This window comes from Parabacteroides sp. AF17-3, from assembly GCF_003635445.1.
GTDB classification, from domain to species: Bacteria; Bacteroidota; Bacteroidia; order Bacteroidales; family Tannerellaceae; genus Parabacteroides; species Parabacteroides goldsteinii.
Genome location: NZ_QTMM01000004.1, coordinates 1 through 350115, shown reverse-complemented (window position 1 = coordinate 350115; position 350115 = coordinate 1). Strand labels below are relative to the sequence as shown.

Annotated in this window: 316 protein-coding genes, 2 tRNA genes, 1 other RNA gene and 3 pseudogenes; 192 read left to right on the top strand and 130 right to left on the bottom strand. The window is 43.4% G+C overall.

The features are described 5' to 3' along the window. Positions 1–187: 187 nt before the first annotated feature. Both DWW91_RS07555 and DWW91_RS07550 read right to left on the bottom strand, forming a co-directional pair. Positions 188–1591: an MFS transporter gene (locus DWW91_RS07555; RefSeq protein ID WP_122327369.1), complete on the bottom strand. Its 1404-nt coding sequence runs from the start codon at positions 1589–1591 to the stop codon at positions 188–190. Between the two features lie 11 nt (positions 1592–1602). Next, the gene (locus DWW91_RS07550) at positions 1603–3606 is read right to left on the bottom strand and encodes a hypothetical protein (protein WP_233584439.1); all 2004 of its coding nucleotides are present in this window, start codon (positions 3604–3606) and stop codon (positions 1603–1605) included. A gap of 114 nt (positions 3607–3720) precedes the next feature. Between DWW91_RS07550 and DWW91_RS07545 the strand changes: the two genes are divergently transcribed. After that, complete coding sequence (locus DWW91_RS07545) at positions 3721–4341, top strand: DUF4923 family protein (protein WP_010802385.1); 621 nt, start codon at positions 3721–3723, stop codon at positions 4339–4341. 50 nt (positions 4342–4391) lie between these two features. Here the strand turns inward: DWW91_RS07545 and DWW91_RS07540 are convergent, their stop codons facing one another. The 3 genes from DWW91_RS07540 to DWW91_RS07530 all read right to left on the bottom strand — a co-directional run bounded on the left by DWW91_RS07540 (position 4392) and on the right by DWW91_RS07530 (position 9572). Continuing rightward, positions 4392–5063: a YitT family protein gene (locus DWW91_RS07540; protein ID WP_007659087.1), complete on the bottom strand. Its 672-nt coding sequence runs from the start codon at positions 5061–5063 to the stop codon at positions 4392–4394. A gap of 675 nt (positions 5064–5738) precedes the next feature. Then, on the bottom strand, positions 5739–7856 hold the full coding sequence (locus DWW91_RS07535; RefSeq protein WP_048314945.1) for an HRDC domain-containing protein: 2118 nt from the start codon (positions 7854–7856) through the stop codon (positions 5739–5741). A gap of 117 nt (positions 7857–7973) precedes the next feature. Continuing rightward, positions 7974–9572 carry an aspartate:alanine exchanger family transporter gene (locus DWW91_RS07530; RefSeq protein WP_007659085.1) on the bottom strand — a complete coding sequence of 533 codons (1599 nt, stop codon included), beginning with the start codon at positions 9570–9572 and terminating at the stop codon, positions 7974–7976. A 122-nt stretch (positions 9573–9694) separates the two neighbouring features. Here DWW91_RS07530 and truA point away from each other — a divergent pair, with 122 nt between their 5' ends. From truA to DWW91_RS07485, 9 genes are all read left to right on the top strand, one after another. Continuing rightward, complete coding sequence (gene truA, locus DWW91_RS07525) at positions 9695–10447, top strand: tRNA pseudouridine(38-40) synthase TruA (RefSeq protein WP_044214853.1); 753 nt, start codon at positions 9695–9697, stop codon at positions 10445–10447. 5 nt (positions 10448–10452) lie between these two features. Next, positions 10453–11349, top strand: coding sequence for a DMT family transporter (locus tag DWW91_RS07520; RefSeq protein WP_046145102.1), 897 nt, complete (start codon positions 10453–10455; stop codon positions 11347–11349). Positions 11350–11359: 10 nt separating this feature from the next. After that, positions 11360–11992, top strand: a complete 633-nt coding sequence (locus DWW91_RS07515) for a DUF3256 family protein (protein ID WP_010802389.1) — start codon at positions 11360–11362, stop codon at positions 11990–11992. Between the two features lie 130 nt (positions 11993–12122). After that, on the top strand, positions 12123–12665 hold the full coding sequence (locus DWW91_RS07510; protein ID WP_010802390.1) for an RNA polymerase sigma-70 factor: 543 nt from the start codon (positions 12123–12125) through the stop codon (positions 12663–12665). A 141-nt stretch (positions 12666–12806) separates the two neighbouring features. Then, the gene (locus DWW91_RS07505; RefSeq protein ID WP_010802391.1) at positions 12807–13781 is read left to right on the top strand and encodes a FecR family protein; all 975 of its coding nucleotides are present in this window, start codon (positions 12807–12809) and stop codon (positions 13779–13781) included. Between the two features lie 239 nt (positions 13782–14020). Then, positions 14021–17446, top strand: coding sequence for a TonB-dependent receptor (locus DWW91_RS07500; RefSeq protein WP_157310090.1), 3426 nt, complete (start codon positions 14021–14023; stop codon positions 17444–17446). 14 nt (positions 17447–17460) lie between these two features. Next, positions 17461–19161: a RagB/SusD family nutrient uptake outer membrane protein gene (locus DWW91_RS07495; RefSeq protein WP_010802393.1), complete on the top strand. Its 1701-nt coding sequence runs from the start codon at positions 17461–17463 to the stop codon at positions 19159–19161. Positions 19162–19196: 35 nt separating this feature from the next. Next, entirely contained in the window at positions 19197–21299 is a 2103-nt protein-coding gene (locus DWW91_RS07490; protein WP_010802394.1) for a glycoside hydrolase family 172 protein, read from the top strand. An 11-nt stretch (positions 21300–21310) separates the two neighbouring features. Then, positions 21311–21859, top strand: a complete 549-nt coding sequence (locus DWW91_RS07485) for a hypothetical protein (protein WP_053078024.1) — start codon at positions 21311–21313, stop codon at positions 21857–21859. Positions 21860–21969: 110 nt separating this feature from the next. Here DWW91_RS07485 and DWW91_RS07480 read toward each other — a convergent pair whose 3' ends face one another. From DWW91_RS07480 to DWW91_RS07460, 5 genes are all read right to left on the bottom strand, one after another. Beyond that, complete coding sequence (locus DWW91_RS07480) at positions 21970–22419, bottom strand: PepSY-like domain-containing protein (protein ID WP_122327367.1); 450 nt, start codon at positions 22417–22419, stop codon at positions 21970–21972. Positions 22420–22542: 123 nt separating this feature from the next. Continuing rightward, entirely contained in the window at positions 22543–23388 is an 846-nt protein-coding gene (locus tag DWW91_RS07475) for a PepSY-like domain-containing protein (protein WP_122327366.1), read from the bottom strand. Positions 23389–23412: 24 nt separating this feature from the next. After that, entirely contained in the window at positions 23413–23853 is a 441-nt protein-coding gene (locus DWW91_RS07470; RefSeq protein ID WP_007659072.1) for a PepSY-like domain-containing protein, read from the bottom strand. A gap of 66 nt (positions 23854–23919) precedes the next feature. Then, positions 23920–25188 (bottom strand): sensor histidine kinase KdpD, encoded by a 1269-nt coding sequence (locus tag DWW91_RS07465; RefSeq protein WP_122327365.1) that lies wholly within the window; start codon positions 25186–25188, stop codon positions 23920–23922. A 4-nt stretch (positions 25189–25192) separates the two neighbouring features. Beyond that, positions 25193–25873, bottom strand: coding sequence for a response regulator transcription factor (locus DWW91_RS07460; RefSeq protein WP_007659068.1), 681 nt, complete (start codon positions 25871–25873; stop codon positions 25193–25195). Positions 25874–25970: 97 nt separating this feature from the next. Between DWW91_RS07460 and DWW91_RS07455 the strand changes: the two genes are divergently transcribed. From DWW91_RS07455 to DWW91_RS07435, 5 genes are all read left to right on the top strand, one after another. Next, the gene (locus DWW91_RS07455) at positions 25971–26480 is read left to right on the top strand and encodes an RNA polymerase sigma factor (RefSeq protein ID WP_048314942.1); all 510 of its coding nucleotides are present in this window, start codon (positions 25971–25973) and stop codon (positions 26478–26480) included. Beyond that, complete coding sequence (locus DWW91_RS07450) at positions 26477–27004, top strand: hypothetical protein (RefSeq protein ID WP_007659066.1); 528 nt, start codon at positions 26477–26479, stop codon at positions 27002–27004. The genes DWW91_RS07455 and DWW91_RS07450 overlap by 4 nt, the downstream gene beginning before the upstream one ends. Positions 27005–27017: 13 nt before the next feature. Then, the gene (locus DWW91_RS07445; protein WP_010802401.1) at positions 27018–27491 is read left to right on the top strand and encodes a hypothetical protein; all 474 of its coding nucleotides are present in this window, start codon (positions 27018–27020) and stop codon (positions 27489–27491) included. A gap of 20 nt (positions 27492–27511) precedes the next feature. Next, positions 27512–28399, top strand: a complete 888-nt coding sequence (locus DWW91_RS07440; RefSeq protein ID WP_007659064.1) for an outer membrane beta-barrel protein — start codon at positions 27512–27514, stop codon at positions 28397–28399. 308 nt (positions 28400–28707) lie between these two features. Beyond that, the gene (locus tag DWW91_RS07435; protein ID WP_007659063.1) at positions 28708–29103 is read left to right on the top strand and encodes a YkvA family protein; all 396 of its coding nucleotides are present in this window, start codon (positions 28708–28710) and stop codon (positions 29101–29103) included. A 121-nt stretch (positions 29104–29224) separates the two neighbouring features. Here DWW91_RS07435 and bioD read toward each other — a convergent pair whose 3' ends face one another. The 14 genes from bioD to DWW91_RS07365 all read right to left on the bottom strand — a co-directional run bounded on the left by bioD (position 29225) and on the right by DWW91_RS07365 (position 44860). After that, the gene (gene bioD / locus DWW91_RS07430) at positions 29225–29908 is read right to left on the bottom strand and encodes a dethiobiotin synthase (protein ID WP_122327364.1); all 684 of its coding nucleotides are present in this window, start codon (positions 29906–29908) and stop codon (positions 29225–29227) included. A gap of 3 nt (positions 29909–29911) precedes the next feature. Then, positions 29912–30673, bottom strand: coding sequence for a malonyl-ACP O-methyltransferase BioC (gene bioC, locus DWW91_RS07425; protein ID WP_007659061.1), 762 nt, complete (start codon positions 30671–30673; stop codon positions 29912–29914). Then, positions 30649–31308, bottom strand: coding sequence for a DUF452 family protein (locus DWW91_RS07420; RefSeq protein WP_122327363.1), 660 nt, complete (start codon positions 31306–31308; stop codon positions 30649–30651). The genes bioC and DWW91_RS07420 overlap by 25 nt, the downstream gene beginning before the upstream one ends. Beyond that, positions 31305–32444: an 8-amino-7-oxononanoate synthase gene (locus DWW91_RS07415; protein WP_122327362.1), complete on the bottom strand. Its 1140-nt coding sequence runs from the start codon at positions 32442–32444 to the stop codon at positions 31305–31307. Before DWW91_RS07415 ends, DWW91_RS07420 begins: the two co-directional genes overlap by 4 nt. 3 nt (positions 32445–32447) lie before the next feature. Next, entirely contained in the window at positions 32448–33725 is a 1278-nt protein-coding gene (bioA, locus tag DWW91_RS07410) for an adenosylmethionine--8-amino-7-oxononanoate transaminase (RefSeq protein ID WP_122327361.1), read from the bottom strand. A gap of 13 nt (positions 33726–33738) precedes the next feature. After that, positions 33739–34719, bottom strand: coding sequence for a biotin synthase BioB (bioB, locus tag DWW91_RS07405; protein WP_122327360.1), 981 nt, complete (start codon positions 34717–34719; stop codon positions 33739–33741). A gap of 12 nt (positions 34720–34731) precedes the next feature. Further along, positions 34732–35136, bottom strand: coding sequence for a hypothetical protein (locus DWW91_RS07400; RefSeq protein ID WP_010802404.1), 405 nt, complete (start codon positions 35134–35136; stop codon positions 34732–34734). Between the two features lie 13 nt (positions 35137–35149). Then, positions 35150–36811, bottom strand: a complete 1662-nt coding sequence (locus tag DWW91_RS07395) for a peptide MFS transporter (protein WP_010802405.1) — start codon at positions 36809–36811, stop codon at positions 35150–35152. Between the two features lie 19 nt (positions 36812–36830). Continuing rightward, positions 36831–37898 (bottom strand): DUF4831 family protein, encoded by a 1068-nt coding sequence (locus tag DWW91_RS07390; protein WP_007659053.1) that lies wholly within the window; start codon positions 37896–37898, stop codon positions 36831–36833. Between the two features lie 270 nt (positions 37899–38168). Next, positions 38169–38474, bottom strand: coding sequence for a DUF3244 domain-containing protein (locus DWW91_RS07385; protein ID WP_233584438.1), 306 nt, complete (start codon positions 38472–38474; stop codon positions 38169–38171). A 176-nt stretch (positions 38475–38650) separates the two neighbouring features. Next, a complete protein-coding gene (locus tag DWW91_RS07380) occupies positions 38651–40252 on the bottom strand; it encodes a tetratricopeptide repeat protein (protein WP_233584437.1) in 1602 nt (533 codons plus the stop codon). A 309-nt stretch (positions 40253–40561) separates the two neighbouring features. Continuing rightward, positions 40562–42073, bottom strand: coding sequence for an NAD(P)H-hydrate dehydratase (locus DWW91_RS07375; protein ID WP_122327359.1), 1512 nt, complete (start codon positions 42071–42073; stop codon positions 40562–40564). 100 nt (positions 42074–42173) lie between these two features. Further along, positions 42174–43496: a PAS domain-containing sensor histidine kinase gene (locus tag DWW91_RS07370; RefSeq protein WP_122327358.1), complete on the bottom strand. Its 1323-nt coding sequence runs from the start codon at positions 43494–43496 to the stop codon at positions 42174–42176. Then, positions 43493–44860 carry a sigma-54 dependent transcriptional regulator gene (locus DWW91_RS07365; protein ID WP_122327357.1) on the bottom strand — a complete coding sequence of 456 codons (1368 nt, stop codon included), beginning with the start codon at positions 44858–44860 and terminating at the stop codon, positions 43493–43495. The genes DWW91_RS07370 and DWW91_RS07365 overlap by 4 nt, the downstream gene beginning before the upstream one ends. Before the next feature lie 456 nt (positions 44861–45316). Between DWW91_RS07365 and DWW91_RS07360 the strand changes: the two genes are divergently transcribed. The 21 genes from DWW91_RS07360 to DWW91_RS28010 all read left to right on the top strand — a co-directional run bounded on the left by DWW91_RS07360 (position 45317) and on the right by DWW91_RS28010 (position 66315). After that, positions 45317–47704, top strand: a complete 2388-nt coding sequence (locus DWW91_RS07360) for an ABC transporter permease (protein ID WP_122327356.1) — start codon at positions 45317–45319, stop codon at positions 47702–47704. 267 nt (positions 47705–47971) lie between these two features. Beyond that, complete coding sequence (locus tag DWW91_RS07355; protein ID WP_054856192.1) at positions 47972–49204, top strand: site-specific integrase; 1233 nt, start codon at positions 47972–47974, stop codon at positions 49202–49204. 17 nt (positions 49205–49221) lie between these two features. Further along, positions 49222–49614, top strand: coding sequence for a hypothetical protein (locus tag DWW91_RS07350; RefSeq protein ID WP_039848164.1), 393 nt, complete (start codon positions 49222–49224; stop codon positions 49612–49614). Positions 49615–50199: 585 nt separating this feature from the next. After that, on the top strand, positions 50200–51567 hold the full coding sequence (mobV, locus tag DWW91_RS07340; RefSeq protein WP_054858168.1) for a MobV family relaxase: 1368 nt from the start codon (positions 50200–50202) through the stop codon (positions 51565–51567). Positions 51568–51902: 335 nt separating this feature from the next. Then, positions 51903–52640, top strand: a complete 738-nt coding sequence (locus DWW91_RS07335) for a DUF1266 domain-containing protein (RefSeq protein WP_008144975.1) — start codon at positions 51903–51905, stop codon at positions 52638–52640. A 45-nt stretch (positions 52641–52685) separates the two neighbouring features. Continuing rightward, positions 52686–52994, top strand: coding sequence for a hypothetical protein (locus DWW91_RS07330; protein ID WP_229532930.1), 309 nt, complete (start codon positions 52686–52688; stop codon positions 52992–52994). Positions 52995–53011: 17 nt separating this feature from the next. Then, positions 53012–53812: a 23S ribosomal RNA methyltransferase Erm gene (erm, locus tag DWW91_RS07325; protein WP_117749078.1), complete on the top strand. Its 801-nt coding sequence runs from the start codon at positions 53012–53014 to the stop codon at positions 53810–53812. A gap of 382 nt (positions 53813–54194) precedes the next feature. Further along, on the top strand, positions 54195–54935 hold the full coding sequence (locus DWW91_RS07320; protein WP_008144979.1) for a toxin-antitoxin system YwqK family antitoxin: 741 nt from the start codon (positions 54195–54197) through the stop codon (positions 54933–54935). Positions 54936–54941: 6 nt separating this feature from the next. After that, positions 54942–55523, top strand: a complete 582-nt coding sequence (locus DWW91_RS07315) for a DUF4948 family protein (RefSeq protein ID WP_008144980.1) — start codon at positions 54942–54944, stop codon at positions 55521–55523. A 236-nt stretch (positions 55524–55759) separates the two neighbouring features. Next, complete coding sequence (locus DWW91_RS07305; RefSeq protein ID WP_122327355.1) at positions 55760–58168, top strand: ABC transporter permease; 2409 nt, start codon at positions 55760–55762, stop codon at positions 58166–58168. 27 nt (positions 58169–58195) lie between these two features. After that, positions 58196–58870, top strand: coding sequence for an ABC transporter ATP-binding protein (locus tag DWW91_RS07300; protein WP_007659043.1), 675 nt, complete (start codon positions 58196–58198; stop codon positions 58868–58870). A 60-nt stretch (positions 58871–58930) separates the two neighbouring features. Beyond that, complete coding sequence (gene hpt, locus DWW91_RS07295) at positions 58931–59473, top strand: hypoxanthine phosphoribosyltransferase (RefSeq protein WP_122327354.1); 543 nt, start codon at positions 58931–58933, stop codon at positions 59471–59473. Between the two features lie 64 nt (positions 59474–59537). After that, on the top strand, positions 59538–60107 hold the full coding sequence (locus tag DWW91_RS07290; protein ID WP_007659038.1) for an adenylate kinase: 570 nt from the start codon (positions 59538–59540) through the stop codon (positions 60105–60107). 80 nt (positions 60108–60187) lie between these two features. Continuing rightward, the gene (gene obgE, locus DWW91_RS07285; protein ID WP_007659037.1) at positions 60188–61345 is read left to right on the top strand and encodes a GTPase ObgE; all 1158 of its coding nucleotides are present in this window, start codon (positions 60188–60190) and stop codon (positions 61343–61345) included. Then, positions 61290–62114 (top strand): peptidoglycan editing factor PgeF, encoded by an 825-nt coding sequence (gene pgeF / locus DWW91_RS07280; protein ID WP_122327353.1) that lies wholly within the window; start codon positions 61290–61292, stop codon positions 62112–62114. Before obgE ends, pgeF begins: the two co-directional genes overlap by 56 nt. Before the next feature lie 6 nt (positions 62115–62120). Then, positions 62121–62810: a B3/4 domain-containing protein gene (locus DWW91_RS07275; protein WP_046145087.1), complete on the top strand. Its 690-nt coding sequence runs from the start codon at positions 62121–62123 to the stop codon at positions 62808–62810. Between the two features lie 129 nt (positions 62811–62939). Continuing rightward, the gene (locus DWW91_RS07270) at positions 62940–63140 is read left to right on the top strand and encodes a winged helix-turn-helix domain-containing protein (RefSeq protein ID WP_007659033.1); all 201 of its coding nucleotides are present in this window, start codon (positions 62940–62942) and stop codon (positions 63138–63140) included. A 148-nt stretch (positions 63141–63288) separates the two neighbouring features. Next, positions 63289–63582: a hypothetical protein gene (locus tag DWW91_RS07265; protein WP_007659032.1), complete on the top strand. Its 294-nt coding sequence runs from the start codon at positions 63289–63291 to the stop codon at positions 63580–63582. A 5-nt stretch (positions 63583–63587) separates the two neighbouring features. Beyond that, positions 63588–63884, top strand: a complete 297-nt coding sequence (locus DWW91_RS07260; protein WP_007659031.1) for a cell division protein ZapA — start codon at positions 63588–63590, stop codon at positions 63882–63884. A gap of 105 nt (positions 63885–63989) precedes the next feature. Beyond that, positions 63990–65528 carry a ribonuclease Y gene (rny, locus tag DWW91_RS07255; protein ID WP_007659029.1) on the top strand — a complete coding sequence of 513 codons (1539 nt, stop codon included), beginning with the start codon at positions 63990–63992 and terminating at the stop codon, positions 65526–65528. Between the two features lie 487 nt (positions 65529–66015). Beyond that, the gene (locus tag DWW91_RS28010) at positions 66016–66315 is read left to right on the top strand and encodes a DUF1097 family protein (protein ID WP_233584436.1); all 300 of its coding nucleotides are present in this window, start codon (positions 66016–66018) and stop codon (positions 66313–66315) included. Positions 66316–66379: 64 nt separating this feature from the next. Here DWW91_RS28010 and DWW91_RS07245 read toward each other — a convergent pair whose 3' ends face one another. After that, the gene (locus tag DWW91_RS07245) at positions 66380–70330 is read right to left on the bottom strand and encodes a two-component regulator propeller domain-containing protein (RefSeq protein WP_122327352.1); all 3951 of its coding nucleotides are present in this window, start codon (positions 70328–70330) and stop codon (positions 66380–66382) included. A 232-nt stretch (positions 70331–70562) separates the two neighbouring features. Here DWW91_RS07245 and DWW91_RS07240 point away from each other — a divergent pair, with 232 nt between their 5' ends. Genes DWW91_RS07240 through DWW91_RS07220 form a run of 5 tightly spaced genes read left to right on the top strand, consistent with a single transcriptional unit; the run spans position 70563 to position 79973 of the window. Next, entirely contained in the window at positions 70563–71603 is a 1041-nt protein-coding gene (locus tag DWW91_RS07240; RefSeq protein WP_147426538.1) for a T9SS type A sorting domain-containing protein, read from the top strand. Positions 71604–71642: 39 nt separating this feature from the next. Continuing rightward, the gene (locus DWW91_RS07235; protein WP_122327350.1) at positions 71643–74189 is read left to right on the top strand and encodes a LamG-like jellyroll fold domain-containing protein; all 2547 of its coding nucleotides are present in this window, start codon (positions 71643–71645) and stop codon (positions 74187–74189) included. Between the two features lie 20 nt (positions 74190–74209). After that, on the top strand, positions 74210–74803 hold the full coding sequence (locus tag DWW91_RS07230) for a hypothetical protein (RefSeq protein WP_122327349.1): 594 nt from the start codon (positions 74210–74212) through the stop codon (positions 74801–74803). 33 nt (positions 74804–74836) lie between these two features. Then, positions 74837–78046, top strand: a complete 3210-nt coding sequence (locus DWW91_RS07225; protein WP_122327348.1) for a TonB-dependent receptor — start codon at positions 74837–74839, stop codon at positions 78044–78046. A gap of 43 nt (positions 78047–78089) precedes the next feature. Continuing rightward, positions 78090–79973 (top strand): RagB/SusD family nutrient uptake outer membrane protein, encoded by a 1884-nt coding sequence (locus DWW91_RS07220; protein WP_158599434.1) that lies wholly within the window; start codon positions 78090–78092, stop codon positions 79971–79973. Positions 79974–80062: 89 nt separating this feature from the next. Here the strand turns inward: DWW91_RS07220 and DWW91_RS07215 are convergent, their stop codons facing one another. Beyond that, positions 80063–81904, bottom strand: a complete 1842-nt coding sequence (locus DWW91_RS07215) for an LTA synthase family protein (RefSeq protein ID WP_199722560.1) — start codon at positions 81902–81904, stop codon at positions 80063–80065. Positions 81905–81961: 57 nt separating this feature from the next. Beyond that, a complete protein-coding gene (locus DWW91_RS07210) occupies positions 81962–83575 on the bottom strand; it encodes an ABC-F family ATP-binding cassette domain-containing protein (protein WP_122327374.1) in 1614 nt (537 codons plus the stop codon). A 124-nt stretch (positions 83576–83699) separates the two neighbouring features. On the opposite strand from DWW91_RS07210, the gene DWW91_RS07205 reads away from it, so the two are divergent. The 10 genes from DWW91_RS07205 (at position 83700) to rodA (ending at position 94299) form a co-directional block, all read left to right on the top strand. Then, a complete protein-coding gene (locus tag DWW91_RS07205; protein WP_122327346.1) occupies positions 83700–84614 on the top strand; it encodes a site-specific integrase in 915 nt (304 codons plus the stop codon). A 455-nt stretch (positions 84615–85069) separates the two neighbouring features. Then, positions 85070–85582: a DUF3575 domain-containing protein gene (locus DWW91_RS07200; protein WP_122327345.1), complete on the top strand. Its 513-nt coding sequence runs from the start codon at positions 85070–85072 to the stop codon at positions 85580–85582. A gap of 12 nt (positions 85583–85594) precedes the next feature. Next, positions 85595–86050 carry an OmpA family protein gene (locus DWW91_RS07195; protein WP_122327344.1) on the top strand — a complete coding sequence of 152 codons (456 nt, stop codon included), beginning with the start codon at positions 85595–85597 and terminating at the stop codon, positions 86048–86050. A 399-nt stretch (positions 86051–86449) separates the two neighbouring features. After that, on the top strand, positions 86450–86719 hold the full coding sequence (locus tag DWW91_RS07190; protein ID WP_007659020.1) for an HU family DNA-binding protein: 270 nt from the start codon (positions 86450–86452) through the stop codon (positions 86717–86719). Between the two features lie 168 nt (positions 86720–86887). Beyond that, positions 86888–88411 carry a bifunctional phosphoribosylaminoimidazolecarboxamide formyltransferase/IMP cyclohydrolase gene (gene purH, locus DWW91_RS07185; protein ID WP_007659019.1) on the top strand — a complete coding sequence of 508 codons (1524 nt, stop codon included), beginning with the start codon at positions 86888–86890 and terminating at the stop codon, positions 88409–88411. Between the two features lie 91 nt (positions 88412–88502). Beyond that, complete coding sequence (locus tag DWW91_RS07180) at positions 88503–89522, top strand: rod shape-determining protein (RefSeq protein ID WP_007659018.1); 1020 nt, start codon at positions 88503–88505, stop codon at positions 89520–89522. A 112-nt stretch (positions 89523–89634) separates the two neighbouring features. Next, positions 89635–90489: a rod shape-determining protein MreC gene (gene mreC / locus DWW91_RS07175; protein WP_122327343.1), complete on the top strand. Its 855-nt coding sequence runs from the start codon at positions 89635–89637 to the stop codon at positions 90487–90489. Continuing rightward, positions 90482–90997, top strand: a complete 516-nt coding sequence (gene mreD, locus DWW91_RS07170) for a rod shape-determining protein MreD (RefSeq protein ID WP_122327342.1) — start codon at positions 90482–90484, stop codon at positions 90995–90997. The genes mreC and mreD overlap by 8 nt, the downstream gene beginning before the upstream one ends. Continuing rightward, positions 90987–92864 carry a penicillin-binding protein 2 gene (gene mrdA / locus DWW91_RS07165; protein WP_122327341.1) on the top strand — a complete coding sequence of 626 codons (1878 nt, stop codon included), beginning with the start codon at positions 90987–90989 and terminating at the stop codon, positions 92862–92864. Before mreD ends, mrdA begins: the two co-directional genes overlap by 11 nt. Then, positions 92854–94299 (top strand): rod shape-determining protein RodA, encoded by a 1446-nt coding sequence (gene rodA / locus DWW91_RS07160; RefSeq protein ID WP_122327373.1) that lies wholly within the window; start codon positions 92854–92856, stop codon positions 94297–94299. Before mrdA ends, rodA begins: the two co-directional genes overlap by 11 nt. On the opposite strand, the gene gldH is transcribed toward rodA, so the two are convergent. The 3 genes from gldH to DWW91_RS07145 all read right to left on the bottom strand — a co-directional run bounded on the left by gldH (position 94300) and on the right by DWW91_RS07145 (position 97602). Beyond that, positions 94300–94812 (bottom strand): gliding motility lipoprotein GldH, encoded by a 513-nt coding sequence (gene gldH, locus DWW91_RS07155; protein WP_007659013.1) that lies wholly within the window; start codon positions 94810–94812, stop codon positions 94300–94302. It lies immediately after the preceding gene. Then, complete coding sequence (locus DWW91_RS07150) at positions 94751–96226, bottom strand: regulatory iron-sulfur-containing complex subunit RicT (protein ID WP_122327340.1); 1476 nt, start codon at positions 96224–96226, stop codon at positions 94751–94753. Before DWW91_RS07150 ends, gldH begins: the two co-directional genes overlap by 62 nt. 188 nt (positions 96227–96414) lie before the next feature. After that, positions 96415–97602: a pyridoxal phosphate-dependent aminotransferase family protein gene (locus DWW91_RS07145; protein ID WP_122327339.1), complete on the bottom strand. Its 1188-nt coding sequence runs from the start codon at positions 97600–97602 to the stop codon at positions 96415–96417. 198 nt (positions 97603–97800) lie between these two features. Here DWW91_RS07145 and DWW91_RS07140 point away from each other — a divergent pair, with 198 nt between their 5' ends. Beyond that, positions 97801–98772 (top strand): diacylglycerol kinase family protein, encoded by a 972-nt coding sequence (locus DWW91_RS07140; protein WP_007659010.1) that lies wholly within the window; start codon positions 97801–97803, stop codon positions 98770–98772. On the opposite strand, the gene DWW91_RS07135 is transcribed toward DWW91_RS07140, so the two are convergent. Further along, on the bottom strand, positions 98757–99473 hold the full coding sequence (locus DWW91_RS07135; RefSeq protein WP_122327338.1) for a tRNA1(Val) (adenine(37)-N6)-methyltransferase: 717 nt from the start codon (positions 99471–99473) through the stop codon (positions 98757–98759). The two genes, DWW91_RS07140 and DWW91_RS07135, sit on opposite strands and share 16 nt — an antisense overlap. Before the next feature lie 104 nt (positions 99474–99577). Here DWW91_RS07135 and lon point away from each other — a divergent pair, with 104 nt between their 5' ends. Then, complete coding sequence (gene lon / locus DWW91_RS07130; protein ID WP_044214754.1) at positions 99578–102040, top strand: endopeptidase La; 2463 nt, start codon at positions 99578–99580, stop codon at positions 102038–102040. 180 nt (positions 102041–102220) lie between these two features. Here the strand turns inward: lon and DWW91_RS07125 are convergent, their stop codons facing one another. From DWW91_RS07125 to nusB, 5 genes are all read right to left on the bottom strand, one after another. After that, positions 102221–102670 (bottom strand): DUF5606 domain-containing protein, encoded by a 450-nt coding sequence (locus DWW91_RS07125; protein WP_122327337.1) that lies wholly within the window; start codon positions 102668–102670, stop codon positions 102221–102223. Positions 102671–102769: 99 nt separating this feature from the next. Next, a complete protein-coding gene (coaE, locus tag DWW91_RS07120; RefSeq protein ID WP_122327336.1) occupies positions 102770–103342 on the bottom strand; it encodes a dephospho-CoA kinase in 573 nt (190 codons plus the stop codon). After that, positions 103335–104345, bottom strand: a complete 1011-nt coding sequence (locus DWW91_RS07115) for a YbbR-like domain-containing protein (protein ID WP_007659001.1) — start codon at positions 104343–104345, stop codon at positions 103335–103337. The genes coaE and DWW91_RS07115 overlap by 8 nt, the downstream gene beginning before the upstream one ends. Before the next feature lie 13 nt (positions 104346–104358). Continuing rightward, positions 104359–104670 (bottom strand): preprotein translocase subunit YajC, encoded by a 312-nt coding sequence (yajC, locus tag DWW91_RS07110; RefSeq protein WP_007658999.1) that lies wholly within the window; start codon positions 104668–104670, stop codon positions 104359–104361. Positions 104671–104732: 62 nt separating this feature from the next. Beyond that, complete coding sequence (gene nusB, locus DWW91_RS07105; RefSeq protein WP_007658997.1) at positions 104733–105659, bottom strand: transcription antitermination factor NusB; 927 nt, start codon at positions 105657–105659, stop codon at positions 104733–104735. 224 nt (positions 105660–105883) lie between these two features. Here nusB and DWW91_RS07100 point away from each other — a divergent pair, with 224 nt between their 5' ends. Next, complete coding sequence (locus DWW91_RS07100; protein WP_007658995.1) at positions 105884–106246, top strand: DUF3276 family protein; 363 nt, start codon at positions 105884–105886, stop codon at positions 106244–106246. A gap of 104 nt (positions 106247–106350) precedes the next feature. Here DWW91_RS07100 and DWW91_RS07095 read toward each other — a convergent pair whose 3' ends face one another. Next, positions 106351–106521: a DUF362 domain-containing protein gene (locus DWW91_RS07095; protein WP_007658993.1), complete on the bottom strand. Its 171-nt coding sequence runs from the start codon at positions 106519–106521 to the stop codon at positions 106351–106353. A 111-nt stretch (positions 106522–106632) separates the two neighbouring features. Between DWW91_RS07095 and DWW91_RS07090 the strand changes: the two genes are divergently transcribed. Next, positions 106633–107334: a porin family protein gene (locus DWW91_RS07090; RefSeq protein ID WP_010802419.1), complete on the top strand. Its 702-nt coding sequence runs from the start codon at positions 106633–106635 to the stop codon at positions 107332–107334. On the opposite strand, the gene DWW91_RS07085 is transcribed toward DWW91_RS07090, so the two are convergent. The 3 genes from DWW91_RS07085 to rsfS form a co-directional block, all read right to left on the bottom strand. Continuing rightward, positions 107321–108154, bottom strand: coding sequence for a phosphatidate cytidylyltransferase (locus tag DWW91_RS07085; RefSeq protein WP_010802420.1), 834 nt, complete (start codon positions 108152–108154; stop codon positions 107321–107323). The genes DWW91_RS07090 and DWW91_RS07085 overlap by 14 nt on opposite strands. Positions 108155–108290: 136 nt before the next feature. Beyond that, a complete protein-coding gene (ftsH, locus tag DWW91_RS07080) occupies positions 108291–110354 on the bottom strand; it encodes an ATP-dependent zinc metalloprotease FtsH (RefSeq protein WP_081615941.1) in 2064 nt (687 codons plus the stop codon). Between the two features lie 28 nt (positions 110355–110382). Beyond that, on the bottom strand, positions 110383–110742 hold the full coding sequence (gene rsfS / locus DWW91_RS07075) for a ribosome silencing factor (RefSeq protein WP_007658988.1): 360 nt from the start codon (positions 110740–110742) through the stop codon (positions 110383–110385). Between the two features lie 224 nt (positions 110743–110966). Between rsfS and DWW91_RS07070 the strand changes: the two genes are divergently transcribed. Continuing rightward, positions 110967–111037: transfer RNA gene (locus tag DWW91_RS07070), tRNA-Gln, on the top strand. A gap of 90 nt (positions 111038–111127) precedes the next feature. On the opposite strand, the gene DWW91_RS07065 is transcribed toward DWW91_RS07070, so the two are convergent. From DWW91_RS07065 to DWW91_RS07030, 8 genes are all read right to left on the bottom strand, one after another. Further along, positions 111128–112420, bottom strand: a complete 1293-nt coding sequence (locus tag DWW91_RS07065) for a site-specific integrase (protein ID WP_122327335.1) — start codon at positions 112418–112420, stop codon at positions 111128–111130. Further along, positions 112408–112674 carry a hypothetical protein gene (locus tag DWW91_RS27545; RefSeq protein ID WP_147426537.1) on the bottom strand — a complete coding sequence of 89 codons (267 nt, stop codon included), beginning with the start codon at positions 112672–112674 and terminating at the stop codon, positions 112408–112410. The genes DWW91_RS07065 and DWW91_RS27545 overlap by 13 nt, the downstream gene beginning before the upstream one ends. A gap of 184 nt (positions 112675–112858) precedes the next feature. Then, positions 112859–113122 carry a hypothetical protein gene (locus DWW91_RS07055; RefSeq protein ID WP_147426536.1) on the bottom strand — a complete coding sequence of 88 codons (264 nt, stop codon included), beginning with the start codon at positions 113120–113122 and terminating at the stop codon, positions 112859–112861. Between the two features lie 33 nt (positions 113123–113155). Then, a complete protein-coding gene (locus DWW91_RS07050; protein WP_028729683.1) occupies positions 113156–113563 on the bottom strand; it encodes a hypothetical protein in 408 nt (135 codons plus the stop codon). 67 nt (positions 113564–113630) lie between these two features. Beyond that, positions 113631–114338 (bottom strand): S24 family peptidase, encoded by a 708-nt coding sequence (locus DWW91_RS07045; protein WP_122327332.1) that lies wholly within the window; start codon positions 114336–114338, stop codon positions 113631–113633. Positions 114339–114520: 182 nt separating this feature from the next. Beyond that, positions 114521–114865, bottom strand: coding sequence for a hypothetical protein (locus tag DWW91_RS07040; protein ID WP_122327331.1), 345 nt, complete (start codon positions 114863–114865; stop codon positions 114521–114523). A 482-nt stretch (positions 114866–115347) separates the two neighbouring features. Further along, positions 115348–115926, bottom strand: a complete 579-nt coding sequence (locus tag DWW91_RS07035; RefSeq protein ID WP_046145072.1) for a hypothetical protein — start codon at positions 115924–115926, stop codon at positions 115348–115350. A gap of 5 nt (positions 115927–115931) precedes the next feature. Further along, positions 115932–116213 (bottom strand): helix-turn-helix transcriptional regulator, encoded by a 282-nt coding sequence (locus tag DWW91_RS07030; protein WP_048316132.1) that lies wholly within the window; start codon positions 116211–116213, stop codon positions 115932–115934. Positions 116214–116390: 177 nt separating this feature from the next. Between DWW91_RS07030 and DWW91_RS28300 the strand changes: the two genes are divergently transcribed. From DWW91_RS28300 to DWW91_RS28005, 18 genes are all read left to right on the top strand, one after another. Next, positions 116391–116525, top strand: a complete 135-nt coding sequence (locus DWW91_RS28300; RefSeq protein WP_255419288.1) for a hypothetical protein — start codon at positions 116391–116393, stop codon at positions 116523–116525. A gap of 13 nt (positions 116526–116538) precedes the next feature. Further along, positions 116539–116838 carry a hypothetical protein gene (locus DWW91_RS07025; protein WP_046145070.1) on the top strand — a complete coding sequence of 100 codons (300 nt, stop codon included), beginning with the start codon at positions 116539–116541 and terminating at the stop codon, positions 116836–116838. 371 nt (positions 116839–117209) lie between these two features. Beyond that, complete coding sequence (locus DWW91_RS07020; RefSeq protein WP_122327330.1) at positions 117210–117464, top strand: hypothetical protein; 255 nt, start codon at positions 117210–117212, stop codon at positions 117462–117464. Beyond that, positions 117461–117799, top strand: coding sequence for a hypothetical protein (locus DWW91_RS07015; protein ID WP_046145068.1), 339 nt, complete (start codon positions 117461–117463; stop codon positions 117797–117799). The genes DWW91_RS07020 and DWW91_RS07015 overlap by 4 nt, the downstream gene beginning before the upstream one ends. A 2-nt stretch (positions 117800–117801) precedes the next feature. Next, a complete protein-coding gene (locus DWW91_RS07010) occupies positions 117802–118086 on the top strand; it encodes a helix-turn-helix domain-containing protein (protein ID WP_046145067.1) in 285 nt (94 codons plus the stop codon). A gap of 194 nt (positions 118087–118280) precedes the next feature. Next, positions 118281–119231 carry an ATP-binding protein gene (locus tag DWW91_RS07005; protein ID WP_122327329.1) on the top strand — a complete coding sequence of 317 codons (951 nt, stop codon included), beginning with the start codon at positions 118281–118283 and terminating at the stop codon, positions 119229–119231. After that, a complete protein-coding gene (locus DWW91_RS07000; RefSeq protein ID WP_147426535.1) occupies positions 119200–120000 on the top strand; it encodes an HNH endonuclease in 801 nt (266 codons plus the stop codon). The genes DWW91_RS07005 and DWW91_RS07000 overlap by 32 nt, the downstream gene beginning before the upstream one ends. Next, a complete protein-coding gene (locus DWW91_RS06995) occupies positions 119997–120422 on the top strand; it encodes a hypothetical protein (RefSeq protein ID WP_122327327.1) in 426 nt (141 codons plus the stop codon). Before DWW91_RS07000 ends, DWW91_RS06995 begins: the two co-directional genes overlap by 4 nt. Position 120423: 1 nt before the next feature. Next, the gene (locus tag DWW91_RS06990; protein WP_028729675.1) at positions 120424–120615 is read left to right on the top strand and encodes a hypothetical protein; all 192 of its coding nucleotides are present in this window, start codon (positions 120424–120426) and stop codon (positions 120613–120615) included. A gap of 4 nt (positions 120616–120619) precedes the next feature. Continuing rightward, a complete protein-coding gene (locus tag DWW91_RS06985) occupies positions 120620–121282 on the top strand; it encodes a hypothetical protein (protein ID WP_122327326.1) in 663 nt (220 codons plus the stop codon). Further along, complete coding sequence (locus DWW91_RS06980; RefSeq protein ID WP_122327325.1) at positions 121276–124086, top strand: SNF2-related protein; 2811 nt, start codon at positions 121276–121278, stop codon at positions 124084–124086. The genes DWW91_RS06985 and DWW91_RS06980 overlap by 7 nt, the downstream gene beginning before the upstream one ends. Next, complete coding sequence (locus tag DWW91_RS06975) at positions 124083–124436, top strand: VRR-NUC domain-containing protein (protein WP_028729673.1); 354 nt, start codon at positions 124083–124085, stop codon at positions 124434–124436. The genes DWW91_RS06980 and DWW91_RS06975 overlap by 4 nt, the downstream gene beginning before the upstream one ends. Beyond that, positions 124433–125143, top strand: a complete 711-nt coding sequence (locus tag DWW91_RS27805) for a hypothetical protein (protein ID WP_199722558.1) — start codon at positions 124433–124435, stop codon at positions 125141–125143. Before DWW91_RS06975 ends, DWW91_RS27805 begins: the two co-directional genes overlap by 4 nt. Then, positions 125079–125726 carry a hypothetical protein gene (locus tag DWW91_RS06965; protein WP_053078055.1) on the top strand — a complete coding sequence of 216 codons (648 nt, stop codon included), beginning with the start codon at positions 125079–125081 and terminating at the stop codon, positions 125724–125726. Before DWW91_RS27805 ends, DWW91_RS06965 begins: the two co-directional genes overlap by 65 nt. Before the next feature lie 22 nt (positions 125727–125748). After that, a complete protein-coding gene (locus tag DWW91_RS06960; RefSeq protein ID WP_122327324.1) occupies positions 125749–126147 on the top strand; it encodes a Cas9 inhibitor AcrIIA9 family protein in 399 nt (132 codons plus the stop codon). Positions 126148–126150: 3 nt separating this feature from the next. Next, the gene (locus DWW91_RS06955) at positions 126151–127476 is read left to right on the top strand and encodes a PcfJ domain-containing protein (protein WP_122327323.1); all 1326 of its coding nucleotides are present in this window, start codon (positions 126151–126153) and stop codon (positions 127474–127476) included. Positions 127477–127489: 13 nt separating this feature from the next. Further along, positions 127490–127846 carry a putative quorum-sensing-regulated virulence factor gene (locus tag DWW91_RS06950; RefSeq protein ID WP_122327322.1) on the top strand — a complete coding sequence of 119 codons (357 nt, stop codon included), beginning with the start codon at positions 127490–127492 and terminating at the stop codon, positions 127844–127846. Next, a complete protein-coding gene (locus DWW91_RS28005) occupies positions 127812–127964 on the top strand; it encodes a hypothetical protein (RefSeq protein ID WP_233584435.1) in 153 nt (50 codons plus the stop codon). The genes DWW91_RS06950 and DWW91_RS28005 overlap by 35 nt, the downstream gene beginning before the upstream one ends. 315 nt (positions 127965–128279) lie before the next feature. Here DWW91_RS28005 and DWW91_RS06940 read toward each other — a convergent pair. Further along, positions 128280–128354, bottom strand: a tRNA-Val gene (locus tag DWW91_RS06940). A gap of 38 nt (positions 128355–128392) precedes the next feature. Between DWW91_RS06940 and DWW91_RS06935 the strand changes: the two genes are divergently transcribed. After that, a complete protein-coding gene (locus DWW91_RS06935; RefSeq protein WP_122327321.1) occupies positions 128393–128629 on the top strand; it encodes a hypothetical protein in 237 nt (78 codons plus the stop codon). A gap of 128 nt (positions 128630–128757) precedes the next feature. Here the strand turns inward: DWW91_RS06935 and DWW91_RS06930 are convergent, their stop codons facing one another. Both DWW91_RS06930 and DWW91_RS06925 read right to left on the bottom strand, forming a co-directional pair. After that, on the bottom strand, positions 128758–130140 hold the full coding sequence (locus tag DWW91_RS06930; protein ID WP_122327320.1) for an AAA family ATPase: 1383 nt from the start codon (positions 130138–130140) through the stop codon (positions 128758–128760). A gap of 137 nt (positions 130141–130277) precedes the next feature. Next, entirely contained in the window at positions 130278–131081 is an 804-nt protein-coding gene (locus DWW91_RS06925; protein ID WP_122327319.1) for an AbiH family protein, read from the bottom strand. Positions 131082–131238: 157 nt separating this feature from the next. Between DWW91_RS06925 and DWW91_RS06920 the strand changes: the two genes are divergently transcribed. The 22 genes from DWW91_RS06920 (at position 131239) to DWW91_RS06815 (ending at position 155299) form a co-directional block, all read left to right on the top strand. Then, a complete protein-coding gene (locus DWW91_RS06920) occupies positions 131239–131739 on the top strand; it encodes a DNA-packaging protein (protein ID WP_122327318.1) in 501 nt (166 codons plus the stop codon). After that, positions 131736–133034, top strand: coding sequence for a phage terminase large subunit (locus DWW91_RS06915; protein ID WP_122327317.1), 1299 nt, complete (start codon positions 131736–131738; stop codon positions 133032–133034). Before DWW91_RS06920 ends, DWW91_RS06915 begins: the two co-directional genes overlap by 4 nt. Continuing rightward, on the top strand, positions 133034–133549 hold the full coding sequence (locus tag DWW91_RS06910) for a hypothetical protein (protein ID WP_122327316.1): 516 nt from the start codon (positions 133034–133036) through the stop codon (positions 133547–133549). The genes DWW91_RS06915 and DWW91_RS06910 overlap by 1 nt, the downstream gene beginning before the upstream one ends. After that, a complete protein-coding gene (locus DWW91_RS06905) occupies positions 133546–133974 on the top strand; it encodes a hypothetical protein (RefSeq protein ID WP_122327315.1) in 429 nt (142 codons plus the stop codon). The genes DWW91_RS06910 and DWW91_RS06905 overlap by 4 nt, the downstream gene beginning before the upstream one ends. Continuing rightward, on the top strand, positions 133971–134423 hold the full coding sequence (locus DWW91_RS06900; RefSeq protein ID WP_122327314.1) for a hypothetical protein: 453 nt from the start codon (positions 133971–133973) through the stop codon (positions 134421–134423). The genes DWW91_RS06905 and DWW91_RS06900 overlap by 4 nt, the downstream gene beginning before the upstream one ends. 1 nt (position 134424) lies before the next feature. Next, positions 134425–135075, top strand: a complete 651-nt coding sequence (locus DWW91_RS06895; RefSeq protein WP_122327313.1) for a hypothetical protein — start codon at positions 134425–134427, stop codon at positions 135073–135075. Then, positions 135065–139780 (top strand): hypothetical protein, encoded by a 4716-nt coding sequence (locus tag DWW91_RS06890; protein WP_122327312.1) that lies wholly within the window; start codon positions 135065–135067, stop codon positions 139778–139780. The genes DWW91_RS06895 and DWW91_RS06890 overlap by 11 nt, the downstream gene beginning before the upstream one ends. Before the next feature lie 21 nt (positions 139781–139801). Continuing rightward, the gene (locus DWW91_RS06885) at positions 139802–142042 is read left to right on the top strand and encodes a hypothetical protein (RefSeq protein ID WP_122327311.1); all 2241 of its coding nucleotides are present in this window, start codon (positions 139802–139804) and stop codon (positions 142040–142042) included. A 1-nt stretch (position 142043) separates the two neighbouring features. After that, entirely contained in the window at positions 142044–143387 is a 1344-nt protein-coding gene (locus DWW91_RS06880) for a glycine-rich domain-containing protein (RefSeq protein WP_122327310.1), read from the top strand. A gap of 54 nt (positions 143388–143441) precedes the next feature. After that, the gene (locus tag DWW91_RS06875; protein ID WP_122327309.1) at positions 143442–146087 is read left to right on the top strand and encodes a hypothetical protein; all 2646 of its coding nucleotides are present in this window, start codon (positions 143442–143444) and stop codon (positions 146085–146087) included. Continuing rightward, positions 146084–146311: a hypothetical protein gene (locus DWW91_RS06870; RefSeq protein WP_028729657.1), complete on the top strand. Its 228-nt coding sequence runs from the start codon at positions 146084–146086 to the stop codon at positions 146309–146311. The genes DWW91_RS06875 and DWW91_RS06870 overlap by 4 nt, the downstream gene beginning before the upstream one ends. Positions 146312–146457: 146 nt before the next feature. Beyond that, entirely contained in the window at positions 146458–147609 is a 1152-nt protein-coding gene (locus tag DWW91_RS06865) for an ATP-dependent Clp protease proteolytic subunit (protein WP_122327308.1), read from the top strand. Between the two features lie 11 nt (positions 147610–147620). Further along, the gene (locus DWW91_RS06860) at positions 147621–148688 is read left to right on the top strand and encodes a hypothetical protein (protein ID WP_122327307.1); all 1068 of its coding nucleotides are present in this window, start codon (positions 147621–147623) and stop codon (positions 148686–148688) included. Positions 148689–148733: 45 nt separating this feature from the next. After that, entirely contained in the window at positions 148734–149324 is a 591-nt protein-coding gene (locus tag DWW91_RS06855; RefSeq protein WP_122327306.1) for a hypothetical protein, read from the top strand. Positions 149325–149336: 12 nt separating this feature from the next. Continuing rightward, the gene (locus DWW91_RS27540) at positions 149337–150026 is read left to right on the top strand and encodes a hypothetical protein (RefSeq protein ID WP_147426534.1); all 690 of its coding nucleotides are present in this window, start codon (positions 149337–149339) and stop codon (positions 150024–150026) included. 23 nt (positions 150027–150049) lie between these two features. Beyond that, complete coding sequence (locus DWW91_RS06845) at positions 150050–151219, top strand: hypothetical protein (protein ID WP_122327304.1); 1170 nt, start codon at positions 150050–150052, stop codon at positions 151217–151219. Continuing rightward, on the top strand, positions 151200–151754 hold the full coding sequence (locus DWW91_RS06840; RefSeq protein WP_122327303.1) for a hypothetical protein: 555 nt from the start codon (positions 151200–151202) through the stop codon (positions 151752–151754). The genes DWW91_RS06845 and DWW91_RS06840 overlap by 20 nt, the downstream gene beginning before the upstream one ends. Continuing rightward, a complete protein-coding gene (locus DWW91_RS06835) occupies positions 151754–152179 on the top strand; it encodes a hypothetical protein (RefSeq protein WP_046145024.1) in 426 nt (141 codons plus the stop codon). The genes DWW91_RS06840 and DWW91_RS06835 overlap by 1 nt, the downstream gene beginning before the upstream one ends. Then, positions 152163–152639, top strand: coding sequence for an N-acetylmuramoyl-L-alanine amidase (locus tag DWW91_RS06830; RefSeq protein WP_122327302.1), 477 nt, complete (start codon positions 152163–152165; stop codon positions 152637–152639). The genes DWW91_RS06835 and DWW91_RS06830 overlap by 17 nt, the downstream gene beginning before the upstream one ends. After that, entirely contained in the window at positions 152636–153103 is a 468-nt protein-coding gene (locus tag DWW91_RS06825) for a hypothetical protein (protein WP_122327301.1), read from the top strand. Before DWW91_RS06830 ends, DWW91_RS06825 begins: the two co-directional genes overlap by 4 nt. Positions 153104–153316: 213 nt before the next feature. Further along, positions 153317–154549, top strand: coding sequence for an AAA family ATPase (locus DWW91_RS06820; protein WP_158599433.1), 1233 nt, complete (start codon positions 153317–153319; stop codon positions 154547–154549). A gap of 3 nt (positions 154550–154552) precedes the next feature. After that, positions 154553–155299, top strand: coding sequence for an HNH endonuclease (locus tag DWW91_RS06815; RefSeq protein WP_122327299.1), 747 nt, complete (start codon positions 154553–154555; stop codon positions 155297–155299). Between the two features lie 520 nt (positions 155300–155819). On the opposite strand, the gene DWW91_RS06810 is transcribed toward DWW91_RS06815, so the two are convergent. Together DWW91_RS06810 and DWW91_RS06805 are read right to left on the bottom strand one after the other, a co-directional pair. Continuing rightward, positions 155820–156728 (bottom strand): helicase associated domain-containing protein, encoded by a 909-nt coding sequence (locus DWW91_RS06810; RefSeq protein WP_122327298.1) that lies wholly within the window; start codon positions 156726–156728, stop codon positions 155820–155822. A gap of 449 nt (positions 156729–157177) precedes the next feature. Next, on the bottom strand, positions 157178–158329 hold the full coding sequence (locus tag DWW91_RS06805) for an ISAs1 family transposase (protein WP_122327297.1): 1152 nt from the start codon (positions 158327–158329) through the stop codon (positions 157178–157180). Positions 158330–158427: 98 nt separating this feature from the next. Here DWW91_RS06805 and DWW91_RS06800 point away from each other — a divergent pair, with 98 nt between their 5' ends. Continuing rightward, positions 158428–158718 (top strand): D-Ala-D-Ala carboxypeptidase family metallohydrolase, encoded by a 291-nt coding sequence (locus tag DWW91_RS06800; protein ID WP_122327296.1) that lies wholly within the window; start codon positions 158428–158430, stop codon positions 158716–158718. A 73-nt stretch (positions 158719–158791) separates the two neighbouring features. Here the strand turns inward: DWW91_RS06800 and DWW91_RS06795 are convergent, their stop codons facing one another. Further along, positions 158792–160285 (bottom strand): IMP dehydrogenase, encoded by a 1494-nt coding sequence (locus DWW91_RS06795; RefSeq protein ID WP_007658983.1) that lies wholly within the window; start codon positions 160283–160285, stop codon positions 158792–158794. Between the two features lie 178 nt (positions 160286–160463). Here DWW91_RS06795 and DWW91_RS06790 point away from each other — a divergent pair, with 178 nt between their 5' ends. Further along, on the top strand, positions 160464–161171 hold the full coding sequence (locus DWW91_RS06790; protein ID WP_010802423.1) for a pirin family protein: 708 nt from the start codon (positions 160464–160466) through the stop codon (positions 161169–161171). Positions 161172–161254: 83 nt separating this feature from the next. Here DWW91_RS06790 and DWW91_RS06785 read toward each other — a convergent pair whose 3' ends face one another. Next, positions 161255–162541: a M64 family metallopeptidase gene (locus tag DWW91_RS06785; protein WP_122327295.1), complete on the bottom strand. Its 1287-nt coding sequence runs from the start codon at positions 162539–162541 to the stop codon at positions 161255–161257. An 80-nt stretch (positions 162542–162621) separates the two neighbouring features. Here DWW91_RS06785 and DWW91_RS06780 point away from each other — a divergent pair, with 80 nt between their 5' ends. Then, entirely contained in the window at positions 162622–163098 is a 477-nt protein-coding gene (locus DWW91_RS06780) for a pyridoxamine 5'-phosphate oxidase family protein (RefSeq protein WP_122327294.1), read from the top strand. A gap of 341 nt (positions 163099–163439) precedes the next feature. Beyond that, positions 163440–165293 (top strand): PAS domain-containing sensor histidine kinase, encoded by a 1854-nt coding sequence (locus DWW91_RS06775; protein WP_122327293.1) that lies wholly within the window; start codon positions 163440–163442, stop codon positions 165291–165293. Here the strand turns inward: DWW91_RS06775 and DWW91_RS06770 are convergent. Further along, complete coding sequence (locus tag DWW91_RS06770; RefSeq protein WP_122327292.1) at positions 165277–169221, bottom strand: hybrid sensor histidine kinase/response regulator transcription factor; 3945 nt, start codon at positions 169219–169221, stop codon at positions 165277–165279. The genes DWW91_RS06775 and DWW91_RS06770 overlap by 17 nt on opposite strands. Before the next feature lie 179 nt (positions 169222–169400). Here DWW91_RS06770 and DWW91_RS06765 point away from each other — a divergent pair, with 179 nt between their 5' ends. From DWW91_RS06765 to DWW91_RS06730, 8 genes are all read left to right on the top strand, one after another. Beyond that, positions 169401–171212, top strand: coding sequence for a glycoside hydrolase family 2 protein (locus DWW91_RS06765; protein WP_007658976.1), 1812 nt, complete (start codon positions 169401–169403; stop codon positions 171210–171212). Positions 171213–171342: 130 nt separating this feature from the next. Beyond that, complete coding sequence (locus DWW91_RS06760) at positions 171343–171942, top strand: DUF4290 domain-containing protein (RefSeq protein ID WP_007658975.1); 600 nt, start codon at positions 171343–171345, stop codon at positions 171940–171942. Then, positions 171939–173243: a UDP-N-acetylglucosamine 1-carboxyvinyltransferase gene (murA, locus tag DWW91_RS06755; protein WP_010802426.1), complete on the top strand. Its 1305-nt coding sequence runs from the start codon at positions 171939–171941 to the stop codon at positions 173241–173243. Before DWW91_RS06760 ends, murA begins: the two co-directional genes overlap by 4 nt. Before the next feature lie 11 nt (positions 173244–173254). Beyond that, entirely contained in the window at positions 173255–173776 is a 522-nt protein-coding gene (rimM, locus tag DWW91_RS06750; RefSeq protein WP_010802427.1) for a ribosome maturation factor RimM, read from the top strand. Positions 173777–173847: 71 nt separating this feature from the next. After that, positions 173848–174720, top strand: coding sequence for a M23 family metallopeptidase (locus DWW91_RS06745; RefSeq protein WP_007658971.1), 873 nt, complete (start codon positions 173848–173850; stop codon positions 174718–174720). A gap of 4 nt (positions 174721–174724) precedes the next feature. Continuing rightward, entirely contained in the window at positions 174725–175891 is a 1167-nt protein-coding gene (locus tag DWW91_RS06740) for a 1-deoxy-D-xylulose-5-phosphate reductoisomerase (RefSeq protein WP_122327291.1), read from the top strand. Positions 175892–175946: 55 nt separating this feature from the next. Continuing rightward, positions 175947–177278: an RIP metalloprotease RseP gene (gene rseP / locus DWW91_RS06735; RefSeq protein WP_048315033.1), complete on the top strand. Its 1332-nt coding sequence runs from the start codon at positions 175947–175949 to the stop codon at positions 177276–177278. A gap of 199 nt (positions 177279–177477) precedes the next feature. Further along, positions 177478–177870: an HU family DNA-binding protein gene (locus DWW91_RS06730; RefSeq protein ID WP_007658958.1), complete on the top strand. Its 393-nt coding sequence runs from the start codon at positions 177478–177480 to the stop codon at positions 177868–177870. Between the two features lie 91 nt (positions 177871–177961). On the opposite strand, the gene DWW91_RS06725 is transcribed toward DWW91_RS06730, so the two are convergent. The 11 genes from DWW91_RS06725 to DWW91_RS06675 all read right to left on the bottom strand — a co-directional run bounded on the left by DWW91_RS06725 (position 177962) and on the right by DWW91_RS06675 (position 190447). Next, positions 177962–178681 carry a hypothetical protein gene (locus tag DWW91_RS06725; protein WP_007658956.1) on the bottom strand — a complete coding sequence of 240 codons (720 nt, stop codon included), beginning with the start codon at positions 178679–178681 and terminating at the stop codon, positions 177962–177964. Positions 178682–178846: 165 nt separating this feature from the next. Next, positions 178847–179953 carry an alanine dehydrogenase gene (ald, locus tag DWW91_RS06720; RefSeq protein WP_046145010.1) on the bottom strand — a complete coding sequence of 369 codons (1107 nt, stop codon included), beginning with the start codon at positions 179951–179953 and terminating at the stop codon, positions 178847–178849. A gap of 200 nt (positions 179954–180153) precedes the next feature. Next, a complete protein-coding gene (locus tag DWW91_RS06715) occupies positions 180154–181305 on the bottom strand; it encodes a glycerate kinase (protein WP_122327290.1) in 1152 nt (383 codons plus the stop codon). Positions 181306–181315: 10 nt separating this feature from the next. Continuing rightward, the gene (locus tag DWW91_RS06710; RefSeq protein WP_007658951.1) at positions 181316–181537 is read right to left on the bottom strand and encodes a DUF3791 domain-containing protein; all 222 of its coding nucleotides are present in this window, start codon (positions 181535–181537) and stop codon (positions 181316–181318) included. Continuing rightward, the gene (locus tag DWW91_RS06705) at positions 181521–182039 is read right to left on the bottom strand and encodes a DUF3990 domain-containing protein (RefSeq protein WP_007658950.1); all 519 of its coding nucleotides are present in this window, start codon (positions 182037–182039) and stop codon (positions 181521–181523) included. The genes DWW91_RS06710 and DWW91_RS06705 overlap by 17 nt, the downstream gene beginning before the upstream one ends. Beyond that, entirely contained in the window at positions 182036–182266 is a 231-nt protein-coding gene (locus DWW91_RS06700) for a DUF3791 domain-containing protein (RefSeq protein WP_007658949.1), read from the bottom strand. The genes DWW91_RS06705 and DWW91_RS06700 overlap by 4 nt, the downstream gene beginning before the upstream one ends. Positions 182267–182358: 92 nt before the next feature. Beyond that, positions 182359–185736, bottom strand: a complete 3378-nt coding sequence (gene secA / locus DWW91_RS06695; protein WP_007658948.1) for a preprotein translocase subunit SecA — start codon at positions 185734–185736, stop codon at positions 182359–182361. Between the two features lie 173 nt (positions 185737–185909). Next, positions 185910–187499 carry an alkaline phosphatase family protein gene (locus tag DWW91_RS06690; protein ID WP_010802433.1) on the bottom strand — a complete coding sequence of 530 codons (1590 nt, stop codon included), beginning with the start codon at positions 187497–187499 and terminating at the stop codon, positions 185910–185912. Between the two features lie 33 nt (positions 187500–187532). Then, positions 187533–188747, bottom strand: coding sequence for a DUF4105 domain-containing protein (locus DWW91_RS06685; protein ID WP_122327289.1), 1215 nt, complete (start codon positions 188745–188747; stop codon positions 187533–187535). Between the two features lie 138 nt (positions 188748–188885). Beyond that, positions 188886–189128: a GlsB/YeaQ/YmgE family stress response membrane protein gene (locus DWW91_RS06680; RefSeq protein WP_046145007.1), complete on the bottom strand. Its 243-nt coding sequence runs from the start codon at positions 189126–189128 to the stop codon at positions 188886–188888. Positions 189129–189388: 260 nt separating this feature from the next. Beyond that, complete coding sequence (locus DWW91_RS06675; RefSeq protein WP_046145006.1) at positions 189389–190447, bottom strand: response regulator transcription factor; 1059 nt, start codon at positions 190445–190447, stop codon at positions 189389–189391. A 304-nt stretch (positions 190448–190751) separates the two neighbouring features. Between DWW91_RS06675 and DWW91_RS06670 the strand changes: the two genes are divergently transcribed. The 29 genes and pseudogenes from DWW91_RS06670 to DWW91_RS06530 all read left to right on the top strand — a co-directional run bounded on the left by DWW91_RS06670 (position 190752) and on the right by DWW91_RS06530 (position 216121). Beyond that, entirely contained in the window at positions 190752–190982 is a 231-nt protein-coding gene (locus DWW91_RS06670; RefSeq protein ID WP_229061381.1) for an NVEALA domain-containing protein, read from the top strand. Beyond that, positions 190983–192041: a BF3164 family lipoprotein gene (locus DWW91_RS06665; protein WP_007658938.1), complete on the top strand. Its 1059-nt coding sequence runs from the start codon at positions 190983–190985 to the stop codon at positions 192039–192041. Positions 192042–192049: 8 nt separating this feature from the next. After that, positions 192050–192931 carry a DUF1573 domain-containing protein gene (locus DWW91_RS06660; protein WP_046145005.1) on the top strand — a complete coding sequence of 294 codons (882 nt, stop codon included), beginning with the start codon at positions 192050–192052 and terminating at the stop codon, positions 192929–192931. Between the two features lie 207 nt (positions 192932–193138). Further along, positions 193139–193411 (top strand): NVEALA domain-containing protein, encoded by a 273-nt coding sequence (locus DWW91_RS06655; RefSeq protein WP_046145004.1) that lies wholly within the window; start codon positions 193139–193141, stop codon positions 193409–193411. 33 nt (positions 193412–193444) lie between these two features. Further along, positions 193445–194476, top strand: a complete 1032-nt coding sequence (locus DWW91_RS06650; protein WP_122327288.1) for a BF3164 family lipoprotein — start codon at positions 193445–193447, stop codon at positions 194474–194476. Then, positions 194473–195039, top strand: coding sequence for a hypothetical protein (locus DWW91_RS06645; RefSeq protein ID WP_007658932.1), 567 nt, complete (start codon positions 194473–194475; stop codon positions 195037–195039). Before DWW91_RS06650 ends, DWW91_RS06645 begins: the two co-directional genes overlap by 4 nt. Positions 195040–195061: 22 nt before the next feature. Continuing rightward, positions 195062–195391 (top strand): annotated as a pseudogene (locus DWW91_RS06640) (DUF1573 domain-containing protein); the annotation flags it as partial. Between the two features lie 194 nt (positions 195392–195585). Beyond that, positions 195586–195912 carry an NVEALA domain-containing protein gene (locus DWW91_RS28295; protein WP_007658930.1) on the top strand — a complete coding sequence of 109 codons (327 nt, stop codon included), beginning with the start codon at positions 195586–195588 and terminating at the stop codon, positions 195910–195912. 147 nt (positions 195913–196059) lie between these two features. After that, positions 196060–197103, top strand: coding sequence for a hypothetical protein (locus DWW91_RS06630; protein WP_122327287.1), 1044 nt, complete (start codon positions 196060–196062; stop codon positions 197101–197103). A gap of 187 nt (positions 197104–197290) precedes the next feature. Further along, a pseudogene (gene lepB / locus DWW91_RS06625) lies at positions 197291–197989 on the top strand (signal peptidase I). Between the two features lie 159 nt (positions 197990–198148). Then, positions 198149–198877: a type III pantothenate kinase gene (locus DWW91_RS06620; protein WP_187386414.1), complete on the top strand. Its 729-nt coding sequence runs from the start codon at positions 198149–198151 to the stop codon at positions 198875–198877. Then, the gene (locus DWW91_RS06615) at positions 198864–200147 is read left to right on the top strand and encodes a hypothetical protein (protein ID WP_007658923.1); all 1284 of its coding nucleotides are present in this window, start codon (positions 198864–198866) and stop codon (positions 200145–200147) included. The genes DWW91_RS06620 and DWW91_RS06615 overlap by 14 nt, the downstream gene beginning before the upstream one ends. A gap of 30 nt (positions 200148–200177) precedes the next feature. After that, a complete protein-coding gene (locus DWW91_RS06610; RefSeq protein ID WP_122327286.1) occupies positions 200178–201542 on the top strand; it encodes a lipopolysaccharide assembly protein LapB in 1365 nt (454 codons plus the stop codon). 2 nt (positions 201543–201544) lie between these two features. Then, the gene (gene lptC, locus DWW91_RS06605) at positions 201545–202210 is read left to right on the top strand and encodes an LPS export ABC transporter periplasmic protein LptC (protein ID WP_122327285.1); all 666 of its coding nucleotides are present in this window, start codon (positions 201545–201547) and stop codon (positions 202208–202210) included. Positions 202211–202217: 7 nt separating this feature from the next. Beyond that, positions 202218–203474, top strand: a complete 1257-nt coding sequence (locus DWW91_RS06600) for a hemolysin family protein (RefSeq protein WP_007658919.1) — start codon at positions 202218–202220, stop codon at positions 203472–203474. A gap of 97 nt (positions 203475–203571) precedes the next feature. Beyond that, positions 203572–205707 carry a SurA N-terminal domain-containing protein gene (locus tag DWW91_RS06595; RefSeq protein ID WP_122327284.1) on the top strand — a complete coding sequence of 712 codons (2136 nt, stop codon included), beginning with the start codon at positions 203572–203574 and terminating at the stop codon, positions 205705–205707. Positions 205708–205828: 121 nt separating this feature from the next. Beyond that, on the top strand, positions 205829–206860 hold the full coding sequence (gene rlmN / locus DWW91_RS06590; protein WP_010802441.1) for a 23S rRNA (adenine(2503)-C(2))-methyltransferase RlmN: 1032 nt from the start codon (positions 205829–205831) through the stop codon (positions 206858–206860). Between the two features lie 55 nt (positions 206861–206915). Beyond that, the gene (locus DWW91_RS06585) at positions 206916–207953 is read left to right on the top strand and encodes a DUF4837 family protein (RefSeq protein ID WP_007658916.1); all 1038 of its coding nucleotides are present in this window, start codon (positions 206916–206918) and stop codon (positions 207951–207953) included. A gap of 13 nt (positions 207954–207966) precedes the next feature. Further along, on the top strand, positions 207967–209082 hold the full coding sequence (pdxA, locus tag DWW91_RS06580) for a 4-hydroxythreonine-4-phosphate dehydrogenase PdxA (RefSeq protein ID WP_048315057.1): 1116 nt from the start codon (positions 207967–207969) through the stop codon (positions 209080–209082). A gap of 179 nt (positions 209083–209261) precedes the next feature. Then, positions 209262–209729, top strand: a complete 468-nt coding sequence (locus DWW91_RS06575) for an adenylyltransferase/cytidyltransferase family protein (protein ID WP_007658908.1) — start codon at positions 209262–209264, stop codon at positions 209727–209729. Between the two features lie 9 nt (positions 209730–209738). Next, positions 209739–210467 (top strand): SDR family NAD(P)-dependent oxidoreductase, encoded by a 729-nt coding sequence (locus DWW91_RS06570; RefSeq protein ID WP_122327283.1) that lies wholly within the window; start codon positions 209739–209741, stop codon positions 210465–210467. A 6-nt stretch (positions 210468–210473) separates the two neighbouring features. Continuing rightward, the gene (locus tag DWW91_RS06565; RefSeq protein ID WP_007658901.1) at positions 210474–211361 is read left to right on the top strand and encodes a CDP-alcohol phosphatidyltransferase family protein; all 888 of its coding nucleotides are present in this window, start codon (positions 210474–210476) and stop codon (positions 211359–211361) included. A gap of 9 nt (positions 211362–211370) precedes the next feature. Next, positions 211371–212198, top strand: coding sequence for a lysophospholipid acyltransferase family protein (locus DWW91_RS06560; RefSeq protein WP_007658898.1), 828 nt, complete (start codon positions 211371–211373; stop codon positions 212196–212198). A 103-nt stretch (positions 212199–212301) separates the two neighbouring features. Beyond that, positions 212302–213486: a sigma-54-dependent Fis family transcriptional regulator gene (locus tag DWW91_RS06555; protein ID WP_007658895.1), complete on the top strand. Its 1185-nt coding sequence runs from the start codon at positions 212302–212304 to the stop codon at positions 213484–213486. 1 nt (position 213487) lies between these two features. Further along, a complete protein-coding gene (locus DWW91_RS06550) occupies positions 213488–214003 on the top strand; it encodes an LptE family protein (RefSeq protein ID WP_122327282.1) in 516 nt (171 codons plus the stop codon). A 3-nt stretch (positions 214004–214006) separates the two neighbouring features. Then, positions 214007–214774, top strand: a complete 768-nt coding sequence (locus tag DWW91_RS06545; RefSeq protein ID WP_007658888.1) for a hypothetical protein — start codon at positions 214007–214009, stop codon at positions 214772–214774. 7 nt (positions 214775–214781) lie between these two features. Further along, positions 214782–215162 (top strand): preprotein translocase subunit SecG, encoded by a 381-nt coding sequence (gene secG / locus DWW91_RS06540; RefSeq protein WP_007658886.1) that lies wholly within the window; start codon positions 214782–214784, stop codon positions 215160–215162. A 420-nt stretch (positions 215163–215582) separates the two neighbouring features. Next, the gene (locus DWW91_RS06535) at positions 215583–215888 is read left to right on the top strand and encodes a DUF4491 family protein (protein ID WP_010802445.1); all 306 of its coding nucleotides are present in this window, start codon (positions 215583–215585) and stop codon (positions 215886–215888) included. A 32-nt stretch (positions 215889–215920) separates the two neighbouring features. After that, on the top strand, positions 215921–216121 hold the full coding sequence (locus DWW91_RS06530) for a hypothetical protein (RefSeq protein ID WP_010802446.1): 201 nt from the start codon (positions 215921–215923) through the stop codon (positions 216119–216121). 7 nt (positions 216122–216128) lie between these two features. Here the strand turns inward: DWW91_RS06530 and DWW91_RS06525 are convergent, their stop codons facing one another. Continuing rightward, positions 216129–217682, bottom strand: coding sequence for a M28 family metallopeptidase (locus tag DWW91_RS06525; protein ID WP_122327281.1), 1554 nt, complete (start codon positions 217680–217682; stop codon positions 216129–216131). A gap of 144 nt (positions 217683–217826) precedes the next feature. On the opposite strand from DWW91_RS06525, the gene DWW91_RS06520 reads away from it, so the two are divergent. Genes DWW91_RS06520 through DWW91_RS06505 form a run of 4 tightly spaced genes read left to right on the top strand, consistent with a single transcriptional unit; the run spans position 217827 to position 223723 of the window. After that, positions 217827–218180 carry a hypothetical protein gene (locus DWW91_RS06520; protein ID WP_233584434.1) on the top strand — a complete coding sequence of 118 codons (354 nt, stop codon included), beginning with the start codon at positions 217827–217829 and terminating at the stop codon, positions 218178–218180. 45 nt (positions 218181–218225) lie between these two features. Beyond that, positions 218226–219335, top strand: coding sequence for an efflux RND transporter periplasmic adaptor subunit (locus DWW91_RS06515; protein WP_122327279.1), 1110 nt, complete (start codon positions 218226–218228; stop codon positions 219333–219335). A 5-nt stretch (positions 219336–219340) separates the two neighbouring features. Continuing rightward, a complete protein-coding gene (locus tag DWW91_RS06510; RefSeq protein WP_122327278.1) occupies positions 219341–222451 on the top strand; it encodes an efflux RND transporter permease subunit in 3111 nt (1036 codons plus the stop codon). A gap of 15 nt (positions 222452–222466) precedes the next feature. Beyond that, positions 222467–223723, top strand: coding sequence for a TolC family protein (locus DWW91_RS06505; protein WP_122327277.1), 1257 nt, complete (start codon positions 222467–222469; stop codon positions 223721–223723). Between the two features lie 99 nt (positions 223724–223822). On the opposite strand, the gene DWW91_RS06500 is transcribed toward DWW91_RS06505, so the two are convergent. Continuing rightward, complete coding sequence (locus tag DWW91_RS06500) at positions 223823–224068, bottom strand: hypothetical protein (RefSeq protein ID WP_228100000.1); 246 nt, start codon at positions 224066–224068, stop codon at positions 223823–223825. Positions 224069–224167: 99 nt separating this feature from the next. Between DWW91_RS06500 and DWW91_RS06495 the strand changes: the two genes are divergently transcribed. The 4 genes from DWW91_RS06495 (at position 224168) to DWW91_RS06480 (ending at position 227510) form a co-directional block, all read left to right on the top strand. Then, positions 224168–224941, top strand: coding sequence for an EFR1 family ferrodoxin (locus DWW91_RS06495; protein ID WP_010802453.1), 774 nt, complete (start codon positions 224168–224170; stop codon positions 224939–224941). Positions 224942–224977: 36 nt separating this feature from the next. Further along, complete coding sequence (locus DWW91_RS06490) at positions 224978–225961, top strand: TlpA disulfide reductase family protein (protein ID WP_046144993.1); 984 nt, start codon at positions 224978–224980, stop codon at positions 225959–225961. A gap of 2 nt (positions 225962–225963) precedes the next feature. Next, the gene (locus DWW91_RS06485; protein WP_122327276.1) at positions 225964–226590 is read left to right on the top strand and encodes a hypothetical protein; all 627 of its coding nucleotides are present in this window, start codon (positions 225964–225966) and stop codon (positions 226588–226590) included. A gap of 62 nt (positions 226591–226652) precedes the next feature. Then, positions 226653–227510: a TIGR01777 family oxidoreductase gene (locus tag DWW91_RS06480; RefSeq protein WP_046144992.1), complete on the top strand. Its 858-nt coding sequence runs from the start codon at positions 226653–226655 to the stop codon at positions 227508–227510. A gap of 860 nt (positions 227511–228370) precedes the next feature. Here the strand turns inward: DWW91_RS06480 and DWW91_RS06475 are convergent. The 6 genes from DWW91_RS06475 to DWW91_RS06450 form a co-directional block, all read right to left on the bottom strand. Then, complete coding sequence (locus DWW91_RS06475; RefSeq protein ID WP_122327275.1) at positions 228371–231751, bottom strand: glycoside hydrolase family 2 TIM barrel-domain containing protein; 3381 nt, start codon at positions 231749–231751, stop codon at positions 228371–228373. A gap of 97 nt (positions 231752–231848) precedes the next feature. Further along, positions 231849–232403, bottom strand: coding sequence for a DUF3332 domain-containing protein (locus tag DWW91_RS06470; RefSeq protein ID WP_007658855.1), 555 nt, complete (start codon positions 232401–232403; stop codon positions 231849–231851). Between the two features lie 44 nt (positions 232404–232447). Next, positions 232448–233941 carry a PD40 domain-containing protein gene (locus tag DWW91_RS06465; protein ID WP_122327274.1) on the bottom strand — a complete coding sequence of 498 codons (1494 nt, stop codon included), beginning with the start codon at positions 233939–233941 and terminating at the stop codon, positions 232448–232450. 6 nt (positions 233942–233947) lie between these two features. Beyond that, complete coding sequence (locus DWW91_RS06460; protein ID WP_122327273.1) at positions 233948–235504, bottom strand: DUF6057 family protein; 1557 nt, start codon at positions 235502–235504, stop codon at positions 233948–233950. 78 nt (positions 235505–235582) lie between these two features. Next, positions 235583–237226: a RagB/SusD family nutrient uptake outer membrane protein gene (locus tag DWW91_RS06455; protein WP_010802459.1), complete on the bottom strand. Its 1644-nt coding sequence runs from the start codon at positions 237224–237226 to the stop codon at positions 235583–235585. Positions 237227–237246: 20 nt separating this feature from the next. After that, positions 237247–240306 (bottom strand): TonB-dependent receptor, encoded by a 3060-nt coding sequence (locus DWW91_RS06450; protein ID WP_010802460.1) that lies wholly within the window; start codon positions 240304–240306, stop codon positions 237247–237249. A gap of 446 nt (positions 240307–240752) precedes the next feature. Here DWW91_RS06450 and DWW91_RS06445 point away from each other — a divergent pair, with 446 nt between their 5' ends. The 4 genes from DWW91_RS06445 to DWW91_RS06430 all read left to right on the top strand — a co-directional run bounded on the left by DWW91_RS06445 (position 240753) and on the right by DWW91_RS06430 (position 247327). Beyond that, a complete protein-coding gene (locus tag DWW91_RS06445; RefSeq protein ID WP_122327272.1) occupies positions 240753–242699 on the top strand; it encodes an ABC-F family ATP-binding cassette domain-containing protein in 1947 nt (648 codons plus the stop codon). A 152-nt stretch (positions 242700–242851) separates the two neighbouring features. After that, positions 242852–244018: an N-acetylglucosamine-6-phosphate deacetylase gene (gene nagA / locus DWW91_RS06440; RefSeq protein WP_122327271.1), complete on the top strand. Its 1167-nt coding sequence runs from the start codon at positions 242852–242854 to the stop codon at positions 244016–244018. A 34-nt stretch (positions 244019–244052) separates the two neighbouring features. Next, positions 244053–245219 (top strand): N-acetylglucosamine-6-phosphate deacetylase, encoded by a 1167-nt coding sequence (gene nagA, locus DWW91_RS06435; RefSeq protein WP_122327270.1) that lies wholly within the window; start codon positions 244053–244055, stop codon positions 245217–245219. Positions 245220–245332: 113 nt separating this feature from the next. Continuing rightward, a complete protein-coding gene (locus tag DWW91_RS06430; RefSeq protein ID WP_007658847.1) occupies positions 245333–247327 on the top strand; it encodes a glucosamine-6-phosphate deaminase in 1995 nt (664 codons plus the stop codon). A 74-nt stretch (positions 247328–247401) separates the two neighbouring features. Here the strand turns inward: DWW91_RS06430 and DWW91_RS06425 are convergent, their stop codons facing one another. After that, positions 247402–247992 carry a DUF4251 domain-containing protein gene (locus DWW91_RS06425; RefSeq protein WP_007658846.1) on the bottom strand — a complete coding sequence of 197 codons (591 nt, stop codon included), beginning with the start codon at positions 247990–247992 and terminating at the stop codon, positions 247402–247404. Between the two features lie 236 nt (positions 247993–248228). Here DWW91_RS06425 and DWW91_RS06420 point away from each other — a divergent pair, with 236 nt between their 5' ends. Further along, positions 248229–248957, top strand: coding sequence for a 2-phosphosulfolactate phosphatase (locus tag DWW91_RS06420; protein ID WP_122327269.1), 729 nt, complete (start codon positions 248229–248231; stop codon positions 248955–248957). Positions 248958–248981: 24 nt separating this feature from the next. Beyond that, positions 248982–250007 carry a Gfo/Idh/MocA family protein gene (locus DWW91_RS06415; RefSeq protein ID WP_122327268.1) on the top strand — a complete coding sequence of 342 codons (1026 nt, stop codon included), beginning with the start codon at positions 248982–248984 and terminating at the stop codon, positions 250005–250007. Between the two features lie 147 nt (positions 250008–250154). Here DWW91_RS06415 and DWW91_RS06410 read toward each other — a convergent pair whose 3' ends face one another. Next, complete coding sequence (locus DWW91_RS06410; protein WP_048316084.1) at positions 250155–251420, bottom strand: DUF3843 family protein; 1266 nt, start codon at positions 251418–251420, stop codon at positions 250155–250157. Positions 251421–251613: 193 nt separating this feature from the next. On the opposite strand from DWW91_RS06410, the gene DWW91_RS06405 reads away from it, so the two are divergent. The 3 genes from DWW91_RS06405 to DWW91_RS06395 are packed head-to-tail and all read left to right on the top strand — an operon-like array spanning position 251614 to position 252541. After that, complete coding sequence (locus DWW91_RS06405) at positions 251614–251838, top strand: DUF3791 domain-containing protein (protein ID WP_007658838.1); 225 nt, start codon at positions 251614–251616, stop codon at positions 251836–251838. Beyond that, positions 251835–252314: a DUF3990 domain-containing protein gene (locus DWW91_RS06400; RefSeq protein WP_007658836.1), complete on the top strand. Its 480-nt coding sequence runs from the start codon at positions 251835–251837 to the stop codon at positions 252312–252314. Before DWW91_RS06405 ends, DWW91_RS06400 begins: the two co-directional genes overlap by 4 nt. Further along, a complete protein-coding gene (locus DWW91_RS06395; RefSeq protein ID WP_007658834.1) occupies positions 252311–252541 on the top strand; it encodes a hypothetical protein in 231 nt (76 codons plus the stop codon). Before DWW91_RS06400 ends, DWW91_RS06395 begins: the two co-directional genes overlap by 4 nt. A 156-nt stretch (positions 252542–252697) precedes the next feature. Here DWW91_RS06395 and DWW91_RS06390 read toward each other — a convergent pair whose 3' ends face one another. The 3 genes from DWW91_RS06390 to DWW91_RS06380 all read right to left on the bottom strand — a co-directional run bounded on the left by DWW91_RS06390 (position 252698) and on the right by DWW91_RS06380 (position 257914). Continuing rightward, positions 252698–255703: a leucine-rich repeat protein gene (locus tag DWW91_RS06390; RefSeq protein WP_122327267.1), complete on the bottom strand. Its 3006-nt coding sequence runs from the start codon at positions 255701–255703 to the stop codon at positions 252698–252700. A 157-nt stretch (positions 255704–255860) separates the two neighbouring features. Beyond that, on the bottom strand, positions 255861–256634 hold the full coding sequence (locus DWW91_RS06385) for a DUF4469 domain-containing protein (protein ID WP_010802468.1): 774 nt from the start codon (positions 256632–256634) through the stop codon (positions 255861–255863). Between the two features lie 95 nt (positions 256635–256729). Further along, entirely contained in the window at positions 256730–257914 is a 1185-nt protein-coding gene (locus tag DWW91_RS06380; RefSeq protein WP_122327266.1) for an AraC family transcriptional regulator, read from the bottom strand. Positions 257915–258177: 263 nt separating this feature from the next. Here DWW91_RS06380 and DWW91_RS06375 point away from each other — a divergent pair, with 263 nt between their 5' ends. The 3 genes from DWW91_RS06375 to DWW91_RS06365 are packed head-to-tail and all read left to right on the top strand — an operon-like array spanning position 258178 to position 263150. After that, complete coding sequence (locus DWW91_RS06375; RefSeq protein WP_010802470.1) at positions 258178–260976, top strand: TonB-dependent receptor; 2799 nt, start codon at positions 258178–258180, stop codon at positions 260974–260976. A gap of 45 nt (positions 260977–261021) precedes the next feature. Beyond that, complete coding sequence (locus tag DWW91_RS06370) at positions 261022–262656, top strand: Ig-like domain-containing protein (protein WP_046144980.1); 1635 nt, start codon at positions 261022–261024, stop codon at positions 262654–262656. A gap of 20 nt (positions 262657–262676) precedes the next feature. Continuing rightward, positions 262677–263150, top strand: coding sequence for a toxin-antitoxin system YwqK family antitoxin (locus DWW91_RS06365; protein ID WP_007658826.1), 474 nt, complete (start codon positions 262677–262679; stop codon positions 263148–263150). Positions 263151–263222: 72 nt separating this feature from the next. Here the strand turns inward: DWW91_RS06365 and DWW91_RS06360 are convergent, their stop codons facing one another. The 12 genes from DWW91_RS06360 to DWW91_RS06305 all read right to left on the bottom strand — a co-directional run bounded on the left by DWW91_RS06360 (position 263223) and on the right by DWW91_RS06305 (position 275226). Beyond that, positions 263223–263657: an RNA-binding S4 domain-containing protein gene (locus DWW91_RS06360; RefSeq protein WP_010802472.1), complete on the bottom strand. Its 435-nt coding sequence runs from the start codon at positions 263655–263657 to the stop codon at positions 263223–263225. A 2-nt stretch (positions 263658–263659) separates the two neighbouring features. Beyond that, positions 263660–264223, bottom strand: coding sequence for an aminoacyl-tRNA hydrolase (gene pth, locus DWW91_RS06355; protein WP_044214750.1), 564 nt, complete (start codon positions 264221–264223; stop codon positions 263660–263662). Between the two features lie 120 nt (positions 264224–264343). Then, positions 264344–264934, bottom strand: a complete 591-nt coding sequence (locus DWW91_RS06350; protein WP_007658823.1) for a 50S ribosomal protein L25/general stress protein Ctc — start codon at positions 264932–264934, stop codon at positions 264344–264346. A 97-nt stretch (positions 264935–265031) separates the two neighbouring features. Further along, positions 265032–265916: an SDR family oxidoreductase gene (locus tag DWW91_RS06345; protein ID WP_007658822.1), complete on the bottom strand. Its 885-nt coding sequence runs from the start codon at positions 265914–265916 to the stop codon at positions 265032–265034. Next, positions 265916–267142 (bottom strand): NADH:flavin oxidoreductase, encoded by a 1227-nt coding sequence (locus DWW91_RS06340; RefSeq protein WP_007658821.1) that lies wholly within the window; start codon positions 267140–267142, stop codon positions 265916–265918. Before DWW91_RS06340 ends, DWW91_RS06345 begins: the two co-directional genes overlap by 1 nt. 64 nt (positions 267143–267206) lie before the next feature. Continuing rightward, positions 267207–267932: a DUF1295 domain-containing protein gene (locus DWW91_RS06335; protein WP_122327372.1), complete on the bottom strand. Its 726-nt coding sequence runs from the start codon at positions 267930–267932 to the stop codon at positions 267207–267209. 50 nt (positions 267933–267982) lie between these two features. Next, positions 267983–268540, bottom strand: coding sequence for an STM3941 family protein (locus DWW91_RS06330; RefSeq protein WP_007658819.1), 558 nt, complete (start codon positions 268538–268540; stop codon positions 267983–267985). Positions 268541–268546: 6 nt separating this feature from the next. Further along, positions 268547–268840 (bottom strand): PG0541 family transporter-associated protein, encoded by a 294-nt coding sequence (locus DWW91_RS06325; protein ID WP_007658818.1) that lies wholly within the window; start codon positions 268838–268840, stop codon positions 268547–268549. 125 nt (positions 268841–268965) lie between these two features. After that, positions 268966–272091, bottom strand: a complete 3126-nt coding sequence (locus DWW91_RS06320) for an efflux RND transporter permease subunit (protein WP_010802477.1) — start codon at positions 272089–272091, stop codon at positions 268966–268968. A gap of 13 nt (positions 272092–272104) precedes the next feature. Next, the gene (locus DWW91_RS06315) at positions 272105–273127 is read right to left on the bottom strand and encodes an efflux RND transporter periplasmic adaptor subunit (RefSeq protein ID WP_010802478.1); all 1023 of its coding nucleotides are present in this window, start codon (positions 273125–273127) and stop codon (positions 272105–272107) included. 39 nt (positions 273128–273166) lie between these two features. Then, positions 273167–274576: a TolC family protein gene (locus DWW91_RS06310; protein WP_044214748.1), complete on the bottom strand. Its 1410-nt coding sequence runs from the start codon at positions 274574–274576 to the stop codon at positions 273167–273169. A 32-nt stretch (positions 274577–274608) separates the two neighbouring features. Continuing rightward, entirely contained in the window at positions 274609–275226 is a 618-nt protein-coding gene (locus tag DWW91_RS06305; protein ID WP_007658811.1) for a TetR/AcrR family transcriptional regulator, read from the bottom strand. A 236-nt stretch (positions 275227–275462) separates the two neighbouring features. Here DWW91_RS06305 and DWW91_RS06300 point away from each other — a divergent pair, with 236 nt between their 5' ends. Continuing rightward, a complete protein-coding gene (locus tag DWW91_RS06300) occupies positions 275463–276365 on the top strand; it encodes an AraC family transcriptional regulator (protein WP_010802479.1) in 903 nt (300 codons plus the stop codon). A gap of 6 nt (positions 276366–276371) precedes the next feature. Here the strand turns inward: DWW91_RS06300 and DWW91_RS06295 are convergent, their stop codons facing one another. Beyond that, positions 276372–276890, bottom strand: coding sequence for an HdeD family acid-resistance protein (locus tag DWW91_RS06295; protein WP_010802480.1), 519 nt, complete (start codon positions 276888–276890; stop codon positions 276372–276374). A gap of 188 nt (positions 276891–277078) precedes the next feature. Here DWW91_RS06295 and DWW91_RS06290 point away from each other — a divergent pair, with 188 nt between their 5' ends. Then, the gene (locus DWW91_RS06290) at positions 277079–278182 is read left to right on the top strand and encodes a sialidase family protein (protein ID WP_007658805.1); all 1104 of its coding nucleotides are present in this window, start codon (positions 277079–277081) and stop codon (positions 278180–278182) included. A gap of 142 nt (positions 278183–278324) precedes the next feature. Here DWW91_RS06290 and DWW91_RS06285 read toward each other — a convergent pair whose 3' ends face one another. The 4 genes from DWW91_RS06285 to DWW91_RS06275 all read right to left on the bottom strand — a co-directional run bounded on the left by DWW91_RS06285 (position 278325) and on the right by DWW91_RS06275 (position 280836). After that, positions 278325–278942 (bottom strand): hypothetical protein, encoded by a 618-nt coding sequence (locus DWW91_RS06285; RefSeq protein WP_122327265.1) that lies wholly within the window; start codon positions 278940–278942, stop codon positions 278325–278327. After that, complete coding sequence (locus DWW91_RS06280; RefSeq protein WP_122327264.1) at positions 278939–280069, bottom strand: 6-bladed beta-propeller; 1131 nt, start codon at positions 280067–280069, stop codon at positions 278939–278941. Before DWW91_RS06280 ends, DWW91_RS06285 begins: the two co-directional genes overlap by 4 nt. Before the next feature lie 176 nt (positions 280070–280245). Next, positions 280246–280539 carry a hypothetical protein gene (locus DWW91_RS27535; RefSeq protein WP_147426532.1) on the bottom strand — a complete coding sequence of 98 codons (294 nt, stop codon included), beginning with the start codon at positions 280537–280539 and terminating at the stop codon, positions 280246–280248. Between the two features lie 72 nt (positions 280540–280611). Continuing rightward, positions 280612–280836: an NVEALA domain-containing protein gene (locus DWW91_RS06275; RefSeq protein ID WP_122327263.1), complete on the bottom strand. Its 225-nt coding sequence runs from the start codon at positions 280834–280836 to the stop codon at positions 280612–280614. A 179-nt stretch (positions 280837–281015) separates the two neighbouring features. Here DWW91_RS06275 and DWW91_RS06270 point away from each other — a divergent pair, with 179 nt between their 5' ends. Then, positions 281016–282023: a hypothetical protein gene (locus tag DWW91_RS06270; protein WP_122327262.1), complete on the top strand. Its 1008-nt coding sequence runs from the start codon at positions 281016–281018 to the stop codon at positions 282021–282023. 705 nt (positions 282024–282728) lie between these two features. Further along, positions 282729–283733: an AI-2E family transporter gene (locus DWW91_RS06265; protein ID WP_007658800.1), complete on the top strand. Its 1005-nt coding sequence runs from the start codon at positions 282729–282731 to the stop codon at positions 283731–283733. A gap of 16 nt (positions 283734–283749) precedes the next feature. Here DWW91_RS06265 and DWW91_RS06260 read toward each other — a convergent pair whose 3' ends face one another. Next, complete coding sequence (locus DWW91_RS06260) at positions 283750–286089, bottom strand: beta-galactosidase (protein ID WP_122327371.1); 2340 nt, start codon at positions 286087–286089, stop codon at positions 283750–283752. 156 nt (positions 286090–286245) lie between these two features. Here DWW91_RS06260 and DWW91_RS06255 point away from each other — a divergent pair, with 156 nt between their 5' ends. Continuing rightward, positions 286246–288288 carry a M13 family metallopeptidase gene (locus DWW91_RS06255; RefSeq protein WP_122327261.1) on the top strand — a complete coding sequence of 681 codons (2043 nt, stop codon included), beginning with the start codon at positions 286246–286248 and terminating at the stop codon, positions 288286–288288. A gap of 85 nt (positions 288289–288373) precedes the next feature. Here DWW91_RS06255 and DWW91_RS06250 read toward each other — a convergent pair whose 3' ends face one another. The 6 genes from DWW91_RS06250 to DWW91_RS06225 all read right to left on the bottom strand — a co-directional run bounded on the left by DWW91_RS06250 (position 288374) and on the right by DWW91_RS06225 (position 292653). After that, positions 288374–289669 carry an NCS2 family permease gene (locus DWW91_RS06250; protein ID WP_007658794.1) on the bottom strand — a complete coding sequence of 432 codons (1296 nt, stop codon included), beginning with the start codon at positions 289667–289669 and terminating at the stop codon, positions 288374–288376. Positions 289670–289679: 10 nt separating this feature from the next. Continuing rightward, the gene (locus tag DWW91_RS06245) at positions 289680–290381 is read right to left on the bottom strand and encodes a DUF5020 family protein (protein ID WP_007658793.1); all 702 of its coding nucleotides are present in this window, start codon (positions 290379–290381) and stop codon (positions 289680–289682) included. An 80-nt stretch (positions 290382–290461) separates the two neighbouring features. After that, a complete protein-coding gene (locus DWW91_RS06240) occupies positions 290462–291409 on the bottom strand; it encodes a calcium/sodium antiporter (RefSeq protein WP_007658792.1) in 948 nt (315 codons plus the stop codon). Between the two features lie 200 nt (positions 291410–291609). Then, entirely contained in the window at positions 291610–291816 is a 207-nt protein-coding gene (locus DWW91_RS06235) for a hypothetical protein (RefSeq protein WP_010802493.1), read from the bottom strand. 40 nt (positions 291817–291856) lie between these two features. Beyond that, positions 291857–292069 (bottom strand): hypothetical protein, encoded by a 213-nt coding sequence (locus DWW91_RS06230; RefSeq protein ID WP_007658790.1) that lies wholly within the window; start codon positions 292067–292069, stop codon positions 291857–291859. Positions 292070–292254: 185 nt separating this feature from the next. Further along, positions 292255–292653: a hypothetical protein gene (locus tag DWW91_RS06225; protein WP_007658789.1), complete on the bottom strand. Its 399-nt coding sequence runs from the start codon at positions 292651–292653 to the stop codon at positions 292255–292257. 88 nt (positions 292654–292741) lie between these two features. On the opposite strand from DWW91_RS06225, the gene DWW91_RS06220 reads away from it, so the two are divergent. The 3 genes from DWW91_RS06220 (at position 292742) to DWW91_RS06210 (ending at position 294399) form a co-directional block, all read left to right on the top strand. Next, complete coding sequence (locus DWW91_RS06220) at positions 292742–293641, top strand: 1,4-dihydroxy-2-naphthoate polyprenyltransferase (RefSeq protein WP_007658783.1); 900 nt, start codon at positions 292742–292744, stop codon at positions 293639–293641. 157 nt (positions 293642–293798) lie between these two features. After that, on the top strand, positions 293799–294167 hold the full coding sequence (locus DWW91_RS06215) for a hypothetical protein (RefSeq protein ID WP_007658782.1): 369 nt from the start codon (positions 293799–293801) through the stop codon (positions 294165–294167). A gap of 1 nt (position 294168) precedes the next feature. Continuing rightward, positions 294169–294399, top strand: a complete 231-nt coding sequence (locus DWW91_RS06210) for a type II toxin-antitoxin system RelE/ParE family toxin (RefSeq protein ID WP_233584431.1) — start codon at positions 294169–294171, stop codon at positions 294397–294399. Between the two features lie 3 nt (positions 294400–294402). Here the strand turns inward: DWW91_RS06210 and DWW91_RS06205 are convergent, their stop codons facing one another. From DWW91_RS06205 to DWW91_RS06170, 8 genes are all read right to left on the bottom strand, one after another. Next, entirely contained in the window at positions 294403–295314 is a 912-nt protein-coding gene (locus DWW91_RS06205; RefSeq protein ID WP_122327260.1) for a DMT family transporter, read from the bottom strand. Positions 295315–295407: 93 nt separating this feature from the next. Then, entirely contained in the window at positions 295408–295953 is a 546-nt protein-coding gene (locus DWW91_RS06200) for a DJ-1 family glyoxalase III (protein WP_122327259.1), read from the bottom strand. A gap of 850 nt (positions 295954–296803) precedes the next feature. Continuing rightward, positions 296804–297601: an energy transducer TonB gene (locus tag DWW91_RS06195; protein ID WP_233584429.1), complete on the bottom strand. Its 798-nt coding sequence runs from the start codon at positions 297599–297601 to the stop codon at positions 296804–296806. 201 nt (positions 297602–297802) lie between these two features. Beyond that, complete coding sequence (locus DWW91_RS06190) at positions 297803–298348, bottom strand: hypothetical protein (RefSeq protein WP_122327258.1); 546 nt, start codon at positions 298346–298348, stop codon at positions 297803–297805. A 67-nt stretch (positions 298349–298415) separates the two neighbouring features. Beyond that, entirely contained in the window at positions 298416–299252 is an 837-nt protein-coding gene (locus tag DWW91_RS06185; RefSeq protein ID WP_007658775.1) for an energy transducer TonB, read from the bottom strand. A gap of 5 nt (positions 299253–299257) precedes the next feature. After that, positions 299258–299668: a biopolymer transporter ExbD gene (locus DWW91_RS06180; RefSeq protein ID WP_007658774.1), complete on the bottom strand. Its 411-nt coding sequence runs from the start codon at positions 299666–299668 to the stop codon at positions 299258–299260. Between the two features lie 8 nt (positions 299669–299676). Beyond that, complete coding sequence (locus DWW91_RS06175) at positions 299677–300387, bottom strand: MotA/TolQ/ExbB proton channel family protein (protein WP_007658773.1); 711 nt, start codon at positions 300385–300387, stop codon at positions 299677–299679. A gap of 33 nt (positions 300388–300420) precedes the next feature. Further along, positions 300421–301140 (bottom strand): pyridoxine 5'-phosphate synthase, encoded by a 720-nt coding sequence (locus tag DWW91_RS06170; RefSeq protein WP_046144970.1) that lies wholly within the window; start codon positions 301138–301140, stop codon positions 300421–300423. A gap of 85 nt (positions 301141–301225) precedes the next feature. Here DWW91_RS06170 and DWW91_RS06165 point away from each other — a divergent pair, with 85 nt between their 5' ends. The 8 genes from DWW91_RS06165 (at position 301226) to DWW91_RS06130 (ending at position 310736) form a co-directional block, all read left to right on the top strand. After that, the gene (locus DWW91_RS06165; RefSeq protein WP_122327257.1) at positions 301226–301885 is read left to right on the top strand and encodes a CBS domain-containing protein; all 660 of its coding nucleotides are present in this window, start codon (positions 301226–301228) and stop codon (positions 301883–301885) included. Positions 301886–301898: 13 nt separating this feature from the next. Then, positions 301899–302774, top strand: a complete 876-nt coding sequence (locus tag DWW91_RS06160; protein ID WP_122327256.1) for an NAD kinase — start codon at positions 301899–301901, stop codon at positions 302772–302774. A gap of 823 nt (positions 302775–303597) precedes the next feature. Beyond that, complete coding sequence (locus DWW91_RS06155) at positions 303598–304140, top strand: FHA domain-containing protein (protein WP_007658742.1); 543 nt, start codon at positions 303598–303600, stop codon at positions 304138–304140. Positions 304141–304607: 467 nt separating this feature from the next. Next, positions 304608–305825 (top strand): MFS transporter, encoded by a 1218-nt coding sequence (locus DWW91_RS06150; RefSeq protein ID WP_007658741.1) that lies wholly within the window; start codon positions 304608–304610, stop codon positions 305823–305825. Between the two features lie 74 nt (positions 305826–305899). Continuing rightward, entirely contained in the window at positions 305900–307333 is a 1434-nt protein-coding gene (locus DWW91_RS06145) for a TolC family protein (protein WP_122327255.1), read from the top strand. A gap of 45 nt (positions 307334–307378) precedes the next feature. Next, positions 307379–308371: an HlyD family secretion protein gene (locus DWW91_RS06140; RefSeq protein ID WP_007658739.1), complete on the top strand. Its 993-nt coding sequence runs from the start codon at positions 307379–307381 to the stop codon at positions 308369–308371. Between the two features lie 12 nt (positions 308372–308383). Beyond that, positions 308384–309568 (top strand): ABC transporter permease, encoded by a 1185-nt coding sequence (locus tag DWW91_RS06135; protein ID WP_007658738.1) that lies wholly within the window; start codon positions 308384–308386, stop codon positions 309566–309568. After that, a complete protein-coding gene (locus tag DWW91_RS06130; protein ID WP_007658737.1) occupies positions 309552–310736 on the top strand; it encodes an ABC transporter permease in 1185 nt (394 codons plus the stop codon). The genes DWW91_RS06135 and DWW91_RS06130 overlap by 17 nt, the downstream gene beginning before the upstream one ends. Positions 310737–310764: 28 nt before the next feature. Here DWW91_RS06130 and DWW91_RS06125 read toward each other — a convergent pair whose 3' ends face one another. Continuing rightward, a complete protein-coding gene (locus tag DWW91_RS06125) occupies positions 310765–312333 on the bottom strand; it encodes an ATP-binding protein (RefSeq protein WP_007658735.1) in 1569 nt (522 codons plus the stop codon). Between the two features lie 332 nt (positions 312334–312665). Here DWW91_RS06125 and DWW91_RS06120 point away from each other — a divergent pair, with 332 nt between their 5' ends. Next, positions 312666–314393 carry a serine protease gene (locus tag DWW91_RS06120; RefSeq protein ID WP_122327370.1) on the top strand — a complete coding sequence of 576 codons (1728 nt, stop codon included), beginning with the start codon at positions 312666–312668 and terminating at the stop codon, positions 314391–314393. A gap of 9 nt (positions 314394–314402) precedes the next feature. Further along, the gene (locus DWW91_RS06115; protein ID WP_122327254.1) at positions 314403–314861 is read left to right on the top strand and encodes a hypothetical protein; all 459 of its coding nucleotides are present in this window, start codon (positions 314403–314405) and stop codon (positions 314859–314861) included. A gap of 578 nt (positions 314862–315439) precedes the next feature. Here the strand turns inward: DWW91_RS06115 and DWW91_RS06110 are convergent. After that, positions 315440–316663 carry a DUF763 domain-containing protein gene (locus tag DWW91_RS06110; protein ID WP_122327253.1) on the bottom strand — a complete coding sequence of 408 codons (1224 nt, stop codon included), beginning with the start codon at positions 316661–316663 and terminating at the stop codon, positions 315440–315442. A gap of 111 nt (positions 316664–316774) precedes the next feature. On the opposite strand from DWW91_RS06110, the gene DWW91_RS06105 reads away from it, so the two are divergent. The 4 genes from DWW91_RS06105 (at position 316775) to DWW91_RS06090 (ending at position 319116) form a co-directional block, all read left to right on the top strand. Continuing rightward, positions 316775–317293, top strand: coding sequence for a DsbA family protein (locus tag DWW91_RS06105; RefSeq protein ID WP_229102585.1), 519 nt, complete (start codon positions 316775–316777; stop codon positions 317291–317293). A gap of 2 nt (positions 317294–317295) precedes the next feature. After that, positions 317296–317928 carry a hypothetical protein gene (locus tag DWW91_RS06100; RefSeq protein ID WP_007658724.1) on the top strand — a complete coding sequence of 211 codons (633 nt, stop codon included), beginning with the start codon at positions 317296–317298 and terminating at the stop codon, positions 317926–317928. Positions 317929–318050: 122 nt separating this feature from the next. Beyond that, the gene (locus DWW91_RS06095; RefSeq protein WP_122327251.1) at positions 318051–318629 is read left to right on the top strand and encodes a Crp/Fnr family transcriptional regulator; all 579 of its coding nucleotides are present in this window, start codon (positions 318051–318053) and stop codon (positions 318627–318629) included. Positions 318630–318693: 64 nt separating this feature from the next. After that, positions 318694–319116 (top strand): GNAT family N-acetyltransferase, encoded by a 423-nt coding sequence (locus DWW91_RS06090; protein WP_007658722.1) that lies wholly within the window; start codon positions 318694–318696, stop codon positions 319114–319116. A 73-nt stretch (positions 319117–319189) separates the two neighbouring features. Here DWW91_RS06090 and DWW91_RS06085 read toward each other — a convergent pair whose 3' ends face one another. From DWW91_RS06085 to DWW91_RS06065, 5 genes are all read right to left on the bottom strand, one after another. Continuing rightward, the gene (locus DWW91_RS06085; protein WP_122327250.1) at positions 319190–320191 is read right to left on the bottom strand and encodes a GGGtGRT protein; all 1002 of its coding nucleotides are present in this window, start codon (positions 320189–320191) and stop codon (positions 319190–319192) included. Between the two features lie 7 nt (positions 320192–320198). Next, entirely contained in the window at positions 320199–320390 is a 192-nt protein-coding gene (locus DWW91_RS06080; RefSeq protein ID WP_007658685.1) for a hypothetical protein, read from the bottom strand. After that, positions 320383–321075 carry an iron-sulfur cluster assembly scaffold protein gene (locus DWW91_RS06075; RefSeq protein WP_007658684.1) on the bottom strand — a complete coding sequence of 231 codons (693 nt, stop codon included), beginning with the start codon at positions 321073–321075 and terminating at the stop codon, positions 320383–320385. Before DWW91_RS06075 ends, DWW91_RS06080 begins: the two co-directional genes overlap by 8 nt. A 124-nt stretch (positions 321076–321199) precedes the next feature. After that, positions 321200–321643, bottom strand: a complete 444-nt coding sequence (locus DWW91_RS06070) for an OsmC family protein (RefSeq protein WP_122327249.1) — start codon at positions 321641–321643, stop codon at positions 321200–321202. 11 nt (positions 321644–321654) lie between these two features. Then, positions 321655–322767, bottom strand: a complete 1113-nt coding sequence (locus DWW91_RS06065) for a TlpA disulfide reductase family protein (protein WP_122327248.1) — start codon at positions 322765–322767, stop codon at positions 321655–321657. Positions 322768–322986: 219 nt separating this feature from the next. Between DWW91_RS06065 and DWW91_RS06060 the strand changes: the two genes are divergently transcribed. The 5 genes and pseudogenes from DWW91_RS06060 to DWW91_RS06040 all read left to right on the top strand — a co-directional run bounded on the left by DWW91_RS06060 (position 322987) and on the right by DWW91_RS06040 (position 335621). Beyond that, complete coding sequence (locus DWW91_RS06060; RefSeq protein WP_122327247.1) at positions 322987–327039, top strand: response regulator; 4053 nt, start codon at positions 322987–322989, stop codon at positions 327037–327039. A gap of 329 nt (positions 327040–327368) precedes the next feature. Then, complete coding sequence (locus DWW91_RS06055) at positions 327369–328493, top strand: basic secretory protein-like protein (protein WP_122327246.1); 1125 nt, start codon at positions 327369–327371, stop codon at positions 328491–328493. Between the two features lie 17 nt (positions 328494–328510). Next, complete coding sequence (locus DWW91_RS06050) at positions 328511–330847, top strand: GH92 family glycosyl hydrolase (protein WP_122327245.1); 2337 nt, start codon at positions 328511–328513, stop codon at positions 330845–330847. 17 nt (positions 330848–330864) lie between these two features. After that, a pseudogene (locus DWW91_RS06045) lies at positions 330865–333153 on the top strand (GH92 family glycosyl hydrolase). Between the two features lie 143 nt (positions 333154–333296). After that, positions 333297–335621 carry a GH92 family glycosyl hydrolase gene (locus tag DWW91_RS06040; RefSeq protein WP_122327244.1) on the top strand — a complete coding sequence of 775 codons (2325 nt, stop codon included), beginning with the start codon at positions 333297–333299 and terminating at the stop codon, positions 335619–335621. A gap of 147 nt (positions 335622–335768) precedes the next feature. Here the strand turns inward: DWW91_RS06040 and DWW91_RS06035 are convergent, their stop codons facing one another. The 4 genes from DWW91_RS06035 to DWW91_RS06020 all read right to left on the bottom strand — a co-directional run bounded on the left by DWW91_RS06035 (position 335769) and on the right by DWW91_RS06020 (position 337398). Continuing rightward, a complete protein-coding gene (locus tag DWW91_RS06035) occupies positions 335769–335987 on the bottom strand; it encodes a hypothetical protein (protein ID WP_007658669.1) in 219 nt (72 codons plus the stop codon). Next, positions 335984–336472, bottom strand: a complete 489-nt coding sequence (locus tag DWW91_RS06030; RefSeq protein WP_007658667.1) for a DUF3990 domain-containing protein — start codon at positions 336470–336472, stop codon at positions 335984–335986. Before DWW91_RS06030 ends, DWW91_RS06035 begins: the two co-directional genes overlap by 4 nt. Next, positions 336469–336702 carry a DUF3791 domain-containing protein gene (locus DWW91_RS06025; protein ID WP_007658665.1) on the bottom strand — a complete coding sequence of 78 codons (234 nt, stop codon included), beginning with the start codon at positions 336700–336702 and terminating at the stop codon, positions 336469–336471. Before DWW91_RS06025 ends, DWW91_RS06030 begins: the two co-directional genes overlap by 4 nt. 87 nt (positions 336703–336789) lie before the next feature. Beyond that, positions 336790–337398: an HU family DNA-binding protein gene (locus DWW91_RS06020; RefSeq protein WP_122327243.1), complete on the bottom strand. Its 609-nt coding sequence runs from the start codon at positions 337396–337398 to the stop codon at positions 336790–336792. Positions 337399–337817: 419 nt separating this feature from the next. On the opposite strand from DWW91_RS06020, the gene DWW91_RS06015 reads away from it, so the two are divergent. The 4 genes from DWW91_RS06015 (at position 337818) to DWW91_RS06000 (ending at position 341019) form a co-directional block, all read left to right on the top strand. Continuing rightward, the gene (locus DWW91_RS06015; RefSeq protein ID WP_233584427.1) at positions 337818–338309 is read left to right on the top strand and encodes an SWIM zinc finger domain-containing protein; all 492 of its coding nucleotides are present in this window, start codon (positions 337818–337820) and stop codon (positions 338307–338309) included. Continuing rightward, a complete protein-coding gene (locus DWW91_RS06010; protein WP_122327242.1) occupies positions 338275–338493 on the top strand; it encodes a hypothetical protein in 219 nt (72 codons plus the stop codon). The genes DWW91_RS06015 and DWW91_RS06010 overlap by 35 nt, the downstream gene beginning before the upstream one ends. 124 nt (positions 338494–338617) lie before the next feature. Next, positions 338618–339268 (top strand): DUF1349 domain-containing protein, encoded by a 651-nt coding sequence (locus DWW91_RS06005; protein WP_122327241.1) that lies wholly within the window; start codon positions 338618–338620, stop codon positions 339266–339268. A gap of 104 nt (positions 339269–339372) precedes the next feature. Beyond that, the gene (locus DWW91_RS06000; RefSeq protein ID WP_007658653.1) at positions 339373–341019 is read left to right on the top strand and encodes a diphosphate--fructose-6-phosphate 1-phosphotransferase; all 1647 of its coding nucleotides are present in this window, start codon (positions 339373–339375) and stop codon (positions 341017–341019) included. 69 nt (positions 341020–341088) lie between these two features. Here the strand turns inward: DWW91_RS06000 and DWW91_RS05995 are convergent, their stop codons facing one another. Genes DWW91_RS05995 through DWW91_RS05980 form a run of 4 tightly spaced genes read right to left on the bottom strand, consistent with a single transcriptional unit; the run spans position 341089 to position 342895 of the window. Further along, positions 341089–341727 carry a hypothetical protein gene (locus DWW91_RS05995; RefSeq protein ID WP_007658652.1) on the bottom strand — a complete coding sequence of 213 codons (639 nt, stop codon included), beginning with the start codon at positions 341725–341727 and terminating at the stop codon, positions 341089–341091. Between the two features lie 57 nt (positions 341728–341784). After that, positions 341785–342117: an NINE protein gene (locus tag DWW91_RS05990; protein ID WP_122327240.1), complete on the bottom strand. Its 333-nt coding sequence runs from the start codon at positions 342115–342117 to the stop codon at positions 341785–341787. 52 nt (positions 342118–342169) lie between these two features. Further along, positions 342170–342541, bottom strand: coding sequence for a DUF2752 domain-containing protein (locus DWW91_RS05985; RefSeq protein ID WP_122327239.1), 372 nt, complete (start codon positions 342539–342541; stop codon positions 342170–342172). A gap of 12 nt (positions 342542–342553) precedes the next feature. After that, positions 342554–342895, bottom strand: a complete 342-nt coding sequence (locus DWW91_RS05980; RefSeq protein WP_007658649.1) for a TM2 domain-containing protein — start codon at positions 342893–342895, stop codon at positions 342554–342556. Between the two features lie 88 nt (positions 342896–342983). On the opposite strand from DWW91_RS05980, the gene DWW91_RS05975 reads away from it, so the two are divergent. Further along, positions 342984–343586, top strand: a complete 603-nt coding sequence (locus DWW91_RS05975; protein WP_007658648.1) for a riboflavin synthase — start codon at positions 342984–342986, stop codon at positions 343584–343586. A 69-nt stretch (positions 343587–343655) separates the two neighbouring features. On the opposite strand, the gene DWW91_RS05970 is transcribed toward DWW91_RS05975, so the two are convergent. The 3 genes from DWW91_RS05970 to rnpB form a co-directional block, all read right to left on the bottom strand. Then, entirely contained in the window at positions 343656–344993 is a 1338-nt protein-coding gene (locus DWW91_RS05970; protein WP_007658647.1) for an MATE family efflux transporter, read from the bottom strand. Then, positions 344990–346366 carry a YihY/virulence factor BrkB family protein gene (locus DWW91_RS05965; protein ID WP_007658646.1) on the bottom strand — a complete coding sequence of 459 codons (1377 nt, stop codon included), beginning with the start codon at positions 346364–346366 and terminating at the stop codon, positions 344990–344992. Before DWW91_RS05965 ends, DWW91_RS05970 begins: the two co-directional genes overlap by 4 nt. 44 nt (positions 346367–346410) lie before the next feature. Then, positions 346411–346767, bottom strand: an RNA gene (rnpB, locus tag DWW91_RS05960) — RNase P RNA component class A. A 494-nt stretch (positions 346768–347261) separates the two neighbouring features. Here rnpB and DWW91_RS05955 point away from each other — a divergent pair. Further along, positions 347262–348836, top strand: coding sequence for a Do family serine endopeptidase (locus DWW91_RS05955; protein ID WP_122327238.1), 1575 nt, complete (start codon positions 347262–347264; stop codon positions 348834–348836). Positions 348837–348979: 143 nt separating this feature from the next. Continuing rightward, a complete protein-coding gene (locus DWW91_RS05945) occupies positions 348980–349840 on the top strand; it encodes an RNA polymerase sigma factor RpoD/SigA (RefSeq protein WP_005641668.1) in 861 nt (286 codons plus the stop codon). Positions 349841–350115 lie beyond the last annotated feature (275 nt).

Here is a 350115-nt window from a genome sequence, read left to right as displayed (position 1 = left end):
TTAGTTCGTCTAGAACTAAGTTAATTTTTCAAATTGATAATAAAGAACCTTATGTCTTGAAAAATAAAGCTCCTGTTTGGTGGACCGTTTTTCCCTATTTTATTGTATTCATGCTGTTTCCCAATAAAAATATTAGTTAATAATTCGTTCTGTGAGATGAAAAGATTTGTGTTATATAACTGAATTTTTATTTAAATCCTTTCAACGGTCTTGGCTGTGAAATCCTTAAACTACTGATTATTGCGGCTACCACGGCAAATCCTGTTGCCAGATATAAACATGCTTGCGTGCTGTTGTTCGGAACCAGATTGAATATCATAGCGACTAATGTTGCTCCTAATGTCTGTCCTAATAAACGGGCTGTTCCCAGCATACCGCTTGCGCCTCCGCTTCGGTTGGAAGGGGCAGAGGAGATGATCGTGCTGTTATTGGGTGTCTGGAATAAACCGAATCCGGCTCCACAGATAAACAGGCGCCATATAATATCCGTATTTGTCGGGTTATCGGGTAATATGGCCAGTAGGAAAAGACCGGTAGCAAATATCGTCATACCGATACCTCCCAGTATACCGGCATGAATCCGTTCGACTAACCGTCCGGCAAGCGGGGCCATGATCATCGTTGCCAACGGCCAGGGAGTAAGAAGCAGGCCGGTCGTTACGTCGCTTCGTCCCAATGCTCCCTGAAGGAAAAAGGGGAGGGAAATCATTGCCAGCATTTGTCCGGTGAAAGAACATATCGACGTGCCGATCGACATGGAGAAGATCGGGATGCGCATCAGGTCGACCGGAAGTAACGGAAACTGTTGGCGTAGCTGATGGCGTACAAAGAAATAACCGATCATAAACAATGTGGCTATACCTGCTATGATCAAAGTTGTGTTCTCTTTATGGGCAATACCTTCCAGCGAGAAAATCAGTAATCCGAATGTAAGAGCGTTCATCAGGCAACTGAGCTTGTCGAAACGGCGGCCGGTGACTTTAACCGGATTGGCTGGCAAATGCATCAGACCGATCACTAAGGCTGCAATGCCGATCGGGATATTGATGGCAAACAGCCAGTGCCACGAACCTAAAGACAGGATGACGGATGCAATGGTCGGTCCGGCGGCAATCGAGACGGCGACGACCAGGGCATTGATCCCCATGCCGCGCCCCAGGAAACGTTTGGGATAAATGATTCGGAGCAATGCCGTGTTAACACTTGTGATGGCGGCAGCTCCGAATCCTTGTAAGATACGTGCGGTTGTCAGCATCCAGAACGAATCGGCAAGGGCGCAGATGGCTGACGTGATGCTGAACAGTAAAATTCCTGATAAGTAAATCTTCCGGTAACCGTAAATGTCTCCCAATGAAGCGAAGGAAAGAAGCGAAATGGTGATTGCCAGCTGGTAAGCGTTGACAACCCAGATCGTGACAGACGGTGAAGTACCCAGGTCGCGGGCTATTGTCGGCAAAGCGACATTTGCAATTGTTCCGTCTATGACGGACATTCCGACACCTAAAGCTGTGGCCAGTATAGCCCAGTAACGTTTAGGTAACGGTAGTCCGTCGTTCTCACTTACAGTTATGGCGCGATTTTGTAATATCATTTATGTCTTGTTTACTTAATAACTTGTCTTACAGCTTCCAGCATAGGTTCGACGGTCAGCGGACTTCCTGTAGCCAGTATCATCCATTGGTTAGGGGTTAAACGTCCCTGACGGAAAATCCGTTCTACTTCGTTCGCGAAGTTCTTGCCTTCCAGATACTGGTCAAGCTGGAATTCTATGATTTGTCCGAAAGCATAAGCCGACAAATACAATGGATAGCTGATCATGTGCGAATAAACAGCCAGTACCGTCTCGTCCTTTACTCCGAAAACAGGCGCATAATATTTGTTCCATATCTCTTTCGATAATGCGATCGTCGCTTCTTTCAGCTGTTCGGCCGTTGCGTCCGGATGGGCATACATCCATTTCCATACGGAAATATCCAACATGGAAATACCGCAAATTTCATACATACTCCATACTTTGTCCAATATTTCCATCGCCTGTTTTTCCGGATTCGGATCGGTGATACCCAATATTTCGAGATCACGTTTCTGGAAAACGAAAGCCAGCGCTTCGGTAAATGCAGTGTTGGGTACGCCGTTCAACATATAATAGTCTACATCATAAAGCGATAAAGTCTGCTCTACATTGTGGCCGAATTCATGGATGGCAATATTGTATCCTTTGTAATTCATTCCTGCTGCCGGAATACGTGTGCGGAGACGTGACTGCTGTCCTTTCATGGATGCTCCCCAGGCATGCCCTGAACCACGGGCGGCATCGACTGTGATCTTGTCGGCCAGATAGTTGGCCCGTTCGGCACTGAATCCCAGCTTCATAAGAATGTCCGGTAACTTCTTGTCCAAAGCTGCCGCATCCGGGTAAAGGGCTTGCGTTTGTACATCCAGCTTGGTCTCGTCGAGATTACTGCGGGCTTTGAAACCGTCGTACCAGATATCGTAGGCTTCCAGTTTGCGTCCCAGACGTTTGGAGATCGTTTTGCCGATTTCTTTCAATTCGGTAGCGGACAGAAATTCATCGAACAGTTTTTCAACATCCTGCAAAGCTACTTCCATATCGTCGTTGAATTTACGGTCGATATAGGTATTACCTGTGTATTTGTCAATGTCTTGCATGGCCTTAAAATTGTTCAGCATCTTCTGATAACGGACAGTCGATTCAGGAGTCGTTTTTACTTCCTTGTTCTCCTGTTGTACCATGTTTGTATATGGATTCCATTCATACGTCCCTGAGTTGATTACTTCGACAGGAATATCCTGTGAAATGATCCGTTTCATCACTTCGTAAACGGTGCGTTGCTTGTCGAGTCCCTCTTTCCCCTTGTTGTAGTTTGCCTTGATTTCATCACGCAGGTTCCAGTGTGACAGCAGGATCATGTCTTTAGGGAACAGGTGTTGACCTTTTTTGTTCATTACATGACCCATGTAAATGTTATACTGGGAGATATAAATGTCGGCATCGCTTTCTGCGTTGGAAGCTGCCTGCAACAATGCAGCAGGGATCCGTTCCGTGAACATGTCGCCCAGACGTGCATAGGCCCAGGCTTTGCGGTCGGTGCCCAATGCTTCTTTTTCTTCCAGGGTAAGGTGGGGGAAGTTTAGCGCGATGATAAAAGCTATTTTATTATTGTATAAGTCATCGCTTAAATGGCTTGAAGGACTGTATGAACCGAACTTCTCGTCGATGGGGTGCAACGGACCGTTATCCAGCTGCAAATTTTTCTGTAAGCGCAGCGACATCTCATTGAAATGACCGCTGATACCTTCGAGATAGTCGCTGATCTTGAGGAATACCTGATACTTTTCATCCGGATCGGCAATATAATTGTCTTCACAAAAAGAGCGGAAGGCTTTTTCGTCACCGTCTGTTTCCAGCCAAAGACGTGCAACCTGGCTGACTCCTTTTTCTATACTCTGTTTGTTACTGTTGTCCCTGGAGGTTAACGTGCTGATGGTCGATTGTATGACGGACGGATCGATGGATGCTTGTCCGTTCAGATACGCTAATGAGCAAATAAGCATAATACAAATGCGTTTAGTTAGATTTCTCATAAGACTTATGTTGTTAAGTTCAAGATCTTTTGTAGTGTAAATAAAAGCGTGAAGCAAATGTAGGGATAATATTTGTATCTTTGTATGTTTTTTAAAAAGAGTAAAACAAGAGATATGAAAAAAGTGTGGGGATTAATGGCTGCTATATGCATCCTGCTGTTCGTATCCGGCCAGGCTTACGGACAATCGTTGAAAGACTTATTGAATTCATCTACAGTAAAGGATGCGGTTACTTCTGTAACTGGCGGAAAGAAACTGACAGTAGAGAACTTGCAGGGAACGTGGACGTATACCAATCCAGCCGTTCAGCTGGAAGGCGATAATGCATTGAAGAATGTAGCCGGGAGCGTGGCTGCTGGTGAATTGGAGAAAAAGCTGAAAACGTATTGTGCCAAGGTCGGTATTGTGGAAGGCATGTTCAACTATGTGTTCAATAGTGACAGTACGTTTACCAATGCATTAAAGAAAAAAACATTGAAAGGTACTTTCTCTGTTAATCCGGATGAAAAAACGGTTGAACTGAAATATGCGTTGGGCGGAAAACTGAAAGTGACAACTTTAACAGCCCACGTCGTGATTTCCGGAGATGAGCTGTCTTTGCTGTTCAATGCAGATAAGTTACTGGATTTTCTGACCAAATTATCATCGATATCTGACAATTCCACTTTGAAACTGGTCAATAAACTGGCCAGCGAGTATGACGGGATGATGCTGGGGTTTGAATTGAAGAAATAGAAGAAAGTAGTATATTTTGAAAGTGGGTGGTCTTTTCGGACTACCCATTTTTATTTCAGTCCCGGCAATATTTTGTAGAGTGTTTTTCTGGTCATGATCTTCTGATTCAGAAAACTTACAATATAGCCTGTTATACAGGCGGCAATGAGCGAACCTTCGCGTATCCCTTCAATGCCTTGGGTGAACATGAGGGAGATGAGTACGGCTAAAGTGACCAGGGTAACATCGAAATACACCTTGAACTTTCCGAATTCCTTATTATAACATCGGGATGCATATTTTACAAATGCTTCTGCACTCATCATAGCTACCTTCGGTTTGATTTCGAGCACTACGCCGATGGATTGTATGAGGCATCCTGTGAGCAATAAGGCCATTGACATGCCGTAACCGGACGGGTGCAGATTGCTTGTTAAAGCCATGTTGAAATCAATGAAAGCGGAGAATATGCAGGAAAAAGGTATCTGAAGAAGTATTTCTATCGTGTCCTGACGACTTCTGTCTTTCCGGATCAACCAGAACTGTCCCAGGATCAGCAGTACGTTTACAATGAATGTCCATGTTCCTAATGATAAAGGAGTATTAAGGCTTAACACGTAATTTACACTGGAGATAGGAGTGGTTCCTAATGCAGAGCGAACGATCAATACAATGCCTACAGCTAAAAAATATAATCCTAAAATAAATACCGAATACTTTTTTAATAGTTCTTTTATATCCATATCAAATCTCTATTTGTCTGATCTCTTTCTTTTTGATAGTTAGAAAAAGATATGCAAATATCCGATTTATTTTTCAAAACCGGATGTTATGGTGAATAAATTATTATCAAAATGATAATTTAACGGGGGAATGGAGGCACTATTTGAATCCTGGGTCAGCCTGGCCTTTGTGTAGACGATTCCTGGATGGGTTAGGTTGGGAAAATAGCTATTATAAGTCGAGGTTTTGTGTTAAACAGATGTTGAAACCTCGCGGTTGTAAATATTTGTCTTTTTATTTTCTGTTATGCTGATGTTTTTGATAATTTTATTTTGTTCGTATGACGTTGTCTTTTAGAGTGTAAAATATGCTGTTTAGCATAAAAAAGTATTGTTTCTGAACTGTTTTTCAGTGTGTTTTTGTGCTTTATTAACAGAAAAACTCATCTTAAATAAACCAGGGATCCGTTTAAAACGAGAAAAAACTCGTTTTAAACGAGATTGAAATTTGTTTTAGATGAAGTTATCAAAATGATAAACCTTTACTTTGTGTTAAAAAATGTAATATCAATCTATCTGGAAGCTCTTTCCTGTGAGATGTGTCTGTTTCTATTTTGAGCTTATTTGTATCTAAAGTGATAAAATAAGCTCAAAAAATAGCCATTATGATAGTCGGTGCAAAATAGTGATTCTGTTCTATTGCTTCTTATATTCTTCAACAAGTTCCAGCAGTACGCTACCATAGTTTTCGATTACTTTTTTTCCTATTCCGGGGATTGCAAGCAATTCGCGTGAATTGGAAGGTAGTGTATTGACAATACCCAGCAATGCTTTCTGTTGAAGGATCGTATAAGGAGGCAATCCTTTTTCTGTTGCCAGCTCATAGCGCCACCGCTTAATGCTGTTATAGAGTTCGGGATGGAGAACGTCGCTCGAAACAGTCACTTTGGCCGGCTGCGAAGAACGTTCAGAACGTTTTTTAGCGGATGCGGGCGGTTCAATGGACGCTTTTGCTTTGGCGGATAGATAGCGGACGACAGAAAAGCCGTCTACGCATGCTTTCAGCGTCTCCTGCTTTAAATGGAGTTCTTCCGTAAATTTGCTGATCGCATTGTTCACCGCTTTCCGGCTTTCCTTGTTATCTATTTCGACAGCGGAATTTTCCTCGAGAGATGTACACAGGCTGTCGATACGCTCGATGAAATAGGCTACTCCTTTCCGCACACGTTCCTGGATGGTTTCGTCCTGTTGGTAATCGGGGTTTCCGGAGATCATGCGCGTCAGTTGCTGTTGGAAGCGTCCGCCTACTTCTGTTATTACGGAACGGAAGGCATCACGGGTGTTGGCATATTGCGTGTTGAGTTCCGGATATAATTTCTGTAAATGAGTATATACCGTATAAGCGGCATATTGCAGGCGTTGCTGGATGGAGGTGAAATTGAAAAGTTCGATAACCAGTTCCAGGTAATATTGCTGTTGCGCCTGTTCCAACTGTTCTTTTCCTGGTTGTTTGTCGGTGACGGAACTGGTAAATTCCTGTATCCTCATATCCTTGATCATCGCGTTGCGGGTGATCGGACTGCTTAAAACCAATCCCTCCAGGGTTTTGCAGCGACTGAGTGCCACATAGACCTGACCGTGTGAAAAGGCTGCCGAGGCATCGATGATGGCATGTTCGAAAGTCAGGCCCTGGCTTTTATGGATCGTGATCGCCCAGGCTGTTTTCAACGGATACTGGCTGAAAGTTCCGGCAACCGTCTCTGTTATTTCTTTGGTGTCCGGATTGATCGTGTATTTGACATTCGTCCAGGTTTCTCTTTCTACCTGTATTTCATTGCCGTCTTCTCCGACAACCGTTATTTTGTTCGGGTTGATAAAAACGATTTTACCGATTTTACCGTTGTAGTACCGGTGTTCGCCGGAAGAGTCATTTTTGACGAACATAACCTGGGCTCCGTTTTTCAGTTCCAGTTGATTATCGGTTGGATAAGAGTATTCAGGGAAGTCGTTGTTTATTTCGGCATTGAAGGTGTATGACTTACCGGGCAATTCGGCTAACTTCCGGTTGTTGAGTTGCTGTGCCTGATAATTATGTGTTGTAAGTGTGATATACCCTTGTTGGTCGTCTGGGGCGAAATCGGGTATATATCGCTGGTTAAGACTGTTTAATGTTTCTTCATCGAATCTGTTTTCCCTGATGTTATTCAGCAGGGAGATGAATGTACTGTCATTTTGGCGATACACCTTGGTGAGTTCGATGCAGTAGTAATTGCTTTCCGAAAGCGCTTTACTGTCGAAGAAAAAGGTGGACGGATAATGTTCTTTCAATAAGTTCCATTCGTCATCTTTGGCAACAGGCGCCAGCTGTTGCAAGTCACCGATCAGTAATAGTTGTACGCCGCCGAAAGGTTTTGTCCGGTCTTTATAGCGGCAAAGTACGTCGCTGATCGCATCCAGCAGGTCGGCTCGTACCATACTGACTTCATCTATCACCAATAAATCCATGCTTCGGATGATATTAATCTTATCCCGGCTGAATTTATTCGTGAAATTTTTTGCCTGGTCTGCCTCCCTGCTTGCCGAGGGGAGATAAGGGCCAAACGGTAACTGGAAGAATGAATGGATTGTAACACCTCCTGCGTTGATGGCGGCTACACCTGTGGGAGCAACAACGATCATACGTTTGGGGGAAACTTCTTTAAGTTTTTTCAGAAACGTTGTTTTTCCTGTTCCGGCTTTACCTGTCAGAAAAAGGTGAGTACCTGTATTCTGTAAGAAGTTGAAGGCAAGGTCAAATTGTTGGTTCATTTGCATCATCATAGATCTATTGTTTATGGTATCTGCAAATATATAATAAAAAAACGTGAAAAATGCGCTTATGAGCTAAAAATCAAGCTGACAAGCGCATTTTTTTTTATTGTGCCTTTTTTATCAGACAATCAGGTTTGCGATCAGCTGGATAAACAGGATCAGGAAAACCATGGCAATCGGATAAACAGTCGCATATGCAATGCTCGGTGCGGAACTGTCTGTCATAGAGTCGGCTGCGGCAAGTCCGGGTGTGCTGGTCATACCTCCGGCGATGGTGCCGATCAGGTCAAGGATATTGATTTTAAAGACCCAGTAACCGAATCCTAAAGCGATAAGCATCGGGACCATCGTGATTGCCATGCCGACACCGAACAGCGTCCATCCGCTTTCCTGAAAAGTGGATACCAGGTTAACGCCGGCTGATGTCCCGACTTCCGCCAGGAATAACAACAACCCTAACTGACGCAGTAACTGGTTGGCTGAACCTGACATGGACCATACGATCGGGCCCGTTTTTCCGATTGCGCTTAAAACAAGCGCCACCATCAGGATACCTCCGGTCAGTCCCGGAGAGAACGAGAATGAATCGGAGAACGACAGATTCAGTTTCCCGAATAGTACGCCCAGTACGATACCGGCGGCAATCGGGAAAAAGTCGGTATCTGAAAGTTTTTTCTCATCGTTACCGAGAATTTGTCCAAGTTCTTTTAAGTCCTCTTTTTCTCCGGCGATCATCAGTTTGTCACCAAATTTTAGTGTCAGATCCGGTTCGGGAGGAAGGTCGATACCGCTTCGGCGGACGCGGGTTACCGTGCAGTTGAATGTTCCTTGCAGGTTTAAATATCCTAACGTCTTATTTATTACGTTTTTATTAGTAATAAGCATAGACTGAAGTTCTTGTGTGCTGTTGAAAGGGAGATCCCCTTTGATGCGTTCGCCTACCAATATTTCCAGTTGTTCCAGTGATTTGTCATTACCGACGGCTTTGATCAAATCTCCTTCTTCCAGAACACTTTGTGCTGTGGGAATAGATGTTTTTTCGTTATGCTTGATACGGGAGACGACAGCTCCTGTCATACTACGCAATTGTAGTTGTGCCAGTGTCTTGCCACAAATATTACTGTTAATAATACGGAAAGCAGCTGTATGCAATGGGGGATATTTACCTTTTCTTTTTGCTTCCAGGGCCTGTGCTTCTGCATTCAGGTCTATACGAAGTATTTTGGGTAACAACTTGACAAACAGGATCACACCGATCACACCGAACGGATAAGCAATACCATAGGCGATGGAAGCGGAGGAAGACTGGGTCGTGTCGATTGCAACCGCCAAACCCGGTGTACTGGTCAGTGCCCCGGCTATCAGTCCGACTATGCTTGGTGTATCGATTCCTAAAGCATATTTGAATATCAAACCTGTCAAGCAGGCGGAACCAACGATTAACAAGGTGAGGATAATCAGTGTTTTCCCTTTCGACCGGAAAGAATCGAAAAATCCCGGACCGGCCTGTATACCGATGGTAAAGATGAATAACACTAAACCGAAGTTACCCAGTTCCTTAGGTATGATCACTCCGAAATGACCGAACAAAAGTGCAATGAAAATGACGGCTGAAACGTCAAGAGAAAGACCTTTAATCTGTATTCTGCCCAAAATGAATCCTAATGCAACGATCAGGAAAAGAGCAAAATAGGAAGACTGAAGCAGTGTTGCAAACATGTCAAATAATTTTATTGTGAAGATTTGAGAGCGCAAAAGTACACTTTTTTGGGTGCATGGGCAATCTCCTGGCGAGATTTCTGTTACCTTTGCAGCGAATTATTAAGAAGAATATCCCGCACGTGAATCGATACTTTATTTATTTAGGTTATAACGGTAAGAATTTCAGTGGTTGGCAGGTACAACCCAATGGTATGACTGTACAACAATGTCTGGAAGAGGCCTTGGCTACACTGCTGCGCCAGCCGGTTCCGGTTGTCGGTGCAGGACGTACGGATGCAGGTGTCCATGCCCGGCTGATGGTTGCTCATTTTGATTGGGGCGAACCGGTTGCCGACCTGTCTTTCCTGGCGGAGAAGCTGAACCGTTTACTTCCGAAAGATATTGCCGTTTACCGGATCGTACCGGTCAGGCCGGAAGCGCATGCCCGTTTTGACGCCACTTCCCGTACCTATAAATATTATATAACTACCCGGAAAGATCCGTTCAATTATGATCTGGTTTACAGAATGAGCGGTCAGCTGGACTTTGAAGCGATGAATGAGGCATGTAAGGTTTTGTTTGATTATATCGACTTCACCAGTTTCAGCAAATTGCATACGGATGTAAAGACGAATAACTGCCGTATTTATAAAGCGGGATGGGAACAGGAAGGCGATGTTTGGGTATTTACAGTTCAGGCGGACCGTTTCCTGCGTAACATGGTGAGGGCGATCGTCGGTACCTTATTGGAGGTGGGACGCGGAAAGTTGACGATAGAGGGTTTTCGTAAAGTAATAGAGGCCAAAGACAGATGCAAGGCCGGAACTTCTGTTCCGGGGCATGCACTTTTTCTTGTGGATGTAACATATCCTGAAAATATTTTTAATATTTAATCATCATGTGGTTAGCGCTAGCATTTGCCTCAGCATTCCTGTTGGGATGTTATGAAGTAAATAAAAAGATTTCCCTGAACGGGAATGCCGTAATTCCGGTATTGTTTCTGAATACGTTGATAAGCAGCCTTATCTTCGTTCCGTTTATATTTTTATCGTTCTGTACGAATGTGCTGGACGATACTATGTTTTATGTTCCCCGTGTCTCTTTTGAGGCGCATGTGGCTGTATTTATCAAAGCGGTGATCGTGTTGTCTTCCTGGATATCCGGTTATTTTGCATTGAAGCATCTGCCGCTTACCATCACGGGACCGATCAAGGCTACACAACCGGTCCTTACTTTGGTCGGAGCGATGGTTATTTTTGGGGAACGTCTGAATTTGTATCAGTGGATCGGGGTTTTGCTTTCCATCGCTTCATTTTATATGCTTTCCTCTTCGGGAAAGAAAGAAGGGATAAACTTTACCCATAACAAATGGATATTCTTCACGATTATTTCCATAATAACCGGTGCAATGAGCGGCTTGTACGATAAGCATCTGATGGGGAGTATGGATGTGATGACGGTGCAGGTCTGGTTCAATGTCTATCAGTGTCTGATCATGTTGCCGATCCTGTTGTTGCTATGGTATCCGCAGCGTAAGAAGAGTACGCCTTTTGTGTGGCACTGGAATATCGTATTTATCTCCGTATTCCTGATCATTGCCGACTGGATTTACTTTTATGCCTTGAGTTTCCCGGATTCAATGATCTCGATTGTATCTATGGTACGCCGTAGCAATGTATTGGTTACTTTTGTAGCTGGAGCGATCTTCTTCCATGAAAAAAACTTAAAGAGCAAGGCTGTGGACTTATTCCTTGTGTTGTTAGGAATGATATTCCTATATTTGGGGACGAAATAGACAATAGAATATGAAACGACTTATTTTTTCTATATTGATTTGTGTTTTTGCATGGGGTGTGAAAGCCCAGGAAATAGATGCATTATTTGTTTCAATGCCGGATAAGAATATTCCGCAACTGGAAGATGCCTGGCGTAAGGACTTGGTCGATCTGTACAAATCGGGTAAAGAGGCCCGTTTGAAGAATACGATGAATGGCTTTTCTACATTGAAGAATCTTACTTCCGATTATCTGTTGTTACAGGTTACCGACAGAAGTACTATAGAAATGAAATTACTTCCATTGGTAAATAATACGAATGTGATCTGTCTGGTGAAAACGGTAAATGGTCCGGTTCCTGACAGCCGGATTGAGTTTTTTACAACGGAATGGGAACCTTTGGCTGCTTCCGACCTGTTCACTCCCGTAGAGGCGGATTGGTTTATTAAAGAAGATGCAGATAAAAACAGTACGGCTTTTCTGGATGCAGCTTCCCGGTTGGATATGGATTTGATACAGTACAGTTTGAGTCCTGAAAATCTGACATTAACGGCAACATACACAACTCCTCAGTATCTGAGCCAGGAAGACCGTAAGATAGTAACTCCCTTTATAAAAGAAGCTCCAAAAGTGTATACCTGGGAGAAATATCATTTTAAATAGGATATTTATGGATAACAGATTCATCTTGAAGAATAGTATCTTGTCTTTAATAATAGGTGATCATCATTGAAATATTAATTAAAATGTTACATTTGCTTAATTATATGTCTGAAAGGGAGAACATTTTCTTATGGATTTTGAGCAATTGTATATAACGTGGTATTCTCGTTTGAAGTTTTTTGCCCGTGAATATGTACTGTCGGATGCTGATGCAGAGAACATAGTACAAGATATTTTTACGGACTTATATGAAAAACGGGAAGTTCTGGAAATACCCGTGAATATGGTTGCCTATCTGTTTACGGCAACTAAAAACAGATGTATCAATCATATTCACCGTAAGATATTGGAGCAGGAAACCAGTCAATGGATGCAGGATGAATACAGCCTGACCTTACGGATGAAATTTAATTCTCTGGAGGCTTTCGATCTTGAATTTGCCTCTGATAACGAGATAGAATCCCGCTTGGAGAAAGCTCTGCAATCTTTACCGGAGCGGTGCCGGGAGATTTTCATTATGAATAAATTTGAGGGGATAAAACAGAAAGATATAGCAAAGCTGCTTAATATATCGGTCAATACGGTGGAAAATCAAATGGCTGTAGCTTATAAAAAATTGAGAGAGGAATTGAAAGATTATATACCGCTTTTGATTTTATTGCTTGGAATTTAAAAATAAAGAAAAACGAAGATGACTGTAAAGCGGGCCTCTTCGTTTTTTTCTTTTAAGGACTCTCTTTTTTTTGAAAAATGTATAGTGGATTTTTTCTTTTAGTTTGTCTACTTTATAAATACGATAGGAATATATTATAAAATGGACGAACGTATCGATAAATATTTTCAGGGTGAATTGAAGAAGCCGGAGCGGGTGAAGCTGTTATTGGAGGTTGTGCGTGATGAGGAGTTGAGGAAACAGATTGTAGAATTTCAAAATGTGTACACGCTTACAGGTCTGGCCCCTCAAGGTGCCGATAAAGAAGCCGGCCAGCAGAGCCTGCAACAGTTCATGAAGAGGCAACGCCGGATGGTACGGAGAAAATATCTTATCCGGAGTTTGGGATATGCTGCCGCAGCGGCTATACTGATTGTCTCTGTCTGGATAACTGCTGTCAGTTATGTGGATAAACCGGATGATTATGTCGCTGCTCAACAGGAGTTTTTTGTGCCGGCCGGACAACGGGCACGTATTAAATTGCCCGATGGCACATTTGTCTGGTTGAATGCCGGATCGGTGTTGACATATCCGTCGATTTTTGGGGAAGAGAGAAAAGTATATCTGAAAGGAGAAGGTTTTTTTGATGTCGCCAAGAATGAAAAATCACCGTTTATCGTTTCTACTGGAACTTTAGATATTAGGGCATTGGGTACACAGTTCAATGTGTTTTGCTATCCGGATGCCGGACTGATCAGTACGAGCTTGATAGAGGGTTCCGTTAAAGTGTATCATCCGGAAGACGAGGCGAATGGGGTTGTACTGAAACCTAATCAGCAATTGGTTTATGACCGGCAATCTTTTCAGACCATTCAAATGAAGAATGAAGATGACTTATTGTGGAAAGATGGCATTTATAATTTCAAATCGGAACGTTTAGAGTCGATCCTGAAGAAACTGGAATTATATTATGACGTGAAAATCGTAGTAAAGAGTCCGGAAATCCTTTCTTACCGTTATACCGGGAAATTTCGTCAGCGGGATGGAGTCGTGGAGATTTTGCGTATCATTCAGAAAATACATCATTTCAAAATGAGCGAGAATGATGAACGTAATATCGTAACCTTATACCGGTAGTATGAATTTACCGTAAATTTGATTGTTTAACTTTAAAAGAAATGCCTATGATGAAAAACTGAAGAAAAAATCATTGCTATAAAAATCGGCGGATGCGACCAACATCCACCGACCAGTATAAAGCAAATCCAATGTGACTTTGAAATTAGTATTTACTTTAATGAAACAAAGATATGAAAAGAAATCCTTTGTTAACACCTCCGGTGTGTTTAAAAAAAAGAAATAATATACTTCGTATTATGAAAATAGCCTTGATCTTTTTATTTGCATTTGTATTCCAGCTGATGGCTGTCAAGAGTGATGCACAAAATGTTACAGTGAAATTACCCAACACACAACTGACTGTAGGAGAGCTGATCCGTGCGATAGAGAAACAAACGAACTACCTGGTTGTGTTCAGTGATACGGAAATAGATACGGAACAGGTTGTCCGGTTGAAAAATAGCCAGGCGAAAGTGTCTGAATATCTGGTTGAGGCTTTTGAAAATAATGAGATAAAGTATGAGTTTGAAAATGACTATATTATTTTATCCAAACGTTCCGTTTATAATATTCCACAACAGAGTCGGAAAAATGTCACCGGAAAGGTCGTGGATCAGGAAGGAGAACCAATCATCGGGGCCAATATTGTAATAAAAGGTTCCACAACAGGAGTAGTAACCGATGTCGATGGAAAGTTCAGTTTAACAGTCTCGGAACAGGACCGGTTATTAATCAGTTATATAGGATATGTCCCGGTTGAAATTACTATAGGTAACAAGAATGTCCTGAATATACAAATGCAAGAGGAAACTCTGGCCCTTGATGAGCTGGTGGTGATTGGTTATGGAACGAGGAAAAAGTCGACACTTACCGGTTCGGTTTCAATGATTGATAAAGAGGTTTTGGAAGACAGGCCCGTGGCAAGGACAACAGATTTGTTGCAGGGCATTGCTCCGGGCGTACAGATAACGCGTTCAAATCAGGGAAAAATTCGCGGAACAAATAGTAGTATCTCTATCCGTGGGACAACCTCCAAAAGTGATCCGGGAGTATTGGTTGTTATTGACGGGATCGCTCAGAAAGACAACAATACATATGCGTTGGATAATATAAATCCGGATGACATCGAAAATATCAGTGTCCTGAAAGATGCGCAAGCCGCTATTTATGGTGCCCGTGCGGCAGGTGGGGTTATTCTGGTTACAACTAAAAGAGGACAGACAGACAAACCGACCATTAATTTTACAGGTACGTTTACAATTCAACAACCCTCTTTGATGAAAAAGAGTACGAATGTATTGCAGTTGGTGGAGATGATGAATGAGGGTTTTGTGAATGATGGACAAAATACGAATATGTATAGCCATATCGCGAAATATATAGCGGATAACCAATTGACGATGGATATTATCAAACAGAACAACGGGCAATATTCCTGTCAGTGGCCTTTTGATAATAGTGCGAATTTTGTATTTGGCGATTATAACTGGCCGGATATAATGTTTAGTCCTGCACCGATGCAAAATTATAATCTTTCGGTTTCCGGTAAGACACAGCGGTTGAATTATTACAATTCAGTCGGATATGTCAGTCAGGACGCCATGCTGAATTATGCCGACAATTCAAATAAGCGCTTTTTTGTCAAACTGAAGAACGACTATGATGTTACAAACTTTTTAAAGATAAAAACGATATTCGACTTTGAAAGGCAAAAAGTTACGGAACCTTATAAATATGACCAGATAGAATTTTGGCAAGGGTTGATATGGCCGGTATTTATGCCGTTTAATTCGGCAGGCAATTTATATAATTTCGGTTCCCATCAGAATCCGATCGGCTATGCCCGGGATGGAGGGAATACAACGGATTTGAATTATAGGGTGAAAGCATTGCTGGGATTTGTGTTGACACCGATTCAAAACTTATCGATAACGGGTGAATATTCCACCAGTTTTGATATTAATGAAAATGAATGGGCGGAACTGGGGTTCGATATGTATGACGAAAATAATAAATATTCATATAATTCGACTAACGGACGTAATTCAGCCGGCTCTTCATATGGCCGTTCCCGTTATACGGTAGCCAATATTTATGCTAATTATCAGTATACTTTATTAGAGAAAAACCGCTTTGACCTGATGGCCGGTTATTCACATGAAGAAGAGGACCATCGTACATTCAACGCTTATCGACGTTTGGGGCTGATCAGTCCGGAACTACCGACCTTCGGCGTAGGAAGCAGTGATGAGCAATATAATGGCGAGACTAAATCTGACCGTGCATTAAATTCTGTTTTTGCCCGGTTGGGATATTCGTTCGACAATAAATATTTACTGGAAGGAACCTTCCGTTACGATGGCTCTTCCCGCTTTGCCGAAGGGCATAGATGGTCACCTTTCTTTGGCGTTTCCGGTGCCTGGACGATATCGAATGAGTCCTTTATGCAATCGATCAATCATATTGTAAATTTCCTGAAATTGCGTGCTTCCTGGGGACAGATGGGGAATGAAGCCAGTATCGGATTGTACGATTATATCGCCCAGATCAATATCAACGGGCAATATCCAATGGGAAACTCTTTGTCTCCGTCGCTGACTCAGCAGGCTACTTTATCGGGGATGGCCAGTAAAACCCGTTCATGGGAAAAGATCGACACAAAGAATTTGGGCTTGGATGTATCTCTGCTGGATTCACGTCTGAACGCATCTTTGGACCTGTATATCAAAAACAATCCGAATATGTTTTTTACACAGGAGTTTCCCCAGGTTTTGGGAGTAACGGCTCCCAGTATTAACGGAGCTTATGTCCGTTCCAAAGGATGGGAACTTTCAATTGGCTGGCGTGATCAGATAGGTGACTGGGGGTATTCTGCGAATATGAATCTGAGCAATAACACCAGTAAAGTCTTGAAGTTGGCTGATTCGACGATACCAAATTCCGGATATAACTCTTTTGTGGAAGGATATCCTATCGGTTCTTATTTCGGATATGACTTTGACGGTTTTATTCAGACAGAACAGGAACTGGCTGACTATAATGCGAAAATGACTTCCGGTATTCCGAATAATCTATCACTGGGAGATGTTCGTTATAAAGATCTGGATGGTGACGGAAAATTGCTTCCCCAGGTTTATAAGTTAGGAGAGGACGGGAAACCGACGACCGATTCTGGTGATATGATTCATTTGGGAGATAACGGGCAGCATTATTTGTTTGGTATCAATCTGGGAGTGAACTGGAAAAATATAGATTTGAGTATGTTCTTCCAGGGAGTTTTGAAATGGCAAGTGCTGGAATCGAATAAACCGATTGAATATGACTCATGGCCGCCACAGGAATATTTCTATGGAAAATACTGGACATCAGGTAATACTAATGCGGTTTATCCGCGTCTGTCACAGAATGATGCTGTTAAAAATCACGATTATGTAGCGTCTAATGCTCCTTATAAATTCTATAATAACCGATATATTCGCCTGAAGAACCTGCAATTGGGATATACTTTCCCGAAAAGCCTGATCGGTAAAGCGAAAATAGAAAAACTTAGGGTATATTTCAGCGGAACGGATATTTGGGAGGCTTATTCTATCCCGGGAATTTATGATCCGGAGAAACCCTTTAACCCGCGTATTACTCCTTTCCCCAGAGGCTATTCATTTGGGATAAATGTTACACTTTAAATACATGCAAGATTATGAAAAATAATATAGTATATTCAATATGTTTTTTGTTGGCAGGTATATTGCTTTGCTCTTGTGAGAAGGATTTGAGTTTGTTTCCGCAGGATAAATATTCTGAGCCTACGTTTTTTCAAAGTGCCGGGCAATTCGAATTGTTTGCCAATCAGTTTTATTTCTCTCTGCCCAGTTCCGGCGCAGGCCTGGATGTGCGTTCGGATATTTTGGTCGATTGGAGTGAAAATACGATCAGTAACGGCAGTTATTCGCCGGAACCGAATAGTGACCAGTGGAAAAGTCCCTATATAAATATAAGGAATACTACCTACTTGCTTGAAAAGGCCATACTGGTTCCTGATCTGGCGGAACAGATCAGTGAATATGTCGGTGAGGCACATTTTTTCAGGGCGTTTGCTTATTTTGAGTTGCTGAGATACTATGGCGGCGTTCCTATCATAGATAAAGTACTCGACCTGGATGATACGGAATTACTTTACGGACCGAGAAACAGTCGGGAAGAAGTTGTAGACCATATCCTGAAAGACCTGGACAAAGCAATATCATTACTGCCGAAAGAAAAAGACATAGCGGAGGGAAAGAAAGGACGTGTAAGTCGCGAAGCTGCACTTTCTTTTAAAGGACGCATTGCCTTATTTGAGGGAACCTGGCGTAAATTCAGAGGGCAAAATGGCGATGAACTGTTGGACCTGGCAATTGCTGCGACCGGAGAAGTGATAAACGGAAACCAGTATGTGATTTTCGATCGCAGGGATGTTTTAGGAGAGGAGAGTTACCGCTATTTCTTTTTGTTGGATAAAGGTAAATCAAATGTTGCAGGGCTGACGAAAGCTGACCAGCAGGAGTATATACTGACAAATCGTTTCGATGCGGATATCAGACCAGCAGGAACCAGTAGCGCACATAAATATCCGAGTGTCACCCGTAAGTTTGCTGATCTGTTTTTGTGTACGGATGGTTTGCCAATAGACAAATCTCCATTGTTTGCAGGGCGTGAAACCGTCGAGAGCGAATATGAAAACAGGGATCTTCGTATGACAAATGTTCTGCAAAAACCGTTCACCCGCTTTTGGGCGAATAATCCTCCTGAATATAACCGTAACTGGAACGATCCTTTTGCAGGAGGCAATATTTATGATATCAATTTTGGTAATACGACCCGGACAGGATATTATGCGGTCAAGTTCAGGGTGGAAGTCGCTTCGCCGTTCGGAGTGGACTGGCCGGTTATCCGCCTGGCGGAAGTCCTGTTGATACATGCTGAGGCTTTATTTGAGAAAAACGGAAGTATAACAGATCAGCAATTGGATCTGACTATTAATAAATTAAGAGAAAGGGCAGGGCTTCCGGCTTTAACAAATACATTCGTCTCAGCAAACGGTTTGGATATGCGGACGGAAATCAGGCGGGAAAGAACGATTGAACTTTTTCTTGAAGGATTCCGTTTCGACGATTTACGCCGTTGGAAAAATGCGGAGACAGAAATGCCGATGGCTTTGAAAGGTGTTTTATGGCGCGATACTCAATATGCTACCGATTCAAGATGGAGTAACATTGATTTTCCGCAGGATGAGACGGGCAGTATTATCATCGAACCAACCAATAAGCGCAAGTTTGAAGAGAAACATTATTTGCTTCCTCTTCCTACCAGGCAGATATTGCTGAATCCGAATCTGGAACAAAATCCAGGTTGGTCATAATAACCCGAAAGGGAATAATAAAATAATTATCATATATGAGAACGGGAAAGAACAGCTTGTTTACAGGGCTTATTATTATTAGTCTGTTTTGTTGTCTGCAAAACAGTGATGCCCAACAATACGATGTCACTTTCAAATCGTTGTTGCAGGAAATGACAGACCGTACTGTCATGACTAGGAAACCGGAATTTCCGTATAAGGCGTTACAAAGTAGCAGTTACAATCGTGCAGCTGTAACGCCGGATGATCCGGTAGGATGGTTTGCTAACGGCGATCAGGGTTTTGACTTGCGTAAAGAAACAAATAACGGGAAACAGGAGTCTGTCCTGATGGAGTGTGACGGACCGGGGGTGTTGACCCGGATATGGACTCCTTTTTTCTATAAGGATTTCGATAACAGGGAGGGACCGGATATCTTGATTTATCTGGATGGAGAGGAAGAGCCATCCATACGGACGAATATGATCCGGCTGTTGACGGGTGAATCTTTTGCTCCGCCTCCTTTTGCCGTTTATACTTGTCGGGCAGGAGATTTATATTTACCGATTTCATTCGGCAAAAGTTGTAAAGTATCCGTTGAAGGAGATTCATTTTTCTATATTATAAACTATAGGGCTTATTCTCCGGAAGTAAAGGTCGAAACATTTCAACCGGAATTTATGGAACGTTATCAGGCTGTTTTGACGCAGACCGGGAAAGAGTTGACGGACCCCACACCCTTTACTAAAGGGAAGAAAGTTTCTTTTTCCAAGTCGGTCAGCAGCCGGCAGACAGAGGCTATTCCTTTGCCCAAAGGTACTTCTGCCATTCGTCATATGACGTTTAAGTTGTCTGCCGAAAATGTTCCGCAGGCTTTACGTTCGACCGTCCTTGAAATAGTTTTTGATGATAAATCAACCGTTTGGTGTCCGTTAGGAGACTTCTTCGGGAATGTCAATGCGGTAGATCCTTATAAGACATGGGTACGGGAGGTTCATCCCGATGGGACAATGGTCTGCCGATGGATTATGCCTTACAGGAAAAGCGGGGAGATACGCATTCATAATCTTTCCACATTTTCGGTAAAACTGGAGTCCGAGATAGTGGTTTCTCCCTGGAAATGGACAGACGATACTTATTATTTCCATGCTAATTGGTGGACTGATGAACCTTATATGGCCAATCCGGTCCGTGATATGACTTTTGTCGAAGTAAAAGGAGAAGGCATTCATGTGGGAGATAATTTTGTTGTTCTGAACCCGTTACCCTGGTGGTGGGGAGAAGGGGATGAAAAGATTTATGTGGATGACGATTTTGACAGGCGTTTCCCTTCCCATTTCGGGACGGGCACGGAAGATTATTATGGTTGGGCCGGAGGTGTTCACCCTACTCGTGAAGACGAGTTCTCAACGCCTTTCCTGGCAAACATCCGGGTAGGAGGAGAGACGCGTGGGTTTACCGGAGAGAACCCCCATACTCGTGGATATAATATCTGTACAAGAAGTCGTTCGCTGGATGCGATACCGTTCAATCAACGGTTTAAGCTCGATATGGAAGCGTTCAATTTTTCGTCCGGGCCGGATGCGATCCTGCAATACGCTTTGACATCATTCTGGTATGGGAGCATGGAGGCCGAACATAACAGGCCTCCAATGGTTGAAGCGGCCTCTGGTCCGGTTCCTCAGATAGAGGATCTGGAAAAGATTACGCAGACAAACAATTTCCGTATAAAGAATGCTATTGAATTGGAAGATATATATCCGCTGCTTGCTTCTGACGGACTGATCCGGAAGGTACAGGCTATGGATAATGAAAAGTCTGATTCGAAATGGAGCATGGCTAAACAGTTGTCGGTTGAGGCTGTTAAGGTGAAGGATTATGTTTCTTTCCGTTTCGGAGAGCAGTATCATCCTAAAAAAGTTCTTCTTTACCTGACAACTTCACCTGTTTCCGCTAAATTGAATATCTATATCAATGAAAAGCTAATCGCGGAAAGCTGGGATGCTTACAGTAATAAAATAGAATGCAGAGAATTAGACCTGGGACTTCAACAACCGATGAATAATACTTTTGAACTGAGGGTTGAGGTTGCTGGTAAGAATGAGAAATCATCCGGGTATCATTTCGGTTTGGATTGTATTTTGTTTAAGGACAATTAATCTGCCAGGTTATGATACAAAATAGTTATAAATACGGTTGGTTAGTAATTGTTCTTTGTTTTCTAGGGGTAAGCTGCGCTTCTGAAAAACTCTCCTGGAAAGAGGAACTGCATAATGAAATTTCTTTATTGGGACATCGTAACTGGATCGTTGTGACGGATATGGCTTATCCCCTGCAAAGTCAGGAAGGCATTAAGACGATCTGTACAGGAGACGATTACCTGGAAGTCTTATCTTTTGTTACGGCTGAAATCGATCGGGCACCGCATATTAAAGCGAATGTCTATCAGGATCGGGAACTGCTGTTTATGAAGGATACGGATGCTTCGGGGATCACAGAACTCCGGCAGGAGGTTGCTGGCTTATTCGGGGGGTATTTACAGTATGTACCTCATGAGGAGTTGATAGCCCGGCTGGATAGCATAAGCAGTGTCTTTAATGTCATTATTTTGAAAAGTAATCTGACAATCCCGTATACATCTACTTTTTTTGAGTTGGATTGTTACTATTGGGATGATGTCCGGCAACAAGAGTTAGAGAAACGTTTTCAAGAACATTAAAGGTCTCACTATGATATACAAATGATATTGATCGGGCAGGTACCGCAGATAGTTTATTTATGATAATATATATCTGTGGTTATCTGCCTGGTCTTTTAGTACTCCCCTTTTTATTCAATGAGCTGTCCTTCCGAATCGAATGTAAGTTTTACCTTATTATTATCCTGTTTCAGTTCAAATACGTAAAACATACCGGCTGGTTTTTCGATTGCATCTACTTCCAGTACTTTGTATTGGTTATAGGCGGAACTGGCAAGTTCGTCCGTCACAACGACCGGGACATCTTCAAGACGGGTATCCCATTGAGTGCTGATCCATTCGTTCTTTTCATTGAATGATACTTCTTTATGGATGCCTTTATCTTTTATATCGATTTCCGTGCCGCTCTTTTCTTTATCGAGTTTCAGGATGGTTGCCTGCGGATATTTGGTCGAGATAAAGTTCCGGAAAACCTGAGGGACTTCGACAGTCTGGTTTACTTTCTTTTGATGGTTATTACAACCGGCAAGCAGCGAAATGCAGCATACGAGAATGGCTAAAACAGATAGTTTTTCTTCCATGACGTTTAATTTTAATTGTTTATAAAAGAAAACACGAATACAATGGAGGTCCAGCCATCGTATTCGTGTAGTTTATTCTCGTAAGAAACAAATTCGCTCTATGCAAAGTTCGTTTTTACAGAGTTAATCTTTTTGGGTACTCTTAATATTGCCTTCGGAATCGAATGTTACTTTAACATCATTATCTCCTTGTTCCAGGTCGAATACATAGAAAGTACCTTCCGGTTTTTCAATAAGATCAATATCATCAATTGTATAATTCTTGTATTCGGAAGCCTGTAAAGCATTCATGACGATTGCCGGAACCTGATCTTTTGTAATGTCCCATTCTGTAGAAATCCATTGGTTTTCAGTGTTGAAATAAACATCCTTGTAGATATTATTATGGAGGATATCCACTTCAAAACCATTTTTTTCTTGATCGAATTCCAGCATAGTGGCACCCGGATACATCTCGTTGATGGCATCGCTGATTGCTTGCGGGATAACAACAGGTTGGAAATTGTTGTCGTTATCATCATCGGGAACTGCTTTTAAGAGAACACCATCTTCAGTATAATACAGGTCGACTTCCTGTTCTCCTTGTTCCACTTCTATGACATAGACTGTGGCGGCGTTGGAGCGTTCGAGCTTATCAAAGTCAGTGGGTTTCCAGTTTTTGTATTCGCCGCCGTTCAGGTTTAAGCGTACCGGTTCAGGAAGCAGACCGAAATTGATTTCCGTCTTTGTCATTACCCAGTTGCCTTTATTGTCAAACCAGGCTTCGGCATCATTTCCGCTCAGATGGAAATCGGCTACCTCATAACCACTTTTTGTTTCCCATTCTACTTTACCGACACCCGGGTATTTTTCATCGAATGCTTTAGTGACGGTTTGGTCGGGCAGATAGTTGTTGTCATCATCATCACAGCTTGTAAATGCAAACAGACCGCACAATGCTAATGCTAAGATAGATAATTTTACTTTCATACTTATTTTCTTTTTGTTGTTTTGTTAATCGAATTTCTTAAAGTTACCGTTACGGTCGAATTTGAGTTCAAGGTCATTGTTTAACTTGACTTCATATTCGCGTGTGTCTTTGTCCACAGAGATTACCTTGCTATCGGCAAAATTCTTCCTTATATAATCAGCTATTCTGGCAGGCAGGATTTCTAAAGGGATGGAGGCATGGCGCGCTTCGATCTCTTTCCATTCGCCGGACTTGTCAAATTCCACATTAATTCCGTTGGTAAGGATCACGTCATATCCTTTTGTTCCCAACAGATTGCTTTCTATTTTTATATGCGAGATATCTGTCTGTCCGAAATGGTCTGACAGGAAGTTGCGGCATACAGAAGGCAATACCGATTTGTCTCTTGTAATCTTCTCGTTGTCTGCGAAAATGGCCATTGTCGATAATAACAAGCTGACCAGAATTAATCCGAACTTTTTCATGACTTTCTTCTTTTAATTTATACTGCAAAGAAAAGGTGACATTTGGGAAAGATTTGGGAAAAATGATTATTTGAATGTTAAAATGAACTGATGCAGCCCATTATATTCATATTTTATATTTATCCCGTAAATGGAAACAATCGATTTAACGATCGCTAATCCCAGTCCGGTTGAATCTTTCTTATGTGTCTGTTTTTCAAAACGGTTGAACAAAGTAGCTTCATTCAGTTTCGGACTGTCGCAACTGTTGGCAACAGTTAATGTACGGCTGGTTACTGTAATGGCGATTGTTCCGTTTTCTATATTATGTATAAACGCGTTCTTTAATAAATTGCTGACCAGGGTAGTAGCCAGCGATTCGTTCATCGTATATGTTAATAAACCGGCTTCCGTATAGGATACCTGTATATTTTTGTATTCATACATCTCTTTAAAATCCGGCAGTAGTCTGTCGATCAGCTTGTTGAACTCTATCCCGGAGGTGTCGGGGAACTGTTTGTTGTCGATACGTGAAAGGAGTAACAAGGATTTGTTCGTCTTTATAATCCCACGGAGCGTATGATTGATTCCGGCTATTTCGGAAAGCTGTTCTTCCGTGCAATCAGGGTCCTCGCTGAGAAGTTCCAGTTTGTTCATGCAGATAGCTAACGGTGTTTGCAGTTCGTGGGAAGCATTCTCGACGAACTGTTTTTGTTGGTTATACATGGCTGTATTCCGTTCCATGGCTGTTTGTATGGCCGTATTCAGGATTTTGAATTCTTCCACTTGGGTTTCGTTTACCAATGGAGCCGGTTGTTTTCCGGGGCGGTATTCTTTCAGCCATTTAACGAGCGTATAAAGGGGGCGGAAGCTGGATTTGAATACAAAGTGCGATACCAGCAGGATACAACAAAGCAGGCTGACATATAATATAATGATACTCCAGAAGATTGCTTCGGCCATATCTTCTTTCTCGAGGGTTGAAGTTTCGATGGTCAACTCGTAATATTTCCGGTCGGAAGTCATGAACCAGGTACGTAATACACGGACCGGTTCGTACTCCATTTCGATTTCGATATAGGTGGTGGAGTCGAAGAACTCGTCTTTATCCAGTTCCGCTTCCGCCTCCGGGACTTCACGGATATAATATTTGGTCATGATGTCGACATGGTCACGCAGTAATGTGCTGTCGGCAAGGACACTCTTGATAATGATCTCCTTATAATTCTCCAGGCTGTCGTTGGTCTCGTCGTCTATCTCATGCATGATGACGAAATAGAAACAGCAGGCCCAGGCGGTCAGGATAATCAATAACGGAATCGACAGGTTGCGGAATGTATAGTGGATCAGTTTCATCGTGTTATTCTTCGTTTACCATTTTATAGCCAAAACCGTAAACTGCTTTGATTTCGGCTGTCGCTCCGGCAGACTTTAGTTTCTTGCGCAGGTTTTTTACCTGGCTGTAAATAAAGTCGAAGCTGTCTGCCTGGTCGATATAATCTCCCCAGATAGATTCGGCCAGTGCCCCTTTGCTGATCAGGCGGTCGGGGTTGGTGACAAAATAGTAAAGCAGGTCGAACTCTTTGCGGTTCAACACCAGTTCTTCTTCATTAATATATACGGCATGGCGGTCCGGGTAGACAATAATGTTTGCCAGGTTGATATGCATTTCGCCATCCTGTTGTTTCCGGCGGATGATGCATTTGATCCGGGCATTCAGCTCGGCCAGGTGGAAAGGCTTGGTCAGATAGTCGTCGGCACCGAGGTCGAGACCGGTCACTTTATCTTCGATCGAGTCTTTGGCGGAGACGATGATAACACTGTCTTTTTTCCGCATCTTCTTCAATTCTTCCAGTAAACTGAGGCCGCTACCGCCCGGCAACATGATATCCAGCACGATACAATCGTAATCATAATCGTTGATCTTCAGCAAAGCATCCTGATAGTTGGCTGCACTTTCCACGACATAGCGCTCCTTTTCCAACGAACGGATCATTACTTCACGCAAAGAATCTTCATCTTCTACAATCAGAATTTTCATGGGCTATCTTATTTATTTACAAAGTTATGCAATAATTCTGGCAAAAATCTGGAATTTTCGTGTTATGTTTTCCTTCCTTTGTCGTCATAATAACAGAATGGAACTTGAAACGTTTAAAATAACCGTCTTACCACTCCGGGATAAGCTGATCAACTTTTCCCTGAGACTGATGCAGGAAAAGGCCGATGCCGAGGATATCGTGCAGGAGGCTTTTTTGAAGCTGTGGTATATCCGTGAGAAACTGGACGGCTACAATAGCGTGGAAGCACTGGCGATGCAGGTCACCAAGAATCTGGCTTTGGATAAACTGCGAGCTCGCCGGCCGGAAGGTCCTGATATAGAGACGCTATCGCTGGATTCGGGATACCGTTCACCGGCTGAACAGTTGGAACAACAGGATGCCGCCGCCCGTATCCGGCAACTGATCAGCCAACTGCCTGCTGTACAGCAAACCATCATCCGGATGAAAGATGTGGAAGGCTATGAGATTGGGGAGATAGCGGAGATAACCGGCTCTCAGGTCGAAGCTATCCGTTCCAACCTCTCGAGAGCCAGGAAGAAGATACGGGAACAGTTTTTATTATTAAACAAACAGGAGCAATTATGAATATAGATGAATTATTGAATCGGTATTTTGAAGGAGAGACTTCGGCGGAAGAAGAGCAGAAGCTCCGTCGTTTCTTCGCTTCAGACAATGTTCCGGAAAACCTGTCTGCCTACAAACCTTTGTTTGCTTATTTCGATGAGGAGATTACGGCTGAAAGGGATATGGCAGAAGAGATATGGTCGGAGATCGCTCCCGAAGCACTTCCGGAAAAGCGTTTCCGGTTGAATCGCAAGTCGGTGGTTTATGTCCTGTCGGCAGTTGCTGCTTGTGTGCTGGTGTTCTTGGGAATCAGTCAGTTGCTCTATCCGGCCGATCCCTGTTTCTGTTCAGATAATTATGTAGTGATAAACGGTCGGTGCTATACCGATATCCATAAGGTTCGCTCTTCGGCTTTTGAAGCGTTGCATGAGGTGGCCACTCCTGCAGACGAATATTTTCCCGAAGAAGATAAGGATGAAGCAGATCGCCGGATCATAGATAACCAATTAAAGGAACTCGGTTCCATATTCAGTGATGACGAATAAAAAACATGTTGCGATGAAACAGATTAAATACACATTATTAGTATGGTTGGCGGCCCTTATGCTGTTTCCTGCCGGAGTAGGGGCAACAGATGCTGAGGTCTTGCAGAAAGACCTGAAGATACAGGATGTTTTCCAGCGTTACGGCCGTAAAAAGAATGTAACGATGGTGGAACTTTCCAACGAAATGCTCGAGACGTACGGTATGACCCGCTATAAGAGTATTACGATCAAGAATGATCCGGATGCCTTGCGTTTCACCCGTCAGTGTTTGGAGGCAGACCAGAAAGGCGCCCGTAAGATTAAGGAAGTGACCGACGATGGCGGTGTGATTTCCGCTTATTACCAGTTGCCGGGTAAGGAGGCCGATATAAACCGTTTTGTCCTTTTCAAAGTCAATGCAAAAGGCGTGATAACCCTGGTCTATATCGAAGGAGATTTGGATAGTGATGACCTGATTACTATCTTGTTCACTAAAAAAGATTTATAAACGAATAAAACTATATGAAGATGAAAAGATTAATACTGATTATGGCAGCCTGTCTCCCCGTGATGGGTTTGTTGGCAGCAGAGGTAGAACCGATATCGGCCGATACGATTATCACATTGGAAAAGAAACGTATAGAAGTCAAAGATAACGGCGACCGGATGAAGGTGCGGGTATATGAGCTGGATGAAAATGGTGAAGCGGTTGATGATGAAATGGTTTTTGAAGGGCACTACCGTGACGGGCAAAGTTATGAACGCCGCAAACATATCAAGACGTTGAATATACCTGTTCCCACCTGGGACAGGGACTTTTCTGCCCACTGGGCCGGCTTCGGTATGGGCTTCAATAGTTTCGATGGAGACGATGTTTCGCTGCGCAAAGGGAAATCGCTGGAATATAATCTGAATTTTATGGAGTTCAGCTTTCCGTTCTCCCGATATAACTGGGCGCTGGTGACCGGTGCCGGTCTGCGCTGGAATCGTTACCGTATAGATGAAAACGCTCATTTCCAGGAGGTAGACGGTGTTACCCAGCTGGTTCCTGCTCCCGAAGGTGTTGTTTATAAAAAGAGTAAACTGAATATGACCAGCCTTACCATTCCTGTATTGCTCGAATGGCAGACACCGAAGAAAAGACATAAACCCCGTTTCTTCGTTTCCGGTGGTGTCGTTGGAGTGATCAAGACAACCTCTTCTTCCAAAGTTGTTTATGATGACGAACGTGGAAAGACCCGGAAGCAGAAAATGGATGGTGGCATGAACCTTCGTCCTGTTACGATGGACCTTCTTTTTCAAGCGGGTGTCGGCTGCATAGGGGCTTACTTCAAGTATTCGCCTATTGAAATGTTTGAGAGTAAAAAAGGACCGGCTCTTCATCCGGTTTCTTTCGGGTTGCAATTGCATTTGTAGAAATAATTGACCCTTGCTCCGGACGCTTCGTTTTCCCCCTTCACGGACGTTCACCCGCTCAGGTCTTTCCCAGGAAACACAGCTTCCTCTTTGGATGGGCGATACCGACACCTATATAAATATAACAGATCCTTTCTCATTCAACAGTCGGTATCGCTTCGGCTTTTGCCGGTTTCCTGTTGTTTAGCAGGTTTAGTCGGAAGTATGAACAGCGGAAGATAAGGATTTGCATGGCTGGATAAAATTAGTATCTTTGCCCGTAGGAAGGGGCAGTCTGTGAACTGCTCTGATTGGTAAAAACAACGAGTATGAGTACAAATAGAATTGAAGATGTTCCTTTTGAAGAGGTACACGAAGTGCAGAAATACGGAACCTATTATTCGGATAACCGTTTTTGGAAAAAGGTTGAACGGGTAGCCAAAAAGGTGGGAGCCACCGTGTTGTTACCGGTATTTACACTTTATTATATGTTGCAGGACGATAAAGTTTCTCTCCAGCATAAAGCCTATATTGTCGGTGCCCTCGGTTATTTTATCCTGCCGATTGATTTGATACCGGACGGCATCCTGCCTGTTATCGGTTTTACGGATGATATTGCCGTAATGACGTTGGTCCTGAAGTTGGTAAAAGATAGTATCACTCCTGAAATCAAGGCTCGTGCCAATGCCCGGGTATCGGAGATTATTGGGACGGATAATTTGTAACGGGATACTTTTTAGCGATTACTAGTTGATTGGTTTGTTTTGACGGTGACCGTCAACGAGAGGTGACGATCTCCGTCAATGGTGGTTGACGACTTACGTCACTTCTCGTTGACGACTGTCGTCAAAGTAGCTCGGTTATCGAAATATCATTTATATTCATTTCTTCTTTATATTCCGGCAAACAGATAAATGCTGTTCCCGGAAACTCCTTTTCAAGATACTGGGTGAGATACTCCATCGTATTATCGGCAATTAATTTGTCCGTTTCCGGATAGAGATTGTAGACCAGTGCTTTTACTTCTACTCCATATTGTTTACAGGCAAAAAGGCTGAGCAGGGTATGGTTGATACTTCCCAGTTTTCCGGAGGTGATGAGCAGGACCGGATAATTTTGTTCCTTTACGTAATCGATGGTGAGCGAGTTGAAATCATTCGGAACCATCAGTCCGCCGGCACCTTCGAGAAGGACATATTCATATTTCTCCTGTAACTTGCGTGTCGCTTCGGTGATGGTCGACAGGTTGATGGTGCGTCCGTCGCGTTCGGCAGCCATGTGCGGCGAACTGGGATACGTGAAGATGTAAGGACAGGTGAGGCCGGCCTTATCCTCTTCGGTAAAGGGGATATCCTGTAATTGTCGGTGCATTTCAATATCTTCCGATATTTCCGTACAACCTGTTTGTATCATCTTCTGGGTGATGACCGTTTTGCCCTTTTCGGCCAGGGCACGGGCGAGGATACCAGTAGCATAGGTCTTGCCGATATTGGTGTCGATGCCTGAAATAAATAAGACTTTTCCTTTCATTTTTTATGCTTGTTTTTTTACTGCCAGCACATAGAGCGGGCGGTAAGTGAGTGTTACCTGATTATTATTTGTATGGAACAGTTCCTGATAATCCCGGCAGAAATCTGTTTGTTTGCCGCGTGTCCAGGTGCCGTCGCCGGTAGCGGTTACCCCTGTATGCTTTAAATGGCGGAGTACATCGAGCGGTGTGTCGAAAGTGAGGATTATTTCTTCTTCTCTCAGGTGAATCAGATGAAAATCTTCCTCCAGCCATTCCGTCAGCAGTTCGCCAGAAGGATATGTTAAGCCTTTGCCGGTCAATTGCCTGATCTCTGTTAAATTGCCGGGTGCAAAGGAGTTGAACAGTAAAGTCCCGTTGGGCGAAAGCATTCCGGCCAGTTTATGAAGGAATTGTACAGGCTCCTTCATCCATTGAAAGGCGGAAGCAGATGCGATCAGGTCGAAGCGACCGGGAAAGTCGATCTCTTCCGCATTTCCGGCGATAAAGAGTGGTGACTGTCCGGGGAACAGGGAGGCTACTTTCTCCCGGCAACCGTCACAGATATCGTTCAGATACCATTCGTCGATTACGCAGCTTTCTTTCAAAAGACGGGTGAAACCGCCCGTTCCGCAACCGATTTCAAGGGCACGCTGGAAATGGATGTCGGTGTAACGCGATAATATACCGGTGAGTTTCCGGCAGATTTGTTGCTGTGCATCGGCATGCAGGTCGTAACTATCCAGCGCGCGGCTGAAGCGGGTTATAATTCGTTCCACTGTTTCCATAAATAAAAAGGATAATGAGGTGCTGTGATTTCTGTTACCGGGCAACGTCCGTTCCAGTAGTTGCGTTGATTGGCAGCCGGAAAGATATGATCGTCCGAGCTTATAATGGCACGTGTCCATTGTATGGATGTTGTGTCGTCTGCATTTGTCATTGATTGGCCGTTACAATGATTGTAAATATGTTGTAGCTCGTCTTTAACCTCTTCCAGCGGACGGGCAGGAAATTTCTCGTATTGTGCGAGTATATCCCGGCTGCCGCACATTCGTCGGTTGAAACGTTTCATACCTTCGGCTGTCAGGTTGTCGAGTGTTCCCCGGAAGATATTTTCCGGGATACCGAAGTTATCGTCTATCGGCCGGGGCGTGCCATTGACGGCGGTAGCTGTGGTTAGTGCGTATTTCCCGGCTAAAGCCAGTTCTGCCATACGCACTCCCATGGACCAGGCAATCAGATGGATTTCCTTATAGCTGCTTAGGTCTTCATGGAATGTCATGTCCCTGTAATCATAACAGAGCATGATATCCGTTCCGTTCTCTGCTTTCAGTCCGGTGAATGATTCGGGCGAGGCAGACCAGCCTGCAAAGAAGAGGAGCAGACGGGGATGGGAGCTATTGAGTTGTTTTTCTATTTTCATATTTCTTTTATCAGTTGGGTGAGTTGCGCAGTGGTTATATCCGCTGTCAATGAGAAGCGTATCCGTGCCGTTCCTTTCGGAACCGTGGGCGGACGGACAGGGAGACAATAGAAACCTTTGCGTTGTAACTCTTCGGCTTTGCTTATACAATCGTTATTTTCTCCGATTATATAAGGGATGATATGGCTTTCGCTGATTTCTCCTCCTTTGCCTTCGAGGGCATCGGAAAGCAGATGGCTTGTCAGGGTGAGTTCTTCACGCAGGGAGGAAAATTCCGGAAGCCGTTCGAAGATGAAACGTGTCCAGGCTATCTGTGCTGGAGGCAGGGCAGTGCTGAATATCAGCGGACGCATGCAGTTGACCAGATATTCCCGGATGGTCCGGCTACAGACCACATAGGCACCCATAGAGGCGAGCGCTTTACCGAAAGTGCCGACCAGCAGGTCTATCTCGCGGATACAATCCTGTTCTTCGGCTATTCCAAGACCATTTTTACCGCGTACACCGATTGCATGGGCTTCGTCGACATAGAGGCAAACGTTCGGATAGCTTTTCTTCAATTCCACCAAGCGACGGAGGTCCGCAACGTCGCCATCCATGCTAAAGATACTTTCTGTTACGATAAATAACTGTTCGTATTGACCGGCATTCTTCTTTAATAATGTTTCCAACTGATTGTAATCATTATGGCGGTATCGTTGGAAAGGGGCGCCGCTGAGCAGTATCCCGTCGATGATGCTGGCATGTACCAGTTTGTCGGCAAGGATGAGGGTTTGCTTATCGGCCAAAGCCGGCAGTATTCCGGTATTGGCATGATAACCGCTGTTGAAAAGCAAGGCGGCTTCCCGGTTGAAGCGTTCGGCCATCAACTGTTCTAGTTCCGTATATACCGTAAAATTCCCGGTCAGCAGGCGGGAAGAAGAAGAGGAGAGAGGATAACCTTTTTCCTTCCATTCTTCAAAGAAAGCCTCCCTTAAATCAGTGCGGGACGCCAATCCCAGGTAATCGTTGGAAGAGAGGTTAAGCATGACCTGCCCGTCTCTTTCTATCCGGTTGCCAGTGTGGACGATGTCCGGCAAGCTACGCAGGTTCCCCGCTTCATTTAATTGTTTTAATATCAGAGTATAATCTTTCATTGTTTATTTCTTTATGCACCTCAATACCCCCGAAGTCAGAACCGTCAGCTCTTCCGGCCGGATGATAAACGGCGGCATCAGATAAACCAACCTGCCGAACGGGCGGACCCAAATGCCAGCCTCCACAAAGCGACGTTGAAGGATTGCCATATTGACCGGTTCTTTCATTTCAATCACCCCGATGGCTCCGAGTACCCGTACTTCCTTTACATTCTCAAATGATTGCGCCGGAGCCAGTTCATTGCGAAGTTGTGCTTCAATGGCATTGACTTTCTCTTTCCATCCGCTTTCCAAAAGCAGGGAGACAGAAGCAGAGGCAATAGCACAGGCCAGCGGGTTTCCCATAAAGGTCGGGCCATGCATAAAGCAACCGGCCTCACCGGAACAAATAGTGGTAGCCACCCGTGTCGTAGTCAGCGTGGCCGAGAGTGTCAGATATCCTCCGGTCAAGGCTTTGCCGATACACATGATATCCGGAACGACGCCTGCATGTTCCCAGGCAAAGAGTTTTCCGGTACGGCCGAATCCGGTCGCTATTTCATCAAAGATCAGCAATATATTGTATTGTTCGCATAACTCTTTGGCACGGACCAGAAAAGTCGGTGAGTAGAAATACATTCCTCCGGCTCCCTGTACGATAGGTTCCAGTATCAGGGCGGCGATATCATCGGCATGTTGTTTCAGCAAATCTTTTAATGGAGTCATGGCATCTTCGTCCCATTCTTCATTGAACTTTACGGAAGGTTGAGGAATAAAGTATTGAACGGGAAGGCTTCCGGCAAATATCCCGTGCATGCCTGTGACGGGGTCGCAGACAGACATCGCATGCCAGGTGTCTCCATGGTATCCGCTGCGGATTGTGGCAAATGCGTGCTTCCCGGCCTTCCCTTCGGATTGCCAGTATTGGATAGCCATCTTCATCGCTACCTCGACGGCTACCGAACCACTGTCGGCAAAGAATATCTTTTTCATCTCCGGAGGAAGGATTGCCAGTAGTTTTTGGGCCAGCTCGACGGCCGGTTCATGCGTAATGCCGCCGAACATGATATGACTCATCTTATCCATTTGCTTTTTAGCGGCAGCGTTCAGGACCGGATGATTGTATCCGTGAACGGCCGCCCACCAGGATGACATTCCGTCTACCAGGCGTCTGCCGTCTGCCAGAATGATATTCACTCCTTCTGCACCGGCTACCGGATAGACAGGAAGCGGGTCGATTGTCGAGGTATAGGGATGCCATACATGCTCCCTGTCGAATTGCAATAATTCTTCTGTTGTCATAAATTTGTATGTGTTATCCGACCCAGTCGGTTTCTTCTGTTAATGAATAGCCGGCTTCGGTAAAGAGTATTTTGTCTTCCTCTACCTTGCTGCCAATGGTTGTCAGCAAGTCGCCGATGATTGCTGCGTTTATACCTATATATAAGGCTTTCCGTTGTGTCTCCTTACTCAACAGTGAACGTCCTCCCGAGAAACGGAGGTAAGCCTCCGGGTTGATAAAACGGAATAGAGCAATAGTTGTGAGAAACTCTTCTTCCGATAATTGGGGAGTGCCGGCAAGCGGAGTTCCCGGTATCGGTTGTAGCAGGTTTAAGGGGATGGAATGTACTTGTTCTTTTTGGAGTAACAGGGCCATCTCTATCCGTTGTTCCATGGTTTCCCCCATGCCGATGATACCGCCGGAACAGATGCGGAAACCTTCTTCGCGTGCCATATGAATTGTTTCGAGTTTCTGCTCGATTGTATGAGTGGTACATAGGGTTCGGAAGTGGGAGGGAGCGGTTTCGATATTGCAATGATAGTTTTCGACACCGCTTTCACGCAGTTCTTTTAACTGTTCTTTGTTCAAAAGACCAAGGGAAGCACAGCATTTGATGTCGCTCGCCTGTTTGATATAGCGGACGGTTTCTGTTAATTTCCTGATTTCTCCGTCCGATAGACGTTTGCCGCTGGTAACCAATCCGAAGCGTTCGATTCCCTGTTGGCGATTGTGTAGTGCCTGATGAACACATTCTTCGGCCGGTAGTAAGGGATACAGGGCGACAACTGTGTTATAATGTCCGGACTGCGCACACCATTTACAGTTCTCGCTGCAATTCCCGCTTTTGGCATTGATGATGGAGCAGGTATCGAATTTATTTCCCATGAAGTGACGCGTGATTTGATGGGCGGCCTTATATAAAGCCTCTTTATCGGGAGATTGGGATAAGGCGACGGCCTGTTCCTCATTGATGGTTCCCCCTTCAATAACAATCTGTTTAAGTGTTTCAATCATATTGGTTGTCTTTTATGAAATAGAAAAGCGGGAAGTCTCAGCATAACTGAAACTTCCCGCTTTAGGATATATACATATAATAATGTAGGCAAACGAACCCGCTGCCGATGTCTGTTTTACCGTCTGTAAAGAGAATAGAAGAGGCAACATTTGTGAAAGCCACGATATAGCTTCTGCACACGATTGTTCCTGCAAAAGTTCAGTCTCTTTCTTTGCTTCTTCCGGACCGATTTGTCCGGTCAATAATACAGACGAATGGTTGGAACCGTTTTTAATCTGGAATCTTTCTGCCACATTAGAAGAAAGTTGCCCGATCGTAACGGCTCTGCCCAGACTGAAGAATGCAGCATACCCCTTCCGGCTCCATCTTTTGAACCGGAAAGTCTTTTGTTTGAGATATGTCTGCTGCAACTTCATCTGTTAGCTTTTATTATTTAGCTACTTTTTCCAGACGCTTCATGATAGAGAAGATGAACAGTGCCGACAGCAGACAGCATACGATCAATACGCTCCATACCATCCACAACTGCATTCCGCCCCACAGATAACCGATGATGGCCACCAGATAGTTACCGATAGCCGTAGCTACGAACCATCCTCCCATCATCATACCTTTATATTTAGGAGGTGCTACTTTCGATACGAAGGAGATACCCATTGGTGAAAGCAATAACTCAGCGAAAGTCAATACCAGATAAGTCGATATCAGCCAGTTCGGCGAAACCAGAACATCGGCAGAGATACCGTTTGCTTCAACAGCTGCCGGAGTAGGCAATCCTAAAGAACCCAACGCCATGATAAGGAAACCGCAGGCTGCAATCACCATACCGATACCGATCTTACGCGGTGCAGACGGCTCTTTCTTTTTCTTTGCCAGATATCCGAATACGGCCAGCGATACTGGAGTCAGCACGATTACAAAGAACGGGTTGAACTGCTGGAAGATCTGCGGTAGGATACTGACCGTTGAATCCATAGAACTGTAACTCCATCCCAGTAAGCCAAGCATGATGACAAGGACAAGCCCTGAGATTCCTTTTGCTTTGCCTGTTTTTGACTGGAACAAAGAGAATCCTGCATAAACAATAACCAGCAGGAAAGTAAGGTTTACGATATTGAATCCTAAACGATCCAATCCCGTCACGGCCTGTGCGGTATAGTCGCGTGCAAAGAATGTCAGTGTCAAACCATTCTGGTGGAAGGCCATCCAGAAGAAAATAACTACGGCAAATACCAGCAATAATGCCTGGATACGTGCTTTTGTCTGTTCCGGTGTCAGTTCTTCTTCCTGTACATTAGCCGGTTTAGCTTGTTTAGAGTTGTAATCGGCATGCTTGAATGTCGGACGAAACACTACATAGATCAACATGGATACGATCAGAGAGATACAGGCAATAGCAAAACCATAGTTGTAAGCCTCTGATAATTTGTCAATATAAGTAGTACAGAATGTCGCTGTATCACCAACGAAGTTCTGGGCAGCCTGTAAGCCGCTCAGGGTTGTTGCTCCTTCTTCAGTAATCGTTCCGTTCAGGAATTGATGGGCCAGTGATGGAAGTTGCGGTACATAAGTGAATCCGGCTTTTCCCAACATCTTGTTAGTGATCATGGTAGCCGCAGTCGGAGCATACATAGCACCGATGTTGATAGCCATATAGAAGATACTGAAAGCAGTATCACGTTTAGCTTTATACTCAGGAGCATCATACAGATTCCCTACCATTACCTGCAAATTCCCCTTGAACAAACCCGTACCACAGGCGATCAGGGCTAAAGCACCGAACATCAATATTTTTCCGGTAGAGGAAGGGGTGGGAATAGATAACAGTACATATCCGATAAACATGACAACAATACCTGTTGTTACCATTTTACCGTAACCGAATTTATCGGCAAGAATACCTCCGATGAGTGGCATAAAATACACTGCTGCTAAGAAAGAACCGAAGATGGTCGATGTCTCGGCGGCTGTGAAGCCGAACTTAGCTTGTAAGAATAAAGTAAAAATTGCGAGCATCGTATAATACCCGAAACGCTCGCCGGTATTCGCTAAGGCTAACGCGTATAAACCTTTAGGTTGTCCTTCAAACATAGAAATTTAAATTAGATTATTATTGAATTATTTGTTTTATGGCGCCGGTCTCCGGATAGAAATAGACTTTCACCGGAGCTTTTTTATCTTCGAACATAACAGGAGCAAGCCCTTCGCGTGAACCGAATTGCGTAATTTGTGCGTCTCCTTTATATAGTGTTTTCTTGTTCATGCTGATTTCAATACTAGCTTTGCCGGGTACATTATAAACAATGCCTTTCAATGATTTTTCCTTCTTTTCGGCTTCTTTCGGGTCGAGCACCGGAGCACGTTCGGTCGCTTTTAAATTCATATAGACCGGGACACCTCCGAGGTCGTCTGCATCGACGATACCCATCAAATTGGAGAAGCGGAATAAAACTTCTTTTTCCAGATTATCGTAAGGGGTAATGCTCACTTCGTAATGAGAAGTTTCTTTGGTAAGGATACCGGTAAACAGGTTGGTCAGCGCCTTTTCCTGTTCTTCTAACTGTTGGATAACCAGCTTCATCGCTTCACCGTCGGGTGGAAGATTATCTGCATCTCCGGTCAGGATATTCAAACGGCTTTCACGGATACGGTAGATTTGTTTGGCGGCAACTTCTGCCTGCCTGGCTGTAGAGCCTGCCATCAGCAACTCTTCCGAAAAGACGGAGGCATCCGTCACTTTAGCCGGTCCCTGGCCATTTTTCTTTATTGTCTCAAGTTCTGATTCTTCCGGTGTATATTCTGCATTGATGGAACACAGGAGGCCGTCTTCCGTCAGATAAGCGTAAGGGGCAACTGTACCACTTTTAAATTCAACGATATAAGTGTTGTCCGGGTCGGGTATTCCTTTGTTTACCAACGATAGTTTTCCTAACTCATAGTATACCTTATCTTCCGTTATCGCATCTTTCACTCCTAAGTATTTTTCTGCATACTTGTAGTAAGGACCGGCTTTGCAGGTAACCTTTGTAACTTCTGCATCAACGATCAGTTGTGTTTTTGGCAATGAGTAGGTAATACCGAAATTATTAGCTTTAACAGCGTTTTTCTTTACCACTTTGGTTTGTGCCATGAGCGGTATGCTAAACAAAAGACATGCTATTGTGATCAGATTTTTCATATCTAAACAAATTATTTATCTCAATTATGATTGTACAAAACTATGAAATATTTTGTTAGAAACCAACCTTAGAACCTTCTTTTAGACTTTTGTAATGCAGATGAGCAGTATGATTATGGCACTTTAGTTGGGGAGGGATAAAAAAATCATAGTTAATGTTTTGGTTAAGGGAGAACAACTCATGAGTGGAAAAGGAGATCGAGATATAGAGGGGTCGGTTAAATCGCCCTCATGAGTTGTATATAAACATAAATTTAGCGCGTTTAATGCTTATTCTATTTCTATAATGAAAGAGCCGGTAAGATATCCGTATCTATGCACTAATTCCAGCGTATATTCACCATTCTCAAGATTTAATGGAATAGTATATACTTGTGGACCAGAGGCTGATACGCATTCTTCATAGACTACCATACCTGTATTATCTTTTACCTGAATAGTCAGGTTGCTAAGCGGACTGGTAAATTCGATTGTCAGATCTTGTCCTTCTATTGAAGCTGTAGGAGGTGCCGGAAAGATAGATTTAATATCCTGAGGACCCCATTTACCTTTAGTCGGAATATTATCTGCATACATGTTTTGAGCACAGAATGCTCCACATATTACTAAAAATAAAGCTGTGATGAACTGTCTCATAATCTTAATTAATTTAATTGTCGGTTGATAAAATTGAAAATGCCTTACAAATGTATAACCCATATTGGAATATAGATTATATTTTTGTTGACAAAATGTTGACAATTGATAAGTTGTTATAAATCAGCTATAAATTGGTCGAATTTCTCGGTACTTTCAGGCTCATGTGTCAATTTTTTATACAGTCTTTTCCGGCATTGTGTGACTCCGGAGCTTGTTAATCTCATCAATGATGCAATCTTTTTAACAGGAATGCCAATTTTGACCAGGTAACAGACTCGTAATTCTTCAGTAGAGACATATGGAGATAAGTCAAAAATACGTTTTGAGAAATCGGAATAAGTCGCATCGATCAGTAAACCCAGTTCTGACCATTCGCTTTCCGTAAGTCCGGTTTCGGTCTTATGTATTTTGATATATAAAGCAGACTTTTTGAGATCATGTTCTAATATCTCTAATGTATTTTGTTTTAAAGAGATTTGTCTGTTCTCCATTTCCAGCATTAGCTTTTGGGTTTCGAACAGTTGTTTTTTTACGTCACTCAGCGTTTCCTGTCCGTTGGAGAGTGCGTTTTCCAGATATTTGATCTGTTGTTTATTATCTTCTATATGTTGTTGGCTTTGTTTGTATTGTTGCTCTTTCAGGTCAAGTAGCTTTTTCTTTTTCTTCTGTTCTTTTTTGAAAAAGAAAAAGCCGGTGAGAAACAGAAAGACCGTGATGATCAGTATTTGATATATTATGATCATTTGTCTGGCTGCCTCTTGTTCATACTTTAGTTTCTCATCTGCTATGTGTTGGTAGTTGAACATGCTCTGTGTCATGCGTATATTTTCATAATGAGAGTTGACCCTGATTGAATCCCTCAGTTGTTCATAATGGTCCCAATACTTGAAATAGTCTGTAAAGTCGGATTTCTTTCTTTTTATCTGGGCTAAAAAGTATAAACTGCCTGCCTGGGTATAGATATTGGGACTCTGTAAACTTTGGCTCAAATAGTATTGGGCAGAATCGTATTGTGCTGTTTTTAATAAATATTCTCCGTATGTTAGAAATAAATGGTATTCCAGACTGGGAGTAAAGCAAGTTTGTATTGATTTTTGTATGCAATCGCCCGCTTCTTCATATTGACCGATTTTCATGTATAAACTACCTAAATCATTGTATAAAGAAGATGAACTTTCAGGGGTGGCTGTTTTTATCGCTTGCTGATAATAATATATAGCACTATCCAATTGTTGTGTTTCTGTAAAGACACGGGCAGTATTGCGCAGAGCGAGAGATATTCTGGTTGAGTCGTTACTCCCTTCCAAAAGAGATAGTGTTTTTTTGTAAAGTGGTAACGCTGTTTCGTAAATGTCCTGATAAGAATAAAGTGTTCCGAGGCTATTGTTTATTTTTATAAGCAGGTCTGTGGAGTTCAGGCTTTCACCTAATTCCAATGCTTTCAAATAGGCTTGTTGTGCTTGTAAGGCATCCTGCATATCGAAATAGGTTCTTCCCATATAATAATATGATAACGCCAGTGAGGCAATATCATTATGGTTTTCATAATAAGTGACGGCCTTTTTTATCAATGAGTCGGAAGTAATTGTAATATAGTTTTTATCCAAAGCCTGCGTAAACAGGAGGCAATAGGAGGCATATTCCCTGTTTGATAATGTTTCGGGTGATGGTATCTTGTTGAGAATGGCCAGCGCACTGTCGGGAAGTGTTTCCATTAATTTTTCTGCCTGCAATAGTTCTGATGAGGCAGAACTTCTCTTGGAACAGGAAGAAAAGCACAGGATACAGATTAGTAGAAAGTATAAAATAATATTTCGGGGTTTACTTGTCATTTGCGTATATTTGGTGGCCGAATATATCGCTTTTTTTTGAAACAGAAGTTGATAATGAATGTTATATTTTGGAAGTTATTCGGGAAGGATGATTAGCGTATTGAATATTAAGCAGAGTCTGGCTGTATAAAAAAGTAGCCGGACCTGAATAGGGGCCGGCTACCGGTATAAATGGAAAATAACTTTATCTGTTTATTTGATTTGTTTGAATGCTTTTCCGAGCATATCGGTGATGTCTCCGGCAATCATACTTTCTTCCGAACGGTAAACAGCTGCCAGGTCGCCAGCCGTGCCATGAAGGAAAACTCCTGAAACAGCAGCCGTTTCGGGTTCTGCCCCTTGAGCCAGCAGTCCTAGAATAATGCCGGTCAGGACATCGCCGCTGCCGGCTGTCGCCATGCCCGGATTGCCACAGCTGTTGAAATATACGTTGCCGCTTGCCGTGCAGGTTGCCGTATAAGTGCCTTTAAGTACTACACACAGTTTATGTTCGATAGCAAAAGACTGTGCTTTCTTCAGGCGCTCGAACATGCTGTTGCTTTCTCCGACGATACGGTCGAACTCCTTCGGATGCGGTGTGAGGATGCTGCGCGGAGGAATGCGGTTCAATAAATCTTTATTGGAAGCGATCAGGTTTAATGCATCGGCATCCAGCACGACCGGCTTGTCGGTTGTCTGCAACAGACGTTCCAGGGCGGCGGCCGATTCGAGATGTTGTCCTAATCCAGGTCCTACACCGATAGCGGAATAGATGGATATTTCGGGCACGGTCGTGAAATAGTCGGCATGCGGATCGAAGCTGATCATGGCTTCCGGAAAAGCTGCCTGTATAATGACTTCGCCACGTTGCGGGATATGTACGGTCAGTAATCCCGTGCCGCTTCTCAGGCATGAACGGGCGGCAAGCAGGGCGGCTCCCATCTTTCCTTTGCTTCCGGCAATGAGCAATGCGTGACCGAAAGTCCCTTTATGGGAGAATTTATCGCGGGGCTGGAATACTTCGGAGATATCGTCTTCCGTCACCATCATATAGGGAGTAGACGTATTATCGACGATATCCGGGTGAATACCGATGTCCAACACTTTCCACTCACCGACATACTGAGCATTTTCGGGGAAGAAGAAAGCCAGTTTCGGGAATCCGAATGTCAGCGTCAGGCTTGCCCTTACGATAGAATCCGGATCATTCGTCTGGTTATTCTCCCCGAACAATCCGGAGGGAATATCGATAGATACGATCGTAGCATCCGACTGGTTGATATATTTTACCATTGCAGCAAAACCGCCGGTCAACGGACGGTTCAGGCCGGAACCGAACAAACCGTCGATCACGACATCGCGGTCGGTCAGTACCGGAGGGACGAAGTCGGCTACCACTTCGGTAAATTCAACCTTCTCCAATCCGAGTATCCGTTGCTTGTTCATCTCACAATCAAAAGAAAGATGCTCGGTCGGGTTGAACAGATAAGTTTCAACCCTGTAACATTCGTCCTTCAATAGCCGTGCGATAGCGAGTGCGTCGGCACCATTGTTTCCCTGTCCGGCAAATACGATGATACGGGTTTGCTTGGAGTAACGGCGGCAAAATTCGTGCACGAAGACCGTTGAGGCGCGTTCTACTAAGTCGATAGAACTGATCGGTTCGTTCTGGATTGTGTATTGATCGAGTTCTTTTACTTTGTCTGTTGGAAATATCTTTATCATAACTGTAGGATATCAGAAGTTTATTCAGCATACAAATGTATAACAAACTTTGCTATGTTGTTCCCCCTTTTTTAAAAAGGAAAGGAAGCATTTTCGCCAATCAGGCGAAAGTAAGCAGGAAACGGCTTCCTTTCCCGGCTTCCGAGATAACGGTCAGGCTGCCTTTGTGCATATACATGATCTGCCGGGAAATACTGAGTCCGATGCCGGAACCGACAGGCTTGGTCGTAAAGAACGGTATGAAGATGCGCTCCTGGACGTCTGCCGGAATGCCTGTCCCATTATCGCTGACCTGAATATAGTTTTTACCTTCCGCATTGATCCCTGCCGATAGTTCTATCCGGGGATTCTCACATTCCTGTGTCGCATCCAGCGCATTTTTTATCAGATTGATCAGTATCTGTTCGATCAGAGCTTTGTCGGCGATGACCTGTAAATGCGATGCCGAAGGCAGGACTTTTATGCTATCCGTTTCCTTCCTGAATAGCAGGGCGACATTGTCGAGCAAGCTGTCGACAGGTATAATTTCGGGGACGGGGGTAGGAATGCCGGTCACTTTTCTATAGTTCTCAACGAAGCGGACCAGGCCGTTGCTTCTCCGGAAGATGGTGTCGACAGCCTGATGTATCTCTTCGCGTTCCTCGTCCGTGATAGGATCCGAAGTCTGTTTGCTTTTCAATAACTCGGAGAGGGATACGATCGGTGTCATGGAATTCATGATCTCATGTGTGAGAACCCGGATGAGCTTCTGCCAGGCTTCCGTCTCTTTATTTTCCAGTACCGAGCGGATATTCTTCATGCTGACGACGGTAAGCGGCTTGTTCAATACCACGAATGACATGGATGACAGGATCAGTTGCGAGAAATCTTCCTGGCGGCGGACTTGCAGGATAGACAGTTCACCGGGATGCAGGATGCGCAGCCGGGCAGGAAGTTCCGGATGGTAAGCTGCCAGATCGTCTATCGTTTCGGCAAAGTTCAGGCCGGTTTGTATTTTGGCTGCCTGGTTCATCCATTCGACCTGTCCCGTTTCGGGAGAGTAAACGAAGACGGAGAGGTCGATATGATTGGCCAGTGCCTGGAAATATTGCAGTTGGCTTTCCTTCTGCTGAAGATGTTTCTTATAGAATTGCAAAGCCTCTTCCACCGCTCCGGTCAGTTCTTGCGGGAGGGCATCCGACGGTTCCTGGTGTGTTGTGCCCGAAGAAAGGAAGTCGGAATAACGTACCGACCAGACAAAATGCCGGAATAACCGGTCGCTCCGTTCCATCTGCCGGAGCAGGTACCAGGCTTCTATCAGGAGAATCATGCCGGCAATGAAAGCGGAAATATAAAACTGTCCCGCCACCAAAAAGGCAAGAACCAGGCTGGTGATTACTATTAAAAGGATCAGCCCGATAGCTTTTTTCGAGTATTGTTTCATAAACCGTATTTTTCCAGTCTCCTATATAAAGATGTACGCGTAATACCTAATAAGTCGGCAGCCTGTGTCAGATTGCCGGAGCAATGATGCAAAGCCTCCTGTATGGTTTTCTTTTCCAGCTCTTCCAGGTTGAACTTTTCTTCCTTTTCGCGGTAGCTGGAAACGGGGGTACGGAGCATGAAGTCGTCGTACTGCAACTTTTTTTGGTCGGAAAGGATGACGGCCCGTTCAATGACATGTTGCAGTTCGCGGACGTTGCCCGGCCAGTTGTATTGTTTCAGAAGTTGACGCGCCTCCCGTGAGAAGCCTTCTATCTCTTTCTTATATTTATGGCTGTACCGTTTCAGGAAATGATCCGCCAGGAGAGAGATGTCGTTTCCCCTTTCCCGCAAGGGAGGAATGAAAATCTCGATCGTATTGATGCGGTAAAGCAGGTCCTGCCGGAAACTACCGTCCTGTACGGCGGCATGAAGGTCGGTATTGGTTGCGCAGATCAGCCGGACATTGATGGAAGTCTCCTTGGTCGATCCCAGGCGGTTTATCTTTTGCTGTTCGATCACCGTAAGCAGTTTGGATTGGAGCATAAGCGGCAGGTTTCCGATCTCGTTCAGAAAGAGCGTGCCGCCGGATGCGATCTCAAAACGTCCCGACTTACTTTTATTTGCATCCGTAAAAGCCCCTTTTTCGTAACCGAACAGTTCGCTTTCAAACAGGTTGTGCGGGATGCTTCCCAAGTCGATAGGCACGAAAGCCTCCTGGTTGCGTGACGATTGTTTGTGGAGCGTATAAGCAATCAGGTCTTTTCCCGTCCCGTTTTCGCCCTGCAAAAGAATGTTGGCATCCGCATTCTTCAACTTTTCTACCGTCTTGAATATCTTTTCCATGGCGGGAGATTCGCCGATCACTTCCAGCTCCGGCTCTGTCGTGGTGAGGACGGACTTCTGTTCTTTCAGCGTCTGCACTTCTCCGCGCCGCAGGCTGAGTTCGAGTGCCGACGAGATGGTTGCCAGCATCTTCTCGTTCTGCCAGGGTTTAGGGATGAAATCGGTAGCTCCCGCTTTGATGGCGCGGACGGCCTTTTCCGTATCCGAATAGGCTGTGATCAGGATGACGACAGTCTCGGGAGATATTTCGCGGATACGTTCCAGCCAGTAAAAGCCTTCTTTTCCGCTGACGGCATCTGCCGTGAAATTCATGTCGAGCAGGATGACATTGTATTTGGTAGTCGATACCAGCCGGTTGATCTCTTTAGGGGTCGTGCAGGTTGTAACACTTTCTGCCAAAGGGCGGAGTAGCATTTTCAGCGTAAAGAGAATGTCTTCGTTGTCGTCGATAACTAATATTTTTCCTTGTCGTACTGCCATGATATTCCTTCTTCATGTATTGATTAGATGGCCCAAACTTAGGTAAAATTTCCGGATAGCCGGTAAACTAATCCCAACTAAACGAACTTTTAATGTTTACCTCCCTGATATCTATTATTTTTCTCCTTAGATTTTTTGCTTTTGAGCTAGCACAAAATCAATTTCGGGCATGCATCAAATTAATTTTGAGCATGCTAAAAATTGATTTTCAGCAAGGGGGAAAGAAATAAAATAGAGGACTAAAATATTACTTAATCAGGAGAAAAGAATTAGTTCATCCGGTGTTTCGGGTTAGTTGCCGGTGAAGTACCGTACGGAAACGTATGGGGAACTGTACGATATCGTACGGTAGTCGTAGTCTCTGTATATTACATATTACTGATGGCTAGCCGGTTAGAAAAATGGCATGAATGTTGATTACTTATAGCAAGATATGAACTGATTAATAAAATGACCATGTTTAAACATTATGTGAAAGTAGCCATCCGGCAGATAAAGCGGAGTTTTCTGTTTTCATCTATCAATATGCTGGGATTTGTGTTGGGGATGACAGCCGCTTTCCTGATCTATCTCTGGATAGTGGATGAGCTGACATTTGAAGATTTTAATAAGAACGGAGACTATATTTACCGGGTGATCCGTGAAGAGCAGTCTGCAAAAGGGCAGGTTCCCTCTACGGTTACCCCGCTTAGCGAAGTGTTCCGGAAGGATTTTTCGAAGGTGGAGAATGCGACCTTTATAAAGTATGGTGGTAAATATGATATTTACGCCGGGGATGTAGGAGTTGAGGCTAACTATGGATATGTCGATACGACATTCTTTGATGTATTCAGTTTTCCGGTTGTGGCAGGCGATCCGTCCCTGCTGAAGAAAGACCCTCAGATGGTCGTGCTCTCAGAGGCGATTGCGGAGAAGCTGTTCGGTAAAACATCGGCTATAGGAAAAGAGGTCACCTGTAAATTCAATAAAAAATATTATAAGGTAGCGGCGGTATTGAAAGTGCCCCGCAAGAGTCATATACAGTTTGAGGTACTGGCAAGTTGGGATTCTTATTTGTGGGACGAAATAAAAGATGAACTTTGGGGATTCTCGGAGAGGATGCACGTTTTTATCCAACTAAAGAAAGGAACCTCTTTGACGGATGCCGACCGGCTGGCCATGCGCGACCTCTGGGTGAAGCATTCGCAATGGGGAAAGCCCCTGGCCTTCCAACCGTTGAAAGATATCCATCTGCGCACAGCATTTAAGGAACCCAACGATGTGTATAATCACGGGAATATGCAGCAGATTTACCTTTTTGCGGCGTTGGCTGCCCTGATCATTTTTATGGGGGCATTTAATTTTATGACTTTATCGACTGCCCGTGCTTCTTTGCGTTCCAAGGAGATAGGCGTCCGGAAGGTGAACGGGGCGAAAAGGAAGAAGCTGATCACACAGTTCCTGTCGGAAAGTCTGGTGCAGGCTTTTATCTCGTTGCTGTTGGCGCTGGCGCTGACGGAATTGCTGTTACCGTTTTTTAATATGTTTGTAGAGAAGGATATTACTTTGCAATTCAATTGGCAGACCTTGTTGTTTGTGCTGTTCGGTATTGTCGGAGTCGGTTGCCTGGCAGGCTCTTTTTCTGCATTCTATATGTCGTCGTTCAGTCCGCTGCTGGCCTTCAAGGGAGGGCAGGCGACCGGTAAGAAGGGGAGATTGATCAAAGGGCTGGTCTGTCTACAGTTCGTAATCGCGATAACCATGATTATTTGTACGACTATCATATTCAAGCAACTCCATTATTTGCAGAATGCCGATCTGGGATTGAATAAGGAACATCTGATTGAGGTCGATGTTTTGGACTGGCGCCGGGGAGCAGACGGTTTCAAGCAGGAGATACTTAAAAATCCGTATGTGAAGAGTGTGGCGTTGGGTGTGGAGATAACCAACTACCTGCAAGGATATAGCTTTGAAGAAAATATGTTCAGGTGGGAAGATGAGAACGGGAAAACAGACTCGGTGAAGATGGTAGGAATGGTCGGAGACAGCGACTTTATTCCAACATTGGGGTTGACATTGTTGAAAGGAGAAACGTTCGGCTCAAATCCCGACCATTACTGGGATGGCTCTTATGCACAAGAATCGCCGATCGTTATCAATGAAACGGCATGGAAGATGCTGAAAGTTGAGAATCCGGTCGGTATGCTGCTGGCTGGCGGTGGCATCGGCATTCGTAATTCCAGGGTCGTTGGTGTTGTGAAAGACTTTAACTTCCAGCCGTTGCGGGAGAAGATAAAACCTGCATTCTTTTATTATACGGTTCAGTTGTTTAATTATATGTATGTTCGGATCTCGGCAGAGAAACAGGCGGAGACTCTGAAGTTCCTGAAAGAGAAATATGAGGAGGCACGTCCGGATATGCTCTTTAATTACCGTTTCCTGACGGATGTCCTGAATGAGAATTATACCCGCGAACGGCAACAAAGCCAGATGTTCCTGATCTTTACCGTGTTGGCTATTATCGTGGCGATGATGGGGGTGTTCGGTCTGGTGACTCTTTCAACGGTACAGCGAACGAAGGAGATCGGTGTCCGGAAAGTGAACGGTGCGCATTCCGACCGCATTGTCCGTATGTTTTGCCGGGAATATGCGATTTGGGTAGGCATTGCCTTTGTGGTCGCCTGTCCGCTCGGCTACCTGTTCATGCTGAGATGGCTGAGTGGCTTTGCTTATCAGACAACGATCAGTTGGTGGCTTTTCCCGCTATCGGGCGGCATTATCCTGCTGATAACGCTGTCGACCGTTATAGCGCAGACCTGGCGTGCCGCATCCAGGAACCCGGTACAATCATTACGGTATGAATAAAATAAACACATAGCGAAAAAGTAAATTTGGGCAGAGCGTAGCGAATTAGCTGATAGAGCGTTCGTTACGCTTTGTTTTTCTATGGGACAGAGCCAACGAAATACCACCTCGAAGCCAAACGGTGCAGAAGTTCAGTTACCACCTCGTTACTCCCGTAACGGGTGCAGATTTCTTGCTAAACGGTTCTGTTTCTGCGTTTTGCATCGATTTACATAGCTGTCGGTAACTCACTAATAACTAATTTTGTAACCAAAAAAGGAGTGAGTTATGCGTAGTACATTCAAGGTATTATTTTACGTGAAGAAAGGCAGCGAGAAGCCGAACGGCAACCTGCCTCTGATGTGCCGTATCACGGTGGACGGCGAGATTAAACAGTTCAGTTGCAAAATGGATGTTCCCCCACGGTTGTGGGACGTGAAGAACAGCCGTGCTTCGGGCAAGAGCGTCGAAGCACAGAGAATCAACCTTGCGGTAGATAAAATCCGTGTGGAGGTAAACCGCCGCTATCAAGAACTGATGCAGACGGACGGTTATGTAACCGCCGCCAAACTCAAAGACGCCTATCTCGGTATCGGCGTCAAGCAGGAAACTTTGCTGAAGCTGTTTGAGCAGCACAACGCCGAGTTTGAGAAGAAAGTCGGACACAGCAGGGCGCAAGGTACATTTACCCGTTACCGGACGGTCTGTAACCATATTCGGGAGTTCCTGCCCCACAGCTACAAGCGTGAGGATATTCCGTTAAAGGAACTCAACCTCACATTCATCAACGATTTCGAGTATTTTTTGCGCACGGAGAAGAAATGCCGTACCAATACCGTGTGGGGCTACATGATTGTGTTGAAACACATCGTTTCCATTGCGAGGAACGACGGACGTTTGCCCTTTAATCCCTTTGCCGGATATATCAACTCTCCCGAAAGCGTGGACAGGGGCTACCTCACCCGAACGGAGATACAGACGCTCATGGACGCACCGATGAAGAACGCCACCCACGAGCTTGTACGGGACTTGTTCGTCTTTTCCGTGTTCACGGGTCTGGCGTATTCGGACGTGAAGAACCTCACCGCCGACCGCCTGCAAACCTTCTTCGACGGCAATCTTTGGATAATCACCCGAAGAAAGAAAACCAACACCGAATCGAACATCCGCCTTTTGGATGTTCCCAAGCGTATCATCGAGAAGTACAAGGGACTGGCTCGGGACGGTCATGTTTTCCCCGTTCCGAGTAACGGAAGCTGCAACAAGATACTCAAAGAGATAGGCAGGCAATGTGGCTTCAAGGTACGTTTGACCTATCATGTCGCAAGACACACGAACGCCACGACCGTGCTTTTGTCGCACGGCGTACCCATCGAAACCGTAAGCCGCCTTTTGGGACACACGAACATAAAAACCACCCAAATTTACGCCAAAATCACCGCCCAGAAGATAAGCCAAGACATGGAAACCTTGTCGCACAAGTTGGAGGACATGGAGAAGAATATCTGCCGAGCCATCTAATTAAAAGCAGAATACCGATGAAAGAAGAAAGGAACATTATCACGATGGACGAGCGGGGCAATATCTCCCTGCCGAGCGATATAGGTGCAACCGCCATGACCGAGTGGGAAATCTGCGAACTGTTCGGGGTTATCGCCCCGACGGTTCGGGCAGGGATAAAGGCACTCTGCAAAAGCGGAGTTTTGAGTATATATGACATAAAGCGCATTATCCGCATATCGGACAGATACAGCGCGGAGGTTTACAACCTCGAAACGATAGCCGCCCTCGCTTTCCGTGTCGAATCGTTCGGGGCGGCGAAAGTCCGCAAGGCATTGCTGGAAAGGATTATGCACGTGCGAAAAGAAAAAACGACGGTGTTCGTGTCGGTTGTTTCGGACGGCAAGCCCAACAGCCGTTGGAAAGCGTGATGATATACCAACATAGCAACATGCAAACGTACCAGCATGCCAACATGCCAACATGCAAACCTATCACTATGGTGATATATATTGCAGGGTCTATTTCTCTTTTCAGAAGAAAGCGGAGCAATCATTTCCGTTTACAAAGGCAAAGCAAGCACGGGGCTTTCCGTCGGCTAAAAGGTCGGGCGGCTGCGCCGTTTCCCGATAAATCTTCCTCTCGCTTCGCTGCGAGTGTATTTATCGGGAAAACCTTGTATCCGACCGCCCCATGCAAAAGAGCCTTTGAAAACGAAAACGACCGCCCCGCCACCCACCGACCGAAAGGGGAAAAATAAGGTGGGGTTATATGGGTAAGCAGACGGCAGGGACAGCCATAGCCGAAAGGCAGGCAGACGGCACGCCGCAGGGTATTTACGGAGAAAATACCGTAGCTTATTAGGGAATTTTCCGAGCCGCAATACTACGTATCGCTGAAAATTCCCCAATAAGGCAAGGGGCAAGCCCCTCTGCACACCCCATCGGGGACGGCATTTCGCCGCCCTCAAAGATAGTCAGATTTATTGTTTCACAAGCCAGAAAAGAAAGGAATATATGGGTTTCGTAGTTTTACACATGGAAAAGGCGCACGGCAGCGACAGCGGAACGACCGCACATATCGAGCGTTTCATCATACCGAAGAACGCCGACCCCACACGCACGCACCTAAACCGCAGGCTCATCGAATACCCCAACGGGGTGAAAGACCGTTCGGCGGCTATACAGCAGAGATTAGAAGAAGCTGGGCTGACACGCAAAATCGGAAGCAACCAAGTACGGGCTATCCGCATCAACGTATCGGGAACGCACGAGGACATGAAGCGGATAGAGGAAGAGGGGCGTTTGGACGAGTGGTGCGCCGACAATCTGAAATACTTCGCCGACACGTTCGGAAAGGAGAACATCGTGGCGGCTCACTTGCACAGGGACGAGGAAACGCCGCACATACACGTCACACTCGTCCCCATCGTCAAGGGAGAGCGAAAGCGCAGGAAACGGGAGGAGCAGACGAAGAAGCGATACCGCAAGAAGCCGACCGACACCGTGAGACTGTGCGCAGACGATATTATGACACGGCTGAAATTGAAGTCCTACCAAGATACCTATGCCGAAGCGATGGCGAAATACGGGCTGCAAAGGGGCATAGACGGCTCGAAAGCTCGCCACAAGTCCACGCAGCAGTATTATCGGGATATACAGAAACTCGCCGACAGTCTGAAAGCGGAGGTGGTGGATTTGCAGCAGCAGAAAGAAACGGCGCAGGAGGAATTAAGGCAGGCGAAAAAAGAGATACAGACCGAGAAGCTGAAAGGGGCGGCAACTGCTGCAGCCGCCAACATTGCCGAGAGTGTCGGTTCTCTTTTTGGCAGTAACAAGGTCAAGACGTTGGAAAGGGAGAACACCGCCCTGCATAGGGAGGTAGCCGACCACGAGGAAACCATCGAAGCCCTGCAAGACAGAATACAGACCATGCAGGCAGACCACAGCCGGGAGATACGGGAAATGCAGCAAAAGCACGGCAGGGAGATAGCGGACAAGGACACAAGGCACAAGCAGGAAATATCGTTTCTGAAAACGGTAATCGCAAAGGCGGCGGCATGGTTTCCCTACCTGCGTGAAATGCTCCGTATCGAAAACCTGTGCCGCCTTGTGGGATTCGATGAAAGGCAGACCGCAACGCTCGTCAAGGGAAAGACGTTGGAGTATGCGGGGGAACTCTACTCGGAGGAACACGGACGGAAATTCACGACCGAAAAGGCTGGGTTTCAAGTGCTGAAAGACCCCACGGACGGGACGAGGTTGGTTCTTGCCATTGACCGAAAGCCCATTGCCGAGTGGTTCAAGGAACAGTTCGAGAAGTTAAGGCAGAACATACGGCAACCTATACAGCAGCAAAGGAAAAGCAGGGGTATGAAACTGTAAAGCTCCAATTTTATACAGCGAGCAAATAAATCTATTGCAACATAAGTGATTATCACAACTTTTCACTACCTTTGTGGTTGGATTAGGGAAACTCCGTCCAAGACATATTAGAAAAGAAAGAAGCGTTATGCTTATCTTGTTGTTGAAAACGTAGGAAATTTTCAAAATGAGCAAGGATGGCATAGTGGTTCTCACGCTATAGCGTGGGCTGCTATTACTACATCTGCTCATTAGGTTTTTCCTACGACCTTCAACAAAGACGTGGCATTGCAGTTCCACGCTTCGTGGTTTAATAATAAAAGGTCTTAAGGAGCTGGAAAGACAAACATAGTACTATGGACATGACATCTCTTTGGGGAAGACTTGCAAAATTGCAGAGTTTCTTTCAGGATGGTTTGAATGTGGATGAAAATTCACATTTGCCAGAAGCGGATTTACGCAAGATAAGTCTTGGCAATCTGTATGTATATCAACAACAAGGTGTATTGAACACATTCGAAACTGGCGTAACTCCCTCTGTTCGTAAAGTTATTTTAGGTGAATACTTTGGTATAACGGATAGGGATAGTGCCATCGAAACTTTGAATTGGTTGTCGCAAGCTCCCTCGCAAACAATGTTTCACTATGCTTATACGGCTTTTCTTCAAGGAGGGGGTAATATAAGCAGGAAGTGGCTTAATGAAAATGAAGAATTGAAAGAACACACCGATTTCCGAAATGACTGTTTGGAAAAGTTGGAAACGATGGAGGAAAAATATCCGGACATTGAACAAGCTGGAATTGTCGTATCCAAAGAAGAAATGGGCAAACTCGGAGTACTTGCGTGGGATGCAGGAAGATTAAACTTTATCAGCAGACTTTGCCTTGAGCAAGAGTACATTGTAAAAGAAGAATGTATGCAGTGTATCAATGCCGCTTACGAGATGACCAAAGAAGTTTATACCAATTGGAAAGACTATGCTTATAGTTATGTTCTTGGTCGTACTTTGTCGATGGGAACTACCAACATGATTGGATTGGCAGAAGATTTACTGACAGATACCAAAAGCCCTTGGACTTATATAAAATGGTGATACTTTATTAAAAAATATTTATTAACTCTACATTTTTTTTGAATTATGAAAACGTTTAATTATGCTCCAGCCTCTCCTATCAAGGATAACATTACAATGTTGGCTGTATCAGTCGGTATGGTTGTCGTGCCGCTCGTTTATCCATTCGGTATAAGAATAGGCAGTACCCGAATACTTGGCCCTACGAGTACTGCCATTGTTTTTATAATCGGAGGACTCGTTCTCTTGGTAATAACATTGAACAAGGTTCATCTTGCCCGTGCTTTGGCGGCGAACGGAGGAAAAATCGTTGTCGATGCAGATAGTGTAACCTATCCTATAATAAAGAAAGGGGAGAAAACCGACAAGTATTAACCTGTAAGAAGTAATTAATGACAAAAAAGAAATTGCCCGTTCGTTTCACGGGTCAGCACTTTACCATTGATAAAGTGCTAATAGAAGATGCAATAAAACAAGCAAATATAAATAGTCAGGATACGGTTTTGGATATTGGGGCAGGCAAGGGATTTCTCACTGTCCATTTATTAAAAATCGCCAACATTGTCGTAGCTATTGAAAACGACACAGCTTTGGTTGAATATTTACGAAAATTATTTTCTGATGCCCGCAATGTTCAAATTGTCGGTTGTGATTTTAGGAATTTTGCAGTTCCCAAGTTTCCTTTCAAGGTGGTGTCAAACATTCCTTATGGAATTACTTCCGATATATTCAAAATTCTGATGTTTGAGAGTGTTGAAAATTTTCTCGGAGGTTCCATTGTCCTTCAGTTAGAACCTGCTCAAAAGTTGTTTTCGAGTAAGCTCTATAATCCATATACTGTTTTCTATCATACTTTTTTTGATTTGAAACTTGTCTATGAGGTAAGTCCTGAAAGTTTCTTGCCACCACCAACTGTCAAATCAACTCTGTTACGCATTAAAAGAAATCAGTCTTCTTTTGATTTTGAGCTTAAAGTCAAATATTTAGCTTTTATTTCCTGTCTGTTACAGAAGCCTGATTTATCTGTCAAAACAGCTTTAAAGTCGATTTTCAGAAAAAATCAGGTCAGGTCAATTTCGGAAAAATTCGGAATAAACCTTAACTCCCAAATTGTCTGTTTGTCGCCAAGTCAATGGAAAAACTGTTTTTTGGAAATGCTGGAAGTTGCCCCCGAAAAGTTTCACCCTTCATAATTCAAAGTTGGTTTGTCAAGATGATTTTTCTGGTTTGCTGTCGTTTTTTAAGCTGCCGCATAACTCTTAAATATGCGAAAGTTAAAACAATATTTCATATTTACAAAACATTGTGATTTTTTTATTTAAAATATCGGATATAAAACATCTTAAATATGACGATGAAGAAGGAGAATTGGAAATCTTCTTGACGGATGATACACAAATAACATTGCATGCAGGATTCTTTGAATCTTTCGAGCGATACGAGGAATTTTTCGCTTTGTTGAAGAAGTGAAGAGGCTAACAAGTTCGATTTATGCGGATAATGGCGTGTGGCTCAATCGCTTTTCGTGGTGATTGAGCCACGTGTTAGCCGCAACCTTGAAAAACAAAAAATACAATGAATAGAATATTGGCACTATACATCTTTTTACTATTGTGTGGCACGGTTTCCGCACAACAAATCGTAGAATGGAGCGATTTGCAGACTATAACAGATAACTCACGGCGCACGGTCTATTATAAAAAAGGCAGAAAACAGCCGTTACGGGGAAAATATCGCATTATACGAGGACTTGACGAGGAGTGTGTTAAATTTTCCGATGGCATGATAAACGGTGATTATCGCCGCTATCGTGATGGGGTGCTGCGTGAATCGGGTATATATGCCAAAGGCAAGCGTAACAGCACATTCACGGAGTATTACCAAGACGGCGTTACTCCCCGAAAGGAAACACCCATGCAGCAAGGCAAGATAGACGGAACTGTAAAGACCTATTTTCGTAACGGCAAAATAGAAGCCGAAAAGGAATATAAGCAGAGTGTGGAGAGCGGGCGGGAGCGCCGCTTTGACAGCAAGACAGGAGAGCAGATTTTTGAATCTCATTATATCGACGGGAAAAAAGATGGCGAGGAGTGGGAAATCTTCGAGGATGCGAGCACGCTTCGCAGCAGGATAATACGCCACTACCGTAACGGAAAACTTGACGGCTCTTATCGTGTGGAATCGACACGGGACGGCAAACCCTATATAACTATCGAGGGACAATACACTGACGGCGAGAAATCGGGGCAATGGATAGAACATAACTATGATAACAATACCCAAACCTGCACATGGCATGGTGAAGGTGGGGCTTAAACAGAGATGAAGATAGTTATCATAATACTACTTTTAACGCTTGCATCGGTCGTAAGCTGCGAGCCACCCATGCCGCCGACGGACGAGGAAATGATACGCCACTTCGCCACGCACGAGGCGGCATTCGACAAGATACGCAAAATCATGGCGGAGAGTTCGGAGGGAAGCTTTCACTATCCACCGCTCTCTCCCTGCGATATTCTCATCCTTGATTCGGCAGGACAAATATCCTACCAACCGAACCAAGTGCAGGACACGCCGGTACACGGGTTATCAAGATCTGACCGAATACAACTCGACTCCTTGTTGTCAGAGATTGGATGCGGTCTTGTCCTTGTTGACCGCAGGGAGCAGGAAACGGCAGATTCGGTATATGTGAGCTTATTTATGCTGTACTACTCCCACGGCATCGTGGATGCGGGAACATCCAAGAGTTTCGTTTACGATCTCGAATTGAGAAGCCGCCGTGACATCCGTATCACCGAACACGGCGACCTGAACAAAATTTACCGCAGGACATACAATGACACTACGCTATACAAGCCCGTCAAGGAAGGCTGGTATATAGAGTTAGACCATTCACGATAATTTTCTTTTTTCGCAAGTCGATTTTATAAAATTGTCACCGAAAGTTCGTACTTTCGGAAAAAGATGTTATATTTGCAAATGAAAGAGTTATTTGACAGCATAGCAATGTAAAACGCTGAAATTCGCACAGTTGCTAAATCGTTACCTCTATTTCTCAAATAATTCGCTAAAAGTTTATTTCTCAATCGGTTAAGTCAAACCGAGAAAAATCTAAAATAACAATAAATAAGAACGATATGATTAAGCATTATATAAAAGTAGCCATCCGGTTGATAAAACGGAGCTTTCTGTTTTCGTCTATTAATATGTTGGGATTCGTGCTGGGAATGACAGCCGCTTTCCTGATTTATCTCTGGATAGTGGATGAGCTGACATTCGAAGATTTCCACAGGAACCGCGACTCTGTCTACCGGGTGATTGCCGTAGACCGGAAAGACGGTGGGGAAATGAAAGAATCAGCTTACACGGTGGCCCCGTTGAGTAAAGCATTACGGGAGGAGTTCCCACAGATGGAGAATGCAACCTTTGTGCTCAACTTCGGTATGCTGAACCTTCATTCGGGAGCAAATCTGATCGAAGCGAAGTATACGTTTGTGGATACGGCCTTCTTTGATATGTTCAGTTTCCCGGTGATAGCGGGCGATCCGGCCCAGATGAAGAAAGACCCGCAACAGATCGTGCTGGCGGAGTCTACGGCAAAGAAGCTGTTCGGAGATTCTCCGGCTGTCGGCAAAGATGTCACCTGTCAGTTTCTGGGGCAAGTTCACCGTTATAAAGTGGCGGCAGTCCTGAAGGTGCCCCGTAAAAGCCATATCCGGTTTGAAGTGTTGCTGGGTGAACAGGCCTATTTTGAGCCGCTGAGCTGGGATTTTGCGGAAGGAACGAATGTATATATCCAGTTGAGGAAAGGCGCCGTATTGTCGGATGCCGACCGGAAGGCTATGGGCCGTACCTGGATAAATCAGCGGGAAGACGGGATGCCGTTGGAGTTCCAGCCATTGAAAGATATTCATTTACATACCTCATTTAAAGACCCGTCGGTCGATAATTACGGAAATATGTCGCAAATCTGGTTGTTTATGGCGTTGGCTCTGTTGATTATTTTTATGGGGGCATTCAACTTTACCACTTTGTCGACTGCCCGTGCATCGCTGCGTTATAAGGAGATCGGTGTCCGGAAGGTGACAGGGGCGAAACGTAAGATGTTGATTACGCAATTCCTGTCCGAGAGCTTGGTCCAGGCTTTCCTTTCGCTGGTCCTGGCGTTGGCACTGACGGAATTGTTGTTGCCTTTCTTCAACCGGTTTGTCGGGAAAGATATTGTTTTGTTGTTTAACTGGCAGACTATGTTATTTATCCTGTTCGGTATAATAGGAGTCGGGAGTCTGGCAGGAGCGTTCCCTGCTTTCTATATGTCGTCGTTCAACCCTTTGCTGGCCTTTAAAGGCGGAAAGGCAACCGGCCGGAAAGGGACGCTTATCAAAGGCTTGGTGTGTGTGCAGTTTGTCATTGCCATTACGATGCTTTTTTCCACTTCGGTAGTCTTCCGTCAGCTTCATTACCTGCAAAATGCAGACCTCGGACTGGATAAGGAAGATATGGTCGTCGTGGATTGTGATGTATTCGAACTGATGGCCTACTACGGCAACCAGGGAATAGATGATTATAGGCAGGAAGTAATGAAAAATCCGAATGTCGGGAATGTGGCGGGAGGCGTGGACTTGTCGAATTACCTTCGGGGACATAAGACGGAAGAAGCCGTTTTCAGTTGGATGGGTGAAAACGGACAGGTCGATTCGCTGAAAATGGTCGGTGTTGTGGGGGACGGCAATTTTATGAAGACATTGGGAGTGACCTTGCTGAAAGGCGAATCTTTCGGTGCCGACAAGAATGCCTATATGGATGGCACTTATCAGAAGGAGTCGCCGGTAGTCATTAATGAAACCGCCTGGAAGATGATGCAGGTGAAAGACCCGGTAGGCATGGTCGTTCAGAATAAAGGATGGTTCGGGGAGACTGCGCGGATTGTCGGTGTGGTGAAGGATTTTCATTTTCAGTCGTTGCGTGAGGAGGTCAAACCGGCTTACATCTATTATTCCCGTCAATTATTGAATACAATGTATATAAAGATATCACCCGAGAATAAGGCGGGGACATTGAAGTTCCTGAAAGAGAAATATGAAGAGATGCGCCCGGACAATGTATTTTCCTACCGTTTCTTTTCCGATGCGTTGAACCTGAATTATGCCCATGAACAGCAGTTGAGCCGGATGTTTCTGATCTTTACGGTCCTGGCAATCGTTGTCGCCATGATGGGCGTACTGGGACTGGTTGCCCTGGCAACCGCACAGCGGACGAAGGAAATAGGTATCCGGAAAGTGAACGGTGCGCATTCCGACCGCATTGTCCGTATGTTTTGCCGGGAATATATGATTTGGGTGGGAATCGCCTTTGTGGTAGCCTGTCCGGTCGGTTATCTTCTGATGGTTCGCTGGCTGAGTAATTTTGCCTATCAGACTCCTATCAGTTGGTGGCTGTTTCCGCTGGCGGGACTGATTATCCTGCTGATAACCTTCCTGACAGTTGTAGCGCAGACCTGGCGGGCAGCTTCCCGGAATCCGGTGGAGTCGTTGAGATATGAATAAATGAATAAGAATAATAAAATAAGCATCATGATAAAAGCAGTAAATTTAACGAAAGTATTTCGTACGGAGAGTGTTGAGACTACAGCCTTGAACGGTATTAATCTGGAAATAAACCAGGGAGAGTTCGTTGCAGTAATGGGGCCTTCGGGTTGCGGTAAATCAACATTGCTGAACCTGTTGGGGTTGCTGGATAATCCGACTTCCGGCGAGTTGTGGTTTCTGGAAGAAGAAGTTTCACGTTATACGGAGAATAACCGGACAGACTTGCGGAACGGTAATTTGGGATTTGTCTTTCAGAGTTTCAACTTGATAGACGAACTGACGGTCTTTGAGAATGTGGAATTGCCTCTTTTATATGCCGGAGTCCCGGTAAAGGAACGGGTTGCGAGGGTAAATGCCGCACTCGACCGGATGCAGATTGCCCATCGTACGGAACATTATCCGCAGCAGCTTTCCGGCGGACAGCAACAGCGCGTGGCTATTGCCCGTGCTATTGTAACGAATCCCAAGATCATCCTGGCGGACGAACCGACCGGAAACCTGGATTCGGTGAACGGTAACGAAGTCATGAATCTGCTTCTCGAACTCAACAAGGAAGGTTCAACCGTCGTCATGGTGACACACTCGGAAGAAAATGCCCGGATGGCAGGACGTTTAATCCGCATGATGGACGGAAATATCCTGACTGAAAGCAGGAAGTAAAATCTTTTTGTGCTTCACTGAAAATATTGTACCTTTGCTCCCTCGAAAAATAAACGGTATATGGACAAGATCCGATTAAAAGATAAAGAATTTGAACTGTTTATCCCGGAGAAGGAGATCAAAGATGCCATTGCGAAGATGGCTAAACAGATTAAGGCAGATGTAGGAGATACTAACCCTCTGTTCGTAGGCATATTGAACGGGGCGTTCATGTTTACCGCAGAACTGATGCGGCAGATGGACACCTACTACGAAATTACGTTTGCCCGCTATTCTTCTTATCGTGGCCTCAATACCACCGGAGTTGTTCGTGAGATCATGCCGGTGCAGGCCGATGTGAAAGGACGTACCCTGATCCTGCTGGAAGACATTATCGATACCGGTTACACCATGCAGTTTGTCATGGATAAGCTGAGAAACGACGGTGCGGCGGATGTCAAGCTGGCAACCATGCTCTTCAAACCCGATTCCCTGAAATGCGATCTGAAGCCTGACTATGTCGGTTTGCAGATACCAAGCGACTTTATTGTCGGTTACGGGCTGGATTATGATGAAATGGGGCGTGCCTACCGGGATATTTACAAGGTGACAGTTAGTAGTTGACAGATGACAGCTTACAGGTGAGTTTGATAACTGAAAAATACATTTATAAATAAGGAACAATATTATGTTGAACGTTGTTATTTTTGGAGCTCCGGGTTCAGGAAAAGGAACACAGAGTGAGTTGATCATTAAAGAGTATGGTTTGGATCACATTTCAACTGGTGATGTATTGCGTGCTGAAATGAAAGGTGAAACCGAACTTGGTAAGATCGCTAAGGATTATATTGAAAAAGGTCAGCTTGTACCGGATGAACTGATCGTTGATATGCTTGCCAAAGTATTGGACAGCAAAGCCAGTTCAAAAGGTGTTATCTTCGATGGTTTCCCCCGTACTATCCCGCAGGCAAAAGCATTGAAAGAAATGCTGAACAAACGCGGTACGGATGTTTCAGTGATGCTGAACCTGCAGGTTGAAGAAGAAGAACTGATTTCTCGTCTACTGGAACGCGGCAAAGTATCAGGACGTTCGGACGATAACCTGGAAACAATCAAATCGAGACTGGATGTTTATCATAAACAGACAGCTCCTTTGGCAGATTACTATGTGGGAGAAGGCAAACACGTCGGTATCCACGGAATGGGTACAGTCGAAGAAATCTTCGATCGTATCAAAGAAGCGATCAATAATTTGTAAATTAAACAATGTGCCGATATGCCAATAAGGGTTTCTTCATTGGCACATTGGCATATTATCACATTAAATAATTATTTTTTATGGCTGAATCAAACTTTGTAGATTACGTAAAGATCTATTGCCGCTCGGGAAAGGGCGGAAGAGGGTCTTCTCACTTTCGTCGTGAGAAATATATTCCGAAAGGAGGCCCCGACGGAGGCGACGGAGGGCGAGGAGGCCATGTGTATCTTCGTGGCAACCGAAATTACTGGACCCTCCTGCATCTGAAGTTCGAACGTCATATCATGGCAACGAACGGCGAAGGCGGCAGTGCCAAGCGCAGTTTCGGAAAAGACGGTGAAGACCGGGTGATCGAAGTGCCGTGCGGAACTGTAGTATATGATGCCGAAACCGGCGAATATATCTGCGACGTTACCGAAGACGGCCAGGAAGTCATGCTGCTGAAAGGCGGTCGTGGCGGACAAGGCAACTGGCATTTCAAGACATCTACCAACCAAGCTCCCCGTTATGCTCAACCGGGAGAACCGGCTCAGGAACGTAAGGTTATCCTGCAATTGAAGTTGCTGGCAGATGTGGGGCTGGTAGGTTTTCCGAATGCCGGAAAGTCGACTTTGCTTTCTGTCGTATCGGCGGCTAAGCCGAAGATTGCGAATTACCCGTTCACGACACTGGAACCGAACCTGGGCATCGTAAGTTATCGCGACCATCGGTCATTCGTGATGGCCGATATTCCCGGTATTATTGAAGGAGCCAGTGAGGGGAAAGGTCTCGGACTCCGTTTCCTTCGCCATATCGAACGAAACTCGCTGCTTCTGTTTATGATCCCGGCAGATACCGACGATATTAAAAAGGAATACGAGATCCTTCATAACGAACTGGTAAAATACAATCCCGAATTGCTGGGTAAAAGCCGTGTGCTGGCAATCACCAAGAGCGATATGCTGGATGACGAACTGATCGAAGCTCTGTCGGAGGATTTACCCGAAGGTATTCCGCATGTGTTTATCTCTTCCATTACCCAGCAGGGTATTACGGAGTTGAAAGACCTGTTGTGGAAGGAACTGAATAAGGAAACCTTCCACGAAGTCGAGAACATCGTCCACCAGAACATCGATGTCAGTTCGATACCGCTGGATGATGATGACGATGATTTCGTCTTTCCTGTCGACGACGACGATCCGGATGAAGAGTATGAAGAATACGAGTGGGACGACGAAGATGAAGAAACTGAAAAGTAATACAGTAGAAATGTTGCAATTCTCCGGATTAAGCGGAGAATGCAACATTTCTCATTTTATAACGACCCGCCATGGAGGAGTGAGCCAGGGGAATTATGCGACGATGAATCCGGGAGAGTTCAGCGGTGACGATCCGGCTTCCGTCCGGATGAACCGTCAGCTCCTTTCGGATGCAATGGGAATTTCTCCCGAAAGGATTTTTGCCCCCTGTCAGGTGCATGAAGCGGAAATAAGTTGTATTGATGCCCAACAGCAGGAGATGCACGGAAAAGATGCTCTGGTGACGGATATACCGGGAATCTGCATCGCTGTTTCTACGGCAGACTGTGTCCCGGTTCTGGTCTATGCGCCGGATAAGAAGGTGGTGGCGGCTATCCATGCCGGATGGCGGGGAACGGTAAAGCAGATCGTTGCAAAAACCATCCGTTGTATGGCAGACCGTTATTCTTGTAATCCTGCCCTGATGATGGCGGGTATCGCCCCGTCGATCAGCAAGGAGGCTTTCGAGGTAGGCGAGGAGGTGGTCGATGCTTTCAGGGAGACTGGTGTGGATATGAATCGTATCATGGAACGAAACGCTCAGACCGGTAAAGCCCATATCGACCTCTGGGAGGCAAACCGTATCCAGTTGCTGCAATCCGGATTATTGCCGGAGCGTATTGAAGTTTCCGGAATCTGCACCTATCAGCACCATGAAGATTTTTTCTCCGCCCGCCGGGTGGGAATAAAAAGCGGACGTATCCTGTCCGGTATAATGATTAAAGAGTAATACTATATGATACATGTTTCTATCTCGGAAGAAATAGCGAAGGCTTGCCCGGACCTGCATGTCGCCGTTGTGGAATGCGACGTGGTAAACACCGTTTCGGACGAACAATTGTGGAAAGAAATAACAGAAGTGGAAACCCATATCCGCACAACCTGCAAACTGGAAGATATAAACAAATTTCCTCCTATCCAGGCAACCAGGCAGGCTTATAAGCGTCTGGGGAAAGATCCGAACCGTTACCGTCCTTCGGCGGAAGCGCTTCGCCGGCGTATCCTCCGAGAATTACCCTTATATAAAATAGATACATTGGTCGATATAATCAATCTCCTATCTATTCAGAGCGGTTATTCTATCGGCGGGTTCGATGCCGGTAAGATTGACGGAGATCTGGTGCTGGGTGTCGGTCGGGAAGGCGAGATTTATCATGGAATAGGCCGTGGCGAACTGAATATAGCCGGCCTCCCGGTCTATCGCGATAATCAGGGAGGCGTTGGTACTCCGACCAGCGATGAAGAACGAACCAAGATCGACATGAATACGGGAAAGCTGTTAATGATTATAAACGGATACTCCGGAAAAGATGGCCTGCAAGAGGCGTTGACCTATGGGGTGTCCCTATTAACCCGATATGTATCAACAACTAATTTGGAAATGGAGTTGATTACGCCTGAAAGTAGAGTGAAAATTATGTTATAAACGCGTTAATTATGTTTAGAAACCTCAAAAACACCCGTTTTTATGCTAAAAAACATCTATTTCCTTTTGTTTTAATCGATTAATCTATAAATTTGCCCCCGTTAACGAATTAACAAAACGAAAAAGAAAATGATCGAATTGATTGGTACAAACGCCGGCCTTGTTTGGACAGTTTTAAACGAAGGCGGAAAAATGAGTGTTAAGGCAGTAAAGAAAGCAACTAAGATCAAAGCAGAAAAAGACATGTATGCTGCATTTGGTTGGTTAGCAAAAGAAGGAAAGTTGTCTTTCGAAGAGATTGAAGGTGAATTATTTGTTGCGTTGATCTAATCGCGTAACCGATACTAGGTTAGGAGGGCTGTTCGGATATTATTTGGACGGCCTTTTGTGTGTTTGGATGTTTTCTGTTTAAAAAAACAGACCGCCTTGTTGTTTAATTCAATTCTAAATTTTACTTTTGTCTAGAATTTGGTGTGAAATGACCGAAGATCAAAAGAGATTGTTGGCTGTATTTGAGGTTAGAGTTCGTGATTTAATGGAATTATGTAATAAGCAAAACCATAAGATCGACGAGCTCACAACTGTTTTGAACCATAAGGAAGCAGAACTGAAGCAGGCAATAAAAACGATTGAAGAGTTGAATACCAAATGCGATAAACTGCTGACAGCAAGAGTCGTTTCCGTAAATGAAGGGGAAATGAAAAGTGCAAGGATGCGTTTATCGAAGTTAGTGCGGGAAGTAGACAAGTGCATTGCACTATTAAACGAATAGAAGCGATGGACGATAAATTTCTTATACATTTAGATATAGCCGAAAAGAGTTACGGTCTTTGGATTGATCGGAAAGACGAGCAGTTGGCGCGGGATGCCGCCAAGCAGATACGTAATAAGATCAATCAGTATCGGCAAAATTTTGCTCAGTCCGATGTGGATGTAAAAGATTTGTTAGCCATGGTTGCTTTTCAATTGTCTATGACTAATTTGCAATTGGAAGATAAAAACGATACAAGTCCTATTACAGATAAGATACAGGAACTCACGGGTGAGTTGGAACAGTATTTGAAGGATAAGTAATTATAATATAATTGTAAGAAGAGTTTCCGCACTGCTCTGCACGGTTGCCGTGTATTGTAGTGCTTTTTTTGTTTTATATATATATGAATTTAAATTATAAGTAAAATGACAGTGTATATAATCATATCATCAATTGTAGCTCTCCTGATAGGAGGGTTGTTGACGTGGTTGAGCATGCGTTTTCTTCTGAAGTCGAGGTACGATTCCGTACTGAGGGAAGCCGAGAAGGAAGCGGAAGTGATCAAGAAAAACAAATTGCTGGAAGTAAAGGAAAAATTCCTTCATCTGAAAGCGGATCTGGAAAAACAAGTATCGGCAAGGAACGCAAAGATCCAGTCGGCCGAAGGTAAGTTGAAACAACGTGAACTGACACTCAACCAGCGTCAGGAAGATTTGCAGCGTAAAAACTGCGAGATTGATGCGGTGAAAGAAAATCTGGCTACTCAATTGGAATTGGTAGATAGAAGAAAACAGGATCTGGAAAAACTTCATCAACGGGAGATCGAGCAGCTGGAAGCCCTTTCCGGACTTTCTGCCGATGAGGCGAAAGAACGCCTGATCGAATCGTTGAAAGACGAAGCCAAATCGGAAGCAACTTCTTATATCAATGAGATCATGGAAGAAGCGAAGATGACGGCTAATAAAGAAGCAAAGAAGATCGTTATCCAGTCTATCCAGCGTGTAGCGACTGAAACGGCGATCGAAAACTCCATTACCGTATTCCATATCGAATCGGATGAGATCAAAGGACGTATCATCGGACGTGAAGGCCGTAACATCCGTGCCTTGGAAGCAGCTACTGGTATTGAGATCGTTGTCGACGATACCCCCGAAGCAATCGTTCTTTCCGGCTTTGACCCGGTTCGCCGTGAGATTGCCCGTTTGGCATTGCACCAGTTGGTACAGGACGGACGTATCCATCCGGCCCGTATCGAAGAGGTGGTGACGAAAGTTAAAAAACAGGTGGAAGACGAAGTGGTTGAAACCGGTAAACGTACGGTGATCGACCTGGGTGTTCATGGACTGCATCCCGAACTGATCCGTATGATCGGTAAGATGAAATATCGTTCTTCTTATGGTCAGAACCTGTTGCAGCATGCCCGTGAAACGGCTAACCTTTGTGCCGTGATGGCTTCTGAATTAGGATTGAACCCGAAGAAAGCGAAGCGTGCAGGTTTGTTACATGATATTGGTAAGGTGCCTGATGATGAACCGGAATTGCCGCACGCAATCCTGGGTATGAAGCTTTGCGAAAAATATAAGGAAAAACCGGATATTTGCAATGCAGTAGGGGCCCACCACGATGAGGTTGAGATGCAGACATTGCTGGCACCGATTGTTCAGGTTTGTGACGCTATCTCCGGAGCTCGTCCGGGTGCCCGTCGTGAAATCGTTGAGGCTTATATCAAACGTTTGAACGATCTGGAACAATTGGCTCTTTCTTATCCGGGTGTTGTGAAGACTTATGCTATCCAGGCAGGCCGCGAGCTTCGCGTTATTGTTGGGGCAGATAAGATCGACGACAAGGATACGGAAAACCTGTCAAACGAAATCGCAAAGAAGATACAGGACGAAATGACTTATCCGGGGCAGGTAAAGATTACGGTTATCCGCGAAACCCGTGCTGTAAGTTATGCGAAATAAAGTCCTTTAGGATATATTTGAAACTAAAATTTAAGGTGGCCGGTCTGAAGAGATCGGCCATTTTTTGTTGGCTGAAACTGTTAATTATTAGACTGTCGGGAATATATATCAGGGTGATGTGAATAGTCTATTTTGCACAATAACAAGTTGTTATCTGTCTTTTCGCGTTGTGTTTTATCAGTTAAATTAATATATTTGCCGTGAGAGGTACGAAAATCACTATATTCTATATCTAATTACTCATTTAAATCTTTTACCACAATGACACTAAAAAAGTTTGTTTTGATTCCCGTGATTATTGGTGTTTTAGCATGCCTGATACAGGCATTGGACCAGTTGTTGTACACCTCCGTGCCTCCCGAAGGAAATGTCGGTTTTAGTTGGATCTCTTTTCAGTCGTGGGCGGTTTACTTCCTGGCTGGTTGTACGGTGAGGGATAAAAGCCTTTATTGCTTATGCGATCGGTATTGCTGCCTCCATTGTTATTATGGTTCTAGGCGGTGCGATGACGCCTGCTCTGGGATTCTTTGCCGTGCCTGTGGCGGTAGGAGTGATTGCTTTCTGTGCTATTTTCTGTGAGCGGAGCGAATGGATGTCTTTAGTACCGGCGTTGTTTATTGGTGCGGGTGCTTTCTTTGCCTTTATGAATTATGTGCCGAATGCCACTTTTGCTACGGCAGCTCTGATGGAGATGATTTATTGTACGATCGGTCTGTTATTCGGTTATATCACTATCTGCCTGCGTAGCGCTTATGAAAAGAAAGTAAGCGAAGATGAGAAAAAATAGTTGAAATAAAAAAGTTCACTCTTCACGTGGGGAAGTGAACTTTTTTATATACGGCGTGATTTTATCATGTTTTATGACTATCTCTGTATTGTGAAGGTGTGCAACCAACAACAGCTTTAAAAGCTGTACTGAAATAGCGTTGGCTGTTAAAACCAGTTTGCTCAGATATTGCTAATATCGTCAAATCAGTATTAGTTAACATTTGGGTTGCTTTTTCAATACGTAGCTTATTGATATAATCATTTATGCTCATGCTTGTCAATGCTTTCATTTTTGCGTATAAAGAAGAACGGCTCATTCCTATATTGCTTGTCAGGTATTGCACGTCCAGGGCTGGGTTCGAAAGATTCTCTATAACGAGGCTATTCAGTTTCAATAAGAACTTTTCATCAATATTACTAAGAGGTGAAGTCTCTGATTCTGTAATAACAAAATTATAATTTTTGTAGCGTGATTTGAATAATTCGATATGCCTGAGTTGATTGCGAATCAACATTAGTAATACATCGATATCAAAAGGTTTAGCCAAATAGGCTTCGGCACCTGTTTCGTACCCTTGGTACATACTTTCCGCATTATTTCTGGCTGTCAATAAAACGACTGGGATATGACTGATTTCAATATCCGTTTTGATACGGTGAGTAAGTTCAATTCCGTTTATTTGAGGCATCATAACATCGCTGACAATTATATCAGGATGATTTTTATAAATCAAATCGAGTGCCTTACTTCCATTTTCGGCAGTATAAACAGTCTTAAATTTGTCAGTCATGGCATCTTTTAAAAATGATAACATTTCAGATTCATCTTCAACAATAAGAAGTGAATAGGTTTTCATATCAAAACGAAGTCCTTCCTGGATTATGAAATCATTGTCATCAGTGGAGGACAATAGGCTGTTTAGATAGTTTTTTTCCGTGTAAACAATCTCTTTTTCGGTATTATTTGCTTTTAGTTCGAAAAAGAATGTAGAACCTTTCCCCTCGTTGTCTACTGCTCCAATATTCCCGCCATGTAACTCAATCAGTGTTTTAGAGTAAGATAAACCGATTCCGCTACCCGGTTGGTGATTATAGCCTTGATAGAAGCGGGTAAACAATTTGTTTGTATCGACGTCTTCGAGACCGGCCCCTTCGTCGCTGACAGATACTTTTACGTATTCTCCTACTCTTTGGGTCGATAAAGTGATACTGGAGTTATCCGGACTGTATTTCAACGCATTCATTAAAAAATTGGAAAGAATGACTTCGCATTTGTTTTTATCGAAAGAAACAGACGTTATAGAATGATCGAATACATATTTCAACTCGATTTTTTTTGTACTGAATTCTTCGTGGAAGTCTTCTGCAATGGAATGAACCCATGTATTCAGTTCATGAGGTTGCATGTGCAAGATATCCTGACTCACTTCCATCTTACGAATGTCCAATACCATATTTATAATGTTGGTCATTCGTTTAGCTTGCTTATATATGCCTGTTAATTTTTTTTGAGTTTCTTCTTCGAGATTATCCTGGTTCAGCATTCTTTTTAGCGGTGCATAAATTAATGTGAGAGGTGTACGTAACTCATGACTGATATTAATCAGGAAACGGACTTTTCCTTCATATACTTTTTGTTCGTGTTCTTTCATTTCCCATTTTAGTTTGGTGCTTCTTTTATGGAAAATGCCGATAACGATGCCTATTCCGATAGCAATGGTCAATAGAATGACGCTTAGAATAAACCAGGCACTTGTCCACCAGGGGGTCGATATGGTAAAAGATAATACTTTTATGGGAGTACTCCAGTTGCCGTCTTGCATATTGCATGATACAAATATTTGGTAATCACCGTAGGGTAATGTATGAAAAGTGAGCATAGGTTCATACGACTCGGAGGTGTATTTGTCAGGACCTATGATTTGATAACTGAACATTTTTTTTCGGAAAACATCTTCGTCATTAGACATAATTTTGATTACCAGTGAGGAATAATTCCAGGGAAGTTTAATCTGTTTTCCGGAATCCTTTATCTGGCGCTGATTTATTCTGACTCCGTCAAGAATTAAATCAGATAACTCTATGCGAGGCATAGAGTTATCATTAAGTTTTATATCATTACTGATGCGTGTTAATCCGGAAATACCTCCCATAAAAATATCTCCGGACTGGGAAATCAATACCGGTTTGGGTAGATATTCATTCGGGTAAGCTCCGTTCGATTCACCCAATAGGATAAATTTATCTTCTTCTGGGAAATAAGTGACAAGCATATCCTGTGTGCCTATCCACAATCTGCCGTTTTTATCTGAAATCAAAGAACTGACTCCGTGAAAAAGATTAGTTTCGATGGTCTTGATTTGATTGTTTTTATAATCGAAATGATGCAAGTATTGATTTGTTCCAATCCAAAAGTTTCCTTTGTTGTCGTCACAAATAGCAGTAATCTGTTCATTGACATTTTTCAGATTGAAAATAACCTTTAATGTACTGTTTGTATTATCAACTTCGAATAATTGCTTTATACTGAATAAATAAGTATGTTCCTTATTGTTTGAAACAACTTGTAAGGAACTGACGGTGATATTGGGAACCTGGTCGGTCAATTCTATGCCGTTGAATGTTTTCTTTTCGATATCGTAGAGATAGACCTTGTTAGCTAAGAAATGTATTTTGTTTTTAGAAAACTTGTTTATATTGACAGCCAGTCCCATGTGGTAAATATCTTCATCATTTTCTTTGTCAACGAGCCTGAATGGTATGAGTTGTCTTGTTTTTATATTGAAACGGTATAGACCTTTGCCAAAAAAAGAAAGGATTAATTCATTTTTATCTAACTTTGAAATAGAGGTTACTTTTTCATTTTGCGTTTCAGGATAATAGGAGAATGTATTGTTTTGAAGATCTAATTTATTGAGGCCTCCCCCGTCGGTACCGACCCATATCATACCATCGGAATCTTCATACAGGCTGGAGATAGTTCCATCACTTAATCCCAGCTTATTGTTAGGTTGAACTTCCCTGTATGTTTTTATGGACACTTCACGAATTCCGATCAGACCTCCACGAATACTTCCGGCCCATAAATTGTTTTTTTTATCGATATACAGACTATAAACAGAGTTGACAGGGAAGGAATAGATATCACCCGGTGAATGTTTGATAAAAGAAAAAGATTGTTTTTTCCGGTCGAGTATATTGATACCTCCGCCATCGGTGGCTATCCACAAATCTCCGTTCCTTTCTTTTATATCCAAAATTATATTGTTGTTTAACCTTGAATTATTAGTTTGATAATGTTTAACCAGTTTTTCTTCTTTTGAAAAACACAGTAATCCTTTCCCATAAGGTGACACCCATAAGTTTTGCTCCGAATCGATATAAGTTGCCAATGTATTTTTTTCCTTGTAAAAAGGAGACCTTTCTATCTTTCCGCTTCTTAGGTTATAGATCCATAAGCCTTCCCAGCGACATCTGATCAATATCTTATCCTCCTTCCAGTATTCCATGGAATTGAAATATACTTTGTAATTTTCAGTTCCATTTATGGCTACAGGCTGGATCTTTTTGTGTTGATAGTCATATTTATAGATTATACCTCGTCCCCCGAATAAGATTCCGTCAGGTAATAACAGGAAAGAACGAACATTTATATTTTTGTCTTGATAGAGTACCGGGACAAAATGATCCAAATCATAATCGTATATGACTAAACCTTTCTCTGTTGAAATCCAAATGTTCAATAACGAGTCTTCTGCTATAAAATGAATCAGGTCGCTAGGTAAACTACCTTCTGTATCTTGTTTGTAACGATAAGTTTTTATTACGTTTCCGTCAAAACGGTTCAGTCCGAATTTCGTTCCGATCCAGATGTATCCTTTTTGGTCATTTAATATACATCTGACAGTGGATTGGGAGAGGCCTTCCTTAATGGATAACTGCTTAAAATAATAATCAGAAAAAGGATAAGCCTTACAGTTGCATCCTATAATAAGCAGTAATAATAGTATAGAAAAAGTTATTGTGTGTTTCATTGCTGATCAATATAGTTGTGGCAAAGATAATGAATTTCCAGCGGATGATATGAAATCAGGCTTATATTTGTTCCATAATTGTCCTCTCGGCTTCAAATATTGTATTTATTAACGGTATTGGACAAAAATGGAAAATAAATCGGAATCTATTAAACATACAAATCTAGCCTCCCTCATACATTTGCAGACACAGATAATTTAAATTTTTATTAACTTTTAAAATCTATAGTTTATGAGAAAGAAAATTTTACTTGTAGCTGCAGCTTTTGTAATGACAGCGAATGTAATGGCTCAGACGGATATAACTCCTGCCCGTTATGTATTTGCAAATCAGGAAGTAGGTACTTACTTATATGATGAGGCGATGGCCGGAGCTAATCCGCCTACTGCATTTACAAATGCAGTGGAAAAATTTAATGACGGTTATATTGTGTTGAATAACGGACAATTTGGTGCTGGATTGGCTGAAGCTCCCAATGCAATGTATATCCAATCGGGATCTTCTATTGTTGATTTGGGTGGAGAAGTAGGTAAAGTCTTATGTATTAAAGGTTCGAATTCTACTTTCTCGGCAGGAAAAGCAGCCGAAGGTACTTTTAATATCGGTTGGTGGAATATGAGCCTTTTCACTAAAGATGATGTTCCTGAGGAAACACCGGTACGATTCAGAGTTGTATTTAGAATTATAGAAAATACCCCTGATTTATCCAATGGGCAATTATCTGCTCAACCCTATACATATGCCGGTGATTTCGCTGATGCCACGGAAGTTTACGGAAGTGGTCATTTTATTGCCAGATGGGAAGATGACAATTCACCGAAAGAAGATGAAAATGGAAATCTTTATTATGATGATGAGCTTTGGCAGGTTACTGAATTTGACTATCAGGCTGGAACAGAAGCAGGAATTCCTTTGCGTCTAACTTTGCATTTTGCATCTCAGGCTAAGCTACCTAATTCAGCCATTTTAATTAAAGAAATCAAAATGACACTGAATCCGACGGGAGATGCAAAAACGGAGCAGATTCGTTTGAAATCGACAACAGTTGCCAATGAGGACATCAAGGTAAATGATAAAATATCTTATACTATTCTTGATAATCAGATAGAATTCCAGGGACTGACTCCGGGGGAAAAAGTTTATATCTACACTACTGACGGCAAACAGGTAAAACTATTTGTTTCCAATGGCTCCAACGACCGCGTTTCTTTGACCAGTGGTTTCTATTTTGTCAGATCAGGAGCTTCTACATTGAAGGTTTTGATTAAATAATTCAATCAGTATCTCATATTTTGTTAACTCAGAACAGTCATGTGTAAAAAACTTACTATAATTAGTATAATCGCTTTTTTGTGTGTCTTGTCCACAAAAGCACAAGTTGATAATTATGCGTTGAAACTGGTAGATAACAGCACCATTTCGTTCGGAAATATATCCGAGATGAATGGTTTGTCCTCTTATACCATTCAATTTTGGATGTGTCCATCCGGATGGAACAAAGGAACTGTCATCTACCAGGAAGAAAATTCTTTTGGAGCACGGTTAGGTGACGATACCGAACTGGTCTTCTTTGCTGGTAAAGAGTCTTTTTCTGTTAAGTCGCCGGATCTGGGAGTGAATAAATGGGCACATATCACACTGATTAGTGATAAAGGTGAACTGACTGTTTTAATAAATAACCAGGTTGTGAAGACTTTGTCACTAGTTTTTACAATACCGGCAACAAATGCGATTTTTAAATTGGGGGGTACCTTTTCAGGCAGACTGGATGAATTTAGAATATGGGGTACTGTTTTGTCTTCCGATTATGAGTATATGTGGCGGAATACATTGAATAAGTTTCATCCGCAATGGAAAGATCTGATTGCATATTATAAGTTTGATCAGAATCTATGTCCCAATGTGGTGGATTATACATATCGTCATCATGGTGAATTTACAGGGCAGTCCGGACGGGAGATCGTGACCGACAATCCTGACTTTACTTATTGTATTGTGGCTGCATATACTGATTTCGGTCGTTTTACAGACCGAGCTATCGATAAAGACAAATATCTTTTAGCTAATACATTAATAGTTTTAGGAATCAATTCTTATCCCGATGGAACCGTAAATGTCAGTTATCCCGATAATCAGGGTACAGTTGCAAATGGGACCTATATGAGTGACTATAAAGGTAGAAAAGGGATTCTTGCTTTAAATGGAAATGGTGCTCAGATGGAGGTCGGAACCAAGGCTTTACGATCTACTTCTACCTATTGTTTTCATACCTGGATTTATTTGGAAGAATGGACGGAAGGGGCTTTTATTATTAAAAAAGAAGCTTCCGATACAAACGGATTTTCAATTCGTCTTGGTGCTGAAGACAGTAAGCAGATTATCGTCCGCTTAAATGGTAAAGAATATATCCGCGACAAGAAAATGGAAATCGGGAAATGGGTACATCTGGGTGTGTCGACCAATAAGGAAAATGGCAAAGGGGAACTTTACTTGTTTACCTTCAATGGAGTAGCCTCTTTCCCTTCACGTGGAAACTTTCCGAATGAAGAGGTATCTTATATTCTACCCGATTTGTCGGATGTTCCGGCTGTTGTCGGCCTGAATTTACATGCCAAGTTGGATGAAACAGTTATTTGGGCAGGAGGGAAGAGTCAGGCTCAATTGAAATCTATTATGAATAACGGAGTGATCATGCCGGGGTTTGAGATCCAATTGGATGCTTCGTCGCTTTGGCCGACCGATTCTTATTGGGCATATGATAAGCAGGATAATTTGGGATATGATTCTTATTCTTTTAAACATTATATTAATATTATGCGGAGCGCTTATGACGGGCATAGAGGTTTTAAAATCAAGATGAGTGTCAGTAGTCATACTGGTTGGGAAACAACTTTCAGTGATGCTGGTCTCAGGAAGAAATTAGGAGAGAATATAGCAAAACTCGTTAATGAAACTGACCTGGACGGTGTTGATCTGGATTTTGAATGGACATACAGCGATACTGGATGGAAAAACTATGCATTGGTAGTAGAGCAAATCCGTAAAAACCTGAAAACAGGAAAAATACTAACGGTGACTCCCCATAATGTATCTTATCGTTTTCCGGTGGAATATATGAAATATGTGGATTATTTCCTGTTTCAGGTTTATGGACCGAATGATAAAAATATTTTTACACGGAATGGTTATCAAGCAGCTTACGATAAATTTCTGAGTTGGGGGTATCCGAAAGAAAAGATCGTGCTTTCTTATGCAACTACCACATCGGCAGGAATGGATGAAAATAGCAATGTAATTAAAAACGGTAATGCAACAGCGTATCCTCCGATTGGCATCCGCAATCTGTTTGATGATTTCTACTCTCCAGAAATTGATCGTATTTATCAGGAATCACCCGGTTGTTATCGTCTTTTCTGCGGTTATGACCAGACACTTTGGCGAAATCGGTTCGTAAAGGATAATCAACTTAGAGGTATTATGTATTGGGATATGGGGAATGATGTGAAAACATCTCATCCGTATAGCTTGGTAAAAGGTGCTAATTTCATATTAAACAGTAATGTGGATACATTGGTTACAAAAGTTAGTATAACTCCGGTCGGTAATATTTCTGTTTCCGTCAATCAGGACAAACTTCAGATATATCCTACATGGGTAGAAGAAACGGTCTCTTTTATATTGAAAGAGGGAGAGAGGCCGGAATATGTCCGGATCTTTGATGTGTCCGGTTCATGTGTGATTGGAAAAAAGATAAATGATGACTCACTGTACGTTGGAAATTTATCGAGAGGAAATTATTTTGTCCAACTATTTACAGCTACAGGAAAAGCCTTCAACGGTAGATTTATAAAGAAATAATTAATAATTGGTTATAATCCATGAAAAAATCATTTTATTCACTTTTAGTCGGCAGTCTTCTTTATTTTTCATTTTCAGCATGTGAGGATGACGCGACAAATCCAGGTGATTTCAGTTTGAAACCGACCCTGGAAGTTACCGGTATTGCTTCGGCAAGTAATAATTCATATACTTTCAATCTGGCCAGAAGTATCGATACTACATACCGTTATTTTTATACGGAGTCGGATACGTTGAAAGATCAAAACGGGAATTTAGTAAAGGATGAACAGGGTAACTATCAGATTACAAAAGATAGTATCTATTACGATGGGCAGACTACCGGTAAACTATATGAGATGGAAAAAATTATGTTGGACCCCGACATCGATACCTTGATGATATCGATTGCCAGCAACTGCAAATGGAAAGCGCCGATGCCAAGCAGCGGCGGAAAGGTACAATGGTTTTTTACCCAGAACCTGGCCGGTGGGGGAGACGGAACGCTGACGGTGGCTGTTACGCGCAATAGAAATGCGTCGCCCCGTGCTGTGGATGCTGTACAAATTGTGCATACTCCGGATAGTACGATTATGTATAAACTTATTTTCGGACAAAAAGGAGTTAGTAAATAAAAAGGATAAGCCTAATAATACAATTGCAAAGATATGAGACAAATAATTATGTTCATTTGCGGATGTCTTCTTTCCTTGTTAACCGCAAACGTTTATGCCCAGAACATCTCTGTAAGAGGTGTTGTTTTGGACGATATGAATGAACCGCTCCCTGGAGCGAATGTATATATAAAAGGGACTTCGAAAGGTACGATGACCGACATCGACGGTAAATTTACCTTACAGGTACCCAATTCTAAAAGTATTCTCGTGATTTCCTATATCGGTTACAAGGATAAGGAAATAACCGTAGGTAAACAACAGGACTTGAAGGTCGTTTTAGAGAGTAATTCGGAATTGATCGACGAAGTCGTTATCGTCGGTTTCGGTACGCAGAAAAAGATCAATGCGACAGGATCCGTAAAAACGATCGATAACAAAGTCTTTGAATCCAGACCATTGACGGATGCGGTTCAGGGATTGCAGGGGACAATTGCCGGTTTGAACATTACCAATGATCAAGGGGGTGCGTTGGGGCAAAAGATGGAAATCAATATTCGTGGTATCGGTTCCATAGACGAAGGTTCCAGTTCTGCTCCGCTGGTGTTGATCGACGGGATGGAAGGTGACTTATCGACAATCAATCCGAACGATATCGAGAATGTTTCCGTACTGAAGGATGCTGCGGCTGCCTCTATTTACGGTTCCCGCGCTCCTTTCGGTGTGATCCTGATAAAGACGAAAAGCGGATCGAGCCGTATTACTCAAGTAAACTATACAGGTAATGTCCGCATATCCAATCCGATAAAAGTTCCCCAGATGGTGGATTCTTATACATATGCATTAATGATCAACGATGCTTTCATCAATGCAGGAGGCGGTGCGCAATTCGGACAGGGACAACTGGATAAAATTTTGCAGTATCAGCGTGGCGAACTGCCTTATGGCATCGAAAAAGTGGCTGATCAAAATGATTGGACTTGGGGACAGCGGAGTTTCGGTAATACCGACTGGTATGATACCTATCTGAAAAAAGCGACGGTTTCGCAGGAACATAATGTCAGTGTTAGTGGAGGTACTGATAAAGTAAATTTTTATTTTTCAGGAAACTATCTGGATCAGACCGGTCTGTTCAATTATGCCGATGAACAGTTTCAACGTCTGTCCATCAACGGAAAGGTGGGTGTCAATTTTAATAAGTACGTGCAATTGGTTTGGAATTCCCGCCTTGTGAATACGGAAAACGATAAACCTACAGCCATGAACGACCTGTTTTTCCATAACTTGGGACGTCGGTCACCTCTAATGCCTCTTTATATGCCTAACGGTGAATACAACCGAGAATCCATGATTCCAGCAATGAAAGACGGAGGGCGTGTGAACAACAAAAATCAGCAACTGTATAACCAGGCTACATTGACCATTACACCGATTGAGAAATGGAATATCCATGTTGAACTGAACAGTCGTTTGGAATCACCCCGTGATACCCGTCAGTTTAAAAAGATTCAAAGCAGTCTTCCCGATGGTACTTTACAATATATATCTGTGTTGGAAGGCGTAGCCGACAAGACTGAAGTTAAGGATAACGGATCATTCAACCGTCAGCCTGCGGCCGGAGTAAGTTACTTTGAAAAAGGTAACGGACGAGTCAACTATTTCAATACGAATATTTATACGAATTATGACTGGAATATTGATAAGCATGCTTTTGGAGTATTGCTGGGCGGACAATCGGAGTATTATTATACCGAAACGACCCGTGTAGCTTCAGATGATATTTTGCTGGATGATAAACCTTTCCTGCCATCGGGTGCCGGTACCAATACGATGATGTCAGATAAGAAAGGAGAATGGTCTTCACTCGGTTTCTTCGGACGTATCAATTATAATTATGATGAACGTTACATGGCTGAAGTCAATCTGCGTTATGACGGTGCATCACGTTTTCCCTCCAATCAGCGCTGGGCATTTTTTCCGTCTTTTTCCGTGGGATGGAATATCGCCAGTGAGCCGTTTTGGGAATCTTTAAATGAAGCCGGTTTTGAGTATTTGAAATTAAGAGGTTCGTATGGGAAGCTGGGAAGCCAGAACACCACGTCTTTTTATCCGTATTACCAGAAGATGGAAGCTAAAAATGCCTCCTTGGTGCTTGGTGGGCAACAGGCCGTTTCACTTCCGATGTACAATCCTTATTCTGTCAGCCTGACCTGGGAAAAGATTGAAAATATGGGAGCTGCGCTCGAATGGGGATTCTTTAAGAATCGTTTTACGGGAACATTGGAATGGTTTCAGCGTTCAACTAAGGATATGGTTGGCCCCTCCAAGTCGTTGCCTTCTATTTATGGAGCCAGCGCTCCGAAAACTAACAATGCGGAATTGAGAAACCGGGGTTGGGAATTCGAAATCGGATGGAGAGACCAGGTGAATAAGAATTTCGGCTACGGTATTTCGGCGACCTTCAGTGATTATCAGACAGAGATAACCCGCTACGACAGTCCTGACGGTAAACTTGACGGCTGGTATAGCGGAAAGAAATATGGCGATATCTGGGGATATGAAACGATTGGCATAGCTAAAAGTGATAAAGAAATGACCGATTATTTGGCTTTGCACGATCAATCTTCGATTGGTAGCAAATGGGGCGGCGGCGATATCATGTATAAAGACCTGAATAACGACGGAAGAGTGGACAAAGGTAGTGAAACCGTCAATGATTACGGTGACCTGAAAGTGATAGGTAACGGTACTCCCCGTTTTGCTTATAGCTTTACGTTGGATGCACGCTATAAGTTCATTGATTTCAGAGCCTTTTTCCAAGGCATCGGTAAGCGCGACGTATTCTTTAAAGATAGTGCGACTTTCTTCGGGATGGTAGGAGCTTGGCAACGTTCTCTTTACACAAATCATCTGGATTACTTCCGGTATGCCGGCGAAACATTGGGTGCCAATATGGACGATCCTTACTACGGACGCATAAGAACAGACAGAAACAACTCGCAAGTGTGTGATCGCTTTATGCAAAACGCAGCTTATCTGCGTTTGAAGAACCTGCAAATCGGTTTTAATCTACCGGAATATACGAAACTGAGCAAATATGTGAAGAGGGCCCGTCTGTATGTATCCGGTGAAAACCTATTTACTATTACTAAACTAAAGATTTATGATCCGGAAGCTGTCGGTAAAACTGACAGTGCCTATGGACCGGGTAAAACCTATCCGATGTACAGAGTATGGTCAATAGGTCTGGACGTAACTTTCTAAATACATTTTGGGTAATCAGTAAACAGTAAGTAATATAATGTATATGAAAAGATATTTTATTTTAGGATTAACTTTACTCGGATTGAGTTTCTCGTCCTGCGATTTTCTGGATCGCGAACCGATGGATTTCGGAAATGAGAGCGCTTATTTTAAAAATCCCGAGGATTTAAAGATATTTGTTAACGACTACTATTCCCTGTTCCCGAAAATGGAATCGTTGTGGGGAGGAATCTATACGGTAGATAATACCAGCGACAACCAGATAGGTAACAGTATCAGTAATCTGTTTTATAAAGGAGAAAAGAAAACGGTCAATGCGGATAACTCTGACTGGAAGTTTAAAAACCTGCGTGGTATCAACTATTTTATCAGGAAGACGGAAGATCAGATAGCTGCAGGCGCAATGGTCGGTACAGAGGAATTCATTAATCATTATCTGGGCGAAGGTTATTTCTTCAGGGCGTACGAATATTTTCGGTTGCTCCGTAACTACGGCGACGTTCCGAAGATAGAAGAGATGTTAAGCGATGAAACGGAGGTATTGACGGCTGCTAGCAAACGTACGCCGCGTAATGAAATCGCCCGTTTTATATTGAGTGACCTCGATAAGGCGATTGAATTAATGATGGAAAAAGCTCCTGAATCCGGTCGTTTGTGTAAGGATGTCGCTTATTTGTTGAAGGCGCGTGTTGCTTTGTACGAAGGAACATGGGAAAAATACCATGCAGGGACGACTTTTGTGCCGGGTAACTCCAAATGGGTTGGAGCTACTACTTATCCGGACTTTAAATTTGTTGCCGGAAGTGCGGAAGCAGAATATAATTTCTTTTTTGATCAGGCAATAGCTGCCGCTGATGTAGTAGCCTCAAATCGGCAGTTAGATACGGACTATATCACAATGTTCAATAAGTTGGATCCTTTTAACGACAATGACGAGGTTATATTGGCCCGCTATTATATCGCAGGAATCCTTTCGCACAGTTGTTCCAATTATCTGGGACGTACGGGAGCTGGAACAGGATTGACACGCAGTATGGTTAACTCATACCTGATGACAAACGGTTTGCCCATCTATCATGCCAATTCCGGATATTTAGGAGATAAAGAACTTCGTTTAGAAATGAGAAATCGTGATACCCGTCTGACTAATTCTGTCAAAATAGTCAGCAGGATTTCCGGTGATACAATCTTCTATCATACACCGCAAATCACCTTGACGGGAAATGAAGCAGCAACGACAGGATATGATGTAAAGAAATATGTCAGCGATGTAGAAGGGCAGCAGGCGCAATACCAGGGAACGACGGCTACACCGATCTTCCGTTCTGCCGAAGCGTATTTGACTTATCTGGAGGCTTATTACGAACGCCATGGGCAATTGGACGGAAAATGTGATGTTTATTGGAAAGCCGTTCGTATTCGTGCCGGTGTGAATCCTGATTATAGAGCAACTATTGAAGCCACTGACCTGGCGCAAGAGAATGATCTGGCAGTTTGGTCGAAAGAGAGATATGTGGATAAGACCCTTTATAATATTCGCAGAGAACGGCGTTGCGAATTCGTGGCCGAAGGCATGCGGCTCGACGATCTGAAGAGATGGCGTGCACTGGATAAAATGGTCGACTATCAGGTAGAAGGAATTAATTTATGGGAAGAAATGTATAAATTATACGATCCGTCTACCATCGGTGAAGGAATCGTATCGCAGGCCGGGATTTCCAAGTATATTCGTCCGTTGCAGAAATCGGCTACGGGGGCTGCTTACTGGGGATATACCTTTCCGAAACCCCATTATCTGGAACCTATACCAGTAACAGATTTCCTTCTGACGACAGATAAGAATACAGGAAAATCCACCTTGTATCAGAATCCGGGCTGGCCCTCAGAAGTGGACGGTATTGCAGATTATGGTTTTGATTGTGACTAGGTAAGTTGTAAGGTTAAAATTGTGAAAAACGTCGGGTTACAGGATGAGTAAAAAATCATTGTAATCCGACGCTTATTTTTTGATTATCTTCACCTGCTACCCAAATCGTCATACAGCGTTTGTAACAGTACTTTGCCTTTATTCAGGCGGGTTTCGCTGTTTGTTACCGGGGTTTCGAGCAAGGGTTTGTTGCTTTCGTTGTCATATACTGAAACGCCCGTGCTGTCGATGAAACCGAATCCGTTGGGGAAGGTGTAGAAGGCATATTTTGGGGAGCCGGGATCGAGTATGTCGCGGCTGAATATGAAGGAGTCGTGCGGCAGGTTCAGCTGGCACAATAGGGTGGCAGCCAGATCTGTCTGGTTGGCATAGGTGTCAATCACCATCGGCTCTTTAACGGCTCCGCCCAACCAGATCATCGGGATGTGGAAACGGCGGGGTTCGTAATCCGTCAGTGTTGAAGGGTAACGGAAGCCGTGGTCGGATATCAATACGACCAGCGTGTTCTTCCAGGTCGGCAATTCCTTTAGCTTATCTACAAAGCTACCGATGCAACTGTCGGTAAATGCAACGGAGTTAAGATACGGGTCATCCAGATGGTGGAAAGGCACTTCGAACGGTTCATGGCTGCTCAGTGTCAGGAATGTACTGAGCCACGGCGTCTTTTCATCCCGGTCTTTGATCGATTCGTATAGATGGGTGAAAGTGATGTCATCGTTTGCTCCCCATTTGCTGAGGCGGCTGGAGAGTGGAAAGTCACGGTCGGCAGTGATTTGGCTGTATCCCGAACTGAAGAAGTAACTTTGCATATTCGTAAAGTTGATATCTCCCCCGTAAAGCATATCGGCTACATATCCCTGTTCTCCCAGGCTTTTGGCGATAGAGGGAAGTGTCTGGCTTTTGGCGGGATACTTCATGATAGAAGTCGTCGGTTGTGCCAGGTAACCGTTCAGTACGGCAACAATCCCCCTGTCGGTACGGAAGGAGTTGGCATACATATTGGTGAAGGTGATCCCCTCTTTGCTTAGCCTGTTCAGATTCGGGGTGACACCCGCTTCTCCTCCCACGGCTTCGATGGCGTTTGCTGTAAAACTTTCCATCAGGATGATCAGTATGTTTGGACGGTCGGTTGTCAGTAGACTGACCTTTTCCGTGTTATTTGTCAGGCTGTCATCCGGAAGGGTCAGTGCGGCATAGCGCTCCTTTCTCTCTTCTTCCGGGAAGAAATTGAACTGGGCGGCAAAATCCTGTTGTTTGCTGAGAGAAGCGAGCAGGCTGAATGCCGGGTTGATCGCCGAGTGGTTCAGAAACTGGTTTTTGCTGAAATAGACCATACCGACATTGGCGGTTGAAGTAGTCACTCCTCCTCGGATCGGAATGAAAAGGATGCCGGCGAGCAGCAGGACTATGATTGTTCCTCCCAATCTGTTTTGGGCCGGGGTCGCGGGAAATAAAGGTACGATAAACCGTTTAAACAACCAGAATATCCCGTAAGCATAGATCCCGAAAAGAGCGAACTGAAGCAGGAATGTACCGACCGGTACGCTGGCCATGGCGTCGGCGGGCGATTGCAGGTAAAAGAACAGGGTGGCGTCCAGCCGGAATCCCCAATAACCATACAGGGCAACGTCTACCGCAAAGATGGCTGCAACCACGATTCCCATAATCAGAAAATAACTTTTCAGGAACTTCTGATAGAACCTCCCCGGCAACCAGATGGAAATCAATACAGAGAGAAGCGGAATAACTGTCAGATATCCAGAAACCGTACAATCAAGCAACAACCCATGAGTAATTACCTTAAGGTAATCGGTTAGCGAACCCCCGTTCGCTAAGGCATGGTGATATAACATGAAGACCGGCTTTTGAATGGCGAGGACCGGAAGCCAGCCAATAAATACTGTCAGAAGGAATAACAACCGCTTTTTCATCTCTATATAATATATGTAATACACACCCCCTGCCCCCTCTCCAGAGGGGAAAAGTTACTATTTATATAACTTTTCTCGTAATTCGGCTACTGCCGGATCGGTGATGTAATCATCGTAATCCATCATCTTGTCGATGATGCCGTTAGGGGTCAGTTCGATAATACGGTTTGCCACCGTCTGGATGAACTCGTGGTCATGACTGGAGAAAAGGACGTTTCCTCTGAATGACTGCAACGTATTATTGAATGCCTGGATAGATTCCAGATCCAGGTGGTTGGTCGGTGTATCCAGGATCAGGCAGTTTGCATCCGTCAACATCATCCGGGAAATCATACAACGCATCTTTTCACCTCCGGACAATACGCTAACCTTTTTCAGCAATTCTTCACCCGAGAACAGCATACGGCCGAGGAAACCTTTCAGGAATACTTCGTTGGTATCTCCGGCGAACTGGCTCAGCCAGTCGATCAGGTTATAATCGGAATCGAAATATTTGGCATTATCCAGCGGCAGATAGGTCGTTGTGATCGTCTGGCCCCATTGGAAAGTACCGGCTTCCGGCTTTTCTTCTCCGTTAATAATCTGGAAGAGGGCAGTCATGGCACGCGGGTCGCGGCTGATGAATACAATCTTGTCGTCCTTTTCTACGTTGAAGTTCAGATCTTTGAACAAAACCTTACCTTCGATGCTTTTCGTCAGTCCTTTCACTTCGAGAATCTGGTTGCCCGGTTCGCGGTTCGGGGTAAAGATAATACCCGGGTAACGGCGTGAAGACGGTTTGATCTCTTCGATATTCAGCTTTTCGATCATCTTCTTACGGCTGGTAGTCTGTTTGGACTTCGCCACGTTGGCACTGAAACGGCGGATAAACTCTTCCAGTTCCTTTTTCTTTTCTTCCGCTTTCTTGTTCTGGTTCTGCTGCTGACGGAGTGCCAACTGGCTTGATTCGTACCAGAAGCTATAATTACCGGCAAACATTTGCAGTTTACCGAAGTCGATATCTACGGTGTGTGTACAGACAGAGTCGAGGAAGTGACGGTCGTGGCTCACTACCAGGATCGTGTGGTCGGAGTTGGACAGGTAATTTTCCAGCCAGCTCACCGTTTCCAGGTCGAGGTCGTTGGTCGGCTCATCCAGTAGCAGGTTGTCCGGCTGTCCGAAAAGAGCGCGGGCAAGTAATATACGCACCTTCTGCTTACCGCTCAGGTCTTTCATCATGCTGTAATGGTACTCTTCGGCGATACCCAGGCCGCTCAACAGGTTGGCTGCATCGCTTTCGGCGTTCCATCCTTCCATCTCGGCGAACTTCTCTTCGAGTTCCGAAACGCGGATACCGTCGGCATCGCTGAAGTCAGGCTTTTCGTAAAGCGCATTCTTTTCGCTCATGACTTCCCACAAGGTGGTATGTCCCATCAGGACCGTGTCCATAACCGTATGTTCGTCAAAAGCAAAGTGGTCCTGGCTTAATACCGAAAGACGTTCTCCCGGGCCTAAAGTTACCGAACCGCGTGTCGGGTCGAGCTGTTTGCTGATCACGCGGAGAAATGTTGATTTTCCGGCACCGTTGGCACCGATAATACCGTAGCAGTTACCCGGCGTAAACTTCATGTTTACATCCTGAAAGAGGATACGTTTGCCGAACTGTACGTCCAGATTGTTTACTGTTATCATATATTGAATACCTATTAATTTTTCGAATGAGTGCGCAAAGATACTAAAATCTATTGACTTTTTGGAACTTCCCGCAGCGTATAACTTGTTGTACATTTGTTTTTTCTATAATGATATAAGAAATATGACACAAAACATTTTCGTTTACATGGACTTTCAGGTCGCCTGGAAACGGGAGGCGGGAAAGGATAGTACGGCTGATCTTTACCGCGTGGTTCGCAACCGGCTGTACCGTTTTTGGAAAGGCGCTTCGCTGCAATGGACAGATATAACCGCCGCCATGGTAGATGATTTTGGCAGTTCGCTACGCGCCGAAGGGCTGGCGGTGAATACGGTGAACAGTTACCTGAGCAGTTTCCGGGCACTTTGCCATACCGCTTTGCGGGAAGGATTGCCCGGACCGGCCAGCGACCCTTTTGCCGGGTTGCATCTCAAACGGGAGGAAACGGCCAAACGTGCCTTGAAGATCGCGGAAGTCAATAAAGTGATGCAGGCGGACTATCCGGGGGAACCTTCGCTGCGTGAAGTGCTTGACCTGTTTATTTTCTCTTACCTCGCCTGCGGAATCCCTTTTGTGGACCTTGCCTGCCTGACAAAGAAAAACATCGTGGGCGGCGAGATCGTCTATTATCGGCATAAGACCGGGGCACTGATACGGGTGGGGATTACGCCTGCCATGCGGTTACTCTTGAGAAAGTACGGGCAGAAAGGTTCTCCTTACCTTTTCCCGGTCCTCTCGGCGGGCAAGGACGGACACGAAGCCTATAAAACTGCGCTTCGTAAATACAACAGCCTGCTCGTGATTATCGGCGCCCGCCTGCATCTGTCGGTGAAGCTGACTTCCTATGTGGCACGCCATTCGTGGGCTACCGAGGCGCTCCGTCAGAATATCCCGGTGGCAGTAATCAGCCAGGCAATGGGACATACTTCGGAGAAGACAACCCGTATCTACCTGGCCCAACTGGACCAGTCGGTACTGAACAAGGCGAATGCGAAGATTACGAAGAAAGCGGCCGATATGTTTCTGAAAAGGGCCTGAACCCTTATTTACGAAATAAGGGTGGCAAGTATTAATATTAACTTCCAGAATGCAGTAAAACTTGTTTTTCAAAGCATCTTGTGCGGCAAAGATAGGGAATAAAACAAAGTGGAAGCATATATTAAGATATTTTTGAAACATGAATTTGCTTTGGACTAGATTGTTATGTACCTGAGTGGTGCCTAAGCAACTATTTTTGTCTGTCAGCTACTAACTTTTACTTAAAAAGTCTTATCCTGCCTGTTTTGGTGCATACTGTCCCCGGGCATCAATCTAATTAACACCCTTTCACTATATAAACCTGTGCGAAACCGGTCTTTTTCCCCTTTAAAAAAGCCTTTTTCCTATCAGTTTACAGGTATTTTTCTTTCCCTTAAATGAAGCCCTGCCCCTTATTTCGTAAATAAGGTCTATAGGATAAAGAAAGATAAACGATAGAAAAGAGACTCTTTTATATGCTGATACTCATGTGTTTGCATATGGTATCCATTCCTCTTCATGGACAATATGTGTCATTGAAAAGTAACCTTCTCTATTTGGGAACGAGCACCTCGAATATGGGATTCGAGTTCCGCCTGGGCAGGAAAATGAGTCTTGACCTTTGGGGCGCTTACAATGCCTGGGAGTTCAAAAACGATATGTCGCTCAAACATTACCTCGTACAACCCGAACTGCGCTACTGGCCCTGCCAGACGTATGAGGGCCACTTCTTCGGCCTTCACGGCCACTACGGCCATTTCAATATCGGAAATATCCCGTTTATCCCGGGAATGGAAGAGAAAAACTACCGGGGCTACCATTGGGTGATCGGCCGCTATTGGGGGGAAGCGTTTGTCGGTGCCGGCTACGCCTATATGCAATATGAAAAATACGTCTGCTACGACTGTACGGAAGTGCTCGGAATATTCCGCCGTCATTATTTCGGCCCGACGCGTGCGGGCGTCTCCCTGATCTTTTTTATCCACTAATCCGCCCGGCATATGAAACATTTCCTATACATATTATATATAGCCTTTTCCGCCGCCCTTCCGGCCCGTACCCTCGCAGAGGGTGGGGAAGGAGTACCGCCCTGTGTGAAGATAGCCGGCGAACCCACTGCCGCGATCTATAACCGCTATAACAAGGAAATCCGTTTCCTGATCCCCGAAGATGAATCCGGTATTTCGCAGTTTCGTCAGGTGCTGGTCGCCGGCTACGCCTCGCCCGAAGGCTCCTACCAGCATAACGAGACATTGTCGCGCCAGCGTGCCGAAGAGTTCCGCACCTACATCAGCCGCCGTTACCTGTCGGAAGGCTGCCCGGTGATCTGTGGCAGCGTGGCGGAAGACTGGAGGAACTGCGCCGCATGGTCTCTGTTTCCGGCAAACCCTATGCGGAAGCAGTCTGTTTCATCATCGACAACTACGGCATCTTCGAAGGCTGCGAAACCTACCTGATGCAACTGGAAGACGGCCGCGTCTACGGCGAACTGCTGCGCGACATCTTCCCCTACCTGCGCCGCGTGGAACTGCGCCTCAGTTAAGAATCGGCCCCGGTTAGCGACGCCGAAGCCGCCCGCCTCTTATATTCGCATCCCGCCCGGCTCACCCTGTCGGAGATGTACCGCGTAGCTCGTTACTACCCGCCGGTCATTACCTCGACCGTGAAGACGTAAAAACCGACCCGCGCCGCCATCAACCGCCAGGTTATGTTAGAGTTGATTATCAGCGACGAAAGTGTCTCTCTCCCCTCTCGAGAGACTAGTTTTTACACAGTCTCTCAAGAGGGGAGCCAGTAACAATCAGTCTATAATTGGATAGTTCTATTTTGATAATAACAGAAACAACCTAATAATTATGAATAAAACAGACTTAATAAAATCAATGGCATCCCGGGTCGGATGTACCGAGGTGGTTGCGCGGCAGATGGTGGAGGTTCTGATGGAGGAGGGACTGAGTGACGGGAACGATATTGTTCTGCAAGGCTTCGGCACTTTCCGTCCCTGGAAACAGAGTTTTCGTGCAGGCCGTAATCCCCGTACCGGAGAGAGTTGTCCGATCGCTCCCCGTACCAGCGTCAGGTTTAAGGTTGGTAAGAATTTGTTGAGAGCAATGAATAAACGTTAACACGGATCGCGTTCGTTCCGTTATTTATGGCGGGGACTTTTCACTATCAACAGGATAGCATGAAAAATCCCCGCTTTTGTTATGGAAAGAAATTTACTTATCCTATGTGCTTATTGAAAATAATTATCTACTTTTGTGCTCTAAAACATTAAAATAAACCGAACAAAGATGGCTGCAACAAAACGTATCAAGCGTGCATTGGTCTCTGTATACCATAAAGAGGGACTGGATGAAATATTAAAGAAACTTCATAGCGAAGGTGTAACCTTCGTGTCAACAGGTGGAACTCAGACATTTATCGAATCATTAAATATCCCTTGCGATGCAGTGGAAGACCTGACCGGTTATCCTTCTATCCTGGGAGGACGTGTTAAGACTCTTCACCCGAAAGTTTTTGGAGGTATTCTCAACCGCAGAGATAACGAAGGCGATAAAGCGCAGATTGCAGAATACGAAATTCCTGAAATCGACCTGGTGATTGTAGACCTCTATCCGTTTGAAGAAACAGTAGCTTCAGGCGCAGAAGAACAGGCAATTATCGAAAAGATAGATATAGGCGGTATCTCATTGATCCGTGCCGCTGCAAAAAACTTTAAAGATGTAGTGATCGTAGCATCCAAAGCACAGTATCAGCCGTTGATGCAGGTGTTGAATGAAAAGGGTGCAGAAACTTCCCTGGAAGACCGTAAATGGTTCGCCAAAGAAGCATTTGCTGTTTCATCCGGCTATGACTCTGCTATTTTCAATTATTTCGATGGAGGCGAGGGTTCGCATTTCCGTGCTGCCGTAGACCAGCCGATGCACCTGCGTTATGGTGAAAATCCTCACCAGGCTGCTAAATACTATGGCAAGTTCAACGATATGTTCGACCAGATCCATGGTAAAGAGATCTCCTACAACAACCTGTTGGATATCGATGCTGCCGTTAGCCTGATCGACGAGTTCGACGAACTGACATTCGCTATCCTGAAACATAATAATGCCTGCGGTATCGCATCCCGTCCGACTGTGCTTGAAGCATGGAAAGAGGCACTGGCCGGAGACCCGGTTTCTGCATTCGGCGGTATCCTGATTACCAACAGCGCAATCGATAAAGAAGTAGCCGAAGAGATCAACAAGATTTTCTTCGAAGTAATCATCGCCCCGGAATATACAAAAGACGCTTTGGAAGTGTTGATGCAGAAGAAAAACCGCATCATCCTGGTCCGCAAGGATGCAAAGACTTGTCCGATGCAATTCCGTTCACTGTTAAATGGTGCATTGATGCAGGAAAAAGACCTGAGTATCCAGACTGCCGCAGATCTGGAACCGATGACTGACAAACAACCTTCCGCACAGGAAACAGAGGACTTGTTGTTCGCTAATAAACTGGTGAAGCACAGCAAATCGAACGCTATCACTTTGGTAAAGAACAAACAACTTTGCGCAAGCGGTATCGGTCAGACATCTCGCGTGGATTCTTTGAAACAGGCCATTGAAAAGGCAAACGCTTTCGAATTCGATTTGAAAGGTGCCGTTATGGCTTCTGATGCATTTTTCCCTTTCCCTGACTGTGTTGAAATAGCTGATAAAGCAGGTATTACTGCTGTTATTCAGCCGGGTGGTTCTGTAAATGACAAGCTGTCTGTTGATTATTGCAACGAGCATGGCTTGGCTATGGTTAAGACGGGTGTCCGTCATTTCAAACATTAATAATATGCCAATAAGACAATATGCCAATGTGCCAATTATAAGCACTTTTCATTGGCACATTAGCACATTGGCAAATTAACACATTATTTTTATGGGATTATTTTCTTTCACACAAGAAATAGCGATGGACCTGGGTACTGCGAATACCATCATCATCAGTGGTGGTAAGGTCGTAGTGGATCAGCCATCGGTAGTTGCCCTCGACCGGCGTACCGACAAAGTATTGGCGGTCGGAGAAAAGGCACGCCAGATGCACGGAAAGACGCACGAGAATATTCGTACGATCCGTCCGCTCCGCGATGGCGTGATTGCCGACTTCTTTGCTGCCGAGCAAATGATACGCGGCATGATTAAAATGATAAATCCGAAACACCGCTGGTTCTCACCTTCGCTGCGCATCGTGGTTTGTATTCCTTCGGGCAGTACAGAAGTGGAGATCCGTGCCGTACGCGACTCTGCCGAGCATGCCGGCGGACGCGACGTCTACATGATTTATGAACCTATGGCTGCTGCAATCGGTATCGGTATCGACGTAGAAGCACCCGAAGGCAATATGATCGTGGATATAGGCGGTGGTACGACCGAGATCGCTGTTATCTCGCTGGGCGGTATCGTATCCAATAAATCGATCCGTATTGCAGGAGATGACCTGACGGCTGATATTATGGAATATATGCGCCGCCAGCACAATGTGAAGGTGGGTGAACGTACCGCCGAACTGATCAAGATCAATGTCGGTTCAGCGCTGACGTTCCTGGATAATCCTCCTGAAGATTATATCGTACATGGTCCGAACCAGATGACGGCCCTTCCGATGGAAGTTCCCGTTTCTTATCAGGAAATCGCACATTGCCTGGAGAAATCGATCTCCAAGATGGAGGCGGCTATCTTGAGTGCGCTCGAGCAGACTCCTCCCGAACTGTATGCCGATATCGTACGTAACGGTATCTACCTGGCAGGTGGCGGTGCTTTGATGCGCGGGCTTGACAAACGTCTGACGGATAAGATCAATATCCCGTTCCATATTGCAGAAGATCCGTTGCATGCGGTTGCAATAGGTACAGGCGTTGCATTAAAGAATATAGATAAATTTAATTTCCTTATTCGATAAGGGGAATAATGTGCCAGTTAATCAATATGCCAATGTGCCAATAAAAGCACATTCGTCGGTGTATTGATTAATTGGCATATTGGCACATTATCAAATTGGCACATTATTATTTATGCGTAAACTGCTGGACTTCCTGGTAAGAAAGAGGCATTGGTTCCTGTTCGTTTTGCTTGAGATTGTTTCGCTGATGCTGATTTATCGTAATAATGCATACCAGCGGAATATCATCTTCAGTTCGGCAAACGTATTGACAGGACATATTGCGTCCGTTTCCGGTTATGTAACATCGTATCTGAACCTGCATGAGATCAACAAGGAATTGCTGGAAAGGAACGGGCAACTGGAGATGGAATTGCTGGAGTTGCAGGACCGTCTGGATATGATGGTGGCGGATACGGTTGCTTTTGCCGGGTTTGCTCCTGATTCGACCGAGCAGTTTGCATATAGTTTTATCCTGGCCGGGGTGGTGAATAACAGTGTCAGCCATCTTTCGAATTATATCACTGTAAACAAAGGAAGTAAAGACGGAATAGCACCAGATATGGGAGTTGTTTCCGAAAGAGGAGTTGTAGGAATTGTTTCGACGGTGAACGATCATTTCTCTGTGATCATACCTCTGCTTAATCCGAAATCGCAGTTAAGCTGCAAAGTGTTGGGAAGTACTTATTTCGGAGCTTTGATCTGGAAAGGGCGCGATATCCGTTTTGCCAACCTGGAAAAACTGCCGCGCCATGTGGAGTTCCAGAAGGGAGATACGATCGTGACAAGCGGTTATTCGAGCGTGTTCCCGGCAGGGCTGATTGTCGGTACGGTGGCAGATTTTGAAAAACAGCATGACGACAACTTTTTTTCACTCGAGGTGGAATTGGCTACGGACTTTCAGGCACTGAACAATGTCCGTATCATCAAGAATTATAATCAGGCAGAACAAAGAAGAGTAGAACAAGAGGCGAGAAGAAATGATTAATTTATTACGGGGATTGGTTTATTTCGTTGTACTGGTATTAATTCAGGTTTTGATCCTGAATAATATCCATTTCCTGCGGATTGCAACGCCGTTCCTGTATCTTTATTTTATTATAAAGATGCCGGTGGGTACGTCGCGCGACCTGGTCGTTCTTTTCTCTTTCCTTATCGGTCTGGTGATCGATATGTTTTCAAATACCCCCGGAATGCATGCGGCAGCCTGTACGCTGGCCGGATTTATCCGTGAACCGCTGATCCGCTTTTTTATGGGGAAGGACTTGCCCGAGGGGATTTATCCTTCCTATAAGACCTTTGGCTATGGTGGCTTCTTCCGGTATGTGCTTTCATTTGTGGTGATCCACCATGTCACTTTATTCCTGATCGAATCGTTGACGCTGTTCGATCCGTTATTCCTTGCCATCCGTATCGGGGCGAGTGTGGTAACGACTACATTATTAATTTGTACAATAGAAGCATTCAATATAGAGACACAAAAGAGTGGAGACTAATACGAAGTATACACTTGAGAACAGGCGTTATGTGATAATAGGCGCTGTGGTTCTGCTGGTTCTCGTCTTTATCATCCGTTTATTCTACCTCCAGGTGGTTGAGAACGATTATAAAGCATGGGCAGACAGCAATGCGTTCCTGAAAAAGACTTTGCCGCCTTCACGCGGAATGATTTATGACCGTAATGACAACCTGCTGGTTTATAACCAGCCGGCTTACGATGTGATGCTTATCATGCGCGAAATCCAGCCGTTCGATACGTTGGATTTCTGTAATATCCTGAGTATTACAAAAGAACAGTTTGAAAAACGGATCGCAGAAATAAAGAACCGGCGGTTGAATCCGGGGTACTCGTCGTATGTCCCACAACTGTTTATGAACCATCTTTCGGCTCAGGAGTGCGGGGTATTGCAGGAAAAACTATATAAATTTCCTGGCTTTTATATCCAGAACCGTACGATCCGCCAATATGAATATCCTTATGCGGCACATATACTGGGTAATATCGGTGAGGTGAACCGGAAGGATATAGAAAAAGACGATTATTATGTACAAGGCGATAACTCCGGGCGCGCGGGTGTTGAACGTTCCTATGAAAAGGAACTGCGCGGGGAGAAGGGCGTGGAGATTCTCTTACGGGATGTGCATGGTCGTATCAAAGGGAAATATGATGACGGGAACAGCGATATAGCTCCTGTTTCCGGTAAGAACCTAAAACTTGCAATCGATATTAATTTGCAGGCTTATGGAGAAAAGTTGATGAAGAATAAGGTCGGTAGTATCGTGATGATCGAGCCGGAGACAGGCGAAGTTCTTTGTATGGTCTCTTCTCCTAATTATGATCCGAGTTTATTGGTCGGGCGCCAGCGTGGGAAAAACCATAAGATGCTGGAAGAAGATCCTCAGACTCCGCTTATCGACCGTTCCATAACCGGTTATTACCCTCCCGGCTCTACATTTAAACCGACACAGGGACTGATCTTTTTACAGGAAGGGGTGATAACGCCCGAAACCATGTATACTTGTGCACATGGATATACTTTCTCATCGAAAAGAAAGCCGGCTTGTCACGGACATATGTCTCCTTTGAGCCTGGTTCCGGCTTTGGCAACTTCCTGTAACTCTTATTTTTGCTGGGGACTGCATGATATGCTGGATAGCCGCCGTCGTTACCCGACTATACAGAAAGGTTTTGAGGTCTGGAAGAATCATCTGGTTTCTATGGGATACGGTTATAAATTGGGAATCGATTTGCCTGGGGAGCGGAGAGGTTTTATCCCGAACAGTGAATTTTATGATAATTATTATCATCGCTGGACTTCTACAACGGTCATATCTATTGCGATTGGGCAGGGTGAAGTAACCGCCACGCCGTTGCAGATCTGTAACCTGGCGGCAACGATCGCCAACCGGGGCTATTTTATTACTCCTCATGTCGTAAAAGAAATACAGGATACCCCTTTGGATTCGCTTTATACAGAAAAACGTTATCCGACGGTGGATTCAAAATATTATGAAATCGTGGCAGAAGGTATGCGTAATGCAGTACTGGGAGGGACTTGTTGGGCTGCGGCGATACCGGGTATTGAAGTATGCGGAAAAACCGGTACGGCCGAAAATCCTCATGGAAAGGATCATTCCGCTTTTATCGGTTTTGCTCCTTATAAAAATCCGAAAGTCGCTATCTGCGTATATGTCCAGAATGGCGGTTTCGGGGCAGCGTTCGGAGTGCCTATCGGAAAGTTGATGATGGAATTGTATCTGAAAGGTGAGATTGCACCTGAGGATAAAGCGTTGGAAGAAAAAATGGTGAATTCGGTTGTTACCGAAGATCATGTTTATTTATTGGGAAATAGTGGGGTATAGAAAGACTGAAATATGGAAAACGATTGACTGGTTTACCATCATCTTTTATTTGTTGATGATAGTGGCCGGTTGGTTTACGATTTGTGGTGCCAGCTTTGAGTTTGACAGCATGAGTTTATTTGATATAAATGGGCGTCCGGGGTCGCAGCTGATGTGGGTGGGCGTTTCGATGGTGGTTATTTTTGTCATACTGATGCTGGAAAGCGATTTCTTTGATGTCTTTGCTTACCTGATCTATGCGGGAATTATCGTTCTGCTGATAGCGACCATCTTTTTTGCTCCCAATATAAAGGGGTCCCATTCTTGGTTGCAGCTGGGTTCATTTCGTATACAACCTGCTGAATTTGCGAAGTTCGCTACAGCTCTGGCAGTGGCAAAGTTTATGAATTCCTATGGATTTCAGCTGACTACTGTCAAGAACTTCTCTATAACGCTTCTGCTGATTTTCCTGCCGATGATCTGTATTATTCTGCAAAAGGAGACTGGCTCGGCTTTGGTTTATTTTGCTTTTTTCCTGATGTTGTACAGGGAGGGGATGTCCGGATATATTTTGCTGGCCGGTGTTTGTGCGGTGGCGTTTTTTGTAACTACGATGAAATTTTCGGATGTAGTAGTAGGTGCGACGGATATGGGAGAGTTGATTGTTTCCTCCATGATACTGGTTATCTCCTTTTTTCTTGTGGCGACAGTCCGCAGGGACAGGATGGCATTGCAGGTTATGCTTGGAGGAACGGCTATCGTGTATTTGGCTGCTTATATTACGTCCTTGTTTGTTCCCGTAAACTTTGCCTGGGTTTCGATGGGATTGGTCGGACTGGCTGTCGTTTACCTGGTATATCTTTCTATGCGTAACTGGGTCTGGCATTATGCACTGATAGCCGCCTTTGCTTTGGGATCGATGGCCTTCATGTATTCGGTGGATTATGTGTTCGACGAGATACTGGAACCCCATCAGCAGATCCGTATCAAAGTTTCGTTGGGATTGGAAGATGATCCGAGCGGTGCCGGTTACAACGTGAACCAGTCGAAGATCGCTATCGGGTCGGGCGGACTGACCGGAAAAGGTTTCCTGAACGGGACGCAAACAAAACTGAAATATGTACCGGAACAGGAGACGGACTTTATATTCTGTACCGTAGGAGAGGAGCACGGTTTTATCGGGTCCTCTGTGGTGCTGATCTTATTCGGGATATTTATCATCCGGCTGGTTATTCTTTCCGAGCGGCAGAATACGGCTTTTGCCCGGGTGTATGGCTATAGCGTAGCCTCCATCTTCTTCTTTCACCTGGCGATAAATGTGGGAATGGTTACCGGGATAACGCCCGTAATCGGTATTCCCTTGCCTTTCTTCAGCTATGGAGGCTCTTCTTTGCTGGGATTTACAATCTTGTTGTTTATCTTCCTGCGCCTGGATGCTTCCCGGAGAGAGCGATGATCAATTAGTCTTTTCTACCCGGAATCCGATTTCCTGGATTCCTCTCAATGTACTGTCGCGCATTCCCTGGCGGAAACTGAATGTGTACATCCCCGGGTGTTCGAATTTATAGTTGGTCCGTATCGGAAAGCTGGACTGGAACAGGGATATGCCATGCCCGTGCCATTTTCCGAACTCGTCAGCCAGCACACATTCTATCGTATCCCGTTTCAAAGGACCGATCGGCTGCTCTTCATTGCAGAAAAGCCAGAGGTTCTGGTAAGGATACATATTATTATTACGAACCTCGAATGTCAGGTTGTAGGGAACGGAAATGTCGTCTACATGAAAAGAGAAATAATATTCCTTATCCTTCCCCCACATTGTATTATCAATGGCCTGGTACTGGTCGTACAAGGCCTGTCGATCGCAGGAGAAGCATAAGGATATGAAGAGAACGACAATGAATCCTTTAAGCTTCGGGCTTATTTTCCGGTTTGTTGCCCGGTTTAGCTTGCTGCTGAGGTCTGTCATTATTCGCTTGCTTGTCATTATTGCCTTTAGGTTTTTGTCTGTTTCTGTTATTCCGGTTATTGTTGTTACGGTTGTTGTTACCGTTATTTCCGTTATTATTAGCGTTACCGCCTTTGTTACCGTTGTTGTTGCCGGAAGGTCTGTTGCTGTTTTCGTTACCCGGCTGTCTGTCGTTATTACCCGGCTGCTGCCTGTCGTTGTTGACGGGTTTGTTACCGGCCTGTTTGTTGTTTGCCGGCCTGTTGTTGCCGCCTTCGCCACCGGCAGCAGCGTTCGCATTGTTTCCGCCGCCATTGCCGTTATTGCCTCCGTTGTTTCCTGCCGGACGTTTTTTCTTCTTTTTCTTGACCGAGTCGAAACGGGTAACGCTATCCTGACCGAGAATGTCCTGAGCATCGCGTTTGGGCGGCTGAGGTTTGGTGTCGGCTTCCAGTGTGACCGGTTTGCTTCCTTTCTTATTCATATTGATCACGTCGAATGCACGTTCGGCTGATATTGTTATCAGGTTTGCGGCAAATGATTTGTCGGTAGAATAAGTTATTTCGCGTTTGAAGATGTCTGTCTTGAAATGGTAGTAGTTGTTATCTTTCGTTTCAAGTACGATTTCCCTCGAGGGCAGGCGTTTCTGAGCTTCCACATAGGCGTCCACTTCGTAATTGATACAACATTTCAGTTTTGCACATTGTCCGGCGAGCTTCTGCGGGTTCATGGAAATATCCTGGTAACGGGCGGCACCGGTAGCCACAGAAACGAAGCTGGTCATCCAGCTGGAACAGCAAAGTTCGCGTCCGCAAGGTCCGATACCTCCGATACGCCCGGCTTCCTGGCGGGCTCCGATCTGCTTCATCTCGATACGTACGCGGAATGCTTCGGCCAGGACTTTGATCAGCTGGCGGAAGTCGACACGTTCGTCTGCGATGTAGTAGAAAATAGCCTTGTTGCCATCCCCCTGGTATTCTACGTCACCGATCTTCATGTTCAGTCCCAGGTCTGCTGCGATCTGGCGTGAACGGATCATGGTTGCATGCTCTTTCGCTTTCGCCTCTTCGTATTTTTCGATATCGGTGGGCTTTGCCTTGCGGTACACTTTTTTAGGTTCGTATCCTTCTCCGGTACGTATATTGTTCTTTTTCATTTGAAGAAGAACAAGTTTTCCGGTGAGGGTTACCGTTCCTATATCATGTCCGGGACTGGCTTCGACAGCGACCATATCTCCTTTTTCGAGAGGTATTTTGGAACTGTTCAGGAAATAACCTTTCCGGGTATTTTTGAATTGTACTTCTACATAATCGGTTGCATTTTCCGCATCAGGTACGTCGCAGAGCCAATCGTAGGTATTCAGTTTTGTATTTTGTATTTTGCTGCATCCCTTTTTCCCCATGCAGCAGCTTCCTTTATTTAGTTTGAAATCCATTTTCCGGTAATATATATGTTTTATAATGTGTATGGTACGTATGATACGTACAATTACGCAAAAATAGTCAAATATTCTCAGAGAATGAGCAAGGGATAGTGAAAAAACAAGAACAGGAAAAAAGTGAAAGGCCCCCAAGCCTGTATTTCTACCGTTTGGGAGCCTTTTATTATAAATATAGTAACAGTTTAGTCTACTAAGCCGTGACTTTTAAATACTTTGTGAATAGCTTCAAGCGCATAATCCAACTGCTCTTTCGTATGAGTTGCCATCAGGGAGAAACGGATCAGCGTATCTTCAGGAGCGACAGCCGGCGAAACTACCGGGTTTACGAAGATACCTGCTTCGAACAGTTCCTTAACGATCAGGAATGTCAGGTCGTTGTCGCGGATGAACAAAGGAATGATCGGAGTAGCTGTATGTCCGATTTCGCAACCCATGTTGCGGAAGCCGTCCAAGGCATAGTGAGTCAGTTTCCACAGATGCTCGATACGTTCCGGTTCGCTCAGCATAATATCGAGTGCCGCACCCGCTGCTGCGGTAGCTGCCGGAGTGTTGCTTGCACTGAAAATGTAAGAGCGTGAATTGTGACGGAGGTAGTTGATGGTGTCTTTGTCTGAAGCGATAAATCCACCGATAGAAGCCAATGATTTACTGAAAGTACCCATGATCAGGTCGACGTCGTCGGTAACACCGAAATGGTTACAGGTTCCGCGTCCGTGATCTCCGAGAACTCCCAAACCGTGTGCTTCGTCAACCATGACGCTGGCATTGTATTTCTTTGCCAAGGCAACGATTTCCGGAAGTTTGGCTATGTCTCCTTCCATACTGAACACACCGTCGATAACGATCAGTTTCACTTTGTCGGGTTCGCATTTCTGGAGTTGTTTCTCCAGCGAATCCATATCGTTATGCTTGTATTTAAGTTTGGTTGAGAATGACAGGCGATGGCCTTCGATAATGGAGGCATGGTCCAGTTCGTCCCATAAGATATAATCTTCACGCCCTGTCAGGCAGGATACTACTCCCAGATTCACCTGGAAACCTGTTGAATACACGATTGCGTCTTCTTTTCCTACGAATTCGGCCAGACGCTTTTCCAATTGGATATGGATGTCAAGCGTACCATTCAGGAAACGTGAACCGGCACATCCCGTACCGTACTTTTTGATCGCTTCAATTGCTGCCTCTTTTACTTTAGGGTGATTAGTCAATCCTAAATAAGCATTTGAGCCAAACATCAGGACTTTTTTACCGCTGATCATCACTTCAGTATCCTGATCGCTTTCGATCATTCTGAAGTAAGGATAAATCCCTGCTGCCATAGCTTTTTGAGGAGCATCGTACTTTGCTAGTTTCTCTTGTAAAAGTTTCATATTATTATTGAAGAGAATGATTTTCTCGCTAATTAAAATTCCATTAATAGAATTAAGGGTTTGTCGTATACATATTCATGTATGTTTCGGCAAATCCAGCCGCAAAAGTAGTAAAAAAATAACTTATAGTAGCCTTAATGCTTTAAAAGTTTTACAAAAGCATTATTTTTGTCGCTTCAATCTTTATAAACAGTTAGGATGGACGGGAAAAAAATAAAGGTACAGGCTATAATAAATCCTATTTCCGGGGTGGGATCGAAGAGAAAGATCCCTAAGATGATCGAGCGGATGTGCGAGAAAGGAGGATGTCCGTTGGAAATTTCTTTTACGGAATATCCGGGACATGCCAGCGAGTTGACCCGGAAAGCGATCGATGAGGGGGCTAATTGCATTATAGCAGTTGGTGGTGACGGTACGGTGAATGAAATAGCCCGTGCTATGGTTCATTCGGATGCCGTTTTGGGGATTGTCCCGAAGGGGTCTGGCAACGGACTGGCCCGTGAACTTCATATACCGATGGATGCTAAACGGGCGTTGGAACTGATCATAAAAGGACATGTTTCAACAATCGACTGCTGCAAAGCTAACGACCGTGTTTTCTTTTGCACCTGCGGGGTGGGGTTCGATGCGGCAGTGAGCCAGAAGTTTGCCGAGGAAAAAAGGCGCGGTTCGCTTACCTATATAAAAAATACGGTGGCAGAGTATCTGAGTTATAAACCGGAGCCGTATGAACTGTTGGTGGACAACCAGACGATCAAGGAAAAAGCCTTCCTGGTGGCATGTGCCAATGCTTCCCAATACGGGAATAACGCTTTCATAGCTCCGCATGCCAATATACAGGACGGACGGATGGACCTGACCATTCTGTCTCCTTTCACGCCGTTGGACATAGCGCCGCTGGCAATCCAGTTATTTACAAAGCAGATAGACCGGAACAGTAAGATCAAAACGATGAAGGCGCAGCAGGTTACGATCATCCGCCAGAATCCGGGTGTCATGCATCTGGACGGCGAGCCGGTTATGGCCGACAGCCGGATCGATATTTCGATCATGCCGCAATCATTGCATGTGGTTACGCCGGAAGTCGTTTCCTTTACGGAGGAAGTCCATAATTTGTTCGGTGAGGTAACCCGCTTCTTCGATAAGAAATTACCTTACATTTTCAGGTAAAAATCTTTGGTCAGAGCAATATACTCCGGGGTATACTGATGCCGGGCTTCCTCGATGGTCAGTGTATTCCGGTTTTTTGTGTCTGTACTAACAGGAGATAATTCGACCAGTAACCGTTTGGGGTGTGCTCCCGGAACAGGGATCACGTCCGTTTGCCTGCAAATATGCAGGGAGTTCTTTTGAGCGGTCTCCCTGACTTCCTCCAGTTGCTCGTAAGGCAATACCAATGCTATACGTCCGGCCGAAGAGAGTAATGCCCGCGCGTTTTCGACCAGTTCGGATAGAGGCAGACTGTCCGTATGGCGTGCAACCGAACGTTTATTATCCGGACATTTCAGTGAATTGATAAAGTAAGGCGGATTGGAAACGATCAGGTCATATTTTTTCTGTGCCATAGAACGGGCGAAATCCGCACAGGAAGCAGGAATAACCTTTATTCTGCCGGCAAAAGGCGAAGCCGCTACATTTTCTTCCGCTTGGACACAGGCCTCCTTGTCAATGTCGATCGCATCGATGTCTGCACAACTCCGTTGGGCGAGCATCAAAGCGATGATGCCGGTCCCGGTTCCTATATCTAATATGTTTTTGCATGAGGCCGTATCCGCCCATGCTCCCAGCAATACAGCGTCTGTTCCGACCTTCATCGCGCATTTGTCATGCCGGATAGTGAACTTTTTGAATTGAAAATAAGGATTTGCCATACATATTTTTATAATGTAAGGTGCAAAAGTAGCTAGAATTGCCTGAAAAGCTGTAACTTTGGCACGTTTATTGTATCAATCTACACAATTGATAGGGAAGAAATATGATGAAAGAAAGAATGAAGAGGTTTGCCGATGAGTCGTATGACGATTTGGATGATAATATTGGGATTGTAATGCCCATCCTGACAGAGTGTGATGTGGATGAGGATTTTACAGAAGGTATAGATAAAGTAGGAAAAGTCGTTCCTATTCTTCCGTTGAGGAATATGGTTCTTTTTCCGGGTGTTGCCATGCCGGTCATTGTCGGGCGGCCTAAGTCTATGCGTCTGATAAAAGAAGCAGTCCAGAAGAAAACACTGATAGGCGTCGTCTGTCAGAAAGAGATGAATACGGAGGATCCGGGTTTTGATGACCTGTATACAACCGGTGTGATCGCTGATATTGTGCGTGTGCTGGAAATGCCGGACGGTACGACAACGGTGATTCTGCAAGGTAAGAAGCGTTTTTCCCTGGATGCCCTGGAAGAAACGGAACCCTATCTGAAAGGAAAGATATCCTTGCTGGAAGATAAGATGCCGGATAAGACTGACCGTGAGTTTGAAGCGCTTATCTCAACGATCAAGGATCTGACAATTAAAATGCTGGGTTCGTTGAGCGAACCGCCCCGCGATCTGATATTTTCCATAAAGAATAATAAGAATGTTCTTTATCTGGTCAATTTCTCCTGTAGCAATATCCCCAGCGGAGCGGAAGAGAAACAGGAACTGCTGTTGATCGGTGCCATGAAGGACCGTGCATACCGCTTGCTGTTTATTCTGAACCGTGAATATCAGTTGGTAGAGTTGAAAGCCTCTATCCAGATGAAGACACATGAGGATATCAATCAGCAACAGAGGGAATATTTTCTGCAACAGCAGATCAAGACTATTCAGGAAGAACTGGGTGGAAATATAAATGAACTTGAAATACGGGAGTTACGGGAGAGAGCCTTTAAGAAGAAATGGCCGGCTTCTGTTGCTGAGATATTTGAGAAAGAAGTTCGTAAACTGGAGCGTCTGCATCCGCAATCGCCCGATTTCTCTATCCAGACACAATATGTGCAGACTATTATTAACCTGCCCTGGAATGAATACAGCAAAGATAATTTCAATCTGACACATGCCCAGAAAGTGCTTGACCGCGACCATTACGGACTGGAAAAGGTGAAGGAACGTATCATTGAACATTTGGCCGTATTGAAGCTGAAAGGTGATATGAAGTCGCCTATCATCTGTCTGTACGGACCTCCGGGAGTGGGTAAAACTTCATTAGGTAAATCTATCGCTGAGGCGCTGCACCGCAAGTATGTGCGTATCTCGTTAGGCGGATTGCATGATGAAGCGGAGATTCGTGGCCATCGTCGGACGTATATCGGTGCGATGAGCGGACGTATTATCCAGAATATCCAGAAGGCCGGAAGTTCAAACCCTGTATTTATCCTGGATGAGATAGATAAAGTAACGAATGACTTCAAGGGTGATCCGGCTTCTGCCTTGTTGGAAGTATTGGATCCGGAACAGAACTCGACTTTCCACGACAACTATCTGGATATCGACTATGACCTGAGCAAAGTGATGTTTATCGCTACGGCAAACAATCTGAATACGATCTCACAGCCTTTGCTGGACCGTATGGAACTGATTGAAGTGAGCGGATATATTCTGGAAGAAAAAGTGGAGATTGCCGCCCGTCATCTGGTGCCGAAGCAACTGGAGGCACATGGCCTCAGCAAAGGCAAGGTAAAACTTCCCAAAAAGACATTGCAGGTAATTATCGAATCATATACCCGTGAAAGCGGTGTGCGTGAGTTGGACAAGAAGATTGCCAAGATCATGCGTAAGCTGGCGCGTAAAGTTGCTTCCGACGAAGCGATTCCGGCACAGATCAAACCGGAGGATCTTCACGAGTATCTGGGAGCGGTCGAATACAGCCGTGATAAATATCAGGGAAATGATTATGCTGGTGTTGTTACCGGGTTGGCGTGGACGGCGGTAGGCGGAGAGATTCTTTTCGTCGAGTCCAGCTTGAGCCGTGGCAAAGGTTCGAAGTTAACTTTGACAGGAAATCTGGGAGATGTGATGAAGGAATCTGCCATGTTGGCACTCGAGTATATCCATGCGCATGCCTCTTTGTTCGGTATTAATGAAGAGTTGTTTGAAAATTGGAATGTTCATATCCACGTTCCCGAGGGAGCCATACCGAAAGACGGGCCCAGTGCCGGTGTGACTATGGTCACTTCGCTTGTTTCTGCTTTCACCCAACGTAAGGTGAGAAAGAACTTGGCAATGACCGGCGAAATAACATTGCGTGGAAAAGTGCTTCCGGTAGGTGGTATCAAGGAAAAGATCCTGGCAGCCAAACGGGCAGGTATCAAGGAATTGATCCTGTGTAAGGAAAACCAGAAAGATATAGAAGAGATCAAAGCGGATTATGTGAAAGGATTGACTTTCCATTATGTGGAAGATATCCGTCAGGTGATCGACCTGGCTTTGCTGAAAGAGAAGGTAGACAATCCGTTGTTCTGATACATCTGTCTTCTGTCTCCTAAAGACGTGTTTGTTCCATAGTAATGAAACAGTTGTTTCACCCTATAGAAACAGTTGTTTCATTACTATGAAACACTTTTCAGAATAAGATATAAAGGATAAAAAAAACCGGTGCACCCTTATTGGATGCACCGGTTTTTTTTTATGACTGATTGTTTCTTATTCAGCTTTTGCTTCTGCGTTTGTTTCTTCTTTAGCTTCGGCTTCTTCAGTGGCAGGTTCTTCTTCCGGAGTGAAATCTGTAATTTCGGCTCCGATCAGGATGTTATACCATGTCAATAATTTTTTGATATCGCTGGGATATACTCTTTCGCGGTCAAAATCAGGTAAAACTTCAGCAAAATAAGTACGCAATTCTTTTGTGTCGGAAGGTACTGTGACTTTGGCTCCGTTTTCTTTATTTTTTACGCTGGTAAGTACTTCGTGCAAAGGAACTTCTGTCTCGGTTGTATAGATAGCAATATCACCCAGCGAGATTACTTTATCTTTTGCGTACGCAGGTACTCTTTTCTTATCTGTCAACGATTCGACAATCAGCATGTTCTTTCCGTGGGAAACCAATTTAAATAATCCCGGTTTTCCCGAAATAGACAAAATAGTCTTCAACATAATACTTCGTTTTCTAATAGTGTTAAACTTTAAAGCTGCAAATGTAGTATAACTATACGATTTTACCGAAGTTTGGGAGACTTATTTTACAAATCTGTTTCATAAAGACGCCAGAAATTTCTCAACCTGGGGAAGTAAAGCCTGCTTATCGTCGTTGTAGATAACATAATCGGACCGGTCTCTTTTTACCTCGTCCGGCAACTGGTTGTTGATGCGGCGTACGATTTCTTCCCGCAGGACGTTATCTCTCGCTACCGCCCGTTCGATGCGGAGTTGCATGGGCGCATATACCATCAGGCTCTTGTCCACCACTTCGTTGAAACCCGATTCGAAGAGTATAGCCGACTCGATGGCACATATATCGGATGCCTGACTTTTTGTCCATGCTGAAAAATGACGGTTCACTTCGGGGTGTATGATCGCATTTACTTGCCGGAGATATTCCGGATTACCGAATATATGTGATGCGAGCAGCTTCTTGTTCAATCCTTTTTCCGTGTAGAGGCCTTCTCCCAATAATGCGGTGAGTTTTTCTTTGATGACAGGAGACGTGTCGGTCAGCAGTTTACTTTCCGTATCGGCTACATAGACCGGTACTCCGTATAAATTCAATAACGAAGCGACAACTGATTTGCCGCTTCCGATTCCGCCGGTTATTCCAATTTTAATCATGCAGATTGTTCTGTTCCAGGATAAATTCTATTTTGTCCGGGACAAGCGTAGCCGAACTTACCCAATCCGGTTTCTTTGTCAGCTGGATAGGTAAGGTGCCGGAGACGTTTTGTTCCAGATCTTTGAAAGAAAACTTTATTTCAAATGCATCTTCCGACAAGTCCTTGAAACGGGATAACGGAACGCTGCATGTTACCTTTGCTATGGAAGGAAAAGTACGCAATGTATAATGTGGAGGAAGTCCTGTACAGATGACAGGTATCTCCAATGTCTTTTCTGTAAACTCTTCAATAGGGATCGTTATGGTAACGCTTGTCGGGTCATACGTCGCTTCACTGATTTTTTGCAGCTGTACGGTCCGTGTAATCGTTTTCGTCCCTTTCTTTATTTCGGTGAAGACGGTTTTTGCCTGGTTCAGCGTATCCAGTACGATGTCGCTGGCATATACACTGACTGTCGATGGCGAGATCAGGATATTACCTGACACATGGAAGCCGGGATTTGTCTGGATAGTTCCGTCGAATACGACCGGGATATCTTTCTTTATCCGTTTACTGTATGCCGCTTCAATAGACTGGGGTTCGAAACCAACCAGCGAGGTTGTGGCAAGCAACTGTTTTTGTATGTCGCTTTGGATCGTTTTTTTGGTAATAGATAATGATCCGCTTTTCTCAGCTTGATTTTTCATATTCGTTTCGATCGGGGCAAACGATCTCCCGAAGGAATAGTTCAGCAGAACACTTCCTTTATCCTTTACCTTGGCAATGATCTCTTGCGGGGGAGTTTCGGTAAAAGAGATATCCGGTGGAATATTCTTGTATCTGACCGGGATGCTGATTTCTATTTCATATTCCTGCTGGAGGCTTTGCAATAACCAGAAACCTAATGACAGTAGTACGAAAAAGAAAAAGATTAATGCTTCCTTCCATCTCTGACGACGCAGAAAAGCATTAATCTTCATCCGGGCAGACTTGAATGATTGATTAATATCAAGCTGCGGCATATTTTGTTATTTCTTATTTTTGCTGTGCGTCTTCTGAAGAAGCAAAGATAGAAGTTTTATCTACACGGATGCGTACTCCGTCTGAAATTTCTATCAGCATATAAGTATCGCCGATCTCTTTGATCTTTCCGTAGATACCTCCGGCTGTGATCACTTTGTCACCCGTTTTCAATGCTTCACGAGATTTCTGTATCTCTTTCTGCTTTTTCTGTTGCGGACGGATCATGAAGAAATAGAAGATCGCAACGATAACCACCATCATAAGGATGCCTGACCACTGTGACTGGCCTCCGGCAGCCTGAAGTAAAATACTAACTAAGCTCATAACTAACTATATTCATTTATAAATTTGTACCTATTGACTAGCTACAAATGTAAGTATAATAATTAATCTTTAAGCAATACCTTTTCTTTTTTTAACTCGGATACAATAGAATCCAGGATTCCATTGATGAACACGCCGCTTTTAGGTGTGCTGTAATATTTAGCCGTGTCGATGTATTCGTTGAAAGTGACATTGATGGGGATAGAAGGGAATGTCATGATTTCAGCCAGTGCAACCTGCATGATGATCAGGTCCATATTGGCGATACGTTCTGTTTCCCAGTTCTTCATATGTTTGTTGATACGCTCCCGATATTCGGCACCTTTCAATAATGACTGACGGAACAGTTTGATAGCGAAAGACTGGTCTTCCAGATCCTTGAACATAGGAAGCAGTTTCTGTTTTCCTTTGTTTTTTTCTTCGAACTGTTTGATTGTTTTCAGCGTGAATGTTTCAACGATTTCGATGTCGTCGTTCCAGTAAATGCTTTTGTCCTCCAGGTACTCTTCGATCATTTCGTTACCACAGATTAACTTTTTGAATACGGCACGCCAGAATTCTTTGTCAGTCTCGTAAGAATCGTTTTCGTTATCCAGATACTCGTTGTACAGGTCGGAAGCCAGGATCAGATCCAGTACATTCTTGATAAACTCTTCATCGTTTACCCACGATAATCCCTGTTCCGCCACATATTTCTGGAGCGCTTCGTTTTCGGCAACCTGGGCTGCGAAACGATTATTAACCAGACGGGTGTTAGGGTTCAACTCGGCGTGGGTCGGCATGTACTTGCTTTTTTTGGCGTCAAGTGTCCGTTGCTGTAAGTTGGTGACTTCGATAATTAGAAGGAGGAAGTAGTGATATAAGTCGTACGACTTCCGTAAGCTGAAAAGCAATTCATTTTCCGCTACTTTGAGGTCATTGTTTCCGTTTTGATAGAATGAATAAACTATCTGTAAAACTTTAATGCGGATTAAAATTCTGTTGATCATCGTTTGAAGGAACTACTTTATTATAAATTAGGTTGCAAAGGTAGTCAATCTTTTGATAAAAGGCCCCCGATTTATTTAATTTTATAGGTGTTAGGCGTTATTTTACACTTTCAAACGTAAAATGAGATATTTTGATGCGTTAAAATAGTTGTTGTTTAAAAAAAAATGCACATATTTGAAGCAAGTTATGAATATTGGGTGGGTGTTTAACAAATGTTGGCTATATGGATGAGTCGGTGAAGAAAATACAGGTTGAAGGTGGCGATAAAGAGATTTTGTACTCTAAGGCCATAAAAGCAGGTAAGAGGATCTATTATCTGGACGTAAAGAAGAACTTGAAGGACGATTTGTTCCTGGCGGTGACCGAAAGTAAAAAGGTGCAGCCTAAAAACGGAATGCAGATCTCTTTTGAGAAGCATAAGATTTTCCTTTATAAGGAAGATTTTGACAAGTTTATGGAGGGAATGAATGATGTGATCAATTACATCAAGCAACGTAACTCTGAAGATCTACAGGCACAAGCCCCGGATGCTGAGACAAAGACAGACGATGGTTCAGACGAGATAAAGCTGGACATCGATTTTTAAAAGGGGGGAAAATAATAACGAGCTGTTTTTCTTTATAAAGAAGAAACAGCTCGTTATCTTTTTATAGGTATCCTGTTATAAAGGTTGCCTATTTTTACTGCGGTTTATGCAACCGGATGAATTGCTTCAGTAGGACATGCGTCAGCGCAAGTACCACAATCAGTACACATTTCAGGGTCGATATGATAGATATCACCTTCTGAGATAGCTCCTACCGGACACTCGTCAATGCAAGTACCGCAAGCAATACAATCTTCACTAATTAAATAAGCCATTTTCTTAAACGTTTAAATTGATAACTATTAGTTGGTGCAAAAATAGAGTTTTATTTGTATTTCTGCAATAAGTTCTAATCTTTTTCGTTATAATTCAAAATTGATTGAGAGTTGAGACGTCTATTATTTCTATTATTGATATGCAGCCTTGCCGTCCCGGGTGTGATGGCGCAGAAAGAGAAGGTGAAGAATCAGCCGTATGCCGATTTGAAATGGTTTCATCTGGGATTCCATGTCGGATTGCATGCGCAGGATTTGTTGTTGACAAATACAGGTGTTACGACTGACGGTGAAACATGGTTTGCCGAAATCCCGACTTATTCGCCCGGTTTTAGTGTCGGTGTGATTGGTGATATGTATCTGAATCCCTATTTTAACCTGCGTTTCATACCTACAGTCCATTTCGGGGATAAGAAGTTCGTCTTCCGGGAACAGGTTACGGGTGAGGAGTTCACTACTTCCGTCCGTTCCACTATTCTGAGTTTTCCTTTGAGCGTGAAATTTTCGGCCCTCCGCCTGAATAACTACCGTCCTTATCTGATCGGTGGCGTATACGGAGCGATGGACCTTGGACGTAAGAAAGGGATGCCCGTTTTATTGAAAGCGGCAGACTTCGGTCTGGAGTTCGGTATAGGATGTGATATTTATCTGCCGTTCTTTAAACTCTGTCCGGAGTTGAAGTTCAGTTTCGGACTGGTCGACCTGTTGCAGAAAGATCGTAGCGACCTGACCGATAAGGATCTGATCAAATATCCGAATGCATTGTCGAAAGCTACCTCCCGTATGGTTTCGCTGACGTTTAATTTCGAATAAACAGTTCTATATAAATGTAGGCGGCAGGAGCTGCCAGCATCAGGCTGTCGAACCGGTCAAGCATTCCGCCATGGCCGGGCAGCACGTTGCCGGAATCTTTTACTCCCAATGTACGTTTCAGCAACGATTCGATCAGATCGCCCCAGGTTCCGAATAAGACAACGGTAGCCGACAATCCCAGCCAGTTATACCAACTAACTTCCGGTGCATACCATGCCAGAGCCTGCGAAGCGCCCAGGACTACGGCTAAACCTCCGAAGAAACCTTCCCACGATTTTTTAGGTGAGATACGTTCAAACAGCTTTCTTTTTCCGATCATGGAACCGACCAGATAAGCGCCGGTATCGTTCAGCCAGATGAAAATGAAGATCGCCATAACGAATAACGGGGAATAAACTACTTTACCCGGGGTGTCAGGTATGGCTGCGATAAAGTTCAGCATCGAAAATGTCCCGGCACAATACACCTGTGCGAAAAGAGTGAATGCCCAGTTGTTGATCGGGTTCGGTGCTTTATAATATAACTCGGCAACTAATGTATATATAAGAAATAGGAGATAAGGCAGGAAAACGACGCCGTCTGTCAGTTGGTTTGTGTAAGCGAAGGTGGCGGCAAATAAATAAACGCCTCCCAGCGAAGAGACTGCCCGTTTTATGGAGGCATCCTCATAATGCTTTACCAAACCATAAAACTCCCATAATGTCAATCCGGTGATCAGACTGAAAAGAACAAGAAAAGAGATCGGGTGGTAGCAAATTGCTCCAACCAGCACTGCAACGAAGATTATACCGGTAAGTGCCCGTTTTATCAGATTTTTCAAAACCGTATGTTGTTTTGTTCGTTTGTTGATTTATTTTCCGTGCAAAGATAAAGAATAAATCTAAATAAAAAGAGACCGGACAGTATCTTTACGAAAGAACTGTCCGGTCTCTTTTTATTTATCCCATGTATGTTTGTCAGGCAATATTGTCAGTCTCATTGGTTCCTGCCGGTACAGCCCGAACTTTGTAGTCGCTTGATTGGGGAGTTGTTTCATCCGTTTTTGTTTCTTCGGCGGCAACTTGCTTGTCGTTGTTTGCCTTTTCCTGCAAATCCAGAATTTCCTGTGAGCGTGAGATCCAGGCCCGTTTGCCGAAGATATGCTCAACATCTTCCGTATAGATCACTTCGCGTTCGAGCAAGACTTGCGCCAGTTTGTTATGTCCTTCTGCGTGGTCGGACAGGATTTTTTTCGCGCGTTCGTATTGTTCGGTAATGATTCTTTGTACTTCCTGGTCGATCATGCGGGAAGTCTCCTCGCTATACGGCTTGGTGAATCCCCAGTCCTGACCGCTCGAATCGTAATAATTCAGATTAGGAAGTTTTTCACTCATACCGAAGTAGACAACCATGGCGTAAGCCTGCTTGGTTACCCGTTCCAGGTCATTGGATGCTCCGGTCGTTATTTTACCGAGGAAAAATTCATCTGCTGCACGTCCGCCCAGCGTTGCGCACATCTCATCGAGCATTTGTTCGCGGGTGGTGATCTGGCGTTCTTCCGGCATATACCAGGCTGCTCCCAATGCTTTACCTCTCGGTACGATAGTCACCTTAACCAACGGATTGGCATGTTCAAGGAACCAGCTTAATGTGGCATGGCCTGCTTCGTGATAAGCAATACTCTTCCGTTCGTCCGCGGTTGTTATCATAGTACGTTTTTCCAAACCACCGACAATACGGTCTACCGCATTCATGAAATCATCTTTCTGAACGAACTTTTTACCGCCACGGGCCGCTATCAATGCTGCTTCATTACAAACATTGGCGATATCGGCTCCAGAGAATCCCGGAGTCTGGCGAGCCATGAATTCTGCATCAACACTTTCATCTATCTTGATCGGACGCAGATGCACGCCGAATATCTCTTTACGTTCGTTTAAGTCCGGCAGTTCCACACTGATCTGACGGTCAAAACGTCCTGCGCGGAGCAACGCCTTATCCAGAATATCTGCACGGTTAGTGGCAGCCAGGATGATCACACCGCTGTTTGAGCCGAAACCGTCCATTTCTGTCAGCAACTGGTTCAAGGTGTTTTCGCGTTCGTCGTTACTGTTCATGTTGGCATTTTTGCCACGGGCACGGCCTACGGCATCTATTTCATCGATGAACACGATACACGGGGACTTCTCTTTGGCCTGGCGGAACAGATCACGGACACGTGACGCACCTACGCCGACAAACATTTCGACAAAGTCGGAACCTGACAGTGAGAAGAAAGGAACATCCGCTTCACCGGCTACTGCCTTTGCAAGCAATGTCTTACCTGTTCCCGGAGGACCGACCAATAAAGCGCCCTTAGGTATTTTACCACCTAATTCGGTATATTTTTCCGGATTTTTGAGGAATGCGACGATTTCTTCCACCTCTTGCTTGGCTTCTGACAAACCTGCCACATCTTTAAATGTCACTTTCCGGTCGTTATCTTTATCAAAGAGTTGTGCTTTTGCTTTGCCGACACTGAATACCCCGCCCGGACCACCGCCTGCACCGCCTGACATTCTTCTCATCAGGAAGATCCACACAACAATGATCAGGATGATCGGTCCGAAAGAAACCAAAAAATTCCATATGGCATCGTCGCCTTCTTCATATCGTACTTGAGTATCGATATGATTCTCTGTTACCGCTTTGTCGTAAAAATCGGAAAATTTGTCTGCTGACGGTATTTTGACATACACTTTTGGGTTTGTGCCTAAAGTCGTGCTGTCACTTTTAAAGACTAATGCTTTCTTACCGCTCTTGACAGTGGCCTCCACCAGATTTTTCTTGTTGTAGACAGCCATTTTGTCAAAGACATTATCCTGGGCCAGTTTCTGGAATTCGGTCCATCCCAATTCTTTCGATGCCGAGGAATCGTTTGTCAGATACAGAGCAATAAGCATCATAAAAATTAGCCCGTACATCCAATACAGGTTAAACTTGAACATTTTAGGCTTATTGTTCTTCGGCACTTTATTAAACATGTCGTTTTTATTTTCCATACTTTGAATTCGATAATATTAATCCGGCTTAATCGAGATTCGGGATCTGGGTGACTTTAGAGTCAGACCACAGGGTCTCCAGATTATAAAACTCGCGTTGCTCCGGCAAGAATATGTGTACAAGAACCGTGCCATAATCCATCCCTATCCATTGGGCACTTTGGTTGCCATCGATAGACAAAGGTTTCTCACCCGCTTTTTTGCGCGCGAAATCCCACACGGAATCAGAAAGTGCTGATACCTGAGTAGGAGTGTTCCCTTCGCATATGACCATATATTGGCATACGGCTCCGGATAGTTGGGTTAAATCTACGGTTACAATATTTTTGCCTTTTTTCTCTTGTAGGCCTTCAACAATTGTGTTTACTAATTCTTTTGTTTGATCCATTTATTTTTTATTGAATAATTTTCGAAGTTGCAAATATACTTCTTAATTTATTATCTGCATGCTTTCTCTATTTAATATATGTATAAACCCTGTAAATTCAAAACAGGAGAAAAAGAAAAATGTTTATTTTGATGAAATTTTTTCTCGAAATATTTGCAAGAATAAAAAATGTCCGTATCTTTGCACCCGTAATCGAGAAACATACTACTCGAGACAATAAAAATTGTTCTATGGTGTAATGGTAACACGTCAGATTCTGGTCCTGAAATTCCAGGTTCGAGCCCTGGTAGAACAACAACTTTAAAAATTATTCCTTGTAAGTTATAGCTTGCAAGGAATTTTTCATTTACGGGGGACATAATAGGGGACATTTTGTTCTGATTGTTTACTCAGTTTCTATTTGGGTAGCCATTTTATCAGCATTCTCTTCCAATGAGACTTTTATATAATCCATCAAACTTTCAGCGGTAGTATGTCCGGTTACTTTCATTATTTGTATAGCGGAGTAGCCAAGTAAAAATAAATTTGTTGCACCGGTACGGCGTGCGGTGTGTGAGGTAATCAACTCGTATTTTTTTACCAGGCGCTCTTTGGTTTCACCACCTATGTTCTCAGTCAAAACTACTTCTTTGTCGATACCGGCCAGTTCTCCGATTTTTTTTAGTGCTCGGTTGAATGGCTGTTCTACTATTTTAGGTACTTTGTAATCATATTTCTGTAATAAGGTGTCAAGCTCTGGAAATAAGAAGGGGATCAATACGCGTTGCTTTGTTTTGATTTGTATTAGGTCAATGACCTTGTTTCCGTTTCCTGTTGTTTGAATATGTTCAGGAGAGATTCTGCTGTAATCGCTGTAGCGCTGTGCTACATAACAACCGATCAGGAATACATCTCTGTATTTTTCGTATGTTCCGGAAAGCGGTAAGTCTATCAGCTTTTTCAATTCCTCAGATGTGAGGTATATGTTATAAACTTTTTCTTTGACAGCTTTAAAGTTGTTTGATTGAAATATAGTGTTTTTACTTATTCCTTCTTCAAAAGCTGTATGTAGTACTGCTTTTATTCTTTTTATAACAGATCCTGTTGTATTGGTTCGGAATCCTATCTGATTACAATATTGGAGCAAACTGTTGTAAAAATCAATATCTATTTCTTCTATATTAATGCAACCGATCTCTTTTTCAAAATCAGTCAACAACAATAGGTTTGATTTGTATGATTTGATAGTGTTAGGAGAATATTTTGTCCCTTTGTCGGTTAGATATGTACCGTTTTCCATCCGGGTGACCATAGACGTGAAATATTCAATGAAGTTAACCGGTTTTGCTTCTTCGATCATTTTACGACCTAAAAATTCTAAGACTCTTTTCTGTATCGTGTCGAGTGATACAGTCTTGTCTCTTTTTAGGTCAAGGATTAGGTCGTTAACGAACAGATCAATCTCGTCTAACTTGATGGAAAGAATGCTAAGTTCCTTTTGTAAGATGGGAGCAAGGGTTCTTAATTGTTTTTTATTCGATATTGGACGCTGGTTGTCCTTATCCCAGTACTCCGGAATAATAGTTTCAGAGGTTGACACTTTTAACCGTTTCCCTTTCCAGTTGAGAAGGATATATATGAGTGTACGAGCTTTCTTATTCGGCTCTTTGAGTATGAATTTGGGTTCTAGTCCTGCCATTTTACATCGTAATCGTCCATGTTTAAATAATCATCCGGATCATCCCAATGTGAGATACCTAGTACTTTTCCTGTTTTGGAATCCTCCAATAATACATACTTATCTCCGTCGATGTGTATCGTATCCGGGAATGATGCGATCATAGCTTTTGCTTTGTCAATATTGAATGCCGGGCATTCGGTTACTTCAAAGCGTTCTATTTCCCTTTCTAGTTGTTTGAGTAGCTCTTCTTTATCAATTTTCCAGAACTTCATTTTTTTGTTTGTGAACTTGCCAAATGAGTACCAAAATTTAAAAGCACTGGCCGGACATGAGTTTTGTGGACCGATTGCATTAAGTTTACGGCACCCCCAGCCCGGACAACGGTTGTTGACCCAGCAGTGATGTTCTTTGTCCTCTGAACGTGTGTATTGACCGTAACAGATGGCAATAGAGCGGTTATTCATTAAACATTTTTCCTTTTCCGGTAAATATATATTCAAGATTTATATTGTACCGCTCGTATGCCATGCGAATAGCATACAAGGGTACATTCATTGTGTTTTCAATCTCCATACGGTATATGTTAGAGGATGCGAGGCCGACGGACTCCGCAAATTGTTTTTTTGTTTTTATTATCCTTAGTCCGATCAGCTGGTACATGATAGCCAGGAATCGGTCGGTTATAATCCTGTTTTCTGTAATCTTCTCGTTCGCTAACATATTCTTAGTTTTTATATAGGAGATATAAAGCATTTATTTCTTTTTAATAGCCATGCCTTCCACATAGATATAATCAAGGTATATACCGTCGTATATTGCATGATATTTAAGACCAATAATGCCGTTTGCACCTTTGCTGACAGCATCTTTATATATGGCATCTATACCATCTGTGTATGTTGCCCTTCTGCGATTGGATGGAAATGGATTTTCTTTCGACTTGTGTTTTTTTGCCCACTCTTTGTCCTCTCCACTATATATAATAGTATATACAGATGCTACTGGCTCATAGTTGAATGATACGGATGAAGCTTCTGTCATAAAAAATCCTTCTTTTGTGTATTGACTATAATCAATACTTCCTGTTTCAACATAATAGCTTCTAGTGACACAGCTAGATAATGCAATAATGGTCAGTAATAGTAAAAATGTTTTCTTCATGCTTTCAATTGTTTAATTAGTGATTTTTATTTAGGCACTTCTATGCCATGTTTTTTCTCATATTGTTTTACTTATTCTTTTGTTGTTTGACCACATTGAATAGTTGCGCTATATCTCTGAGGTCCACCGTAAAGTCTGGATAAATCGGATTGAAAGAATGACAGGTAATTATTCCTTTCTCAACATCATGGTCAACAATCTGTTTGAGTACAATACCATCTGTCTTGTGTACGATGACGAATGCATCCCATGCGTTGATATGTAATTTGCTTTTCCAGTAATCACAGCCTATTTCCCGACAAAGCAAAATATCCCCTTGTTCATAGCTGTGCTTCATGCCGTCGTCCATGCTGTCGCCTCTGACTTCAAAGCTGATGTACTTACCTTTATATTCTTTGTCAACAATCCACGGAATTTTAGGAAGTGTTTCAATGTAGGCTACGTCAGCCCAACCCATCATATAGCCAGCTTGTGCATATTGGTTGACGAGTGGAACCATCATAACACCTCCTATTGTTAATTGCGTTACTTCTTCCTGTATTGGTTTTATAATGCTGCCTTCTCCTGTAAGAAGGTATGTTTTGTTTATTTGTGGGAATTTTTGACAAATGCTTTCTGCCATATTTTTACTAATTCCTACTTTTTTATTAGGATTAAGTATGTCATATATAGCTTGAGGTCTTTTTAAGTCAATAGCTTTTGCTAATTCACTAGCCTTTTTATCTAATGTAGATAAAACCTCATTCATTATTTTTATAGCAATATTTTTATCCATTAGTCGAATAATTCTGTATATATTTGTATGAACTAAATTTTAATAATTATGATAGAGCTTTTTATTAGACTGTATAATCATTGTTTACGTAAGTTTTGTGTAAAATATGCTTGTTTATCAAAATGTGAATTTCCACTTCGTGAAGCAGAAAAACTTTATGATTTTATAAAGTGCAACAAAACTCAAGATTGATCTGTAAATTTTTTGAATTTAATAGTAGGATAAATTAAAGGTATTGAGAAAGTTATCCTGCTAGACTCTTCTTTGTTTGATATATTCTTTATATTACCAGAAACTACTTTAATTGTTCCTGTTCCGCCTTTTTCTGAACTGTCAACTGCATTTACTAATAGATCAAAACTGATTTCATCAATGTAGCATTCAGCATCATGGCAGTAGCCTTTACCCTTATGATCTCCATATCTTGGAGACACAATTGCATTTGTATCTTTAAATTCCTCTTGTAATTCGTTTATTGCTGTAATAATCTCTTTTACAGAAGTTTTTACAAATTCTTTTATATCCATAAGTATATGGTTTTAATTTAATAAAGGTTAAATACAGAATAATTCTTTTCAATTCTGTATTATTGTCGAATAATTCTGTATATTTGCAATGTGATTAACAACAAACAATAATCACAACACAAAGTAAATAGCAAATATAATCATTCAAAATGACTAAATGTAGTCAATTTGATAAAAAAGTATCCAATTCGATCTTTGAGTTAGGTGTCATGAAAGACCTTGTTGAATTAAGCGTATGTTAGCAGAAATGCCGTGATACATGCAGGGGATGTAAACAAGGCTATATGAATGAAAAGATTGAGAGGAAAGATATTTCCAGCTCGCAATGTAGTTTAATTGTTTTCGATCTTGTAATGAGTATAAAAAATGTAATCCTTTTGCAGGTATCCTTGCGGTGGTGGGTAAGAAGACCGTATTACATGATAATATAGCCTCGCATGACTTTAAGTCTACCGTTTGATCGGGTGCGGGGTACACGTTGATTACGTTTTTGGTCCATAATAAATGAGTTTTCTATAATTTCCTTCTTTTCCAAAAGAAGGCTTAAATTTTTCTTCAAGTAATCTTCTATTAGGGAATTCTTGTTGTAGTTTTTCCCGTTTATCCTTATTTTGTTTAGCTTCATAAGTTGATAAAAAGAACTCCATGCAAGAAGATATGTATTTGTCATTCAAAAGTGACTGTTTATCAAAAAGAGGACAATCTTTATTTCGTTGTTTTATAATGCGAATAAGAGTATTAGATGGAATTCCGATAAGATTACTAATCTCATATATTGGTAAATTAGAAAGTAGTGCAGCTAATTTGAATTCTGTTTTCGAATATTCAATTTCATTAGACCTAAGTTGTTTTATTATAGATTGGTTATTAACAACCTTTTTAGAAATCAAAGGTTTTATCTCGCTAAATCTTTCTTTAAAATATAGCTGAGTCTTGAACTTATTTATTCTCTTAAGAATGTCAAATTCAATAGATATTGGTGGTTTTCGCTGTAATAGTTCGTCTATTATGGCATCCACTTTTTCATTTGTATTTATAGGTATATATTTATTAAGATCCATACCTCTTATTTTTTAGAGAGGTTCTCAATAGTTCGTTGTTGACTTTCTATGATAGAAAGAAGTCGTTCGTTAGTGATAGGAGCAAATTCTTCTGATTGCTTTGGCAATGAAAATCCAATCAATTCTGATACTTCAATCCCGGTGGCTTTGGAAATGGTTATAATTTCCTCTACGCTACGTTTCATTAAATCATCGTAACGAGGCATGTTATTAGGGTGTATGCCTAAGGCGTCGGATACAACTTTATATGTAATGCCTTTTTTTTTCAATATCTCTCTTAAAGTCATAAAATCAAATTAAATATAATTAACTAATAAAACAATCATAATTAATTGAGACAATCAAAAATGATTGTATATTTGCAATGTGATTAACAACAAACAATAATCACAACACAAAGTAAATAGCAAATATAAGAAAAGTAAATAACCTGATATAGTCAATTTGATAAAAAAGTAAACGATATGAGTAACAAGATTGAACTAATGAAAGCGGAAATTGAAACTTTAGTAAGCATGACAGAAGAAGAAGCATGCAGAGAGTATAACGTTGACAGCAAAGTAGAGGCTGTTCAGTACATCATTGATTTCTGGGTGTAGGAAGGAGGTAGCCATGAATGAATTAAGAGATATTTTAAAGATGGTACAAGTGGTACAATGTGAATGTTTCGGAACGGAAGTTACGATTGCAATATTCACTAACCAGAAATATTTTTCAGTCCATGTACAACGTGCCGATCGGGATTATGAGGTTGTCTATTCAGACAAATTCTATTCAACTGAAACATTGGCAATAAACACGAAGAAGTTTGCTGGATTGTATGCCTTTGTTGTTGATGAAGCTTTTCGCATCGGATATACACTGATAGGAAACAAATTTACCAAAGTAGAAAACCGCTGTGAAGCAGGCTAATGATTGACTAAAATAAGGTTCAGCCGGGTGAGAGTCCCGGCACACGGGCGGTCAGTAATCTGGGATGAAACATTACAGAGTGCGCACGATGTAAAGAGGCTGGTTCGATACCGGCACCGTCCACATTGAAAACGATCTTTGACGTACTACGAGATATGATATGTAACCGTTAAGGCGTGAAGGCACGCTGGTTACGAGTAAATAACCCACTAAATGAGTCTGCGATATGAAGGAGAGAACACCAACTTAGAGCAGGCGGTCACAAGTGTAGCGGAGTAAACAAAATTATTTGACAATATATTCATTTTTCTGCCAGGCTTGTTACCGGGTTCGACTCCCGGTTGACCACACAAATCAATAATAAATTAATTATGACTACACAAGAAGCAATTGAATTTATCCGTATAAACAAACAGTACGGAGATAAAAAGGCCATATGTGAACGAGCTGGTGTATCACACCAGACATTTAATACTATGATGAAACATGAGAAAGGCCCTGATGAAGAGAAATGGTATGATGCCGAATACAAAGTTTTGTGTGAGGCTGTCGCGTATCTAAAACCTAAAGTTGCTCAACGCAAAAAGATGGCGGAGGAACTTAAAAGAAAACTGTCTCAAATATGATTCCGTTAACCGCTTCGGAAACGGATGCAGTACTTTACCTGGCCGAACATGAGGTTGTAAAGGTTGCTGCCGATAAACGCTGTGTATCGGAACACACCGAAAAAAATCAGATAAAGTCGGCAATGGCCAAACTGGGTGTAACTACCCAGATTGGATTGATAAAAGAATTCTTCCGGTTGATATATGGGATTGAATTTAATCTGCAAGATGCCCGGCAAATGTTAGCAATCTTTTTTCTATCTCTCTTTCTTTCAACTTGGGGAAATTGGGATCAGGTTGCATGTAGAGCCCGGAGGATAAGAGGACGTTTTGAATATGAATTAATGGTTGCATAATAATGGATACTAAAGCTGTACTAATGATATCAATGCCTGTGACAGAACTGGCTAATTTGATAGAGATTGCTGTTGACAAGGTTTTAGATAAGCGTTTTTCTCCCTTGCGAAGACAATTTGAAGACCGTCTGATAACATTGAAAGAAGCCGCTCAAAAGTTAGGGGTAACAGACCGGACAATGAATAATTTAGAAAAACGTGGCGAATTGATTCCTACCCGAATAGGGGCAAAGGTGATGTATAAAGAGAGTGATATAACACAATACCTAAATCGAAAATCACAATGAAACTACTATTATCCTTCCTATTCTTTTTCCTGTCTTTCGGATGCTTATTTCTTGTGTGTAACGCAGATAAATGGGAACCTGGAAATGTCTTTTTCTGGGCGTGTGTATTTGGAGTATCGGTTATTGTGACAGAAAAACAATTGAAGAAAAAAGAGAATACTAAATAATATTACTAACAAATTAATTTTCAAGCTATGAGTTTATTCAAACAACCTTCCGAACTGGAAGTTTCTACAACAATCAAAGCGCTGATCTACGGACAGCCAGGTCTCGGTAAGTCAACATTAGGTTTGTCTACTCCTTCTCCGGTATTATTGGATTTTGATGGAGGTGTAAAGCGTGTGAATGGCGCTTTTCAGTGTCCGACGTTACAGGTGAAAAATTGGGACATGGTGATTGAGGCATTGCAGGAAGATTTATCTCCATTTAAAACAATCGTTATTGATACTGCCGGGAAGATGTTGGATTTTATGTCTGCCTATATTATCAAAAACGATCCGAAGATGGGACAGCGTGACGGTTCCCTTTCTTTGAAAGGCTATGGAGTTCGTAAGACAATGTTTATCAATTTTCTTTCTCAATGTTCAATGATGGGTAAACATTTAATTTTTGTCGCTCATGAACGGGAGGAGAAGGATGGAGAGAACCGGATTGTCCGTCCAGAGATTGGCGGATCGTCTGCTGGGGACCTGATTAAAGAACTCGATCTGGTTGGTTACATGCAAGCGATAGGTAGTGAGCGTACAATTAGTTGGTCACCTACTGAGAAATTCTATGCAAAGAATACATGTAATCTTCCGCCCATGCAGAAGATACCAATCATTATTGATGCTTCTGGCAATGTTACCGGACAAAACATTTTCTTATCAAGTATATTCGATAGCTATCAGGCTTATTTGAAAAAGCAGGCAGATATCAGTAATGATTATGAGGCTTTGATTGATGTGGTAAAGGAAAATGTAGAGTTGATTGTTGATGCTGATACCGCCAACGGTGTCACTGAAAACATGGGAAAGCTACAACATATTTGGGATAGCAAACTGAAAGCCGGTCTGATGATCCGGGATAAATGTAATAGCCTGGGATTAAAGTTGAACAAATTAACTAAGAAATATGAATCAGCCGATGCCGCAGCAACAGCTTAAGTATAAATTCTACCCGTCTCTTTTAGATCAGTTTGAAAAGTATCTGCATGTGGATCGTGAGTTTGAGCATTTTTTCAATCAAGATCAGGAGACAGGAGATTATAAAAAGACGTATGAAGAGATAGAGACTGAAATGAAACAGTCTCTACTCGACAGTATTAACCGGGTTCCGTTCGATTCAGAAGCCGCAGATAAGGGTACAGCATTCAATGATATTGTTGATTACTTTATCCATAGAAAACCGGTAAGAACTCAGATCATAGAGGATATCAATGCCGATGTAGTTACAGCGACATACAACAACAGAACATTTTATTTTTCTTATCGTTTCTGCTGTAAGGCAGCAGAATATTTTCATGGGTCTGTTAGCCAGTTATTTGTAAAAGCTGTTCTCCCTACAAAATACGGAACCGTTGAGTTGTACGGATACATTGATGAGCTGAACCGTAATAGGGTGTACGATATTAAGACAACTTCCCGGTATGAGTTTGGAAAGTACTCAGAAGGTTGGCAACGACATGTGTATCCTTATTGCCTTATCTCTTCCGGTCTTGTTAAAGATATTGATTCTTTTGAGTACACTGCTTATCATCTGAAAGGAGGCACAAGCCGGACTCCTCTCATTACCGGAGTACAATACCCAGAACTTTATAAATACGATCATCAGCAAAGCCAGGGGCTATTAGCCCGGCATTGTGAAAGGTTTATTGAATTTTTGGAAGTGAACCGGGATCAAATCACTGATAAAAAGATTTTTGCTGAAATATGAAAACGCGATTTGTCAAGGAACAGGGAGTGATCAAGTGGCTGGGTCAACCGATCGAACTTATGTTCAATCTGATTGCCAATGGTGAATATACGCTTGAAATAAAGAAGAAAGTTAAGAAACGCACTGTTGACCAAAACGCCCTCATGTGGATGTGGCTTACTTGTATAGAAGATGAAACAGGTACACTGAAACAAGATGTATATGAATATTACTGTAAAAAGTTCCTTTGGCGAAATGTATTCATTAATGGTAAAGAGGAAATTGTCGTCCGGACTACATCGAAACTTAATACGGCTGAAATGACTGTATTTCTCAACAAAGTACAGGCGGATGCCGCTAGCGAATTCGGTATAAGGTTACCGTCTCCGGACGATCAATATTTCAACTCATTTACAAACAGGTATGAACACATAAGGTATTAAGATGGAAAAACAGGTTAAGATTGGGAATCTCGCCCATGAACATGAGAGTGAAACCGCTAAACAGACTTTAGTAAAATCAGTAAAAGCCACTGAAAAAAGGTTGTTGAAAGCGAAAAAATTAACCCGGTTAGTGATTGGTTCTGCAATAGTAATGACCACATGTCCGGAAAAGTATAACACATTAATTCGTTGATAGTATGGAAGAAAGAGAACCTAAAATTAAAAAGGCCGTTTTGAATGGTCGTCAGTTGACAGTAACTTATACGGAGTTCCGTCCGGAGGGTGACAAGGATATCGTTGTTAAGTCTGAGATACCGGCACATATTGATTGTACAAATGCTTTCAAGAAACTGATTCCTCATTTTATTCTTCTCACAGAAATGAAAGAATCCGATAAAGTAAGTGAGCGAGCTGCGATTGTTGGAATGGACAATCTGACTGGTGACGACGATGATTTTAAGAATGCTGATGTTTACGGTATCAAAATGGGAAAGAATGATAGTAGTACCGATACGGTCATTTTGATGGGTGAACGGTATCTTCAAATTGGTGGTTCAGTTGATTTCAGTTCTCCAGCTCAGGCGTTGGAATCATCGGATAGTGAATTTGAATATCCTTATATTAATGAATTGAACCTGGCTGTACAGGCTGTGATTTATGAAGTAAAAGAATATTTGTTCAATCAAAAATTTGCTATCACTCAAACGACGCTAGACTTTGAAGCAGTGCCGGACGCTCCGTTTGATGCTGGAAAAATGGTAGATACGGATACCGGAGTGGTTACTCCAATCACAGTTGAGAAACCGAAGCGAGGACGTAAACAGAAAAGTGAACCTCTTGCAACTGCAGCTGCATGTTAATCCAAGAAGACGAAAAGAATTATTTCCTGCAATTTAAGTATCATCCGCTAATGGTTGATGTTGTTAAACGTATTCCTGGATGGAAGTTTGACAGCAAACTAAATATGTGGGTGATACCTAAAAGTTTTTATCCACCTGGAAAGTATACTCAAAAGGCCTATGTCGACATATTCGCTAACTGGGCTGTGAAAAAAGGCTATGAGAAAAGCGTACAAAAAGGAGCTCAGGCTTCAAGACCGGACGTTCATTATACGCTCCCTCCGATGCCGGAATTAATTTCACCACATGGGTTAAAGATAGAACCTTTCCCATATCAGAAACAAGGCATTGCCTACGCTTTACAGAAAAAGCGGTGTTTCTTTGGGGATCAACCAGGTTTAGGAAAAATGGAACCTTACAGTGCACTAATTGCCACTCCATCGGGATTTCGGAAGATGGGGGATTTAAGGGCAGGAGATGAGCTATTTGGACGGGATGGAAATGTCTATCATGTTACCGGTATATTCGATCATGGAGTAAAAGATGTATATCGGTTTACATTCAATGATGGTGCTGTATGTTATGCAGGTCTTGAGCATTTGTGGAATGTCAGGGATGTGAATATGAGAAAACGTAATCAAGGATGGAAGACGATGAGTACGGAGGATATTTTAAAAAAAGGACTTAGATGGAATATTTCACCAAGCCGCAAAGCAAGTGGTCGTAAGCCAATATTACGCTGGGAAATTCCTGTGTGTGATCCGGTTAAGTATCCGCATAAGAATTACATAATACATCCATATATCCTTGGCGCTTTGATTGGTGATGGAAATTTATGCAATGGTGTTGTTTGTCTCAGTAATCCTGATATTGACAGTGACATTCACCAAAAGATAAAAAAACTTCTTCCTGATTACATGCGATTAAGAGGCGATAATATTGCTACTTGTCCAAGATACTGTATATGTAATTCGGATGGTAAGCATGTGAATCATTTTTTAGCCGAGATCCGTCGTTTGAATATTGATGTCAAATCGGAAGATAAGTTTATACCTAACGAATACTTGTATGGTGATATAGAACAGCGTATTGAGTTACTTCGTGGTCTGATGGATACAGATGGGTCTATCACAAGTGGAAGGGCACGAATGATCTATCACTCAATGAGTCGCAAATTATGTGATAATGTTGTAGAGCTGGTTCAATCGTTAGGTGGCTTGGCTCATATAAGGGAATATGATCGCATGAATGAAGGAAAATCTATCGAATATCAGGTCGCAATTGTAACAAGGTTTAATCCATTCAGTACAGTGCGTAAAGCTGAGCGATATAAAATCCAGAGAGGTAACTATTGTTCACGTTATATAGAGAATATAGAACTGGATAGGAAGGAAGAGTGTCGGTGCATCAAGGTTGATGCTCCAGATGAACTGTATTTAACAGATGAATTTGTGGTAACTCATAATACCCTTCAGGCTATCGGTACATCTTTTATAGCAAAAACATGGCCGGTATTGGTGATCTGTCCCGCCAGTCTAAAGATCAACTGGCAACGGGAATGGAAGAAATTCACAGGAAAAGATGCGATTATCCTTGATGATCGGAATAAAAACAACTGGCACCGGTATTACGAAATGGGATGCTGTGATGTATTCATTACGAATTATGAATCATTGAAAAAGTTTTTTGTTGAAGACTTTGCCGGTGGTGTAACCCGGTCGATTAAGCTAAAGCCGGTAGCCAGTTTGTTTAAGTGTGTGATCATTGATGAAAGCCACCGATGTAAATCAAGTAAGACACAGCAATCAAAGATTTGTTACAAGTTATGCCAGGGAAAGGAATATCGTTTCCTGCTCACTGGAACACCTTCGATCAATGGTCCGGGTGATCTGATCCAGCAATTAAAGATTATGAATCGTTTGGATGATTTCGGAGGATATAAGAGTTTTGAAGCAAACTTTATGCAGGGGCCACGGCAGGCAAGTAATTTGGAGATGCTAAACTGGCGATTATGGAATACCGGTTTCTTCCGGAGGGAGAAAGCAAAGGTTTTGGATCAGCTGCCGGATAAGATGCGTCAGGTCGTGAATGTGGATATCACAAACAGAAAAGAATATCAAGATGCAGAACATGATCTGCTTAGTTATCTGGCTGCTTATGAAAATGCTGATGATGAAAAGTTACGACGGGCCGAACGTGGTAAAGTGATGGTACAAATGCAGAAACTCCGACAAATTGCAGCTAGAGGGAAAATATCGGCAGCTGTTGAGTTCATCCAGGACATAATAGATTCCGGTGAAAAGCTAATTGTTTTTGCCTTCCTCAAAGAGGTTGTACAGGAGATAAAGAAAGTATTCCCTAATGCAGTTACCATCGTTGGAGACAATACCAGCCAGGAACGACAGGATGCTGTTGATCGGTTTCAGAATGATCCGAAATGTAACCTTATCATCTGTAATTATAAATCGGCAGGGGTAGGTCTTACATTGACAGCTAGCAGCCGTGTTGCCTTTGTTGAGTTCCCGTGGACGTTTGCCGACTGCGAGCAGGCGGAAGATAGAGCGCACCGTATTGGTCAAAAGAATAGTGTGAATTGTTATTACTTCCTTGGAAAAAATACAATTGATGAATCGATATGGGATATTATTCAGACAAAGAAAGACATAGCAAACGATGTAACCGGAACAGATGATCAGGTACCGGAGAAAACTGTCGATGCAATGATTTTGAAAATGTCTGCTAAGTCAGGAATCAAGAAAAGTGAAATAAGCACGTCCCCGTTCGATCGTCGTCTGGATGGTGCACTATTCAGCAATGCAATATGAAAGGTGAGGCAGGTCTGCAATCTTCATGTATAGAGTGGTTCAATCTACAATTTCCAAAATTGAAACTGCTTCTTTTCGCTGTTCCGAACGGTGGCCGACGTAACAAGATAGAAGCGGCCAATCTCAAAAGGCAGGGTGTTCGGGCTGGTGTTGCTGATCTTATTTTACTTTTTCCAAAAGGTGGTCACGGTAGCCTTTGCATAGAGATGAAGTATAAGAAAGGTACGCAGCAGGATTCGCAGAAGGACTGGCAGAGGGTAGCGGAGGCGGCAGGCAATAAATACGTTGTCTGCCGGTCATTGAATGAGTTTATGAAAGAGGTCAAGAACTATTTAGGTATTGAGCGATGAATTATATTGAATTAATAAATCGGTTTTGGGAATTGGATGAGCAATGGCAATTCTCCTGCTGTGAAACGAGACTGTATTTTTACTTGGTAAAAACAGCAAATCGTTTAGGCTGGGCGGATAACTGGACGCATTCGGATGATAGAACATCTGCAAATGTGGGAGTGTCATTGAATACAATGAAAACAGCCAGGAACCGGTTATCTCAGATTGGTTTGATTAAATTTATTTCCGGTGGAAAAGGTCAAAAAGATAAAACAAGGTATCAAATTTTGACACCTAACTTAATACCTAACCTGACACCTAACTTAACACCTAACCTGATACCTAATCAGACCCCTATAAATAAACTAAATAAAACAAGTAATAATATCCCCCCTATAATCCCCCATGAAAACAATTTGCCTTTTCCGGAAGAAAAGCCGAAAAAGAAATCCAGTAGGGCAAAGAAAGAATTTATTCCTCCAGTACTGGACGATGTATTAAAATTCTTTTCCGGCAGCTTATTGCCAGATTGGGAGAACCAGGGACGGTTATTTTTCTCTCACTACAATTCCCAGGGTTGGCGTAAAGGAACCGGTGTACAGGTTACTGACTGGGATAGTTTAGCAAACAAATGGATTTTAGACGAAAAAATTAAACGAGATGCAAGGAGTACAGGAAGTAAGACAAACAATCCAGCGTCCGGTAACGGATACGCCGGAAAATAAGATTGACCTAACGGCCTATAAGAAATTGTTTCTTCGGGTAGCAGATCACTATTCCAAAGGCACATTCGTAATCGACGAGCGAAACAGAGCGATCGTGTATTCTCTGTTTCTGTATTTCCTGAAACAACCAGGATCGCTCGATATCCAAAAAGGTTTGTGGTTAGCCGGTCCGGTCGGTACCGGGAAATCTACGCTGATGTATATTTTCAGCAGGTTCATGCAAACTTTACAAAGGGGGTTCCGAGTGTATGTGTGTAGCCGAATTACGACAGAATATGCAATGCACGGAGATTTGAGCCGGTATTTGGATAATGCCGGATGGTCTTCATTGGGGCCGGTTGATATGTGTTTCGACGAGTTCGGCCGTGAACCGATCCCGGCAAAATATTTCGGGAATGAGTTGAATGTGATGCAGCATATATTTCACATTCGGTACAGCTATTGGCAACAGTATGGATTAAAAACCTATGTAACAACAAACCTTTATCCGAATGATGTAGAACGTAAATACGGTGATTATATCCGTGATCGACGTGGTGAAATGTTCAACCTGATTGAGTTGAACGGAGAAAGTAGAAGATAACTAAACTAAAAAATAATATCCTATGAGAACAAAAAGCTTTAATGAAGTAATCGCTGATTATTTGAAACAGCGGGCAGCAGAGGACACACTATTCGCTCCGAAGTTTACTAATCCCAAGAAGAGCATTGATGAATGTTGCCGGTATATTTTAGGTGAAGCGCGGAAGCGCGGTAATGAGGTGGTAATGACTGATAATGAAGTGTTCGGCTTAGCTATACACTATTACGAAGAGGAAAATATCAAAGTGAATGCTAGAATAGGTAATTCAGTTAAAAGCCGGGTTGTAAGTAGCAAACAGGTTCCTGAGGTTCAAACTGTGGAACAGTTGTCGATACAATATGAACGGCCTGTTTTTTCCACTGTTAAGCGGGGGAGAGGTAAGAGAGAAGAAAGCAAATTACAATTATCTTTATTTGATTAAGCCATGAAGCCAAAAACAAAATTACAAAAGCTGGTAGTTAAACTGAGCGCACAATTACCGAAATTTACTGAGAAACATCGTCAATGGGCTATTGAAAATGTCGTTGATCGTATTGGTCTTCGATTGAAAAAAGGTATTATTACTTGTACTCATTGTAGTGAAGTTTTTCCTGATACAATGAAATTTGAAGATGGAGAAATTGATCTTTGTCCCAATTGTGGAAGTAAGTTGAAGATCGAAACAAGTACGAGAAAGAATGATTTTCAAGCAGAGTATTTCTCTATTATAACAACATGCCAGGGATTTCAAGTATTCCGTTATTTTATGATTAAGAAGGAATTCAAATTTGGCTGTGAGGCACAATATAAAATTGCGGAAGTTGTTCAGCGATGGCTCCTGCCTGATGGTAGATTTGAAACATTTGCAAAACTTACTAATACCCATCAATATTATATTGATGGGTGGTGTTTTGATAGTGATATGGAATTGAGAGGTAGAGATAAACATGCCTACAATGTTGGATGCGAAGCATGTTATCCAGTTCGAAAATATCTTTCTGTTTGGAGAAAATACGGATTCAAAGGAAAAATGTACGGTTCCTATCCTTTTAACTTCTTTCATTTGATCAGTACTAACAGCCAGGCTGAAACTTTACTTAAAGCCTGTCAGTTTGATTTGCTCTATAGAATGTGTGCAGGGTATGATGATGAAATAAAAAGATACTGGCCATCGATCAAAATATGTATGCGTAATCATTATCCTGTGAAAGATGCAAAAATGTGGCTTGATTATTTGATGTTACTCAGTTACTACAAAAAGGATCTACGTAATGCTCACTATGTCTGTCCTGTTAATTTAAGAAATGCTCATGATGAGTATATGAATAAGCGGAATCGCGAATTGGCTAAAGAACGAGCTGCCTTTGATCGTGAAAAAGCTATTTATGCAGAACAACGGCGGAAACGACTTTTTGAAAAGATGAAGGAAGACAATCTCAAATATCAAGAACAGAAAGGTAAATTCTTTGATGTTCAATTCAATGATGGTGTTGTAGTGGTACGTGTACTACGTAGTGTTGAAGAGTTTAAAGAAGAAGGGGATGCTTTGAATCATTGTGTATTTACAAATGAGTATTATAAAAAGACTAATTCCCTTGTTCTTTCCGCTCGAATTGGAGATAAACACATTGAGACAATCGAAATAAATTTAACGACTATGACGGTCAATCAATGTTATGGGCATGGAAATAATAATACAAAGTATCATAATCAGATACTTGAACTTGTAAAAAAGAATATGAACCAAATCCGTCGAAGGCTGACGGCGTAAATTTGTAATAGTTATGAGATATGTTTCTGTTTTTGGTAGGAATATTGACAGCTATATTCAAAAAAGATTGAATAACAAAACTCATTTGATTTGCACTTTCGATAGGGAAGACGGTTTAAAATTGTACATACTAGCAATAGAAATAAATATGAGACTTGAAGATAACTCCCTTATGCCCTGGGGAAAATATAAGGGTGAGAAAATGGCAAATGTTCCGGCTACATATCTGATGTGGCTATACAATAATGAGAAATGTAATGCGGAAGTCCAGGCGTACATTGAAGATAACATGGATGCTTTAAAAGAAGAAATCAGGCAATTAGGAGATAAAAAAGATGAAGCTAAAAGATATAGCAAGCCAATTGGCTAACCGGATAAACCAACCAGCCGTAATCGAAGTATATCTTCGACAAGTATATGCGAAAGGTTTTGTAGACGGAACCAAACAATCTCCCTGGATAAGCGTGAAGGAAGGGTTTACCATGTGATCAAAATATCGTCTTGGTAAGGAGCCAATATGGAAGCAAATCTACAGCTTATTATTGCGACAATAATATCGGGTTTGTAATTTACGGAGAAAATGCCTATAAGGTTTTTGGAGTAGTAACGCATTGGATGCCGATACCGGAATTAGAAGAGGACTGAACTTTTGCTCACCTTATTTGCAAGGCGAACAAACGCGAAAAAATTGAAAATTAAGTATTAAGTCGACATTAAAATGAACATAAATGTATTATCTTCTTTACAAAGATATTTCATGTAGTATATAATGTTGGCAACTTATACAAATAATATTTAAAAAGTGAACCGTGCCGGATTCGAACCGGCGACCTCTGCCCTGTCAAGGCAGCGCTCTAAACCAGCTGAGCTAACGGTTCAGTTTGGCAAATATAAGAAAAGTTATAAAATAGTAGATATGGAAACAAATGAGAATTTCAATTTATGGTGTATTGTCGAATTATTCGGACATAACCGGATAGCAGGCAAATGTAGTGAACAAAGCATAGCAGGGAATAATTTCCTCCGAGTAGATGTGCCAACGACTAGTAAACAGTCCGGTTTTACCCGCTTCCTTTCAGCCAGTGCAATTTATGCCATAAACCCGGTCACAGAAGAAGTTGCCAGACAGATAACTGAAATTTTGCAAGTTTAGCCTGTGAATGTTTGGGACGTAAGTCATTTAGTAGACCAAAAGTTGAAAGTCTTACAGACTGGGGATATTTCAGGAGAAGAGATTTTTTGATATTTTTAGTACCCAACCGGCAAGTTGGGTACTTTTAATTATTTTACAAGTTCTATTAACAATTCGATAGAAGTTCTTAATTCGTTTTCAGTAAAAGGTGTTGTTGTAAGGGGATGATCAATACAATTCCTAATAAATGTAGGGAGTGTCTCGTAATTTGTTGTATATCCGCTTTTGGAATTTGTGAATGACGATATTTTTTTATGTTTTGTAAGATCGTATAAAGGATGGTTTTTTATAAATATATCACAATCTTTCACTGTGTCTAGAGTTTCTTTTTGTTGTAACCATCCATATAGTTCTATGTGATAGTCACTAGAAATAATATCAAATGCTCTGTAGTTCGTTTCAGCACTTGTGATACTTGGTAATACAGACGGAGTATCAATACGTTTACTTTCAATTATGCCTGCATTATCACTCAAAATTATTACTAAATTATTATTTTGATCCTTTAGGGCTTCATTTAGCACATGCTCAGAATGAGTAGCAAAAAATAATTGAGCTTTTTGAGTTCCTGTATTGTTTGTAAAAAGGTTCTTATAATATTGTAGAATTTTTTCTTGCCATTTAGGATGCATACTTAATTCTGGTTCATCTATCATAATGGTAGATCCATTCAAATTGTTTGCATTCCTAAGAAGGTACGCACCTCTAAAAACAATTTGTTTTTCTCCGGTACTAAGATTGTCAATAGTTATTAATGAGTTGTTTTTTTTAAATAGTATCTGTTTTTCTTCATTTTTATCTTCTATTCCGCTATATTTTATTTTGTCAAAAAAATTATCAAAAGCTTCATTAAATCTATATATTTTCGATGTTTTATAAAAATCAGGATAGGACATAGGGAGCTCTCCTTTTTCCCACTTTATCTTGTTTATTTTTGAATAATCGTTGTTGTCTTGGTTTTGAATATCAACAAGAAGCTGCTTTAAAAAAGTGAAATTATCTTCATTGTCTTTTTCATATTTTTCACTATCTAACTTTTTTGTTGTTGTTGATGTAATCTTTTCTGTTTTAAAATCTGAACGCGCCTTGGAAAAGATACAACCATTGTGTCTAATATCTTTGTGATTACTTTCTATAAGCTCAGGAGAATGATTTTTACCAGTATTTATATTACTGTTAGCTCCTGTAGAGTCTTCTAAAGTATGAAATCCAAATTTGTGATATTCTGTTGTAGAGTATGGCTTTACTTTCAATAATTCGCCATTTACAAAATATTCAATATATTCAAAATATTCGAATGATCCTAGATTAAGGAATGTACTAATTGCTTCAAGTATAGTTGTTTTTCCTGTACCATTTTCGCCGGCAAATAGTATATTGTCAAAAGGTTGTCCTGTTGTTTGATTCGTGAAGTCTAACTCAAGATTTTTTAAGACAGGATGGTTATCCCATTTTATTTTTTTTATTTTCATGATATTATATATTTATGTTTATACAAATGTATATATTAAAGATATAATGATTTCTTATATGTGATAAAAATAATGTTAAATTAATTCTGTATCTGTTGAAAAATATTGATCGTCGATGTGAAGTGTTTGCTATTGTATTACAAATGATCATGTTTTTCATTCATTGTATTAATGTAATTTACTGAATAGTAGTTTTTAAATCCGTATATATTATGGTATGACATTGTATCTATTTGCATCATAATATTATCATAACTATCATTGCCATGATAGGATATATATACTTCTTTTTTGGAATTATTATTGGAGGTTGTATGAAAAAAGAAATCTTTAAAATAAGTGTGATCAGTTTCTCCTAAAGAATGTCCAAAAAATATTATAGTGTCTGAAGTTTTTAAATAATTAGAAATATCTATTGGGGTAAAATTTATATTGTAGGATTTTTTTAGGAAAATGTGTTCTTTTTTTATATCTGCTCTATCTTCTACTCCAAATATAATATCTTTATTTTCTATGGAACCATGAACTTTTATTATCTCCTTTTCTGGATATAAAATCTTTGTTGTAGGAGTATAATTAAAATCTATAATTACAATATCCATTTTACATACTTTATTGATAATTTGGTATGCGATTGATTCTTTATTGATTGTATCATATGGTAAATTAGAAAGATAGTCAATTAAAGAAATACTAAGGTTTTTGAAATCTTGTTTTACTTGTTTGGGCTGAGAATCTGTTTTTGTAGAATATTTTTTTAATTCATTTTCGATATCAATCCAATTATATAGTTCTTGCTGATTAAGTAGATATTTACATAATTGATTGTTGTTATTAACTTCCTTTTTGAAGTAGTCGCTTTTTATAAAGTCACAGTACCCTGTTTTTAGACCTAGATTTAAATCAAATCCATTGCCAATGATAAGTAAAGTTTTATTCATTGAATTTAATGCTCTATGGTTATCTATTACAAATATACGAAGTAATTTATATTATCTAATAAATGCTAGATTGTTTTTTGATATATGTGTCATATCGGATATTAAATATACAATATGATAAATTATTCTTATATTTGTCTTTATAAGAATATTAGATATGGCTGCATCGAAGAATAATCAGTTTTGGAAATTGAGGAGTAAACATGGAAGAGATACCCTTTTCTCTTCTCCTGAGTTCTTATGGTCTGCAGCATGTGAATATTTTGATTGGTGTGATGAAAATCCCTGGTATAAAAAAGAAGCTATCAAGAGTGGAAAGAAGACAGGTAAATGTATTGACGTTCCGACACAACGTCCTTATACCATGACGGGGTTGTGCTGTTATCTTGGATGCAGTGAGGCATATTTCAGACAGTTTGATACTAGTAAGCATGAAGATTTTTCTACGGTCATTTCCCAGATAAAACAAATCATAGAGGTTCAACAACGTGAAGGTGCTATTGTGGGTGCTTTCAATGCAAACATCATATCTCGTATGTTGGGAGAGGTTGATAAAGTTGATGTGACAACGGGCGGTAATAAGATACAGTTTACCGGTTTCAATTTCTTGCCAGTGACACCGAACGTAGAACAGCTAATAAAGCAAGCTGATGAATGAAGGTAAATTTAAAACAGCGGCTTGCCTACAACTATCTAGCGGATAGTGAACATAAATTCATCCTGTACGGCGGTGCGGGAGGTGGTGGAAAATCTTGGTTAGGGTGTGAATGGTTGATGCAATGTGCCTTTCATTTGCCTGGTACACGCTGGTTTGTTGGTCGTAACAATCTAAAGGACTCACAGGCTTCAGTATCGGTAACGTTTAGTAAGGTGGCAAAATATCACGGGTTCACAGGCTTTCGTGTCACAAACGATGGTATCAAGTTCGATAACGGTTCGGAGATCATTTATCTGGATTTGACTTATTATCCATATAAAGACCCAATGTATGAACGGTTAGGATCGAAAGAGTTTACTGGGGGATGGATAGAGGAAGCCGGAGAGATCAACGGTCTGGCTTTTGAAGTGTTGAAAACTCGTACAGGTCGACACCTGAATGATGTCTATAATATCCCGTCGAAAATACTGATAACCTGTAACCCGAAAAAGAACTGGTTATACAAGACTTTTTATAAGCCTTGGAAAGACGGTAAGATCAAAGCACCGTATGCATTCATACCGGCATTAGTACAAGATAACCCGTTTGTAACAGAAGACTATGTTGATACCCTTCGTCAGACAGAGGACAAAGTAACGTATCAACGTCTTTATCTGGGTAACTGGGAGTATGACGGTGATCCGAACTCTCTAGTTGATTACGATGCAGTGATGGATTGTTTTACCAATACCGGTGCATTGATCGGCGGGAAGGCTATAAGTGCCGACCTGGCAATGAAAGGACGAGATCACTTTGTCGCGGGTTACTGGGAAGGCTTACGGGTTTCAATCGAGATTGATAAAGACAAATCATCTGGTCGGGAGATTGAAACAGATTTGCGAAAGCTTATGGTTACGTGTGGCGTCGGCAGGTCCCAAACAGTTGCAGACAGTGATGGCTTAGGATGTTATCTGGAGAGCTATCTGAACGGAATCAAAGAGTTTAAGAATGGTGCATCTGCATTCAATAATAAATATGCGAACCTGAAAGCCGAATGTGCATACAAGTTGGCTGAGATGATAGACAAACGGCAGTTGCAGATCATTTGCCGACCGGATCAGGCGGAACACATTGCTGAAGAACTACAGCTGTTGATTGCAGCGAATGTAGATAAGGATACCCGGAAAAAGGATATCATCAGCAAGGAAGCAATGAAGGGTATAATAAAGCGGTCTCCGGACTATTTAGATATGCTGATAATGGGAATGTATAGACTTGTTGCCCCGCGTACGGGTAACTCAACATATAACTGGTAATGAAGATAACGAGTAAGACTACTATTGAAGATGTGATTCTGATGCTAAAAGGTATTGACTTTTGGGATCAGCTGGAGACTGTATTTGTTCCGGTGAAAATACCAGAACTGACATACGGTCAACGTATTGACTTATCCTCCATGAATACAAGGTATGACCTTCTGTTTATTCCTCAAAAAGTATTGTTAGGACTAGATGAGAAGGAGGTGATGAGTAAGCCTTTTATCTCTGTCTACAACTATGGTCTGTCTGTTTACCGGGAACTGGAACGTATGACAATCCGTGACGAAAAAACATTCAAATATAATCCGACGGCGGAAGAAGTAAAAGCAGGGTTCTATGGGATCGATCACGGTGTTTTTGGCGTTGTCGATCGGATTGCTCAACGTTTGTCTATTTCTCATGAAGCAGTATTTGATTTGCCGGAGAGACGGATATATGCAATGATGAAGATCGACTATGACAACGGAATGTATCAAAGGAGGTTGAACCAAATAATAAGTAAACAGAAATGACAGTACAGGATAAATTGAAACAGATTGCAGAATCACTAGGAGTACCGTTCGTTTTTGAGGATTGGACCCTGGCTAATGTGGAGATTGACAGGACACCACTTCCGGCCGTCGTGTATGTTCTTCCTGCTTCCGGGGAACTGGACTTTAAGAATGGAAATATCCGTGACAACCAGAACGGGATACTGGCATTCTTAGATAAAGTCGAGTTGAATGGTAACGGTCAGGACAATGACAGTGTTGTTGATCGGATGAAATCATTAGCCATGAGATTTATTGTGAAGTTGAACGAAACGGGATACTTTGAACCTTTGGGTGGAGTGATGAAGTACCAGGTTGCATATAATAAACTCAATGCAGTGACATCAGGCATTGTCTTTGAAGTGACATTGAAAGAGATAACCGGAATATGTGAACGTAATCTATGAAAGAAGTACAGAACATAATATTTGAAGAATTGGAGGATCTTCGGAAACGAATAATATCCAATATTGACAGTACCGGGCGTAAAGCGTCTGGCCGTACTTCTGGCTCCATGCATACAGATATTTCAGAGAATCGTGGGATATTGTTCGGACGTATGGCTTTTGGTACGTTGGAGACTGGACGTAAGTCGGGTAAGGTTCCGGCAGGATTTTATCAGATCATAAAGCAGTGGGTAATTGATAAAGGTATCTCTTTCGATAGCCAGTCTGAGCGCAATTCTTTTGCTTATTTGGTTTCCCGTAAAATAGCCAGGGAAGGAACACAGCTTTACCGTACGGGCGCCGAAGCCGATGTATATACAACGGAGGTTCCGGAAACAATTGAACGTATAAAGGATCGTGTCGGTTTCTTGATGAGATTGGAGTTTGAATCTATAAAATTGAACAAATAATATGGCAACAGTAAATGCACCAACGGATACGCAGTATGTTTTTGATCCAGTTCTTTTCATAATGGAAGGAGCAGGGGAGTATGATATCACTATTGAAGGTGTGAAGACAAAAGTGTCTGCAATAGCTAACACTGCTGTGTTTGATGCATCAGGACTTTTAAAGTCCTTGTTCACTATTGATACGTTGTCAAATGGGATAGTCCGAAAGAATGTTGCCTGGTCCGTGGTGCAAGCCGGTGTATCTCTCGCTTCTGGAATCTTTGAAGTTGTCTATGGTAGTAATAAGGTTGTGAGTTTCTCCGGAGACGGGGCACATATCACATTACGCTGGATTAGCCGTAGCGGTGAGTTAGATTCATACGAATTCTGTATTCATCAGGACAGCCGGAAATTAGAGAATATTCAAACGGCCGGTATCGGAGGATTGACTTATAAATTATCATTCAGCCAGGTTAATAAAATAACTCTGTTCACAGCTTTGGTGAACCGGGAAACATTTGAAGACTTTACGACCATTCAGGAAAGTGCTATTGTACAGGCCTCTGTTCTTGATGGGTGGTTGAATGTAGAGGTTGAAGCAAAAGAGTATAAACGAACAAAAGCCGCATTGCAGGATTTTGATATAACAATAGTGTTACCGAATGAAAGATAAACTATTCATTGATAATGTAGAGGTTGATTTACCGGAAGGTGGATCGGGTGTCGTATTGAATCGTGCAGTGAGTAAGCCTGCTGATATGTCAACGATATTGTCGGGATATTCTTATACTATCCAGCTTCCTAAAACAGCACATAACATTCAGACGTTTGGTTTCTCAACGGAGGTGAATGTAGAAAGTGACTACCCACATGTAGAACACACAGCAAAAGTAATCAGGGATGGTATCACTCTGTTTGATGATGGTGTTGCAGTCGTTAAATCTGCCAGTAAAACAATTGAAGTTCTGATCAAATTCGGAGGAAATAAACGGTTGACAAGTCTCAATGATTACAAGCTAAAAGATATTTTTCCGGATAGTGGTTTGATTCCTTGGGACTATAGTGTGACCGAAACGGATTTTGTAAAATGGGTTCCAAAGTTAGACGGAATGCAAAGACAGCATCCCGAACATTTACGGCCAGCAGTTAAAGTGTCTACATTATTCGATATGATTGTTGGGCAGTCGTTTGTTATGAATAACGCCTATCGATCTGTGATCGAAAAAATGTGGTTGATGCTTCCTACAACAAATGGGAGTGAGGAAGTTGCAAGGGACTTAGCTTTTCGTATTACCGGTAGAATACCAGCAGTGAATATATCGCCAATGCGAACATGTGATATTTTACCGTATATGACAAATTGTATTGTTGATGGGTCTACAAGATTGTATGATTTGATGTACGTAATGTTACCAGCTAGCTTTGTGAAAATCCCATTATCAGGAAGATATCACATAAAAGGGACTATTAAACCAGGAACAGAAGGATGGTTCGATGGATGGAAATTCGGAATATATACATTAGGAACGGAATTTGAAGAGGGGGTAGTTCCTATGTATGATATCTTTGAAACTAAGATGGTTGTGTTGGAGAATCAAAAACTGGAAATAGACGAGTATAGGGATTTTCCCGCTGGTGATATATGTTTTGGATTATTTACTGCATTATTAAGCCGGAAATATTTTGATATTGATTTGACTATCTCTTTTGCTCCGGAGAATGAAAAGGATTATTCCCAGACAGCATTCTTATTGGATTATCCTATACGGGAGAACCTTCCGGATATATCGACGATGGACTTTATAAAGTCTGTCATGGGGGTGTTTGGCTTGATGATTGAACAGCAGGGTAGTGTTTTATCATTTTATAATGTAGATGATGTAATCCTGAATAAATCCGGAGCGATTAATATTTCAAAAATGCTTATTGATAAAAAAGATGATAAGCTGGAATATTCCTATGGATTGACTAAAAAGAATATGCTGAAATATGCAGAAGATGATTTGGTCGATAAATCGTTCGGAGCATATACGTTTACAGCAGACACGTACGATAAGCAGGAGAATACGGTATATCAGTCTCCTTATGCTGCTACTGACAAAAACATTCCTCTATATACTTATAAGGTTGAAGAAGGGAAAGCAGAATATACTTTGAATAAAACGTCAAAGTGCCGGTTATTGTTGGAGAATGGGACCGTTGCGCTGGAAGTTTGGGGAAAATGGATTGATGCGGATATGAAAACTGTCACTTTCCGTTCTTTCACTTTTGAACCTTTGAAATATGACAACCTGGTCCGTAGATATTGGACGGGGTATTTAGGTGTTTACGCAAATAAACCGAGAATTTCATATCGAAAGGCAAAACTTGATCCGACCTTTTTCCCGAACCTGTCTTTTTGTAAGCCATTGTATGCAGATGGTAATTATTATATGTTGCTATCGGTAAATAACTATACGGAGGTTGGTAAAGCAGATTTGGAATTGGCTCTTATTGATGGTGTAGATGTAACGGGAGAGGGTGAAACATCTTTGAGAAATGCCATATTGGTAAATCCGACAACACCGTTGAAATTTTCACCTACTACGGTCGCTCTTTATACGGCAATGTCTTTGGCTGTTGCAACATCTACTGATGGAAAGCAGATCCGTGAATTGGACGAAACCGGGACGGTGACAAATGATATGTATTTGCCATTGGATACAGGAGAGGGGGATGCTAAAAGAGTTGCTTTAAAAACTATCAAGGATAATATTCAGAGTGATAATGAAGGAATATTTCTTCGTAAAGACAAGCCGGATTCAACGGAGTTTCCAATCGCGTTTAAGGGTGGGGCTACTTTTGGCAATTATGTAGGCGGTTTTCATGGCTCTGGTGCCAGAATAAATGAAAAAGGGGAAGGTGAAATGCGTAGCCTTCAACTATGGGAGTTCTTGGAAGTACCTGAACTACGGTTTAACCGTATCGATGTTGTGTCGGGTGAGCTTTGGAATGCCATTGCTTTCGGTTTGATCGAATCCGTTGATACGGAGAATAAGATTGTGAAGCTGAAACTTGAAAAGGGTGAACTTGCCGGATTACATGTGAATGATTTTTGTCGTGGTATATTCCATAACCTGACCGGTAATGCAACTACTTCCGGTGTTGACAGTGCTGGTTTCGATGTAGTGGTGGGATTCTCGACTGCCTACTTTACGCCTACAGAAATAATCGATAATGCCCATTTCAGATATGAGCTGAAACCCGGAACAATGGTTCACCCCAGCATGGCTATGAAGTTTGTCGTGTACGGCCATCCTACTGATAAGAACCGGCAGAATTCTGCTTATTCAACAAGAACTTATCAGCGATATCTTCGCAATGTCAGCACATGGGAGATCAATCCGGGGAAACATATTTCGTCGCAATTCGGGGATCTTTCCGAGCTGGTCATAAATGGAGAGTCCTTGGGCGAAGGATCAATCTATTTGAACAATGTTTATTTCGGAGGAAACGTTTGGAACGTTCCTGGCTTGGATAACAATTTGAAGGGACAGGATGCATATTCTGTAACCTTGTCGACTTATAGTGCTGTATATAATACGAAAGATGGATTGACTGAACAGGTTGATATCGTTACCGGTGATAAAAATGTTGTGACGGGAATGAGTCAGGTTGTTGCACAAAACTTTCGTATATCAACCAAAATTCAGGTAACAAAAGGTACGGAGTTATTACGGTACAGTACTGTTATTGGAGAAGGTAAATATCTGGTTTCCTCTGTGGGTACAGGATGCACATATACAGTAACCGATGGCTTTGTCGTAGTTCATAGCGTAACGGAGGAAAAGGCAGAAATAAAGCTGGAGATTAATTGTGAGGGACTAGCTGTCTATGAACAGGTATTTACAATTGTCCGGGTAATAGATGGTGTGGATGGTACAGATGTGGAATGGATATTTCAGTGTACCGCAACCGAAGCCGCGAAACCGGCCAGACCGACTGTCTCTAAAAATGTGGCGGATTTTGTTCCTGAGGGTTGGACAGACGATCCGGTAGGTCCAGATATAACGAATCAGTTTGAGTGGAGTTGTAAGCGTGAAAAAGCGAATGGTGTTTGGGGATCATTCTCCGAAGTATTCCTATGGTCCAGATGGGGTAAAGATGGTACTAGTACCGAATACATCTATGCCCTTTCAAAGAATTATGCGCCACCAGCGATAACTAACAGCCAGGAAGATAGCCATGTCCCTATGGAATGGTATTCTGCCCCTCTTAGCGTTACCGCAGAGTATAAAGTATTATGGGTGTCTCAACGGGTAAAAAAAGATGGGCGGTGGAGTAATTTTTCTAATCCTAGTATATACGCAAAATGGGCGGAAGATGGAAAAGATGGAGATCCTGGTATAGATGGTTATTCCACATATGGAGTTTATAGAAGGTCAGAGACGCAACCGGACACTCCTGAGGAAGATAAATTGCCTCCTTCTGGTTGGGCACGGGATCCTCCTTCTGGAACCCTTCCGCTCTGGATGAGTAAGGCTGTATTTTTTAGCAGTGGTTTTAAAAAGGGGCCTTGGTCTGCTCCTGTAAGAATATCGGGAACAGACGGTCTAGATGGAGGAGCTGGTCCTTCATTGACATTCAGAAAAAAATATGATGCTTCGAAAATCTATACTGGGACGGAACAACATGTTGATGCTGTTTATACTGAAGATACTCCAGGGACTAAAGTCTTTTGGATGGCTAAAACGTCTGCCGGTTCATTTAGTAATAAATATCCGAGTGCCGGGTCTGCATATTGGGAAAGATTTCAAGGTCAATTTGAAAGTATAGCGACGGGACTGGCATTGATCGAAGAGGCAAATATTGCAGGTTGGTGGTTCTCTGACCTGACAATCCAGAGTCAAAATAGGAATGTGGTTATTGACGGCAATGCCGATACTCATCCCCGTATAGCGTTGGGGGCCTCGTATGAGAATAGGGATAATGCACCGGCAAGAATGTATGAAAATGGTGAAGTTTATTTTGAGAAGGGTACTTTTGGAGGTAAGGTCATAAGTTCACTTAATGGCAATAGGATTATTATTGATCCGGACGATCAGTCTCTAAAGATGATAAATTCATCAAATAAAGAAGTTTTTAATATTTCATTTCAGAATACAGTAGGACAACAATCGTTTCCAGAAATAAACATGTATATGCACACTGTCGATGGTGGTTTAGCGCGACATATAAAATTACACGCAGGAGGACTTTATATGCTGGGGAGTGACAGTTCTAATACAGTATCAATAACACCATCTTCTTTGACATTTCCAAATCTATCATCGATTGATCCCAAAATCAAAGGAGCTTTTTGGAGGGATGGAACAACCGTAAAGGTTTCGCAAGGATAACACTATTAAATTATAAGTAATATGGCAGGAACAAAGGATATAAAAGATTTCACAAAGTTTCCCAGTTTATCGGACAATGATTATCTGTTGGGAACAAAGACCGATTTAGGTGGTACGGATGCCGGTATAACTGTCGGGAACTTCAAAAAGCAGGTGGTCAATGATGCGGCCCCTTCAATTAATGAAAATGGATACTGGGTCGTTAATGGTGTTAGCACAGGAGAGAAAGCCCGGGGAGAAACTCCGGTGTTAAACAGCGGTACGACGACCACAGGGGAGGAAGGAACCGGAGCGTCGTCCGAAGTCGTACCTGACGGGCAGACACCGGAGGGATCGCCTAAATACAAGCTAAACCTGACCCTTCCGCGTGGATCGGCCGGTAAGGCTGGTAAAACAGCAATCTTCGGAATAGGGAATGTCTCTGATGGCGAAAAGGCCTCTGCTACCTTGACTGCTGATGGAGAAGACGGATCCGGTAATCCCCAATATAAATTGAACCTTGTGTTACCTGCAGGTAAAACCGGAGAAAACGGAAAAACTCCGAAGTTCGAAGCCGGGAGTGTATCGACATTGGAACCGGGCCAGTCGGCCTCGGCTGAAATAAGCTTCAAAGAGTACGATACGGACGGTAGCCCAATATACGTAATTTCTTTGTCTATCCCGAAAGGAGATACAGGTAGTCCCGGTAAAATTCCGGTGTTGCAGTCTGTTAATGCCCAGTCCGGCGAAACTCCTTCCGGTAGCTTTACTCAAACAGGAACTGACACAGAGGGTAATCCGAAGTATATCCTGAATCTTACATTACCTGCCGGAAAAGACGGACAACCGGCAATATTTGAACAGGGAACGACGACAACATTGGAACCGACAGAACCGGCCTCTGTAGAAGTTGTTGAGAATGGGACAACTCCTGAAGGAAATCCCAAGTATATCCTGAACTTTAGTATTCCCAGAGGCCAGGTAGGTAAACCTGGAATCGGATCGGGTAATGTGTCTGCCGATGGCACCGGGCTTGTAGCTGGTAAAAAGTATTTGTTTGTCCCGGAATCGGACGGAAGTACATCTGGTGCGTTTGTCGAGTATGTCGCCCCTGAAGCATATGATGATACCCCACTTAGAAAGGAAATAGCCGATAATCTGGCTGCAGCCAAGACTTACACCAATGAACAGATAGCTGGTATCGTTCAATTTGATATAAAAGCGGTCCTGGAACTGCCGGATACCGGAGTAAAAGGAACGATCTATTTAGTTCCTAAAACCGGATCGGGAAATGATGTCCATAATGAGTATATCTGGGATGAAACTTCAAGTAAATTTGAATTGATAGGTTCTACTTCTGTCGATTTATCAGATTACTATACTAAGAATGAAGCCAACGAACGTTATGTTTTGAAGGAAGCAGGGAAACGTTTAATGACGAATGCGGAAGGAGCAAAGCTGGAAGGTATAGAATCCGGTGCAAACAAATTCCAGTACCCTGTCAATCCCGGAGAAGGTCAGGTTCTCACGTGGTCTGCCGGAGCGGCCAAATGGGATAATCCGGCAAGCGGTTACGAATATATTGAACTAGGGGACATTTTACAGATAAGCCGTGTAAAGACTTCTACCGAACTGGACTGGAACGACTTTATTAAGGGTAAAACGATGGATGATTTAGAACAGGCTTATATCAACAATACTCCTATATATTCTAAAATACAAAGTCGTTATTTCGGGGAAAAGATGGGATATTCACAATGTACTTCCATAATGAAAATAGTTGACGGTACTGTTGTGCATTATTACTTATCTTTTGTCGTGGCTTATAGCGCGACTAACTCTGATAATATTTACAATTACCTTATTGATTTAAGAGGCGTTACAGGGGAAGGTTGGCGCGATGCAACGTCGCGGGCAAGTTGCTTGTTCACTAAAACGGCTGTCCCTGTTGGCACATCTATCCCGTTTACTGGCGGATTTGTAATCATGGATTTGTCTACAGGAGGAAGCAGGGATTTGATTATAAACCCGCCCGGCTTCTATCCGCTTCAAAATTCGACTACAACGATCATGTTGCGTAACACGTCTAGCCTGACAACTAAGTTGACATTCACTATAAAATTAAGTTCAGATGCAAGTTCGGAAGGTTCGAAATTACTCATTCCATCTGAACTACCTGAACTGGCAGGAGGTGAAGCATGTGAACTTAGCATATTATGGGCAGACTGGAAATATATAGTTCGTGCGTCTGAGCCTTTTAATTATAAAGAATACGTTGAATAGTATGGGAAACAGAAGAAGGTCATTATTATTTGCTTCCCCCTTAATAGAGGTCGCCCAGTTGGTGGTAATCAAATCATCAGGGACTTACATAGTACCTGCCAATACGATAAAACTCGATGTCTTTCTGGTTGGTGCTGGTGGTGGAGGTGGTCTGCCAGTAGCATCCACATCTTATGGTTCCTATACAGCTGGATATGCTGGGGAAGGTGGTGCAGTTGTATATCAGGAAAACATGCCATTCATTAAAGGAGAAGAAATAAATGTTGTGATCGGACAAGGTGGGAGTGCAGCAACAACAGCCAATAATGCGGGAAACAAAGGAGGTGATACATCTTTTGGAACGCTCATTGCATTGGGTGGTAATGGTGGAATTGCCGGAACAAATTCATTGCCATCAATCGGGAGTGATGGAACAGCTTGTCCATTTGGAGATATAGAATCGGAATCTATCATATCTACTGATTTATTTGGAGCAAATGGAGGAGATGGAAGTACTACCACTACGGCTAATGTAGGAGGGAATACTGGCGCAGGAAAAGGAGCCAATCGCTCTACTGCTGCTGATAATGCTTCTTTTTACGGTTCTGCCGGAGGGGGTGGAACTATATACAGGACATTTAGTAATACGATAAGAAATCCGGGATTAGGATATCAGGGTATTGTTATATTGAAAGTTACCCGTATGATAAAAGAAAGTGAAATACCCCTTGTTGAAAAATTTGAGATAATCACTGATATATCTCGGACCTCTTGGACTGTGCCTGACAATACAAAAAAAATAGACATTTTTATAGTAGGTGGCGGAGGTGGTGGTGACGGTTCAAACTCTGTAAACACTAATGGAGACTGGGTCAGTGGTGGCGGAGGTGGAGAAGTATTATATGTAGAAGATATTTCTTTCACAAAAAATCAAATATTTGAATTATCAGTTGGGGATTGGACTGCTTTATCGTATGGTGGTGAAAAAGGAAACCCAACAACATTTGGAGAATATACTGTAGCAGGAGGAGAAGCGGGAAAAGAAAGCAATGGTGGATATCCTTACACCAAAGATGGTACACTTTGTCCTTTTGGAGACTTATCTCATATAGACCCGGAATTGACTGCAACAACAAAATATGCGGCAACCGGTGGTTATGTAAGATATTCTAATGGTGAATTGCAGGGATATTCAGGTAATAAAACCGGCGGAGGTGGTGGCAGTATTAAGGGCAATGCCGGAAATGGTACATTCTATGGATCCGGTGGCGGTGGCATGGGAGTTTCTAGTGGCCAGTTTTCTCGTCCCGGAAGAGGGTGTCAGGGTATAATAATAATCCGATATTATGTAAAATCCTTTGAATAAAGTTTAATTATAGGATCTAATTAGTAGGAGTATCAAATATAAAAAATTAGAGGTATGGCGGATAATAAAGAACAAGTAATATTAGAAGTAGTTATTAAAAATGATGCAGCATCGAAACGGCTCAAGGAGAATAAGCAGGATATTGCTGAACTTCGGGAAGAACAAGCCTTGTTGAATAAAACGACATTGGAGGGGAAGGAGGCCTATAAACGATATGAAGATGAAATAAAGAATCTTAGGAAACATAATTTGTTATTGAATCAAGAGATCAGGAACAATAATAAATCAATAGAGGATCAGGAAGGCAGTTTGCAATCTATGCGTGCTGAACTTTCCCGGCTGAATAAGGTATATGTAAATCTTAGTCAAGCGGAGCGTGAGTCTGCAAAAGGACGTGATTTACAAAAGAAAATCTTATCTCTCAATACTACGATCGGAGATGCAGAGAAAAAACTGGGGGATTTTCGTCGACAGGTGGGTAATTATGAAAATGCCATGAAATCGGCGTTAGGGGCAAACAATAAATATGTTGCAACCCTTATGCTCATGAAAGATGGCAATATGAATTTGGGCGCAGCCTTAAAAACTACTACATCGGTTGTAATCTCTTTCGGAAAAGCCCTTTTTGCTGCGATAATGGCAAACCCAATTATAGCAGTTATTGCAGGAATTGTTGCAGTCCTTACTGGGCTTGTTAAAATAATGAGAGGTAATGAGGAGCAATCAGCACGTTTGGATGCAGTTTTGGCTCCGTTGAAAAGAACATTTGAGGGTATTGTTGCCGTACTTCAGATTGTTGCAGGATGGGTTCTTGATGTTGCTGAAGGGTTTGAAGCGTTAGCATTGCAAGTAACTAAACTAGGGGAGAAGATTCCTGTAATTGGAAAATATTTCAAACAAAGTAATGATGCCATGCTTGCCAGTATACAACTTTCAAAAGATAAAGCAGCTTTAGATAAGCAAACTCGGGAATTAGATGTTGCGAATGCAAAAGCTCAATATGAATCATCTGAACTTCGAAAGAAGGCGGAAGATCGGGTAAAATATACGGCAGAAGAAAGGCTAAAGTTTGTACAGGAAGCAAATGCCAAAGAGCAAGAAATTCTTGATAACCGGTTAAAGATTGCAGAGGAACAGTTTCGTATTGCTCAGGAAGAGGCCACTTATAATAAAAATAGTAAAGAGGTTAATGAAGATTTGGCCAAAATGGAAGCAAACTTGTATCTTGTCAGAAAAGAACATTCGGATAAGACAAAAGAGTTGATGACTAAGGAGAATGAGATACGAAACCAGTCCCTTACCGCTGAAAAAACACGTTTGGCTCAGGCTAAGAAGGCTACTGAAGAAGCAGTAAAGCAAAAGCAGAAAGAACTTGAATTGATTCGTCAGGCTGAAGATACAGCATTATCTCTAGTTAAGGAAGGAATAGAAAAACAGAGACAAACGGTAAATGTTCAGTATGATCGACAGATCGAAGATTTGAAACATAAGCTCAGTACAGAGAAGAATTTAACTGATGCTGCAAAGAAGGCGTTGAATGATTCTATAATTCTGGCCGAACAGAAGCGTGATGCAGATTTGAAGAAACTATCTGATGATTCTATCCAGGTTCAGATAAAAAAAGAAACTGAACGTATCCAGTTACAACTTGACTCTGTCAAAGAAGGAACATCACAGGAACATAATCTCCGGCTTTCCCTGATCGAACAGAATCGCCAGGCTGAACTTGCCGCTAATTTGCAACTGGCTGAAGAACTCCGGCAATCGGAAGCTGATATAAATGCCGCATACAACAAACTGGTTGCAGATGAAAACGAAGCATTCCGGAAAGAGCAGTTCGATAAGCAATCTGAATATATCCGCTTAGAATGGGAAAATAAAATTTTGCAGGTCAAAGAGGGGACATTGCAAGAATATGACTTAAAAGTGCAACAAGCCCAAGCTGACTATGACTTATTAGTAAATATGGATGCCGCAACCAAAGCTGCATTGTATGAATCGGATATCGAATATACGAATGCTGTACTACAAAGTCAGAAGAGGATAACAGAAGCAAAGCAGGCTCAGGTTAATGCGGAAAATGAATTTGTACTTATGCAGATAGAAGCTGCAACAACTGTTACTGATGCTTTTTCCTCAATGATTGATACTTTTGCTGAAGATAATGAAAATTTGGCCGCTTTTGCTAAAACAGTAGCATTATTCAATATAGGTTTGGGTACGGCAGAAGCATTGGCAAAGGGGGTAGCCTCTGCTCAAGCAGTTGGCTTCCCTGCTAATATTCCTGCAATTGCTACAACTATTGCAGCAATTATGGCAAATATCGTAAAAGCAAAACAATTGGTAAGCAAAGAGAAGAACCCGAAATATGCCGATGGTGGTGAAATCACAGGTCCTTCGCATGCTTCAGGTGGGGTTCTGATCGAAGCTGAAGGAGGGGAAGGTATTATAAATAAACACTCAATGTCTAACCCCTTACTGCGTTCTATTGCCAGTGCAGTTAATGTCGCCGGCGGTGGTGTTCCTTTCTCCAATGTTCCAATATTCCCGTCGGGTTCCAGTGGTGGGTTCGATACAGCCGAACTGAAAGCTGTTTTCGTTGAAGCATTAAAGGAAATGCCGGTTCCCGTGGTTAGTGTTGTTGAGTTTACAGAGGTACAGGACAGAGTAAAAATGATTCAAAATAATTCTACTATATGAAAGTTCATGAAATATTAGCCTTTAATAAGGAGTTATTAGAAAAGCTCTATTCTGCAGGTTTGAATACATCTGATTTTTTACATGTCGATCTGTATAATGAGTATGCCCGGCTAAAAAGGGATGGATTAAAAAAGGCTTATATTGTTTCTTTCCTCTCCGATCAGTATAGTATGAGTGAACGAAAAGTGTATCAGGTCATTTCTAAGATGGAACGCTCTGTTTGAACTCTGTATTTTTTATTTCATAGGCTGTATCGTTTTATTGGTACGGCCTTTTTTTATTACTGCAAAATATGTGCAGTGCTTTTTCATTTTATCTTCTCTTTTAATATACAATATGATATAAATTTGCACAAAAAGATATTTTAAATATGGCGGTATTAAAGATTCACAGTGATATAGTAGATGAAGAGACAAGGCAAATGAACTTGTTTTGGATCGGAGTGGACGGAACTTCCTTTGATTCCGTCGATGCTTTCATTGAAAGTATCCCGGAAGACGATAACAATATAGAGTTACGATTGAATTGTCGTGGTGGTAATTGTATGGAGGGGTGGACCATTTATGATAAGTTACGTTCAACGGGTAAAGAAATGACTGCCATTATTGAAGGTAAATGTGCATCTATGGCTTCTGTCCTTTTGTTGGCCGCTCCTAAAGAACGACGTTACGCCTATCAGAATGCTACACTATTGATACATAATCCTTATATCCCACCTTACACTTTGGCAGATGCTTATGATGCAGAAGATTTGCGACGTATGGCGGAGGACTTAGAGGCCGAAACGACAAAGATCGTGAATCTATACGTTGATCGTACCGGCTCCGAGGAAGATGTACTGCGTGCCCTTATGGCGGAGGATAAATTTGTCGATATGGATAAAGCAAAGGAATTAGGCTTTATATCTGAGGTGAAGCCTCCTATATCCGCAAAGGAAAAGCAACCAAAGAAATGGAATCACTCAAAAATAAATAATATGAATCAAGAAAAAAAAGTAACAGTAGCACAGGCTTTTCAAATGCTAGGAGTAGCATTAGGAGTCGTTAAGGCTCCGATTGTCAGTCTTGATCTGTCAACGGCAGACGGAAGCACTTTAACAGTAGAACGTGAAGAAGGGGAACCACAGGTCGGTGATACAGCGTCCCCGGACGGAGAACATCTTATGCCTGATGGAAGTACAATCGTCGTAGAGGGAGGTGTAATTGCTGAAATCCGCGATCCGGAAGAGGAAAATAATAATGACGAACTGGATGCAGCCAATGCGCGAATAGCGGAATTGGAAGCTGAACTAACGTCTTTGCGTACCCAGGCAAAAAGCCAGGACGAACTTGTGATCTTGAACAAGGTCAAAACAATGGGAGGCTTGGAAGGCTTGAAGAAAATTGCAAGTAGCTATGTTCCTGATGCGCGAGGTTTCCAAGGCAATCAAGGTGGACAGGGTGGAAACAGTGATCCAGTTTCTTTGATTGATAAAAAGCTGGCTGAAAAACGTGATTCCCGTAAAAAGAAGTTTAACAAATAAAAAATGTTTGTATGCCTAAGTTAGATTTTACGAAATTAACCCCTACAAATCATGCTATTGAGAGTTTGCGTGATTTGTTAAACATGACTGTGTTTCAGGATGAAAACCTGGAGCAGTTTATTACGTCAATGGGTAAAATAGTCCACGGTAAACGCCTTGGCTTCATTGGAGAAATGGAAGATGTCGGTAATGAGGGAGCCGGTTGTAATCCTACTTACAAATCAGTCGGTATTCCGGCTGCTGAAAAGCAGTGGGAACTCGGGGACTGGGAAATTCCTTTGAATCTTTGCTATGAAGATTTGGAAGGAACGATTGCTGATTACTGTTTGAAAACTGGTACTGAAATCGGTGATCTTACATCTACGGAATACATGGATTACATTGTGTTACCCAAATTGGAAGAAGCCATGCGGAAAATGATGTGGCGTATTACCTGGTATGGTGATAAAGACGCGAAAAATAATGCTGATGGAGGTGTGTTGACATCAGGTGTCGATCCAACTTTGTTTACGATGGCCGACGGTTTTTGGAAACGTATTTTTGCTATTGCAGCCGGGAACTCTAATCAATATACAGAAATCTCAGCGAATGACACTGCATCTTATGCAACCCAGAAATCAGGATTATTGACAAAAGGTGTTGCAACATCTTTGTTTGAAAAAATCCGAATGGATGCAGATGGACGCATTGAGGCAATGGACGGATCGGCTATTTTCTGTACGAAATCTTTGGCTGATGCTTTAGCCTGGGATGCAAAACAAACCTATAATACGATTATGCCGTGGCAGGTTCTGTTTGATGGTCTAAAAGTCTCTGAGTGGGATGGTGTGAAAGTTTATTCTATCTCTTTGTTTGACCGATTCACAAAAAAATATCAGGATAATGATACAAAGTTGAATTTACCGCATCGTGCTGTATATACTTCACCCAGTCAGTTGCTCATGGGCTATCCGGGTAGTTCTGCTATTTCAGAACTTGATGTGTGGTTCGAACGTAAAGAACGTATGAACTATATCTATTCAACGGGTAAGATCGGTACTCTTATCAAAGAGGACGAACTGATTCATGCTGCTTATTAATAATCCGGGGTATGGTATTCTGTACCCCATCAAATACTCATAGATATGGCAGATTGCGAAAGTTTAATTAAAAAAGATATTGATATCAACTGTGATACACCAGTTACTCGTGGTTTGGAAGCTAATGCAGTAATCATTAATCGTTCAGATATTGATTTTGCAAAAAGCGTGTTTGCTACAGGAAAAAGCAATGTTCTTGAGGCTCTTGTTTTGAAGACAGGAAAGAAAGGATATAAATGTTTCGTACCGGGTAAAACGCCCTTTACCGGGACTAAAACAAGTCTGAATGTTGGAACCTATGTAAATACATTCAATAATGAGTTTGCAATTGTGATCCTTGACAACGGGCCGGAAACTAGCGAAAGCATTATTGATGGTTTGGCAAATGGGACGTTTGTAGTCGTTTATGAAAACAAACATAAAGGTGCAACGAAAGATGCTGCATTCCAGGTTTCCGGTTTTTATCAGGGTATGACTGCAACGACATTGGAGAATGACAAATACAGTGAGGAAACTGAAGGAGGTTGGAAAGCTGTGTTGACAGAAGAACGGGCCCCGAAATCAGGTTTGTTCCTGCATAAAACTGATTATGAAACGACAAAGGCCTTGTTTGATAGTTTAATTGCAGCAGCTTAATACTGTATAGGTATGAGAGTGGATGAACTATTGACAAATGAAGTGATCGAGCGTTTTCGTCTTCGGAAAGAAACACCGCAAGAACGGGGTACGCTCGTTTCTTTGGCTTCTAAAGCTCTATGTCGCAAAATATCCTACACTTGTAGGACCTGTTACTTTGATGCGTTGATGGAACTCGCCAACCTTTATAAAACTAATCGAATATTATTTGAGGAACGTATGAAAGAAAAAAGATATCAGATTGCCAGAGGTGTGTGTATGCCTCTTGGTTTTGGTTCCAGTCGTATGATCGTGTACCAGAATTGTACGGATGAGTTAGCGATCGAATTTTTGTCTTTGGATGAAAAAAACAGTAAGTATTTTGAACGTCTGCCTGATGGATGGAAGGATGATGTTGCAGAATATTTGGATAAGTTGTCAGGGAAAGAACATATTCCTGTTGAATTAACTCCTGCCGAATTGGATGCTATCGCCGATATGAAAAGAATGCTTATAGAAGGTACGACTAAAAAAGCAGTGAAGGATCATTTTGTGACTTTTTCGAAGATTGGAGATGTGAAAGTAACGAAAAAGTATATTGATTTTTTATTGAAAGAGGCATCTGAACAATTGAAGGCAGAAAGTGAGAAGAAAACGGATGATCCGGGTAAAGATGGTGCATTGGAGAACGGAGAAAATCCGGATCAGACGGAAGTTGATTAATTGATACAATAGACTTGTGAAATATGACAATTGATGAAGTAAAAATACCGAAAATACGTATTCCTGTAGCAGATGTAACCAACCTGGATATACAAAGTTATGGAAATGGGAATAACTATCCTCAGATGATATTGCAACTGTTGGGTGCTTCCAGCAATGCAAAAAGTTGTGTTGGCCGGTATGCAAAATTTATTAGAGGTGCAGGTTTCAAAGATTCCTTATTTTACAAGTCTATTGTCAATATGAAAGGCCAGACATGTGATACTTTGCTAAGGCTCTGTTCTGATGATTTGGCAAAATTTGGTGGATTTGCTTTGCACATAAATTACAATCTTTTATGTGAGATCACTAGCGTCGAGCATATTCCTTTTGAGGATTGCCGACTGGGCATTGAAGACGATACTGGATATATAGCTGAAATCGCCATACACCCAGATTGGATCTGTTCGAAGGGTAGGAAAAAGATCAAGAAACCCTGTAAAAGTACCATTGCCTATACAGATGTGTTTAATCCCAATCCAGATGTTGTACTATTTCAAATTGTGGAAGCTGGAGGTATCGAAGCTTATAAAGGTCAGACGTTATATGTGTCAAAGGATGGGTTCATGGTCTATCCATCTACCATTTACGACAGTGCCATTACTGATATAAGCACCGATGAAGGTTTGGCAAATGTTCGTTATCGTAATGTCCGGAGTAATTTTTTGCCGATGGGTATGTTCGTTTATCCCAAAGGACAGAAAGTCATGGTAGAAGATAAAGATGGAAATTGGGTTGAAGGGACAGAATATCAGAATGGTTTTGATGCAGCGAAATTTAAAGATTTTCAAGGTGATTCCGAAGCATGTAAAATTTTAGGTGTAGGGCGTGAAGATGGAGACGATGTTCCTCAATTTGTCGAGTTCCCAACCAAGAACTTCGATAAAGACTTTACTGTAACAAAGGATGCTGTAGCGGAGGAAATACATGCTGCGTTCAATCAGGAGGTATTTTACCGCATTCGTTCCGGTGCACTGGGGTTTTCAAACGACATTATTAATGATGCCTTTAACTTTTATAATGCTATGACGATCGACGAGCGTGTCCTGATGGAACAAAGTTTCCGATCAGTGTTCTCACATTTTGCATATCCGGTTAATCAAACAAACGATTATTCATTAATTCCTTTAAGTTATGAAGTCCAATCTGTTTAATAAGCAATTAACGGACGTAGATAGTGTAAAAACTACCGTTCGCCCCATGTCGACGCATGTAGATGTTGAAAAAATACTTGTGTACATTGATGAATCCCAGCAGCAGGATATCAAAAATGCTTTAGGCGATAACCTTTTTATTGATTTACTCCGGTATGTCAACCGTGAAGAAGGCTCACCGGTCAATGAAGCCTATGAGAATTTGCTTCATGGCGGCATCTATAAAAATGGGAATGATGAATTTATATTTTCAGGCCTTGAAAAAGCTCTGAAATATTTCGTTTACGCGCGTTTGGTGAAACATGGAGACAGGAACCTGTCACGAGTGGGATTGATGCAGAATCAGGTTGAATATAGCTCACATGCAGAGTTAAAAGAAAAGCAGGAAGAGTATAAGGATGCTTTTTCTGTTGCTGAGGAACTGATGAATGATTGTCTCCGGTATATCAAGCATAATTCAGATAAGTTCCCTAAATGGAGAAAAGGAAGCATTACTCCGGTTCGTGGTCCTGTAATTTCTAAAATAGGGGACTGATGGAGAACTATACAGATAAATTCCTTTTTGGACTGATCGAGTTTTTCGCCTGGGCGAAATGGCTTTTCTTCCTGGCTTTAGTGTTGACGCTGGGTGATCTGAAGTTCGGTATTGAAGCATCCCGATACAGGAAAGACCCGATCAAACGATCGCGAGCTGTCCGGCGTACAATGGATAAGATTACAAGTTATATCATTTGGGTTGTAATGGCTTATTCGTTCGGCCAGGCTTTCGGGCAACCATTTGGGATCGACTTGCTACCGCTTATAATTCTACTCGTTATATACGGTGTTGAGTTAGAAAGTATATATGTCAACTACTTTGCTGCACGTGGAAAGCATGTAAAGGTGAAGTTCTTGAATTTCTTTGGAAAGAAAACAGATATAATAGAAATAGAAGGAGATAAAAATGAGACAGATAAATAAAATCATAATACATTGTACTGCATCACGTAAGGGACAACCCCTAACAGTTGCAGATATTGATAAAATGCACCAAACACGCGGATGGAACGGTATCGGCTATCATTACGTAGTTTATGCCGATGGATCAGTTCATAAAGGGCGACCAGTAGAAAAAGCCGGGGCGCACGTTTCAGGGCACAATGCGGACAGTATAGGTATTTGTTATGTCGGTGGACTAGATGGTTCCGGGAATCCCAAAGATACTCGTACAGAAGCGCAAAAGGCGGCCATCCGTGAATTGGTAAATGAATTGTGCCGGAAGTATCCAAACGTTGTAGAAGTAAAAGGTCACCGAGATTATTCGCCTGATTTGAACGGTAACGGTGTGATTGAATCTTTTGAATGGTTAAAGGCTTGTCCCTGCTTCGACGTACAGAGTGAATTTACTTCGTTTCTCCCCAATGTAAATGTAAAACCATGAAAGGCATTGTATTACTCTGGTGTATGTTTCTTTTGTTTGGATGCGGTTCTAAAAAGCAGAGTTACAGATCGGAAACGGTTAGTACGGCTATCAGCAGCCAAAAGGATAGTTCCCATGTCACGGAATCTGTTCAGCGGACAATTACGGAATTACTGGAGTATAAAGGAACCGGTATCATAACTATAACAGAGTTATCCAAACCGGACAGTATCGGTAACCAGCATATTGTAAAGACTACCCAGATGGATATCCATTCCGAACAAAAACGATCGGTGACAACAGAAGAGAATTGTGATAGGCAGGAAACTGATACATCTATCCAGGTAAAAGATGAAAGTATAAAAGAGGTTGTTGAGGATGATGTGCTGATTGATCGGGAGGCTGTTTTGCCGAGTTGGATATCTGGATTGATTGTTATTCTGTTCGGTTGTTTGGGGTTATGGATAACCAGAAATCTTAAATAATGCTTTTTTCTCATAGTATATAGTTTAGTTAGTTATTGTAGCCGCTTTGTCCGTGAGAATGAGGCGGTTTCACTTTTAAAATAACGGTTGTTAAAAAATAAACATTAGAGATTACTCTTTAGTAAGAATATATAAATTAAAAATTAAAAAGGAACAAATTTCATTCAATATGCTTTATATGTTATATATTTGCATTATATAATGAATAATAAGATGGAAATTTTGGATATAAAAATAAGGACAATTTCGATTAAGGCATATAAGTGCTTTAAAGATATAGAAATTAACTGTTTAAAGAATGACTCATCTATATATCAATGGACTGTCTTGTTAGGAAATAATAATACAGGGAAAACAAGTTTACTGAAAGCTATTGCAAATTTACGTCCTGTAATTTTTAAAAGAGTAGAAGGTAACAAAGTTTATTTGTCTCAAGATGAAAATCAAGAGAAAGAGTATGTACCTGCAATTTTTTATGATAAAGATTCTCTTAGTGAGTTAAATGTTGAATCGTTTGTAGGATGTACAACTACCAACAATGAAAAATATACATCTTGGAGATATAAAAAGGAAATGGTATCTTTGACTAAAAGTGTTCATATGTCTGATTTTCAGATATATGGGTATGGGGTTTCTCGGTATCCATCTAAAACTAGTTTATCAGAATCAATTTGTGAAAGTTGTTCTTCTTTATTTTTTCAAGATAAACAGTTAATAAATATAGAGGAATGGTTGATGCAGTTAGACTATGCTGCTAAAAATGATAAGTCGCTTGCAAATAATCGTTTATATAAAATAAAAGAGTTACTTTGTGGTAATTTATTTCCTGAAATTTTAGACTTTAGATTTGAAAGTACAGATTCTTTACATAATTATATATTGTTTCAAACAAAGGATGGATGGTTTAGGTATACGCAATTAGGCTATGGCTATCAATCTATGTTGTCGTGGACTATCGATTTATGTAAACGTATGTTTGAGCGGTATCCTGATTCACAAAATCCATTGGAAGAAAGTGCCATTGTTTTGGTAGATGAGATTGATTTACATTTGCATCCTAAATGGCAAAGAGATATTATTTCATTTCTTTCAAAGTCTTTTCCTAATACTCAATTTATAGTAACAACGCATAGCCCTTTAGTTATCCAATCTATGAATGATGTGAATTTATATGTTTTACATCGTAAGGAAGATAATGTACAACTTGAACGTTTTTCAGTGGCTAATTTTAGTGGTTGGACTGTAGAAGAAATTCTTAGAGATGTTATGAAATTGGACACTGATATTCATTCGGATGAATATCAGTGCCGTATTAAAGCCTTTGATGAAGGATTAGATGAAAATGATAGGGAAAAGGTCCGTTTGGCATATAATGAGTTATGTAAAATTCTGCATCCAACAAATCCTGTAAGAAAGCTATTAGAATTGCAAATGTCTCAAATTTAGTATATGATAAAATTAACATTACCTGAAAGACCTATAGAGTTAACAGATGAGGAAGAATGTGCATTAGTTGATGAATATAAAAGGAATAAAACCCCTGTATGGAAAAAAAAGTATATTGTTGATAAGATATTGGAGATGTCTAATTATAAATGTGCGTTTTCTGAGCAAAAGCTTAATACAGAAAGTGCATATGCGGAGGTGGAACATTTCAAATGCAAAGAAAAGTATATAGAAGAAGTGGTTCATTGGGGTAATCTTTTACCAATATGTAAAAAGTGTAATACCTCCAAAGGGGATTGGGATGTTGAGCAAGATCATATTGTAAATCCATTGGTTGATGATCCTAAAGATTATTTGTATGTAAAAGCATTTCGATTTTATAAGAAGAATTCTATAGGAGAAAATACAATAGACGCAGTATCCTTGAATAGTAGAGAGCATTTTGTAAGCCCACGATCTAAAATTGGTTTTGAAATAGCTGATTCTTTGGATGATAATTGGGATAGATTGCAAAAAGCAGATACAAAAAGGCAAAAAGTAAATGTTATAAATCGAATTAAAGGTATTTTACGTAATTGCGGACCTGAAAATATATATTCGGCTGTTTTATCAACTTATGTTTTATATGAAATTGAAACATATAACGAAATTGAGGAATTTTTGAAAAAGAATGATTTATGGGATGAAGAGTTGGAGGATATCAAAAAAAATCTATTGTTTTGTTCTTTACCAGCTCCTTCTGTGAAATAGTTCTTTTAATTATTAGCTATATAAGCAGTTATAACATTATTATAATAGGATGACTTCGTTTATGACATAGTTTTAATCTTGTTGGCTTATTTGCTGATTGTTTTTGCAGAACAGGAACTGACGATTTTAGCCGATTCTTTAAAGAATATAGGTCTAAAACTTTCGGAAATATCAAAATCAATCAATCAAAGTCTTTAAGACGGAAGGGCTTCCACGGGTTGGAGGCCTTTTTCTAAGGTATTTAGTCAGGTTCAAATACGCTTTTGATTACACATTTGTATTTAGTCTGGCGGGCCCGGTAGTTAATTCTGCCGGGCTTTTCATTCGGGGACAGAATAGGGGAGATTTTGGTTTCAGTTTGGTGTTGAATCGTTCCGGTGATATAGTTGGTGAGTTTTGATTGAATGTTGATTTTTCGGAGATATTCATATAGAGAGAAATAGAGTTGAAGAAGTCGTATGTTCTGGTAGAACAACAAAAAAGGTTTGAAATTCAATTTCAAACCTTTTTTTATTTCTCTTTATTCATTTTCTTTTCCCCATCTGAAGCCGATGCGATCCAGTAGTTGGATGCGTTCGCTGCTGAGTTTACCTCTTCTTCTCAGATAGCCCATTCGCATCCACCAGGAGTAAAGGGATTCTTCTTTTTCACTCTCGGTCCCAGTCCTTGAGCGAGGGTACCGCTTTTCGTTTGTTATGAATTCGCTGAACTCATGGTATCTTTCGATCCATATCTTTTCGAGCCGTTCCGGCGAACGTCCGTTACTTGACTGGCTGTCGGACCAGTCAAAACCCAGGTCGGTCAGCTTTTTGATCTGCCTGGAGGTTAGCGTGACGCTTGTATCGCTGCCGTTTTTGTAAGCTCTCATTTTGCTGCACCATTTAGCCAGTCGTGATTCCTCCTGGTCTCTGGTGTGGGCAGGCCACCGGCCGGTGTTGTTGTTGTAATCCCTGACCAGATTGAACGATTCCTTCCAGCTTCTCCTTTTGTTGTACGTATACCAGTTGAATCCTATGTCATCCAGCAATTTGATGCGTTCTTTATTCTGTTTGGTCTTAGGTGTGTTTTTTCGGGTGATTTTTTGGGTTGCACACCAATTGGACAATTTGATCTCTAACGGGTCTGAAGCACTGCTGGAAGGCCAGCGCTGTTCTTTTTCCAAAAAGAATTTCAGGTTATTATAATTATTCTGCCACTGTTCCGTCTTTTTCCGGATCTTGTCTGCGTCGATTCTGTCGATTAATCTAATCTGTTTTCCTATAAGTTTTTCCGGAGAATGATTTTTAAGGAATCTGCATCTGCTAATCCATTGGCCCAAACTTCGTTCTTTTGCCTCTTTCGCCGTAGGCACAGGCCATTTGTTATGTTTATCGTAAAAGACAATAATAGCACGCAAGATGCCGTTTCTTTTTTTCTTTCTTTTATTCATATACTTACTACTCTGGATCTTCTTTGTCTGTTATGTATGCTCAAAGATATTCAAATATTTGATTTTTAGTCATATCATTTTGACAGAATGTTATTTTATCCCTGTTTTCTATGCTTTTTTACAGGAATATTCACTTCTGTTTTCAAAATACCAGAATCTCGTGAAGATAAATGAATACAAAGCGCTTGTATTTTATCCGTTATGATGTTGTTTTGATTCGCATTATATTTTGTCAACCAGCATCAAAAAGGCTTTCTTTTAGTTCTTATTTTTAGTCTGATTTCTACTTTTCATCCTTTTAGGGAGATTGTTAAAAAAATCATCCGTATGATTTCATAAATCCATCCGCACAGTATGCACAAAACTTCTGCCCGTTGTGCCCTTTGTGAATTGGTAAAATGCCTTCTCCAGCCGCTCCGTATTGCTTACAACAAACCAGGGCAAACGCATTAGGAATAAAAGGTAAAAGCCCCGTTTAATAATTGGTCCAGTACCTGGTCATTCATAGCCGCAGCCATCATTTTTCTTTTAATGGACATTTTTTCGGGATACATTTTTAAGAAAGGAAGCGCCAGTTTGTTTAATACAGACAAATTCATCATGGCTTTCCTATCCATTCTAATAGAATCTTCTCTAAAAGAGACATCAAGCTGCCAATGTAAATTATTCTCTATATTCCAATGCTTTCGTATGGACTCCATGGCTAACCTTGCGTTCAGTTCCAAGGAAGAAATAAAATATTGTTTCTCTGTTGTGACCTTATTTGTGGTAAGATTCTTTACCGTAGTGGTGATACATCCAAATGTCCTGATTCCAGGCCATTCTTTTCCGCATTTGGGGAGCCACGCTGTAAAATTACACATAAAGCAATGTCTCTCTTCTTCACGACTATGACCTGCTGAGCTTTCACTTGCCGTTTGATAACAGGAAAGTCGTTTTCCTATTTGTTTTTCACAACCTTCTTGTATGCCCTTAAGTAAAAACTTTTGATTATCCTTGACTTTAAAAATGTAATCGGCTTTCTTCTCTATCACCTTGCGGGCAATATCTTTTTGACATCCAAGAGCATCGACGGTTATGATGCCTCCTTTTACATCCAGGTCATCCAGAAGGTTGGGGATTTCTACTATTTCATTTGCTTTCTTTCCTACGGCAATTTGACCGATACTTATTCCCAATTCTGTAACGAAGGCGCTTATCATATGTAACTTTGAGGCTTCACCGGTCCACTTTCCCATAGAGGATGCACCTTTCTGAGTTTTGCCATCTACTGCTATCACTGGACGTTCCGGACGTTTTACATTTCCCATAAAAGTGCGAAATGAACTCTCCAGGCTTTGCGGGGGTATTAATAGAAAAAAGTAACGGAAACAATCGTGAGAAGGAACACCTGTGAACTCATCTGAAAGATATTTTTTTAGCACCTCTTTCTTATTTTGGCAAACAAGCTCGATTTCTTCCCAGCCTGTAGCACCACACAATATACCAACAAGAGCCATGAATATAATACTGGTTGATGAATAAAGAAGATGATTACCCGTACGGAAATCTTTGACACTACGTGAAAAGATATAAATTTGAGAGAATGCAGATTCATCCATAAGTGTTTTATTTTAAGGCACGAATTTCGAACTTTTTCTAATAATAACGAACTTTTTTTTCTTCTTTCTGAAGGCTTTTCTTTGATTTTTGAGACTTCTTGATTGTCTCTGTATTTTCTAATGCGTTTGCCCTGTACAACAAACCGATTGTAGTCACCAGCGGTTATCGTAGTCCGGAAGTAAATCGCCTGGCGGGTGGTGTCCGTTCCAGCCAGCATGTGAAAGGGGAGGCGGCAGATTGTTATGTCCCTGATATTTATTTCCTGTTGGATACTCTTAAAAAGAGCGGCCTGCCCTTCGACCAGGCTATTCTCTACCGAAAGAAGCATTTCCTGCATTTATCATACCGGGTGAATGGAAAGCAGAGACGTCAGGTATTATATAGATGAATAAAAATCCCCCAATCGCAAAAAAATATTTGTGAGTTTTGCAATTGGGGGATATTCACTATATCAGAAATGATTAATTCTGTTCTTTCAGGATCACATCGTGTGCACCACCTTCTACGATACTTGTTGAAGAGACCAGTGTGATCTTGGCATTTTTCTGTAAATCAGGAATTGTGATGGCTCCACAGCTACACATAGTAGCTTTGATTTTACCTAATGTCAGATTGAGGTTGTCTTTCATTTTTCCGGCATAAGGCACGTAGCTGTCTACTCCTTCTTCAAACTTCAGTGAAGCTGTGCCTCCCATATCGTAACGTTGCCAGTTCTGGGCGCGGTTTGAACCTTCACCCCAGTATTCTTTTACGAAATTATTGCCGATGCGCAGTTTCTTTGTAGGAGACTCGTCGAAACGGGCAAAATAACGTCCCATCATCAGGAAGTCGGCACCCATTGCCAGGGCAAGTACCATATGGTAGTCATGTACCAGGCCGCCGTCGCTACAGATAGGAACATAAATACCGGTCTGTTCTTTATATTCGTCACGCGCCTGGGCGACATCGATCAGGGCAGTAGCTTGTCCGCGTCCGATACCTTTCTGTTCACGGGTAATACAGATAGAACCGCCACCGATACCTACTTTGATGAAATCGGCTCCGGCTTTTACCAGATATAAGAAACCTTCTCTGTCTACCACGTTTCCGGCACCAACCTTAACTTTATCGCCATATTCTTTTTTGATCCATTGCAATGTTTCGCATTGCCATTCGGAGTAACCGTCGGAAGAGTCGATACATAATACATCTACACCGGCTTCAACCAATGCGGGAACACGCTCCATATAGTCGCGGGTATTGATACCGGCACCAACCAGCAACTTTTTATCTGCACCGGAAAGTTCGTTCGGGTTTTCGCGGTGGTTGTCATAATCCTTGCGGAATACGAAATAAGCCAGATTCTGGTCTTTGTCTATGATAGGAAGTGTATTCAGTTTATGATCCCAGATGATCTGGTTAGCTTCTTTCAACGAGATGCCGACTTCGCCGACGATCAGTTTGGAGAAAGGAGTCATAAACTCTTTTACTTTTGTGGAAAGATCGTCTTTTTCGGCACGATAGTCGCGGCTGGTAACTAATCCGAGCAGTTTACCGTTAGGAGTTCCGTCATCGGTAATACCGATTGTGGAATGTTCTGTCTGATTAACCAGGTCGATAACGTCGGCCAACGTGTTTTCGGGAGTCAGGTTAGAGTCGCTGGTGACAAAACCTGCTTTGAACTTTTTCACTCTTCTGACCATCTCTGCCTGGCTGGCGATCGGCTGTGAACCGAAAATGAATGAAAGACCACCGTTACGGGCCAGTTCGATAGCCAGCTCAGGACCGGATACCGATTGCATGATTGCCGAAACAAACGGGATATTTAATTCAATAGGAGACTTTTCGCCGACATTGTGTTTGACAAGTGATGTTTTCAGTGAAACGTTTGTGGGCACACATTGTTTGGTGGTCAAACCGGGAATAAGCAGGTATTCTCCGAAGGTTCTAGATACATCGTTTAAGTAAACTGCCATATGATTAATATTTACAGGATGAATTTTTGTGCAAAAGTACTGAATTCTGTTCAGATATGTTTTCATTTAGGTGCATTTTTCATACTAATTAAAGGACTATTGTCTGAGGAAGGGAGGTATCGGAACTTTTTCAGCGGATGGAATGTTATATATGTGAATTAAAGAGGAGGAATATTTTATGAAAATGGTAGTAGATAAGGCGAACTCTCGTGGATATGCAAATCATGGTTGGCTTAAAACATATCATACATTTAGTTTTGCAAATTATTACAATCCCAAAAGGGTACATTTCGGGATGTTGCGTGTGTTGAACGATGATACGGTTGCTCCGAGCGAAGGCTTTGACACGCATCCGCATAAGAATATGGAAGTGATATCCATACCGCTGAATGGCTATCTGCGTCATGGCGACAGTATACAGAACAGTGAAACCATTACCCCGGGTGATATCCAGGTGATGAGTGCCGGTACAGGTATTTTCCACAGCGAATTCAATGACAGTGCCGAACAGCAGCTTGAATTTTTGCAGATATGGGTTTTCCCTCGTGAGGAAAATACGAAACCGAAGTATAATAATTATGATGTACGTTCTTTACTGAAGAAGAATGAGTTGTCGTTGATCCTTTCGCCTGACGGTGAAACACCGGCTGCGATCAACCAGGATGCCTGGTTCTCGATAGGTGAACTGGATGCGGGACAGATCAAGGAGTATAAACTTCATAAGAAGAGTACAGGCGTTTATCTTTTCGTTATCGAAGGAGAAGTGGAAGTGAATAACACAGTGCTTTCCAAACGGGATGGTGCCGGTTTTTATGAAACAGACAGTATTACGATAGAAGTGCTGAAAGATTCCCGGATCTTATTGATGGAAGTTCCGATGAATTGATAGTATCTGATCTTTTGGGTGAATATAAATCTGAAAGAGTCTGAAGGAGGTATGTCAGGAATGGCACACCTCCTTCTATTTTTTTAGTAGTCCCTGTCAGACAGGAAATCGATCATCCGCAGGATGGCCCGGCTACAGGCCGGACAGAAGGGGGCATAATCACGCATCATACAATGGTCCATCGGGCGATAGATACCTTTGGGTATGTAACCGCCTCCTTCAAATACACCGGGTTTGTCTTTATGCGCATCGTCCAGCGGGGTGGGTACCGGAGTTTGGGCAGGCAAAAGGTCTTTCCATTTGCTGTCGAAATCGACCAATGTGGTGATATTGGGCTCCCAGGGTTCGTATTTCAGATTGTAGAAATCCTGATAGGCGACTTCGGAGGAAAAATACTCGTCGGCCAGTCCGGCAAAGCTGTGTCCGAATTCATGAACGAAAACATGCTGTGTCCGCTCATTATCGGCTGTTCCCATGGCGTAGAAGTTGTACATGCCTCCCCCTCCGTAGGTGTCGGTGTTGACCAACAGGAATATAGCATCGCAGGGAACATTCCAGACTGCGTCGCGGATGGATTTCATATCCGGTGTTGTCAGGTAACGGTCTACGCCGAACGTATAATATCCTGAATTTAAGGCGGTGTTCTTATAGATGCCTTTTCCGGAGATGTCTGTTCCCCGGTCTTCCGAAATCAGGTTGACAGCCCATACATTAAAATCTTCCCGTTGTGTTGTGTACGGAGGTGTCTGGAACAACGATTCCGTGAATTTTTTAGCATCGGCAACGAATTTTTCCTGATCGTCAGCCGTATATCCTTCTGCAATAAAAACTAGGTCGACCTTCTCACTGGAGTCTCCCTTGTATTGGATTTGTGTGACTTTGTTGTCCTTGAGTTTTCCGCGATCGATAAAAATGCTGGCCGGGTCGATATCCATTTTCAACAGGGGATGGAATTGCATGTCCGCCTTGTCGCGGGCTGTGATCTCAACTGTTACGGTTGCTTTCGGATAGGGAACCGAGATGCTGTTTGTCCATGCTTGTGTTTCGGTCTTGGCTTGTTCTGTGCTGCGCCACTCTTCAAAAAGCGTATTGAATCCGCGTGAATAGATTAGTTCGTTATTTGATTTGTCGTATATGTTGACGTAGTAACCTCCGTAATTGAATTTGTCAATCAGGTTTTTTACCGGGCCTCCCCATACGGGTTCTTCCCGCAACTGTTGGATAGCGGCTGCCTGAAATTGGGAATTGCCGCTTAAAGCAAAGTCGATCCGTAAACTTTTTTTGGTGAAGTGTTTGTCAAAGTCGCTTTGCGCCAGGCAAGCAAGGCTGCAAAGGCATGTTATCAGAAGCAAGGAAATTTTTGTTTTCATCTTTTGGTGCTTTATTCGGTGTGATTTATACGCGCAAATATACTATTTTTGTAGATTTGCCACTCTAAAATGTGAAAGATATGTTTACGGAAATAAGAAGAAAAGACAGAATACTCGAGAACGAACCGGCCGTCCGGTTGCTGGAAGGCGGAGAGTATGGATTTCTAGCTATGGCAGGTGTGAATGGGTTCGGTTACGGCATACCGATCAGTTATGTGCTGGATAACGACGGGCATATCTATTTTCATTGTGCGCAGGAAGGATATAAACTGGAATGTTTGAAACTGAATCCGAAAGTGAGCTTTTGCGTGGTGGGGGAAACGCGGGTTATTCCGCAGCAATTCTCTACAGCCTATGAGTCGGCGATAGCTTTCGGTACAATCCGGATGGATCTGCCGGAAGAAGAGAGGTTGTTGGCTTTGCGCCTGCTGACAAAGAAATATTCTCCCGATTTTGAAGAATTAGGAGAGAAATATATTGCAAAGTCTTTTCACCGGACCAACATCCTGCGGTTGGATATTGAACATATTTCCGGAAAATGTAAACGGATTAAATAAGAAACGTATATAAATAATTAATCCCGGGAAAAAATCCCGGGATTAACCCTCTCTTAGTTATGACGGGACTTTCTTGTGCCATTTCTCTTGGCAAATCCCTTATCGCCTTTTTCCTTTTGACTAATTATATCCCTATATTTTATAACATTACCATGATCATGTAACAAAGTTCGTTTATTCGTTTTACCTTGCCAAACTTATCTGATGGATAATATTTATGAGCTGATAGACTTTGTTTATAACAGGTGGTATTTTGTTTTTAATAAATTATTTTGGTTTAATATAGTCTTTGATTTATAAAGTTTGCTTTTCTTTGTAAAATGATTCAAATCTAAATTGTGATGGGAAACTCATTAGTCGAACAGCAGCTGATAACAAATTTCTTTGTTTACTATCCCAAGGGAGGAGCCTTATACGATAGTGATGGTTTGTTGATTGCTTTAAATAAGGCAATGTGTGAAAAGTTTGCTATAACAGATTTATCAGACTTCCTTTTGAGTAATTTGTTTGAAACGACTTTTCTTTCAGATATGCAAAAGACTTATTTGCGGAATGGGAGTGTGGTCAGCCATAACCTGCCGGTCGGGTTTTCTATTATTCCCGGATTCAGTGAGGATGGAAAGATTATAGGTTACACCTTATTGCTGACCGATCCGAGTCCTAAAGAATGGGATGTTACGATGTATGACCAGAAGATGCGGGAGTTGACCGATATTTCAGAGAAGGTCGCAGAAGCTGTTCCCGACACCATCCTGTTGGTAAATGACAAACTCATTGTAGAGCGGATCATCGCCTATGCTGCCGAAACCTGCATTACCCCCGAAGCTGTCAATCGACGGATTGACGATTTACCCGGTTTTATCTATCCGGATGAAACAAAGAGGAATATGGCGATAGTTGTACAGAAATGCCTGGATACATCGGAAGTTATTAATCTGGATATCTCGATACCCGGTCACAATGCTCCTATTGTCTATTTTAAGTTACGGATGGTACCGTTGCATCATAAATATGTGGTGATTTATATCCGTAACGTATCTGAAGAAGTGGAACGGGAAAAGGAGAACAAAACATTGAGCGGTAAATTGTCAGAGAGCCGGACCATGATGGAACTGGCTTTGAAGAATAGCCATATCACGACTTATTCTTTTAACTTCCATCGTTTTCAGACTTGCGACAAGGAGCATTGTAACCATTGTTTCCAGTTTTACGGAGCCAACAATTACCTGTTGGAAAGAAACAAATACATCTGCCGGGCCTTGTCTAATCTGCGTCACCCGGATGACAGGGAAGACTTTTTCTTGTTATTCAATGAGATAAGGAATAAAAAGCTGCCCGAGTTTGCCGTTAATTTCCGTTTGAAAAATGATGAGGGCGAATATCGGAGCTATGAGGTAATAGGGAGGGCCCTGGAGTATAATGATGACGGTCAGGTTAATCTTATTGTGGGATGCATGGTGGATAACCAGAAATATATAGAATATGAGCGTACCCTGATAGATGCAAAGGAGAAGGCAGAGAATGCCGATCAGCTGAAATCTGCCTTTCTGGCAAATATGACACATGAAATCCGCACTCCGCTGAATGCCATAGTCGGTTTTTCGGACCTGTTATCTATAGAGACGGACCCGGAACTGAGAGAAACGTACATAAGCCTTATAAAATCGAACAATGAGTTGTTGCTGCGGCTGATAAATGATGTGCTGGATATTTCAAAGATAGAATCAGGGATGGTGTCTTTCGCTTATACAGACGTGTATCTGCCATCTGCTATGCGAGATATGTACAATGTCATGCAACTCAGAATGCCGGAAAATGTGGAATTGGTCCTGGATCCGTGTCCTGATATTATGATCCGGACGGATAATAACAGAATGGTGCAGATTCTTAGTAATTTACTGACGAATGCTATAAAGCATACCTCTTGCGGCTCTATCCGTTTTGGGTATACCTTGGAAGGGGATCGTGTTCATTTTTATGTATCAGATACCGGTAAAGGTATTCCGGAGAAGGAGCTGGATCATATTTTCGGCCGTTTCGTACAACTGAAAGGGGCTTATAACGGTATAGGACTGGGACTGGCTATCAGTAAAGGACTGGTGAATAAGATGGGGGGCGAAATTTCCGTTTCATCCAAAGTCGGGGAAGGATCTACTTTCCGTTTCACACTGCCTTTGGCTAACATTCTTTCATAAACTCCGTCGGTGTTTTTCCGTACTGTTTCTGGAAGCAGGTGGAGAAATAGGCCGGAGAGGAGAAACCTGTCCGGAATGCAATTTCGTTGATTCGGTTTTCCCCGTTTTTCATTAGCAGGACCGCTTGTTTCAGCCGTGCGATCTTAATGAATTCGACTGGAGATAAACCTGACAGACCTTTTACTTTCCTGTACAGGCTGGAGGTACTCATGCCCATTTCTGTTGCCAGCATTTCAACGTTCAGCGCATCGTTAGTGATATGTTCTTCCAGGTATGCGTTGAGTTTCCGGAGGAAAAGATCATCGACTGTAGAAACGGCCAGGCTGGTTGCCGGCGTGGAAGGTGTTTCCTTGTATGTTCTGGTCAGTACTTCCCGGCTTTTCAGCAGGTTTGCGACCTGGGCAACAAGCAACTCTATCGAAAACGGCTTTTCCATATAAGCATCGGCTCCGTTGTTCAGTCCTTTTAACCTGGATTGCAGATTATGCTGGGCTGTCAGCAGGATAAAAGGAATATGGCTGTAATTGACATCATTCTTTACTACGTTGCATAGTTCGAAACCATCCATAACAGGCATCATGACATCGCTGAGGATCAGGCTTATCGACTGGTCTTTCAGGATACAGATTGCTTCTTTTCCGTTGGCGGCTTCCCGGATGCGGTATGTTTCTGCCAGTTCTCTGGCGATAAATCGCCGCATATCTTCCTGGTCTTCTACGATCAGGATAATAGGCTTATCATCATTCTGATCGTCGTTGTTTTCCGTAATGGCGTCTTCCGTATTTTTTCCGGTTGTCAGCAGGTAGCAGTCTTCCTGTTCTTTGGGCAGAGTCAGGATAAACCGGTTCATTCTTTCCGGAGTCTGTGTGTAGTTCAGGGAACCTTTATGAAATTCGGCTAACGAACGTGCCAAAGAGAGGCCGATGCCGCTTCCCTGCTGGTGTTCTGTCTCTTTCAGGCGGTAGAAAGGGGTGAAGATGTTTTCTATTTCGCTGTCAGGGATCAGCATACCGTCGTTGGTAACGGATATGATAAATTCATTCCCGTCTTCCTGTCTCTGTAATTGCAGGGAGATATATTTGTCCGAGTATTTTATAGCATTGGTCAGCAAGTTGTTCATGATCTTGGAAAAAGCCTCCCGGTCGATGAAAGCATAGAATGATTCGTCGGGAATATCACAGGTGAATCTTTTATTCTCCTGTTCTATGACTGGCAGGAACGGTTGCAGAATAGTATGGAGCCAGAGCGTTACGTCTGTGTGTACATAATTCAGTCTGAATCCCCGGCTTTCCGTTTTCCGGAAATCGAGCAACTGGTTACTCAGGTTCAATAACTGCTGTGTGTTTTTCTCTATGATTTGCAGGTTCTCCCTGGTAGATGGATTGCCGTCTTTCGATTTGATGATCTTTTCCAAAGGGGCCTTGATAAGGGTAAGCGGGGTACGTATCTCATGGGTGATAAAGGTGAAGAACTGTATTTTTGCATCATATAGTTCTTTTTCTTTTTTGCTTTCAAACAAGTCCTGGTTTATACGGTGTTTTTCCTCTAGTTTGGCCTTTTTATAATTGTAGAAGAGGACTATACAAATACAAATAATCACGATATAGACAAAAAATGCCCATCCGGTAGCCCAGAAGGGAGGTGTGATAATGATCTGTAACGATTGTTCGTTGTCCTGCCATAAGCCACTGCTGTTGGTTGATTTCACTTTGAATGTGTATTCACCCGGGGAAAGATTGGCAAAAGTTACATTTTTATTCTGGTCCATATAGTTCCAGTCTTTATCCACCCCTTCCAGCTTGTACGCATACCGGATGGCATCCGGAGAGGTATAGCTGAGAGCTACATACGACAAGGTAAATGTGGAGGCATTATAGGGCAACTTTAAAACTTTCGTGTCTTCGATGGAGGAAGTAGGAAGGTTATATTTGTTTTCTTCATTGTCCGGGAGATTGATCCCGGTGATATACATGGGAGGCATAAATGTGTCTTCTTTGAATTGGGACGGGTTGAATGACAGCATTCCGTTGATGGTTCCCATATAGATTGTCCCGTCGGGTGCCTGATAGGAAGAGCTGTAGTTGAATTGTGTTTCATGCAGCCCATCGGTATACGTATAAGTCCGCATCGCATAGGTCTCCGGATTGAATCTGACCAGGCCGTTTGCCGTAGATAACCAGAAATTATGTGAATCGTCTTCAACGATCCTGTAAACGATATTGCTGGGCAGTCCGTTGTCAGTGGTGATCCGGTTAAAAGACTGTGTCTCTTCGTTGAAAAGGGAGAGGCCGCTTACTGTGGTAACCCAAATCCGGCCTTTTGAATCTTCGAATACGGAGGTCGTATTGTTATTGCCGATGCTTTCGGATTTATTACTGTCGGACCGGTATTGCTCTACTTTGTTTTCTTTGCGGAGGTAATGGTAAATACCGTTGGAGGTTGCCACCCATATATCGCCCCGGCTGTCCTGGTATATTTGCCTGATAAGAGCGTAAATATTATTCCAGGGGCTGAAACTTTCCGTTTGTTTATTGTAAATCATTAAGCCGTTGGATGTACCCACCAGAAACTCATTTTCGCGTGTCTTATAGAAACAAAGGATAAAATTACTGTTGAGGTTTGTTTGGCTGTTTTCCCGTGAATAATGTTTGATGATCTTGCCGGAGGGGATGTCCAGCACATCGATCCCTTTGTTGAATGTCCCGACCCATAGCTGGTTATCGACAGCCAGTAACCCGTGAATATTGGTAGCCGATAGCGGATGGCTGGGATTATTGTATGAATAATTAGTGATCTCTCTGGCCCGGGGATTGTAGCTGTTGACCCCGTTATCCTCTGTTCCCAGCCATAGGTTGCCGTAGCGGTCGGGCGTGATTTCGCGGATTGCGTTTCCGAGTAGCTGGGGATGTGTTTTGCCTCCGATAAAATAACTGAATCGGGTATACTCCTTTGGCAGGTAACTGATCCCTCCGAAAAAAGAGCCGGCCCATACACCTCCCTCACGGTCTTTGGTGAGCGAATAAACGGCGTTGTCGGCAATGGCGTATTCGTTTGTCAGAGATTTTCGTAGGTTTGTAATTGTTTGGTCCTGTGTGTTGTAAATGTAGATGCCAGATTCCGATGCAATCCAGTAGATGGTAGTATTGTATGGGATGATGGCACGGACCTGTATTTCCGGGATTATTGTCACGACACGCTGGGCCTGATATTTGTAAAGCAGAAGTCCGGCCTGGTTGGTGCCGCCCAGAATACCCAGGCCGGGAATCTGGCATACCGCTTGCAGGGCGATCTGGTTACTGATCTGCGTTTCATTCAGGAATGGGATCTTCTGAAAGTTATCTGTCTCGACCTTGTAGGTATATAGAGATTGCCTGTCAGAAAAAAGAGGTTTCCCGTCATTTGTCAGGGTAATAATAGCCGGATGGAAAAATTCTTCTGCCGGATAAGTTCGTGAACTGCTGTCTGCCGGATTATAGCGGACAATCCGGTTATAGTCGATAAACCAGAGATTCCGGTCTTTGTCTTCCGTACCGGCAAAAAATGATTCGGACTCATTTTGTCCGGACGATAACCGGAACGGATGGAATGTATCCGTCCTGTAATCGTAGTAACAAGTTCCTCTGGCTGTAAAAATCCATATCTTTTCGTCGGAACTTTCAAAAAGGTTGACGATACAATCGTTGGGCAGGCTGTTCGGGTTGTATGAATTGTGCCTGTATATTTTAAATGTATGTCCGTCGAAACGGTTCAATCCGTCTTCGGTACCAAACCACATGAATCCCCGCTGGTCCTGTAGGGAGCAATAAACCGTGTTATGCGATAATCCCTGCTTATTGTTGTAATGCCTGAAATGCGGATCGTTGGCATATCCGGGCAGGCAGAGCAACAATATAAATAAACAGGCGGCCAGCAGCGGTATTTTCTTCATATCGATTGATAATAGTGTTTCTCGAAGGCAAAGCTAATAAATAAATAAGAAAAATAAGCCAATTATGGTTGTTCTGAATGATATTTGAAAGCATATGCCCGAAAATTGAAAGTCCTTTTGCCTGGAAAGCAGTTCTTTTGCACTAAAAATAACGAATGGTAACTTTAATATCCGAGAACATGAAGAAAGCAGTATTGGTATGTTGTGCTTTGGCACTTACTGTATGTGCGCAGGCTCAGTGGAAGCCGGCAGGTGATAAGATCAAAACAAAATGGGCGGAACAGATCAACCCCCAAAACGTATTACCCGAATATCCCCGTCCGCAACTGGAACGTACGGACTGGGTAAATCTGAACGGTGAATGGGAATATGCCATTAAACCGAAAGGGGAGGTGGAACCAAACTCCTTTGACGGGAATATCCTGGTTCCCTTTGCGGTGGAATCTTCCTTGTCCGGTGTTCAGAAAGAAGTAGGAGAAAATAATGAATTGTGGTATAAGCGTTCATTCGCTGTTCCTGCGAACTGGAAGAATAAAGATGTGGTACTTAATTTCGGTGCTGTAGATTGGAAAGCAGATGTGTTTGTCAATGACATTCTGATAGGCTCTCATCAGGGTGGTTTTACTCCTTTTTCATTTAATATCACTCCTTATCTGACCGGAAAAAGTAATCAGAAACTGGTTGTACGTGTGTGGGATCCGAGCGATAGAGGCTATCAGCCACGTGGAAAACAGACCTCTAATCCGGAAGGCATCTGGTATACCCCTGTTACCGGAATCTGGCAGACTGTGTGGTTGGAGCCGGTAGCCACCAATCATATTACTTCGGTAAAGTCGATCCCCAATATTGATAACGGGACGATGAATGTAACGGTAGGTACTTCGCAACCCTGCAATACGGCTGTTGTCGAAGTCAAGTTGCTGGATAAAGGGCAGGTTGTTGCTTCGGCAAAAGGCGTCCAGGGAAAAGAACTTCGCCTGGCTGTGCAAAACCCGACTCTTTGGGATACTTCCAATCCGTATCTGTATGATATGAAAGTATCGTTGACGAAAGATGGAAAAGTAGTGGATGACGTGAAATCATATACGGCTTTCCGTAAAATATCATCCAAAAGGGATGCGAACGGGATTATGCGTATGCAGTTGAATAATAAAAACCTCTTCCAGTATGGTCCGCTGGATCAGGGCTGGTGGCCGGACGGATTATATACGGCTCCGACGGATGAGGCTTTGCTGTATGATATCGTTAAAACAAAAGATTGGGGTTTCAATATGATCCGTAAGCATGTGAAAGTGGAACCGGCCCGTTGGTATTATCATTGCGATAAGGAGGGTATCCTGGTTTGGCAGGATATGCCGAGCGGTGATATGGGTAATCAGTGGGCACCTCATACTTATAATGGTGGAACGGATAAAGAACGTTCTTCCGCATCGATTGCAAACTACTATCAGGAATGGAAAGAAATTATGGACTTATGTGTATCCCATCCGTCCGTTGTCGTATGGGTTCCTTTCAATGAGGCATGGGGACAGTTTGATACGGAAAAAGTAGCTGAATGGACGAAGAATTATGATCCTTCCCGCCTGGTAAATCCGGCCAGCGGAGGAAACCACCGGGCTTGCGGCGACATTCTCGACCTGCATAATTATCCGGGACCGAGCATGTTCCTGTTTGACCCGCAACGGGTAACTGTGCTGGGTGAGTACGGCGGAATCGGTCTGCCCTTGGAAAACCATTTGTGGTGGAATAAACGCAACTGGGGATATGTCCAGTTCAAGAACAGCGACGAAGTAACTGCCGAATATGTAAAATATGCCAACGAACTGAAAGAGATGGTTGACCGTGGTTTCTCCGCTGCCGTTTACACTCAAACGACAGATGTGGAAGGCGAAGTGAATGGCCTGATGACATACGACCGTAAAGAAATCAAGATAAACGAAGCCGCCGTGAAGAAAGCCAACCAGGCGGTGATTAACCAATTGTCAAAGTAGATTTATTCTATACCAAGTAAGAAAATTTACATTGTTGAAATAGTTGTCCCTATACCTTTTTTGCAGGTATAGGGACTTCTTGTGTAAATCAATTAAAATAAGTACATTTGCCGGATAAATGAATATGATAATGAAATATAATACAGAAGAAAAGAAATTGGTTATGCCCGAATACGGACGCAATATCCAGAACATGGTTGATTATTGCGTTGCAATAGAGGACAGAGAAGAACGTAAACGTTGTGCCAATACGATAATCAACATCATGGGAAATATGTTTCCCCACCTGCGTGATGTAAACGATTTCAAACACATTTTGTGGGATCACCTGGCTATCATGGCAGATTTCAAGCTGGATATCGACTATCCTTACGAAATCGTGAAGAAGGAAAATTTATATGCCCGTCCTCCCCGTATCCCTTACAATAACAACCGTATCCGCTACCGCCATTACGGAAAGACATTGGAACTGATGATCCGTAAAGCAACGGAACTGGAAGCGGGAGTGGAGAAAGACCAGCTTATCAAACTGCTGGCTACCCAGATGAAGAAATCTTTCCTTACCTGGAATAAAGAGTCGGTCGACGACCGTAAGATATTCAAAGACCTTGACGAACTGTCAAGCGGAAAGATCGTTTTGGATGAAGAAGTTCATAAATTAGCAGAAAGCCGCGATATTCTGGCCCGGAATAATACTAACAAAAAGAATTATCCCCGTAAAAGCCGATGAGTTCGTTTGTTATAGAAGGTGGTTATAAATTATCCGGCGAGATCACTCCGCAAGGAGCCAAGAACGAGGCGCTGGAAGTGATCTGTGCCGTATTATTGACTTCGGAGAAAGTAACGATCCACAATGTCCCCGATATCCTGGACGTGAACAATCTTATCCAGCTATTTCGTGACATGCAGGTGAAAGTGGAACATCCTGCTGCCGACACCTATACCTTTCAGGCAGATGCCATCGACCTGGATTATCTGAATACAGAAGACTTCCTGCGTAAAAGCGGGTCGTTGCGCGGTTCGGTGATGATCGTCGGTCCGCTGGTAGCCCGTTTCGGAAAGGCTTTGATCCCGAAACCGGGAGGTGACAAGATCGGACGCCGCCGCCTGGATACGCACTTTGTCGGTATCCAGAAGTTGGGTGCTTGTTTCAGCTATGATGCCGAACGCCAACTGTATGAAATCGAAGCCAAACGTTTGAAAGGTGCTTATATGCTCCTGGATGAGGCTTCAGTGACCGGTACCGCCAATATCCTGATGGCAGCCGTGCTGGCCGAGGGGACAACTATCATTTATAACGCAGCCTGCGAACCCTATTTGCAGCAATTATCGTCCATGCTCAACCAGATGGGTGCCCGCATATCGGGGGTAGGTTCTAATCTGCTCACCATCGAAGGTGTCGAGTCCCTGGGAGGAACTACCCATACCATTTTGCCGGATATGATCGAAGTCGGCAGCTTTATCGGTATGGCAGCCATGACCGCATCGGACATCACCATAAAAAATACCGGATATGACAAGCTGGGAATTATTCCCGAGTCGTTCCGCCGCTTAGGTATCACTGTCGAACAGATAGGTGATGATATCCATATTCCTACACATGATTCTTACGAAATAGATACCTTTATCGACGGTTCTATCATGACGATAGCCGATGCTCCCTGGCCAGGACTTACGCCTGACTTGCTGAGTGTCTTCCTGGTGGTTGCCACCCAGGCTGTCGGTAGCGTGCTGATCCATCAGAAGATGTTCGAAAGCCGCCTGTTCTTTGTGGATAAGCTGATCGACATGGGGGCGCAGATTATCCTTTGTGACCCGCACCGGGCTACGGTGATCGGTTTGGGTAACCGTTTCAAACTACGCGGTTCCAATATGGTATCTCCGGATATCCGTGCCGGTATCGCCCTGCTGATTGCGGCAATGAGTGCCGAAGGAACCAGCCATATCCATAATATCGACCAGATCGACCGTGGATATCAGAATATCGATAAACGTTTGAATAACATAGGAGCCCGTATTACCCGGCTCTGACATTCCCTGTTATGATAAGAAAAGAAGAAGTTTTTAAGATAGGGCAGTTTGCCAAACCTCACGGGATAAAGGGAGAAATCTCGCTGGTGACCAATTGCGACCTGTTTGATGATGTCGAAGACCCTTGTATCATCTGTGAAATGGATGGCATCCTGGTACCTTTTTTTATAGAGGAATACCGTTACAAGACCGATACTGTCATGCTGGTGAAGCTGGAGAATGTAGACGACGAGAAAGCTGCCCGCGAGTTTACGAACCGTGAAGTCTTTTTCCTGCTGGAAGATGCAGATGAGGAAGATTTAGTGGGCGACATGTCATGGGACAGCTTTATCGGATACACTGTGATCGACGAGCGTCACGGGGAACTGGGCAAGATCACCGACGTGGATGAAACGACGATCAATGTTCTTTTGCAGATCGACCATCACGGCAATGAACTGCTGCTTCCGGCTGTCGAAGAGTTGATAACGGCTGCGGATCATGAAAACAAAACACTGCGGGTATCCGTTCCCGAAGGTCTGCTTGATTTATAATAACGTTAATTAGAGTAAACAATGCCCGTGTAGATACGGTTTTTGTTACTTTTGCGTTTTAACATAAAAACATGGCACGAAAACAACGAAAGAACAATAAGAAATCATTCTGGCACCGGATAAGGTTTAAGTACAAGCTGTCTTTTTTCAATGAAACGACGCTCGAAGAAGTATGGTCTTTCCGTTTGTCGCAATTGACGGCATTTCTTACCCTTGCTTTGTTTGCTTTCATGCTGATCGCTTTCACTGCGCTGATTATCATTAAAACACCGATACGAAATTATTTGCCGGGTTATCTGGACGTGGAAATACGTAAGGAGATCGTGCAGAATGCATTGCGTGCCGATTCGCTGGAGCGGATGATCTCTATCCAGTCGCTTTACCTGGAAAATGTAGCCGGTATCTTGTCCGGTACGATCGAACTCGATTCTATCCGTCAGATAGATTCCCTGGCCCATGTGGATGCCAATTATGAGATTCCCCGCAGCAAATCGGAAGAGAAATTTGTAAAGAGTTTTGAGGAAGAAGAAAAGTATAACCTGACGGTGCTGAATCCGAATCCGGTTCCTACCGACGGTATCTTTTTTTATAAGCCGGTAAACGGTGTGGTCTCTTCGCATTACGAGGCGGATGCCCGTCATTTCGGGGTAGACCTGGTGGCAGCTCCGAAAGAAAGCGTACTGGCAACTCTGGACGGAACGGTGGTATTCACCGGCTTTGATCCCAATTTCGGAAATGTGATCCAGTTGCAACACAAAAACGGATTCCTGTCCGTTTATAAACATAATGAATTATTGCTGAAAGAGATTGGCGACCACGTCGTTGCCGGCGAAGCGATCGCTTTGGTGGGAAACACGGGGAAACTGTCTACCGGTCCGCATCTCCATTTCGAGTTGTGGTATAAAGGTATTCCGGTCAATCCTGAAGAATATATAGCTTTTTAAATCGATGAAAAGAAGTTTAGCCATATTAGGTTCTACCGGTTCAATCGGGACACAGGCTTTGGAGGTGATCAGCGAACATGCCGATCTGTTTGAAGTATATGCTCTGACCGCTAACAACCAGGTAGATTTACTGATTAACCAGGCACGAAAATATATGCCCGAAGTGGTCGTTATTGCCAACGAACAGAAATATCCCGAACTGAAAGAGGCTTTGGAAGATCTGCCGATCAAGGTGTGGGCCGGTTCGGACGCTATCGCCCAGGTGGTACAGTCGGAACCGATCGACATGGTACTGACTGCCATGGTCGGATATTCCGGCCTGAAACCGACGATAGCCGCCATCAAGGCAGGCAAAGCCATAGCGTTGGCAAATAAGGAAACATTGGTGGTGGCCGGCGAACTGATCACCTCGCTTGCCACGGAACATAAAGTGCCGGTATTGCCGGTCGACTCTGAACATTCCGCCATTTTCCAGTGTTTAGCAGGAGAATGGGAGAATCAGGTGGAAAAGATCCTGCTTACCGCATCCGGTGGTCCGTTCCGCACGAAGACGATAGAGGAACTGGCAGTGGTCACAAAGGCACAAGCGTTGAAGCATCCGAACTGGAGCATGGGAGCAAAGATCACGATCGATTCGGCTTCTATGATGAATAAAGGCTTTGAGATGATCGAAGCGAAATGGTTGTTCGGTGTAACACCTGAACAGATACAGATCGTAGTGCATCCGCAGTCAGTCATTCATTCGATGGTGCAGTTTGAAGACGGTGCCGTAATGGCTCAGTTGGGTATTCCGGATATGAAGTTGCCGATCAGTTATGCGTTTTCTTATCCGAAGCGCTTGACGAGTAAGGCTCCCCGGTTGGATTTTAACCTCTATTCCACGTTGACGTTCGAGGAGCCCGATATGACACGTTTCCGTAACCTGGCTTTTGCGTTCGATGCCATTCGTACGGGAGGAAATATGCCGTGTATCCTGAATGCTGCCAACGAAGTGGTGGTGGCTGCTTTCCTGCGCGACGAAATAGGTTTCCTTCAAATGAGTGATGTGATTGAAAAGACGATGGCGACCTCTTCTTTTATCGCAACGCCTACCTATGAAGATTATGTTGCGACAGATGCCGAAGCACGTAGGGTAGCGGCTTCGGTCATGAACACGATAGCCGGAAAATAAACCGGGGAAGGTTATATGAGTAAAAAGAAATAAATTAATACAGACAAACAAATAGATGGAGACATTTTTAATTAGAGCGTTACAGCTCATCCTGAGCTTATCGATATTGGTCCTTGTACATGAGTTCGGACATTTTATCTTTGCCCGTATTTTTAAGGTACGGGTAGAGAAGTTTTATCTTTTCTTCGATCCTTGGTTCTCATTGTTCAAATTCAAGCCGAAGAACAGCGAAACGGAATATGGTATCGGCTGGCTGCCTCTAGGCGGTTATTGCAAGATATCCGGTATGATCGACGAAAGTATGGACAAGGAAGCGATGGCACAGCCTGCCAAACCGTATGAGTTCCGTTCCAAGCCGGCCGGTCAGCGTTTGATGATCATGATCGCAGGGGTTTTGTTTAACTTCCTGTTGGCGTTGTTTATTTATTCGATGGTGCTTTATACCTGGGGCGAAACTTATTTGCCTCTGAAAAATATGAAGCATGGCATGTATTACAGCGAGGCATTTCAGGAGGTAGGTTTCCGCGACGGTGATATCCTGTTGAAGGCCAACAATGAGGAATTGGATCGCCTGGATCAGTCCAGCTTCCGTAAGGTTGTGGAAGCAAGTAATGTAACAGTCTTGCGTGATGGTGTGGAAACGGTTATTCCTATACCGGAGGATATGATGCAGCGTTTTATGCGTGAAGGAAAAGGATTTGCCAGTCCGGATCGTGTTCCGATGGTTGTAAAGAAACTTTCTGAGAAAGATTCGCCTGCTGCTACTGCCGGTTTGCAACCGGGAGACAGTATTGTCTCGATTAACGGCCAGGCAACCCCTCTGTTTGAAGATGTGGCTAAAATGCTGGATCAGAATAAAGGAAAGGATATTACTTTGGGATTTTACCGTGACGGAATGGAACAGTCGGTTGTTATCCAACCGGATACGGCGGGTAAGATCGGTGTTTATCTGATGAGCAAAACGGATTTATACCCGACGGTAACCCGTACTTACGGCTTTTTCGAATCGTTTCCTGCCGGTGTCAGACTGGGTATCAATACCTTGAAAGGCTATGTGAACGACATGAAGTATGTATTCACTAAGGAAGGCGCTTCGAGTTTGGGCGGCTTTGGTACGATCGGCAGCATTTTCCCGACAGTTTGGGACTGGCAGGTGTTCTGGATGCAGACAGCTTTCCTGTCAATCATCCTGGCCTTTATGAATATATTGCCTATTCCGGCGTTGGATGGCGGTCATGTGATGTTCCTCTTGTATGAGGTAATTGCCCGTCGCAAGCCGAGCGACAAGTTCCTCGAATATGCCCAGATAACCGGTATGTTCCTGCTTTTCGCTTTGCTGATCTACGCAAACGGTAATGATATATTCCGCTTCTTCTTCAAGTCCTGAAGTAGACCGGAGGTTTTTTGAGCACGTGTTATCCGAATAGATAAAATTCGGGTGACATGTGCTTTTTATTTATACTTGTTTGTATTATATTTGCGGAAAGATGAGGAATCATCCCCGATGATTCATACAATCAATGGGAATGATTTGTATAATCATCCGGAATGATTCTTTGTCGATTCACAGATAAGGAGGAATGAATATGGCATTTTACAAGAAACAAAAGTTAGGAAAAAAATGGTATCCGCGGGCAGTGACGGGAAAGAGCCCATTTACGACAGACGATGTAGCAGCTCGTTTGTCAAAGATTTCTACTGTGAGCCGTGGGGATACGTATGCCGTATTGGCAAATCTGGGTGATGTGTTGGCCGATATGTTGAGCACAGGGCAGTCGGTACGCTTGATGGGGATTGGAACTTTCTATCTGACCTGCCAGTCCGTTGGGCAGGGGGTGGATATGCCTGAAGAGGTATCACCTCGGCAAATTACAGCCGTTAAGGTGGGGTTTATTCCTGAATACAAGCGTGGTCATAAAGGGCAGATTACCGAACAGACCTTGATTGCAGAGGATTTGGAATGGATTTGTTTGGAGTAAATCGAACGGAGATTATAAAATAAGGCACGGATTATGATGTGTATCCGTGCCTTGTTTTGTTGTATAACCGAATGTGTGGATTCAGGGGATGTTATTTAGCCAATGTTTCGTTGATGGAATCAAGGATTTTCTTGGCGTTAGCGTTCGCTGCGTTAAGAGCTACTGCCTGTTCCATGTATTCTTTTGCCTTTTTCATCTGAACGTCTGCCTTATCTTTTTCAGCTTCATATTTAGCCGGGTCGGTAGCAGCAGCCAGAATCTTGGCTCCTTCGTTGTAATACATGGCTCCTAAGCTATACAAAGCATTTTCTTTGTATTTGGGATTGCTTACGATCAGCACGTCTTTGTATAATTCTTCAGCATCAGCAATCTTTCCGCTTTTTTGTACAGCCTGACCTTGTTTCATGCAATATACATAAAGCAGTTTTTCCAGATCTGCATCACCCGGTTTAGCTTTCAGGCCGGCTTCAACGGTTGCTGTAAATTCGGCAGCTTTATTCAGGTTACGCAATGCCATTGCTTTACCTGTATAAGCGTCATCAATGTTTTTGTTCTTTTGAATAGCCAGATCGTAATACTTTACAGCATCTTCATACTTTTTTGCCTGGAAAGCGGCAAATGCACAGTTGAAAACACGGTCTGCATCTTCATTGTTTGTTTGTTTCAGGAACCCGTCATACTTTGTAAAAGCTTCTGCATAGTTCTTTGCTTTCAAGGCAGCATCACCTTCATCACGCAGTTTATCAGCGTCTTGTGCAAATACGTTTCCAATACTCAGGCAAAAAGCCAATAACAAAACAATTTTCTTCATGGTTGTTAAACGATTTAATTTTTATTATTAGTTGCGCTAAGGTAGTAACCTCAATAAAAGTATCAAAGCGATTTTACATTTTTTTGTAATTATAAAGGAAAGAGAGGGAGTAATTGATTTATCAAAGTTGGATGAAATCAGTGTCATCTGCGTGCTATCTGTAGATTATAATACCGCCGGATAACAAGGTAATCCGAACGCTTCGGCAACGGCGGGATAGACAATCTGTCCCTCAATGATGTTCAATCCGGGATAGAGTGTCTTATCTTCTTTGCAGGCTTCTTTCCAACCTTTGTCTGCCAGTTCCAGCACGTAGGGGAGGGTAGCATTGGTCAATGCCAGCGTGGAAGTCTGGGGCACGGCACCCGGGATATTGGCTACGCAATAATGTACGATACCGTCGACTGTGTAAACGGGATCGGCATGGGTTGTCGGATGTGAAGTTTCGAAACAACCGCCCTGGTCGATCGCTACGTCTACCAAGACACTGCCGGGTTTCATTAGTCCCAGCATCTCTTTTGTGATCAGATGAGGTGCCTTGGCTCCGGGAATCAGGACGGCACCGATCACCAGGTCGGTCGCCGGAAGTTCCGTTTCGATGTTATGCGTAGAAGAATATAAAGTCCTGACATTGGCGGGCATGACCTCTTCCAGATGGCGCAGGCGTGGAAGTGAGATGTCGGCTATTGTCACGTCGGCACCCATTCCGGCAGCCATCAGCGCGGCATTGTAGCCAACTATACCACCACCGAGTACCAGTACGCGGGCAGGTTTCACTCCCGGTACGCCACCCAACAGGATGCCTTTGCCTCCCTGGGGTTTCTCTAGGAAACGTGCGCCTTCCTGTATCGACATGCGTCCGGCGACTTCGCTCATAGGGATTAATAAAGGAAGTGTACCGTCCGGATTTTCTACCGTTTCGTAGGCCAGGCAGACGGAGCCGCTGTCCATCATGGCAAGCGTCAGCTTTTCGTCCGAGGCAAAATGAAAATAAGTAAAGACCAGTTGTCCTTTCCGTACTAAAGGATATTCTACGGCAATCGGCTCTTTTACTTTCACGATCATTTCAGCAGTCTGGTAGACGTCGTTGATCGACGGGAGAATCTTTGCTCCGACTGTCTCATAGGCTGAATCTGGAAAACCGCTGTTCTCACCCGCAGTATGCTGCACATATACGGTGTGTCCTCTTTTTACCAACTCTTTTGCTCCGGCAGGCGTAAGCGCTACCCGGTTCTCATTGTTCTTGATTTCTTTAGGAATTCCGATGATCATAATGTTAGTCTTTAATAGTTATTATGCTGCAATGTACAGAAAAATATGACATTATGCTGTTAGAAATCTCTTTTTATTACTTATTGACAAAAATAATAAGATGGTAAGAGATGGCTGAAGTATAGAAATAATTGAACTGTCTGTTTATAGTGACTGGTTGTAACTGGCTCAAAATGGATAACAACCTAATTATCATGGTGCTATCGTGAAACAGTAAAGAGAAAGCAGACTTGTTCTATTGTTCTCCGGATATTCCGGAAAGCATAATTGGGGTGCATAGCTTCTTCCAAACTAACCGGAGCGGGGTGTATAGGAAAGATTGCGGATAATCCGGCCTGTAGTAATTGTTTGTCCGTTTCTGCATCAGTTTCCACTTGTCCGGTGATGGCGATAACAGGTATATGCTGTGATGCTGCAATGTGGGCGATGCCGACCGGGACTTTTCCGAACAGGGTTTGCCTGTCTATTCTTCCTTCGCCGGTGATGACAAGGTCGGCCTCCCTGATTATTTCTTTGAAATGGATATATTCTGTAATCAGTTCGATACCGGATGAAATCTTTGCCTGAAGGAAAGCTACGCAGCCTCCTCCCATGCCTCCTCCGGCTCCTGCTCCGGGCAGGTTGCTGATGTCTCTGCCGGTTGTTTCAAGGATCAGGCCGGCCAGGTGTTTCATCCCTTTGTCGAGTGCTTCGACTTGCATTTCATTGCCTCCTTTCTGAGGACCGAAGATGTGGGCGGCTCCTTGCGGACCAAAGAAAGGGTTGGTCACGTCTGTCGCTATATGGAAGGTACAGGCGGATAACTCGGGAAGCTGGCTCCGGGTGTCGATATGGCAGATAGCAGATAGTACCTTTCCGCCCTTTTCTACTTCGTTGCCGTTATCGTCGGTGAAACGGACTCCTAAGGCTTGCATCATGCCGACACCCGCATCGTTCGTGGCACTGCCGCCCACACCGATGATGAAGTTACGGCAACCGCGATCGACGGCATCGGCTATCAGTTCGCCGGTTCCGTAAGTGGTGGTGTGCATCACGTTTCCTTCTTTCCGGGGAATCAGGTCCAGTCCGCTGGCTGCCGACATTTCGATGACAGCGGTTTGTCCGTCACCGGTTATGCCATAGCTGGCCTGGATGGGTTGCATGAATGGATTATGTACAGGAATCGTAATAACTTGCCCGTGAGTAGCCTGTGTCAGTGCTTCAACAGTACCTTCGCCACCGTCGGCAATGGGAACCTTTATTACTTCGCATCCGGGGATGACATGGTGAATTCCTTCCGCAACAGCTTTCGCTATATCGGAAGAAGAAAGACAGCCTTTAAAAGAGTCGACGGCGATGACAACTTTTTTCATGTTCAATGGCTTATGAACCCTGTTTACCGGTATATTCGATAATCAATTCATCAATGAGGTAGTTATCACTCATGCAGTGCAGATCTCCTATTTTCTGACGTAGATATTGATAGGTATTCGATTCATAAAAAAGCGCTAATGCTCTGCGACTACTGATTCCCAGGCGTTTGGAAAGTCCCATAATAATCCGGGCATATTTCATTTGAAGCAATGTATTATTGGCTTGTGACATCGTTTCTTTCCTCCTTGTTAATGTTAGTAGCATCTATAAAATGCAGATATTTATCTATAAGTGATTGGTTTAACAGACATATCTGATTATTCGGTTGTTCATAACTAAGACGCTTCAAAGCCTCGCCTTTATCGATCAGACCGTTAAAATATAGTTCTATTGTGTTGAATACACGATCGTTGGCTATGCCTCCTTCTATTATGTCATAATCAGACCAACGACGCTCGCCACGCCGGGAAGCCATAACGAAGTCGAGCCAGGTTTCGTTGTAGGTTTCAAATGATAATATCCGGTAATTCCGGCATATTGTTTCATAGTCTAATTCATATTTATTGAGGTATGCGTTCGGTTTGTTGTAAATAATAGCTACCCGTTTGGCCCAGCTAATGGCTTGTTCACATATATCCGTGAGGTAAAAGCCCTTGCCAAAGTCAAGATTGTCACGGCATACGCCAACTAAAGGATTTTCTACGCAAAGGGTAGAACCATGATATACTATCATTGACTTATTTCTCCTTTCTCCCTGTTTTTCAGGGCTAATATAATATCTTCCGTTATATGTTGCTTGCTTTGGGTATGAAGAACTTCGTAACAGTCGAATAATAAATCATCAATAAGTCCCAGGTTATTTAATCTGGAATAAATATTTTCCGGCAGTTCATTCAACTGTTCCGCAACATTTTCGATACAGAAAACAACGAATTCCATTTTCTTTTCTTCTAATGTCATGGGATTTATCTTTATTGTGATCTGGTGCAAATATAGAAAAAAAGGGCAGCTTTTACAAGCCACCCTTTTCTTATCTGTTATTCTGTCAGGTATTATAAACCTTGTCCGTGACAGTTTTTGTACTTCTTTCCGCTTCCGCAAGGACAGAGATCGTTACGGCCTACACGTTTTTCGGCGCGAACCGGTTCTTGTTTAGGCTGTTGCGGTGCACGTTCTTCCGGATCATTGTTTCCGCTGATGTCGGTTTTCTCCGTACGATAGCGGCTCATGTCCTGGCGTTGTTCCGGACCGGCCTGTTTTACTTCGATACGCTGGCGTTCGGCAGCTTGCTGAGCAGCTTGTGCAGCAGCCTGGCGCTGAGCCATTGCCTGTTTTTCTTCTTCTGTCGGTTCCTCACGTACCGGAATCTGTCCGCGCATCAGGACGGCGGCAGTCTTACGGTTCATGGTGTCGACCATTGTCTTGAACAGGTTGTATGATTCCAGTTTGTAGATCAACAGCGGATCTTTGTTTTCGTAGCTGGCATTCTGTACCGAGTGGCGCAGTTCGTCCATTTCACGCAGGTGTTCTTTCCAAGCCTCGTCTATCGTATGCAGAACGATTGATTTCTGGAATGATTTTGCGATTACCTTGCTTTCTGTTTCGTATGCTTCCTTTAGGTTACATGAAACATTGTACATGCGTTTTCCGTCGGTTACCGGGATCATGATGTTTTCATACATCGCACCCTGGTGTTCGTAAACCTGCTTGATAACCGGGTTGGCTACCTGCGTCATACGTTCCATACGGCGTTTGAATGTCTGCAATGCGTTTTCGAACAATTTGTCTCCCAACTGAGAGGCTTTCATGCTCTTGAACTCTTCTTCGGTGAACGGACTTTCCATTGCGAATGTCTTGAACAGTTCCAGTTTGAAACCTTCATAGTCCAGACCGTCGGAATGCTCTTCGGCGATAGCGGTAGATGTATCGTAGATCGTATTCAATACGTCCAGTCCGATACGTTCTCCCATCAGGGCGTGACGGCGGCGGGTATAGATTACGTTACGCTGTGAGTTCATTACGTCATCATATTCCAGCAAACGTTTACGGATACCGAAGTTGTTTTCTTCCACCTTCTTCTGTGCACGTTCCACTGACTTACTCAGCATATTGTGTTCCAGCACTTCGCCTTCTTTGAAGCCCAACTTGTCCATCAGTCCGGCAATCTTGTCGGAAGCGAACAGACGCATCAGGTTATCTTCCAGTGATACGTAGAATACAGAAGAACCCGGGTCACCCTGACGTCCTGCACGACCACGCAACTGGCGGTCTACACGACGGCTTTCGTGACGTTCCGTACCGATGATAGCCAAACCGCCTGCTGCCTTTACTTCAGCCGACAGCTTGATGTCGGTACCACGACCGGCCATGTTGGTTGCGATAGTTACCGTTCCGCTCTGACCTGCCAGGGCAACGATCTCGGCTTCTTTCTGGTGTAACTTCGCATTCAATACATTATGTTTGATCTTACGCAGGGTAAGCATACGGCTCAGTAATTCCGAAATTTCTACGGAAGTCGTACCTACCAGTACCGGGCGTCCGGCTTCAACCAATGCGCTGATTTCTTCGATAACAGCGGCGTACTTTTCGCGTTTGGTCTTGTAGATACGGTCGTTCATATCGTTACGGGCAATCGGACGGTTGGTCGGAATCACTACGACATCCAGTTTATAGATGTCCCAGAATTCACCGGCTTCCGTTTCTGCCGTACCTGTCATACCTGACAGTTTGTGGTACATACGGAAGTAGTTCTGCAAAGTGATAGTTGCGAATGTCTGTGTGGCAGCTTCCACTTTTACACCTTCCTTGGCTTCGATAGCCTGATGCAAACCGTCTGAGTAACGACGACCGTCCATGATACGTCCGGTCTGTTCGTCGACGATCATAACCTTGTTGTCCATCACTACATATTCATCGTCTTTTTCAAACAATGTGTAGGCTTTCAGCAACTGGTTGATTGTATGTACACGTTCGCTCTTGACAGAATAGTTAGCCAGGATTTCGTCTTTCTTAGCTTGCTTTTCTTCTTCCGTTCCCTTGAAGTTTTCCAACTGGGAAAGTTCGGAAGTGATATCCGGCAATACGAAGAATGTCGGGTCGTCGGAACGGCCGGTCAGCAGGTCGATACCCTTATCGGACAGTTCGATACTGTTATTCTTTTCGTCGATCACGAAGTACAGTTCGTCGGTAGCTTCATGCATGTGGCGCATATTTTCAGACATGAAGTATTCTTCCGTCTTCAACATCTGTGCCTTGATACCCTGTTCGCTCAGGAATTTAATCAACGCTTTGTTACGCGGATATCCCTTGAATGAACGATATAATTGGATAGAACCTTCTTCTACTTCTTTCGGGTCGCTGCTGGCCATTTTCTTTTTGGCTTCGATCAGCAACTTGGAACAAAGGTCTTTCTGTGCGTTTACAACGACTTCCACATTCGGACGGAACTGTTCGAACAACTGTTCTTCGCCACGGGGTATCGGACCGGAAATGATCAACGGTGTACGGGCATCGTCGATCAATACAGAGTCGACCTCATCGACGATGGCATAGTTGTGTTTGCGTTGTACCAGATCGTTCGGACTGATCGCCATGTTATCACGCAGGTAGTCGAAACCGAATTCGTTGTTTGTACCGAAGGTGATGTCTGCATTGTAAGCCGCGCGGCGGGCATCCGAGTTAGGCTGGTGCTTGTCGATACAGTCTACGGAAAGTCCGTGGAACATATAAAGCGGTCCCATCCATTCCGAGTCACGTTTTGACAGGTAGTCGTTCACAGTTACAACGTGTACACCGTTACGGGTCAAGGCGTTCAGGAATACCGGCAGGGTTGCTACCAATGTTTTACCTTCACCGGTTGCCATTTCGGCGATTTTACCTTTATGAAGAACGACACCACCGAACAACTGAACGTCGTAGTGTACCATGTCCCAGGTAATTTCGTTACCGCCGGCCTTCCAGTGGTTCAGGAAGATAGCCTTGTCGCCTTCGATACGGACAAAATCGTGTTTGGTTGCCAGGTCGCGGTCGAAATCGGTAGCGGTAACCACTACTTCTTCGTTTTCCGTGAAGCGGCGGGCTGTTTCCTTCATGATAGAGAATACTTCCGGAAGAGATTCTTCCAGGACCACTTCCATCTTGTCGGTGATAGCCTTTTCAATTTTATCTACTTCTGCCCAGATGGCTTCACGTTCTTCCAGTTCTTTATCATCGATGCCTTTACGGAGGTCTTCCACCTGTTTCCGTTCATCGGCTACATAGTCCTGAATACGTTGTTTGATTTCATCTGTTTTTGCTCTCAACTCATCGTTTGAGAGCTTCTGGATTGACGGATATACGGCCTTGATCTTATCCACGTATGGAGTGATCTCTTTCAGGTCTCGCTGCGACTTGTTGCCGAACAGTTTCGTCATAAATTCATTAAATCCCATGATATATATTAATTTATTTTATTTCGTAAAGTGATTATTTGCTGACGATCGGATTTAATTGATCACCGGAATGATATATCATTATCAAATTCCGTGCCAAAGTAAATACTTGTCAAATTTTGTTTATTCCAGAGATGGGAGGTTAACAATAATACCAGTGACCGGTCAAGATCTCATTTTTTGATCGTCAACTCCCAAAGAGGTAAACTCTGGGATGCATTCGGTGGCCGTATCCTCAGCACATGGGTTACCGTGGGGGCTACCTCTGTGGCTTTTACTTCGCGGTAGATATGTTCCGGTTTGATGCCGTTACCCATAAATACCAACGGGGTAATTACTGCGTTATTACGAATTATTTTTACCTTTTCTTTCGGGTTGTCGTTGTTGATGATCCAGCCGGGTTGCAGTTCGATGATCAGGTCGCCACGTTTCAGATGGTGCGTTCCCTGACGGAATTTAACCGTTCCTTCGTTCCATTCACCGGCAAGCAGGGCATGGTCGGTGGTAACATGCTGTACACCGCTGAATTCCATCAGGAATTCGGCTGCTTTATCCTGTATCGTTCTCAGGTCGAGTTTGGCGTCTTCGATGGCTTTGCGGTTCAGGTAAATCTGGTTATTATAGAAACCTTTTACCCAACTGCTTTGCTGGCCGTATATTGCCATCAGATACATGTTAAGCAGGGCGACGCAACGTTTCGGATGGAATTCTCCACCGTTTATCAGTAGTCCGTCTGCATATTCTTCTTCGCTGGTATAATAACCGGAGCCGGTGAATACGACGAGGGTATTAGCCAGGCCGACCTTTTTATCGATGGCATCCAAAAACTGTTCCAGGTCTTTATCCAGTTGATAATACGTATCCTGAATCTCCCGGGTGTAGTCCTTGTTCATGATTCCTTTGTAGTTACCCGCATAATAGGTAACCGACAGCATATCCGGACAACTTCGTGTGCCGAATGCACCGTATTCAAGGAATTGCAGGGCCAGCCGGTTAATCTCTTTATTAATGAAAGGGGTCGTCTTCAGCTTCGGAAAACAATCGTTTGTCTTTTCATTAAATGTGTATTTGAAAGGTATATCATCCAATACGTACGGGAAAGCGTTATACTTGTCCAATGGAAGGGTAGGAGTCCACACCATCTGCTCCAGACGTGCCGACAAAGATTCTACTCCATTATTATAACGGTCCACATACCAGGGAAGACCTTTATAATAGGTGGTTGTCGCCCATTTCCCGTTCATGTCGTCCATCCAGAATGCTCCGTTTGCCGCATGACCGGCAGAAAGAATTGCACTCTCCGCATCGGGGGCAATGGCATACACGTCGCTTCTGCCTTTGGATGCAATCTTCAGTTCGTCTCCGATTGTGGAGCTGAACATCTTTTTAGGAGAATAATTTTCGCGGGTATAATTACCTATATAATCTTTGTCGTAAAGGATAGATACTTCTTTATCATTCTCGAAGTCGTAGTATTTACTTCCTGTAACCCCATGGAAACAAGGGTTGCTTCCGGTAAACAGCGTAGCGAAGGCGCTTGCCTGGTCGATGTCGGAAAATTCGAATTTGATATTGTTGTAAACCAATCCTTCGTTCATCAACCGTTTGAAACCACGTTCACCGAATGTATTGTAGAAGTATTCTATATAATCGCCTCTCAGTTGGTCCACGGTGATGCAAACCACAAGTTTGGGGGTACGTTGTTGTGCCTCCAGGTTAGTGACTACCAGGATTGCAATAAGCGACGTTATTATTTTTCTCATCCGATTTTCCATCATATATTCAAGCTATACGCTTCATTTTCCTTTTATTGGCATATTGGCACATTCTTTAATTGCCATATTACCTCTGTATATACCGTATCCGGAACGTAGCCAAAGCGTGGCAACAAGCGGGATAAAAGCTATATTTAAGTGTTGCGGAATGAAATACCAACCCGCCAACAGCAGCGTAAGCGCCGCAAAGTTAATAAAATGATAATAATATGCAGCCTTTCCGAACTTTTTTACTGCAAACAAAATAACAGCGATAAGGGCGAAAGGTTGTAACCACACAATCGACCAGTTCGGCCAGATGCAAGGATGAGTCGATATAAAACAAAGGAAGAACAATACCGTACCCGCCAGTCCAGCAAGGAAAAAGAGGATACAATCCACCAGGCGGAAATATGTTTTTTTCTTCCATTCAATGAATGTGATTGCTGCTATCAGCAGGAAAAAAATCATGCTGCATAACATAGGCGTAAACCATATCTTACTGCCATTATTGTCGTCTGTCAGTTGTTCAGCCAACCGGTTTGTCTGTTTTATCAGTTTCCTTTCGCTTCCGTCGGGGTTCACGATTGTTGCTTTTTCGAATTCATCTTTCAGGTAGACTGGGAGAAACATCATTTCGTGCGGAGTAGCCGTCCGGTCGGTCGGGCTTCCGAGTGCCAGGTCGCATCCGAATGTCAGCCAGGGATGATTACGCGTGCAATAATTTATAAGGTCGCGGAATGTTTGAGGTTCGGGCGGGTTGTTATATTGCACTTTCCCGTCTACCTGGTCCTCCACAATGGCTACCGGACGAGTCGCGCAATTGTCGAAAAAGAAATTGTATCGGTAAACGGCGTTTTCCGGTTGTACATTCGTTATCAGGGCATTCCATATCTTATGGGTCTCTTCGGGAGTGAGGTTGAGTACCTGTTCGGTCACTTCACTTCCCCGCATCTGATATTCTATTATATAATGTGAAAAATTATAGGCTGCCAGTTTATAATCGGTTTCTCCTTTTGTAAAACGATAGATGAAGTTGGGCTTTGAGAAATCGAAGATACCATAATTGAAAACTACATCGAGTTTATGTAAAGTATCTTTTACCCGTATGGCCGTATGTCCGTACACGGTATACACTTCATCGTCGGATGGAGCTGCCGTCAATATGCTTATCTGCGCTTCGTCGCTTAATCCGGTTTGTGCCTTTGCCGGAATCAAGCAAAGGAACAGGAAAAGCAGAAGCAGGTTCTTTTTCATACGATATTTGTTTTTACCGTACAAAGGTAGGGGTTTTGCTTTGAAAATTAAAATTGAGAATTGAAAATTAAGTATTAACTGTAATATATATAGTTGTATATATGATAAAGGTATACTTTTTTCAATTCTCAAAGCTGCTTATTCTCTTTTGAATAGTGAAACGATCCATAGTAAAACGATTGCGCCGATGGTTGACATCACCAGGCTGCCGATCACTCCGTTTACACTTAGTCCCAGCAGGCCGAATAGCCATCCACCCAATACGCCACCGATAATACCGACTATCAGGTTTACAATCAACCCGAATCCACTCCCTTTCAATATTTTCCCGGCCAGGAAGCCTGCCAGGATACCAATAATAATCGAACTGATAATTCCCATAATAACTTAATTTAGTGTTCTGATTAATAAACAAAGGATAGGGAGTTTATGTTTAAACGAATTGATGGTTAGGTATTACTCGATCAGAAAGGTGTTGTAATTTACATTTTGATAGCGAATAGCGATTTTGAAAACCGCTTTGATATGTTAAAAAATATTACCCGGTAGGGTATTTTATTTTACCCGGTATATTAATCCGATTTACCCGGTAGAGTAGTGTCATTTTGATAGTTGGAGAAAACAAAAACAGAAATACATCTTCATTTGTCGGAAGGCGATTTAGAAACTACTAAATGATATCCTACTCCACGAATATTTTCAATAGACAAAAATGGTATTTTTGTTTGTAATTCTTTCTCCAATTTTCCAATTTGTATACTTATTGTTGCATTACTTAAATTCTCATTATTCCATATATCTACTTTCAACTGATCATACACAACACAAACATCCTTGTTTTTAACAAATAGAGCAAATAACTTTAAATTCAACCCTTTTAAACGTAATACTATTTCATCATCACACTTAACTTCGCCACTTATTTCATCCAGAAGAATTGTATCTGTAACGCTCAGCCACTCCCTGGTTGTTTGTTCTACATGTTTGATAATATCAGATCCCTTATTTTTCGGAAAAAGAATTCTACCTCTTTTCCGGATAAACGGACTTATCGTAAATAGTATTAGCACCAATAAAGCAATAGCCAAAATTGATACCAAAAACCAGAATAAGAATAAGTGCTGCGCCTTCTTTAACAAATAAGAGAATGGACATTGAATAAAGCCCTGCAAACCTAAAGTAAAATTGTAAACCGGCATTTCTATTTTTTTCATCGGCAAATCAACATATAAAAAGATAAAAGGGATGTCTTTACTGTAAGTAACCACATCTGCCGATTTATCTGGGAAATCTTTTCCTATAGATTTTACAACAGTTTTAGCAGAAATGCCAGCTCGTTGTAAAACAATCTGAAACAAACTATCAATGGCCGAAACTTGCACGGGAGTACAATCACTGAGATAATGCTGCATCAGGTTATACTTATTGGATGCATTCGACGTTAATTCTTTTCTTTGGGCATCTATTCCCGCTGACGTCTGAATATAGGTAGAATCCAAATGAAACTGCTCCTTTTTCACCCTCTTATAAACAACTTTTTCATTTTTTATCCGCGCATCAACATCCATATTCACTACTTCTTCAAAAATATCATACGCTTCTATCTTTATTTCGTTATATACCTTATAATAGAGTATGCCTCCGCTCAGGATTACCGACAAAATAAAAAATGCCCAATATAGACTCATGTTTTTTTTCATAGATTCAATCTGTTTATTTCAACAAAAATATGAATATTTTTTTCAACAATAAGCTTTAATCTTAAATATAAAATATGCTCAATTCATGCAAAGCCATAAACAAAACATTATCAAACAGAAAATAGGTTCTTGCATATTATATGCATATAAACTGCATATCTTTTGCATCCATCCATCTCAATACTATACTAATCGCTAACCAGTAAAAATGACAAGATCTTTGATTTTCACTATCTCAAAAGAGTAAACGCACTTGCTTTTTCAAATAAATAGCCCTATCTTCGTTAAAACTTAAATACAATAAATGATGAGAAAAAAAACATTTAAACTAACATTAGGACTGATATCCTTTATTGCTGCCACTTATTTATATACGGCACAAAGCAATGAAAACGGCATGACAGAATTGACATTTGCAAACATCGAAGCCCTGGCAAATCCTGAAGATGAATATATAGATGTTCTGTGCTTGGGAGAAGGTTCCGTTGATTGTTATGGAGATTGGGTTAAAAGAAAATATATCAATTGTAGATAGATGAAGTATCCTTTATCCATATTATTAATAGGTATTAGTTATCTGACCGCCTGTTCGAGTTCTCCGGATTCGCACTTTCCAAGATACTCGGATTTTCCCAAAACCAAGGCGCTCAGTGCACAGGTAATCAACCTGGATACTATCCTGTTCCGCTACCCCTTCCGGGTAGCGGTCAGGGACAGTATCGCTGTTGTCATGGACCTACATAATATGGATCATTATTTACATGCATTTACCTATCCGGAATGGAAACACATCGCTTCATTCGGTAGACGTGGAGAGGCCCCACAGGAAATGCTATCGGCTATCAGCATCCAATTCAACTCCTTAGACTCTTTATGGGCACTTGATGCCAATAAGATGGAGATTACACGTTGGAAAATCTCTTCGACTAACGGTTCAGCGGAACGGGTCGAAGAGATCAAATTAGATAAGAAATTAGTCCGTTCGCTCGACTTTCATACGATGGAATCGGGATTTTTGGTTCCCGACTACATGGGTGAGCACCGTTTTTGGGAAGTAGACGGCGATGGCAAAGCCATCCAAAACCACGGCACTATACCCAGCGAAGCAGCAGAAGAAGAGACATCGCGTCCGGCATTGGCACAAGCTTGGCGTCCCTTCATGGACTATAATCCCGATAATGGTATATTGGCAATGGCCACCCAATTGGGAGAAACACTGGAAATATACAATTTAAAAGACAGTACGCATAAAGTATTGTATGGCCCAAACGGAGAGCCCGAGTTCAAAACGGCACGTGACGGTTCAGGTGTCCCGGACGGAATTATGGGATTCAATGATATAAAAGTTACCGACAAATACATTTATGCGGTATTTCAGGGAATGAAGTTAAAAGATGAATTGGCCGCCTATAAGCAGGGAAAAGAACTGGAAGACGGAGGCAGATTTATTTATGTATTCGACCTGAAAGGAAATCCGGTACAAAAATACACTCTTGATCACGCAATACACGGCATTGATGTAAACGAAGAAACAAATACGATTGTCGCCACCGAGGTGAAAAGCGATGATCCGATTATAGAATTTAAGATTTAGCAAACGATATGAAAGCCTTTTATCTTTACATATTATTAATAGCAACCACCTTCTTTTCCTGCTACAACGAACAGAAAGAGAAGGAAAATAAGATTGCGCATCTGGTCAGCGAATGGCAAGGGAAACAAATACAGTTCCCTGAAAACCTGACCTTCACCCGCTATCTGACAGATACTACGGATTTCCAAATCCCACAATCTGAATATAAGGTATTAATATATGTAGACTCTATCGGTTGCACCAGTTGTAAACTGCAACTTCATAAATGGAAGGAACTGATCGAATACACTGATTCAGTAACACAGGGAAAAGTTCCTTTCCTCTTCTTCATGCATCCAAAAGATGCGAAGGAAATACGTTACCTCCTGAAACGAGACGCATTCGATCGCCCTATCTGTATTGATATAGACGATCGACTAAACAAACTGAACAAATTCCCGGCAGACATAACTTTCCAGACATTCCTGCTAGATAAGGACAATAAAGTCACTGTATTAGGGAATCCGGTACATAACACAGATGTTAAAGAACTGTATCTGAAACAGATTACAGGTAAGGACAGTCCGAACAAAAATATACCGAAAACAACAGCCGAAACAACAAAGACAGAAATCGACTTCGGTACTTTCGACAAATCGGAAGTAAAGGAGACGACCATAGAAATAAAAAACACCGGGGACAATCCCCTTGTGATAGTGGACGTAAGTACCACCTGCGGCTGCACAGCAGCCACATACGACAAACGACCTGCAAAAACCGGAGAAACCCTTCGGGTGGGAATTAAGATGACACCGAAAGACACAGGTTTCTTCGATGAAGTCGTGACGATCAAGTACAATAGTATTAACAATCAACCTGTCAAAGTAAAGATGAAGGGGAATGTTCAGTGATCGAACAAATGGGAGTTTGCTGCACGACCTCGAATTGTACAAGCAAACTCCCGGAGACCCCGAAAAGGAGGTGTATGATGGTAATATAACCGACAAAACAGAATGATACAGGTGCCATTCGACTATCTAATCCGAATAACAGTAGGCAAAGATAGAAAATAGCCTGATTAAATAATGATTTTAATAAATAATTAAACATATACGAATATGAAAAAGTTATTCGGTATCATGGCTCTAGTTGCGATAGCAGCTACAGCAGGCTGGAATTTCATCCAGAGTCAAAATCAAGTGGAATTATCAGAACTGGCACTTGCTAATGTGGAAGCTTTGGCTTTCAACGAATGGACCCCAGACGGATGGGTTTGCTTTAGATTTAGTCAAGACGATAATTCTTCTTTCTTTTTTACTTATACACGTTGTATGGATTGTAATTCCAGTACAGCAGTAAGTGTTTGGCAGCAAGAACGTTGTTGGCATTAATTCACGAATGTTTATTTAAGGAATGTTGTTATTATGAAGCATCTATTATTATTATTGTTATTTGTTCTTAATGCATGTGATCATGACAATGAGAAAGCAACAATTGTAACTTCATTTCCACAAACAGGTAAACTACAGGCACAGGTAACACAATTACCCGTGCCTGTCTTGTTGCCTCGTTATATGGGAATTGTTGGTGAAAAATTAGTTGTTTATAAAGAAAAGGAAGAAAAACTTTTCTCCCTTTTTAATCTTCCTGATTGTTCTTATATTGGAGATATGGGAAATCGAGGACAAGGTCCTAATGATTTCAATCTATTAGATACACGTAGTTTTTATTTATATGAAAATGAATTTAAGGTGTTAGAAGTAGGAAGTAATCTTTTGAAAACTGTTGCTATTCAAAATAATGAGCTCAAAGTAGTTAATAATCAACCCGTTTTTGAAAAGGGGATTTCTAATAATGGCTTTTATCCACTAGCGGACGATATATATCTGACTTTAGGAAGACTAGATGAAGAAAATGAATACTGTTTGCTAAATGAAAAAACGGGAGAAATTATTAAAACAGATATTTATCCAAATTGGGTTGAAATTAAAAGAAAAAAGAATACTCCTCCTCTATTTGTTACTTATTTGAAAACCTGTGTTGTCCATCCTAATGGTAAAAAATTTGCAAGTTTTTATGCACGTTTCAAACATTTGAGGATATATGATCAGAATGCTCACTTATTACATGATATAGATGTACAAATTGAACCTTATTCTACAAATTTTGAAGAAGAAGTACAGTATCAATCAGGTTATTATATGGGGCAACCCTATGCTACTAATGATCATATCTACATATTGTGTGAGAATTCCAATCCACGTAATACAAAGAAGGATAATCACTGTGAACTACAAGTTTGGACTTGGGAAGGCAGAGCTATTGCTTGTTTTGAATTTGACAGAAAGATATCATTAATGGCCATTAGCAGAAAATATAATAAATTATACGCTTTAGACAACAGTATTGAAAATGAAATATATATATACGATTTACCTAAAATAAAAGAAAAATGATAAAAACATACATTTTCCCTATAATACTAATCTTATGTTCTTTTACTAGTGACAATGGATTAAAAATAATAACTAATAAGTTGTATTCAATTTGTATTCCAGCTGAGTGGGAACCTATGTCAGGAATGCCTGGAGATGGAATAAATCCGGGAGAAAGAGACATTAATGGATTTCATCTTTTTTATTGGGCATGGAGCACTCCCATTAAAAACATAGAAGATATTCCAAAAACAATCGGTATAGATATACAAAGCTATCAAAAAACAGACAATAAAACTTTATCAGTAGAAGAGATAGAACAATTAGAAATGTCTCTTATATCTTCTCCCGTACCAGTAAAAAAAAATAACATATGGCCAACCAAAGAGCAAAAAAGATTTTTCATAATTAAAGATAGTAAAGAAATGGACGGTAAAACTGTCACATATCGTACCTATTATTTATTTAAGCAAAATAAAAATATTGTACATTGTATAAAAATATCTTTGAGAAATAATTTAGCAGAACAATCTGAGATTAACGAGAAGATAAAAGAAATATTAGATTCATTCAATGTAAAGTAGAAACCAGGAAAACCTGGTACACAGCCCAAACAAAAATATACCGAAAACAGCAGCCGAAGCAACAAAGACAGAAATCGATTTCGGTACTTTCGACAAATCGGGAGTAAAGGAGACAACCATAGAAATAAAAAACACCGGGGACAATCCCCTTGTGATCGTGGACGTAAGTACCACCTGCGGCTGCACGGCAGCCACCTATGACAAACGACCTGCGAAACCCGGAGAATCTCTTCGGGTAGGAATTAAGATGACACCGAAAGACACAGGTTTCTTCGATGAAGTCGTTACGATCAAGTACAATAGTATTAACAATCCACCTGTCAAAGTAAAGATAAAGGGGAATGTTCGGTGATCGAACGAATGGGAGTTTGCTGCACAACCGCAAAATAGTACAAGCAAACTCCCGGAGACCTCGAAAAGGAGGTGTATGATGGTAATATAACCGACAAAACAGAATGAATCACTTCATTCGACTATCTAAATCCGAAGAAGAGTAGGCAAAGATAGAAAATAACCCGATCAAATAACAAATAAAAAGATTAAGATATGAAACTTAAGATTTTTTTGGCAGTTCTGTTTACTGCCATAGCTCTTGCAGCAGGCTGGAATTACAGCCAGAGTCAGAACGAGGTGGAACTCTCTGACTTGGCTTTAGCTAACGTGGAGGCGTTAGCTAGATGGGAAGAAGAAGGGTGGGGCCCCACGGTTGTAAAAGATTGTTATACTGCTTTTAGTGGTTATGATAGTAATATTTATTTGACTTGTAGCCAATATTCATCTGATACATCTGTTCACTACCCTTGTGGAGCTGCCACGTCACAAAAGCCAGCATGGGGTGTTACTTTGGTTGGAAAATGCTATACATATATTTAGTAAACAAGAATTGACACCAATATATTAGTAAAAATTTGAAATGTTTCTCCTAGGAAATAACAATATATAAATGATAAATTAATTGTTTTTATAAAGTAGTTTCCTAGGATATAACAATAGCTAATATTTTTAACAATAGAAGATTTTATGAATAAAATAACAGGTTATATTTTACTATCGTTCATACTATTGATTGGTTGTAAAAAATATGAAAATAATAAGTTTACGACAAAATATATAAAAGAAGAGGCTGTAGAATATTCTTTATCACCTCAGTTACTTCCAATTGATATTTTGAATCCAACAGGAATAGTAGCAATTGATACATTCTTAGTATTTGTTCAACGACATGAGAATAAAATAATAAAAGTATACAGTGTTAATGATTACAAGATACTGGGAAATTTTCTTCGCAAAGGTAATGGGCCTAATGAAATCGTTTTATTTACACGATTTAATCAGTTTTTTCAACAAAATAATGAATCTTTACTTTGGATACAATCCTATCCCAACTTTATGGGGTTATTAAATATCAACAAATCAATAAAAAACAACAATACTTTTTTTGAGAAGAAAGTTGATTTCACAAAAAGTAATGATATGAAAAATATATTTGAGGAATCTAATGCTGTTTTTGAATTAAGTGATTCTGTTTTTTTATTAACTAAAGATCCTATAAGATCTCAAACTTTTAAAGAAAACACAAATCCGTTTTATGTAAAACTAAATTATTGCTCAAATATAGTTTATGATACAATTTATATTAACAATTTGAAAGGTATAAATTTTGAAAATAATTTAATATACAGTGCTTATCCTGTAATCAAACCAAACAGAGATAAAATTGCATTATTTTATTCTTATATGGATGCTATAATAATAATTGATCTGAACACGAAAAATAAAACAAAAATAGGATTATCAAATATGGGATTAAATACAAAATATGCAATTGAACAAAAAAAGCAAATACATTATGAGGCATTTGCTACTGACTCACTTCTTTTTGGACTAAGAAAAGACAAAAACAATAATTCTGTTTTATATACTTACGATTGGAACGGAGTTTTTAAATATAAACTATATTTGAATGCCAATGTACTGTATTTTTCTATTAATGAGAAGAATAAAACATTATATGGCATTGATGAGGATGATCATATTCTTGCATATGATCTAAAAGATATATAAGAAAAATAGGAAAGCATCTATTGATCATAGTCATATTTACAGGTGCAAATAGCAAGTTCAACTGATACAACACAAACATACGATCAAATATCCGCTAATGCATTATTATGGTTCACTATTCCGGAAAGGATCGTTAACCAACGGATATTTTTTATTGAAAACGACAGTATAAAAAGCTATTAATTCGATGAAAGAGCATAGAAAAATACACAACCTGATCAACAAAGCCATCAATACAGTCTTTTGGCTATGTATGACAGTTACTCTATGGTTTGTTTTACAGGTATTTATCTTTGCTTCTTTCAAAATCCCCGGCGATTCGATGGAACCGGGATTAATTGCCGGAGACAATATACTTGTCTGGAAACCGACTGTTGGACCTCGCATATTCAACCTGTTTGCCTCTATGAGAAACGAGCAAACAGAGATTTATCGCATTCCCGGTTTCAAAAAGATAAAACGCAATGATATTCTGGTTTTCAATTTCCCATATCCAAACAGTTGGGATAAAATTGAAATGCATATACTCAAATATTACATCAAACGGTGTGTCGGAATACCGGGAGATACCTTATCCATCCGAAACGGATTTTTTCATGTGGAAGGCGTACAAACTTCCGGTTATATAAAAAACTGATCGAATGGGAACAACAGGGTAGTCTTCAATACAAGGATTCTACGACTTTTCTTAATGGGAAGCCGATCTACGGATATCGTTTCCAAGAAAACTATTATTTCATGGCAGGCGACAAAGGTCTAAACTCACAGGATTCACGCTATTGGGGATTACTACCTGAAGAATATACTGTCGGGAAAGCATGGATTATCTGGAAGTCGGTAGACCCATATACGGAATAAATTCAGATGGGACAGATTTCTGATATAAACTGGTTACAACTCGCTGTTAGCGGGATTTTTCGGCTGTGCATCGTTTGGGGCACAGGTAGAAATACAATTGCTTGGATAACTCTTTTTTTCAGTTTGTGCTGCCTGTATAGGTGTTATTTCACCAATTTTGCTTTTCTTTGCGGAAAATTTCAGTCACGTGAATTTAATTATAGAACAAGGAAACACCTCTTCAAAAGTTGCGGTATACAACAAGAAGCACATGGAAGCCTCTTTTGTATATAAGAAATTCGATGTTGATGAATTGGAGTCTCTCTTTGGGAAATACGATTTTGAACATGGAATATTGTCGACTGTGATAGGCAAAAATGAAGTGCTGAATGATTACCTGCGTGGTAAGCTCCGGCGCTTTATCTTTTTGGATGAAACTGTAAAGTTGCCTATAACGGTTCAATATGAAACGCCCGAAACTTTGGGAAAAGACCGGTTGGCTGCGGCTGTCGGTGCCAATTACCTGGAACCGGGAAAAGACCTGCTTGTCATTGATGCTGGCACAGCAATTACTTACGAATTGATCGAGGCCTCGGGGGCTTATCTGGGAGGGAATATCTCTCCGGGAATGACTACCCGTTTCAAGGCTTTGAACTTTTATACAAAAAAACTACCTTTGGTGACGGAACAGGAGGAAGTCCCTTTATTGGGTACCAATACCGAGAGTGCTATCCAGGCAGGAGTAGTGAATGGGATAGTCTACGAGATGGACGGGTATATCGAGAAGTTACGGATAAAATATCCTAACCTTTTGGTTTTTTTAACAGGCGGTCATTCGTTTTATTTTGAAAGCCGACTAAAAAACTCCATCTTTGCAGACATTAATTTAGTGTTGACAGGATTAAACAGAATCTTAGAGTATAATGTTGAAGATTAATAAGCTACTAATAGCAAGCATTCTTATATTGACACAGTTGTCGCTAGCGGCACAAAATAATACTAACTCGCCCTATACCCGTTTTGGGTATGGTGAATTAGCGGATCGTTCATTCGGAGCCGGACGGGCAATGGGTGGCGTTGGTTTCGGATTAAGATCGTCGAAACAGATCAACCCGATGAACCCGGCATCGTACAGTTGTATGGATTCATTGACATTTTTGTTTGATTTTGGTGCTTCAGGTCAGCTTTCATGGTTTGATGACGGAGTCAATAAACAGCACAATATTAATGGGAATGTGGAGTATATTGCAATGCAGTTCCCGATACATAAACGTATTGCGATGAGTGTGGGTATTTTACCTTACTCATATGTCGGATATAGTTTTGGTGCCCGGAGAACATCTGAAGGTGGATTTAATTATGTGGAAACATTTAATGGTTCCGGCGGATTAAACGATTTGTATGCAGGTTTGTCTATAGATATATGGAAGAAGCGTCTTTCTGTCGGAGCGAATGTCGGATATCTTTTTGGAAACATCAAGCATGAGCAGAGTTCTATTGTAGGACAGGGTTCAGAACGGAACACGATTCGTAATCAGAATCTGGAAGTACGGGATATAAAACTGGACTTTGGTGTTCAGTATACCCACCCGATCAGTAAAACAGAAAATGTTACATTCGGGTTGGCCTTTTCTCCAAAAAACCGTTTGAATGCGACTTATATTAATATGACTTATGCGGCAACCAGTTCCGGTTCTGCCGAGATCGTAGCTTCGGATACGACAAAGAGTAAAGCATTTGATATACCGAACTCGATTGGTTTTGGTGCATCATATGTGAAAAATAATAAGATGACATTAGCTGCGGATGTACTGTATGAAACATGGGATAAAGCGTATTATGATGATTCAAAAGATAGTTTTAAGAACCGTGTCCGGGTTGCAGCCGGAGGCGAGTTTATTCCAAATTATCAGAATCGTAATTTTTTCGGTCGGGTAAGATACCGCGCAGGTGCCCATTATAGCAATTCCTATCTGATGATAAATAATACAGATGATGCAGCATATAAAGGTAATGGCTATAATGAATATGGTGTGAGTGTCGGTTTTGGATTACCGTTGGTTGATAACCGTTCGTTGGTAAATGTGTCTTTTGAATACACGAAGATTAACCCAAGTGGTAAAAACATGATTGATGAACAGTATTTCCGTTTTACTGTTAATTACACATTCAATGAAATGTGGTTCTGGAAGAAAAAGGTAGATTAATTTAAATTGCTAACTTAAATTAAAACAGATATGAAAATAAAGGTATTATTAATTGCGGCTGCATGCTCTATGGGAGCACTAGGCGCGTATGCACAGAAAGGAGTAGATAATGGAACACAATTTGGATCTGGTGAGGACAGTATCCGTTGTATAACCAATATCAGCTTGTTCGTTCCTTATGCTAAGGCAGGGAATTTTAAGGATGCATATGATTTTTGGAAAATTGTTTACGATGAATGTCCTGCTGCAACAAAGGATATTTATCTGCATGGTGTAAAGATCATGGCATGGAAGATTGCCAATGAAAAAGATCCGGCAAAGAAAGCTGCTTTGATCGATGATCTGATGGGAGTATATGACAAACGTGTGAAATATTTCGGTGATGACAAACGTTATGGTAAAGACTGGATCGTTTCCCGTAAGGCACAGGATTATATCCAGCAAATGGGAGATAAAGCCGATTATAATAAATTGTATAATTGGTTGGGTGAAATCATCAACGAATATGGAGACAATACGGAAGCATTAGGTGTTTCTTTGTATATGTTTGCTTCTTACCAGAAGATGGCTGATGATCCTAATCACAAAGGACAATATGTTGAAGATTATCTGAAAGCATCTAAAATCCTGGATACTCAGTTGCAGGCTGCACAGGCTGCTAACAATGAAAAAGAAGTTAACAACCTGACAACATTCAAAACCAGTGTGAACGGTGCGTTTGCAAACAGTGGTGCTGCCGATTGCGAAACATTGCAGAACCTGTATGCTCCGAAAGTTGAAGAAAGCAAGAGTGATCTGGCTGCTTTAAAAGAAATCGTTTCTCTGTTGAGACGTGTTCGTTGCCAGGAAATCGATGCATTCTTTGCAGCAGCAGCCTATGCTTATGAACTTGAGCCGAGTGCAGATGCCGCTATCGGTATCGCTAAACGTGCTGTAAAGAATAAAGAATATGACACGGCTGTCAAATATTTTGAAGAAGCTGCCAATATGGAAACAGACCCTTCTTCAAAAGCTGAAGATTATTATATGATCGCAGTGATTAATCTGGATCAGAAAAATTATTCAAAAGCAAGGGAATATGCAAAGAAAGCTGCAGCTACAAATACTAGCTATGGTCAGCCGTACATCCTGATTGGCCAGATGTATGCTGCTACAGTTAAGAATGTATTTCCGAATGACGGTGTTTTGGCAAGAGCTGCCTACAATGTGGCAATCGACCAGTGGGAAAAAGCAAAACAGGTTGATGAAAGCTGTGTAGACGAAGCTAACAAGTTGATTTCTACTTACCGTGCTCATTTGCCTTCTACAGAGGAAGTTTTCATGCATCCTGATCTGGAAAAGGGTAAATCATTTACTGTAGGTGGTTGGATCGGTGAGACAACAAGAATCAGATAATTATGACGGAAACGCGTTTTCTTTGTAAAACGAACAAATATGGCATAACAACTACTTTTGCGGTAGTTGTTATGCTTCTTTTATTTATGGCTTCCTGTGGCAAGGAGAATAAAGAAGTGGTGGAAGTAACCTTCGATCCGGAAAATACCTATACGCTGAGAACGACCGATGTCTCCAGTCTTATCTCTGATTCCGGTATCACCCGTTACCGGATGAACGCGAAAGAGTGGTTGGTGTTCGGAAAAGCCAAGGAGCCTTACAGCTATTTTCGCCAGGGTGTTTACGTGGAGAAATTTGATTCCTTGTTTAATGTAGAAGCAAGTGTAAAAGCAGATACTGCTTATTATTGGGATAAGAAAGGGCTGTATAAGCTGATTGGTCATGTGAGTATATTAAGCCAGGAAGGTAAAAAGTTGGATACTTCAATACTGTATTTCGACCAGAAAGAAGACCAAATTTACACAGATGAATACTTTGAGCTGGAAGAAGGGGATAAGATTATCACCGGCATCGGATTTAAGTCGAACCAGAACATGACGAAATATAAGATATTTAATTCGCAGGGAACATTTCCTGTCAGCGATACAGCACGTGATACTTCGCGTGTGAATACTGCAACCGGCGATTCTGTGGCTGTGAATATAGCAAAGCCGGATTCAATAAAATAGAACTGATGTGAATGCATTAACGTACATATTGATTTCATTAGCCTTTTCCGCTTTTTTTTCCGGCATGGAGATCGCATTTATTTCTTCTAATAAGTTGCGGCATGAACTGGATAAAAAGAATAAGAATATAGCCGGTAAGATATTGGATATTTTTTACCGGAATCCAAACCAGTTTATATCAACGATGCTGGTGGGTAATAATATCGCACTGGTTGTCTATGGTTTACAGATGGCAATTGTTCTGGAACCGTTTATCGCCCGTTTCGTTGATAATGAGGCTCTGATTGTTCTTATTCAGTCTATTATCTCGACACTCCTGATATTGTTTACAGGCGAGTTTATCCCGAAGACGATTTTCAAATTGAATCCAAACTTTTCTTTGAATTTGTTTTCGGTTCCTTTGTTGATCATATACATTATATTATATCCTATCTCGAAGTTTTCGGCACTGATTTCTTATCTGATACTGAAATTGGTGGGTGTAAAGAATATTACTCAATCGAGCAGGCGTACTTTAGGTAAAGTGGATCTTGACTTCTTTATTCAGCAAAGTATCGAAGATGCTCCTCTGAACTCAGATATGGATACGGAAGTGAAAATATTTCAGAATGCGCTTGATTTTTCCAATGTCCGTTTGCGCGATTGTATTGTTCCCCGTACGGAGATTGTCGCCTGTGACAAGACTGTCAGTATGGAAGAACTTCGTTCTAAGTTTATTGAAACGGGGTTGTCAAAGATATTGATCTATAACGAAAATATAGATGATATTATCGGATATATCCATTCATCGGAATTATTTAAAAATCCGGAAGACTGGACACAGAGTATAAAGACTGTTTCCATTGTCCCGGAAACGATGGCGGCCAATAAGTTGATGAAGGTGCTGATGCAGGACAAAAAGAGTCTGGCTGTGGTTGTGGATGAATTTGGCGGTACAGCGGGGATTGTGACGCTGGAGGATCTGGTAGAGGAGATCTTTGGAGAGATAGAGGATGAGCATGATATGAAATCATACGTAGCCCGGAAAGTTTCGGACGATGAATACCTGATATCCGGTCGTATGGAGATCGATACTCTCAATGAAAAGTTCAATCTTGAGCTCCCGGAATCAGACGATTACGTAACGATTGCCGGATATATCCTGCATTTCTACCAAAAATTTCCTAAATTGAATGAATCAATCGTAATTGATAAATATACTTTTAAAATCATAAAAGTAACGGCAACGAAAATAGAACTTGTGCGAATGAAAGTAGGCAATTGATGAAAAAAAGTGGAATAAAAGATGTAACAAATCCTTTTTTTCGTATCTTCGTGCCCTTAAACTGTAAAATATAAACTTTAAAAATAAATAACGATAAATGGCTACGCTGGAAAAAATCAGAAGCAAAGCAGGACTGCTCGTACTCGTTGTGGGTTTGGCATTGTTCGCTTTTATCATTGGAGACTTTTTGAACTCCGGTTCTACTTATTTCAGACAAACTCAGGAGAGAGTTGCTAAGGTTGACGGGGAAGTAATTAAAATTCAGGATTATCAGGGACGTATTGATGAAATGACTGAGATGTACAAGATGCAATCCGGTCAGACCAATCTGCCCGAAGAATACATGAATCAGATCCGTCAGTCGGTATTCGATGCTATGGTACAGGAAATTGTACTTGACGAAGCAACTGATAAATTAGGTATGACTGTAAGTCCGGAAGAATTGTTTGATATGGTTCAGGGTGAGAACATTTCACCGATGATCCAGCAGATGCAGATGTTTGTTAATCCGCAGACCGGACAGTTTGACAAAACAGCTCTGTTGAATTTCCTGAAAACAATTGACGACGACAATATCGCAAGCTACCCTGCAGATCAGCAGGCTCAGTTGCTCCAGGCTCGTAATTTCTGGTTGTTCTGGGAAAAGAACATTAAACGTCAGCGTCTGGAACAAAAATATACAACATTGTTAAGTAAGGCTGTTGCAGCAAACGTGCTGGATGCAAAAGAAGCATTCAATGACGCAGCTGAAAACTCTGACATTGTTTATGCTATGCAGTCGTATGCAAGCATTCCTGACTCGACAATCGAAGTAAGCAAGAGTGAAATCGAAAAGCTGTACAACCAGCGTAAGGAACTTTACAAACAAAAAGAAGGTAAAGTAATCAAGTATATCGCTGTTGACATTCGTCCTAGCCAGGAGGATTATGACAAGGCAAGTGCTGATATCGAATCTTTGAAAGAAGAATTCACGACTTCTGAAAAGGTGGCTGATATTGTAAATGAAAATTCAGAAGTTCCTTACATGGATGCTTTCTTTACAGAAAATGCCTTTGATCCGGAAATGAAACAATTCGCAACGACTTCGGAAGTGGGTGCTGTATATGGTCCGGTATTCGATAACGATAAGTACAGAATGTTCAAGTTGGTAGACAAGAAAATGGGGCCTGACTCTGTTAAGGTAAGCCATATTATGTTGGCAAATGGGGACGAAGCCCGTACGACCGCTTTGGCTGACAGCTTGATGAATGTACTGAAGAACGGTGGGGACTTTGCTGCATTGGCAAAAGAATTCTCTGCAGACCAGGCTGCTGAAAATGGCGGAGAACTGGGATGGTTCACTGAAATTACTGCACTGAGAGGTGTAAATGAAGACTTTAAGAATGCTGTTTTCTCTACTCCGGTAAACGAAATTGCAAAAGTGAAATCTTTGTATGGAACTCACCTGGTGAAAGTAACAGAAAAGACAGCTAATGTGAATAAGTATAAAGTAGCGGATATTGACATGACAGTATCTCCGAGCTCTAAAACTTATAGCAATATCTATAACGAGTTGAACCAGTTCATTTCACAGAACAATGATTTGGCTAAGTTGGATGAAGCTGCTAAAGAAGCCGGATATAATCTGATTGCAGGTGTAAATGTTACTGCTGATAACCAGACGTTGGGTAGCATTAAAAATTCTCGTCCGGTAATCCGTTGGGCATTCCAGAATGATAAGGGTAAAATCTCTGAAATCTTTGAATGTGACGATAAGTTTGTAATTGCAGGCGTAGAAGGTACTATAAAAGAAGGTTACCGTTCGGTTGCCTCTTTAACTCCTGCTTTGAAAGCTGAAATCGCTGCTCAGAAGAAAGGTGAGAAGATCGCTGCTGATCTGAAGGCTAAAAATCTGACATCAGTTGAAGCTTATGCTGATGCAATGGGTTCAAAAGTTGATTCAGTGAAGTTTATCAACTTCGGAACACGTCGTATCGCCGGTATCGGTGTAGAACCGAAACTGAATGCAATGGTTTCTCTTGCTGAGGTTGGTCAGGTAAGCGCTCCGGTTGTCGGTAACAATGGCGTATATGTATTTAAAGTATACGACAGAAACAAGGAGGCAAAAGAATACAACGAAGCAGAAGAAATTAAAACGTTGGATGCATCGAACGCATATCGCTTCGGATTCCAGGCTATCCAGTCACTGGTTAACAAAGCAGATGTAGAAGACAACCGTATACGTTTCTTCTAAACAAATAAAGCTCAAAAGGTATTACATAATCCTTTTTAAGGAAAGCTGCCGGACTTATTCAGAAAAGTCCGGCAGCTTTTTTTATCTTTGTGCCGGATTAATCGTTATATAACAATATACAATGCAAGAAAAGAGACAATTGTTAGGCATGACGCTGGACGAACTGAAGGAAGTGGCGGCACAGGTCGGTTTACCGGGATACGCTGCAAAACAGATGACCGATTGGCTGTATAAGAAGAAAGTTACCTCTATTGCGGAAATGACTAATATTGCTGTTGCCAAACGTACTCTTTTGGAAGAGTCTTTTGAGGTAGGGGCACTCCCTCCGGTTGATTGTATGAAATCGGTCGATGGAACGATTAAATATTTGTTTGCTGCAGGGAACGGCAATTTTGTGGAGGCTGTTTATATCCCGACCGACGACAGGGCTACATTATGTGTGTCTTCGCAGGTCGGATGCAAGATGAACTGCCTGTTTTGTATGACAGGTAAGCAAGGTTTTACTGCCAATCTTACGGCAAATCAAATATTGAACCAAATCCAGTCTGTTCCGGAATCAGAATCATTAACAAATCTGGTCTTTATGGGAATGGGGGAGCCTTTGGATAATGTGGATGAGTTGTTTAAGGTCCTTGAAATCCTTACTTCTACCTATGGATATGGGTGGAGTCCCAAGCGGATAACAGTTTCTACTATCGGGGTGGCAAAAGGCTTGAAGCGTTTTCTGGAAGAAAGCGACTGCCATTTGGCGGTCAGTCTGCATTCTCCTTTTCATGAAGAACGTTTGTCTTTAATGCCTGTAGAAAAAGCTTATCCGGCACAGGGCGTCATTGATCTCATCAGGCAGTATGATTTCTCCCATCAACGTCGTGTTTCTTTTGAATATATAGTTTTTAAAAATTTAAATGATAGCCTGAAACATGCTAAAGCCCTGATTTGTTTATTAAATGATGTAGATTGCAGGGTTAACCTGATTCGTTTTCATGCTATCCCCAACGTCCCGTTGGAAAGTTCGGATTTGGCGAAGATGGAAGTCTTTCGTGATACATTGAACAATGCAGGGATTGTTTGTACAATCCGTGCTTCGAGAGGAGAGGATATATTTGCCGCCTGCGGAATGCTGTCGACAGCAAAAAAACAACAAAACGGATAGAAGACAAGTCATTTGATAGAAAAGAATTATATTTGTGTTATAAAAACGAATGGGTATGAAAAAGATTTCTTTACAGATTAGCTTACTCATGTTTCTGGTATTGCTGGGAGCATGTAGCTCAGGACCGGTTGGAAAACGGGCCACAGGCCTTGCTTATGAGGTTGTAGTTGTAATGAAAAAAGCTGATTGGGATGGCCCTTCGGGAAAGGCTATTAAACAAGAGCTGACATCTGATGTCCCTGGTCTTCCTCAATCTGAACCTGCATTGAAGATTACTTATGTAGATCCTTCACAATTCGACGGATTATTGACTTATGTCCGCAATATACTGATTGTAAATATTGATCCGTCTATTTACACGAAGGCTTCGATAAGCTATGAAAACGACCGTTGGGCTAAAGGGCAGGTAGTTGTGACACTGAATGCTCCTTCTCCTGAAGCTATTATTGAATATTCACAGGCTCATCCGAAAGCGCTGGTTGATTTCTTTGTGAAAGTTGAAATGAACCGGGCGATTGGCCAGTTGGAGAAAGATTACAGTACAGTTGTCATGGATAACCTGAAAAATAATCATGACCTGATGCTGAATGCTCCGTCTAATATGACCTATTATCGTGATACGACAGATTTCTTCTGGGCATCCAATAATGCCAATACTGGTCGTACAGATTTGATTGTATATACTTTCCCTTATACCGATCCGAATACCTTCACGGCAGAATATCTGGTAGCAAAGCGCGACTCGGTGTTGAAGGAAAATCTGCCGGGAGCTTTCCCTGAATCGTATATGACGACTGAGTCCCGTTTTGGGGTTGATTATACGCCGATCACTGTTAATGGCAAATATTGCGGTGTGCTACGCGGTTTGTGGAAGATGGTCGGTGATATGATGGGCGGACCGTTTGTCAGTCATGTCCGTCTGGATGAAAAGAATAACCGGGTCGTTGTAGCCGAAGGCTTTGTTTTTGCTCCTGAAACAGATAAACGTAATTTTATCCGCCGTATCGAAGCAGCTTTATATACACTTCGCTTACCGGGTGAATTTGAAAAATCGGTGGAAGAAAAGCTCGACATACCGGAAAGTAAGAAATAAACAAACATAATACATGGAAGAACGATTGATTAAGGTGGGCATTACCCACGGAGATATAAATGGCATCGGATATGAGGTGATACTGAAAACATTCTCGGATGCCAGAGTTGCCGAACTTTGTACTCCGGTTATATACGGATCATCAAAAATCGCAGCTTATCACCGGAAAGCGTTGGAATTGCCTCCTGTGAATATGAACATCATTTCCCAGGCAGAAGATGCCGGTATTAACCGGGTGAATATCATCAACTGTGTGGACGATGAAACAAAAGTAGAATTATCGCAGTCGACATCGATAGCCGGAGAAGCTGCATTTTTAGCTTTGGAAGCTGCTGTTACAGACTTGAAACGGGGTGCTGTTGATGTATTGCTGACAGCACCGATCAATAAGCACAATATCCAGAATGACGAGTTCCATTTTCCGGGACATACCGAATACCTGGAAGAACGTTTTGGCGGAGTGGGCCGGAAAGCATTGATGATTTTGATGAAGGATGGTCTGCGTGTTGCTTTGGTGACCGGACATATCCCATTGGCAGAAGTTCCTTCCAGAATAACCGTAGAGGATATCGTGTCGAAATTGCGCATATTCAATCAGTCGCTCAAACAGGACTTCGGGATTGTAAAACCACGTATTGCCGTGCTTTCATTGAATCCTCATGCAGGTGATGGTGGCTTATTGGGAAAAGAAGAGGAAACGATCATTATTCCGGCCATGGAAGAGGCGGAAAAAAGAGGTGTCATGTCTTTTGGACCTTATGCGGCAGACGGATTTTTCGGCTCTCAGATGTACGACAAATTTGATGGCGTATTAGCGATGTACCATGATCAGGGCTTGGCACCGTTTAAAACGCTGGCCATGGATGACGGGGTTAACTATACGGCCGGTCTGTCGATTATCCGTACTTCGCCAGCTCACGGAACAGCTTACGATATAGCCGGACAGAATGTGGCTTCCGAAGAGTCGTTCCGCCAGGCGTTATATACTGCGCTGGATATTTACCGGAACAGGTTGAATTATCGGGAAGCTACTGCGAATCCTCTCCGCAAGCAATATTTTGATAAGGGAGGCGATAATGAAAAGCTGGATCTTACCAAAGATGACGATGCAGAGGTTTGTCCTCAGTAAATAATAAAAAACAGATCCCCTGGAAACATGCTTTTTCAGGGGATATTTGTTATAAAGACTAACGGTCCATATCTGTTGTATTTTATAATAATATGGTCTGTATTGCGCTTTTTGACTTCAATCTTTTTTTGATAGGAAAAGTTTGCGTAAGTTTGTGGTTCAAAATTGCAACATGAATTATGTTTAAAGATAAAACGATCGTATATACCTCCGGAACATTCGATATGTTTCATTATAATCATCTCCGGATGATCAATTATGCCCGTAGCCTGGCTGATATCCTGATTGTAGGAGTGAGCACGGACGAACTGGTTTCTTCTTATAAAGCGAATCCTATTATCCCGTTCAATGAACGCCTTCAAATTATTGAAGCGTTGAAAACTCCGGATATTGTAATACCGCAGCATACACTGGATCATACGGAGATCGTAAAGAAGCTGAATATCGATGCTTTTGTTGTGGGAGATGACTGGTTTGGTAAATATGATTATTTAAAAGATTTAGGCGTACAGGTTTTTTATTTCCCTTATGGAACCGGGGTTTCTTCCTCTAATCTGAAGAAAACGATTCATGATTCTTACGAAGAAAATCTTAAATATCAACGACATGCTAAACCTGCCACTGTAAAGGGAAAAGGGGAGGAATAAAGATTACTCATGGAAAAGTGTGCTTTAATTACCGGTGGTACAAAGGGTATAGGTAAAGCGGTGGCTCTCTGTTTGGGGAAAGCCGGGTATAACCTTGTGCTTACTTATGCTTCCGATCCCGGGATGGCCGAACAAACCCGCGAAGGTTTGCAACAGCAATTCGGAATCAATGTGTCTGTGCTACAGGCAGATATTACAAAAAAAGAGTCCGTTGATAAAATAGATGCTTATTTGCAGGAGAAGAATTTGCTTTTAGATGCACTGATCTTTAATGCGGGATTGACTTGCCGCGATTCGTTCGAGGATTTGTCACTTACTGATTGGGAACGTGTATTCTTTGCTAATGTTCATTTTCCGGTATTCTTATTGCAACGTATTGTCGGACGGATAAATAAAGGTGGTAGTGTGGTCTTTACCGGTTCCCTGATGGGGGTCCAGCCTCATTCGGTATCTCTGGCTTACGGAGTGACAAAGAGTGCTGTACATGCCTTAGTGAAGAATATGGTTAAATTCCTGGTTCCTTATGAATTGCGTGTGAACGCAGTTGCTCCCGGGTTTGTCGATACCGAATGGCAGAAGACTAAACCGGCAGAAATACGGCGGAATATAGAAAATAAAGTTTCTTTAGGCCGTTTCTGTGATCCGGAAGAGTTGGCCGAAGTGTATAAGATGTTAATAGAAAATAGTTATTTTAATGGCGAAGTGGTCGTTGTAGACGGCGGATATTCGTATAAATAATAGATCATGAGTAATTTGGATAAAGAATACGAAGCATCACTAAAATCAATAGAAACAGAAAATGTTGTCGACCGGGCGTTTTACCGTCCGATAGGTTTTCGTATCGCTCGTATGTTGCGCGGCACGGGGATTACCCCGAATATGGTAACGGTCATTTCTATATTTGTGGGAGCTGCTGTCGGCTTCATGTTTTATCATGATAATCTGGTTTATAATATTTGTGGTATTTTATTGTTGGTTTTTGCCAATATACTGGATTGCGTAGACGGACAGTTGGCTCGTCTGACAGGTATCAAGTCCGCTATCGGACGTATATTGGACGGATTTGCCGGTGATATCTGGTTTGCCTCTATCTATGTCGGTTTTGCCCTTCGTCTGTCTCATGAGTATGGTACTTATTGGTTTTTTGCTTTGGCCGTTGTGTCTGGCTTATCCCATCTGGTGCAGGCTAATATAACCGATTATTATAAAACATTGCATCTCTATTTTATCAGTAAGGACAAAGGAGCTGAGTTCCAGTCGCTGGAACAGGTCATTGCCCGTCATAAGGAGATGAAGCTGGGTATCAATAAAACTTTTTATTTCCTTTATAGGGGATACACATTACTTCAGGTGAAAGCCACTCCTGCCTTGCAGCGTATGTTGCAGAGCCTCCATGCCAAATACGGAGATGATATTCCGGAAAATGTGCGTATTGCTTTTCGTAAACAAAGTCGTGAGTTAATGCGTTATATTGATCTCCTGACATTTAACGGACGTACGATCGTTATGTTTATAGTTGTATTGGTCGGCGAAGTATGGGTTTATTTCCTGTATGAGATAATCGTATTGAATATCGTGCTGTTATTGTCGATGCGCAAGCACGAAAAAATGTGCGCATCGTTTATTGAATAAATAAAAAGTATGAAAAAGAGCGTAGTAGACATTAATGATTTGCAGGAAGCTGCCCCGTTCTTCAAAAGCCGTATAGGCACCTTCCTTGGCAAATTATTGATTAAGTGGTTGAGTGTTGACAAAGTAAACAAAGTGCATGCCAATAACTGCCATCTGCGTGGCTCAGCGTTTACTACAGCATTACTGAGCGATCCCCTGATCGATATCAAGTATAATCTGCATCATGCGGAAATACTGGATAACTTGCCCGAAGGGGCATTTATAACCATATCCAATCATCCGATCGGTTCGATCGACGGCATTATATTGATTGACATTATGGCCGCTCGTCGTCCGGACTTTAAAGTGATGGTGAACGAAATTCTGGTGAAGATCGGTGCCATGAAGGATAATTTTGTTTCGGTGTTGCCCGATTCAACCGGTAATGGTCCGAATCCGGCCAACATAAACGGGGTGCGTTATTCTTTGCAGCGACTGAAAGAAGGGCATCCGATGGGATTCTTTCCGGCTGGGGCGATTTCCTTTTATAATAAGGATGATAAAGAGATCCATGACTTGCCCTGGACACATAGCGTGATTCGCCTGATCCGGAAGGCAAATGTGCCGGTATATCCAGTTTACTTTGATTTTCTTAATTCCCGCTTCTTTTACTGGTTGGGAAGTATCAGTTGGAAAATACGTACTTTGCGCATTCCTGCCGAAGCCTTCAACAAACGCGGTAAAACGGTCGATGTGTATGTGGGGAAACCTATCTCTCCGGAAGAAATGAAGAATTTTGCAGATGATACGGCACTGGCTGAATTTTTATTCAATCGCACTTATGCTGCAAAAAAATGAGAAACCGCTGATAGAATCTACTCCTGATAGCTGGAATTTGAATTAAGATTTGTAATTTTGGCAGACAAACTGAAATAATTACAGATATTCAATAGAAGATATGATGATTAAGGTTGATGTCCAGCAAATAAAACAGCGTTTTGGAATTATAGGAAACAGCCCTGGCCTGAACAGGGCAATCGATGTCGCTCTACAGGTGGCTCCGACAGATTTGTCTGTGCTTATTACCGGGGAGAGTGGTGTCGGTAAAGAAACTTTTCCACAGATTATACATCAGAACAGTCCGCGTAAACACGGACAGTATATAGCCGTAAACTGTGGTGCCATTCCGGAAGGAACGATTGACTCAGAGTTGTTCGGACATGAAAAAGGTTCCTTTACCGGAGCTTTGGCCGACCGTAAAGGATATTTTGAAGTAGCCGACGGCGGAACTATTTTTCTGGATGAAGTAGGGGAACTGCCTATCCCGACACAAGCCCGTTTGCTGCGTGTGCTTGAGACCGGTGAGTTTATAAAAGTCGGTTCTTCAAAGGTGCTGAAAACAAATGTGAGGATTGTTGCTGCAACGAATGTTAATCTGATACAGGCGGTAGCCGACGGAAAATTCCGTGAAGATCTGTATTATCGTTTGAATACCGTACCTATCCAGATTCCTCCGTTGCGTGAACGTCCGGATGATATCATCTTGTTGTTTCGTAAATTTGCCGGAGACTGTGCGGAGAAATATCGTATGCCGCCGGTTCGCTTGGATGATGAAGCACGACAGCTGCTGACCTCCTACCGTTGGCCGGGTAACGTCCGTGAGTTGAAGAATATAACGGAGCGTATCTCGGTTATCGAAGAGAACCGTGATATTACAGCAGACGTTCTGCGTTTGTATCTTCCCGATCTGAATGTGGAAAAATATCCGGTGCTGGTCAAAAAGCAGGATAACGACCAGAAGTTTTTCAATAGTGAACGCGAGATACTTTACCAGGTCCTTTTTGATATGAAGAAGGATGTCAATGATCTGAAAAAGCTGGTTCACGATATAATGGGAGGTAAGATGCCTATGCCGGTTGCCGATGAGACGCCCTATGCCCATCCGATCCGTCCTGTACATTCTGCTCCGATTCAGGAAGCGGAAGCCGTAGAGGAAGAAGAAACTCTTTCTTTGGAAGAAGTGGAGAAAGAGATGATCCGTAAAGCATTGGAGAAACATAACGGACGGAGGAAAAATGCGGCGGCTGATCTGAAAATATCAGAACGTACTCTTTATAGAAAGATTAAAGAATATAATTTGGAATAATATGTTGAGAAAGAATATAATCTGGTTTTGTTTACTGATAGGAGTCATGGTGACGGCCTGTTCCATTTCCTACAAGTTCAACGGAGCTTCGATTGACTATACAAAGGTAAAAACGATATCTATCAAGGATTTTCCTAACCAGGCACCTTTGGTTTATCCTCCGTTATCACAGGAGTTTACTGAAGCGTTGAAGGATATTTATATCCGTCAGACACGCCTTCAGATGGTCAACAATAATGGTGATTTGGAGCTGCAAGGTGAGATTACCGGATATGAACTGACACCAATGGCTGTTAAGGAAGATGCCTGGTCTTCGCAGACAAAGTTGACGATAACTGTGCGCGTGAGTTATTCTAATCGTACAAACCCTGATGAGGATTTTGATGCACAGAGTTTTTCTGCTTATCGTGAGTTTGATGCTACCCGGATGTTACAGGATGTACAGGCCGAACTCTGTGCAGAGATCATTGACGAGTTGACAGACCAGATTTATAATGCAACCGTAGCCAATTGGTAATATATGAAAGCTGCAGACTTATATCTACTGATGGAAGACCCCTCTTTGCTGACGAAGGAAACACTTTCCCCGTTACAGCAGGTAGTGGCTGAATATCCGTATTTTCATATAGCCCGGATGCTTTATCTGAAGAATCTGGCTGTATTGAATGATATACGCTTTGCCGCAGAACTGAAAAGAATGGCAGTTTACATACCGGACAGAAGAAAATTATTCGCACTGATCGAGGGAGAACGTTACGGGATGCCGTTTGCGGCATCTGCGGAAGAAAATGAACCGGCAGCAGACTCTTTCTCCTTGATCGATGCTTTTTTGGCTGATCGTGAAAGTGAGGGAGAACAACAGGCGGCCGATCCTACTTTGTTGTTTCAGCCTTCCGTTTCATCTGATTATATATATTGGTCGTTGTCAAAGGATGATATATCGGCGGAAGAGGAGCCTGAAGCTAAGCTTCAGCACCATGACCTGATCGATTCTTTCATTAAAAATGACGAACAGCGGGCACCGGGCAGCGGATTGGTCTTATCCCTGCAACCGGATGATCCATCTTCCCAGGGACCATTGAAAGAAGGGGAGAACGAACAACCCCGATCGTTGGACGATGATTCTTATTTTACCGAGACATTGGCTCATATTTATGTTAAACAGAAACGGTATGAGAAGGCATTGCAAATTATTAAAAACTTATATTTGAATTATCCAGAAAAAAATGCTTACTTTGCAGACCAAATTAGATTTTTGGAAAAATTGATTATTAACACTAAAAAATAAAACTAAAATGTACGTATTTATTTCTATTCTAATCCTGATCGCTTCAATACTTCTGATCTTGATAGTATTGATCCAGAACTCAAAGGGGGGAGGTCTGGCTTCGGGATTCTCTTCATCTAACCAAATTATGGGTGTACGTAAAACCACAGACTTTTTGGAAAAAGCAACATGGGGCCTGGCTGGTTTTGTTATTGTTTGTAGTATCGTTATTACAGCATTTATCCCAAGAGCAACAACTACTACACAATCTGAAATCAAAGAACAGATAAACAATGCTGTTACAATCGACCCGAATACGGTAGCTCCTAACTTTGGAACTGCTCAGCCGTCAGCAAATGCTCCGGTTGAAGAAGAAACGCCGGCAGAAGCTCCTGCTCAGGCTGAATAAGATGTAGATTTTATAGCATATACTAAAGGCATTCCATTTTGGGATGCCTTTTTTTATGAATCATATAAGGAAACTCTCTACAATGATTCCTTTTCGTCTAGGATGAAAAGAAAGGATAGTACTAATGTTTTTTTATTTAGAGGTAGGTGTAAATTGATTTAGACCTACCTCTAAATGAAAATAGACCTACCTCTAAATTTATTTACACCTACCTCTGACAAAAGAATCGTTGGATATATGTCCGAATGGCTTTTAGGCAATACTGATAAAGGATAGTTATATAGATAAAGAGTTGTGCAGGTTGGGGTGAACGATTTGTGGATGTTTATACCCGGATAGATATATTTTATGAGGAATGACAGTTGATTTTTGTATCTTTGTTGAGACTGATTAAACTGTTTTATATTAAACAATACAAATATGGAGATGATAAATTTTGACGGGCTACTGATTGGTATCGTTACTTTTTTGATAATCGGGTTGTTTCATCCGATAGTTGTGAAGGCTGAATATTATTGGGGGACTAAATGCTGGTGGATATTCCTTCTTCTGGGGATTGCCGGAACGGTTGCATCTTTGCTGATAGAGAGTGTTTTTGTCTCCGCTATCTGCGGTGTGTTTGCCTTTTCTTCGTTCTGGACGATCAAGGAAGTATTCGAGCAGGAAGAACGCGTATTGAAAGGATGGTTCCCTAAAAATCCCAAAAGACAATATCCGGAAAAATAATTGTATCTTTGTAGCCGTAAAGTAATACAGCTATGAAGAAGAAAAAGAAAGTCTCTCCGCTGGACGAGTACATCAAGGCAAACCGCAAGGGAAGCCGGGAAGCGGAAATAGAGAATCACGGACGTCCGGTCAGTCATAACCGGGTGCATGTATCGAAAAAGGTTTACAACCGTAAAAGAGATAAGGCAGATGCCCAGAGGCGTCTGCCTTATTTGTGTCGTCAGGTAGCCTGATTTACTCTTATTCTTCTTTCAGATATAATCCTTCGCGTGATAACTGATGGTCGAGGTTGGCTACTCCCAGGCCGACAATAGCCATGACCGTTGCAGCATGTTGTTGATATTCAGGAATGCTCTTGGTGTATAAGTCGCGTTCCGTGTGCCATATCTCATCGTAGCTGAAGTTATAACCTTTGATGTCTTTCTCCATAAAGCCGATGGTCGGTACGCCATCCAGTGCAAAGACGGAAGCATCCGTACCGCCTATGGTGGTCGGCTGTTTACGCGGTTCGGCTACTTTGACTTCGAACGGATATTCGGTATTAATCTTCTTTACCGGTTCGCATATCTTCACAAAATCATCATACATGGCTTGCGGCACACTAATACCCACCGGAGGAGTAGGTCCGCCGTCACGGTTGAACAGATTCGATATTTTATCCATCTTCTTTGGATTCCCCTTAACCCAAGCCTGTGCACCTAGCAAACCGAACTCTTCACCTGCAAAAGCACAGAAAAGCATCGTACGTTTAGGTTTTGCTCCCGACGTGGCAATCAGACGGGCGGCTTCCATAACAGGGGTAACGCCTGAACCGTCATCGACCCCACCGGTTCCAACATCGAAAGAATCGAGGTGGCCACTCAGCATAACATATTCCCCCGGATGTTTACTTCCCTTTATGGAACCGATTACATTATAATATTTGACCGGTCCCAGGCGGAAATGGTTACGTATATCGAACTCCAGCATAAAGGAACGACGCTCTTTTACCATCTGTTTGATGATGGCGTATTGATGTTCATCCAGTTTGATATCGGGTACGGTCGGTAGTTTCTCGATGGTCATGTCCTTATCGAATACGACATTCTTATCATAAAGTGCACGCAGTGGGACAGAAGCCGACTGGATAAAACCTAAGACACCGGCTTCGCACATTTCCTTGTAAAAGAGAGCCGGCTTTTCATCATTTAAAGGCAGTAAGGGGGTATTCTTTTTATTTACCCAGTTATCCCTCATTATCTCACGGTTCTTTTGAGCGATTGTGTTGTTTTCTGCAATAACACCTGCACGGTCATAGTCTGCTATTGCCGACCAATTGATTGGCCAGCCCGTGTTTTTGCCATTTACCAGTACCCAGGCGCCTTTCAACTGTCCTTTTATCCGGTCGAACTCATCCTGTGTAAGAGGCTCGAGCAGTACATGTCCCCGTTGAAGTCCTTTCGTTCCGGAGGTATAGGAAGGGGTGACGAAATGCAACTCCATCCCGTTTTCACCAAGCAGCTTACCGAACCACGGCCCCCGGTTGAATCCGACAGGTAAAGTTCCGGCTTCCTGTAACTCCACTTCCAGCCCCCATTCTTTGAACTTGGAGGCAACCCATTCGGTGGCGTTGTCATAGGCATCCGAACCGATAGGGCGTCCGCCGAAGCGGTTGGTCAGTATGTCCAGATGGTTCATGACCTGGTTATCGGAACGTCCGGTTTCAATGATTTTATTTACAGCGGCCTCCTGTGCCGGAAGGGAAGTTATGGTCATACAGGCCATGGTTGCGAAGAGAAGTATAGTCCTTTTCATATCAATGTTTGTTTAAGTCTTGCAAATTAATGGATAAAAATAATGTGTACCAAATGAAAAGCCGAAAATAATAACAGAATCGTTCCCTTTTTGTAAAAGTATTACCAAAATAAATAGATACCTTTGTGTCCAAATCGGGAGCATGTGAAATCTATCTTTACTACCATAGCAAAATATCTGCTGATAGTACTCTTTGTGAGTTACTATGTAGGAGGTACTGCGTTCACCCATACCCATTATTTCCCGACTTATTCCATTACCCATTCCCATCCCTTCCTTCCGGGAGCAGACGGTTTGCCGCATCATACGCATAATTCGTCCGCTTTTAATACGATTGAAGAACTGGATGATATCATGATGGAGGCTGCTGCCTTGTGTCTCACATTGGTGACAGCCTGGGTACTTCTTTCCGTGTTCATTCAACAACACAAGTATATAACTCCCTTACGTTCAGTACGTAATATCAGCCTCCGCGCCCCGCCTTTCTGTATTAAATAATTACCAGCAACGAAGAAAAGAATTATTTAATACAAGAAAATCAATATGAAACAATTACTTATGCTATTGCTTCCAGCAATGGTATTATGTTCCTGCAACCAGAACAAGCAGGACGATGAGGTTGCTATTGCCGTAACTTTACGGGGCGACACGATACAAATAGGGGATAAATCACCTATCTTATCCCGGTTGAAAACAGACGTAGTGAAGAAAGAACCTTACCGCCTGGAGTTTTCCACTTCGGGGGTGGTGAAAGCTATCCCCTCCAATTATGCCGAGATTGCTTCCCCTTTTGCCGGACGTATCTCCAAATCATTCGTACGGTTGGGGCAGAAGGTGACGCCCGGAAGTCCGGTCTTTGAGATAAGTTCTCCTTCTTTCTTTGAGACGGGAAAAGGGTATTATCAGGCTAAACAGGAGATGGAACTGGCCCTGAAAAGCCTGAAACGCGAAAAAGACCTGCTGCAAAATAAGGTCGGCGTACAGAAAGAACTGGAAGAAGCGGAAGTCAATTATGAATTGAAGAAGAAAGACTATGAAAATGCTGTTGCCGCTTTGAAGGTCTTTCAGATAGAACCGGAAGACCTGGTATTGGGACAACCTTTGATTGTCCGCTCACCGATAGCGGGCGAAATAGTGACCGACCGTATTGTCATCGGCCAGTATATCAAGGAAGATGCCGAACCCGTGGCCGTGATAGCCAACCTGAATAAAGTATGGGTGGCTGCCCATGTCAAGGAAAAGGATATGGGAATGATACAATCGCTGGACAGCGTAGAGATTCGTCTGGTTGCCATGCCCGACCTGCCTTTGCCCGGAAAGATTTATCATGTCAGCGAAATGCTGGACGAAGATACCCGTTCGGTTGAAGTCCTCATCGAATGTGACAACAGTGCCCATCTGATGAAGCCGGCTATGTACGGGACGGTTAAGCTGTGCGACAGAAGTGCCGATGTCATCCGTATCCCGACATCTGCCATCCTTCAGGAAGAGGAAGGCGCTTATGTGCTTGTCTCATTGGGGAACAATGCCTATCGCAAACAGAAGGTAACTACTTCTGTCACAGAAGACGGCAAAACGGTTATCCTGACCGGACTTAACTCCGGCGATACGATTGTAACTACCGGAGCCTTTTATTTACTTGATGCGCGATAAATCCTATGAAGAAGATAATATATACTGCGATACACCGGCGGGGGCTGATGTTCGTATTATTCCTGTTTCTTGCTGTAGTGGGATATTATTCGTGGACCCGACTGGCCATTGATGCCTATCCGGATATTGCCGACACGACCGTCCAGGTCGTTACCCAGGTGCCGGGACTGGCGGCGGAAGAGATAGAACAGCAAATCAGTATCCCTATCGAAAGGGCGATGAACGGGATGCCGGGACTGAATGTGATGCGAAGTAAGAATACTTTCGGCCTCTCGACCGTTGTGCTGGTTTTTGATGACGGTATCGACGATTACTGGGCACGTCAGCGTGTGCAGGAACGCCTGGTAGACGTGGAACTTCCTTATGATGCCGTTCCGGGATTGAACCCGCTGACTTCGCCTACCGGTGAAATCTTCCGTTATGTACTGGAAAGCGACCAACTCGATATCCGCGAACTGACCGACCTGCATAAATGGGTTGTCATCCCCCGTCTGAAGCAAGTGACGGGAGTGGCCGATGTCAGCAACTTTGGCGGTATCACTACCCAATACCAGATAGAAGTGAACCCGCACAAGATGGAACAATATAATGTGACGCTGGGCGATATCACCGAGAAGATAGAAAAGAATAATGTGAATGCCGGCGGCAGTATGTTAAGCCGTGGCGACCTGAGTTATGTAATTCGCGGTATCGGACTGGTAAAAGACCTGAAGGACCTGGGACGTATCGTTATCAAGACCGAGGACGGTGTACCTGTCTACCTGGATGATTTGGGAACCCTGAAATATGGTAGTCTGGAACGTAAAGGGGTATTGGGATTCTACGACGGCGTCCGTGATTATTCCGATGGGGTGGAAGGGATCGTCCAGATGCTTCGCGGAGAGAATCCTTCGCAGGTGCTGGAAGGAGTGCATCAGGCGGTCGACGAACTGAATAATGAAACCCTTCCCAAAGGAACCCGCCTGCATGTCTTTATGGACCGAACGAACCTGGTGGATACGACATTGCATACGGTTTCCCATACGCTTTTTGAAGGTATGGTGCTGGTGGTACTGGTGCTCATCCTGTTCCTCGGAAGCTGGCGTGGCGCCTTGCTGGTTGCCCTGACCATCCCGTTGTCGTTGCTGATTGCTTTTATCCTGATGCAACTGACCGATATTCCTGCCAACCTGCTTTCGCTGGGAGCTATCGACTTCGGTATCCTGGTAGACGGGGCTATCGTGATGATGGAAACAATTCTGAAGAAGCGCGAACGGCATCCCGATGAAATATTGACGGAAGATTCAATCCTGCGCCGTGCAACCGAAGTGGCCCGCCCTATCTTTTTCTCTACATTAATTATTATCACCGCTTATCTTCCCCTGTTTGCTTTTGAGCATATCGAAAAGAAACTCTTTACGCCGATGGCTTATACGGTCGGTTATGCCCTGTTGGGGGCATTGGCTGTGGCGTTGTTCCTGATACCGGGCCTGGCTTTCTATGCTTATTACAAACCCAGGAAGATTTATCATAACCGCTGGCTTGAAAAGTTAGGTGAGATTTATAACCGGCAAATCATTGCTTTGCTGGAGAAACCGAAGCGGGTCCTGTTACCTTTGTTCCTTATTCTGGTGGCAGCCGGCGTATTGAGTTATACGGTAGGAAAAGATTTCCTTCCGCCTTTGGACGAAGGGGCTATCTGGGTACAGGTGCAATTGCCTCCGGGTATCTCTATCGAGAAGTCGAAGGCGATGGGAGCGGAGCTTCGCAAAACATTGAAACAGTTTGATGAAGTCTCTTATGTCATGACACAGGTCGGACGCGACGATGAGGGAGCCGAAGCCTTCTCGTTGTCACATATCGAATGCGGAGTAGGGTTGAAGCCTTACGACACCTGGAAATTCGGCAAGACGAAGGCGGACCTGATCGAGGAAATGTCTGAAAAGTTGTTGACTATGCCCGGATATACCGTCAGCTTCTCCCAGCCGATTATCGATATGGTCATGGACCAGATTGCCGGTGCTCACAGCGATCTGGCGATAAAGGTTTACGGAGATGATATTACCGATACCCGCCATATAGCCGATAAGGTCGTGAATGTGTTGCGAACGATTCCCGGTGCCGCCGACGTGGCTATCGACCAGGAACCGCCGTTACCCCAGTTGCAGATTATTGCCGACCGCGACCGTATTGCCCAATATGGTCTGAACTTCTCCGATGTTGCCGATATGATTGAACTGGCAATCGGGGGAAAGGCCATCTCGCAAATCTTTGTCGGCAGTAAAAGTTATGACGTCATTTGCCGTTTCGACGATGCCAGCCGTAACTCGCCTGAAAGTATCGGCAATCTCTTACTGACGAATGGGGCCGGAGCAAAGATACCGCTTTCGCAGGTTGCCGAAGTGAAAATGACAACCGGTGCCAGTACAATCTCCCGTGAGATGAACAAGCGTCACCTGACCATCCATGTCAACCTGCGTGGTGTGGATTTGACGGAGTTTCTGAATAAAGCGAACCGGTTGATTGACCGCGACATAGATTATAATCACGACACCGTCCATCTGCAATGGGCAGGCCAGTTCGAGAACCAGCACCGTGCCTATAACCGCCTGGCGGCAGTAGTCCCTTTGGCGTTGGGCATTATGCTGCTGTTGCTGTTTGCCGCCTGTGGAAAATTCCGCCAGGCTGCTCTGATGATGTGTGTGGTTCCCCTGGCCCTTTTCGGAGGGATGCTGGCATTGAATGTCCGGGGGATGACGTTGAATGTCTCTTCTGCCGTCGGTTTTATAGCCTTGATTGGTGTCGCTATACAAAACGGTGTGATTATGATTTCGCATATCAATAACCTGCGCAGCCGTGACCGTGGTTTCAAGCAGTCAATCATAACCGGGGCGAAACACCGCTTCCGCCCGATTCTGATGACGGCAACGGTGGCTGTGCTCGGTTTGCTGCCAGCCTCGTTGAGTACAGGTATCGGTTCCGATGTGCAACGTCCGCTGGCGACGGTGATTGTGTACGGACTGTTGTTTGCGACCGTTATTACGCTTTATGTGCTTCCAGCCTTATACTATCTGGTGGAAAAGCATTATCTGGATGAAGAGATAGTATCTTCTGATGTAAAGAATACGAATGTCTGATTAAAAATAGTAGCTATGCGACATTATATAACAATGTGCCTGCTTGCCGGAAGCCTGGCTGGCAGTGCACAACAAATGGTTCCCCTTTCTTACCGCAATTATATGGAGAAGGTGGCGGAAGGGAATCTGGAGTATGCAGCCGAACGTCTGAATCTGAATGTATCCGAGGCGGAAGTGGTTGCGTCGAAAGTATTCAACGACCCGAACCTGTCCGTCTCTTATTTCAACAACGAGAACGGAAGTCTGCAAATGGGAGAAGGAGTGGAGGTTGAACTGAGTAAAACGTTTTCTTTCGGAAAGCGGGGAGCGAATATGGCGTTGGCCCGTAGTGAAAGCGAGTTGACAAAGGCACTCCTTGCCGATTATTTCCGTAACCTGCGTGCCGAAGCAACCGTTTCCTACCTGGAGGCGTTGAAACAATATGAATTATATAAGGTAAAACAGAACGCCTATGAGAATATCCGGCAGCTGGCAGAGAGCGACAGTGTCCGTTTTACTTTAGGGAAAATCATGGAGATTGATGCTATCCAGAGCCGTCTGGAGGCAGGGATATTGAAAAATGAATTATTGCAGGCGGAAACCGATTTGCATAATGCTTTTTCTAATCTGAACCTGTTGACCGGCTCGGTTGCCCTCGATACCTTGTACGTCCCCGATGCTTCATTGCGGATTTCACCCCGTGATTTTGTGCTTGCTGATTTGATTTCCACTGCTTCGATGAATCGTGCCGACCTGGTAGCGGCCATGAAGAATAAGGAAGTCGCTTCCCGTGCCCTGAAAGCGACCCGGCGGGAACGGAATACGGATGTCGACCTGTCTATTGCCATCAGTAAGAATGCCCGGGTGCATAATGAGGAGGCCCCGGCACCGCCCTTTACCGGGGTGACGGCCGGGATTGCCATTCCCCTGAAGTTCTCCAACTTCAATAAGGGGACTGTCCGTGCTGCCCGTTTCCGTGAACAGCAGGCCGAGACGCAGTATCAGCAGGCTTTGTTGCAGGTACAGACGGAAGTTATACAGGCATACCGGAGTTATCAGTCATTGACAGAACAGGTCAGTCATTATGAAAACGGTATGCTTCATGCCGCCCGGGAGGTAATCGACGGAAAGATTTACAGCTATAACCGTGGAGAAGTCTCCCTCCTGGAGGTACTCGATGCCCAGCGGACGTATGATGATGTGCAGGCCCAGTATATAGAAACACTCTTCAATTACAGTGCGGCACTGGTGGAGCTGGAGAAAAGTGCCGGGGTTTGGGATGTGGAGTTGTAAGAAATTGGATATAAATCGAAAAGCCCTGATAACGAACATCGGGGCTTTTCGGTTTATAGATTGAGTAAACTCCTTAATTTATCAGGGGCTTGCCGGGTATCAAATACGGTAATCTTTTGTCAGGTCTTCGTCAGAAATACAACGTCCATACAAGACATCTTCCCTGGCTTCCCTAACACAAGATGTCAATTCTTTTTCAGATAAAGCCCATGGGTAGGGCTTACTTTTAGATGCAGCCTTTTTTAGAGATAATGTTTTAGCATATTTCTCCAATTCAGTAAACTCCTCTTCATCCATCGAAAGGATGAACTGGGTAAAGTGTTGTTTCCGTAAATTTAATTCCATTGTTGTCATAATATATCTTCTTAGGTTTTCTTATTTGACAAAGATAAGATATTAGTTCTGAATTATATTTACATTTGTGGGCAAAACAGAGATACGCGTATGATATTTTACTTTTCAGGTACCGGAAACTCCCGTTGGGTGGCGAATGCTTTGAGTATCGCGTTGGGAGAACCTGTCGTTTCGATAGCGGAGGAGTTAAAAACCAATAAAAAGGAAATTGTCTGTCCGCTCAGGGAAGATGAGAAAGTGCTGTTTGTCTATCCCGTACATTCGTGGGGACCGGCTGTCCCTGTTACCCGTTTTATCTCGAAACTGAAGCTGACCGGCTACGATAAGCAACCCGTATATTCCGTTTCCACCTGTGGCGACGAATGCGGTTATACCGCTGACAGGGTGCAGAAAGCCTTGTCTAAACGAGGGATAACGCTTATGGCCGGTTACTCGGTCATTATGCCGAATAACTATATCCTCCTGCCTGGTTTTGACGTAGACAGCAAGGAAGTCGAAAGACAGAAACTGGAAGATGCGCCCGCCGCCGTCGCTGCTATCGCTGCTGCTATCCGCGAAAGTAAAAACGTTAATTTATACAATAAAGGAAGTCTGCCGGGACTCAAAAGCTACTGGATATATCCTCTTTTTGCTAATTTTGCCATAGGGAAGAACTCCTTTCGGGTAACGGATGCCTGCATCTCATGCGGTTTGTGTGAGAAAGTTTGTCCGACCGGGACCATAACGTTGTCCGAAGGAAAGCCTGTCTGGTCGGATACCTGTGTGCAATGTGTTGCCTGCATTCACCGTTGTCCGGTACGTGCCATAGAATATGGCAAGATTACCCTGAAGAAAGGAAGGTATCATCATCCCGATGTTAAATAAGTTGCGCCTGTCAACTATAAAAACAAGTAAAGCAAAATGAAACAACTAGTAATGATGGTTATGGCTGTGTTCCTGTTGGCAAGTTGCCAGGAAACGCCTAAAGGTTATGTGATAAACGGAGTCGTGGAGAATATGCCTGACGGTAAGATTTACCTGAAAACGTTCCGTAATAAAATGTTCTTCGATGTGGATACCGCCGATATTAAGGATGGTAAATTCACATTCAAGGGAGAAGTGAGCCAGCCCCTGCTGTATGGCCTGGCTACCGAGGATATGAATTATCCGGTACAACTCTTTGTTGAGAATACGAATATGGACGTGACGCTCGGAAATGACGGCGAGACTATTATCGTTCAGAACTCTCCGGTCAATACGATTTTCCAGGAAAACCAGAGTAAGGTCTTTGAGAAAGGTTTCGATATAGATAGCCTGATAAGCAAGTACCCGGATTCGCCGGCTGCGGCTTTCTACCTGTATCGTTATTTTACCTATCAGCTTCCGTTGGACCAGTTGAAGGCGACCCGTGCCAAGATAGCTCCGACGCTGGCCGACTGTCCTTATGTAAAAGACCTGGATGGCATCATCGGCCAGTTGGAAAATGTGCAGATTGGCAAGACGGCTCCCGAATTTTCTTTGCCGGATACAGCCGGTGTGGCTGTCTCTCTGTCCGATTTCCGTGGTAAATATGTATTACTTGATTTCTGGGCTTCCTGGTGTCCTCCCTGCCGTCGTGAGAATCCGAATGTAGTGAAGGCTTTCCAGGATTACAAGGATAAGAACTTTACGATTATCGGTATCTCCCTGGATAACAACAAAGACAAATGGTTGAAGGCCATCGCCGATGACAACCTGACCTGGACACACGTCTCCGATTTGAAGTATTGGGATTCGGAGATACCTGCCTTGTATGGTGTCCGCGGCATTCCGGCAAACGTATTGCTCAATCCTGACGGTGTAATCATCGCCAAGAATATCACTGGCGAAGATTTGCCTAATACATTAAAAGAAGTAATCAAATAAGCATGAAGCGCAATCTGCTTATTTCTTTTTTCTGTCTTCTCTGCCTGTGGGTTTCTGCGGCGGAGAAGACTGACTTTGATAAGGCCGTCCGCTCTGCCGTCGAACGGCAGATGCAGGGGTATCCGAAATCAACGTTGAAAGATTTGTACAAGAACTTTTTCCAGGATAAGTTCGGTCCGGGGCATATCGTTAGCGACACAACAGCCGCCGGTAATTATCTTCGCCGCGAAATGGTTTCCTATACGGAAACAGAAGGGGAGATTGCAGAGCCGACCGGTTGGGAGGGTAATTTCTACCGGGTAAACTTATCGGTGATAAAGAACGGACAGATTCCTTACCAGATCTTTTTTGATGCTTTTATCCGTAGTGTGAACGGCATCCGTCCGGTTACCGTAGCCGAATGGCAAAAAGAATGGAACCGGATTGAGGGGATTATCCGTTCGATGAACCTATCCTTGCCGGACTATGAGAATGACAGGAAAGAGATTGACGACCGCCTGGAACGCGGCGAATATGTCGGCCATCACAGTAAAGCGTTTGAAGACAGTTACTCTCCGCATTACCGTATCATCAGTAAAGAAATTTTTGAACAAGAATTACAACCTTTAATACAATTGTCATCCAACTAGTTACAACAAACTATAAACCCTTCTTGTTCTATTATTGAAGAATAATATTGAAGAAGAAGGAGATGAGAATTGCAATCAGCGGTAATTCAGGTTTTATAGGACAGCATCTGACAGAGTTTTTATCTGCCGGCGGAGATGTCGTTGTCCCTTTGAAACATGCGATGTTCCGTTCGAGGTCGGACGAAAAGCTGAAACAGGCATTGACCGGATGTGATGTTGTAATCAATCTGGCCGGAGCTACGATAAACCAGCGTTGGACAAGGAAAGCCAAACGTAAAATAATGAACAGCCGTATTTATACTACCAGGCGGCTGGTATCTATCATCAATGAAATGGAGGTGAAGCCGAAAGTATTTATCTCCGCATCAGCCGTCGGCATTTATCCGGATAGCGGTATTTATTCGGAAAGCAGCACGTCTGTGGGAACGGGTTTCCTGTCTGATGTCTGTATCCGTTGGGAAGATGAGGCGCAGAAATTGTCGAGAGACATCCGGTTGGTAGTAGTCCGTTTTGGGGTTGTATTGTCAAAGGATGGAGGGGCATTGCCTAAGATGTTGCTGCCATTCCGCTTTTTTGTCGGAGGAAAGATTGCTTCCGGCAAACAGGGATTCTCCTGGATACATATAGAAGATGTGCTGCATGCCATGCAGTTTATTATCGAACATAAGGATTTATCGGGAGTTGTCAACCTGGTTGCTCCCCAACCACTGACGAACCGGGCTTTTACAAAGGTGGTTGCCGAAGTGATGCACCGCCCGGCATGGTTACCCCTTCCCCGGAGAGTATTCAGGTATCTTTATGGAGAAGGAGAAGAATTAATCACCAAAGGACAACAGGCTTATCCGGCGCGGTTACTTTCAGCAGGGTATGTTTTCCGTTATTCGGATATACGGCTGGCGTTACTTAGTTTCATGATGTAGTAGGCACGGAAAGATTACTTCTTTCATCTATTATAAAGAAGTAAAGGATAAACTATTACATATCTCCTTAACTTTTATCTCTAAAGTCCTGACTCAGTAAAATTATCCTGTACACCCTGGTGGATTAGGGTGTACACCTTAGTCGAACAACCTGTACACCGTAATCGGCTATCCTGTACAGGGTAGTAATACTTACTAACGACTCATGCATTAGTTAGCAGTGACTTTGGTGATAATAAGTAGTAACCTCTGAGATAATATTCTGTGACAATTTCTCTAAGCTGATACAAATATAATACGTAATGTTTTACAAAAACATCTGCCATCTGTCACTATCTCAGATATATTATTAATTACCAATGAATTAGTGGTTGCAGATGCAGTGTGTTTATCTGCCACTGTATCTGCCATCTGTCACCTGCATATATAGTAAACGCTTCAGAATAATATCAATTAAAGAGTGGTAGATGGCAGATGTGGTTGCAGATAAAATCAGGCATCTGTCACCATCTATGTGGCATATATACAGTGTGTTATATGGATTGGTTGCAGATGGCAGATAAATATATAAAACTTTGTGTAGTATCTTTCTATTCTGTTTATTTACCTGTTCGCGGAATTAATTTGTTTCAGTTATTATCAGATATGAGCTATCCTGTCCCCGTGCTTGACACGGGGCCGCAAGAGAACTGGCGGTATCAAAAGATATTATAGGATACGGTCTGTGCCTTTGCGATCCCGTGTCAAGCACGGGAACGGGATAACTCAATTATTTCTAAATTAGTTATACCGAATTCACATAATATAAAAAGGGAACCCTGAATGTACAGAGTCCCCTTTCTATCTTATGATTGCTTTATTTATTTGTAGCTATAGCCCGCTTTCTTTTGTGCGCTGCTGGCATTTTCTGCCGGGATTAAAGTGAAGCCCCACTTGTATTCCTTGTCAGCAGGTAATGTATATTCAGGTTCAGGACGTGAATACCAACTGTCGTAACCGGCCAGTCCCTGTTGTTTCAGGTCAACACATACTTCAACGAAGTTACGCGGGGTAATATCATTGATGTGTGTCTGGCGAGGTTTATCGTACGGACCGATGTTCGGACGGTTGTTGATTTCTTCCTGTGTGAAGTTGTTCCACTGGTACGGACGGTTGGTTGTCTTACCAGCATCGAAATCTTCCACGGAGTTACGCATGGCGTTGAATTCCATATCATCGTCAGCAACGATTAACAGGTTCTTGCCTTTACCGCCTAATGCGAGCCAGCGGGTATCGCAGTGGTGGCCGTTTTCCTGTGGACGAACATAGGGGAAGTATTGCTCTTCTGCCGTGCTCTTGTATTGCCCGATCATGTAACCGGCTTTACGGTCCCAATAATTTTCTACTGGTCCGCGACCGAAGTATTCCAGCTGGTCCATAGTTACCGGCAGACGGAAACGTACGCCGATACGGGGAACGACCATTTTGTCACGGTCGCTGACTTTGTCACGTCCGGGTGAGAACGTAGCTGTTGCAGTCGCTTCGGAGATTCCAATCTTTACGCCATCCAGATGAGCCGGGGTGAAGTGGGTAGCCACATTCATTACACCGTCGGGATAAATCTTATAAGTGATAAGGAATTCGTTACCGGCCGGTAATTTATATTCCACATTTACGATGGCATTTCCGTCGACGATTTCGGCAGCAGCCTTAGTCACGTTGAAGTTACGGCTTGACAGTTCCCATATTTCCAAACGTTTCGGGTTACCGCTTCCGTAGTCGTTGTCGTTAGGAGCACGCCAGAAGTTCGGCTGGATACCGAAACCTTCGTTGAAATATTCCGTGCCGCCCACCTTATAGGAACTAACAACGCCTGACTTCTTGTCGAACACGAAGTTTACCTTGGAAGAAGTTACTTTCACGTTATCACCTTCTTCTGATACGGCCAGTTTAGGACCACCTGCCTTATAAGCAACTTTATCGGCTTCTATCGGTAAGCGGAACTGGTCCTGGGCGATTTCGTAACCGGCAGGAATTACACCTTCCTGTTTATTAGAAGTAACAACGAAATTAACCAGATAATCGACGCCGGCCTGTGGTTTCAGACCTGCTACGGGAACAGTGATTTCCTGTGAAGCCTGCGGAGCCAGGTCAAGTGAAACTTTATCGCTCTTGATTACCTTGTTGTTCGCTTTTACAGTATATGTAATCGTATAATCCTTCAGGTTGGTGAAGTAGAAGCGGTTCGTGATTTTAAACACACCGTTAGCTACATCCACGGCATCGAAACCAACGTTCTGATGTGTAAATTTCACCTCTTTCATGGCCGGATGCGGAGTGCGGTCCGGATTTACGATACCGTTGCAAAGGAAATTACCGTCGCTAGGCATATTAACGCCGAAGTCGCCACCGTATGCATAATAGTCTTTGCCGTTTTCATCCTTAACAAGAAGTCCCTGGTCTACCCAGTCCCAAATCCAACCACCCTGGAGGTTCGGATATTTGTAGATAGCTTTCCACTGTCCCCAAAGGTTACCGGTCGAGTTACCCATGGCATGGGCATATTCGGAAGGAGCTATCGGACGGTCGCTACCTTCTTTTCCGATTTCTTCCAGCCATCCTGCACTCGGATACTGCGGTACATACATGTCGGTATTCCATTCCCAAAGAGCACGTTCGTAGTTGACCGGACGGTTCATTGCTCCTTTTTCCTTATTCTTTACATATAAATAAGTCTGGTAGAAGTTGTATCCGTTACCGGCTTCGTTACCCAAAGACCAGATAGTTACTGACGGATAGTTCTTGTTACGTTCGTACATATTCATCGTACGGTCCATGTGCGGCAGCAACCATTCCGGATTGTTACCCAGCGAACCGCCTTTGCTCAGGCTGTAATACATACCGTGCGATTCCACGTTGGCTTCATCGTAGACATATAATCCGTATTCGTCGCAGAGTTCATAGAACCGACGGTCCTGCGGATAGTGGCACAAACGTACAGAGTTGATGTTGTTTTTCTTCATCAGTTCGAAGTCTTTACGCATCAGTTCTTCTGTCATATAGTGGCCTGTCAGTGGGTTATGTTCGTGGATATTCACCCCTTTGAACTTAATCGGCTGTCCGTTGAACAACAGTACGGTGTAAGGCTTTCCGTTACCGGCAATCTGGTCGATCGGTTTGATTTCGATGCGGCGGAAACCAACGTTCGAAGGAATGACTTCCGTTACTTTGCCGTCTTCCTTTACCGTCATCAACAGTTTATAAAGATTCGGATGTTCTGCACTCCAGGTGGCGACATCGTTCAACTCTTTTTCAAAAGAAGCTGTCTTGATACTGTTGGCTCCGACCCATAACTTGTTGTCGGCGGTTGCAACAGTCTGTCCTTTTGCATCCAGCAGTTCGTAAGATACAGTGATGTCTTTTGCTGCTTTCGTATGGTTTTTGATGTCTACGGCCAGGTTGAAGATACCGTTTTTATAAGTATCGTCCAGGGTAGAGATTACGCGGAAATCGTTTACTGCAATCTTGGGTTGTGACCACAGGAATACATCACGTTCGATACCGCTGATGCGCCAGAAGTCCTGGCATTCCAGATATGAACCGGTGCTCCATCTGAATATCTTCAGAGTAAGAACATTCTTTCCCGGTTGCAGATAGTCGTTGATCAGGAACTCTGCCGGATTTTTAGAATCTTCGCTGTAACCGACTTCCTTGCCGTTCACATAAACGTAAAGACCTGATTTGGCACCTGCAATATGTAGATACACATCACGTCCGTCCCAGTTTGCCGGGATTTCGAAGTCACGACGGTAAACGCCTACCGGAGTTGTTTCCGGCAATAGCGGAGGCTGCGGGTTACGGGGTTTGAACTCGTAGCCATGGTTTGTATAGATGGCTGTACCATGTCCCTGAAGTTCCCAGTTGCCCGGCACGGTAATATCATCCCAGGAAGAAGTGCTTGTTGAAGGATCTGTGATATTTGCCGGAAGATCTTTGTAGGAGTCTACAAAATAGAATTTCCAGGTTCCGTTCAGTAATGAATAGTAGGGACTCTTTTCAAAACGTGAAGTAAGGGCTGTCGAACGGTCGCCGTACGTCATAAATGAGCTGCGTGGCAGTTCTTTGTTTACGGCAACGACTTGAACGTCCTGCCAGTAAGGCTTCGTGTCCTGGGATGCAGTCGCATTATCAGCCAATGCAGTACCCAAAAGGAAGCAACCGAATGCTCCGGTGAGCATTGCTTTCTTAACCAAGTGTTTCATTTGTATTTATTTAGGTTGGTAGTATCTGATAAAAAATAGGAGGCTGGTAAGGTTATATACATACCAATTACCAGTCTCCCATTTTTAAAGTTGTTTTTTATTTAGCAGCGTAAAAAGAATAACCTTCAGCTACTTGACGGAATGCTAGAACACCTGCCTGATTCAATTCTACGTTCATTTCTTTACCATCCGGCAAATACATGACAACTTCGTCGTTTTCAGTAAACTTTAACAGCTTGGTTGCTTCGCCGTCGGCTTCAACACTCCAGCTCTTGTCTGCTTCGTTGAATACGAGATCGATGGCTTTTTCTTCGCCTTCTTTTTGGATGTGGTATCCGTCTTTTTTGGTTTCAACAGTGTATACACCGTCTTTTCCGTTGATTGTCTTTACGGTTCCTGCATCTGCTACAGGGTTGCTTCCGCTCCAAAATTCGATAGAGTTCAGCACCAGTACATCAGCGAGCGCTGAAATTTCATAAACAGGGACAATCCAGAAAGCGATAAATACCAGTTCGTTAACGAACTTGCTGTCGATATTGCTGTTCCAACTCAGAAGTTTGTTTGTCAAGCCGAATGATCCGATGCAAGACGAAAATAGAACACTGCTGGCTAAGGTAGTAGCCACTAATAATGTTAAACTTTTTTTCCTCATGAATTATAAATTGTTAGTAGTTAATTTGGGGACGAAGATAACAATTATTTTCTATCCCAACTTACTGTTTCTTTATTATTTCGAGTTTGCCTGATCAGTTCGTTCCCGATTTTTACAGGTGTTGTGAGTAATTCCGGCAAGTTGAATGTCTGGGTAAAGTAGAAATAAAAATCCGGGTCTTTTTGGGGTAGAACGAAAGGTTTGCCGGCTGTACCTTTTTGTCTGTCGAATTTAGCGATGTAAGGATGTGCCCATAATCCGTCCTGCCGTTTACTGCTGAAGACGAACCATTCTCCGGTTGAAGACCAAGTGTGAAAACTTTCGACATCGTTGCTGTTAACCTCTTCCATATTACGTATCTCGTTTGTTTCCATATTTAGTAGGTATAGTTCGCTTTCAGGATGCCAGATAGAGAAATTACCATAATCCGAACAGGTGAACATCAGGTATTTTCCGTCTGGCGATATCCGGGGAAAGGAGACGCTTTTTCCTTTTTGGGAAGCTTCGTAGATACATACCGGTGTTCCGAAACATTCTTTTCCGGCATCAAATGCTATTTTGAATAGGTCATAATGTATGCTGTCCAAAGGCGTTTTTTCATTGATTGCTTTGCTCCGGCAGAAGTAGAGCATTGTTCCGTCTGGACTCCAGGTAGGGAAAGTTTCCATCCATTCCTTTCCATAAATGGCGGGTGAGGATATTAGACGGTTTGTTTTCGTGTCCAATAAGAGCAGGTCGGATTCTGAATCGGATACTTCGACGGCTTTCGGGCCTGTCGAATGGAAATATTGTTGAATTTCATTAACTGAAAAAGCCAGATACCGTCCTTCCGGATGCCAGGCGGCATATGCTCCTCCGTTTTTCATCTCCAGAGATTTGACATCCAGCCTGTTGATTTTTCCCTGCCTGTAAACTAAAGTTCCTCCAACCTTTCCCCGTATATGTATCATCATAGTTTCCGGTGAATTTTTACAGAAGGTATGACAATTCAGGCAGTCTTTTTCAATGGATTGGTTTTCTATCAGCGGTATTTCCCGATAAGAGGTGAGGTCGCGCTGATAAATGCCCATTTGGTTCCATAATTCATATCCTGGATAGATTAGCCGGTAAACCAGATAGGGGTCTATAGGCGATTCGGAAATATAATTTGTTATATCGGGAAATTGTATCCATTTTCCGTTTTGGCGTACAAAGATGCGGATATAGAATGTCTCACCGGCTGTCTCTTTCAAAAGTTTACTCCAATTGTTTTCTGTGATGTTGACTGATGATTGTCTTGTTTTAGAAGTGAAGAATATCTTTTTTGAGTTACCTATTTCCGTGTAGAATTCATCCCCTTCTTCCATGATCCGAAAGTTGGGCGGAGCAATGTTGGAAGGAAATGTGACTCCTGTATAGTCCGGAAAAATAGTGAGCGGTTTATCGCTTTGCCCATCCGGAGTTATATGTGTTTGCCGGCATGCACACAACAAGGCCAGTATTGCCAGACAGGGCAGTATGCAGGAATGTATAAAAGATATAGAAGAAGTATGATTCATAAATTCTTATTTATCAATGATTTTATTACCGTAAGGACTCAGGAAGTGAAGGTAATACCAAAAGGTGTCCCCGAATTGTTCCTTGAGTTTTTTTAGTTCTTTGTGTTGATAGAGGATATAATAATTCCGAAACCTTTCTTCCGTTTCTTGGCTGATTGTGAAACCGAGTGCCTGGAATGTTTCATCATCTACTCCCAGTTTATAGGAATAGAGTGCTTCTTCGTATAGTCGGGGCAAGGAGGGGTAGGCGAAATTCCGGATTCTTCCTAAATTCTCGGCAAACCGTGTGATTTGGTTGCTAAGAATCAAATTGCTCATCAGGTACTCGAAGGCCATACGATTGGTAGAATCTCGGTCACATAAATAACTTAATTCCGGACCTAGATTCAGTATATTTGCAAAGCGTATCTTTTCGTTTGGGGCATACGGAAGAGCATTCGGCAGCGGATTTTGCTTTTCCCGTATCATTTTTTCATATTTCTCCGCTTCTTTTTGATAGAAAAGCGTTTGTTTCAAAATGTTGATAAAGCGTAATGCAATAGGGTAACGTCGGTTCGCTATATTATACCGAATCAGGTTGATGGCGATTGGCGCTGTTTCTCCATATACAACCATTGCTTCGAATGCCCAGCGGTGAGCTTCGTTTATATAGCCCAGTTGTTCGTAAATATAATGTCCGTACCGGCTTCTCCTGGCTTCGCCTGTCCAGGGGAGGTACAGAGAGGCGACTCCTTTACTTTGGGGATATTTCAAGAGGTCGTAGGGCATACGTCCGGTATGAAAAAGAGCCATATTACGGAAATACTCCATCAGTTGGTTGTTACCGCGGAGTTTACCGGAGCAGATTAGCACTTTGTCCCATTCTTTATTTATTACATAAGTCTCGGCCTCAAGCAGTAACCGTTCTTTCATATTATAATGAATAACAAAAGAATAAAATGTACTTCCGGTATATAAACAGAGACAGATGGCAGAACAGTAGAAATATCTTTTTTTATTGGTAAGATAAGGTGTTAAATACCGCGCAGATAATCCCGTGACGAAGAGGATGGAGACAGACAGGAGAGGGGATGAATATCCCAGACAGAACCCTGTTATTAATAAAAAAGGAATTAAGGTATAGCAGAAATATTTTTTTCCGGAAAAAGAAAGAAGATATAATATAAGAAAAGAGCAAAAGAGATTTGAAGCATGGTAAAAGTTGAAATCAACAGACTCGAATTGAATGAGCAGATGGAGTGGCATCAATAAAGCTATATGCAGCGGGTCTTCTTTACCGGTAAGTTTCCGGCAGGTTAAGTAGGGAAGCAGATAAAGAGAAGACAATAACAATGAAAAAATAAGTTTACCGGCAAGGGGAAAATAAAAGAATTGGGTGATGAAATTTGAGATATACCGACCTGCACCACCGATTTCATAAATATACTTTTCCAGATAAGGACGGCTGAACAGAAATAGTTCCTGCTGTTCATGATAAGATATGACGTAAGCCATACTGTCGGAAAATAGAAACAGAAACAGTCCGGTCAGGCATAGGAATGGAATCCAATAGGTGTTTTTCATATTTTATGTTTCAGGAAAAGAGGAAGATGTATCAAAGACAGTCAGAGACATTTGATACATCTTCCCTTTTAGAGTTTGTTATTCATAACCGGCGTTTTGAGTCAATGCCGGATTCAGATCGATTTCGGATTGTGGAACCGGATATACATAATTATGATCGGAATAACGGCTACCTGTCAGTTTTATGTTTTCTCCCTGATAGAGAATACACTTTTTACCTCCGTCTTCGGCAGGAGCATTCGGATCGTCAACTAATTTGTATTTTAATCCCAGGAATGGAGCATTCAGTACATCTTTGGCTATGCCCCAACGACGAATATCCCATTGGCGTTTACCTCCTTCCAGTGCAAATTCAACACGCCATTCGTTACGGATACGCTGGCGCAGTTCATCCTGTGTTCCGCAATAGGTCGGTTTGCTCGCATCGTTTTTTTGCAATTCGGGAATGCCGGCACGACGACGTACACGGTTTACCGCTTCGAATGCTGAATCGTCCAGACCTGCTATTTCATTTTGGGCTTCTGCATAAGTTAATAAGACTTCGGCAAAACGGATTACATGCCAATCTTTTCCCATATCCCATCCTGTGGATTGAGGGTCTATATTGGGATCTAACCATTTTTGTTGATAATAACCGGTGGCTGTGGCATCGCCATGTTGTGCGATACCGGTGTTTCCACTTGATTTTAATGGTGCTACTTTAATAGTCGTTCCATACATTTCTTCGCCGTCATGCAATACACAGACTTCCAGACGCGGATCGCGGTTGGTAAATGGATCTGTTTCATCATATAAAGAAGATTTGTTGATCGGAGCACCGTCGATACATTCGAATGCGTCTACCAGGCTTTGTGTCGGATTGATACCTCCCCAACCTTTAGTAGGAAAACATTCCCATCCGATGATGTAGTTTGTGTTATCGGGAGCATTGAACTGGCGGATCAAAATGGCTTCACTACAAGCTTCTTGGCTTTCCCAGAACAATTCGGCATAACGGCCTGTACCTTCAGCATCGAACAGTTCGTATTGATTTGAGTCGATAACAGCTTTGGCCGCTTTTGCCGCAACTTCCCAATCGGCATAATACAGGGCGGCACGTGCTTTCATTGCATAGGCGGCACCTTTTGTGATTCGTCCGTATTTGTCAGAGGGCCACTGTACCGGAAGTTTTTCGATGGCGTAATCGAAATCTTCCATGACTTTTTTGTATACTTCTTCACGGGGAGTACGAGTAATACCTTCCATCTCGTCTAATGCAAGGCTCTTTTCTATATAAGGAACATCCCCGAATTGTTGGATCAACTCAAAATATAGGTAAGCGCGTAAAAAACGTGCTTCACCGATAGTCGCTTCTTTATCTGCAACAGGATAGTCTTCTATCATATCGATTTTTTCGAGCAAGATGTTACAGGCCCGGATAGATGAATAACTTCCGCTCCATCCAAATCCGGCCGGGTCGTAAATTCCTTTCGACACATCACCTGCCGCCCATTTGATTCCGTGTACTGCATTATCGGAGTTGATATCTCCGTCTATGTCTCCATTTGCGCTACCGGGTAATATACCATATATGTCTGCTACAAACATTTCTGCATCGGCCGGTTTTGTCCAGAAGCTACCGTCAGACAACTCTTCTTTCGGGTAACGATCCAGAAAATCGCTGCACGAACAAAAACATAATAATAAGGCCGATATGGCAACTGATAATATATTCTTTTTCATATTTGTTTAGTCATGAGAAATTAGAATGATACTTTTAAGCCTAATGATACTTTTTTTACGTTTCCGTAATAAGCTCCACGATTGGAAGCCGGAGCTTCGGGGTCAATGCCTTCCAGACCGCTGAAGGTCAGAAGGTTTTCACCGGAAATATATACTTTAACCTTGTCGATTCCTATTTTTTGAGTAAGGACAGACGGAATATTATATCCTAATGAAATATTTTTTAAACGAACATACGAAGCATCCTGCAACCAGAAGGAAGAGGTCGAGAAGTTTATCTGTGAATCTTTTGTGATACGCGGATAAGAAGCATTATGGTTTTCCGGAGTCCAGCGATCCAGATGACGTTCCAATACTTTGCCGCTATTGTAGAACGCGTAAGAAGATTCACCTGTATAATAACCATATACATCGAAGGCTCCTTGGAAGAAAGCTGAGAAGTCGAAATCTTTGTAATAAAGAGCGATGTTCAGACCACCTGTCCATGACGGTTTGTCTTTACCGATTACTTTACGGTCGTTTGCTGCATCGATTTTACCGTCATTATTCAAGTCGCGGTATTTGATATCACCTAACTGTTCTGTTCCGGTACGTTTTGCATCATTAGCTAATTCTTCTTCCGTGTTGAAATAACCGATAGCTTCGTACCCATAGAATGAACCTAAAGCATACCCTTCCAGATACCAGTATTTACTGTCGTCCGGATTTTCTCCTTCTGTTCCGCACATGTCTGTAATTTTATTCTTTACATAAGCTATATTCAGGTTGACTGCATAACTGAAATCTTTGTTGATGCGGTTGTTATGGAATAAACTCAGGTCGAACCCTGTATTTTGCATACTACCGGCATTTTGTGCAGGAGCGTCCATACCCAAAACACCCTGTACCGGTAAATACAACAACATATCTTTGGTTTTCTTTTTATAGACAGCTAATTCAAATCCTAAACGGTTATTCAGGAAACCTGCTTCAATAGCTCCTTCGTAGTTTGTTACGGTTGCCCATTTCAGTTGGGAGTTTACATAACGAGTCTCGTAGGCGGTAGAATAAAGAGAATTTCCGAACATATAGCTTCCATACGCATACGTTGCTATCGACGGATAGATATCGCTATCTGATAATTCTTCATTACCAGTTTGTCCCCAGCCTGCACGAATTTTTAAGTTGCTCAACCATTTGATATCGGCATCTTTTACAAAACTTTCTTCCGTGATACGCCAGCCGGCAGAAACAGAAGGGAAGTAACCCCAACGGGAATCTTTAGGGAAACGTGAAGAGGCATCCGCGCGTAAGTTCGCTTCAAATAAATATTTGTTGTTGAAATCATATTGAACGCGTCCGAAATAAGAACGGCGTGCAGTTTCGTGTCCTCCGTTCTTATTTGTTTGGGAAGACTTATCCAGCGTGTTTAGTGATTCGGTTAATTCATCGTTTCCACCGCCTTTGCGGGTAGCTTCGGTATATTTGTAATTGTAATAGATTTGTTCGAAACCGGCTAATGCGGTTAATGAATGTTTACCGAATGTTTTGTTGTAATTGGCCAGGACTTGTGTTGTATACCAGTTCCAGTCGTAATATTTTTGGTATCCTTCACGCAGACCGGAGTTAAATGTATTGTTTCCGGTTCCGTATTCCAACAGTTTTTTGAAACCTTCGTTGTTTCGGGTATCATTGCGGACAGAGAATAACGCTTTGACATTCAACTCCGGTAAAATATTGACTTTAGCATAGGCTGTCGCATTAAGCTGCTGGTCGACCTGTCGTGTGAAACCTGTATTGTTGAGGTGGGCAACCGGATTGTTCAGACCGCTGTAATAGAAGCTGCCGTCGTCATTGTATACAGGGTAAATAGGAGCCAGTCGGTTACAATATTGGCGTAGTGAAGCATAACCTTCCCAGCCGTCGTTTTTAGTTCCTCTGTAACCGGAAACATTTAATCCGGCAGTCAACCATTTATTGATGTCACTGTCTACGCTGATACGTCCGTTGAAACGGTCGTATTTATTGACGTCGATCAAACCATCCTGGCGTGTATAACCGATAGAGGCATTGTAACTGGTTTTTTCCGAACCTCCATTGATAGACAGGTTATGGTATGTTTCCAGTGCATTCTTTTTGAATGTTTCATCATACCAGTCTGTGTCGGGGAGTGTTCCGTTTCGATAGTTTTGAATGTCTTCTTCTGTGTAAGGGAGGATGGCATTAGGATTTTCATTTTTTACAGCTTCATTGTATAACATGGCATAATCTCCGGCACCCAGGAATTTTAATAATGCAACCGGTGATGACCAGGCAACGGAACCTGAATAGTTAATGCGGGCTTTGTCACCTTTTTTACCTTTTTTAGTGGTAATCAAAATAACACCATTAGCAGCTTGCACACCGTAAATGGCAGAAGAAGCGGCATCTTTCAATACGGTAAGACTCTCGATGTCCTGCGGGTCGATCGTATTCATACTGCCGGGTACACCATCAACAATTACCAGCGGGCTACCGCCGTTGATAGAGTTTGTTCCACGAATCGTAATACTTGCGGTTTGCGATCCAGGGGCACCGGAACTTTGTATTGCCGTTACACCTGGAATTTGTCCGGCTAAAGCTGCCGAAACACTTGCTACACTACGCGATTCAATCGCTTCTGCCGAGATGTGAGCCACAGAACCTGTCAGATTGGCTTTTTTCTGTACGCCATAGCCTACAACAACTACTTCGTCCAGCGCTTGTGTGTCTTCTTGTAGTGTGATTTTTCCTTTCGCTGCATCAGAGGCTTTAATTTCTAATGACTTAAATCCGATACTACTAATGACTAGAATGTCATTTGGAGCGGCTTCTAAAGTGAATTTGCCATCCAAATCCGTAACAGTACCGTTGGTTGTTCCTTTCACAACAACGTTAGCACCAATTAGTGGTTCATTTAATCCACCGTCAAAGACTACTCCGTTTATGGCTTTTTTCTGTTGGGTAATAGTTACTTCTGTTGTTGTGGCATACAAAGAAGAAGTGGTTACTGAAACAGGAAAAGCAAGTGCGATTAGAAGCAAAGGGAGTTTGTTTTGCTTGAAAATAGACCTGTAGTTCATGTGTTTTTTTATTGATAATTAATACTAGTTTTGAAGTTATCATAGTTCTAGCAGAACTTAGTCGTTTCTATTATAACTAATTATTAATATATCAGTCGTTTAGGGCAAAATTGGTGACGGATAGAAAAAAGCATGTTAACTTAATTGCGTAATTAATAATTAACATATTCAACTTAAGTTCTTGTTGATCGTAATTAATTTTAATATATTTAGGTATTGATAATAAAAAATATGCTATATTTGCGGTGTCGTTATAAATTAGTTCTGCTAGAACTTAGTCGTTTCTATTTTTAATCCTCCGAGTATTTTTCCTGATATTACTAATTATTTTTTTTCTACCGATAAGGTACTGTCCGGTTTTGTGACATATATTATGATACTGCATTCTGCTAATTTGGAGTGGTAGGCGATTTTTGTGTACTTTTGCAGCCATAAAAGAAATAGATATGATTTCGGTTGAAGGACTAACAGTTGAATTTGGCGGATTTACGCTTTTTGATGATGTTTCGTTTGTGGTAAACAAGAAGGATCGTATCGCACTGGTCGGTAAGAACGGGGCGGGAAAATCTACGATGTTGAAGATATTTGCAGGTTTGCAGTCTCCGACATCCGGTACGGTGAGTATTCCCAAAGAGACGACGATCGGCTATCTGCCGCAACAGATGCAGCTGACCGATAGCCGTACTGTCCGTGAAGAGGCGGAACAGGCTTTCGGTCATATCCAAGAAATGGAAAAGGATATCGAACGGCTGAATCTGGAACTGGCTGAACGGACCGACTACGAAACGGAATCGTATCAGAAGCTGATAGATAAGGTAACACATCTTTCCGAACATTTCCAGCTGATGGGGGGAAGCAACTACCATGCAGAACTGGAACGTACTTTGATCGGTCTGGGATTTAACCGCAGTGATTTTGAACGTCCGACTTCCGAGTTCAGCGGTGGCTGGCGTATGCGTATCGAGTTGGCAAAGTTATTGCTTCGCCGTCCCGACGTGTTGTTGCTCGATGAGCCGACCAACCACCTGGATATCGAATCTATCCAATGGTTAGAGAATTTCATTGCGACCCGTGCCAATGCTGTGATCCTGGTTTCGCATGACCGTGCTTTTATTGATAACACCACGTCCCGTACGATCGAGATCGAGTTGGGAAGCATATACGATTATAAAGTAAAGTATTCCGAATACGTTGAGCTTCGTAAGGAACGCCGCGAACAACAACTCCGTGCCTTCGAAAACCAGCAGAAGAAACTGGCTGATACCGAAGCATTCATTGAACGGTTCCGTTATAAAGCGACCAAATCCGTTCAGGTGCAGTCACGCATCAAACAGTTGGAAAAGGTAGAGCGTATCGAAGTGGATGAGGTAGATACAGCCATGCTGAGCCTGAAATTTCCTCCGGCTCCCCGTTCCGGTTCTTACCCTGTGATTATGGAGAATGTGGCTAAACGTTATGGAGATCATCTGATCTTCAAGGATGTCACATTGACCATCAACAGAGGGGACAAGGTCGCTTTCGTCGGAAAGAACGGTGAAGGTAAATCGACGCTGGTCAAATGTATCATGGAACAGATCGATTATGAAGGAAAACTGCAATTGGGGCATAACGTGAAGATCGGTTATTTTGCCCAGAATCAGGCGCAGTTGCTGGATGATAACCTGACGGTCTTTGATACGATCGATTATGTAGCGCAGGGTGATATACGAACCAAGATCCGCGATATCCTCGGTGCCTTTATGTTTGGTGGCGAAGCATCCGAGAAGAAGGTGAAAGTCCTGTCGGGAGGAGAAAGAAGCCGTCTGGCGATGATCCGCCTGTTGCTGGAGCCGGTCAACCTGCTGATCCTCGATGAGCCGACCAACCATTTGGATATGCGTTCGAAGGATGTCCTGAAAGATGCGTTGCGTGAGTTTGACGGTACCGTGATTGTCGTTTCCCATGACCGTGAATTTCTGGATGGCCTGGTAGATAAGGTATATGAATTCGGAAACCAGCGTGTCGTAGAACATCTGGGAGGAATCTATGAATTCCTAGAAAAAAAGAAGATGGATAGTTTGCGTGAACTGGAACGTTCCACACAGGCAGCTTCTTTGGCTGCGGATACGGATGTTCAGCCTACACAAAACAAACTTTCTTACGAAGCACGTAAAGAACAAAGCAAAGCGATTAAGAAAGTAGAAAAAGCCGTTGCCGAGGCGGAAAATAAAATAACGGAACTGGAAAACTCCATAGCCGCCATTGAAGCCAGACTGGCAACTCCCGAAGGGGCTTCTGATACCTCTTTATATAATGATTATTCATCATTGAAAAAAGAGTTGTCTGACACAATGGACACATGGACGGAGTTGACCATGGAATTAGAAGAATTGAATGAGAAAGCGTCCCGGTGATCCGGTGGCGCTTTTTTTGAAATATATTGATTAAAGAAGGATTGCATTAAATAAAAAGTATTTACTTTTGCCAATCGATAGACTCCGGTTTATCATACCATGAGATTGAACTAATTGATAAATAACAACGCCTAATTTATAGACAAAATATTATGTTAACTCAAATTATTAACGGTCGTATCCTGACACCACAGGGCTGGATGAAAGATGGTTCTGTTCTGATTAGTGATAACAAGATTCTGGAAGTGACTAACTGTGACCTTGCCATAGTTGGTGCAAACCTGATTGACGCCAAGGGAATGTATATCGTTCCGGGCGGAGTGGAAATCCATGTTCACGGCGGAGGCGGACGTGACTTTATGGAAGGTACGGAAGATGCGTTCCGTGGTGCCGTGGCTGCGCATATGCAACATGGTACGACGAGTATTTTCCCGACTTTGTCGTCTTCAACCATCCCGATGATCCGTGCGGCGGCAGCTACAACTGAAAAGTTGATGGCTGAAAAGGACAGTCCTGTCCTCGGATTACATTTGGAAGGCCATTATTTCAATATGAAGATGGCTGGTGGTCAGATTCCTGAAAATATCAAGAATCCGGACCCCGAAGAATATATCCCGTTGCTGGAAGAGACGAATTGTATCAAGCGTTGGGACGCTGCTCCTGAATTGCCCGGAGCCATGCAGTTCGGCAAGTATATCACTTCGAAAGGCGTGTTGGCTGCTGTCGGCCATACACAGGCTGAGTATGAAGATATCCAGACGGCTTATGAAGCTGGTTATACACATGCCACCCATTTTTACAATGCTATGCCCGGTTTCCATAAACGTCGCGAGTATAAGTATGAAGGAACTGTCGAAAGTATCTATCTGATCGATGACATGACAGTGGAAGTGGTAGCTGACGGTATCCATGTCCCGCCGACAATCCTTCGTCTGGTTTATAAGGTGAAAGGTGTGGAACGGACTTGTTTGATCACGGATGCCTTGGCTTGTGCGGCCAGCGATAGCCAGGTGGCTTTCGACCCGCGTGTGATCATTGAAGACGGGGTTTGTAAACTTGCCGACCGCTCAGCGTTGGCCGGTAGTGTTGCAACGATGGACCGCCTGATTCGTACGGTGGTACAGAAAGCTGAGATACCTTTGGAAGATGCGGTTCGTATGGCTTCTGAAACACCGGCCCGTATCATGGGTGTTTACGACCGCAAAGGTTCTTTGCAACGTGGTAAAGATGCCGACCTGATGGTCTTGGACAAAGATTTGAATGTACGTGCTGTCTGGGCTATGGGTAAATTGGTGGAAGGTACTAATAAGTTGTTTTAACGGGATCGAACAAGAATAAAATAGAGAAGAAGTTATGTTAACTCAAATAATAAACGGACAGATCCTGACGCCGCAAGGTTGGTTAAAAGACGGTTCTGTTCTGATCAGTGATGGTAAAATACTGGAAGTAACAAATAGTGACCTGGCTGTGATAGGGGCTACGGTGGTAGATGCTAAAGGAATGTATATTATTCCTGGTTTCGTTGCTATGAATATACACGGTGGCGGTGGATATGATTTTAAGGAATGTACAGAAGAAGCTTTCCACGGGGCAGTGAACGCACACATGAAATATGGGGCGACTTGTATTTTTCCGACATTGGCCCCGCTTCCCATGACTGAAATCAGGAAAGGGGTTGCCTTATGTGAAAGTGCGATGGCAGAGAAAAACAGTCCTGTGTTGGGATTACAGTTGGAAGGACCCTATCTGAATCCGAAGATGGCAGGCAGTTTACTGACGGACGCTTTGAAAGATCCTGATCCGGACGAATATAAATCGTTACTGGAAAGTACGAATTGTATTAAACGTTGGGATGCAAGTCCGGAATTACCGGGGGCATTGGATTTTGCCCGTTATGTCCGTTCGAAAGGTCTTTTGGCAGCCGTTTCTCATACGGAGGCAGAATTTGAAGATATTAAAACAGCTTATGAAGCCGGTTTTACGCATGCGGCTCATTTCTATAATGCTATGCCCGGATTCCATAAGCGTCGTGAATATAAATATGAAGGAACGGTAGAGAGTGTGTTCCTGGAAGATGATATGACAGTGGAGGTGATTGCCGATGGCCGTCACTTGCCTTCAACAATCCTGCGTCTGGTTTACAAGCTGAAGGGTGTGGAACGTACTTGTCTGACAACGGATGCATTGGCTTATGCCGCCAATGAAGGAAAGCCCGTTGATGATCCCCGGATTATCATAGAAGATGGCGTTTGTAAACTGGCAGACCATTCTTCATTGGTAGGTAGTATCGCTACAATGGATGTATTGGTTCGTACGATGGCCCAAAATGCCGGAGTTCCTTTGGCAGACGCTGTTCGCATGGCTTCTGAAACGCCGGCCCGCCTGATGGGAGTAGACGATCGCAAGGGTTCTCTGCAACGTGGTAAAGATGCCGATATCGTTATTCTGGACCGTAAGTTGAATGTCCGTTCTGTCTGGTCGATGGGACATTTGGTGGAAGGAACGAATACATTGGCTTAGTACCAACTTATAGGTAAATAGATATTTTTGATAGCTTTCCTTAATCATTAATTGACGGAGAATTGTTATATTTGTAGTTCAAGTAAAAAAGTTCTACTAAATCGTAATTAAACATGAAGACGAACCTTAGTTCTCAGATTACCCTGACGCGTATACCGCTCAGGTATTACCGTCCGGAAAACGCTTACGAGCAATCAGTTTTAACTCGTATGGAGAAGATTCCGACAAACATCTACGAATCAGCTGAAGAAGGATCTTTCGTGATCGCGAAAGAATTGGCCTCACAAATACGTAAAAAACAGGCTGCCGGAGAACCTTTCGTTCTCGCTTTGTCAGGTGGACGTTCCCCTCAGAGTGTATTTAAGGAATTAGTCCGTATGCATAAGGAAGAACAACTGAGCTTCCGCAACGTAATTGTATTTAATGTATATGAGTTCTATCCGCTGAGCGCATCGACAAACAGTAATCTGGCTTATTTGAAGGAGTCATTCCTCGACCAGGTGGATATTGATCCGAAGAATATCTATTCACCCGACGGTTCTATGCCGAAAGACGATATCTTTGAATTTTGCAGACAGTATGAACAGCAAATCCAGAATTTCGGCGGAATCGACTATATCCTGTTGGGAGTAGGGCATGCTAGTAATATCGGCTTTAACGGTCCGGGATCATCTGCCAATGTCGGAACCCGTCTGGTTTTGTTGGATAACGATGCACGCAAAGAAGCTGCCCGTACATTCAAATCGATTGAAAATGTTCCGGCAAGTGTAATCACAATGGGTATTTCAACCATTCTGAGAGCCAAGAATGTGATTCTGATGGCCTGGGGTGAAGATAAATCACGTATCATCGCCAATACGGTTGAAGGCAAGGTCAGTGAAACAGTTCCTTCTACTTATTTGCAGACTCATATGAATGCAAAGGTGGTGATCGATCTGTCTGCCGCTTACGAACTGACAAGAATCAGCCATCCCTGGTTGGTTACCAACTGTGATTGGGATAATAAACTGATCCGTCGTGCTATCGTTTGGCTGTGCCAGTTGACCGGCAAACCGATCCTGAAACTGACAAACAAGGATTACAGCGAACACGGACTGGGCGAACTCTTAGCGTTGTATGGTTCCGCTTATAACGTAAATATCAAGATTTTCAATGATATTCAGCATACAATCACCGGATGGCCGGGTGGTAAGCCGAACGCAGACGATTCCAATCGTCCGGAACGCGCTACTCCGTATCCGAAGAAAGTGATCGTATTCAGTCCGCACCCGGATGACGACGTGATCTCTATGGGGGGTACTTTGCGCCGTTTGTGCGACCAGCACCATGATGTGCATGTGGCTTATGAAACTTCCGGCAATATTGCTGTGGGGGATGATGAAGTAATCCGTTACTGCGAGTATCTGCGTGATGTTTGCGATAAATATTCTCCGAATGACAGTACTGTTAAAGACAAAGCGGAAGAGATTATCAAATACCTGCGTTTCGAAAAGGTAGAAAACGGGGAACCGGAAAAGAAAGATGTCCTGTTCATGAAAGGTACTATCCGTCGTGAAGAAGCCCGTCACGGTTGCCGTTATTCAGGTGTGAAGGATGAAAACGTTCATTTCCTGGATCTTCCGTTCTATGAAACAGGTCTTGTCAAGAAGAATGATCTGGGTGAAGCCGATGTCGCTATCGTAAAGAAACTGTTGCAGGATATCAAACCGGACCAGATGTTCGTGGCTGGTGACCTGGCTGACCCGCACGGAACACATAAGGTTTGTCTGGATGCCGTACTGGCTGCCATTGATGAACTGAAAGACGAAGAATGGCTGAAACATTGCCGTGTTTGGATGTATCGCGGAGCATGGGCAGAATGGGAAATGGACCACATCGAAATGGCAGTTCCTATCAGTCCGGAAGAATTGCGCTTCAAACGTAATGCTATCCTGAAACACCAGTCGCAGGCAGAAAGCGCACCGTTCCTGGGTGACGATGAACGTCTGTTCTGGCAGCGTGCCGAAGACCGTAATCGTGCTACAGCCGAACTGTATAAGGAGCTGGGTCTGGCTTCCTATGAAGCAATCGAAGCATTCGTTCAGTATATGATCCCGTTTGATAAATAAGACTTAATTGTTTCTATAAAAAAAGAGCGCTTACCATCAGGTAAGCGCTCTTCATGTTTAATGTTGATGCTAAATTAATAGGTCGTTCCCTGGAAAATGTTTGACTGGGCATATGAAACTAATGTTCCTGTCATTGTCAGGTCTCTTCCTGAGAAGTTCGGGTCTACGGTAACTGTTGCTTTGTTGCTTCCGTTCATTAATACCAGGTTTACAGTGGCAGAGATGAAAACACCCTGGACACTCATTGACAGGTAAACGTTACCGTTTTTGTCCTGTTTGGTTTGGATGTTGGATGCGCTTCCCTGTACGGTAACACCACCTAATCCGTTAGGACCTGGGTACGGAGAGTTGGATGCGATCTGTACCATTGCCTGGCCATCATTCAAAGAGACGAAGTTTGTGTTTGAGTTTACATAGTAAACCTGTCCGTTCATTGGTTGTACGGAGTTGGCTTCCAATACAAAAGACTGGTTGGTGATAGCTTGCATGGCAGTGTTGAATTCCTGTTCGTCCATGATAGCATCCTTCGCTTCTCTTGCTTCTTTCTTAGCTTCTCTTTCTAACTTTTTCTCTGCTTTTTCTACGGCTTTACTCTGAGCCTGTACATGTGTCATTCCCCCCATTACAAGAGTGAAAACGACGATAAAAGATACAATTCTTTTCATACGATTTAGTTTAAAACGTTTTCAAAATGTAGTAAAAGAACAAGCATGAGTAAAAAAGGTTCCTAACAAATAGATGATTGTAGATACTATAACATTTTATCATGCTAATTTGGTTAATCCTCATTTTTATTATAGAATCTTTTATATAATAGGTAGTTGCGGGGTAACCAGACTAGGTATTCAGCGAATTATCCTGTACATTTGCGGGTAATATCAGATGATTAAAACGAGAAGATATGAAGATTGATGTATGTTTTTCGCCGGCCCTGTATCCGGTATATCATAACCCGGAAGCGATTGTCGTAGTAGTGGATGTGTTCCGGGCAACGACAACGATGGCGGCTGCTTTCAAGAATGGCGTTCGCAGCATCCGTCCGGTAGCGACGGTGGAGGAAGCTCAGGAATATAAGGCAAAAGGCTGGCTGGTCGGTGCCGAACGTAATGTGAAACGATGTGATTTTGCCGACTTCGGAAATTCACCGTTCGACTATACGCCGGAGAAAGTAGCCGGCAAGGATGTGATCTTTACGACGACCAATGGCACCCGGGCTATCACCATAGCAAAGTCTGCTTATCGTGTTATTACAGGGGCCTTTGTTAATTTACAGGCGGTTGCGGACTATTGTCTGTTTCATGGACGCGATGTCGTTGTTTTATGTTCCGGCTGGCAGGATAAGGTGAATATAGAAGATACTTTGTTCGGTGGGGCTTTGGTAGAGGTACTTGCCAAAACCGGTAAATACCGACCGGCTACGGATGCCGCAGTCATTGCCCGCGACATGTGGACGAATAATAAAAAAAACCTGATCGCTTATCTCGCTCCGACCGACCATATGGCTCGCCTGAAAGCTAATCATCTGGAAGATGCCGTGCCTTTTTGCCTGACACCGGACAGTGTCGTCGTTGTACCGGAGTTGGCGATAGAAGGGGAAACTTTGGTATTGAAGAAGGTGATGACGATTTGATAATAAAGCAAAGATAACATAGAAATGGCTATAACAAATAAAATACGTTTCGGGGTAGTAGGAACGAACTTTATAACAGATTGGGTGATTGCCGGGGCACGGCAGGACGAACGTTTTGAACTGGTTGCCGTCTATTCGCGGACACAGGAGACGGCAGATGCATTTGCTGCCAGGCATCAGATTCCCTATACATTCACATCTTTGGAGGAGATGGCGCAAAGTCCGTTGATAGATGCGGTGTATATTGCTTCTCCTAATTTCTTGCATGCTCTGCAGAGTATTCTTTGCATGAAGCATGGCAAGCATGTGTTATGTGAGAAGCCGTTTGCTTCGAATGCACGGGAGGCGGGGGAGATGATCGAGGCTTCCCGGAAATACAATGTGACGCTGATGGAGGCGATGAAACCGACGCTGACTCCGAACTTCCGTGCCGTACGTGAGAATCTGCACCGGCTGGGGACGATACGGCGTTATTTCTCCTGCTATTGCCAGTATTCGTCGCGATATGACAAGTTTAAAGAAGGGATTGTGCTGAATGCTTTCAAGCCGGAACTCTCGAACGGGGCAATGATGGATATCGGTATCTATACGCTTTATCCGATGGTAGTCTTGTTCGGGCGGCCGGAGAAAGTGGAGGCGACAGGTGTCGTGCTTTCTTCGGGGGCGGACGGACAAGGGGCTGTGAACTTTCAGTATAAAGGAATGAATGCGACTATCCTTTATTCGAAGATAGCTAACTCGTCATTGCCGACAGAGATACAAGGGGAAGAAGGAAACATCATTCTGGACCGGGTGAATATTATCAGCAAGGTGACTTATCTGCCCCGGATTGCCGCAGCAGCGGGCAAGAGTGCCATTCCCGAGCCGCAGGATATCAGCGCAGTGACGGATAAGGACGAATATTACTATGAGGTGGCCGAATTTATAGACCTGGTTCTTGCCGGTAAACGCGAGTCGGCTATTAACAGCCATGATAATTCATTGATAACATTGGAGATTATTGACGAGATACGGAGGCAGTTGGGGGTTGTTTATCCGGCTGACAGGTGATTTGGTTTTTATCAGGTTTGAGCTATCTTTTATAGCAACTGGTTGTAACTGGCTCCCCTCTGGAGAGGGGGAAGGGGGTGTGTTAAAGCCAGTTACAACCAGTCACTAAACAGATAGTTCAATTATTCTATAATTGAACCTATCCTTTTAAATCTCTCTGATAAAATACTTCGCCAGGAATTCCCAATTCCCATGAATAATATCTTTTCCGCGTTCGGGGCTGAGCAGGCTCTTGGTTTGGGCATCGGCGAGCATGCCGCGTTCTTCGAGGGCTTTCAGCAGGTCTTTGCTGCAATGTTTGACGATGAAGAAAGATAATCCCTGGTCGGAAGCCTTTTTCTCGTCATAGAACGGGTTTTGTTCGTCTTTGATGAATTCGATGCCGTCTACCAGTAATTGAAGGCCTTCACGGGGAGAAGCATATACGGCAAACTTGTTGAATTCGATGCAGTCGGCCAGCGGAGTATATTCGCTTTCCTCCAGTTTCAGTTGCTGGGTGGCGAAGTCGATAAATTCCTGCTTGCTCTTCATATAGAATAATAACTTGCCGTCCGCGATTTCTGTGAATTTATCGTAGACAGCCTTGTTGCTTTCTTCCCGTTCCTTGATGGCGGGGTCGACAAAGGATTCTGCTTTTTCCGCTTTATCGGCGAAGGCGGCATAGTCCGGATGCGTTTCCGGCATGATAAGCGAGAGCCATTTCGGTGACGTGTAGGCCAGGAGTGGCGTCCGGCTGATATGAGCCAGCGAGTCGTAGATAACCATGACAGCCTGTGTGTTCTGCCGATCGTTCGGGTTCTGGCGCCAGTATTCTTTTACCGTTTCGCTCAGGTCGACGTTAGAGTCGGTCAGCAGGTAAGAGTTGTAGTGGAACCAGTGGAGCAGTTCGGCCTGTTTCTCCGGGTCCTCGTAAGAAGTTTCCGGGGCGAAAAGAGCCTGCATCTTTGTGTTTTCGGGAGCGGTAGTCCATTCCTTGCAAAACAGTTGGTAGATGAGGCGGGCCGTCTCTTCGTTGGCTGGGTTGTCGGGGTTGACGAAAGTGCCTTTCTTGGCGCCGTGGTACTGCTGGGTATAGTGCCAGAGCAGGAAACGGACGTCTTCGTAGTTTGCCTCGTCGTCATAATAATGGTCGCTGACGGTATAGAAAGGGAGATAGTTGCCCGTCTGTTTCTTATATTCCGTGATGAATGCACGCCATATGTTCAGGCCGGATATCACGTCCTCGAAATAAGCCGCCATACGCATACTGATCTGGATGACATCTTCCTTTTCGAACGAGTTCGCCAGGTCGGTCTGTTCCATCATTTCATGTATCTGATTGGCAATACGGGTATAATAAAGGTCGGTCGGACCTGATTGTTTATAGGGATGCAGTTGCAGCCAGTCTTTGGGGAAAATCTTAGTGTTCTTCATCTTATAATCGTCATTTACGCTTTTGATTAATAAAGATGCAAATGTACGAAAAATAAGTATACATGGACATACCGGATTTATGGTGTATATTATGCGTAAGACAGTTAAAAGATATTTTAAGGGGGATAAGAGTTGAGGAAAGGAGTTTTCTTGTATCTTTGTTTTCATAATTAAAAGAAGAAAGGAGAGTACTATGTCCCGGACTGAAAAGAGTAAGTTGGATTTTACTGTTGCTTTGATAGCCGAGTTTGCATCTGCTTATAAGTTGAAGCAGAAACAGGCGTTCAACTATTTGAACCGTTTTAAAGGGATACAGTTCCTTCATAAGCATTACGAAGTATTGCATACGCAATCGTTTGAAGATGTAATCGAAAGTCTGGTGATGGTATGTCGTAATAACGGAGGGCAGTTGGCATGAAACTTTATCATGGTTCAAATATGGAGATTGATTGTCCTGACTTGTCCCGATCGAAACCCTTCAAAGACTTTGGACAAGGTTTTTATTTGTCTCCCGGGTACGAACAGGCACTAGCTTTGGCTAAGCAGAAAACAGAGCAATTACTAACAGGTGTTCCCTTCGTGACGACTTTTGAGTTTGATGAGGAGGCCTTGAATACTTTAGAGTTGACGGTGAAGTTTTTTGATGATTATTGTCAGGAATGGGCGGAGTTTGTTTTTGTAAATCGTGACCGTGACCGTGTGCATCCTGCTCATTCATATGATATCGTTATTGGGCCGATAGCAGATGACGGTGTTACTTACCAGTTACGTCGGTTTCGTATGGGGGTTATTCCTATGGATAAGTTGATTGAGGAACTGAAGTATGCTAAAGGTTTGACTATACAATATTATTTTGGCACCGAGCGTGCTCTTTCTTATCTGAAGAAATTATGAAACTGACAGCCGGACAAATAGAATTTATGATTGAGGAGTTGAGTAGCGAAATTATACAGATGCTCATGGAAGAGTGGGGTTGTGATATGACGCAGGCTATGGATATATATTATAACTCTGATACTTTTGATCGATTGAGTAATCCTGCTACCGGCTTGTACTATCAGAGTGCAGGGTATGTATACGACTTCCTTAAAAAAGAGATAACTACAGGGCGGATAGCCTAAGCTACGTTTCCCCTATGTAAAAGCCCCCTCTTCGCTATCACAAGAAGAGGGGGCTTTTTGATAGATTATATTCAAGGTTGTACTGACTGATGGTAACTAATTCCCCTCTCGAGAGGGGAATTAGTTACTCTTGTCACTTCAAAGCGATCACTTTCATCACTTCCGTACAACCACCTTCTGCACCGTACCGTCGCTGAGGCGGACGATGTAGATGCCGTCGGTCAGCGGGTCGACGTGGGTCGTGCCGGCGGGGAGGTCGAGGCTACGGATCAGTTGGCCGGTGAGGGCAAAGACCTGCGCACGTGCCGGGCGGTCGGTGGTGATGAAGAGGCTGCCGTCGCGGGTAAAGATGCGGGTGCCGGACTGGATTTCGGCGTTGGCAACGGGAGGCGGGTTCTTCACGATGCCGCCGATCGAGATGACGAGGTCGCTACGGACGTACTTCACGATGTAGGCTCCGTCGCTGGTACGTGGGGTGATGGTCTCGCCACGGTCGGTCGTCACGACGGGGACAGACTGGTTGTAGTCCGCATCGAGTGTGAGGTAGAAGCGGAAGTTATCCCACGACTCGACATCGTAATCGCCGGCTACCGGGTCGGTTGCGGCTCCTTCCACCGACGGGAGGGTAACGGTGTAGTAGGTTGGCTCGGGATCGGGTATCGAATTGACCGTAGCCGTGGCGGACTGGGTGAGCAGGGTAGTGGAGACACTGCCCTTTTCGACCGTGATCCGGCAACGGTATGTACCCGATATGTTTGTCGTAAAGTCCGGACTGCCCGCAACGGCGGCACGGGTGTACGGGTTGCTGACGTCCGTCCAGCTTCCGTTCTCCTGCTTTTGCCATTGATAGGATACGTCTGCGCCTTCGGCAACGGCAGGTTTCGCGGTCAGTGTCACCTGGCCTGTGGCTGTCTGGTCGGACGGCATGGCATCGTCGGCGGAGAGGTCGAGGGACGCGTCGCCGGTTACCACTGTCACGCTACCGGTGTTGTCGATGAAGGTGCCGCTGTTGTCTACGGAGGCGACTGTGATGGTCGTTCCTTCATCGGCATTCAGTGTAAGAGTGCCTGCGTTGGTGATGGCGCCCAGGTCATTGCCTGCGCCGGTCAGGGTGATAACGGAGGTTGTGCCGACGGCTATTTCCGTTTCCTTCGTTTTCACATTCTCAAGGGTGGCATCGCCTTGGGGGGTGACTTTGGTGGCTTCGGTCGTGCCGTCGCCTGTCAGAGTGCCGTCGGCGGGTACTGTATTGTTTCCGGTAGTTTGTGTTTGTCCTTGTGCTTGTCCTGAATTTATATACGTTGCCCATGCTTTCCAGTTATCGCTGGCACCATCTCCGGTATAGCCTGTTGCGTTTGCCGGTACAAGGATGCTGGTCAGGTTGTCGCAAAAGGCGAAGATGCCCTTTCCGATAGTCGGAGCCGACTCCCCTTCGAAGGTGACGGTTGTCAGAGCGCTGCTCTGACTGAAGGCCGCATCCCCGATGGTTTCTACTGATTTCGGGATCACAATGGAGGTGAGAGCACTCAGAGTGAAGGCCGCTTCCCCGATGGTTTTTACCGATTCCGGGATCACAATGGAAGTGAGAGCACTCGAAAAGAAGGCCATTGCCTCGATGGTTTCTACCGCTTCCCCGATCTCAATGGAGGTGAGAGCACTCAAATAGAAGGCGCTTTCCCCGATGGTTTTTACCGAGCTTGGGATTACAAGGGAGGTGAGAGCACTGGTTTCGAAGCTATAGGGGCCGATTGTTTCCACCCCGCCGGGGATCGTATAGCTGCCGGTCGCCTTTGGGGCAAAGACAACCAATGTTTTGCCGTCGGAAGTCAGCAGGGCTTTGCAGTCGGCGTCCGCTTTAAAGGAGCTGCTGCCTTCGGCTACTGTAAATGTGCTGATGCCCGACCCTGCAAAGGCAGCATTTCCGATCGTAGTAACCGAAGCCGGTATTTCGATCGTGGTCAGACTCTTGGTGTTTTGAAAGGCACTCGCTCCGATACTGGTTATCCCGGTTGCTGTAATAGTTACCTGGGTTAAGTTGGAACAGAATGTAAAAGCACTCCCTACGATCTCCGTGACATCACCGGTGATCGTGACGCTCTTTACGTCTTTGCCGTTGCTGCTCTGTCCGTTTTGCTTCCAGTTCGTCATTCCGGTCTGGCTGCTGATGGTCAGTGCGCCGGTTTCCGAATTAAATGTATAGCCTTCCTCCAGGTCTGGCTTGGCGAATTTGCTGGTGCTCTTGTCCCAGGTATAGGTACCTTCGGAGAGGCCGGTGGGGGAGGCAATGGTATCTGCTTTACCTACGGTAACCGGTTCGTTCTCGCTTGATACATTTAATTCTTTTCCCCGGTCGACGAGCTTGCCGCTCATGCCGGTGACTTTGGCATTTTTTGTCAGGTAGATGTTACCTCCCTTGTCGTTTCCGGTGCCTTCCAATGTGCCGCCGCTATTGAGAACGATAGACCCGCTTGACGGGATATTAATCCCTCGGTTATCGCCTGTCCCATTTCCAACCTTGACTGTGCTGCCGCTGTTGATGGTCAGGGCAGTGGTTATATTGATCCCGACTCTTTTGAATGTCTTGATGTTGATAGTGCCGCCGTTATCGACGGTCAGTCTGGAGATTTGCAGTGGGGAGTCCTGGTTTTCTGCATCCACGTTGATGGTTGCGCCGGAGCCAACGGTCAGGATAGTTGGGTTGATGATCCCCGAGGTTATATCGACGGTGATGTTCTTCAATGTAAGGGTACCGTTTGTGATGGCATTCCCGCCGCCGTCTACCTTAATTGCAAGATTGCTACCTGCACCTTCTCCCTGGATGGTCAGGCTGACGTAGTTGTCGTTGTTGCTTGGGAGGTTGATCCCGTATTTGACGGTGCATGTGAGGGTTTTGCCTTCGGCGATGGAGAGGGTATGGTCGGCGCCTACGGCTATCTTTACCTCTTCCGTCAGGGTGATGCTCTCCGTCATGTTGATGGTGGAAGCGGTTGTACTTTCCAGTGCGTTTTTCAGGGCGGCGGTATCGGAAACGCTTACCTCTGTCGGTGGACCTTCTCCCTCCTGTGCCCATGTCCCTACGGACGTTAGCATCATGATGCTAAGAAGCAGCAAGCCCCGGAGGAGACTTGCTGCTTTAGTCTTGTTGGTAAAAAATCTGTTCATGTTATATCTGTATTAATGGGTTATTAGTCTGTTTTTGCAAGTTCTTTTTTCAAGGCACGCTTGAACGAGGCTTCAAGGGGTGCTTGAACGAGGCTTCAACGGTGCCTTGAAGCCTGCTTCAAGGATCGCTTGAAAGGGGCTTCAAGGCAGGCTTGAATTATTCGATTTCCGGACGGTCGCCGCCACCGCTTTCTTTCGGTCCGACACGCAGGGTGACGGGGAAAGTGCAGGAACGCGGTGTTTTCACCGTACGGTTGGTCGAACCCGCCTGGGTTGTGATACTCATCGTATACGTTCCGTTGCTGAGCGCGGGCACCACGCAGATGATCTTCGACGGGTCGTTTTGAACGAAGAGGGACACTTTCTTTGCTTCGCCGCCTGCGGTGGGGGTGAAGAAAAGTCCTACGGAAGCGTCTTCACCGATCACGCGCATGTTCTTGCCTTCGATGGTGATGGGGGCGCCGGGAGTGATCTCGTCGTTTTCGCTGAGTGTTGTCGAGTCGGTAACTTTATTAATTACCGGGCCGAGCGATGCCAGACCGCGATTTTCAACTTTGATTTTCTTCAATAAAGCAGCAAGTGTCTTACCTATCGTATAGGTTACACCCAGTGAGTGGATTTGGGGATTGAAAGCGGCCGAGGGGCCGTCGAACGAACCGCGCGTGTTGACCAGGTACTGGCCGACGCCGTCGTTTACACTTATCCCTTGGGCAATGGCTTCGGCTTTCGCCTGGTCGGCCATGTCGAGGATGTAGAGGATTGTTTCTTCGCGGACTTCCAGCCCGCCCTTCATGATCCGTTTGGCGATCTGGGGGTTGCCAACCGAACCGGTCACTATCGGTTTCGCGGTGTAGTCGCCCTCCTTCTCCGTCAGGATGTTGTCGTACGTTTCGATACGAAGGATGATTTGTTCTTCTTTGTTTTCTGCCATGTTGTTCTGTTTTAGAATTAGACAATGGGCAAATGAAGAAAAGAATGGAGGAAAGGACCGGACAAATACCGAAAAATTATGGACAAATACCGAAATTATGCTTTGTTTGCATGTTCTTTCCTGTATTTGTGGGGTGTCATGCCGAACACTTCGGAGAAGTTGCGGTTGAAACTGCGTACAGACGAGAAACCGGAGGTGAGCGCAATCTCTTCGATCGAGCGCGCGTCGGGAATGAGCAGGCAGGTATGGGCATAGTCGATGCGGTAATGGACGATGTAGTCCTGGATACTCATACCGGTATAGTATTTCAAGGCGCGGGTCAGGTAATGCTCGTTGGTGTAGAGGGCCTGTACAAATTCTTTGCGGTTGAAATCGGGATTGGTGAAAAGCAGGTCTTCGCGCATCATCTTTTCCGCCCGGTTGTACAGGTCCTTGTCCTGTGCCTGTGCGAGTTCGTTGACCAATGTGTCGAGACCCGCTTTTTCCTCTTTCTCTTCCGGCAAAACGGTGTTCGTCTTGAAAAGCTCCTCCCGCATGAAGTCGTAGGTGAAATGGTAATTCACGTAATAGGCGCCGACCATCAGATAAAAGACGGTAAAGATACAGACGACTGTCAGTTCATACGTAACAGAAAAGCAGAAACAAAGCGTGAGGGCGAGTACCCCGATCCCCAGTGCATAGAGGAATACACGGGTTACCCAACGCAGTTCCAGTCGTTCGGGTATCTTCTGAAGGTGGCTGAGGCTCTTATCGTAGATGGCTCGTTCGCGGAAGAATATATGGGTGTAAATGCCCATTTGCACCAGATAGACCAGAGCGAAAACCGTACGGATCATCAGTACCGGATTACCTGTTTGTGCAGCCCATTCGCTGAACGTATAAACAGCCGGATCTTCGAAGAAACAGCGTGCTGCCAGATAGAAAACCGTCAGGAGGATGGCCGGTGAGGCATGCAGCAGAATATTCTTCCGTGTGACATATTCTTCCCGGAACAACAGGATCAACAGGAAGGTGAACAGCAACGATTGTGAAGCCCCGATCACGATGACGGGGAAAGACAGCAGCTCGAGATCGGTCTGTGTGCTATCTCCCACCAGCAAGGTGAGCAGATGCCCGCTCCCGACGATGGCGGAAGCAAAAGCGAGGATACGGCAGGCATTACGGTATTTCCGGTTTCTGACGTTTCGGAGCGGCTTAAGGAACAGTAGTCCGGCTGTTACGAGGAGGCAGACCACTGTGTTCAGTGAATAGGTTATTATAAATAAGTTTTCTTCCGTCATTCGATATCTAAGGTGTAAGGATTGTTTGTGATCGCAAAGTAAACTAAAAAAGCGGACATGGTTGTCCTGTTCGCTTAGAAAAACAAGCGTTGTGTACAATCTTTAGCCATCTTCCCCTCCGGTTAGGACAGGCGGAGCGCATGTATGTACTTTTTCTGTCAACGAATTGTAATAACTGTTATCGTATTGTCATCTCTTTTAAATTTGGCTGAAACATTGCGCCTCTACTTTTGCGGCAAATAAATGTAACAACAAGTAAAGGAATGAGAAATAAGCGTGAAAAGAGAGGACTGTTGATGTTGGTTCTCCTACTGTTTGGAAGTTTTCTTGCGCTGACGGCCCGGGCACAAACGGGTGTTATCTGCGGAACCGTGACAGATGCTAAATTCAAGGAACCACTGATCGGTGCCACTGTCTCTATCGAAGGAACGACAATCGGAGCTATAACGGATATAGACGGAAATTTCCGTATCGAAAAGGTACAACCGGGAAAATATACACTGGTCGCTTCTTATGTATCTTATAAAACGCAAACCATAAAAGATGTGGTTGTGATAGCTCATCAGGAAGCAGTCGTGCGTATCGAACTATCGGACGCCGACCTCCAACTGCAAAACGTTGTGGTTGTGGCCCAACGAAAACTGGGGACGGAGACAGCCGTATTGAATACCGTCCGCAAAAGCCTTCCCGTAGTGAGCGGAATATCCGCCCAGCAGATCAGCAAGACGCAGGACAGCGATGCTGCCGAGGTGCTTCGCCGTATACCCGGTATTACGATCGTAGACGACCGCTTCATTGTTGTTCGTGGCCTGGCACAACGTTATAATAACGTGTGGCTGAACAATGCCACGACACCGTCGAGCGAGACGGATAGCCGGGCTTTCTCTTTTGACGTGCTGCCTTCTTCGCTGATCGACAATATGATGGTTTATAAAAGTCCGTCGGCCGAGGTGCCTGCCGATTTTTCGGGTGGCTTCGTGCAGGTGATGACGAAGAATATCCCGGAGGGAAATACCTTTGCAGTCTCTTATCAAATGGGTTTCAATACGAATGCGACCTTCCGCGACTTTCGGCTGACAGAAGGCAGCTGGAAAGATTATCTCGGATTCGGAGCCGGTGCCCGAAGCCTGCCTGCTTTTTTTCCTGCCCATCTGGGAGATCATTCGACGGAAGAGGCGGCCGCTTTCACCCGACAGATCAACCAGCGCTGGGGGATCAATACATTCAAGGCTATTCCCGACCAGAAGATTTCGCTTACCTCTCACCGTTCGTTCGACATCGGCGACTGGAAGATCGGAAATATCACCAATGTGAACTGGAGTACGGAATATGACTATTCGGAAACGGTGAACAACAACTATATCACCTATGATGTGGCGAACGACGTCTCCCGTCCCCGTTTCGAATACAATGATATTCGCTACCGGAATACGTCCAAGCTGGGTGCCCTCTTCAACTGGTCGTTCATGAAGGGCGGCAATAAGTACGAATTTCGTAACTTCTTCAGCCAGCGCGGTGTTTCCGCCCTGACGCAACGGGAGGGGACCAACTACTATTCCGATAAGGATATCCGCAAATGGGAATCGCTTTATACCGGACGTACGACCTATTCCGGCCAGTTGAGCGGTACGCATACCTTGCGGGAGAATATCGACAAGGTGGATTGGACGGCCGGCTATGCCTTCGCCTCTTACCGGGAGCCCGACCGCAAGATCGTGAACTCTATCCTGGATGAGAATAAGACGGAGCAGCCGAACTATTATGTGTCCGATCCGATGCGTTACTATCAGGACCTGAAAGATCACAGTGCCTCGCTGGCGGCAAACTACGAGCATAAGTTCGCCGTGTCTGATATGTTTGCCCCCGTGTTCAACGGTGGTATCTACGGAGAATATAAAGACCGTACGTTCGATGCCCGCCGCTTCGGTTACAACCTGTTGGGCACGGGCTATGACCGTTATGCCGATTGGGATTATACCGGGATATTCTCGGACGATAACATCTCTGCCGACCGTATCTGGATGCGTGAGGTAACGAAGAATAACGATTCTTACACTTCGAACAGTAAATTGGGTGCCGCCTACGTTTCGGCAAAGCTGAACTATGGCGAGAAGCTGAATGCCGTGGTCGGGGTTCGCATGGAATATTACAACCTGGTGATGGACGGCTATTCTTCCGACGGTACCGAGCCGGTACATCTGGATAACGATGCGACCGATTTCTTTCCTTCGGTCAATGTCTCTTATAATCTGACGGAGAAACATTTGATACGCGCCGCTTACGGGCGGTCCGTCAACCGGCCGGAGTTCCGGGAGGTAGTGCCTTACGTTTACTTCAATCTGGAGCGCGATGCCAATATCGTAGGTAACGTCGACCTGAAGAACGCCTATGCCGACAATCTGGATTTACGGTATGAGTTTTATCCGGCCACCGGCGAGATGATTACGCTGGGCGGATTCTACAAACGTTTCAAAGACCCGATCGAAGAGACATACAACGAAGCCGGTTCGGGCCTGCAATATACCTATCATAATGCGAAGAACGCCGAAGCTTTCGGTGTGGAACTGGATATCCGTAAAAACCTCGACTTTATCGGGTTAAGAGGACTGAGCCTGGTTTGTAATGCCGCTTATATCTATAGCCGGGTACGTTTCGAGGATGGCGCTCCTGAGCGTGACCGTCCGCTGGCCGGACAATCTCCTTACCTGGTGAACGCCGGATTGTTCTATCAGCATGACGACAAGGGAATCTCAGCCTCACTGCTTTATAACCGGATCGGGAAGCGTATCGAGTCGGTCGGTGTCCCGATGCAGAACGAAAGTGAAGATATCCCCGATATATACGAGATGCCCCGCAATTCGCTGGACCTGACATTCTCGAAGAAGATCGGCAAGTTCGTGGAGATCAAGGCGGGTGTACAGGACCTGCTTAATTCGAAAGTGGAATACAAACAATTCGTGAAGCTGACGGATGAAAACGGGGGGAAGCGCGAACGTGAACAGCTGATCCGCAGCTATCGTCCGGGAGTGGATATCAATGTAGGTGTCTCCTTAAAGTTCTAATGATTAATTGACTATAATTCTTATTACAAACAAAATGTTTTTATTATGAACAGATTTCTATTAAAAGGTTTGGCCTCTGTGTTTGCACTGGCCGTGATGTTTGGAACTGTATCTTGTAGTGATGATGACGAAAAAGAGGGTACTATAGCTGTTTCTGCAATTGCTGTAAATCCTACGACAGCCGCAGTTAAACCGGGTGCGACAGTCACATTGTCTGCCACTGTCACTCCGGAGGATGCGACAGATAAAACAATTACATGGAGCTCTTCCGATGAAAAGGTGGCTACCGTGGATGGCGGTAAGGTAACCGGTGTAGCTGAAGGTACTGCGACTATTACTGCAACGACGAAGAGTGGAGATAAGACGGCAACTTGCACCGTAACCGTATCTGAAGATGCTCCGGCAGTGATAGAAGATACGCTGGAAGGTAATATTACTGCCGATCGTACCATTTCTGCTGCCAACAAAAACTTCCTGAAAGGTTTCGTTTATGTCAAGAGCGGCGCAACGTTGACTATCGAGGCAGGTTCCGTTATCAAAGGTATTTCCGTTGCTTCGGGTGAGAGAGCGGCTTCCCTGATTATCGAGCCGGGTGCCAAGATCATCGCTGAAGGTACGGTAGATAAACCGATCGTCTTTACTTCCGACAAGGAACCGGGCAAACGTGTAACCGGTGACTGGGGCGGTTTGATTATCTGTGGTAATGCCCGCGTAAACCGGACCAACCAGCCGACTATTGAAGGAGGCCCCGGCACACACTATGGCAATACGACTTCTGATGAATTTAACGGCGAAAGTTCCGGTAAGCTGAAATATGTACGTATCGAATTTGCCGGTTATCCATTGGAGCCGGATAAGGAAATCAACGGTTTGACATTCGGAGGCGTAGGCAGCGGTACGGAAGTGGAATTTGTTCAGGTATCTTATTCGAATGACGACTCTTACGAATGGTTCGGTGGTACGGTGAATGCGAAACACCTGATTGCTTATAAGGGTTGGGATGATGATTTCGATACTGACTACGGCTATACGGGTAAACTACAGTTCCTGTTGAGCGTACGTGACAAGGATATTGCCGATACGTCCGACTCCAACGGTTTTGAGTCTGATAATGACGGTGACGGTTCTACCAATACACCGTTTACCAAGCCGGTATTCTCCAACGTAACCCTGATCGGCCCGTTCTATGGTAAGGTTTCTGATAGGACACAGGCAGAAGTGGAAGCCAAGACTGCCGATGCAGCCAACGGAGCCAAGGGCGGAAAATACCAGGCTGCCATGCACCTGCGTCGTAATTCAAGCTTGAATATATATAACTCAGTCTTTACGGGATGGCCTTATGGTCTGCGTGCAACAGACAAGAAAGGGCAGGCTAACGATGGTATCGCTATCGAAAATGTGATCTTCGCCGGTATGTGGAAGAACTTCTACGAAGACGAAAAGGTGAGCGAGAACTTCTTCAACCGTGCCGGTAATAATACGGTTCTGGAAAATACCCGGCAAATCATTGCGAAAGACGGTGACTATTCTTCTGTCGTAGCGGATGCTGTGAAAGGTGCTGACTTTTCTAAATTGGCCGATAGCTTCTTCGAAAAGGTAACTTACAAAGGTGCTTTCGACGGAACAAACGACTGGACGGAAGGTTGGACAAACTGGGATCCGCAGAATACTGTGTATTGATTCTACAATAGCGACAATAAATGAATAGGAAATTATTATTGGCATCTGCATTAATCGCCGGAAGTTCTCTGGCTATACAGGCGCAGGACCTGGTTCTCAGCGAGGGACAGTATTATACGGATGAAACACAGACAACCCCGTATACCGGCCGTTATACCGAATTCTACGATGACGGCATGTTGAAGATGGAGCTTTACCTCAAAGACGGACGCCCCGAAGGTACCTATGTGATCTATTATCCGGACGGGAAAATTGCCGAGGTCCGCTCTTATTATCATGGCATCTTTCATGGTGAGTGGCGTACTTACAACGAAGCCGGACAACTGATCGGCCTGGCCACTTATAAAGATGGCGAGAAAGACGGTCCCTGGCGCATCTGGAACGACAAAGGCATCATGCGCTTTGAAATGTTCTATACCCGTGGCAAGAAAAGCGGTATTTGGCGGACATGGAATGATGAAGGTGTTTTGTTGACGGAAGAGAAGCACAGTTAGGAATAATTGAGCTATCCCGTCCCCGTGCTTGACACGGGGACAAGATAGCTCAATTTTGATAATAACAGAACATCATTCATCATCACCTTCCGATCCGAAATCGAAATCGAAGTCAAACCCATCTCCGGCCATGCCCGGATCGGTGAACTGTTCCAGTTCGCGGCGATCTTTTTTGGTGGGACGGCCCAGACCGCGTGCACGGTCTACGAAACCGGAGATACGGTTCATTTCAAGGATTTCGTATTGATCCGGAGTCGTTACATTTTCCATATAATCGGGAACCAGTTTGGCTCCCATGCGGCGTTCCGTTAATGCCAGCACCTTAAAGGAAAAGGTGATAGGCGGTTTACGGACCTGTATAACATCACCGACCTTTATCATGCGCGATGCTTTTACATTTACGCCTCCGATCATCACCCGGTTCTTCTTGCAGGCTTCGACTGCGATGGTCCGGGATTTGAAGATGCGGACTGCCCACATCCATTTATCTATTCGTACTTCGTTCATACTTATTTGTTATTAAACTGGTTCATGGTGATCTGTACACCTGCCAGACAAAAACTCTTGATAATCTCTACCGCGCGTTTCAGCTTTTCGGGCATCAACTCCAACTCTTCGGAAGGAAATTTCCCCAGCACATAGTCGATCTGTCCGCCACGGGGAAAGTCGCTTCCTATGCCGAACCGCAAGCGGCAATATTCCTGTGTGCCCAGGAGTTGCTGTATATTCTTCAGGCCGTTATGCCCTGCATCGCTGCCTTTGGGTTTCAGACGCAAGGTGCCGAAGGGGAGAGCGAGGTCATCTACTACGACTAACAGATTTTCCACGGGAATGTTTTCTTTCTGTAGCCAATAACGGACAGCGTTTCCGCTCAGATTCATAAAAGTGTTCGGTTTGAGCAGGATCAATTCACAGTTCTTTACCCGCATCCGTGCAACCGCCCCGTAACGTTCTTCCGTGAACGGTGCTCCGGCATCTTCGGCCAATGCGTTTACGACGCGAAAACCGATATTGTGACGTGTTCCCCAATATTCAGGGCCTATATTACCAAGTCCGGTTATCAGATATTTCATTGTCATTCTATTTTTACAGGGATACGTTCGGACGTATCCGTAAATTGTATAATATAAGAAAGGGAAGAACATTCTCCTGAACATTCCTCCCTCACGTTATTTGGTATTCTCTTTATCAGATTACTTACCAGCAGTAGCCTGAGCACCACGAGCGGCACGAGTCAACTGAACGGCGCAAACAACAGCGTTCTTTGCATTCATCAGTTCCAGACCTTCGAAGTGTAAAGCACCCACCTGCATAGATTTACCTAAGCCCAGGTGATCAACGTTGATAGTCAGTTTTTCAGGGATCTGAGTGTAGATAGCTTTCACTTTCAGCTTTCTCATACGCAATGTCAGCTTACCACCGGCTTTAACACCTTCGGCGTGACCTGTCAGTACAACAGGAACTTCTATTGTTACCGGTTTGCTGTCTGATACTTCCATGAAGTCCATGTGCATGATAGCGTCGGTTACCGGCTGGAACTGGATATCTTTAACGATAGCCATTGTCTTTTTGCCGTCGATGTTCAGTTCTACAGCGAAAATTTCCGGAGTATAAACCAGCTTGCGTACACCTTCAACATTTACTGTGAAGTGAGTTACTTTTTCACCACCGTATAATACAGCAGGGATTTCCTGATTTTTACGCATAGCTTTCAAAGCTCTTTTCTGATCGGCTGAAGTAGCTGCTACTTCTCTGCCTTTTCCTTCTAATTGAAATGTCTTCATTTTCTTAATTTTTGTGTTACTCAAAATTAGTTTTTATGCTTCCTAATTTCCCATCACACGTACGGGGGTTAAAAGCGGTGCAAAGGTAATTTTTTTATCAATACGTTCCAACTGTCTCCGGGATATTTTTTCTGTTCAGCAGGTTACGGGAGAGAAGCAGGGCTTCCGTATCGTCCCAAAGCCGGCGTTGCAGAGGGTGGTGGAGTATACGTTCCGGGAGCTTTTTCTCTTTGCAGTTGGCGTAGCAGCCTCCGCTTTTACCGTCTACTTCCGGCGATTGCGCCAGGTAGATGGCAGTAGCTGCTCCCTGTGCCGCTGTTTTGATGAACGGGCGGAACAGGATGTCCGTCAGCGGGTCGAACCAGGCATGCATCGTGATCATATTGGTACTGACAATTCCCGGGTCGGCAGCATTGACGGTGATACCTTTTTCTTTTACTCTTTCTGCCAACTCACGTGTAAAGAGTAAAAGGGCCAGTTTTGTATTTCCATATACCGGTATCCGTGCGAAGCGTCCGTTTTTCCCTTTGCTGAAAAAGTCGGATTCTATCCGTCCGATGGCATATGTGCACGATACGGTATTAACGATACGGCTTCCCCGCTGCATCAGGGGGAGAAGCAGGCGGGTAAGGAGGTAAGGACCTACGTAATTAACACTTACGATCGTTTCCAGGCCGTCCGCTGTCTGGCGGATATTTGTCGTCAGGACTCCAGCATTGTTCATGAGTCGGCTGACGGGGCGACCTTCCGCTAATAGTTTATCGGCAAATAAGCGTACCGAAGCCAGTGAGGATAAGTCTATCTGTCGTATTTCGATCCGCTCGTTCCCGCTTTCTTTTTTGATCTTATCGCAGACAGTACGGGCTTTATCCGGCTCTTTACAGGCCATGATGATCTGAAAGCCCTCTTTTGCGAGTGCCAGCGTTATTTCCCGGCCCATTCCGCCGTCTGCACCGGTGATAATGGCTATTCCTTTTTCCATTATTTATATTCCAGTTCTTCTATTTCTTTGATAATACTTTTCGGTAGATTCTGCATATGTTTGTGGCAAGCCATTTCAAGCGAATACATGCGGGCGATGCAGTAGTTGCTGTGTCCGCAGTCGCAGCGTGCCTGTTCGTTCTCTTTCATATGGTTGACAAAAGCCGGATCGTTCAGCAGGGCGCGTGCCATACTGACAAATTCGAAACCGTGACCGAGTACTTCGTCGATCTTTTCGCGGGAGATGAGGCCACCCACATAGACAAGGGGCATTTTCAGGGCGGCACGGAACTTCAGCGCGTCTTCGAGGAAATAAGCCTCCTTGAACGGTTCGGTCGGTATCATCATACGGCCGGCCATCCTGACTCCTATAGGCAACCATCCGAAAGGCATATAATGGGTCATCGTGCGGATAGGCATAGCTCCGCGCATCACGTACATGGGAGCACGGCTGACAAATCCGCCACTGAGGATGAGTGCATGTACTCCGCATTCGTCTTGCAGTGTGCGGGCGACTTCCAGTGTTTCATCCAGTTCCATACCGCCTTTAAAACCGTCGCGCATATTCATTTTAACCAGGACTGCCATATCCGAACCGGCTGCTTTCATAACTTCTTCCATGCACATTTTCATGAAACGCATACGGTTTTCGAGGCTTCCGCCATATTCGTCTTTCCGGTGGTTGGTGTAAGGGGAAAGGAACTGGCTGATCAGGTAACCGTGTCCGGCATGTACTTCTACGGCATCCATTCCGGCTTCGCGTGCCAGGTGGACAGCCTGTCCGAAGGCTTTCGACATGGCCACGATTTCGGATTGTTTCATCCCCCTGACAAAAGTGGGCGAGTAGAGGTTGAATCCGGTTGAAGCGGATATCGGTGTGCATCCGCAAATGTTTTTATGGGACATATTCCCGCAATGTCCGATCTGTATGGAGGCTGCTGCTCCTTCTTTATGGATGGCATCTGTTATCTTTTTGATGCCGGGAATGATCTCCGGACGAAGCCATAGCTGGCGCTCAAAGGAAAGTCCGCTTTGTGTAACGGCTGCATAAGCAAGGGTTGTCATACCTATACCTCCGGCAGCAACGGAGGTATGGTAGTTGTAAAGCATTTCCGACGGGGCGTTGCCGGGGCACATGCTTTCGAATGCTGCCGCCCGTATCGTACGGTTTCTGAGTGTTAGCGGGCCGATGGTGGCCGGAGTAAATAGTACAGATTCTTTGTTCATAATGTTTAGTCTGTTTTCAATGATCTGTTCGTTGTATAGTTATATAATCAGTATGCAAAGATAATCAGTAAATGAATGGGATGATCCGTTTCCGGCTGCCGACTTCTTTCCCGAACATGGCTTTATATTTATGCCAGATCGTATTGGCACGGGGTACGAGGTTGGCGAATGTCCACCAGGCAAACAGGGCGCCGCTGGCACTCCAGGTCAGGATGGCGAAACCACACCATTCCACCAGTTCGCCGAAATAGTTGGCGGAAGTAACGTAGTTGAACATACCTCCTTTGGGCAGGTAGTGGTTGGTATCACCCGGTTTACGGAGATGGCGGACGATGTAATCCGATTGCCAGTTGATCCACATGCCGGCAAAGAACAGGATTGTTCCGGTGATGAACTGCGGTGTAGTCAGCCATTGGATAGAATACATATTTTCGGGGGAGAGGTAGAATATCCACATACCTTGTATATAGCCATTCAGCAGGTTGAATACGATCCCCATCGTCATAATACCGGCGGGCATCTTGCTTTTCCCTTTGATAAGCAGTGGAAATATGAAGGCCCGTTGGAAATAATGCAGTTCGAAGAACAGGAAAAAGAGTAGGGGAACTGTTTCGAATTGCCGTTCCGATCCTGCCCACAGGACGAGCATTACGATGAAGACCGGGGCTTCCATACATACCCAGGCTATTTTGTTGGGGATGGGCACGCCCCATTTTTTGTTGAATAACATGCCGTAGCCGGCTTCTACGAAATAAAGGGTAACAAAAACAATGGCGGCGATGACCGCCATTATGATAAGTAATATTGAAAAATCTTCCTGTGTCATTTCTTCTTGATATACTATGCCTCTTTATGTGAGGCTTTATAGAGGTCGTATCTGTCGAATACGGCTTGTTTTAATTCCTCAAAAGTGCAATCCAGCGCACGGCTGGAAATACAAATAGGTGATCCGTAGTATTGAAGCCGCAGTTCCAGCGAGCGCTTCTTACTACGTGTGGGCTCCCTGTCAATATATTCGTTCGGGTTCCTGACCTTCAGTACGATATATTTACGTTTCAGGTTGCTAATATCGTCCATTATTTTGATACTTTCAACATCTTTCCATAAAATTGTTCCGATCCGGTTACCGGTCGAAATGTCGTTAATCCCTTCTTCAGAGATATAGATGGCTTTGAAACTTTCCCGGGTCAGAAAGGAATAACTGATGAAACAGAAGAAAGTGGTGAGCAACGCGAATACTCCGATAGCGATGAAAACAAAACGGCCTTCACCGTATTGGAGTCCGTCGGCTGCGTACAAGGCTCCGGTACCGATCAGGGCAGAGAGGATTGTTGTCAGAAACAGTCCTCTCTTTTTATGCCTGCTCAATTTGAATGTGGTTACAGAAGGTGTTTCCATACCTTATCAAATTGATTTCTCGATATTCCATACGAATGCACGTAATCCCTGGGCTTCTGTCTGTAAATCCATCTTATGCAGCAGGTCTAGGAAAGGGTCTACCTTTTCGTCCGGGACCATTGCCAGTATGGCAGAATTGAGGGTAGGCCAGGCGTGGCTGCCGTAATGAGGCTCGCCGTTCTTGCTGCCACGTCCCTGCACTTCTTCCCAGTAGGTGAAACCGCGGATATTATTACGGTCCATGATACTGAGGATCATTTCGTAATAGGCCTGATTGAATGATATGAATATAGCTTTCATTGTTCTTTATATTTTAATGTTATATCCGGAAGCGGGTGGTTCCCGGTACAGGGAAGAGATCGTTCCCAATGCTGGGAATACCCTCTTCCTGGTACTGGGAAGTTCCACTTCCCGGTTTGTCTGTTTTATAATTGTTCCAGCTGGTTCAGTTTAGCGATTTTGCGGCGGCGGCGTTTCACCCCGTTCCCGGCAAATGTACAATAGACAACCGGCACGATAACCAGCGTGATCAGGGTCGAAACGGCAAGCCCCCAGGCAACCGTCATACCCATCGAACGCCACATTTCGGAACCTTCACCTGTACCAACCGCCATCGGGATCATACCCAGCACAGTGGTCAGTGTGGTCATCAATACCGGACGGAGACGGGATTTACCGGCTGTAACAGCTGCTGTCAGGATACTCATTCCACGTTCGCGGCAAAGGATCGTGTAGTCGATCAGCACGATACCGTTCTTTACCACGATACCCATCAACATGATCACACCGATCAATGCCATTACACCCAGCGGCGTTTGTGTGATAGACAATCCCAGAACAACCCCGGTAAAGGCGAACGGGATAGAGAACATAATCACAAACGGGTCGGTCAGCGACTCGAACTGGGCGGCCATCACGATGAATACGAGTATGATGATCAATACCATCAATATACCCAGATCGGCGAATGTATCCTGCTGGTCTTCGAAAGTACCACCCAACTGCCAGCTAATTTCAGACGGAATATCCATCTTTTTCAGTTCGGCACGGGTTTGTTCTACCAGGTCACTCAATGCGGCACCCTGGGCTACAACGGCCGAAACGGTAATGATACGTTCGCGGTTCTTACGCTCGATAGTCGGCGGGGTCATACGTTCTACAACTTTACCCACGTCGCGGATACGAACGCCTTGTCCGGCACTGTTGTAGATGATGATATTTTCGATATCTTCTACCGACTGGCGGAATTCCGGGGCATAACGTACCTTTATATCATATTCGTCGCCATCTTCACGATATTTTGAAGCGGTGGAGCCGTTGATACGGTTACGAAGATACGTGGAGGCCGTAGTTACATTCAGGCCGTTCATCGCCAGCTTTTCGCGGTCGAAGTCTACCTGATATTCCGGGATATAATCTTTACGACTGATGTTCACCTGCGAACAACCTTTCAGGGTTTCGAGGCGGCGGGCCAGTTCGGCAGCTACGATATCGGTCTTTTCGAAGTCGAAACCATAGATTTCCACATCGACGGTCGTTTCGCCACCTGCACCGCCGGAAGAACCACCGGCCAGTACTTTATATTCCTTGATTTCCGAATATTGAGCCAGGTCTTTACGCATCAGGTCGCAAATCTCGATCAATCCGCGTTCGCGGTCTCCCACGCTGCTTAACCCGACATTCATTTCGATGATGTGCGAACCGTTGTCGCTAAGTTGTGCGAAGGTATTGTCGGTGTCAGCCTGTCCTTCGCTGAAGTTCAATACATCTATTTCCGGATACTTTTCGCGGAACTGTTTGTCGATGCGCAAAGCCAGATCGCGGGTGATTTCCTGACGGGTACCGATCGGCAGTTCGATCGTGATACCGACGCGGCCGTTGTCCTGTGTCGGGAAAAACTCCGTTTTGACGGTCGGAACCAGCATCATGCTCCCTGCGAATATCAGCATGGCACCGAAGATGACTGTTTTACGATGGCGTACGGCCCAACTCAGAAAGCGTGCGTAAGCTACATCGAGCGCATTCAATGCTTTCTCGATCGGAGTGAAGAATAGCACGTACAAACGACCTTTCTTCGGATCGAGGCGCAGCAACTGTGAACAAAGCATCGGAGTCAGCGTCAAAGCGCCTACTGTCGATACGATCATAATGATACTAACGATCCAACCCAACTGTTTGAACAGGATACCCGCCATACCGGTTACCATCGTCAACGGCAGGAACACGGCCAGCATGGTCAGTGTAGAAGCGATAACGGAGATGGCTACCTCATTGGTCGCATGTACGGCGGCCTGCTTCGGCTTGCTACCCCGCTCGATATGGGTCGTTACGTTTTCTAATACAACGATCGCATCATCCACCACCATACCGATGGCGATAGAAAGCGAACTCAGTGAGATAATATTCAGCGTATTTCCTGAAGCCAGCAGATAAGCGAAGGCGGCTATCAGAGAAATCGGGATTGTCAGGATAATGATGAACGTCGCTCTCCAGCGTCCGAGGAAGATGAATACCACGAACATTACGACAATGAAGGTGATCATGATCGTTTCTTTCAAACTGTCGATCGTGTTCAAAATGTTGGTGGATGTATCCACGATCACACCTAATTTTACATCGGAAGGCAGGCTGGCCTGTATTTCGGGTAACTTATCGTGTACCTTTTTGGCGATGTTCACCGAATTGGCGCCCGACTGTTTCTGGATAACGATCATACCGCCGCGGCCGCCGTTGTTGAAGGTTTCCTGTGCACGTTCTTCCACGTAGTCTTTTACGTCCGCTACGTCGCGCAGATAAACATTCCTGCCGTTGCTGCTTCCTACTACGAGGTCGAGCATCTGGCGGGCATCGGTGAATTCACCCTGTACACGCAGTGTGTAGGTATTCGAACCGATATCGATGCTACCGCCCGGGGTATTCCGGTTTTCCTGTGCGATGATATTTGAAATCCCTTCGATTGTCAGGCCATAGGCTTCCAACTTGTAAGGATCGCAATACACTTGCACTTCACGGACCGGGGCTCCTGAGATGGATACGGCACCTACGCCGCTGATACGGGCCAGCGGGTTGGATACTTTATCATCCAGAATCTTGTAAAGGGCGTTGGTACTTTCCTCTGCTGTCACGGATAGCAACAGGATAGGAATGTCGTCGGTACCGAACTTGAAGATGATAGGATTTTCCACATCATCGGGAAGGGACGACTCCACGACATCCAACTTGTCGCGAACGTCGTTGGTTGCCACGTCTATATCGGTCCCGTATTCGAATTCGAGAGTTACGATAGAGATGTTTTCTCTGGATTGCGAAGTGATATGTTTCAGGTCACTCACACTATTCAGTACGTTCTCCAACGGTTTGGAGACGTTCATTTCAATATCACTGGCACTGGCACCGGGATAGGCCGTCATGACCATGATCATGTTGGTTTCAATCTCCGGGAACAGGTCGACAGATAATCGGGTTAAGGAAAAAAGACCCATGATCACCACAGCCACGAACACGAGGGCGGTGGTCACCGGTTTTTTTACCGCTGTTGCATATAAGCTCATATACTTTTATTTCTTACTTGTCAATTTCAACTTCCATTCCATTAGTCAAACGGTTCTGACCGGTAATTACCACGTGGTCTCCGTTTTCTACGCCTGATACGATTTCGTATTTGTTACCCATACGACGTCCCAATTCTACCTTTTGATAGGATACTTTTCCGTTTTTGTACACATAGATGTAGCGGTCGCCTGATCCGGATTGTTTAACAATCGCCTGATCCGGAGCAACAACGTGGTTGAGTGTACCGAAGTTCATGGTTGCACGGGCGAACATTCCCGGGCGGACGCGCTCATCAGTGTTGACAATCTTGATCTCAACAGGGAAGGTGCGGGTTGAAGCGTCGATGGTCGGATAGACCAGGCTTACTTTGCCTTTGAATACTTCGTCACCGTATACATCGAGTTTGATGTCCACTTCGTTTCCTTTTTTTACATCTGTAAAATAGCTTTCGGATACGTTTACAAATAGTTTGACCGGACGGATTTGTTCAACCGTATAGATCGGTTCTCCACCGCTGTACATATCGCCGCTGTCATAATTACGGGCAGTGATAATACCGCTTATCGGGCTTAACAGCTGTGTGTTCTCCTGCAAGTTCTTATAGCTGGCACGGCTTACGTCCAACTGAGTTTTCTGGGCATCCCAGGCCGATTTGGAGGCACCGCCTACTTTATAAAGTTCGTCGATACGGTTGAACTCGATTTCCTGGTTGTCCAGTTGGATCTTTGCCTGTTGCAGGTTTGTTTCGTCCATTTTGACAAGTACCTGACCCTCTTTTACATGATCGCCAACTTCGGCAAACAGCTTCGCAATACGAACCGGCGACTGAGGTGCGATATTATTCTTTATATTGGCCTCTACTGTTGCAGTAAAATCTGCTATCTGGTCTACATCCTGAGAGGATACCTGCTCTATCTTCACTTTTACTTTTTCATCATGGGTATCTGTCGCTGCGTCCTTCTTTTCACCCGAACATGACATCAGCAGGGCTAATGTAATAAGTGGGATAACTTTCAGCATTTCACGTGTTTTCATATTGTAAACTGTTTTTATTTTTGTACTCATACTTGTTTCTTAATACGTTTCTTGACCTAAGACTTTTTCCATATCCGATTTAGCGACCATATAATTATAGATGGACTGGTTAAGATTCAATTTCGCCTGTGTCAGCGCCAGTTCTGCATCATTCATTTCAAGCAATGTACCGCCGCCGGTGTCGTAACGTTTCTGGGCAATCTTATAGCCTCTGTTGGCTTGTTCGACTCCCTTTTGGGCGGCATCGAATTGTTTTACACAGGTTTTCATATTATCCAGATACTGTTTTACAGCCAATTGCAGATTGCGTTTCGTGTCTTCTCGTTGCAGATCCATCTGGTGGATGGACACTTGCGTCTGTTTGATAGTATGATATTTACTACCTCCGGAGAAGATCGGAATTGAAAGCGATACACCTATGATCGAATAGGGAGTCCAGTTGTAATTCTTAAATTTGAAATCGTTGTTCATGGCATTCCACTGATACATGCCTGTTAGTGATAACGTCGGCAGATAATCGAATTTCTGCATGAGCAATGTTTTCTTCAATTGTTGTGCTTGCAGATCGATCTGTTTCAAATCAGAGTTGGCAGTCAGTGTCGTGTCTGTTGCTATATAATCGGCAAAAAGGACCGATTCGAAATCGGCTAATTGCCCTGTACAATCGATCTCCTGCTCCAGGTCCATTCCCATAAGAGCTTTCAACTGCCACTTGGCCAGTACCAGCGAGTTTTCAGCCTGAAGCATATTCGGTTCGCTGTTCTTGACTGTAACGTCTGCACGAATCAGGTCATATTCGGCCACTGTTCCCTGTTCATACTTCTTCTTAATATCCAGGTAGTTTTCCATGGCATTATCGTAGCTTTCCTTGAAAACCCGGTAAGAATCGTTTGCCAGTAACACGGCATAGAAGCTCTTCTTAACCTGATTTACCATAGATATTTTGGAAGATCGTGCCTGTTCGATAGATAATTCCACATCTAATGCTGAGATGCTGAGGCTTTTCCATAATGTTGCGTTCACAAGCGGCATGGATGCGTTGAAACCGGTAGTCCAGTTGTTATCACGGCCCACTTCGATACCTTTGCTCATATCGATACTTTCCATACCGGCTGATCCTCCGGCTCCTCCTGTTTCTCCTGAACCTTCACCACTGCCCATATCGAAACCGTCCATATACATTACCTGTTTTTTCAATGTCCTGGTGTAGTCAGCTGTAAAACTGACCTGAGGGAACAGAGCAGCATAGGAACCTTTCTGTGCATACTTTTTCTTTTCGATTTCCTTGTCTGCGACTTTCACGGTCGGGTTTTCACTCAGCGCAATCTCCAGTGCTTTTTCCAGGTCGAGCGTCAGGACTTCCTGTGCTTTGACGGTGGAAAAGAATAGAGAAGGTAGCAACATCACAACCATCCACATCCTCTTTTTGCTAATAAATACTCGTTCCATTTAAATAGATTTGATTTGAATATAATTCTGTATTATTCCTTTCTTGACAACATATCGTACGAATGTTTCAAGGCGTAACGCTCTAAAATCACCATACCTTTCTCTGTGCAGATACCCCGGAGAAAAGTAAACAGTACCGTCTGGAATACTTCTGTCACCGAATGGTTTACAAACGCTTTTGACGGTTGGATCATTTTCAGTTGTTCTTTTGCCAGCAAAGCCAATATCTCGATATTCAGGTCTTTCTGGAAAACACCCTCTTTTCCGCCGCGGTTCAGGAGCTTGATGCATCTTGTTGTAAAATCGGCTTTGTCTTTTTCTGCCTGTTCCACTGCTTTGGGATAGCGTTTCAGATCATCGTAATATCTTTTGATATACCAGCGGGGATGTTTCATGAATTCTTCGTAAAAAAGGACGAAAACGTCAAGAGCCGTAAACGGTCCTTTTTCCAGTTCACTAAGTATTTTCCGCATAGTGTTGTTGTGGTACTTTATCGCTTCCTGCAATAAAGTCTCCTTATCTTCGAAGAATTCATAAATCGTTCGCTTTGAAATACCTGTATTCCGGGCAATATCGTCCATGCTCACACTTTTTATTCCGTATTGTGAGAACATATCCAATGCCGTCGTCATTACTTGTTCCTTTGTCATATATATTTTTTTGAATCATCTGTACTATGCTCGGTGACAAAGGTCTGTCTATTTTAGAAAACTCAAAAGGTTTATTCTGTTACAGGATTGGTCTGAAACGAAAGATGCTTTTAAAAAACAAAGTCTTTTAGGTGGAGAAGATGTCTATATTGGTAAAAAATGAAACATATCTCTTGTGGAATTATAAACAATACTTATCTTTGTGGTGACTATAATGATGAGTAAAATATAAAATTATGGAGAATCTTCCTTTAATAAAGTTTGCGGAATTGAATAAAGGTATCATCATCCGCGACAGCTTCCAGGATATTTTTTTGATCGCAGATATTGACGGACACAGTGAATTGGACGATCAGGATGTACAAGATCATACGATGCCGATGCGGTTGGATGCATTGTTGATGGTATTGGTGTTGGAAGGCTCTTCGGAAATAGCCCTCGACTATGTTCCTTATACTATTGGAGCGAATAGTTTTACTATCATTATGCCGACGCATACGATACAGCTTAACAAGGTCAGCAAAGGATTTAAAGGAAAGTTACTGGTTATTTCACGTGAGTTTCTGGATGAATGCAACACGGCCAAGCGCAGTCCTTCGATGGCTAATTATATGCAGCTAAGGAAGAATCCATGTACGACTTTTGAAGCCCAGGAGACAGAGCTGGTAGATAATTACATAGAATTGTTGAGAAGTAAAATAAAGAACCGGACGCATTTTTTTCAGAAAGAGGTAATGCAGAATGCGTTTGTCGGGTTTCTGCTGGAAATAGCCAACATTTTCATGGGCAAGAAGGATGGTTTGCTGATGCCTGCCCTTTCCCGAAAGGAGGAACTGTTCGAGCAATTCCTTCAATTGTTGTTCGAACATTGCAAAGAGCAGCATGTAGTTACATTCTATGCGGAAAAACTGTTTATAACTCCGCAATATTTGTCCTTGATATTAAAGGAACTGACCGGAAAATCTGCTAATAAGTGGATTGACGATGCGTTGATCGTCGAAGCAAAGATCCTGCTGAAAGCCCCGCAGGCGACCGTGCAACAGGTAGCCGATATGCTGCATTTTTCCGATCAGTCTACATTTGGAAAATTCTTTAAGAAGCATATGGGTATTTCCCCGATGGAATACCGCAAATCCTGATTCTTTTCATCTTTGGCGGAATTTATACCAGTTGATTAATTCTATTATACCATAGAAAATGCTGGCAACGCCAAAGATCACAAATGTATTAGCGGCGGCCCCGAACGGATAGGCAATGATCATGATGCCTGTCAGTAAGATCAGGGCCGGCATTACATAGAAGCCGAACGGCACCATACTCCATTTGCGGGCTGAAACAAGCATCGCGATTTGCTGGACTCCGGCAATTACTAATAAGGCTCCCAGGATATACATTAATATATTAACAAAAAATTCCGGCATGATAACAAGCCATGCCCCAAACAAAATGCTTCCGGCTCCGTCTATCGGAAACATGGGGGAGGGTTCCCCTTCTACCTTTTCCCGGGTGAAATAATTCAGTAGAGAAAATATACCAGGTATAATAAAGCAGATACCGATAGTAATAACCAGATAGGTGACAGCTGCTTCCGGCCATAAGACCAGTACAAATCCTAAAATCATGGCAAACGCACTGCGTAAGACTGAGTTGTTGATTCTTTTCATATGGATATTTTTTTGTTTTTCTTTATATAACAACGAAGATACGTTATTTTCTTTATCGAATGGAATAAATTGATATTTATCATTACTGAAAAAATGGGAATAAAGATATATATACAGTTATCTCTAATTTGAAAATGTGTAGTAATATATGTATTTTTGGTATTTATTGAATTCTAAAATAGATGAAGATGAAAAAGGGTTTATTATTGTTTCAGACGTTATTGCTCGGTTCTGTATTGCCTGTAATGGCACAGCAGGTAAAACCAAATTTACCCTGGGTGGATATCTCTTCTGACAGGGGACGCCAGATCGTCCTCTCAGAAGGAACACCTGAGTTGTATAACGGGCATCCTACCACTGTGATGCTCGATGACAATAAAACGATTTATTGTACATGGAGCTTCGATCACGGAGGTGATGCCGGATTACTGGCAGTCAGTAAAGATTCGGGCTTGACCTGGACCAAACAGGCGGTTCCCGAGGACTGGTCGACTATGCGGAACTGTCCGAGTATATACAACCTGAAGGATAAGAAAGGTAAAGAACGCTTATTTGTCTTTTGCGGCCAGCCGGATATGCCTATGACTTACAGTGAAGACGGCGGAAAAAGCTGGAGTCCGGTCAAGAGGTTGGGTAAACCCTGTGTGATGGCTTTTTCCAGTATTATCCAATTGAAAAATGGAGATTATCTGGGGTTATACCATCGTGGACTGAATGACCAGGACCGTCCCCCGTTGACTTTGTGGCAATCGATATCCCATGATGGCGGTCTGACCTGGGAGGAGTCGACTTTAGTAGGAGAGATGGAGGGCCGTGCTCCCTGCGAACCTTGCGTGATCCGTTCGGAAGACGGTAAACGTCTGATTTGCATTGCCCGTGAAAATAAGCGTGTCGGAAACTCTTTAATGATGGTATCGACGGATGAAGGACAAACCTGGAGCGCCTTGCAGGAAACGCCCTGGGGACTGACGGGAGACCGGCATGTCATCAAATATGCTCCCGATGGGCGGTTGGTTGCCGTCTTCCGCGATATGGCGCCCGGCAGTCCGACCAAAGGACATTTTGTAGCCTGGGTAGGACATGAAAAAGACTTGCGTGAAGGAACTTCCGGCCAATATAAGATCAAACTGCTGCATAGTTATGCCGGTTCGGACTGTGGTTATCCGGGGTTAGAAATATTACCGGACGGGACTATTATAGCAATTACTTATATTAAGATGAGTCCGGGAAAAGCGAAACATTCCATTGTGGAAGTCCGTTTCAAATTGGATGAAACAGACGTGAAACTGTAATAAAAGTGGATGTAAGAAAGGGGAGGTGTCAAAATTTTGAACCCTCCCCTTTCCTGACTCTATCACTCAAAAGGCATCAAAACAGCAGATGTAATTAGTAATCTGATAATCATGTTTTTTTATTCAGTGTTAGGAATGAATTTCAATTTACCATATAACGATCTTTAATGATTTTCAGATACTCTTTTGTTAGCTCAGGGCTTGTTGTGTCAGTAATAAATAATAATTTTACACATAAGTCTTTATCAAGGATAAAAAAGTATGGTGTTGTTTCTATTTCATACAAAGGATAATCTTCTTTTTGATGAAAGCTTACTACTTTTTTGCCATAATAATCGTCTTTGAATCGTTGTTCAATATCGGCAATGCATATAATATCCGGATTTGATTCAAAATCAGGAAAAACTTCTTTAATGTGAGCAAATACTCCTTCAACACATGGTCGACACATATTCTGATTCAAGCCTATCACCAATTTGGGCCGATCGGTGATGGATAGGGCAGGGATGAGGGTTTTGTTATCAGAGCCTAAATAGATAGTTGAATTACCTATGTTGCATTGTTCGTATTTGAATCTTGTGACAGTTGTTTCTTTGGATACTTCAAACATGATTTCAATGTTTTCTAAGTGTTCTAACTTATGCTTTGTGTTATTTAGTTCACTTTTATACTGTTGATTCAAAAATAATAAGCCGATATTGAATAGTAGAAAACAAGCTAGAGTACATTTTAAAACTATTTGTGTTGATTTATTTTTCATTTGAACCAGTATTTAATTAATATCGGATTTTGTTCCATGTCTGCTTGTAATAGTTTTTCAAGAATTGCCTGTTGCTTGTCGTCCAACATTTCTTTTGTAATGCGTTTTTCCAGATCAACCCATTGGATAGGCATCAAGGCATATTCGTCTGTAACTATTATTTCTTCTCCCCGATAGGAGTTAAACCATACTTTTTCGTCAAAATCAAGAATGTATTTTGATTTGCCAGTAGATTTGTCATATATTATATTAGCCTTGTGATCTTCATCTTTCCAGAAAAGTGAAGCAAATATATATTTACTGTTATGTCTCACAGACTGTATCATGTAAGAAAATTGGGCAAACATTTCTTCTGTATTTTTAGCGAAGTTTTTTTCAGACTCTTTCGAGAGAACGGCAGTTCTACCTTCTTTGGTATATTTTCCAAAATCGAATTGAAAAGCGACTTCAAGCTGTTTCTTTCCCATTTTGTAAACGACAGGATGGAACGGTCGGAAAAAGAACCAGTCATTCTGATATTGATAAGGAATATTAGAGTAACTACCAATAGACATGTCCTCTTCAAATTCTTCATGTAATAACTTTTGCTCATCAAGATTAAAATAAATAATCTTTTTAGGTTCATACTTCGAATGCAAGACATAGGTGGCGCAATCTAGAGCGGTAAATGAGTGTGCGACTTTAAACCCTGGATAAGCAATTCGTTTTGTTTCGATAAAGTTGCCGGATAAATCATAAATATGTATTCTTCCATAAGGTTCAAGTATTTCAAGATTATCAGAAAAAGAATTGATCGTGAAATCCTGAATAAAGGAATATTCTCCGGCACCTTGTCCCTTTGTTGCTATTTTAAAAAGAAATTTTCCCGTTTTATCAAATACGAAAATGATACTTTGAGGTTTGTCTAATGCATAATATTTTTCTTGGTGATAAATTATTTTCGAAATCCCTGTAATAAGAATGTCAGAAGAAGTTTCCAACGGAATTAGCTCAATGGAATGAAAATAATCGAACAGAGATGCTTTCTCCGGTCGATCTAGATCAGCAAAAATAGCATCACCAGTCTTTGGTTTTGGTGTACACATTGTAAAACATATTACAAATGACAGTATAAATAGTTTCTTCATCTTTCAATCTAATTAAAATTATAAAAAAAATGTCCAGTTAAAAAAAGAGAACACAGAAAAACTGATTTTCAGATTTTACCATCTTCAGAACTGTCTGTAGAGGAGGTGATTTCTAATAAAAAGAGTTTTTCAGTGCCCTCTTAAATAAATAACCGGGCATCTTTACTTACTGTATATTATATACAAAAAGAATAAGGATTCCCATTTGCCTCACAGGGACAAACCCAATTTTGAGTATTCTTATGGCACACCTTTCCCCGACAACTACCTTCATCGCATGTGATGCCTAAATCGCAATTACAAGTGTTAACATCATTACCGCAAATCGAACAAATATCAGTCTCTCCCCTTGCCAGAGCCATTATACTTGTCAAAGACAAATCAATGACGGATTCTTCACTATTGAATGCAAGATTCACATTTATAGCAGCCAAGGCTGCTATTACTACCATAAAAATTATTTTTTTCATACGTAAATAATATTAGAGCACTCAACATTGGAGTACTTGATTAATAAATTAGTAACTATATTCATTGTTTTATTACAATCTATAACCTTCTATTTTCATTTCGACTTTATCACCATAGCAGTCGACAGAGCCTATGCCATAACAATAATAATCTTCTTCATAATATTCATCTTCGGCTAATGCTTCGATGTTTTTAATGACCAAATTATTGAGGTCGTTGTCTTTTTGTAAATAGAGGTAGCAACTTGCTGTAATTAGGCAAATCACCAGGGGTAGTTTTAGAATAGTTTTTTTCATGACTGATCGTTTTGTTGTTCAACGATGCAAATATAAGGTGTAAGGAATGAGAACGCCAAGGATTTAAGGCGAACATAAAGCGAACGTTTTGATTTTTTTGGTTTTGCCCGCTTTTTGCCCGCATTTCTTTAGAGGTAGTTGGATGATTTTGGTATATTTGTGGACAAATTTGCCGGGTCATGAAAGTAAGAGATTTTGAAATGAAGAGGTTTATAATATTCGGGATTGTATTTATTCTGGTAGTCTTTTGGGAAGGGTGGGGATTGGTTTTTTTTGTAGATAAGGCAAAGGAAAAATTGATAGATGAAACATTCGAAGTGTTTGATCAGGCTATACGACAGGATAAGTCTCAAAGAGGGGAGGGGTTTTTAAACGCATTTAGTTCAGGAGTGAAACATACACGTGTACCTTCGAAATCTATTAAGATAACAACGGAAGAAGGTATAACCGAAATGAAAAAAGAGAAGAAAGATATTTCTTATGAAGAAGGGAAATATATAAATGACCATCTTTATCTTTTAACCAAAAATCCCATTAACGTAGTCCGATTGGATTCTATATTCAAAGAGTTGTTGAAAGAAGATAATTTACCCGGCGAAACGGCTATTGTTTATACGACTAATGGGGTGAGTGAATATAGTGTATCTGATAGTGCATTTTATAAAGATGCTATCGCGTTGGATTTGGTTTCTATTGGTAATTTTATAAAATTGCAGGGATATGTGAAATACAGAACCTGGGATATATGGCGAAATGTTCCGCATAGATGGGCGCTGATTATCATCGGACTGCTTGTGCTCATATTAGTAGGAGGATATACTTTTCTGAATTGGCGTAAATGGAAGGTCTTCTCTCAATTGAAATATATAGAAAAGTGTTCTCCGAGTGATAAATGTATAAAAGAGAACCTGTTTTTTAATGAGACAACGAGAGAACTTCGATATAACGAAAACTGGATTTCTCTAACGAAAAGATCTGCGGAATTGCTGGCTTATCTTTTCAAAGGAGAGGATTGGTTTCAAACGTATGAAGATATCAAGAAAGATGTTTGGGGAAATGGTGATACATCGAATGATGCAGTACGTAATGCAGTCAACCGTTTAAATAATGAATTGGAGGGTTCCGGACTGTACGTGGAAAAGTTGACTAAGAAAGGACTTAGAATTTGTGTCTGTAGTTATAATTGAACTTGATTATATTCGAAAACGGAGCGTACTGCTAAAAAAACTTTTGGCAAATAGATGCTTAATCCTGTGTTTTTGTATTAAATGGATTTGAAATACTCAAAGCAGCTTACGTATATATTGCTCTGGATAGGTGTTTTAGAGATGTGTTTAATACATTATTTAACAATTTCCTTTTTTGTTCTCGAATTTCTTACCAAATTCAATTTGGTTTAAACAAAAATTCATCTCATTTAAAACGAATTTTTTTTCGTTTTAAATGAGATTTAAGTTTATTGCAGTAAAAAAATATGTTAAATATGCTTTCTCCTTGATAGGATTGCTCATCTTTTAGTTCCAAATCTTATGTTTTTAGGCATGTTTTTTCTACAGAAGGCCTCTGGTGGTTGGATGAAATGGTTTTTAATAAGTTTTGTAAAATCGGAGATCTGGGAATAAATAGTTACAATATATAGGTGTATTATTTAAAATTGACCTTTTTTCTTCTTTTCTTGGGTCAATATGGTAAAATCGAATGTCCGGAGAATTGCATAAAAATCTCCTTGTAAGATCCTGGGGCGTTATATCCGGGTAATTAAGTACTTAAATTATCTTTTTGATATTTTGATATGATAATCTTAACAACTGTGGCAGATAATTTGTTTTATATACAAATGACCGGAGGTCATGACTGTAAACAGGATGTTGAATGTTATATTATAAACAAATATGAGCTTGAAAGAGTCGTACTGGAAATATTCCCTGATCACTATCATTCTGGTAATGGGAATCATACTTTTTATCGAATTTACTCCGTTTCTGGGAGGAATACTCGGTGCATGTACCATTTATATATTATTGCGAAAGCAACTGCAGTACCTGACAGAGAAGAGACATTGGAACCGTAGCCTGGTTGCCATATTGCTATTACTTGAAACCATCTTGTGTTTTCTGATACCATTGTCTCTGGCTGTCTGGTTGTTCGTTAATAAACTTCAGAATATAAACCTGAACCCATCCGAACTGATCAGTTCTTTTGAGCATATCGCTGACCTGGTCAGGGAGAAGACCGGCTTTGATGTATTGGAAAAAGATAATATCTCATCTATTGTCTCTGTCCTGCCTAAGATTGGACAAGCCCTGATGGGAGGTATCAGTGGTTTTGCAGTGAATGTGGCAGTTCTGGTTCTTATCCTTTATTTTATGCTGATCGGAGGAAGTAAGATGGAAACATACATTTATGAAATCCTACCCTTCAGCAAAGAAAATAAACGCGAAGTACTGAAAGAGATCAATATGATCGTTACCTCCAATGCGATCGGTATCCCTCTGCTGGCAATCATCCAGGGCGTTATCGCGATGATCGGATATTGGGTGTTTAATGCGCCTAGCCCGTTTTTATTCGGTTTTCTGACCTGTTTTGCTACTATTATTCCAGTTGTGGGAACAGCTTTGGTGTGGCTGCCGCTTGCCGTTTATATGGCTTTGACCGGCGATTGGGTAAATGCGCTGGCTTTGACAGCCTATGCACTGATCGTTATCACTAACGTGGATAACCTGATTCGTTTTATCTTACAGAAAAAAATGGCGGACACCCATCCGTTGATCACGATTTTCGGAGTAATAATCGGTTTGTCCCTGTTTGGTTTTATGGGAATTATATTCGGTCCGCTCCTGATCTCCGTCTTTATACTTTGCTTTTCGATGTTCAAGAAAGAGTACTTGGATAAATAAAGGGGAATGACCCCGTTCAATAACTGAACGGAGTCATTTTTGCATATGCTTTATAGTCTTTGATCATTCCGGGATAGCCCTCTTCGGCACGCGGCAGGTAACGGAAGCCGGAGACTGTTACATTTTCGCGCAAATCGATGACTACCTGATGCGGGTATTTGGCTCCTCTGGCCGTACTCCAGTAAGTGGATTCCTGCAAGTCGAATATTTTATCGGCGGTAAAATTACCTCCGTAAGTTTCTTCGCTGTCTGCATAAGTGATCTTCCAATGCTGGCGGCTGAGCGGTTTGCCGTTCTCATCCAGCAGATAAAACTCGGCGATGGCAGCGTTGTCTTTTCCATCCTGGGCGTTGAGAGCTTCCAGGCAGAAATGACTGGCCTGTACAGGAGCATCGAATTTTACCTCCTGCCAACCGTTTCCTGCCTTTAAAGAACCTTGTCCCACAGGCTTTTCGTTTTTCAGGTTCAGGTTTTGACCTTCTTTGCGGTTGGTAAGCGGTGCTTCCGGACGCAACATGTCGAGTATCGGTGTTTTCAGACCTTTGACAGATGCTTTTTCCGGTCCTTTCAGGTCGAGAACGATAATTTCGTTTTCTCCTTTTTTAAGCCAGCAACCCGGCATGAATAACGTTTGCTGAGGACCGATTTCCCAGAAACGTCCCATAGCTTTTCCATTTACCCATACCATACCTTTTCCCCAGGTCTGCATATCCAGGAATACGTCGCCGGGAGTTTCGAGATTGAAAGTAGCACGGTAGTAAGCAGGCGCTTCAACTTTTTTACCCGGTGTATATTTCTTATCTTTTACAAATGAATAGTCCACCGGGAGATTATATACCTGCCAGTCCTTCAGTTCGTCGGATGAGGATTCGGTGATCAGTGCCACTTTGTTTGTGATACCTTTCCGGTCGTGTATCGCCTTGTCGAAATTGACACGTCCCATCGCTTCGATCAGGATATCCAGCCGGGCGCCGGCAGCTGTAGCCGGTAATTTAATCGTGAATTCTCCGCGGCGGCGGTCCAGACGACCAATCAGTTTACCGTCGATGAAAATCTGTGCCCAATCATGTACTTCGTCTATTAATAAGGTGGTGCCTGCTTTGATTGCCGGCAAGGTGGTACGATACAAGATGCTGCCCCAGCCCTGGTCGAACTGCTCCATCGGTTTGATGTCGCGGCTGGTTTTAGGTTCCGGCAGGTTTTCGAATAACAGGGCCGTCTCTTTCAGTTCAAACTCGGGTATCTCGATCACCGGGAATGCATCGGGAATCTCGGGTTGTACTTCACCCGGAGCCATATAGTTTGCCATGAATTCGCGTAGTTTGTGATATTTGGGTGTTGCCCAACCTGCTTCGCTGATCGGGGCATCGTAATCGTATGAACTGCACATGGCCGAATAGGCCGGACTGTTTGCGCCTCCCCAATGTCCGAAGGTTGTACCTCCGTGTGTCATATAGAGGGAGAAAGAAATATTGCGGTCCAGCATGTCCCTGAGTCCGGCAATCATTGTTTCCGCATCACGTGTTTCATGTTTTCTTCCCCAATGGTCGAACCAGCCGCTCCAGAATTCGCTACACATTAGCGGGGTGTTCGGACGTACTTCCTTCAGTTTCTTGAATTGTTCGTCGATATTGGCTCCGGTACCGAAATTAACGGTCCATACCAGATCGTCGAGCGCATTGTTCAGGAAGTTGGAACTCCAGTCGCACTGGAACAGGGGAACGTCGGTAAACCCGGCTTCGCGCAGGATATCCCGGTTCTTGGCAATATACGATTTATCGGTCGCATAAGAACCATATTCGTTTTCAACCTGTACCATAATAATATTACCGCCCCGTGTAATCTGCCTGTCGGCCAGTTGTTTGCCGATCTCATTCATATAGATACGTGTACGTTCTATGAAATATGGGTCGTTTGTACGCAGCTGGATATCTTCTTTTTTCAATAACCACCAGGGCAGGCCCCCCATTTCCCATTCGGAACAAACGTACGGTCCGGGACGGAGCATGATATACATGCCGTTTTTCTGAGCCAGACGGCAGAATGCAGCAATGTCGTTTTGTCCGCTGAAATCGAACTCGCCCGGTTTCTGTTCATGGATATTCCAAAACGCATAGATGCAAATCGTATTCATGCCCAACGCTTTGCACATCTGGATACGATGTTCCCAATATTCTACGGGGATTCGGGTGTAATGGATTTCGGCGGCCTTTATAATGAAAGGCTTGCCGTTTAGCAGAAATGTTTTGTCACCGATTTCAAAAGTGCCGTTGCTGCCGGACTGATTTTTACATCCGCTCAGTACGCAAATCAACATGACCATCAGGAGTGATACGGTCTTCATAAAGTGATTCATGATAAAAATTAAGTTTATAAATATTTTCCGATGGTAAAAGTAGATAAAAGAAAAGAAAATACAGGTATAATAATCGGTCATATTGAATTAAAATCGGTTCTATTTTACTGAATTTATGTACCTTTGCGGCATAATTCAAGTAAACGTTGAACAAAAATGAAAAAGTTAATGATGATTCCGTTGGTTGCTGTCGGTATGATAACAATGTCGGGATGCAGTCAGTCACCTGTGAAGGAAACTGCAAAAAATGATGCCATCAACCTGGCAAATCTGGACACGACAGTGGCTCCTGGTACAGATTTCTATCAGTACGCTTGCGGAGGCTGGATAAAGAACAATCCTCTGAAACCGGAATATTCCCGCTTCGGCACATTCGATCAGTTGATTGAGAATAATCAGGAACAATTGCGTACGCTTATCACAGAGCTGGATTCCAAACCCCAGGAAGCCGGAAGCGTTGCCCAGAAGATCAGCATGCTCTATGAAATGGGATTGGATAGTGTAAAACTGAATACGGAAGGGTTGGCTCCCGTCAAGGAACAATTGGATGCAATTAACCGTCTGGGAACGAAAGCGGATGTTGCCAAAATGGTGGCAACCTTGCATAAAGAAGGAATGGCTCCTTTCTTCGCTTTGTTCGTCGATGCCGATGAAAAGAACAGTTCTATGAATATCGTACAGCTGTATCAGGCAGGTCTCGGTATGGGTGATCGCGATTATTATCTGGTGGAAGACGATGCCTCCGTAAAAATGCGCGATGCGTATAAACAATTCATCAGCCAGTTGTTCACATTGACCGGTGCTTCTCCTGAGCAGGCCGAAGCTGCTGTCAATGCCGTAATGAAAATAGAAACAGGCATCGCCAAAAGTTCTTTCAGTCGTGAAGACCTGCGCGACAGCCAGAAGAACTATAATAAGATCAAGTTGCAGGAGTTCAAGGCAAACAACAACCCGCTCGACTGGGACGTTTATTTTGAAAGCTTGGGCTTGATGGAAATTGAATATCTCGATGCCAAACAACTTCCGTTCTATGAAGCGTTGGGCGAGTTCATGAAAAATGTTTCTATCGACGAACAGAAATACTACTTGGCTTTTAACCTCTTGAATGCGGCTGCTCCTTACCTGAGTGATGATTTTGTGGCAGCCGAATTTGACTTCTACGGAAAAGTGATGTCCGGAAAGCTGGAACAGAAACCGCGTTGGAAACGTTCGCTGTCTACAGTGAACAGTGCCTTGGGCGAAGCTGTCGGCCAAATGTATGTGGCTAAATACTTTCCGGCTTCTTCCAAGGAAAAGATGCTTGAGCTGGTAGGAAACCTGCAGAAAGCATTGTCGGAACGTATCGCAGGTCTGGAATGGATGAGCGATGAGACAAAAGCGAAAGCGCAGGAAAAACTGTCTGCTTTTATCGTAAAGATCGGTTACCCAGATAAATGGCGTGACTACAGCGCTTTGGAGATCAAGGATGATTCTTACTGGGCAAATGTGTGCCGTTCGAATATCTTCGATATGGAGTACCAGCTGGAACAAGCAGGTAAACCGGTCGACAAAGCCCGCTGGGGAATGACACCGCAGACTGTAAATGCCTACTACAACCCGACAACAAACGAAATCTGCTTCCCGGCAGCTATCCTTCAGCCTCCTTTCTTTAACCCGGAAGCTGACGATGCCGTTAACTATGGTGCTATCGGTGTGGTGATCGGTCATGAAATGACACATGGATTCGACGACCAGGGACGTAATTACGATAAAAACGGTAACCTGGCCGACTGGTGGACTCCCGAAGACGCAGCCCTCTTTACGGAACGTGCCGACCGTCTGGTTCAGCAGTACGACAATATTATCGTTGCAGACAGTGTTCATGCGAACGGACGTTATACATTGGGAGAAAACATCGCTGACCAGGGCGGTTTGCTGGTTTCTCACCTGGCTTACCTGAATTCCCTGAAAGGTAAAACTCCGGCTCCGATCGACGGATTCACAAACGAACAACGTTTCTACCTGGGATATGCAACCTTGTGGGGACAAAATATCCGTCCTGAAGAAATCCTGTTGCTGACAAAGATCGACCCGCACTCATTGGGTAAATGGCGTGTAAATGCCGCTTTGCGTAATATCGACACCTTCTATTCGGCATTCGATATTAAAGAAGGCGACCCGATGTACATGTTGCCTGCCGAACGGGTAGTTATCTGGTAATATATACATAGAATATATAATGTAAAGGAGGTGTAGCAAAACAGGCTTTTGCTACACCTCCTTTTTATATCTCTGAATATCGCTTTTACGCAAAGATGAACTTCAGTATAAACAAGGCTGCCAGTATATACATGGTGATGCTGATATCCTTGTGCTTGCCGCAGAACAGCTTTACCAATACATAGCAGAGCAGTCCCAACACCATCCCGTCGGCAATGGAGTAGGTGAGGATCATCATAATGATGGTGATAAAAGCCGGTAGTGCTTCCGACATATCCTCCATGTCAATTTTGGAGATCGAATCCATCATAAACACACCGACAAGCACCAGCGCCCCGCTTGTGGCCGCACTGGGAATCAGCAGGAACAACGGCGCAAAAAACAAAGCCAGGATAAACAGCAGTCCGGTTATCAGTGAAGTGAAACCCGAACGTCCTCCTTCCGCAATACCCGAGGCACTCTCCACATACGTCGTTATGGTGGAACTTCCCATCATCGCCCCGATCGTAGTACCTATCGCGTCGGACATCATCGCCTCTTTCACATGCGGGATATGCCCGTCTTCTCCCATGATCCCGGTCTTCGAAGCCAGGCCGACCAATGTCCCTACCGTATCGAATATATTCATAAACAATAAGGTAAAGATCACTACTGCCATATCCAGTGTAAAGAACTCGGAAAAATCGAACTTACAGAATGTCGGTTCCATCGAGTGGGGCATGGAGACAGGAAGAAATCCTTCCGGTATTTCCGTCACCCCCAGCGGGATGCCGATCAGGGTACAGATCAGGATACTGTAGAACAATGCGCCTTTCACCTTTTTGACAATCAGTATGCCGCTTAACAATATCCCGACCATCGCCAGGACCGAAGACGGCGTAAAGGCCCCGAACATCACATAGGTGACAGGGTTGGATTCAATGATCCCCGCATTCTTCAACCCTATGAATGCAATGAACATGCCGATCCCAGCCGATATGGCATACCGCAGGTTCATGGGAATGCTGTTAAGTATGATCTCCCGGATATTCAGAAAAGTAATAAGGATGAATATCACCCCTTCGACAAACATCGCCGTCATCGCTGTCTGCCAGGAATATCCCATGCCCTGTACCAGCGTGAAAGCAAAAAATGCGTTCAGCGCCATGCTAGGTGCCTGTGCGAACGGCAGTTTGGCCATAAAGGCGAGGAGCAGGGTGGCAATTGCGGAAGCCAGAGCCGTGGCCGTAAAAACTGCTCCTTTGTCCATACCGGTAGTTCCCAGGATGGATGGGTTCACAGCCAGGATATAACTCATTGTCAGGAATGTGGTTATACCTGCGATAACTTCCGTACGGATTCTCATGGTTTGTTTATCAAACCCTAAAAGTTTTTGTATCATGCCGGTTTATTTAATCGAATGTCCATTTTACAGCAAGTGTCGGAATAGTATAGAAGCCGTTCCGTCCTCCGAAGTTATGGCTTAACTCCACTTCACTGCCCACACTCAGTTTAAATTTCTCGTCTACGCCTTTTATCTTGTTCAGGTTTACCCATATCTGCGGTTCGGAGAGAAAAATAAAGTTCCCGTGGTCGTTCTTTTCCCGCCACCAGTCGGCAAAGCCACTGAAAGTACACAGGCCGTTCTTGGCAAAATGAAGATACCAGGTGGTTGTCAGCTGGAAATTATTGGGTGTTTTATGCTTCTGGATATATTTGTACATGGCGGTGAAAGTGATTCCCCTACTGAAATCCTTGCTGTTATAAGTATAGGTGGCACCGCCCAGGTAAGCATTGTTGTAGGAGGCTCCCTTCATCAGCCCGCCGTTATACTCTACGTGGATGGAAAAAGGCGGTTGCCAGAAACTCAGTTCGCGGGCAATCTCCCAGTAAGCCGAAGCGACCCCGCTGCTCTTGTAGTCCATATCCACGAAAAAATAGGTGCTTCCCCATTTATCCGGTTTGAACATTTCCACGGTGGAGGTCAGTGCCGGACGCCCGTCCAGGTCCTTGTCGTACAAGGCGCCTCCAAAATCATAATGTAACTGAACATTTTGCGCTTTCCCACAGAAAACGGCAAGTAATAGGACTGCTAGGGTAAAAAACTTTCTCATTCTGATCGTTTAAAATATGTATGGAAGCCACAAAGGTATAAAAAAAGCAAGACCTTCAAAAAAGCCCTGCTTTTACACGATCAGATCAGATCTCTGAGCAGCCATGCCAGGTAGCATAAATACACAAGTATAAGCGCCCACCCTTCGGCACGTGAAATCTTTTGTCCGCTTTTCACCAGTGGAAGCAGGAGCAGGGTTAATCCCAGCATAACCAGCAGGTCGACGTAATTGACGTTTTTGGCAGCGATCGGACTTACTACAGAACTGGTTCCCGCTATAGCCAGGATATTGAACAGGTTGGAACCGACAATATTCCCGATCGCAATATCCGGATTCTTTTTGAGGGCCGACACGACCGAGGTGGCCAGTTCCGGCATGCTTGTTCCGGCGGCAACGATAGTCAGTCCGATGACCGCTTCGCTGACACCCAGTTCCTGGGCGATGGATACGGCATTGTTGACCAGCAGGTTGGAGGCGAAGATCAGGATCACCAGGCCGCCCACGATATACAGGACATCTTTATACCAGGGTTCAGGTTGTTTCTCCAACTCCCCGATCTGTTCTTCCACTTTCTTTTCATGTTTGCGTGAATAGTACAGGCTGAAAACCGTATAAATAATGATGCCTGCTAAAAAGAAACAACCTTCCAGCCTTCCGAGTACCCCGTTCCAGAACAGGAGCGTGAAGACGGCGGTAGCGACGATCAGTATGGGAATATCCAGGCGGGTAAGCTGGCGTTTGGCCTGTAGCGGTTGGATGGCGGCGGATATACCGAGAATGGCGGCGATATTGAAAATATTGGAACCGATAATGTTCCCCACGGCTATATCGCCCTGCCCGGATAAGGACGCATTCAGGCTGACCACCAATTCCGGGGCACTGGTACCGAATGCAACGATCGTAAGACCGATCACCAGGTTTGATATCTTTGCTTTCAGGGCTATCTCCGTACTACCCTTTACCAGCCAGCCTGCTCCGATGTAGAGAGCAAACAGCGAAAGAACTAATAATGTTACGCTTGTTATCATGGTCGCAAATTTACTAATCTTTTTATTACAATGTCCGGCTTCCTGTTGTCCGGTGGATGTTGCCACCGTAACCAAGTAAACAGCAAGTTATTTTTTAGGCAGAAAAACGCACCTCGGATAACCCCGGATCGCTCCGGAATAACAGCAGGAAGCAACTAGACATTTCAGTTAGGGTTGTTAGGAATATTCGTATTAGTGATTTAATATTCGTATTCTTCCTTAGGCTCTTTGGCTGCCTGTCTCAGTTGTATGCCACGGAGTATGACCATGGCGACTGTTACCAGCCCTAATGCTCCCATTGTTACATCTTTTGTGATAGCGTTTTCAAAATCGGTTGTACCGATCAACACCAAAATGATAAACGATACCATCATGACGGCATCTACCAAATCTTTATTTATCTTCATTTTATTAAACTTTTTAATGGTTACTTTTGTTCAAACATGCTTATTCTTTTTCTTCGATAGCAGTTTCTTCAGCAGAGCCGGTATTACTCAAACCTTTCATGATGCCATATAATCCATATCCCAGAGCACCCATTACCACCAATAACTTCAGGTAATCGTTAGGAATGATAGAACTACAAGCTAGTACGCAACCAACAACAGTTATAATAACAGAAACATAAATACGTGTTTTATTTGATTTTTTAGTAGACATAATATTTCATTTTTAGTAATTAATAATTAATGACCGGATTGTTTCGAAGCCTTACTTATCAATGTGACAGGCAGTGTCGGCAATCCGAAGAGAACGCATGGCGTTCTTGACAAGGCCTCAGCGAAGCCGGTGTAGCCTTGATCTTTTGATTACTTTTGGATCAAGCCAAAAGTAATTATCAATTACTAAATAATGAGTTTCCGCAGAGCAAACACATGTTCCCCCATGCGGCAAAGAAGGGTAGACAGATTTATGGTTTGACATTCTGATACATTTTCCAGCACTTTCCGTTGTGCATTCATCTCCTTCAGGCGGATATCCTGAAGTACTTTTTCCGCTATTTTCAGCGTGCGCAAATGAAATGTATTATTAGTCGATTGAACCGTTCTGCGTGCAGTCAGACCTTTGCTTTCTTTCAGGTCGGTACTTAATACGTTCAGGTAATATTGTACATCCGCAGAACCTTTTTCCTTCATGACTGCCTCTTTTTGAGCCACAGCGATGTTGTCGCTTTCAACCTCCTCCTGGGGAGAAAAAAGCAACATGCCGAAAAGCAGAGTCAATATGAACAGAAAATTTTTCATGCTGCAAAGATATACGAATTCCTATTAAAAAAACAAATCATTGTGGTTTTTGTTTATACTTTTGTCCGTTAAAAGTGAACGAGGAAAGATGGAAAGAGAGAAGAGCCTTTTTAAATCATGGGTGGAGGCCGCGCGCCCGAAAACGCTGCCGGCATCGTTAAGTCCTGTGCTGCTGGCATGTGTTTTAGCCTGGTGCGAGGGAGTATTCCGGTTCGTACCGGCCCTTTTGTGTTTTGGAGTAGCTTTGCTGGCACAGATAGCCAGTAACTTTGCCAACGATTATTTTGATTTTAAAAAGGGAGCCGACCGGGAAGACCGCTTAGGGCCCGAGCGTGCCGTCGCTCAGGGATGGATCACTCCGAAAGCCATGCTGAAAGCCACTTTTCTCACCTTGGGCTTGTCGTGTTTCTGCGGATGTATGCTGCTGTTTTATGCCGGGTGGGAGTTGATACCCGTCGGTATTGCCATCGCCCTTTGTGTGCTGGCATACTCCGCCGGACCTTTTCCGCTGGCCTATAACGGTCTGGGCGATGTCTGCGTGGTGCTGTTTTACGGGATCATCCCGGTATGCTTCACCTATTATGTACAGGCACTGTCCTTTTCCCTGTTATCATTTCTGCTGTCCGTATCGGTCGGATTGCTTTCCACAAATATCCTTGTCGTGAACAATTATCGTGATTATGTGCAGGACAAGGCATCGCATAAGCGGACCACCATCGTCCTTTTCGGGCGCAGTTTTGGCCGGATATTCTACCTGTTGAACGGGGTCATGGCGCTTTTACTGGCTATGCCTCTGATGCTGGACGCACCTTGGTGGATACAGTTCCTTTTCGCCGCCTTTTTTGCCCTCTTTTATGCGACCTGGCGGCAACTTTACCGTTTTGAAGGACGCGAACTCAATAAGACCCTGGGCCATACCGCCCGCAATGTCTTTCTCTTCACCCTGCTGTTATCGCTTCTGTTAATCTCGTTAACGACAGGATTATAGCGGAAACACTGCTAATCCCCATATCGGCGACTTGTCTAATTGCTCTCCGCATAAGCCTCAAATTCAAAGTCGGCAAAAAACTGGTGATTAATTCGTAGAATATGATGGATGTCATATCTTTTCATTATCTTTGGCAGCATACAAAAACAATATCATCATGAAAGAAACCAAACCATATGATCTTCCGAAAGAAGGACCGAAAAATATAGTATCGGAACCAATGGCAGAATATCAAAGTATGTCTTCTTTGCAACTGGAGGCAGATAAAGCTCGTTTAATACGGGCTATAGTAAATATTGATAGTAAATTGGTATTTGATAAAGTGAAACAACGACTTAGAGATATATTGAATCTCAGAGAAGAAGTTGTAGTAGAACCGGAACCAGATAGTAAAGAGTACATTATGACTGGCTTAAAAGAGGCATTCCTGGAAATGAAAGAGGTAAAAGCCGGAAGAAGTCAATCAAGACCAGCCGAAGAACTATTGAAAGAACTTATGGAAGAAAGGGACGAAGAGGATGATTGAGATGAGAACTGATCTGGGAGATGGTATTCATAAAGTTCGCGTAGCTATTAGTAGTAAAAATAAAGGAAAAAGTGGAGGTGCCCGAATAATAACTGATATTACTGCTATTCTCAGTTTGGAAAAAGGAGTAATAACATTACTTTATATCTATGATAAAAGTGAACGAGGTAATATTTCAGATAAAGAGATAGATGAGTTAAAAAAAATTCTGAAAGAAATCCCATTCGAATAATTCTTATAAATGAAACAAAGCCCTGCGGAGTCCCCATAGGGCTTTTTGTATGCTTTTGGAGAGGATGATCATGGTGACGGCGATGATAATAAGGAGGATGCCGATGGCCAGATTGAATGTGAACGGTTCGCCGAAGACGAGTACACCTACGAAGACGGCGGTAACGGGCTCCATAGCTCCCAATACGGCAGTCAGCGTACCACCGATATTATGGACGGCCAGTACCAGGGTGATATTTGAAATGACTGTCGGGACAATAGCCAGAAGTATCAGGTTGACTAGCGACATCGTGTCGGGGATCGGCTGTATCCCTTCGTTGGTGCTTGCCTTAATGGAAAACAGGATGGTGCTGACAATGAATACATAGAATGTCAGTTTTCTGCCTGTCATCGTATGCACTCTCGATTTGTTGACGGTAGTAATATAAAGCGCATATCCGACAGCAGACAGGAGTACGATAAATACGCCCAACACACTTAGCTTCATCTCTCCTTCATTGATCGACAGACGAGCAACCCCGCAGATTGCCAACCCAATAGCCAACAACGTTACCCACGATGTTTTTTCGCGGAAGAACAATAACATGATAAGTGTAACGAATATCGGATAAGTGAAATGTAACGTAGTGGCGATCCCAGCGGACATAAAGTTGTATCCCCAGAAAAGAAACATGGCCGAAGCCGTGTAAAAGAACCCCAGCAGGATTAATACAGGTATCTCCTTTTTTTCTATGCGAAAAGACTCTTTCTTGTAAGTCATGATGCCCGTAAGGGCAATAGCAGCGAAAAGAAAACGGTAGAAAAGGATCGAATCGAACTGCATCCCTTTTGCCATTAGCGGCAGGGTGAATAACGGAATCAAACCGAATGTTGCAGAAGTTAAAATACCGTAGGCAAATCCTTTTATGTTGTTCATCTCTTTTTCTTTTTGCTAAAACGGCTGCAAACATACAAAAAAGCCGTGATATTATCAGGTAATATCACGGCTCTTAAATATTATTTCAGATGATTAAACCAACAGGCCTGCGGCAACTTCTTCTGCTACAGCCTGGCTCTTGATGGCAGCCACCAAAGCAAGACCGAAGTTTATTACCAGCCCCGGCCCTTTACCGGTTATTACATTGTCGGATACTTCTACTGCTTCGCCTGTTACATTCGCGCCGATCAGCTTCGGTTCGAAACCTGGATAACAAGTGGCGTTACGGCCTTTCAACAATCCCAGTCCGCCCAGTACCATCGGAGCAGCGCAGATGGCAGCTACGATCTTACCGTCGCGATATTGTTGCAGTAATGCTTCTTTTACCGGTTCTGAACTATTCAGATTGGCAGCACCGGGCATACCTCCGGGAAGGATCAGTGCATCGGCATCAGCCAGAGTCACTTTTTCCAAAGTTGTATCAGCTGTAACCGGCACGTTATGAGCCCCCATTACAACAGGATCGGCTGTGATGGAAACAGTTGTCACTTCAATACCTCCGCGGCGCAGGATATCGATTGTACCCAGGGCTTCCATCTCTTCGAAGCCGTTGGCTAAGAATACAATTGCTGTCTTCATATTACTTTTTATTACATTATTTATCGTCGTAATGTCCGTATGTACTTACTGTCTTTAGAGTAGCACTTTGTTTATTGCAAATATAGTTCTATTTACTGAAAATAAAAAATAAGATTGTATAATTACTACATCGGTAAATAAGAATATCTGTGAATGGATTTGTAATAATTGAAATGATATATAATATCTACTACTAATCCTTGTATCTCTTATAAATAAAGCTATGAGCGGGTGGTTGTAGATAAAAAACATCTACCACTATTCCCCTTGTATCTACCACTGTTTCTTGCTTTTTAACCACGAAATATAATTGTTTCCTACTTGCCGGCTGCGTCATCAGTCCTGGCTGTAGTTTGTTTTTTGCTATGAAAACTTTCGTTTATTCAGCTAAAAATAAAAGTTTTCGTATGAGAAAACAAAAGTTTTTTCAGGCATAAAACTTTTATTTCTCCCTATGGAAACTTTTTATTTGTTCCCTATCCCTTGCCCATCGATTGCCTGTTTGACATAAATCGATACGTGTGGGATTCACGGCAGACACCAGTCAAGAAACGTATCGGGCATAAGTTGAAAATAGGAAAAATAGACATATAGTGGTAGATACCGAAGGGGAGTTGTAGATAGTTTTTTTGTCTGCAACTATTCTCTAATCCATTTATTTATAAAGTATACAGGATGTAGTTGTAGATGTTTTCATAAATGCAAATACGGAGAAGATAGCACTTTTACCAAGTTATGAGAAAGTTTGGTGCGGTTGCCCTAGTATAAAACAAAAGGAAGGCAATATCTATGTCGTAAAATGATGATGCATCATAAGCTATTGCTTCTGTGCATCATCATTAATAGTTTATTATTTTAGTTTATACACATAGGTAATCGTACCACTCTGGTTGTTAGCCCCGTTGATGCTGTTGAACTTCGTACGTTTGGCAGCATCCAACGCACTTTTACGCATGGAAGCGTTGTCGATGTTGGTACCATTTCCTATTTCTGCAAATATAACATTCCCCTTTGGATCGACTGTTATTTTAACAATGATTTTTCCTTCTTCCTGGATTTTGTAGGCAGGGCGGGGCAAACCTCCGGCTCCGATGGAACGGCCGTTTAGGTTGAATGAACCGTAGCCGCCTACGCCTCCGTTGGCTCCGTGGTGATCAGAGTTACCGAACGGGCTTCCCTGGTTATCTGTTCCGGTTTCTGCATCGCCCTGGCGGTTGCCTTCAGCGCCACCAATACCGAATGCTCCGGCAACGCGGTTGTTGATGGCTTGCTCTTTCTTGCGATGCTCTTCTTCCAGACGTTTCTTTTCAGCCTCTTCGCGTTTGCGACGCTTTTCCTTTTTCTTTTGTTGTTCTTCTTTCTTCTGGGCAAGAATCATACTTTCTTCAAAACTTTGCGCAACAGTCTTCTTCTTTGACTGTTTATCTGTTCCTTTAGTATTAGGAACAGATGCTATAGTGTCTTGTTTTATATCGCTAGTTTTAGCTGCTTGACTTTTTTTCCATAAAGATTCTTTAATATAGATTCCAGATGCAAATCCTTCTCCGACAATAGTATCTTTAGATTGTATTTTAAGTAAAAGATGACTTGGCTCAGCTTCTATTCGAAGGTAGTCTTCGTCTTTTACGTAGCTGGTAACAAACTCCATTCCAAAAGATTCTATGACAATAGTAGATTGACCTTTGAAACTGAAAGAGTTATAAATAGATTTCCCCTCTATCAATATATATTTCCCTTCTAACTTATCTTTTGTTTTCTGTGAAGAAAAAGAGCATGAATTAAGAGTTATAATACAAATACTTAGTGTGATAAATTTGTTGAGCATAGTAGTTCGATTTACTAGGTTTGTTTATTTACGAGTAGGATTTGCGGTATAACTGGACTTCCATTTAATATCTTTGGATGTATTATAATAGCGGTACTTAGAGCCTTTATATATTCCCGAATTAATACCGAAGCGTGTCGTGCTTTCGATGTGGATTGTATAACTATTTGTCTTTTTTCTTATCAGAGGGATATTCATACAGCCTCCTTCTATATCTATATTATCAAAAAGTTCAATAAGAGTACATAAAGGACCATTTATGACTTTATTTTCGTGATCAATGATACTTCTAATCAAGACACCTCCATAATAATCATCATTGCTTTCGAAAGTAATGTCTACACCACTTAGGTGCGTATGCCATTGTCCGGCAGGCATATTACGTTTATATGTTGTGGTATCTGGATGATTATTGCTGTAGAAGTAGAATTCAATTTCAAGAAAGTCGTATGTTTTTTCTCCTTTTATTATTTCGTATTGATTAAACAGCTGTTTTGCTATGAGTTCGAACCTTTGTTTAACAGTTTCTTCTGATGTGTTATATTCTATGTTTAGTAAGTGCTTAATCATTTGTTGTTTAATAAAAATGATGATGCATTATGAGCTATTGCTTTCATGCATCATCATTAATAGTTTATTATTTTAGTTTATACACATAGGTGATCGTACCGCTCTGGTTGTTCGCCCCGCTGATGCTATTGAACTTAGCACGTTTGGCGGCATCCAGTGCGCTTTTACGCATGGAGGCGTTGTCGATGTTGGTACCTCTTCCTATTTCTGCAAATATCACATTCCCTTTCGGGTCTACCGTGATGTTGATCACGATCTTGCCTTCTTCCTGGATGGTGTAAGCAGGACGGGGCAGGCCTCCGGCTCCGATGGAACGACCGTTCAGGTTGAACGAACCGTAACCGCCTACGCCTTCGTTTGCTCCGTGGTCGGAGTTGCCGAACGGACTACCCTGGTTACCTGTTCCGGTTTCTGCATCGCCTTGGCTGTTACCTTCTGCACCACCGATACCGAATGCTCCGGCAACGCGGTTACTGATGGCCTGTTCCTTCTTGCGACGTTCTTCTTCCAGACGTTTCTTTTCAGCCTCTTCACGTTTGCGACGGTCTTCTTCCTCTTTCCGTTTACGCTCTTCTTCTTTCTTTTTTTGCTCTTCCTTCTTCTTGGCATCAGCCATGGCAACACTTTCTTCGATGTCCTGCGTAATGACTTCCTCCTTCGGTGTCTCTACCGGCGGAGTAGGTGGAGGGGGAGGCGTGGTCGTTTCCTGTGGCAGTTCCTGTCCCGTATATTTGGGTTCGAAGGTACCGGCTGCGGAATTGACGTTTCCGAAATTGACAAGGACGCCCCCGTCTTCTTCCGGAATCTCCGTCCGTAGTACCGTGAACAACAGGATCAGAAAGATCGCCAGGTGGAAAGCGACTGAACCGGCTATACTGTATATGTCATCTTTGTTGAATTTCATATCTGTTATTTCTGCGCACGGGTGGCGAGCACCATCTTGAATTTGTTTTCGTTCGCTATGTTCAGGATCTTTACGATTTCTTTATAAGGAACTGTTTCGTCAGCATAAAGGGCGACGAACATTTCGGGCTCTTTTGCATAACTGTCTTGCAGGAACGGGGTGATCTCGTCAAACGTGACCTGCGTTTCCCGCTGGTTACCGAAGGCTACGTAGTAATTCAGGTTGGCATCGATGGTAACCCGCGTAAGCGGTTTGGCTGCCGTCTGCTTCTTGGCTTGCGGCAATGTTACCTTGATGGCATTCGGAATGACTACCGTAGAGGTGACCATAAAGAAGATCAACAGCAGGAATATGACGTCGGTCATAGAGGCCATGCTGAAGGCTTCGTTTACTTTTGTTCTTCGTTTTAGTGCCATTCGCTTTGTTAATTAGCCGGTTCGTTCAATAAGTCCATAAATTCCATGGTGCGGGCTTCCATTTTGTTCACCACGTTATCCACCTGCGATACGAGGTAGTTGTAAGCAAACAAAGTGATGATACCGACAACCAGACCGCCTACGGTTGTTACAAGAGCTTCGTAGATACCGCCTGAAAGCAGGGATACGTCTACGTTTGTTCCGGCATTAGCCATATCGAAGAAGGCACGTACCATACCGGTTACTGTTCCGAGGAAACCGAGCATGGGGGCTCCGGCGGCTGTCGTTGCGATCAGCGGGAATCCTTTTTCAAGTTTTGCAATTTCCAGGTTACCTACGTTCTCGATAGCCACAAGCACGTCGTTCATCGGACGGCCCAGGCGGGTGATACCCTTTTCGATCATACGGGCGGAAGGAGTGTTGGTGCTGCGGCATAGGTTGAGGGCCGAGTCTACTTTTCCTTCGTGGATATAGTCTTTGATACGGTTCATGAAATTCTGGTCTTCTTTACCGGCGCGACGGATAACCAGTAAACGCTGGATAAAGATATAACCTGCCATTAGTGATAACAGCAATAGTACAACCATGATCCACCCTCCTTTGAATGCAAGGTCTATCACATTGATCTCTGCTTCAGTGGGGACTGTTACTGCCGTCAGATCCGGCATCTGCTCTGCTGTCTGTGCCCCTACTGCCTGTAGGGAAAGTAAAATACTCATAGGTTTGTATACTTATTCGTTAATATTAATTCGTTATTTCTGTTGTAAACACGCTTTGTATAGGGAGATTGTTTCCTGTAATCCGTGATATAAAGCATCGCAGATCAGGGCATGGCCGATGGATACTTCTTCCAGCCAGGGGATATTCTGACTGAACCAGGCCAGGTTTTCCAGACTCAGGTCGTGACCCGCATTGACACCCATGCCCAGGTTCTTAGCCAGTTGGGCGGCGGCAACGAACGGTGTGACAGCCTCTTCCTTGTTAACCGGATAATTGGTTGCATAGGGTTCTGTGTAAAGTTCGATACGGTCTGTTCCTGTTTTTGCAGCCAGTTCGATATTGGCAAGGTCTGTTCCTACAAATATAGAGGTACGGATCCCCTGTGCAGTGAACGTATCCACTAATTCACTCAACTGGTCGAAATGTGTTTTCACATCCCATCCGGCATTCGAAGTGATGGCATCGGGAGCATCCGGTACGAGTGTGACCTGTGTCGGCTTAACCTTCAGAACCAGGTCTATAAAATTGTTACAGGGATATCCTTCAATGTTAAATTCTGTCCTGATCAGAGGTTTCAATCCATACACATCACTGTATTTGATATGTCTTTCATCCGGACGGGGATGAACTGTAATTCCTTGTGCGCCGAAATTTTCGCAATCCTGGGCGACTTTTAAAATGTCAGGCATATTACCACCGCGTGCGTTACGAATGGTTGCTACCTTGTTAATGTTTACACTTAAATTTGTCATCGTATATCGTTATATCTTTTTTCTTTCATTACATTTGCACAAAAGTATCGGCAAATTTAGCAGAATTAAGGGAATTAACAGAATAATGTTGGTGAAAGATTTCATAACGAAGGAACTTCCTGTGTTAAAAAGTTTTGACACAGGGGAATATGCTTTAGCGCTAATGGATGATTTTAAGTTAAAACATCTACCGTTATTGAGCGAAGGGATATATCGTTGCCTGATCTCGGAAAAGGATCTTCTGGCTATGCCTGATCCTGCGGCAACGATTGGCGAACCGGTTCTGTTTGCTCCCAGTGTAATGGAAAATACACATATTCACGAGGCGCTGGCATTGATTGCCCGCTATCAGTTGAGCCTGCTTCCGGTTGTTACTCCGGAAGGGGAATACCAGGGGGCGATTACGCGGGATAAGCTGATCGATATCCTTTCGGAATTGTGTAATGCCGAGACTTTGGGCAGCGTGTTCGTCCTGGAGGTGATGCCGCAGGATTATTCGCTGACGGATATAGCCCGGCTGGTCGAGTCGAACAATGCGCACGTCCTGAACCTGCTTTCATACACGGATAAGGATACCGGACGCTTACATCTTATTATAAAGATAGACCTGGAGGATGCCTCACCGGTGATCCGCAGTTTCGAGCGCTTTAACTATACTGTCCTTTATTATTTCATGGAAAAAGGGATGGTAGATGATCTGTTGCAGCAGCGGATGAACGAATTGTTGCATTATATGAATATCTAATTGATTGAAAGTTATGAGAGTTGGCATATTTGGTAGTAAATATCAGGTAGAAAAACAGAGCCAGATAAAACGTTTGTTTGAAAAACTGATATCCCAGGAAGCGGAGATCTACGTAGATGTACGTTTCTATAATTTTCTTACTGATATACTCAATTATGAACCTCCGGTGGCAGGACTGCTGACCGATGATAATTTTGATCTCGATGTCGCCCTGAGTGTGGGTGGAGACGGAACGTTCCTGCGTACGGCTGCCCGTGTGAACCGGCAGGATATTCCTATTCTCGGAATTAATACCGGGCGTCTTGGTTTTCTGGCCGATGTCGGAGGTAATGATATAGAAGACACGTTGGAGGAACTGTTCAAGAACTATTATAAGATAGAAGAGCGTACCCTGTTGCGGCTTCATACCGAAGAACGGGCCTTTCAGGGGTATAACTATGCCTTGAATGAGATCGCTATCCTGAAACGCGATACTTCTTCCATGATCACGATTCACACTTCTTTGAATGATGAATACCTGGCTTCTTATCAGGCGGATGGTCTGCTGATCGCAACACCGACAGGTTCTACCGCTTATTCCATGAGCGTAAACGGACCGATCATCATCCCGCAAAGTAAGAATATCGTATTAAGTCCGGTTGCACCTCATTCCCTGAATGTGCGCCCGCTGATCATACCGGACACCTATACGATCACATTGGGAGTGGAAAGCCGGAATAAATCCTTTCTGATCTCTCTCGACGGCCGTTCGGAAGTCTTTCCGGCAGGTATCCAGCTGACAGTGACGAAAGCAGACTATACGACGAAAGTAATAAAAAGATATAATCATACCTTTTATCAGACTCTCCGTGAGAAGCTGATGTGGGGAGCCGATGCAAGAATGAAATAGGGATAGGATGGGCAAAACTGCTCTAAAAAGATGTTTTATAGCATGTATTTGTTAAATCATATTAAATAAATGAGATTTCCAAGCGAAATATTATGCTACATAACATAAAGTCTCTATATTTGCACTGTGTTTTTCATGGTATTAGATTTAAGGTTAACAATGAAGATTGGCTGTCCGTGATGGATGGCCTTTTTTGCCTTTATAAGGTTCCTGTTTAAAATGCTTCTATAAAGTAAACGACAAAGCCTCCTGTATTGCTGAGTATGGGTGAAAAGTAGCCCGACTCAAAAGTCGCTATTAAAGAATGGACTTTAATGACAAAGACAGTACCAACGAAACCAAAGCTCCTTCCGGAGGAGGAAGTGAAGGTGGAGGGGACAGAGGATCGAGATTTTCTTGGTTCGGGGAATTTTATTTTGAAAGGTCTCTTTAGGAGATAATGCAAGCTACCCGCAAAGACAAGACATTTATGGAGCGGCTGGCAGAAGTACGTAAAATTTCTGCGATACTCTGATAGTAAAGAATGTTATCTGTATGGATAATGAAATTTTATAGTGTGAATATGCTGTAGAAATGTGTTGTGTAGCATGTTTTTGTTAAACTGTATTAAATGAATGGTGTTTTTGAGGTGAATATTATGCTGAATAACATAAAACCTCTATATTTGCACTGTGTTTTTCATGGTATTAGATTTAAGGTTAACAATGAAGATTGGCTGTCCGTGATGGATGGCTTTTCTGTTTTATAGACGTATCGGTCTTTATTTCCGTGGAAAAAGACTTATCTTTGTACTTCTTAAAACCTAAATGCTTCAAATAAAGATATGAAAAGAATATTCTGCCCCAAATGTGATAATCAGTTATCATTCGATGAAACAAAGTATCCCGATGGGAAAATCCTGGCTTTTGTATGTCCTCAGTGTGGTTCCCAGTTTAAGATAAAACTGGGTAGAAAGACTGTGCGTACGGAGTCCGGACAGGAAAAAGAAGTGAAGGAACCCGATTTTTCCTGTGGTTATATCACTGTGATCGAGAATACTTTTGGCTTTAAACAGGAATTGCCGCTTGTGATGGGGGATAATATGATAGGACGAAGGAATAAGGATACGGAAGGTGTGGATGTTCCTATTATTACCAGTGACCCGAGTGTGGGACGCAAACATTGTATTATTAATGTGAAACAGGACAGGGATGGTAAATTCGTTTATACCTTGCGCGATAACCAGAGTATGACCGGCACATTCCTCCGCAGTGTACTGCTGGGAAAAAAAGAACAGGTACGGATCGGTGAAGGAGCTATCGTGACTATGGGGGCTACTACTTTTATTTTACATGTTCCGGGAGGGGAAGAAGAGGAAGATTTTTAAATTAAACTTAGATACTGCTCCGGAGTGAACGATCTCTTACATCAGGGCGATAAGGGAGATAGGGGGAATTGGCGTAGGTTTCGGGAGAGATGGATACAAGATTACCTTTCATCTCCGGCGCAGCTCTAAAGTTTAAATCTCATTATTCATGCTTTTTGTTTAGTTGTTCAACGATAAAACAACTATAAGTCTATTTGGCTCACGGCAATTTACGTAAAGAATCAAAAAGAACTGAAAGAAAAGTTTTGTTAAAGCCCTGTGTTAATGCAGGTGTCGCTTTATGAATCAAAGCGAGTTGTCTGTATATTGCAATAATTATAAATGTTAATTGAGGAATTTTTATAATTGAACTCTGTCTGTTTTTAACACTTTGGATCATCCGTTTTACCTGATTATAATGAAAGGATGGTTCCTTGTCCGTTATTTTATATGTACTTTTGCAGCTCAATAGGCAATAAGGTTTACAAATGGGACAAAATAAGGTTGAATCGGCAAGTGGGATTACCTTCCGTATTTTAGTGGCATTGAGCATATCTCATTGTATAAATGACTCACTGCAATCTGTAATTACAGCTGTTTATCCGTTATTTAAAGATGATCTGGCATTGAATTTTGCGCAGATCGGGTTGATTACACTGGTTTACCAATCGGCGGCATCGGTCTTTCAGCCGGTTGTTGGATTATACTTCGATAAACGCCCTTCTCCGTGGTCGTTACCGATCGGGATGAGTTTTACGTTGATCGGTTTGCTCAGTTTGGCGTTTGCAAACTCTTTACATTGGGTTTTGTGTTCTGTGGCTTTGATTGGAGTGGGATCGTCGATATTCCATCCGGAGGCTTCGCGGCTGACGTCGTTGGCATCGGGAGGCAAAAGAGGACTGGCTCAGTCATTATTTCAGGTGGGGGGAAACCTGGGGGGATCGCTGGGGCCGCTATTGGTCGCTATCCTGGTGGCACCTTACGGACGGAGCCATATTGCCTTGTTCTCTATTCTGGCTTTCGTCGCTATCCTGATCATGACTTCGGTAGGACGTTGGTACAAGGGATTGCTTTTGCGGTTTAAACGTGAAGATGTCGGAACTTCGAAACGTCATATCGAAATGCCGTTGCCGCTGGGGAAAACGATATTCTCCATATCCATCCTGTTGATCCTTATCTTTTCCAAATATATTTATATGGCGAGCCTGAACAGTTACTATACTTTCTATCTGATAGAGAAGTTCGATGTGAGCGTTCAGTCATCGCAGTTGTTCCTGTTTCTTTTTCTGATAGCGACTGCCCTGGGAACTCTGATGGGCGGTCCGATCGGTGATAAGGTAGGACGTAAATATGTTATCTGGGCATCCATTCTCGGTGCGGCTCCTTTTTCTCTGTTAATGCCGCATGTACATAGTTTATATCTAACGGCAGTTCTGAGTTTTTGCGTCGGACTGACATTATCGTCTGCTTTCCCGGCAATTCTGGTATATGCACAGGAGTTATTGCCTTATAAATTAGGACTGATCTCCGGTTTGTTCTTTGGTTTTGCTTTTGGGGTGGCGGGGATCGCTTCGGCTGTGCTGGGGAATCTGGCCGACCAGTATGGTATTGAGACGGTTTATAATGTGTGTGGCTATATGCCGCTGATCGGACTGGTGACCTGGTTTTTACCGGACTTGAAGAAAGCCTCGGAAAAAGGAAGTTAATTCCCGCTGAACAATCCCCGAGAGGGTGTTGTTATTAATCATAAATTTCGCTCAAACTAAATTTAAACGTATTTATGATTAATAACTTAACGCATTTCAGTATTGGCTTGCTGTTCCTTTTTCCTGCCATTACTTCTGCCCAGACAGAGACGATAGACCTGACGCTGGAACAGTCGCTGGAACTGCTTCAGAAAGGAAACCGTAGTATCCGGATGGCAGGGAAGGAGGTTGAACTGGCAAAGAATGAGCATCAGAAACTGAACTCATTCTGGTATCCTTCGGTTGGAGCGGCCGGCGCTTTTGTGCATATGTCGAATCCTATCGAGGTCAAACAGCCGCTTAACCAGTTCACCGACCCGGCCAAAAACTTTGTCCATTCCATCATCCCCGATGATCAGTTTATCTCTTCCATCCTGGATAAGATCGGTCAGAACACGTTGACGCTGCCGCTTATTTCGCAGAATATCACTTCTATCGACGCTAATGTAACCTGGCCCCTGTTTACCGGCGGTAAACGTATTTTCGCCAGTAAGATCGGGAAAACAATGGTCGGTATCGCTGAGGTAAACCGTGAACAGGTCAATGCCGACCAGCAATCGAAGTTGGTTGAATGTTATTTCGGTTTGCGTCTCGGGCAACGTGTTGTCGCCGTGAAAGAAGCTACGTATAATTCCCTGAAAACCCATTATGACCAGGCTCTCAAACTGGAACAGAACGGGATGATCAACCGTGCGGAACGTCTTTTTGCCCAGGTGAGCATGGATGAGGCTAAGCGTGAACTGGATTCCGCCCGCAAAGATTTGGAAGTGGCCGGGCAAGCGCTGAAAAGCCTGATCGATCTGGATGCCGATAAGGAGATCAGCACGACAACTTCCCTTTTCATCAATGAGAATATTCCTTCGGCCGATTATTTCAAAGAACTGGTACCGGTCAACAACTATATGGTGAACCAGTTGAAACTACAGCAAAATATAGCCGGCAACGAATTGAAGATAGGTCGTACCGGATACCTTCCCACTATAGCCTTATTCGGAAAACAGACGCTTTATTCAAATGGGGTGGATAAATACCTGATGCCCCGCACGATGATCGGTGTCGGTTTTACCTGGAATATCTTCAACGGTTTGAACCGGGAGAAAAAGATACGTCAGGCCCGTCTGACCAGCCAGACGCTGGCGATAGGAAAGGACAAAGCGGTCACCGAACTGAAGGTCGGCGTAGATAAATATTATACTCAGTTGCAGAATGCCCTCGACAATGTAAAGGCTCTGAATACAACTTTGGAAATGAGCGAGGAACTGGTCCGTATCCGTCAGAAATCCTTCCAGGAGGGAATGGCAACTTCAACCGAGGTGGTCGATGCCGAGGTAATGTTGTCAAAGGTAAAGACCGCTTTCCTGCTGGCTTATTACCAGTATGATGTGGCATTGATCAACTTACTTTCTATCTGTGGCATTCCGGAAGCATTCCAGCAATACAGGGTGGAAGGGGTAACGGAGATAATTTAATCTACTTTATATCAATAATTGAATTAACAAAAAACACAAATAATTATGGACAAGACTAAGAAATATCTGACGATCTCTTTTATAGTGGTATTGATCGCCGTTATAATCATATCCGCTGTAGGGATGCTGTTGCTGAAGAAAAAGCCGGTTATCCTTCAGGGGCAGATTGAATCTACCGAAATACGTATCTCCGGAAAACTCCCTGGGCGTATCGATACGTTCCTTGTGAAAGAGGGACAGCATGTAAAAGCCGGCGATACGCTTGTCGTCATCAACAGTCCGGAAGCAATGGCTAAATACCAACAAGTAAATGCCCTGGAAGATATTGCCAAGTACCAGCACCAGAAAATCGACGAAGGAACCCGTAAACAAATCGTTGCCTCCGTCCTTCAATTATGGAACAAGTCAAAATCGGATTTACAACTGGCAAAAACGACTTACGACCGTATTCAGGCCCTTTATAAAGATAGCGTGGTCACCTCCCAGCGAAAAGATGAAGTGGAAGCGCTTTATAACGCAGCCGTGGCTAACGAACGCGCTTGTTATGAACAATACCAGATGGCTCGCGACGGTGCCCGGATACAAGATAAGGAAAGCGCCCGTTCACTGGTGGCAGCCGCCCAGGGTACAGTCAACGAGGTAGAAGCCCTTTTACAGGATGCCCGCCTGGTTGCTCCCGAATCAGGTCAGATATCGACTATTTTCCCGAAACGTGGAGAGTTGGTCGGTGCCGGGATGCCGATCATGAACCTGGTGGTACTGGATGATGCACATGTCGTGCTGAATGTCCGTGAAGACCGTCTGCCATTATTTAAGATGGGCGGAACATTTCTTGCCGACGTGCCGGCTATTGCCGCAAAAGATATTGAGTTCAAGATCAACTATGTCAGTCCGCTGGGTAGTTTCGCTACCTGGAAATCCACAAAGCAGACCGGAAGTTATGATTTAAGGACGTTCGAGATACATGCCCTTCCGGTAAAGCCGGTCGACGGACTGCGTCCCGGCATGTCGGTCCTGGTTGATCTGGGAAAACAATAATGGGTATGATCTATGAGTAATAATAAACAACATAGTCCTTTTTACAATGTGCTCCGCCGCGAACTGCAACGGATGGTTTCACGCAGGCTCTATTTCGGGGTTTGCATCGTGTTGCCGCTGTTCTGTATCTTCTTTATGTCCACGATCTTCGGTAACGGGCAGATGGAGAATATCCCGGTAGGTATTGTCGATCAGGACCAGTCTGCTTTATCCCGCGAATTGACCCGCCAGGTCGAAGCTGTTCCGACTTTCCGTGTCACGCATCATTATGCGGATGCCGAAACCGCACGGAAAGCGACACAAGCCAAAGAAATATATGGCTATCTGGTTATCCCGAACCGTTTTGAGGAAGACGTGACGGGTGGGAGGCAGGCTACTTTATCCTATTATTATCATTATGCTTTGCTGAGTGTCGGCGGAGAGGTCAGAGGGGCTTTCGAAAGTCTGTTGCGCACCTTTTCGATGGCTCCGATCGTGGTACAGGCTACAGCGATGGGAATCAGCCAGAAAGAAGTGTCGACCTTCCTGGTTCCTATCCGGGCACAGAATCATCCGTTATTCAATCCGGACCTGGATTATTCCGTTTATCTGAGCAATCCGTTCTTCTTTATCTTCTTTCAGGTGCTGATTTTGCTTACGACGGTTTATGCGGTGGGAAGTGAGATAAAGTTCCGTACCGGTGACGATTGGCTGGCAACGGCGAAGATGAATATGGTAACCGCTCTTTTCGGAAAATTATTGCCTTACACCATCATCTTTTCCCTGATGAGCATCCTGGCTAATTATGTTATGTTCGGTCTGATGAATATACCTTTTTCCTGTGGATTCTGGCCGTTGAACCTGACCTCTGTCCTGTTCGTGATCGCATCCCAGGCTCTGGCGGTGTTCCTTTTCTCCCTTTTTCCGGCAATCAGCATCATTATCAGTATCGTGTCGATGGTCGGTTCGCTGGGGGCGACCTTGTCGGGTGTTACGTTTCCGGCTCCGGCCATGTATGCGCCGGTCTATTATACTTCTTTCCTGTTTCCGGTACGTCATTTCGTGGAGATCAATCAGAACCTGTTGTACGGCGATTATGGGTTTGCCTATACCTGGTGGAACTTCAGCACGTTGTTCTGTTTTATATTGGTTGCGTTTCTGATGGTACCGCATTTAAAAAGTGCAATATTAAGTCATAAGTATGAAAATATCAAATAACATAAAAGCTGGTCTGAACAATATATCGTCCATTATCTTGAATGAGTTCAAAACCATCTCAGGCAGTTTCGCCATCGTGTTGGTGCTGATGGGGGGGATATTTATGTACGGTCTGCTATATAATTATATGTACGCCCCTGATGTGGTCCGTAATGTCCCGGTTGTTGTGGTGGATAATTCGAAAACGGAGTTGAGCCGCGAGTATATCCGTTTGCTGAATGCCACTCCGCAGGTCGACGTGATTGCTACCGGTGAGGATTATCCGCAGGCACAGGAGTTGATGAAAATGGATGAAGCCGCCGGCATTTTATATCTGCCGTACGACTTTACCGACCGGGTTTCCCGTGGTGACGAGTCGGTCTTTATCATGTATGAAACGACCAATGCATTCCTCAACTACCTGGCGATGCAGGAAGCGTCGGCCGGTTCGATGCTAGCGCTGAACGACCGCTACCGGCCTGAAATGGTGGTATTTCTCCCCAGCCAGGATGCCGCGCAGTTATCTGTGGCGAAACCGATCAATGTGGCTGGAACCGCCTTGTATAATTATACGGAAGGATATGGAACGTATCTGATCCCGGCTGTGCTGATCGTTATCATGTTTCAGACCTTATTGATGGTGATCGGGATGGTCAGCGGAGAGGAGCGGCAGTTCAAACTGTTGCAGGTGTATCGCCCGACCTTCGGACAAGCCGGACGCCTTGTGATCGGAAAGACATTTGTGTATATGATGCTGTATGCCGTCTTTTCGCTTTTCCTGCTGGGATTGATCCCGCTGATATTCGACTTGCCGGATATCGGTAATGTATGGAATATAATCATGCTACTGATTCCTTTCCTGATGGCGACGAGTTTCTTTGGCCTGACTGCTTCCGTTGTCTTTACCGATTCGGATGCCCCTTTGCTGATGATCGCTTTCTTTTCGGTCGGGTTGATCTTCCTGTCCGGTGTCTCTTATCCGTTGGAACTGATGCCCTGGTACTGGAAGTTATCGCATTTCCTGATTCCGGCAGCACCGGCAACCCTCGCTTACGTTAAATTAAATTCGATGGGAGCCTCGATGGCAGAGATCCATACGGAATATGTCACCTTATGGGTTCAATGTGCGGTGTATTTCGTATTGGCTTGTTGGGCGTATCGGTATAATATACGGAAGACGAAGCTGTAGCCGGTATAGTCTTGATCTTTTGTTTATTCTATTCTTCCGTTATCCATTCGCCTATGTTACGTGTTTCGTGGTTGAATGAGACACCGACTTTGACCAGTTTTCGATGATCGGCGGTGTAAGGAATGAGGTAGCCTTTACTGTTTATCTGATGGAGTGCCTCTTCGGCTGAACCGTCCAGTTTAAATTCGAATACGTAAATATAGTCCGGTGTCTGTACAACGGCATCGGCACGTCCTTGGGCACTTTGTACTTCTGCTTGTGTGAACTGTCCCATTAACTTAAATACCAGATAGAATACCACTTGGTAATGGCGTTCTGTTTTTGTATTCAATTCGTAAGGGAAATCAGCAAAAAAAGCACGCAGGCGATTCAGGAAACTTTCGGTCTGCCCGGCCCATAATTCATTTGTGAACTGTCCGATATAAAACGGTGCATTTGCAGATGATACCGGCGTATATAAAGGTGTCACGAAATTAAGAAAGCCATACTTTACTTCTTCATTCGGAAAACCGAGGGTGTAAAGCATGAACCGTTCGTCGTACCCCTTTATTGTCAAGTAACCGCTTTGATAGATAACAGGAACGGGTTCCTGAAAGTCTACCCGGTAGTCGGTCAGCGAAGCGGCACTTACTTGTATTCCATCCAGATCACGCAGGTCGTAATTGGTTTTACGAAGCATGTAGATCAGGAAGGAGGGGGTACCGGTGGCAAACCAGTAGTTTTTGAAATCCAGATCCTTGAATGTCTTCAAAACGCTGAAAGGATTGAATACACCTTCTTTGGCTTTTTCCATAAAGCGATAACCGTCGTATTGCCGGGTGAGCTTTGCCATTGTTTCTGAATATGTCAGGCCGGAAGCCTCTCCCAAAGCATTCAGTTCGGGGCCGAAGGTCGACTCTATCTCTTCACGTGTCAGTCCGCAGAGATAGGTTGAACGCCAGCTGATACTGATATCGTCCAGGTGATTCAGCGTACTGAATACGCCCACTTGCGCAAACTTGGTAACACCGGTGATAAAGACGAATTTCAGATATGGATCAGCATCTTTCAGAACAGTATAAAAGGCCGTTAATGTGCTACGAAAACTATTTTGCAAAGCTTCATCGTGATAGGTTTGCAATAGAGGCTTATCGTATTCATCGATCAGAACGACGGCTCCGTGCCCTGTTTTTTTGCGGGCATTCTCCAGAACAGCCATAAAACGAGTGGCGAAGGTCGAGGTTCCGGGATTGGTCCCGTACATTTCTTCCCACTTTTGCAGGTGCGCTTCGAGAATGCCTTCCAGATGTTCGGCAGACTCATACTTCTCTGCATTCAGGCTGAGGTGTAATACCGGATGGACATTCCATTCGGTTTCAAGGCTATCGATTGCCAATCCTTTGAACAACTCTTTTTTTCCTTCGAAATACGCTTTGAATGTAGAAAGCAGCAAGCTTTTGCCGAAGCGTCGCGGACGGCTCAGAAAATAGGCAGCACCAGTGGAGACCAGTTCATATACGAAAGCTGTTTTATCGACATAGAGATAACCTTCTGTACGAAGCTTCTCAAATTCCTGTATCCCGATAGGGAGCTTTCTGAATGGATTTATCGGTGTCATAACGAATGTCTTTTAGTTGTTGCGAACACAAATATAGCTAATCTTTTGTATTCACTGATAAGGAATGTTTATTCATTTCCTCGTAAAAATCCCATCATGCCGAAGATCACAGGAATTTATTATTGCATCTCTCTGATGTGTACGTCTATATTGCTGTTTTTCAGTTTTTCTTTGATCTCTTCCACCTTTGTGTCGCCGTAATGGTATGGGTAAACGACACATAAGAAATAACATTTTAAGTTTCATAAGCGGATAATTTTATACTCAGACAATATGTACAAAGATAATAAAGTATTACATTTGTCGGCATATCTGATAACATGAGAAAAGAAATGAAACGAATACTACTACTAATTTTGATTTGTTGCCACTTATTGCCGGCAACTGCGCAGAAGAACGCCCCTAAATGGATGGACAAAAGTAAAAAAGCGGTTGTTTTAATCACTACATACGGGAAAGACGGAGCTAAGCTGACCTCGGGTACCGGTATTTTTGTCTCTGAAACGGGAGATGTCCTTTCTGCCTACGAGTTATTCAAAGGGGCGGAAAAAGCAACCGTGACGGATACGGAAGGAAAAACTTATCCGGTTACAAGAGTGATCGGTGCCGATGAATTGTATGATGTCATCAAGGTAAAAGCGGAAACACCGAAGAAAGTACAGTTTTTCCCGATTGCTGCCGATCCGCTGGCGGTAGGCACTGTCGCTTATTTGTTACCTTATTCGACTGAAAAGAAAGCAGATTTCGAACAGGGCACGATTACGGAAGTCAGCAAACTGAAAGATCCGTATAGTTACTATAAATTATCCGTTCCGCTGGAAGATGGCCGGGTGAATTCACCGATATTGAATGCCGAAGGTGAGGTGTTCGGACTGGCACAGGCCGATGCTTCCGGAAAGAAGGATGTATCATATGCTGTCTCAGCCTCTTATGTGAACAACCTCGCCGTTTCGTCGACCGATTTCCTGAACTCCGTTTATAATAATATCGGTATCAAGAAAGCCTGGCCGGTTGATGTGGAGCAGGCTCAGGTGGCTCTGTTCCTGAAAGGAAGTACGCAGGATGCAAAAACATATCTGGAAACACTGAATGATTTTATTGCAACTTTCCCGAATTCGGCCGACGGTTATCTGAACCGTGCCAACCATTATGCCGGACGTCGTGCCGAGCTGGCAGCTACTTCGGGCGAACAGGCTAATTATCTGAAACTGGCATTGGATGATATTGAAACAGCTTCCAAATACAGTGATAAGAAAGGGGATGTATATTATAATAAAGCGAAACTGATCTATGGCGTGTCTGCCGGTGATACCACGCTGACCGATCCGGCATGGAGTGTACAGGCTGCACAACAAACTATCCAAAAGGCTATCGAAGAGGATGACGCTCCTGTTTACCATCAGTTGGCGGGTGATATTCATTTCTACCTGAAAGAATTCGACCAGGCTTATAACGAATATATGGTCGTGAATAACAGTGACCTGGCATCGCCTAACTCTTTTTACTGGGCAGCCAAGGCGAAAGAAAATACTCCCGGATTCAATATCGGCGATGTGATTGCTTTGCTGGACGGTGCAGTAGACGAATGCGGCCTGCCTCTTACTTCCGAAGCCGGCCAGTATATTTTGGAACGAATAGACTGGAAACTTCGTTTGTCTCAATATGCGGAAGCGATAGCCGATTATGACCTGTATTATAAGGCAATGAAAGGCGATGTCGGCAGTAGTTTTTATTTCTACCGTGAACAGGCAAAATTCCGTGCCGGTGATATGGAAGGTGCTTTGGCTGATATCAAGGAAGCGGTTCGTCTGAGTCCTGATGTACCCGATTATCGGGCGGAAGAGGCATCTGTATATGTCCGCATGAAAAATTATACCGACGCATTGGCTAGCATCGAGGAAACATTGAAAGTGGCTCCCGATTTTGCGGCTTGCTACCGTTTGAAAGGTATCTGTTATGTGCGTATGGAAAAGAAAGCGGAAGCCTGTGAAGCGCTGAACAAAGCGAAAGAACTGGGTGACCCGTTGGCTGAAAGACTGATAAAGGAACATTGTAAATAAGATCCGGATATGAATAGTGTAAAAAGTATTTTCATTGTGGTTGCCTTGGGCTTGTGTCTGATCGGTACAAGTAGTTGTAAAGGTAAGTCAGGACAAAAAGACAGTAAGGAGTCGGAGACTCGTACAACGGTTCAAACAACCCTTTTCGATAAGTCATTGCCCGAAATCAAAGAGTTGGTCGAGGGAAAATGGGAGTTGGTAAACGGACAGAATACCACTCAGCTTTGTGAGTTTGAAAATACTTTCATCCAGTTCAACGGCGATAAATACGTCTGGACAGAAGAAGGCAAAGACGAACCGGGCGACCTGAACTGGCGGAAAGCCGATACGGGAGCGGGCTACGAAGCCTATCTGATGGATGTGTTTTTAGAAACGAGTCCTTCTTATCCGTTAGCTATCAAAGGTGATACACTATTTATTCAGGATTGTACAGAGACAGCCTATAAATATACGTTGGTGAGACGTTGAATTAATTGACCTTACTTTTCTATCAAGAGAAAAGTAACATTCAAATCTGATAATAACTGAACTATAAAGCAATTATATCTATTGTTTTTGAAATCAACTATCATACTATCATAGTCTAATGTAATATGCCTATAATTAGTGTATTAGTCTATGATAGTTGTTATTGTTAACTGTCATTTATCTATCATTCAACTATCATATTTTACCGGAATATACAGACCTATTTCATTAAAACACCTATTTATTGTTGTCAGGATGCCCGTTTTATCCTGTTTTACACCCGGATGTTGACGATGCTCAGACCCGGGTGTCGGCAATCTTGAGACCCGGGTCTCAAACAACAAAAGTAATTACTTCCTTGAAAATAAGTCATATACTTCAGCAAAATAAGAAGCTTGCCTTGGGTTTCCGGATAGGACTATGATAGTTGCATGATAGATAAATGACAGTTAACAACAATAACTATCATAAGGTAATGCTTTTATAATTAGTGTGTTACTCTTTAAAATGATAGTATGACAGTAGATTCGATGAAGTTGTTTTTAAGACACATTCAAATTTAGTCAATAATTGAATTGCTAATCCCACAAACTTAACTGTATCCCGCCTTTACCTTTATCCTCTTTCTTTTGCGGCTTTTTAGCATTGCCGAAAACGGTTTTACCACCATATTTATAAGACGTATCCCGTTCATGTTGAACCCAGTCGTCGAAATAGTTACTCGGAGTATAACTTTTCTCCATCTCCTGGGATATTTTGGACAGGTTCTTTAAGGCATTTGATTTGTCCTTTTCTCCAAGCCGTGCCTGACGGATTGCCTTGTCAAAGACTTCGATAGTCTCATCATAAACACTTGTCGGAACCGGGAACGGATGTCCGTCTTTCCCTCCGTGGGCAAAAGAGAAACGTGCCGGATCGGAGAAGCGGGAAGGGGTTCCGTGTATTACTTCGCTGACCAATGTAAGAGATTGCAACGTGCGCGGTCCGACTCCTTCCAGCAAAAGCAACGATTCCATATCGGATACATTGGTTTCGTGTGCCAGGATGAGGGCGGCTCCGAGCCGTTTGAGGTTTACGTCTTCGGCTTTTACTTCGTGATGGTTGGGCAGGATGATGGATACTTCACGCATTAGTTTGTCCGGCGATTCCTTTGTCAATTCCATGATGCCTTCTTTGGTCGGGGCCGCAAGTTTATCGGTCAGGTTGAGGATCAATCCCTGATTTCTTCCGCAGACAGACGTATGCGGTTCCTCCATAAAAGAACGTAAAGAGGAAGAAAGCCAGTGGTAGCGCCGTGCCATACGTTCATTCGGGTTCATCCCTTGTTGGATGACAGACCAGTCACCTTCCTTTGTGACAATAAATGTATGCAGGTAAAGTTGAAAACCATCCTGTACAGCAGTATTATCGACTTTGGCAGCCAGTTTGCTGTGTCTTACCAATTCATTCCCGTTTAATCCGGTTTTGTTGGCCACCTCCAGCAATTGATTAGGTGTTTCTCTCGAAAATTTACCTCTCCCTCCGCAAATATACACGCCAAGTTCTTCCGAACGGCAATTGATCGCTTTTCTCAGGGCGTTCATAACAGACGTTGTAATACCAGACGAATGCCAGTCCATCCCCAGCACGCAGCCTAACGATTGGAACCAGAACGGATCACTCAGGCGTTGCAACAAAGCCGGACGTCCGTATTCGATGATGATGGCTTCTGCAATAGCTCCGCCAAGCAGGCTCATTCGTTCGGCCAACCAGGGTGGGACAGTCCCGTAATGTAATGGTAAATCAGCTGTACCTCTTTTCATAGATGCGAAGATAGCTAAAAAAACAGGATCGGTTCAGTTAATGAAATGCTAATATAAACAACAAAAGAAAAGTCTGTGATGTTATTAATTAGAAATCAAATAGTAACAGCTATGTATTTGGAAGTAAATAAGAACGACCACGTTCAAGGTCCGGTCAATGCGCCGATAGAATTGATAGAGTATGCTGATTATCAGTGTCCTTATTGTAAAAAGGCTTATCATATAGTAAAGGACATACAGAAGAAACTCGGGGACAAGGTTAAATTTGTTTTTCGTAATTTCCCGTTGACAGAGTTGCATCCCCACGCTTTGCACGCAGCTATTGCTACTGAGATCGCTGCTTCTCATGGGAAGTTCTGGGAAATGCACGACCTTCTTTTCGAGAATCAGAATGCTTTGGACGATTATTACCTGTTGGAATATGCCAGGAAGCTGGGAATAAATGCAGCGGAGTTTGAAACGGATTTCGGCAAAGACCGTTTCTATCAGAAAGTAAAAGATGACTACGATTCCGGATTGGAAAATGATGTACAGGGAACCCCGACTTTCTTCGTCAATGGCGAACAGTTTGACGGGAACTGGATGAATTCAGAGTTTCTGGAATATCTGGAGTCTTTAATCGTTAAGTAATTATGAAGAAAATAAGTTTGTTCATACTGGCCTCTTTCTTGTTGGTAGCTTGCGGAGCATATAAATACCTGGATTTGGGAATGTTGACTACAGGCATGACCGTTGCCGAGGTGGAGAACCTGATGGGGCCTCCCAACCGGGTATTGGCTGTAAACAAGAAAGATGGTTATGTGCAGGAGGTTCTGGAATACCGGACAGCCCGTGATGAAGTGTATGCGTTGGAGTTCTGGGATAACTATCTGACAGGATATGAATATTTGTATGACGATGTAACCTATATTCCACCGGTAGCTCCTCCGATGATATTCCCGGATTATGGCCGTCCTATTTATATTTACCCTCCGGACCATCATCACCCGAACCGTCCGAACAAGCCTAACCGTCCCGGTTCGAATCGCCCGGAGTCCAATCGACCAAGTCGTCCGGAGTCCAACAGACCCGGCTCGAATCGTCCCGAATCGAATAGGCCAAGCCGTCCGGAAACCAATCGTCCGCAGACAAAACCTTCGGAAGTTACCCGTCCGTCGAATAGCGGAACGAGTAACCGTACGGAACAGTATAGAAATCCAACGAATAGTCAGTCAAAAACGAATGACAGATCAAATACAAACGGAAGGAATGGGGGACGAAGATAGTTATTAATTGCGTATATTTGTTCATGAAAATATATCTCACTGAATATGAGATCAAATAAGGAGAACGGAAGTAATAGTGAATATATCAAATAAGTAAGTATATTACGAATTATATTTAGATTATGCTTTTAGAAAAACTACTTAAAGAATTTAATTTTAGCACTAATACTTTTAATTTGGAGGAATCTAAGTTATTTGACCAATATTTTGAACGAATATTGGTTAGTAAAGGTACATTTTTGATTAAAGAAGGAGAAACAGAAAGGTATAGTTATTTCGTTTTTGATGGAATATTGCGTTGTTGGCTTTTAAATCATAAAGGGGAAGAACAAATTTTTTGGTTTTGTAAAGAGGGTACGTTTTCAATGTCGAATATATCTTTTACATTACAAACAAGGTCTGCATTTAATGTGCAAACAGCTGTAGATAGCGTTATTTACCGAATAGGCAAGAAACAAGTAAATGAACTATATACTGCTATCCCTAAGGTAAAAACTGTATTTGAAGATTTGAATGCTATATTGTTGAATAAACTTTTGGAAAGAAATATCGATTTGATTAAATATTCTCCTGAACAGTATTATCTACAGATGATTGAAGAATATGGCATTACATTAAACTATATACCACTAAAAGATATAGCTTCTTTTTTGGGTATCACACCGCAAGCACTAAGCAGAATCCGTAAACGTATTTTTTAACTTGGGTTCAGTGCTTTGAGTATATAGGTTCCGAACTTTGCGGCTTTAAATAGCAATTACAATTATGATTAGAAAAGTTAAAGCTACGGATTATCCACGTTTGATGGAAATTTGGGAAAGTGCAGTATCGAGTACACATGATTTTCTTAAAGAGGAAGATTTTCTATACTATAAGGAACAACTTCCGGTATATTTTCAGCATGTCACTCTATTCGGATTTGAACAAGAGGGAATCTTAATCGGATTTATGGGAATTGCAGAAGGAAATCTTGAAATGTTATTTGTTGACGATAATTATCGAGGCATAGGAATAGGAAAAAGGTTAATTACTTATGCTATAGGTAATTTGCAAGTAACTAAAGTCGATGTGAATGAGCAAAATATTCAAGCTGTCGGTTTTTATAAGTATATGGGTTTTAGCATATATAAAAGGTCGAACTTAGACGGAGAAGGTAAAGAATATCCTATTTTACATATGCAGTTGTAGTTTCATGTACATAAACAAAAAAACTCCTGCAACCATAACGATTACAGGAGTTTATATGTCAGTAATAATCTAATTACTTCTTCATAGCTTCCTCGATAGCAACAGCTACAGCAACAGTAGCACCTACCATCGGGTTGTTACCCATACCCAGGAATCCCATCATTTCTACGTGAGCAGGAACGGATGAAGAACCAGCGAACTGAGCGTCACCATGCATACGGCCCATAGTGTCTGTCATACCATAAGAAGCAGGACCGGCAGCCATATTATCCGGGTGCAGAGTACGGCCTGTACCACCACCTGAAGCAACAGAGAAATAGTTGTGACCGTTTTCCATACATTCTTTCTTGTATGTACCAGCTACCGGGTGCTGGAAACGAGTCGGGTTAGTTGAGTTACCTGTGATAGATACGTCAACACCTTCTGCACGCATTACAGCAACACCTTCACGAACGTCGTCGCAACCGTAGCATTTTACTTTTGAGCGGAGACCCGTTGAATACGGATATTCTTTGATCACGTTCAAATCGCCTGTCAGGTAATCGAACTGAGTCTGAACATAAGTAAAGCCGTTGATACGAGAAATGATCATAGCAGCATCTTTACCCAGACCGTTCAGGATAACGCGAAGCGGTTCTTTACGTACTTTGTTTGCCATTTCAGCGATCTTGATAGCACCTTCAGCAGCAGCAAAAGATTCGTGACCAGCTAAAAAAGCGAAACATTTTGTTTCTTCGCGAAGCAGACGTGCACCCAGATTACCGTGGCCGATACCTACTTTACGGTCGTCAGCAACAGAACCTTTGATACAGAATGCCTGCAGACCGATACCGATAGCTTCGGCAGCGTCAGCAGCGCTTGTGCAACCTTTCTTGATAGCGATGGCAGCACCTACAACGTAAGCCCAACATGCATTTTCGAAACAGATAGGTTGAGTTTCCTTACACATTGTATAAGGATCGATACCTTTAGCGTCGCAGATAGCTTTTGCATCTTCGATACCGTTGATACCATATTCTTTTAAAACCGCGTTGATAGTATCAATACGACGGTCATAACTTTCAAATAAAGCCATATTATTTTTACTTTTTTAAATTCTTATTTACCAGGAATAAAGATATTAGAAAGTTGAAAACAAGCACACCGCCGCAACAGGCCATATAGAATGCCATCCAGGGACGGTCCGGCTTCATGACGAAGTAGGTGATTACCGTCGCGATAACAGTCAGAATGATCAGCCCGGTCAGGACGCGTGTCAGTGTTTTCTTATTCATTACGAGGATCGATATATTTTACAGCTTCTTTGAAACGACCGTAAGAACCTTTAGCTTTTTCCAGAGCTTCGTTAGCATCGATGCCTTTCTTTACCATTTCCATGAATTTACCCAGGTGGATGAATTCATATCCGATTACCTGATCGTCAGCATCCAATGCCATACGAGTACAGTAACCTTCAGCCATTTCCAGGTAACGGGTACCTTTGGCTAATGTACCGAACATGGTACCAACCTGGCTACGCAGACCTTTACCTAAGTCTTCCAGACCGGCTCCGACAGGCAGACCGCCTTCAGAGAAAGCAGACTGTGTACGTCCGTAAACAATCTGCAGGAATAATTCGCGCATAGCTGTGTTGATAGCGTCGCAAACAAGGTCAGTGTTCAATGCTTCCAGAAGTGTTTTGCCCGGAAGGATTTCTGATGCCATCGCAGCAGAGTGAGTCATACCAGAACAACCGATAGTTTCTACCAGCGCTTCCTGAATGATTCCTTCCTTTACGTTCAGTGTCAGTTTACATGCACCTTGCTGAGGAGCACACCAACCCACACCATGAGTCAAACCTGAGATGTCAGTGATCTGAGTAGATCTAACCCATTTTCCTTCTTCAGGAATCGGAGCACAAGGATGGTTGGCTCCCTTCTTTACAACACACATGTGTTGAACTTCATGTGAATAAATCATAATCGCTAATTTATTATATTAAAGTGATAATAAAACTTTTTGCTAATTTCTATGTAATATCGCTTTCTTTAAAGACCGCACAAAGATAAAATTTTTAATTCAGCCATGCAAGACGCTAAGTTCGTTATTTATCGGTTGGCTGAATATTCAGTTCGGAGCCATTCAGCAAGATGCGGTGAGTGACAGGTCCTATCTTTTTCATCATTGCCGAAACACCGCAGTACTCTTGCGACAATCGGATTGCTTTTTCAATCCGGGTACTTTCCTCTGCCTTACCGGTTACGTGGAAAGTGATGAAGAATGCTGAATAAAGCATCGGCACGGTATCGGTTGTTTCTGCTTTGACGTCGATAGATAGTTTTTCAAAACCGATTCGCATCTTCTTGAATAGAGAGATCACATTGACCCCGCTGCATCCGGCCAGGGCGACCAGCATCAAGGCTTTCGGGCGGACACCGGAACCGGTGCCGCCGTCTTCTTTGCTGGTGTCGATCGTTACCGTATGGCCATCCATCTGGGTTTCAAAGGTCGAATCCTTTTTCCAGTCGAGAGTGATTTGGGCAGACATATCGTTCTTTTTTATTTTTTAAGTGCTTCCTGTAGTTTGGCATCTATCTCTTCACCATGGATATTCTTGGCGATGATCGTGCCGTCTTTATCGACCAGTACGGTATGAGGAATGCTGTTGACACCATATAAAGCAGCACCGGCATTCTGCCATCCTTTCAGGTCGGAAAGCTGTGTCCAGGTAATATTCAGGTCTTTTACGCCTTTTGCCCAGGCTTCGGGTTTGCTGTCCAAAGAGATACCGACGATTTCGAATCCTTTATTCTTATATTGTTTATGTAATTCGACCAGATGCGGCATTTCTTTGCGGCAAGGAGGACACCAGGAAGCCCAGAAGTCGATAAGGACAACTTTACCGTTACCGACGAACTCAGACAATTGATGTACTTCGCCTTTCGGATCAGCCATTTCGAAATCAGTAAACTTTTTGCCGACGGCTACGTTTTTCAGAACTTCCAGGTGGCTGATCATTTTGTCGATATTCGGCTGTGCCTTAAAGGTTGAGTCGGCTTTCGACAGTATTTCGTTCTGCTGCTCTTCACTCAGGTTGTAACGGTTTTCGTATAAATATTTGGCAGACATTTTCTGGTCCATATGAGCCAGAATATAATTGCATACGGCTTTGGTTATTTTGTCGCTGATTTCATCATATTTCTTTTCAGCCGCAGCCGCAATTGCTTTGTCTTCGGAACGGATCTCATCCCCGAGTTTTCCCATTTCGTCAATGAAAGGCTTGAGACTATCTTTCATTGCTTTTTCTGCATCGTTGGCCGGGGTGCCGGTTACGATTGACAAGGTATCCAGGTTGATAGTGAGTTTGCCGTTTTCAAGTGTAAACGTTGTCTTGAACGGAGTTGCCATACCGCGTTCAGTCTTGACAACGTCGGGCGAAAACTGAATGATCGTAATTTGCGATTCATTCTGGGTACCTTTGAATTTGAATGCATTGTTTTCTACCAGCGCACTGTCGAAAGGTAAAACGTCCGGTTTTCCGTATTCATAAAGATATACGTAGTTTCCGTTCAGATCGGCGTTTGAAACTGTACCGGTTATTTCGTAACCCGGTTTTTCGCTGCAAGCTGCAAGAAGCAGGGCGGAGGCAGCCAATGGAAGATACTTTTTCATATATTATATGTGTTAAAACGATGTCATCACCTTGTGATTCGCGAAGTTATCGCTTTATTAATTATAGTTTATTTCTTTATGCTTAAAAAGTTCTAATATTACCGAAAAGATGGATTATATTTGTTGCCTGATCGATATACCGGGGTTTACCGGCAGTTATCGGGAGATTATTCTACAAATATTAATACTATGATTCGGACCAATAATAACAAACGGACAATGCTACGGCTTTTATGTATGAAATTGATGATACTCTGCTTGTTTTTGCTTTGTGCTTTACCAGGCGGGGAGGCGGCGGTTTCGCTGCATAAAGCAAATATCGACCTGTCGAATAATGCAATTATCGATATATATCAGGACGATCGCGGTTATATGTGGATCGGAACTTACGATGGCCTGAACCTGTTCAACGGGAGAAATACCTATGTCTATCGTTTTGAACCGGATAATAAGAATACCCTTTGCAGTAACATTATCAATAAAATCTCAGATGGCGGTCCCGGGTATCTCTGGGTGTCTACCTCGATGGGACTGAACCGGTTTTCGCTGAAAGACCGTAAAGTGACCGAGTCATATCCTGAATATCCCGAATGTCTTCTTATAGCAACGGATTCTTTAGAAAATACCCTGGTTGTCAGCCGGAAGAATTTTATATCCTGCCATACTTCCCGTACAGCTTCCTTTCAGGACATTTATACGCGGGACATAACACCGGAAACAGCAAGGTTATTATTTGTAGGCGAGCAAGGCCGTTTTTATCTTCTCTCGTCAGACGGGGTTTTGAAGCAACTCATTCCGGATTATTCGAAACTGCCTTTAACGATAAAAACAAAGGAAAACAAGATACATGATAAACCGATAGAACAGGCTTTTTATGAAGAGGACGTTCTTTATTATGTCGATGCCGATAAAAAACTGTACCGGTACCGGACGGAGGGGAACAAAGAAACATATTTGTCTGATCTTTCCGGATGGATGGAAAAATATGGTAAGGTAGCCCGTGTAGTCTCTTTTCAGTCGAAACTGTATCTGGTGTTCAGGAACGGCCTGTTGCTTGATCCTGATAAACCGGAAGAAGCTATCGATCTGAATATCGGTGTCTTTAGTATGTTTAAAGACAAGAAACAACAAATACTCTGGATTGGTACGGATGGGCAGGGACTCAGAATGTTGTACGATAAATATGAACGTTTTGACGGATTGGCGTTGGAAGATTTACCTTTTGTAATGCTCAATCCGGTTCGTTCCGTTTATACGGATGAAGATAAGACACTATGGTTCGGAACGAAAGGGGATGGCTTTGTTCGTATAAAAGAGTATGATTCCTATGCAAAAGGGGAGATCCCGCTAGACCGGATCGCCCGTTATACAACGGCAGACGGCCTGTCTAACAACCGGGTCTATTGCTTTTTCAAAAGCCTGTATCATCCCCTGGTGTGGATTGGTACAGACGGCCCCGGCCTTTCTTATTATTCTTATGAGGATGAGAAAGTCCATACGCTTCCCAGCAAGATAGATACCCGGATAAGATATGTTCATTCTATCTGTGAGATAAACGATTCGACGCTTTGGATGGCAACGACGGGCGACGGGTTGATCGAGGTTGTTCTGGAACGGGATAAATCTGGTCTGACGGTTAAGTATCTTCAGTCTTACCTGCTGGAAAAGGACGGAAAGATATGTAACGAATTTTATTCCATGTATTATGACGGAAAATCCACCCTGTATCTGGGAAGCCGCGGAGGATATGGGATGGCACGTTTCGACCTGCTCACGAGGCAGTATGATTTTATGTCGATGAACAATTCGGCTAACCAGGCGATCGGTGATGTCCTTAGTCTGTGTTATAGCAGCGATTCGACCTTTTACCTGGGAGCCAGTTCCGGCATGACGCGGATGAAATGCGATCAGGCGGGGACGTGTGAATTTTGGCAGTACGACAGGAGTGACGGCATCAGCAACGATATGATTCATGGCATATTGGAGGATAAAGATAAATGTATCTGGTTGAGCTCCAATAAGGGACTAACCAAATATAACCCGCATAATAACTATTTCCATAACTATGGGAGCCAGGAACTGATGGTTACGGAGTTTTCCGACGACGCTTACTGGAAATGCCCTTATACCGGACGTCTGTTTTTCGGGGGCGTCGATGGGCTGGTATGGATCGACCCGCAAAACGACCGGCAGGAAAGCTATAGTCCCGACCTGCATTTCTTTGAGTTGAAGATGGGAGACGAAACCATCAGTCTTTACGATTATGCGGATGCGAATCCCGGCCCTGTAACAATTCCTCCGGACGTTTCGACTTTTACCATTTCATTTGTTGCCACCGACTATATCCATGGTGACAATTATGAATATTCTTATCTGTTGCAAGATTATAATACGGCCTGGACGGAATTACAAAAGAGCAATGAAATATCGTTTACCAAGCTGCCTTACGGAAACTATACCCTGAAAGTCCGTTATAAAAACGATGTTTACGATTCTAATGCGCGGGAATATCTTTTACCGTTGAAAATACTTCCTCCCTGGTATCTCAGTACCTGGGCGATAGCGGTCTATATTTTTCTGGCCATCCTCTTTGCAGGCGTGCTGGTTTATTGGATCAACCGGCGTATCGCTGAAAAACAACAACAGGTGGCCCGTAAAATCCATGAAGAACAGAAAGAAAAGCTGTACGAAGCCAAACTGAACTTCTTTGCCAATATCACCCACGAACTTTGTACCCCGCTGACTTTAATCAACGGAGTAGGGGACTATATTCAAACCTATGCCGAAAATACTTCCGACAACAAACTGAAAAGGTATATCCGCATATTGAGGGATAACGTAGCGAGCTTGAATGAACTGATTCAGGAAATCCTGGATTTCCGTAAGATAGAAGAGGCTGGGCTGAATTATTTCAGTATCAGGCGCATCTCTGTCCCGGATATTATCCGCAGGCAATACGAGTCATTTACCCCTATTGCCGAGCAGAATGGGATAAAATTCGTGTTGTCTCTTCCGGATCAGCTTTACTGGAATACAGACCCTACCGGATTAAAGAAGATATTGGTCAATCTGATTTCCAACGCTTTTAAATACTCGGATGAAGCCGGAGAAATACGTATTTCGGCTACTACGGAAAATGAGTCTTTGATAATCCGTGTCTATAATTCAGGCAAAGGAATATCCGAAACAGACCTGAAGACTATTTTTGACCGTTACCGTATATTGGGCGACCTGGAGGGAAACAATTATACGCAAACAACGTCGAGGAACGGACTGGGATTGTTTATCTGTCATAGTATCGTACAATCCCTGCATGGCACGATAGAGGTGAAAAGTGAAGAAGGCCGGTTTGCCGAATTTATTGTCCGCTTGCCACACCTGGAAGCCGAGGAGGAGGAAGCCGAACCGGAAAATGAGGAACCGGAAACGGTGCCTGTCCTTTCGTCTCCCATCGATGAAACCGGATTGCCGGGAATTGTTTCTCCGGAGAATAAACCCTGTGTCCTGGTGGTGGACGATCATAAGGATATTGTCTGGTTGATTAAGGAATCTTTATCTGAGGCTTATACGATAGTGGAGGCTTACGGTGTGGAAGAGGCGATCCGTTTGATGGAAAAACAAACGCCGGCCCTGATTATTACGGATATTATGATGCCGGAGATCGACGGGATGGAATTGATCAGCCGTGTGAAATCGGATAAGTTTACCCGCCATATTCCGTTGATAGTCGTTTCTGCCAGAATATCGGAACACGACCAGGCGGAAGGGCTCGACCTGGGGGCAGATGCCTACCTGACCAAGCCGTTTTCTGCGGTGGTGCTCCGCTCCGTAGTCAACCGGCTGATGACGAGCAAAAAAGAACTGAAAGATTATTACTATTCACCGGAGAGCGCCTACGAACAATCCGGCGGACAGCTGATTCATCAGGAAGATAAAGAATTTATGGATGCCGTAACTGCCATTATCCGGGAAAATCTCGATAAGGAAACCCTGCGCCTGGAGCTGATAGCCGAAAAGATGGGCATGAATACCCGGTCGCTTTACCGCCGTTTCAAGAAGATATCTCCGCTCACTCCTTCCGATTTTATCAAGGATTACCGGTTTAATTATGCTGCGCAGTTATTGGTGACGACTAATCTGAGCGTACAGGAAATTATCTATAAAGTCGGCATTTCGAACAGGTCTTATTTCTACCGGGAATTTGCTGCCAAATATAATCAGACGCCTACCGAGTACCGCAATAAGCAAAAAGTAAAACTTCCGGGGAGATAAAAGCGATTCCGCCAGGAATATGTAAAACTTCCGGTGGAAAGTACTGATTTCAACCATTATCCCGTGAGTGTCCTGATTTGCCAAAAGAGTGTCATAATGTGCCGGGTGCATATTGTGACACTCTTTTGGTATTCCAGTAGTAATGCGGGAAAAGAACAATCCGGTAATATTGCATTCAGATTTTTGAAACCCGATAATGCTTTTTAATATGAATACAGAATGATTTGAGCAATGAATAGAAACACTTCGCTTGATTGGCATTTGAGGCGGGAGTGTATCAGGGAGTTGTTTTATACTTTGGATAGTGAATACTTTATTGTTTTAATTTTATGAAGTTGTGTTGCATTAATATATTTGTAATTGTAGTTGGTAGTTTTTTGCTTTCAGCATGTCGGGAAAATATTTCGGTGAATGTACCTGAGTTGTCGGATGGGGACCCGACAACATACTATACAGGAGCCCGGAAACTGAATCGGATTGTTTTTGATCCTCAATACAGTATTCCTATCCAAAGTTATAAAATCTATTCATCAGGCGAATCACCTGTACATGACCCGGCAAGTTGGGTACTGAAAGGCTCCTACGACGGAAAGAACTGGGTGGTGGTAGACGAACGGAAAGACCAGCGCTTCTGTTCACGTTACCAGGAAATCCTTTGTCCGATAACCAATCCTTCCAATTATAAACAATATATGCTGGAAGCCGAAACGGCAGGCAGTGATACGCTGGTGATCGGCGATGTCTTGTTTTCCGAAAAGAACCTGGTTACGGACTGGGAAGATTTCAGATATCCCGCAGTAGACTTTGAAGTACTGGCTCCGGAAACAAAAGGTGCAGCGATCTATGCAGACCTTGTACAAGACCCGGATGCCTACCTGAAATACCATGCCCGCAAGGTGGCGGAAATACTTTTCTATACGGCAAAAGATACTATGAATGATGTTCAGACCATTCATTATACATTGAAGGATTATGATGGCGTTTCTGCCAAATCCGGGAATCCTCCGGCTATTTATATCGAATACAGTACCCGCCATATCGAGAAGTCGGCGAACGAATCGCTTTACAAGCTCGACTTTGAAACACGCGGTGTCTTATATCATGAGCTGGTCCATGCGTACCAGTTCGAACCGAAAGGGATTGGTTCATACTCGACGAATAAAGAATTTTGGGCCTGTATAGAAGGAATGGCGGATGCCGTCCGGGCAGAGTCCGGGTTTTTCGATATGAGTACCCGTAAGCCGGGTGGTAACTGGATGGATGGTTACCGTACGACCGGTTTCTTTATCCAGTGGCTGAAAACAAAAGACCCGGATGCCATACGTAAATTCCATCTGACCGTCCGCGACCTGGATGTATGGAGTTTCGACAAGGCGATCAAGTGTATTTTCGGCGAAGAATCCGGTATTGAAAGCATGTGGAATGAATACCAGGCGTTTCTGACAAAAGAATAAATAAATACTACATACCTATGAAATCTGTAAGATGTTTAGCCTTATTTCTGTCTGCTGCACTGGCAGGTGGAACGCTGTGGGCACAGGAGAAAGTATCCTTTGTCAATCCGATCATCGGAACAAACGGGATGGGGCATACGTTTCCGGGTGCTTGCGTGCCGTTCGGACTGGTGCAGCTAAGTCCGGATACCGACACGATCCCGCATAATGTCGATGGCAAGTATCAACCCCGTTCCTATGAATATTGTGCCGGATACCAGCATAAGGACAGCAGTATCGTCGGTTTCAGTCATACGCATTTCAGCGGAACCGGTCATTCCGACCTGGGGGACATACTGATCATGCCGGCCACCGGCAGCCTGAAACTGAATCCCGGAACAGCGACCGATCCGGACGGCGGTTACCGTTCCCGTTTCTCACACGACACAGAAATATCCCGTCCCGGCTATTACGAAGTCATGTTGTCCGATTATGGCGTAAAAGCGCAACTGACGACCACCAAACGGGTGGGAGTTCATAAATATACTTTTTCCGGCGATGGCGGAAACCAGCGTATTATTCTCGATATGATTCATGGTATTTACAATTACGACGGAAAAGTCCTGTGGACAAATATCCGCGTAGAGAATGATATGTTGGTTACCGGTTATCGCGTAACAAACGGATGGGCACGGACCAATTACACCTATTTTGCGATGTCTTTCTCCAAACCTGTCATTCATTATGGTTGCGAGGAAAAGGCGAAAGTGAATTACCGTGGCGGTTACGGCAAATTCAATATGAAAGAGAATTTCCCGGATATCGGCGGACGGAAGATCGTAGCCTATTTCGATTTCGACCCGGCAACCTCCAAAGAATTAGAAGTCAAGGTAGCCCTTTCCGGTGTGAGTACCGACGGTGCCCTGAAGAATCTTCGTGCGGAAGCATCCGGTTACAGCTTCGACCAATTGGCGGCAAAGGCTTCGGATACCTGGAACAAGGAACTTTCCAGCATAGAGGCAAAAGGTAACAACGACCAGCTGGCTATGCTTTATACCTCTTTGTATCATACCATGATTAATCCGTGTGTCTATACCGATGTCGACGGGCAGTACCGCGGTTTGGACGGAAATATTCACAAGGCCGACGATTTTACAAACTATACGGTCTTCTCTGTCTGGGATACTTACCGTGCCTTGCATCCGTTATTCAATATCATTAACCGCCAGGTAAATACCGATATTGCCCGCTCCATGCTGAAACACTGCGAACAAAGCGTACATAAAGCGTTGCCGGTATGGAGCCATATGGCAAATGAAAACTGGTGTATGATCGGTTATCATTCCGTATCCGTACTGGCGGATGCCGTGGCAAAAGGATTGCCGCTGGATAAAGAGGAAGTCCTGCAAGCGATGGTCAGCAGTTCTACCATTCCTTATTATGACGGAACGAAGGAATATATGGAAAAAGGATATGTTGCACTCGATCATAACGGAAGTGCCGGTTCCTTAACGCTGGAATATGCTTACGATGACTGGACGATTTATAATACCGCCCGTCTGGCAGGAAACGACCGGGTGGCAAACCAATATAAAAAACGGGCAGCCAACTATATCAATGTGTTCGACACAAGTATCGGTTACGCCCGTCCCCGTTATTCGGACGGACGCTGGAAAGAAAACTTCAGTCTGTTGAGTACGCATGGTGAAGGGTTTATCGAAGGAAATGCCCTGAACTATTCTTTCTATGTCCCTCAGGACGTAAACAATATGATTCAATTGATGGGAGGCGACAAGTCTTTCGTGTCCAAACTCGACTCGCTGTTCACGATGCATCTGCCGGACGAGTTCTTTGCCGAAACAGAAGATGTTACCAAAGAAGGACTTTTAGGCGGCTATGTGCATGGCAACGAACCGAGCCACCATATTCCATTCCTGTATGTCTGGACTACCCAACCCTGGAAAACCCAATACTGGCAGCGTGAAATCATGAACAAGATGTACCGTAATAATATCGACGGCCTGTGCGGTAACGACGATTGCGGCCAGATGTCGGCCTGGTATATCCTGTCGGCTATGGGATTCTATCCCGTTTGTCCGGGAACCGACCAATATGTGTTGGGTGCTCCCTACCTGCCTTATATGAAGGTATCGCTTGAAAACGGGAAGACTTTTGAAGTCAGGGCGGATAAGGTCAGCGATAAGAACCGCTATGTCAAATCTGTCCGTCTGAACGGCAAACCGTATACAAAAGCCTATATCACGCAACAAGATATTATGAATGGGGGAGAGCTGACTTTTGAAATGACCTCTTCACCGAATAAGAAGCGTGTATTTACCGGGGACGACAAACCCTATTCGTTATCTGCTAACTAATCATTATTCTATATTCCATGAAGAAGTTATTTATTTTGGCTATTGCCTTTTGCAGCAGTCTTTTCACGATGAAGGCTGCGGATAAGACCGAACTGGTGGATTACGTGAATCCCCTGGTCGGCTCCCAGTCGAAAATATCCTTGTCCACAGGAAATACCTATCCGGCGATTGCAATGCCTTGGGGTATGAATTTCTGGATGCCTCAAACCGGAAAGATGGGAGACGGCTGGGCCTATACCTATGATGCCGACAAGATACGGGGTTTCAAGCAGACACACCAGCCCAGTCCCTGGATAAACGATTACGGTCAGTTTGCCATCATGCCGATAACCGGTAAGGTGGTGTTCGATCAGGATAAGCGTGCCAGCTGGTTTTCCCATAAGGCGGAAGTGGCCAAACCGAATTATTACCGTGTTTACCTGGCCGATCATGATGTGGTAACGGAAATCACGCCGACAGAACGTGCCGCCATGTTCCGTTTTACTTTTCCCGAAACGGATAAGTCGTATGTGATTGTCGATGCTTTCGACCGTGGCTCTTATATTAAGATTATTCCCGAAGAAAATAAGATCATCGGTTATACCACCCGTAACAGCGGAGGTGTTCCCGAGAATTTCAAGAACTACTTTGTTGTCGTGTTCGATAAGCCTTTTACTTATAAGGCAACGGTCGGCGACAGCGAAATCCGCAAAGGTGAAACGGAAGCACAGGAAAACCATACCGGTGCCATCATCGGTTTCTCAACCCGTCGCGGGGAGGTTGTTCATGCCCGTGTCGCTTCTTCTTTTATCAGTCCCGAACAGGCAGAGTTGAACCTGAAAGAGTTGGGCGGACGGTCTTTTGATGAAATAGCGGATGCCGGTCGTAAGACTTGGAACGAAGTGTTGGGACGTATCCGGGTGAATGACGATAATGTAGATAAACTGCGTACTTTCTATTCCTGTCTGTATCGTTCCGTCCTTTTCCCGCGTAGCTTCTACGAAGTGGATGCCAATGGGAATATCGTGCACTATAGTCCGTACAACGGGGAAGTATTGCCGGGTTATATGTTTACCGATACCGGTTTCTGGGATACTTTCCGTTGCCTGTTCCCGTTCCTGAACCTGGTGTATCCGTCGATGAATGTGAAGATGCAGGAAGGTTTGGTGAATACGTATAAGGAAAGCGGATTCCTGCCGGAATAGGCGAGCCCCGGCCATCGTGGCTGTATGGTAGGAAATAATTCGGCTTCGGTTGTTGCCGATGCTTATCTGAAAGGTTTGCGCGGTTACGATATAGAAACCCTTTGGGAGGCTGTCGTACACGGAGCGAACAATGTTCATCCGAAGGTGAAATCGACCGGCCGTCTGGGTTACGACTATTATAATAAGTTGGGGTACGTGCCTTATGATGTGAAGATCAACGAAAGTGCCGCCCGTACATTAGAATATGCTTACGATGACTGGGCCATCTATAAACTGGGAAAAGCATTGGGTAAACCGGAATCGGAAATAGCCGTTTTTGCCAAACATGCCATGAACTATAAGAACCTGTTCGATAAGGAAACCAAGCTGATGCGTGGTCGTAATGAAGACGGTACATTCCAGTCTCCGTTCAACCCGCTGAAATGGGGGGATGCCTTTACGGAAGGAAATAGCTGGCATTATACCTGGTCTGTCTTCCATGACCCACAGGGATTGATCGACCTGATGGGAGGGAAGTCCGGTTTCAACGCAATGATGGATTCCGTATTCAATGTGCCGCCTTTGTTCGATGACAGTTATTATGGTGGTGTAATCCATGAGATACGCGAAATGCAGATCATGAATATGGGTAATTATGCTCATGGTAACCAGCCGATTCAGCATATGATCTATCTCTATAACTACTCCGGTGAACCCTGGAAAGCGCAGTATTGGGTACGCGAAGTGATGGACAAGCTGTACTTCGCCACTCCCGACGGCTATTGCGGTGACGAGGATAACGGACAGACTTCTGCCTGGTATGTGTTCTCTGCACTCGGCTTCTATCCGGTCTGCCCGGGAACTGACCAGTATATCCTAGGCTCTCCATTATTCAAAAGCGTGACGCTGAATCTGGAAAACGGCAAGAAGGTAGTGATCAATGCCAATAACAATGATGCAGCGAACCGTTACATCTCGACCATGAAGGTAAACGGCAAGAATTACACCCGCAACTACCTGACCCACGAAGACCTGTTGCGTGGCATGACGATCAACTGCACCATGTCCGCCACCCCCAACAAAACCCGTGGCACAGAGGAAAAGGATGCACCTTATTCATTCTCTAAAGAGATAAAAAACTAGAAATATTTGAACTATCCCGTTCCCGTGCTCGACACGGGATCGCAAAAGCACAAACCGTATCCTATATGTATCTTTTGATACTGCCTGTTCTTCTGCGGCCCCGTGTCAAGCACGGGGACAAGATAGCTCATATCTGATAAAATATGAAACTACGAGTTTATACATTATTAGCCATGTCTTGTTTTGCCCTGACAGGCATGGCCCAAAACGAGAAACTGACCGACTACGTTAGACCTTTGGTCGGAACAGACGGATACGGGAATGTTTATCCCGGTGCACAAATCCCGTTCGGTGGTATCCAGATCAGTCCGGATACAGACTCCAAATACTACGATGCGGCAGCCGGTTATAAATACAACCATACTTCCATCCTCGGATTCAGTCTGACGCACCTGAGCGGAACAGGCATCCCCGACCTGGGTGATTTCCTGTTTATCCCTGGTACCGGCGAAATGAAACTCGATCCGGGAACCCGCGAAAATCCCGATGAAGGTTACCGTTCACGCTATACCCATGACCAGGAGTGGACTTCTCCCAATTACTATGCCGTCCTGTTGCAGGATTATGGTGTCAAAGCCGAAATGACGGCCGGACTGCGTAGTGGAATGTTCCGCTTCACCTATCCCAAATCGGATAAGTCTTTCATTATGATCGACCTGAATCATACCTTATGGCAATCCTGTGAATGGTCGAATCTCCGTATGGAGAACGATTCGACCTTGACCGGCTATAAGTTGGTGAAAGGCTGGGGACCGGAACGCCATGTCTATTTCACCGCCGTCTTCTCCAAAAAGCTGAAAGATTTCCGCATCATGCAGGATAAGAAGCCGGTCATTTACAACACTTCCCGTTTCAGAAGCACGAACGAAGCCTGGGGAAAGAACCTGATGGCTTGCCTTTCCTTTGCTACGGAAGAGGGGGAAGAAGTGATTGTAAAAACTTCCGTATCGGCAGTCAGTACAGCCGGGGCACAACTGAATATGCAGGAACTGGACGGCATGACCTTCGACGGCCTGAAAGAAAAAGGTATCGACTTATGGGAACAGGAACTCGAAAAGTACCGTGTGACAGCCGACCGGAAGACAAAAGAGACCTTTTATACGTCTGCTTATCATGCCGCTTTGCATCCGTTCATCTTCCAGGATGCCGACGGTCGTTTCAGAGGTCTGGACAAGAATATCGAACAGGCCAAAGGCTTTACGAATTATACCACTTTCTCTTTGTGGGACACCTATCGCGCCCTGCATCCCTGGTTTAACCTGGTGCATCAGGACGTGAACGCCGATATCGCCAATTCCATGCTTGCCCATTACGATAAGAGCACGGAGCGAATGCTTCCGATCTGGTCGTTCTATGGCAACGAAACCTGGTGTATGATCGGTTACCATGCCGTATCCGTCCTGGCCGATATGATCGTTAAAGGTGTCAAAGGTTTTGATTACGAACGGGCATACGAAGCCATGAAGACAACCGCAATGAATAAGCATTACGATTGTCTGCCGGATTATGATCGTAACGGTTACGTTCCCTTCGACAAAGAAGCCGAGTCGGTTTCCAAAACTTTGGAGTATGCCTACGACGATTATTGCATTGCCCGTGCTGCCCAGACTTTGGGAAAGACAGACGATTATACCTATTTCCTGAACCGTTCCCTCTCTTACCAGACTTTGATTGATCCGGAAACCAAATACATGCGTGGCCGTGACAGCCAGGGTAACTGGCGCACCCCGTTTGCCCCGATCGCTTATCAGGGACCGGGTTCGGTAAATGGCTGGGGAGATATCACCGAGGGCTTTACGATGCAGTATACCTGGACCGTTCCGCACGACGTACAGGGATATATCAACCTGGTGGGAAAGAAACTGTTCGAGAAACGGCTGGATGAACTTTTTACTGTCGAATTGCCGGACGATATTCCGGGCGCCCACGATATCCAGGGACGTATCGGGGGTTACTGGCACGGCAACGAGCCTTGCCATCATGTCGCTTATCTGTATAATTACCTGGGCAAGCCGTGGAAATGCCAGAAATGGATACGTGAGATTGTAGACCGTTTTTACGGCAACGAACCCGGTTCGCTGAGCGGTAATGACGACTGCGGGCAGATGTCGGCCTGGTACATGTTCAACTGTGCCGGTTTCTATCCAGTCGCTCCTTCCAGTAATATATATAATGTAGGTTCCCCTTGTGTTGAGGCGTTATCTATCACGATGAGCAACGGCAAAGAGATAAAGATGACGACCGAGAACTGGTCGAAGGAGAATGTCTATATAAAAGAAATGTATGTAAACGGCAAGAAATACAACAAATCTTACCTGACATACGATGACGTGAAATCCGGTATATCCCTGCATTTTGTGATGAGTGACAAGCCAGCCTTCAAACGTGCAGTGTCGGCAGATGCCTGTCCGGCTTCCCTGTCATTGCCCGGTAAGACAGTGCTTTACCAAAAGCCTGCCGGCAACTAAGCAGATGGTTTTTCAATATACACATATTATTTCAATTAACGATGAGAGAGTTTTTCCCCTTTAGGTGAGGGGCTGGGGCGTGTGATATGGGAATACCACACGCCTCTTTATTATGACCTTCCTTCCTATACGGGAAAGAGATGGTAATCAGGCTACTTTTCCTGTAGCCAATTCTCTTTCAAGATACTCATATACATAAGCCGTACTTTGGCTGTAGAGTCCCGTGTTAAGGTTGATAAGCCGTGCGTATGTATCTGAAGTATAGAGTGCGCGGAGTGCCTCATCCATATCCATCTGGTGTTCTTGTATCAGCAGCCAGACGATTTCCTTAGAAATCTCCTCTATCATAAATGTCTCTTTGGTCATAATGTATTTGTTTTTGTCAGATACTTAATAGCTCTCTCCGTGCCGAAGAAATACTGTATGGTCACACCTTTCATATATTTCAGTTCGTCCAGGAATTTATTCATATCTATCAGTCCGGAAGTAAAGCGGCGTATCTGATAACCCACCGCATCATTGGCTATGGGACCGATTACAATATCATAACAGTGCGATGACACACGTGTACGGTTACGGCGGTTCATCAATACAAACTCAGCCCATTCCTTGCTATATTCCTGAAACTCCAGTACTGATAAGCTGGAGTTCTGAAGGCAACTCTCATCAAATCTATATGTATTTAGTGTTGGGGTACCTACTCCTAACTGCTCGGTCTTTCTTTCGGCCAATTCCAGAGCCTGCGCTTTGTCCGCCGAAAGGTAAAAACCGCAACCGAAGTCTTTTCCCACCTTAGATATCCCAAGGTCTATTTCTGTTATATTAATATTAGAACCGTGATATAGTATCATACCAACGCCCCTCCTTTCCTGTGGCAATAGGCCGTAAGGTCTTCTACTACGTCTTCAAACGAAAGCGTATGTTCCACATTGTAGAAACGGTTTACAAAGTCAATGCCTTTAAACCTTTCCAGATAGCGATAAGCCTGCGATGTATTGAGCGAATGGGCTGCGGCAAACTCGCTTATTACGGCGATAATGTATTCTATCTTGTTTTTAAGCTCCGAATCTGTATTTTTCATCTTCCTTGCTGTTTTTAAGTTACATCAAGTACAAAGATATATCTTTTTTCGGAAGTTTCCCAATGCTCACACGTAGTCTGGATACTCTTATTGTTCTTCCTCTTCTTTGGGTGGCAGCGAATAAACCCTGTGCGTCCTGTATCCCATCTTGATCACTATGCCGTCTTTTACAAACAGTTTCATGTCTTCAGTTGCCCGGTAGCGGCTGCAATGGTTTATTCCTGCATAATCCGTCAGATTGATATACGGATTGTTTTGCAGGAATTTAAGCATCTTATTTTTCCTGTCCGTCAGTTCATTAGAGGTGACATTCTCTCTTTTTATTTTCAGTGGGCGGTCCTTGTTGACCAGTTCCCTCAATCGTTTGGCGCAGCGGAAGTTTACTCCGTCCGCCCTGGCAAAGAAGACGGTTTTGCCCTTCTCATCCGTTTTCTGTAACGTCTTGAGGGCAGGGGAGAAGTGCCCTAATCCCTCCAGTTCCACACAATAGCCGTTCGATAAGTTCCGACCGATATAGGTGGTCAGCGCCTCTATCGCCCCTTTCACATCGGCCGAAGTTAGCGAGCACGAATCCGAGAGGTATTCGCAAATATCTTCCATCCGCATCGTGCCTTTGGATATAAGGCGGGCACAAGACTGTTGCTCCTTGCCGCTGGTGTTTGGTGCCTTGTATACTCCGAATTTAATTCTTCCCATGGTAGTTTAATTTTAATACTGGTATAATTATTATTACCTCGGATGTATCTTTGACAAGGTGCGTCCGAATCTTACTTTTCTGCTTATGTAAGTTGTTGTCGACGTTGTCGGCAATATTGTTGACACTGTCGAAAACTTTGCCGACACTGTCATTTATTTTGCCGACAACGTCGGCAACAACTTACCTGCCTTCCAAAGATAATACATCTCCGAGGTAAAAGCAAGTAATATAAGGGATAAATGAAACTATTCCGGTGATAATTTTATCTTTTGCACGTGAACATTACCGTTTCTTCCTGGAATCATGTACTTTTGTATTCTTGCAAAACGAGCATCATGATAACACTATCGAATTTTGAAAATTATGCGCTTCCTCAGATATGGGGGAGCGCGGTATATCTTATTATAGGCAGGGAGCAGTGAGAAATCTGGAAGAAGATTCTCCCGAGGAATGGGTTGCAACTGTTCTGGGTACTGAGGATTATACAGTGGAAGTAACCCTTGAAGATGATAAGGTCATGGATTATATCTGTGATTGTCCTTATGAAGGAGATATGTGTAAGCATGTGGTTGCCACATTGTTAACGATCAGAGAAAGGAAAAAGACGGAAAAATATTTTATCCAGGCAGAAGAGACGGAGAGTAAGAGCAGTGGCTTTTCTTCTGAGACAGTCAAAGCTGAAATCGACGAGATACTTGCTATCGCAGACAAGAAGCAATTAATGTCGTTTTTATCGGAATACGCTGTTCATCATGTTGATTTCAGGAATGCTTTGAAACAACAATTTATTCCTGATCGGAATACAGAGAGCCTTGATACGGATTATTGTCAGGAAGTGGAAAGGTGTTTTCTATCCTCACCGTCCGGCAGTGGATATGGGAGAACCGGAAGATTTGTTGGAGCGTTTTAGTTCACATGTTCAGGTTTATGCCGAAAAGAATACAGACCGATCGCATTATGAATACGTGGCAAAAGCACTGAAAGAAATGCTGAAGCTGAAAGGAGGAGAGCAGGAAGTCCGCCTCCTTGTGGATGTTTTCCGTCAGACGTATAAACGGGGAACTGCCATGATGGGGATATTGAAAGATTTCTAGGCGGTTTTTCAATAAATCTCAATATCTTTGCATGAGACATTTATCAAGTGGTCTTAAATAGCTAGAGCAGGCAATAATAAGGACTGACTTATATAATCCGACCAATTTATAATTGAAGAAAGTAATGAAGAAAATGATTTTGGGAGCACTGGTTTTCCTGTCGATACAAATGACGTCTGCACAGACGTTGGAAAAGATGCAATGGTTCAATGAACCGGCAAAGTGGGAGATAAATGATAAGGCATTATCCATGTTTGTCACTCCGCAAAGCGATTACTGGCGTATCTCCCATTATGGGTTTACGGTCGATGACGCTCCTTTTTATTATGCCACTTATGGCGGCGAGTTTGAAGTAAAAGTGAAGGTGACAGGCGAGTATAAAGCACGTTTCGACCAGGCCGGACTAATGCTCCGTATCGACCATGAGAATTATATCAAGGCGGGTATCGAATTTGTAGACGGTAAATTCAATCTGAGCACTGTCGTTACCCATAAAACGAGCGACTGGAGTGTGATCTCGCTGGATAAGCCTGTCCCGTATATCTGGATCAAAGCAGTCAGACGCCTGGATGCGGTAGAAATTTTCTATTCGTTCGACGATAAAACATACACTATGATGCGTAACGCCTGGTTGCAGGATAATATTCCGGTGAAGGTCGGTTTTATGGCTGCCTGCCCCGACGGGAACGGCTTCAATGCGAAGTTTGAACACTTTGAAGTAAAGCACCTGCCCGATATGCGCAGACTCGAGTGGCTGAAGAAAAATGCGGAATAAAGATCTAATCGGTTATTCTTATCTTTCATGATTGGAGAAATATTTCTATATTTGCACCGCTTTAGATAAGAATCAGATAATATCTATATAAATCAGATTAAGAAATGACAAAGAGCGCATTACAAATTGCAAGAGCAGCTTACCAACCTAAGGTACCCGCTGCATTGAAAGGTGCTGTAAAAGCCGTAGATGGTGAATACACAGAATCAGTAGCCGATCAGGAAGACATCAAAAAATTATTCCCTAACACGTACGGAATGCCGATCGTTACTTTTGAAAAGAGCAACGAAAAGAAAGAAATGCCTGCTATCAATGTAGGTGTAATCCTTTCCGGTGGTCAGGCTCCTGGTGGTCATAATGTGATTGCCGGTATCTTTGACGGTGTGAAGGCTACAAACAAGGATTCCCGCCTGTATGGCTTTATCCTGGGTCCCGGTGGTCTGATCGATCACAAATATATGGAACTGACTGCTGATATTATCGACGAATATCGTAATACAGGCGGTTTCGATATGATCGGTTCAGGTCGTACTAAACTGGAAACAAAAGAACAGTTCGACAAGGGTCTGGAAATCCTGAAAGAACTGGACATCAAGGCACTTGTTATTATCGGTGGTGACGACTCTAATACAAATGCTTGCGTACTGGCTGAATATTACAAAGCTATCAACGCTGGTGTACAGGTTATCGGTTGTCCGAAGACTATCGATGGTGACCTGAAGAACGAACAGATTGAAACTTCTTTCGGTTTCGATACGGCTTGTAAAGTTTACTCGGAAGTTATCGGTAACATTCAACGTGACTGTAACTCAGCTCAGAAATACTGGCACTTCATCAAACTGATGGGCCGTTCAGCATCTCACATCGCACTGGAATGTGCTTTGCAGACTCAGCCGAACATCGCTATCGTTTCAGAAGAAGTGGAAGCTAAAAATATGTCTTTGGACGATATCGTGACTTATGTTGCTGAAATCGTTGCAAAACGTGCAGAAAACGGTCAAAACTTCGGTACCGTACTGATCCCTGAAGGTCTGATCGAATTCGTTCCGGCTATGAAACGTCTGATCGCCGAACTGAATGACTTCCTGGCTAAACACGATGCTGAATTCAAGATGATCAAGAAGAGCGAACAGCGTGCTTATATCATCAGCAAGCTGACTAAAGAAAACTCTGACCTGTATGCTTCTCTTCCGGAAGGCGTTGCCCGTCAGTTGTCTTTGGACCGCGACCCGCACGGAAACGTTCAGGTTTCTCTGATCGAAACAGAAAAATTGCTGTCTGAAATGGTTGGCAAGAAATTGGACGAATGGAAGAAAGCCGGTAAATACAACGGTAAATTCTCTGCATTGCACCACTTCTTCGGTTATGAAGGACGTTGCGCTGCTCCGTCTAACTACGATGCAGACTATTGCTATTCATTAGGTTACACTGCTTCTTGCCTGATCGCAGCAGGTAAGACCGGTTATATGTCATCTGTACGTAATACGACTGCTCCTGCTGAAAAGTGGATTGCCGGTGGTATCCCTGTAACAATGATGATGAACATGGAAAAACGTCATGGCGAAATGAAGCCGGTTATCCAGAAAGCGTTGGTTAAACTGGATGGTGCTCCTTTCAAGAAATTCGCTGCTAACCGCGACGAATGGGCATTGACTACCAGCTACGTTTATCCGGGTCCGATCCAGTACTTCGGTCCGACAGAAGTTTGCGACGAACCGACTAAGACATTGCAGTTGGAACAGGCAAAATAAGATAGAGAGATCATATCTTATATAATAGAGGTAAGGCTTAGGCTTTACCTCTATTTTTTTGGTAGTGTCTTATATGCTGACATCTATTGTATACTTGCTCAGTGGGGCTTCGCCTGCCTGTTTCAGTATCCTGTTTGCTTTCTTGAGGCAGATGTCGTTGAAGTCTTTTTCCATGCAGACGAAATTGTGACGTACATACATAGAGTCTACTTTGATAGTTTTTTGATTGAGAATATCGAAGTTGATAATCTGTTTTTTTAATTCCTTTTTATTGATATTTCCGGATACATATTTCAGAAATGCAGACAAAGCAATTTCTAAACTCAGGATTACTTCATGGGGCAATTTGCGATAATAAAACAAAAACTGGTAAAACGCTATAACCATGGAGCGCGTATTCTCGTCGTAGTTTGCCAGTAAAGACTGATATTCCTGATAATCGTCAAGCAATTCGTCGGCCAGCTGGTTTTTATCGTGCAGAAATTTTTCAGGAGCAATATCTATACCTGTTATTTCTCCGAACCGGTCAGAGATGAACTCTGCGTCTTTATACGTGATGTTGCATTTCGTATAATTCTTTTTAGTCTGGATAGAGTCGAAAAGCGAGTACCCGGTCAGTAGCGTATATATTAATATTGCTCTGCGGCATATCGAATGGTCCATCATTGATTGAGAAAGCCGATCTATCGGATCTTGTGTAGTTTTCATATATAATTGTTTTTATTAATATTAATACAGTGGCAATATACAAAATATTGGGTTGACTTATGATAGGATCGTCATCAATTTATTCATATTATATCGCTTGGTTGCCCCGGTGATCAGGAACCAATCGACAATATACCATATTCCGAGGCCGCCGCCGGTCAGAAGTTTGCCAAAGCCTTTGCCTATGTTCCCGATCAGGAAACGGTCCAAACCGGTCACACCGAAGAAAATGGAGAGAAGTAGTATTTTTCCCGGACTTCTGAAATGGGTGTCTTCTAAAAGAGTCTCTTTCTCCGGGGGGAGATTGAGCAGCTTATGGATGGGTATTTCGTAATCCGGAAATTTACTCTCATTAGCCAGAAGGAATTTATCGACTTTATCAGCTTTCATATTTTTAGTCAGTAGGTTTATAATGTGTAAATATAAGTATTTCCTGGTTCTTTTACAATCTTTTGTGGATATTCCATATCCAGTTCAGTATTGTTAATAGAATAATGAATGTAAGAATATACTTATTAGCCAGCTTGCGCTCTGCTTTTTTCAGCCAATCCCGGAACGTATGCCTTTTTTGTACGAAGTCAAAAACGATACCTGTAATAAAGAAGACAGCCAGCAAAACAAAGAGTAACCCATAAGGATTGATGAGGATTGAATCGCCTATATCTCCGTTCAGTAGGGCATGAATTGCACGACGCATTCCGCAGGCCGGACACGGATATCCTGTCATTGTGTGGAAAATGCAAGGAAATGATAATAATGCATATCCCGCTATAATGGCTACAGCAAGATATGCATATTTATTTCTCTTTCCCACAAGTAGCAGGGATTAGAACATTAAAATATTCTGCAACTGTTCCAGGTTCTTCTTTTTCGTCGCATCCATGATCAGAAACCAGTCGATAATCATCCAGATCCCGCAACCGCCTAAAGTGACCAGCTTGCCGACACCCAAGGCTACATCGCCGATCAGAAAACGGTCGATACCCAATGAGCCGAGGAAAACGGAAATAATAAGTATGATAGTCGGGTCTTTGAAATCGCAGGTTTGTAAATAAATCAGCTTGGATTCGTCCATCTCCAACAGACGATCCCTGATGATAGGTATATGACTGGCAGGTAGTTTGCTACTGTTTGTCATGAGGAACATATCCACTTTTTGTGCGTCCATAATTTTTATAGATTAAGTTACTAACGACAAATATAGTGTTTTTTCGTATCTTTGAACCTGATAATATTAATTTAAACAACACAATACTATGTTCTCAGGAATTGTAGAAGAAGCTGCTCAGGTAGTTGCGTTAAATGCAGATCAGGGAAACCTGCATATCACGATGAAGTGTTCATTTGTAAATGAGCTGAAAATCGATCAGAGTGTGGCACATAACGGCGTTTGTCTGACAGTGGTGAACCTGACCGACGAAACTTATACGGTGACGGCTATCCAGGAAACACTGGACCGTTCCAATCTGGGACTGCTAAAAGTCGGTGATCTGGTAAATCTTGAACGAAGCATGATGATGAACGGTCGTCTGGACGGACATATCGTTCAGGGGCATGTGGATCAGACGGCTGTTTGTACGAATGTACGCGAAGCGGACGGAAGCTGGTATTATACATTTGAATATACTTTCGACAAGGCGATGGCGCAACAGGGATATATGACCGTGGAAAAGGGATCTGTTTGTGTAAATGGCGTCAGCCTGACTGTCTGCAACTCGCAGCAGAATAGTTTTGAGGTGGCTATCATCCCTTACACACACGATAATACAAACTTCTGCCGGATCGAAAAAGGAACTGTAGTAAATCTGGAGTTTGATATCGTCGGTAAATACATCAGCAAAATGATGCAGTTCAAATGAAAGATTTCCTCTTTTAGTAAAGAAATAACGGCAGAGCGACCAGGCATTTATCCCGAAGCGTTCTGCCGTTTATTTTACAACGCATCTTTTCTTCCAGATATCTGTCTTATAATATATGTACGTAATAACCAATCCTATGCCGATACTGATCCCGATAGCCCACCATATTCCCTGACGGCCGTACCAGGCACTTAGCTGGTAAGCCAGCGGAATGCGGATCAGCCACAGGCAAAGCAGGCTGGTCACCATTGTGAAAATCGTATCTCCGGCTCCCCGAAGTGCACCATTATAGATATTCAAAGCTCCGTGCACAATGAAGAATCCTCCGATGATCAGTAAATATTCTTTTCCGATCGCAATTACTGCCTGGTCGTTGGTGAAGGCGCGCATCATTTCCTCCCCGAAGAAGTAAATAGCTGTGAAGGTGACCACGCTGAATATGACATTGACCAGCATGGTGAACCGTAGTCCTTTGCGTACGCGGTCGAAGCGGCCGGCTCCGATGTTTTGTCCGCAGAATGCAGCCAGTGCGCCGGATAGTGTCAGGACAGCTTGTGTAATGATCGTGTCAATTTTCCCGGCGGCACCGTAAGCGGTCAGGGTATCGGTGCCGAAGCCGTTCACTATTCCGAGAAGTGCAATCAGTCCCAAAGCGATCGCGCATTGTTGTACGCTGGTGGGGAGTCCTATTTTCAATCCTTCTTTGAATAGCTTCATGTCGAACAGTAAATCTTGTTTTTTGATGGATAGGAGTGGGTGGGTGTTATTGACATAACCTAAAGCCACACACATTCCGATTCCCTGCGCTATGACGGTTGCGCGTGCCGCTCCTTCGATTCCCCAGCCGAAGCCAACGATAAATAGTAAATCGAGGACGATATTCAATACGGTGGTGATGAAAATAAAGATCATAGGGCGTATGGATTCCCCTACGCCTCTTAATATGGAAATAATACTATTGAATGTGACGAACAGGAATGTTCCTCCTATATAAATCCTGAAATAAGCGACGGCATCGGGTATGACTTCCTCCGGCGTGTTGGTCAGGCGGAAGATAGGTTCGGCGAATATGATCCCGGCAATTGAAAGAGCAATGCCTGCTACCAGCATAAAAATGAAAAAGGAGGAGAAAGCACGTTGCACTTTGTCATATTGTTTGGCTCCGAAAAATTGCGAAACGACTACGGAGGTTCCGCTTCCGACACCGATAACGAGTGATATAATAAAGTAATATATAAAGAATGAGGCGGAAACGGCAGCTAATGCTTCTTTCCCTAAAAATTGTCCGACGATAATACTGTCGGTAATATTATAGAGTTGCTGCAATAAGTTTCCGATAAGTAATGGTAAAGCAAAGCGTACGATCACTTTCCAAACCGGGCCGTGCGTCAGGTCTGAGGTGTTCATAAATCTTTGAGTAAGATATTATCGTTTGCTTTAATCATATCTTCCCGGGTTTTCAGCAAGGCATGCCATTCTTTGGTAAAAAGTTTGGAAGTGTCTATCTTGAAATTTTCAGAACCATATTCATCCATCTTGGCAAACAGATAGCCTACCGTTATTTGGTTTATGTCGATGGCCGGCTGATAATAGGCGACACGTTCATCATCTCCATAATTTACCTCTATAATGATTCCCAGCTCGGTAAGCAGATAAAGTATGTCTGTCGTGAGGCGGATGGGGATACGGTAGGCATCCGACAGTTCGTCTGCCGTATAGGGTTTCTCTCCTTTGACAAACCTTTTTATGATAAGGGAAGATATAAGCAGCGTAAGAAAATCCTTGTATCTGCGGCTGATGTTCTTGCTGTCACGTTCAAAGCTGAACTTTTTTACGTTTTGTGAAGCATAAGATAATTCAGCCCCGAAAAGGCAGATCAGCCAGGATAATTGTAACCATAGTAATAATAAAGGTAAGGCGGCAAAACTACCATAGATAGCATTGTATTTACTAACCCAGATCTGTCCGCTGATATAAATAAATTGGAAGAACTGAAAGGCGCAACCGGCAATTATACCTGCCATCAGGCCGTTGATGAACCTGACTTTTGTGTTAGGTAATGATACATAAAGACCTGTAAAAGCCATTATGGTAATAATATAAGGTACGACATTCAGGGCAAGTTCGACCAGTGGCGTGAAAAAAAGGTAATTACTCAGAAATGAATTTTGCAGGGTGGAGGCAAAGATAGAAAGCCCGCTGGAGGCAGTCATCAGTATCGGCAATATGAGGAACAGCGCCAGATAGTCTGATATTTTCCTGTACCATGGACGTGACTTTTTTATTTGCCATATATCGTTGAAGGTATCTTCGATGGAAGAGATCAGGTTGATGACCGTATAGAACAGCAGAACAAGACCGATCCCGATGATAACACCGCCTTGTGCCTGTGCCAGATAATTCTCTACGTACTGGAATGCTTTATTCAGTTCGTTCTCATGTCCGGGGAAATAATAGAGCAGTTCTTTCCGGACAGTAGCCTGAAAGCCGAAACCTTTGGCGATGCCGACCAATACTGCCAATAAAGGAACAATAGCCAGAAAGGTACTGTAAGTAAGAGCGGATGCCTTTGTTTGCAGGTTCTCGCTGTTGAAACCGCGTACGGCAAGTATGACTGTTTTGATTGTGTTGATATAAAGTTCTTTCAGGCCGCTTACTTCATTTTCTGTAATTCTCCAGATGTCGTAAGTTACAAAACGAATGGTTCTTGTCAGCAAGGCGTTGATCCGTTCTATCAGAGGCTTTTTATCAGCAGTCTTTTTATCCGTCTTCTTCTTCATGCTGTGATTTGTAGGGGCAAAAGGTGTTTGCCGGATGAATAAAAAAATGCAGCCTGCCTGTAAGCCGGGTCCTGTGCTTCAACCGAAGTTGGAGTGTCTGCCATTTATCTTGTCTTACCGTCACCGGCAAGCTTTAGCGGTCTACCCCCCGGCATCGGACGAGCAATCCTACATACGCCGGTATACATGACCTTACAACCCATAAGGCGTACGGCATCCCGTATTACTACGGGACCCGGTGAGCTCTTACCTCACCTTTTCACCCTTACCGGACGAGTCCGGCGGTTATTTTCTGTTACACTACTTTGCCCTTGCGGACAACTTCCCGTTAAGAAGTATGGTGCTCTGTGTTGCCCGGACTTTCCTCACATCCGAAGATGAGCGACAGACCGGCAGGCTGCAATGCGACAAAGATAACTATTTTAGTTGACAGTTAGCGGTTGACAGTTGACAATTTTGAGGAAAGACAGGAACGGGCTGTCTTTCGGGTTGCTTTTGAGTTACTTACTAAGTAGACGCCGGCTTACTTAGTAAGTAGCAGGGTAGGCTACTTATCGAGTAAGCGAAGAGTTACTTAATAAGTAGGTTTAGAACTACTTAATAAGCAAAGGATGTCCCTTTTTTACCTGCTAATTGTCACCTGTCATCTGTCAACTGGTATGAACATTCTGCCGTTTCTGCTGTTATATTACTGAAAGCATGACCATTTGACAGGCGGATGATTGTTAAAAAGGTACTTTGCAATACACAGTACTGTTAAGTGCCGTTAACCCCGTATAATTCGTCGTTAAAAGTGATAAAAAATCATAGGCAAATGGAATAATCGCACGTTTTTTGAACTTTCTTTGTCGAAAGAAAAGTGTTAAATTTAAATGTTTGATAAAATAGAAAAAGTATGAAAACAATGTGGAAAAATGTGCTGGGAGTTGTTCTTGTTGCTGCGATCAGTACGGGGGCAGCCGTTGGAACAAGTGCTTATTTAATGAATAAGAATCAACCGGTTTATGTCACCGATTTTACGAACACATTCAATCAGCCTGTTCGATATGCCGGATTGAATGCAGTGGCAGCGGAAAATACCGATTTTACCCAGGCGGCAGAAAGCACCGTGCATGGGGTTGTGCACATCAAAGCTACAACCAATGCCAAGCAGTATGCCGATGATGGCAGAGGACAGCAATATGTCGATCCTTTTGAGTACTTCTTCGGATTTGGAGGAAGAGGCGGAGGAGGTTTTCAGCGTCCGCAACCGCAGCCTCGTGTCGGATCTGGTTCAGGTGTTATTATTTCCACAGATGGATATATTATCACAAATAACCATGTGATTGACGGGGCGGATGAATTGGAAGTGACATTGAATGATAACCGTAAGTTTTCGGCTAAACTGATTGGAACGGATCCTACGACAGATATTGCATTGATAAAAGTAGATGCAAAAGATCTTCCGACTATTCCGTTCGGTGATTCTGAAAAATTGAAGGTAGGAGAGTGGGTGCTGGCTGTTGGTAACCCGTTCAACCTGACATCGACAGTTACTGCCGGTATTGTTAGTGCCAAAGGCCGTGGAATCTCTATGGGAGGTGACAGAAGTAAAATCGAATCATTTATCCAGACGGATGCTGCCGTAAACCCAGGTAATAGTGGGGGTGCTTTGGTGAATACAAAAGGTGAACTGATTGGTATCAACACGGCTATTTATTCTGAAACAGGAAACTTTGCCGGATATTCATTTGCTGTTCCTATCAGCATTGCCGGTAAGGTGGCAAGCGACTTGAAACAGTATGGTACTGTACAGCGTGCAATCCTTGGTGTTTTGATGATGAGTGTAGGTGATATTGCTGATCAGTTGAGCTATCCGAACCTGGATAGTAAGTTGAAAGAAGAGTTGACTGAACTGAAGTCGAAGATTAAGGTCTCTGAAGGGGCTTGCGTATCAGATTTCGCAGAAAGAAGTTCAGCTAAAGAAGCCGGTATCGAAAAAGGTGACGTGATTATTGCTGTAAATGGTGCGAAAGTGAAGAATGCTAATGCTTTGCAGGAACAAATCAGCAAATATCGTCCTGGAGATAAAGTGGAAATTACTGTAGATCGTAATGGAAGCAATAAGAAATTTACTGTGGAACTTCGTAATGCACAAGGAAGCACATCTGTTGTGAAGAGCGCAGGTGACAGCAGTGCAGATGTTCTTGGAGCCGCTTTTAAAGCGTTGACGGATAAACAAAAACGCGAACTTGGTGTAAGCTACGGTATTGAAGTAACAGGATTGTTGAAAGGCAAATTGAAAGATGCTGGAATCCAGAAAGGCTTCGTTATCATGATTGTCAATGACCAGAAGATCTCTACACCCGAACAACTCGAAAAGTTGGTAGACAAGGTCTTGAAAGGAAATGCAGACGATCGTTACATCGTTGTAAAAGGTTTTTATCCGAACGGACGTACAAAAGTATATGCTATTGATCTAGCCGAATAATAAAATAAAGTTATATTCGTCTTATTTGGCGGGAAGATTGTTAAAGGTTTATAATTGGTCGGGTGTAGGGTGCACTCGACCAATTTTGTCAATAAAAATAATATTATCTTTGCACCCTGATATTTCTCAATTAAAAACATTGGATGAGACAGTTAAAGATCACAAAGTCCATTACCAATCGCGAAAGTGCTTCGCTTGATAAGTATCTTCAGGAAATAGGCCGTGAAGATCTTATTACAGTGGAAGAGGAAGTAGAATTGGCACAGGCAATTAAAAGAGGCGACCGGAGAGCATTGGAGAAATTAACCAGAGCTAACCTGCGTTTCGTCGTTTCTGTAGCTAAGCAATATCAAAACCAGGGATTAAGTTTACCTGACCTTATTAACGAAGGTAACCTGGGATTGATTAAAGCGGCTGAGAAATTTGATGAAACCAGAGGGTTTAAGTTCATTTCTTATGCTGTATGGTGGATTCGTCAGTCTATTTTGCAGGCTTTGGCAGAGCAGTCTAGAATTGTTCGTCTTCCGTTGAATCAGGTTGGTTCGCTGAACAAGATCAGCAAAGCCTTCTCTAAATTCGAACAGGAAAATGAGCGTAGACCTTCTCCCGAAGAACTGGCAGATGAACTGGATATTCCTGTAGATAAGATTTCAGATACTCTAAAGGTGTCCGGAAGACATATCTCTGTGGATGCACCGTTCGTAGAAGGCGAAGATAACAGTCTTTTGGATGTGCTTGTGAACGACGACGCTCCTATCGCTGACCGATCGTTGATGAACGAGTCATTGGCAAAAGAAATTGATCGAGCACTTGCTACACTAACCGAAAGAGAATGTGAGATAATCAAAATGTTTTTCGGTATAGGCTGTCAGGAAATGACATTGGAAGAGATTGGCGACAAATTTGGCCTCACTAGAGAGCGCGTCCGCCAGATCAAGGAAAAAGCAATCAGAAGATTAAGACAAGGAACACGTAGCAAGCTCCTCAAATCGTATTTAGGTTGACCTCGGGTAAAACCAAAGAGGTAAACAAAGCTCCATATCCAGAAGGATACGGGGCTTTTGTCTTTTTTATACCGACCTGGCTGTTAGGAATTGTATTTTTCGCGTACATTATATAAGTAATAATAATAGCTGCGAAACCGTGACGAGGATTGTTGTAATTTTTTTTTATGCTTGTAACGATCAGTCGTTCAGAATTATAGTCTATCGGTAACGATTTAGTTTAAAAAATAATCCCATAAAAGTTTGGAGCGTATGTTGTAAAGCACTACTTTTGC

Coding starts and splice junctions, on each gene's coding strand:
- DWW91_RS07555 (WP_122327369.1), bottom strand. CDS start 1,591: ATGATATTACAAAATCGCGCCATAACTGTAAGTGAGAACGACGGACTA.
- DWW91_RS07550 (WP_233584439.1), bottom strand. CDS start 3,606: ATGAGAAATCTAACTAAACGCATTTGTATTATGCTTATTTGCTCATTA.
- DWW91_RS07545 (WP_010802385.1), top strand. CDS start 3,721: ATGAAAAAAGTGTGGGGATTAATGGCTGCTATATGCATCCTGCTGTTC.
- DWW91_RS07540 (WP_007659087.1), bottom strand. CDS start 5,063: ATGGATATAAAAGAACTATTAAAAAAGTATTCGGTATTTATTTTAGGA.
- DWW91_RS07535 (WP_048314945.1), bottom strand. CDS start 7,856: ATGCAAATGAACCAACAATTTGACCTTGCCTTCAACTTCTTACAGAAT.
- DWW91_RS07530 (WP_007659085.1), bottom strand. CDS start 9,572: ATGTTTGCAACACTGCTTCAGTCTTCCTATTTTGCTCTTTTCCTGATC.
- DWW91_RS07520 (WP_046145102.1), top strand. CDS start 10,453: ATGTGGTTAGCGCTAGCATTTGCCTCAGCATTCCTGTTGGGATGTTAT.
- DWW91_RS07515 (WP_010802389.1), top strand. CDS start 11,360: ATGAAACGACTTATTTTTTCTATATTGATTTGTGTTTTTGCATGGGGT.
- DWW91_RS07510 (WP_010802390.1), top strand. CDS start 12,123: ATGGATTTTGAGCAATTGTATATAACGTGGTATTCTCGTTTGAAGTTT.
- DWW91_RS07505 (WP_010802391.1), top strand. CDS start 12,807: ATGGACGAACGTATCGATAAATATTTTCAGGGTGAATTGAAGAAGCCG.
- DWW91_RS07500 (WP_157310090.1), top strand. CDS start 14,021: ATGAAAATAGCCTTGATCTTTTTATTTGCATTTGTATTCCAGCTGATG.
- DWW91_RS07495 (WP_010802393.1), top strand. CDS start 17,461: ATGAAAAATAATATAGTATATTCAATATGTTTTTTGTTGGCAGGTATA.
- DWW91_RS07490 (WP_010802394.1), top strand. CDS start 19,197: ATGAGAACGGGAAAGAACAGCTTGTTTACAGGGCTTATTATTATTAGT.
- DWW91_RS07485 (WP_053078024.1), top strand. CDS start 21,311: ATGATACAAAATAGTTATAAATACGGTTGGTTAGTAATTGTTCTTTGT.
- DWW91_RS07480 (WP_122327367.1), bottom strand. CDS start 22,419: ATGGAAGAAAAACTATCTGTTTTAGCCATTCTCGTATGCTGCATTTCG.
- DWW91_RS07475 (WP_122327366.1), bottom strand. CDS start 23,388: ATGAAAGTAAAATTATCTATCTTAGCATTAGCATTGTGCGGTCTGTTT.
- DWW91_RS07470 (WP_007659072.1), bottom strand. CDS start 23,853: ATGAAAAAGTTCGGATTAATTCTGGTCAGCTTGTTATTATCGACAATG.
- DWW91_RS07465 (WP_122327365.1), bottom strand. CDS start 25,188: ATGAAACTGATCCACTATACATTCCGCAACCTGTCGATTCCGTTATTG.
- DWW91_RS07460 (WP_007659068.1), bottom strand. CDS start 25,873: ATGAAAATTCTGATTGTAGAAGATGAAGATTCTTTGCGTGAAGTAATG.
- DWW91_RS07455 (WP_048314942.1), top strand. CDS start 25,971: ATGGAACTTGAAACGTTTAAAATAACCGTCTTACCACTCCGGGATAAG.
- DWW91_RS07450 (WP_007659066.1), top strand. CDS start 26,477: ATGAATATAGATGAATTATTGAATCGGTATTTTGAAGGAGAGACTTCG.
- DWW91_RS07445 (WP_010802401.1), top strand. CDS start 27,018: ATGAAACAGATTAAATACACATTATTAGTATGGTTGGCGGCCCTTATG.
- DWW91_RS07440 (WP_007659064.1), top strand. CDS start 27,512: ATGAAAAGATTAATACTGATTATGGCAGCCTGTCTCCCCGTGATGGGT.
- DWW91_RS07435 (WP_007659063.1), top strand. CDS start 28,708: ATGAGTACAAATAGAATTGAAGATGTTCCTTTTGAAGAGGTACACGAA.
- bioD (WP_122327364.1), bottom strand. CDS start 29,908: ATGAAAGGAAAAGTCTTATTTATTTCAGGCATCGACACCAATATCGGC.
- bioC (WP_007659061.1), bottom strand. CDS start 30,673: ATGGAAACAGTGGAACGAATTATAACCCGCTTCAGCCGCGCGCTGGAT.
- DWW91_RS07420 (WP_122327363.1), bottom strand. CDS start 31,308: ATGAAAATAGAAAAACAACTCAATAGCTCCCATCCCCGTCTGCTCCTC.
- DWW91_RS07415 (WP_122327362.1), bottom strand. CDS start 32,444: ATGAAAGATTATACTCTGATATTAAAACAATTAAATGAAGCGGGGAAC.
- bioA (WP_122327361.1), bottom strand. CDS start 33,725: ATGACAACAGAAGAATTATTGCAATTCGACAGGGAGCATGTATGGCAT.
- bioB (WP_122327360.1), bottom strand. CDS start 34,719: ATGATTGAAACACTTAAACAGATTGTTATTGAAGGGGGAACCATCAAT.
- DWW91_RS07400 (WP_010802404.1), bottom strand. CDS start 35,136: ATGAAGTTGCAGCAGACATATCTCAAACAAAAGACTTTCCGGTTCAAA.
- DWW91_RS07395 (WP_010802405.1), bottom strand. CDS start 36,811: ATGTTTGAAGGACAACCTAAAGGTTTATACGCGTTAGCCTTAGCGAAT.
- DWW91_RS07390 (WP_007659053.1), bottom strand. CDS start 37,898: ATGAAAAATCTGATCACAATAGCATGTCTTTTGTTTAGCATACCGCTC.
- DWW91_RS07385 (WP_233584438.1), bottom strand. CDS start 38,474: ATGTATGCAGATAATATTCCGACTAAAGGTAAATGGGGTCCTCAGGAT.
- DWW91_RS07380 (WP_233584437.1), bottom strand. CDS start 40,252: ATGGAAACACTTCCCGACAGTGCGCTGGCCATTCTCAACAAGATACCA.
- DWW91_RS07375 (WP_122327359.1), bottom strand. CDS start 42,073: ATGATAAAGATATTTCCAACAGACAAAGTAAAAGAACTCGATCAATAC.
- DWW91_RS07370 (WP_122327358.1), bottom strand. CDS start 43,496: ATGAAACAATACTCGAAAAAAGCTATCGGGCTGATCCTTTTAATAGTA.
- DWW91_RS07365 (WP_122327357.1), bottom strand. CDS start 44,860: ATGGCAGTACGACAAGGAAAAATATTAGTTATCGACGACAACGAAGAC.
- DWW91_RS07360 (WP_122327356.1), top strand. CDS start 45,317: ATGTTTAAACATTATGTGAAAGTAGCCATCCGGCAGATAAAGCGGAGT.
- DWW91_RS07355 (WP_054856192.1), top strand. CDS start 47,972: ATGCGTAGTACATTCAAGGTATTATTTTACGTGAAGAAAGGCAGCGAG.
- DWW91_RS07350 (WP_039848164.1), top strand. CDS start 49,222: ATGAAAGAAGAAAGGAACATTATCACGATGGACGAGCGGGGCAATATC.
- mobV (WP_054858168.1), top strand. CDS start 50,200: ATGGGTTTCGTAGTTTTACACATGGAAAAGGCGCACGGCAGCGACAGC.
- DWW91_RS07335 (WP_008144975.1), top strand. CDS start 51,903: ATGGACATGACATCTCTTTGGGGAAGACTTGCAAAATTGCAGAGTTTC.
- DWW91_RS07330 (WP_229532930.1), top strand. CDS start 52,686: ATGAAAACGTTTAATTATGCTCCAGCCTCTCCTATCAAGGATAACATT.
- erm (WP_117749078.1), top strand. CDS start 53,012: ATGACAAAAAAGAAATTGCCCGTTCGTTTCACGGGTCAGCACTTTACC.
- DWW91_RS07320 (WP_008144979.1), top strand. CDS start 54,195: ATGAATAGAATATTGGCACTATACATCTTTTTACTATTGTGTGGCACG.
- DWW91_RS07315 (WP_008144980.1), top strand. CDS start 54,942: ATGAAGATAGTTATCATAATACTACTTTTAACGCTTGCATCGGTCGTA.
- DWW91_RS07305 (WP_122327355.1), top strand. CDS start 55,760: ATGATTAAGCATTATATAAAAGTAGCCATCCGGTTGATAAAACGGAGC.
- DWW91_RS07300 (WP_007659043.1), top strand. CDS start 58,196: ATGATAAAAGCAGTAAATTTAACGAAAGTATTTCGTACGGAGAGTGTT.
- hpt (WP_122327354.1), top strand. CDS start 58,931: ATGGACAAGATCCGATTAAAAGATAAAGAATTTGAACTGTTTATCCCG.
- DWW91_RS07290 (WP_007659038.1), top strand. CDS start 59,538: ATGTTGAACGTTGTTATTTTTGGAGCTCCGGGTTCAGGAAAAGGAACA.
- obgE (WP_007659037.1), top strand. CDS start 60,188: ATGGCTGAATCAAACTTTGTAGATTACGTAAAGATCTATTGCCGCTCG.
- pgeF (WP_122327353.1), top strand. CDS start 61,290: ATGAAGAGTATGAAGAATACGAGTGGGACGACGAAGATGAAGAAACTG.
- DWW91_RS07275 (WP_046145087.1), top strand. CDS start 62,121: ATGATACATGTTTCTATCTCGGAAGAAATAGCGAAGGCTTGCCCGGAC.
- DWW91_RS07270 (WP_007659033.1), top strand. CDS start 62,940: ATGATCGAATTGATTGGTACAAACGCCGGCCTTGTTTGGACAGTTTTA.
- DWW91_RS07265 (WP_007659032.1), top strand. CDS start 63,289: ATGACCGAAGATCAAAAGAGATTGTTGGCTGTATTTGAGGTTAGAGTT.
- DWW91_RS07260 (WP_007659031.1), top strand. CDS start 63,588: ATGGACGATAAATTTCTTATACATTTAGATATAGCCGAAAAGAGTTAC.
- rny (WP_007659029.1), top strand. CDS start 63,990: ATGACAGTGTATATAATCATATCATCAATTGTAGCTCTCCTGATAGGA.
- DWW91_RS28010 (WP_233584436.1), top strand. CDS start 66,016: ATGGTTCTAGGCGGTGCGATGACGCCTGCTCTGGGATTCTTTGCCGTG.
- DWW91_RS07245 (WP_122327352.1), bottom strand. CDS start 70,330: ATGAAACACACAATAACTTTTTCTATACTATTATTACTGCTTATTATA.
- DWW91_RS07240 (WP_147426538.1), top strand. CDS start 70,563: ATGAGAAAGAAAATTTTACTTGTAGCTGCAGCTTTTGTAATGACAGCG.
- DWW91_RS07235 (WP_122327350.1), top strand. CDS start 71,643: ATGTGTAAAAAACTTACTATAATTAGTATAATCGCTTTTTTGTGTGTC.
- DWW91_RS07230 (WP_122327349.1), top strand. CDS start 74,210: ATGAAAAAATCATTTTATTCACTTTTAGTCGGCAGTCTTCTTTATTTT.
- DWW91_RS07225 (WP_122327348.1), top strand. CDS start 74,837: ATGAGACAAATAATTATGTTCATTTGCGGATGTCTTCTTTCCTTGTTA.
- DWW91_RS07220 (WP_158599434.1), top strand. CDS start 78,090: ATGAAAAGATATTTTATTTTAGGATTAACTTTACTCGGATTGAGTTTC.
- DWW91_RS07215 (WP_199722560.1), bottom strand. CDS start 81,904: ATGAAAAAGCGGTTGTTATTCCTTCTGACAGTATTTATTGGCTGGCTT.
- DWW91_RS07210 (WP_122327374.1), bottom strand. CDS start 83,575: ATGATAACAGTAAACAATCTGGACGTACAGTTCGGCAAACGTATCCTC.
- DWW91_RS07205 (WP_122327346.1), top strand. CDS start 83,700: ATGACACAAAACATTTTCGTTTACATGGACTTTCAGGTCGCCTGGAAA.
- DWW91_RS07200 (WP_122327345.1), top strand. CDS start 85,070: ATGCTGATACTCATGTGTTTGCATATGGTATCCATTCCTCTTCATGGA.
- DWW91_RS07195 (WP_122327344.1), top strand. CDS start 85,595: ATGAAACATTTCCTATACATATTATATATAGCCTTTTCCGCCGCCCTT.
- DWW91_RS07190 (WP_007659020.1), top strand. CDS start 86,450: ATGAATAAAACAGACTTAATAAAATCAATGGCATCCCGGGTCGGATGT.
- purH (WP_007659019.1), top strand. CDS start 86,888: ATGGCTGCAACAAAACGTATCAAGCGTGCATTGGTCTCTGTATACCAT.
- DWW91_RS07180 (WP_007659018.1), top strand. CDS start 88,503: ATGGGATTATTTTCTTTCACACAAGAAATAGCGATGGACCTGGGTACT.
- mreC (WP_122327343.1), top strand. CDS start 89,635: ATGCGTAAACTGCTGGACTTCCTGGTAAGAAAGAGGCATTGGTTCCTG.
- mreD (WP_122327342.1), top strand. CDS start 90,482: ATGATTAATTTATTACGGGGATTGGTTTATTTCGTTGTACTGGTATTA.
- gldH (WP_007659013.1), bottom strand. CDS start 94,812: ATGACAGACCTCAGCAGCAAGCTAAACCGGGCAACAAACCGGAAAATA.
- DWW91_RS07150 (WP_122327340.1), bottom strand. CDS start 96,226: ATGGATTTCAAACTAAATAAAGGAAGCTGCTGCATGGGGAAAAAGGGA.
- DWW91_RS07145 (WP_122327339.1), bottom strand. CDS start 97,602: ATGAAACTTTTACAAGAGAAACTAGCAAAGTACGATGCTCCTCAAAAA.
- DWW91_RS07140 (WP_007659010.1), top strand. CDS start 97,801: ATGGACGGGAAAAAAATAAAGGTACAGGCTATAATAAATCCTATTTCC.
- DWW91_RS07135 (WP_122327338.1), bottom strand. CDS start 99,473: ATGGCAAATCCTTATTTTCAATTCAAAAAGTTCACTATCCGGCATGAC.
- lon (WP_044214754.1), top strand. CDS start 99,578: ATGATGAAAGAAAGAATGAAGAGGTTTGCCGATGAGTCGTATGACGAT.
- DWW91_RS07125 (WP_122327337.1), bottom strand. CDS start 102,670: ATGTTGAAGACTATTTTGTCTATTTCGGGAAAACCGGGATTATTTAAA.
- coaE (WP_122327336.1), bottom strand. CDS start 103,342: ATGATTAAAATTGGAATAACCGGCGGAATCGGAAGCGGCAAATCAGTT.
- DWW91_RS07115 (WP_007659001.1), bottom strand. CDS start 104,345: ATGCCGCAGCTTGATATTAATCAATCATTCAAGTCTGCCCGGATGAAG.
- yajC (WP_007658999.1), bottom strand. CDS start 104,670: ATGAGCTTAGTTAGTATTTTACTTCAGGCTGCCGGAGGCCAGTCACAG.
- nusB (WP_007658997.1), bottom strand. CDS start 105,659: ATGATCAACAGAATTTTAATCCGCATTAAAGTTTTACAGATAGTTTAT.
- DWW91_RS07100 (WP_007658995.1), top strand. CDS start 105,884: ATGGATGAGTCGGTGAAGAAAATACAGGTTGAAGGTGGCGATAAAGAG.
- DWW91_RS07095 (WP_007658993.1), bottom strand. CDS start 106,521: ATGGCTTATTTAATTAGTGAAGATTGTATTGCTTGCGGTACTTGCATT.
- ftsH (WP_081615941.1), bottom strand. CDS start 110,354: ATGGAAAATAAAAACGACATGTTTAATAAAGTGCCGAAGAACAATAAG.
- rsfS (WP_007658988.1), bottom strand. CDS start 110,742: ATGGATCAAACAAAAGAATTAGTAAACACAATTGTTGAAGGCCTACAA.
- DWW91_RS07065 (WP_122327335.1), bottom strand. CDS start 112,420: ATGGCAGGACTAGAACCCAAATTCATACTCAAAGAGCCGAATAAGAAA.
- DWW91_RS27545 (WP_147426537.1), bottom strand. CDS start 112,674: ATGAAGTTCTGGAAAATTGATAAAGAAGAGCTACTCAAACAACTAGAA.
- DWW91_RS07055 (WP_147426536.1), bottom strand. CDS start 113,122: ATGTTAGCGAACGAGAAGATTACAGAAAACAGGATTATAACCGACCGA.
- DWW91_RS07050 (WP_028729683.1), bottom strand. CDS start 113,563: ATGAAGAAAACATTTTTACTATTACTGACCATTATTGCATTATCTAGC.
- DWW91_RS07045 (WP_122327332.1), bottom strand. CDS start 114,338: ATGGATAAAAATATTGCTATAAAAATAATGAATGAGGTTTTATCTACA.
- DWW91_RS07040 (WP_122327331.1), bottom strand. CDS start 114,865: ATGGATATAAAAGAATTTGTAAAAACTTCTGTAAAAGAGATTATTACA.
- DWW91_RS07035 (WP_046145072.1), bottom strand. CDS start 115,926: ATGGATCTTAATAAATATATACCTATAAATACAAATGAAAAAGTGGAT.
- DWW91_RS07030 (WP_048316132.1), bottom strand. CDS start 116,213: ATGACTTTAAGAGAGATATTGAAAAAAAAAGGCATTACATATAAAGTT.
- DWW91_RS28300 (WP_255419288.1), top strand. CDS start 116,391: ATGAGTAACAAGATTGAACTAATGAAAGCGGAAATTGAAACTTTAGTA.
- DWW91_RS07025 (WP_046145070.1), top strand. CDS start 116,539: ATGAATGAATTAAGAGATATTTTAAAGATGGTACAAGTGGTACAATGT.
- DWW91_RS07020 (WP_122327330.1), top strand. CDS start 117,210: ATGACTACACAAGAAGCAATTGAATTTATCCGTATAAACAAACAGTAC.
- DWW91_RS07015 (WP_046145068.1), top strand. CDS start 117,461: ATGATTCCGTTAACCGCTTCGGAAACGGATGCAGTACTTTACCTGGCC.
- DWW91_RS07010 (WP_046145067.1), top strand. CDS start 117,802: ATGGATACTAAAGCTGTACTAATGATATCAATGCCTGTGACAGAACTG.
- DWW91_RS07005 (WP_122327329.1), top strand. CDS start 118,281: ATGAGTTTATTCAAACAACCTTCCGAACTGGAAGTTTCTACAACAATC.
- DWW91_RS07000 (WP_147426535.1), top strand. CDS start 119,200: ATGAATCAGCCGATGCCGCAGCAACAGCTTAAGTATAAATTCTACCCG.
- DWW91_RS06995 (WP_122327327.1), top strand. CDS start 119,997: ATGAAAACGCGATTTGTCAAGGAACAGGGAGTGATCAAGTGGCTGGGT.
- DWW91_RS06990 (WP_028729675.1), top strand. CDS start 120,424: ATGGAAAAACAGGTTAAGATTGGGAATCTCGCCCATGAACATGAGAGT.
- DWW91_RS06985 (WP_122327326.1), top strand. CDS start 120,620: ATGGAAGAAAGAGAACCTAAAATTAAAAAGGCCGTTTTGAATGGTCGT.
- DWW91_RS06980 (WP_122327325.1), top strand. CDS start 121,276: ATGTTAATCCAAGAAGACGAAAAGAATTATTTCCTGCAATTTAAGTAT.
- DWW91_RS06975 (WP_028729673.1), top strand. CDS start 124,083: ATGAAAGGTGAGGCAGGTCTGCAATCTTCATGTATAGAGTGGTTCAAT.
- DWW91_RS27805 (WP_199722558.1), top strand. CDS start 124,433: ATGAATTATATTGAATTAATAAATCGGTTTTGGGAATTGGATGAGCAA.
- DWW91_RS06965 (WP_053078055.1), top strand. CDS start 125,079: ATGCAAGGAGTACAGGAAGTAAGACAAACAATCCAGCGTCCGGTAACG.
- DWW91_RS06960 (WP_122327324.1), top strand. CDS start 125,749: ATGAGAACAAAAAGCTTTAATGAAGTAATCGCTGATTATTTGAAACAG.
- DWW91_RS06955 (WP_122327323.1), top strand. CDS start 126,151: ATGAAGCCAAAAACAAAATTACAAAAGCTGGTAGTTAAACTGAGCGCA.
- DWW91_RS06950 (WP_122327322.1), top strand. CDS start 127,490: ATGAGATATGTTTCTGTTTTTGGTAGGAATATTGACAGCTATATTCAA.
- DWW91_RS28005 (WP_233584435.1), top strand. CDS start 127,812: ATGAAGCTAAAAGATATAGCAAGCCAATTGGCTAACCGGATAAACCAA.
- DWW91_RS06935 (WP_122327321.1), top strand. CDS start 128,393: ATGGAAACAAATGAGAATTTCAATTTATGGTGTATTGTCGAATTATTC.
- DWW91_RS06930 (WP_122327320.1), bottom strand. CDS start 130,140: ATGAAAATAAAAAAAATAAAATGGGATAACCATCCTGTCTTAAAAAAT.
- DWW91_RS06925 (WP_122327319.1), bottom strand. CDS start 131,081: ATGAATAAAACTTTACTTATCATTGGCAATGGATTTGATTTAAATCTA.
- DWW91_RS06920 (WP_122327318.1), top strand. CDS start 131,239: ATGGCTGCATCGAAGAATAATCAGTTTTGGAAATTGAGGAGTAAACAT.
- DWW91_RS06915 (WP_122327317.1), top strand. CDS start 131,736: ATGAAGGTAAATTTAAAACAGCGGCTTGCCTACAACTATCTAGCGGAT.
- DWW91_RS06910 (WP_122327316.1), top strand. CDS start 133,034: ATGAAGATAACGAGTAAGACTACTATTGAAGATGTGATTCTGATGCTA.
- DWW91_RS06905 (WP_122327315.1), top strand. CDS start 133,546: ATGACAGTACAGGATAAATTGAAACAGATTGCAGAATCACTAGGAGTA.
- DWW91_RS06900 (WP_122327314.1), top strand. CDS start 133,971: ATGAAAGAAGTACAGAACATAATATTTGAAGAATTGGAGGATCTTCGG.
- DWW91_RS06895 (WP_122327313.1), top strand. CDS start 134,425: ATGGCAACAGTAAATGCACCAACGGATACGCAGTATGTTTTTGATCCA.
- DWW91_RS06890 (WP_122327312.1), top strand. CDS start 135,065: ATGAAAGATAAACTATTCATTGATAATGTAGAGGTTGATTTACCGGAA.
- DWW91_RS06885 (WP_122327311.1), top strand. CDS start 139,802: ATGGCAGGAACAAAGGATATAAAAGATTTCACAAAGTTTCCCAGTTTA.
- DWW91_RS06880 (WP_122327310.1), top strand. CDS start 142,044: ATGGGAAACAGAAGAAGGTCATTATTATTTGCTTCCCCCTTAATAGAG.
- DWW91_RS06875 (WP_122327309.1), top strand. CDS start 143,442: ATGGCGGATAATAAAGAACAAGTAATATTAGAAGTAGTTATTAAAAAT.
- DWW91_RS06870 (WP_028729657.1), top strand. CDS start 146,084: ATGAAAGTTCATGAAATATTAGCCTTTAATAAGGAGTTATTAGAAAAG.
- DWW91_RS06865 (WP_122327308.1), top strand. CDS start 146,458: ATGGCGGTATTAAAGATTCACAGTGATATAGTAGATGAAGAGACAAGG.
- DWW91_RS06860 (WP_122327307.1), top strand. CDS start 147,621: ATGCCTAAGTTAGATTTTACGAAATTAACCCCTACAAATCATGCTATT.
- DWW91_RS06855 (WP_122327306.1), top strand. CDS start 148,734: ATGGCAGATTGCGAAAGTTTAATTAAAAAAGATATTGATATCAACTGT.
- DWW91_RS27540 (WP_147426534.1), top strand. CDS start 149,337: ATGAGAGTGGATGAACTATTGACAAATGAAGTGATCGAGCGTTTTCGT.
- DWW91_RS06845 (WP_122327304.1), top strand. CDS start 150,050: ATGACAATTGATGAAGTAAAAATACCGAAAATACGTATTCCTGTAGCA.
- DWW91_RS06840 (WP_122327303.1), top strand. CDS start 151,200: ATGAAGTCCAATCTGTTTAATAAGCAATTAACGGACGTAGATAGTGTA.
- DWW91_RS06835 (WP_046145024.1), top strand. CDS start 151,754: ATGGAGAACTATACAGATAAATTCCTTTTTGGACTGATCGAGTTTTTC.
- DWW91_RS06830 (WP_122327302.1), top strand. CDS start 152,163: ATGAGACAGATAAATAAAATCATAATACATTGTACTGCATCACGTAAG.
- DWW91_RS06825 (WP_122327301.1), top strand. CDS start 152,636: ATGAAAGGCATTGTATTACTCTGGTGTATGTTTCTTTTGTTTGGATGC.
- DWW91_RS06820 (WP_158599433.1), top strand. CDS start 153,317: ATGGAAATTTTGGATATAAAAATAAGGACAATTTCGATTAAGGCATAT.
- DWW91_RS06815 (WP_122327299.1), top strand. CDS start 154,553: ATGATAAAATTAACATTACCTGAAAGACCTATAGAGTTAACAGATGAG.
- DWW91_RS06810 (WP_122327298.1), bottom strand. CDS start 156,728: ATGAATAAAAGAAAGAAAAAAAGAAACGGCATCTTGCGTGCTATTATT.
- DWW91_RS06805 (WP_122327297.1), bottom strand. CDS start 158,329: ATGGATGAATCTGCATTCTCTCAAATTTATATCTTTTCACGTAGTGTC.
- DWW91_RS06795 (WP_007658983.1), bottom strand. CDS start 160,285: ATGGCAGTTTACTTAAACGATGTATCTAGAACCTTCGGAGAATACCTG.
- DWW91_RS06790 (WP_010802423.1), top strand. CDS start 160,464: ATGAAAATGGTAGTAGATAAGGCGAACTCTCGTGGATATGCAAATCAT.
- DWW91_RS06785 (WP_122327295.1), bottom strand. CDS start 162,541: ATGAAAACAAAAATTTCCTTGCTTCTGATAACATGCCTTTGCAGCCTT.
- DWW91_RS06780 (WP_122327294.1), top strand. CDS start 162,622: ATGTTTACGGAAATAAGAAGAAAAGACAGAATACTCGAGAACGAACCG.
- DWW91_RS06775 (WP_122327293.1), top strand. CDS start 163,440: ATGGGAAACTCATTAGTCGAACAGCAGCTGATAACAAATTTCTTTGTT.
- DWW91_RS06770 (WP_122327292.1), bottom strand. CDS start 169,221: ATGAAGAAAATACCGCTGCTGGCCGCCTGTTTATTTATATTGTTGCTC.
- DWW91_RS06765 (WP_007658976.1), top strand. CDS start 169,401: ATGAAGAAAGCAGTATTGGTATGTTGTGCTTTGGCACTTACTGTATGT.
- DWW91_RS06760 (WP_007658975.1), top strand. CDS start 171,343: ATGAAATATAATACAGAAGAAAAGAAATTGGTTATGCCCGAATACGGA.
- murA (WP_010802426.1), top strand. CDS start 171,939: ATGAGTTCGTTTGTTATAGAAGGTGGTTATAAATTATCCGGCGAGATC.
- rimM (WP_010802427.1), top strand. CDS start 173,255: ATGATAAGAAAAGAAGAAGTTTTTAAGATAGGGCAGTTTGCCAAACCT.
- DWW91_RS06745 (WP_007658971.1), top strand. CDS start 173,848: ATGGCACGAAAACAACGAAAGAACAATAAGAAATCATTCTGGCACCGG.
- DWW91_RS06740 (WP_122327291.1), top strand. CDS start 174,725: ATGAAAAGAAGTTTAGCCATATTAGGTTCTACCGGTTCAATCGGGACA.
- rseP (WP_048315033.1), top strand. CDS start 175,947: ATGGAGACATTTTTAATTAGAGCGTTACAGCTCATCCTGAGCTTATCG.
- DWW91_RS06730 (WP_007658958.1), top strand. CDS start 177,478: ATGGCATTTTACAAGAAACAAAAGTTAGGAAAAAAATGGTATCCGCGG.
- DWW91_RS06725 (WP_007658956.1), bottom strand. CDS start 178,681: ATGAAGAAAATTGTTTTGTTATTGGCTTTTTGCCTGAGTATTGGAAAC.
- ald (WP_046145010.1), bottom strand. CDS start 179,953: ATGATCATCGGAATTCCTAAAGAAATCAAGAACAATGAGAACCGGGTA.
- DWW91_RS06715 (WP_122327290.1), bottom strand. CDS start 181,305: ATGAAAAAAGTTGTCATCGCCGTCGACTCTTTTAAAGGCTGTCTTTCT.
- DWW91_RS06710 (WP_007658951.1), bottom strand. CDS start 181,537: ATGTCACAAGCCAATAATACATTGCTTCAAATGAAATATGCCCGGATT.
- DWW91_RS06705 (WP_007658950.1), bottom strand. CDS start 182,039: ATGATAGTATATCATGGTTCTACCCTTTGCGTAGAAAATCCTTTAGTT.
- DWW91_RS06700 (WP_007658949.1), bottom strand. CDS start 182,266: ATGACATTAGAAGAAAAGAAAATGGAATTCGTTGTTTTCTGTATCGAA.
- secA (WP_007658948.1), bottom strand. CDS start 185,736: ATGGGATTTAATGAATTTATGACGAAACTGTTCGGCAACAAGTCGCAG.
- DWW91_RS06690 (WP_010802433.1), bottom strand. CDS start 187,499: ATGAGAAAAATAATAACGTCGCTTATTGCAATCCTGGTAGTCACTAAC.
- DWW91_RS06685 (WP_122327289.1), bottom strand. CDS start 188,747: ATGAAAAAGAACCTGCTTCTGCTTTTCCTGTTCCTTTGCTTGATTCCG.
- DWW91_RS06680 (WP_046145007.1), bottom strand. CDS start 189,128: ATGGGAATTATCAGTTCGATTATTATTGGTATCCTGGCAGGCTTCCTG.
- DWW91_RS06675 (WP_046145006.1), bottom strand. CDS start 190,447: ATGAAAAAAAACATGAGTCTATATTGGGCATTTTTTATTTTGTCGGTA.
- DWW91_RS06670 (WP_229061381.1), top strand. CDS start 190,752: ATGATGAGAAAAAAAACATTTAAACTAACATTAGGACTGATATCCTTT.
- DWW91_RS06665 (WP_007658938.1), top strand. CDS start 190,983: ATGAAGTATCCTTTATCCATATTATTAATAGGTATTAGTTATCTGACC.
- DWW91_RS06660 (WP_046145005.1), top strand. CDS start 192,050: ATGAAAGCCTTTTATCTTTACATATTATTAATAGCAACCACCTTCTTT.
- DWW91_RS06655 (WP_046145004.1), top strand. CDS start 193,139: ATGAAAAAGTTATTCGGTATCATGGCTCTAGTTGCGATAGCAGCTACA.
- DWW91_RS06650 (WP_122327288.1), top strand. CDS start 193,445: ATGAAGCATCTATTATTATTATTGTTATTTGTTCTTAATGCATGTGAT.
- DWW91_RS06645 (WP_007658932.1), top strand. CDS start 194,473: ATGATAAAAACATACATTTTCCCTATAATACTAATCTTATGTTCTTTT.
- DWW91_RS28295 (WP_007658930.1), top strand. CDS start 195,586: ATGAAACTTAAGATTTTTTTGGCAGTTCTGTTTACTGCCATAGCTCTT.
- DWW91_RS06630 (WP_122327287.1), top strand. CDS start 196,060: ATGAATAAAATAACAGGTTATATTTTACTATCGTTCATACTATTGATT.
- DWW91_RS06615 (WP_007658923.1), top strand. CDS start 198,864: ATGTTGAAGATTAATAAGCTACTAATAGCAAGCATTCTTATATTGACA.
- DWW91_RS06610 (WP_122327286.1), top strand. CDS start 200,178: ATGAAAATAAAGGTATTATTAATTGCGGCTGCATGCTCTATGGGAGCA.
- lptC (WP_122327285.1), top strand. CDS start 201,545: ATGACGGAAACGCGTTTTCTTTGTAAAACGAACAAATATGGCATAACA.
- DWW91_RS06595 (WP_122327284.1), top strand. CDS start 203,572: ATGGCTACGCTGGAAAAAATCAGAAGCAAAGCAGGACTGCTCGTACTC.
- rlmN (WP_010802441.1), top strand. CDS start 205,829: ATGCAAGAAAAGAGACAATTGTTAGGCATGACGCTGGACGAACTGAAG.
- DWW91_RS06585 (WP_007658916.1), top strand. CDS start 206,916: ATGAAAAAGATTTCTTTACAGATTAGCTTACTCATGTTTCTGGTATTG.
- pdxA (WP_048315057.1), top strand. CDS start 207,967: ATGGAAGAACGATTGATTAAGGTGGGCATTACCCACGGAGATATAAAT.
- DWW91_RS06575 (WP_007658908.1), top strand. CDS start 209,262: ATGTTTAAAGATAAAACGATCGTATATACCTCCGGAACATTCGATATG.
- DWW91_RS06570 (WP_122327283.1), top strand. CDS start 209,739: ATGGAAAAGTGTGCTTTAATTACCGGTGGTACAAAGGGTATAGGTAAA.
- DWW91_RS06565 (WP_007658901.1), top strand. CDS start 210,474: ATGAGTAATTTGGATAAAGAATACGAAGCATCACTAAAATCAATAGAA.
- DWW91_RS06560 (WP_007658898.1), top strand. CDS start 211,371: ATGAAAAAGAGCGTAGTAGACATTAATGATTTGCAGGAAGCTGCCCCG.
- DWW91_RS06555 (WP_007658895.1), top strand. CDS start 212,302: ATGATTAAGGTTGATGTCCAGCAAATAAAACAGCGTTTTGGAATTATA.
- DWW91_RS06550 (WP_122327282.1), top strand. CDS start 213,488: ATGTTGAGAAAGAATATAATCTGGTTTTGTTTACTGATAGGAGTCATG.
- DWW91_RS06545 (WP_007658888.1), top strand. CDS start 214,007: ATGAAAGCTGCAGACTTATATCTACTGATGGAAGACCCCTCTTTGCTG.
- secG (WP_007658886.1), top strand. CDS start 214,782: ATGTACGTATTTATTTCTATTCTAATCCTGATCGCTTCAATACTTCTG.
- DWW91_RS06535 (WP_010802445.1), top strand. CDS start 215,583: ATGGAGATGATAAATTTTGACGGGCTACTGATTGGTATCGTTACTTTT.
- DWW91_RS06530 (WP_010802446.1), top strand. CDS start 215,921: ATGAAGAAGAAAAAGAAAGTCTCTCCGCTGGACGAGTACATCAAGGCA.
- DWW91_RS06525 (WP_122327281.1), bottom strand. CDS start 217,682: ATGAAAAGGACTATACTTCTCTTCGCAACCATGGCCTGTATGACCATA.
- DWW91_RS06515 (WP_122327279.1), top strand. CDS start 218,226: ATGAAACAATTACTTATGCTATTGCTTCCAGCAATGGTATTATGTTCC.
- DWW91_RS06510 (WP_122327278.1), top strand. CDS start 219,341: ATGAAGAAGATAATATATACTGCGATACACCGGCGGGGGCTGATGTTC.
- DWW91_RS06505 (WP_122327277.1), top strand. CDS start 222,467: ATGCGACATTATATAACAATGTGCCTGCTTGCCGGAAGCCTGGCTGGC.
- DWW91_RS06500 (WP_228100000.1), bottom strand. CDS start 224,068: ATGGAATTAAATTTACGGAAACAACACTTTACCCAGTTCATCCTTTCG.
- DWW91_RS06495 (WP_010802453.1), top strand. CDS start 224,168: ATGATATTTTACTTTTCAGGTACCGGAAACTCCCGTTGGGTGGCGAAT.
- DWW91_RS06490 (WP_046144993.1), top strand. CDS start 224,978: ATGAAACAACTAGTAATGATGGTTATGGCTGTGTTCCTGTTGGCAAGT.
- DWW91_RS06485 (WP_122327276.1), top strand. CDS start 225,964: ATGAAGCGCAATCTGCTTATTTCTTTTTTCTGTCTTCTCTGCCTGTGG.
- DWW91_RS06480 (WP_046144992.1), top strand. CDS start 226,653: ATGAGAATTGCAATCAGCGGTAATTCAGGTTTTATAGGACAGCATCTG.
- DWW91_RS06475 (WP_122327275.1), bottom strand. CDS start 231,751: ATGAAACACTTGGTTAAGAAAGCAATGCTCACCGGAGCATTCGGTTGC.
- DWW91_RS06470 (WP_007658855.1), bottom strand. CDS start 232,403: ATGAGGAAAAAAAGTTTAACATTATTAGTGGCTACTACCTTAGCCAGC.
- DWW91_RS06465 (WP_122327274.1), bottom strand. CDS start 233,941: ATGAATCATACTTCTTCTATATCTTTTATACATTCCTGCATACTGCCC.
- DWW91_RS06460 (WP_122327273.1), bottom strand. CDS start 235,504: ATGAAAAACACCTATTGGATTCCATTCCTATGCCTGACCGGACTGTTT.
- DWW91_RS06455 (WP_010802459.1), bottom strand. CDS start 237,226: ATGAAAAAGAATATATTATCAGTTGCCATATCGGCCTTATTATTATGT.
- DWW91_RS06450 (WP_010802460.1), bottom strand. CDS start 240,306: ATGAACTACAGGTCTATTTTCAAGCAAAACAAACTCCCTTTGCTTCTA.
- DWW91_RS06445 (WP_122327272.1), top strand. CDS start 240,753: ATGATTTCGGTTGAAGGACTAACAGTTGAATTTGGCGGATTTACGCTT.
- nagA (WP_122327271.1), top strand. CDS start 242,852: ATGTTAACTCAAATTATTAACGGTCGTATCCTGACACCACAGGGCTGG.
- nagA (WP_122327270.1), top strand. CDS start 244,053: ATGTTAACTCAAATAATAAACGGACAGATCCTGACGCCGCAAGGTTGG.
- DWW91_RS06430 (WP_007658847.1), top strand. CDS start 245,333: ATGAAGACGAACCTTAGTTCTCAGATTACCCTGACGCGTATACCGCTC.
- DWW91_RS06425 (WP_007658846.1), bottom strand. CDS start 247,992: ATGAAAAGAATTGTATCTTTTATCGTCGTTTTCACTCTTGTAATGGGG.
- DWW91_RS06420 (WP_122327269.1), top strand. CDS start 248,229: ATGAAGATTGATGTATGTTTTTCGCCGGCCCTGTATCCGGTATATCAT.
- DWW91_RS06415 (WP_122327268.1), top strand. CDS start 248,982: ATGGCTATAACAAATAAAATACGTTTCGGGGTAGTAGGAACGAACTTT.
- DWW91_RS06410 (WP_048316084.1), bottom strand. CDS start 251,420: ATGAAGAACACTAAGATTTTCCCCAAAGACTGGCTGCAACTGCATCCC.
- DWW91_RS06405 (WP_007658838.1), top strand. CDS start 251,614: ATGTCCCGGACTGAAAAGAGTAAGTTGGATTTTACTGTTGCTTTGATA.
- DWW91_RS06400 (WP_007658836.1), top strand. CDS start 251,835: ATGAAACTTTATCATGGTTCAAATATGGAGATTGATTGTCCTGACTTG.
- DWW91_RS06395 (WP_007658834.1), top strand. CDS start 252,311: ATGAAACTGACAGCCGGACAAATAGAATTTATGATTGAGGAGTTGAGT.
- DWW91_RS06390 (WP_122327267.1), bottom strand. CDS start 255,703: ATGAACAGATTTTTTACCAACAAGACTAAAGCAGCAAGTCTCCTCCGG.
- DWW91_RS06385 (WP_010802468.1), bottom strand. CDS start 256,634: ATGGCAGAAAACAAAGAAGAACAAATCATCCTTCGTATCGAAACGTAC.
- DWW91_RS06380 (WP_122327266.1), bottom strand. CDS start 257,914: ATGACGGAAGAAAACTTATTTATAATAACCTATTCACTGAACACAGTG.
- DWW91_RS06375 (WP_010802470.1), top strand. CDS start 258,178: ATGAGAAATAAGCGTGAAAAGAGAGGACTGTTGATGTTGGTTCTCCTA.
- DWW91_RS06370 (WP_046144980.1), top strand. CDS start 261,022: ATGAACAGATTTCTATTAAAAGGTTTGGCCTCTGTGTTTGCACTGGCC.
- DWW91_RS06365 (WP_007658826.1), top strand. CDS start 262,677: ATGAATAGGAAATTATTATTGGCATCTGCATTAATCGCCGGAAGTTCT.
- DWW91_RS06360 (WP_010802472.1), bottom strand. CDS start 263,657: ATGAACGAAGTACGAATAGATAAATGGATGTGGGCAGTCCGCATCTTC.
- pth (WP_044214750.1), bottom strand. CDS start 264,223: ATGAAATATCTGATAACCGGACTTGGTAATATAGGCCCTGAATATTGG.
- DWW91_RS06350 (WP_007658823.1), bottom strand. CDS start 264,934: ATGAAGACATTTCAATTAGAAGGAAAAGGCAGAGAAGTAGCAGCTACT.
- DWW91_RS06345 (WP_007658822.1), bottom strand. CDS start 265,916: ATGGAAAAAGGAATAGCCATTATCACCGGTGCAGACGGCGGAATGGGC.
- DWW91_RS06340 (WP_007658821.1), bottom strand. CDS start 267,142: ATGAACAAAGAATCTGTACTATTTACTCCGGCCACCATCGGCCCGCTA.
- DWW91_RS06335 (WP_122327372.1), bottom strand. CDS start 267,932: ATGGCGGTCATCGCCGCCATTGTTTTTGTTACCCTTTATTTCGTAGAA.
- DWW91_RS06330 (WP_007658819.1), bottom strand. CDS start 268,540: ATGGAAACACCTTCTGTAACCACATTCAAATTGAGCAGGCATAAAAAG.
- DWW91_RS06325 (WP_007658818.1), bottom strand. CDS start 268,840: ATGAAAGCTATATTCATATCATTCAATCAGGCCTATTACGAAATGATC.
- DWW91_RS06320 (WP_010802477.1), bottom strand. CDS start 272,091: ATGAGCTTATATGCAACAGCGGTAAAAAAACCGGTGACCACCGCCCTC.
- DWW91_RS06315 (WP_010802478.1), bottom strand. CDS start 273,127: ATGAAAACACGTGAAATGCTGAAAGTTATCCCACTTATTACATTAGCC.
- DWW91_RS06310 (WP_044214748.1), bottom strand. CDS start 274,576: ATGGAACGAGTATTTATTAGCAAAAAGAGGATGTGGATGGTTGTGATG.
- DWW91_RS06305 (WP_007658811.1), bottom strand. CDS start 275,226: ATGACAAAGGAACAAGTAATGACGACGGCATTGGATATGTTCTCACAA.
- DWW91_RS06300 (WP_010802479.1), top strand. CDS start 275,463: ATGGAGAATCTTCCTTTAATAAAGTTTGCGGAATTGAATAAAGGTATC.
- DWW91_RS06295 (WP_010802480.1), bottom strand. CDS start 276,890: ATGAAAAGAATCAACAACTCAGTCTTACGCAGTGCGTTTGCCATGATT.
- DWW91_RS06290 (WP_007658805.1), top strand. CDS start 277,079: ATGAAAAAGGGTTTATTATTGTTTCAGACGTTATTGCTCGGTTCTGTA.
- DWW91_RS06285 (WP_122327265.1), bottom strand. CDS start 278,942: ATGAAAAATAAATCAACACAAATAGTTTTAAAATGTACTCTAGCTTGT.
- DWW91_RS06280 (WP_122327264.1), bottom strand. CDS start 280,069: ATGAAGAAACTATTTATACTGTCATTTGTAATATGTTTTACAATGTGT.
- DWW91_RS27535 (WP_147426532.1), bottom strand. CDS start 280,539: ATGAAAAAAATAATTTTTATGGTAGTAATAGCAGCCTTGGCTGCTATA.
- DWW91_RS06275 (WP_122327263.1), bottom strand. CDS start 280,836: ATGAAAAAAACTATTCTAAAACTACCCCTGGTGATTTGCCTAATTACA.
- DWW91_RS06270 (WP_122327262.1), top strand. CDS start 281,016: ATGAAAGTAAGAGATTTTGAAATGAAGAGGTTTATAATATTCGGGATT.
- DWW91_RS06265 (WP_007658800.1), top strand. CDS start 282,729: ATGAGCTTGAAAGAGTCGTACTGGAAATATTCCCTGATCACTATCATT.
- DWW91_RS06260 (WP_122327371.1), bottom strand. CDS start 286,089: ATGAATCACTTTATGAAGACCGTATCACTCCTGATGGTCATGTTGATT.
- DWW91_RS06255 (WP_122327261.1), top strand. CDS start 286,246: ATGAAAAAGTTAATGATGATTCCGTTGGTTGCTGTCGGTATGATAACA.
- DWW91_RS06250 (WP_007658794.1), bottom strand. CDS start 289,669: ATGATACAAAAACTTTTAGGGTTTGATAAACAAACCATGAGAATCCGT.
- DWW91_RS06245 (WP_007658793.1), bottom strand. CDS start 290,381: ATGAGAAAGTTTTTTACCCTAGCAGTCCTATTACTTGCCGTTTTCTGT.
- DWW91_RS06240 (WP_007658792.1), bottom strand. CDS start 291,409: ATGATAACAAGCGTAACATTATTAGTTCTTTCGCTGTTTGCTCTCTAC.
- DWW91_RS06235 (WP_010802493.1), bottom strand. CDS start 291,816: ATGAAGATAAATAAAGATTTGGTAGATGCCGTCATGATGGTATCGTTT.
- DWW91_RS06230 (WP_007658790.1), bottom strand. CDS start 292,069: ATGTCTACTAAAAAATCAAATAAAACACGTATTTATGTTTCTGTTATT.
- DWW91_RS06225 (WP_007658789.1), bottom strand. CDS start 292,653: ATGAAAAATTTTCTGTTCATATTGACTCTGCTTTTCGGCATGTTGCTT.
- DWW91_RS06220 (WP_007658783.1), top strand. CDS start 292,742: ATGGAAAGAGAGAAGAGCCTTTTTAAATCATGGGTGGAGGCCGCGCGC.
- DWW91_RS06215 (WP_007658782.1), top strand. CDS start 293,799: ATGAAAGAAACCAAACCATATGATCTTCCGAAAGAAGGACCGAAAAAT.
- DWW91_RS06210 (WP_233584431.1), top strand. CDS start 294,169: ATGAGAACTGATCTGGGAGATGGTATTCATAAAGTTCGCGTAGCTATT.
- DWW91_RS06205 (WP_122327260.1), bottom strand. CDS start 295,314: ATGAACAACATAAAAGGATTTGCCTACGGTATTTTAACTTCTGCAACA.
- DWW91_RS06200 (WP_122327259.1), bottom strand. CDS start 295,953: ATGAAGACAGCAATTGTATTCTTAGCCAACGGCTTCGAAGAGATGGAA.
- DWW91_RS06195 (WP_233584429.1), bottom strand. CDS start 297,601: ATGGAGTTTGTTACCAGCTACGTAAAAGACGAAGACTACCTTCGAATA.
- DWW91_RS06190 (WP_122327258.1), bottom strand. CDS start 298,348: ATGATTAAGCACTTACTAAACATAGAATATAACACATCAGAAGAAACT.
- DWW91_RS06185 (WP_007658775.1), bottom strand. CDS start 299,252: ATGAAATTCAACAAAGATGACATATACAGTATAGCCGGTTCAGTCGCT.
- DWW91_RS06180 (WP_007658774.1), bottom strand. CDS start 299,668: ATGGCACTAAAACGAAGAACAAAAGTAAACGAAGCCTTCAGCATGGCC.
- DWW91_RS06175 (WP_007658773.1), bottom strand. CDS start 300,387: ATGAGTATTTTACTTTCCCTACAGGCAGTAGGGGCACAGACAGCAGAG.
- DWW91_RS06170 (WP_046144970.1), bottom strand. CDS start 301,140: ATGACAAATTTAAGTGTAAACATTAACAAGGTAGCAACCATTCGTAAC.
- DWW91_RS06165 (WP_122327257.1), top strand. CDS start 301,226: ATGTTGGTGAAAGATTTCATAACGAAGGAACTTCCTGTGTTAAAAAGT.
- DWW91_RS06160 (WP_122327256.1), top strand. CDS start 301,899: ATGAGAGTTGGCATATTTGGTAGTAAATATCAGGTAGAAAAACAGAGC.
- DWW91_RS06155 (WP_007658742.1), top strand. CDS start 303,598: ATGAAAAGAATATTCTGCCCCAAATGTGATAATCAGTTATCATTCGAT.
- DWW91_RS06150 (WP_007658741.1), top strand. CDS start 304,608: ATGGGACAAAATAAGGTTGAATCGGCAAGTGGGATTACCTTCCGTATT.
- DWW91_RS06145 (WP_122327255.1), top strand. CDS start 305,900: ATGATTAATAACTTAACGCATTTCAGTATTGGCTTGCTGTTCCTTTTT.
- DWW91_RS06140 (WP_007658739.1), top strand. CDS start 307,379: ATGGACAAGACTAAGAAATATCTGACGATCTCTTTTATAGTGGTATTG.
- DWW91_RS06135 (WP_007658738.1), top strand. CDS start 308,384: ATGAGTAATAATAAACAACATAGTCCTTTTTACAATGTGCTCCGCCGC.
- DWW91_RS06130 (WP_007658737.1), top strand. CDS start 309,552: ATGAAAATATCAAATAACATAAAAGCTGGTCTGAACAATATATCGTCC.
- DWW91_RS06125 (WP_007658735.1), bottom strand. CDS start 312,333: ATGACACCGATAAATCCATTCAGAAAGCTCCCTATCGGGATACAGGAA.
- DWW91_RS06120 (WP_122327370.1), top strand. CDS start 312,666: ATGAAACGAATACTACTACTAATTTTGATTTGTTGCCACTTATTGCCG.
- DWW91_RS06115 (WP_122327254.1), top strand. CDS start 314,403: ATGAATAGTGTAAAAAGTATTTTCATTGTGGTTGCCTTGGGCTTGTGT.
- DWW91_RS06110 (WP_122327253.1), bottom strand. CDS start 316,663: ATGAAAAGAGGTACAGCTGATTTACCATTACATTACGGGACTGTCCCA.
- DWW91_RS06105 (WP_229102585.1), top strand. CDS start 316,775: ATGTATTTGGAAGTAAATAAGAACGACCACGTTCAAGGTCCGGTCAAT.
- DWW91_RS06100 (WP_007658724.1), top strand. CDS start 317,296: ATGAAGAAAATAAGTTTGTTCATACTGGCCTCTTTCTTGTTGGTAGCT.
- DWW91_RS06095 (WP_122327251.1), top strand. CDS start 318,051: ATGCTTTTAGAAAAACTACTTAAAGAATTTAATTTTAGCACTAATACT.
- DWW91_RS06090 (WP_007658722.1), top strand. CDS start 318,694: ATGATTAGAAAAGTTAAAGCTACGGATTATCCACGTTTGATGGAAATT.
- DWW91_RS06085 (WP_122327250.1), bottom strand. CDS start 320,191: ATGGCTTTATTTGAAAGTTATGACCGTCGTATTGATACTATCAACGCG.
- DWW91_RS06080 (WP_007658685.1), bottom strand. CDS start 320,390: ATGAATAAGAAAACACTGACACGCGTCCTGACCGGGCTGATCATTCTG.
- DWW91_RS06075 (WP_007658684.1), bottom strand. CDS start 321,075: ATGATTTATTCACATGAAGTTCAACACATGTGTGTTGTAAAGAAGGGA.
- DWW91_RS06070 (WP_122327249.1), bottom strand. CDS start 321,643: ATGTCTGCCCAAATCACTCTCGACTGGAAAAAGGATTCGACCTTTGAA.
- DWW91_RS06065 (WP_122327248.1), bottom strand. CDS start 322,767: ATGAAAAAGTATCTTCCATTGGCTGCCTCCGCCCTGCTTCTTGCAGCT.
- DWW91_RS06060 (WP_122327247.1), top strand. CDS start 322,987: ATGCTACGGCTTTTATGTATGAAATTGATGATACTCTGCTTGTTTTTG.
- DWW91_RS06055 (WP_122327246.1), top strand. CDS start 327,369: ATGAAGTTGTGTTGCATTAATATATTTGTAATTGTAGTTGGTAGTTTT.
- DWW91_RS06050 (WP_122327245.1), top strand. CDS start 328,511: ATGAAATCTGTAAGATGTTTAGCCTTATTTCTGTCTGCTGCACTGGCA.
- DWW91_RS06040 (WP_122327244.1), top strand. CDS start 333,297: ATGAAACTACGAGTTTATACATTATTAGCCATGTCTTGTTTTGCCCTG.
- DWW91_RS06035 (WP_007658669.1), bottom strand. CDS start 335,987: ATGACCAAAGAGACATTTATGATAGAGGAGATTTCTAAGGAAATCGTC.
- DWW91_RS06030 (WP_007658667.1), bottom strand. CDS start 336,472: ATGATACTATATCACGGTTCTAATATTAATATAACAGAAATAGACCTT.
- DWW91_RS06025 (WP_007658665.1), bottom strand. CDS start 336,702: ATGAAAAATACAGATTCGGAGCTTAAAAACAAGATAGAATACATTATC.
- DWW91_RS06020 (WP_122327243.1), bottom strand. CDS start 337,398: ATGGGAAGAATTAAATTCGGAGTATACAAGGCACCAAACACCAGCGGC.
- DWW91_RS06010 (WP_122327242.1), top strand. CDS start 338,275: ATGGGAGAACCGGAAGATTTGTTGGAGCGTTTTAGTTCACATGTTCAG.
- DWW91_RS06005 (WP_122327241.1), top strand. CDS start 338,618: ATGAAGAAAATGATTTTGGGAGCACTGGTTTTCCTGTCGATACAAATG.
- DWW91_RS06000 (WP_007658653.1), top strand. CDS start 339,373: ATGACAAAGAGCGCATTACAAATTGCAAGAGCAGCTTACCAACCTAAG.
- DWW91_RS05995 (WP_007658652.1), bottom strand. CDS start 341,727: ATGAAAACTACACAAGATCCGATAGATCGGCTTTCTCAATCAATGATG.
- DWW91_RS05990 (WP_122327240.1), bottom strand. CDS start 342,117: ATGAAAGCTGATAAAGTCGATAAATTCCTTCTGGCTAATGAGAGTAAA.
- DWW91_RS05980 (WP_007658649.1), bottom strand. CDS start 342,895: ATGGACGCACAAAAAGTGGATATGTTCCTCATGACAAACAGTAGCAAA.
- DWW91_RS05975 (WP_007658648.1), top strand. CDS start 342,984: ATGTTCTCAGGAATTGTAGAAGAAGCTGCTCAGGTAGTTGCGTTAAAT.
- DWW91_RS05970 (WP_007658647.1), bottom strand. CDS start 344,993: ATGAACACCTCAGACCTGACGCACGGCCCGGTTTGGAAAGTGATCGTA.
- DWW91_RS05965 (WP_007658646.1), bottom strand. CDS start 346,366: ATGAAGAAGAAGACGGATAAAAAGACTGCTGATAAAAAGCCTCTGATA.
- DWW91_RS05955 (WP_122327238.1), top strand. CDS start 347,262: ATGAAAACAATGTGGAAAAATGTGCTGGGAGTTGTTCTTGTTGCTGCG.
- DWW91_RS05945 (WP_005641668.1), top strand. CDS start 348,980: ATGAGACAGTTAAAGATCACAAAGTCCATTACCAATCGCGAAAGTGCT.